Source organism: Pseudarthrobacter sp. H2, from assembly GCF_050157045.1.
Lineage (GTDB): Bacteria > Actinomycetota > Actinomycetes > Actinomycetales > Micrococcaceae > Arthrobacter.
In genome coordinates this window covers 1,984,454-2,440,195 of the sequence record NZ_CP189594.1, presented here as the reverse complement: position 1 = coordinate 2,440,195, position 455,742 = coordinate 1,984,454, and the positions used below count along the sequence as shown (strand labels likewise).

Here is a 455,742-nt window from a genome sequence, read left to right as displayed (position 1 = left end):
CACCTACAGCGAAGAGGACCTCGTCCGGATCATCCGGAAGTGGGGGGAAGAGAAGTTCGCGGGCCGCATCGCCAACAGGATCGTCACGGCGCGCGCCGGGAAGCCGTTCACCACCACCGGGGAGCTCGTGGACCAGATCCGCGACGTCGTTCCGGCCGGCGCCGCGAAGTCCGGCGGGCACCCTGCCAAACGCACCTTCCAGGCCCTGAGGATCGAGGTCAACGAGGAACTCGATGTCCTCGAGCGGGCCATCCCCGCCGCCATCGCCGCCACCGCGGTCGGCGGCCGCGTCGTCGTCATGTCCTACCACTCGCTGGAGGACAAGATCGTCAAGGGATTCTTCCAGGCCGGATCGAAGTCTTCGGCGCCCCTGGGCTTCCCCGTGGAGCTGGAAGAACACAAAGCCGAACTGAAGACCCTGACCAAGGGCACCGAAGTCCCGACGCCCGCCGAAATCGCCGAGAACCCGCGCGCAGCCTCCGCCAGGCTCCGCGCCGTGGAACGCATCAAAGCCAGGAGAGCCGCATGAGCACTGCCGCTGTCAACAGATATCCCGTGAACCCCGGCGCCACCGCCCGTGCCCTGCCGGGGCAGGCCCCCGGTACCGGGCCGGCCCGGAAATCGCGCACGCCGCTCTCGCTCGTCCGCTCGGCCCCCCGCAAGCGCCGCGCCCCGTTCGTGGTGCTCTGCTTCGGGCTCCTGGCGTTTGCCCTCATGGTGGTCCTGGTGCTCAACATCTCCGTGTCCTCAGCGCAGTACCAGCTCGTGCAGCTGCGGGGCGAGCAGTCGACCCTGACGAAGCAGAACCAGGATCTGACGCAGCAGGTGCAGAATTTTGACGCACCGCAGAACCTTGCGGCCAGGGCGACGGAACTGGGCATGGTGGCCTCCACGGTCAAGGGACAGATCGACCTCTCCACGCTGACGGTCACGGGCAAGGCCAAACCGGCCGTCAAGGGCGGTGCTCCCGGCGCCGTCATCGCCGCCCCGGCCGTCGCCGGAGCGCTCACCGTGGTCCCGCCGGCCTCGGCCAATGAGCCGCTCGCCAACCGCAAGCCCGCGGGCGGCGCCGAGCCGGCACCGGCAGTACCGGCACCGGCCGTAGCAGAAGTACCGGCTGCGCCGGACTCCGCCGCAGCACCAACCCCAGCCCCAGCTCCGGCCGCACCAGCACCTCCGGCCGTGGAACTTCACGGCGGATCCGTTCCGGCCCCGGCGCAGAAGGTTCCGGAACACTAGGACAGGACCGATCACCAGCCAGGCAAACAGCAAGGAACATTCGTGGTGCAGAACACCGGCAAGGCCCGCAAGGCGACAGTGCCGAGCGCGACCCGTCGGCTCCGCCTGGGCCTTGCCATCATGCTGGCGCTCCTGCTCGTCGTCGGCGGCAAGCTGTTCCTCGTCCAGGGCCTGGACATCGGCGGGATGGCCGAGGCGGCACTCAAAAACCGGCTCACGCCCGTCGAGCTGCCCGCGGAACGCGGCAGCATCCTGGACTCCGCCGGGACCGTCCTCGCCAGCAGCGTCATCCGCTACAACGTCGTCGTGGACCAGACCGTCAACACCAAGACCGAGTCCTTCCGGCGGCTGGAGACGGTGGACGGCAAGGACAAGCCCGTCACGGTGTCCCGGGAGCAGGGGATCTCGGAGCTGGCGGCCGTGCTCGGGATGGACAAGAGTGCCCTGACCGACGCCCTCACCGGGAACCGGCGGTACTACATCGTCGCCAAGGACATCAGGCCCGACGTCGAGGACCGCATCTCCAATCTGCAGATCCCCGGCATCGTTACCGTAGGCACCAGCAAGCGGGTCTATCCCAACGGGTCCGTCGCCGGCGGGATCGTGGGTTTCCTGAAGGACGGCACCACGGGCCAGGCCGGGCTTGAACAGACCCAGGACGATATCCTCAAGGGCGCCCCGGGCAAGCGGCTCTTCGAAATCGGCGCCGACGGGCTGCGCATCCCGGTAGGCGTGGACCAGCTGACTCCCGCCGTGAACGGCAAGGACATCAGGCTCACGCTCAACGCGGACCTCCAGTACTTCGCCCAGCAGGCGATCCAAAGCCAGACGGACAAGTTCGGCGCCGAGTGGGGCGTCATCGTCGTCTCGGACGCCAAGACCGGCAACATCGTCGCGATGGCGGACACCAACGCCCCGGACCCCAACGACCCGGGCAAGGTCGCCGCCAAGGACCGCGGCGTGCGCGCCGTGACCGCTGCCTACGAGCCCGGTTCGGTGGAAAAGATGATCACGGCCGCGGCGCTCATCGAGGAAGGCAAGTCCAGCCCGCTGGACAGGTTCACCATTCCGCCGTCGTACACCGTCGACAACCAGACGTTTACCGACGCGTTTGACCACGGCACGGAGGAGCGGACCCTGGCCGGCATCCTGGGCTGGTCGATGAATACCGGCACCGTCATGGCCGGGCAGCGGCTCAGCAAGGAACAGCGCCACGACTGGCTGCAGAAGTTCGGCATCGGCGAGGCACCGGAGATCGGGCTTCCCGCCGAGGCCTCGGGCATCCTGACCCCGTCCGATCAGTGGGACGGGCGCCAGGAGTACACCGTCCTCTTCGGCCAGGGCGTCTCGCAGTCCACCCTCCAGACCGTGCGGGCCTACCAGAGCATCGCCAACGACGGCGTCATGCTCCAGCCCCGCCTGATCGACAGCTACATCAGCCCCGACGGCACCGAGGAGAAGGTCCCGGCCCAGCCCCCGCGGCAGGTGGTCTCCAAGGACACGGCCAAGCAGGTGCGCGACATCCTCGAAAGCGCCGTCACGGAAGGCCAGATCAAGGAAGCCGGCATCGACGGCTACCGGGTCGGCGCCAAGACGGGAACGTCCCAGTCGCCGTGCGACGACGGCAAACCCGGGTTCTGCGGCTTGACCGCCTCCATGGTCGGGATGGCACCGATGGACGATCCGCGGTTTATTGTTGAAGTGGTCCTGCAACGGCCCAAGGGCGATATTCACGGCATCTCGAACGGACCGGTGTTCCGCTCGGTGATGAGCCAGGCGCTGCGGACGTTCAACGTCCAGCCGTCCACCGGCGAACCCGCCCGGCTGCCGCAGTACGCCAAGTAGCACCACCGCGCACCAACCAGTACAGCAGCAAGGCTGCGGGCCGGAGCATGCCTCCGTGCGCAGCGCAAGATCCACTAGCACCGCAACGGAGATCCACTTGTCAGAGCTCAACGCCCCCGGCGCGCCCGCGCCGTCCGGCCAGGAATCCAGGTCGGGCTTCCGGCCCGCTGCGGTCGCCGCTGTGCCCCTGGCCGCCATCGGTGAATGCATCGGCGTCGTCGTTCCCGGCGCGTCAGGCTCCGTCCCGGTCACCGGGATCTCGCTGGACTCCCGTGCGGTGCGGCCGGGGGACCTCTATGTCGCCCTGCCGGGCGCCACGCGCCACGGGGCTGACTTTGTGTCCCAGGCGGTCGAGGCCGGGGCCGCCGCGGTGCTGACGGACGACGCCGGCGCGCGCCTGCTGGCGCTCTCCAATGACGTCCGCGTTCCGGTGCTGCTCGCCGCGGAACCGCGCGGGGTCGTCGGCCGGCTGTCAGCCCTGATCTACCGGAGCCGGCCCGAAGGTGCGCCTGCGCCGGTGCTGTTCGGCGTCACGGGCACCAACGGCAAGACCACGACGACCTACTTCATCAATTCCCTGCTGCAGGCGCTCGGGAAGACGACCGGCCTGATCGGCACCATCGAGATCCTGGCCGGCGGGGAACCCATCCCCAGCCTGCTGACGACCCCCGAATCCACCGACGTCCACGCCCTGCTCGCGCTCATGCGCGAACGCGGGCTCGATGCGGCATCCATGGAGGTCTCCTCCCATGCGGTGTCCTTCCACCGCGTCGACGGGGTGGTCTTCGACGTCGCCGGCTTCACCAACCTGACGCAGGACCATCTGGACCTGCACGGGACGATGGACGAGTACTTCCAGACCAAGGCCCGGCTCTTCACGGCGCAGCGCGCCCGGGCCGCCGTCGTGACCGTGGACGACGATTGGGGCCGGAAGCTGGCTGCTGCCGCGGAGATCCCGGTGACGACCCTCGCCACCGCCGGCCCCGGCTCTGGCGCTGCGGGTGGCCCTGCCGGGGGATCCGGCGCGGACTGGACCGTCGTCAACCCGGCACCCCGGGCGCTGGGCACGGAATTCGTGCTGCGGCACCGGGACGGCACCGAGCTGCGCGTCCACACCGGCCTGCCCGGCAGCTTCAACGTCGCCAACGCGGCGCTGGCCACCGTCATGGTCCTCGCAGGCGGGCACGAGCCGGCCGCGGTGCAGTCCGCCCTCGACAGCGCGGACCCCTTCACCGTGGCCGTTCCCGGCCGCATGCAGCTGATCTGTACGGCCCCCGCCGCGGTGGTCGACTTCGCGCACAACCCGGATGCGCTGGCCAGGGCCCTGGAGGCCGTCCGGTCGCCGGCGCCCGGCTCCAAGGTGATCGTCGTCTTCGGCGCCACCGGGCAGCGGGACCAGGGCAAACGGCCCGCCATGGGGGCCATCGCCGCCCGGCTCGCGGACACCGTGATCGTCAGCGATGATGACCCGCACGACGAGGACGCGGCGGCGATCCGCGCGGACGTGCTGGCCGGTGCCCGCGCGGCCCAGGACGGCGAAGGCCTGGACTGCACCATCCTGGAGGTCTTTCCGCGCGACGCCGCCATCCGGAAGGCCGTTGAGCTGGCGGCGCCGGAGGACACCATCCTCGTGGCCGGCCGCGGCCACGAGGTATGGCAGGAGGTCAAGGGAGTCAACCTCTCCCTCGACGACCGGGTGGAGCTTCGGCTCGCCTTGACAGCACGGGGATTCACCGTTCTCGAAGACCAGCGGATAGAGTCCTAAACCGAGATGATTGCACTTACAGCGGCGGAAATCGCCGAGATAACCAACGGCCGGCTGGCCGCGGAACCGGGCACCACGCCCGGTTCGGTGGTGACCGACTCCCGTGAAGCCACAGCGGGTTCCCTCTACGTGGCGAAGCCGGGGGAGACCGCCGACGGCCATGACTTCGTCGGAGCCGCCTTCGAACGCGGCGCCGTGCTGGCACTCGTGGAACATGATGTCGCCGACGACGCCGGGCGGAACTACCCCGCCGTCGTGGTCGAGGACGCGGTCCTCGCCCTGGGCGCCCTCGCCGCCGAGGCCGTGCGCCGGATCCGTGCCCGCCGTGAAGCCGGCGGCGCCCGGCTGACGGTCATCGGCATCACCGGCTCCGCCGGCAAGACCACCACCAAGGACCTGCTGGCCGGGATCCTCGGCGCTGGCGGCGGCACAGATGGCAGCGCCGAAGGCCGCTCCGAAGGTAAGACGGTCGCCCCGCAGGGGTCCTACAACGGCGAGGTCGGCGTCCCGCTGACGGTCTTCAAGGCCGGCTATGACACCCGCTACCTCGTCATCGAGATGGGCGCCACCGGCGTCGGCCACATCCGCTACCTCGCCGACATGGTCCGCCCGGACATCGGCGTCGTGCTCGGCGTCGGCTCGGCCCACGCCGGCGAGTTCGGCGGAGTGGAGAACATCGCGATCGCCAAGGGCGAGCTCGTCGAGGCCCTTGGGGCCGGCGGCACGGCCGTGCTGAACCTGGATGACCCCCGCGTCGCGGCCATGGCGGACCGGACGGCGGCCACGGTGCTCGGCTACACCTCCCTGCCGGCACGCGACGGCCGGCCCGACAGAGTCGGTGGAGAGTGTGTCCGCGCCGACGGCGTCGAACTCAACACCGGCGGGCACCCCGAATTTGAACTCCTGCTCCCGGGCGGGACGGATCCCTACCACGTAGAGAGCCGCCTGATCGGCGCCCACCACGTCGGCAACCTGCTGGCAGCGGCCGCAGCGGCGCACGCCGCCGGCATCCCCGGCGCGCAGATCGCCGCCGCACTCAGCGCCCAGGCCGCGGCCAGCCGCTGGCGGATGGAGCGGACGGAACGCGCCGACGGCGTCACCATCATCAACGATGCCTACAACGCGAACCCGGAATCGATGCGGGCCGCGCTGCGCACCCTCGCGGACCTGGGCCGCGGACGCCGGACCTGGGCGGTGCTGGGCGCCATGCTCGAGCTGGGCCCGGATTCAATCCGCGAGCACATGGCGGTCGGCACCCAGGTGGTGAGGCTGAACATCTCCCGCCTGGTCGTGGTCGGCCGCGAAGCGCGTTCGCTCTTCGTCTCGGCCGTCAACGAAGGATCCTGGGGCGACGAATGCGTGTTCGCGGAGACGGCGGACGAGGCGTACGAACTGCTGCAGGCGCAACTCGCGCCCGGCGACCTGGTCCTGTTCAAGTCCTCCAACAGCATCGGGCTGCGCCATCTGGGGGATCGGATAGCATGGCCTCCACAAGCCACCGGAACCGCCGCTGAAGGGAGTGCGCTGTGATTGCACTGCTGATAGGCGCCGGCCTGGCCCTGCTCTTTGCCCTCGTCGGGACCCCGCTGTTCATCCGGCTCCTGGTCCGGAAGAGCTACGGGCAGTTCATCCGGGATGACGGCCCCACCTCGCACCACACCAAGCGCGGCACGCCCACTATGGGCGGCACGGTGGTCATCCTCGCGGTCCTCGCGAGCTATGGCATCACCCACCTGATCATGTGGCTGATGGACCCGCGGTCCCCGGGCCCGACAGCCTCGGCCCTGCTGCTGCTGTTCCTCATGGTGGGGATGGGACTGGTCGGCTTCCTGGACGATTTCACCAAGATCTCGCAGCAGCGCAGCCTCGGGCTGAACGCGAAGGCCAAGCTGATCCTCCAGGGCGCCGTGGGCATCGTCTTCGCCGTGCTGGCCCTGAACTTCCCGGACGAGGCGGGCGTGACGCCGGCATCCACGCACATCTCCCTGGTCCGCGACATCCCGTGGCTCAACCTTGCCTTCGGCGGCACCGTGCTCGGCGCCATCCTCTTTGTCCTGTGGTCCAACCTGATCGTCACCGCCGCCACCAACGGCGTGAACCTCACCGACGGCCTCGACGGCCTGGCGGCCGGCGCCTCCGTGATGGTGTTCGGCGCCTACACCCTGATGGGCATCTGGCAGAGCAACCAGGCGTGCGGCTCCCCGCGGCAGGCGGGCAGCGGCTGCTATTCCGTCCGGGACCCCCTGGACCTGGCCCTGCTGGCCGCGATCCTCAGCGCCGCGCTGGTCGGTTTCCTGTGGTGGAACACCTCACCGGCGAAGATCTTCATGGGGGACACCGGATCACTGGCGATCGGCGGCGCCGTCGCCGGCTTCGCGATCCTGTCCCGGACCGAGCTCCTGTTGGCCTTCATCGGCGGCCTCTTCGTCCTCATCACCCTCTCGGTCATCATCCAGGTGGGCTACTTCAAGATCACCAAGGGAAAGCGGTTCTTCAAAATGGCTCCGCTGCAGCATCACTTTGAACTCAAGGGCTGGGCGGAAGTCACCGTCGTCGTCCGTTTCTGGATCCTCGCCGGGCTGTTCGTCGCCGCGGGTCTGGGCATCTTCTACGCAGAATGGGTGGTGCTCCTGTGAGCGGTCCGATTCCCTCCCCCGTCACGACGTCGCCGCGGCTCAAGGACCTTCTCAGCTGGGATTCCGACTGGGCCGGGCTGCGCGTGGTGGTGACCGGCATCGGCGTCTCAGGCTTTGCCGCCGCCGACACGCTGATCGAGCTCGGCGCCCGCGTGGTCGTGGTGGACGCCGCGACGAGCGGGAAGGCGAACGCGCAGGCGGACACCCTCCGGATCGTCGGCGCCGCCGAGGTCCTCCTCGGGGAAGACGCCGTGGCCACGGTGCCCAAGGTGGACGGCCAGAAACCGGACCTCATCGTCACGTCGCCGGGCTGGCGCCCGGACCAGTCCCTGCTGGCAGCCGCGGCCAGGGCACACATCCCGGTCTGGGGCGACGTCGAACTGGCCTGGCGCGTCCGCGAACGCCAGGGACGCAAGACCGCCGACTGGCTCACCATCACCGGGACCAACGGCAAGACGACCACCGTCGGCCTGACCGCGGCCATGCTGCAGGCGGCCGGCCTGAAGGCCATCGCCGTCGGCAACGTCGGGACGCCCATCCTGGACGCCCTGCGGGACCCGGTGGACTACGATGTCCTGGCCGTGGAGCTCTCCAGCTTCCAGCTGCACTGGAGCGACTCCGTGTCGGCCGTGGCCAGCGTGTGCCTGAATGTCGCCGAAGACCATGTGGACTGGCACGGCTCCTACGCCTCGTACCTGGCCGACAAGGCGAAGGTCTACGAACACACCCGGACGGCGTGCATCTACAACGCCGAGCAGACCGAAACCGAACGCATGGTCGAAGACGCCGACGTGGTGGAAGGCTGCCGCGCGGTGGGCTTCACCACGCTCACGCCCGCGGTCAGCATGCTCGGCGTCGTCGAGGGCCTGCTGGTGGACCGTGCCTTCATTGCAGGGCGCAAGGACAGCGCGGCCGAGCTGGCCCCCATCGCCGACCTCGGCGCGGGGGTACCCCGCCACATGGTCGCCAATGCCCTCGCGGCGGCGGCCCTTGTCCGGGCCTACGGCGTCGAACCGTCAGCGGTCCGCCAGGGGCTGCAGGACTACCTGCCGGGGGACCACCGGATCCAGCCCGTCGCCCGCCACAACGGCGTGCTCTGGGTCAACGACTCCAAGGCCACCAACCCCCACGCCGCCGCCGCCGCGCTGTCCGCGTACGAGAACGTGGTGTGGATCGCGGGAGGGCTGTCCAAGGGCGTCAATTACGACGCCCTCATCCGGGAGCATGCCCGCAGGCTCAAGGCCGTCGTGCTGATCGGCACGGACTCGAGCGGACTGCACGCAGCGCTGCAGCGACACGCACCGGATGTCCCCGTGATGACCGCGGCGACGGGCGACACTGAAAACGTGCAGACTGCCGGGCCGGCCCAGGCCGGCGCAGGCCCCTTGCCGGATTCCGGCAGGACTGTGATGGCCCGGGCCGTTGCCTCGGCGGCGCAGCTGGCCGCCTCCGGGGACACTGTGCTCCTGGCCCCGGCGGCTGCTTCCATGGATCAGTTCTCTTCCTACGCTCACCGCGGCGACGCCTTTATCGAAGCTGTCCGCGAGCTGGTGGAAGGGCAGGCCCGGACCGGCGAGGAGTAACAATGGTCAGCACGCCCACACGTACGACGGCGGCAAGGCCCGCCGCCGCAACGGCACCAGCCGCGAAGGCCGGTAAGCCGGTGACACCCGTGGCCAGGGTCCGCGGCTGGTCCCGGGGATTCTGGTCCGCGCTGGAGGGCTCGGGCAAGTCCCGCAACGGCTCGACGTACTACCTGATCCTCGGATCCACCCTGGCCCTGACCGCGATCGGCATCATGATGGTGCTGTCCGCCTCCAGCGTGGAAGCCATCGCCGCGGGGGAGTCGCCGTACTCGGCGGCGCTCAAGCAGGGGCTGTTCGCCGCGATCGGCGTGTTCTGCATGTTCCTGCTCTCCCGCGTCAATGTGGTGTGGCTCAAACGCGGCGCCTGGTTCGCCATCCTTGCCGCGTTCGTCCTGCTCGTGCTGGTGCTGCTCGTGGGCCGCAGCGCGCTCGGCAACCAGAACTGGATCGACGTCGGACCCTTCACCTTCCAGCCCTCCGAGGCCGCGAAGCTGGCGCTGGCCCTGTGGATGGCCACGGTGCTGCACCGCAAGGCCAGGCTGCTCTCCCAGGCGAAGCATGCCCTGATCCCGGTGGTGCTCCCCGGCGCTGGCGGAATCATCGGTCTCATCCTCCTGGGCAACGACCTCGGCACGGCCATGATCGTCATCATGATCACCGCCGCGGCCCTGTTCTTCGCCGGGGTGCGGCTCTACCTGTTCGGCCTCGGCGCAATCCTGGGCGGTGCCGTCGTAGCAGTCCTGGCCATCACGAACCCCAACCGGGTCTGCCGCATCCTGTCCTGGACCGGCCAGACCTGCGCCGACGGCTCGGACCTGAACTACCAGTCCACCAACGGCCTCTACGGTCTCGCCTCCGGCGGCTGGTTCGGGGTGGGGCTGGGCCAGAGCCGGCAGAAGTACAGCTGGATCCCGGAGGCCCACAACGACTTCATCTTCGCCATCATCGGCGAGGAACTGGGCCTGGTCGGCACCGTCGTCGTGCTGGTCCTCTTCGGTATCCTCGGCACCGCGATCTACCGCGTGGTCGTGGCCCAGAAGGACATGTTCCACCGCGTCCTGGCCGGCACCATCATGGTCTGGCTGCTCGGCCAGGCGGCCGTGAACATGGCCGTGGTCACCGGGCTGGCTCCCGTGATCGGGATCCCGCTGCCGTTCATTTCCTACGGCGGCTCGGCCCTGCTCATGTCGCTGTGCGCGATCGGCGTAGTCTTGTCCCTGGCCCGGGCGCAGATGGCGCCCGGCATGCAGCCCAAGCGGATGTTCCGGTACGGTCCGGCCGCACTGGCCAAGTCGCTCCGGGATGCACGCGCGGCGCGCAACAGGGGCAGGTCTGCCGCCGGCAAGTCACCGGCCGGGAAGCCGGCCGGAACGCCCGCCAAACCGGCCGCCGCCACGGCCGCCGCCACGGCCGCCGCCACGCCCGCCACTGCCGCCAAAGTCCCCGCACGAAAGCGTAAATAGCCCTTCATGAATACCGAGTCGCCTCTATCCGGTCTGTCCGTCGTCCTGGCCGGCGGCGGCACAGCCGGGCACATCAGCCCGCTCCTGGCCATCGCGAACGCGCTCCGTGAAGCCCGCCCCGGCGTGCGGCTCCTGGCCGTGGGCACACCGGCCGGCATGGAAACCCGGCTGGTTCCGGCCGCCGGGCTGGAGCTTGCCACCATCGGCCGCGTCCCCTTCCCGCGCAGGCCCTCGCTGGACCTGCTGCGGTTCCCCGGCCGGCTGGCCGGCGCCGTGAAGCAAGCCGGCCGCATCCTGGACGAGGCCGGCGCCGACGTCCTGGTCGGCGTCGGCGGGTACGTCTGCACGCCGCTGTACCTGGCGGCCCGGCGCCGGAAGATTCCCATCGTCGTCCACGAAGCCAACACCCGGCCCGGACTCGCCAACCGCGTGGGCGCGATGCTGGGGGCACGGGTGGCCGTGGCCTTCGCCGGAACCCGGCTCGGCGCGGCGGAGCATGTCGGCATGCCGATGCGCACCGAAATTTCCGGCCTCGACCGCGCGGCGGCGAGGGCTTCGGCCCGGGCAGCCCTGGGGTTGGATCCGCAGCAGCCCGTCCTGGTCGTCACCGGCGGCTCCTCGGGCGCCCAGAGCATCAACCGGACCCTCGCGGCGTCCGTCGGCGCCCTCGCCGAGGCCGGCATCGCGACCCTGCACATCACCGGCCGCGGGAAGGCCGTGCCCGACGCCGGTGGCAGCCCGTTGGCCGCGCCCGGCTACCGGCAGGTGGAATACGTGGACGGGATGGAAACGGTGTACGCCGCGGCGGACCTGCTGCTGGCCCGTGCCGGCTCCGCCACTGTCTGCGAAGTGGCCGCCGTCGGAGTGCCCGCGGTCTTCGTCCCCCTGCCGATCGGCAACGGTGAGCAGGCCCTGAACGCCGCCGGCCTCGTCGCCGCCGGCGGGGCCCTGATCGTGGCGGACAGCGCTTTCACGCCCGGCTGGGTCCGCGAACACATCATCCCGCTGCTGCGCGACCACGAGCGGCTGGCCCGGATGGCAGCCAGCTCGGAACACCTCGGCATCCGCGACGCCGACCGGCGCATGGCCGATCTCGTCCTGGAAGCGGCAGCGTCACCGAAACAGCAGCGTCATTGAAACAGCAGCGTCATTGAAACAGCACAGCAGGAAGCGGTAAGGAAATGACGGAGTCGAAAATGCAGCCCGAGAACCACCCCGGCACCCGCCAGGCGTCTGTGCCCACCCAGGCGTCTGTGCCCACCCAGGCGGACCTGGGGCGTGTGCACTTCATCGGCATCGGCGGCGTCGGCATGTCCGCCGTCGCCCGCGTCATGGTGGCGCGCGGCGTCACGGTGAGCGGTTCGGACGCCAAGGACCTGCCCGTCATGGCAGATCTGGCCGCCGCGGGAGCGAGGATCGCCGTCGGCTATTCCGCCGCGAACCTGGGGGACGCCCAGACCGTGGTCGCCGGCTCGGCAATCCGCCCGGACAACCCCGAGCTGGCGGCCGCCCTCTCCGCGGGGCTGCCCGTGATCCACCGCTCCGAAGCGCTGGCCGCGACCATGGCCGATGACACCGTCGTGACGGTCGCCGGCACGCACGGCAAGTCCACCACGACGTCGATGATCACCGTGCTGCTGCAGGGCGCCGGACTGGACCCGTCCTTCGCCATCGGCGCGAACGTCCCCGCCCTGGGCGTCAACGCGGCGCACGGCAGCTCCCGGATCTTTGTCGCCGAGGCCGACGAGTCGGACGGCTCCTTCCTGAACTACCGGCCGCAGATCGCGGTGGTGACGAACGTCGAACCGGACCACCTGGACTACTACGGCACCGCGGAAGCGGTCTATGCCTCTTTCGACCGGTTCACCGCGCTGCTGCCGGCCGACGGCGTCCTGGTCGCCTGCGCGGACGACGCCGGCGCGCGGGCCCTGGCCCGGCGCACCCTCGAGCGCGGCAACACCCGCGTCATCCTCTACGGGACGGCGGAGGACGCCGTCATCAGGCTGCACGACGGCGGTCCGGGCCAGGTGTCGCTCGCCACCGCGGCCGGACGGTTCGCCGTCGAACTGCAGGTCCCCGGGCGGCACAACGCGCTCAACGCGGCCGCCGCGTTCGCCGTCGCCCTCGAACTCGGCGTCGCCCCTTCCGCCGCGGCCGGCGCCCTGGCCCACTTCTCCGGTGCTTCACGCCGCTTCGAGGCCAAGGGCGGGGGCCGGGGCGTCCGCGTCTACGACGACTACGCCCACCACCCGACCGAAGTCCGCGCCGCACTTTCGGCCGCCCGGGCCGTGGCCGGGGAACACAAAGTGCATGTGCTGTTCCAGCCCCACCTGTATTCCCGGACCCGCGAGTTCGCGCAGGAGTTCGCCGAGGCCCTCAACGACGCCGACACGGCCCTCGTCCTGGACATCTATGCCGCCCGCGAGGATCCCGTTCCCGGGGTCAGCAGCCAGCTGATCGCCGACCACCTCGGCCCCGGCGGCCGGCTCGTGGGCCCGGGCCAGGAGGCCGTCCAGGCGCTCCTCGCCGCCGCGGCGCCCGGGGACATCGTGCTGACCGCCGGAGCCGGGGACGTCACCGCGTACGGCCCGCTGATCGTCGAGGCTCTGAACACCGGGGCCCCGGACAGCCAGGCCCCGAACGACGGGGCGCACCGTGCCTAGCCCCCGCCGCCCCCGCTACAACGCCGGCACCAGGGCGCCCGGCGCGGGGCCCGGCGCGTCGTCCCGGCAGCCGGAGGGAGGCCGCTCGGACGTCATTTCGGCCTCCAAATCCGCGGACGCGGGAAAAACGGCGGCCCCGGGCAATACCCCTGACAATAGTGCCCCGGGCAATTCACTCGCCAACGTGCTGTCCTTTCCGGAGCCCAGGGCCAGGCGGCGGAAACGGATTCTGCTGGGCACCGCCGGCATCCTCGCGGTGCTGATGACGGGGATCATCGCGGCGGCCGTCTACTCGCCGGTGCTGGCCCTGCACACCGTCACGGTGGACGGCACGAAGATGTTGAGCACGGAGCAGATCCAGGCGGCCCTCGCACCGCTGCAGGGCAAGCCGCTGCCGCAGATCAGCGATGCGGACGTCACGGCGCTCCTGCAGCCGCTGGTCCAGGTCAAGGCAGCCACGACGCAGGCCCGCCCGCCTTCCGGCCTGCACGTCCACGTCACGGAGCGCGTTCCCGTGGCCCTCGTCAGGCAGGGAACCGCCTTCCAGCTGGTGGACGTCGACGGCATCCAGCTCAGCACCACCACCGACCCCGCCTCGATCCCCTTGCCGGTCATCGACGGGGGAGGGGGCACCCTGCCCAAGGACATGTTCCAGGCCATCACGGCAGTCCTCGGAGCGCTCCCTGCCGACATCCTGGCCAGGCTGTCCGATGCCTCGGCGAAGTCCGTGGACGCCGTCGAACTCCAACTCGTCGACGGGCAGACCATCGTCTGGGGGAATGCCGGCGAGAAGGAGCTCAAGGCGCGCGTGCTCGCCGCGCTCCTCAAGGTCCCGGCGGACCCGAAAAACCCCGTCCGGACCTACGATGTCAGCGTGCCGCGGCACCCGGTCACCCGATAGCGGAACAATCAGAGCCCGGGACCGGGTATTTCCCCGGTATTCCCGCGACACGCGGGGCCGGTTATTGAATGTCCTCCGCATAGGAAATACCGTCACAGACATGAGTTACTTGACATAACTATAACCTTCAAGTCGAAGGTTAAGGTTCCAAGCTTCAAGCCCGACTCCACAGTTTTCGCAATAGAACACGAACAAGGGACACGTAACGTGGCAGCTCCGCAGAACTACTTGGCCGTCATCAAGGTCGTCGGCATCGGCGGCGGTGGCGTGAACGCAGTCAACCGCATGATCGAGGTCGGTCTTCGCGGCGTCGAATTCATCGCGGTCAACACCGATGCGCAGGCATTGCTGATGAGCGATGCAGACGTCAAGCTCGACATCGGGCGTGAGCTGACGCGCGGCCTGGGAGCCGGTGCGAATCCTGAGGTCGGCAGGCAGGCTGCCGAGGACCACGCTGAGGAAATCGAAGAGGTCATCCGCGGCGCTGACATGGTCTTCGTCACCGCCGGCGAAGGCGGCGGCACCGGCACCGGCGGCGCGCCCGTCGTGGCGCGGATTGCCCGCTCGCTCGGCGCCCTGACCATCGGGGTCGTGACCCGCCCCTTCACCTTCGAGGGCCGCCGCCGCGCCGGCTCCGCCGAAGCCGGCATCGACGCCCTGCGCGACGAGGTCGACACCCTGATCGTGATCCCCAACGACCGCCTGCTGTCCATCAGCGACCGCAACGTCTCGGTCCTGGACGCATTCCGCTCCGCCGACCAGGTCCTGCTGTCCGGTGTCCAGGGCATCACCGACCTCATCACCACGCCGGGCCTGATCAACCTGGACTTCGCCGACGTCAAGTCCGTCATGCAGGGTGCGGGTTCGGCGCTCATGGGCATCGGCTCGGCCCGCGGTGAAGACCGCGCGGTCAAGGCCGCGGAGCTGGCGATCGCCTCCCCGCTGCTGGAGGCCTCCATCGATGGCGCCCACGGCGTCCTGCTGTCCATTCAGGGCGGCTCGGACCTGGGCCTGTTCGAGATCAACGAGGCAGCCCGCCTCGTCCAGGAAGTGGCCCACCCGGAAGCCAACATCATCTTCGGCGCGGTCATCGATGACGCCCTCGGCGACGAGGCACGCGTCACCGTCATTGCCGCGGGCTTCGACGACGTCAAGGCCACGTCGCCGTCGATGGACCAGTCGCTGCCGGCCGCACCCCAGCGCGCGGCCGCCCCGGCACCGGCCCAGGCTCCTGCCTCCGCCCACGTCCAGCCGCTGCACGCCACCGTGGGTGCCTCAAGCTACGGCGGCTGGGGCCAGCAGCGCCCGTCCGCCGTGCCGGCCGACTCGGGCTTCGACGTGGACCTGCCCGCCGTCGTGGAACCGGACCTCTCCGGCCGCCACTCGGATGACCTGGATGTCCCCGACTTCCTCAAGTAGGTCCTGAGGCACCATGGCACTGCCGGATGGCAGTGTCATGGTGCTTTCTCGTAGGATCGAAGTTCAGCAAACAAGTTTGACAACGATTTGGGGTTTCGAGTGTTTTCGTGGCGGGCTGAAGTCCGGCCAGGCGTCTGGGTGGCCTTCACCGATGCCGCCGCCGGCAACCTTGCACTCCATGTCGGCGACGATCCGGCCCAGGTCCGGCTCCGCCGCGGGGAACTCGAACAGGCCGCAGGCCTCGGTCCCCGGCGCTTCGCGTACATGAACCAGGTCCACGGCAGCGACGTCGCCGTGATCACCGGCGGCGCCGGGGCCGCTCCCCCGGGGGAGGCCGCGACGGCCGACGCCATGGTGTCACGCGGCGTGCCGCTGGCCGTCATGGTGGCCGACTGCGTCCCGGTGGTCCTCGTGGGGGAGCAGGCCTCCGGTGCGCCGCTCCTCGGCGTGGCCCATGCCGGGCGCCCCGGGGTCGCCTCCGGCGTTGTCCCGGCGGCCGTGGCACGGCTGCGCGCGCTCGGCGCCGGCCGGGTCAGCGCCTGGATCGGCCCGTCGATCTGCGGCTCCTGCTACGAGGTACCGGAAGGCATGCGCGACGACGTCGCAGCCCTCGTCCCCGCGGCCTGGTGCACGACTTCCCACGGCACGCCGGGACTTGACCTGCCGGCAGGCGTCCGCAGCCAGCTCAAGGCCGAGGGCGTCACCGTCGAATACTCCGGCGGCTGCACCCTCGAAGACGAAACACTGTTTTCCTACCGCCGCGATAACCGCACCGGACGGTTTGCCGGCCTGGTCTGGACCGATGACCGCGCGTGGACCGAGGACCGGGACCGGACCCATGACTGAGCGCGGGCCGGCGGATGACGCCCGCACGGTGCAGCTGCGGGACCGGCTGGCCGCCGTCCGCCAGCGGATCGATGGCGCGGCTGCTGCCGCGGGCCGGCCGGGCGACCCGCCACAGCTGATTGTTGTCACCAAGTTCCACCCCGCGGAGGATGTCCGCCGGCTGTCGGCCCTGGGCATCACCGACGTCGGCGAGAACAGGGACCAGGAAGCCGCGGACAAGGCCGCGCAGCTGACGGACCTGGACGTCCGCTGGCACTTCATCGGCCAGCTCCAAAGCAACAAGGCCAAGTCTGTGGTCAGGTACGCCCACGCGGTCCACTCGGTGGACCGGCTGCAGCTGGCGGCAGCCCTGGCCAAGGCCATGGCCACCGAGCGCGGACGCACCGGACGCGCCCCGCTGGAGTGTTTCATCCAGGTCAGCCTGGACGAAGCACTCCAGCGGGACGCGGTCGGCCACCGCGGCGGTGCGCTCCCGGCCGACGTCCCCGGGCTCGCCGAAATGCTCGCCGGCTCGGCGGATCTCCGGCTCGCCGGCGTCATGGCCGTGGCGCCCCTCCGGGCCGAGCCGGCGGCGGCCTTTGAGAGGCTGGCGGCGGTTTCCGCACGCCTCACCGCGCTCCATCCGGAGGCCACCGGCATTTCCGCCGGCATGAGCCAGGACCTCGAAGCGGCCATCCGGTCCGGGGCGACACACCTGCGCATTGGCTCGGATATTCTCGGTCCGCGTCCGGCGTTGCGGTAGGTTCAACGTATTGGAAGGTAATGGCGGGAATTCCAAGACTGTCAGGTCATTTGAGCGGCCCGCTGACGGACACGATTAGGAGTCGACCATGGCTGGCGCTCTGCGCAAGACAATGATTTATCTTGGGCTCGCCGACGGCGACGAACAGTACGAGTCCGAGCACCACACATCGCACAAGGATGAGGACGAATCCATGGCGGAAGACCGCGAGGAACGCCGTGCACCGGCGCCCGTCCGCGAAGCCCCCAAGGAAGAGCCCTACGCCGCTGAAGAGGAATATCGCGCACCAGTGACACCCATCAAGCGAGCGGCATCGAGCCGCGAAGAAACCACCGGGCTCCGGCAGATCACCACGATCCACCCGCGGTCCTACAATGACGCCAAACTCATCGGTGAAAGTTTCCGTGACGGCATCCCCGTCATCATGAACGTCACCGACATGGGCGAGGCCGACGCCAAACGGCTTGTGGATTTTTCCGCGGGACTCGTCTTCGGCCTCCGGGGCAGCATCGAACGGGTGACGAACAAGGTCTTCCTGCTGTCGCCGTCGTACATTGAAGTCATCGGCGATGACAAGAAGGTCAGCGAAACGCAGGCCTCCTTCTTCAACCAGAGCTAGGCCGGATTTTCTTTGCGGATGCCAGGCAGGGACACCTGTCTGGCATCCGTGCTGAATTATCCGTGCTGAAATAGAAGCGACACTTTTCTTCAGGACACTTCGGTATCCGGAATGAACATGGAGATATGAGTTAACTCATGGGAATTGTTTTCGGACTTGTCTATCTCGCGCTGTTGCTCTTTTTCATTGCGCTGATCATCCGCCTGGTCTTTGACTGGGTCCAGATGTTCGCCCGGAACTGGCGGCCGCGCGGCGCGGCACTTGTCACCGCGCATGCCGTGTATTCCGTTACCGACCGGCCGCTCAAGCTGCTCCGGCGCCTGATTCCGCCGCTCCGGCTGGGCGGAATCTCGCTGGATTTGGGCTTCCTGCTGCTTTTCGTGGCGGTCACCATCGCCATGGGAGTTGCCAGGTCCCTCGTGTAGGCGCAGCCGATCGGGGCGTGACCGGACCGACGGGCCCGGTCACTGGCCCGGAACGCTAGAAGCTCCGGTTTGACACCGCGGTGTTGAATTAGAGGAACCAGACCATATTTAGGTACCGTAGTTTTGACGGCCGGAAGGCCAACTGACTAACTAGACCAACGAGGTGACCAGATGGCTTTGACGCCAGAAGACGTTGTCAACAAGCGCTTTCAGCCGACCAAGTTCCGCGAAGGCTACGACCAGGACGAAGTTGATGACTTCCTGGATGAAATCGTCGTCGAACTGCGGCGCCTGAACCAGGAGAACGACGAGCTGCGCAAGAAGCTCGCCGAACCCGGCACCGGCACGCCTGCCAGCTCCGCCGCGGCGGCCCCCGTCGTGGAGAAGGTCCCGGCACCCGTCAAGGCCGAAAAGGAAGACCGCGCCAAGGCAGAAGCCGACGCCAAGGCTGCGGAACTTGCCAAGAAGAAGGAAGCCGAGCAGGCGCCCGTCCAGGCCGCTGCCCCGGCACGCGCCGCCGCCGCGATCCCCGTCTCGGAATCCGCGGCAGGCCTGCTCGCGATGGCGCAGCAGATGCACGACAAGCACGTCGCCGACGGCGCGCAGCAGCGGGACAAAATCATCGCGGAAGCACAGATCGAGGCCAGCAGCCTCGTCAACGATGCCCAGGAAAAGTCCCGCAAGATCCTTGGCGCCCTCGAGCAGCAGCGCTCCGTGCTGGAACGCAAGGTCGAGCAGCTGCGGGGCTTCGAGCGCGACTACCGTTCACGCCTGAAGGCGTACATCGAAGGCCAGCTCCGCGACCTTGATGCCCGCGGCTCCGTGGCGGCCCCCGAGGTCAGCGAAGCCAGCTAGGGTATTCGGCACGTATTCTGAAAGCCGGTGGCTGAGGATTCCTCGGCCGCCGGCTTTTCACTTTTTGCTCCGCAAACTGCCGCCTTCCGGGGACGGTGTGCCCGAGCAGCAAACCCCCAGCCCCCGCACTGGCTCCAGAACGAAAGCCCTATGACTGACGCACCATCACCTGACGCCACGCAGCCCGCCGACGCTCCACAGCCCGCGGCCGAGCCCGCTCCACAGCCCGCGGCCCAGCCTGCGGCACAGCCCGCGGGGGCCGCGGCGCCCGCCACCGGGCCCGTAGCCCCGAGCCCGAGCCCGCGCCTGCTGTGGCTGTTCGCCGCCTTCGCGGTGTTCGCCTATGTCTTCGACCAGCTGACCAAGCTGTGGGTCACCGGCACCATGACCGAGGGGGAGCGGATCCCGGTCCTGCCGCCGCTGCTGCACTGGTACTACATCCGCAACTCCGGCGCGGCGTTTTCGATCGGCGAAAACATCACGTGGGTGTTCACCATCATCATGGCGGCCGTCTCGGTCGCGATCCTGCTGCAGCTGCGCAAGCTCGGTTCGGCGTGGTGGGCACTCGCGCTCGGGCTGCTGCTCGGCGGCGCGCTGGGCAACCTGACGGACCGGCTGTTCCGGGAGCCCTCCTTCGCCATGGGCCATGTGGTGGACTTCATCCAGCTGCCCAACTTCGCGATCTTCAACATCGCCGACTCCGCCGTCGTGTCCTCTGTGGTGCTGATCTGCCTGCTGACCCTGCGGGGCATCCCGCTGGACGGTACGCGCCACACGAAGGACAACAAAGATGCGGTGGAACACGATGTCTGAGCACCCCACGCCGGCGGCCACGGCGGCCCGGCGCCTGGTGGTTCCCGCCGACCTGGCCGGGACCCGCGTGGATGCCGGCCTGGCGCAACTGATGGAGATCTCCCGCTCGCAGGCCGCCACGCTGATCGCCGAGGGCAACGTCAGCAGCAACGGCAAGGCCGTGGGGAAATCCCTCAGGCTCGTCCCCGGCGCCGTGCTGTACGTCGTCGTGCCCGATCGGCGGGACCCCCTGGAAATCGTGGAGGAAGTAGTGGAAGGCCTGAATATCCTGCTGGACGATGACGAGTTCGTTGTCATCGACAAACCCGTCGGCGTGGCGGCGCACCCGTCGCCCGGCTGGGTGGGTCCGACGGTGGTGGGCGGGCTCGCCGGACTCGGCTACCGGATCTCGACGTCGGGCGCCCCCGAGCGCGCCGGCATCGTCCACCGGCTCGACGTCGGGACCTCCGGCGTCATGGTGGTCGCCAAGACCGAAGACGCCTACACGGCCCTCAAGCGGGCCTTCAAGGAGCGCACGGTCGACAAGGTCTACCACGCCGTCGTGCAGGGCCTTCCGGACCCGCTGGCGGGCACCATCGACGCGCCGATTGGACGCCACCCCGGGCATGACTGGCGCTTCGCCGTGATCGAGGGCGGCCGCGACTCCATCACGCACTATGAAGTGCTGGAAGCCTTCGGCAAGGCCTCGCTCGTGGAGGTGCACCTGGAAACCGGGCGCACCCACCAGATCCGGGTGCACTTCGCGGCGCTGCGCCACCCCTGCGCCGGTGACCTGACCTACGGCGCGGATCCGCGGCTCGCCGCCACCCTGGGGCTGACCCGGCAGTGGCTGCATGCCCGGGAACTGTCCTTCGACCACCCCCGGAAGGGGGAGCGGGTCACCGTCACGAGCGAGTACCCGCAGGACCTTGCCTACGCGCTGGAGGTCCTGGCATCCGGACAGGCCTGACCCAGGGTGTCGCCGGTCGGCACTAGAATGATTCGGTGACTTCCAGCAACGACTCGTTCGTCCATCTCCACACCCACACCGAATACTCCATGCTGGACGGTGCGGCCCGCTTGGGGGAGTTGTTCGACGAGACCGAACGTTTGGGGATGCCGGCCCTGGCCACGACGGACCACGGATATCTGTTCGGCGCCTTCGATTTCTGGAAGCGGGCAACGGACCAGGGCATCAAGCCGATCATCGGTATCGAAGCCTATGTGACTCCCGGGACTGCCCGCGGTGACAAGACCCGCGTGCGCTGGGGCGAGGAAAGCCAGCGCAAGGACGACGTCTCCGGTGGTGGTTCCTACACCCACATGACGCTGCTGAGCTATAACAACGTGGGCATGCGGAACCTGTTCCGTGCCTCCTCGATCGCGTCACTGGACTCGGTCTTCGGCAAATGGCCCCGGCTGGACCGTGAGCTGCTGAACACATATTCGGAAGGGCTCATCGCCACCACCGGCTGCCCGTCCGGTGAGGTCCAGACCCGCCTGCGGCTCGGCCAGTACCGCGAAGCGGTGGAGGCTGCCGCAGAGTTCCGCGACATCTTCGGCGCGGAGAACTACTTCTGTGAGCTCATGGACCACGGCCTGGATATCGAGCGGCGTGTCACGGGCGATCTGCTGCGCCTGGCCAAGGAGCTGAACCTGCCGTTGGTGGCCACCAACGACCTGCACTACACGCATGAGCACGACGCGAAGGCGCATGAGGCCCTGCTGGCCATACAGTCGGGTTCCAGCCTCCTGGAGCCGACATACGACAACGGAGGTTCGCGCTTTGCCTTCTCCGGCAGCGGCTACTACCTGAAGTCACCGCAGGAAATGCGGGAACTTTTCCGCGACCACCCGGAGGCGTGCGACAACACGCTCCTGATCGCCGAACGCTGTGAAGTTTCGTTCAACACCGGCGCCAACTACATGCCCCGGTTCCCCTGCCCGGAGGGGGAGGACGAAACGTCCTGGCTGGTCAAGGAAGTCGACAAAGGCCTCCAATACCGCTATCCCCAGGGCATCCCGGACAAGGTCCGCAAGCAGGCGGACTACGAACTCGGCGTCATCACCTCGATGGGATTCCCGGGCTACTTCCTCGTGGTGGCCGACTTCATCAACTGGGCCAAGAACAACGGCATCCGGGTGGGGCCGGGGCGTGGCTCGGGTGCAGGCTCCATGGTGGCGTATGCCATGCGCATCACCGACCTTGATCCGCTGCACCACGGCCTGATCTTCGAGCGCTTCCTCAACCCGGACCGCGTCTCCATGCCCGACTTCGACGTCGATTTCGATGACCGGCGCCGCTCCGAAGTGATCGACTACGTCACGCGCAAATACGGCGACGAACGCGTGGCGATGATCGTCACCTACGGCACCATCAAGACCAAGCAGGCCCTTAAAGACTCGTCGCGCGTGCTGGGCTACCCGTTCAGCATGGGCGAGCAGCTGACCAAGGCGCTGCCGCCGGCCGTGATGGCCAAGGACATCCCGCTGGCCGACATTCAGAACAAGGATGCCAAGCGCTACAGCGAAGCCGGTGACTTCCGCCAACTGATCGCCACCGACCCCGAGGCTGCCAAGGTTTTCGAGACGGCACTGGGCATCGAGGGCCTGAAGCGGCAATGGGGCGTGCACGCCGCCGGCGTCATCATGTCTTCGGACCCCATCATCGACGTGATTCCGATCATGCGCCGCTTCCAGGACGGCCAGGTCATCACCCAGTTCGACTATCCGACGTCCGAAGGCCTCGGCCTGATCAAGATGGACTTCCTCGGCCTGCGAAACCTGACGATCATTTCGGATGCCCTGGAAAACATCAAAATGAACCGCGGCATCGACCTCGACCTCGAAACCCTGGAACTTGACGACACCGCGTCCTACGAGCTGCTGGCCAGGGGTGACACCCTGGGTGTGTTCCAGCTCGACGGCGGCCCCATGCGCTCCCTCCTCAAGCTCATGAAGCCTGACAACTTCGAAGACATCTCCGCGGTGCTGGCCCTCTACCGGCCCGGTCCCATGGGCGCCAACGCCCACACCGACTACGCGCTGCGCAAGAACAAGATCCAGGACGTCATTCCGATCCACCCGGAACTTGAGGAACCGCTCTCCGAAATCCTCGGAGGAACCTACGGGCTGATCGTGTACCAGGAGCAGGTCATGGCCGTGGCGCAGAAGCTCGCCGGCTACACCCTCGGCCAGGCCGACATCCTGCGCCGCGCCATGGGCAAGAAGAAGAAATCCGAGCTGGACAAGCAGTTCGCCGGCTTCTCGCAGGGCATGCAGGACAACGGCTATTCCATGGCCGCGGTCAAGACCCTCTGGGACATCCTGCTGCCCTTCTCCGACTACGCCTTCAACAAGGCGCACTCAGCCGCCTACGGCGTGATTTCCTACTGGACCGCGTACCTGAAGGCGCACTATGCGCCGGAGTACATGGCCGCCCTGCTGACCTCGGTGGGTGACGACAAGGACAAGTCGGCGATCTACCTGAACGAATGCCGGCGCATGGGCATCACCGTGCTGCCGCCCGACGTCAATGAGTCAGCCCTCAACTTCACCCCTGTCGGCAACGACATCCGTTTCGGCATGGGCGCCATCCGCAACGTCGGCGTGAACGCCGTCGAAGCCATGGTGGCGGCGCGCGAAAAGGAAGGCTCCTATACGTCCTTCAAGGACTACCTCATGAAGGTCCCCGCGGTGGTCTGCAACAAGCGCACGATTGAATCCCTGATCAAAGCAGGCGCGTTCGACTCCCTGAACCACCACAGGCGAGCCCTGGCCATGGTCCATGAGGAGGCCATCGACTCCGTCATCACGCTCAAGCGCAACGAGGCGATCGGGCAGTTCGACCTCTTCGCCGGTTTTGACGAAGCCGAATCCGAGGCGTCCCTGAGCATCGAGATCCCGGACCTTCCCGAGTGGGAGAAGAAGGACAAGCTCTCCTTCGAACGGGACATGCTGGGCCTTTACGTCTCGGACCACCCGCTCCAGGGCCTCGAAGGGCTGCTGAGCCAGCACGCCGACCAGTCCATCACCTCGATCATCGCGGAGGACGGCCCGCACGACGGCGCCATCATCACCATTGCCGGCATGATCACCTCGCTGAGCCGGCGGATTGCCAAGGCGAGCGGCAACGCGTACGCCCGCGCGGAGATCGAGGACCTGGGCGGTTCAATGGAGGTCATGTTCTTTGGCCAGGTCTACGGCCCCATCGCGTCCGTGCTGGCCGAGGACCTGATTGTGGTGGTCAAGGGCCGGCTGCAGCGCCGCGACGACGGTGCCGTCGCCCTGAACTGCATGGAACTATCCGTTCCTGACCTCAGCGAGGGCTTGAACGGGCCCCTGGTCATCAGCATGCAGACGCACAAGGCGACCGAAGCGGTAGTGACCGAGCTGGGGGACGTGTTGCGGACGCACCGCGGAAACTCGGAGGTCCGGCTGCACCTGCAGGGGGACGCCCGGGTGGAGGTCATGGGGCTGCCGGTCCACCTGAGGGTCAACCCGAACCCGTCCCTGTTCGGGGACCTGAAGGTGCTGCTGGGACCGACCTGCCTGGACAGCTAGTGTCGCGTGCCGCCGATTCCTTTAGGACCGGTTTTCGGCCAGACCGGGCAGGCGGCAGCTCAGGCCCGTAGACCGGCGTCCTCCGGGGCCTGGGTCTGACGATCTTAGTGAACGCGCGGCCTAGCCGGTGGTGGGCAACCGGAGTACGGTGTGAGCCGGGTGCTTGGACCCATACCGCATCTGGAGGGTAATCATGCCCCGCAAAATCACCGCAGGCCTGGCAGCACTCCTGCTGTCCTTAGCTGGTCTCTTGTTCGGCGCCGCGCCGTCACTGGCGTCCCCATATCCTCACGATTCGTCCGTCCTGGCTGCGCAGCAGCCCGGCGGCGGCACGTTTGTTCCGCTTGCCGGAGCGCCAGGTACCTACAAGCCGGATGCTTCGAACACCGGCTACGTCGGTACGCTTACCGGGAGCATCGGCACTCCGGGATCCCCGCTTGTCATCACAGCGGACAACACGGTCATTGACTCAAAGAACATCTACGGCGACGTAAAAGTCCAAGCCAGGAATGTCACGATCAAGAATTCGTACCTGCACTGCGGATCCTATGTGCCCTCAGGCAATTCCGGCTGTGTGGATGCCAACAGTCCAGCGGTCTTCGGGTTGAAGCTGTTTAATAACGTGATCCACCCGGACACGCCGAGCTATTACCGGGACGGGGTTGTCGGCCATGAATACTACGCAGCCAGGAACCACGTCTGGGGCACCAATGACGGATTCGGTGTGTTCAACAAGCCGGGCGGCGCTCGCGCAGCAAACACCACGATCGAAGCCAACTATGTGCATGACACGGTTTACTTCCGCAATGATCCGGCGCACTCCGACGGAACCCACAATGACGGTGTGCAGGTTCGGGGCGGGGAGAATATCCGCATCTGGGCGAACAACATCGTGAATACCGGTATTGTCGGCCCCGCCGGAACGGATCCGAGTAAGCCGGGCGCACCTGGCAGGCACGGACACGGTTGCACGATAATGCTGCAGAACGACACCGGGGTAGCGCTGAAGAACGTCGTTGTCGAGCAGAACTGGCTTGATGACGGGCTGGCATCCATATGCATCAAGCCCGGAACTGTAACAGTTCAGAACAACAACTTCCTGCGCAATCAATGGCCATACCAGAATGTCCCAGGAAACCAGATCTACATCATCCGCATAGACAGCAGGTCCGGCACTGTTGTGAACGGCCTGTCAACCAATAAGTGGGAAGATACCGGCGCAGCGCTGAATGAAGGGCGCGATGCTGCCGGATTGCCCGTGCACGGCATCTGGTATGACGGCTGAGAGTGTCCCTCCCCAGCTTCGGATGCACTCAACTTCTCTGAAGGAATCAGCGGCCCGCTACACTAACCGCCAGGGAAACTAGATTTCGTAGTCCAGCGGGGCCGGCCGGCTGTACGTTCCCGAGTGGTACAGCAGCGGCATGCCGTCATCGCCGACCTGGCCTTCGACGACCTCGACGACGACCACGGCGTTGTTTTCGAAGGAAAGCCGCATCTGGACCTTGCCGATCAGCCAGCCGGCGACATCCTTCAGGACGGGCACGTCATAGGGGCCGAGCTCCCAGTGGTCGCCCTCGAAGCGGTTGCTGGTCCGGGCAAAGCGGTCGGCGAGCTCCTGGTTTTCCAGCCCCAGCATGTGCACCCCGATGTACGTCGTGTTGGCGATGGCCGGCCAGGAGCTTGAGCTGCGGGCCATGTTGAACGTGAACCGCGGCGGCTTGGCGGACAGCGAGGCGACAGACGTCGCGGTGAACCCGAAGGGCACGCCGTTGTAGTTGGCGGTGATGATGGCCACCCCTGCCGCATGCCGGCGGAACATTTCCTTGAATGTTCCCTCGAAGACTCCGTCATCTGAGGCCACTGCGATCGATCTCCCTGCTGCACCTGCGCGTGAATGTTCCTACCCTGCCAGCGTATTGCCCGTCCGTCCGCCGGTGGTACTTTGATGACCGTCCGCGTCATCTGCCGGCCCTGCTGGGCTGCGCAGTCGCCGCGCCGCTGCCGGGCCGCGCACCCAGCCGACGGGATCCTTTGTTACCGTTTGTTGGATGACACAGCCAGCAGCCGACGGCCCGTTTCCGCAGCAAGCCCGGGGCACGCGTGACCCGGCGGAACCGCACGGGGGCTCCCTTGCCCCCGGCCCGTCGAGGGCCCCCTGGCGGTGGTGGGCCGTGATCGCAGGCACCGGAATGCCCCTGGGACTGCTCTGGTGGCTTCTGGCCCCGTCCGGACTGAACCTGCTCTCCGGCGACCCGGCCCTGGCCAGCGGGAGCAACGTTTCGGCGTGGCTGCCCCGGGACCTGGTGCTGGCCGGCCTGTTCCTGCTCGCCGGCTGCATCACCGGCGCTCTGGTGTCCGGAACGAGGCCGGACGAGCCCACGGCCCGGACCGTCGTACTGGCCGTCGCCTCCGCGGCCGCCGGTGCCCTCATCGCCTGGGGCGTGGGGGTTCTCGCCGGAGTGTTGTGGGGACCCGCGCAGGACCCCACCGTCAATGACAGCGTCGCCTTTTCGCTGCGTTCCTACCAGCTCCTCGCGGTCTGGCCCGCCGCCGTCGCCCTTGCAGTCTTCCTGGGCACCGTCGTCCGGAAGCCGGCCCCCGCTGCGGAGACCACGGCCTGATACCTGCTCTGTGCCGCCCCGGACGGCATATGCCGCGTAACAGCGCCCGGGTTCCGCGGCAGGGCACGTAAAATGATCGCGTGACCCTTACTTCTGACAGCCCCGTGTCCCCGGTTCCCGCCGCCATCAACTTCCGCACCGTGGACGTGCGCGGCCAGCGGCTGTCCCTCGCCGGGCTCCGCGCCGCCGTTCCGCGGGCGCAGTCCGGCACCAGGGCCGATGCCGAGGAAAAGGTCCTGGACATCATCTCCGCCATCCGCACCCGGGGCTTTGACGCGCTCCGTGAGCTGGCGCTGACGTTCGACGGCGTGGAGCAAACCCACCCGCGCGTCCCGGCCGAGGCGCTGCGCGCCGCCCTGGCGGACCTGGACCCGGCGGTACGTGCCGCCCTCGAGGAATCCATCCGGCGGGCCCGCAGCTTCGCCGACGCGCAGCGCCCGGCGGACATCGACGTCGAACTCGGCGAGGGCGCCGTCGTGAGCCAGAACTGGGTCCCGGTCGCACGGGTGGGGCTCTACGTCCCCGGCGGCCTGGCCGTCTACCCGTCCTCGGTGATCATGAACGTCGTCCCGGCGCTGGCCGCCGGCGTCGGGTCCATCGCCCTGGCATCGCCGCCGCAGAAGGACTTCGGCGGCCTGCCGCACCCCACCATCCTCGCGGCGGCCTGCCTGCTCGGCATCGAGGAGGTCTACGCGATCGGCGGGGCGCAGGCCATCGCGGCCTTCGCCTACGGCATCCCTGCCGACGCGTCCGACGGCGGCAACCTGCCCGGGATCGATCCCGTGGACGTCGTCACCGGCCCGGGCAACATCTTTGTCGCCACCGCCAAGCGGCTCGTCAAGGGCGTGGTGGGGATCGACTCCGAGGCGGGCACCACCGAGATCGCGATCCTCGCCGACGCCACGGCGCACCCTGGCCTTGTCGCAGCGGACCTGATCAGCCAGGCCGAGCATGACCCCAAGGCCGCCTCCGTCCTCATCACGGATTCCGAATCCCTCGCGGCGGCGGTCCGGGTGGAACTGGACCGCCAGGCTGCCGCCACGAAGCACAGCAGGCGGGTGCGCGAGGCCCTGTCCGGGCCGCAGTCCGGCGTGGTCCTCGTGGACGGCCTCGAACAGGGCATTGCCGCGTGCGACGCCTATGCCGCCGAGCACCTGGAAATCATGACGGCCGACGCCCCGGCGGTGGCCGCCCGGATCCGCAACGCCGGCGCGATCTTCGTGGGGGACTACAGCCCCGTGAGCCTGGGGGATTACTGCGCCGGCTCCAACCACGTGCTGCCGACCAGCGGCACCGCTGCCTTCTCCTCGGGCCTGAACGTGGCCACCTTCATGCGTGCCATCCAGGTGGTCAACTACACCCGGTCCGCGCTCGAGCAGGTCCGCGGGCACATCGTAAGCCTCTCCGGCGCCGAAGACCTCCCGGCCCACGGCCAGGCCGTCACGGCGAGGTTCCCCGCCGGGAGCTGACGCGGCCGCTGACCACTACATGTAGTAATTACAGGCTTGTTATTCAGCTACATCTAGTCGTAAACTGAGGGCGGAGGCTCCAGCGGGCCCCCGCACTGGAGGTACCCGCATTTGGGAGTACCCGCATTTTCAGGTTTACGACAGGGAGGAAACGACGTGTATTGCCCGTTCTGCCGTAACCCTGATTCCCGCGTGGTGGACAGCCGCATCGCCGACGACGGCTCCGCCATCCGGCGGCGCCGGCAGTGCCCCGAATGCGGCCGCCGCTTCACGACCGTGGAAACCACCAGCCTGACCGTCATCAAGCGCTCCGGCGTCGGCGAGCCCTTCAGCCGCAGCAAGGTGATCAACGGCGTCCGCAAAGCCTGCCAGGGCCGTCCCGTCACCGAAGACGACCTCGCCCTGCTGGCCCAGGAAGTCGAAGAGTCGATCCGGGCCTCCGGCGCTGCCGAGATCGAGGCCCACGAAGTCGGCCTGGCGATCCTGAACCCGCTGCAGAAGCTCGACGAAGTCGCCTACCTGCGCTTCGCCAGCGTGTACCAGGCCTTCGAATCCCTTGAGGACTTCGAGTCCGCCATCTCACTGCTCCGCCACGAGGCGGAGTCAAAGGGATTGGACGGCAAGAAGAGCCCGCTCCAGGCCCCGTAGGGGAAGCCGGAGCCAGACTCCGGTGGTGGCAACGGAGGGGAAGCCGGGGCCACCACCGGCACCAAACCCAAGTAGCTCGCAGTAGTTGTCGTTCTGACCCCTCAGAACGACAACTACTCGCAGTAGTTGTCGTTCTGACCCCTCAGAACGACAACTACTGCGAGTCAGTTGGGCTGGGCCAACCCTTGGACACTTGGCGACTTGGCCAGCTTGTGCTTGAGCGCGATCTCAAGCGCGGCGCCGACGATCCCGGCGTCGTTCTTCAGTTCGGCCGGAACAATCGGTGTGCGCAGCGACAGTTTGGGCAGGTATTCGTCCGAACGCTTGGAGATGCCGCCGCCGACGATGAACAGTTCGGGGGAGAACAGGAACTCCACGTGGGAGAAGTACCGCTGCAGCAGCACGCTGTACTGCTCCCAGCTGAGGCCGTCGCGTTCACGGGCGACGGCGGAGGCCTTGCTTTCGGCGTCGAAACCGTCAATCTCGAGGTGCCCCAGTTCGGCGTTGGGGACCAGCTTGCCGTCGAAGATGAATGCGGATCCTATCCCGGTGCCGAGCGTGACCACCAGGACGGTACCGGAGACGCCCTCACCGGCACCGTAGCGCGCTTCGGCGAGGCCGGCGGCGTCGGCGTCGTTGATGACCTCCACGGGCCTGCCGAGGCGGGCCGTGAGCAGGGCGTCGATGTCCAGGTCCAGCCAGGAGTTGTCCACGTTGGCGGTCGAGTGGACCACGCCGTGCTGGATGATGCCGGGGAACGTGACGCCTACGGGGGAGTCTGCGGCCGGGGCGTCGGGACGCGCGGAGAGCTCCGCGACGACCTGGGCCACGGCGTCGGCGACGGCCTCCGGCGTGGACGGCTGCGGGGTGGATACCCGAAGCCGGTCACCCACCAGCTTGCCCTTCTTCAGATCGACAATCCCACCCTTGATTCCTGTGCCGCCGATGTCGATGCCGATCAGCGGGGCGTTCTTCTTAGACTTCTCGTCCTTCTTGGCCAATGTCATTCCGTTCGTGGCAGGGGGCGGGCTGGGAATGGTGCGGCCCAGGGCCGGCGGGTCAGGGCAGTGTGAGGATTTCGGCGCCGGCTTCGGTCACGAGCAGGGTGTGCTCGAACTGCGCGGTGCGCTTGTGGTCACGCGTCACCACAGTCCAGTCATCGGCCCACATGTCCCAGTCGATGGTGCCGAGTGTCAGCATGGGTTCGATCGTGAACACCATTCCCGTCTCCATGACGGTGTTGTAGGCGGGGGCCGCGTCGTAGTGCGGGATGATCAGTCCCGTGTGGAAGGCCTCGCCGACGCCGTGTCCGGTGAAGTCGCGGACGACGCCGTAGCCGAAGCGCTTGGCGTAGGACTCGATGGCCCGGCCGATCACGTTGATCTCGCGTCCCGGGGCCACGGCCCGGATGGCGCGGTTCAGCGACTCCCGGGTGCGCTCGACGAGCAGCCGGGATTCCTCGTCGACGTCCCCCACGAGGAAGGTGTAGTTGGTGTCACCGTGCACGCCGCCGATGAATGCCGTGATGTCGATGTTGATGATGTCGCCGTCCCGGACCACGGTGCTGTCCGGGATGCCGTGGCAGATCACTTCATTGAGCGAGGAGCACAGGGACTTGGGGAAGCCGCGGTAGCCGAGGGTGGAGGGGTACGCCTTGTGGTCCAGGAGGAACTCGTGGCCCACCCGGTCCAGCTGGTCGGTGGTGACACCCGGTTCGATGTGCTTGCCGACCTCCACAATCGCCTGGGCCGCGATCCGTGAGGCGATCCGGATCTGCTCGATGGTCTCCGCCGGCTTGACCTCCGAGCCGGTGAACTTGCCCGGCCCGGGCTTGCCCACGTATTCGGGGCGGGGGATGGACGCCGGTACGGGAAGCTGCGGGCTGATGGTTCCCGGGACGAGGGAACCGATGGGTGCGGTCGAGGCTAGGGAAGGCATACATTGATCATATAAGGCAGTGCCGAACGCGGGGCAACAACCAAGCAGGGCAAAGCGGAATCATTCGACGGGGCCGGCCCCGCCGGGACACCACGCCCGCGGCGACACCACGCCCGCCGCGGCACCACGAGAGACCGAGGAGTATCGATGCCGGAGTACTGGTACAACGTCAACACCCATGAGGTCGAAGAAGACGCCATGTCTGACTGGAGCCAGCTGATCGGCCCCTACAAGACGCGTGCGGAAGCCGAACACGCCCTCGAGAAGGTCAAGGCCCGCAACGAGGCCTGGGACAAGGGCGAGGACGACTGAGGCCCGGAACCGCCTAGACTGAGGCCCGGAACCGCCTAGAAGGAGTGCTCCGGGCCGGGGAACTGCCCCGAGCGTACGTCCTCCGCGTAGGCCTTCGCGGCGTCGCTGAGCGTGGTCCGCAGATCCGCGTACTGCTTGACGAACTTGGCCATCTTCCCGCCGCGCAGCCCGGCCATATCCTGCCACACGAGCACCTGCCCGGTGGTGGCGCTGCCGGCCCCGATCCCGACGGTGGGGACCTCGACGGCGGCATCCACGGCCGCCGCCGTCGCGGCCGGAACCATCTCCATCAGCACGCAGAACGCGCCGGCGTCGGCCAGGGCGACGGCGTCGTCGATCAATCGCTCGGCGTCATCTCCCCGGCCCTGCACCCGGTAGCCGCCCAGGGAATGTTCGCTCTGCGGCGTGAAGCCGATGTGTGCCATCACCGGGATGCCGGCCTGGACCATGGCCCGGACGGTTTCGGTGTAGAACTTGCCGCCCTCGATCTTGACGGCGTGCGCGAGCCCCTCCTTGAGGAACCGCACGCCCGTGGCCACGGCCTGCTGGGCGGAGACCTCGTAGCTGCCGAACGGCAGGTCCGCCACCACGAGGGCGCGCCTGGCCGAGCGAGCGACGGCGCGGCACAGCGGGAGCAGTTCGTCCACCGTCACCGGGAGGCTGGTCTCGTTGCCGAAGACGTTGTTGGAGGCCGAGTCCCCGACCAGGAGCACCTCGATCCCGGCCTGGTCGAAAATCTCCGCGGCGTACTGGTCGTAGGCGGTGAGCATGGCGAAGCGCTCCCCGTTGAGCTTCGCGTCGCGCAGGTGATGCGTGCGGATTTTCGCCACAGGCTTCCGGGCGGCGGCAGCCGGCGCGCCTTCGGCAGTTGACGCGCCTTCGTCCGACGACGTGCCGGCAGCAGCTGCCGGGCCGTTGCCGTAAGGGGCTGCAACTTCTGCGGGCGTGCTCGGATCAGGGCTGATGCTTGTGGACATGAGACGAGCGTAATGCGCTGCGGCGCGTCCAAGCTACCGGACGCCCGGCGGAGCCCGGACACCGCGTCACAGTTGAGCGGCCGGTACTTCCCCACCGGGCGCTCGAGCGGGATTTCCCGGTGGCCTGTGTTAACGCTGTGTTACACGGACCGGCTGCGCCAGCAATGGCCGGCAATGCTTAGTAGTGTGGACGTGAGCAGCTGTGGGCACCCCGTGTGAAGGTGCCCGAGGCACGAACGAAAGAACCGGAAAGAGGCCAGAATGGACCGCCAGCAAGAGTTTGTCCTGCGGACGATCGAAGAGCGCGATGTGCGGTTCGTGCGGCTCTGGTTCACCGACGTCGTGGGTTCGCTTAAATCCGTGGCGCTGGCCCCGGCCGAGGTCGAAGGCGCCTTCGAGGAAGGCCTGGGCTTCGACGGATCCTCCATCGAGGGCCTGGCCCGCGTGTTCGAATCGGACATGCTGGCCCAGCCGGACCCCGCCACCTTCCAGATCCTGCCGTGGCGCGGCGAGACCGAAGCGACGGCGCGGATGTTCTGTGACATCCTGACACCCGACGGCGAACCCTCCGCCGCGGATCCCCGAAACGTCCTCAAGCGCACCCTCGCCAAGGCCGCGGACATGGGCTTCACCTGCTACACCCACCCGGAGATCGAGTTCTACCTGCTCAAGTCCCAGCAGCCGGGACCCGACGGGTCGCCGGTGCCGGTGGACGAGGCCGGCTACTTCGACCACGTTCCGGGCGGCGTGGCCCAGGACTTCCGCCGGACGGCCGTGACCATGCTGGAATCGGTGGGCATCTCGGTGGAATTCAGCCACCACGAGGCCGGCCCCGGCCAGAACGAGATCGACCTGCGCTACGCGGATGCCCTGCAGACCGCGGACAACATCATGACGTTCCGCACGGTGATCAAGGAGGTTGCGCTCCAGCAGGGCACCTACGCCACGTTCATGCCCAAGCCCTTCACGGCCCACCCGGGTTCCGGCATGCACACCCACTTCTCGCTCTTCGAGGGCGACACGAACGCCTTCTTCGAGGCCGGGGCCGAATTCCAGCTCTCCACGACGGCCCGTCAGTTCATGGCCGGCATCCTCAAGCACGCCCCGGAATTCACCGCGGTGACCAACCAGTTCGTGAACTCCTACAAGCGCCTTTGGGGCGGGGGAGAGGCGCCGAGCTACCTCAGCTGGGGGCACAACAACCGCTCCGCCCTGGTCCGCGTCCCGCTGTACAAGCCGGGCAAGGGCCAGTCCGCCCGGATTGAATACCGCGGCATCGACTCCGCGGCCAACCCGTACCTCGCCTATGCCGTGCTGCTGGGCGCAGGACTCAAGGGCATCGAGGAGGGCTACTCACTGCCCGCCGCTGCCGAGGATGACATCTGGTCACTGAGCTCGGCCGAGCGCCGCGCCATGGGCCACGACCCGCTCCCGGCCAGCCTGCACGAGGCCATCCGGAGCATGGAGGAGTCCGAGCTGATGCCGCAGATCCTCGGCGAGCAGGTGTTCGAGCACTTCCTGCGCAACAAGCGCGCCGAGTGGCAGGACTACCGGCTCCAGGTGACGCCCTACGAGCTGCAGCGCAACCTCGGCATCCTTTAGGCGGCCCCGGTGAGCCTGGCCCGTCGCCTCATTGCCGCCGGTTTCAGCGACCTGGAAAAGGGCGAACGGTTCCTGGCTGCCCCGGAGCTGGAAGGCCTGGACCAGGAAGCCCTGTTCGCCGGGCTGCAGCTGGCCGCGAGCCCGGATACCGCCCTGCAGTCGCTGGTCCGGCTGATCGAGAAGCACCCGGACCTGCGGAAACTGGCCGTGGCGGAGCCGGAGACCAGCGAGCCGCTGTACCGGGTGCTGGGGGCTTCGGAGGCGCTGGGCGAATTCCTGATCCGGCATCCGGAACACCTGGACGTCTTTGACGTGACGGCCAGCCCGGAGCCGCAGGCGGCCGACGCCGGGGTGCTGCGGGCCCGCCTGCTCCAGTCCGTGCGGGCCGATCCCAAGACCGCCCGGCCGGTCGCGGCACTGTCCGGGCAGGAAGCCTACGCGGCGCTCCGCACCGCCTACCGCCGGGGCCTCGTGGAGCTTGCCGTCAAGGACCTCTGCGCCGCCGATCCGCTGGACTTCATGCCCGCCGCGGGGGCTGAACTGGCAGACCTGGCCGGTGCCGCCATCGAGGCCGCCCTGGCGGTATCCCGGGCCGAAGCGGCCGGGCAGTTCAGCGCCGCCGAGGTGGCCGACGTCGGGCTCGCCGTGATCGGCATGGGCAAGTGCGGTGCCCGGGAGCTCAACTACATTTCCGACGTCGACGTCATCTACGTGATCGAATCCGGCGGGCTCGAGGATCCCCGGGCGAACGCCGTCGGCTCGGCCCTGGCCGCCGGCATCTCGCGGGCCATCATGTCCACCAGCCGCGAACCCGGACTGTGGGAAGTGGACGCCAACCTGCGGCCCGAAGGGAAATCCGGGCCGCTGGTCCGGACCCTGGCCTCGCACGAGAGCTACTACGCCCGCTGGGCCGAAAGCTGGGAATTCCAGGCCCTCCTGAAGGCCCGGACCATCGCCGGTGACACGGCGCTGGGCGCCCGCTATGAGGCCGCCGTCGCCCCGCTGATCTGGTCCTCGGCGGGCCGCGACGGTTTTGTCGAATCCGTCCGTTCCATGCGCCGCCGGGTGACCGAGCATATCCCCGCCGACGAAGAGCAACGGCAGATCAAGCTGGGCCGCGGCGGGCTGCGCGACGTTGAATTCACCGTCCAGCTGCTGCAGCTGGTGCATGGAAAATCGGATGAATCGCTGCGCTGCAAGGACACCACCTCGGCCATTGCCGCGCTGTCCGCCGGGGGCTACATCGGACGCTCGGACGCCGCCGAATTCGACCGTGACTACCGCTACCTGAGGCTGCTCGAACACCGCATCCAGCTGTTCCAGCTGCGCCGCACCCACCTGATGCCGGTCAAGGAGGAGCTGCTGCGCGCCCTGGCCAAGGCGGTGCTGGGGCCCTTGTCCACGCAGCGGCCCAAGCCCGACGCGCTGGTCGCCGCCTGGCGCCAGACCAAGCGTTCCGTCCGCGAACTGCACGAACGCATCTTCTACCGGCCGCTGCTCAACACCGCCGCAGCGCTCAGCAGCGAAGAGGCCCGGCTGAGCCCGGAAGCCGCGCAGGGCCGCCTCGCCGCCCTGGGCTACCTCGATCCCCCGGGCGCCATGCGGCACATCGAGGCCCTCACCGCCGGCGTCAGCCGCCGCGCCGCGCTCCAGCGGCAGCTCCTGCCGATCCTGCTGGGGTGGCTCGCGGACGGCGTCGACCCCGACGGCGGGCTGCTCGCCTTCCGCCGGGTCAGCGAGGCGCTCGGCACCACCCACTGGTATCTGGGCATGCTCCGGGATTCGACGGCGGCGGCCGAGCGCCTGTGCCATGTGCTCGCCAACTCGCGGCTGATCGCGGACCTCCTGGAGGTGTCACCCGAATCGGTGGCCTGGCTGGGCACGGACAAGGAACTGGCGCCGCTGAGCTTCGAGGCGCAGTGGCAGGAGATCGCCTCGAAGATGTCCCGGCATGCGGATCCCGAGAGCGCCATGCGGCTGATCCGCCTCATCCGGCGCCGGGAGATCCTCCGGATTGCCATTGCGGACAGCGCAGGCCTGCTGGACCAGGACCAGGTGGGCGCGGCCCTGGCCGACACGGACCGTGCCGCGGTCCTCGGCGCGCTCCGCGTCGCGGAGACCGTGGTGGCCGCGGGGGAGCCCCTGAAGACCCGCGTGCTCGTGGTGGCCATGGGACGGCAGGGCGGCCGGGAGATCGGCTACGGCTCCGACGCCGACGTCGTGTACGTGCACCGCGGGGTGCCGGGAGTGCCCGAGGCCGAGGCGCAGCACCAGGCGGCCCAGATCGTCGGGCGGCTCTCCAGCCTGCTGACCCAGCCGCTCCGGCCGGCCATCCTGGCCGAACGCGTGCTGACGATGGATGCGGACCTGCGTCCGGAAGGAAAGAACGGGCCCATAGTGCGGTCCCTGGAGTCCTACGCCGAGTACTACCGCCGGTGGTCCCTCGTCTGGGAGGCCCAGGCGCTGCTGCGGGCCCGGCCGATGGCCGGCGACGACGGCCTGGCCGCCGACTTTGTGGCGCTGATCGACCCGATCCGCTACCCTGCGTCCCTCCCGGAGCAGGACGCGCGGGAAGTCAGGCGGATCAAGGCCAGGGTCGAGGCGGAGCGGCTGCCGCGCGGGGCCGATCCCGCCCGGCACCTCAAACTGGGCCGTGGCGGCCTGAGCGACGTCGAGTGGCTTGCCCAGCTGCTCCAGCTCCAGCACGCCGGGAGGCATCCGGAGCTGCGGACCACCTCCACCGTCGAGGCGCTGGAGGCCGCGGCCGGACTCGGACTCCTGGCCGCGGGGGACATGGCCATCCTGCTCGAGGCCTGGCGGCTGGCGAGCAGGATCCGCTCGGCCAACGTGGTCTGGACGGGCCGGGCTTCGGACCTGCTGCCGTCCTCCCGGCGGGACCTCGAGGCGGTGGCCCGCTGGTGCGGCTACGGGCAGGGCAATGCGGCCGCGCTCGAGGAGGAGTACCTGCGGCTGGGCCGCCGGGCCCGGGCCGTTTTCGAGCGGCTGTTCTATGGGCGGTAAGGCCGCCCCCTTGGACTTTCCCCGTCCGCCGGAGAATGCGGGTAGCCTCTAGGTGCGTGGGTCGGTAGTGGTTTGACGGTTCCGCTGGTTTGAGTCGTGATGGTCCAGAGGCCGGCCGCCTTTTCGTGGAAGGGGGCCGGTCTCCGGGCGTTTTCGCGGAAGGAAGCCTGGGAGGCTCCCGCGGGGCGCGGTCCGGTGCTGCAGGTTTGATCCCGGGGCATCGTCCCGGCCGTGTTCAGGCCGTGGCGGTGCGGTAGGTGAAGAGTTTGAGCAGGTTGTGGCAGCCGGCCATCAGCTTCCATTCCCCGGATGCCTTCTCCAGCCCGCGCAACAGGACATGCTTGCCCTGGCGGGTGTTGATCTGTCCGAAGACCGGTTCGACGATGGCTTTGCGCCGGGCATAGACCGCTTTGCCCTTCTTCGTTTTCAGTTTCCGGGCCATCCGCTCGGCCAGGGTCGCGTCCGCCGGGATCCTGCCCCTGGGCGAGTCCGGGACCGGGCGTCCGTGTTTCATCCGCCGGGTGGAGATGAAGAACTCGGTGCCGGCGCCGGCTTCGAGGTCTTTGACGTGTTCCAGGTTCGCTGCCGAGCAGTACCCGGCGTCGGCGCTCCACTTCCCGGGCATGGCTTCCAGGGTGTCCTGCGCGTTCTTGACCATCGGGACCAGTTGCTGGACGTCCACCGCGGTGTTGGTCAGTTCGGTGGCAACGATGACCTGGTGATCTTTATCAACGACGCCCTGGGCGTTGTAGCAGTAGTGGTAGGAACCGTCCGCGGTCTTCATGATCCTCGCGTCGGGGTCGGTGAAGTTGCGCTGGGCGGTGGGCTTGGGCACCGCCGCGGCAGCGGCGGCATCGCCCTTGCCCGAGACATCGTCGTCATCGTCCCCGCGGGACCGGGCCTTCTCCTGGGCCTCACGGCGGGCCCTGTCCGCGGCCTCGGCCTCGATGGATGCCCGGGCGGTCTTCATCGCCTCGGCGCGCCGGGCCCGGTTGGCCAGTTCGGCCGGGAGTTCATCGCCGCGTTTGCCCGGCCCGAAGCGGGCGTCCTCGGCCGCGTCCACGGTCTTGGCCTCCGCCATCAGGTCGCTGATCTCATCGGCCAGGACCTTCTGTTTCTCCGTCAGCCGGGCATAGCTCATGGCCTTGTGCCGGGAGGCGTTGGCACGCACCTTCGTCCCGTCCAGTGCGACATGGCCCAACGAGACCATGCCCGCGGCCCGGCAGAGCTCCAGGGCCTGGAGGAACACGTTGGCCAGCGCCGCGAGGTGGCGTTCGCGGAACCGGGCGATGGACCGGAAATCCGGGGCCTGCTGGGCGGCCAGCCAGCGGAACGCGACCACGTCCGTGCAGGATTTTTCCAGTTCCCGCGAGGACCTTACCCCGACGCAGTACCCGTAGAGCAGGATCCGCAGCATCAGCCGCGGATCATACGGCGGCTGGCCCTTGGCCTTGGCGTAGGAGGCGTGGAACCGGGTCAGGTCCAGTTCCCCGTCGACGAGTTCGGCGATGAACCGGGCCAGATGGCCCTGGGGCAACCATTCATCCAGCGACGGCGGGACCAGCATCACCGCATCGGGCTCGAAGGCCTTGAAGCGTTTGTTGACCCCGCCGTTGGCATCCATCGGCACATCGGTGGGCTGCCCGACCCGCTCCACGAGCGACTCGTCGAACAAACCATCCTGCGCGGAAGAACCGGTATCCATACCCCGATTCTCCCAGCCACCCCCAACCGGCCCCGGTTAATCTGCCGGCGTTTTAAAAACCGGCACCCTCACTACTGACCCACGCACCTAGAGGTACTTTGCCGGTTTTCTGAGCCCGGCTTCCGCACCTTATCCGCCCAATAACAAGGGGTTTTTACTCTTGCCTAGAATCCAGCAGACCGGGGCCGCCAGGCCGCGGACCGCCACGGTCATCGGAGCATTGCTGGCACTTGCCGCAATGTTCTTCGGTGCCGCCGGCGCCGCGGGCGCCGCAGCACCACCAGCCGCCGCACCACCAGTCACAGCAGCGCAGGCCGGCGCAGCGCCGTCGAGCCTTTCCGGAAAGACGTTCGTCATCGGCACGGACACCACCTTTGCGCCGTTTGAATTCCGAGACGCCGGGGGTGAGCTGACCGGCATCGACATGGACATCATCCGCCAGATCGCCAAGAGCCAGGGATTCGCCGTCGAAATCAAGTCCCTCGGCTTTAACGCCGCCCTGCAGGCGCTCTCATCCAACCAAGTGGACGGCGTCATTGCCGGCATGTCCATCACGGAACCCCGCAAGCAGATCTACGACTTCTCCGATCCCTACTTCGAGTCCGGCGTCCAGATGGCCGTCGCCAAGTCCAACTCGGACATCAAGGGCTACCAGGATCTAAGGGGCAAGACCGTCACGGCCAAGACCGGCAGCGAGGGCGAAACGTTCGCCAAATCGATCGCCGACCAGTACGGCTTCACGGTCAAGCCCCTGGACCAGTCGGCCACGATGTATGAGCTCGTGAAGTCCGGCAACGCCGTCGCCGTCTTCGACGACTACCCGGTGCTGGCTTACGGCATCAGCCAGAACAACGGGCTGAAGTCCGTCACGGAGAAGGAAAAAGGCGGCTCGTATGGCTTCGCCGTGAACAAGGGCAAGAACCCGGAGCTGCTGAAGGCGTTCAACACGGGCCTGGCGGAAATGAAGTCCAACGGCCAGTACCAGGCCATCCTGGACAAGTACCTCAAAGACCGTGCGACGGCAGCCCAGTCCAGCTTCTGGGAGCTGCTGGCCAACAGCTTCCCGGCCCTCCTGAAGGGCCTGGGCAACACCGTGCTGGTGACCGCGATCTCCTTCGCTGTCGCCATGCTGATCGGCCTCTCCATGGGTTTCCTGAAGATCTCCACCAACGTGCTGCTGCGCGGCATCGCCACTAGCTACGTAAGCGTCTTCCGCGGAACGCCGCTGCTCGTGTGGGCGTTCTTTTTCTACTTCGGCATCCCGCAGCTGACCGGACAGCCGATCGACATCTGGGTGGCGGGTGTGCTGACGTTGAGCCTTAACTCCGGCGCCTACATCACCGAGATTGTCCGCGGTTCGATCCAGTCCGTGGACCCGGGCCAGCTCGAGGCCAGCCGCAGCCTCGGCCTCGGCTACGCCAAGTCGATGCAGAAGGTGGTGGTCCCGCAGGCCTTCAAGATCATGACGCCCTCATTGATCAACCAGCTGATCATCATGCTCAAGGACAGTTCGCTGTTGCTCGTCATCGGCTTCGCCGAACTGCTCTACCAGGGCCAGCAGATCTACGCAGGCAATTTCCGGATCACCGAAACCCTGCTGATCGTTGCCGTCCTGTACTTCGTGGTCATCATGCTGCTGACCAAGCTGGCCAACGTCGCGGATAAGAGGTTCAACAAATGAGTACGGCAGTCACTGCACCCAGCAAGATCTCCGTCAAGGCCCTGAAAAAGTCCTTCGGGTCCAACGAAGTGCTCAAGGGCATCAACGCCGAGGTCGCCGAAGGCGAGGTTGTCTGCGTGATCGGTCCCTCGGGCTCCGGCAAGTCGACCTTCCTGCGCTGCCTGAACAAGCTTGAGGACATCACCGCCGGGCACGTCACGGTGGATGGCTTCGACGTGACCGATCCCAAGGTGGACATCAACGAGGTCCGCCGGCACATCGGCATGGTATTCCAGCACTTCAACCTTTTTCCGCACATGAGTGTGATCGAGAACATCATGCTCGCACCGGTCGAGTCCAAGAAGCAGGGCAAAGCGGAGGCCCGGGCCACCGCCCTGACGCTGCTGGAGCGCGTGGGGCTGGCCGAGAAGGCAGACGCCCGCCCTGCATCGCTCTCCGGCGGCCAGAAGCAGCGGGTTGCGATCGCCCGGGCCCTGGCGATGAACCCGGACATCATGCTCTTCGACGAGGCCACCTCGGCCTTGGACCCGGAAATGGTGGGCGAAGTGCTGCAAGTCATCAAGGACCTGGCCGGCGAAGGAATGACGATGGTGCTGGTCACTCATGAGATGGGCTTCGCCCGGGAAGTCGCGGACCGTGTGCTGTTCATGGCGGACGGCGTCATCTGCGAGGAGGGCCGTCCGGAGGAAATCTTCGGCAACCCCAGGCAGCAGCGGACCCAGGACTTCCTGTCCAAGGTCCTCTAAGGTCCTCTGACATCCCGACGGGGGCGTTCGGGGCTGACACCCGGAGCCCATGATGCTACTTTGGGCGCATGGCCAAGCAACTTTACCTGAACCTGCCCGTCAAGGACCTCGACAAGTCTGTTGCGTTCTTTACCGCCCTGGGTTTTTCCTTCAACCCCGACTTCACCGACGAAAATGCCACCTGCATGATCGTCAACGACGACGCCTTCGTGATGCTGCTCAAGGAAGGCTTCTTTACGACCTTCACCTCCAAGCCCATCGCGGACACCGCCGGCAGCACCGAGGCCATCATGGCCTTCTCCGTGGAGAGCCGCGAGGCCGTCGACGAGACGGTCCGCAAGGCCCTCACCGCCGGCGGCACGCCGTCCCAGGAGGCCCAGGACTACGGCTTCATGTACAACCACAGCTTCCAGGACCCGGACGGGCACCTGTGGGAAGTCATGTGGATGGACCCCGCCGGCCCGCCGGCCGACGCCGCGCCCTGACCCGCACCGTTTAAGTCACGGGGCCGTGCCGGATGCCGGGGCGTTTTCCAGGGCAGCCCGGCCGCTGCGCCTTCCGGGGCGTCCCCGCCTGGGTAGGCTCGATCCATGGCAGAAAATGTGTGGCTGATCCCGCTGGAGAAGCTCGATGACGACGCCCGGGCCGTCAAACTGGGGGAGATCGCGGAGCTTGAGGTTACCCCAGAGCAGCGGACGTTCGTCGGCGATCCGCTGCGCATGATGCTGGTGGCACTCGAAGAGGAATCCCGCTACCCGTTCGTCGTGGACTCCAACGGCAGTGCGGTCGGGGTCCTCACGCTGCAGTCCGGCGCGGCGACCCTGTCCGGCTGGGCGGATGACGATTCGGTCTGGCTGCTCCGCGGCTTCCTGATCGACCACCGGCAGCAGGGCAAGGGCCTCGGCACCCTCGCCGCGGTGGCGGCCGTCCGGGCGGCCGCCCGGCTGACGGCGGCCCTCGGCGGGGGACAGGCCGGCGTCGTACTGTCCGTCAACGAGCTCAACCCGGCAGGGCAGGCAGCGTACCGCAAGGCCGGTTTTGAGGACCGCGGGCAATACCTTGGCGGCGGCGCCGGCCCTCAACGGACGATGTACCGGGCGTTCTGAACCGGCGCCAGGCCGGCAGTGGCGCAGCACGGTGAGGCCGGCGGGGTTGACAGCGCGATCCTGCCCTCGCGGGACGGCCAGCCGCGGGCCGTCCCCATCATCCGTGTTGCAGACCTCGACGCGACGCTCGCCGAAGTCGAGGCCAAGGGAGGCCGGATCGTCGTCCCCGCCTTCGAGCTCGGCCAGCTGGGCAAAGCCTGTTACATCACCGACCCGGCCGGGCTGCTGCTGGGATTGCATTATTACCACCCGGCGGAGTAGCGCAGGTCCGGCCGGGCACAGCAGGAAGACAACCAACGCGAAGACAGCAAAAAAGTCCGCAGGGGCTGCCGTTCCCGGCAGTCCCTGCGGACTTCTTGCGGACTAGGAAGTTCCCGGCCCGGCGATCTTGCTAGACGCCGTAGTAGAGCTCGAACTCGTACGGGTTCGGGCGCAGCGAGAGCGGGCGGATCTCGTACTCGTACTTGTACTCGATCCAGGTGTCGATCAGGTCCTGGGTGAAGACGCCGCCGGCCTGGAGGAACTCGTTGTCCTCGGCCAGGGCGTCCAGGGCCTCTTCAAGCGTTCCGGGAGCCTTGGGGATGTCCTTGGCTTCCTCGGCGGGCAGCTCGTAGAGGTCCTTGTCGATCGGAGCCGGCGGTTCGATCCGGTTCCGGATGCCGTCGATGCCGGCCATCAGCTGGGCAGCGAACGCCAGGTACGGGTTCGAGGACGGGTCCGGAGCGCGGAACTCGATGCGCTTGGCCTTCGGGTTGGAGCCCGTGATCGGGATCCGGATACCGGCGGAGCGGTTGCCCTGCGAGTAAACCATGTTGACCGGAGCCTCGAAGCCCTTGACCAGGCGGCGGTATGAGTTGACCGTCGGGTTGGTGAACGCCAGCACGGCCGAGGAGTGCTTCAGCAGGCCGCCGATGTACCAGCGGGCCATGTCGGACAGGCCGGCGTAGCCCTTCTCGTCGTAGAACAGCGGATCGCCGTTGGTCCACAGCGACTGGTGGCAGTGCATGCCCGAGCCATTGTCGCCGAAGACCGGCTTCGGCATGAAGGTGACCGACTTGCCCCAGGCATCAGCGGTGTTCTTGATGATGTACTTGAACTTCTGCAGGTCGTCCGCAGCGGCGGTCAGCGTGGTGAACTTGTAGTTGATCTCAGCCTGGCCGGCGGAACCGACCTCGTGGTGGCTGCGCTCGACCTCAAGGCCGGCTTCGTCCAGGGCGAGGCACATGGCGTCGCGGAGGTCAGCCTGCTTGTCGGTCGGGGAGACCGGGAAGTAGCCGCCCTTGATCGGGGTCTTGTAGCCGAGGTTTCCGCCTTCTTCGGCGCGGCCGGTGTTCCAGTGGGCTTCCTCGGAGTCGATCTTGTAGAAGCTGCCCTGGGGGGAGGACTCGTACTGGACGTTGTCGAAGACGAAGAATTCCGCCTCCGGCGCAAAGAACGCGGTGTCCGCGATGCCGGTGGAGGCCAGGTAGGCTTCCGCCTTCTCGGCCACGCCGCGGGGATCGCGGTGGTACGGGTCGCCGGTGCGGGGGTTCACGATCGAGAAGTTCAGCGCAAGGGTCTTTTCCATGCGGAACGTGTCGAGGAACGCCGTCGTCACGTCCGGGATGAGCTGCATGTCCGACTCGGCGATGCCCTGGAACCCGCGGATCGAAGATCCGTCGAACAGCTGGCCGTTGACGAAGAAGTCGGCGTCGACGCTCTTGGCGGGCACGTTGAAGTGCTGCTGAACGCCAGGAAGGTCGGTGAAGCGGATATCGACGAATTTAACGTCTTCGTCTTTGATGAACTTGAGGACTTCGTCCGCATTCTTGAACATCTATGCTCCTAACGCATATGAAATATCTGGCTCTCAGGCCATGTGGTCCAGCGCAGACCAACAGCGGGGAAACACGAATGTTTGCCCCGTTTCCTGGCCGCTAGCAACTGTTACCACCTTAGGGAAATGGGATTTCCCTACCGTGTCCGCTTTGTTTCCGGCATGTTACAGAATGCCCGGACACCTACGACGGTAGCCGGTGTCCACCCAGTGGCCTATCCGGTTCCACAGTGTGGCCGGGGGAAGTCCACAATGTGACCGGCCAACGGCCATGGCCTTTGCCGATAGTCTTGGAACGTGGTTGATCGCAAAGACATAGGCTCCTGGCTCAGCGGACCGGACACTTCCGGCATTTCGAAGTATCCGGGGGAGCGCCTGGGGCTGCCCGAATCCGGGCCGGGCTCCATCGCCCGTGCCGGGCGGCGGATCCTGGCCCTCTGCATCGACTGGGGGATTGCGCTGCTGATCAGCAACTTCGCCTTCGCCGGCGACCCCTGGGCAACGCTGGCCGTGTTCGCCGTCGAGCAGGCCCTGCTGATCGGCACCCTGGGCTACAGCATCGGCCACCGTGTCCTGGGCATCCACGTGACCAGGCTGGGCGGCGGCCCGGCGGGCCCGCTGGCGGCGCTGGTGCGCACCCTGCTGCTGTGCCTCGTGATCCCGGCCGTCATCTTCGACCCGGACCACCGCGGCCTGCACGACAAGGCGTTGAACACGGTGCTTGTCCGGAGGTAGTCCCCGACGGCGGCAGGTCGCAGCCAGTCCCGCCCGGAAACCCGCAATTTGCCACGAATGGCCGCTATGCACCCCTGCGCAGCGGCCATTTGCGTCAAATGGGCGGGGACGCGGGGCCGTTGTGCGGTGTGCGGTCCTGCGGCGGCTGCTAAACCCCGGCGGTTTCCGCTGCGGTGGCCTCGGCGGGGTGGGCGGCCGGCTGGCCGGACGTGATGCCCAGGTGCCCGTGCCGGCCGGCCCAGCGTTCGAACCACACCGTGGCAAACGGGAAGACGGCGGAGAGTCCGGCGAACAGCGCCACCCGGAACGGCCAGCGCTGCAGGCGCCACAGGCTCAGGGCCGCGATGCCGTAGCAAAGGAAGAACGCCCCGTGGATGGGCCCGGCGATCTCCACGCCAAGCTCGGTGGTCCGCGTGACCCATTTGAGGAACATGCCGGCCAGCAACGCGGCCCAGCTGAAGCCCTCGGCGATGGCCAGCACCCGGAAGATGCGGATCATGGCAGGCGTGGAGGGCAGTTTCATGGGTGTCTCCGGGTTCTGTCCTCGCGGACGTCGTCGGGCGGTCTGAGGGTGGCCCCAGGGCGGTGTCCGTACGGGCGGTCTACGTCGGGCGGTCTACGCCGGGCGGCTCGGCCGGGGCTGGCCGGCCAGCGAAAACGCGCAAAGAAAACGCCCCGGCTGCCGGCCTGAGGAGCCGATACCGGGGCGTTCTGCGCTCATGGCTGAAGCGAGGTCGGGCCTAGCGTCCGCGGCCCGCCTTGCGGTCCGGACGGGCCTTGTACGGATCGATGCCCTTGGGGATGGGCAGCCGCGATCCGAGCGAGGAAATACGCTTCGAGACCGCGCTGACCTCGATCTTGGTCAGTTCGTTGTTCAGCTTGTTCATCGTCTTGGCCACCTGGCTGATGGGCACCTGGCCTTCGCCGCGGCCGCTTTCAATCACGTGGATGGTGACGTTGGGCAGGATGCGCGCGAGCCGCTTGCGTTCGGCATCGACCAGCGGCTTCACCCGGGAGCTGGGGCCTTCGCTGACAAGCACGACGCCGGGGCGTCCGATGGCGCGGAAGACGGCGTCCTGGGTGCGCGGGTTCACGGCGACAGGCTGGTCTTCGGTGATCCAGCCGCGCTTGAGCGTGCCAAGGGCTGCCCCCGAGGCGCCGGGCTGGTTTTCGATCTGTGCGAAGGCGGCGCGCTCCGCGCGGCGGGAAAGGATCAGGGTTGCCCCAAGGAGGCCCAGCGGGATGCCGATGATCAGGCCGGTGATCCAGTTGTCCAGCAGGAACCCCACCAGGAGGCTGACGGCCACGACGCCGAGGAAAGCCAGCAGCATGAGCCACTGGACCATGGGATCGTGGCGGCGGGTCATCTGGAAGACCTCGCCGATCTGCTTCAGCCGGCTCGGCTTCTTGACCTTTGCTTCCTTGGGCTTGCGGGAAAAGAGGCCGCGCTTCGGAGCATCGGAAGCCGGAGTGGAACTGCTGGAATCAGGGGAATTCGCCATAGTGCCTTAATTCTACGCGATTGGTGACTCAGGGCCGGACGCCGGAATCCTCCGGTGCCGGCCCTGAGCCACCATGGGTGACGACTGGATTCAGGAGTGTGCCGCGAGCAGGGTGCTGGCTTCCTGGCGGGTGGTGCCGGAGCTTTCGATGTGGGCGAGGGCGGCCGGGATGTCCCGGCCCTTCTTGCGCATCGCGGTGGCCCAGAGCCGGCCGGCGCGGTAGGAGGAGCGCACCAGGGGCCCGGACATGACGCCGAGGAAGCCGATCTCGTCCGCTTCCTGCTGGAGGTCCACGAACTCCTGCGGCTTGACCCAGCGGTCCACCGGCAGGTGCCGCTCGGACGGGCGCAGGTACTGGGTGATGGTGATCAGGTCGCAGCCGGCGTCGTGCAGGTCCTGCAGGGCCGCGGAGATTTCCTCGCGGGTTTCGCCCATGCCCAGGATCAGGTTCGACTTGGTCACCATGCCCAGCGCCCGGCCCTGCGTGATCACGTCCAGGGACCGGTCGTAGCGGAACGCCGGGCGGATGCGCTTGAAGATCCGCGGCACGGTCTCCACGTTGTGCGCGAACACCTCGGGCTTGGAGTCGCAGATCGCCTCGATGTGTTCGGGCCTCCCGGAGAAGTCCGGGATCAGCAGTTCGACGCCGGTGCCCGGGTTCAGTTCGTGGATCTTGCGGACCGTCTCGGCGTAGAGCCAGACACCCTCGTCGGCGAGGTCGTCCCGGGCCACGCCCGTGACCGTGGCGTAGCGCAGCTGCATCGCCTGGACCGAGCGGGCCACCTTGGTGGGCTCGAAGACATCCACGGGGAGGGCTTGCCGGTGTCGATCTGGCAGAAATCGCAGCGCCGGGTGCACTCGGAGCCGCCGATCAGGAACGTCGCTTCCTTGTCTTCCCAGCATTCGAAGATGTTGGGGCAGCCGGCCTCCTCACACACGGTGTGGAGGCCTTCCTTCTTCACGAGGTTCTTGAGCTGCACAAACTCCGGGCCCATCTGGACCTTGGCCTTGATCCACTCGGGCTTACGTTCCACCGGTGTGGCCGCATTCCGCTGCTCAATACGCAGCATCTTCCGGCCTTCTGGTGCCAGTGTCACAGTAAAACTCCTTCGTGGGTCGCAACTAGGGCTTCTTCATTGTTGCGCAGTTCTTGGGTGATCCGTTCCACGAGGTCGGCGGGGGTGACGTCCCTGCCGAGCTCCCGGGCGATGGTGGTGACCCCGGCGTCGGTGATGCCGCAGGCAATGATCTGGGCGTACGGGCCCAGATCGTTGTTGCAGTTGATGGCGAAGCCGTGCATCGTGGTGCCTTCGTGGACGCGGATGCCGATGGCGGCGATCTTGCGCGCCGGGCCCTTGTCGTCCTCGTCGATCCAGACTCCGGCGCGTCCCTTGATGCGGACGCCGGTGATCCCGTAGTCAGCCAGTACGGCGATGATGACGGCCTCGAGGCGCTCCACGTAGTCGCGGATCCCGGCCGGGTTCCGCAGCTTGATGATGGGGTAGCCCACCAGCTGCCCTGGGCCGTGCCAGGTGAGTTTGCCGCCGCGGTCCACGGCGACCACGGGGGTTCCGTCAAACGGACGTTCGTGGTCTTCGGTGCGTTTACCGGCCGTGTAGACGGCCGCGTGTTCGAGCAGCAGGACCGTGCTGGGCGCCGTTCCGGCGAGGACTTTCTCGTGAAGTTCGCGCTGGATCTCCCAGCCGCGCGTGTAGTCAACAAATTCCGGGGCAAGACCCAGCTGGGTGAACTCAAGAGTCATGGCATCAAGCTTAGTCCCCGCCTGCGGCCGTTCCCGGTTGTGTGCCGAAGCTCTCACTAGGCAGTGACGGACGTCCTGTGGATAACTTCTGCAGGATTCCGCAGGATCGACTATTCCTTGGACATGGAAAATTCCGAGCCGACAGCCGCTGTGGCGCCCGAGATTCCGGGCTACGACGTCGGGCGCCGCCTGGGGCAGGGCGGCAGCGCCACGGTCTGGCTGGCGACCGCGCAATCAAGCGGCCGGGACTTCGCCGTGAAGTGCTTCGCGCCCGGCGCGGACCCTGCGCCGGGCGAGCTGGACAGGGAGGAGGGAATGCGGCGTGAAATCCGGATCCTGTCCGCCCTGGACCACGACCACCTGGTCAAGGCCCACGCGGTGGTCCGCCTGCACGGCGGCGGTGAGGGGGGACTCGGCCTGGTGCTGGATTATGCGCCCGGGGGATCGCTGGCGGACCTGATGGCAGGCAGGGGCAGCCTGGGCGCAGGGGAGACGGTGACAGTGCTGACGCCCGTCGCCCAGGCACTGGCCTACCTTCATGGCCACGGGTTCACCCACGGCGACGTGTCGCCGGGGAACGTGCTGTTCACCGCGCACGGCAAACCCCTGCTGGCCGACCTTGGCGTGGCGAGAATGGTGGCCGACCCGGGCGGGACGGCCGACGCCGGAACCGAAGGCTTCCGGGACCCTGCTCCCGTGGACGCTGTCCGCGCCGGGTTGGCGCCGGAGCGCGATGTCTACTCGCTGGCGGCCCTGGGCTGGTACTGCCTCACCGGCCGGCCTCCCGGGCCCGGTGCGTACCGGCCGCCGCTGACCCTTCTCGTGCCGGGAGTGCCCGGCGCGCTGGTCGCCGCCCTGGAAGCCGGATTGAATGAGGACCGCCGGCAGCGGCCTGGGGCTGCGGAACTGGCCGCCGCGATCTACCGCAGCGCCCCGGCGGCTCCCGTGGACCTCTCGGTTTCCGTCCACCCCACGGTCATCCCGCAACTGCTGACCAGCCTCGCCCTGCCCCGCAGCCCCCGGCAGCGCAGGGCCGAGGCGCTCCGCGGCTGGCTGCACCCGTTCACAGCCCGGCGCGCGGTCCCCGGCCGGACGCCGGCACCCGGTGACTCCGCAGCGCGCCGCGCCGGTGCGCGTCCGGCTGCGCGCCACTCCGGCGGGAGCGCCGGCGGCTCAGCCCGGCGGGTTCCTGCCCGGCGGGTTGCCGCCCGTGGTCGGGGTCTCCGGACGGTCTGGGTGGGCCTGTGCCTGCTGCTGGCTGCCGGCGGGGTCCTGGCGGCGGCCTGGCTGTTCGCCGGAGACCGCCTCCCGTCGTTGCTTCCGGCCTTCGGCCCGGCCGCGCCGGCTGGGGGCAGTACCGCGGCGGGGCCGACGGCGGACGGTGCTGTGGCGGGGCCACCGGCCGGGCCGCCGTCGGACGTGGCGCCGGCACCGGAGGCGGCCGCGGTGGGTCCTGAGCTGCGCGCCCTGCTTGATTCCCCGGACCCCGAAGAAGCGGTCCGCGGTCTTGCCCGGCTCCGCGCCCTGGCGTTAAGCTCCGGGGACTTCGGGCTCCTCGAGCAGGTCAATGTCCCGGCGTCGTCCGCGGCGATGGTGGATGGAGGGATCAGCACCAGGCTTTCGGAGTCCGGCCACGTCCTGGCTGGCTTCTCCACAGCGCTGACGCGGGTGGAGGCCTACCCGGAGAGCAACCCGGCGCGGGCCGTCGTGGCCATCAGCGCGGCGTCCTCTGCCTACCAGGAACGGGACGCCGCCGGGGCGGTGGTGGCTGAAGCTGCCGCCGGCGGTGAACAGCGGATGCTGCTGGTCCTGGTGCCCGTCGACGGCGCCTGGCGGATCCAGGAAATTCTTCCCGACGACTCCCCGACGAATTAACGAAAATGCCCGCTGACCGGAGTGCGGTTCAGGAGTCCCGGCCGGCCACCCACGCTGCCGCCTGCGCAAGGGACGGGTGCTGCCATTCAAAGCCGGCTTCGCCCAGTGCCGACGGTTCCATCCGCTGGCTCGCGAGCAGCAGTTCCCCGGCGAGCTTGCCCATCACCAGGCGCAGGACCGGGGCGGGGACGCGCAGCAGCGCCGGCCGGTGCAGGGCCCCTGCCAGCTGGGCGATCAGGGAGTTCACGTCCGCGCTTTCCGGTGCGCAGAGGTTGACCGGTCCGGACAGCGGGGCCGAGAGCAGGAAACTGAAGGCCGACGACACATCCGGGAGGGTGATCCAGGGCCAGTACTGCCGGCCGTTGCCGAGCGGCCCTCCGATGCCAAGCCGGAGCAACGGCAGGAGCTTCCCCAGGGCGCCACCGGTGCGGCTCAGCACCACCGCCGTCCGCGGTGTCACCACGCGGACGCCGGCGGGCGCCTCATGGGCAGCGGCTTCCCACTCCAGGCAGAGCCGCGCCATGATGCCGGCGCCGTTCGGCGCATTCTCGCGAAGGACGGCAGCACCGCGGTCCCCGTAGTAATTGGCGCCCGACTGGCTGATGAAGGTCCGGGGTGGCGCTTCCAGCCGCTTCATCGCCGCCGCCAGGGTGCGCGTGGGTCCCAGCCTCGAGCGGAACAGCTCATCGATCCGGCCGCGCGTCCACGGCCTGTCGCCGATCCCCGCCCCCGAGAGGTTGATGACGGCACCGGCCCCCTCCAGGCAGCCGGGATCGAGCTGCCCCCCGGTAGGGTCCCACCGGAACTCCGAGGGATCTGCCGGCGGCCGCCTGACCAGCCTGATGACGTCATGGCCCTCCGAACGCAAACGGGCCGCCATATCGGTTCCAATGAGGCCTGAGGCGCCGGCCATGATGATTCGCATGATCCATCTCACCATGCCCGGCACGGCCGGGAAACCTCCCGGGCGGCCAGGGCGGCGTTGACTATGATCGACTGATGACCTCTTCGAGTTACTTCCGTTTCCCGCACCTGCACGGCGATCTGGTCACCTTCGTGGCCGAGGACGACGTCTGGATTGCGCCCCTGGCCGGAGGCCGGGCCTGGCGCGTCTCCTCGCTGCAACTGCCCGCCCGCAACCCCCGCTTCAGCCCGGACGGACAGCGCCTCGTATGGACAGTGGTGCAGGGGACGGCGCCCGAAGTCGTCACCGCGGACGTCGACGGCGGCGGGTACCGCCAGCTGAGCTACTTCGGCCACAGCTCCACCCGGGTCAAAGGCTTCACCCCCGGCGGTGATGTCCTGGTGACGAGCGCGTTCCGCCAGCCGGACAGCCGCCACACCCGCGCCTACAGCCTGCCTGTCACCGGCGGCTGGGCGGAGGAACTCCCGTTCGGCCCGGTGGAGTCCGTGGCCTACGGCCCCGTTGTCGGCGACGAACGCCCCGTGGTGCTCGGCAGCGTGCTCTCGCGCGAGCCCGCCTGGTGGAAGCGCTACCGCGGCGGCGCCGCCGGCAAGCTGTGGATCGACGCCGACGGCAACGGCGAATTCGAGCGGCTCGCCCCCGAACTTGACGGCAACCTCACAGATCCCATGTGGGTCAACGGCCGGATCGCCTTCCTCTCCGATCACGAGGGCTACGGCAACCTCTACTCCGTGCTGCCCAACGGCACCGACCTCCGGCGCCACACGGACCACGAGGACTTCTATGTCCGGCACGCGTCCACCGACGGAGCGCGCGTCGTGTTCGAATCGGCCGGGGAACTCTGGGTCCTGCCGGACCTCGGCTCTGAGGCCGTCAAACTCGAGATCACGCTCGGCTCCGCATCCCAGGCCCGCCGCGCCGCGCCGCTCAAACCATCCCGGCACCTGGGCGACGTCATCCCGGACCGGGCCGGCGGCGCCAGCGCCGTCGAAGCCCACGGCACGCTGCACTGGCTGCGGCACAAGGACGGCCCGTCCCGCGTCCTTGAAGCCACGCCCGGGGTCCGCGCCCGGCTGCCACGCCCCTTCGGCGAAGGCCGGATCGCCTACGTCGCCGACCATGAGGGCGTCGAAGCCCTCTACCTCAAGGCCATTGCCGCTCCGCCCGCGGGCGGCCAGCAGCCCGGCGGGCACAGTGCAGCGCCGGCATCACCGGCAGCATCCGGGCAGCGGCGGCAGGAATCCGACGCCGAAGCGTCCCTGCCCCGGCCGGTGTCGGCCGCTGCCCTGACCGGCGCCGCCGCGCCCTTAACGGTCTCCGCCGAAGTTGCGGGCCCGGACCACGACGACGCCGCCAGCCAGGGCAGCGATATCAACACCCCGGCAGCCGCCGCAGCCTCCGCGCAGGAGATCCAGGAGTCCCTGCAGCCCACCCGGATCGACTTCCCGAAGCCGACGCGGGCCAGTTCCATCGAGGCGAGCCCGGACGGCCACTGGCTCGCCGTCGGGACCTCCTTCGGCGACATCTACCTCGCCGACACCCGCGCCGGCACCCTGTCGTTGCTGAGCAGCATCGGCGAGGGCACCATCGAGGGCTTCAGCTGGTCCCCCGATTCGGCCTGGCTGGGCTGGTCCGAGCCGGTCACCTCCTTCGGCTCCCGCAGCCGGCTGCGGATCACGAAGGTCGACGACGGCGAAGCGGCCCCTACCGGCAAGGACAGCGCCGACGCAGGCGGTGCCAGGAACGACGGCCGGAAGCGCATCATCATCGATGTCACAGACGGCCGGTTCCGGGACGAATCGCCCGCGTTCACTCCGGACGGCAAATACCTCGCGTTCCTGTCCAACCGCAGCTTCGATCCGGTTTACGACGGCCACTCCTTCGACCTGTCCTTCCCGAGCCCGATCAAGCCCTACCTCGTCGCCCTCGCTGCCGAGACGCCGTCACCGTTCGGCCCGACGGTCGCGCTGCCGGAAGACGCCTGCGACGCCAGCTCAGGCACTGGCACAGGCGCCGACGCCGGCACCAGCTCTGCCGCGGACCCTGTTCCCGCCGTCCGGGTCGATGCGGAGGGCCTGGCCCACCGCGTCATCAGCATCCCCGTCCGGCAGGGTAATTACTCCTCGCTCGCCGCCACGTCCGGCGCGTTGTTCTGGCTCGACAGCGAACTCGCCGGCGTGACCGGTGAAGGCCGCGCCAGCCTGGACGAGCAGAACGCCGCGCCCAGCCTGGTCCGTTTCGACATCGCCAAGCGCCGCACGAGCACGATCGTGGAGGCGCTGGAGCGCTACCGTCTCTCCGGCGACGGCGGGACGGTAGCGTTCGTCCAGGACAAGCAGATCCGCGTCGCGCCAGCCGGCGCCAAAGCGGACGAGGAGTCAGGCCAGCTCGTCACGGTGGACCTGAACCGCATCCGGGTCCAGCTGGACCCCCTGAGCGTGTGGGGCCAGGCATTCGACGAGGCCTGGCGGTTGCAGCGCGACTTTTTCTGGACCGAGGACATGGCCGGCCAGGACTGGGACTCGGTCCACGCCCGCTACCGGCCGATCGTGGACCGGCTCGGTTCGCACGACGACCTCGTGGACCTGCTCTGGGAACTGCACGGAGAGCTCGGCACCTCCCACGCCTACGTCCGCCCCGCAGCCGTCACCGAAAACGGCAGCCACGGCCAGGGCCGCCTCGGCGCGGACCTTGCCTTCACCGGCGGGGGCTGGGAAATCACCCGGATCCTGGCGGGGGAGTCCTCGGACCCGCTCGCCACCTCCCCGCTGACCCGCCCGGGCGCGGATGCAAAGCCCGGAGACGTGCTGCTGGCGATCGACGGCGTGGATCTGACGGAATCCCGCACCCCGGCCGTGCAGCTGGTCGGCGCGGCCGGACGCGCCGTCGAACTCACGCTGCGCAACGGCCCGGCGCACGGTGCACAGGCCGGGAAGCAGCGCCGCGTCGCCGTCGTCCCGGTCCGGGACGAGGAGCGGCTGCGGTACCAGGAATGGGTGGCGGGCAACCGCCGGACCGTGCGGGAAGCCTCGCAGGGCACCTTCGGCTACCTCCATATCCCCGACATGATGGCCAACGGCTGGGCACAGCTGCACCGCGACCTCGACACCGAAACGGCCCTGGACGGGCTGATCGTCGACGTCCGCCGCAACCGGGGAGGCCACACCTCCCAGCTCGTCGCGGAACTCATCGGTCGCAAGGTCGCCGGCTGGAGCATGCCGCGCGGGGAGAAACCCCGGACCTACCCGCACTCCGCGCCCCGCGGCCCGGTCATCATCCTCACCGACGAGTTTGCCGGGTCCGACGGCGACATCATCACGCAGGTCTCCAAGCTCCGCGGGATCGGCCCTGTCATCGGCACGCGGACCTGGGGCGGCGTCGTCGGCATCGACAACCGCTTTGCCCTCGCCGACGGCACCGGCGTCACGCAGCCCCGCTACGCGACCTGGTTCGCCGGCGGCGTGGGCTGGGGCGTCGAGAACTTCGGCGTCGTTCCCGACATCGAGGTGGCATTCCCGCCGCACGCCTATGCCGCCGGCACGGACCCGCAGCTCGAATACGGGATCGGCGCGCTGAAGGAAATGATCCAGGAACTGCCCACGGACCGGCCGCCGCTGCGGGAGGGCTACCGCCGGCTCCGGCCGGCCCCGCTGCCGGCCCGCCAGCAAGGCAACTAGGCCCGGAGGGCCCCGCGCAGGCGGCTTAAACAGGGACGGCCCCCGTTCCCCCGAAAAGGGGGGAACAGGGGCCGTCGACGTTCGCGGTGCCCTGCCGATCCTGGGCTCAGGCCGCGCGGGACGTACTAGGAGGCCGCGAGCGTGGCATCCAGCGTGATGTCGATGCTGGCCAGCGCTCCCGAGACGGGGCACCCGACCTTGGCTTCGCCTGCAATCCGCTGGAAATCCTCCTCCGAGATGCCGGGGACCTTTGCGCTCACGGTGAGGTGGCTGCCGGTGATGCCGGTGCCGGGCACGAAGGTGACGTCAGCCTTGGTGTTGACCTCGTCAGGAGCGTGCCCCGCCTCCGCGAGAGCGAGGCTGAAGGCCATCGAGAAGCAGGCCGAGTGTGCCGCGGCGATGAGTTCCTCGGGGCTGGTCTTGCCCCCGGAGGCCTCGGTCCGTGCCTTCCAGGTGACATCGAAGTTGCCCAGCCCGGAGCTGTCCAGCGTGGTGTTGCCGGCGCCGGTCATCAGGTCGCCGTTCCATACAGTGTGTGCGGTGCGTGTTGCTGCCATGTCCACTCCTCAGATTAGTTTCAGACCAGGATCCGGCTTCCGCCCGATCCCTCCGGAACCATCCTATGGACAAGGCCGACTCCGTCCACAACTATCCGCTGTCAGTGAATTGAGGGCGGCGGCGGTCGAGCAACAGTGCCGCACGAAGCACGACGGCGACCCACCCGCGCGGGGTGCGTCGCCGTCGTCGGAAATCGGCCGGCTTAATTCCAGAGGGTGGCGACGGCGATGTTGATCAGGGCCATCCCGCCGACGGCGTGCGCCAAGCCCGTGGAGACGTCGGCTCCGGAAGCAGCCTTCCGGTACCCGATGACAGCGGGCACCAGGACAACGATGGCGATCAGCAGTTTGACGCCGATCTTGTAGTAGTTCAGCGGATCATGGGCGGCGCCGGCGATCCCGACTAGCGCCAGACCGGTGACAACCTGCGCAATCGCGCCGTACAACTGCACCGGCAGGACAGTGGGCTTCTTGAAGGTCGCGAACCAGCCACCGACGATCGCGGCTGCGCCCAGGATGTGCAGGAAGATCAGAATGTATTTGAGAATGTCCATGGTTTCAGCTTACCGACAAACTGTCAGTAAACGACGAAGGGCACCCTCCCTTTCGGGAAGGTGCCCGCACCGCCGTCGCCGCCGGTGATCTTAAGCCTGGAGCTCCTAAGGCCTAGAGACCCAGGTCGGCTTCGAACGCGCCCTCTTCGAGGCGTGCCCGCAGCGTCAGCAGGAAGCGTCCCGCGTCGGCGCCGTCAACCAGCCGGTGATCGTACGTCAGGGAGAGGTACATCATCGAGCGGATGGCCAGCGAGTCATCGCCGTTCTCGTCGGTGACCACGACAGGCCGCTTGACGATCGCGCCGGTGCCCAGGATGGCCACGTTCGGCTGGTTGATGACCGGGGTGTCGAAGAGCGCTCCCACACTGCCGATGTTGGTGATGGAGAACGTGCCGCCCGACAGCTCGTCCGGGCCGATCTTGCCCTGGCGGGTGCGCGAGGCGACATCGGCGATCTTGGCAGCCAGGCCGGCCAGGTTCAGGTCGCCGGCGTTGGAGATGACGGGAACCAGGAGACCCTTTTCCGTGTCCACCGCAATCGCCAGGTGCTCGGCGTTGTGGTAGGTGATCTCCTGGGCTTCCTCGTTGTACTCGGCGTTCAGCTTCGGGTGCTGCTTCAGGGCCTCGGCCACGGCCTTGGCGATGAACGGCAGGAAGGTCAGCTTGACGCCGTTGGTGGCGAGGAAGCCATCCTTGGCGGCGGTGCGCAGCTTGGCGATGCGCGTCATGTCGACCTCATGCACCTGGGTCAGCTGGGCGGAAAGGTCCAGCGACTCACGCATGCGCCGGGCGATGACCTGGCGGATGCGCGGGGCCTTCTGCACGGTGCCGCGCAGCGAGGACACTGCAGTTGAAGCTGACGCGGCTGCCGGGGCTGCGGCCCGCGTGGCCGGTGCTGCGGCGGCGGGAGCCGGCGCGGCCTTGGCCTCGGCGGCGGCCAGCACGTCCTGCTTGCGGATACGGCCGCCGACGCCGGTGCCGGTCAGGGAGGCGATGTCGACGCCCTGCTGGTTGGCCAGTTTGCGGACCAGCGGGGTGACGTAGCCGGACTCTGCCGGGGAAACGGCAGCCTGCGGGGCCGCGGGTGCGGCTGCGGGGGCGGCCGGAGCCGCCTGCCGCACCGGAGCTGCGGGGGCTGCCTGCTTCGGAGCCTCAACAGGTGCCGGTGCCTGAGCGGGTGCTGCCGGGGCTGCCTGCTTCGGAGCCTCGGCGGGTGCTGCCGGGGCTGCTGCGGGGGCGGCAGCACCGGAACCGATGACCGCGAGGACGGCGCCGACCTCGGCGGTTTCATCCTCGTTGACGCGGATTTCCTGCAGGGTACCGGCGAACGGGGAAGGGATCTCGGTGTCGACCTTGTCGGTGGAAACCTCGAGCAGCGGCTCGTCGACCTCGACGGTGTCACCGACGCTCTTAAGCCAGCGCGTGACGGTGCCTTCGGTGACGCTTTCGCCCAGGGCGGGAAGCGTGACCTCGTGTCCTTCGCCGGCCGGGGCGGCCTGTGCCGCAGCCGGGGCAGCGGGTGCCTCAGCGGCCGGCGCCTGTTCGGCGGAGGCCTCGGCAGCGGGTGCCCCGGCGGCCGGCGCCTGCGGGGCCTCGGCTGCGGGTGCCTCGGCGGCCGGGGCGGCGGAGCCTGCACCGGAGCCGATGCGGACCAGCGGGGCGCCGACTTCAGCGGTCTCGTCTTCGGCGACGAGGATTTCCTCGATCACGCCGGCGATCGGAGAGGGGATCTCGGTGTCTACTTTGTCGGTGGAAACCTCGAGCAGCGGCTCGTCCACCTCTACCCGGTCACCTACCTGCTTGAGCCAGCGGGTGACGGTTCCTTCGGTGACACTCTCACCGAGGGCGGGCAAGTTAACGGATTCAGACATATCGTCCCCGTTCTCCTTATTGATCTGTAGTGCGGATGATTGCTGCCTTGGTCGAGCTTAGTGCACCCGGCATTTCGGGCCGGGTGCACTAAGCCCTGTTGTCTTGCGGAACTGCTTAGCCGTGGAGGGGCTTGCCGGCCAGCGCCAGGTGGGCCTCGCCCAGGGATTCGTTCTGGGTCGGGTGGGCGTGGACCAGCGCGGCCACGTCTTCCGGGTAGGCTTCCCAGTTCACGATCAGCTGGGCTTCACCGATCTGCTCACCCATGCGGGCGCCGATCATGTGCACGCCGACCACGGGGCCGTCCTTCTGGCGGACCAGCTTGACGAGGCCGCTGGTGCCCAGGATGGAGCTCTTGCCGTTGCCGGCCAGGTTGTATTCCTGGGTTTCGACCTGGTCGTCGCCGAACTTGGCCTTGGCGGCCTTTTCGGTGTAGCCGACCGTGGCGATTTCAGGCTCGGAGTAGGTGACCTTGGGGATGTTGACGTCTTCGACGATGACGGGCTTGAGGCCCGCGATCTCTTCGGCGACGAAGATGCCCTGCTGGTAGCCGCGGTGCGCCAGCTGGACGCCGGGGACGATGTCGCCGAGGGCGTAGATGTTGCCGACGCCGGTGTGCAGGCGCTCGTTGGTGATGACGAAGCCGCGGTCGATCGTGACCCCGGCCTCTTCGTAGCCGAGGTTTGCCGTCACGGGGCCGCGGCCGACGGCGACGAGCAGGAGGTCCGCCTCGAAGGTCTTGCCGTCCACGAGGGTGACCTTGACGCCGTCGTCGTTCTGCTCGACGCCCTGGAAGAAGACGCCGGTGGAGAACTTGATGCCGCGCTTCTTGAAGGCGCGCTCAAAGGCCTTGACGATCGTCGCGTCCTCGTTCGGGACCAGCGAGGGGAGGCCTTCGACGATGGTGACGTCGACGCCGAAGGACTTCCAGACCGAAGCGAACTCGACGCCGATCACGCCGCCGCCCAGGATGATCGCGCTCTTGGGGATGTAATCCATGGTCAGCGCTTCGTCGGAAGTGATGACCTTGCCGCCGATTTCGAGGCCCGGCAGCGTGCGGGAGTAGGAGCCGGTCGCGAGGACGATGTTCTTGCCCTTGTACGCGGTGCCGTTCACCACGATGGTGTCGGTGCCCTGGAGCTTGCCCTCACCTTCGATGACGGTGATGCCCTTGCTCTTGATGAGGCCCTGGAGGCCCTTGAACTTGCCGGCGACGATGCCGTCCTTGTAGGCGTTGACAGCGGTGATGTCGATGCTGTCGAGGGTCACATTGACGCCGTACTTCGCCGAGTCGCGGGCGTGGTCCGCCAGCTCCGCCGAGTGCAGCAGCGCCTTGGTGGGGATACAGCCGTTGTGCAGGCAGGTGCCCCCGAGCTTCGCCTTTTCGATGAGGCCGACGGTAAGGCCAAGCTGGACAGCACGCAGCGCGGTGGCGTAGCCGCCGCTGCCGCCGCCGAGTACCAGGATGTCGAATTCTTGCGCAGTTGCCTGATCGGCCACTAAAACGCTCCCTCGCGTGAACGATGACGCGAGAGTACGCATCATCTGGTCTTGGAGCTTACCTGCCGGACTCTGCCGGCGGCCTTGCTCCCTTTCATTTATGACAAATTTTGGGACTTCGCGGTCCACGTTAGCGAACCACTAATACATGCTCCACCTTGCCATGGCGTTTGGGGAGCGCTTGTGTCCAGTGTCACGCAGCTTTGTGGCCAGGGCATCAGCGCCCCGGCCACAAGGCGTACGGGACGCTTAGCTGGCCCTGGCCACGACGTCCTCGACATACGCGACCAGCGTGCGCACGGTGCAGCCCGTTCCCTGCTTGTGGGTGTACCCGTAGGGGCTGCCGCTGTTGAACGACGGGCCGGCAATGTCGATGTGGGCCCACGGGATCGGCTCGCCGTCCTTGCCCTTGCCCACGAATTCGCGCAGGAACACGGCGGCGGTCATCATGCCGCCGTGGCGTTCGCCGATGTTGGCGATGTCTGCCACCTGGGAGTCCAGGCTGGCCCGCAGCTCGTCCGGCAGCGGCATCGGCCAGACCAGTTCGCCGGCACGGTCCGCGGCGGCCTTGATCGGGCCGGTGACGGCGTCGGAGCCCATGACGCCGGCGGTGCGGTCGCCGAGGGCGATCAGCTGCGCGCCGGTCAGGGTCGCGACGTCGATGATCGCGTCCGGGTATTCCTGGCTCGCGGCGGCGATGCCGTCCGCCATGACCAGGCGGCCCTCGGCGTCGGTGTTCAGGACTTCCACCGTCTTGCCGCCGAACATGGTCAGGACGTCGGCGGGACGCTGCGCGGCGCCGGAGGGCATGTTCTCGGCGATGCACAGCCACGCGGTCGCCTTGACCGGCAGGCCGAGGCCTGCGACGGCCAGCACCGTGTTGAGGACGACGGCGGCGCCCGCCATGTCGCTCTTCATGTCACCCATGCCCAGGGCCGGCTTGATGGAGATGCCGCCGGTGTCGAAGGTGATGCCCTTGCCCACGAGCGCGATCTTGGCCGTGGCCTTGGCCGGCGCGTATTCGACTTTCACGAGGCGCGGCTGGCGGGTGGAGCCCTTGCCGACGCCGAGGATACCGCCGAAGCCCTCCTTCTCGAGGCGCTTCTCGTCCCAGACCGTCACCTTGACGGGCAGGCCCTTGGACAGCTCCCTGGCCGCCTCGGCAAAGGACTCGGGGTAGAGGTGGCTCGGCGGCTGGTTGACCAGCGTGCGGGTCGCGTTCACGGCCGTGCCGATCAGGGACGCCCGGTGCAGGACCGGCGTCAGTGCCTTGTCCGCCGCGAGGTCGGTCAGGATGGCGACGTTCTTCACCGGATCCTTGAGCCCGTCCTTGGAGGAGCGGTACTCGGTGAAGGAGTAGGCGCCCATCGCGGCGCCCTCGGCGACGGCCGCGACCTCGGGCAGGGTCGCCGTCGGAAGTGCCAGGGTGACGGTGGTGACGCCGGCCAGCTGGCGGACTGCGGAGCCGGCGGCCCGGCGCAGCGCCTCCCCGGACAGCGGCTGTCCCGCGGCGATCCTGCCGACGCCGGCGAGGACCAGGACCGTGGCCCCGGTTTCGGGCAGGCCCGGCAGCCGGTGGGCCTGGTCGGCTGCGCCGGTGATGCCAAGAACGCCCAGCGATTCCGACAATGCCTCGGCGGCCTTGGCCGTCAGCGGGTTCGCCAGCAACACGGGACCGTCCACGCCCTGTCCCACCCCGATCACGAGGGCGTCACCGGGGGACTTCTTCAGATCCCCGGCGATGGCACTCAGTTTCACTTCAGTATTCTTGACCACGAGGACAGTCCTCAATTCTCTCTGATGGGTCGGCAGGAGCTGCATGTTCGGCGCCCTGCCATGGAACGCGGGCCGCTGTCGGTTTGAGACGCAACCCGGTGTCGTCAAGCCGTCATAAGGCCAGCTCCGATCGTAGTCTCTCCGCCGCGCCCGAATTCAATCCAATGAGAGCTGGAGCACATCCCGGGTCAGGAATTACCCCGCACTTCGGGGTGTTGTAGAAAGTATCGGGAACCGCGATGGCCGGCAACACCTTGCCCGGCCCGACGTGCCCCCCGCCGGGTCCGCCCGCCCCACCCCACCGCCGCTACTGCGAAAGGAACATGCCGTGATTGAACGGATTTCCGGCTCATTGCTGGACCCCGAATCGCTTTATCTGCGTGATGATGAGCTGTTCCACAGCCCGGAGCTGCACGGACTGAACCTCATCATGGGATTCACCGGGTTCGCCGACGCCGGCCATGTCGTCCGGCAGATCACCGCAGAAATGCTGGACACCCTCGATTCCGAGATGATTGCCGAATTCGACGCCGACCAGCTCATCGACTACCGGACGCGGCGTCCGCAGGTGAGCTTCGTCGAGGACCACCTGCAGGACTACCAGGCGCCGGGCCTCGCGCTCTACCGGCTCATCGACGGGCTCGGCAGCCCGTTCCTGCTGCTCGCCGGATTCGAGCCTGACCTGCAGTGGGAGCGGTTCGCCCGCGCCGTCGTCGGGATTGTCGAGGAACTCGACGTCAATCTCGTCACCTGGATCCATTCCATCCCCATGCCGGTTCCGCACACCCGGCCGGTGGGGGTGACCGTCCACGGCAACCGGCCGGAGCTGATCGAGGGGATCTCGGCCTGGAAGCCCACCGTTGAGGTGCCCGCCGCCGTCGGCCACCTCCTGGAGCTGCGGCTGACGGGAGCCGGGCGCAATGTTGCCGGCTATGTGATCCATGTCCCGCACTACCTCGCCGAGGCCGAGTACCCCACGGCCGCCGTGGCCGGGCTGGAATATCTCGGTGCGGCCACCTCGCTCATGCTCCCCACCGACCGTCTCCGGGAGGCCGGCCGGGAAGTGGGCCGCCAGATCGCCGAGCAGATCGAGGCCTCCGAGGAAGTCCAGCAGGTCGTGTCGCGGCTGGAGGCCAGGTATGACGAGAAGGCCGAAGGCACCGTCCGGCGTTCCCTGCTGGCCGACGAGAACGATGAGCTGCCCAACGCGGATGCCCTCGGTGCGGCCGTGGAGGCATATCTTGCGAGCAAGGAGCCCCGCGAATAAGTATTATTTATAGTCGGCGGGGCATAATGGGGGAGTGACTTCACCCCGCGCCTGGCTGATCTGGATCATCGGTATCTTCGCGTACCTCGTCGCGGTCAGCCAGCGCACCTCCTTCGGTGTCGTGGGCCTGGAAGCCACCGAACGCTTCCATGCCAGCGCGGCCGAAATCTCCTTCTTCACGGTGCTGCAGCTGCTGGTCTATGCGGGGCTGCAGGTACCGGTGGGGGTGCTGGTGGACCGCTTCGGCTCCCGCGCCATGATTGCCGGCGGCGCCGTGCTGATGGGGCTCGGCCAGCTCCAGCTGGCCTTCGCCGAAAACATCCCGGGAGGCGTCCTGGGCCGGGTGCTGGTGGGAGCCGGCGACGCCATGACCTTCATCGCCGTGATCCGGCTCATTCCGCTCTGGTTCGCCCCGGCCCGCGTGCCGCTGCTGACCCAGCTGACGGGCATGTCGGGCCAGCTGGGACAGCTCTTCAGCGTGGTGCCGTTCGCGATGATCCTGCACTCGGCCGGCTGGACCCCCGCCTTCCTGACACTGGCAGCGATGTCCGGCGTCGCCGTCGTGCTGGTGCTGGTCCTGCTGCAGGACCTGCCGCCGGGACATCCGGCCCCCGAGCCGTCGCCCGGGCTGCGCGCCACCGGCGCCCTGCTGTCCCATGCCTGGCGGCAGCCCGGAACGCAACTGGGGCTGTGGAGCCATTTCACCGTCCAGTTCAGCGGCACGGTCTTCGCGATGACGTGGGGCTATCCCTTCCTGATTTCCGCGCAGGGGCTCGATACCGGCACCGTCTCGGCCCTGATGACGCTCTACGTCGCCGCGGCCATTGCTGCCGGGCCGCTGATGGGCACCTTTGTCGCCCGGCACCCCCTGCGCCGGTCCACCATGGTGCTGCTGATCTCCGCCGCCACCGCAGCGGCCTGGGCCGCGGTGCTGCTCATGCCCGGCAGGTCCCCGCTGTGGTTGCTGGCCGGGCTTGTGGTGGTGCTGGCCATTGGCGGCCCCGGCTCCATGATCGGCTTTGACTTCGCAAGGACCTTCAACCCCGCCCACCGGATCGGGACGGCCACGGGGATCGTGAACGTGGGCGGCTTCATCGCCGCGCTCGTGGCGATCTTCATGATCGGCTTCGTGCTCGACATCCTGCACTCCACGGGCTTCTCGGAAGGCGGGCTCTATGCCCTGGAGCCGTTCCGGATCGCGCTGAGCGTGCATTTCGTGCTGCTGGGGATCGGCGCCGGTGCCATCGTCGGCAGCCGCCGGAAAGTGCGCCGGCAGATGGCGGCGCGGGGCGTGGTGGTGCCGCCATTGCTGGCGACGCTCGCACGGAAACGCCGGCTCAGCGCGGAGCGGCGCAGCGCCGAGCGGCGGCGCCCGGAGCGGCGGCGCACGCCGTGACGCGGTTGTCCACATAGCGGTTGTCCACATAGCGCAAGGCGCGTCTGCCGCGCGGGCACGGCGGCGGCGAAGCTGGTCCCATGACAGCTCCCGAACAACTGAAAATCACCGGACCCGAGGACATCCTCGGCTACATCCCGCACTCCCTGGGCTACTGGCCCCGGAACAGCCTCGTGGCCATGACGATGCAGGGCAAGCAGCTCGGCGCCACCCTGCGGGTTGATCTGCCCGGCTCCGGCGGCCTAACCGGCGTGCCCGGCCCCCCGGGCGGAATCGCCCGCCTCGCCGGTTTCGCCCGCACGGTGGCGACCTACCTGGAAGCCGACGACAAGGCGGACGGCACCCTGCTGGCCTTTTTCACGGACACGGACACGGACGCCGGCACGGGCACGGACGCCGGCACGGGCACGGACGCCGGCACGGGCGCGGACGCCGGCACTGACGCGGACACGGACACGGACGCCGGCACGGGCACGGACGCCGGCACGGGCACGGACGCCGGCGGCGGAGGTCGGGGCGCCGGGGCCTGTGCGGATCTGCTCGCGGAGCTTGAGCTTGCCCTCTCGGACGCCGGAATGCCGGTGCGGGATGCGTGGTTGATCGGGGCACAGTTCTGGCGGAACGCCTACTGTACCGATCCCTCGTGCTGCGCGCCGCCCGGGCGCCCGGTCGAGGAGATCCGGAACAGCCGGCTCAACGCCGAGATGGTCTTCCGGGGCAGCAGCGTCGGCGCGGCTCCCGGCACGCTCCGGGCCGGATGCTCCCCGCAACGCGCGGACCGGGCGGCGCTCGAGGCCGAGCAGGGCTGGGCACAGGAATTCTCCGGCCGCAGGAAGGACCGGACGCAGTTCCGACAGGTGCTGGAGGTCTGGGCGCGGGTCCTGGGCGGCCTTCCGGGCCGGGAGCGCTCCGTGGAGCTGGACCCGGCGCTCGCCTCGTACCTGCGCGCCACCCTGGCCGTCCAGGCCTGGCGGGACGCCGTCCTGGTGATGGCGGCGGCCGGACCGGCGGCCGCCGAACGCGGCGCTGAGGAATTCGGCCTGTTCGACGGCGTCGCCGGACCGCCCGCCGCTGCGCCGCGGCCGGCCGCGCCGTTGCCGCCGCTGGCGGGATTCCCTTCCGCGGCGCCTTCCCCGGCGCCTTCCGGGGGTGCGGCCGGTGCCGGTTGTGAACTGCGCGGGGTTCCGGGCTACGGCGAGGTGTTGCTCGGCCTTGCGCCGTCGGTTCCGGATTGGGCGCTGATGGGAAGGCTGGAACGGATCCTCGTGCTCCTGGACGGGGACGGCGGCGATGAATCCAGGGCCGCCGGCCTCGCGGCGCGGGGCTGGATCGAATGGTGCCGGGGCAAAGGCTCCTTCGCCGCCGCCTTGTTCCAGCAGGCGGCAGACGTGCGCCCGGGGTACCGGCTGGCCGAACTGCTCGCGGAACTTGCCCGGCGGGGGACCATCTGCGGCTGGGCGGCCAGGCGGGATGCCGCGTGGCAGAAGTTCGGGCCGGACGCGGCCTGACCCTGTGCCGGAAAAACGCGGAGCATTGGTCCGGGGACGGCACCGCTGAGGAAAACCGTGAGACAATGAATGCCGAGACCCGGTTGGGTCCGTGTATCAAGTGCACGTAGCGGACCCTGGAAACAGGGAACAATACGGTCGCCCCGGCAGTTCTACTATGTGGCTCTGCTGTTCGTGACTGCACCTGATGTGAAACACGGACTTGACAGGGTCATAGTGGTGTTGCCCGTATGGTGATTCCACAGACCGCCGCTAGAAAGGTTTTCTGTGACCCCGTCTTCCGCGAAGAAGGAACCCGCCGACCAGGCCGTATTGTCCCCCGAGGATAAGAAGGCGGCGACGAACGCCAAGCGCGCCGCCACCCGTGCAGCCAACAAGGCTGTCAAAGACGCTGGTCCCGAGGGCGGCGATACCGCATCGGCTGCCGGCAAGCCTGAGCCCAAGAAGCGCGGGCCCAAGCCCGGCGCCAAAGCAGCGGCAGAAGCCGCCACCAGGTCCGCCCGGGGCGGTACCGACGACGATGCCGACGAGGTCGAAGAGGATCTCGATGAGCTGACTCCCGGCGCCGCCGAACTCGGAGAAGACGGCGAAGAGACCGCAGGCAAGGCCGCAGCCACCACCGGCTCCGGCTTTGTCTACTCCGATGCCGACGACGACGACGCCCCTGTGCAGCAGGTCATGTCCGCCGGTGCCACGGCGGACCCGGTCAAGGACTACCTGAAGCAGATCGGCAAGGTCGCCCTGTTGAACGCTGAACAGGAAGTGGATCTGGCCCTGCGCATCGAGGCCGGCCTCTTTGCCGAGGAAAAGATCAACGCCGACGACGGAACCATGGATCCGAAGCTGAAGCGCGAACTCGAGTTCGTCATCCACGACGGCAAGCGTGCCAAGAACCACCTGCTCGAGGCCAACCTCCGTCTGGTCGTTTCCCTGGCCAAGCGCTACACCGGGCGAGGCATGCTGTTCCTGGACCTGATTCAGGAAGGAAACCTGGGCCTGATCCGTGCAGTCGAAAAGTTCGACTACACCAAGGGCTTCAAGTTCTCCACGTACGCCACCTGGTGGATCCGCCAGGCCATCACCCGCGCCATGGCCGACCAGGCCCGCACCATCCGCATCCCGGTGCACATGGTGGAAGTCATCAACAAGCTGGCGCGCGTGCAGCGCCAGATGCTGCAGGACCTCGGCCGTGAACCCACCCCCGAGGAGCTGGCCCTCGAGCTGGACATGACGCCGGAGAAGGTCGTGGAGGTCCAGAAGTACGGCCGCGAGCCGATCTCCCTGCACACACCGCTGGGCGAAGACGGTGACTCCGAATTCGGCGACCTCATTGAGGACTCCGAGGCCGTGGTCCCGGCGGATGCCGTGAGCTTCACCCTGTTGCAGGAACAGCTGCACTCGGTGCTGGATACGCTTTCGGAACGTGAAGCCGGTGTCGTGGCGATGCGCTTCGGCCTGACCGACGGACAGCCGAAGACCTTAGACGAAATCGGCAAGGTCTATGGCGTCACACGCGAGCGGATCCGCCAGATCGAATCCAAGACGATGTCCAAGCTGCGGCACCCGTCACGGTCACAGGTACTGCGCGACTACCTGGACTAAGAGCCCGACCGCCAGCAGCAAAGGCCTCCACCGGATGACTTCCGGCGGAGGCCTTTGCCGTTCACGGCCGGCCCGGTCCTGCGCGACGCGCGGTTCGTTCCGTGACGCGCAAATGGCCGGACGACGCGCGGATTCAGGAGTCGCCCGGTAGTTTGCCGGTCGCCCGGTAATTTGCGGGTCGCCCGGTAATTTGCGTCGCTGGCACATAGCGGCGTCGCGGGGTGCCGCATACAAAACAGGGCCCCTCCGGAACGGAGGGGCCCTGGCCTGCTAAGCGTAGAAGGACTAGTCGACGGGTACCGGCGCCTTCTCCTGAAGACGGGCCGTCTCGTCGTGCCAGTCTGAGCTGAGGGGCCTGAGCGTCGGCTCTACGGCGCGTGCGTGGTGGCCGCAGAAAAGAAGCTCACCTCCGGAGGCACCGAGAACAACCCGGACATATGCCTGTGCTCCGCAACGATCGCACCGGTCAACGGTGGTGAGTGTGCGGTCCGCAACTGCTGTGGTCATTTTCGGCCTCCTTGTAGATCGTTACCTCCATATAACCAGTATTCGCAGCGAAACCATCGCCCGGATGGGACACTTTCGCTGTCCGCGTATCACGTCTCGGTAACGGCATCCCGCACGGCATCCCGCACGTCCAGGTATCGGCATCCCGTACGGCCGGCCGGGGGCGGTGGTGCGGCGGAGGGCGGCGGCCGGACTACCCTAGGAAGAGCGCCAATTCCCGGACCGTCCGATGGTGACTGTCCCGTTCCTGAAGGAGTTCACGACCCGTGGCACCCAGTTCTGATTACACCGCCCGGCATCTCTCTGTGCTGGAGGGCCTTGAGGCCGTCCGCAAGCGCCCCGGCATGTACATCGGCTCCACGGACTCCCGCGGGCTCATGCACTGCCTCTGGGAGATCATCGACAACTCCGTCGACGAGGCCCTGGCAGGCTTCGGCCACGACATCAAGATCATCCTGCATGCGGACAACTCGGTGGAGATCCACGACGACGGCCGCGGCGTCCCGGTGGACATCGAACCCAAGACCGGGCTGAGCGGCGTCGAGGTGGTCTTCACCAAACTCCATGCCGGCGGCAAGTTCGGCGGCGGCTCCTACACCGCCTCAGGCGGCCTGCACGGCGTCGGCGCCTCCGTGGTGAACGCCCTCTCCGCCCGGCTGGACGTCGAGGTGGACCGCGGCGGCAAGACCTACAAGATGTCCTTCCGGCGGGGCGAACCCGGCCGCTTCAAGGACACCGGCAGCAAGCCGGACCCGGCCTCCGTGTTCGAGCCCTTCGTCGACGGCTCGGTCCTGGATGTCGTGGGCAAAGCCAAGCGCGGCGTCACCGGCACCCGGATCCGCTACTGGGCGGACCGGCAGATCTTCACCCCGGACGCGAAATTTTCCTATGACGAGCTCGCCGCCCGGGCCCGCCAGACCTCCTTCCTCGTCCCCGGACTGAAGCTTACGGTCCGGGACGACCGCAAGCTCGCCGGAACCCCGGGCGAGTCCGGACCGCACACGGAGGTCTTCCACCACGACGGCGGCATCTCCGAATTCGTGGACTTCCTCGCCGCCGATCCGGCCGTCACGGACATCTGGCGCCTGCACGGCGCCGGCAAGTTCAAGGAGACCGTTCCGGTCATCGACGAAAAGGGCCACAGCCAGCTGGCCGAGGTCGAACGGGACTGCGAGGTCGACGTCGCGCTGCGCTGGGGCATCGGCTATGACAGCACGGTGCGCAGCTTCGTCAACATCATCTCCACACCCAAGGGCGGAACCCACCAGTCCGGCTTCGAACAGGCGCTCCTCAAGACGTTCCGCAAAGCCGTGGAAACCAACGCCCGCAAGCTCAAGGCCGGCAACGACAAGATCGAAAAGGACGACATCTTCGCCGGACTCACCGCGGTGCTGACCGTCCGGCTGGCCGAGCCGCAGTTCGAGGGCCAGACCAAGGAGATCCTGGGCACCTCCGCCGTCCGCGCCATCGTGGCCAAGGTAGTAGAGCACGAGATCAACGCCAAGCTGACCTCGGCCAACCGCAATGACAAGGCCCAGTCGGCGCTGCTGCTGGAAAAGATCGTCAGCGAGATGAAGTCCCGCATCTCGGCCCGCGTCCACAAGGAAACCCAGCGCCGCAAGAACGCGCTGGAGACCTCCTCCATGCCCACCAAGCTGGCGGACTGCCGCACGGACGACGTCGCCCGCTCCGAGCTGTTCATCGTGGAGGGCGACTCCGCGCTCGGCACGGCGAAGCTGGCACGCTCCTCGGACTTCCAGGCGCTGCTGCCCATCCGCGGAAAGATCCTGAACGTCCAGAAGGCCTCGGTGGGGGACATGCTCTCCAACGCCGAATGCGCCGCCCTCATCCAGGTGGTGGGGGCCGGCTCCGGCCGGAGCTTCGACATCGGCGCGGCCCGCTACGGCAAGGTGATCCTCATGACGGACGCCGACGTCGACGGCGCCCACATCCGGACCCTGCTCCTGACGCTGTTCTTCCGGTACATGCGTCCGATGATCGATCAGGGGCGGGTCTTTGCCGCCGTCCCGCCGCTGCACCGGGTGGAGGTCATCAACGCCGGCCAGAAGGCCAACGACATGGTCTACACCTACTCCGAGGCGGAACTGCACGTGCTGCTGGCCCGGCTGGCCAAGGAAGGCAAGCGGTACAAGGAACCCATCCAGCGCTACAAGGGCCTGGGTGAGATGGACGCGGGGCAGCTGGCCGAGACGACGATGGACCCGCGGCACCGCACCCTGCGCAAGGTCGGGATCGAGAACGCGAAACAGGCCGAGGACACGTTCGACCTGCTGATGGGCTCCGACGTCGCACCGCGCAAGGACTTCATCATCGCCGGCGCCGCCGGCCTGGACCGGGAGCGCATCGACGCCTGACCCCTCGGCGGGCTGCCCGCCGTCTCCGCACCGCCGCCGTCTCCGCACCGCGCCCCCCGTCTCCGTCCGCCCCGTGCGGCGGTGCGGATGGGGTTCGGTGGAGGTTCAGCCGAGCAGGCCCGGAACAATGAGCAGCGCCGTCGGCAGCGCGAGCAGCAGCAGGCAAACGGCAAGGACCGCGGCGCGCAGCCCTTGCGGCAGCGGAGGCTGCGGGGAGAGCAAACGGCTGACGCGGGAGGCCGTGGTGCGGGCCGAGCCGGCCCCGCCGGTGGCGCCGGGCTGGCCGGAATCGATGTCCGAGAGATCGGGCTGGCTGAACGCCATCGGGCCCGCGGGGGTGCCGGGAGAGCCGCTGGCCACGATGGCGATGGCCTTGATCAGGGTGGCCCTGCTTTCTGTCCGCAGCGCGACATCGTCGGCGAGCATCTCGATCAGCGAGCTGACAGCCTCCTGTGCCAGCCGGGTGGTGGGAAGCCATGGCAGGGCCTGGCGCCAGGCGGCGAAGGCCCACAGCAGCAGATGGTGGCGCTGGCTCAGGTGGGCGTTTTCGTGGATCAGCACGGCCCGCAGTTCCGCGGGTTCGAGGGCCGCCATCAGCCCGTCGGAGAGCACCGTCACGGAGCGTGCGCCGCCGGGAAGGCAGTAGGCGACCGGGGAGTCCAGATTGATCACCATGGTCCCGGGGCCGTCGGCCGAGGGGGAGGCGAGCAGGTCCAGCAGCTCCCGGTGCCGCCGCCGTTGCCGCTGGATCTTGTAATACGTCAGCAGCAGGGTGAAGACGAGATGGGCGGTCAGGAGCGCCGCGGCGGACAGGGCGAAGATGTGCCAGAAGCCGAGGTCCGTGGTGGGTGCATTGATCAACACCATTCCGGCCAGGGCCTTCAGCCCCGCCAGCAGGTTGTCCCCGACGGGCTCCAGCCCGTAGACCAGCATGGCGCCGATCATGGACAGGCCGCCGGCAAGGGCGATCGCCTGCCAGAGCAGCATCGCCGTGAACGGGGACCGCGCCGTCCAGTGGGCGCGCGAAAGAAGGATAGGTACCGGCCAGGCCAGTACTATCGCCAGGACCGCCAGAAAATATGAGGTCCAGAACATCGGGCGCTAGCTGCGGCCCAGCAGTTTGCGCAATGTCTCCGCTTCAGTGTCCGTGACCGAACCAATGAACCGTGCCAGCACCGCCTCGCGGTCCGGAGCGGATCCCAGCACCTCGTGCATGAGCTCCGCGGTGTGGTCTGCCCGGCTCGACACGGCCTGGTAGCGGTGCGGGCGGGTGCCGCGTTCGCGTTCGACCAGGCCCTTCCGCTCCAGGCGGGAGAGCACGGTGAGCACGGTGGTGACGGCCAGGTCCTTGCCTTCATGTCCGGCGCTGCCGTCCTCGGACCGGGTGCTTTGCGCGAGCCGGTCCCGCAGCGTATTGGCCGTGGCAGCCTCTTGGCCTGCCCAGAGCAGATCCATCACTGCCCGTTCCAGTTCACCGAGACTTGCCATTCCGTACGTCCTTCGTTTCCGGCCGCCCCGTCCGGCACTTCTGCCGTGCCGGGGGCGGCATGTGGTTGCTTCGGTTTCAAATTTACCGTGTTTTGCGCATTCTTTCTACATGAGGTAGAACATGACCGCTCCGGCGTGTCGGGGCATCCGGGGCGGCGCGGCACGCCGATTGCGGGGCGTGGCACCCCGTGGGAGTCTGGATACGGGAATGCGCCGATTTGTTCTACACTGTGTAGAAGTATCATTTCTACGTCACGTAGAAATTGCTCACGCCTAGCCAAAAGTAGGGACTGCCTTGGACGCCTTGGAAATCGCACGCTGGCAATTCGGAGTCACCACCGTCTACCACTTCATGATGGTGCCGCTCACGATCGGCCTCGGCCTGGTCGTGGCCGTGATCCAGACGCTCTGGTACCGGACCGGCAAGCCGGAATACCTCCGGATGACCAAGTTCTGGGGCAAGCTCTTCCTGATCAACTTCATCATGGGCGTCGCCACCGGGATCGTGCAGGAATTCCAGTTCGGGATGGCGTGGAGCGAATACAGCCGCTTCGTCGGCGACGTCTTCGGCGCGCCGCTGGCCCTGGAGGCACTGCTGGCGTTCTTCGTGGAATCCACGTTCCTGGGCCTCTGGATCTTCGGCTGGAAACAGCTCAAGCGCGGCGTCCACCTCGCCTGCCTCTGGATCGCCGTGATCGGCTCCGTGTTCTCCGCCTACTTCATCATCGTGGCCAACAGCTGGATGCAGCACCCCGTCGGCGTCGAAATGATCAACGGACGGCCCGTCATGACAGACGCGTGGGCCGTCTTCACCAACAACACCGCCCTCGTCGCGGTTCCGCACACCCTTTTCGGCGCCCTCGCCGTCGCCGGCGCCTTCCTCCTGGGCATCGCCTGGTACCACCTGTGGCGCCGCCGCCATGACGGCATCGACACCGTCGACGCCGACGGCAGGGTCGTCCCCGGCGAATCCACCGTCCCGGGACGTGACCGCGCCGACCACGCCGTCTGGATCCGCTCCCTGCGGATCGGCGCCGTCGTCGCCATGATTTCCTTCGCCGGCACCGCCATCACCGGCGACCTCCAGGGCAAGCTCATGTTCGAACAGCAGCCGATGAAGATGGCCGCCGCAGAGGCCGCCTGCCACGACGGCACCGGCTTCTCCGTGCTCAGCGTCGGCAACGTCGGCTCCAAAAACTGCGACGACGTCGTGGCCGTGATCGAGGTCCCGGGCATCCTGTCCTTCCTGGCCAAGGGCGACTTCAGCACCGAGGTCAAGGGCGTGAACAGCCTGCTGGACCAGTACAAGGCCGACTACGGCACCCACCTGCCGGACAACCCCATCTACGGGGACCGGGCCGGGCAGGAGATCCAGTACGTGCCGGTCATGGAAGTCACCTACTGGGGCTTCCGGATGATGATCGGTTTCGGCGGAATCGCGGCCCTCGCCGCGCTCGTGGCGCTCTGGGCCACCCGCAAGGGAACGGTCCCGGCCTCCCGCGGGCTCATGCGCGTGGCCGTGTTCGGCATCCTGGCGCCGTTCGGGGCCAACGCCGCCGGCTGGATCTTCACGGAGATGGGCCGCCAGCCCTTCGTCGTCGCCCCCAACCCGGATCCCAGCGGCATCGACCAGGTCTTCATGTTCACCGCCGCGGCCGTTTCCCCGGGCGTTTCCGCGGGCGAGCTCGTGACCTCCCTCGTGGTGCTGACCGCCGTCTACGCTGTGCTGCTGGTGGTCGAGGTCAGGCTCCTGGTCAAGTACATCCGCGGCGGCGTGGTGTCGGCGATGCCGGAACTCGTCCATGTCCCCGTCGTCGAAAACGAGGACGCCACCGGCGGCGGACCCGGCAAGCCCGGGGCCGGCGACGACGTCCTGGCCTTCGCCTACTAGGCATCCGCCCACTTAGCATTCGCCACCAGGCATTCGACAACCAAGAAGCGCAGAGGATTCTCAGCATGGAACTGCTACCCACCATCTGGTTCATTGTCATCGCGGTGCTGTGGACGGGCTATCTCTTTCTCGAGGGCTTTGACCTCGGCGTCGGCATGCTGATGAAGGGCTTCGCCCGGAACAACACCGAACGCCGCGTCCTGCTCAACACGATCGGCCCCGTCTGGGACGGCAACGAGGTCTGGCTCATCACCGCCGGGGCCGCCACCTTCGCGGCCTTCCCGCTCTGGTACGCGTCCCTGTTCTCCGCCCTCTACCTCCCGCTGCTGCTGGTCCTCGTGGCCCTCATCTTCCGCGCCGTGGCCTTCGAATACCGCGGCAAGGTGGACAACCCGCAGTGGCGCGCCCGCTGGGACTGGGCTATCGCCCTCGGCTCCCTCGTGGCGGGCTTCGGCATCGGCGCCGCGCTGGCGCTGACCACTACGGGACTGCCGCTGAACGCCAACGGTGACCGCGAGGGCGGCCCGTTCGCCTGGTTCAACGCCTACGCCGTGCTCGGCGGCCTCGCCGTCGTCGGATTCTCCCTCCTGCACGGGCTCGCCTTCCTGGCCCTGAAGACCGACGGCGACGTCCGCCACCGGGCACGCCGCTGGTTCGTCCGGCTGCTGCCGGTGCTGCTCCTGCCGATTGCGGGCTGGGCCGTAAGCCTGCAGCTGCTCAGCGGCGAGGCCTGGACGGTGGCCGCCGTCGTCGCCGCGGTCGTGGCGGCCGCCCTCGCCTGGGCCTTCGCCCGCAAGGGTGCGGAGGGCCGCGCATTCCTGTCTTTGGGCGCCTTCCTCCTGCTCGGCAGCGCCTCGATCTTCGGAGCGGCGTTCCCGGTGGTGCTGCCGTCGACGCTGAACCCGGCCTTCAACCTGACAATCTCCAACGCCTCCTCCTCCGACTACACGCTGGGGCTGATGAGCATCGTGGCGTGCGTGGGGCTGCCGCTGGTGCTGGCCTACCAGGCCTGGACCTACTGGGTGTTCCGGCGCCGCGTGAGCGCCGCGCACATCCCCGAGGCCCACAGCTTCCTTCCCGCGATCGCCGCCAAAGCGCTGGCACCCAAGGACTGACACCTGATGAGACCGCAGTTCCCGGCCGGCCCCGCAGCCCGTTCCGCCCTCTACCTGCTCGGCCTGCTCGCCGCCCTGAAGGCGTTCTCCCTCGTCCTGATGGGCCAGGCGGTCGCGGCGATGCTCGGCGGGCTGATGGCCCCCGGCCCCGCATGGAGCGGACAGCCGGTCTGGGACGGCCCCCTGGGCTGGGGCCTGGCCGGCGTGATCCTGCGGTCCCTGACCGTCTGGGCGCAGGCCGTCGCGTCCCGCCGTGCCGCGCTGGGCGTGAAGGAGGAGCTGCGCTCCCGGCTGCTGGAGCGGGCCCTGCGCAACGGGACCCGCGCCGCAGGCCCGTCCGACGGCGGCCTCGCCGTCCTGGCCACGCGCGGACTGGACGCCCTGGACTCCTATTACACCCAGTTCCTGCCCGCGCTGGTGAACTGCGCCGCCATCCCGCTGCTGCTCGGGGCGCGGATACTCTTCGCCGACTGGATCAGCGCCGTGGTGATCGTGCTGACCGTGCCGCTCGTGCCGCTGTTCATGGTGCTGATCGGGCGCTACACCGAAGAGCGGGTCAAGGAGGCGCAGTCCGCGCTGGCCCGGCTGTCCGGCCACATGCTGGAACTCGCCAAGGGCCTGCCCGTCCTGGTGGGCCTGGGCCGCGCCACGGCCCAGCGGAAGGCCCTCGAGGACATCTCCGAGGAGTACCGCGTCCGGACCATGGGGACCCTGCGCACGGCGTTCCTGTCCGCCCTGGCGCTGGAACTCATCGCCACCATCTCGGTGGCCGTGGTGGCCGTCTTCATCGGTGTCCGGCTGGTCAACGGCGACATGGCCCTCGAGGCCGGGCTGCTGGCGCTGATCCTGGCCCCCGACTGCTACCTTCCGCTCCGGGAGCTCGGCACCGCCCACCACGCGAGCGACGACGGCCGGGCCGCGCTCGCCGAAACCACCGCGGTCCTCGACGCACCCGAACCCGCACCCCTGGAACCCGCGCAACTGGGACCCGGGTCCCCGGGACCCGTCGGCCCCCGGAACGCCGTGCGTGGCCTGCCCGCCCGGCCTCCCGCCGTCGTCGTGAGCGGACTGACGGTCCGCTACGGCGGCAGGACGGACGCCGCCGTCGGGCCGCTCAGCTTCACCGCCGCGCCGGGCCGGATCACGGCCCTGGACGGCGCCAGCGGGGCCGGCAAGAGCACCGTGCTGGGCGTGCTGGCCGGCACCATCGGGGCCGGGGGCGGCACGGCGGTCAGCGGCCGGCTCGAAGGCTTCACGAGGGCGGACATCGCCTGGGTCCCGCAGCATCCGGTGATGGTGGCCCCGACGGTGCTGGACGAGATCCGGCTGTACCTGGGCGACGAGGGCTCCGCTGCAGCCGCGGCGGCCTCCGGCGCAGCAGCGGACGCCGCGGCGCACCGCTGCCTGGCCGCCTGCGCCGCGGACCATCTGGCGGCCAAGCACGCAGCCGAGCTCAGTCCGGGGGAGTTGCGCCGGGTGGCGCTGGCCCGCGGGCTGGCCCGGATCGAGGCCAGCGCCACCGTGCTGCTGCTCGATGAACCCACCGCCCACCTGGACCGGGAGTCCGCCGCCGCGGTCAGCCGCGCCATCGCGGCCCTGCGCGGCCGGGTCACCGTGCTGCTCGTGGCGCACGACCGCACGACCCGGGAGCTGGCGGACGAAATCGTGCCGGTCGCGGCCGGCCGGGTGCCGGAGGCCGGCGACCAGCCGCGCGAAAACCGGCCCGAACACCTGCCCGGGCCGCGGCCGCGGCCGCAGCGGCCGGTCGCACTGGCGGCAGTCGAGGCCGTCACGGTCCACGCCTCAAGGAACCCCTGGGCAGCCGCACCGCGTCGCCGCAGCACCCCAGAAGAAACTTCCGGCAGCACAACAACACAGCTGCGCCGCCTGCTGGCCCCCGTGGGTGCAAAGTTCGCCGCCGCCGGCGCCGTGGGCACCCTGGCCGCCCTCTTCGCCGTCGCCCTGGCCGGACTCTCCGGCTGGCTGATCATCCGAGCCAGCGAACAGCCGCCCATCCTGTACCTGCTCACCGCGATCGTGGGCGTGCGGTTCTTCGGCATCGGGCGCGCGGCCCTGCGCTACGCCGAACGGCTGCTGCTGCACGACGCCGTCTTCTCGGCCCTGACCAGGCTCCGCGGCCGGCTCTGGGGATCTCTGAGCCGCCGTGCTTTGTCGCTGCGCAGGCTCCTGCAGGGCGGCAACGTCCTCGGGACGGTCGTGGACGACGTCGACACGGTCCGGGAACTGCTGCCCCGCGTGGTCCTTCCGCCGCTGACAGCCGTGGCCGTTGCGGCTGCCGCGGTGGTCGGGATCGGGGTGCTGCTGCCGGCGGCGCTCCCGGCCCTGGCCGCCGCCGCGCTGGTCAGCCTCGTCGCGGCGCCGGCGCTGGCGCTGGCGGCGGACCGGATGTCCGCACGCACCGAACAACGCCTCCGCTCCGGGGTCCTGCGGGACGTGGCGGCCGCGCTGGACGCCCGGGCCGAACTGCACGCCAACGGAGTCGCCGCCCCGGTCCTGGCCGCCATCGGCCGGGCCGACCGCTCCGCGACCGCGGCCTCGCAGCGTTCCGCGTGGGCCGAGGGGCTTGGCCAGGGACTCACGGTGCTGGCCTGCGGGGCGGCGGCCCTCGCCAGCGCCGTGCTCGCCGCGCCGCTGGTCGTCGCCGGCGCCGTGGAACCGGGGACCGTCGCCGTCGTTGTCCTGCTGCAGCTTGCCCTCGTGGAGCCTTACGCGGCGATCACGACGGCGGTGCGCCAGTACCCGGCGCTGCGCGCCGTGCTGCGCCGGATCAGCGCCGCCGGAGTCCTGGAGCGCGGCACGGACGCCGGCCCCGAGCCGGTGTCCGGCGGCCTGGTGCCGGTGGCCGTGCGGCCCGGCGGGACGCCGGGGATCGAACTGGTGGACCTCGCGGCCGCCTGGCCCGGCGGCGACGCCGTCTTTGAGGGGCTCACCGCGTCCGCCGGCCCCGGGCGCTGGCTGGCCGTGACCGGGGCGTCCGGGTCCGGGAAATCCACCCTGTTGGCCGTGGTCCTGGGATTCCTGCCGGCACGCAGCGGCCGGATCCTCCTCAGCGGACGGGCCGCGTGGTGCCCGCAGGAGGCGCACCTGTTCGACTCCACCATCCGTGGAAACCTCATGCTGGGCCTGCCGGGTACGCCGGGTGGGACGACAAGGGCAGCGGGGGATGACCGGATGCGGGAGGCCCTGGCCGCCGTCGGATTGGGAGCTCTGCTGGAGCGGCTCGAGGACGGGCTGGACACGAGGATCGGCCCGGGGGGCGCGTTTCTCAGCGGCGGGGAGCGTCAGCGCCTGGCCGTCGCCCGCACCCTCATGACCGGGGCGGATGTGATCCTGCTCGATGAACCCACGGCGCACCTGGACGCGGAGTCCGGCCGGGCCATGCTCGCCGAACTGCGGCATGGGCTCCGGGACCGGACCGTGGTCCTTGTGACGCACAACCCGGAGGACATCGGCCCCGAAGACGACCGCCTGGACCTCGACGACGCCGCCAGGATTGCGCCGGTTCTGGCGCGGGCATAAGCCTGCGCCAGGTCTGTTTCCGGGGAACTCTCCAGAGCACCGGCACCCGGCACCCGGCACCGGGGCCGAGGGCGATGCGCGCACGGCCGGCGCCTGGGCTAATACTGTCGCAGGTCGGCAGTAGATTTTGTTCATGGACGGCAGCAGGGAGTTCGTCTCCTTCAAGGAGGCGGGGCAGGACGCAGGGCCTGTCCTGGGCTTGCTCCGGACGCTGGCCGCAACAGCCGTGGATGATGCGGCGGGCTTCGGATTCGCCGAGGCGGCGGACTTCGCCGGCGAGGTGGAGGAACTCTCGCGGACCGTGGAATATCTGCAGCTCGTCGCGGCCGGGGCGGTGGACCGGGCCAGGAAACTGCCGGCGGCAACGGCCCCCGCGGGCACCACATCGTGGGCCACCGGGTGGCGGGAGAGCCCCGGCGAAAGCCCCGGCGGCAGCCCGGGCAGCGCCGCCGCGGCTGGCGCTGCCGTGGCGTCCAACCCGGGCGGCGCCGCCGCCGGGGCTGACGCTTCCGTGGCGGCCGCCGGGACCGGGGCCGTGGATGACGGCTGCCGGAACACCATGGAGTTCCTGCGGGCGCGGCTGCGGATCAGCGCCGCGGAGGCCCGCCGCCGGCTCTCCCTGGCCGGCAGTGTCCTGCCGCGCCCGGTACTCGCCGGCCGGCAGCCGCTGCCTGCCCTCCGTGCGGAACTCGCAGAGGCCCTCGCCGCCGGGGAGGTCGCGTCCCGGTCCGCGACCATCATCGCCCTGGCCCTGGACGGCGTCCGGCACAGCTGCGACGCCGCGGCCGCGGCGGCGATGGAGCACGCCCTGACGCGCACCGCCGCCGAGAACGACCCCGACTTCCTGGCACGGATCGCCCGGCGCTGGGCCGATGCCCTGGACCAGGACGGCGCCGAACCCTCAAGAGCTCCTGCGCCAGCTCCAGGGCGCCTTCATCCGCCGCACCCGCCGCGGCCTGCACCACCTGGAAATCTTCGCGACCGCCGACCAGTTCGAACAGCTCCTCACCGTCATGAACACCGCCACCAACCCCCGCACCAGCGGCACGGGGCCATCCAGCGCTTCCAGCGACGGCCAGGATCCCGGGCCCGGCCCCGCCCCCGCCGCCTCCGCCGCCGCTTCCGCCGGGGCTGCCCGGGCGGCCGCCGCCGTGATCCCGCGTGCCGGCGGGGAAGAGGACACTGATCCCGGCGCGGCGGGGCTGGACCTCCGCTCCCGGCCGCAGAAACTCCTCGACGGCCTCGTCGGGGCCTGCAAGGCCGCGCTGGCGTCCGGCGGGCTGCCCGCCGCGGGAGGACTGCGCCCCCAGGTCATGGTCACCATCGACTACCGGGACCTGCTCGGAAGGCTCGGGGACACCGGCACCGCGGCCGGCAGCCACACCGGCGGCAGCCAACCCGGCCGGGGCCCGGCACCGGGACACACCGGAACCCTGAACACCGGAACGCTGCTGTTCACCGGGCCCGTGACGGCCGCCACCGTGCGGAAGATCGCCTGCGACGCGGACATCATCCCGGTGCTGCTCGGGACCGAGGGCAGGATCCTGGACATCGGCCGGACCTCACGGATCTTCCCGCCCCACATCCGCAAGGCCCTCACCGCCCGGGACCAGGGCTGCGCCTTCCCCGGCTGCACCATCCCCGCGCCCTGGTGCGAAGCCCACCACATCAGCTACTGGTCCCGCGGCGGCACCACCAGCACCGACAACGGCACGCTCCTCTGCGGTCACCACCACCACCTGGTCCACAAGGAACAATGGACCATCCAGCTCCGCACCGGCATCCCCTGGTTCATCCCCCCGCCCCACATCGACCCGCGCCAGGTGCCACGAAGAAACCACTACTTCCGCCTCGACTGACTGAGCCCGACCAACACTCGACGACGTGGGGCGTTGATCGACGAGGGAGGCGATTAACCCCTGTGTCTAAAACGACGTTCACAAGCTCCGGAGCGCATTGTGAGGAGCCGCCGCCGGTCGATGCCGTCCCCGAGCCGCCCGGCGGTCAGCAGCAAGGCCGCGAACACCACGGAGTGGGTGCTGTTCACCCGTTCGGCATCGGCGAGGTCCAGTTTCAGGTCCCGGATAATGGCTGGCGGTGAGACCCCGCCGACGGTGCCGTCGATGACGATGGACAGCCCGGCTGCCCGTACTGCGAGTCCGGTCCATCGTTTCTGGGCGCCGGTGCCGGCGCTTCTAGGTTCAGGGTCATCTCTGCCGCTTTTGGGGCAGGCATGTTCAGTTGGCGCGGCTGAGTTCGGCTTCGGCGGTCGCTTTGCCGGAGACGCGCTTGCCCAGGGTGATGAATAGGAGGATCAGGCCGGCAGTGAGGCCCATGTGGCCCAATCCGGAAATGCCTGGGATCGCAGCTGACGGTGTGATGCCTTGGACGGTCAGGATGCCGCCGAGGACCATCATGGCCGCCGTGAGGGCCAGACCGGCGTTGTAGGTCCAGAAGAATACGTTGAACATGCGCAGGCCGGAGAGGTTCAAGAGTTTATCCAGTGCCAGGACGCCGAGGAAGAACAACATTCCTGAGGCCAGGAGGTGCGTGTGTACCAGGGAGAGTTGGCTGTCGCCGCTGAAGTCGTTGGCTTTGGTGAATTCGCGGTAGAACAGGCCGGTCGCGAGGCCCGCGGTCAGGTAGGAGAGGGCGGCGTAGTAAGTCTTTTTCATGAGGGTGATCCTTGGATTGATGGGGGCCGCGGTTGAATTCAGGGAATGCGCGGTGGAGGCTATCAGACCGTTGTGAGGACGGGGGCGGTGAGTTTTCCGTCGCGCATGGTGGCCACCGAGTTGGTCAGCGGGACGAATTCGGTGTCGTGGGTGACCATGACGGTGGCGACCATGAAGTCGTCCGTGACCTGGCGAAGGAGCCGGACGATGGAGTCGCTGCGTTCGTGGTCCAGGGCCGCGGTCGGTTCGTCCACGAGCAGGACCTTGGGATCGCCCATCAGGGCGCGGGCGATGTTGACCCGCTGGCGCTGCCCGCCGGAGAGCTGGTGCGGGCGCTTGTTCGCGCAGGAGCTGAGTCCGACAATGTCGAGGAGTTCGGCGGCTTTGACCCGGGCAGCCTTGAGGGGTTTTCCCCGCAGATGGTCGCCGATGATGAGCTGCTCGGCCGCGGTGAGGGACGCGAGCAGGTTCGGCTGCTGGAAGATGATGCCGATGTTCTCCCGCCGCAGGGCAGTCAGGTCCTTGTCCCTGAGCCCGGTGGCGTCGGTGCCGTCGATAATCACCAGTCCATGGGTGGGGCGGACGAGGGTGGCGGCGGCGGCCAGCAGACTGGACTTACCGGACCCGGAGGGTCCCACGAGCGAGACCATCCGGCCGGCCTCGACAGTGAGGTTCACGGCGTCCAGGGCTTTGATGGTACCGTCCCCGTCCGGGTATTCAAGGGTGACGTTGACCAGGTTCAGGGCCCCCCGGGCGGTGGACCGGGTGTCGAGAGGGGTGGGGGTGGAAGGCATAGGGTTAGTTCCTTTCAGAAGGTGCCTGGGCGGAATCTGTGGCAGGGCCCGCGGACGGGACCCGCTGGCTGGGGAGAGTCTTTAGTTCCCGCCGAGGGCGATCAGGGCGTCGACCTTGGTGACGCGGCGGACGGCCAGTGCCGCGCCGGCCAGGCCGAGGGCGATGATTCCGAGGATGGGCAGGAGTGTCGTTGCGGGGGTGACCAGGAAGGGGGCTGCCTGGGCTGCGAAGAAGCCGCCGAGGATGCCGACCCCGCCGCCGATTCCGGCCCCGGCCAGCAGAACGATCGCGGCCTGGGTGATGGCGTCGCGCAGGACGTAACCGCCGGATGCTCCCATGGCCTTCAGGACAGCGATATCGCGGGTCCGCTGGACGGTCCATACGGTCAGGAAGGCCACGATGACCAGTGCCGAGATGCCGTAGAGGAAGGCCTGCATCAGCGTCAGGGAACCGTTTTCGCTCTTGAAGGAGCCCAGGGCCTGGAAGGATCCGGTGCGTGAAGCGCTCACGGTGTTCGCTGCCGCGTTGGCGGCGGCCTCGTCAACGGTGGCGCCGTCGTTGTAGGTGATGGCGGCGACGGTTCCGAGCTGGCCAGGGTCCGTCAGATGGGCCAGTTTGGACCAGACGGGCAGGGCGGTCCAGACCACACTCGTGTGGGAGTACCACTGGTCGTCAACCACGCCGCTGACGGTCAGTTCGGTTCCTCCGACGCTGGCCTTGTCCCCGATGTTCAGGGACAGGGCCGTGGCCACGGTCTTGCCGATCACGACAGTGTCGGCGGCAACGGATGACGGTGCCAGCTGGCCGTCCGGTGCAACGCCGAAGACTGCGACGTTGGTGGTCCCGGTGCCCGTGCCGCTGTCTGTGGCCACGGACTGGAACCGGGTCTGGCTGATGCCCAGGGCTTCGGCGTTTTGGACTCCGGCCCGGTTCTTCCAGCTGTCCACCTGCGCGGCGGTGACTTCACTTTCGGTGAAGGATGCCTTGGGCTCGTTGGTGCCGGGGGCGCCGAACACGATGCTGTCCACCGCCTTGGACGCGACTCCGCTGCCGTGGATGGCGCCGAGTTTGTCGATCGCTGAGGTCGACTGGTCGCCCAGGCCCGCGGTCAAACCGGAGAGCATGACGAGCAGCAGGGTGATCAGGGCGATTACGCCGCCCATCAGGGCGAATCGTCCTTTGGCAAAGCGGATATCGCGTAAGGCAAGAAACACGTTTTTCTTCTTTCAATGGCTGATGAGGTGGCCGAAAGGCTCATGTATCCACTCTCCCGCGGGTCGGAACCGGCACCATCGGGGAGTCGGTTGATACGCGGCGGACAAATGGTTGACCCCCGGGTCAACCATTTGGTTGATCCAGCCCGGGCCTGCCGCGCATAAGCTGATCTAATGCCTGCCACGGAACACCTACGGCCCCCGGACGAAACCGGTATGCTTGGGCCCGCCGACCCCCTTAGTGGCCTGGACGCTGCGCCCTCCGTTGCGATCGTGCGCGTGCTGAGACTGACGCTCCATGTGGGTTTCGCCGCCCTGCTGGGTGTGGCCGTGCTGAGGCTGCTGTTATCCGGTGGCGGTGACCCGATCCGGTATGCCTGGGCCGGGACCGCGTTTGTTCTGGCCGGGGTCTATCTGGCCGGCACCATCATGGAGAAGCGCTTCGCCGTCGGCAGCACGGGTTTCGATCCACATCGCTACGGAGTCCTGTGGCTGGGAATCGTCACTGCACTGTGGGCCGTCCTGCTTGCCGGGAGTTCCGACTTTGCCTGGCTGGCATTCCCGCTCTTCTTCCTGCACCTGCACCTGTTGCCACGACGGATCGCGCTGCCGACCATCGCGGTGATGACGGCGGCGGTCATTGCCGCCCAGTGGGCCGCCAGCGGACTCCCGGCCCCCCATCTTGCGATCGTGCTGGGGCCGATTTTTGGTGCGGCGTTTGCCGTCGTCACCGGACTGGCCTACCGCGCCTTGTACCGCGAGGCAGCGAACCAGCGACGTGCCGCAGATGAACTCCGCCGGACCAGGGCGGAGCTGGCCGCATCCCAGCACGACGCCGGCGTGCTGGCCGAGCGCGGGCGCCTTGCCCGGGAAATCCACGACACCCTGGCCCAGGGGCTCTCCAGTATCGTGCTGATGGCCCGTGCGGCGGAAAAATCGCTTGCGGATGGAGACACCGCCACAGCAGCAGCACGCTTTGCAACGGTGCAGCAGACCGCCTCGGACAATCTGGCTGAGGCGCGCAACTTTGTCCGCGGGCTCTCCTCCCCGCAACTGCAGGAAACGTCCTTGGTGGAAGCCCTGCGCAGGCTCTGCGAAGGAACGGAAACCAGCACCGCTGCCCGTGGCATCGCGCTGCGGTGCCGGTTCGAGTTCGACGGCGACGCCGCCGAACTGCCGCAGCCGTACCGGGTGACCCTGCTGCGCGCCGCCCAGGCCAGCCTCGCCAACGTCAGGGACCACGCCAAAGCCAGCAACGCCGTCGTGACCGTCGCCTTCCTGGGCACTGAAGTGACCATGGACATCTATGATGACGGCGTCGGTTTTGATCCGGCCGGCTCGCGGGCCGGCACGAGGGCCCGCACCGACGGCAGCGGTTTCGGGTTGCGGTCCCTACAGGAACGGGTGAGGGCACTCAAAGGCTCTCTCGAACTGGAATCGTCGCCGGGTGAGGGGACGGTGGTGGCCATCCGCCTACCTCTGGATGAGGTATCGGAGAGTGAAGAACGATGAATGAAATCCGCATTCTGCTGGTTGATGACCACCCTGTGGTCAGAGCCGGGCTGCGGGCCATGCTCACCGAATTCGAGGGCATCTCAGTAGCTGCTGAAGCCGCCGACGGCAACGCCGCGCTCAAGGAACTGAAACGGCTGCAGACCTTGGGCGAACCGGTGGACGTTGTGCTCATGGACCTGCAAATGGGTGCCGGCATGGACGGAGTCACCGCGACCGCAAAGATCAGGCGGCTGGACGCACCTCCGCCGGTGCTGATTCTGACCACCTACGACACGGACGCGGACATCCTGGCGGCCGTGGAGGCAGGCGCCAGCGGCTACATGCTCAAGGACGCGCCTTCCGAACAGATCCGGCAGGCCGTTGTCGCGGCCGCCGCCGGTCAGACCGCCTTGGCCCCCAGAGTTTCCGCCCTGCTCATGGACCGGATCAGCAACCCCGGCCCGTCACTGACACCTCGGGAAGTCCAGTTGCTCGAGCTTCTCGCGACAGGGCTATCCAACCGGGCCATCGCAAAACAGATCTTCATCTCAGAGGCAACGGTGAAGACCCATCTGGTGCACATCTTCGGAAAACTCGGCGTGGACAACCGCACTGCAGCCATCGCCGCAGCAACCCGGCGACGCATCATCCGGGCTGCCGGGCACTAGCCAGCCGCGCTTGTGTGACCCGCCGCGCCCTGCCTTTCCACGCCCTACCCGTCCACATCGTGGAGGTGATGGACGGCGTCGTGCAGGAAGTACTGGGCGAAGGTCAGGATGGTGAACACCGACCCGTTGCTGCGGGTGCCCTTGCGGCCCCACTGCTCCTCGGGGACAGCCGCAAAGGACGCAGCGATCCGCTCGCCCGCGGCGGTCAGCGTGGCGCCGACCCCGGCCGGATCGGCGTGGGCGTAGTCCTTCTCGACGGCTGCCCGGTCCTGGTCCCAGTCCTCGAACCGGGCGCCGTCCTCGCTGAGCATCAGGCCCAGCCGGTAGTCGAACAACGTGAAGACGTCCCGGACGTGGCAGGCGTACTCGAGCACGGACCAGGTGGCGTCGTCGGGCCGCTGTGACACGCCGGGCCGGCGCAGCGCCGCACGCCAGCGCGGGAGCATGCCGGCGATGCTCGCCGGCACCGTGGCCGGGGTGGCCGCCGAGGCATCGAAACCGCACTCGGGACAGGGCCGCTGCAGCACCCAGGTCCAGTCCTTGTTGTCCGGGATGATAGGCATGCGAGCAGTCTAAGCGCATTTCTCCCGGAGCAGCCGAGCGGCGGATGCGGTCCACGGCGCGCCCTGCCGGCGGCGCGAGGGCTGCGACTGGTAGAGGTGTGCACCCCGAGCGGGCGTGACATAGAGCGCGCCGAGTTCGCCGCCGGGACGCAAGTTGCCTAAGGGGGCCTGCCTTTGTAGCCCATGCCGGCCGTGGCACCTCACCTCGAAATCGGACTCACAGGTTCCCGCGTGGGTCCGACGTCGTTGTTTCGTGTAGTTCCGGGCTTGGAGGTGAGCCAGCGCCGGCCATTTGCCACAGATGGCCGGAACGCCGGACCCAATTGCGGCCCTTTGTGTCGAATGGGTGACCCGCGACCCGCGACCCTGGCGCCTTCGTCGGTGGAAGCCCGGCGCCCGCCCGCCATGTTGACAGCGGGAGGCTAGGCTTCGGTCCCAAGTTCCTCGGGCCAGGCCATGCTCGGGCCGATCGCGTCGACGGCCTGGGAGAGCGGGATCCCGGAACCGTCGCGGCGGCCGTGCTCCCCGGGCAGGGACCGCGCCGCGCCGGCCAGCGAGGACGCCTTCGCCGGGCCGTGCCCGGCCCAGGTGAGCAGCAGGGTGTCCTCGCCCTTGAGGAAGCGGTGCGCCCGGACGCCGGCCGTGCCGCGGCCCTTCGCCGGGCACTCGGAGAGCGCGGTGACCTTGGCGGTTCCCGGATCGGTGCCCGGGAGGGCGCCCTCGGTGCCGGCAATCGTCACGACGACGGCGGCGCTGTCGGCCGCGCCGGCGGTGCCGAAGAACAGGACCCGGTCCCCGCCGGCCAGCTTGATGCCGGCCATTCCGCCGGCGGTCCGGCCCTGCGGCCGCACGGCGGCGGCGCTGAAGCGCAGCAGCTGCGCCTGCTGCGTCACGAAGACGAGGTCGACGTCGTCGGACCCGGCGGGTGCGACGCCCACCACGGTGTCCTTGTCCTTGAGCGCGATGACTTCCCAGTCCTCGCGGTTCAGCGGATAGTCGGCCTGCACGCGCTTGACCACGCCCTGGGCCGTCCCGACCGCCAGGACCTCGTCCAGCGGCGCGAACGCCACGAGCGTTTCGCCCTTCAGCAGGGTGATGAAGTCCTTGGCCGGCACGCCGCCGGCCATGTTGGGGGTTCCCGACGTCGGCGGCAGCACCGGCATGTCCATCACCTGCAGGCGCAGCATCCGGCCCTGGGACGTGACAGCCGCAATCTCGCCGCGCGCGGAGGTCTTGACCACGGACCGGAAGACGTCGTGCCGTGTGCGCGGCCCGGACTCGGCGAGGCTGTCCTGGTTCCCGGTCCGGGCGATCAGGCCTGACGCCGTCAGGATGGCCCAGCAGGGGTCGTCGGCGATTTCCAGCGCCAGCGGCGCGGCCTTGCCCTTGGCCCCGGGCGCGGCGGCCAGGGCGGCGGCCGTGGTGGGGGAGAGGGCCTCGGATTCGAGCAGCACGGTGCGGCGCGCGGTGCCGTACTTCTCCGCGATCCCGGCCAGCTCGGAGGACACCAGCCCGCGCAGCAGCACCTCCGAGCCGAGGATGGCCTCAAGCTCGGCGATTTCCCGGCGCAGCTCCTCCTGCTCCTTTTCCAGCTCGATCCGGGAGTACTTGGTCAGCTGCCGCAGCCGGAGTTCCAGGATGTAGTTGGCCTGGATCTCGGACAGGTCGTACACGGACATCAGACGGGTCCTGGCCGCGGCCACCTCGTCGGAGGACCGGATGATCTGGATGACCTCGTCGATGTCCACGATGGCGATGAGGAGGCCCTCCACCAGGTGCAGGCGGTCCTTCTTCTTGCCGAGCCGGAAGGCCGTGCGCCGCCGCACCACGGTGATGCGGTGCTCCACGTAGACGGTCAGCAGCTGCACCAGGCCCAGGGTCTGCGGCTGGCCGTCCACCAGGGTCACGTTGTTGATGCCGAAGGAATCCTCCATCGGGGTGTACCGGTAGAGCTGCTGGAGCACGGCGTTGGGGTTGAAGCCGTTCTTGAGCTCGATCACCAGGCGCAGGCCGTGCTTGCGGTCCGTGAGGTCCACGACGTCGCTGATGCCGGTCAGCTTCTTGGAGTTGACGGCGTCCTTGATCTTCTCGATCACCTTCTCCGGGCCCACCATGTATGGCAGTTCCGTGACCACCAGGCCGGTGCGGCGGGCCGAAAGCTGCTCGACCTCCACCTTGGCCCGGGTCTTGAACGAGCCGCGGCCCGTGGCGTACGCCTCGCGGATGCCGTCGAGCCCCACGATCCGGCCGCCGCTGGGCAGGTCGGGGCCGGGGACGAACTTCATCACATCCTCGAGCGTGGCGTCCGGGTACTCGATCAGGTGCCGGGCGGCGTCGATCACCTCCGCCAGGTTGTGCGGGGCCATGTTGGTCGCCATGCCGACGGCGATGCCGGTGGCGCCGTTGACCAGCAGGTTCGGGAACGCGGCCGGCAGCACCTCGGGCTGGGTCAGCTGGTTGTCATAGTTGGGCACGAAGTCCACGACGTCCTCGTCGAGGTGGTCCGTCAGGGTCAGCGCCGCCGCCGCGAGGCGGGCCTCGGTGTACCGCGGGGCCGCGGGGCCGTCGTCGAGCGAGCCGAAGTTGCCGTGCCCGTCGATCAGCGGCAGCCGGAGCGAAAAGTCCTGTGCCATGCGCACCATGGCGTCGTAGATCGCCGTGTCGCCGTGCGGGTGCAGCTTGCCCATGACCTCGCCCACCACGCGGGCGCTCTTGACATGGCCCCGGTCCGGGCGGAGGCCCATCTCGGACATCATGTACAGGATGCGCCGCTGCACCGGCTTGAGGCCGTCGCGGGCGTCCGGCAGGGCCCTGGAGTAGATGACTGAATAGGCGTACTCCAGGAACGAGCCTTCCATTTCGGAAGTGACGTCGATGTCAACGATGTTCTCGGTGAAATCCTGGCTGGCTTCCCCTGAGGGGGGCGTGGTTTGGCGGCGGGCCATGAGGTTGGAAGGTCCTTCTGAGCGGTGCTGAACGGGTACTGCGTAAGTTTATGACTAGGCTAAGCCTATGGTGGATCAGCCCGCGGACGGCGAATATCCGGAACATTGGGAAGCCGACGTTGTCCTGCGCGACGGCGGGACGGCGCATCTGCGTCCCATCCACCCCTCCGACGCGGACGCCGTGCAGGCCTTCCACACCGGCCAGTCGCAGCAGTCCATCTACATGCGCTTCTTCGCGTTCAAGTCCAGGCTGTCCCCCAAGGAACTCAAGCGCTTCACCGAAGTGGACTACAAGGACCGGGTGGCCCTCGTGATCACCATCGGCGGGGAGATCATGGGGATCGGCCGCTACGACCGGCTGGATGATCCCGAAGAAGCGGAAGTCGCCTTCAACATCGCCGACGCCCACCAGAGCCGCGGCATCGGGTCCATCCTGCTCGAACACCTCGCCGCCGCCGCCCGCGAACACGGCATCAGTAAATTCAGCGCCGAGGTGCTCCCGGAAAACCGCAAGATGCTCATGGTGTTCTCCGACGCCGGCTACGACGTCAAACGGCATTTCGACGACGGCGTGGTCAGCCTCGAGTTCAACATCGACCCCACCGACCGTTCCCGCGCCGTGATGGAGTCCCGCGAACACCGCGCGGAGGCGCGCAGCATCCAGGAACTGCTCGCCCCGTCCTCGGTCGCCGTGATCGGGGCCAGCCGCACACGGGGCACCGTGGGCCACCAGCTCCTCGAACACATCATCGAGGCCGGGTTCACCGGCCCGGTCTACGCGATCAATCCCGAAGCCTTCGAGCTCGCCGGCATGCTCTCCTTCGCCCGGCTCGCCGACGTCCCCGGCCCCGTCAAGCTCGCCCTCATCGCCGTACCCTACGACGAGGTCCCCCGGGTGGTCGAAGAATGCGGCGCCGCCGGAGTCAAGGGGATCGTGGTGGCGACGGCAGGGTTCGCGGACGACGGCGAACGCGGCCTGGCCAGGCAGCGCGAACTGGTGCGGCAGGCCCGGGCCAACGGCATGCGGGTGATCGGCCCGGCCTCGCTGGGGATCATGAACACCAACCCGGCCGTGGCGCTCAACGCCTCCATGGCACCCGCGCTCGCCCGCCGCGGCGGGCTGGGGCTGTTCACCCAGTCGGCCGCGATCGGCGTGTCCCTGTACGCTGCCGCCAGCCGCCGCCGCGTCGGCCTCTCCACCTTCCTCTCCGCCGGCAACCGTGCCGACGTCTCCGGCAACGACATGATGCAGTTCTGGGAGGACGACGCCGACACGACCGCCGTCGGGCTCTACCTCGAATCGATCGGCAATCCCCGCAAGTTCTCCCGGCTGGCGCGGCGCCTGGCGCGCACGAAGCCCGTGATCGTCGCCAAGTCCGACGCCATGGGGCTGGGGCTTCCGCCCGGCCACGCCGTGCGCACCACGCAGGCGCCGCCGGAGGCCCTCGACGCGATGATGCGCCAGGCCGGCGTGATCCGGGTGGAGACCATTGAACAGCTCATGGACGTCGCCCAGATCGTGTCGAGCCAGCCGCTGCCGACGGGCCCCGGCATCGCCGTCTTCAGCAACTCCCGCGCGCTCGGCAAGGTCGTCTCGGACAGTGCGGCCACGCAGGGCCTGGGGGTGGAACGCATCATCGCCGACGTCGACCTGGACGCCGGGATGTCCGCGGCGCTGCCGGCGCTGCGGCGCAGCCTGCAGGAAACCCTGACCCTCGACACCGTCCACGCCGTGGTGGTGGCGCTGCTCCCGGCGCGCGGGCTCACCGTGGAAAAGATCGCCGGGGTGCTCGCGGAGTGTTCCGCGGCCGCCGGAAAGCCCGTGGTCGCGGCGTTCAGCGGCATCCTGGACCCCTCCGTCTACGTCGAGGGAATGGTCGGATCGGAAACGGCGCAGCCACCCCACGCGGCCACCGTGCCCTGCTACTCCAATCCGGGCGCCGCCGTGGCGGCGCTCGCCGCCGTCGTGCGCTACGCCGCGTGGCTGCATCGTGACCAGGGCCTGTTCGCGGAGCCCGAGGGCTGCGACCCGGACGGCACCCGCGCGGACCTTGAGCAGTTGCTCCGCAACGTCCCGGGTGAGCAGCTGGTCCGCCTTGACCCGGGGCCGGCGGGAAAGCTGCTGGGCCATTACGGCATCCGGGTGGTGCCGTCCGAAGGCTTCGAGACCACGGAGCAGGCCGTGTCCGCGGCCGACAGGCTCGGCTGGCCGGTGGCGCTGAAAACCACGGACCCGGCGCTGCGGCACCGGCTGGACCTGGGCGGGGTGCGCCTGGACATCCAGGACGCCGAGTCGCTGCGGCGGAACGTGCAGGAGATGCGGAAATCGCTGGAACGCTACGGCTCCCCGTCCCTGGAGGTGCAATCCATGGTGCCGGTGGGGCAGGCCTGCACCTTCCGCGCCATCGAGGACCCGCTGCTGGGCCCGGTGGTTTCCTTCGGCCTCGCCGGGGACGCGGTCAACCTGCTGGACGACTGGGCCCACCGGGTGCCGCCGCTGTCCGGTTCCGACCTGCACGACTTCATCCGCGGGCCCCGGGCGTCCCGGAAGCTCTTCGGCTACCAGGGCCTGCCGGCGGTGGACGTCGCGGCCCTTGAAGACCTTGCGGCGCGGCTGTCGCGGCTCAAGGACAACCACCCGGAGATTGCCCTGGTGGATTTCAACCCGGTGCTGGCAGGGCCCGACGGTGCCGCGATCCTGTCCGCCGACGTGCGGATCGCCAACGCCGCCCAGCGCACCGACAGCGCCCGGCGGGCCATGCGCGGCTAACCGTACCGGGCGCCGTGCCTGGAGCCGTACCGGGAGCCGTGCCGCGCGCTGTTCCGTGCCTGCGGCATAAGGCGCAGTTAGCATGTCCCCAGCCGATCTGTGAAAATGGAGACCATGAGTTTCCAGCAGCCGACACCCAAGCCCCTGGCGCCAGTCCCCGGACGCCCGGCCGCGCACCACCCCGGACTCCATGACCACAGCGCGCAGGGTCACAGCCTGGAAGGGGCCCTCCAGCAGGCCGGTTTCTACCCCCGGCTCGTCGCCGACGTCGTCGCCGACGCCCTGGACGGCCGTGACTGCGTGGCGCACCTGGTCCACCTTGAGACGCACTTCGACCGGGCCGAGGTCCGGCGCCACATCACCGTGCTGGTGCTGACCGAGGACATGCTGGTGATCACCCACGTGGACGACCAGCAGCTCGATGAAGCCGGCGAACAGACCGTGGCGCAGGTCTCCACCGAATCCGTTCCCGTGACGCAGATCCGCTCCGTGGTGCTCAGCTACGTCTACGCCCAGCCGCAGGACTACAAGGCATCGGACCCGGTCCGCGAGCTCACCCTGTCCATCGCCTGGTCCGGCGGGCAGCGCCTCGACATGGGTCCGGCCAGCTGCGGGGATCCGCAGTGCGAGGCCGACCACGGCTACAGCGGCACCATCGCCCAGGAGGACATTGTCCTGCGGATCAGCGCCGAGGCCGACGGGTTGCAGGCTGTCCAGGACGCCAAGCTCTTCGCCCGGGCCCTCCGCGCGGTGAACACCGGTTCCGCCGCCCCGGCTCCGCATACCGGGCCCGGCCTGCCCCCGCGCCCGCGGATCAGCATGTTCGGGAACCGCCTCAGCCGCGGCCACCAGCGCTAAATGGCCCTGGTCCGCGTGCCCGAGCCGGTTTCTGTCCCCACCGCTGCGGCCCCCGCGCTGCCGCCGGCTCCGGCCTTCGGGCAGCGCTCCATCGCCGAGGTGCTCACCAGCGCCGCCGCCAGCCTGGGGGTCCCCGGCTTCGAGAACCGGCTGAACCTGCCCGCGGCCAAGCGGGTCTGCGTCGTCCTGGCCGACGGACTGGGCCGGAACCTGCTGAAGCAGAAGTCGGCGCACACCCCGTTCCTGCGCTCCGTCCTGCAGGCCGGCCAGGGGAAGGTGCCGGTCTGGCTGGACTCGGCCTTCCCGTCCACCACGGCAGCGTCCCTGGCCAGCTTCGGCACCGGAATCCCGGCCGGGCAGCACGGCATGGTCGGCTACGACGTGCTGGACCCGGACCAGGACCGGGTGGTGAACATGCTCGGCAACTGGGACCCCGGCGTCGACCCGCGGCAATGGCAGCCGTTCCCGACCGTCTTCGAGCGCGCCGCAGGGCACGTGGATGTCACCACTGTCAGCCTGCCCCAGTTCAGCGACTCGGCCATGACCCAGGCCGCGCTCCGGGGCGGCCGCTTTGTCACCGGCACCACCTCGCACGCCCGGACCGCCGCCGCCGCCGAGGCCATGGCCGGCCCGGGCCCTGCCCTGATGTACTTCTACGTCAATGACCTGGACAAGGCCGGCCACCGCCACGGCTGCCAGTCACCACAGTGGGAGTACCAGCTCGAGGAACTTGATGCCACCGTGCAGCGGCTCAACGCCACCCTGCCGCCCGGCACCACCGTGCTGCTCACGGCTGACCACGGCATGCTGGACGTGCCGGAATCACAGCGGATCGACTATTCGGCCGACCCTGCCCTCATCGCCGGTGTCCGGCACACCGCGGGGGAACCCCGGATGGTCCACCTCTACCTTGAGGCGGGCCTGGGCGGGGCCGGCCGGGCGCGGCTGATCGATGCCTGGCGTGCCCGGTTCGGTGACCGGATCTGGGCCTTCACCCGGGACGAGGCCATCGACGGCGGCCTGTTCGGGGACGTCCGCGCCGAGGTTGCCCCGCGGATCGGCGACGTCATGATCGCCGCCCGGGATGCCCTGGCCCTTTACGACACCCGGCGGGCGCGCCCGACCGCCCTCGAGGTGGTGGGCCAGCACGGATCGCTGACGAAGGCGGAGCGGGAAGTCCCGCTGCTGTGCTTCAAGGCCGAGGGTAAGAAGGCGCCGCCGCGTGGCTGAGCTTGTCTTCTTTTCCGGCACCATGGACTGCGGAAAATCCACCCTGGCGCTGCAGATGGACTACAACCACCGGGCCCGCGGGCGCGGCGGCGTGCGGTTCAGCCGCAATGACCGGGCCGGCGGCACCCGTATCTCCAGCCGGCTCGGGCTTGAGACGGATTGCGTCGAGGTGCTGGACGGCACGGACTTCTGGGATGAAGTGGTACGACGGCGCACCACCGGCCTGCGCGTGGACTACCTGATCTGCGACGAGGCACAGTTCTACTCGCCGGAGCAGGTCGAACAGCTCGCGCGCGTGGTGGATGAGATCGGCGTCGACGTCTTTGCCTTCGGCATCACTGCCGACTTCCGGACCCGGCTTTTTCCCGGTTCGCAGCGGCTGATTGAGCTCGCGGACCGCGTCCGGGTGCTGCAGGTCGAGGCCCTGTGCTGGTGCGGCCGCCGCGCCACGCACAACGCACGCACCGTCGACGGCGTGATGGTGCTGGAGGGCGAACAGGTGGTGGTCGGCGACGTCGGCGTGGCCGCCGGGACCTTCGGCACCGACGCCGGCCACACGCCCGTCGTCGGCTATGAGACGCTGTGCCGGCGCCACTTCATGCGCAGTGTCACCGCCCACGCGGCCAGCCTGATGGCTGCCGAGGAGCAGTTGCTGCCCTTCGAGGTGGATGCCGCGCTGTCGGGCGGGGCCGGGGACCTGCGCCGGTCCTGACCTCCGCGGATCCCTGAAGAACGCGGATCCCTGAAGAACCCGGCCGGGAAGGCCGCGGCGTTCAGTCGTTGCGGGTTCCGAAGACTATTTCATCCCAGCTGGGCACGCTCGAGCGCTTCGGCTTGCCCGGCTGGCGTTCCGGCTGCTCTGCCTCCCGGTCGGTGCGGGACGCTGCCGGCGATTCGCGCTGCTGGCGCCGGGACGTTCCGCCGCCGATCAGCTCGTCCAGGCCTTTGCTGGCGGTGCCCGCCTGGCCGAGCGGGCGCAGCTGCGAAGCCGCGATGGTGATCTCCCGGGTTTCGGTGCTGACGCCGTCGTGCAGCTTGAGCGCGTCATCGCCTTCCTCCGGGCGAGGGGGGGCCAGGGTGAGGCGTGACAGCATGGAGGGCCGCCCGTCGCGCCGCCGGGCCAAGGCATCCTGGACCGGCGCCGCCAAGGCATCGGACGGGGGCGCCACGCTCTCCTGGTCCGGCGCCGGGTCCGGGGCCGCGGCCGGATTGGGTTCCGGCTCCTGGCCGGCTTCGGAGGGCCGCGGGTGGGCCGCCGGAACGCCGTTGGTCAGGAGCAGGGCGAGGGCGTCGTCTGCGTCCTCGTTGACGCCGAGGCGCTGTCCGCGGCGGGAGCGCAGCATGTCGAGCAGCCCGTTCGCGTCCTTGTCCTGCTGGGCGTGCTCCTGGTAGCTCCTGTCCTGCAGCAGCTGCTGGATGACGGTGAGCTGGGCGGTCGCGGTCCTGGCCGCGGCGTCGGCGTCGGACTCAAAATCAAAGGGCCGGTCCGCGACGGCCGAGAGCCGGCGCGCCGGAACGGGGCCGTCCAGCGGCTCGAGTTCGCTGAGCTGCTGGGCCCAGCGGTTTGCATTCTGCAGCGACTTCCGGGCGGGATTGAACGTCCACATGGCCGGGGGCTCCTCGCCGATGACGGGCTGCACGCCGGGCTTCGCCTCGAAGCGGGCCACGACATTCCAGCTGCCGTCCGGGCGCCGCCAGGAATCCCACTCCACGGTCGACGGCTCGACGCCGTGGGCGGTCAGCCGGTGCGCCACCATCTCGCCGAGGGACGCCGGGTTGTCGCCGAATACCGAACGGTAGACGTCCTGGCCGGGGGCAGGCGCGGCAACCTCGACCTTGCGGGCCTGCATGGCCACGTGCTCACGCTCGGCAAGCACGGGGCCCTCGTAGCGCTGGACCTTCGCCAGCGCGATGCCGGCGAGCTCAGCCACTTCGGCAGCCGTCGCGCCGCTGCGGATCCGCGCCTGGATATCGCGCGGAGACATGGCAATAGGCGCGGTGCCCCCGCCCGATGCGGCTTTCGCCGACGACCGGCTGACTGCCACCCGAAGCGCCTCATCGATTGACAGCTGGAACTTCTCGCCGCCGGCGCCGCGCAACAGGAGATGCTCCCCGTCGTCGTGGACGCCTACAAGCCGTAGATCCTGCATACAAATCCTCCACCCTGGCATTACTAACAAGCGAAACTCTGCCACTGATGGGCGGTATTTCCCGTTAGGACAGAGGGCGCGCCGTCATTTTCCGCGACTTTCCGCCTGTTTTCCGGCCCTCCGGGGACGGGGCGCCGGTCATGGATTGCAGGGCTCTGGCTTTCGGCGGCAGCTTAAGCAAAAATGACCCGACATCGGGCACAAAATCCGCGTGTCCGGTGTTGACAACGGAGAACCGGTCCCGGGAGGGGTGCGGGGTTACCAGCCCGGCAGGACTGCCCGGAGACGGCGGACCAATCGAACAACTCGTACAAGTGCAGGGTGTGAGCAACAAATAATGGCGACAGATTACGATGCGCCGCGCAAGACCGAGGAGGACCTCAGCGAGGACTCCATCGAGGCGTTGAAGGCGCGGCGTACGGAGAAGCCTCCCGCGGTGGTGGATGAAGACGAATCCGACCTCGCCGAAGGTTACGAACTCCCCGGCGCTGACCTGTCCGGGGAGGAACTGCTGGTCCGGGTGCTGCCGGCCCAGGCAGACGAATTCACCTGTGCCTCCTGCTTCCTGGTCCGCCACCGTTCGCAGATCGCCCGCGAAAAGGATGGATTCCTGTACTGCAAGGAATGCGAGGGCTAGGCCCACGGGCCACGCCGGGCGTCAGCCCTGAAGGGCGTCGACCAGCTGCTCCGGGTGCCGGCTGGACGTCAGCCAGTACGGGGTCCGGTCGGTCGGGTCGGTGATTTCGATCCGGACCACGGGATCCACCCAGCCGCGGATGCACAGAAACGCCAGGCCGTTGAGCCGGGTGCCGCGTTCCGCCGTTGCTTCGGCGCGGCGGAACGCGGTCGCGGTTCCGATGAAGCTGCGTTCAATGGTGGCCCGGCCGACCCGGACGGTTGACGCTGTCACCGTGATGGTCGGCGTGGAGAGGACCAGCAGCACGGCGATTATGGCAAACAGCACGACGGCGGCGGTGATCCCCACCGTGAGGCTGATGGGTGCCAGCATCAGGATTCCGGCGCTTGAGAGTCCCGCCGAGACCAGCCAGATCCAGAAGTTCGGCCAGAGCTTCTCGGTATAAAGAACGGTGGCGGCACCGGGTGCGCTCTTGGGGGCAGGCGCAGCTGCGCTGGATTCTGGCATAGGCCCAGCTTTCCACTTTTTCCGGGCTATTTCATCTTGGGTGCCGCGGCGCACCCGCCTGTGGGCAGGGCAGGGGCACGGGACGCGTGCACGGGGCAGGTACGCGGGGCAGGCGCACGGGCGGGGCTGCCCCGGCTAGGCCTATCCTGGTGCTGGCGTTAGAGTGAGGGACTGTGACTGAAGAGAACACCGCCGCCCCCACCCTTACCGTGCAGCTGAAGATGCTCGACGACGGACTGGAACCGCCGTCGTACGCGCACCCGGGCGACGCAGGAGCGGACCTGCGCGCGCGCGAGGACGTCGTGCTGGAGCCGGGGGAGCGCCGCCTCGTTCCGACGGGCGTGTCCATCGCCCTGCCGCACGGCTTCGTCGCCCTGATCCACCCGCGGTCGGGCCTGGCCACCAAACATGGACTGACGGTGGTGAACGCTCCCGGCACCGTGGACGCGGGCTACCGGGGAGAAATCGCCGTGACACTGCTCAATACCGACCGGCACGAGGCGATCGAACTCAAGCGCGGCGATAGAATTGCACAAATGGTCATCCAGCGCGTGGAACACGCCCGGTTCCTGCCCGTCGAGGAACTGGACGGCTCGGTCCGCGGCGCGGGGGGCTTCGGATCCACCGGCGGCTTCGGCGCGCAGGCCTGACCCGGAGCCGTTGTCCGGCCCACGGTCCGGCCCACGGTCCGGCCCACGGTCCGGCCCACGGTTGGGCCCACAGTTTTATGCAGGGATTTCAAGCAGGCGCCTGCCCCCGGGAAGGGGCGCCGCCGCGCGGACGCCGAGCGGCGGCACAGGATCACAACTAAGGAGACAACCCATGGTTTTTGGGCGTGGCAGGAAAGCCAAGCAGGAACAGCTGACGGAGCCGGAAACCCCGGAGGCCGCGGCTGTTGGCTCCGCCGCGGCTTCCGCCGGCGATTTCCGTGTTTCCAAGGGTCCCTTCGACGTCTCTGAAATCCAGAGCCAGGACGGCTATGTGGATCTCGGGGCGCTCCTGATCGCGCCCCGTGAAGGCCTGCAGCTCCGGCTTGAGGTCGAGGAGGCCACGCAGCGCGTGGTGGCTGTGACCATGGACCTGGATGGCTCAAGCCTGCAGCTGCAGGCGTTTGCCGCTCCCCGCTCCGAAGGCCTCTGGGAAGAAATCCGCGAGCAGATCGGCCAGTCCGTCGGCAGCCAGGGCGGCCAGGTCGAGGAGATCCAGGGCAGCTTTGGCACCGAACTCGTCGCCAAGCTTCCGGCCGGCGGCACGGACGGCACGCACGGTTACCGGGCGGCGCGCTTCATCGGCGTCGACGGTCCCCGCTGGTTCCTCCGGGGCGTCCTGGGCGGCGAGGCCGCACTGGACCGGGCCGCGGCGGCCGCGCTCGAAGACATGTTCCGGCAGATCGTGGTGGTCCGCGGCGAGAACCCGATGCCGCCGCGCGACCTGCTGCAGCTCCGCCTGCCCACGGACAACGCGGCACCCGCCCCCATGGCCGCCCCGGAGCTGGGCCAGCCCGAACGCGGACCGGAGATTACCCAGATTGGTTGATGCCGCCCGCAAGGAACCTGTTGCGCCGGTCTCCGTCAGGGAACTGCCGGACCGGGGGCGGGTGCTGTGCCACGGCTTCATCGAATCGGTCACGTACGCGCCGGCGAGCAAGGTGGCGTCCTTCATCGCCATCCTCGTCGACCATGACGACGCCCCGCCGAGGCCGCGTGCCGCGGCGGCGGTGCAACGCCAGGGCGCGGGCCGCCCCCAGGACCGGCTGCGCGTCATCTGGCTGGGACGGCGGCGCATCCCCGGGATCGACGCCGGCACCGAACTCCGGCTCGAGGGCATGGTCACGATCCGTGACGGACTGCCCACCATGTTCAATCCCCGCTACGAGATACTCTCCCGCCAGGAGGAGCAATGACCTTGCCCGAACATCCAGAGCCTGGCTCCGCGGAGAAGACCCCGGCGCAGCCCTCGGTGGCCCCCTCGGTGGCCCAGCTCGCCGAGGGCTATGCGGCGAAGGCCGGACTGCACCGTTCCAGCGACGGCAACATCGACGTATTGAAGAGCGCCGGCGGCTTCCAGGGCATCGCCGAGAGCATCCTGCCCGGTCTTCTCTTCCTCATCGTGTTCACCATCATGCGTGATCTGACCATGGCCCTGATCGCAGCGCTGGCGGCGGCCGCGGTGTTCACCGTCGCCCGGCTGATCCAGCGCCGCCCGCTGACCCAGGCGCTGGCCGGGATCGTCGGCGTCGGCCTGTCGGCGTGGCTTGCCAACACCACCGGAAAAGCCGAGGACTTCTATGTCATCGGCTTCCTCACCAATGCCGGGTCCATCCTGGCGATGTCCCTCTCGATTGCCGTCCGCTGGCCCTTCGCCGGCCTGCTGTTCGGTTTCATCCGGAACGAGGGGGTGGAGTGGCGCAAGCACCCGGCCAGGGTGAAGGCGTACCGGATCGGCACCTGGGTGATCGTCTCGGTCCTGGTGCTGCGCCTGGTGGTGCAGGTGCCCCTGTACCTGATGGGCGAGCCCGGCCTCGCCGGCCTGGCCACGACCCGGCTCCTGATGGGGTTGCCGCTGTACATCCTGGGCGTGTGGATCGCGTGGCTGCTGACCAAGCCCGCCCCGGCCCCGGCTCCCGAACCCAACTGACTCGCAGTAGTTGCCGTTTTGGGCCCTCAAAACGTCAACTAATGCGAGCCAGTTGGGGGAGCGGGGCGGCGGGCTGTTCAGCCGTCGAAGCCGTCATCCGTGGGCACATGGTTCTCGTGGCCGTGCTGGTCCGAGGTCACCGGGTGCCGCTCGTCGACCGGTGATTCGGGGGAGAGCAGGGCCCGGAGATCGTCCTCGGCCGCGATCGTGGTCACGAAGAACAGTTCATCCCCGCCGTCGATCACGTCATCACGGCTTGGCGTGATCGGGGCCTGGTCCCGCAGGATCGCGACCAGGGTGGCGTCCTCGGGCCACTCGATATCGCCCACGGTCAGTCCGATCACGTGGGAATCGTGGGGGACCGTGAACTCGACCAGCGAGGACACCCCGGTCTGGAGGGTCAGCAACCGGACGAGGTCGCCGATCTCCACCGCTTCCTCCACGAGGGCCGTCATCAGCTGCGGGGTGTTGACCGCGACGTCGACGCCCCACGAATCATCGAACATCCAGTCGTTCTTCGGGTTGTTGACCCGGCCCACCGTCCGGCCGACGCCGAACTCGGTCTTGGCCAGCAGCGAGACCACCAGGTTGACCTTGTCGTCGCCGGTGGCGGAGACCACGACGTCGGCGTCCTCGAGCTTGGCGTCCTGGAGCGTGCTCAGTTCGCAGGCATCGCCGACCAGCCAGTGGGCGCCGCGCAGGCCGCTGCGGCCGATGACCTCCGGCTTCAGGTCGATCAGCAGGATTTCGTGCCTATGGGCCAGCAGTTCGCGGGCGATCGAGGAACCGACGCTTCCCGCGCCGACGATGACGACTTTCACTCAGGACTCCTTGGCGGGGGACTTGGCAAGAATATGGGCGACCTCGGAGCTGCGGTCCACGCTCAGCATGGCGTGCACGGTATCGCCGTCCTGGAAGGAGGTGCCGGCCACGGGCAGCATGCCCTCACCGAACCGGGTCAGATAGGCGATCCGGATACCCGCCGCCTTCTCGATCGAGGCCACCGGGTGCCCGATCCAGCCGGCGTTCAGGTCCACTTCGGCGAGCACCAGCCGGCCCGAAGGATCCCGGAAGTCACCGGCAAGGTGCTGCTCGGGAAGGATCCGGCGGAGGACCTGGTCGGCGCTCCAGCGCACCGCCGCGACCGTGGGGATGCCGAGGCGCTGGTAGATCTCCGCGCGGCCCGGATCATAGATCCTGGCGACCACATGGGGGACGTGGAAGGTTTCGCGGGCCACGCGGGTGGCCAGGATATTGGAATTGTCGCCGCTGGACACGGCAGCGAAGGCGTAGGCCTCCTCGACGCCGGCCTGCTTGAGCGTGTCCCGGTCAAAGCCGACGCCGGTGACCTTGCGGCCCAAGAAACCCGTGCGGAGCCGCCGGAAAGCACGGTCGTCCTGGTCGATGATGGCCACCGAATGGCCGGCATCCTCCAGCGTGTGCGCCAGGGTTGCCCCCACCCGGCCACAACCCATGATCACGAAGTGCGCCACACATGCCTCCTCTGTCCTCTGCCTGCTGCCGCGTCTGCTGCCGGGTAAACTCTACCGGCCACGGGCCGCCGTGCAGCCCCCGCTGCCCGGGGACTGGGGCCGTCATGACATCGCGTCCGAATCAGACTAGCTTTGTGTGGTGCTGACAATATTCAATGCCGTGAAGCGGGTGCTGGTAGGCAGGCCCTTCCGGAACGACCGTCTGGCCCACACCCTGCTGCCGAAGCGGATCGCGCTTCCCATCTTCGCCTCGGATGCGCTGTCGTCCGTGGCCTACGCGCCGGACGAAATCCTGCTGACACTCGCGCTTGCCGGCGTCAGCGCGGTGGCGTTCTCGCCCTGGGTGGGGCTGGCCGTGATGGTGGTGCTGCTGACCGTCGTCGCCTCCTACCGCCAGAACGTCCATGCCTACCCCTCCGGCGGCGGCGACTACGAGATCGCGAACGAAAACCTGGGCAAGTACGCGGGCCTCACCGTCGCCGCCGCGCTGCTCGTGGACTACGTCCTGACGGTCGCCGTGTCGATGTCCTCGGCCGCCGCCTACCTGACCACCGCCGTCCCGTCGCTGCACGGCCAGCAGGCCGCCATCGCGACCGTGGGCGTGGTGATCCTCGCCCTCGTGAACCTGCGCGGCATCAGGGAAGCCGGCAGCGTCTTCGCCGTGCCGACCTACATCTTCATGGCCTCCATCCTGGGCATGACGGCCATCGGCATTTTCCAGGCCGTCACCGGGCAGCTCGGCGAGGCGCCGTCCGCGGCCTTCACGATTATTCCCGAGGAAGGATTCGATGAGGGGCTGGTCGGCCTCGCCGGCGCGTTCCTGCTGCTCCGGGCCTTCTCCTCCGGGGCCGCGGCGCTGACCGGCGTCGAGGCCATCAGCAACGGCGTGCCGAACTTCCGGAAGCCCAAGAGCCAGAACGCGGCCACCACGCTGCTGCTGCTCGGCGTCATAGCCGCCGCCATGCTGGCCGGCATCATCTACCTGGCCAACGCCACCAAGGTCCACATCGTGCTGGACCCGGCGAAGGAATTCCTGCTGGACGGCAAGCCCCTGCCCGAGGGCTACATCCAGAACCCGGCCATCAGCCAGATCGCCCAGACCATCTTCGGCGCCGGATCCATTCCCTTCTACATCGTGGTCGCCGCCACCGGCGTGATCCTCGTGTTCGCCTCCAACACCGCTTTCAACGGCTTCCCCGTGCTCGGCTCGATCCTGGCCCAGGACGGTTACCTGCCCCGCCAGCTGCGCACCCGCGGGGACCGGCTGGCCTTCAGCAACGGCGTCCTCGCGCTGGCCGCCGGCGCCCTCGTGCTGATCATCGCCTTCAACGCTGACGTCACCAAGCTCATCCAGCTCTACATCGTGGGTGTCTTCATCTCCTTCACCATGAGCCAGCTCGGCATGATCCGGCACTGGGGCCGGGAACTCAAACTCGCCAAGGACCCGGCGGCGAAACTGCGGATGATCAAGTCCCGCACCATCAACACGATCGGCTTCGGCATGACAGCCCTGGTCCTGGTGATCGTGCTGGTCACGAAGTTCCAGCAGGGCGCCTGGATCGCGCTGCTGGCCATGTTCGTCCTGTTCCTGATCATGTGGAGCATCCGGGCGCACTATGACAACATCGCCAAAGAACTCGCCGTGGACGAGGACTCCTCGCCCCGGGCCCTGCCCACCCGGGTGCACGCCGTGCTGCTGGTCTCGCACATCCGCAAGCCGGTCCTGCGGGCCCTGGCCTATGCCCGCGCGTCGCGGCCCTCCCGGCTGGACGCCATCACGGTGGACATCAGCGCCGACGAGACGGCGCAGACCGTGGCCGACTGGGAGAAGCTGGACATCCCGGTACCGCTGACGGTGCTCGCCAGCCCGTTCCGCGAAACGGTCACGCCCATCATGGAATACATCACCAACATGCGGCGGGATTCGCCGCGGGACCTGATCGTCGTGTACATCCCCGAGTACGTGGTCGGCAAATGGTGGGAGCAGCTGGTCCACAACCAGACCGCGCTGCGGATCAAGACCCGGCTGCACTTCGAGCCGGGAGTCATGGTCGCGAGCGTGCCGTGGCAGCTGAAATCGTCCGAAGAAGCCAAGAGACTGCAGGATATCCAATGAACCCCGACACCCGGACACACGCCCCTGCCGACCTCGTCGTCGACGTCGGGCCGGTGGCCCACGGCGGGCACTGCGTGGCCCGCCATGAGGGACGGGTGGTGTTTGTCCGCCACGGCATCCCGGGCGAAAAGGTGCGGGTCCGGCTCACCGAAGACGGCCCCGCCGCCAAATTCTGGCGCGCCGACGTGGTGGAAGTCCTCGAGCCGTCCCCTGACCGGGTGGACCACTTCTGGGACCTCGCCGACTCCGGGCGCTCCTGGTCCCACCGCCACCCGCCCGTCGGCGGCGCCGAGCTGGGCCACATCTCGCTGGAACGCCAGCGCAGCCTCAAGGCGGAGGTGCTGGCCGAACAGCTCCGGCGCCTCGCCGGCGTCGAACTTCCCGCTTCACTGGAAAACACGGTGGAAGCCGTGGGGGAGCCCGCACCGTCCGGAGCGCGGGCGGGGCTGGGCTGGCGTACCCGCGCGGCCTTTGCCGTGACGCCCGCCGGCAAGCTCGGCATGCACGCGCACCGCTCCGAGACCGTCCTTCCGGTCCGCGGAATGCCGCTGGCGGCAGCGGGGATCAACGGCCTGGCGCTGTGGGAGATCGACCTGCAGGGCATCGAACGCGTGGAGGTCGCCGCCCCCGCCAACGGCTCGCGCCCGCTCGTGCTCCTGGTCCCTGCCCCCGGAACCAGGGCCAAACGCCTCAGCGCCATCCTGGCGCAGCTGCCGGAGGATGTCTCGGTGGCCAGCTTCGATCCCGCCAAGGGTGAGGCGCTGCAGCTGCGCGGCCGCACCTGGGTGCAGGAATCCGCGGCCGGCCACGACTACCGCGTCACGGGGGACGGCTTCTGGCAGATCCACCGGGACGGTCCGGACACGCTCGTGGGGGCGGTCACCGGCTACCTGCACGACGGCGGCTTCCTCACGCCGGGGGCTGCCGTGGCGGACCTGTATGCCGGGGCGGGGCTCTTCACGGCGCCGCTGGCCGACGCCGTGGGCGTGACCGGCTCCGTGTTGTCGGTGGAGGGATCGCCCGGCACCAGCCGGGACGCGCGCAAGAACCTGCACGGCGCCTCCCAGGTCGAGATCGTCCAGGGCCGGGTGGAACGGGTGCTGCGCCAGAAGCCCCGCAGCCTGGACGCCGTCATCCTGGACCCGCCGCGGGCCGGTGCCGGCAAGGACGTCATCAACCAGCTGATCGCCGCCGGACCCCGGGCCGTCGCCTACGTCTCCTGCGACCCGGCATCCTTCGCCCGCGACCTGGGTTACTTCCGGCAGGGCGGCTGGGGACTCGCCGGGCTGCGCGCCTTCGACCTGTATCCGCACACCCACCACATGGAGACAGTGGCGCTGCTGACTCCCCAGCGCTGATGCCACTACTATGGGCGTAGTAGTCCGACGCCGCGCTCCGTCTTCGCGGCTGACCCCCTGCAATCCGTGCGGGTTTCCTTGAGCCCGTCCTTGCGGCTTGCGCGAGTTAGGCCGACCTAACTAGCAAGGGGTCTGCGGCGCGGCAAAGATGAAACCTGTTGCGAGAGGAGTCCTGCGATGAGCATTGTGGACAGCTTCGGTTCAAAAGGCAAACTTAATGTAGCCGGTACCGAATACGAGATTTTCCGGTTGAACTCCGTCGAAGGTGCAGAAAACCTTCCGTTCAGCCTCAAGGTATTGCTTGAAAACCTGTTGAGGACCGAGGATGGCGCCAATATTACGGCCGACCACGTCCGCGCACTGGCCGGTTGGAACCCCAACGCAGAGCCCGACACTGAAATCCAGTTCACGCCGGCGCGCGTGATCATGCAGGACTTCACTGGCGTGCCCTGCGTTGTGGACCTGGCCACCATGCGTGAAGCAGTCAAGGAGCTCGGCGGCGACCCGAAGCGGGTCAACCCGCTCGCCCCGGCCGAAATGGTAATCGACCACTCCGTGCAGACCGACGTCTTCGGCAACTCCGGCGCACTGGAGCGCAACATGGAGATCGAATACCAGCGCAACGGGGAGCGTTACCAGTTCCTGCGCTGGGGCCAGACCGCGTTCGACGACTTCAAGGTCGTCCCGCCGGGAACCGGCATCGTGCACCAGGTCAACATCGAATACCTGGCCCGCACCGTCATGACCCGCGAAATCGACGGCGTCCTCCGGGCCTACCCGGACACCTGCGTCGGCACCGATTCGCACACCACAATGGTCAACGGCCTCGGCGTGCTGGGCTGGGGCGTGGGCGGCATCGAAGCCGAGGCGGCCATGCTCGGCCAGCCCGTCTCCATGCTGATCCCGCGCGTCGTGGGCTTCAAGCTGACCGGGTCCATTCCGTCAGGCGCCACCGCCACCGACGTCGTCCTGACCATCACCGAACAGCTGCGCAAGCACGGTGTGGTCGGCAAGTTCGTGGAGTTCTACGGCGAAGGCGTCGCGGCCGTGCCGCTGGCCAACCGCGCCACGATCGGCAACATGAGCCCGGAGTTCGGCTCCACGGCCGCCATGTTCCCGATCGACGACGTCACCCTCGACTACCTGCGCCTCACCGGCCGGTCCGAGCAGAACGTCGCCCTCGTGGAGGCCTACGCGAAGGAACAGGGCCTCTGGCACGATCCCTCGCACGAGATCAAGTTCTCCGAGTACCTCGAACTGGACCTCTCCACGGTCGTTCCCTCCATCTCCGGCCCGAAGCGTCCCCAGGACCGCATCGAGCTCACCAATGCGAAGGAACAGTTCCGCAAGGACATCCACAACTACGTGGCGCTTACCGACGGCAGCGTGGACGAGTCGCTGGACGAGTCCTTCCCGGCCTCGGACCCGCCCTCCTTCACCCACGCCGATTCCCACACCACGGAAACCGAGCGCGTGGAGTCCGCGGCGAACGGTGCCGAGGGACGTCCGTCCACTCCGGTGCACATCAAGACCGCAGACGGCCGCGAATTCGAACTGGACCACGGCGCAGTCTCCATCGCCTCGATCACGTCCTGCACCAACACGTCCAACCCGTCCGTGATGCTGGCCGCCGCACTGCTGGCCCGCAACGCCGTGGACAAGGGCCTGATGTCCAAGCCGTGGGTCAAGACCTCCGTGGCGCCCGGTTCCAAGGTCGTCACCGACTACTACAACAAGTCGGGCCTGACCCCGTACCTGGAGAAGCTCGGCTTCTACATCGTGGGCTACGGCTGCGCGACCTGCATCGGCAACTCCGGCCCGCTGGACGCTGAAATCTCCGAGGCCATCGCGGCCAACGACCTTTCCGTGACCGCCGTGCTGTCCGGCAACCGCAACTTCGAAGGCCGGATCAACCCGGACGTGAAGATGAACTACCTGGCCTCCCCGCCGCTGGTCATCGCCTACGCCTTGGCCGGGACCATGGACTTCGACTTCGACACCGACTCGCTCGGCAAGGACGAGGCCGGCAACGACGTCTTCCTGAAGGACATCTGGCCGAACCCGGTCGAGGTCCAGCAGGTCATCGATTCCTCGATCGACAAGGACATGTTCGCCCGCGGCTACGAGGGCGTCTTCGACGGCGACGACCGCTGGAAGGCACTCTCCACCCCGGCCGGCGACACGTTCGCCTGGGATCCCAAGTCCACCTACGTCCGGAAGCCCCCGTACTTCGACGGCATGAAGGCCCAGCCGGAGCCGGTCAAGGACATCGCCGGCGCCCGCGTGCTGCTCAAGCTCGGCGATTCGGTCACCACGGACCACATCTCGCCGGCCGGCTCCTTCAAGTCGGACACCCCGGCCGGCCAGTACCTGCTGGCCAACGGTGTGGAGCGCAAGGACTTCAACTCCTACGGCTCACGCCGTGGCAACCACGAGGTCATGATCCGCGGCACCTTCGCGAACATCCGCATCAAGAACCAGCTCCTGGACGGTGTCGAGGGCGGCTTCACCCGCGACTTCACCCAGGCCGACGGCCCGCAGGCCTACGTCTACGACGCCGCGCAGAACTACCAGGGCGCCGGCACCCCGCTGGTGGTCCTGGCCGGCAAGGAGTACGGCTCCGGCTCATCCCGTGACTGGGCTGCCAAGGGTACCGCGCTGCTGGGCGTCAAGGCTGTCGTGGCCGAGAGCTACGAGCGGATCCACCGCTCCAACCTGATCGGCATGGGCGTCCTGCCCCTGCAGTACCCGGCCGGCCAGAACGCTGCCAGCCTCGGGCTGACCGGCACGGAAACCTTCGCGGTTGAGGGCGTCACCGCCCTGAACGAGGGCACCACGCCCAAGACGCTCAAGGTCACCGCGACGGCTGAAGACGGTTCGGTCACGTCCTTCGATGCGGTCCTGCGCATCGATACCCCGGGCGAGGCGGACTACTACCGCAACGGCGGCATCCTGCAGTACGTGCTGCGCCAGATCTCCGCCAACTAGCCAGTGTGTCCCTTGCGGGATTGCTCCCGTGAGGGCGCACTGGTAACGCTGTGAAGGCCCCGGCCGGTCATTGACCGGCCGGGGCCTTCGCGTTCCTCTGATCAGTCCGGCAGCCGGCCGGCACCCGGTGCCGGCCGGGAGGCGTTAGAGTTAAACGGCATGTCTACCACCCGAAGGAGGGGCCGTTGGGAATCTTGGAGACCATCCGGAATCCGCAGGACCTGAGCAAGTTGTCCGTGGCGCAGCTGGATCAGCTGGCCGGGGAGGTCAGGGATTTCCTGATCGGCAACGTTTCCCAGACGGGCGGCCACCTCGGTCCCAACCTCGGCGTCGTGGAGCTGACCATCGCGGTGCACCGGATCTTCGATTCCCCCCGCGACAGCATCGTCTTCGACACCGGACACCAGTCCTACGTCCACAAACTCCTCACCGGCCGCCAGGATTTCAGCACCCTCCGGCAGCAGGGCGGCCTCTCCGGCTACCCTGACCGCGGCGAATCCGAGCATGACGTCGTCGAAAGCTCGCACGCCTCGTCCTCGCTGTCCTGGGCCGACGGCATCTCCCGCGCCCGGCAGCTGACCGGCGACGGCGACCGGTACGTCATCGCCGTCGTGGGGGACGGCGCCCTGACCGGTGGCATGGCCTGGGAGGCCATCAACAACATTGCCGCGGACAAGAAGCGGCGGGTCGTGATCGTGGTCAACGACAACGGCCGCTCCTACGCCCCGACGGTGGGCGGCTTCGCCGACTACCTCGCGTCCCTGCGGCCCACGATCGATTCCTTCCGCGCCGCGCCGGCCTATGAAGGCATGCTGGACTGGTGGAAACGGCGGCTGCAGAACGGCGGACCCGCCGGCCAGTTCACCTACCGCAGCCTGCATGCCATGAAGAAGGGCGTCAAGGACTGGTGGGCGCCGCAGGGAATGTTCGAGGACCTCGGGATGAAGTACATCGGACCCGTGGACGGCCACAACCTCCAGGCGCTGGAGAACGCCCTTTCCACGGCCAGGAACTACGCCGGACCCGTCATCGTCCACGCCATGACGGAGAAGGGCCACGGCTACGCGCCGGCCCGAGCCCACGAGGCGGACCAGTTCCATGCCGTCGGAATCATCGACCCCGAGACGGGCGAACCGACGGAGGCCGGCGGCGCGAAGTCCTGGACCTCGGTCTTCGCCGACGAGATCGCCGACATCGGGGACGAGCGCAAGGACGTCGTCGGCATCACCGGGGCCATGCTGATCCCCGTGGGGCTGCACAAGTTCGCCGCCCGGCACCCGGAGCGGGTGTTCGACGTCGGCATCGCCGAACAGCATGCCCTCACCTCCGCCGCCGGCATGGCGTTCGGGGGACTGCACCCGGTCGTCGCCGTCTACGCGACCTTCCTCAACCGAGCCTTCGACCAGCTGCTGATGGACGTGGCCCTGCACAAGGCCGGCGTGACCATCGTCCTGGACCGGGCCGGGGTCACCGGGCCCGACGGTCCGAGCCATCACGGCATGTGGGACATGGCCATGGTCCAGATTGTCCCCGGGCTGCACCTGGCGGCGCCCCGCGACGCGACCAGGCTCCGCGAGGAACTGCGCGAAGCCGTGGCCATCGAGGACGCCCCCAGCGTGATCCGGTATTCCAAGGGCAGCGTCGGGGCCGAGGTGGAAGCCATCGAGCGGCTCCGCGACGGCGTCGACGTGCTCGCCCGCCGCCCCGCCGGCTCGACCGAAAACGATGTGCTGATCATCAGCGTGGGCGCGATGTCCGAGCTCGCCCTGGATGTCGCCAACCGGCTCGGCGCGCAGGGCATCAGCTCCACCGTGGTGGACCCCCGCTGGCTCCTGCCGGTCCGGAAATCCATCATTGCCCTGGCCTCGCACCACCGCCTCGTCATCTGCATCGAGGACGGCGTGCGCGCCGGCGGCGTCGGCTCCCGGATCCGGCAGGAGATGCGGGCCGCCGGCGTCGATACCGCGCTGAACGAGGTCGGGCTCCCGGTGGAATTCCTGGATCACGGCACCCGCAGCCAGGTGCTGGAGCGCGTAGGGCTGACAGCCCAGCGGATCACCCACGACGTCGTGGCCCAGGTACTGGGGACCAAGGTTCCGTTCGCGCGGCCGCTGCCCGGGCAGGAACACCCGAGTACCGGCAGCCTCCCGCTGCTTTGAACCGGCCCGCTGAACCAGCACCAGCAGCGTCAGCGGCACCAGCAGCAGCACCGTCAGTCAACACCACAGCACAATCACCGTCCGCCGGCGCCACCCCTGGTGCCGTGACCCGGACGGCCCAGGAAGGAACTGGCACATGAGCGGAATTATCCGGGTCTACAAACGCAACGACGACGGGGTCCTCGAATTCAGGGAGGCCTGGTATGACGAGGACTACCGGCAGTTCGTGATGAACCACGGCGTCGTCGGGCACCAGAGCAAAACGGAAGAGACCGACGTCGCCGACCCGGCCGCCGCCGAGGGCCTCATGGACGCGTTCGCGGTGCAGTGCGCCGAAGACGGCTACGCCGAAATCCCCGAAGAAGAACAGTTCTGGGTGGTGGCCCAGTACGCGCTGAAGACCAAGGACGGCACGGACCGCGACCGCTACCTGGAAGAAAAGGCCAAGGACGCCCTCATCAGCCACCTGGCGTGGCGGGGTCTGGGCATCGTGGACCGCTCCGAGTTTTCCGACGCCAAGCTCAACATCTTCTGCCTGACCCCGGAGGTCAACAAGACCGTGAACGCGATCAAGGTCTGCATCCGCGGCGAAGACCTGGATTTCACCAAGTTGAGCATCGGCGCTGCACCGTTCGGCGGAACAACGTTCAAGATCAAGCACTCACCGAAGGCCGCCAACAGCTTCACCCTCTGATTCACCCTCTGACCCGGCACCACCAACCCGGCACCACCAACCCCAACAGTATCGATCGATCGGAAGGCATTCCTCATGGCGAAGAAGACTGCTGAACCAGGCCGCACCCCGCTTCCCACCGGGATCGCGGCTCCTGCCCGCCGGGCCCTCGCCCAGGCCGGCGTCGAGACCCTGGAGCAGGTGGTGGAGCTTGGGCAGCGGCGTCTTTCCACGATGCACGGCATGTGCGCCCGGACCCTGGCCCAGCTCCAGGACGCCATGGACGAGCAGGGGCTCGTGCTGCCCGCAGGCTAGAGGGCCTCTTCGCGCCGGGAGGACATGCCCATTCTTCGCGCCGGGGACCGGGCATAGCCGGAATATGTCCATCCGGCGGCCCGGGCGCGGGGCATGTCCGGATACGGTGGCGTTCCGGCGGCCTGACCGGGAGCGGCAAGCGGGCGTTATAGGCTGAATCCATGACTGAATACCGCCGCGTGGGAAATTCCGGACTGTCCGTCTCCGTCGTGGGACTGGGCTGCAACAATCTGGGCCGGACCGGAACTGCCACCGAGTCGCAGGAGGGGGCCGACGCCGTCGTGCATGCGGCCCTGGACGCCGGCATCACGTTCTTCGACGTTGCGGACAACTACGGCCGGGAGCCGGGCCTGAGCGAGAGAATGCTCGGCAAGGCCCTCGCCGGGCGCCGCGGGGATGCCGTGATCGGCACCAAGTTCGGCATGGACGTCCGCGGGGCCAACGGCAACGACTTCGGCGCCCGCGGCTCCCGCCGCTACATCATCAAGGCCGCGGAAGCCTCGCTGCGGCGCCTCGGCACCGACTGGATCGACCTCTACCAGTTCCACACCCCGGACCCGCGCACGCCCATCGACGAGACCCTCGCCGCGCTGGACGAGCTCGTGGCCAGCGGAAAGGTCCGCTACATCGGCCACTCCAACCGCGCCGGCTGGCAGATCGCCGAGGCCGAATTCGTGGCCCGGGCCCGCGGCGGCTCGCGCTTCATCTCCTCGCAGAACCACTACAACCTGCTGGACCGCCGCGCCGAACTGGAGGTCACGCCCGCAGCCGCTGCCTACGGGCTCGGCGTGCTGCCGTACTTCCCGCTCGCCAACGGCCTGCTGACCGGCAAGTACGCGCCCGGCAAGGCGCCCGAGGGCTCCCGCCTGAGCCACACCCGCACGAACCTCGTGGACGACGCCGACTGGGAACAGCTCGGTGCCTTCAGTGCGTTCGCCGCGGAACGGGACCTGACCGAGATCGAGGTGGCCTTCTCCTGGCTCGCTGCCCAGCCGACCGTCAGCAGCGTCATCGCCGGCGCCACCAGGCCAGAGCAGGTCCGGCAGAACGCCGCCGCCGCGGACTGGCGGCCGGACGCCGCGGACCTGGCCGAGCTGGACGGGATCTTCCCCGGGACGCCGAAGGTCGCATTGTTCTAATCGCATGGTTCTAAGGGGGCCGGCCTGATGCCTTCCATCCTGATGGACGTCGACACCGGGATCGATGACGCCCTGGCGCTGGTCTATTTGCTGTCCCGTCCCGAGGTCCAGGTGCGGGCCATCACCTGCACCGCCGGCAATGTGGGTGCCCGCCAGGTGGCGCTGAACAACCTGGCGCTGCTGGAGCTGTGCGGCAGGCAGGGGATCGAGGTGGCCATCGGCGCCGAGGTGCCGCTGGAAATCCCGCTCGTCACCACGGAAGAGACCCACGGGCCACAGGGGATGGGCTATGCCGAGCTGCCCCCGCCCGCCCAGCAGGTTTCGCCGCGGCACGCCGTCGACGTCTGGGTGGAGGAGGCCCGGGCGCGCCCGGGGGAGCTCACCGGCCTGATCACCGGGCCGTTGACCAACTTCGCCCTGGCACTGCGCCGCGAACCCGGGCTGCCGCGGCTGCTCAAGGGCCTGGTCATCATGGGCGGCAGCTTCAACTACCAGGGCAACACCACGCCGACGGCGGAATGGAACGTCTCGGTGGATCCGCACGCGGCCAAGGAGGTCTTCGCGGCCTACCGCGGCCTGCCCGAGGACAAGCTCCCGCTGGTCTGCGCGCTGGAAACCACGGAGCGGATCGAGCTGCGTCCCGAACACCTGCGGCGCCTCGGGGAGGCCGCCGGGGCCGGCCCGGAGCTCGTCCTCCCTGGCCAGCCCGACGGGCAGCTCAGCGCCTCCGGCAACCCGCTGGTCGCCGCCCTGTCCGACGCCGTCCGGTTCTATCTGGAATTCCACCGGCACCACGGCCAGGGCTATGTGGCCCACATGCACGACGCCTTTGCCGCCTGCGCAGCCGTGGAACGCACACCGTTCGCCACCCGGCTGGCCACCGTCGACGTCGAGACGGACTCCCCGCTGCTGGTCGGCACCACGGTGGCCGACTTCCGCGGCCTCTGGGGACTGCCGCCCAACGCGCGGATCGTCTCCGGCAACGATCCCGGGCACTGCTTTGACGAGCTGATCTCCTCTGTGGGCGCCCTGGCGCGAGGTCTCGGCGGCCAATAGGCTTTTTCGTTAGTTCGACGGGGGTTCAGGTCCAGGCGGCGGGGTGGCCGGGCTCAGGGACATGCCCCGCGCAGGGGCCGGCGGATGGGCATATTCCGGTTATGTCCGGTCGCAGGCGCGACGAATGGGCATGTCCCCCGGGGGGAGCAGCCTGGTCCCCGCTGCGGAGCCGCCCGCACAGGCCCCCGGACGGGACATGCACCGCACCGGGGCCGGCGGATGGGCATATTCCGGTTATGTCCGGTCCCGGGCGCGACGGATGGGCATGTCCTCCCGGCGCGAAGAGGTCTCGGGCCCCCTAGACCCCCCACGACCTAACGAAAATGACCGCTAGCCCGCAGCCACCCCGGCTGCCTGGAATGTCCGGCCGTTGACCCGCTCGGACGCGCCGACCCGGTCAAGGTACGGGGTGATGCCGCCGAGGAACATCGGCCAGCCGGCACCGAGGATCAGGCACAGGTCGATGTCTTCCGCGCCGGCCACGACGCCCTCCGCGAGCATCAGGCCGATCTCCTCCGCGAGGGCATCCTGGGTGCGGCGCAGCACCTCCCCGCCGGTGGACGGCGTGTTGCCGAAGGACAGCATCGCCAGGGTTTCGACCGGGATGTACGGCTTGCCGTCCGGTCCCATCCCGGGCGCCCAGATGGACTTCACGCCGTTGTCGATGAGTTTCTGCAGGTTCTGCGAGACGGCGAAGCGCTCCCCGTAGGCGGCGTGCAGCGATTCCTGGACGTGCTGCGCCACCGGGAGGCCAACCATCGCGCCGAGGGTGAACGGGGTCATCGGCAGGCCCATCGGGCGCAGCGCATTGTCCGCGATCCCGGCCGGAGTGCCCTCGTCGAAGGCCGCCGTCACTTCGCCCATGAGGCGCAGCAGGATGCGGTTGACCACGAACGCCGGGGCGTCCTTGACCAGCACCGCGGACTTCCTGAGTCCCTTGGCGAGTTCGAACGCGGTGGCGAGCACGGCGTCGTCGGTCTTCGGGGCGCGGACGATCTCGAGCAGCGGCATCACGGCCACGGGGTTGAAGAAGTGGAAGCCCACGACCCGTTCGGGGTGCTGCAGGTCCTCGGCCATCGCGGTGACGGACAGCGAGGAGGTGTTCGTGGCGAGGATGCAGTCGGGGGAGACAACGGCCTCGACCTCCTTGAAGACCTGCTTCTTGACGTTGAGCTCCTCGAACACGGCCTCGATCACGAAGTCCGCGTCGGCGAAGGACTCCTTGGAGACGGAACCGGTGACGAGCGCCCGGGTGCGGTTGGCGGCGTCGGGGCTGATCCGTCCCTTCGCCAGCAGCTTGTCCACCTCGGCGCGGACGTACCCCACGCCCTTGTCCACCCGGGCCTGGTCGATGTCCGTCATCACCACGGGCACCTTGAGCTGGCGGGCGAATAGCAGGGCCAGCTGGCCGGCCATCAGCCCGGCCCCGACGACGCCGATCTTCGTCACCGGCCGTGCGAGCTTGCGGTCCGGGGCTCCGGCCGGCCGCTTGGAGCGCCGCTGCACGAGGTCCAGGAAGGCGTAGACGGTGGAGCGGAATTCGGGGGTCTGCATGAGGTCCGCGAGTGTCCCGCATTCGAGCTCCGCGGACTGGGCCTGGGTCAGCGTGCGGTTGGCTTCCATCACGTCCAGGACCCTGGCCGGGGCAGGGGGGGCGTTGGAGGTCTTGGCTTCCACGAAGACGCGGCCGGCGGCGACGGCGCCGGCCCAGCGGGCGGCTACCGCCGGATCGGAGGGGTCGACGGCGTGGGGCCGCCCGGGCGTGACGGCGCCGGCGATGACCTGCGCGGCCCAGGCGACGGACTGTTCCACGAAGTCGGCCGGCTCGAAGATGGCGTCGGCCACGCCGAGCTCGAAGGCCTGCGGCCCGGTGAGGGTGCGGTTGCTGCTCAGCGGGTTCTCGATCATCACCTTGACGGCGTTTTCCGGGCCGATCAGCCGCGGCAGGATGTACACGCCGCCCCAGCCGGGGATCAGGCCGAGGAAGGCCTCCGGCAGGCCCAGGGCCCCGGCGCCGGTGGACACGGTGCGGTAGGTGGACTGCAGGGCAATCTCAAGGCCGCCGCCCAGGGCCAGGCCGTTGATGAACGCGAAGCTGGGGACGCCGAGGTCCGCCAGGGTGGAGTAGACCTCATGGCCCAGCTGGGCCATCCAGAGTCCGTGCTCGCGGTTGTGGAGGGACTTCACAGCGGACAGGTCCGCGCCGGCGACGAGGAAGTACGGCTTGCCGGTCACCCCGACGCCGGCGATCTCGCCGCGGGCGGCGCGCTCCTTCAGCCCTTCCAGGACGGTGCCGAGCTCGATCAGGGTGTTGGGGCCAAGGGTGGTGGGTTTGGAGTGGTCCAGGCCGTTGTCCAGCGTGATGAGCGCGAAGGTGCCGGGGCTGTCCTTGGCGTCAGTCGTCTTCCCACCTGCGGCGGGGAGCGCGATGTCCTGCACGTAGGAGTGGGTGACCGTCTCGTCCGGGAAAAGATCGGCAAGTTTGCGGAAATCGGCGGCGCTCATGCCTGGGCTCCAGTCTGGGCTGTGGTGGACTCGGGGTAAGCGGTGCCGTACTCGGCGTGGTGCGGGTTTTCCCAGATGACGGAGGCTCCCATGCCCAGGCCGATGCACATGGTGGTCAGCCCGAAGCGCACGGAGGGGTCCTCCTCGAACTGGCGGGCCAGCTGGTTCATCAGGCGGACGCCGGAGGAGGCGAGCGGGTGTCCGACGGCGATCGCGCCGCCGTAGCGGTTGACGCGGGGGTCGTCGTCGGCGATGCCGAAGTGGTCCAGGAAGCTGAGGACCTGGACGGCGAAGGCCTCGTTGATTTCGACGAGGCCGATATCGCCGATGCCGAGCCCGGCGTTCTTCAGGGCCTTCTCCGTGGCCGGGACCGGGCCGATGCCCATGACCTCGGGCTCGACGCCGGCGAAGGCGTAGCTGACCAGGCGCATCCTGACCGGCAGGCCGAGTTCCGCGGCAGCGTCGGCGGAGGCCAGCAGGGCGGCCGTGGCGCCGTCGTTCAATCCTGCCGCGTTTCCGGCGGTGACCCGGCCGTGGGCGCGGAACGGGGTCTTGAGCGCGGCGAGGTCCTGCAGCGAGGTGCCGGGACGCGGCGGCTCGTCCACGGTGTTGACGGTCCAGCCCTGTCCGGGCTTCATCGTTGCGACGGGCACCAGGTCCGGCTGGATCTGGCCGTTTGAGTAGGCGGCGGCCAGCTTGGCCTGCGAGGCGACGGCGTAGGCGTCGGCGCGGTCCTTCGTGATGGCGGGGAAGCGGTCGTGCAGGTTCTCGGCGGTGTTGCCCATGTTCAGGGCGGCCGGGTCCACGATCCGTTCGGACATGAACCGCGGGTTGGGGTCGGCGCCGGCGCCCATCGGGTGGTTGCCCATGTGCTCCACGCCGCCGGCAATCACGACGTCGTAGGCGCCGAAGCCGATGCCGCTCGCCGTCGTGGTCACGGCGGTCATGGCGCCGGCGCACATGCGGTCGATCGCGAAGCCGGGCACCGTGCGGGGCAGCCCGGCCAGCAGGGCGGCGGTGCGGCCGATGGTCAGGCCCTGGTCGCCGGTCTGCGTGGTGGCCGCGATGGCAACCTCATCGATCCGCCCGGGGGGCAGGGACGGATTGCGGCGCAGCAGTTCGCGGATGCACTTGACCACGAGGTCATCGGCACGGGTACCCGCGTAGATGCCCTTCTCGCCGGCGCGGCCGAACGGGGTGCGGACGCCGTCGACGAAGACGACGTCGCGGACGGTGCGGGGACTGGCTTGGCTCACGTGTTGCTCCTCATCGAGACATGGTGCCGGAGCTGCGGCCAAGGGCGGCAATCGCGGATGGCAGCAGTGATCCGGGCGGCATCAAGCAACATGTTACTCGCCAGTAATATAGCTGGCAAGGAGGGCGGGCCCGGGTCGTTAGGCGGTGGCGCCGGGAACCGCTTCGGCTGCCGCTCCGGGCTCCTTCACCGGCACCGGCCGGGGACGCAGGAAGGCCCCGGTGATCAGGGGTGCGGTGATCTCGATCTGCCACTGCCGCGCCCCGAGGTTCGCCAGCTCCTCGGCCAGGCCTTCCTCGCTGAGCTCGGCCGGCGGGCGCCACGCCACGCGGCGGAGGTATTCCGGGGTCAGCAGGTTCTCGACCGGCAGGTTCAGTTCCTCGGCCTTGGCCTGCAGCAGGGGACGCGCGGTGGCAAGCCGTGCGGCCGCCTCCGGATCCCGGTCGGCCCAGACGCGCGGGGGCGGGGGAGCGTTGGTGGCCAGGTGCAGGGGAGGAAGCTCTTCCAGGGTCCTGGCGGTGCTGATGCAGCGCAGCCAGCGCGGGGCTTCGCGCTGCGCCGCCCGGCCGTGGAAGCCCTTGGTGCCCAGCAGCTGCGGCACGGTGGCGGGCATCGCCCTGGCCGCGGCCACGAGGGCCGAATCCGGGATGAGCCGGCCGGGGGCCACGTCGCGCTTCTGGGCCAGCGAGTCGCGTTCCAGCCAGAGTTCGCGGACGGCGGCCAGCTGGCGGCGGTCCCGGATCTGGTGCAGTCCCGAGGTCTTGCGCCACGGGTCGACGCGGGGCGGGGCCTGGCCGGCCTCGAGGATGGCCGCGAATTCCTGTTCGGCAAAGTCGAGCTTGCCGTCGGCCAGGAGGAGTTCAATGAGTTCTTCGCGCAGCTCGGTGAGGACCTCGACGTCGAGGGCCGCGTAGCGCAGCCAGGGTTCCGGGAGCGGCCGGGTGGACCAGTCGGCCGCGGAGTGTTCCTTCGCCAGGCCGAAGCCCAGGAGCTGCTCGATCACGGCGGCGAGCCCCACCCGCGGGAGGCCGGCGATCCGGGCGGCGAGTTCGGTGTCGAAGAGCCGGTCGGGCCACATGCCGAGTTCGGACAGGCACGGGAGGTCCTGGCTCGCGGCGTGCAGGATCCATTCCACGCCGCTCAGGGCGTCGTTGATGATCCGCAGGTCTTCGAAGGGCTCGGGGTCGATCAGCCAGGTGCCGGAGCCTTCACGGCGGATCTGGACGAGGAAAGCGCGCTGGCCGTAACGGAAGCCGGAGGCGCGTTCGGCGTCCACTCCCGCCGGGCCGTGGCCTGCGGCCAGGGCAGCCGCGCAGCGCTCCAGGCCTGCCTGGGTTTCGATGACGAGCGGCACGCCGTCCCGGGGGGCATCGAGGTCGATGACCTCGGGGACGAGGCTGTCAAAGCCTTCCACCGTGATGTGGGCTGTGGCGTCACCGGCCTCTGTCTTATTTGGTACGGCGCCGGCCGTGGTGATTTCCGGATTTTGAGGGGTCATGATGACTACAGTTTACCGACACCGCGGGGCCAAGGACGGCGCAGGCGGCAGAACGCGCCGCCTCATGCCCGTGCCGGGGCCTGTCCCGGCCGCCGCCGGGGCAGGGGGGTGACGCCTTCGGGGAGCGGTGGGAGCCCGGCGAACGTGCACACCATCTCCGACCACGCCTCCAGATGCGTGGTGATGTCCGGTCCGGCTGGAGTCCACGAGGCCCGGAGTTCGACGTCGATCGAATCGGGCCGGTCCGAAAGCGTGCCGAAGCTTTCGGAGAGCACGCGCGTGGCGGTGCCGCCGGCCGAACGGTAGGGCGCCTGATGGTTCTCCAGCGCCTCGACCAGCCAGGTCCAGGCGACCGAGCCGAGCATCTGGTCGTTGCCCATTTCGGGCTCGAGCTGGGCCCGGATGTAGGTGACGACCCTGAATTGGCCGTCCCAGACCGCGGAGCCCTCGGGATCATGGAGCAGGATGAAGCGGCCGGTGGCCAGCTCGATGTCCTCGCTGCCGGCGGCCGGTTCGAAGCCCGCGGCGGCCGGCCCGTGGACCGGGCCCGGACCGCCGGCATCCCCGGGCACGATGACTTCCGCACCCAGCGCGACGGCAAAGGGTGCGAGCCGTGACGGCGCCGGAATCTCGGCCAGGCGCAGTTCGCTGCGGCATCGTGCGTGTCGAAGGGTTCCGAGGGCAAAGAGGAAATCTGCCGGAACCTGGTCGAGTGAGTTCACAATGGAAGGTTATGCAACGGCTGCCCCCATGCCCGGCAGGCTCGCCGCCGGGCCGGGCGGGTGCCTGCCCGGCTACGCGGCCGTGAGTTCGCGCCGGATGGCGGCGATGAAGGAATCAACGTCGTCCTCGGTGGTGTCGAAGGAGCACATCCAGCGGACTTCCCGTGCGGCTTCATTCCAGTCATAGAAGCGGAAGGAGCGGCGCAGCCGGTCCGCTGCGCCGGCCGGCAGGATGGCGAAGACCCCGTTGGACTCGGTCTTCTGGGTCAGCTCGACGCCGGGAACCGACTCGACGCCGGCGCGCAGCCGGGTGGCCATCGCGTTGGCGTGCGCGGCCGACCGCAGCCACAGGTCGCCCTCGAGGAGGGCGATGAACTGGGCGGACATGAAGCGCATCTTGGAGGCCAGTTGCATGTTCATCTTGCGCAGGTAGACGAGTCCCTGTGCGGCCTCGGGGTTCAGGGCCACGACGACTTCGCCGAAAAGCAGGCCGTTCTTGGTGCCGCCGAACGAAAGGATATCCACGCCGGCGTCGCGGGTGAAGGCCTGCAGCGGCACGTCCAGGTGTGCGGCCGCGTTGGCCAGGCGGGCGCCGTCCATGTGAAGCTTCATGCCCTTGGAATGGGCATGCTCCGCGATCGCCCGGACCTCCCCGGGCGTGTAGCAGGTGCCGAGCTCGGTGGTCTGGGTGATGGATACGGCCAGAGGCTGCGCGCGGTGCTCGTCGCCCCACCCCCAGGCTTCCTGGTCGATCAGCTCCGGGGTGAGTTTGCCGTCGGCCGTGCGGACCTGGAGGAGTTTGATCCCGCCGATCCGCTCCGGCGCGCCGTTCTCGTCCATGTTGATGTGGGCCGTGGAGGCGCAGATGACCGCTCCCCAGCGGGGCAGCAGGGACTGCAGCGACAGGACATTGGCCCCGGTGCCGTTGAAGACGGGGAAGCACTCGATCCCGGCGCCGAAATGCTGCTCCATGAGCTGGACCAGCCGGGCGGTGTAGTCGTCCTCGCCGTAGGAAACCTGGTGGCCCCCGTTGGCGGCGGCGAGGGCCGCCAGCACTTCGGGATGGACGCCCGAGTAGTTGTCCGAGGCGAAGCCGCGGACGGCGGGATCGTGGAGCCGCGCCGCGGTCTTGGCAGGGCTGGTTTCAACGCTGCCGGTTTCTGCCGTGCCGGTTTCAACTGTGCCGGTTTCAACTGTGCCGGTTTCAACGCTGCTGGTCATCGATTTGCTCACGCTTTCAGTCTAGAGAGGTCCGGGCCCACCGCTGCGTTGTCTGGCCCGGTTCAACGGGCCAGCAGCAGCCGCCGGCCGTTCAGTTCGGCCGCGGGAGTGGTGAAGAGCCCGACGGCGGCGGCCGCCAGTTCCTCCACGTCGGTGAACCCGGGGAAGGTGCGTTCGGGGGACTTTGCGCGCATCCGGGCGTCCACGAGGGCCTTGACCACGAAGACGACGGCGGCGCTGTGCTGGGTTTCCGGCCCGGCTTCCGGCTGGGCATCCGGCCCGGCGCCGGGGCCGCCGGTTGCACTGACAGGGCCCTGGCCGGCAGCACCCTGTCCGGCGTTGCCGGTCTGGGCGCGCCGGAACCCGTCCGCCACGGCCAGGGTCCAGGCCTCGGCCGCAGCCTTGGCGGCCGCGTAGCTGGCGGTCCCCGCCGCCGGCGTGCCGACGGCGGTGGAGGAGACCATGGCGAAGCGCCCGGCCTCCGAGGCGGCGAGGTCGTAGTAGAAGACCCGCGTGACGTTCCGCAGCGTCGTGATGGCGCCGCGTTCCAGGAACTCCCAGTCCTCGTCGCTCTGGTCCGTGATGCCCTTCGCGCCGCGCCAGCCCCCGACCAGGTGGATGACGCCGTCGATCCCCCCGGCCGTTGGCGCCAGCGCGGCGTGCACAGCGGCATGCAGGGCGCGGACGTCCGCCAGGTGCGCGAGGTCGCAGACCAGCGGCATGACGCCGTCGCCCGCCTCGGCGGCGGCGGCCTCGATGCGGTGCCGGTCCGAGCCGACGGTGAACACCGTGTGGCCGGCCCGGTGCAGGGCCCGCGCGGTGGCGATGCCGGACGGGCCGCTGCCGCCCGTCACCAGCACGTTCAGGCTGCGGCCGGCAGTCATCGGGCGTTCATCGCCGGCGTGGCGGTGGCTGTGTCGGTGGCCGTGCCGGTGTCTGTGTTGGTGTCTGACGACCCCGTGATCCCGGCCGTGGAGTCGATGACGGGGCGCATCTTCTTCTCGAGGGCCTCGTAGAACATCGAGAGCGGGAACTCGTCGTCGAGCACCTGGTCGGTGAGGCCGCGCGGCGGGCCGGCCAGCGGCAGGGCGCCGGCGCCCTTGGCCCAGACGGAGGCCGGGTTGGGGGTGAGCGTGCCGGAGACCAGCTCGTAGGCGGCCAGCCAGTGGGCGGTCTTGGGGCGGTCGATGGAGCGCCAGTAGAGCTCCTCGATCCGGGCGCCGAGTCCGATGACGACGTCCGCGGCCTGGTCCCAGTCGATGCTGAGCTTACTGTCGGTCCAGTGCAGGACATGGTGCTGGTGCATCCAGGCGAAGAGCAGCTGGCCGCCGAGGCCGTCGTAGTTGCGGACGCGGTTTCCGGTGATCGCGAAGCGGAAGATCCGGTCGAAGATCACGGCGTACTGGACCAGTTTGGCGTGCCGGCGTGCTTCGGGGTCCGCGTTGCCGTCTTTTTCGATCCGCACGGATTCGCGGAAGGCGGTCAGGTCACAGCGGAGTTCCTCGAGGGAGTAGAGGAAGAACGGCATGCGCTGCTTGATCATGAACGGATCGAAGGGCAGGTCCCCGCGCATGTGGGTGCGGTCATGGATGAGGTCCCACATGACGAAGGTTTCCTCGGCCAGCTGCTGGTCCTCGAGCAGGGCGGCGGCGTCCCCGGGAAGCTGCAGGGAGGTGATCCCGGTGGCGGCGCGGACGACACGCCGGAAGCGGGCGGCTTCGCGGTCGGCGAAGATGGCGCCCCAGGTGAAGGTGGGCGTTGCCCGGACTGCCACAGTCTCCGGGAACAGCACGGCGGAGTTGGTGTCGTAGCCGGGGGTGAAGTCCAGGAAGCGGATGGGAACGAAGAGCTTGTTCGAGTACTCGCCCTCCTCGAGGCCGGCGGCGAACCCGGGCCAGATCACCTCGATCAGCACGGCCTCGACGAGGCGGCTGCTGCTGCCGTTCTGGGTGTACATCGGGAAGACGACGAGGTGCTGCAGTCCGTTGACCCGGTGCTGCTGCGGCTCGAAGGCCAGCAGCGAATCCAGGAAGTCGGGCACGCCGAAGCCGCCGGCGGACCACCGCCCGAAATCGGTGACGAGGAGTTCCAGGTAGCGGGCGTCGTGCGGAAAGGCCGGGGAGAGCGCGGTGACCGCGTCCGTGATGGTCCCGACATGGCCGGCGGCCGCCTCGTGGGCGGCAGGATCCGGCACGGATCCGTCCTGGACCTGGAGTGCCTGCAGGGCGGTGGCGGCAGCCTTGAGCGCCAGCCACTCCGGGGATTCCGAGGTGACGTGGGCCGGTGCGGTGGTAGCGGTCGTGGTCATCGACATGGGCCTTCCTGGTTGCTTGGTGCGTCTACGGCGAGCGTAGCAAGCAAACAGAATCTCTAACGCAAAATATGGTTGAGCATAAGAAAGTCTGGGCCAACTGGTGGTCGAAGAGTGTTCCAGCGGCAGCCGGCTGCCCCCTGGCTGCCGGGCACCGCCGGTACGGGACCCGGCAGCAGGCCTCAGTTCCCGGCGTCGTCCGCCGTGACGAGCCTGAGCGAGACCGAGTTGATGCAATACCGCTGGTCCGTGGGCGTGCCATAGCCCTCGCCCTCGAACACATGGCCCAGGTGGGAATCACACGCGGCACAGCGCACCTCGATGCGCTCCATCCCCAGGGCGCGGTCATGGATATATCGGACGGTTTCCGCTGCCAGCGGCGCCCAGAACGACGGCCAGCCGCAGTGGGAGTCGAACTTTTCCTTGCTCGTGAAGAGTTCGGCGCCGCAGGCCCGGCACTGGTAGACGCCGGCCGTGTGGGTGTCCACGTACTCACCCGTGTAGGGCCGCTCGGTGCCGGCCTGGCGCAGCACACGGTATTCCTCCGGGGTCAGCTCCTGGCGCCACTGCTCGTCGGTCTTGCCAGGCTTTTCGGTGGCAGTTTCAGCGGCAGGCGCTGCCACGGGCGCGACCTTTGGCCTGTTGTTAAAGATGCTCATGGCTGAATAACGCTCAGGAGTCCCCGATAAATCCCGAACCTGCGTACAGATGCAGCACGGGCAGGCCCAGCCGGTCCTGGGCCTTGTTGGCCCAGTCGGTGTGGAAGGTGTCGGCGAGGGCGTGCGGGCGGGTGATGACGACCGCCTGCCCGGCGCCGAGTTCCTTGACCTTGGCCACCAGGCCCTCCACGGGCCGGCCCTCGACAATCTGGCCGCTGACTCCTCCGCCCAGCCCGGCCAGCGCCGTGAGCGAGGCGGCCAGGGTCTCGGCGGCTTCGGCCCGTTCGGCGGCGGGGTCGGGGGACTCCGTCAGTTCGCGGAAGGCCTTCGCGATCTCCAGCAGGGAGAGGTTCTCCAGGAAATCCACCAGCAGGTGGCGTTCGGTGTTGGCCGGGACCAGGACCACGAGGGGCGCATCACCGCCGGCGACGAGGGTTTCAATGTTGACGCGGTCATCCGCACCGAGGGGCTCTTCTGTCAAAATGACGATTGGATCACTCATGCCCCCAGCCTAGCCGGGCGCCGCGCGTCCCGGCATGAATGTGGCATCGACTGCTCCAAACCCGCCCTTTTCCACGGTCTAAACGGCCGTTGTGGAGCAACCGATGGGGGTGTGGGGCTATTCCAAACCGGCGCCGTGCTCCCACTCCGGCCATATGACGGAAATGGCCGCAATCGGGCCCGCATTCCGGCCATCTGCGTCAATTGGGCGCCGTCCCCGGACGCAGCGTTACGATCCCGTCCGGATCCGCTACGGTTTTAGGGACTTCAACGACCCGTGCTGCCTCAATCACCGGCGATATGACGGAAATGGCCGCAATGAAGCCGTCGTTCCGGCCATATCCGGCAATCGGCTGCCCGCCTGGCTTCCTCCCGATGTGCCGGTCCAGACCCGGCAGCGGTTTGGGCGGGATTGCCGTGCTGACACGGGTGACGCCCCCGGATGCCATCATCTGCCGTGAGTTCGGCAAGAATGGTGCCATGGCATCCTCCCTGCGCCTTCTGCCGGACCCGCACCGGACCCCGACCGCCCACGGTACGGCCGCTCCGGCCGCAGTGCGCTCCGGAAGGGCCGCGGTGCGCTCCGGGATGGAGGCGGCGGGGCCGGTTAACGGGGCGGGGCTTTCCGGCGGCGCCAAATGGGCCGTGGGCGGCATCATCGGCGGAAGCGCCGCGGCCGGCCTGCTCGCCGCAGGGTCGTCGGCGCTGGCCCTGTATTTCGCCCGCCGCGTCATCACCCCCGAACGCGTCCGCGAGGCGGACCAGGAAGTCCTGGCGGTGATCCGCGAAGGGCGCGGGCTGCATATTATCCTCGCCGCAACCCCCGAGAACACGGTCGAGGGCGTCTATGGCTTCTTTTTCGACGGCGGCCGGGGCCATGCCCGGATCGGCAGGATCCTGTCCTACTCGCCGGCCGAACGCACCGTCCTGCGGGACGTCGAGGCCGTCTACAGTGGCGACCTTGCGGCGGCGCGGCGCGGCTGGTGGAGCGGGGCGGCGTACCCCGATCCCGCCAGCCTCGGCCTTCCGGCGGAGGAGGTCCTGATAGAGGTCGACGGCGGGACCGCCCCCGCCTGGCTGGTGCGGGCCGCGCCGGCGCCGGACACCACGGTGCCGGACACGCCAGCGTCGGACACGCCGGCGCCCGACACGACGGCGCCGGACAGCATGGCGCCGGACACATGGGCGATCATGGTGCACGGCCGCGGGGGCAGCCGGCAGGAAGGCCTCCGGGCCCTGCGCACGGCGCGGGAACTGGGCCTGTCCAGCCTGCTGATCTCGTACCGGAACGATGGCCTGGCTCCGTCGGCGCCGGACGGACGCTACGGCCTGGGCTCCACCGAATGGCGCGACGTCGAGGCCGCCATCGGCTTCGCCCGCGGCCAGGGGGCGCGCGACGTGGTGCTGTTCGGCTGGTCGATGGGCGGCGCGATCTGCCTCCAGACCGCCGACCTCTCCCGCTACCGCCACCTGATCCGGGCAATGGTGCTGGATGCCCCGGTGATCAACTGGGTCAATGTGCTGGCGCACCACGCGGAGCTGAACCGGATCCCGTCCTCCGTGAGCCGGTACGGGCAGCTGATGCTAAGCCACCGCCTGGGCCGCCGGCTGACAGGCCTGGCCGCGCCGGTGGACCTGAAGGCAATGGACTGGGTGTCGCGGGCCGTGGAACTGAGGACGCCGACGCTGATCCTGCACAGCGTGGATGACGAATACGTTCCCTACGGGCCGTCCGCGGCCCTCGCCGAGAAGAACCCCGAGATGGTCACGTTCGAACCCTTCAGCCGGGCGCGGCACACCAAGGAATGGAACGTCGATCCGGATGGCTGGGAACGCCTGGTCACCGCCTGGCTGGGCCAGCAGCTGGCGCCCCGCGCGAATCCGGGCCAGGCCGGTCCCGGGCCCGAAGGAGCGCCGGATCCGGAACCCCCGCATCCGGTCTAGCGGAGGTCTAGAGGCATTCCCGGCCCGGCATGCGGGGGAGAAAAGAGCCCGGCTGGAGCCCCCAATGTGGGCGCAATGGCGCTAGGATTGTGCCGGAATGGCAACCCTTGCAGCGGTGCTAAGTGGTTGTCGGGTCAGGTAGCCAAGCATCTGTTTACCCAGCGGCAGTGCGTGGCACCCTCTACACAGGAGGCTGTCTGCATGCCGGAATTATCACCGGACCTTTCCGGAGAATGGCGAATCGATCCCGGCCATACGCGGATCGGGTTCTCCACCCGGCACGCAATGGTCACGAAGGTCCGCGGCGCATTTAACGACGTTGCGGGGATAATCAATGCCGACGTCGAGAATCCCGCCAATTCATCCGTGCGGGTGACCATTAAGGTCGCCAGCATCGATACCCGGAGTGCCCAGCGCGACGAACACCTTCGCACCAACGACTTCTTTGATGCACCGAGCTATCCCGATATCACGTTCGTCAGTTCGCGGATCGACCAGATCGAAGAATCGAATTTCATCGTCATCGGCAATCTGACCATCCGCGGAGTCACCCAGGAAATCAGCCTGCCGATCGAGTTCCTCGGGGTCGAGCGGGACCCGGCCGGAGCGCTGCGTGCGGGGTTCGAGGGATCCCGCCGCATTGACCGCCAGCAGTTCGGCGTCAAGTGGAACACCGCCCTTGATTCCGGGGGCGTGCTTGTCTCGGACAAAATCACGCTGGAGTTCGAGGTTTCGGCCGTCAAGGTCGAGGCGAGCCGGGGCGGCTCCTGATTCGTTGATCCGGCTGGTACGAAGGCCTAGTGCCGTCCCGTACCGATCCGTGCGGTGCGGGCGCCCGTGAGCCGGATGAGTTCTTCCGGGTCCAGTTCGATGTCCAGCCCGCGGCGGCCGCCCGAGACGAGGATGGTATCCAGCGCCAGCGCGCTCTCATCCACGACGGTGGGGGAGGACTGCCGCTGCCCGAGCGGGGAGATGCCGCCGAGCACGTAGCCGGTCCTGCGCTGTGCTGCGGCCGGTTCGGCCATGGCGGCCTTCCTGCCGCCCAGCGCCGCGGCCATCGCCTTCAAGTCCAGGTTTCCGCTCACCGGCACGACGCCGACGGCAAGCCGCCCGTCGACGTCGACCATCAGGGTCTTGAACACCCTGGCGGGGTCGATGCCGAGCATTTCCGCGGCTTCGAGGCCGTAGCTGGCCGCCGCCGGATCGTGGCTGTAGGGGTGGGCCACGAAAGGAACCCCGGCCGCCGCGAGAGCCGCGGTGGCTGGGGTTCCCTGCGACGGAAGTTTACGGGCCACAGCAGCTGATGGTCGCGACGGCGGCGGTCAGGACTGCCGAGTGGCCAAGGCGACCTTGCGCTTGATCCGGCCCAGCATGGCCGTCATACCGCGCATGCGCAGCGGAGTGATGGCGCGGGTGAGGCCCAGGAGATCGGGCATGTCGTCCGGCACGGCCAGGATCTCCTGCGCGCTGAGGCCGTCGAGTCCTTCGCGCAGCACGCCGGCGAAGCCGCGGGTGGTCGGGGCTTCCGGCGGCGCCTTGAAGAAGAGGTGCACGCTGTCCGGTGCACCGCCGTCGCCCGGTTCCGTCTCGATGGTGAGGAACAGCGGTGTCTGGCATTCGACCACCTGCTCCATCAGCTCGGGGTGGTCCTTGAGCCGGTCCGGGAGGTCCGGAAGCTCGCGCGAAAACTCCAGCAGCAGCTGCAGCCGTTCGGGTTCCGTCAGGGCCTGGAAGTCATCGACAATGTCCGCCAGCGCGGCGGGGAGGGCAGGAGTATTCATCACTCCCAGCATACGCCCGGGGCCTACCTGGCTGCCGGGACCGCGCCGCGTTCGGCGCCCTTGACGATGGGGACGCGGACGGCGTTGCCCCATTCGGTCCAGGAGCCGTCGTAGTTGCGGACCGTGTCGAAGCCCAGGAGGTACTTGAGCGCAAACCAGGTGTGGCTGGAACGCTCGCCGATGCGGCAGTACGCCACGACGTCGTCGCCTTCCTTGAGCCCCGCCTCACCCAGGTACAGTGCCTCTAGTTCCCCGCGGTTCCGGTAGGTGCCGTCGCCGGCAGCGGCGCGGGCCCAGGGGATCGAGGCGGCCGTGGGGATGTGGCCGCCGCGCATGGCGCCTTCCTCCGGGTAGGCCGGCATGTGGGTGCGCTGCCCGGTGTACTCCTCGGGGGAGCGCACATCGATCAGCGGCTTGCCGAAGTGGGCGAGGACATCGTCCTTGAACGCGCGGACCGGGGCGTCATTGCGCTCCACGACCGGGTAGGTGCCGGGGGCCGGCGCCGCGGTTTCCGTGGTGAGGGCGCGGCCTTCGGCGATCCACTTGTCCCGGCCGCCGTCCAGCAGCCGGACGTCCTCGTGGCCGAAGAGCGTGAAGACCCACAGGGCGTACGCGGCCCACCAGTTGGACTTGTCGCCGTAGATGACCACGGTGCTGTCCCGGGAGATGCCCTTGGCCGCGGCCAGGGCGGCGAAGGCCCCGCCTTCCACGAAGTCGCGGGTGACCTCGTCGTTCAGCTCAGTGTGCCAGTCCACCTTCACCGCGCCGGGGATGTGGCCGGTCTCGTACAGCAGCACATCCTCGTCGGATTCCACCACCACGAGACTGCCGCCGTCGAGCGCGCCGGCTTCGATCTCCGCGGCGAGCCATTCGGTGGACACGAGCCGCTCCGGGTGGGCGTAGGCGGCAAATTTTTCGTTCTGCTCAACGGGGTAGGGCATGGGATGGCCTTTCACTGAAGCGGTCAGGGGGCCGGGCCAGGGGAGGATCGAATGCGGCGCCGGGCCTGCTACAACACTAGCCACGCCCCCTCGGGAATGCCCCCGCCCGGTTAACACTGGGAAATGTGGCCTTGGTCACAGCGTTTCGCCGGGCCCACCGGCGGCACCCGTATTCCCGGTATCCTTTCTGGGGACAAAAGACCAGCAGAACGGACCACCTTGGTACAGATCGAACAGCTCGCCGCCAGAACGCCGGCAGTTTCAGTGGATGAACTCCTCAACGGATTCTTTCCCTCGGCAAGGTTCGGCGGGGTCTCGTTTTCCAGCTACCGCCCCGATCCGTCACAGCCCAGCCAGGCCGGCGCGGTCCGGGCGCTGGAAGGATTCGCGGCCGGCGTGGGGGCGCGGGACGGCGACGGCTTCCTGAAGCGGCTCTTCGCGAAGAAGGACACCTCGCGCGCCGGAATCTACCTCGACGGCGGCTTCGGCGTCGGCAAGACCCACCTGCTCGCCTCGCTGTGGCACGCCACCCCTGGTCCCAAGGCCTTCGGCACCTTCGTCGAATACACGAACCTGGTCGGGGCGCTGTCCTTCCGCAAGACGGTGGACGCCCTCAGCGGCTACAAGCTCGTCTGCATCGATGAATTCGAACTCGACGATCCGGGTGACACGGTGCTGATGTCCCGGCTCATGCGCGAACTCGCCGACGCCGGCGTCAAGCTCGCCGCAACCTCCAACACCCTGCCGGGTTCCCTCGGCGACGGCCGCTTTGCCGCCGTCGACTTCGCCCGCGAGATCCAGGTCCTGGCGGACCAGTTCGACGTCGTCCGGATCGACGGCGAGGACTTCCGCCACCGCGGCCTCCCGGCGGCCCCGCTGCCGCTGCGCAACGATGAGCTGACGCACCACATGCATGCGGAGTTTGACGGCAAGACGGTGGCGCGCGATGACTTCGGCACCCTCATCAACCACCTGGCCGGCGTCCACCCGAGCCGCTACCGCCAGCTCCTGGACGGCATCGAGGGTGTGGTCTGGAAGAACGTGGAAACCATCACCGAGCAGGCTGTCGCCCTGCGCTTCGTGGTGCTGGCGGACCGGCTCTACGACAAGGATGTCCCGATTCTTGCCAGCGGCGTGCCGTTCGACCGGCTCTTCACCGAGGAAATGATGACCGGCGGGTACATGAAGAAGTACTTCCGGGCTGTCTCCCGCCTGACCGCGCTGGCCCGCGAGGGCCAGAACCACGAACCGTCGTAGGCCCTTAAAGCAACGCGGGGTCACTTACGGCCCATCCTGATGCACCGGATGGGCCGTAAGTGACCCCGCGTTGTTTGTTTAAGCGCCGATTAAACGCCAGAGGTGCCGGCGCCGCCTCCCGGCGGGACCGGCACCTCGCTGACGTACCTGGGTCAGAGGCCCTGCTGCCGGGGTTCCCCGGCCACAGGGGGCTCACCGTCGACGGGAGTCTCCTCGGCGACGGGTGCCGTGTCCGGCCCGCCGTTCGCCTTGTCCACGAAGTCGGAAGCACCCTGCTGAACGGAATCGATCTTGTCGGCGTACTTTCCGCCGGTCTTTGAGTCGATGAAATCACCGGCCTTGCCGATGCCGTCCTTGATGGCTTGTTCGTTGCCACCAATTACTTGCTGAGCCTTGCCCTTTAGATCGTCAAGTAAACCCACGGGCACCTCCCTTCAGTCGCGGAGCCAGATCGCTCCTTGCCTTTCGATCGTAACCGGCGCAGGTGGGGGCGCCAAGGATGTCCGCCCACAGGGTAAAGGGAAAGAGAAAAGCAGCTCCGGGGAGCTGCTTACTGTGGTGGGCGATACTGGGATCGAACCAGTGACCTCTTCCGTGTCAGGGAAGCGCGCTACCGCTGCGCCAATCGCCCGCATCCGGAAGGACCGGAGTGGAACTGGTGAAACTCGCTAAAAACAAGAGAGCGGACGACGAGATTCGAACTCGCGACATCCACCTTGGCAAGGTGGTGCTCTACCAGCTGAGCTACGTCCGCATTTTTAGTCCATGCCGGCTGGGCCGGTGGTGCTGCATCAAGCAAGTTGCCTTGCTTTGGTGGGCGATACTGGGATCGAACCAGTGACCTCTTCCGTGTCAGGGAAGCGCGCTACCGCTGCGCCAATCGCCCCTTGCATCCGGCCGGAACCGGAAACCAGGGTTTTCACCGAGGTGGGTACGGGATTCGAACCCGTGTATACGGCTTTGCAGGCCGCTGCCTCGCCTCTCGGCCAACCCACCGTGTAGACAGGATTCCGAAGAACCGTTGCCGTGACAGTCTCCTGCGAGCGGACGACGAGATTCGAACTCGCGACATCCACCTTGGCAAGGTGGTGCTCTACCAGCTGAGCTACGTCCGCAGATGAAGTGCGATTCCCTGCCGCGTGCGGCATTTCCTCGCGTTCCAACGAGTAAGAACTCTATAGGAGGTTCGGGCAATCCACAAATCGGCCCGCCCCGGCCCCCGGTGAAGGGCCCCCTTTCCCCGGTTTCTAGGGGAATTTCCTAATTACAGCAGTGTAATTCGAGGGCCTGTTGCGGCTAGTTGCAGTCCGGGTGCGGTGCGGCGCATCAGCGCAGCCCGGCGGGCATGTCCAGTGCCCACGAGCTGCCCACGAGCAGGCCCGGGGGACATGTCCAGTCCTGGGCCCCGGCACTGGACACTTTGGGAATATGTCCGGTGGCCGCGGGCAAGGTGGGGCAGGTGCTCTGCTGGGCCGGTGCCGAAGGATGCAGGGCGGACCCAGCCGGCGCCCGGCAGGCGCCGCGCCGGTGCCGTCGCCTGCGGTATCGCCGCGCCATCGTCGCCAGCATCGCCGGTGCGTGACGGCCCGATTTCTAAAATCCGCCAGGGTGGGCTAGCATTCAATGGCATTGGGGCGATTGGCGCAGTGGTAGCGCGCTTCGTTCACACCGAAGAGGTCACTGGTTCGAACCCAGTATCGCCCACCCAGGAAATGGTCCGTTCCGCTCAACGAGCGGGGCGGACTTTTTTTGATTTGCCGGTACTGCGCCCCTCACTGTCTGACCCCTGTGAAAGAGTCTTTCCATGACCGCCCCACTTCTTGCCCACGCCACCGACCACGGCCGGATGTACGCACGCTCCACGTCCGAGCAGTACACCGTCCCCTCCATCACCACGGTGATCGGGCAGCAGCCCCACGGCCTGGACGGCTGGTTCGGGTACATGGGGGCGAACAGCCTTGCCCAGGACCCCACGCTGCCTGGCATCCTGGGCAGCCCGGCCAAGGTGCGCCAGGCCGTCAGCCGGGCCGCCAAGGCCGCGGAAACATACCGGGACAGCGCCGCCCAGCGGGGGGACCGCGTCCACAACTACTGCGAGCAGGTGGCCCTGCGTGCCCTCGGCCGGCCGCACCTGATGAAGGAAACCCGCGAGGCCCTGGCAGCCAACGGCGAGGAAGCCTTCGCCGCCCGCTTCGACGAGTGGTGGGAGCTGTTCCAGGTGGAACCCATCGCCCCCGAGATCACGGTCTGGAACAAGACGGTCGGCTACGCGGGCACCCTGGACCTCGTCGCGAAGATCAACGGCCGGACCTGCCTGATCGACTACAAGACCAAGGGCACCAGCCGCGACGGCACCGTCAAGCCCCTCGATGACAAGGTGGTCATGCAGCTCGTGGCCGGCATGAAGGCCGAGGAAAGCCTCGTGGACCCGGTGGCGGGGGAATGGGAGGCCTGGCAGCACGGCGAATCCCCGATCCTGCTGGCCGTCGCGGTGGGCGAGACGGAGGTCCGTCCGCTGCGGGCCAACCCCGACGTCCTCAGGCACCACTGGTGGAAGTTCTGCGCGCTCCGCCGCGTGTGGGAAATGTCCGCGAACACCGCCGCCGCCGGGACCGCGCTGCTCCCGCTGGCGCCGCCCGCCGGCCGGTGATCCCCGCCAGCCGGTGATCCCGGGCGGCCGCTGATCCCGGACCGCTGAACCCGAACCGGGCAGCTGCAACTAAACTGGACTGGATCCCGTAGCCGCCCACCGTGAGGACAGATTGCACATGGCCATTTTGAATATCCGCATCATCGGGGATCCTGTGCTCCGCACGGTGGCCGATCCCGTGACGGAGTTCGGGCCTGAACTGGCAAAGCTCGTAGCGGACATGACCGAAACGATGGAGGACGTCGAGGGCGCCGGCCTGGCCGCACCCCAGATCGGCGTCAGCAAACGCGTCTTCACGTACCGGATCGGCGGCGTGGAGGGTCACATCATCAACCCGGTGCTGGAAAACAGCCCGGACTTCCAGCCGGACCAGGCCGAAGGCTGCCTGTCCATCCCCGGCCTCGGCTTCCCCGTCCGGCGGCACCGCCACACCCGTGTCACCGGCGTGGACCTGCACGGCAACCCCGTCACGGTCGAGGGCGAGGGCATGCTGGCCCGCTGCTTCCAGCACGAAACCGACCATCTGGACGGCATCCTGTTCACCGACCGGCTCGAGGGCGAGGACCGCAAGGCCGCCCTGCGCTCCATCCGGAACACAAACTATGACGCCATCACGGAGCAGACGACGGCGAAGCGCGCCAGGACGGTCGGCTCCAGTTTCGGCGGCGGCAGCTTCGGAGCGGGTCCTTTCGGATCCGGCGCATGAGGGTCCTCTTCGCGGGGACCCCGGCCGTTGCGGTTCCGTCCCTGGACGCGCTCGTCGCCGCGGGGTTCGACGTCGTCGCCGTCCTCACCCGCCCGGACGCGCCGCTGGGGCGGAAGCGGGTCCTGACGCCGTCGCCCGTTGCCGCCCGCGCCGCCGAGCTGGGCATTGACGTCATCCGTGCGGCCAAGGTCGACGCCGGCACCACCGCCAGGATCGCCGCGGCCGCCCCTGACGTCGCCGCGATCGTCGCCTACGGCGGCCTCGTGCCGCGGGCAGCCCTGGAGATTCCCCGCCACGGCTGGATTAATCTGCACTTCTCGCTGCTGCCGGCCTGGCGCGGCGCCGCACCTGTGCAGCGGGCCGTCATCGCCGGCGACGACGTCACCGGGGCCGTCACCTTCCGCCTGGAGGAGGGTCTGGACACCGGCCCGGTCTTCGGAACGCTGACCGAGGCAGTGCACCCGGATGACACCGCAGGCGCGCTCCTGGAACGGCTGTCCCGCAGCGGTTCCGTGCTGCTGACCCAGACCCTGTCCGCCGTCGACGCCGGCAAGGCCGCAGCAGTATCGCAGCAGGGCCAGGTCAGCCTCGCCCCCAAGCTCGGCCTCGAGGACGGCCGGCTCGACTGGCGGCAGCCCGCCCTCGCGATCGGACGGCGGGCACGCGGCGTCACCCCCGAGCCCGGCGCGTGGACCACCCTGGCCGGGCAACGGATCAAACTCGAACCGGTCCTGCTCCGTCCAGGTGCCCCGGCGCTCCCGCCGGGGCACCTGGCTCCGGACGGAAAGGCCGTCCTGGTGGGAACGGGCTCGCACCCGGTTGAACTCACCCGGATCCAGCCTTCGGGCAAGAAAATGATGACCGCCGCTGATTGGGCGCGCGGACAGGCAACACTGGAAAGCGTGGTATTCGAATGAGCGAATCCGGGACTGGCGGCAGCGGCCGGGGCAACGGCCCCCAGCGCGGCGGGGCGGGCGCCGGCTCCGGCGCCCAGTCCGGCGGCGGCCAGTCCGGCGGCGCCCAGTCCGGCGGTGGCCGGGACAGCAGCCGGCGGAACGCGCAGGGCCGCGAACGCAACCGCGGCCCGCAGCGCGGCTTCACCGAGAACGCGCCCTCGCAGCGCACCCGGCGGGCCGACCCGGCCCGGCTCGTGGCCTTCGAGGTGCTGCGCGCCGTCGCTTCAGAGGACGCCTACGCCAACCTGGTCCTGCCGGCCCGGATCCGGCACCACGGGCTGGACAAGCGCGACGCCGGATTCGCCACGGAGCTCAGTTACGGCGCCCTCCGCGGCCAGGGCACCTACGACGCGATCCTTGGCCGCTGCGTGGACCGGCCCCTGGACCAGCTGGATCCGGCCGTCCTGGACGCGCTCCGGATCGGCGTCCACCAGCTCGTGGCCATGCGGGTCCCCGCGCATGCCGCGCTGGACCAGACCGTGGGCCTCGCCCGCGCCGTGATCGGCGCCGGACCCTCGGCCCTCATCAACGCCGTGCTCCGCAAGGTCTCCGCCCATACCCTCGAGGAGTGGCTGGAGCTGCTGGTGCGCGAGGAGACGGACGAAACCAGGATCGCCTCAATCCGCTACGCCCACCCGGAGTGGATCGTCCGTGCGCTCCGGCAGTCCCTCGTGGCCCATGGCCGCCCGGTCACCGAAATCAACGATCTCCTCGAGGCCGACAACGCCGCCCCGGTGGTCAACCTCGTGGCCCTGCCCGGGCTCGGAAGCCTGGACGAGGCCCTCGACGGCGGCGCCACCCCCGGCGAACTGGTGGAAGGATCCGCGCTCTCCAGCGGCGGGGACCTGGGACGGCTCGCCTCCGTGCGGGACGGCAGCACCCGGGTCCAGGACGTCGGCTCGCAACTCGTGGCCCGGGCCCTGGCCGCCGTCGACCTCGGAAACAGCGGCAACGACGCCGGAAGCCAAGCCGACAACCACGACGCCGGCAGCCCAGCGGGCGAACGCTGGCTGGACCTGTGTGCCGGACCGGGCGGCAAAGCCGCGCTGCTCGGTGCCCTCGCCCGGCAGCAGGGCGCGACACTCCTGGCCAACGAACCCGCGCCGCACCGCGCGAAGCTCGTCCGGCAGGCACTCGCCGCGGTGCCCCACGAGGTCTGGCACGTGCGGACCGGTGACGGCCGCGACGTCGGAACAGAGATGGCGGAAAGCTTTGACCGCATCCTCGTCGATGCCCCCTGCACCGGACTGGGTGCCCTGCGCCGCCGGCCGGAATCCCGCTGGCGCCGCACCCCCAAGGACCTGGCAGACTTGGGGCCGCTGCAGCGCGAACTGCTCAAGTCCGCCCTGGCAGCGGTGAAGCCGGGCGGTGTGGTCGCCTACGTGACGTGTTCGCCGCACCCGGCCGAGACCACCGCCGTCGTGAGCGATGTGCTGCGCAAGCGCGAGGACCTTGAGCTGCTCGACGCCGGGGAAGTCCTGGACCGGGTGAGCCTCACCGGCCACCTCGAGGCCGGGCACGAGCTCACCGCGCAGCTCTGGCCGCATGTGCACCGCACGGACGCCATGTTCCTGGCGCTCATCCGCAAAAAAGCCTGAGTTTCGGGGCCTGCCGGGTCACCGGACCCCAGGCCCCAGCCGCCGGAAACCAGACACCAGCCGACCACCCCAGCAGAATGTAAAGGAATTTCATGGCCCAGTGCTGCATCAATCCGAGTATTCTTTCGGCCGACTTCGCCAACCTCGAAGCCGAACTGCACAGAATCAGCACCGCCGATGCCGTGCATGTCGACGTCATGGACAACCACTTCGTGCCCAACCTCACGCTCGGGCTTCCCATCGTCCGGCGCCTGCAGGAGATCAGCCCGGTGCCGCTGGACGCGCACCTCATGATCGAGGACGCGGACCGCTGGGCCCCCGCCTACGCCGACGCCGGCGTGGCCTCCGTGACCTTCCACGCCGAGGCGTCGATCGCGCCGGTCAAGCTGGCACGCGAACTGCGGGCCCGCGGAGCCAAGGCGGGCCTGGCGCTCCGGCCGGGAACCGCCGTGGAGCCGTTCCTGGACATGCTCGGCGAACTGGACATGCTGCTGATCATGACGGTGGAGCCTGGCTTCGGCGGGCAGCAGTTCCTGGACCTCACGCTGCCCAAAATCCGCCGGGCCCGCGCGGCGATCGACGGCTCCGGCCTCGCCGTGGCGCTGCAGGTCGACGGCGGCATCACCGAGGAGACCATCCTGCGGGCCGCCGAGGCCGGGGCGGACGTCTTCGTGGCCGGGTCCGCTGTCTACGGTGCGCAGGATCCCGCGGACGCCATCGGGCGGCTCCGGGCCGCGGGCAGCCGCCGGGCGGCACACCAGCTGAGTAGCACACCAGCTGAGTAGCACACCAGCCGGGCAGCACACCAGCTGAAACTGCGCTCCGACTGTGACGTCCGGCGTAATGTCCGCGGGCGGGAATAGCCGGAGCCGGCCCACAGTTGTGTCAGAATAGCAACACACATACGTGCTCCGGGGTCGGTGAAAGTCCGAACCGGCGGTCATAGTCCGCGACCCGCGAGCCGGTGCTTTCCCTCGGGAAGGATGCCGGCAGACGGTTGAACCGGTGGAATTCCGGTACCGACAGTTAAAGTCTGGATGAGAGAAGCACGTACAGCTGTTACTGCGGCGCCCTACCGGCGCCGCATGATTTTGCTGTCGTAGACCCCCGGAGCCATCGCGGCTTTTGAGGGAAGGAACGACACATCGTGGCATCAGGCCAAGCCTCCGCCCCGGTCTCCGGGTTCACCGCCGCCGAAATTTCGGCGATGGACGTGGCACTGGCGGCCGCCGCCCAGGGCCCGCGGGGCGCGAACCCGCTGGTGGGCGCCGTCGTCCTCGCGCCCGACGGGACGCACCTCGTGACCGGCCACCACCGGGGGGCGGGCACCGCCCATGCGGAAGCCGACGCCATCGAACAGGCGGCCGCCGCCGGGCTTGATCTCCGCGGCACTACCATGGTGGTCAGCCTGGAGCCCTGCAACCATTGCGGACGCACCGGCCCCTGCGCCCAGGCGATCATCGACGCCGGGATCGCCGAGGTCGTCTACGCCGTCGATGACCCGCATGATCCGGCGGCCGGCGGCGCGGCAACGCTGCGCAGCGCGGGCGTCCGCGTCCGTTCCGGACTCCGCGGGGCGGGGGCGCTGGAGCTGAACCGGCGCTGGTTCGACGCCGTCGCCGCCAGGCGGCCCTTCGTCACCCTGCACATTGCGCAGACCCTGGACAGCCGCATCGCGGCCAGCGACGGTACGAGCCAGTGGATCTCCAGCCCGGAATCCCTCGCCGACAACCACGCCCTGCGCGGCCGCATCGACGCCATCCTGGTCGGAACCCAGACCCTCCTCGTGGACAACCCGCGGCTCACCGCGCGGAACGCCGACGGCGAACCGGCCGGCAAGCAGCCGCTGCGCGCCGTGATGGGATACCGCGGCATCCCTGCGGGCGCGGCCATCAACGGCGACGACGGCAACGTCCTCCACCTGCCCACCCGGGACCCCCGCGAGGCGCTGGACCAACTGTTCGACGCCGGTGTCCGGCACCTCATGGTGGAAGGCGGCTCCCGGATCCTGAGCGCCTTCCTCGCCGCAGGCTTCGTGGACGAACTGATCGTCTACCTGGCGCCGACGCTCCTGGGCGCCGGCACCCCGGCCCTCGAGGACCTCGGCATCACCACGCTGGCGGACGCCCAGCTCTGGGACTGGGATCCGTCGTCCGGCGGAGCGGTCCAGGTCCTCGGCCGCGACCTGCGGCTGCACCTGAGCCCCGCCACCACAATTTCATCCGATTCCACCCCGCACCGCACCGGTGTGGCGACTGCCGCAGGAGGCAACTGATGTTCACCGGAATTATTGCCGAGCAGGGAAAGGTGCTGTCCGTTGAACGCAACGGCGACATCAGCGCCACCGTCCGGCTCCACGCCCCCGGAACCACCGAAGGGCTCGCCCTCGGCGGGTCGATCGCCGTCAACGGCGTCTGCCTCACGGCCACGCAGATCGACGGCAAGGACTTCAGCGTCGACGTCATGGGCGAGACGCTGGACCGCAGCACCGTCGGTGAGCTCGCCGCGGGGGACGCCGTCAACCTGGAGCGCTGCGTTCCGGCCGGCGGCCGGCTGGACGGCCACGTCGTCCAGGGCCACGTCGACGGCGTCGGCCAACTGCTCGAGCGCGAACCGCTCGGCAACTGGGACCGGCTCCGTTTCGGCGTCCCGGCCGGGCTGGCCCGGTACATCGCCGAAAAGGGATCCATCGCCGTCGACGGCGTCTCCCTGACGGTGACCGCCGTGAGCCCGGCTGCGGAGCCGGAACCGTGGTTCGAAGTCGGACTCATCCCGACCACCCTCGCCGACACCGGCCTGGGCGCGAAACCGCTGGGCGGCCGGGTCAACCTCGAAGTCGACGTGCTCGCCAAGTACACTGAGCGCCTCCTCGCCTTTTCACAGCGGACGGCCGGGGCGGCAGCACACCGGGAGGGGGCGGCACTGTGAACCACGTCAAAGACATCCAGCGGCACGCCCACGGCAGCGCCCCCGGCAGCGCCGCCGACGACGCTGTCGACGGCGCTGCCGTGGCCGCCGCGCCGGACAACGCCCGGGGGGGCCTTGACCCGATTGAGGACGCGGTCCGCGCGATGGCGGCCGGCCGGCCGGTCCTGGTGGTCGACAACGAGGACCGTGAAAACGAAGGCGACATCATTTTCGCGGCCCAGCACGCCACCCCGGCCCTGATGGGCTGGACGGTGCGGTACAGCTCCGGCGTCATCTGCGTGCCGCTCGACGCCGGACGGGCGGATGCGCTGGCGCTGCCCCCGATGGTCGAAATCAACGAGGATGCCAAGGGCACCGCCTACACCGTGTCCTGCGACGCGGCCCTGGGCGTCAGCACCGGAATCTCCGCCACGGACCGGGCCCTCACGGCCCGCGTCCTGGCCGATCCCGGCAGCCAGCCGGCAGCCCTGACCCGTCCCGGGCATATTTTTCCCCTCCGCGCCGTTAAGGGGGGAGTGCGGGAACGCCCCGGCCACACCGAGGCCGCCGTGGACCTGTGCCGGCTCGCCGGCCTGGAGCCCGTGGGAGTGATCGCAGAACTGGTGCATGACAACGGAGAAATGATGCGGCTGGACGGACTTCGCGGCTTCGCCAAGGAGCATGGCTGCCCCCTGATCTCGATTGCGGATCTGGTGGCCTACCTTGATGCGGCCCCGCAGGGCGGCCGCGCTGCCGGTCCCGCCTGAACCACGGTTGATGGAGGAGAAACGATGACGACCACTGAAACACGGGACGGGATGGCCCTCGGACGGAAGCCGCATCCGGTCAGCGGGGGCCCGATCGTCCAGCTGCCCACGGCCTTCGGCCACTTCGTGGCGCAGGCCTGGACCGACCTGGCCACGGGGGCCGAACACCTCGCGGTCAGCTCGCCGCTGCCGCCGGTCGATGGCCAGGCGCCCCTGGTCCGGCTGCATTCCGAGTGCCTCACCGGCGACGTGTTCGGCTCCTACCGCTGCGACTGCGGGGAGCAGCTGGCCTACGCCCTGGAAATGATCAACGAGTTCGGCGGCACCCTGCTCTACCTGCGCGGCCAGGAAGGCCGGGGCATCGGCCTGGCGAACAAGATGAAGGCCTACGCCCTCCAGGAGGCAGGGTTCGACACCGTGGAGGCCAACGAGCAGCTCGGTTTGCCGGTCGACGCGCGCTGCTACAAGGCCGCGGCCCAGATCCTCGCGGAACTGGGGCTTCACGAGATCCGGCTCCTGAGCAACAACCCGGACAAGCAGGACCGGCTCGCCCAGGCAGGCGTCAAGGTGGTGGAGATGGTTCCCACCGAGGTCCCCTCGCGGGAACAGAACCTCCGCTACCTGCAGACCAAGAAGGAGCGGATGGACCACCTGCTCGTCCTCGACGGCGAGCCGGCGGCGTCCGCGGGCCAGGGCGGCTTCGAGCACGAACAAGGCTGATCCCGCCCGCAGCACATTCCACCCGGCAGCACAGACCAAGACTTTTACCCACGACTTAGCAGAACAAGGATTTTCAGATGAGCGGACACGGCGCACCCCAGATTGACCTCAGCACCTTCCAGCCGGAGGACACGTCCCGGCTGAAACTGGCCATCGTGGCCGCGAGCTGGCACACCGGGATCATGGACGGGCTGCTGGACGGCGCGCTGCGCGCGGCAAAGGATGCCGGCATTCCCGAACCGACGGTGCTGCGCGTTCCCGGCACCTTCGAGCTTCCCGTCGCTGCAGCCCGGCTGGCACCGCACTTCGACGCCGTCGTGGCGCTCGGCGTCGTGATCCGGGGCGGGACCCCCCACTTCGAGTACGTCTGCGAGGCGGCCACCCTGGGCCTGACCGAGGTCAGCGTCCGCACGGGCGTCCCGGTCGGCTTCGGTGTGCTCACCTGTGACACCGAACAGCAGGGCATCGACCGCGCCGGCCTGCCCGGCTCCAGCGAGGACAAGGGCCACGAGGCCGTCACCGCCGCCCTGGCCACCGCGGTGACGCTCCAGCAGTACCGCTGAGCGGCGACAGCTGAGCCAGTAAACCGGAGCCAGCAAAACAGCGCAGTGTGTCTTCGCTCACATCCCGCCCGTCATGCAGGGGCCCGGCAGGCGCGCTCCTGCCCCGAACAAGTAGGCTGGAGGGCGTGAAGAATTTCGAGTCGCTGTTCGCAGAACTGAGTGAAAAGGCAGCCGCACGCCCTGACGGCTCCCGCACCGTCGCCGAACTGGATTCCGGGGTCCACGGCATCGGCAAGAAGGTCGTGGAGGAAGCAGCCGAAGTCTGGATGGCTGCCGAGTATGAATCCGATGAGGCCGCCGCGGAGGAAATTTCGCAGCTGCTCTATCACCTGCAGGTTCTGATGCTCGCCAAAGGACTCAGCCTGGAAGACGTCTACAAGCATCTCTAGCCGCGTCCGCACCGGAACCCGCGTGGATTTTTCCGCCGGGACCGGTGCAGTTGCGTGGCCCGCTTGACTGTACTTAAGACTTCCTAATCCGAGAGAGACCTTTGCCATGCTGAGAGTTGCCGTCCCGAACAAGGGATCCCTGTCCGAAGCCGCTTCCTCCATCCTCGCCGAAGCCGGGTACCGCCAGCGCCGCGACACCCGCGAACTGGTCATGGTGGACCCGGAGAACGACATCGAGTTCTTCTTCCTCCGCCCGCGGGACATCGCCGTCTACGTCGGCCGGGGAACTCTCGACGTCGGCATCACCGGCCGGGACCTGCTCCTGGACGCGGAAGTCGAGGCCGAGGAACTGCTGCCCCTGGGCTTCGCGGCCTCCACCTTCCGTTTCGCCGGACCCGTGGGCGACTTCACCTCGATCGATCAGCTCGAAGGCAAGCGGCTCGCCACCAGCTACGACGGGCTGCTCCGCGGCTACCTGGCCGGGCGCGGCATCCGCGCCAAGGTCGTCCGGCTCGACGGCGCCGTCGAATCCTCCGTGCGCCTCGGCGTGGCGGACGCGATCGCCGACGTCGTCGAAACCGGCACCACGCTCAAGGCCGCCGGCATGGAGATCTTCGGGGAGCCGATCCTGAAGTCCGAGGCCGTGCTGATCCGCCGCACCGGCCAGGGCGGCGCCGCGAACGGCACCATGAAGGAGATCGAGGTGCTGATCCGCCGCCTCCAGGGTGTCCTCGTGGCGCGGCAGTACGTGCTCATGGACTACGACATCCGCAAGGAACTCGTCGAAGAGGCCGCAGCCCTGACGCCGGGCCTGGAATCGCCCACCATCTCGCCGCTGCGCGATTCGGACTGGGTCGCCGTCCGCTCCATGGTCCCCAAGAAGGACACCAACCGGATCATGGACGCGCTGTACGACATGGGCGCCCGCGCCATCCTGGTCAGCAGCATCCACGCCTGCCGGATCTGAACCCGGCGCCGGCGAGCGAATATCCCATGAACGAATATCAGGAGAAGTCATGACAGTGGCCGTGCGCGTCATCCCGTGCCTGGACGTCGACGCCGGCCGCGTGGTCAAGGGCATCAACTTCGAAGGACTGCGCGACGCCGGAGACCCGGTGGAGCTGGCACACCGCTACGACAACGGCGGCGCGGATGAGCTGACCTTCCTCGACGTCACGGCGTCCTCGGGCAACCGCGAGACCACCTTCGACGTCGTCCGGCGCACCGCCGAGGAAGTCTTCATCCCGCTGACCGTCGGCGGCGGCGTGCGCGGCGTGGCCGAGGTGGACAAGCTGCTGCGCTACGGCGCGGACAAGGCCGCCATCAACACCGCCGCCGTCGCCCGTCCCGGCGTGATTGACGAAATCACCCGGCATTTCGGCTCCCAGGTCCTCGTGCTGTCCCTGGATGCCCGGCGCACCCGCCCCGGCTCGGAGCCCACGGCCTCCGGCTTCGAGGTGACCACCCACGGCGGACGCCGGGGCACCGGCATCGACGCGATCGCCTGGGCGCGTGAGGCGGCCGACCGCGGCGTCGGGGAAATCCTGCTCAACTCGATCGATGCGGACGGCACCAAGGACGGCTTCGACCTGGAACTGATCCGGCTGGCGCGGGCAGCGGTCAAGGTGCCGCTCATCGCTTCCGGCGGTGCCGGCAGGCCCGAGCATTTCCCGCCCGCCGTGGCCGCCGGCGCGGACGCGGTCCTGGCCGCGTCCGTCTTCCACTTCGGTCCGCTGGACATGATCGCCCAGGTCAAGGCCGCGATCCGCGACGCAGGCTTCGAGGTCCGCTAACAGCAACGCGGGGTCACTTACAGCCCAGCCGGCAGCGGATCATGGGCGGTAAGTGACCCCGCGTTGCTTTGTTAAGGGAGCGGGGGTCACAGTCCGACTTCGGCGGACTGCAGGAGCGCGACGGCGTCCGGCTGGCCCTCGAACGTCACCAGGGCATGGCGGGTCCGGCCGTGGGCGTGCATGAGCAGCTCGCCGGGCTCCCCGACGATGGCCACCGAGACGGGGGCGCGGCGGGCGACGTGCCGCGGCCCGGAAGGACGGACCAGCACGATCCCCAGGTCCACACCGCGGTAGAGGATGGCCGCACGCTTGATCAGCTCGTCCCACAGGGCGTCGGAGTACTCCTCGTCCAGGGCCCGGGGCGCCCACCGGTCCACGGCGCGGCGGACATCCTCGGTGTGGACGAAGTACTCGATCAGGTTGGAGCTTTCGTCCAGGGCCTTGATCTTCAGCGGGGACAGCGCCGGGGGACCTGCCCGGAAGGCGCCGACCAGCCGGGCGTAGTCCTCCGGGGTCTTCAGCGTGGCGGCGAGCTTGGCCGTGGCCTTGTCCGATGCCTTGGACAGCCGCTTGATCAGCAGCCCCAGTCCGACGGCGGCTTTCCGCTCGCGGAGGTACAGGTGGGCGGCAAGATCCCGGGTGCGCCAGCCGCTGCAGAGCGTGGGGGAATCAGGGCCGGCTGCAAGCAGGGTCTCGGCCAGGACTTCACGGGACGGATCGACGAAATGCATCACTTGTGAAACTAGCACGAGACGGCGTTGCATGCGCACAGGAACCGCCACCGTTTCTGCCGCCCGGCGGCAATCCGGCCGCAGGTTACGCGCACAGGTTAAGCGCGGGGCCGCCGGGGCTGATCCCCGCGGTGCCGGGAGGCACTAGACTTAAGCTGATGTCTGAGCAGCCTGCCCCCGCCACCGTGTCCACCCCGCCGACGCCGGCCAGCCCCCTGCCGTCCGGGCTGGCGGACGCCCTGAAGCGTGACGGCGCCGGCCTGGTGGCCGCGATCGTGCAGCAGTTCGACACCGGGGACGTGCTGATGCTGGGCTGGATGGACGACGAGGCCCTGCACCGCACCATGACCACCGGCCGCGTGACCTTCTACTCGCGTTCCCGGCAGGAATACTGGCGCAAGGGGGACACCTCCGGGCATGTGCAGTGGGTCAAGTCCCTCGCGATGGACTGCGACGGCGATGCGCTGCTGGTCCGCGTCGACCAGGTCGGCGCCGCCTGCCACACCGGAACCCGGACCTGCTTCGACGGCCGCGGGCTCGACGTCGTCGTCGGCGGGGCCGGCTAGGCGCAGCGGCCGGGCGCACCAGCCGGCTCGACGCAGCGGCCGGCGCAGTCCCACAGCATTCTTCGAACCTTTACGAACGGACCCGCCAGCACACTGGCGGGCGCAGACAAGAACAGGCGGAAACCACAGCCATGCAGGACCTAGGAATCATCAGCCCGGGCCTGGAAGAGTTCCGTGAACTCGCCGGCCACAGCCGCGTCATCCCCGTCCGGCTGAAGGTGCTCGCTGACGCCGAAACCCCGATCGGGCTGTACCGCAAGCTGGCGCAGGGCCAGCCGGGCACCTTCCTGATGGAATCCGCGGCCGTCGGCGGATCCTGGTCCCGCTACTCCTTCATCGGCGCACGGTCCCGCGCCACACTGACCACCAAGGACGGCGAGGCGTTCTGGCTCGGCGAACCGCCGGTGGGCGTGCCGCTGGGCGGCAGCCCGGTGGACGCCGTCCGCGACACCGTCGAGGCCCTCCGCACCGACCGTTTCGACGGCCTGCCGCCCTTCACCTCCGGCCTGGTCGGCTTCCTCGGCTGGGAAAGCGTCCGGCACTGGGAGAAGCTCACCGCCCCGCCGGAAGACGATCTGGACCTGCCGGAGCTGGCGCTGAACCTCGTCACGGACATGGCCGTGCATGACAACATGGACGGCACCGTGCTGCTGATCGCCAACGCCATCAACTTCGACAACAGCTCCGAACGCGTCGACGAAGCCTGGCACGACGCCGTCGCCCGGGTGAAGGCGCTGCTGGCCAAGGTCAGCAGCCCCGTGGAGCAGCCCGTCTCGGTGCTGGACCCCACCGTCCTGGATTTCGCCTCGAGCGTGCAGGAACGCTGGGGCGAGGCGGACTACCTGGCCGCCCTGGACCGCGGCAAGGAAGCGATCGTTGAGGGCGAGGTCTTCCAGGTGGTGATTTCGCGCCGCTTCGAGATGGAATGCGGCGCGGACCCGCTGGACGTCTACCGGGTGCTCCGGAACATGAACCCCAGCCCCTACATGTACATCTTCAGCCTCGAGGACGCCGCGGGCCGGCAGTACTCGATTGTCGGCTCCTCCCCGGAAGCGCTCGTGACCGTGACGGGCGAGGAGGTCATCACCCATCCGATCGCCGGGTCGCGGCCCCGCGGCAAGACGGTCGAGGCGGACAAGGCCCTGGCCGAGGAACTGCTGGCTGACGAGAAGGAACGCGCCGAGCACCTGATGCTGGTGGATCTTTCCCGCAACGACCTGTCCAAGGTCTGCGTGGCCGGCACCGTGGACGTCACGCAGTTCATGGAGGTGGAGCGTTTCAGCCACATCATGCACCTGGTCTCCACCGTGGTCGGCAGGCTCGCCCCGCAGGCCAAGGCCTACGACGTCCTGAAGGCCACCTTCCCGGCCGGCACCCTTTCGGGAGCCCCGAAGCCGCGGGCGCTGCGCCTCCTGGACGAACTCGAACCCCACCGCCGCGGCATCTACGGCGGCGTGGTGGGCTACCTCGACTTCGCCGGCGACATGGACATGGCGATCGCCATCCGTTCGGCGCTGCTGCGCGAAGGCCGCGCCTACGTGCAGGCCGGCGGCGGGATCGTGGCCGACTCGGTCAACCCCACCGAAGCCCAGGAAACCGTGAACAAGGCCGCCGCCCCGCTCCGCGCCGTCCACACCGCCGGCTCCCTGCGCAACGTCAGCGCGGAGTCCATCCCCGGGGGCGGCAAGCCGGCCGGCAAGCCGGCCGGGACGCAGAACTGATGGCCGCCCCGGACACCAGCCCGGGCGCTGTCCCCGGAAACACCGGAAACACCGGAAACACGGTGAAGACCACCCCGCACGCCTCCGCTCCCCGCTGGGCCCGGAGGTCCACCCTGGTCCTGGTCATCGCGGCCCTGGCGATGGCCGTGTTCGGCACGACCACGCAGACCTGGCTCACCGTGCACCTCGATCCGGCCCAGCTGGGACAGGCCGTCAGCAGCCAGGACGGCCTGCCGGTCCAGGGCAGCAAGGCCGCCACCACCGTGACCGCCCTCGCCCTCGTCGCCCTGGCCGGCGGCCTGGCAGCGTCGATCGCCGGCCGGGTGGCGCGCTGGATCATCACGGCGATCATCCTCCTCGCGGCTGCCGGCATCGTCAGCGCGGCAGCGATCGTGCTGGCAGACCCGCTGGCCGCGGCGCAGGGATCCATCGCCTCGGCCACCGGGATCAGCGGAAGCAGCGTCCAGGTGGACGTCACCGCGTTCCCCGCCGCCGCCGTCGTGACCGGTTGCCTGCTGGGCCTGGGCGCCCTGCTGATCGTCCCCGCGGGACGGTTCTGGAAGAACCGCACCAGATATGACGCCCCGGCAGCAGGAGCGGCCACCGGCAGCGGGACGCGCGGCGCCCGGGCATTGCCGGCTGACGGGCCGCCCGATGAGATTGACAGCTGGGACCGGTTGTCGCGCGGGGACGACCCCACCTGAGCCGATGCGGCGGGCGCGATCAGCAACGCGGCCAACAACACGGTCAAAAAATGGCAGAATGTAAGCAGTATTCATCCTGAGGAGATTTTCCATGAGTAAAGCCACTGTTTCCGCATCGCAGTCCGCCCGGGCAGACATCCAGGACGGCATCGATCACAGCGAACCGACCGGTCACGGCAACAGCCCGGCAGCGTGGACCTGCGTGATCATCATGCTGATTGGCGCCCTCATCGCGTCCATCGCCTTCGTCATCGCCAACACCCCCATCTTCATCGCCGGTGCAGTGGTCATGCTGGCCGGCCTGCTCGCCGGCTGGATCATGCGCAAGGCCGGCTACGGCGTCGGCGGCAGCAAGCTGAAGAACGCCGGCCACTAAGGGTGAGCGTTCTCGATGACATCAATGCCGGTGTCAGGGAGGATATGGAGGCGCGCCAGCGCCTCGTCACCCTGGCGGAGCTGAAGGAACGCGCCGCTGCCGCCGCACCCGCGCGCGACGCCTGGGCGGCCCTCGGCGGCTCCTCGGCCCCGCGGGAGCAGCTGAAGGTGATCGCCGAGATCAAGCGCAGCAGCCCCTCCAAGGGCCCGCTCGCGAGCATCGTGGATCCCGCGTCCCTCGCCGTGCAGTACGCCGACGGCGGAGCGTCCGTGATCAGCGTCCTGACCGAACAGCGCCGCTTCAACGGGTCGCTGGCCGACCTCGACGCCGTCCGGGCAGCCGTGGACATCCCTCTGCTGCGCAAGGACTTCATGGTGGACGAGTACCAGATCTGGGAGGCCCGGGCCCACGGGGCCGACCTGATCCTGCTGATCGTCGCCTCCCTCTCCGACGCGCAGCTGCGCGATTTCACCGCCCTGAGCCGCGAACTGGGCATGAATGTGCTGGTCGAGACGCACACGGCGGAGGAAATCGAACGCGCTGTCGCCGCGGACGCGCGGATCATCGGCGTGAACGTGCGCAACCTCAAGACGCTCGACGTCGACCGCTCCCTCTTCGCGGAGCTCGCTGGCGGTATCCCGGCCGGTGCGCTCGTCGTTGCCGAATCCGGCGTGCGCGACGTCGAGGACGTCCGCCACTATGCCGCCCACGGCGCCAACGCGGTCCTGGTGGGCGAGGCGCTGGTCAGCGATTCGACGCCGCGCGAACGGATCGCGGAATTCACGGCGGCCGGAGCAGCGGCGATCGCCGCACGCGCCTGAGCCGAACCTCCGGCGCCGGCCCGGTCCGGGCGGACGCCCGGGCCCCCGTGCGCCACGGCCCGTGGCACCCCAGATACTTTTGCGGAGCTGATTCGCAGATCCTTATAGCTAGCAGTGGAACAGGATGGTGAGACTGATGGTCGATGCGCCAGCAGCCGGCTCAGACGAAAACGCCGTGGACGCGTTTCTCGAAGGTGGACAGCAGTCCTTGCGGCATGCCCCCGGCCCGTACTTCGGCGGCTACGGCGGACGCTGGATGCCGGAATCGCTCATCGCCGCCCTCGACGAAGTCCAGGACACTTTCGAGAAGGCCAAGGCCGACCCGGAGTTCCTCGCGCAGCTGGCGGACCTGAACAAGAACTACTCGGGCCGTCCGTCCCTGCTCACCGAAGCCAAGAACTTCTCCAAGCACGCCGGCGGGGCCAGGATCTTCCTCAAACGCGAAGACCTCAACCACACCGGTTCGCACAAGATCAACAACGTCCTGGGGCAGGCCCTGCTGGCCAAGCGCATGGGCAAGACCCGCGTCATCGCCGAAACGGGGGCAGGGCAGCACGGCGTGGCCAGCGCCACCGCCGCCGCCCTGATGGGCCTGGAATGCGTCGTCTACATGGGCGCCGAGGACTGCCGCCGGCAGGCCCTCAACGTTGCCCGCATGCAGCTCCTGGGCGCCACCGTGGTACCCGTGACCAACGGTTCCCAGACCCTCAAGGACGCCATCAACGACGCCCTGCGTGACTGGGTCTCCAACGTCGAGAACACCCACTACCTGCTGGGCACCGCGGCCGGGGCCCACCCGTTCCCGGCCATGGTCCGCTTCTTCCACGAAGTGATCGGCGAGGAAGCCCGCGCCCAGATCCTTGAGCAGACCGGCAAACTGCCCGACGCCGTCTGCGCCTGCATTGGCGGCGGCTCCAACGCCATCGGCATCTTCCACGGCTTCCTGGACGACGCTGCCGTGAAGATCTATGGTTTCGAGGCAGGCGGCGACGGCGTCGACACCGGCCGCCATGCCGCAGCCATCACGCTGGGCCGCCCGGGTGTGCTGCACGGTGCCCGCTCCTACCTCATGCAGGACGAAGACGGCCAGACCGTCGAATCGCACTCGATTTCCGCCGGGCTGGACTACCCCAGCGTCGGTCCGGAGCACTCCTACCTTGCCGACATCGGACGTGTCACCTACGAGCCCATCACAGACACCGAGGCCATGGACGCCTTCAAGCTGCTGTGCCGGACGGAGGGGATCATTCCCGCCATTGAGTCCGCGCACGCCCTGGCCGGCGCCATCAAGGTGGGTCAGCGCCTCACCGAGGGCAAGGCCACGCCGTCGGACACCATCGTGATCGTGAACCTCTCCGGCCGCGGCGACAAGGACGTCGAGACGGCGGCAGCCTGGTTCGACATGCTGGACGAGGACGGCAACGTCAAGGGCACTACCCTCTCTACCCGCAAGCCCAAGGGTCCGGCAGAGCGCGCGGCCGAAGCAGGCGCAGATGACGTCAAAGAGGACAAGAACTGATGACTGAACAGACCACGAGCAAGTCCGCCGCAGCCATCGACCGCGCCAAGGCCCAGGGCCGCGCCGCGCTGATCGGCTACCTGCCGGCCGGATATCCCAGCGTCCAGGAAAGCATCGACGCCGGCATCGCCATGGCGCGCAATGGCGCCGACCTCATCGAAATAGGCATCCCCTACTCGGACCCCGTCATGGACGGCCCCGTTATCCAGGCGGCCACCACAGAGGCCATCGCCAACGGTTTCCGCGTGGCCAGTGTCTTCGACGTGGTCGCGGGGATCACGGCCGCCACCGACGTCGCCGTGCTGGTCATGACCTACTGGAACCCCGTGGACCGGATGGGCGTGGACGAGTTTTCCCGCAGGCTGGCCGAGGCCGGGGGAGCCGGGCTCATCACCCCTGACCTGATCCCGGACGAAGCATCGGAGTGGTTCGCTGCCTCGGACAAGTACGGACTGGACCGGGTCTTCCTCGTGGCACCGTCCTCCACCCCGGAGCGCCTGGCCATGACGGTCAAGGCGAGCCGCGGCTTTGTGTACGCCGTGTCCATCATGGGTGTCACGGGTACCCGCCAGGATGTCAGCAGCAGCGCCGAGAGGCTCGTTGCTGACACCCATGCCGCCGGCGCCGAACGTGTCTGCGTCGGACTCGGGGTGTCGAACTCCGGGCACGTCCGCGAGATCGCCGCCTACGCCGACGGTGTGATCGTTGGCACGGCGCTGGTTGCCGCCATCCGCGACGGCGGGGTCCCCGCCGTCGCAGAGCTGACCATGGACCTGAGCTCCGGCCTGGGCAAGGAAGTAGCGTAAGCAATGCACTCAGTCCTCCACGCGGCGGCGATGATTCCCGCGAGCATTCCGAGCCCGGGCTGGTCCGGATTCGACATCCCGCTGCCGTGGGGGTCGCTGCGCATCCACGCCTACGCGCTGTGCATCCTGGCCGGCATCATCGCCGGTCTCTGGCTCACGTCCGTCCGCTGGGCGCGGCGCGGGGCACCGGAGGGCAGCGTCTGGGACATCGCCATCTGGGCGATCCCGTTCGGGATCATCGGCGGCCGGCTCTACCACGTGGTGTCCTCGCCGGACGCGTATTTCGGTCCCGGCTTCGACGGCACGGGCGACCTGTCACTGATCCCGCAGATCCAGCGCGGCGGCCTGGGCATCTGGGGCGCTGTGGTCCTCGGCGTCGTCGGCGCCTGGATCGGCTGCCGGCGCGCCGGCGTCAAGCTGAGCGCCTTCGTGGACGCCGCGGCCCCGGGCCTGCTGCTGGCGCAGGCGCTCGGCCGCTGGGGGAACTACTTCAACCAGGAGCTCTTCGGCGGGCCCACCACGCTTCCGTGGGGTCTGCAGATCGACGCCACCAACCCGAACTTCCCGGCCGGCATGCCCGCGGACACGCTCTTCCACCCGACGTTCCTCTACGAGTCCCTCTGGAACCTGGCCGGTGTGCTCATCCTCCTGGCGCTGGACCGCAAGTTCCGCTTCCGCGGCGGCCGGCTGTTCTGGCTCTACGCCGTCTACTACACGCTGGGGCGGGTCTGGATCGAGGCCATGCGGATCGACGACGCCGAACAGATCACCCTCTTCGGCATCACCACCAGGCTCAACGTCTGGACCAGCATCTTCGTCCTCGTCGTGGCCCTGGTGCTCTTCGTCGCCCTCGGGCGGCGCAAACCCACCGGACCGGACAGCCCCTACCTGCCCGGGCGCGAACCCGCAGCCGTTGCTGGCGGTGACGGCGACGGCGGCGACAGCGACGGCGGCACCGCGGCGGAGGCCGACGCCGGGAAGACCGCTGCCGACGGGAAGATCGACGCCGGCGGGACGGACACCGACAGGACGGACGCCGGCGGGACGGCCGACGCCGGGGACCAGGCCGCGGTCCCGACAGGGGCGGGTACCCTCCGCGATCCGGACCGGGCTGTCCCGGATGGTGAATCCCGTGATAGCCTCCCTGATAACCCAAGCGGTTCAGGCTACGCCTCTGCCCCGGCGGAAGCGCCCAAGGACTCGGCCGGCGGCGGTAAGCCCGCCACCGGAACCGCGCCGGAAGCTGACCGCATCAAGTAAAACAGCACCAAGTAAGGCAGCACCAAGTACACCGGCACCCGGGGCCGCGCAGCTACCGCTCGCAGAGCCCGGTTCCACAACGTCGTGGCACCAAGGTATGTTGCGTAACGCACACAGCTGCCGGCCGGGCAAGCCAGGCCGGCGGCCCGCGTAACGGTTCGTGCAGCGGACCGGGCGGGCTTACAATTCCAGTTAGAAAAAACTTTGTTGCGCTTGTCAAAGGGGCGCGCCGAGTCGGGCCAATGTTGTCCCTCCCATACGCACGATCAGGAGGAAGGACGTCTTCCATGACCCAAACCCTGCACAGCCCCAGTTGGTCCGAGCCGAACCAGGCGCCGGCCGCCATGTCGCCGTCGGCCATGTCACCCTTCAAACGCTTCGCGGCGATGCCGGAAGCGGCGGGGCTCTACAACCCCGAGCAGGAAAAGGACGCCTGCGGCCTGGCCATCATCGCCACGCTCCGCGGCGAACCCGGCTACGACATCGTTGACGCCGCGCTGACCGCCCTGCGCAACCTCGAACACCGCGGCGCCGTGGGTGCCGACGAAGGCACCGGCGACGGCGCCGGACTGCTGATGCAGGTCCCGGACGAGTTCTTCCGCGCGGTCACCGACTTCGAACTCCCCGCCCCCGGCCAGTTCGTCGTCGGGACGGCGTTCCTTCCCGCCGAACAGCGTGAATCCGACGCTGCCAAGGCCGGCATCGAAAGCCTCGCCGCGGACGAGGGCCTCACCGTCCTCGGCTGGCGTGAGGTGCCCATCGTCGCCGATCTCGTCGGCGCCATGGCCCGCGCCTGCATGCCCTACTTCTCGCAGCCGTTCTTTGCCTCCAGCACCGGGGAAGTCCTGGAGCGCAACGAACTCGACTCCCGGGCCTGGCGGATCCGCAAGCGCGCCCAGAACAAGTTCGGCGTCTACTTCCCGTCGCTGTCCTCGCGGACCATCGTCTACAAGGGCATGCTGACCACCGCCCAGCTGGAGCCGTTCTACCCGGACCTCTCGGACAAGCGCTTCAAGACCAAGCTCGCGATCGTCCACTCGCGCTTCTCCACGAACACCTTCCCGTCCTGGCCGCTGGCCCAGCCCTTCCGGACCATCGCGCACAACGGCGAAATCAACACCGTCAAGGGCAACCGCAACTGGATGCGGGCCCGCCAGTCGCAGCTCGCCAACCCGCTGCTGGGGGATTCGCCGGAAGAGCTGTACCCCATCTGCACCCCGGGCGCCTCCGACTCGGCGTCGTTCGACGAGGTGGCGGAGCTGCTGTGGCTCTCCGGCCGCCCCATCACGCACTCGATCATGATGATGATCCCCGAGGCGTGGGAAAACCACGCCACCATGGACCCGGCACGCCGGGCCTTCTACGAGTACCACTCCCTGCTGATGGAACCGTGGGACGGCCCCGCGGCCGTGTCCTTCACCGACGGCAACCTCGTCGGCGCCACCCTGGACCGCAACGGCCTGCGCCCGGGCCGGTACTGGATCACCGAGGACGGACTGGTCATCTTCGCCTCCGAGGTCGGCGTGATCGACGTCGAACCCTCCAAGGTGGTCAAGAAGGGCCGCGTCTCGCCGGGCAAGATGTTCCTGGTGGACACCGAGGCCGGCCGCATCATCGGCGACGACGAGGTCAAGGCCGAGATGGCCGCCGCCAACCCCTGGGCTGACTGGCTCAAGGACAACCTGATCGACCTGAAGGACCTGCCGGAACGCGAGCACGTCGTGCACACCGCGGCGTCGGTCAACATCCGCCAGCGGACCTTCGGCTACACCACCGAGGAACTGAAGATCCTGCTCGGCCCGATGGCCCGCACCGGCGCCGAGCCGCTCGGCGCCATGGGATCGGACACGCCCGTGGCCGTGCTGTCCAAGCGCCCCCGGCTGCTCTTCGACTACTTCGTGCAGTCCTTCGCGCAGGTGACCAACCCGCCGCTGGACGCCATCCGCGAGGAGCTGGTGACCTCGCTGATGTGCGCGATCGGCCCCAACGGCAACCTGCTGGACACCAAGCAGGTCCGCCAGCCGCAGGTCTCGCTGCCGTTCCCCGTGATCAACAACGACCAGCTCGCCAAGATCGCCAACATCGAGAGCGCCGACGGCGACAAGATCGCCATGAAGGTCCGCGGCCTGTACCGCGCCGAAGGCGGCGAGAACGCCCTGCGCGCCCGGCTGACGGAAATCTGCGAGCAGGTCTCCGGCGCCATCAACCGCGGGGTGCAGTACGTCGTGCTCTCGGACCGCGACTCGAACGCCCAGTGGGCGCCGATTCCGTCGCTGCTGCTCGTCAGCGCCGTGCACCACCACCTGCTCCGCAGCGCCAACCGGACCAAGACCGCCCTCGTGGTCGAGGCCGGCGACGTCCGTGAGACGCACCACGTGGCCGTGCTGATCGGCTACGGTGCCTCGGCCGTGAACCCGTACCTGGCCATGGAATCCGTGGAACAGCTCATCAGCACCGGCGACGTCGTCGGCGTGACCCCGCAGGACGGCGTCTACAACCTGATCAAGGGCCTCGGCAAGGGTGTCCTGAAGATCATGTCCAAGATGGGCATCTCCACCGTGGCCTCCTACACCGGGGCGCAGACCTTCGAAGCCCTCGGCCTCGGCCAGGACCTCGTGGACGAGTTCTTCTCCGGCACGCACTCCCAGCTCGGCGGCGTCGGCCTCGACGTCATCGCGGCCGAGGTCTCGGCCCGCCACCAGATGGCCTACCCCGAGAGCGGCATCGAACAGGCGCACCGCCCCCTGCTCGGCGGCGGCGAGTACCAGTGGCGCCGCGACGGCGAGCCCCACCTGTTCAACCCCGAGACGATCTTCCGGCTGCAGCACGCCACGCGTGAGCGCCGCTATGACATCTTCAAGTCCTACACCCGGGGCGTGGACGACCAGTCCGAGAACCTCATGACCCTGCGCGGGCTGCTGAAGTTCAAGACCGGGGTCCGGCCGGCGGTGCCGCTGGAGGACGTGGAGTCCGTCTCGTCCATCGTGAAGCGCTTCTCCACCGGAGCGATGAGCTACGGCTCGATCTCCAAGGAGGCCCACGAGACCCTCGCGATCGCCATGAACCGGCTGGGCGGCAAGTCCAACACCGGTGAAGGCGGCGAGGACGTGGACCGGCTGCTGGATCCGGAGCGCCGCTCCGCGGTCAAGCAGATCGCCTCGGGACGCTTCGGCGTCACGAGCCTGTACCTGAGCAACGCCGACGACATCCAGATCAAGATGGCGCAGGGCGCCAAGCCCGGCGAGGGCGGCCAGCTGATGGCGCAGAAGGTCTACCCCTGGGTGGCCCGGACGCGGCACTCCACGCCCGGCGTCGGGCTGATCTCGCCGCCCCCGCACCACGACATCTACTCGATCGAGGACCTCGCGCAGCTGATTTACGATGCCAAGCGGGCCAACCCCTCGGCACGGGTGCACGTCAAGCTCGTCTCCGAGGTGGGGATCGGCACGGTTGCCGCCGGCGTCACGAAGGCGAAGGCCGACGTCGTCCTGGTCTCCGGGCACGACGGCGGTACCGGCGCCTCGCCGCTGAACTCGCTCAAGCACGCCGGTGTCCCGTGGGAGCTGGGCCTCGCCGAGACGCAGCAGACCCTCATGCTCAACGGCCTGCGCGACCGCGTGGTGGTGCAGGTGGACGGCCAGCTCAAGACCGGCCGCGACGTCGTGATCGCCGCGCTGCTCGGCGGCGAGGAATTCGGTTTCGCCACCGCCCCGCTGGTGGTCTCCGGCTGCATCATGATGCGCGTCTGCCACCTGGACACCTGCCCGGTGGGCGTCGCGACGCAGAACCCGGAACTGCGGTCCCGTTTCAACGGCAAGGCCGAATACGTCGTCAACTTCTTCGAATTCCTCGCCGAGGAGGTCCGCGAGATCCTGGCCGGGCTGGGGTTCCGGAGCATCGAGGAAGCGATCGGCCACGCCGAAATGCTCGACTCCCGCGAAGCGATCAACCACTGGAAGGCCGAAGGGCTGGACCTGGACCCGATCCTGCACGGACTCGAGTTCGACGACGACGCCCCGCTGCGCAACCTCACCGGCCAGAACCACGAGCTGGACAAGCACTTCGACCAGCGCCTGATCGGGATGGCCGCCGAGGCCCTCAGCGACCGCACCCCGGTGAAGATCGCCGTCAACGTGATCAACACGGACCGCTCAGTCGGCACCATGCTCGGACACGTCGTCACCAAGACCTTCAGCACCGACCTGCTGGCGACGGACACCATCGACATCACGCTGACCGGCACCGCCGGCCAGTCACTCGGTGCCTTCCTGCCGGCCGGCATCACGCTGCGCATGTTCGGCGACTCCAACGACTACGTCGGCAAGGGCCTCTCCGGCGGACGCATCATCGTCCGGCCGGACCGCACCAACGTGTTCAAGGCGGAGAACAACGTGATCGCCGGAAACGTGATCGGCTACGGCGCCACGAGCGGCGAGATGTTCCTGCGCGGCCAGGTGGGCGAACGCTTCCTGGTCCGCAACTCCGGCGCCACCGCGGTGGTCGAGGGAATCGGCGACCACGGCTGCGAGTACATGACCGGCGGCCAGACGCTCATCATCGGACGGACCGGCCGCAACTTCGGCGCCGGCATGTCCGGCGGCACGGCCTACGTGCTGGACCTGCGGACCGAACGCGTCAACAAGCAGGCCCTGGAATCCGGCGAGCTGCAGCTGCGCGAACTGGACGCCGAGGACCGCGACATTGTCCATGGACTGCTGGTGAAGCACTCCGAGGAGACCGAGTCGCTGCTCGCGGCGCGGCTGCTCGAGAACTTCGACGACACCGCAGCCCGCATAACCAAGGTGCTGCCGCGCGACTACGCGGCCGTCCTGCAAACCCGCCTTGACGCCATCGAAGAGGGCCTTGACCCCGACGGCGAAGAAGTTTGGTCTCGAATCCTGGAGGTGACCGGTGGCTGACCCACGCGGATTTCTGAAAGTACGCCAGCGTGAAACACAGCCGCGCCGCCCCGTTCCCGTCCGCATCATGGACTGGAAGGAAGTCTACGAGGCCCAGGAAAACGGTGTCCTGAAGGCGCAGGCCGGCCGCTGCATGGACTGCGGCGTCCCCTTCTGCCACCAGGGCTGCCCGCTGGGCAACCTCATTCCGGAGTGGAATGACCTCATCTGGCGGGACAAGGGCGAGGAAGCGATCGAGCGGCTGCACGCCACCAACAACTTCCCCGAATGGACCGGGCGGCTCTGCCCGGCACCCTGCGAGGCGTCCTGCGTGCTGGGCATCAACCAGCCCGCCGTGACCATCAAGCAGGTCGAGGTCTCGATCGCGGACCAGGCGTTCGACAACGGCTGGGTCACCCCGCTGCCGCCTGCACGCCTCAGCGGCAAGACGGTCGCCGTCGTCGGCTCCGGCCCCGCCGGGCTCGCCGTCGCGCAGCAGCTGACCCGCGTCGGCCACACCGTCGCCGTCTACGAGCGCGACGACAAGATCGGCGGGCTCCTGCGCTACGGGATCCCCGACTTCAAGATGGAAAAAGAGCACGTGGACCGCCGGCTGGAGCAGATGAAGGCCGAAGGCACCCGCTTCCGGACCGGCGTCGCCGTCGGCACGGACGTGACCTGGGAGCAGCTGCGCCGCCGGTACGACGCCGTCGTGGTCGCCACCGGCGCCACCGTCCCGCGTGACCTGTCCATCCCGGGACGCGAACTCGACGGTGTCCACTTCGCGATGGACTACCTCGTGCCGGCCAACCGTGTCGTGGCGGGGGAGCCCGTGGAGAACCAGATCCATGCCGCCGGCAAGCACGTCGTGATCCTCGGCGGCGGCGACACCGGCGCCGACTGCCTCGGCACCGCACACCGCCACCAGGCGGCGTCCGTGACGACGCTGGCCATCGGCAAGCAGCCGCCGGCGGAGCGCGCCGGGCACCAGCCGTGGCCGACGTTCCCCACCCTGTTCGAGGTTGCCAGCGCCCACGAGGAAGGCGGCGAACGCACGTACCTCGCCTCCACCGTGGAGTTCGTCGGCGAGAACGGCAAGGTGACCGGCGTGAAGGTCGCGGAGACGGAATTCGTCGACGGCAAGCGCCTGCCGAAGGCCGGGACCGAGCGGATCATCCCCGCGGACCTGGTCCTGCTGTCCCTGGGCTTCACCGGCCCCGAGGCGGCCGGGATCACCGAGCAGGTCGGCGCCGACTTCGACGGCCGCGGCAACGTGGCACGCGACGGCTACTACATGACCAACACGGAGGGTGTCTTCGCCGCCGGCGACGCCGGCCGCGGCCAGTCGCTCATTGTCTGGGCCATCGCCGAGGGACGCGCCTGCGCCGCTGCAGTCGACAAGTTCCTGATGGGCAGCACCATCCTGCCGGCGCCTGTCGCCCCGACGGACCGGGCGATGGCAGTCCTGTAGCCCGCAGCTCCTGCACCCCCAGGGACTGCTCCCGCGGACCCCGAGCGTTCACTCCTGCAACACCTCCAACCAGGCAAGAGACTACTAGGGTAGGTATATGAGACGCGCTAAGATAGTGGCCACCTTCGGACCGGCAATCGCGAGTTTTGAGAACACACTCGCCGTGCTGGAAGCCGGAGTCGACATGGCCCGGATGAACATGAGCCACGGCGACTACGCCGTGCACGACACCACCTATGAGAACGTCCGCAAGGCGGCAGGACAGCTGGGCAAGCCCGTCGCCATCATGGCCGACCTGCAGGGTCCCAAGATCCGGCTCGGCCGCTTCGTGGACGGCCCCCACCTCCTGGCCGTCGGTGACACCTTCACCATCACCACCGAGGACGTCCCGGGCACCAAGGACATCTGCTCGACGACCCTCAAGAGCCTCACCGAGGACGTCAAGCCGGGCGATGCCCTGCTGATCGATGACGGCAAGATCGCGCTGCGCGCCCTGGAGGTCGACGACGTCAAGGTCGTCACCCAGGTGACGGTCGGCGGCTGGGTCTCGAACAACAAGGGCATCAACCTGCCCGGCGTCGCCGTCAACGTTCCGGCGTTGAGCGAAAAGGACGAGAACGATCTGCGCTGGGCCATCCGCCGCGGCGTGGACATGGTGGCGCTGTCCTTCGTCCGCGACGCGACGGACATCAAGCGGGTCCACGAGATCATGGACGAGGAAGGCCGCCGCGTGCCGGTGATCGCCAAGATCGAAAAGCCGCAGGCAGTGGACCAGCTGCACGAGATCATCGACGCCTTCGACGCCATCATGGTGGCCCGTGGCGACCTCGGCGTGGAACTTCCCCTCGAGGAAGTGCCGATCGTGCAGAAGCGCGCCATCGAACTGGCCCGCCGCTGGGCCAAGCCGGTCATCGTGGCCACCCAGGTGCTGGAGTCCATGATCGAGAACCCGCGCCCGACGCGCGCGGAGGCCTCCGACTGCGCCAACGCCGTGCTCGACGGCGCCGACGCGGTCATGCTCTCCGGCGAGACCAGCGTGGGCAAATTCCCGATCGAGACGGTCAAGACCATGGCCCGGATCATCGAGTCCACCGAGGTCCACGGCCTGGAGCGCGTCCCGCCGCTGGGGACCAGGCCCAAGACCCGCGGCGGCGCCATCACCCGTGCCGCCGTCGAAATCGCCGACCAGCTGGAGGCGAAGTACATCTGTACCTTCACCCAGTCCGGTGACTCGGCCCGGCGCCTGTCGCGGCTGCGTCCGGTCCGGCCGGTGTTCGCCTTCACCCCCGTGGAGCACGTCTGGAACCAGCTCGCCCTGACCTGGGGCATCCAGCCGGTCCTGGTCCCCATGGTGGGCCACACCGACGAGATGACCGCCCAGGTGGACCGCAGCCTGCTGGAACTGAAGGTGGTGGACGACGGCGACCTCGTGGTCATCGCCGCCGGTTCCCCTCCCGGAAAGGCCGGTTCCACGAACATGCTGAAGGTCCACAAGGTGGGCGACCTGGCCGACGCCGGCAGCCTCGGCGAGGCGGGGGTGGCCAGGGACAAGCTTGGCCCGTGGCCGGAAATCAAGAAGAACGGCGCCTGAGCTTCGGCTTGGCTCCGCGCTGAAAAGGGAGGGTCCCCGCCGCTGGAATTCCAGCGGCGGGGACCCTCCCTTTTTCGTTGGTGCGTGGTGCTTTGTACGTGGTGCTTGCTGCTTTGCGGCGGGTCCTAGTTGACCTGGTTGATGATGGTCTCGGCGACCTCGCGCATGCTGAGGCGGCGGTCCATGGAGGTCTTCTGGATCCAGCGGAAGGCTTCCGGCTCCGTGAGGCCCATCTTGGTGGTCAGGAGGCTCTTGGCGCGTTCCACGAGCTTGCGGGTGGCGAACTGCTCCTGCAGGTCGGTCACTTCGCTTTCGAGGGCCTTGATTTCCTCGTGGCGGGACAGCGCGATCTCGAGGGCGGGGATGAGGTCGGCCGGGGTGAACGGCTTGACGACGTAGGCCATGGCGCCGGCGTCGCGGGCGCGCTCCACGAGTTCCTTCTGGCTGAAGGCGGTGAGCAGGACCACCGGGGCGATGCGGGCCTTGACGATCTTCTCGGCCGCGGTGATGCCGTCCATGACGGGCATCTTGACGTCCATCAGGACCAGGTCCGGCTTCAGTTCCTCGGCGAGCTGCACGGCCTTCTCGCCGTTGTCCGCCTCGCCGACGACGTCGTAGCCTTCGCCGCGCAGGATTTCGATGATGTCCAGGCGGATGAGGGTCTCATCCTCGGCGACGACAACGCGGCGCGCCGGCTTGGAGGTGGGGTTTGACTCCGTCTGATCTGACACGGGAACTCCTTGTAAAGGTACGGCGGGAACTAGACCATCATAGGTTTTGTCCGCTGGTGTACTTGGACCGGTTGGGTTCGATGCGGCGTCACTGGCGCGATTCTCGAATTCAGCCTATCTGCATGTAGAGTAATTTCGCGCACTGGAAGCGATCGCGTGACCCACGGCACCGTGGGTCCGCGAATGTTACCCGGTGTACTCCGCGCCCGAGTGGCGGAATTGGCAGACGCGCCGCACTCAAAATGCGGTATCGAAAGGTGTGTGGGTTCGAGTCCCACCTCGGGCACGTGTTTTTCCCTGTTCAGGGGCTTGTGGGCCTCTGAGTGTGCACAAACTGTTCACTTATAGGCCCCTGCGGGGGCCTTTTTTGTTGGCGGCCCGTGCCGTGGTGGGCGGCTCCTTCCCCGGTGTGGCTGATGGTTCCGCGTTCTTGCCTCTTCATGGCGGGGTGGGGCCGCGGCTACATGACTTGTCTCAAGTTGGGGACCTGCGCAGTCGGCGATCCATTCGGCATTGCCACCTTAGCTGGATGACTTTCATCTGGTTCGGCGTGGTGGCCTCTGCCGACCACAATGGAACCGTGATTGAAGACACTCCTGAAGCTGGTGGCCAAACTGCATTGCCGGGCCTTTCCAATACGGCAGACAGGGCGCTGAGACGTGAGCTCGACGAATTGCGCCTCGATAATGCCAGGCTGCGGAAACTCTTGGAACTCACGGAAGTGGAATCAAAGGCAGCACACCTGGCCCAGGCAGCAATTCCTTCGGTGGTGCACCATGGTCCGGTAACCATGGAATCGTCTCCGGAAGCGAAAGTCCGTCTGTTCCAGGACTTGTTCAGGGCGCGCAGTGACGTCTACGCAGTCCGGTGGGAAAACTCGCGGGACGGCCGCTCCGGCTGGGTTCCTGCGGTCGTCGGTGGTTGGCGCAAGGGCGCGAACATCGCGGGTGCCAATTTCCTGCCACTTACTCCGTTCGTTGTGGCGGATCATTTGCGCGGAGTGCAGCACATTGGCCTCTATCCCTTGACTGAACAGGACACCTGTTGGTGGGTGGCGGCGGACTTTGACGGCGGCGCCGCAATGCTGGATGCGTTGGCGTACGTTAAGGCTGCTCGTTTTCGGGGAATTCCTGCAGCGTTGGAAGTGTCCCAGTCCGGACGTGGCGCCCATGTGTGGATCTTCTTCAGTACCGCCATACCGGCGTCCGCAGCACGCCAGCTTGGCACCGGTCTCATCCACGAGGCGATGGCATTGCGTGGCAGCATGAGTCTGGCCAGCTATGACAGGCTTTTCCCTGCCCAGGACGTTCATTCGGGCAAGGGCATGGGTAACCTGATTGCTGCGCCGCTGAACGGCAAGCGCCGCCAGCACGGCACTACGTTGTTCCTCGACACTACGACCCTCGAACCATATGAGGACCAATGGGCGTACCTGTCCAGCCTGGATCGGCTTTCCGAGCGGGAAGTTCGTGCCCATGTCCGAAGGCCGCCTGCCGTTAAGTTGGGACAAGAGGTTCGCCGGCTTGAGCTGTCGCTATCGTCCAAGATCGTTCCACGCCCCGCTCTGATCGTCCGAGTCGCATTCGCATCACGCCTTACTATCAAGGCAGAAGATCTTGGACCAGCCATGATCTCAGCAGTTAAGCATGCCGCTTCCATGCCGAACCCTGAGTTCTATGAACGCCAACGCCAGAGGCGATCCACCTGGAATATTCCCCGATACCTGCGCAACTACGACGAAACGCTTGATGGCGACCTCATCCTGCCGCGTGGGTTATTGCCCTTCTTGAAGCAACTGGTCGAATCGAGTGGCAGCTCGCTGCGCATTGATGATCAACGGTCGGAAGGCACTGCCCATAGCTTCGACTGCTCGGCCCGCCTGCGCGGGGAACAACAAGATGCCGTGGACGCCGCCACTGCCGCCGAGCACGGAGTCCTGGTTGCCCCGCCCGGTACCGGAAAGACCGTTATGGCGTGTGCTGCGATGGCACTTTCGTGGCGTCTCAACGCTCATTCTGGTTGATCGCAAAGCCTTGGCGGAGCAATGGCGCAGCCGCATCCGTGAGTTCTTGGACGAGAAGTGCGGCCAAATCGGAGGTGGCCGTGCCAAGACGACGGGACGGGTCGATGTCGCGCTTTTGCCCACGCTGGCACGGCGGGAAAATGTTGCCGAGCTGACCGCCGGCTATGGTTTCGTCATCGTGGACGAATGTCACCACGTCCCGGCGGCAGCGTTCACCCATGTCATGAACCAGATCCAGGCCCGGTACTGGCTGGGGCTGACGGCCACACCGTACCGGCGGGACAAGTTGGACTCGCTGATCTACCACCAGCTCGGCCAAATCTCACACACGATTTCCCCAGCTGTTCCGCAGCAGCTGCCAACGCACGCACACGAGATTGCCGAACCGACGCTGACTTTGGAACTGCACCGGACCTCGTACGCGTACGACGGCGCCGCAGACCCCAGCGAACCGGGCGGGATCTCCGCCATCTACAAGGACTTGATCGCCAATGAGGAACGCCTACAGCAAATTTACGACGACGTCATTGAAGCTTTCGAACGGAACTCCCGAATCCTAGTACTGACTACGTGGAAAGCCCATCTTGAGTCCCTGAGGTCCCGGTTCGAGGCGGCTGGTCTGAAGCCAGTGGCTTCACTGGGGCGATGAAAGCCAAGGAACGACAGGCCGCCGTCGACCTTCTTGCCACCACCGATGATGCGCAGCCTCTGCTGGTCTTGGGCACCGGCTCTTACATTGGAGAAGGCTTTGACTGCCCCAAACTGGATACCCTGTTCGTTGCAGCGCCTGTGTCGTTCAAAGGCAGATTGGTCCAGTACGTCGGCCGGGTAATCCGGCCGTACCCAGGGAAAACTGTGGCGACAGTTCACGACTACTACGACGAATCAACACCCGTACTGGCCGCATCCCTGAACAAGCGGGCTCCGGGCTATGTCTCGCTCGGGTTCCCTGATCCGCGCAAGCTCAAAAGCAGATGACATCGTCCCCAGGACCGTAGGCGGCGGTGTCTGCGTTGCCACAACGCTTCGGAACCGTATTCTCGAGAGGTTACCTTCGGGCAGCCGGATACGTCTCACGCCAATGAACTACCAGATACCGCTTAGTATCATCGAACATGGACATGAACCTGCGTGTTTCAGAAGACGGTGACCGCCGTCCGGGTGAGCTTACTGCCAAGGCGCACACCTCCAAGTCGGCGCGTCTTGGTCAAGTTGCCGGTTCGGACGTCCAGCGTCACCGGCACAAGCAAGAAATCAGCGCGGGCCTGGACTTCGTTATGCGCCACGACGCCGGGCTGCTGAAGCGCCTTGAGGATGCCTGAGTTCTCGCCGCGAATACGACATCATCGCCTTGCCTGGCCACAACCCTCATGGGTGTGACGGCTCGTCCCTCCTGCACGTCCAACAAGTGGCGGTCCGCAATATAGCACTTGAGTTGTAGAACACCTGAGTTGTATGATGGACTCGATGTGGAATGTTGACGTGGGCCTAGTTGAGCCGTGGCTGTTAGGTCTTGACCAAGACTCGTATGAGCAGATTGTTGCTGCATTAGAGCTTCTCGCCGAGCGCGGACCTCAACTTGGTCGTCCATTGGTCGACACAGTGGTTCGTTCACGGCATAAGAACATGAAGGAGTTGCGGCCGGGATCGAGCGGGCGGTCGGAATTGCGAATCTTGCTTGTCGCGGGGGACAAGACGGGCAACTGGAGCAAGTGGTACAAGACGAACATTCCGGTTGCTGATGACCTGTTCGATGATCATCTGAGGATTCTGAAAGGAGGGGCATAGTGGCGAAGTCCATGGAGGAACTACTGGCCAAGCGTCCGATTGACCGGGCAGCTGTGAATGCCCACAAGAAGCGCATGGTCGATGAGGTCCGGGCCTACCGGCTTCGGGAGCTCCGCGAGGCCTCTGAGCTGACGCAGGTCGAGCTGGCTGGGCGCCTGCATGTCAGCCAGAACAGGGTGTCCCGCATCGAGCACGGTGACATTGATCGTGCCCAGGTCGATACTTTGCGGAAATACGTCGAGGCGCTCGGCGGCCGGCTTCGTGTCGAGGTTGAGCTCGGCGACGAACGAATCCAGATCGCCTGACGAAGGGAGTCGGCAGGTCCGCCTCGGCAGTCGTCCTGCCCATACCGACGGCGAGGTTCAAAAATGCGGGAGGCAGGGTGTGCACAATATGTACACCCTGGGCTTTCGACTCGCCCGTGCTGCTGCCGGACGGGCACGGATTCCGTATGTTTCCTGCGGAGTCCAGTGTTTTCAGGTCCGAAATCCCGTTCGAGTTCAACCTCGGGCACATTGTCTCCGCGAGTCTGACCGAAGAGGAATCTTCGCGTCAGACTATTTCTTGCTGCTAACGCAGTAGGTTGGTCCCATGACAAACACGGAGGACTTGGCACACTGTCTACCCCCGGCGGTTAACAAGCAGGTGCGAGGAAACTAATGCGGCGAGGTTCGGCATCGTTGTCAAGTTTCCTGGTGTCTGCGGAATTTGCGGAGGGACGTTCGTCCAAGATGACAGGATCTTCAAGTTGCCTGAAGCGCGCCGTTCTAATGTGAACCCCTGGGTCTGCCGCGGCTGTCGCTACCCGGAGAACCGCTCTGAGCCAACGCTCGAAGAGGTATTCGTTAAACTGAACCACCGCAACCACACCGGGCGTACACCCGGCCTCAACCGACACGACGTTGGACATTTGCTCGCCCTGCACGGCACCCTCCCTGACGAAGCCGCGTCCGCCCTTGAGGATATGCCAGTATTGCCCAAACTCCGACGAGCGCATGCAGAACGAATTTCGGCGAACCTCAATCGCGCCGAACTCCTGGACCTCCTCGAAGGGTTCGTCCGTCACGGCGTCATTAAGCGCGTCGGACGGAGTCGCTACTACAGCATCCCTTCGAAGGTCGGGTCGTCGGGTTCCTAGAATGGCCTTGGCACTAGAATGGCCTTGGCACTAGTTCGGTGCCATTTGCGATGGCAATTGAATCCTCGTGTCCCCGAAGGCCTTGATCACAGGCTCGAGCAACTCACCGCGAGGAGCGCACTTCGAAGTCAGCGCTTCTGCTTCAGGAGCCGAGTTGATTCTGCCAGCGCCATGGCCCGCCGTTGCGATATCAGCGAGGGACTGGGTTTCGTTATGAGTCGTGACGCCGAGCTGCCCGCCCGGCCTTGAGGACGCGTGACCGTTTACCTGAACATTGAGGACGTTCTTCAGGTTTTTCATAGGTACGGACTTAACGTCCGCGACGTCGGACTGCTCGCATTGGCTTTGGCCCGGCCCGCGACAAGCGTCATGAGCGCGCCAAGCCTATGCCGACCCTGCGATGACAGCAGCTGCCTTGCTCGAAGCGGTGGCCCGCTTCCACCCCCTCATGGACGGCAACAAGCGCACCGCCAGGACGCTCATGATGTTGCTGCTGTGGATCAATGGGTAGCGCCATGACTCACGACCGATGAGGGTTTCGACCGTGTCGAAGGTGTACTGAAGGAAATATTGATCTAGCGGACTCTTCCTGTAGTGGTCTCCCGGCATCTAGTCCCGCACTGTGTCCAACGGGCTGCCAAGGAGCGTGTGGACAATGTCCACACTTTAGGCCTCGGACTGGCTCGCATATCGGTCGGATCGGGTCGGATTCCGCATGTTTCCAGGAGAGTCCAGTGTCTACAAGGTCCGGAACCCGGTTCGAGTCCCACCTCGGTCACAGCATTCCCCCTCGTCAGAGGGGTTTTTGCTTTAACGTGTGTACCTTGACCCTGCTCGGGTCCCTCTGACGCTGGTCCGGGTTGTGCCTGGCGCCGCGGTGGCCTCTTCAGTTGTGTGGGTGGCGGGGTCAGGGCCCTGGCTGGTGGGCCCTCCGCCTGCTGGGATGTGGGGCGATCCGGGTCTCCTTTCCGGCTTGTTCTGGTGGCCTTGGTTGGTCTTGTACCTATTCATGCCGCGGGGTCCTGTTGAGGACATGACCTGCGGGGGTTTCTTGAAGAACGCCTAAGAGAATGGTGCCCGCGTCCGTGGCGGTTGGTGCACGCGACTTCGAACAAAACGATGGCTGGTGCAGATGACTTCGAGCGCTCCCGTGTCGGGAGCCCCTGGCGTCGGCGGGCGCGGCGTTGCGGGGGTCGCCGCCGTCGATGACGACGGCGGAGCGCAGGGAACGCGCGAAGGCCACGGCTGCGGAGAGCACAGCAGCGCCGGCGGCGACCACGACCACTTCACAGAGGAGATCGGAGGTGTTGTGCCGGTTCAGCCTCGGGTCGTGCTGGCTCACGGCTGCTCCTGGTTCTAGTCGGGGTGGCGACCCAGACGGTCCGGGTGGTGCGGGGTTCCAGCTCGATGTCGTCGGAGAACCGCTCCAGCAGGTGGTCCACGGCGTCGCGGTCGTCCGCGGTCAGGGCCGCCAGGTGCGAGAAGCGCGCGAACCACTGCTGGGCGTACTCCCGTGCAGCCGGGGTCACGGGTGCGATGGTTGTCACCTCGGACTTGGTGACGCTGAACCCGGCGGCCTCGATGACGGGCGTCCAGTTCGGGTGGCGGTTCCACCCCTCGGCCGCCGCAGCGGCGTGGCAGCGTTGCTCCAAAAGCGCTCCGCGCGGATGGCTTAGGAAGCAAGGCAGAGCGGCGAGCTCGACGACGACCAGGACCCCACCCGGCGCCAGTGCCTGGCGGACTCCCGAGAGGAGCTGGGCGGGGTGGGCGACGTGGTGGAGTGAGGACGATGCCCACACCAGGTCAACCAGCGCCCCGGTCACTGCATCCGCCCTCATGGAGGAGCCGGCAAGCGCAGGGAAGCCGTCGTCGAGGTCGGCCTCGATCACGGCGAAGCCCTGCTTGCGAAGCAGCTCGAGCATCTGCGGGTCGCTGTCGATGCACGTCACCGTGGCGTCGGGGTACCGCTCGCGCAGCAGCCGGCTGCCTGCGCCGGTGCCGGCGCCGAGGTCAACGACGCTGCGCGCAGTTGGCACCCCGGTCAAGTCCAGGACGGCTGCGAGGTGGTCGCCGAACACTTCGGCGTCGAGGTCGAGGACGCGGTGCTGGTCATGACTGCCAGGTCGCTGGTGGTCGTGGTGCCGCGTCGGGTGAGGCTGGTGATCCATGCTGATTACCTTTCTCCTGTGGCTGCAGGGCCCATGTCAGTGACTTTCGGTCCATCAAGGCCACGGCGTCGGTGACCGAGCACGATACCAGAGACGTCTGCTTCCGATGCGGCGGAGAAGGGGCCGAAGTGCCCCTCAACGGCCCATCGGGTTTCCTCTTCGATGAGATCGGCGTTGATCCGTGCACCGGTCATGACACCCTCGGCCGCCGCGGTGATCACCTGAGCCATCAAGTTGGAGACATTGCCCGCCGCATACACGCCGCGGACGGCCGTCGCACCCAAAGCGTCGGTCTCGATGAACCGTCCGGCCCCCGAGGGGTGCACCTGGGAAGTTAGCCCGAGTGATTCCAGCAGCGCGGATCTGGCCTCCATCCGTGTTCCGACAGCCAGGGCCTGTAGGTCGAACGAGGAGCCCTGGTGGAGCGTGAGCCCCGTGAGGACGCCATCGACAGCGTCAGCAGAAGCCACGGCGCCGCCAACGACCGTTACGGACCGGGCGGCGAGCTTGTCCCACTCCTCGTCGGTGGGTTCCACGGTGTCGTTGAGGAAAAGGGTGATATCCCGGGACCACTGCCTGAACAACAGCGCCTGATGGACGGACAGTGGGCCTGTGCCCAGCACTCCAATCCGTTGCCCGCGGATTTCCCAGCCATGGCAGTAGGGACAGTGCACAACGCCCTTTCCCCATTGCTCCCGCAGCCCGCTGATGGGAGGCAGCTCGTCTGTCAAGCCGGTGGTGACGAGGAGGCGTCTGCCGGAGAACCGGCGGGCATCTCCGAGAATCACCTCGAACCCATCGGGGGTTCGCCGTGCCGAAACGGCTTCGCCGTCCATGACCGTTCCTCCGTAGGAGAGCACTTCACTGCGTCCGACGGACAGGAGTTCCCCGGGGTTCATACCGTCCCTCGAAAGATAACCGTGTACACCCGCCGCTGGTGCGTTGCGTGGGGTTCCGGAATCGATGACCAGCACCGAGCGCAGCGCCCGGCCCAGCGTCGTGGCCGCGCTGAGTCCCGCCGCGCCGCCGCCAACAATTACAACGTCATACCGTGTGGCGTCCATACTGATTTGCCCTTCGATGCGTACTAAAAGTTCGTCGCCAGCGTCCGCGTGCGGTTACACCAGCTTGTATCGCATGAACGAGGTTTGACAAAAAATATTGCCGATATGGCAAAGTTGGGGGATGGCAAATGACCTTGACAATGTTCTCGGGGCGGTCGGCCCCCGGCTTCGGGCACTCCGTACGGAACGGAACCTCACGCTCGGAGATGTCTCTACCGCTTCCGGGGTATCGGTTAGCACCCTGTCCCGCCTTGAATCCGGCCAACGTAGGCCAAACCTCGAAATCCTGCTGCCCCTCGCGAGGTTGTACGGTGTTCCCCTCGATGATCTGGTCGGCGCCCCGCCCACCGGGGATCCGAGAATTCACCTGCGGCCCATCATCCATAGCGGCATGACGGCTGTTCCGCTCACGCGCCGCCCAGGCGGATTACAGGCCTTCAAGATGGTGCTCGCCGGCGAGACCCGCGGGGCAGAGCCCGACCCGCGCGTTCACGAGGGCTACGAATGGCTTTACATCCTCAACGGACGACTGCGTCTGGTGCTGGGCGACAAGGACTTTGAACTTCGCCCTGGCGAAGCCGCGGAATTCGACACCCGCACGCCGCACTGGTTCGCCAGCGCTGACGGCGGATCCGTCGAGTTCATCAGTCTGTTTGGACAGCAGGGCGAGCGGATGCACGTACGCGCGCGGCCCAAGCCCTCATAGCCGAAGAGGTCCGATGAGTTCAGTCCTTGATACCTGCCCGGTAATCGTTGGCGGATCGATCGATGACCCTGCCGACCGGTGGGCCGGCTCCTCTTCAACGCCCTCGGTATGGTTGCAGAATTTGAAGCGGACCCTAGGCGATTGCGAACCCTCGAAGGCAGGGCACCTGCGAAATTGCATGGGAGGTTTGGTACTGGTTTGGTACCATGGTTGCATGGCTATGAATTTGCGTGTGCCCGAGGATCTGGATCGGCGTTTGGAGAAGCTCGCGGCCGAGGAACACACATCGAAGTCTGCGTTGCTGCTCCAAGGTGCAGAGCTTGTGCTCCAGCGTCACCGGCGCAGTCGTGAGATCGGCGAGGGCATGGATTTCGTGATGAGCCATGACGCTGAGCTCTTGACGCGCCTTGAGGATGCGTGACCGAGTACCTCGAGATTGAGGACGCGTTGCAGGTCCTCGACCGTTACGGGTTCCATATCCGAGACATCGGTCTCCTGGCCTCGGCACTGGCCCGGCCGGCAACAACGGTGATGGGTGTGGAAGCCTATCCGCAGCTATCCATGAAGGCGGCGGCTCTCATGGAGTCGGTGGCGCGGTTCCACCCGCTGATCGACGGCAACAAGCGCACGGCGTGGACGCTCATGGTTCTGATGCTCTGGATCAACGGCTACCGGCATGACTTCACCACACATGCGGCGTTTGATCTCGTCGTGGGGGTGGCGGCCGGCTACGTTTCGCTGGAGGACAGTGCGGGGATCATTGCCTCGCATCTCGTCAGGCGATAACTGCCGAGCAGCCGGATGGTCTCGCAGCCGCTTGTTGGCCGGTCATGTGCAGGTACGCCCATCCGCCCGTGAGATGCCTGCAGGAGGTGAACCAGCAATGAAGTTCCTCGCTATCCGATTGGCTTCCCGGCCGCTGAGTGGTCCGGTCTTTGCCGGCAACATGCCCAGAAACGGAATGGAGTGGACCGGTCCGGCAGTCCAAGCCTTGTCAGCACAAAGAAGTACCGCGCTCCGTCAGCTGGAGCGCGGTTTGTCGTGCTCGGAAGGGCGAATTCGGGGGTGTGTACATTGTCCACACTTAGGGCTTCGGACCGGCTCGTATGTAGGCCGGATCGGGCCGGATTCTGTATGTTTCCGCGGGAGTCCAGTGTTTGCGGGGGAGGGAATGCCGTTCGAGTCCCACCTCGGGCACAGCATGACCCCTCGTCAGAGGGGTCTTTTGCTTTAACGTGTGGACGTTGACCCTGCTCGGGTCCCTCTGACGCTGGCCGTGGGCGGTGACTGGCGCCGCGGTGGCCTGTTCAGTTGTGTGGGTGGCGGGGTCAGGGCCCTGACTGATGGGCCCACCGTCTGCTGGGATGTGGGGTCATTCGGGTCTCCGTTCTTGCCTGCTCCGGTGGCCGTGGTTGGTCTTGTACCTGTTCATGCCGTGGGGTTCTGTTGACGACATGACCTGCGGGGATTTCTTGAGGATCTTGCGTCCCGGTTCGCTGCTTCCTGTGGGCTTGGGTAGAGGCTGGTTCCCGTTTGTCCGGCCAAGAGGGGTGTGCGCATTGTCCACACCGGAGTGAGTGTTCTGCCGTTGATCCTTTGTGGCTCCCTCCTTGCATACTTCTGCTGACTCGCATTCATGGGGCCGCGAGTTCTGTGTGACCTGACCGCCAAACCCCGCCATCTGCTCACCGGGGCGGCATCGGATACCGGTTCATGCCTTAGCCTAGAGACACGCGGGCGCGGATGCCCGGATCAGCATCTCAAATCCTCTGGAATAGGCGCCGGGCATGGTGGGTTCCAGGGCCAGGAGGGACCGTTGCCCGCATCTGGTCCGGCGCCCGGCGGGAATTTTCGGTCCGGGCCGGCGTTAGGCCTGAGTATGAAAGCAATCGTGTACCGTGCCACCGGCGATCCGTCTGTTCTCGAGCTCGTCGACCGCGAGATCCGCGACCCGGGGCCCGGGGAGGCGCGCGTACGGATCATGGTCTCCGCGGTGAACCCCACCGACTGGAAGTCGCGCCGCGGCGCCAAACCGGGCGAGCCGTTGCCCTTCGCGGAGGTCGTGCCAAACCAAGACGGCGCCGGAGTGGTGGATGCCGTCGGACCCGGTGTCGAGCATCTCCACGTCGGTGACAGGGTCTGGCTGGCCTTGGCCGCCTACCAGCGGGCGGACGGCGGGACAGCGCAGGAGTTCGCCGTCCTGCCGGCCGAGCGGGTCTTTCCGCTGCCGGACAACGCCGGGTTCGACCTCGGCGCAAGCCTGGGCGTTCCCGCGATCACCGCTCACAGGGCCCTGACCATCGCCGAGGACGGCCCGCGGCGGCTGCACCCGGGAACCTTGGACGGCAAAGTAGTTCTCGTCGCTGGAGGGGCCGGCGCCGTGGGCCATGCGGCGATCCAGCTCGCCAAGTGGGCCGGCGCCGTTGTGATCACGACCGTGAGCGGACCGGCGAAGGCTGCGCTGGTCACGGCCGCCGGCGCCGATCACGTCATCAATTACCGGGAAACCCACGCGGCCGCGGAGATCCGCCGGATCGCTCCCGAGGGCGTCGACCAGATCGTGGAGGTGGCACCCGCGCAGAACGCGGAACTCGACCTGGCAGTGATCCGCAACCGTGGCTCCGTCGCGGTCTACGCCAACAACGGCGGCGATCAGGTGAGCCTGGACGTGCGCAGGCATTTCAGCCTCAACGTCCGCGACCAGTTCGTGCTGCTCTACACCGTTGGCATGGCGGCGGTGCAAGCCGCCGCCGAGGACATCAATGCGGCCATCGCCGACGGCGCCCTTCCGGTGGGAGAGGCCGCAGGCCTACCGCTGCATCGCTTTGACCTGGCTGACACGGCTGCGGCCCACGCGGCGGTGGAAGAGAGCATCGTCGGCAAGGTGCTGATCGATGTGTCAGCGGGCTAGCCGATAAGGCGTCGGGAGCCTCGCGGGGATCATCACGCCGTGCAGCCGCGGGACTGAGCGGGCCGAGCAGTCCGGACTGCGGACCGCGATGGATCAATATGGCGCTACTTTGGGCCGACTTAGCGGACGGTCAGATATCGCGGCTTCACCCCGTGGATCATCAACGACAGAGAGAGGCAACCGTGCCGGGACCAACAGGCCAGCACACCAAATCCTGCACCAGAACCAGGGTCCGGAAAACAGTAACGAGGGAGGGCCCGAATTGGGCTGGGCGTAGGGTGGAAGTTAGACGAAAGGAGCACTTCATGAAGAAAATTCTCATGGTACTGACCAGCGTTTCCGAGATCGGCGATACGGGCGAGAAGACCGGCTACAACGTGGCCGAGGCTGCACATCCCTGGAAGATCTTCAAGGATTCCGGGCATTTCGTCGACTTCGCGTCCATCCAGGGCGGCCAGCCCCCGCGCGACGAGGTGGACTCAGAAGATCCCATCCAGGTCGCCTTCACGGAGGACGAGGCCACGCGCGCCGGTCTCTACAACACTGCCCGCGTTGACGTCGTTGATCCCGACCAGTACGACGCCGTATTCCTCGTGGGCGGCCACGGCACCATGTGGGACTTCCCGGACAGCGAAGGCTTGCAGAATCTGGTGGCCAGCGTCTACAACGCCGGCGGCTTGGTGGGCGCGGTCTGCCACGGACCGGCCGGCCTGCTGAACGTGGAATTGGAGAACGGGTTCCGCCTCGTCGAGGGCCGGAAGGTGGCTGCCTTCACCAACGACGAGGAGGTTGCCGCAGGGAAGGACAAAGTCATCCCGTTCTTTTTGGCAGACCGACTTGAGGAACAGGGCGCCACTCACGTCTCCGCTGGTGTCTTTGAGGAGAAGGTCGTGGTTGACGACCGGCTGGTGACCGGCCAGAACCCGGCCTCAGCCGCCGGCGTGGCCAAGGAGATGGAGAAGCTCTTCGCAGAGGTCATCCACCAGGAAAAAGCCGAAGAACAGCACGAGACGGAGGCTCTGCGCGCCGAGAAGGACGCCAAGAAGACTGCTGCGGCAGGCACCGAGCACTAACGCCCGCAGTGCCACCGTCATGGCGGTGCTGGTGGAGGGTCGCCTTGCGACGGTCTTCTATTGGCTTGTCGTGGCTATGGACGTAGCCCTCCTTGTAGTGCGCGCGTGGTTGTACCGTCGAGCCGTGAAGAGCCCACCCACACGCGACTAGCACGCACAATACTGCCGGCTATCGCGCAGCGGGCAACGGAGGAGATCTGCCCCTTCTTCTCCTGCTCGCCGCTGAGCCTTCTGGATCGTCTTGGCGGGCTGGTCCTTTGGCCTACGTCGTGGCGCCTGGGCTGATGTTCACCTGGCACGTGCCCAAATCCTCGGGCGCGGACCCTGGATGTGCCGGAACGTTAGGTCTATGCATTCCGTTGAGGCCAAAGCGCCGATCAACGCCCGAAGTTCCACCGTCTGGGACATCATCACCGATGCCGGCAACTTCACGGTGGGGCCGGACGCCCGCCATGGGTTGCGCGGACTGCGTGAGAAGCGTCTGCTGCAGGGCGTTGTGCGGGACCGGAGCGTTAGATCGGGGCCTGAACGTGTGTGCAACGTCTGATATTCATTGCCGGGGTCCGCGCAACCGATCGACAAACGTATCGGAACCCTTTGGTTCATGCCATTCTTATCAGCGCTCGGATGCCTTCGCGGCTTTGATGGCGGCCTTGGCAGCCTGCTTGCTGGCGCGCACTTTTTTCAGCGACTCGGGATCCACGATGTCGGCGACAGAAAGAAACGCACTCTCCCGGCCATAGGGGTCAGCAGCCTCACGCCAGCCTTGTGCCTGGAGTCCGCACTGCTTGCCGAGTAGTGCGAGGAAGATCTTTGCCTTTTGCTCTCCGAAGCCGGGCAGTCCCTTCAGCCTGCGTAGCACTTCCTGGCCGTCCGGGTCGTCCTGGTTCCAGATGGCAGTTGCATCCCCTTTCCAATCGCGCTGTACGGTCGCGGCGAGGTCCTGGACGCGGCTGGCCATCGAGCTAGGGAAGCGGTGGATGGACGGACGCTCCTTGAAGATCTCAACGAAGCCTGCCGGGTCATGTTCGGCGATTGCGGCAGGGGCCATGGACCCGATGCGCGTCCGGATCTTTTCGGGTCCGGCAAACGCAGACTCCATGGTCACCTGCTGGTCAAGCAGCATGCCGATTAGGAGTGCGAACGCGTCATTGCTGAGCAGTTGGTCGGCGGCGGGGTCGCCAGTGATGTGCAGTTCCATGCGCCCATCCTCCCACCTGCTCCGAGTCGCGTCATGGCACCTACGACAGCAGGGCGTTGCCGTCCGCGCCGCCAAGTCCCACGAACTCGGCAAGCGGGATGCTGAAGCTCCGTCCCACCGAACGCATCGGACTTTGACGCCGTAGTGCTCCCCGGTGGAGTAGATAAACGCCGACCACCTCCGTGTGGATAAGGACTCGCAGACGTTCGCACGCTGGTTTGAGCAGTACAAAACCGGTGGCCGCGATCTGCCGCGGAGCGTGGCGGCTGATGGATGCCGGTGTTGGTCAGCGGTCGAAAAGTTGCCTCCGACCACACGCTCCAGACGGAACTATAGAACGCAGGCGCCAACTGGATCGATGAGGAGGGGCGGTCGACCAAGGCTTGGTGACCAGCCGTAACCCGGATGATCTTCGGACCTTTAAGCAAACTGTTGGAGGAAATCTCGGAGGGCATTCCGACGGCACCCGAGAGGAAGCGAATGGACCAAAGTCTGATGCCGCTGGCTCTTGAAGGCACTGGACTATTCGCCGGGTTCGGGATTGAGAGTTGTTGCTGCGTCGAGGGCGTCGTCGACCACGATGAGGTAGTTGTCCCGGCCCGCGGATAGCGGGATGGAGTGTTCGCCGTACTTGCTGTAGGCGAGAATCACGGCGTCGTCGGCGTTAGTGATGTTGAGGCGGCGCAGGAGGCGGGCGATATCGAGCATATCCTTGTCCCGCTCGGCGGCGATTTTCATGGCCAGGAGTGTTTCTGTGTCCGCTGCGCGGATGGTGAGCCCGCCCAGGTGCTCCAGTTCGACCCAGGTGGCGTTGTCCGGAACGAAGGCCGCTGCGTTGGAGTTCAGCCATTCGGGCGCAAGGTCCTAGTCCGCGGCCATCTCGGTGACAACGGCGTTGACCGTGGCCTGGTCAGCGTAGCTGGCGTCGATGTCGACAGTCGGGCGGTTGCCGATTCCTTACAGGATGAGCGCGGCACCGCCCACGAGTTTGACGTCGCCGTGTATGCCGCGGGCCTTTAGGCGTCGGCCGAGTTCTTGGAGGAGGGCGCGGATTTGAGCGGCGGTGAGTTCTCCGCCGGTCATATGGTGGCCAGGCTGCGTTCGCGGATGAAGACGTTCATGGCGGCGAGTTCCGGTGGTGTTTCGGACATGGCGAGTTTCTTCATGGGTTCCCGGACGCTCCGGTAGGACTCTGCCGGCATCCATGCCTCATTGAGGGGCCTGATGCGTCTGGTCCAGGGCGGGGCGGGCTGGCCGAGCCGGCGTGCGGTGTAGTTGGTGATGCCGGCCAGGGCTGCGGACCAGTGCGGGTCCTTGAGCCGGGGGCTGCGCTGGAGTAGTGGCCTTCCCGCTTTTAGGGATGCGGTGGCGTAGTCGGCGAGCATCTTGATGGCGAACTCGAAGTCTCGTGAGTCAATCAGTTGGGTGAAGGTTTCGGCGTAGTCGCGCCTTGCCGGGTCGTAGTCGCTGCCGCGGGGAATGGGCTCGGTGGCGGTCAGCGACAGCCCAAGGGTGTGGAGAACGGCCATAGTCTTTCCGAGCTCGGCTCGTTCGTGACCGGCCTCGAGGTCGACGATGAACTTACGTGAAACACCGGCGGCCTCTGCGAGGAACTGCTGCGAGAGCCCGCGCTCCTGGCGCCGGGCGCGGATGATGGCGCCGGCTGCCGCGGGCGTGTCGATGCTGGTCGTACGTGTCAATAGTCCTCCTTCGCCAGTTCCATTATGTCACCGAACGGTGACAGTCGCACTTTGCCTCTTGCGCGCCCGATACTGATGGTGGCGATCAGGTAGGTGCGCCTGTCCCAAGCGTGCGACAGCTGATGAAGGGGAATGTGGGGTGTGTACATTGTCCACACTTCGGGGTGTCACCTTGTGGCAGTTCTTCGACCCTTTTTGGTGGAAGGGCTACTGGGGAATTTACGAAAGCCAGCTACTTTTTCGATCGGGCTGGTCATCATCCGCCATGACTAACTATCGACCTGACCAAAGCCAAGGCCGCCGCCGCCCTCCAAGAGTTTCTCGACGAACGCGGCCCGGCACTGGAGAGACTCCGGGAGCGCCTGATGGCCGAAGGTCAAGACCCGTCTGCATTCCTCGACGGCACGATCTAGAGCCTCGTTCCCCTGCGGCGGTGTTCGGCGGCGCTGGAATTCAAGGAAGGTCAGGTGGCCGCAGGCTCCGCGGCCAGGCTCGGTGGAGAGCCGGTGCTTGCCCGGGATGTTTAGGGCAGACTGGTGACGTGAACGGAATCCGGTGGGTGCTGCACGTCGATCTCGACCAGTTCATCGCGGCCGTCGAAGTGCTCCGGCGGCCGGAGCTTGCGGGCAAGCCGATCATTGTCGGCGGTCGGGGCGACCCCACGGAACGAGCTGTGGTGTCGACCGCATCCTACGAAGCCAGGGCGTTCGGCGTGGGTTCCGGAATGCCCTTACGCATTGCGGCCCGGAAAGTGCCCGACGCTGTGATCCTGCCCGTCGATCAGGAGGCTTACCTCGCGGCGTCTGAAACGGTGATGGCTACCCTGCGCGCGCAGCCCGGCGCCACCGTGCAGGTGCTGGGTTGGGATGAAGCCTTTGTAGGCACTGAAACAGAGAATCCGGAAGCCTACGCCCGGCAGGTGCAGGCCGCTGTCCTGGAGCGAACGCAGCTGCATTGCAGCGTGGGCATCGGCGACACCCTGGTCCGAGCCAAGGTCGCCACCGGTTTCGGCAAGCCGGCCGGCGTCTTCCGTCTCACTGCCCGGAACTGGCTCGACGTCATGGGCAGTCGGCCCACCAAGGACCTGTGGGGCGTCGGAACCAAGGTGTCGGGCCGGCTGGCCAAACTCGGCATCAGCACCGTCGCCGAGCTCGCCGCGTCCGACCCCCAGGACCTGGTCCCGGAGTTCGGCCCCAGGATGGGTCCTTGGTACGCGGAGCTCGGACGCGGGGACGGCGCCAGCGTTGTGGACGACACCCCGTGGGTTGCCCGCGGGCATAGCCGGGAGACCACCTTCCAGCGGGACCTGACCGAGCCCGCCCAGGTGGACGACGCCGTAAGGGAGCTGACAGCGCGTGTCCTTGAGGATGTTGTGGCCGAAGGACGGCCCGTGGTTGGGCTGACCCTGAAGGTTCGGTACGCGCCGTTCTTCACCACGACCCACGCGAGAAAGATTCCCGAGACATTCGACCGGAACGAAATCCTCGCGCGGGCCTTGGACCTCACCGCGGGAATCGAAGCGGGCCGTCCCATCCGGCTCCTAGGCCTGCGGGCCGAAATGGCAATGCCCGACGATGCCCGCAAGGGACATACGCCTACGCGCGGCGGTTGGTGACGGCGTCGCTCCCTTCCTTACCGGCGCGGATGAATCGCTTCGCGGAAGTAACGGCCGTAGATGTCCAGGGCGCCGGGGCAAGCCCGGTGCCGACGCCGTACATCGCTCCCGCCGCGGCGTTTGCCCTGGCCTGCGCCGCGGAACGGCACCGGGGCTGACCGTGGTGACGCCGTCGGGCACCTGGCCGCTGAACTCCTGGGCAGCTTTGACGCCGGTGGCAAAGTCGACAGCCGAGAAGGTTTCACCGACGTCGAACGCGGCCCCGTCGCGGTTGTAGTTCCGGTGATCGTCCTCGGGGAACTCGGTGTCCCGGGTGTACTTTCCAGAGAGCAACCCGGAGGCCAGCGGCACGCGGAACCCTGGCGATGTGCCGATCTGTCCCGTGTCACCGAGCGGGACGCTCCTGGTGCCACGGATCCGGCCACGGTACCGCGGGAGGTGTGGCCGCCTACTTCAAGATCGCATCAATTTTTCGGTACGCCCAGAGGCTCGTCCGTCAGTGGATCTCGACGCGTGGCGCTTGCGGATTGATGGTCCCCAACTTCTCGACGTAGGCGATCAATGACGCGTTGTCGGCGATGCCTTCGTCCGGCGTGACCATGACGGCGGCGTTTTGGAGGGCCGTGACGCCGTCGCCACCGTTGACGGCGACGTAGTTGGTGATCGCCAGGGAGTAGGTCGCCTCAGAGCTTACCGGTGTGCCGTCGGTGAGCCGGACGTCGGTGATGCGCTGGCCCTGCGGGGCGCCCGGCGTGTAGGAGTAGGTGAAGCCGGACGGCTGCGGGAACCCGCCGCTGCCTGTGGGGTTGGAGTCGGCGCCCTGGTTGAGGGCATCGACGAGCTGGGTGCCGGTGACTTGGATGAGCATGCCCGTGTTGCTGTAGGGGTGGATGGCGTGCAGTTCGCGCAGGGTGATCGGACCGGCGTCGAGGTTGGCGCGGATGCCGCCGCCGTTGATCCAGCCGAGGTCGGCGTTGAAGTGGCTGCGGAGGCCATCCGCGGAGGTGTAGGCGATCTGAGGTCGCGTCAGCGCTGCAGTGGACTCGCCCACGACGGTGTCCAGCTTGTTCGACAGGTCCGCTTCGTAGGCCTGTTCAACCGCGAACCACTTCGGCTCCCGCTCTACTGCCTGGTCCACGGCGTGGACTGTTGCGTCTGTGGTGATCCTGCCGCACAGGTCGGCAGCGATGTCGATCTCCAGGACTGCCCCGTAGTCGCCCATGCCTGTGACGATAAGGCGCTCATTTTCGAGTTCGGTGACATCGGCCTGTGCGGCCGCGGAGTCTTCCTCGCGCATGATGATCTGGATTTCCGGGACCTCCGCCATGAGGGCTTCGGCGTCGGCGCGGTCGATCTGGGCGGACGCGACCACCACGTCTACGTCCCTGGACTCAAGCTCGGAGAGGGCGGTCCGTGAGGCATCGACGTAGCCGGTCTGCGTCAGCTCCGCGTTGGCGGAGGAGTTCTTCAGGCTGCCTGTGAGGCCGATAACGCCGATGCGGAGGTCTCCGGCCTTCACCACGCCCACCGTCTGGCCGGGCAGGAACGGCTCACCCCCGTGCTTCTCGATGTTCGAAGCGATCCACTCGAACTCCGAGGCTGCCACCAGGTCACGCGTGTGGTCGGTCCCGAAGTCGAAGTCGTGCTGGCCGAATGTCGCGACATCGACGCCCAGCTCGTTGAAGGCTTCGACGAACGGGACGCCCTTGTAGATACCGCCGAAGAGCGTGCCGCCGGCGAGGTCGCCGCCGAAGATCGTGGCCGGCGAGTGATTGCTCGCCGTAAGGTCAGCCAGGACCGTAGCCAAGCGGGAGATGGAACCTCGCTGCACGTCGTTGGCGTGCGGGCGCGGGGAGAACTCATGGGCGTCCTGGAAATACAAGACCGTGCCTTCGTTGGAAGGGACGGGAGGGCGGCCCGGCGCAGTGCAGCGTCCGAGGCCCTGGCCGCCACCCTTGCCGTTTGTGGCGCCTGGGGCGGGGGAGTTGCTCGGCGCTGCGGCGTGGGCGGCGGCCGGGGAGAGCGCGAGTATGAGGGCCGCCGCGGAGGCCGCGACGCCGAGGGTCTTCGTGAACGTGGAGGTCATGCCGGTAGGTTATGTAGCCCGTCTGAACGTCCGGTTAATGACCGACGACGGCGGGGAGTTCCCACCGTCGTCGGCTTACCTCACGGCGGAGGGCCGGTGTCGGCTGAGTTGAGCCAGTACCTTGGCGCACATCCTTTTTGGACGGTGAGTCCGTAGCGGTTGTGGAGGGTGTATGCGCGCGGGCGTCGAGATAGTCCCCCGGTCACCAGGCCGATCCGCTCGGTCTCCCGAGCGATGGACGTCAGGGTCAGGAGGGGGTCCATCGCGAAGTGAGGGGGCTCGTGGTCGAGGTCCACGTCCAAGGTCGGGGTGTCGGCGAAGGACAGCAGCTGGATCTTGCCACGCTCGGCAGCCTGCGCGTAGCGCACGAACACGTCCATGTCCGTGTAACTGGGCGCATTCACTCCCGGCAAACGCCACGCCCCGGGCTGGGCGCCGTAGCCGCTGGTGAGTTGCAGGCACAACAGCATCTGCGGGTCGGTCATCGTGCTCCTTCGCGTCGACAAAGAATGGAAACGGAGAGTGCGTCCGTTTCACTTTGACAATACGGAGGTAGTCTCCGTATTGTCAAAGGTATGCATTCTGCGAGAAGGAGGGGTTGATGAGTGGCAGACCGCCGCAGGAGCGGAAGCTCCGATCCGATGTTCTGCGTAACCGTGCGAGCATCCTGGACGCGGCCCGAAGCCACTTCCTGGCTTTCGGGATCGGCGCATCGCTGGATGCGATTGCGAAGGAAGCTGGCGTCGGGGCGGGTACCCTTTATCGCCACTTCCCGACAAGGGAGGCGCTGCTGGCCGGTGTGCTGCAGGCGCGATCTGAGGAACTTACCGCTCGTAGCGCGGAGATCGCCCAGGTTCCTGATCCCGGGGATGCCCTGCAGCAGTGGATGCGAGCGTTGGAGGACTACTTCAGTGCTTTCAGTGGCCTGCCCGAACCCCTCATGGCTGCGGCCAGGGAACGCGAGCCCGACAACCCTCTGACCGTCCCATGTGACCGCCTCATCGCGACCACTGATGAGTACTTGAAGAGTGCGCAGGCTGCTGGTCGGGCCCGGACCGGGCTCAGTGGCAACTACCTGTTCTACGCCGCGGTTTCCATCGCCTGGCTCAAGGGAACGGGGTCGCTGAACGGTGCCGCGTTGGCCGCGATGCGCACGATCATCGAGACGGGCTACAAGCCCAGCTGACACCACTACCGGCGGATCCTCATAACGTTCGACCCGCCATCGGGCCACGTGTGCACGGCTCACCGCTCATCTCGCGGCCCATCTGCCGACCTTCACGCACCACATCAAGAGAGAGGATGACCTATGCCCACCCTTGGAATCATCGGAAGCGGAAACATCGGGGCAGCCATCGCGCGTCTTGCCGTAGCAGCAGCCATCCCAGTCGTTATCTCCAACTCACGGGGCCCGGAAAGCCTGGCCGACCTGATCTCCGAGCTTGGACCGCTGGCCACCGCAGGCACCATCGAGCAGGCAGCAAACCAGGACCTCGTGGTACTTTCCGTGCCGCTCACCGCGCACCAAGCCATCCCCGCCGCACCCCTACGGGGCAAGACCGTCCTGGACACCAGCAACTACTACCCGTCCAGAGACGGCCGGATCGCCGAACTCGACAACAACACAGCCACCACCAGCGAACTGATCCAACAGAACTTCGAGGGCGTCAACATCGTCAAAGCGTTCAACAACATCCTGGCCCATCACATCCCGCAGCTGGCCCGCCCCTCCGACGCTCCGGACCGCACGAGCCTTCCCGTCGCCAGCAACAATGCACAGGCGACCATCGAAGCTATCGGCCTCATCGATCGTCTCGGCTTCGACGCCATCGACGCCGGGCCCTTGGTGGAGAGCTGGCGCTTCGAACCGGAAGCCGGCGCTTACACGCGTCTCTACCTCGCTGACCCATCCATCCCAGACCAGAGCCTCATGGAAGCTCCCGGCGGCCCCGTCACAGAAGAAAAGCTGCGATCAGCGCTCGGCCACGGAGCCAGGGTCGACATCGCACAACGCGTCTTCTGATAAGGGAGCGAATCACCTGCTGCCCTAGGAGCCATACGGGCACACCAAACCCCGAGCCCAGAATCTCACTCGTAATCCCTTCGGACCGGTGAGTGATAGCCAAACCGTCACCGCGACCAGGCGCGTAATAAGGCGTTCCGCAACCAACCGCCGTCCGTGGCTGGTTGCAGATCATCCACCTGCAGGCGGGTGGAGCCCGAAGAATAGAGCTCACAGCCCTCCACATGTGGGTGAGCCATCACTGCCACCGGGTTTAGCTGAGATGCCCCCTGACGTCAGCTGAGTGGGAAGACGAGCAGCGACCCGCTGGCGGTAGCGACCAGCTTGCCGGTGGCGTCGGTGACAGAGCCGTCGGCGAAGGCAACGCGGCTGCCTGCCTTGGACACGACGCCTACACAGGTCAACGGGCCGCTGTCGGCCCGCACCGATCGAAGATAGTTCACTTTGATTTCTATGGAGGTGTATCCCACGCCCTTAGGAAGGGTGGTCTGTACGGCGCAGCCCAGGGCCGAATCGAGCAGGGTGCACACCAGCCCGCCGTGAACTGCGCCGATCGGGTTGTAATGGGATTCGTCCGGGTGGCAGGTAAAGGTGGCCGTTCCCGGCGCCGCCTCAACGAGCGTCATGTTCAGTAGTTCGCCCATGGGTGGAGGCGGCAGCTTTTTTCCCATCATTGAGTGCAGGTAGTCAAGGCCGCTCATGCTCGGCATGGCCGCAGCGCCAACCGCGGGGTCATCCCAGACGATTACTCGTTCACGCTCTGTCACTGCTGCTCCTATCGTTAGGCAATTCCTGGGGCTGCGTAGACCCGGTCGGTTCCGCGTTCAAGTGCCTGGGCTACGAAGTGTTCGCCGGGGCCGCCGTTGGCTCCGGTGACGAGGACGACTGACTTGGTGATGTCACCGCCGGACACCGGAGCCAACCGGGCGGCGAAGCTCAGGCTTGGCGCTGAAAGAGGGCGTGTAGTGCGTCTATGTCGGTCACTGCTTATCCGCATCAACAGTGTATCGATTATGAGAAAAGGCGCAACATAAATGTTCCTTTTACTCTGGAATCTGATCCTGCCGAGTATCTATTAGGATGGGAATGAACCTAGGGATGGAGAAATCAATGGGCCGAGCACTGCGGGCCGACGCTGAGCGCAGTGTGCGCGCCATTTTGGAAGCAGCCGAGCAAGTATTGGCCGATGACCCTGGCGCTTCCATGGAGCAGATCGGCGAGAGGGCAGGGCTGACGAGGACCACGGTCCACCGCAGGTTCGCCAACCGTCAATCTCTCATGGATGCCCTCGCGATCTCCGCGAAACAGCAGCTTGCCGACGCCATCGAAGCCGGCAACCCCGATTCGGCCCCTCCGCTCGTTGCGCTGCATCGTGTGACAGCGAATGTATTGAGGACAAAAAACGCGTGGAGATTCACTCTTGGCAGCCCCCTGGCTGACACCAGCGCGGCCGCCGAAATCTGGGATCGGATCAACGCGCGCTGCCTTGATCTCCTCACCAGAGCCCAACGCGACGGGCTCCTCCATCCGGACGCAGATCTGGAATGGACGCGACAGGTGTACTACGCGCTCATGAGCGAGGCCTTGCTGAGGTACCCCGAAGATCAAGATCCGGACGCAAGCGCTACGGATACACTCGCCACACTGGTCATCGACACCTTGCTGCACGGAACCGGAAGACGCAGTTGACGGCCGATTCGGCCCATCATGAAGGAAATCTTAGCGCCGACAATTGTCCTCGTCAGTAACAACCGAAAACATCGAAATGGAAGTCCGGGGCGCCATGCAGAAAGTTCTCGACCAGGCGATGTGGACAACCCCACCACTGCGCAGTGGGACGGACGGCAACAACTTTGTCGTCGAAGCCGCCGGAAGTGACTTGTGGCAGGAGCGTCACTATGGATTCAGCCGTGACTCCGCCGACGTGTTGCTTTTTCCTGCGGCCAAAAAAGGCTCCCTCGGTCGCGTTCAAGGTTTCGTACGTCCCACTCTATGAGGCCGGTCTGATGATCCGAAACGATCAATCCGACTGGATCAAGGCCGGCGTCGAAATCCCCGACGGCAAACCCCCACGCCGCCGCCGTCGTAACACGCGGACAACGCGACTGGTCCATGAGCCCGGTCCCCGAGCGGGCTCACCCACGTGACCATACCCGCCAGCTGGTTTGAGGTGCGACGACCATGCGGGCCAGATGCGGCGAAGAACCTTGGCGGACCCTGCGCCCGGCCCGGTGGAAATCAATTCCGCCACTAGTTCGCCGGCGTCGAGGATCGCACGCACGCCCCGTTCCGCCTCGGCTCGCAGTGGGCCGCGCCATAGTCTTGCGCCGGTCCCTCAACCGACTACACGACAGTCTCAATTGCAGTTAAAACAGCGACAACACTGGCGCAATTGGTTGACTAACTGCTACAGTCCTGTAACGAGTAGTCGGCGCTTTGACCGGCCCGCACAAATTTATGGAGGCAGAAATGGCAACAACACAAAAAGTTGCCCTCGTGACGGGGGCGTCAACAGGCATTGGCAAAGCGGCCGCCGTCGCGCTTGTGGGGGCAGGTTTCAACGTAATCGGCACGAGCCGCAACGCGTCGAAGGCCGAGCCGGTCAGCGGAGTGCGGTTTGTTGATCTCGACGTGGCCAGCGACTCGTCGGTCGAAAACGTGATCGCGGAGGTGATCCGGGCGCACGGGCGCATCGACGTTCTGGTCAACAACGCAGGTATCGGATCTTCGGGAGCGGCGGAAGAGAGTTCGGCGGCGCAGGCCCAGCACGTCTTCGACATCAACGTGTTCGGGTCATCCGTTTGACCAACGCCGTCCTTCCGATCATGCGAACCCAGAAGAACGGCCGCATCGTGAACCTGTCGTCGATCGTCGGGATCATGCCGCAACCGTACATGGCCGTGTACGCGGCAACGAAGCACGCTGTGGAGGGGTACTCCGAGTCTCTCGATCACGAGTTCCGCGAGTTCGGCGTGCGGGTCACCCTGGTCGAGCCTGCATGGACAAACACCTCCTTCGAGGTCAACAGCGTCAGGCCGGATCGGCCGTTACCGGTGTACGCCGAGCGGCGCCGGGTGTTCGAGGAGTACATGATCGGCGCGGTCAAGGATGGCGATGACCCCGCGACCGTGGCAAAGGCGATCGTCGCCGCCGCCACGGACAAGAACCCCAAGGTGTGATACGCCGGCAGCTCACACACCGCAAGCGTGTCGACGATGCGCCGTCTTGTGCCCGTGCGGATGTTCGACCAGCAGCTCCGCAAGCTCAACAAGCTTCCCGCCTGATCCTGCTGACAATCCCACCAACCATAAGAGGAACCTAATAATGTCCACCTATGTGAAGACCCGGAACGGCATTCCCGGGACCCCATGAGTGGAACTCCTGGACTACATGGAGCGGATCGAAACCACCACGGGGCGCACGGGGGCCGCTACCTCGTCGCTGGTGCAGAAGGCGAAACGCCGCGCCCTGAACAGTTCAAGCGGGGAACATCAGCTCCCGACCTCAGAGCCACAAGAAATGGAGTGCCCCCGTGTCAGCTGTGATTTTTGAACAGGTCCTCTGGACGGATGAGCGCGCTGTTGCGCTCCAACGGATCCTTGAGGAGGACCTCCACAGCAGGTATGCGCGCCACCTGCAGCCTGGTCCCGGGCGGGGCGCTGCACTCAGGGCCTTGGCCGTTGATCCGGATGACGTGCTCGCAACCGTCCTTGCAGTGTCAGCCGAGACCGGGCCCGTGGCCCACGCCGCCCTCCGGTCACTGAACGGGGAGTGGGAAGTCAAGCGAGTCGTGGTGCTTGAGAGCGAACGAGGCCGGGGTGTCGCCAGCATGCTGATGGGCGAGATCGAAGCGATCGCGGCACGCGGGGGAGCCTTGCGGGTCATTCTTCAGACAGGGGATCAGCAGCCCGAAGCTGTCGCCCTGTACTCGAAGCTGGGCTACACGCGCATCCCGGTGTATGAGCCCTATGCAACTGCCATTCCCTTCTCCCTTTGCTTTGAAAAGCGTTTGAGGTAACACACTCGCGCGGGGGAAAAGCTGACCAAAGGAATGTGATGACTGAAATACATGCCAGGCCCGACGACGAAATTTATGCCCGCACAGCGGTACACCCAGGCATCAGGAGCTGGTCTTTCGGGATATTCCCGCAGCGTTCAGCCGGACGAGGTTTTCCGGGGATTTGGGGTGGTCCCATGCTGTAGTTGTGGCACTGAGTTCCGCCCCGCACGTTTCACACCACGCGCCGGAGGCGGAACGAGTCCCGCAAGTCGTGCAGATGATGCGCACCGATTTTCCACTCGCGACTGGGTGTGTCTCTGTGCCCATACGGTGAGCGCATGAAGAACAGGCAGTGCGTCTGCTCCTGCTACGATCTCGGTGCCTGGCTCTTGGCATGTCCCTACCGATCGGCTCGGCTTGTAGCTGTCAAAGGTGACCTGAGAACCGGAGGTTTGCTGTGTATGTAAGGGCGGTGCTTGCAGCCTCGGCCTGTTCTCGAGGTCGCCGAAGCATTCCTTTGGCGGCCGTTTTCATCAATGTGGATCCTCCGGGCACATGGACTTGCACGAACTTCATACTGAGCCCAAATGCGAGGCCGGCAGCCCCTGGAACGCCTGAGGCCAGGAGCATCCCACGGGCTCGCTTTGCTTTCAACATCTCGTCGACCTCGTCGAGCCGGCTCTCCGCAGCGATGCTGAGACGGCGTGCGTAGTCACTCGGCGGTTCGTCCGCCCTTGACATGCCAGCGTCTTCGAGGACGGCTGTGAGGCCGTCACGCAAGATCGCGAACACCTAGTGCGGTGACCGTAAACGTCCGGGGTGTTGGTCATGCCGCTTTCGGGGTGTCGTGCCGGCCCCAGCGGTGGCCCTTTTCGCTGCGGATGCGGGCGCGTTCGCGGCGCTGGGCCTCCAGCACGTCGGGGTGGCGGGCGTGGACGTTGCGCCAGCGCAGGTATTCGTGCAGCCGGCGGGTCTGCACCACGTGGTTGGGGTAATTGGAGTTGGCCAGGGTGAACTGGCGCAGCACCCGAAAGTGCGCCTCGATCGGGTTGGCCCAGGACGCGTAGGTCGGGGTGAAGCACAGCTCGACGGCGTGGCGTGCGGCCCAGCGGCGGATCCGTGCCCCGGTGTGGGCCGAGAGGTTGTCCAGGATCACGTACGCCGGTTCCCCGTCCGGGCAAGCGGCCCGGATGCTCTTGAGCGCGGCGAGGCTGTTCACAGTGCCCTTGTGCCGGTGGTTGATGCCCCACAGGGTATCCGCGCCGACCGAATAGCAGCCGTGGAAGTAGGTAACCCCTGCCGTGCGGTGGTAGTTCGCCGGCAACCGCTCCGGCCGGCCCTGGCGCGCCCAGCCGGTCCCGGCGGTCGGGCGGATGCCCAGCGGGCCGAACTCGTCGAACGCGAAGGCCCGGTCCGGGTGGTGGTCGAGCACGTCCTCGATCCTCTCCAGCTTCGCCTCGATGTCCGGGTCGGTGGACTCCTTCCACGTCGAGGTGCGCTGGAACGTGATTCGGTGCCGGTGCAGCAGGGCGCGCAGCGCCTCCCGGCCAATGTGGACCGGCCGGGACGCACGCTCGCCCAGGTACCCGGCCAGCTTTCGAATCGACCAGTGCGAGAGGGGCACCCCCAGTTTGCCCGGACGGGTGCTGGCCGTCGCGGCGACGAAGTCCTCGTCGCCGGAACAAAGCAGGCGGGGACGGCCTCCCGCCCACTCAGGGTCCAGGCAGTCCAGCCCGATCTCGTTGAACCGGTGGATCACCTGCCGCACGGTGTCCTCGTCTGCGGCGACCAGCCGGGCGATGACCGGCACCGAATTCCCGCCCGCCGAAGCCAAAAGCATCGTCGCCCGCCGCCACCGGATCACGCTCCTGGTCTGTTTCGGCTCGCCCCGGCGCACGATCCGCAGCAGTTGCTGCCCCTCCGCCGGACTCAGCCGGCGCACTTTCACACGTTCAGCCATGCCACCAGACTGGCACGATTCCAAACCCGGTCAACCTTTACGGTCAAAGCACTAGCATGTCCCATCGCCCCACGTAGAGGCGACCCGCCGGTCGACGTCCTATCCCGTTCGGTACCCCATTTCTCCAAGTACTCCAATGCCCCGGAAATGTGGCGGCGCATCCACGAATTCCAAGCCCGCGCCGAGCAGGAAAGCGAAACCGCCGCGGCCGGGCGCCTGGGTAGCCAGTAGAAGCTCGGGAGAGATCGATGTGGGCATGGAAACCATTTGGTTGAAGCTGCAAGTAATTGGTGTATCGTTGAAACCGGCTGACTGCCCGCTACCGTGCTTGTGGCCGGTGACGGCCGTTCGTTCCATACCTCCCACCGATCCGCGGGGTGCACACCCCGTGTCCCGGATTCCCTTAACCCAGGAGCTGATCCTTCGAATGAATACCTCACTGCGCGACGTTCGCTCGCCCGACTGGTCCACCATTGCCGCTCCGGATGCGGTCGCGCTTTTCCTGCATGGCTTCGGCTCCAACGAGCACGACTTGGGCTCGCTGGCGCCGGCGCTTGGGCTGGACCTGCCCTGGGCCTCCCTGCGGGCACCGATCGAGCTCGGCAACGGCGGGGCGGCATGGTTCTCGATCACCACGCCCGGAAACCCCGAGGCCGGGCCGGTGGAGGCAGCAACGGACGCCATCTGGGCCTGGATCGAGGCAAACGTGGACCCCGGCACCCGCATCGTGCCCATCGGGTTCTCACAGGGAGGGCTCATGGCCAGCCAGCTGCTGCGCACGCGGCCCGAACGGGTACTGGCCCCCGTCGTGCTGGGCGGATTCGTGCTCGGCGCACCGCAGCCGGGCGATGAGACACTGCGCGGTAGTCGCCCGACCCTATTCTGGGGCCGAGGCTCCGAAGACAGGGTCATCGCCCCCGTGGCGATCATCCGCACCAGCCAGTACCTTCCGCAGCACACCTCGCTGATTGAGCGGGTGTATCCGGGACTGGCACACGGCATCAACGCACCCGAGCTCGACGACGTACGCGACTTCCTCGCCGCGGAGGTCGGCGCCCAGGCGGTGGCCCGCGCCTGAGCGCCACCACCGTTCGAGATCGGCGTCTTCACCTTCGGCGAGCTCACCCGCAACGCCGACGGGAAGCCGACGGATGCCGGGGCGCGCACCCGCGACATCCTTGAATGGGTGCGGGTCGCCGACGAGGCCGGGGTGGATGTCTTCGGCGTCGGTCCTGCTGGCCGCAGCGGCCGCGCAGACCAAGCGAATCCGGACGCGGCGCCTACCTGGAGTCCTTCCCGCTGGAGCGCCAACTTCACTCCACATTCTTGGCGGCAAGGTCAGAGTCAAGGCACCATGAACGGGTTGGCCTTCAGGCCAATGGTGAGCAATTCAGGGCCTACCTATAGACGTGCCTACTCGACGTCCCTACGGTGGGTCACCCGGACGACGGTGACCACGAGTGAGTCGTCTACGACGTCGTATAGCACGCGGTAGTCACCGATGCGGATCCGCCAGGCATTGTCTTCGCCCACGAGCTTCTTGCAGCCGGCAGGGTGCGGATCCCGTTCGAGGTCGGCAATCCGGGCCAAGATGCGGCGACGGATCCCGGCATCCAGCTTCCGGATTTCCTTGGCAGCCGCGGTGGTGAATTCGACGCGGTAGGAACTCACGCGCCAAGCGCGGCGCGCACCTCTTCCAGGCTGACGCGGCCACCATCGTCCTCGGCCTTGGCGGCGCGGTATTCGGTGCCTGTGTGCGGAGGCGCTCGAATCGGTGTTTTCTCGGAGAGTCTGTGGCTACGCAGAGGCGATGGCTTCCTTGAGGGCCCCCAGCACCAGAGTCACTGACGCGGCATTGGCGTTGGGGCCCATCATTCCGATCCGCCAGACGCTGGATGCATAGCTGCCCGCCCCGGAGCCGATCTCGATGCTGAAATGCTCCAGAAGATAGCGCCGTACGGCCGCTGAGTCGACACCGTCCGGGACCTTGACGCTGGTAAGGCTGGGCAGCCGGTGGCCCTCGGCCGCGAACAGCTCAAGACCCATCTCCTGGAGCCCTGCCTGCAACGCAGCCCCTGCCGCGCGGTGGCGCGCCTGGACCGCATCCAGTCCCTCGGCCAGGATCCTGTGCAAACCCGCCTCGAGACCGGCGATCATGGTGACCGGCGCCGTGTGATGGTAGGTCCGGCCGCTGCCGCCGGCGGCCCCGATGTAACCGCCGAGCAGGCCGATGTCCAAGTACCAGGAGCGGGGATTCTCAATCCTTCGCTCGAAGGCCCTACCCGACACTGTGAAGGGCAATAACCCCGGCGGCACGCCGAGGCATTTCTGGGTGCCGGCGTAGCCGACGTCGATTCCCCAGTCGTCCGCAAGGAGTTCCAGCCCGCCGATGGACGTCACGGCGTCCACAATGAGCAGCGCATCCCCCTTGTTCTGCCCGAGCGATGCGACGTCGGACAGTACTCCAGTTGAGGTTTCGGCGTGGACCGCCGCGATCACCTTCGGCCGCGGGTGGGCCGTCAGAACGCGTTCGGCGTCGATGGGCGTGCCCCAGTCGTGGTCGACACGAACCACGGTCGCGCCGCAGCGGCGGGCCACCTCACACATGCGCTCGCTGAAGAGGCCGTTGACGGCGATCACTGCCACATCGCCGTCGGCCACTGTGTTCACGAAAGCCGCTTCCATGCCGCCGGAACCGGTGGCGCTCAAGGGCAGCGTGCGGGCATTTTTGGTCCCCCAGACCGTGCGGAGGCCCTCGCAGGTGTTGTCCAGCCGTTCGATGAAGACCGGATCCAGGTGCCCGATCACCGGATGCGCCAACGCCGCCGTCACTTCCGGATAGCAGTTGCTCGGTCCCGGACCGAACAGGATATCGTCCACTCATGGATTCAGCGGAACAGCATCGTGCGGAGCCCGACCAGAATGCTGCGGCGGTGCGGTTGTCTGATTGCATCCAGCTCATACAGGCCGATCTTGTGCACGCCAATCCCACGCCGGAAAACCTCGGGCATCCCGTCTCGGACGTCCTCATGTATGACCCCATGGACGAATGGACGAGCATCGATGGCCGGATCATCCTGGCTGTCGGAACTACCTGCGGTTCGCCGGATTTTGACCAGCTTCTTCACCGCGCCTCGAACAGCAACGCGGCCGCAGTGATCGTCAAGGCCCACGGGGCGTCCCTGGAGCAGCTGCGCTCCGCCGCGGTCCGCAACAGCCTCGCTGTCCTCGTTGCACCCGACAATGCGGATTGGACGCGGCTCGTGGCACTGGCCAGGGCATCGGTCATGGGTGCGGCCGTGGATTCCGTCTCGGGGGTCCGGCTCGGGGACCTCTACGCCTTCGCCAACGCTGCCGCGTCCATCACCAGCGGCGCAGCCAGCATCGTGGATCCGCTCGGTCGGGTGCTGGGATATTCGACCCTGCCGGGCCGGCCCATCGACGAATTGCGCCGGGTCACCACCCTCTCCCTGCAGGAGACCAAGCCGCCGGCGTTCGATACAGATTTCAAGATCGTCTATGCATCCGCGGAAGCGGTGCTGATCCCTGCCGTAGATGATGAGATGGCCAGACTGGCCCTTGCGGTGCGGTTCGGCGGCGAACTGCTTGGCTCGATCTGGATCATTGACCCCGGCGACGACAAGCGGGAGGCGGCCCTGGACGCGCTCGACAGGACGGCGCCACTGGCCGGGCTGCACATGCTCCATGCCCGTTCGGCGTCCGATTTCGGGGAACGCCGGAACGGGGACTTGATCCGCACGCTCATGGACGACACCATCCACGCTTCCTTTGCCGCTGCCCAGCTCGGGCTCGATCCAGCCCACGGGCTCGCGGTCGCGGCTTTTTCAATCGTCCGCCCCGAAACCGGGAGCCTGGAGTCGGTGCGTGAAATCCACCGGCTGCTGCACCTTGTCACGACCGTTTGCAACCTCCAGTTCAACACGAGCCACAGTGCACTGATTGGCTCGGTCGTCTATGCCCTCCTGCCCTGCGAGGGAACCACCCCAGGTCCGTGCATCGGCGCGTAGTCCAGGAAATCGGGGCGTACGCCCACACGATCAGCTCCTACCCGGTCATCGCCGCCGTGGGAGGCATCGCGTCCCGTGTGGAGGACCTGCCCGGATCCAGGTCTGAAGCGCTGCAAACGCTGCAGTTTCTACTCCACCGGCACTCGGCCATGCCGGGTACCAGTGGCGGGCGGGTCCCCGCCACCGGGCTTTTCGAGGACCACCGAATCCCGCTGAATCTCTTGAAAATCGGGGCATTCATCGATGACAACGGACTTGCCGATCTCGACGACATCGCAAGGATCCAGGCCCATGACGCCGAACAGCAAACCGACTATCTGGACACCCTGCGGGCCTACCTGGCTTCGAACGGAAACATCTCGACGATGGCGGCACGCCTCCACGTGCACAACAACACCGTCCGCTATCGGGTAGCACGCTTGGCCAAGGACTTTGATATCGATCTGGACGACCCGCAGAAGCGGCTCTGGCTCTGGCTGCGCCTGACAACCATGGATCTCGCACCCAAGGCAAGGCCGACGGTGCCGGGGTAGGCGCAGAACACCGGATTTGCCCCAGTGGACTACACGGGTTCCTGCATCGCTCTGATGGCGGCCTCGGCCTCTGCCTCGTCCACCAGGTCATTGTCGGCCAGCCATTCAATGGCCCGCCTCTTCATGACGGCGTCGTGGAATTCATACCATTCCGCTTCCAGCCCGGGAAACAGCTGCAAGGCGTCCTTGAAATGCCGGAATGGACGGTGGCCGTTGATGGCCCGCTCAAGGCGTTCCCGCTGGCCCTGGTCCCGGGCATTGGAGGCGAACACCTCCATGTCCCGATACGCCACATGTGATTCGACGGGGTCGATGCGGATGCCTCCACGCCCATCAAGGTCTTCCACGGTTTCGCCGGTTTCGTCGGCCACTTCCTCGCTCCACAGATCGATCTGCCCAGTTTCTGGATCCAGCCAAAAGAATGTGCCGTAGTCCATGAAATGGTATTCAAGTGCCATGGCGAGATCTCCCAGATCAATGGCATCCAGGCGCAGCATGACGAAGCCTCCCTTTGCATTGTGGCGGTAGTTAAACACCCGTCACCCCTCCATGGTTGCCTCTGGGGACACGTCCGGCAACGCCGGACATTCGAGAGATCGTCTGGGGCCTGGACAGTGCCCTGGGAGCGACGCTGGTCGCAGCCCCGGTCGAGGGGCGGTGACGGCTTAACTGGTCGCAGAGGACTCCTACGGTCCACTCGGGCCTCAGGAACCCGGGGCATTCGAGGACGGCAGGTAATCTCGTCAGAGGGGTTTTTGCTTTTAAGGCTGTGGACGCTGTCCACATGGATCCCCCTGGCGGGGTGCCGGGGCTCTTGGCGCAGTCCAACCTCGGGAGCGGCTACTCGTGCCGGATCCCAAGCCCGCAACTCGGGCCAGTCCGGCGCTGACCTAAAACTGCGGGATCGTTGTTGCCCAGAGGTGTTGAAACAGCGGGGCGGCCGTCGTTGCGATTAGTCGGCGATCCGAGTGACCGCCATGGCCGCCCCGCTGCAGTCTGCGGGGATTCAGCCGATGTAGCCGAAGATCCGGTTCCAGATCGCCTGGTCTTCCTTGCCGTGGCTGGCCAGGTCCTCGGGCGTCCCGCGATGGGGAAGCCCGGTGTTCATGGCCGGAAGCTGGACATCCATTACCTTGGGAGCCGGGGCCGTCGAATCGGCCGGGTACTCGCCGATTTGGGAAAAGACACTGGCTCCGCGCTTGCTGAGGTTCCAGTTCATGAACACCTGTGCGGCGGCGGGGTGCTGCGCCGTGGGGGTCATGCCCAGGAAGTAGTCGTAGAGCGCGAAACCCTCCTTGGGGACCACAAACTTGACCGGCGCGTTGTTGTTTGCCGCGATGTTCACGCTGCTGACCACGGCTGTGGCCACCTGGATTTCACCGCGGGACAGGCTTTCCTGCTGTGCGCCGGAGGAATCGAAGATCCGCGGCTGCTGCGCTGCGTACCCCTTGAGATAGTCCTCGCCGAGGGCGTCGAGCTGGAAGCGCACGAGGGATGCGGAGCTGCCGCCGGCGCCCACCTGGGTGGTGCCGATCTTGCCCTTCCACTTGGGGTCCAGCAGATCCTGCCAGGACTTCGGCGCGTCCGCTTCGCTGACCAGGGCCGTGTTGTAGGCGAAGGTGAAGGCCGGGTCGAAGACCCTGTAGAACTTCCCGCCGTCGTACTTCACGGTGTCATCCAACTGGCCGAAGTTGGGGACCTTGTGTGGCGTGAAGGCGCCGGCCTTGCTCATGGCGGACACCGAAGAGAACTCGGAGGTGCGGATGACGTCCGCCCCCAGCTTCTTGGCGCCCTGCTCACTGAGCACGCGCTCCAGCAAGCGGTTGGGTACCAGACGGACCAGGTTCACCTTGATGCCGGTGTCCTGGGTGAAGGCCTTGATGACTTCCTTCTCGCTGTTTTCCACGTAGCCGCTGTAGAGGCTGATGGATCCTTCGGCCTTGGCCCTGGCGAACAGGTCCTTGTCGGCCACGGTCTGGCCGTTGATCACGAGTTCGGATGCCGCGGCGAGGGATTCGGCCTTGCTGACCAGCGTCACGGTCCTGGGGGCGCTGCAGGCGCCCGCCGTGACGGCCAACGCGGCGGCGGCAAGCACCGATGCCGTTGTCTTGAAGATGTTTTTCATCGTGCTTCTCCGTTGGTTGCGCGGGCGCCAAAGGCCTTCGCGATGACGACCAGGGCCAGGATGACCAGGATGTAGAGCAGACTGGTCGAGGCTGCGGAGCGCAGCGCGCCGTTGTCGTAGTTGTCAAAGACCACAATCGCCAGCAGCCGGGTGTTCGAGGTGAAAAGGAACAGGGCGGCGGACAGTTCCCGCATCGCCAGCATGAGCAGCAGCAGGACGGTGGACATGACGCCCGTCTTCATCAGCGGCAGCGTCACATAGGACACCGCACGGGCCCGGGTAGAGCCCAGCAGCACGGCGCTGTCCTCCAGGTCCTTGTCCACCTGCAGGATGCTGGCGGACATGCCCCGGTAGCCCTGGGGCAGGTAGATCGCAATGAAGGCGATAATCAGCACCACGATGGTTCCATATACGGGAAGCGGCAATACCAGCCAGGTCCAGAGAAGGCCCAGGCCCATGACGATCGCGGGCACGGCGAGCGGGAGCATCGCCACGAATTCCAGGCTCTTCCGGCCAGGGGTTTTGGTCCTGTACACGATGTAGCTGAGGTAGAACGCCAGCGCGGCACCCAGGACGGCGACGCAGACGGCCACCATCACGCTGTTCCGTGCCGCGTCCAGGAAGGTGGCGGACTGCAGCGTCTGGAGGAGCGACCAGAAGGAGAGCGCATCTTCGCCAAAAAGCTGGCCGAGGTTGGAGACATAGGGCGAGGACTGCAGTGAGGCCAACAGCAAAGCCACCACCGGCAGCACGATTGCCAGGGCGAAATACACCAGGGCGAACGCCAGGCCCACGCCGCGGAGCTTGCCGATGTCCATCATGCGGGGCTTCATGCCCTTGCCGGACACGGTGGTGAAGTTCCTTTTCATCACCACGCGCTGCTGGATGGCGGTGACGGCTATCAGCACTACGGTCAGGACTACTGCGACCGCAGCGGCTTCGTTGCCCCTCGCGGGGGCGGAGTTCATCAGGCGGTAGATGAACGTGGGAAGCGTTTCAATCTGACCGGGGGTGCCGATCATCTGTGCGACGGGAAAGTTTTCCATGGTCAGGGCAAAGATCAGTACGCCGGAACCGAGAATTGCCGGGGTGACCAGAGGAAAGGTTACGGTGCTCAGGATCTTGCCGAGGGAGCCGCCGTGGACGCTGGCGGCTTCCTCCAGATCAGGGTTCATGAGGGTCATGGCGCCGTGGATCAGCAGGAACGCGTAGGGGGCATAGTACAGGGCAAGCACGAAGATCAGGCCGGGCATCGTGTAGACATTGAAGAGGTTGCCCAGGCCGATCCCGCGGGTGAGCAGGTTCAGGTAGCCAGTGGCGGGCCCGGCCAGAAGGGACCACGCGAGTGCGCCCACCAGCGATGGCAGGAACATCGGGGCGATGCCGATGAAGTAGATGACCGCCTTGCCCCAGATGTTGGTTCTGGCTGTCAGGAAAGCCAGGGTTGCGCCAATGAACATGGCCAACACCGAGGAGGAGGTTGCGACAACCAGGGAATTCGTCAGTGCCGTCACGGACTGGTGGGAGGCGAGGACCTTGAAGTTCTCCAGCGTCAGCCCGCTGACTCCGATCGAACCTGGCCGCGGCGTGGAGCTGCTGAACGCAGAGAACAGGATCAGGGCCATGGGCATGAGGATCAGAATGGCCAGCAGGGCCAGCATCAGCCAGGTGGGCATCGACTTCCGGAACTGCTGGCCGAGCGGACCGCCGAGCCGGCCGCCGATCCGCCGTCCGGGTTGCGGACCGGGCTGCAAACCGGGCGGCGTGCCGGGGCGCTCGTCTGACCGCTTGCGGAGTTCTGTAGTTGCGGCCGACATCAGGCCACCTCGGCAGGCAGGATCTGGATATCGGACGGGCTGGCCGTAACCCAGACATGGTTGCCTTTTCCGGCCGCCGGGCCGTCCCGGCGGGAAACGAGGGCCTCGATGGAGGGGCCGCCGTCGAGCTCGATCAGGTAGCGCACGTTCGAGCCCTGGTAGCTGGCCACCGAGACCTCCCCGGCCCAGTTGTTGGAGTCCGTGTCCGGCCGCTGCGGGGAGACGATGACGTCTTCCGGACGGATGCAGGCCTTGATGGCGTCACCGTCCAGGGTGTATTCGGCAGTGGACAGTTCGAGCCGGTGCTCCGCCATCTTGTAGGTGCCGGGGTGGCCGTTCTTCTGCACCGGGAAGATATTCGTGACACCCAGAAAGTCCGCGATTGAGGCGCTGGCCGGGTTTTCGTAGATTTCGCCGGGGCTTCCCACCTGGGCGAGTTTTCCGTTCTGCATCAATGCGATCCGGTCCGCGAGGGCCAGGGCTTCGCCCTGGTCGTGGGTGACGTAGACGCAGGTGAGATTGAGTTTCTGCTGCAGGGCACGGAGTTCGATCCGCAGGCGGTCGCGGAGTCTGGCATCAAGGTTGGAGAGGGGCTCGTCCAGCAGCAGGACACTGGGACGCATCACCAGGCTGCGGGCCAAGGCCACCCGCTGCATCTGGCCGCCGGAGAGGAGGCTGGCGCCGCGCTTCTGGAACCCGTCCAGGCCGACCAGTTGCAGTGCCTCGTCGACGCGCTCGGTGATCTCCTTCTTGCCCAGTTTTTTCATTTGGAGCGGAAAGGCGACGTTTTCGAAGATGGTCCGGTGCGGCCACACGGCGTAGGACTGGAACACCATGCCCACGTTGCGTTTGTGGGAGGGGACGTTGATGTTCCTTTCGCTGTCGAACACCACCTGGTCCCCGATGGTGATCCGGCCGCGGACGGGAGTTTCAAGTCCGGCGATGCAGCGCATGGTGCTGGTCTTGCCGCAGCCTGACTTGCCCAGCAGCACCAGGGAGTGCCCGTCCTCGATTTCGGCGTTGACGCCTTTGACGGCGTAGGCATCGCCGTATTTCAGGTCGATGTTCTCCAAAGTGACTTTCATTTTCCGACTCCTTTGTCTTGGTCTATTTTGCGCGGTCAGGCGCTGGCCCGCACATTGGCGGTCTCGCGGGTGAAGATGATGGATTCGCTGATAACGCGGGCGGCCCGCTCGAGTCCGATCCGGGCGGGCCGCCCGAACGGGTCCACGGTGGCGACGGTGGCGATGATGCCGGCGGCGGTGCCGATCCGGAGATGGGTGGCGGCGTCGGGCGCTGTGTGAATCGCCCGTTCCGCGAGGGCGGTGTTGACCACGGTGCCTGGGGTGAGGGCAGCGGCGGCGATGCCGACGGCGGACGTCAGCCCGATTGCCGGGTGCGGGGCGTGCATGGAGAGGGTCCGGATGGAGACGTCGTAGGCCGAGCCGCTGATGTGCTGGCCCCCGGCGGTGACGAAATCCGTAGCCGGGCCAACGATCCCCACCTTAGGCACCGCATGGTCAACCGGTGAGCCGGCGGCCCTCAGCCCCATGCGCACGGCGGCAGCGCTTCGGATGTCGGTGAGCAGGGGCACGAACTCCGAGAGCTCAGCCAGGCTCTCGGTTCCGGTGAGGCCGAGGCTTTCGGCCGCCACCAGAACCATCGGCGCTCCGGCATCGATCATGGAGACCAGGTAGCGCCGGCCGGCGACGGCCAGTTCTTCCCGTGCATGTCCGGTGGGCAGCGCGGAACCGGTGCTGCCGCCCGCGGCGTCGAGGAATGCCAGGGTGACAGGGACTCCCGTGGCCAGCGTGCCCGGCACCTGCGCGTCGCCAAAGGCCGGCAGTTTCCCGCCCGGGGTGGCGACGTCGGCTTCGAGCCGTGTGCCGGTGTTCAGGTTGCGCATCCGGACGAGGGTGGATCCCGGTGTGGCCCGCACAAAACCGTGGCTCACCGCGTAGAGGGCAATGGCCGTCGCACAGTTGCCGCAATTACTGCCCCACTCGACGCGGCCGTCGCCGATGCCGACCTGTGCGAAGAGGTAGTCAACATCAACGTCGTCATCGGAGGCTGCCGAGACGACGGCCGCCTTGGAGGTCGTGGACGTGGCCCCGCCGACGCCGTCGATCTGACGGGGGTCGGCGGCGTTGAAGGTGTCGATCAGGATGGCTTCGATCTGGTCCCTCGACTCCGGGACATCCTTGCCGTCGAACAGCCAGCATTTGCTTGTTCCACCCCTGACCAGGGTTGCTGGGATTCTCAATGGATTCTCGTTTCGAAAGTAGTTGTTGTCCGGGCCGCCACGGCGCCTGTGTGGCCTCGGTCATATCTACTTTCGGTTCCGGAAGCGTTGAGCACAATGTTCATTTTCTTTGCCTGGCTTAACTTCAACTACACTCTTTGTCATGGACCTTGATGTTCGCCGCCTCTTCCTGCTGGCTGAAATTGCCGAGTACGGATCACTGACTGCGGCCGCCGAAGCGATGATGTACACGACGTCCGCGGTCTCCCAACAAATGCGCCGGCTCGAGGCCGAGGCCGGCCAGACCTTGTTCGAGCGGCATGCCCGCGGCGTGGTCCTGACCGATGCGGGGGCGGCCCTCGTGGCCCGGGCGCAGGCCATTCGGCGCGAGCTGGCGGGCGCCCAGTCCGATCTTGAGGCACTGAGCGGGCTGCGGGCCGGGAGCCTCCGGATAGGGTCCTTCCCCACGGCATCCTCATCGATCCTGCCGTTGGTTCTGACCCAGTTCGCCAGGGAGCATCCGGCCGTTTCCGTGTCCGTCAGGAGCGCGCTGAGGGACCCCCTGCGCGAACTGCTGCTGATGCGCGAAGTGGAGCTGGCCCTCCTATGGGAGTACGACTGGAGTCCATTCATGGACGAGGAGATCGAGACTGAAAAGCTCGTGGACGATCCAACCGTCCTTGTAGTGGCGGCGAGCAGCGATGTGGGGCGCAGCGGCCCGGTGGATCTCAGTTCACTCGCTGCCGCCCGCTGGATCATCCGTGCGGACGGGCACCCCGTGGCGGACGTGCTGACCAGGAGCTGCCACGCGGCGGGGTTCGCGCCGGACATCTCCTATGACGCCCACGACTATCAGGAGGCGCAGGCAATGGTGGCGGCAGGACTTGGCGTGGCCCTCGCCCCCCGGTTGTCGCTCACAAACCTGCGCGACGACGTCCGGCTGGTGCCGCTGGACCCGCGGACTCCCGTGCCGGTCCGCCGGATTCTGCTCGGACAGCTCAAGGCGCGGAAGCCGACGCCGGCGATGGTCGGTTTTCAGCAGACGCTGAGGGACGCCGCCCGGGCCATGCCCCAGACTTTCGGACGCCCGGAGCAGCTCGGCTCGGTCAACATCTGAATTCAAGTGGCCGTCCGGGACCGGTGCAGACCAGGAAGCACGGCATCAAGGTACTTGACGTACGTGGTGTACGTGCGGATGATGGAAGACATGAGCACCCCCGCACACGAAACCGCCGGCGGACGCACCTACGGGTTCACGCAGGCGCGGGATTCGTTGAAGGCAATCCTGGATTCCAGCGAACGGGGCGGGCTGTCAACGATCCGCCGCCCCGACCGTGCCCCCGCCGCCGTCGTCAACGGCGAGAGCCTGCGCCGGTACCTGGAACTGACAGTCGTGGCGAACGTTCAGGTCGTGAACGAGGATGGCGCCTGGGCCGTCTTCATGCCGGGGCGGCCGTTTGCCGCTGAGGCCACGGAACTGGGGGAGGCCCTGGCGGACTTTGTGGACGCGTTGCGAGATTATGCCGAGGATTGGGAAGACCATTTGCAGGCCGCGCCCAACCACCGGGAGAACTGGGCACTGGTCCAGCTCATCGGCCTGTCCACCGATGGGCAGCTGACCGACTGGCTCACCGGTTCCGTGGCGTGAGCATCCGCCGCCTGGGTGGACGGGACGACCACGAGAGGTTCTGCCTGACCGGGCACTGGGAGTTGGTGGTGAATGCCCGCGGGAAGCCCGTGCGGCACCACGCAACGTACCGGCTGGTCCTGCCCGACGGGCGGATCCTGCGGACCCGGATTTCGCGGCCGGTCGACCGCACCACGTATTCGCCGTCGATCTGGAACCACATCCTCCAGGACCAGCTCGTGGTCGGCGACGATGAGTTCTGGGCTTGCGTCGATGACGGGTTGCTGCCGGCACGCGGCGCGGCGCCGGTGCCCGCATCGGCCCTTCCCCTGGCGCTGGTCTGGCAGCTCACCCACACTGCCGGACTGGACGAGGGAGACGTTGCCCGGATGACGAAGGAGCAGGCCGTGCAGGCCATCAACGACTACTGGATGTCCCAAGGGGGAGGACCGGGGGACCAGAGGTAAGGCCTGGCGAGTGCATCGATCAGACGAAAGCGGACAGCAGCAGTGTGAATCCGAATCCCACGACGGAGATTATGGTTTCCATGACCGACCAGGTCTTGATCGTTTGCCCGACGGTCAGCCCGAAGTATTCCTTGACCAGCCAAAAGCCGGCATCGTTGACATGGGAGAAGAACAGCGATCCGGCACCGATGGCGAGCACAACCAGCGCCAACTGAGCCGGCGTCAGACCGGTTGCCAAGGGTGCGATGATGCCGGCGGCCGTCACGGTAGCCACGGTCGCCGAGCCTGTGGCGAGACGGGGATCAGCACCGCGATAATCCACCCCAGCACCAGAGCCGACAGACTGGCAGCCACGGCGATCTTGGCGATCGCGGTTCCGGTACCGCCGTCGACCAGGACCTGCTTGAAGCCGCCGCCTGCGCCGACAATGAGCATGACCCCGACAATCGGCAACAGGCTCTGGCCAATCTTCTTCGTCAGAGTCGACGCGGAGAAGCCCACTCTTGTACCGAAAGTGACCATGGCCAGCAGCACCGCCACGAGCAGCGCGAAGACCGGATCGCCAATGAAGTCCAGCAAGGGCCGCAGCGCAGCCCCTTTGTCCATCCAGATGTCCGCCCCGGCTTTGACCAGCATGAGCACCAACGGGGACAGCAGGGTGACCAGGGTCCAGGTGAAGGACGGGCTGCGCGTGGCTTCCGAATCCTGTGCCTTGCCCAGGGGCGCGTCGCGGCGCGGCCTGTCGGCCTGCGTGCCCTGGTCCGTGCCTTGGTCCTGGGGATCGGCCGGCTGTGCGTTCCCGCCGGATCCGACGGTGACGGCCGGGCCGGCGCCAGCGGCGCCGATGGGCACCATCCGGGCGGCGAGACGGCCAAACAAGGGACCGGCGATGATGACGGTTGGAACCGCTATAAGGAGGCCAAAGGCAAGAGTCACACCGACATTGGCATGCAGGATGCCGATCGCCGCCAGCGGGCCCGGGTGTGGCGGGATGAATCCGTGGAGCACCGACAGGCCGGCCAGGGCTGGAATGCCAAGCAGCATCGCCGGGCCCTTGGAACGGTGCACGGCGAGCATCACGACGGGTATGAGCAGCACGAGCCCGATCTCGAAAAACATGGGGATACCGATGATGCCGGCGATGAGCGCCATCTTCCAGGGCAGCGTTGCAGGCCGGCCGTGGAGAAGTGTGTCCACGATCTTGTCCGCACCGCCGGAATCGGCCAACAGCTTGCCCAGCATGGCTCCCAGTGCCATGAGGACTCCGACGTAGCCCAGCACCCCGCCGACGCCAGTCTCGTAGGAGGTGGTCACCTTGTCCAGGGCGATACCGGAGGCAATGCCGACGAAGAGGGCCCCGATGCTCAGGGCCAGAAAGGCATGCATCTTCGCCCAGATGATCTGGAGGACGACGATCGCGATGCCGACGGCTGCCACGACAAGTACCTGGGTGTCATGGCCGTTCCATGGTTGATTCATCAGGTCTGTGGTGCTGTCGGTGGCGACCCCCGTGAAAGGCTTGTTGAGGGTGGAGATTCCGTTCACGGTTCCCGTCCCGTTCCGCCCGGCCGCAGGCCGAACTCGTCCATGATTCGTTGGGCAATCACCCCTGGAGCCGGGCCGACGTCGAACCGGATTCCGGGCTCATCCTGGGACGGTTCCTCGAGGTCTGCGAACTGGCTCGCCAACATACTCGGGGGCATAAAGTGACCGTGGCGTTCGGCCAGCCGTGCGCTGATGGTCTCGGGGGACCCCGACAGAAAAACGAAGACGACGCCGGAGCCCCGGCGGTTAATGATGTTGCGGTAAGACCGTTTGAGCGCCGAACAGGTGATGACGCCGTTCTCCCCATGATCCAGCCTCCGGTCCACCCACTCGGCAACCTTCTCCAGCCAGGGGTATCTGTCCCCATCAGTGAGCGGATGTCCCGGGGCCATTTTGTCGATATTTGTTTGGGGGTGCAGGGCATCGCCTTCCTCGAAGGCCCAACCGAGCCGCCCCGCAAGGAGGGCGGCAACGGTGGATTTACCGGAACCGGATACGCCCATGACAAGCAGTACGGCCGGGTTGGTCAGGGCAGGCGTCGCCAGGCCCGGGGTGCCCATAGTGCCCATCTTGGCAGCACCGGGGCATCAGTGCCACAGTGAATCGCAGCTGATTCCACGGGGCTACTCCGGCAGTGCGGCCTTCGCGGCGCGCGCCTGGGACGCCTGCCGGTGGAACCACTCGATATGTTCGCGCAGCAGGCGGGCGGCGAGCTCGCCGTCGTGTGCCTGGAAGGCAGCAAAGATGCCGTGGTGCTGGCTCCGCAACACGGACACGACCTCGGGCCACGAATCCATGGCGTCGACGGCGTCCTTGACGTAACCGACGATGGCTCCGCTGAGGGACTCCATCATGGTGGCGACCACTGCGTTGCCTGCCAGCGAACTCAGGGCAACATGGAAGCGGGCGTCCAGCTCGTAAAAGGCCTCCCGGTCCAGTTCAGTGTCGTCCATGGCCTGGAGAAGATGGGCCGCATGCTGTAGATCCTCCTCGGAATCGAGGCGGGCCGCCGCCGTCTGGGCGGTCCAGGTCTCCAGCAGGATACGGGTCTGGACGATGTCCGCGACCGGCAGCCGGTTGCTGGCAACATGCAGCCGCAGCGCGGACGAGAGGCCCGCGGAGGGGTCCGAAATGACGATCGCGCCGGACGTGGGTCCGGACCCGACGGAACTGCGGATCACGCCCATGGCGCCCAGGATCAGGATGGCCTCGCGCACCGACGCCCTCGAAATTCCGTAGGTTTCCGCCAGGGCGCGCTCGCCGGGAAGACGGTCCCCGAGCTTGATCTTGCCCGAGCGCAGGTCCGCCTCGATGTCCGCCAGGAGGGCATCGTAGCTACGGCGGCGGCCCGCTGATGATTCGTCGCTGGCCATGGGCGTTTCCTTCTGATCGTCGAAGGCGTGCGGGCCGGGGATCCGGCCCGCACGCCTCATTGCGGAGGTCGGCGGAATGCTACGGCAGCATCCAGCTGAGGACGGGGGTGGATTGCAGGAAGATGAGGGTACACAGCACCAGCAGCAGAGCCACGCTCCACCCGACCACCTTACGCAAAAGCACCGACTCCTGCCCGTCGAGGTCGACGGAGGTCGCCGCGATGGCCAGGTTCTGCGGGCTGATGAGCTTGCCGACGACTCCGCCTGTGGTGTTCCCGGCCACGAGCAGGTTCGGATCGATGCCGGCTTTCAGGCCGGCGGTCTGCTGCAGCTTGGCGAACAGCGCGTTGGCGGAGGTGTCGGAGCCGGTGACTGCGGTACCGATCCAACCGAGCACCGGGGAGAGGAACGCGAAGAAGGCGCCGGTGCCGGCAAGCCAGGTGCCGATTGATACTGTCTGTCCGGAGAAGTTCATAACGTAGGCAAGCGCGAGGACGGTGATGATCGTCAGTCCGGCCCAGCGCATCTTGAAGATGGTCCGCCAGATTTCGACGACGGCGTTGCCGACCGTGAGCTGGTAGCGGCCGCCGTCGTCGTACTTCGAATAGACGAACGCGACGATCATGCCGGTGATCAGCAGCAGGGTGCCGGGGGTGGAAAGCCACTGGAACGAGTAGATGGTGGAAGAAACGGGTTTGCCCCCGGCGTCAACCAGTGAATCGTGCAGGATCGGCCAGGGGATCTTGATGTCGGTCGAGGCAAGGAACGCGGGCACATCCACGCCGAATTTCCACAGCTTTGCGATACCGAAAATGACTATCACCAGGAAGTACGGGAACAGGGCGAGCCAGGTGCGCGTCGGGGTGAGGCCGCCGGAGGCGCGCTTCTCGGTGGTGACCACGGCCGCTGCCCTGCGCGAGCCTCCTGAGCGGGTGGAGTCCACGTTCTCCGTGGCGGCGGCGCCGGAGGCCACGGCGAGACGCTCGCGTGCAGCGATGCTGCCCTTGGGTGTCCAGACGCGGAAGAACAGCACCGCCACGCCGAGCCCTACGAGCGAGGCGACGATATCGGTCAGCTCGTAGGAGAAGTAATTGGAGCAGAGGAACTGCGCGATGGCGAAGGAGAAGCCGACGACGAGCCCGGCGGGCCAGCAGTCTTTCAGGCCCTTGCGGCCATCGAGGATGAAGAGCAGGATCAGCGGAACGAAGGTTGCCAACAGCGGTGCCTGGCGGCCCACGACGGAGGCGATATCCGTCGCGTGCAGTCCCGTGAGGCCGGCCGCGGTGGTGATCGGGATGGCCATGGCGCCGAACGCGACCGGGGCTGTGTTGGCGACCAGCACGGCGGCGGCGGCGCGCAGTGGCGGCAGTCCCAGTGCGAGCAGCATGGTGGCGGTAATCGCGACAGGTGCGCCGAACCCTGCGAGGGCCTCGAGCAGGCCGCCGAAGCAGAAAGCGATCAGCACCGCCTGCAGCCGGACGTCGCCCCCTCCGATCACATCGAACACGTTGCGCAGATCCTCGAACCGTCCGCTGAGCACCGTCACGTGGTAGAGCCAGACGGCCATGATGACGATCCACAGCACGGGGAAGGCGCCGAAGACGCCGCCCTGGGTGGCGGAGAGGATTGCCAGGGCCGGCGGCATGTTGAAGGCAGCGATGCCCACGACGAGGGCCACGAGAAGGGCGAAAGCGCCCGCAACATAGGCCTTCGTTTTTACAACGGCGAGCAGGATGAAGAAGGTAAGCAGCGGCAGCAGGGCGACGATGGCCGACCAGGCCACGCTGTTCAGCACGGGGTCGGTGCTGGGGGTGAAGTGGTCCACGGAGTTCCTCCACATTGAGGTTGGTGAGGTCAGACCACTGTGGTCGGACCACTAGAGTGTAGCGCATATTTTCCCTGGATGTGACCCCCCTCACGTAGTTCATTTGGGGCTGGACGTGGCGCGGGTCACGTGATGTACTATGGTCAGACCACACGTTACGAGGCTGCTCGAAAGGCTGTCATGAGAATCGCTTTGTTCGCCACCTGCATCGTGGATGCCATGTATCCGCGCACCGCCCGGGCCACCGTGAACGTCCTGGAGCGGCTGGGACACGAGGTGGTGTTCCCCTCCGGCCAGGCCTGTTGCGGGCAGATGCACGTCAACAGCGGCTACCTCAAGGAGGCGGTCCCCGTGGTCGCCAACCATGTGGCCGCCTTCGACAATGAGGACTACGACGTCGCCGTCGCGCCCTCCGGCTCCTGCGTGGCCTCCGTCAAGCACCAGCACCCGATGGTCGCCCGCTCCTGCGGGGACACAGCCCTGGAAGCCCGCGCCACCGCCGTCGGCGCCAAAACGTACGAACTCTCCGAACTGCTGGTCGATGTGCTCGGCGTCGCCGATGCGGGAGCCCAACTCGGCTCGTACTTCCCGCACCGCGTCACCTACCACCCCAGCTGCCACGGCATGCGCCTGCTCCGGCTGGGGGACCGGCAGTCCCAACTGTTACGCAGCGTCCAGGGAATCGACCTGGCCGAGCTGCCGGAGGCCGACCAGTGCTGCGGCTTCGGCGGCACGTTCTCGATGAAGAACGCGGATGTCTCCTCGGCCATGCTCGCGGACAAGGTTGCGAACATTGAGTCAACGGGCGCCGCCCTCTGCGCCGGCGGTGACGCCTCCTGCCTGATGCACATCGGTGGCGGACTCTCCCGCCAGGGCAGCGCCGTCACCACCCTGCACCTGGCCGAAATCCTTGCCAGCACCATGGAAGCCCCGGTCTCCGTCACCGGCGAGGTACGCATTTCAGCCGGAAAGGCGTCACGATGAGCACCTTCCTCGGCATGCCCTCGCTGCCCGTCTTCGGCACAGGCAACCTGCACGCCTCCGAGTCCTTTCCGAAGGCGGCCCGCCACGAGCTCAACAACGCCCAGCTGCGCGCCAACCTCGGCCACGCGACCCACACCATCCGCGACAAGCGGCTGAAGGTGGTTTCCGAACTGCCGGACTGGGAGCAGCTGCGCGGTGCCGGCAGCGCCATCAAGGAATCCGTGATGGCCCGGCTGCCCGAACTCCTCGAGCAGTTCGAAGCGAATTTCACAGCCTGCGGCGGCATCATCCACTGGGCCCGCGATGCCGACGAAGCCAACCGGATCGTCGCCGGACTGATCCGGGACACTGGCGAAACCGAAGTCGTTAAGGTCAAGTCCATGGCCACGCAGGAAATCGGCCTCAACGAATACCTCGAAGAGCAGGGGATCGCGGCCTACGAAACGGACCTGGCGGAGCTGATCGTCCAGCTTGACCACGACAAGCCCAGCCATATCCTGGTCCCCGCGATCCACAAGAACCGCACCGAAATCCGCGACATTTTCCTGCGTGAAATGCCCGGCGCGGATCCCGGGCTGACCGACGAGCCAGCGGTCCTGGCCATGGCCGCCCGGGCGCACCTGCGGCGCAAGTTCCTCACGGCAAAGGTGGCCGTCTCCGGCGCCAACTTCGCGCTGGCCGATTCCGGCACCCTCGCCGTCGTCGAATCCGAGGGCAACGGCCGCATGTGCCTGACCCTGCCGGAGACGCTGATCACCGTCATGGGCGTGGAGAAGCTGCTGCCCACCTGGCAGGACCTGGAAGTGTTCATGCAGCTGCTGCCGCGTTCCTCCACCGGGGAACGGATGAACCCGTACACCTCACTCTGGACAGGGGTCACCGAAGGTGACGGGCCGCAGAACGTCCACCTCGTGCTCCTGGACAACGGACGCAGCGCCGCCCTGGCCGACGAAATGGGGCGCTCCGCACTGCACTGCATCCGCTGCAGCGCCTGCATGAACGTGTGCCCGGTGTATGAGCGCACCGGCGGCCACGCGTACGGGTCCACCTATCCGGGACCCATCGGCGCCATCCTCTCGCCGCTGATGACCGGAATCCAGGCCGAAGAGAACAATTCACTGCCCTACGCGTCCTCCTTGTGCGGCGCCTGCTATGACGCCTGCCCGGTAAAGATCAACATCCCGGACATCCTCGTGCACCTGCGCAGCGTCGACGTCGACAGCCAGCGCGGGAAGACGAAGCTGCCCAGCCAGATGGACATCGGCATGAAGGCGGCGTCCTGGGCGCTGTCCTCCGGCAAGCGGCTCGGGCTGTTGGAAAAGGGGCTGCCCCTCGGACGCCTTGCCGCCGGCCCCGACCGGAAAATCACCAGGCTGCCGGGCATCGCCGGCGGCTGGACGCAGAGCCGGGACATACCGGCGCCCCCGGTGGAATCCTTCCGCAGCTGGTGGGCCAAGGAGCATCAGAAGCAGGAAACCGAACGTATGGACAAGCCGTCAGAAAACACAGGAGACCAGGCATGAGCGCCCGCGAAGACATCCTCGGCCGGATCCGCTCCGCGCTGCGGGACAGCCCCGAGGTGCCGCCGATTCCCCGCGGGTACCGGGCAACATCCGGGCTGGACGAGGCCGCGTGCATCGACCTGCTGGTGGACCGCCTGGAGGACTACAAGGCACACGTCAGCGTTGTAGGGGCGGCCGAGGTGCCCGCGCTGATCGCCGGATTGCTGGCCGACGCCGGCAGTTATGTGGTGCCGGACGGACTGGACGCCCGCTGGCTGGCCGCCGTTGACAGCCAGCCTAGCAACGCCCGACGCCGGACGGATTCTGCCGCGGCTCCGCTCACCGTCGCGGAACTGGACTCGGTGGATGCCGTGGTGACCGGCAGCGCCGTCGCCGTCGCCGAAACCGGAACCATCATCCTGGACGGGAGCCCCGATCAGGGCCGCCGCGCCATCAGCCTTGTCCCGGACCACCACATTTGCGTCGTTGACGCCAAGGACATTGCCGGTATCCTGCCTGAGGCGCTGCGCCGGATCGACGGAACCCGGCCGCTGACCATGATCAGCGGGCCGAGCGCCACCAGCGATATCGAACTCGAACGTGTCGAGGGCGTGCACGGTCCGCGCAGGCTCGACGTCATCATCGCGCGGTAGGGCCTCTTGTATCGACGGCGTGGAGTGCAGCTAGACGGGTTACTTGAAGCTTCAATGAAAATCGGGTATGCTGTTGCCATGACGCAGATCCTTGACCGCCCCCCTGTACTCTTTCTCAGCCACGGCGCGCCGCCCCTGGCCGACGACGCCACCTGGACCCGCGAACTCAATGAGTGGTCCGGCACCTTTGCCAAGCCCAAAGACATCCTCATGGTGTCTGCCCATTGGGAAAATGCCCCCGTCACCCTCAGTGCAACGAAGCGTAGTCCGGGCCTGGTCTATGACTTCGGAGGCTTCCCGCAGAAGTACTACGACGTCACCTACGACGCCCCGCAGGCACCCGAGCTCGCCACCGAAGTGGAGAAGCTCGTCGCGAGCCATGGTCACCACGTCGAGCGTGATGAAAGCCGCGGTCTGGACCACGGAGCTTACGTGCCGCTCAAGGAGATGTACCCGGACGCGGACGTGCCGGTGGTCCAAATGTCCATGCCGACCCTCGATCCGCAGGGATTGTTCGAACTCGGCGCGTCGCTTGGGCCGCTGCGGGACCGCGGCACGCTGATCGTCGGCTCTGGCTTCACCACGCACAATCTCCGCTGGTTCAACCCCGCGGGCGGTCCGGACAGCGCCCCGCCCGCAGCTTCCAGCGAATTCGATCATTGGGCGGAGGAGGCAATGGCACGCGGCGATGTCGATTCCATCCTCGACTTCCTGCACAAGGCACCCGCCGCCCGCGAGGCACACCCGAGAAGCGAGCACTGGGCCCCCCTGTACATTGCCCTCGGCGCAGCCTACGGTTCCGGCGACATCCAGGCGAAGACGGCAATCGAAGGATTCTGGTTCGGGTTGTCCAAGCGCTCCTGGACGCTGACGTAGCCACCCGCATCGCTGGGCCCGCGCCAACTTATTGGCGCGGGCGGATCCTTCCGGCATAGAGTGTGACCGCTGCCGGGTGTGTGGCTGACAGGTTGTAGCGCCGGTGCCCTCCGGACCGGGATCCTGCGGGCCAAGGGCCTCTCCGATCTACTCATCCCTGGGAACCACCCTCGCAACCTCGCGGCCGGCTATGGTCTCGGCGTTATCACCGGTGCCCGACTCATGCGGTTTTTGGTCCACCGCTGCACCCGCACCCACCCTATCGCTATCGGGGGATGGTCCTGGTCACCGCCTTCGGGCGGCGGCTGCCAGAGCGGGGCACGCAGCCTGGAAGCGCAGGCGAGCCTAGGCCGGGCGGGTCACGCGCCCTTCCCAAAAGACCTGCCCGGAGGTTCCTCCGGTCTGTCCCTTCCGACCGCTGTCAGAGTACATTTTGAGGCAGGGCCGGTGCGCCGGTCACAAGGGGTACTGGGAGTTGCAGCGGATCCACGAATTGGAAATGTCAGACGTTTAGGGCTATAGCTGTACTAGCTGCCCCGCGCGTCCTCGGCTGTTCCAAGCCTTGAGCGATCTGACGCACGGCTTCGCGGCGCCCACCTTTTGAAGGAGAACTGATGCATCTTTTGCCCCGTGAGCAGGAAAAGCTCATGATCGTCGTTGCCGCCGACCTTGCCCGCCGCCGCCAGGCGCGCGGCCTGAAGCTGAACTTCCCCGAGGCCGTCGCCCTCATCAGCTACGAGCTGATCGAGGGGGCGCGGGACGGCCGAACCGTGGCTGAACTGATGAGCTACGGCACCACGCTGCTGCGCCGCGAGGACGTCATGGAGGGCGTGCCCGAGATGATCCACGACGTCCAGATCGAAGCAACCTTCCCGGACGGCACCAAGCTCGTCACCGTCCACGATCCGATCCGCTAGGAGCCCGGCCATGATTCCAGGGGAGTACATTCTCATTTCCGACCCGGTGACGCTGAATGCGGGGCGCGAGGCGATCGACGTCGTCGTGACCAACACCGGTGACCGGCCCGTGCAGGTGGGTTCGCATTACCACTTTGCGGAGGCGAACTCAGCGCTGGACTTCGACCGACAGGCAGCGTATGGCCGGCGGCTGGACATCCCGGCCGGCACCGCCGCGCGGTTCGAGCCCGGTGACAGCAGGCCTGTCCGGTTGATCGAACTGGCTGGCGCCCGCGAGGTCTATGGGCTGAGCAACGCCGTGAACGGCGCGCTTGCCCCGATTGAAGGAGTAACCAAATGAGCTTCGACATTCCCCGCAGGCAGTACGCGGACCTGTACGGCCCGACGACGGGTGACGCCATCCGCCTGGCGGACACCGACCTCTTCCTCGAGATCGAAAAGGACCTCACCGTCTACGGCGAGGAAGTGGTGTTCGGCGGCGGCAAGGTGATCCGCGACGGCATGGGTCAAAATGGCCAGGTCACCCGGGATGAGGACGTCCCGGACACGGTGATCACCAACGCGGTCATCCTCGACTACACCGGCATCTACAAGGCCGACGTCGCGCTGAAGGACGGCCACATCTTCCGGATCGGCAAGGCCGGCAACCCGCAGATCAGCGACGGCGTGGACATCGTGATCGGTGCCAGCACCGAGATCATCGCCGGCGAGCGGAAGATCCTCACCGCCGGCGGCATCGACACCCACATCCATTTCATCTCCCCGGACCAGGTCCCCACCGCCCTGTGCAGCGGCGTGACGACCATGGTGGGCGGCGGAACCGGGCCGGCCGACGGCACCAAGGCCACCACCGTGACCCCCGGCAAGTGGCACATCCAGCGGATGCTGCAGGCCGCGGAGGGCCTGCCCATCAACATCGGCCTGCTCGGCAAGGGCCACGCCTCCGCCGTCGAGCCCCTGGCCGAGCAGATCCGTGCCGGTGCCATCGGCCTGAAAGTCCACGAGGACTGGGGCGCCACCACGTCCTCCATCGACACCTCGCTGAAGGTGGCGGATGAGTACGACGTCCAGGTCGCCATCCACACCGACACCCTCAACGAGTGCGGCTTCGTCGAAGACACCATCCGGGCCATCGACGGCCGGGTGATCCACACCTTCCACACCGAGGGCGCCGGTGGCGGCCACGCCCCGGACATCATCAAGATCGCCGGGCTGCCCAACGTCCTGCCGGCCTCCACCAACCCCACGCTGCCCTATACGCGCAACACCATCGAAGAGCACCTGGACATGCTCATGGTGTGCCACCACCTCAGCCCGGCCATTCCGGAGGACGTGGCGTTCGCGGACTCCCGGATCCGCGCCGAGACCATCGCCGCGGAGGACGTCCTGCAGGACCTGGGCATCTTCGCGATCACGTCCTCGGACTCGCAGGCGATGGGCCGCGTGGGCGAGGTCATCACCCGCACCTGGCAGGTGGCGGACAAGATGAAGAAACAGCGCGGCGTCCTGAAGGACCCCCGGGGGGACAGCGCAGCCGGCGTCCACGGTTCTGCTGCCGGCTTGGGCGCCGAGAGCGACAACTTCCGCCTGAAGCGGTACGTGGCGAAATACACCATCAACCCGGCCATCGCGCAGGGCATGGCGGACTCCATCGGCTCGGTCGAGGTGGGAAAGTTCGCCGACCTGGTTTTGTGGGACCCGGCGTTCTTCGGGGTGAAGCCGGAGCTCGTGCTCAAGGGCGGGCAGATCGCGTACGCGCTGATGGGGGATTCCAACGGCTCCATTCCCACCCCGCAGCCGCGGACGATGCGGCCGATGTTTGCGACATTCGGCAAGGCGCTGCAGCAGTCCTCCATCACCTTCCTGTCCAAGGCCGCCATCGAAGCAGGGGTTCCGGCGGAACTCGGACTTCAGAAGGTCATCCGGCCCGTGTCCGGCATCCGCAGCCTCACCAAGGCCGACCTGAAATACAACGACGCCACCCCGGCCATCGAGGTGGACCCCGAAACCTACAAGGTGACGGTGGACGGGGAGGACGTCACGTGCGAACCGTCCGACGTGCTGCCCATGGCCCAGCGCTACTTCCTCTTCTAGGAGCCTGACGTGATTATCGAAAAGATCCTGGGCAACGTGCACGAGCTGCCCCCCAATTCGGCGGAGTACGCCGGGCTGCACCGCGAAAAGGTGATCCTGCCCAGCGCCCAGCTGGTCAAGCGCATCCAGCGCGTCACCACCGACCACGGCAAGGAACTCGGCATCCGGCTGCCGTCCGGTTCCGTGGACCTGCGCGACGGGGACATCCTGCACGTCGCCGGAACCAGCATGATCGTGGTCTCGGTGCTGCCCACCGACGTGCTGGTGATCGCGCCCCGGTCCGTCCACGAGATGGGGGTGGTGGCGCACTCCCTGGGCAACCGGCACCTGCAGGCCCAGTTTTTCGACGCCACCTCCGAGTACGGCGCCGACGTCATGGTCTGCCAGTACGACCACACCGTCGAGGACTACCTCAAACACGTCGGCGTCCCGTATGACCGCCAGGAACGCGTGATGCCCGTACCCTTCCGCCATGCCGAACACAGCCACTAGCTACCAGCTCGCGCTCCAGCAGCTGACGGACTCCGCCCTGCCGACCGGGGCGTTCGCGCACTCGCTGGGATGTGAGACGTACATCGAGCGCGGGCTGGTGCGGGATGAGGCTTCGTTCGGGGTGTGGCTGGGGGCGTTCATTTCACAGCAGCTCACCTACTCGGACGGGCTGGCCATCCGCTTCCTCTACGAGGGTACGGAGGTGGCTGGACTGGACGAACACCTTACGGCGCAGCTGCTGCCACGGCAGGTGCGGGAGGCCAGTATCAAGATGGGCACCCGGCTGTTGGAGATCGCCTCGGAGGCTTTTCCCTCAGCCGGGCTTGAACAGTACCGGTCCATGGTGGCCAGCGGCCGGGCCGACGGCCATCAGCCGCTGGCGTTCGCCGTCGTCTGCCGTTCCCTGGGCGTTCCGCTGCCGGAAGCCCTCGCCGCGTACCTATTCGCGGCCGTCACGTCGCTGACGCAGAACGCCGTGCGGGCCATCCCGCTGGGGCAGAACGCCGGCCAGCGTCTCCTCCGGAAAGCGGCCGACGACGTCGCTGCCGCCGTCGAGCGCATCGGTCACCTGACGCCGGACGACTTCGGGTCCGTGAGCCCTGGATTGGAAATTTCGCAGATGCGGCACGAGCGTCAACGTGCCCGCATGTTCATGAGTTAGCAGGAGGACAGAATGACTGAACCCATCAAAATCGGCATCGGCGGCCCGGTGGGCGCCGGCAAGACCCAGCTGGTGGAACGGCTCACCCGCCACATGAGCCGGGAAATCTCCATGGCGGCCATCACCAACGACATCTACACCATCGAGGACGCCAAGATCCTGGCCGCTAACGGCATCCTGCCCGAGGACAGGATCATCGGCGTGGAAACCGGCGGCTGCCCGCACACCGCCATCCGCGAGGACACGTCCATGAACATGGCGGCCATCGAGGAGCTCAAGAAGCGGCATCCGGACCTGCAGGTGATCTTCGTCGAATCCGGCGGCGACAACCTCTCCGCGACGTTCAGCCCCGAGCTGGTGGACTTCTCCATCTACATCATCGACGTGGCGCAGGGCGAGAAGATCCCGCGCAAAGCCGGCCAGGGCATGATCAAGTCCGATCTGTTCATCATCAACAAGATCGATCTGGCGCCGTATGTGGGCGCGGACCTGGCCGTCATGGAACGGGACTCGCGCGAGTTCCGCGGCGACAAGCCGTTCTGTTTCACCAACCTCAAGACGGACGAAGGGCTGGACCGCGTCATCGACTGGATGCGGCGCGAGGTGCTGATGCTCGACCTCGCCAAGTGAGCACCGTCCCGGTGGTCGAGCTTGTCGAGACCCAGGCGGCTCAAGCACCGGTGGTCGAGCTTGCTGAGACCCAGGGATTTCGACAGGCTCAATCACCGGTGGCTCAGGGGGAGCTTGAGCTTGTCATCACCGAACGTAGCGGGCGGTCAGTTGCGTCCAGACAGTTCCATCAAGGTGCCTTGAGGGTGTTGCGGCCGCATTACCTCGATGACTCGGGCCAGGTTTGCTATGTCATGGTGAACCCGGGCGGAGCCTATCTTGGGGCGGACCTTTACACCGTGGACGTTGAGGTGGAGGCCGGGGCGCGGTTGCTCCTGACCACGCAGTCGGCCACCAAGATCTACAGGACTCCCGGCTCCTTTGCGGAGCAGCGGATGACGCTGAACCTGGGGGAGGGGGCGCGGCTGGAGCTGGCTCCGGACCAGCTGATCGCCTATCGGGAGGCAAGCTACCGGCAGAACACGCACATCACGGTGCATCCGGCGTCGAGCCTGCTCATGGCCGAGGTGGTGACTCCCGGCTGGTCGCCTGACGGTTCCTCGTTCAAGTACGAGGAACTGCGGCTCCGGAACGAGATCCACGTCTCCGGCGTGAACGGCCCGGAGCTGCTGGCGCTGGACAACCTGCTCATCCGGCCGCCACTGGGCGACGTCACCGGGATGGGCTTCATGGAGGGCTTCAGCCATCTGGGCTCGCTGATCGTGGTGGACCCGAGGGTGGACCAGGCCCTCGCCGATGAACTGCATGCGCTCACCGCCGGCTGCGACGCCTACACAGGGGTATCCCTGACCGCCAAAAAATCCGGGACCATGGGACTCGTCCTCCGGTCCCTGTCCAACAGCACCGGGGAACTCAACCACCTGCTTGGGTCCTGCACCGGACTCCTGCGGGAACGCTGGTACGGGCAATCACCGCTGAACCTCAGGAAGTATTGATGACGACACTCGGCGACTTCGCCATCATGTACCGCCAGCGCGAGCAGCTGCCGGCGAAGACCCGCCTGCTGTTCACCGGCGGTGCCGTCATCCTGCTCCACTGCACCGCCGTCGCGCTGCTGGTGATCGGCACCGCCGCTGCCGGGCAGCCGCTGGCACTGGGACTGGTCCTTACCGCCTACCTGGCCGGCATCAAACACAGCTACGACTGGGACCATATCGCCGCGATCGACAACTCCACCCGCAGGTTCGTGGCGCAGCACAAGGACCCAGTCAGCGTAGGGTTTGCGTTCAGCCTTGGTCACAGCTCCGTGGTGATTCTGGCTGGTGTGCTGGTGGTGACGGGTGCCACGCTGGTGGGCCAGTTGATGGAAGAGGGCACCACCGGCAACCTGGTGCTGGGGCTGATCGGCAGCGGGGTCTCCGGGCTCTTCCTGCTGGCCATGGGCATCGTCAACGGCTCTGCCTTCCTCCGGGCCGCCCGGGCCTACCGGAACGTGCTCGGCGGAGGCGACGTCCGCGACGAGGACCTCGAGGCGAGGGGCTTCATCGCGCGGCTCTTGGCCAAGCCTTTGGCCAAGGTGGAGCGGCCGCGAAACATCTACGTGATCGGCTTTCTGTTCGGCCTTGGATTCGATACCGCCACCACCATCGGCCTGCTGGTCATGACGACGGCCGCAACGCTGGCCGGCGTTTCTCCCTTTGCCCTGATGACGATTCCGCTGGCGTTCACGGCGGCGATGACCCTGTTCGACTCCGTTAACGGGGTTGCCATGATGCGCATGTACAAATCTGCCATCGACAACCCGCAGCGCAAGCTCGGCTTCAACGCCGTCATCACGGGCATTTCGGCGGTGTCTGCGCTGTTCATTTCGGTCATCACCCTGGGCGGATTTATCAACGGCGCGTTCGGCATGGACGACCCGGCCACCACCTGGCTGGCCGGAATCGACCTCGGGGACGCCGGGCTGACTCTGATTGCCTTGTTCGCCGTTATATGGATTTCTGCAGTTCTGCTGGGGCGGCGGCACGCCAGGTGATCGCCCACCACACTCGCCCGGAAGCCGTCCGGACCCTGAATTGGATTGCGGCGACGAGCCGCGGGTTGGGTCAGATCTACTTCCAATCAAACGCCTGGACGGGGATGGCGGTGCTGGCCGGCTTTTCCATCGCGAACTGGCGGATGGCCGCTCTGGCCATCGTGGGGCTGCTGTTTTCAACACTGAGCGGCGTGTTATGCCGGCGGACCCTGGGCGAGTTGGGCAACGGCCTGCACGGCTATTGCGGAGCCCTGGTGGGCGCAGCGCAGTTTTCGGCCCTGGGCTTCACCTGGCCAGCGGCCGTGTTTGCGGTCCTCGGCGGGCTCGCGTGCGGGCCGGTCACGGTAGCGGTGGCGTGGCTGTTCTACCATCCTTCAATCCGGAATTACTCGCTCCCCGTAACCACGGCGCCGTTCTGCATCGTGGCCGGGGTGCTATTCGCCGTTCACGCGCCCTTGCATGGTCCCCGCACCGACCTGCCGGAGGTGCCCAGGAGCATTCTTGCGAACATGGGCCAGGCCATCTTGAGCAACATTGCCGAGGTGGTTCTGGTCGACTCCGCCATCGCGGGTGCCGTCATCCTCCTTGGATTGTTCATCGCCCACTGGAAGGTGGGCGCCGCGGCGCTCCTGGGCAGCGTGCTGGAGGCCGTCATGGATCTTGTCACGGGTTCCGATGTGCAGGCCCTCGCCCACGGACTCCTCGGCTATTCGGGGGTTCTGACGGCCATTGCGCTGGCTGCGGTCTTTGTGCGCGGCACCTGGCAACCTTGGGTTGCGGCCTTGGTCGGCGTAGTCATTTCCTCGGTGCTGGCCTGGCTGATGGGCCTTACGGCGCTCCCGGTTTACACCTGGCCGTTTATCATCGCCACCTGGCTGGTGTTGGTTGTGCTGTACTACATTCCGGGGTTCAGGCACCACTGAGTGACCCCGCGTCGCCTGACCTGTAGCGGCCTGTTCTGACAGCAGCCGGCATAGGCCTTCCGGCGCCCGATAGATTCCGGATACAAATCTGAAATGTGGTGTCGAAGCCGCGAAACATTCAGAAGCTAGGCTATTTCCTACTTGGACACCGTGGTCCAGGCCACGCATGGAAGGTCACAATTATGGTGCTTTGGAAATGCCTTACCCTCTTTCTTGATTCCCGCCGCAGTGATGACGATCCTCGATTCGGTGGCGGCGAGGCCAGCACCGAATTCCCCAGTGGCCAATTGACGTCCACTGCCTGGGAAGGCTGGTGGCACGAAGCCTAGACCCTGACAGTCGACTGCCGCCTGATCAGCGAGGGCCGGATCAGCGCGCCCGGACCGTCCAGCAATCATGTGCCGGCTGTGTAACCCCGCTACGCCCACGTGTCAGCGCGCGCGGCGATGCGGTCCACGAAGTCCAGGACCGCCGGATGCGCGGGATTGATGAGATGTCCGCCTGCGACCAGTACGGTCCGGGTAAAAGGCAATGCGCCCGCCAGCCGGGCGTTCACAAGTCGGCAGGCCTCAGGCGAGTCCTCGGCGGTTACGAGGAGCGTCGGCCGACGGATCCCGGCCAGTTCGTCTTCGCTCAGCTCCAGGGCGTCCTCGCTGAGGTCCATGCGGTGGCCTGTGATCTCGGCGAGGACGGCCGGTCCGGTCCCTGCAAGCACCTGCTGGAGATCCTCCGGGAGCGACGCCCAGGTTGAATCGCCAAGCGCCTCCCGCATCACGGTCGCGGCAAGCAGCCCGGGCCGGCCGGCGGAGCGCTCCAGCACTCTGAGGCGAACGTTGCGGGCCCACACGTGAGCATCCGGATCGATGGTGAACAAGGCCGGCTCCAAGAGGACCAGGGCCTTCACCTTGTCGGGGAACCGGCGGGCAAGTTCGACGGCGATGAGGCCGCCTGTGCTGCGGCCGATCACGACGGCCGGCCCAGCGTGCAGCGCGGCCAGGACGGCCGCGGCGTCCTCGACGTGGTCCACCAGGTCCAGGGTCCCGAACGGCACCGGCGGGGCACTGCGGTGGAAGCCCCTCCGGTCATAGATGATGCACCGGCCATGCCGGGCGAGTTCCGTGGCGGCATCCGCCCACATCACGGCCGAACCGGGCGTCCCGTGCACCCCCAGGATGGGGATCCCTTCGCCTTGTTCCTCGTAGTAGAGATCCACGCCGTTGACGCTGAGTCTGGGCATATCATCAGCGTAGGTCGGGACCGTAGCCAGCGGAAGGGCGGCCCGCCGGCTATGGCCAAGGGCCGGCAGCCGGGAGCACAATGGTCTCCATCCTTCTCCTGGTGGTGATTCATGATGGCCATGGCAGTCGTGGTTGGGTGCACCGTTCTCTTGCTGGTCGGGGTCCTCGTGGTGGTCCTGTGGGGAAGCCGGCGCATCCGGGAGCCGATTGACGCGGGCCCCGCCGATGACCCAGGTGAGGCTTTCGTTGTCGATGCTGACCAGCCCGAGGCCCGCACGGAGGCTAAGCTGCGGGCGCTCCGCCGGTACTTCTGGTGGACTAACGTCGTCTCCTTTTCTGCGCTGGTTTCAGCGGTGCTGGCGGCATGGCCAGGAGGACGACTGGCCATGCGCGTTCTGGCGCACACGTCACCGGACTCGGCCCAGGGCCGGCTCACCGAAGCCCAGTTCAACGTCGGCTTCCCCACATTTGAGGGGTCGATGGCTTTACTGTTATTCGCAGGGCTACCGGCCGGCTACTGTGCCGCATTGCCGTACGTTGTCCTGCGCCGCTGGCTTCCAACTGGACGCCTCGCAGGCCCGCTGCTCGGCGCTCTCCTCCTCGTGTGGGTGGGCGCGCTGTTGGATCCCCTGCGTGCGGACAACATCGATTTCGACATCGTGCGACCAGGCTGGCTTGCGGTCGCACTGTTTGGCGCCCTTGCGGTCCTGCATGGCGCAGTTGTCGCTGCAGCGGCAGGCTGGTGGAGCGAACGGGTTCCACTTTGGAGCGATAAGTCGTTCAAGTACTACATCCCGCTGCTTCTGGGTTCCGTCGTCTTTCCCCCTGCCGGTCTTGCCGTCGGCACCGGTGCCCTCCTGGTGCTCATTTGGCTGAGCGTCATTCCTGCCTCCAGGCTCCGTTCAACCCGTCCCCGGCGCGTGCCGGCATGGGTTGGGACAGGAGCCGTTGTTCTGGCATCCGCCGCAGCGCTTCCTGTTTTCGTCGGGGCGGTGATTTCCATAACCTCGCGCACCAGCTGAACGGCGCTTCACCAGTGAGGACTGTGTCCGCGGTCCAGCGGCCCGGGCACGGGTCCACGGACGCATCCCTTATCCGGCGCCGACGGCCGGTAGCAGCCGCCGGTTCCTGATCCGGGACCCGCCGAATTCGACCGCCAGCGGTCCAATCTCCCGGAATCCGCCGCCCCTGGCCTTCGGGCGGCCCACGGCAATGTGCGGCAGCCAGCGGGGCGGCCTGAAGCCAAGGGCGCGTGAGCTGAGAATAAAGTCATCGACATTGTCGACGAGCAGCCCGTCAAGCAGTCCGTGCAGGGCCTGTACGAGGGAGACCTGAGTCCTCAAGGATGCCGATGTGCAGCAGGGTCAGATGCAGCCCCTGCCGCCTTCGCAGCGCATCGACGTAGCTGCCCAGTTCCTCGAATTCCGAGGGGCCGGAGCCAATGCTGAGTACCGGCACCTCCACTGTGATGCGCGGAAGCGTTTTGCATCCTGATCCTCCTATTGTCCGCGCCGGGCGTTGACTATTGATGCAATTATCCGCCCGTGCGAGGAATTCGGTTGGGGCGCTTGTCATGGTTTGCAGTTTCGCAGGAGTGCTGTGAGCCCGGAGGAAGGGAACCAAGCGGCCACCGCGTGGAAACCCATTCCGATGCCTCGTCCCGTGCGGCGCCGCGATTGTCCCGTGGCAACGAGGGACAGCGGCAATGGCGGTAGCGACCAAATAACGCACGGCCTACTAACATCCGGGGTATCTAATTCAGCGACAGGATTTATCCGGAGGACAGAATGAATATCACAGACCCGAGCGCCCTGCACCCAGCCTGGGGTGAGCGGTTTAATGCATAGGACTGGGACGGCATCATGAGTTTCGCCGAGCCCAACGGCACATTTGCCCCGCAGCCGGGTCTGGCGCTGACTGGCTCGGACAATCTTGCTGCCCAGCGGCAGTTCCTCGCCTTTGGACTGCCGATAATCCTTCCGTCACACGTTGTTGGAAGCTCGCCATGGACAACCCCTTCGGCACCGCCTGAGAAAACACCACCCGGAAGGGCACTCGTCAGTGACGGACGTGCAGGCACCGCGCAGCGCTGCCGGCGCGGATGTGCCGCTGCAGTCACGTGCGCAGTTTCGACGCCGTCACCGCGGACGGGCAGCTGCGAAGCGTGGATTCGCAGTATGAGTCCGACCTCTCTGATGCGCTACCAGTTCCAGGTGCATCTGCGCTTCTGCATGCGCGCGGCTGGCCCGCAAAGTCCGTCTGCGGTCCCGACGACCTCCTGCGATTCCTGCACCTTATCGGCAGGACAAAGTTCCGGCCTGACCGACGGTTCCTTCCCAAGACGCCGGCTTCCGGCCCGGGCCGCCGTATGCGTAAGGCGCGGGACTGATGCGACACCGGCAGGGACGCGATGGGCTGCGGAGGCTCGTCAATCACAATGATTGCCACGGTCCGCCGCCAGTTTTGTCCCGGCATGCCACCACCCTCAAACGATCACAGGATGAGGGGATATGTAGGAGAACTAACCTCAATGCCGTTCGGTTAGGCGTTCGGGTCCAGGGTCAAGTCCCGTCGAATCGGCGTGTCCGTGGGGATATGGGTGTGGCTCCTGCTTGAGTAGTTCGGTCCACCAAGACTGATCCACCCCCACGGGAGCCACTATGCCCGATTCTGCCATCAATCACGCTCCGGGGGTATTCGCACCCGGGCATCTGGGCGAGCTGACCCGTGTCGTTCCCTTCGACATGGTTGATGCCGCGCTCGAGGCCGCCGGAGGCCGGGAACGCCGGGTGCGCAGGCTGCCCTCACGGGTGGTGATCTACCTGCTGCTCGCCGGGGTCCTGTTCGCCGACCAGGGCTGGAAGCAGGTCTTTTCACGCCTGGTCACGGGGCCGCCGGCACCGGTGAAGACACCTTCGGCCTCATCCTTGAGCCAGGCCATGCGCCGGGTGGGAACGGCCCCGCTGCGTGAGCTGTTCACCCTTCTCAAGGGCCCTGCGGTGTGCGGGTCCCGGCAGGTGACCCGGTTCGCTGGCCGGCTGGTCGTGGCCATCGACGGCACGCAGATGGCCGTGGCCGATACCGAGGCCAACCGGGCCAGGTACCCCAAGCCGCGCGGCGGCGTCAACGGGGAGGCCGGGTACCCGATGATCCGGCTGGTTGCGATCCTCACGGCCGGGACCCGTTCGGTGATCGACGCGGCCTTCGGCACCGACGCCGTGGGCGAGCTGACCTACGCCCGGCAGCTCATCTCCTGCCTGCAACCGGGCATGGTGCTGCTCGGGGACCGGAACTTCGCCACCTACGGCTTCTTCCGTGAAGTGGCCGAAACGGGCGCGGACTTCCTTTTCCGCGCCAGGACCGGTCTCAGCGCCATGAAACTGCCGGTCCTTCAGCAGCTGGCCGACGGTTCCTACCTCTCCCATGCCGCCGGCCAACGCGTACGGGTCATCGACGCCGAACTCACGGTCACCACCGAGGCCAAAACGCTCACCGCCGAATACCGGCTGGTCACCACGTTGCTCGACCCGATCCAGGCTCCCGCCCTGGGACTGGTCAGGCTCTACCATGAGCGTTGGGAGATCGAAACGGCCTACTGCGAATTGAAATCACGCATCCTGAACGGCCGGGTGCTGCGCGGCCGGCACCCTGCCGCGGTCATCCAGGAGACCTGGGCGCTGCTGTCCTGCTACCAGGTGTTGCGCACCGCGATGACCGATGTGACGCTGCGGCATCCCGAGATCGATCCGGACCGCCTGTCCTTCACCATCGGACTGAGGTCCGCCCGCGACCAGGTGGTCCAGGCCCGCGGGATCCTCAGCGGAACCGTGGTGGACCTGGTCGGTCGCATCGGGGCGGCCATGCTGGCCGAACCGTTGCCCGCCCGCCGCATCCGCTCCCGGCCCCGGGTGGTCAAACGCGCGATCTCCAAGTACCGCGCCAAGGAACGGGATGTCGACCGTCGGACCTATCCCGCGACACTCGACACCAGGATCTTGACACCGGATCCCGGCCCCTAACCGAACGGCATTGGAACTAACCTCGGTCTTTCATGAGGGAGTGGCTGGAACGCGTGTTTAAAGCCTGAAAGGTGCCCTGACGTGGGAAAATGTAGTTACCACACAACATTTTTCATGACACATCAGGAGCACCCTGCAGGTGAGTTACTTTACCGGCTTTTACCCGTCTGTCCGTGTTGATTCTTCCGGGGACGGGGTGGTGTCGCAGGCTGGCGGGGTGATCCTGACGTCGATGGTGAAGGGGGCTGGTCTTGGCGCTGGTTTGTCGGAGGCTTTGGAGCCGTGGCGCAAGCCCTTTGCCACGCACGACCCGGGCAAAATCCTCACCGACCTCGCCCTGTCGTTGGCCACGGGCGGCGACAGTGTGTCTGACATTGACCGGCTTCGCAACCAGCCCGAGGTGTACGGGCTCGTGGCCTCGGATCCGACGATCAGCCGGCTGTTCAAGATCCTGGCAACAGTAAAGCCTGCCAGGGCGCTGGCGGCCATCAACGGCGCCCGCGCCAAGGCTCGGGCCCATGTGTGGGCGCAAGCCGGGAAGGATTCACCCCTGCACGCGGTGAGCGCCGGGAATCCGCTGGTCATCGACCTCGACGCGTCCCTCCTGAATTCCCATTCAGAGAAGGAAGACGCCCGTCCAACGTGGAAGAAGGGCTTCGGATTCCACCCGCTGTGTTCCTTCCTTGACCACGGGATTCTGGGCACCGGTGAGCCGCTGGTGACCCTGCTGCGGCCCGGCAATGCCGGCTCCAACACGGTCAGTGATCACATCCAGGTCGTGAAGGACTCTGTCAAACAACTCCCGAAAGGGTACCGGTCGGGGAGGAAGATTATGATCCGCACCGATTCCGCCGGCGGCACGCACGGGTTCCTGGACTGGCTGACTGCCAAGGGTCGCAACTTCTCCTACTCCGTGGGGTTCCCGATCCACGGTGCGGTGGCCGCTGTCCTGCCCCTGGTCGCCAAAGACGGGTGGACCAAGGCGTACGACAGCGACGGGGTTGAGCGTGACGGCGCCTGGGTCGCCGACATCACCGGCATGCTGGACCTGTCCTCATGGCCTGCCGGGATGCGGGTCATCGTCCGCAAGGAAATCCCGCACGTCGGCGCCCAGCTGCGGATCACCGACATCGACGGGCACCGGTACACGGCCATCGCGACGAACCAGGAAAAGGGCCAGCTGGCCACGTTGGAGGTCCGCCACCGGCTCCGGGCACGCTGCGAGGACAGGATCCGCAACGCCAAAGACACCGGCCTGGCCAACCTGCCCTTCCACGCCTTTACCGGCAATGAACTCTGGTGCCACGTGGTCATGCTCGCCGCTGAGATCATGGCCTGGACCCAAATGATTGCCTTCACCGGCACAAAGGCCAGACGCTGGGAGCCTAAGCCTTGATCCACCGATCCGCCTGGGTGGATGGTCTGTATCCGGTTTCGGCTCGTTGTGCGGCCTGAGGGTATGCCGGGGTGCCGGGCCTCGCTGCCCTGGGTGTTCCACGGGTTTCCTGGTTGCGCCGTGCGGCTGGGTGGACGGGTTCAGGCGGCTTGCGGCGGCGGGTAGAGCTGGTCGAACAGGTCCTGCCATGATGTTTGCCAGGGCCAGGCTTCGGGGAGGTGAAGACGGATGCGTCGGGCGCTGGTGGCGATGCGGGCCGGGACGTGGATGAGTTTGCGGCGGATCGTGCCGGTACGGGCCTTGCCGAAGGGCCCGGAGGCGAGGATCCCGGCGGCGCGGGTGAGGTTGTAGGCCATGACCGCGGCAACGAGCCATGCCGAGTTCGCGGCAAAAACGCTGGAGGGCAGGTGCGCCAGCGCACTGTCCTTCAGGTCTGCATTGACCTGCTCGATAATGGCGTGTTTCCGGTGGGTCTTGTCCGCCGCGACGGTGTCCAGGACCCCGGCGTCCACGGTGGTGAAGAACCCGTGGTGCCGGTGAGTTTGGAACAGGGTTTCCTGCCCCTCGTCGGCTTTGCGGTTCAGTTCCGGGATGCGGCGCACGACCAGGCGGCCGGTGATCTGCTCGTCCTTTTTGCGGGAGCTGAACGCGGTGAACACGGTCTCGGCGACCTCGGCCTTCGAGACCCAGGTGTTGGTGGTCTCGTCGAAGACCGCGTCGGTGTATTCGATTGTTTCCCACGCCGTCTCCGGGATCCCGGCGATGGCGCGTTTGACGGCCGGGTCCATGCGCGCGGTCACCGAGACCTCCGCCCCGCCGGCCAGCGCTGCGGACACCGCGGCATGGCCGTAGAAGGCCGAATCGAAACGGCAGAGCACCCGCCCGCCGGTGTGGACGCGCTTGAGCGTGGACAGGGCGTCGGTGATCAGGCGTTTGGCTCCGCGGGCCGAGTTCGCCGCGCCCTTGCGCAGCCGCTGGGCGGCGACCACGGGGGCGGTGTCCTTGGTGGAGACCGTGGCCAGCAGGGCGTTCAGCCCGCGGACTCCCGAGTATCCGTAGCCGGAGCCCTGCTTGGCGTAGCCGTGGACCTCGATGATCGTGTCATCGACATCGACGAACACGAAGTCCTCCACCCCGGGACGCCCGAGCAGCGGGGCCCGGGTCCCCAGGTTGGCCAGGAAACGGGACGCGACAGCGTCCAGTTGCCGCACGTGACCGAACGTGAAGGACCGAAGAAACGAACCCAGCGTCGAGGGCGCGTAGCAGCAGGCTTGAAAAGCCGCTTCATTCCGCCGTGGCGCAGCAGGGCCATGTCATCGATGCTGTCCGCGCCGGCGACCATCCCGGCGACCAGGGACGCGACCTTCAGCCCGGCGTTCGCACCCTTGTCCGTCGGGACCGACAGCCATTCATCGGCCAACTCATGCAGCCCGGCGTCCCGGGCCAACGTCATGACCGGCAACAGCCCTGCCGCCGACACGAGATTCGGCTCGTCAAAGGAAACTGACACCGCGGACGGTTTATGGGAAACTTCCACTTACGAGATGCCTCTCTTTTCGGTGGTCAAAGGGTTCTAGACAAGCTCCATTTTCCTTGAAAAGACGGGCATTCTCGGTTTAAACCGCCGTCGGCGCCCCGACCAACATCGGTGGATCAAGGCTAAGGATGCCGGCAAATGATGCTGGAATTTGGCTTTCTGGCAGGCGCCCCTGATCCCGGCCCGGCCGAGGAGCAGAATTCGCTAATCAAGTAGCCGGGTTGGTGTGACGGTGCAATGCAGGACCCATTCACTGGCCAGATAGATCAATTGCCAAGACCTTCATCTTGGGCGGCGCGGCACATCGACCTTCGCTGGTGAGTGGCCAGGAGGAACCTGATCATGGGATTTGCGGCCGAGGCCCCAATGTCAACCATTGACTTCCCACAGCAAAATGCGGATCCTCGAGCTAGAACTGTTCCAGCTCGCACTCACGCTGGATTTGGGGGTACCAATGGTAAGCGGCGGCTATTGCCTTTTTCAGCTGAGCCTGTTCCAGACGTGGAAACTTTGCCGGGACTCCTGCGTCGTGCATGTTGCAGCGCGGCAACAACGCCTCATTACTGCGCTGGCGATTAACGGTCCCCGCCCTCGAAGCTATCTGGTTGGGCTCTTGTGGCCGGAGAATTCCGAGAACCGGGCCATGGAAAGCCTGCGGGTCAGCGTGCATCTCATCTCACGGCAGGTTCCGGGACTGCTGGTCAACGGCGGCTCCGTGCTGTCCCTCAGCGACCGGGTGGCCGTCGACCTGCACCAGGTGCGGGCGCAGATCCGGGAGCTGGGCCAACTCGGACCCAATGGGAACTCGGCCGCACACCTGAACCTTTTACGCGATGCCGAACTGCTCCCGGGCTGGTATGACGACTGGATCCTTTCTGAACAAGCCAGGTTGCGGCAGGACCGTCTGCACGCCTTCCAGATCATCGCCCGCGAGTCGCTGGCGCGGTGCGACTATGAGGTCGCATTGGAGGCCTCGGAGGCGGCGCTGGCGCTTGAACCGCTATACGAAAGTGCGGTTGGGCTACTCATCCAGGCCGAAAGGCAACAAGGCAACAACGCTTCCGCGCTTCAGGCCTTCGAAAAGTACCAAGCGCAACTGAAGGAAGAGGTAGGCATAGCGCCTTCCGAAGCCATTCGGCGGCTCATCGCCGACGTTTCGTGACGGCACACCGTCACGGCAGATCCAGTCTTTGCGCGCGGGCGACAGACTCTACCTGAGGATCCCTGGTCGCGCCCGAGAGGTCTGACTCGCTCGCCTCCGCGGTGAAGAACTCATCGTCCACCCGGGTACGTACCCGGAAGCCCGCCGGAACGTACCCCGGTGTTTTCACCTTGACGATAACGCGAACGGGCTCGGACCCGCCCGCGCCTGAAGAGCGGGAGTCCGGGGATTTGTCGGAGTCGTCATCGAAGCGCAAGATTTCCGGCACTTCTAAAGTTTACGCCGGGTTCGCAGCACTTGATCTATAGGTGCGTGATCATGTTGGCGGCGGAGACGCGGCCACCTCCGTAGCGGTCGCTCCAGGCTCCGGCGGGCGGCGGGCCAGTCCGGGCAGCCTGCACGACGATCGATCTGATGTCCGCGGCGCTGAGCGAGCGGTGCTGTGCCTGGGCTTCGGCCAGGAGCAAGGCAACGCATCCGGTGACCGCCGGACTGGCCATGCTGGTGCCCGACATGCGTGTGACGCCGGTCGCTGACCGGGATGCAGCGGCCATCACGCCATGGCCCGGGGCCGAGACCTCCGGCTTCTGCCGGCCGTCACGGGTGGGCCCGGCGCTGGAAAACCACGAGAGTGGCAGCGCCGGTTTGTGGGCGTCGTAGGAGCCGACCACGATGGTGTTGTGCCCGCAGGAGATCGATCCGATGGTGTGGGTGTTATCCAGCGGGGCTTCGAATGTTGACTGGCCGTTGTCGTCGCGCTCGATCCAGGCGTGGAACGGGACGATTGCTCCGGTCGTGCTGCTCAGCCGGAGGACCCACCGCCCGGAGGGGACGGTCGGCGAGAGGAAGACCCCAATAGTGTTGTCGCCGTTGTTGGGATCGGCGAGCCGGTTCGCCGCAAAGAGGACCACCTGACCTGCCTGTGATGCGGTGGCGCTTTGTCCAGGGGCGAGGATGCCGATGCTTTGGCCTTGGGGCGAGATCAGTTCGAGCCGCAACGCGGCGGCGCCCGGGTACCACAGCTCCAGCTCATTCTGGGTCCGGTCTCCGGGTGCGACAACCCATCCAAGGTCGTGGAACCCGGTGGCCGGTACTGCCGCGGCTGCGTGGATGCCGTCTGCGTAGGAGTTGGAGGCGGCGATGCAGACGCAACGATTGGGCGCTTGGGCCAGCAGGCGGTCAATGCCTTGTTCGACCAGGGTTGATCCGTCGTGGGGGCCGCCATTGGTGCCCAGGCTCACGTTGACGGCGCACGGTGTAGCCCCGGCCTCCTGAAAAACGAATGCCAGCGCCTCGAGAAGTTGAACGGAATCGCCGAAGCTGGTGCCAACGACTTGGGAACCGCTCCAGGGAATGTCGCTGTTGGCGACGTCGACGAAGAGTATCCCGGCCTCAGGTGCCACCCCGGGAACGCCGCTTCCCCTGCCGTTGCCGGCCGCAATGTCCATCACGTGGGTGCCGTGGGCAGGTTCGGCAGGGTCGGGTCCGTAATTAAGCGCCTGGTACGGATCTGCTGTTTTGAGGGCGGCGTTGATGGCGTTTGCAGGATGAACGACGCCGTAGGCGAAGCCGGGTTCTCCCGGACCTGCAGCGTTCTGGTCCCACAGTTTCCTTATCCGGGTCTTACCGTTCGCCTTGAGGAAGTTCTTATGGGCGAAGTCGCAACCAATGTCGACAATTCCTACCATGATGCCCTGACCACCGTGTGAGTTTCCCGGTGGAAGGTTCCCGCCCCCTACGTCGGCCACGGTGGCACTCAGCTGGCGTGAGAGGCGCTGCGCGGCTTTAAGGCTCAGCACGAAATCCTGACTATGCACGTGATCGATCCTTGCGACAGGCACGCGGGCGGTCAGGATGGCAGTGCCGTCGTCGGCGATTTCCCCCACAACGGTACCGGGAGTCACTTCGGACAGCGCCTCAAACGCTGCGACGTCAGTGACCTTGGCGATGACGGCAACTTCGTCGGCCGCGGTGCCGGCCGTGGCCGGTTTGGACTGTCCATGCTGGCGCCAGGCCAGAAGTCGCTGCAGGTGAACATCCATGTTTTCTGGTGCTTCACCGCCCGGCCCACTTAAGGGCGTGAAGTCAAGGGGTGCTGAATCAGGCGGGACGGGTTCAGTGGGAGAACCAATAATCGACATACTTTGTCAACTCCTTCGGTGGAGAAATTAAACACCCTGGTGCACTCTTGCCCGACTGCCGGGCTACTTTGCGTCGCCATTCAACGGGTCGAGGGCACGCAGTGGATCCCCTTCTGAACCAAGGTTGGTCCTGCACCGTTACCACGGCGTTACGGGACCGTGTCAGCCGAGATCGGGAAGGACCGACGGCGGCACGACACCCGGCGGCGAAGGCTGCGGGCCCAGGCGCCAGCATCCGGATCGATGGCGAACAAGGCCGGCTCCAAGAGGACCAGGGCCTTCACCTTGTCGGGGAACCTGCAGGCAAGGTCAATGCCGATGAGACCGCCGGCCCGCCTCTTAACCAACGGAAGGGCCGCCCGAGGCGCCTGGACTGGCCCACTATGTGCGTGGCCCGGCGGTCCGCGCCCCGGCCGCAGTCCCTATCCGGCGTCGAGGACCGGGAGGAACCGGCGGTTCCTGATCCGTGATTCACCGAAATCGATCGCCAACGGTTTAATCTCCCAGGGTCCGCCGCCTCTGGTCTGTGGGCGGCCCACCGCGATGTGGGGTGTCCAATGGGGAAACCTGAACCCAAGGGCACGTGAGCTGAGAATAAAGTCATCGACATTGTCCACGAGCAGCTCGTCCAGCAATTCGTGCAGGGCCTGCACGAGGGAAACCTGATAGTCCCGCACCCTCTCGGGGACGACCACTTCAAGTCCGCACACACTGCCGCCGCCCAGTACGATCAGCCTTTCGGCGCTTCCGGAAAAGACTTCCAGTACCGGCAGCGCCAGCAACCAAGCAACCGTCCTCCGGGTGGCGGCCGCGGTACTCGTGACGCCTTTGGTCCAATCCGCCACGTCCTGGGCGAACTCCGGAAGGACGCCGATGTGCAGCAGGGTAAGGTGCAGCCCCTGCCGCCTGCGCAGCGCATCGACGTGGCCGCCCAGTTCCTCATAGTCGGAGGGCCCGGATCCAATGCTGAGGACCGGCGCCTCCACCGTGATGCGCGGAATGGTTTGCATCCGGGGCCTCCTCTTTTGTCCGTGCCGGCCGTTGCCAGCTGATGCAATTATGCTCCCGCAAGGGAATCCGACCGGGACAGTGCGGTCGGCCGGTCCCGGCGCCGGCTGGTCCCCTGGACGGCCGCCGTGGCGGTTGACGGTAGGCGTAACGGTGCTGTAACGCCTCCATTTGTAGCTTGATCACAGCGTCAGCGGGGGATCCGGCAGGGTTAAATTTGCTTGTGATTCCCTGCTCCGGAAAGGAGGTCACCAATGGCCGAAGAGGAAACACCTAAAGACGAGGAAGCTCCCAAAGATACGGAGCCGCCGAAGGTGAGGTACGAGGTAATCCTGCGCCCTGGGGTGTCGAAGAGGATGGACATGCGCAGTGTGGCGGAACTGGACATGGACCGGGTACCCGACCCCGAGGGAGGCGTGCGGCTGCTGGTGGACATGGACGAGGCGGCCCGTCTCGTCGAGAGCGGGTTTGAGGTAACACTCGTGGCGGCCGCGCCTGCTGGCCCCCTGGACCCCTCGCTGGTCATGGACGACGACGCAGCGCGCGCCTGGCTCGAGGAACGTCTCCGCGGCGTGGAGCGAGAGGGGCAGGACTGATGTACCGCACCGTTTCCCAGCTCGACGCCGCCGGCGGCACCCTGGCCGCGAACTTCCCCCAGCTCTGCTCGCAGTTCGTGCTGCCGGAGCCCTCGGTCCGGGGCCGGCCGGTCCGCGCACTGCGGCTCCGCGCCGGCGGCGGGGGGAACCGCAGGGGTGTCCTGCTGGCGGGCGGCACGCACGCGCGCGAGCTCATGAACCCGGACCTGCTCATCGAAATGGCCGTCGACCTCGTTGCCAGCTACCTGACCGGAAAGGATGTGATCCTCGGCGGCCGGACGTGGCCGGCCGCGGACATCAGACTGATCCTTGAGACCGTCGATCTGTACCTCCTGCCGTGCGTCAACCCGGACGGGCGCCACCGCGTGATGACCGTCGACGGCCTGTGGCGCAAGAACCGCCGGAACAACCCGGGCACGGCGTGCGACGGCGTCGACCTCAACCGCAATGCAGACCTGCTCTGGGGCGTGACGGAGGGGCAGACGTCCTGTTCCCCGTGCGCTGACATCTATTGCGGGCCGTCCGCCTTTTCGGAGCCCGAGAGCCGCAATGTCCGGCACCTGCTGGACGTGCACAGCATCGACTGCTTCGCCGACGTGCATTCCTACTCCGAACTCGTCCTGTACCCCTGGGGTCACGCACCGACCCAGACCGGGGATGCCACCAAGCGGTTCACCACGCTGCCGACAACCAAGTGCCAGCCGATCACGGACGCCAGCTACGCGGAGTACATGACCCCGAGCGACCTCGTACGGTTCGAAACGGTGGGGGACCGGATCGTCCAGGCCATTGCCGACGTCCGAGGCCGCCACTACACCCGCCAAACCGGAATTGGCCTGTATCCCACCACGGGGACCTTGAGCGACTACGCCTACGCGCGGCACATCGCGGACAGCGCGCGGCACAAGACGTACGGCTATACGCTCGAGACCGGCCCGTGGCAGGGCACCGCGGCGGACTCCTTCCATCCGGCCAATCCCGAACCCGTCAAGCGCGAGGCAGAGTCGGGGCTGCTGGCGCTGATCCAGCAGGCATCCGCGCCATAGAGCTGACCGGCTGGCGGCTGCCTGGCCGCGACACGGAGGTCCGTGCAGGTATTACGAAACACAGATAGTTCCTTCCGATAGGCCGGGGACGCTCGCAGGCGCGCCGGGGGCGATCTATGGTGGGAGCATGCCCCGGAACCACGTCCCTGTGCGGCCCCCCGGCGACGATCTGCGTGACCGGCGCGTCCTTGTCGTCGAGGACGACCCCACCGTCAGGGAAGTCGCCTGCGACTACCTCCGTTCCGCCGGCCTCATCGTTGACGAAGCCGTCGACGGGATCAGCGCCCTGAAGGCAGCGGAGCGCACCCGGCCGGACCTGATCGTGCTGGACCGGATGCTTCCCGGGATCAGCGGAGCCGAAGTCTGCCGACGGATCCGGCACGGCGCCTCGACGCCGATCATCATGCTCACCGCGCTCGGCTCCGCCGAGGAACGCATCGAGGGCCTTGAAGCAGGCGCCGACGACTACCTGACCAAGCCGTTTTCCCCTCGGGAACTCGTCCTTCGCGTGCAATCGATCCTTCGACGCAGCGTCACCGACATCACCCCTGAGGCGCCCTTCGTCCTGGGCGGATTCAGGGTGGATGCGTCCAACCGCAGGATCTACAAGGACGGCCGGTTGCTCGCCCTCTCCGTCCGCGAATTCGATCTGCTCGCCTTCCTCCTGAAACATCCCGATCAGGTCTTCAGCCGGACGCAGCTCTTGAAGGAGGTGTGGCGGTGGAATTTCGGGGACCTTTCCACAGTGACCGTCCACGTCCGCAGGGTCCGCGAGAAGATCGAAGACGACCCGACGGAACCGCGGTTCCTGACCACCGAGTGGGGCGTCGGCTACCGGCTGAGCGTGGAAGGAAACGATGAACCATGATTGCGCTGTCGGATTTCGTCACCATCCTCCTCACCGCGGTGGCCGCCGCCGCCGTCGTGGCCTTCATCGCGGGAGTCGCCCTGCGTCTTGCGAGGCACCAATCGATGCTTTGGCGGCTGCTCATCGTCGTCGCGGCCACCGTTGCCTCCATTGCGGCGGCAACAATCGCCATCGCTGCCCAGATGTATATCTCGGATCACGATCTTCTCGTGCTGTGCTGGGTGATCGGTGTCGGCGCAGCCGTCAGCCTGGCGGGCGCCGCCGTGATCGGCGTCGGTATCACCCGCACAGGCGCCCGGCTTCGTTCAACGGCCCGGGCGATCGGGGAGGGCCGGATCGTCCTCCCGGAGGACCACGACGGGCTGGAATTCGCCGCGCTGGCCCGGGAACTGGCCGAAACTTCACAGCGGCTCGCCCGGTCCCGGGAGGAGGTCGCCACGCTGGATGAATCACGCCGGCGCCTCGTCGCCTGGATCTCCCACGACCTGCGCACGCCGCTCGCGGCGTTGCGCGCGATGGCGGAATCCCTCGAGGACGGCGTTGCCGAAGAGCCCGCCCGCTACCACCGGCAGATCCGCGTCCAGGCCGAGACCCTCGCCAGCATGGTCGACGACCTGTTCGAACTGTCCAAAATCCAGTCCGGAACCCTTTCGCTGAACATGGGGCCTGTATCGCTGTTTGACCTGGTCAGCGACGCCGTCGCCGACCTGCACCCGGTCGCCGCATCACGGTCGGTCACGCTGAAGGAGTCCAGCACGGGGAATCTCACCCTCTTCGGCGACGCGCGCGAACTCTCCCGGGTCATCGACAACCTCCTCATGAACGCCATCCGGCATTCCCCCGCGGACAGCGAAATCCTCATCTCCGCCCGGGAGACCGAGGATGAACACGTCGCCCTCAGCATCGTGGACGCAGGCGGCGGGATCCCCGAAGAAGACCTGGGCAAGATCTTCGACGCCGGCTGGCGCGGAACACCATCCCGGACGCCGTCGACCGCAAGCGACATGGCCGCGGGAGCCGGCCTGGGCCTTGCCATCGTGGCCGGCATCGTTGAAGCCCACGCCGGCGGAGTCACTGTCCGCAACGTCCCCGGCGGATGCCGCTTCGATGTCACTCTCCCGCGGTTTGGAGCGCGCACGGCCTAAGGCCGGCGCGCCTTAGCCCGGTTGGCCGCGCAGGGGAGCGGTGGCAAATTCCCGCATGCCCTCGTCAAAGCCTACGGCCGGAGCCCAGCCCAGCTCCGACTTGATCAGCTCCGAGGACGCAGTGATGTGCCGCACGTCCCCGAGGCGGTATTCGCCGGTCACAACCGGCGCCGGCCCGGCGCTGAAGGTGCTCAGCGCCGCGGCCACGTCGCCGATGGTATGCACCTCGTCGGCGCCGACGTTGTAGGCGCGGAAGCCTGGCGCGTTGCCCCGCGACAGCGACTCGGCCGCGGCGATGTTCGCTTCGGCCACATCCCGGACATGGATGAAACTGCGCCGCTGGGCTCCGTCTTCGAAGACTCTTGGCGCCTCGCCGCGGGCCAGGGCCGAACGGAACAGCGACGCGACTCCGGCATAGGGTGTATCGCGCGGCATCCGGGGGCCGTAGACATTGTGGTAGCGCAGGGCCACCGCCGCTCCGCCGGTGCTGCGGGCCCACGCGGCGGCGAGGTGCTCCTGGCTCAGTTTCGATGCCGCGTAGACGTTGCGCGGATCAAGCCGGGCATCCTCGTTGAGCATCGCCGGCGTGAGGACCGCACCCGTGTCCGGGTTCCGGGGATCGTAAATGCCGGCGCGCAGGTCGGCCTCGGTGCGGGGTCCGGGCCTGACCGGCAGGCCGGTCCCGGGATCCGTGTAGGCGCCCTCCCCGTAGACCACCATAGAGGAGGCCAGGATCAGGCGGGGGATGCTGTGGCGTTCCATGGCGGCCAGCAGGACGGCGGTCGCGTAGTCATTGTTGCGGATGTAGTCCGGCGCGTCCGCGAAACTGACGCCCAGCCCCACCTTCGCGCTTTGGTGGGAGACGATGTCGATGTCCTCCAGCGCGGTGTCCACCGCGGCCGGGTCCGTGACGTCGCCGGTGATCAGCTCCACGTGCGGGTCAAAGGCGGGCGGCCCGGGGTGGAGCCCGGGGTCCAATGAGTCCAGAACCCGCACAGCCCATCCCCTGGCCAGGGCAGCGTCCACGATGTGCGAGCCGATGAAGCCGGCACCGCCGGTGATGAGGAGCCTCACCGGGCGGACGCCGCCTCATTCGCAACCGGGAGGGCCATGATCCGCTCCACGGCGTCGTGGTTCATGAGGGTCCGGGGGGAGTAGTCCTCGCCGATCGCGGCGATGGCGTCTTCGAGCACGGCCAGAATGTTGGCCTGGGCATCCTTGATGCGGGCAAAGACGGCGTCGGCGGTCACCGGGTCCGAGCCGTCATGTCCGGTGTCCGCATCGGTGATGAAGGCCAGATTGGCGAAGCCCATGTTGAGCTCGGCCGCCAGGACGGGTTCGGGGTACTGGGTCATGCTGATAAGGTCCGCGCCGCCGCTGACGTACCAGGCCGACTCCGCCTTCGTGGAAAAGCGCGGCCCGTTGATCACCACGACAGTACCCCGCGGGACGTAGGGCAGCCCCCGTGCCGACAGCGCGGCGTCCAGATGGGACCGCAAGGCCGGGCAGAACGGTTCTGCGGCGGGCAGGTGCTGGACACCGGCCGGGGTGACGCCGTCGGCCACGGTGCCGTCGAAGAACGTGTCGGCACGTCCCCAGGTGCGGTCGATCAGCTGGTCGGTGACGGCGAAGGTCCCGGGCCCGAAGCCTTCCCGCAGTCCGCCCACGGCCGAGGATGAAATCACCGCCTCGACCCCGAGGCTCTTGAGCGCCCAGAGGTTGGCCCGGTAGTTGATTTTCTGGGGCGGGAGCGAGTGTTCCCCGCCGTGGCGGGGGAGGAACGCCACGGTCCGTCCGGCGACTTCCGCCAGCGTCACGGGGCCCGACGGCGGCCCGTAGGGAGTGCCGACGTCGACCCTCGCCTGGACGGTTGCTCCGGGGAGCCGGTAGGTCCCGGAACCTCCGATGATTCCGACGCGTGGCCGGGCACTGTGCGGGGATGAATGATCCATAGGGCCATCCTGCCATCCGCGGGACTTGCGCATGGCAGGAACAGTCCCGTCACAGCGGCCCGGGGGCGCCGTTCAAGGCCTGGGTCGGGAGCGCCGGACCGGCGGCCACGCGGAGTTCGGCGCGGCGGCGCAGCCAGGCCCCCGCGGCGACGGCGACCGCCGCAGCCAGCAGCACGCCCTGGTTGATCGCCTCGCTGTACGGGGCCACGGACGGCACCATGTAGATGACGTCCAGGGCCAGGATCACGCCGAGGTATTCCCATCGCCGGCCCAGGACGATGAACGGCAGCAGCATCAGCGCATACCAGGGGTAGTTGGGGCTGACAATCAGCAGTGTCAGCCCGATCATGACGGTCTGCTGGTCCCAGACGTTCCCGGTGCGGGTCCGCCGAAGCACTCCCAGCGCGACGGCGGCGAGCGCGGCCGCGCTGAGCACCGGCGGCCACGGGCCGGCGGAGACGAGCTGCGCGAGCCCGAACCGGATGCCGCCGCTCTGGCTGTAGCCTTCTTCCTTGAGGTACCCGGGCAGGAAGCCCAGGACACCGGCCCCGGCGACCGCCAGGTACGGCACGTAGAGGAGTGCGAAGGTGCCCGCCGCCGCGGCGATGAACCTGACCGGGCGCCGGAAAAGCAGTGCGGGCGCGGCGATGACCGGGATGAGTTTGGTCGCCACCGCCGCCCCGAACGCCGCTCCCGAACGGAGCGGCCTCCCGCCGGCCAGGAGCATCCCGGCGGCGAGGATCAGTGCTCCGCCGAGGAGGTCGACGTGGGCGTTGTTCACGGCTTCGAGCTGCACGAACGGGCTCCACCCCCACACCGCGGCAAGATGGAGGGGCAGGCCGCGCCTGGCCAGGACGCGGAGCAGCATCAGCGTCAGGGCCACGCTGATGAGCAGTCCGGCCAGCTGGAAGGGAAGATATCCGGCCGTGTCCGGGACAGTGGCCCGCACCGCCAGGAAATAGATTTCCGCTGCGGGCGGATAGATGGTGGGCACGTGCGGCCGGTTGATCGCCGTGCACAGCGGATTCCCGGACGGATAACCGGAGGCCGCCACCGATTCCGTCCCGAAGAGGTCCCTGGCACAAACGGGCCTTCCGTCGCCCCCGGAAGAGCCGGACACAAACAGCCAGGCTGGCCGGAGGCTGCTGAGGGTTTCATCGACCGGCACGTACGCATAGGGGGAATGTCCCGCTTTTTGGACGATCCCGTCCCAGGCGTACCGGGCCGCATCATTGCTGGTCCGGGGCGGCGCGCTTACCGCAACCAGGCCAAGAAGCACGGTGCCCGCGAGGACCACGGCCCCCACCCGGCGCCGCGCTACGTGCCGCAGGAAGCGGACGGCGGCGATGAGAACCAGCCACGAAAGGCAGGTCCCGACAACCGGCGCGGACTCGAACGGGTTCCCGGGGAGCACCATCCACCACAACAACGCCGCCCCCACAAGGAACAGCGCCGGAAGGACAACAAACAGCCGGAGCCCGGCGCCGGCCGCCTGCGGTGATGCTGCTGTACTGGGAGTCACTCCTTGATCCTGCCCCATATCGGCCCGGCCCGGGCACGCGGTCCGGGGTTTTCAGGGAATCGTAAGGTCTGGCGCCCCCGCGGCAGCCGGAATAGTGGTGTGATCGAGGTATGGAAAAGCTCACCAATGCGCTGGCCGCCAGATTCGCCTCGCCGACGCGCAGCAGCAGGCTCACGGTGGTCCTGGGGCGCTGGCTCGGGCTGAGCTTCACGATCTGTTTCCTGACCGGGCTTTTCAGCCACGGGCTGCAGGAGCCGCCGTCGTGGATGTTCTTTCCCACCAGCCCCGCCTGGATCTACCAGCTGACGCAGGGGATCCATGTGACCTCCGGCATCGCCGCCATTCCGCTGCTGCTGGCGAAATTGTGGTCGGTCTATCCCGAGCTGTTGAAGTGGCCGCCGGTCAAGTCGGCGGTGCACGGCCTGGAGCGGGCATCCATAGCATTGTTCATAGCCGCGTCGCTCCTGCAGCTGACAACGGGGCTGATCAACACCTACAAGTGGTACCCATGGCCCTTTCCGTTCCGCGAAACGCACTTCTGGCTGGCCTGGGTCATCTGGGGGTCGTTGCTGCTCCATATCGCTGTGAAGCTTCCTGTGATCGTGGAGCACTGGCGTGCCCGACCCGCTGACATGCCCCGGACGGCCTCCGGCGCCGGCGCCGCTGCCCCCGTGACCGACGACGGCGCAGCAGCCCCGGCGCCCGGCCGCTGGTCGAGGCGGGCTTTTCTGGCCGCCGTCGGTACCACCACGGGCGTCGTCGTGCTCACCACGGCAGGGCAGTCGTTTTCGTGGCTGGGCCCGTTCAATCTTTTTGCCCCGCGGGCCATGGGAACCGGCCCGCAGTCCGTCCCGGTGAACCGGACCGCGGCCGATGCGAAGGTCGCGGCCCTGGCGCAGTCCGGGGATTGGCAGCTCATCCTCACCCACCGGGACGCCCGCCGCACCTTCACCCTGGATGAGCTCCGCGCACTGCCGCAGTACGAGCACGAACTTCCCATCGCCTGCGTCGAAGGCTGGAGCCAGACGGCCCGGTGGCGCGGCGTGCGGATCGTGGACCTGGTCGCGGCCATCGGGGCGCCGTCGTCGTCGTCCCTCCGCGTTACCAGCCTGGAGCCCGAGGGCGTGTACCGGACGATGGCCATGCCCGCCGTGTATGCGCAGGATGAACGCACCCTGGTGGCCCTGGAATTGAACGGCGAGACCCTGGACCTGGACCACGGGTATCCCGCCCGTATCATCGCTCCCGGACGCCCCGGCGTCCTGCAAACAAAGTGGCTGCAGACTGTGGAGGTCCTGTGAAACCCGCAATGCCGGCGAAAGCCTCAACACGCGCCCGCGCAGGAAAAGCTGCCGCGGGAAAATCTGTGCGGATCTGGCGGATCGTCCTCGGAGTGGCGGGCGTGGCGTTGCTCGGATACGGGCTCCTGGGCCTGCCGACCAAGCTCGGCCCCCCGCAGCTGCTCGGGCTTCTGGTGTGGCTGGCGGTGGCTGTCCTTCTGCACGACGGCGTGATCGTGCCGGTCTCCACCTTGGCCGGCGCGGGTCTCACCCGGCTGGGATCCGGGTTGCGCCCGGCGTCGGCGGCTGTACTCCGTGGCGCACTCATGACGGGAGCCGTGGTGACCCTGATCGCGGGGCTGCTGCTGAAAGCGCAGTCCGTGGCCCGCAATACAAGCGCCCTGGAGGGCGACTACGCCGCCAACCTGCTCTGGTTCTGGGCGGTCCTGGCAGTCCTGGCCGCCCTCCTGGTTTACGGGATGGAACGGCCGGGCTCGGGCCGTGGCGAGAGGCGGCAAAAAACGCGGCCCTGAAGCCGCTGGACGGCGGTGACGGTCCAGCCGCCGGCCCGCGCCCGGGATGCCAGGCCCGCCGTGCCTGTCCTGGCCCAGGAGAACGGCTCGCTCCGGTTCCCCCGCTCGTCTTCCAGCACCGCCGAATAGACAGTATCGATCTCCTCGTCGGCCTCCACCTCCACCAGCAGCGTCCCGGACGGCGCAATGAGCTGCCGGCATCGCCGCAGCAGGGCGGTGACGCTTCCTCCGATGCCGACGTTGCCGTCGAGCAGGATGACAGACTGCCAGTGGCCCGACTGCGGTACCGGGGCGAAGATGGACTGCTCACAGGCACGGGCCCCGCGGCCGCGGGCCCAGCGGACCGCTTCGGCGCTGGTATCGATGCCCAGCGCTGCCAGGCCCAGTGGTTGGGCAGCGGCAAGGAGCCTGCCCGGACCGCAACCCACATCAAGGACCGGCCCCTGGAGACTCTGCAGCAATGACCGCTCCATCGGGCTGGCCTCCTCGCACCAGTTGCGGACATCGAACGTTACCGGCCCGCCGCAATGGTGCCCGCTGTCCGGACGCAGTGTCAGCAGTCCGGACCCGGTCTGCAGTGCCCGGGCGTAGGGCTCACAGTGGCCCTGGCCGAAGTGGGCGGCCGGTGCCGCTCCGGCGGCCATCACCGCAGTGCTTTCGCACTTTGCAGTGAGCCCCGCACCCGGGCCGCGGTTTCAGCCACGGCGCAGGCGAACCCGCTGCCCGGAATCTCGGCCGCGATCTGCAGGGCGTCACTGAAGTGGTCCATGTCCCTGAGCTCCGGAAGGATTCCGACGGCCAGCCCCGCCGCGGCGAGCCGGGCGAGCTGCTCGGCCCCGGTCGTGTCAGTGGACATCGGCACTCCCCGGATCAGTGCTGCGTCGGGCCGGCGCAGCGCCAGGGCCCAAAACCCGCCATCCGTCGCCAGGCCCATCCACGCCTCATGAAAGGGCGCCGGTGAGGACCAGTCATCGAGCAGCGGCGCCACATGGTGTGGTGAGAATTGTGGCGTATCCATGCCGATGATGAGCAGGGGGCCGGTGACTGCGTCGCAGATGGCCGCCAGCCGTTCGTCCAGGTCCCCGGATGCCTGCGGCACCACCGTGAAGTATTCGGCGTCCGCCGGGGCCGGCGTTCCGAGCATGACCAGGAGCCGGTCCCGCGCCGGGAGGAGCCGCACCGTATCCAGGGTCCGGCTGAGACTCAGCTGTGCCAGGGCCGCGGCCTGTTCGGGGGTCAGCGGTGGGCTGAGCCGGGTCTTGACCCGCCCCGGCACGCACTCCTTGGCGATGACCGCCACTGTCAGATCCATGCTGTTCCTCATATACGCTATTCGCTGCGGGCGGCCTTCCGGACCGGTCCGGCAGGCAAGGCCGCCGCGGCAGCCTTGAGCTGCACCGACATGTCCCGGACCGCGGTCAGCGTTCCGCGGACCGTGCCGGTCACCTTCGACTTGCCGGTGCGCGGGGCGTATGGCACCGGGGTTTCCCTGATCCGCCAGCCTTGCCGGCTCGCCTTGAGGAACATTTCCAGCGGGTAGCCGCTACGGCGGTCTTCCAGCTCCAGGGACAGCAATCCGGCACGGCGCGCCGCCCGCATCGGTCCGAGATCCGTCACCCGTTCCCCGGTCAGGCGCCGGAGCCGCCATGCCAGGACAATATTGGCCAGGCGGGCGTGCAGCGGCCATGAGCCGCGCTGCGGCTGGCGGCTGCCCAGCATGAGGTCGGCGCTGCCGGCGATGACCGGTGCGAGAAGCTCCGGGAGCTGCGCCGGGTCCAGTGAGCCGTCGCAGTCGCAAAAGGCGACGAATTCCGCCGTGGCTGCGAGGAGGCCGGCATGGGCGGCGGCCCCAAAGCCCCGGCGTTCCTCCCTCACCACGATGGCGCCCAGACCGGCCGCCAGTTCGGCGGAACCGTCGGTGGAGCCGTTGTCGACGACGATGGCACGGTACCCCTCCGGCATGCGGGACAGCACCCAGGGCAGGGCGCTCGACTCGTTCAAACACGGTAGGACGACATCCACGATGGTCACTTCACTCACCTCTCAAGGCTACGGTTCCCGCGGTGTCGCTTCGCCCGGGATTCCTTACGGAATGCGCACGGAAAAGTGCCACAGACCCCCAAGGGGGAGCCGTGGCACTTCCCGCCGGTGCAGACCATGTATCCGGCAGGTTCTCCTGGTGCGGACTACTTGGCGTTGACGGTGATCTTGGCGACGCCGACGAGCATGCCGGCCTTCACGGCGTCGGTCTTGAAGGTCTTGTTCAGCAGGCCTGCGGCGGTGTCGGAGATCAGCACACGGGTGCCCTCCAGGATGGCGGTGTCGCCCGCGGCCTGGAGCGGCTTCAGGGTGGATCCGTCGAGGTTGAAGATGTAGGCCTGCTTCGCGGCGACCGTGCCGTTCACGGCAACGTCACCGTAGAGCTTGGAGGTGCCCGGGTCGATGGTGAAGTTGGTCAAATCCACCTTGGTGTCACCGGCGGTGAGGGAGAACCCGGAGCCGGCGTGGCTGATCAGGCCCTGGACGTAGGGACGGTAGGCCTTGGCGGGGTCGTAGTAGTCGACCTTGCCGCCGGTGACCGGGAAGACCAGCGACCCGTCGGTCAGCGCGGCGGTGCCGACGACGCCGGGGGTCAGTTTCAGGGTCTCCAGGGCCTTGGCGAAGGAGGCGTCCAGCTTCACGGCGGTGGACACCCCGGTCAGTGCCGGGATAGAGGCCAGCGGCTTCGGCATTTCAGCCGACGCGGCGGACGGGGAGGCCGGCGCGCTCGAGGCGTTGTTGGCCGGGCTGCAGGCGGCCAGGGAGAACATGAGAGAACCGGCGGCTGCGATTCCGGCGAAAGTCTTGATTGATGTACGCATTGGTGTAGTCCTTTTTGTCATTGATTTTTGTCATTGATTCGTGCTCTGCCTGTCCCCGCGGCCGTGGTTCATGCCATGAACCCTCAGCGGGGCCGGTGTTTGTCTGTCAGGAGTACTTCGATATCAGCCACACCGCGGATGGGTTGTACAAAGACTGTGGCCGTTCCGTTACTCGGTGAGGCGCGGGGGAGGACGTAGTCGGACGCCGCGATAGGCACAGAGGAGTGCCGGAAACCAGAACGTCCCGTCGGCGGAGGATTTCGCCCGCAAGCGTCTTCTGAGGTGGGCAACGCGTTTCTTCGGACGCGGAGTGAGGTTTGTTCATCGCAGCCATAGTCAGAGCACGTGCGTCTACTTCTGTCTATGCCAATCTCATCCAGGTCCGCTGTGCACTCCGGCAAGCAGTGCCAATCCAAACAGTAGATCAGGCGCCCGATGAAAAACTGGGGTCAGCTGTCTGTGGAGTCCCTGGGCATGATTCCTGACCGGCTGAGGAGAGCCCGGGTCTTCGGATGTTCGGGGTGGGTGAAAATGGCTTCCGGTGGCCCTTCCTCGACGATGACGCCTAGGTCCATAACGACGATCCGGTCTGCGATTTCCCGAGCGAACTGCATTTCATGGGTAACGATGACCATGGTCGTCCCCTGCTGGGCGATCCTCTTGATGACCGCCAGGACCTCCCCGACGAGCTCGGGATCGAGCGCGGACGTCGGCTCGTCGAAGAGCATGACGCTGGGCTCCATGGCCAGGGCGCGTGCGATGGCGACGCGTTGCTTTTGACCGCCGGAGAGCTTGCTGGGGTAGTTCTCCATTTTGTCCGCGAGTCCGACCAACTCCAAGGTCGGTACCGCGATTTCCCGCGCTGCCGCCGCCGACATTTTTTTGACGTCGCGGAGCGGCGCCATGACGTTGCCCAATGCTGTTTTGTTCAGGAACAGGTTGAATTGCTGGAATACCATTCCGATATCGGTACGCTTTTTTGCAGTGACGGAGGCTTTTTCGCTGATCAGTTCCCCGTCCTTCTCCTCGTAGCCGATGAGATGTCCGTTGACGTAGATTCTCCCTGCCTCGATGGTTTCAAGTTTGTTGATGCAGCGTAATAGCGTGCTCTTGCCTGATCCGCTGGAGCCAAGAATGACGACAGTTTCACCGCGGTGGACCGTTAGATCGACACCCTTGAGCACTTCGACTCTCTTCTGCACATGGGCGCGGCCGGTAAGTCGGCTCCACAGCGTGCGCTTCGCTTCAGAGACGAAGGTTTTGTGTACATCGCGAACGGTGATGATGGTGTCGTCAGCCACTGGCCCGTGCCTTTCGTTCCAGCACTACCACGACGCGCGAGAGTGGGAGGCTGATTATCAGATACAGAATGGCCGCGGCGGTGTAAATCGCCGTGGTCTGAAACGTCTGGCTGTTGAGGATATTGGCCGTCTTCAGGATTTCCGTAACCGCGATTACCGAGGTGAGGGCGGTGTCCTTGATCATGGCAATGAAGTAGTTTCCGATCGGTCCCATGGAGACGACGAACGACTGCGGAATCACGACCTTCCACAGGGTCTTGTTTGGTGTGTATCCGAGCGACAGCGCGGCCTCGGTCTGGCCGTGCTCCACCGAGAGAATGGCCGAGCGGAACACTTCGGACAGATAGGCCGCATAGTTCAGTCCGAGGCCCAGGATGCCGGCCGGGACAGGCTCGATTTCGATTCCGATGCTCGGCAGGACGAAGAAGATGTACACCAGCTGTACCAGCAGAGGGGTTCCGCGGATGACCTCGAGGTAAAAGGTGGCGATCCCGCGAAGGATTCTAAGGGTGGAGATGCGTGCCAGTGCGACCAGCAGGCCCAGGACAAGAGCCAGCGCCATGGCTCCGAGCGCTAGTTGAACGACGACGGGTACAGCGGCAAGCAGCGCCGGGAATACGTCGAGGGTGTTGCTGATGAAGTCCATGAAGGAATCCCTAGTTTAGGGTCGGGGCGAGGCCGGCGGCTGGCCGCGGCGTCGCTGTCGTCAGGCGGGCAGCCGCCGGCCGGGCAAGAATTTACTTGGCTATGTTGTCTTCGCCCAGGCCATATTTCTTGAGGATTTCGAGGTACTTCGGTGTTTTCTTGAGGTCTGCCAGTCCGGAATTGAGGTCGTTCAGCAGCTGCGTGTCGTCCTTGCGGACTCCTGCGCCGATGGTGCCTGGGTAATAGGGCTTGTAGGGTGTGACGAGCTTCAGCTTGGGGTTTGGTTTCTGGACCAGGCTGTACCCGATCACCGCGCTGTCCGTGAATACGGCGTCAACCTGCTTGTTTTCGATCGCGGCCAGCAGGGCTGCCTGGGAATCGAAGAGCTTCACCTGGCTTCCTCCGAGGCTGTCGACGAGGTCCTTGAACACGGTACCGGTCTGGGCGCCGAGCACCTTCCCCTTGACGTCATCCCGGGAGGCGAGAGTGGAATCCGCCGGGACCACCATTGCCTCGCCCTCGGTGTACCAGGGGTCGGTGAAGTTGATCTGTTTCTTTCGGTCGTCGGTGATGTACATGGCATCGACGATGGCGTCGGCTTTCTTCGCTGAAAGTGCGGCGATCAGCGTGGCGAACTCGGAGGTGAAGACCTTAATCTTCCATCCCTTGTTGGCGGCGATGGCGTTGATTATTTCCCCGTCTATGCCCTTGAGTTCGCCGCTTGCCTGATCGGTGAAGGAGAAGGGAGCGTCGTTGGAGGTGGCGATTGTGATCGTCTTCTGTTCCCCGCCGCCGCTGGCGCCGCCGGTGGATGAGCCGGAGCCGCAAGCCGACAGCGCCAAGGCAACCACCAGGCCCATGGGTATCAGAGCCTTGAGGCGCTTGCGCGGTTTGATCGAACATTTCATCGGGGTGCCTTTGTTAGTGGTGCGGGTGTTATCGGTTGAAACGAGTGAGGCGGAGTGTCGCTGTGGTTTTGTGGGCTTCCATGCCCTCGAATGCGGAAATCGCCGCAACGTAGTTGGCCAACAGGGGAGTCGCCTCCTTCTCGACCCGCTGGAAGGTCAGCGGTTTGAGGAAGCGGGCCACGGACAGGCCGGCTGAGGAACGTGCGCCGCCGCCGGTGGGCAGGACGTGGTTGGTGCCCGAGATGCCCTTGTCCGAGTATGCGACGGTGGACCATGGCCCCAAAAAGATGGAGCCGTAGTTCTTTAAGTTCTCGTGGTAGTAGTTGTCGTCGACGGTCTGGATTTCCAAGTGCTCCGGAGCCAGGAGATCCATGATTTCCACGGCTGTTTCCCGGTCTTCGGCCACGTAGACCGTTCCGTAATCGCGCCATGCAGGACCCGCAATGTCGCGGGTAGCCAGCGTTTCCAGCTGCTTTTCGATGTGTCGGATGACTTCCTCGCCCAGGGGCGGTGATGTGGTGACAAGTGATGCCGGTGACTGCGGACCATGTTCGGCCTGGCCCAACAGGTCTGCTGCAACGAGTTCCGGATCCGCGGACTCATCGGCGATCACGGCGACCTCGGACGGCCCTGCGAGAAGGTCGATGCCGACCCGGCCGAAGAGCTGGCGTTTGGCCTCGGTCACGTACGCGTTACCGGCTCCGACCAGGATGTCCGCGGGTTGCTCCCCGAGCAGTCCGAACGCCATGGCGGCCATTGCCTGCACGCCCCCGATGGCGAAAGCCCGATCAACCCCGGCCAGGTAAGCGGCGTGCAGAACGGCGGGGTGTCCGCCGGAGGGGCCGGTGGGCGGAGTGCACGCGATGACACTGGGAACGCCGGCCGCTTTGGCAACGCCGACGGTCATGAAGGCGCTGGCGAGGATGGGGAAGCGCCCGGCCGGCAAGTAGGCGCCAACGCGGGGAACAGGGACGTATTTCTGCCCAACCACGACGCCCGGGAGGATCTCCATCTCGAATTCGGTCAGGTGTTCTCGCTGCTCGAGGGCAAACAGGCGGGTGCGCTCCGCGCCGGCGGCCAGTGCTTCACGGAGCGCGGGGGTGAGCTGGTCGCCGGTTTTAGCGAGTTCAGCCTGGCTGATCTCGACGTTGTTGCCGGACCAGCCGTCCAGTTTCCGGGAGTATTTCAGAACGGCGTCCATTCCGTTCTTCTCGATGTCCGCGAGCATGTGGGAAACGGATTGGACGACTTCCGGAAGACGCTGGGCGGGGATGCCTCCAATGGCGGGTTCCTTGAGCGCAGTGAAATTGCCGCGGATAAATGCCCTGTCGGACTCGCTGATCCACATTGCGACTGACCTTCTCGATTTGTGCATTGGGCCATCTTGGTATCATGTTGCGCCTATGCGCCGCGACGCGCAACATCGGCACAGGCTACTGATCCTCAGGCTTCTGGCACGCCTCTGGCTGGCCAGCGAAACCGTCATTCCCAATGCGTTTCTGCTGGCCTGGCGACGGTCGCAGAGTTCGACAGTGACCTCGTCCAGGCACCCTGGAGGCATGAAGGTAGCCAGGGCCAGAGGCAGGCTCCGGGGAAGCAGCCCAAGCTACCGCCCGGACGGGGAACACATCTGGACAAGCTGCACGCCGCGTGCGAACACACTAATGTATGAGCTCGCCGAACTGTTCTCCGTTGGCCGTGCCACCGCCTATCGCGCGGTCGAACGGGCGGTCGAACGGGCGCACCAGAGCTGTAGTCTGTGCAAATGACGACTGACTTTGTGGGAGGCCTCGCCGTCGTTGTCTTGCTGTTGTTACTCGCGCGGCTTGTGGTTCCGGGACTGCCCCCGCAAAGCCTGGCAGCCCGGCTCACGCCCGTGGACGCCGGGCTGGCGGCGGCAGGTATCGCCGGCCTGGTTCTTCATTGCGCTTCGATGTTCTTTGAGCCGGTGGTCAGTTCTTTTCCGGGGAGCGCGGCCGTGATCAGCCAGATCAATTCGATGGGCCCGGCAAGCGTGATCTGGTATGCGGTTCCGTCGCTTCTGCTTCTTGCCGGCCTTCGGCGACACGACACTGTGGTCCTGGCAGTTTTAGCCGTTGCGCTGCTTACAGTAGGCGTGACCATGTATAATGGCGCGGCCCTCTGGATCCACCTGGACGCCGTCTTTGCCGCTGGTGTCGTGACCGCGGCGATCCTGTTCCTTCTCGTGGTGCCACCGTGGCGGACCGGGCCAGAGTCCCTTCGGCGCTGACAATCGGTGGTCAGGCATGCCGTACCGACTACTGTGAAGCTTGCGTGTTCGTTACCGCCGCGGAGCCCGTCCTGACGGGCACCGCCAACCGTTGACACTGCTCAGGGCCGCGAGGAGACTTCTGCTTTGGGAGGTGCCACTTCGAAAGGAGCCCCAAAATGACGTGGCATGTCGAGGGGACGTATTTTGAGAATTGCAATTGCAACATGGTCTGCCCGTGTACGGCTTCGGGGCAGACCGCACCTGCCGACAACGAACGCTGCAACGTGGCCTTGGCCTTCCACGTGGACACCGGTGACATAAACGGTGTCGACGTCGGTGGCCTGACAGTCTGCGTCGTCGCCGATACACCGGCCCTGATGGGCGACGGTGGGTGGAAGGTGGCTGTCCTGATGGATGCCGCGGCCTCGGCCGAGCAGGCTGAGGCGCTCGGAGCAGTCTTCGGCGGCCAGCTCGGTGGACCGATGGAGGGCCTGGCCCCTTTGATCGGTGAAATGGTGGGAATAGAGTCTCTGGAAATGGCCTACGCCGACGACGGGCGTAGGCACCAGGTCCGCATTGGCAGTGCCGTCGAGATGGCGGTTGAGGACTTCATGTCTCCCCTGGACCACACAGGACGTGGAGTGAAAATCAGCGGGGTCGGATTCCCGGCCGATACCCTGGCAGCCGGCACGGCAAGCACCGCCCGGGTGGACGTGTTCGGGATGACCTGGGACAACGCGGGGAAGAACTCCTTCTCGGCGCCCTTCGCCTGGTCGGCTTAGGGTGCCCGGGCGGAGCTACCTGGCCGTTAGCCACCATGCCGGAGAGCTGGCGTTGATCGGGTGCGCCGCACTGGCGTGGTACATCACTTTCTCAGGCTTTGGGGGCATGTCCACAGGTCCGGGGACGATGGGACTCGGGCTCTGGCAGTTCCTGGCGGTGTGGGCGCTGATGATGGCCGCCATGATGTTGCCGGCACTCGCCCCGTTCACATCGACGTATCTCCGGTCCCTCCGTGCCGTGCGCAGCAGCCGTGTCAGGGCCGCCCGGACGGCTGCCTTGGTTGGCGGTTACCTTTTGACATGGATCGGGTTCGGCATGCTTGCATTCGCGGCCGCAGCGCTGTCGGCGCTACTGGCTGAGAACGCGGCGGATCTCGCACCCTGGGTGGGCGCGGGAGCGCTGGCGGCGGCCGGGGTGTACCAGCTGACCCCGCTGAAGGATTTCTGCCTCAGACACTGCCGGTCGCCGATGGCTTTCCTGCTGCATGTATCCGGATACAAGGGCCGGCTACGGGATGTCCGCGTCGGCATCTACCACGGCATGTACTGCGTCGGCTGCTGTTGGGGGCTCATGGTCGTGCTGATCGCCGTCGGTGTGATGAACCTGGCCTGGATGGCCGTGCTCACGGTGGTCATCTTCCTGGAGAAGACGTGGACACACGGGCCTGCCTTCAGCAGGATCGCCGGAGCATTGCTGATCGTCTTCGCGCTCTTCGTCCCGGCACACCCGGACCTGCTGCCCGGACTCCACATGACCGCGGGCATGTGAGGAAGGTAATCGGCACGGTCGACTGGCCCCGGAACGCGATCGGCGACGGCGGCACCGGGTGGGGTGCCGCCGTCGCCGATTGGTCTTGGCGCGTCGCGGGAGAGGTACAGAGTAGCCGCGCCTCCGGAGCGGATTGGTGAATCCGGGCGCGGCTACCGTGCCGGCGTGATCCGTCCGGTGACTTCGCCGAAGCTGATGAGCGAGCCGTCGGGGCCCGGGGCGGTGCCGCGGATCCCGACGGTGTTCCCGTCCTCCAGGAAGCTCATTTCCCGGCCCGACGCCAGCTGCAGGGGTTCCTTGCCGCTCCAGCTCAGCTCCAGGAAGGAACCGCGCTGGTCTTTCTCGGTGCCGGAGACGGTGCCGGAGGCGAAGAAATCCCCGGACCGCAGGCCCGCACCGTTGACGGTCATGTGGGCGAGCATCTGCGCCGCGGTCCAGTACATCGTGGCAAAGGGAGGCCGGGACACGGTCTGCCCGTCCAGGACCACCTCCAGGGCGAGGTCGAAGCCCCACGGCTCGGTGCGGCTGTCATCCAGGTAATCGGCGAGGGCTTTCGCCCGGGCCGGGGGCGTGACGCGGGCGCCGTCGAGGGCCTGCAGGGGAACCACCCACAGCGAGACGGAGGTGGCGAAGGATTTGCCCAGGAACGGGCCCAGCGGGACGTACTCGAAGGCCTGGATGTCGCGGGCGGACCAGTCGTTGACCAGCACGAGGCCGAAGATGTGGTCGCGGGCGTCGGCCAGCGTGACCTCTCCTTCCGGGGCACCGGCGCCTATGACGAACCCGACCTCGGCTTCGATGTCCAGCCGGCGGGACGGTCCGAAGGTCGGCACGCCGTCCGCCTCCGGCCGCAGGCCCTTGGGCCGCGGAACGTCGGTGCCGGACGGGACGATGGTCCCGGCGCGGCTATGGTAGCCGATGGGCAGGTGCTTCCAGTTGGGCGTCAAAGGAGCCTGGTCCGGGCGGAAGATCCGGCCCACATTGGTCGCGTGGTTTTCCGAAGCGTAGAAGTCCACGTAGTCGGCGACGGTGAACGGCAGGTGCAGCCGCACGGCGTCGACGGGGTGCAGGTCCGCCGCCAGGGCGGCGGCCGCGGCGGCGGACCCAATAAGCGCCGTCAGACGGGTGCGGAGTTCCTCCCAGACCGGCCGGCCTGCGGCCAGCAGGGCGTCCAGGTTGGGGCCGGCGACGGCGGCGCGCACGGCGGCGGAAGCCCCGGCGTCGGTGGTCATTGCGGCCGCCACGTCCAGCAAGGAGTTGCCGATGCGGACGCCCAGGCGGGCAGCCTGGCCGGAGGGGGCGAAGGAGGCATAGGGAAGATTCTCGATCCCGAAGCCCTCGGTGGCGTACTTCCGGGCGATGCTGCCGTTCTCGGTGGTGGCGGTCATGCTGGTGTCGCTTCCTGTTCGGTCTGGACATGGGTGGTTTGCGCGGCGGCGGTCCCGGCGGGCAGCAGCCCGAGCTCTTCGAGGCTCTCGGCCGGTTCGGCGACGCTGCAGGTGCCGAAGGAGATGAACTCCCGGCGCCAGTCCGGGGAGATGGCGGCGGCGGAAGAGAGGGATTGGAACCGTACCGTGAGCGCATGGCTGTCCGTCTCCAGCAAGGCCTCTTCGAGCTGCCCGGCAGCTCCGCCCTGCCGGGCCAGGGCCGCGGCGACGGCGATGTTGAGGAAACCATGGTGGGTGAAGCCGGTGACCGGGTTGGTATAGCGGACCGCCTGGTGCAGCCCGGCCGTCAGTTTGAACGGGATCTCCTTGCCGACGGCGGAGGCCAGGGTGGCGGCCAGCTGCGCCGGCGTCGGGAAGAGATGGTCCTCGATTCCGCCGGTGCGGTACTTCAGCCGGACACCGGTGCCGGCGATCGTGTCCAGCGCACCCGCGGCGATCTGGCCGGCGGTGAGCTCCACATAGATCTGGATGCCAGTAGCTGCCGCCGCGGCGGCAGCTTCGGCCAGCTCGCGTTCCCAGTCGGCCTGCTCCGGACTGGTCTTCAATTCGACGGCGGTAATCCGCAGCTCCGGCCCCGCGGCGCGGGCCTCCAGCGCAGCGGAAAGGCCGCCGGCGGGAGTGACCACGCTGATCCGGACCGGCCCCGCGGACAGATCCCGGCCGGCGGCGAGCTCCCGCGCCCGGGGCAGGTCGGCGAGCGGCAACACCAGGGGCCCGACGGCGGCCGCCAGCGGCGTGCGCCGTCGCGCGACATGCTCAGCGATTGCCTGATCCAGCGGCGCAAGGCCGGGCGGGAACACGGCGGCGTCGTCGAAGAAGCCGAGGAACGCCGAGGGTACGTGGGCCGGCTCAACCATTGATCCACCGTCCCCCGGTCCAGGATGAGGCGTATTTCCCGTCGTCGGAGGCCAGGGCCGCTTCGCCCAGGTCCAGCGGGCGGAAGGTGTCCACCATGACGGCGAGCTCGTCGAAGTACTCGGCGCCGAGGCTGGCCTCGACGGCGCCGGGCTGCGGGCCGTGGGGGTGGCCGCCGGGGTGGATGGAGACTGAGCCCCTGGCGATGCCGGAGCCCTTGCGGGCCTCGTAGTCCCCGTCGACGTAGAACATGATCTCGTCCGAGTCGACGTTGGAGTGGTAGTAGGGCACGGGCACGGAGAGCGGGTGGTAGTCGACCTTGCGGGGGACGAAGTTGCAGATCACAAAGTTGTTGCCCTCGAAGACCTGGTGCACGGGCGGCGGCTGGTGGACCTTGCCGGTGACGGGCATGTAGTCATTGATGTTGAAGACGTACGGGTAGAGGCAGCCGTCCCAGCCGACGACGTCGAAGGGGTGCTCCGGGACGGTGTGGATGGTGCCGGCCAGGCCGTTGGGGCCGGACCCGCGGTGCTTGATGTAGATGTCCACGTCCTGCTCCTCCACCAGGAGCGGGCCCCCGGGGCCGCGCAGGTCCCGCTCGCAGAACGGGGCGTGCTCGAGCAGCTGCCCGTGTTTGGACAGGTATTGCCGGGCCGGGCCGATGTGGCTGGTGGCCTCGATGAAGTAGAGCCGTGCCGCGTCCCCGTCCTGGATGACCCAGCGGTGGTTGGTGGCGCGCGGGATGATCACGTAGTCGCCCTGGCTGACCGACAGGGACCCGAAGACGGTTTCGACGACGGCGGCACCGGACTCCACGTAGATGCACTCGTCGCCGGTGGCGTTGCGGTAGAGCGGGGAGGTCCTGCCGGCCCGGGCATAGCTGATGCGGACGTCGGCATTGCCCAGGATCAGCCGGCGGCCGGTCACCGCGTCCGTCTCCCTGGCCTGCTCATCGGTGAACAGGTCGTGGAGCAACAGGTGCCGGGGGAGCAGCGGGGCATTCGGGGTCAGGGTCTGGTCCGGGAGGTCCCAGACGCGGGCGCCGACGATCGCGGACGGAATGGTGCGGTGGTACAGGAGGGAGGAGTCCGAGGAGAACCCTTCTTCGCCCATCAGCTCCTCGTAGTAGATGTCGCCGGAATCGGCGCGGAACAGGGTATGCCGGGTCTTGGGGATGGCACCTTGCTGGCGGTAGTAGGCCATGTCGCACTCCTTCGTGATTTGCGGTCTCCCAAAATGATAAACGCATTTACTAAATATGGCGAGCCCCGTCACCGCTTTCCCCGCCGGGACCAGGGGGTGGAGTCGGGATGATGCGGCTGGGGTACATTGGGCGGCATGACTGAGCAGCAGGGCGCGGAGCCGGACGTAACGGAGCGGAGCGCCAAGGATCTGGACTACTGGTCCTTCGTGGAGCTGGCCAAAGAGCGGCTGGACCACGAGTTTGATGACAATGACGCGAGGGCCACGCGGGTGATCCTCACCCTGAACCGCGCCGCCAGCCTCGTGACCTACGACCTGGAGTCGAGCATCCACCGCCCGCGCGGCGGATCCTGGTCCGCCTTCCGGATGATGTTCGTCCTCTGGCTGGCAGGGCCTATGGAACCCAACGTGGTGGCCAATCTGGCAGGGATGAGCCGGGCCGCGGTGTCCAACCTGGGCAAGACCCTGGTTGCCAGGGGCCTGCTGCGGAAGGAGGCCGCGGCAGTCGATGGCCGTGCCGTCACGCTGACCCTCACCGACGCGGGGCTGGCGGAGATCCGGGACATCTTCCGGGAGCAGAACCGGCGGGAGACGAGCTGGGCTTCGGTCCTGACGGACATTGAGCAGGACCTGCTGGTGATGCTGCTGGAGAAGCTGATGTCCCAGCGCGAGCAGGTGGGCGCCAAGGCGAGGAACTGACAGGCCGGGAGGGCCTCCTCGCCTGCGAAAGTAATACACGTATTGACTAAACCTTTGTGATCCTCCTAACATGGCATACCGAACGACCATTCGATCGCCAGTTCATAGGAGCACGATGAGCGAGCAGCCAGCGCAGTACAGCTACGAAGAGAAGCCGAGGGACTTCTGGGCCCAGCCCCACCCGGCCGTCGTCGTCGGCGGCGGCCCGATCGGCCTGATCACCGCGCTCGGGCTGGTGCGCCGCGGCATCCGCACGGTGGTGGTGGAAGCGGGCAACTCGGCCTCTGTCGGCTCGCGGGCCATCTGCACCTCCCGCCACACCCTTGAGGTGCTGGACCGCCTCGGCGCAGGAGACCTGGTCCAGGATGATTCCCTCCTCTGGTCGCGGGGCCGCAGCTTCTACCGCGACGAAGAAGTCCTCAGTTTCGAGATGCCTTCCTCCCCGGCCAGCGTCCGGCCCGCCATGGTCAATATTTCCCAGGCGGTCATCGAACAGCATCTCATCGACATTCTCCGCGCCGAGCCCCTGGCCACCGTCTTGTTCGAGGCCAGGCTCACCAAGTGCACGGAGCACCCCGGTTCCGTGGAACTGCGGATCGAGACCCCGGCCGGGGAACGGACCCTGTCCGCCGCCTGGGTGGTCGCCGCGGACGGCGCCCGCAGCGAGGTGCGGAGCCAGCTGGGCCTGCGCCTGAGCGGCACCAGCTATGAGGGCCGCTACGTCATCGCGGACATCCGCTGGAAGAGCCGGTGGCCCACCGAGCGCAAGGTCTGGTTCGATCCCGCCAGCAACCCCGGCTCGACCATCATCATGCACCAGCAGCCGGACGATATCTGGCGCGTGGACTACCAGCTGGACGACGCCGACGACGCGGCCGCCGAAACCCAGCCTGACCGCATCCGGGAGCGGATCGCCCGCCACTTCGCGTGGCTGGGCATGCCGGACGAAGAGTATGAGCTGGTCTGGTCCAGCCTCTACCAGGCCCGCGCGCTGTCCCTCGACAGCTACCGGCACGGCCGTGTCCTCTTCGCGGGGGACGCCGCCCATCTGGTGCCGATCTTCGGTGTCCGCGGCCTCAACTCCGGCGCAGAGGATGCCAGCACCCTGAGCTGGACCCTGGCCTCCGTCATCAACGGCGACGCGGATCCGACGCTCCTGGACGTCTACGCCTGGGAGCGCCGCAACGCCTGGGAACAGAACATCGCCAACGCCAGGCTGAGCACCCTCTTCATGACCCCCGGCACTTTGGGTTACAAGACCACGCGCAGGGCTGTGCTGGCCATCGCGAATGACCGCCCGGTCTTCCGGAACCTGATCAACCCGCGCCAGTCCTCCGCCACCCACGCGCACGGCTCCGCCATCAACTGGTCCAATGACCAGGCTGCCGCAGCTGATTCCACCGGTGCGCAGCCCGGGGATCCCGTGCCGGACGTGTACCTCTCGGAAGACAAAACCCGCACTCTCCTCGGTGAGGGCGGCGTCGGCTTCATCATGGTCGGCAGCCAGCCGGTCGCCGGTGTCCTGGCCGGCCTGGCCGAGGCGTTTGCCGCGGCCTTCCCGCTGGAAGGTGCGCGCGCCGTCGTCCTTGACGACGCCGCCCGGCAGCGGCTGGCCGGGGAGTTCGGCACCAACCCCAACGAGGCGTTCGTCATCCGCCCCGAGGGACTGCTGCTGGCCCGGATCGACACGGAGCGTGCATTCGACACCGCGGAAATCCTCCGGGGCGTCCGGGCCGGCGCCGCGGAGGGCCACGTCCCGTCGGAACCGGAACTCCGCGAGGTCGAGCCCGACGCCGCGCGCGTCGAAGAGGTCTGGAAGGGTGTCAGCGATGCGCTGGACGCCACTCCCGCCGCCGAGCACACCGTGCTGCTGGCCAAGCTTGTCCTGCTCCTCGCGGACGACCACCCGGAACCGCAGCGGCTGGCAGAGCTGATCGCCCTGGCCCAGAAGCGTCCCTGACCGTCCCTCTGACCTATTCCCTGCATTCTTTAGCGCTCTAGGAGAGCCATGCCCGTTTCAACCATGAGCCGCGAAGACCGCCGCGTCGTCGCAGGAACGATGGTCGGTACCACCATTGAGTGGTACGACTTCTTCATCTACTCGAATGCGGCGGCGCTGGTCTTCGGCAAGCTGTTCTTCGAGCCGCTGGGGCCCGCCAATGCCACGCTCGCCGCCTTCGCGACCGTCGGCGTCAGCTTCATCTTCCGTCCGCTCGGTGCCATCGTCGCCGGGCACCTGGGTGACCGCCTCGGCCGCCGCGCGATGCTGGTGCTGACACTGTTCCTGATGGGCGGCGCCACCGTCGCCGTCGGATTCCTGCCGGGCTATGCCCAGATCGGTGTCGCGGCCCCGATCCTGCTGGTCGTCCTGCGCATTCTCCAGGGGTTCTCCGCCGGCGGCGAATGGGGCGGCGCCGCGCTGCTCGCCGTCGAACATGCGCCGGCCAACCGCCGCGGGCTCTTTGGCTCCTTCCCGCAGATGGGCGTGCCCGCCGGCATGCTGCTCGCCACGGTTGTCCTGGGCATCACCACCGCGACCATGAGCAACGAGGCCTTCCTCGCCTGGGGCTGGCGCATCCCGTTCGTGCTGAGCATCGTGCTGTTCGCCGTGGGCCTGATCATCCGTTCCAAGGTGGCGGAAAGCCCCGTCTTCGCCGAACTGCAGGCCAGCAAGGAGGCATCGAAGATGCCGCTGGCGCAGCTGTTCCGCTTCCACTGGAAGCCGCTGGTCCTCTGTTCCGTGACCTTCGTCGGCGTCGGGGTCGCCGGCTACATGATCACCGGCGGCTACGTCCTGTCCTACGCCACGACGGTGCTCAAGATGGACCGGACCGCCGTCCTGGTCGCGGTTTCCATCGCCGCGGCAGCCTGGATCGCCACGACCGCCTGGGGCGGCGCGCTGTCCGACCGGATTGGCCGCAAGCGCACCTTCCAGATCGGGTTCGCTGCCCAGATCCTCTGGGTCTTCCCCATGTTCCTGATGATCAACAGCGGAAACATCCTGCGTCTCGGAGCCTCCCTGGTCATCCTGACCATTGGCCTGGGCCTGTCCTACGGACCGCAGTCGGCCATGTTCGCCGAGGCCTTCCCGGCGCGGGTACGGTATTCCGGGGCCTCCATAGCCTACGCCCTGGGCTCCATCCTGGGGGGCGCCTTCGCCCCCATGATCGCCACCTGGCTGCAGACCGCGACCGGCACCACCATGTCCGTCTCGGCCTACCTGGCCCTGTTCACGGTGTTCGCCCTCGTGGCGGTCACGCTGTTGAAGAACCGTGACGGCCAGCCCCTGGCCCCGTCCCACGACGGACTGTACGGTTCCGGTGCCGCCGACGCCGGTGCGCTTCCCGAGCCCGCCGCGGCAGGCCGCCGCTGAGCCTTGATCCACCGGACCGCGGTTGGTCCCGATTGATGTCGGGGCCGGCCGCGGTTTCTGGTGCGGCATGTCGAGCCTCGGTGCCGCTCACGACGGCGGGGGTTGCTGCCGCTCAGGGCGGCGGCGGAACCGTTTCCCGGGCCGCCCCGGAGGCAATCTGGGCCCGCGAAACGAAGCCGCGATTGCTCAGGATGTGTTCGGCGTGCCCGTCGACGGTCCTCGCCAAGCACCCTCCGCCGTCGAACAGCTGACCCAGTACCCTCGCAACGATTGATACGCAGGAGCTTTCAATGACCCGAAAATAAGTACTTTACTTCACTCAATTCCAGGTCTAGCGTAGTTACATATGAAGATGTGAGACAGGGCACAGCGGCCCGGGTTCCCGCATCCACCGGCCGTCACACCGGCCACCGTAGATATCGTGCATCGACAAAGGAGTCGTCATGACGACGGAATCCCAGGCCACGGCCGCCGCTTCGGGCGCAGGGGCAACAGCCCGCTTCAGGGAGAACAAGCACGTCGAAGGCGCCACCAGCCAGGAGCGGGTCAACGCCCTCGCCAGCCGGCTCGTCAAGGCCGTCAATGACATCGTCACGGACGAGAAAGTCACGTACGACGAATACAACGCCTTCAAGTCCTGGCTCATCAGCGTCGGCGAAACCGGCGAATGGCCGCTGTTCCTGGACGTCTGGGTGGAGCACTCCGTCGAGGAGGTCGCCAACGCCAACCGGCACGGCTCCAAGGGCACCATCGAGGGCCCATACTACATCCCGGATGCCCCCGTCCAGCAGAGTCCCGCGACGCTGCCGATGCGCGAGGACGAGCCGGGCACTCCGCTGCTGTTCCAGGGCGAGGTCAGGAACGTCGCCGGCGAACCGCTCCCCGGTGCCCTGATCGAGATCTGGCACGCCGATGACCTGGGCTTCTACTCCCAGTTTGCCCCGGGCCTGCCGGAATGGAACCTCCGCGGCTCCATCACCGCGGACGAGCAGGGCAAGTTCCAGATCAACACCATCCAGCCCGCGCCGTACCAGATCCCCACGGACGGCGCCTGCGGAGCCCTGATCTCGGCCGCCGGCTGGCACGCCTGGCGCCCGGCCCATATCCACCTGAAGGTTTCGGCTGCCGAGCACCAGCTCATCACCACCCAGCTCTACTTCGAAGGCGACAAACACATCGCCGATGACATCGCCTCGGCCGTGAAGCCGGAACTCGTCCTCGCCCCCACCGGGCGCGCTGACGGCGCAGGCCGTGAAGTCACCTACGACTTCATCCTCGACCCGCGGGACTGACCCCCCGGTCCGGCGCACGGCAGCACTCCATTACCGGCGGGTGGGGGTATTTCCGCCAGCCGCCATCCAACCCACACGGCCTGCCCTGATGCCGCGTTGCCAAAATCAGGCCAAACAAAAGGAGTCGCCAGTGACTCAGGAAGCAGTCAAGGCCGCCATTGATACCCGGGAACTGCGCCACGCCTTCGGCACGTTTGCCACCGGAGTCACGGTTGTCACGTGCCGGTCGGAGGATAGTGTGCCGCATGGTGCCACTGTCAACGCGTTCACCGCCGTGTCGCTGGATCCGCCGCTCGCCCAGGTCACGCTGACCCGCACCTCACGGGCCGCCCGCTACCTCGAAGGCGCCCCGTTCGCCATCAACATCCTCTCCCTCGAGCAGATGGACGTTGCCCTGCACTTCGCCGGCAAGGTCATGACAGAGGAGCCGGAGTGGGCCCTGGACGGCAACGTCCCCGTCCTGACGAAGAACGCAGCCACCCTGGAATGCCGGCCCTGGAACATCTACGACGGCGGCGACCACATCATCGTGGTGGGCGAAGTCATCGCCATGGAGATCACCAGGCGCGAACCGCTCCTGTTCTTCGGCGGGAAGTTCCGCCAGATCGGACGCCTTGTTGAAGGGGCGCCCTGGGACCACTCCGGTGACGCCCCCGAATCGGGCTGGTTCGCCGGCGCCCGTTCCTTCAAGCCCTTTACCAGCCTTTAGCCCTGACACATACCTGAAAGGAACGATCATGACCGAGGCCACGGATCAGGTTCCCTCGTCCACTCCGTCGATGGATGAGCGGACCACCCCTGCCAACCCGAAGATGCCGATGACGGGGGATGAATACATCGCCTCCCTCCAGGACGACCGCGAGGTGTGGATCTATGGTGAGCGGGTCAAGGACGTCACCACGCACCCGGCGTTCCGGAACTCCATCCGGATGGTGGCACGGCTGTACGATGCGATGCACAAGCCGGAGCTGCAGGACAAGCTGATGGTGCCCACGGACACCGGGTCCGGGGGCAAGACGATGTCCTACTTCCGGACCCCGCACAGCGTGGAGGACCTCAAGCAGGACCGGACCGCGATCGAGACCTGGGCGCGGATGAGCTACGGCTGGCTGGGGCGTTCCCCGGACTACAAGGCCGCGTTCCTGGGCACCCTGGGCGGGATGCCGGACTTCTACGAGCCGTTCCAGGAGAACGCGAAGCGCTGGTACAAGGAGTCCCAGGAGAAGGTCCTGTACTGGAACCACGCGATCATCAACCCGCCGGTGGACCGGCACCTGCCGCCGGACGAGGTCGGCGATGTGTTCATGAAGGTCGAGAAGGAAACCGACTCGGGGCTGATCGTCTCCGGCGCGAAGGTCGTCGCGACCGGCTCGGCCATCACCAACTACAACTTCATCGCCCATTACGGGCTGCCGATCAAGCGCAAGGAATTCGCGCTGATCTGTACCGTCCCGATGGACGCGCCGGGCGTGAAGCTGATCAGCCGTGCCTCCTACAGCCACCAGGCCGCGGTGATGGGCACTCCGTTCGACTACCCGCTCTCGAGCCGGATGGACGAAAACGACTCCGTGTTCGTCTTCGACAAGGTCCTGATCCCGTGGGAGAACGTCTTCGCCTACGGGGACGTGGAGAAGATCAACAACTTCTTCCCGCAGACCGGCTTCCTCAACCGCTTCACCTTCCAGGGTGTGATCCGGCTGGCCACCAAGCTGGACTTCATCGCCGGTCTGCTGATGAAGGCCCTGGAGATCGCCGGGACCCAGGACTTCCGCGGCGTCCAGACCCGCGTGGGCGAGGTCCTGGGCTGGCGGAACATGTTCTACGCGCTGATCGACGGGATGACGTTCAACCCGGACCCGGGCCCGAACGGGACCGTGCTGCCCAAGCTGGACTACGGCCTGTCCTACCGGATGTTCATGTCCATCGGCTACCCGCGGATCAAGGAGATCATCGAACAGGACGTCGCGTCCGGGCTGATTTACCTCAACTCCTCCGCGCTGGACTTCAAGACCCCGGAGATCCGGCCGTACCTGGACAAGTACGTCCGCGGCTCCGACGGCGTCGAGGCCGTGGACCGGGTGAAGCTGATGAAGCTGCTCTGGGACTCCATCGGCACCGAGTTCGGCGGCCGGCACGAACTCTACGAACGGAACTACTCCGGCAACCACGAGAACGTCAAGGCCGAGATCCTCTTCGCCGCCCAGGCGCAGGGCACCACGGACTACATGAAGGGCTTCGCGGACCAGTGCCTGGCCGAATACGACCTGGACGGCTGGACCGTGCCGGACCTGATCAGCAACGACGACGTCAGCATCTTCCTCAAACGCAGCTGACCGGCCGCCGCGGCCCCGCGTAACAACCGGGCGCCGCCCCGCGGCCGGCCGGCCCGCAGGGAGAACACAGGAACCCCGCCATCGGGCACGCCCGACGGCGGGGTTTCCGGTGCTGCGGAAGCCGGCTCAGTTCGAGCGCCCGTGTCAGTTGCCGCTTGAGCGCTGGCGTGGTGTGGATCCTGGCGATAAGCCACGGCGTCAGGCCACCTCGGTATTTCTCCTCCACTTCCACGTTGCCGAGCTCGGCCAGGATCGCCTTGCCCCCGGCGGAGCAATAGGCCGGCACGAGGTCCCCCATCCTGGCCTTGACGCGCAGGTCCTCTTCGGACTCGATGCCGTCGATGAAACGGATGTTGGGGCCGGTGAGCACCATGAGCTGGACGGTGTCGTTGACGTCTTCCTGAAGATATTGTCGATAGGGTCGTGGCGTGGATCATGTACCGGATCCTCTTCACGGATGCGGATACGGCCTCGCTGGGACCGGAACGGCGCCTGCGGCAACTGCTGCGGCGAGCGACCTGCTGGACGCGGTGGTGTTGCCGGGTTTCGCCGGGACCGGGCTGTGCGCTGCCCCGCCCTCCGCTGGTCCGGTCTAGCGGTCGCGGCCGGCGTCGGCGTCCCGGAGGGGGCTGGTCCACCGTTCCTCAATATGGCCGAACCGCCACACCGCCAGCGCGAGGATCCACGTGGTGACGAACAAGGCAACAACCGTGTACCCGACCGAGCTCAAATCAAGTCCGCCGATGTCAGCCAACGGGCCCGTACTGATCCCGATCCGTTCCACCGCGATCGAAATCAGCTCGACCGAGCCGATGCCCAGGGCAACGGCGACGGAAAGCCCGGTGACGACGATGTTGTAATAGATCCTGCGGACCGGCTTGGACAGCGCCCAGCCGTAGGCGAAGTTCATGAGGCAGCCGTCGATGGAGTCCAGCAGGCTCATGCCGGCGGCAAACAGGACGGGCAGCGTGAGGATCGCGTACCACGGAAGCGTCGACGCCGCCGCCCCGCCTGCCAGGATCAGCAGGCTGACCTCCGTGGCCGTATCGAACCCGAGCCCGAACAGCAGTCCGACGCCATACACCTGCCAGGGACGCCGGACCGATCGCGTTACCCGGCCGAGAACGCGGTTCACCAGACCCCGGTTCGCGGACACCTGCCGGTCCGCCTCGGCCGCACCGTAGTCACCATTGCGCATCCGCCGGACGGACCTGATCGTGCCCAGCAGGACCCCCAAATTCACAATGCCGATGCAGTACAGAAACAGCCCGGAGACGGTGGTGCCGAAGAGCCCCAGAAAGGAATGAAGTTCCGCCGTGCCGGCCGCCGTCCGGTCTGCCAGGCTCCGGATTCCGGCCGCCAGCAGGGCGCACATGCCGAACACAACGCTCGAGTGGCCCAGGGAAAACCAGAATCCCACGGACATCCTTCGCTTGCCCTCGCCGCAGAGTTTCCGCGTGATGTTGTCAATCGCCGCAATATGGTCGGCGTCGAAAGCATGGCGCAGGCCGAGCGTGTAGGCCGCCACGCCGAGACCGATGCCAAAGGCGCCGGTGGCGCCGGCGGGGAAGTTTCCCGGTGCCGCCACTCCTGCCAGCACGCCCCAGCCGAGGAGGTGCAGGAGGGCGACAAACCCGGCCATCCCGCCAAGCGATGCCCACTCCCGGCCGGTCAGGACGCCTCGTGGGCGACCGGCCCGGGCCGGTCGCGCGGCCTCCGGTCGCTCCTCCGGTTGCTTCATGATTCCAGCCTCTGATTCCACAGAAGATGCAGATTGCCGGGATGACTTCGTCCACTTAGCGGCAGTATACCTTCGTGTCAAAGTGGATGGTTGCGCTTTGTCCGCTGCGAGCCTATCTTGGCAGGAAGGAGCGCGACCATGCACGAGCTTTCCATCATGCAGGGCCTGGTTGACGCCGTTCTGGACCGCACGGGCGAACGGCCGGTTGCTGCGGTCAACCTTCGGGTCGGGTCCCTGTCAGGCGTACTGCCTGATGCCATGCGTTTTTGTTTTGACGTAGTTGCTGCCGGCACTCCGCTGGCCGGCGCACGGTTGCAGATCGATGAGCCGGAGGGGGTGGCCCGGTGCCGGAGTTGTGCCGGGAAATTCGTGCTGCCGGACCTGATCCTCCTTTGCCCCTGCGGCAGCGCCGACGTCGAAGTGCTCAGCGGCCGCGAACTCATGCTGATGTCGGTGGAGGTGGCGTAGAAGATGTGTACAACATGCGGTTGCGGCGATGAGGCCAACACCCGGGTTTCGACCCTCCAGGAACTCCAAGGCATGTTGGAACACGAGCACCCGCACGTCCACGCCGACGGCCATGACCATCCGCACGTCCATGCCGAGGGCCATGACCACCCGCATCCGCACGGACACGGCCCGGGCCACGAACACACCGTCCACCACCCCGAGACCGTCACCCTGGAGCAGAACCTGCTCGCCAAGAACGACCTGTTGGCGGCCCGGAACCGCGGCTGGCTTGCCGGCCGGGGAATCCGGGCGCTGAACGTGATGAGCTCACCGGGGGCAGGCAAGACCACCCTGCTGGTCCGCACCCTGACCGAACTGGGAGCGCGCCTGAACGCCGGGGTCATCGAGGGGGACCAGGAGACGTCCCTGGACGCGGACCGGATCCGTGCTGTGGGCCGCCCGGTGATCCAGATCAACACCGGCGCCGGATGCCATCTCGACGCCGACATGCTCCGGCGCGGGCTCGACGCCCTCGACCCGCAGACGGGATCCACGGTCTTCATCGAAAACGTCGGCAACCTCGTCTGCCCGGCCCTGTTTGACCTCGGCGAAACAGCCAAAGTAGTAGTCGTTTCGGTTACGGAAGGTGATGACAAACCACAAAAATACCCCCACATGTTCAGGGCAGCCGACCTCGTGATCGTCAACAAGGCGGATCTGCTTCCCTATGTTGAATTCGACGTCGACGAGTGCCTGCGCCAGATCCGGCAGCTCAACTCCCACGCCCACTTCCTGGTCCTTTCGGCCACCACCGGCGAAGGCCTCGCCGGCTGGTATGACTGGCTCGACAACGCCAGCACCCGGTCAGACACCTTGACTGAATCCCTGACAGACGCACATTAAGCCCCTGGCGGGCCACTGAAAGAGGCAACAATGCCTACTGAAACTTCCCTCAAGGCCGAAGAAGCCCTGATCCACGTCCTGTGGATCAACGCCGGACTGAGCTGCGACGGCGATTCGGTCGCCCTGACGGCCGCCACCCAGCCCAGCGTCGAGGAGATCGCCCTCGGCGCACTGCCCGGCCTGCCCCGGATCGCCATGCACTGGCCCCTGATCGACTTCGAGTGCGGACCCCAGGAAGGGGCCGACGACTTCCTGGAATGGTTCCGCAAGGCGGACCGCGGGGAACTGGAGCCGTTCGTCCTGGTCGTCGAGGGGTCCATCCCCAACGAAAAACTGCACGACCCCGGGGGCTACTGGTGCGGCTTCGGCAACGACCTGGAGACCGGCCAGCCCATCACCACCAGCGAGTGGCTGGACCGTCTGGCGCCGAAAGCCACTGCCATCATTGCAGCCGGAACCTGCGCGACGTACGGCGGCATCCACGCCATGGCGGGAAACCCTACCGGTGCCATGGGAGTCCCGGACTACCTCGGCTATGACTGGAAGTCCAAGGCCGGCATCCCCATCGTCTGTGTCCCGGGCTGCCCGATCCAGCCGGACAACCTCTCCGAGACCATGACGTACCTGCTCTACCAGGCCACCGGCCAGGCCCCAATGATCCCGCTCGACGAGGCGCTGCGGCCTACCTGGCTGTTCGGCAAGACCGTGCACGAGGGCTGTGACCGGGCAGGGTACTACGAGCAGGGCGACTTCGCCACCGAGTACGGCTCCCCGAAGTGCATCGTCAAGCTCGGATGCTGGGGTCCCGTGGTCAAGTGCAACGTGCCCAAGCGCGGGTGGATGAACGGCATCGGCGGCTGCCCGAACGTCGGCGGCATCTGCATCGGCTGCACCATGCCGGGCTTCCCGGACAAGTTCATGCCCTTCATGGACGAGCCCCCGGGAGGCAAGCTGTCCACCAACAGCATCCGCCCCTACGGGGCCGCCATCAGGGCCCTCCGCGGCATCACCACCCACACCCTGGACCAGGAGCCGAAGTGGCGCCGGCCCGGACCCGAGCTCCTTACCGGCGCCCAGCGCACCTGGTAGAAACCCCTCCACACGTCCAGACAGGTGAAGCACAATGACCTCCACGATTCCAATGCAGTCCGGGAGCGAAGCGGGTAACAACAAGCTGGTGGAGATGGCGTGGGATCCCATTACCAGGATCGTCGGCAGCCTCGGCATCTACACCAAGATCGATTTCGAGAACAACCAGGTGGTGGAGTGCAAGAGCACCTCCTCGATCTTCCGCGGCTATTCCATCTTCATGAAGGGCAAGGACCCGCGGGACGCCCACTTCATCACGAGCCGCATCTGTGGCATCTGCGGCGACAACCACGCCACCTGCTCCTGTTACACGCAGAACATGGCCTATGGCGTGAAGCCCCCGAATCTGGGCGAATGGATTGTGAACCTCGGCGAAGCGGCCGAGTACATGTTCGACCACAACATTTTCCAGGAAAACCTCGTCGGCGTGGACTACTGCGAAAAGATGGTGTCCGAAACCAACCCCGGCGTCCTGGCCAAGGCCGAGAACACCCGCGCCCCGCACGAGGGAGACCACGGCTACCGCACCATCGCCGACATCATGCGCTCGCTCAACCCGTTCACCGGGGAGTTCTACCGGGAGGCGCTGCAGGTCAGCCGGCTGACCCGCGAGATGTTCTGCCTCATGGAAGGACGCCACGTGCACCCGTCCACGCTCTATCCGGGCGGCGTCGGAACCGTGGCCACCATCCAGCTGATGACCGACTACATCACCCGGCTGATGCGGTACGTCGAATTCATGAAAAAAGTCGTCCCGATGCATGACGACCTGTTCGACTTCTTCTACGAGGCCCTGCCGGGCTACGAACAGGTGGGGCTGCGGCGCACGCTGCTCGGCTGCTGGGGATCCCTCCAGGATCCGGACTACTGCAACTTCGAGTACAAGGACATGACCGAGTGGGGCCGGAAGATGTTCGTCACCCCCGGCGTGGTGGTGGACGGCAAACTGGTCACGACGGATCTGGTGCGGATCAACCTGGGCATCCGGATCATGCTCGGTTCCTCCTACTACGAGGACTGGGAAGACCAGGAAATGTTCGTCACCCATGATCCGCTGGGCAATCCGGTGGACCGCCGCCATCCCTGGAACCAGCACACGAACCCGAAACCGCAGAAACGGGACCTGGCGGAGAAATACAGCTGGGTCATGTCCCCGCGCTGGTTCGACGGCGAGAACAACCTGGCGCTGGATACCGGCGGGGGACCGCTGGCCCGGCTCTGGGCCACGGCGCTCGCCGGGCTGGTGGACATCGGCTACATCAAGTCCACCGGCAGGAGCGTCCAGATCAACCTCCCCAAGACCGCGCTGAAGGGGCCGGTGTCCTTCGAGTGGAACATTCCGCAGTGGAGCAACACGCTGGAACGCAACCGGGCCCGCACGTACTTCCAGGCGTATGCCGCCGCTGCAGCCCTGCACTTCGCGGAAAAGGCCCTCGAGGAAATCCGCGCCGGCAGGACCAAGACGTGGGAAACCTTCGAGGTCCCCGATGAAGCGATCGGCTGCGGCTTCACCGAGGCGGTGCGGGGCGTCCTGTCCCACCACATGGTGATCCGCGACGGCAAGATCGCCAACTACCACCCCTACCCGCCGACCCCGTGGAACGCCAGTCCCACGGATTCGGACGGCGTCTCCGGCCCCTACGAGGATGCCGTGCAGGGCCAGCCGATCTTTGAGGAGAATGACCGCGAGCATTTCAAGGGCATCGACATCATGCGCACTGTCCGCAGCTTTGACCCGTGCCTCCCGTGCGGCGTCCACATGTATCTGGGCAACGGCCAGACCCTGGACAAGCTGCATTCCCCGACCCAGTCCCTGACCGGAGAGTAACCGGCCATGCACGGCCAGGACCGGGCGCTGCAGGCGGGCGAACGGATCGGCACCCTCCTCGACGCCCTCGGCGCCGGCGGGGCGGTGGCCCGCGGGCGGGCCGAGGACCTGGTGCGGCAGGTCACGGACCTTTACGGCTCGGGCCTGGAGCGGATCCTGGAAATCCTCGATGAACACGGCAAACTCGACGGCGCCACGCTGGCGGCGCTGACCTCCGACGACCTGGTATCCAGCCTGCTCATCATCCACGGGCTCCACCCCCAGGACTTGGAAACCCGCGTGGCAGCCGCGCTGGACAGCGTCAGGCCCTACCTGGGATCCCACGGCGGCAACGTCGAGCTGATGGACATCAGCACCGAGGGCGTGGTGCGGCTGCGGCTGCTCGGGACCTGCCAGGGCTGCCCGTCGTCGGCCGTCACGCTCAAGTTCGCCGTCGAAGAGGCCATCGAATCCGCCGCGCCGGAGGTGACGGCCATCGAAGTCGTCGAGGAGGAAAAACATGCCGCCGCGCCGGCGCTGATCCCCGTCGACGCCCTGCTCGTCCGCGTCAACCAGCTGCCGGCCCAGGCCGGCGGGACAGCCGAAGAAAGCTGGCAGCTCCATGCCGGCGGGTCCTGGGAACCCGTCCCGGAGATCGCCCGGCTGGAACCCGGCGACGTGGCGGGGTTCCTCGTCGACGGGTACCCGGTGCTGGCCTGCCGGACCGGGCAGGACGTGTACGCCTACCGCGACTATTGCCCCCGCTGCGCCGGTTCCATGGCGGGAGCCACGCTGCAGCGCGCGCTCGCGGCACCGTCCGGCGGCGGCCTGCTGCGCTGCCCGGGCTGCCGGGCACACTTCGATGTGCGGCAGGCCGGCGCCTGCCTGGAGGACAAGGGCCTGCACCTGGACCCGTTGCCCCTGCTGGTCCGGGGCGGCGTGATGTCCGTTGCCGTGCCGGTCCCTTCCGGACAGGGCGGCTGAGATGAACCCGGGGGAGTCCGCCGCCTCCGGCCGTACGCCGGGCTCCGGCAGCCTGCCGGTGGCGCTGCTGCGCCGGATCGCCGTCGCCCCGCCCGCCCCCGCCGCCGGCGAACGCTGCGAGATGTGCGGGGAACCCCTCCCGGAGACGCATCAGCACGTCGTGGATCTGGAGAGCCACGCCATGATGTGCACGTGCCGGCCGTGCTACCTCCTCTTCACCGACAGCACCGCCCATCTCCGGTACCGTTCCGTGCCGGACCGGTACTTCTCCTTTCCTGATTTCGAGCTGGGTCCGGGCCAGTGGGACGAGCTGGAAATTCCGGTGGGCCTCGCCTTTTTCTTCCGCAGCTCCAAACTCGACCGCACCGTCGCCTTCTATCCCGGTCCTGCCGGCGCCACCGAATCCGAGCTTCCGCTGGACGCCTGGGCCGCCGTGCTGGCCAGGAACCCGGCCCTGGGCCGCGCGGCCCCGGACACCGAGGCGCTGCTGATCCGCGGTCCCGGCCCGGGCCGCCCCCAGGCCGACTGCCACCTCGTCCCCGTGGACGCCTGCTATGAACTGGTCGGGCAGCTCCGGCGCCGGTGGCGCGGGTTCGACGGCGGGCAGGAGGCCCGCGAGCAGCTCGCCGCGTTTTTCGCCCGGGTCAGCAGCCGCAGCAAGCCGGTGCACGAGGAAAACCGCGACACCGTCCCCGGAGGCACCCAATGACCGAACTGGCCTTCGCCGTCCTGGACATCCAACCCGAACCGTACGCCGCCGCCCCGCAACTGACCGCCCGCCTGAGGCTGACCGAGGCAACCGGAGCAGTGGTCCATGCCATCGCGCTGCGCTGCCAGGTCCGCATCCTGCCCCAGCGCCGCGGCTACACCGCCGGGGAGGAACCCGGGCTGCTGGACCTCTTCGGCGACCGCGGCCGCTGGCCCAATACCCTCAAGTCCTTCCTCTGGATGCAGTGCAGCACCGTGGTGCAAGGCTTCACCGGGGAGACGGAAATCGAGCTGCCGCTGCCGTGCACCTTTGACTTCGACGTTGCCGCCTCCAAGTACCTGCATGCCCTGCACGACGGCGAGATCCCGCTGGAGCTGCTGTTCTCCGGGACGGTCTTCACGAGAGGCCAGACGGGATTCGGGGTGGAACCGGTGCCCTGGGATCTCGAGGCCTCCTACCGGCTTCCCGTGGAGGCCTGGCGCCTGCTGATGGACCAGTATTTCCCCAACGCGGGGTGGATCCGCCTGGACCGGAACGTCCTGGCAGCCCTGGCACAGTACAAGTCCGCACGCGGACTCACGTCCTGGGAAGCTGCGGTGGAGGGTCTGCTGGCCGGCGCCGCCGCGGATGTGGCGGGAGACCCGCTCCGATGAACATGAGCCTCAGCCTCGCGCGCGCCGTCGCCGACGCCGTCCTCTACGAGGGCTACCTCCTGTACCCCTACCGGGCGTCCTCGCAGAAGAACCAGGCCCGCTGGCAGTTCGGCATTCTGGGGCCGCCGGGCGCCGCGGACGCCGGCACCGGGGAAGAGCCGGCCATGTTCGCCGACTGCCTGCTGAGCCCGGGCCCGGCGTCGGAGCTGGAGGTCCACCTCCGCTTTCTGCAGCTTCAGACGCGCACCGCCGAAAAAGCGGACGACGCCGGCCGGTTCGCCCCCGTGGGCGAGCTCACCGCCGGCGCCTCGCGCTGGTTGAGCTGGGATGAGGCCGTGGAGCACGAAATCACCCTGGGGCCCTTTCCGCTGGCGCGGCTGACCGGCGCGGAGGAGACGTTGCCGGTGGAGATACCCGCCGGCACGGACTTCGAGGATCTTACCGACGCCGGCGGGCGCACGGCCGGCCGGCTGGTGCGACGGCGCCACGCCCTCAGCGCGGAAGTCAGGCTGGAGGCCGCCGTCGTCACCGGCCGGCTGCTGCGGCTGCGCGTGACCGTGGCGAATACCGCACCGCCACCTCCGGACTCCCTGGCCCCGCACGCCTGGAGCAAGGAGGAAGCGATCGCCCGGTCCTTCATCGGCTCCCACCTGCTGTTGAGCGTGCAGGACGGGGATTTCCTCTCGCTTCTCGAACCGCCCGGATGGGCCGCGGACGCGGCCCGGCACTGCTCCCAGCACCGCTGCTGGCCGGTGCTGGCCGGCCCGGAGGGACAGACCGACGTGCTGCTGGTCTCGCCCATCATCCTCTACGATCACCCGGCGGTGGCCCCGGAAAGCTCGGTGGCGCTGTATGACTCCACCGAAATCGACGAGATCCTCACGCTGCGCGTGCTGACGCTGACCGACGAGGAAAAAGCCGAGGCCCGCGCCACCGATCCGCGGGCGGCCGCGGTCATCGACCGCTGCGAGGCCATGACGGCGGAGGAACTGCAGCAGTTGCACGGGGTCCTGCGGAATCCGCATGCCCTGGCCGACCCCACCCTGCCGGCCGGGCCCACCCTGCCGGCCGGCAGCGCCTCACCCGACGGCGGGGACGGTGACCTGAGCTGGTGGCAGCCGGAGGCCGAAGCCAGCGTCCGGCCGGAGCTGGACGCCGTCCTGATTGACGGGATTCCGGTGGCCCGCGGCAGCCGGGTCAGGGTCCATCCGCGCCGGCGCGCCGACGCCCAGGACCTCTTTTTTGCCGGCCAGACGGGCCGGGTCACCAGCGTCCATTTCGACGTCGACGGCAGCACCCACGTGGGACTGGTCCTGGAACAGGATCCGGCGGCGGACCTCCACGAAGGCTACGGCAGGTCCTTCTACTATGCGCCGGATGAACTGGAGCCGCTGGAACCTAGCCCCCCGGCCGCGGGACCAGGCATGACGGGACCAGGGGCCGCGGGGCCAGGCATGACGGCACCCAGGATTCAGGATGGAAAGGAAGACGCACAATGAGAGCTGTTGGAATGGCCACGGTCTGTGTTCTGGCGGCGGTGGCCCTAGGCGCCGTATACGTCGGGATTCGTTCCGTGCCGGACATCCGGCGCTACCTCAAAGCGCGCCGGATGTGATGCACATGCTCCCGCCCGGCCGGACCGGCGTCGAATCCCCGAAGCGCGGGGCCAGCGTCCTCGTTGCCGGCGTCGGCAACATGTTCCTGCGTGATGACGGATTCGGCCCGGAGGTAGCCCGCCGGCTGGCCTCGGCCGGGGACCCGAACGCGGCGGACCAGTCCGTGGACCCGGCGGGGCAGCGCGTCACGGTTGTTGACTACGGCATCCGCGGCATGCACCTGGCCTACGACCTGCTCGCAGGCGTGGACGTCCTGGTGCTGGTGGATGCGATGCCGCCGGACGGAGACGAGGACACGGCCCCGGGAAGCATCAGGGTGCTGCGTGTCCGGGGCGGGGATCTGGATTCCAGCGCGTCCCTCGACCCGCACGGCATGGATCCGGTGGCCGTGCTGGGCCGTCTGCGTTCCTTGGGGGGTGAGCTGCCACTCACGTACGTGGTGGGCTGTGTGCCCGCCGATCTGGCGGAAGGCATCGGCCTGTCCGCGCCGGTAGCAGCGGCTGTGCCGGAGGCCCTGGCCGCCGTCGCCGACATTCTCGCCCTCCACGCTTCGGTCAATCCGTAAGGAAGTGCGCACATGTGCCTTGGAATACCGGGCCAGATCATCGGGCTGGTGGAGGGCTACGGCGGCCAGCTCGCCCTCGTGGACGTGGCAGGGGTGCCGCGGAAAATCAATATCGGCCTCCTGGACGAAGGGCCGCTGCCGCCCGGCAGCTGGGTCCTGATCCATATGGGCTTCGCCCTGGAACGGGTGGACGCTGCAGGCGCCGAGCAGGCGATGAGCGGTCTGGAACTCATGGGCCGTCCCAGGGAACAGGGTGGGCCGGAGTAAGGGCAGCCCGTCACGGGCAATGCACACAAGCACAGCGAGGAGAGCATGATGTCACCCACGAATCCATCCAATCCGTCCAATTCGACGCAGCCGGACAACGAGACTGCCCCGGGCACGGCGCGCGCCTGGGGGAGCGAACCGCCGGTGAAGGAGCCCGCCCAGCCAGGGTCCGATGAGACCCCTGAGGACGCGGCGATGGCGCCCGAGGGAGTCGGCGAGAGCACCACGAGGCGGGGTGAGGATGTGATCAAAGGGGAAGGCAAGGAACCCGGCCGGGAGGACACCGGAACGCACCCGACGCCGGCAGACCGCCCCACCGGCGAATCATCCCCGCGCGATGCCACGGGCGTGAAGCCTCCGGAGGATCCCGACAGCGCCGCGCCCCAGTCGCCCTAGCGCCAGAATTGCGCCGGTTCCAACGTCCGGGGGGCTTGGCGCCACCTACTTCACCGATGGGCAACCGCTGTTCGTCATTAACCGGTTCGATTGGGGGCGGGAATTGAATCGGCATCCAACGTGTCATTGCGGGGAGACCACTCGCCGTGGCGCGCCAGATAGTTGTGCGAAAACCTGCCGCTTACCCCGGGACGTCAGATGAATCTGGCTCTCGAATACTCTGCCTCCGGCGAACGCACCTAAGCGGGCCCGAGACGACGTAGCATCAAAGTACGTCGTAGCCAGGAGTGTGGCGAAATGTTTGAGCGATTTACGGACCGTGCCCGTCGAGTAGTTGTGCTTGCCCAGGAAGAGGCACGCATGCTGAACCACGGTTACATCGGTACCGAACACATCCTCTTGGGTCTGATCCATGAGGGTGAGGGCGTTGCCGCCAAAGCCCTTGAGTCCTTGGGCATTTCGCTCGACGGCGTCCGTGAGCAGGTGCAGGAGATCATCGGCCCGGGCCAGCAGGCCCCGTCCGGCCACATCCCCTTTACCCCGCGCGCCAAGAAGGTGCTGGAGCTCGCACTCCGGGAGGCCCTGCAGCTGGGGCACAACTACATCGGAACCGAGCACATCCTGCTGGGCCTCATCCGCGAGGGTGAGGGTGTGGCCGCCCAGGTGCTGGTCAAGCTCGGCGCGGACCTGGGCCGCGTCCGCCAGCAGGTCATCCAGCTGCTCTCGGGCTACCAGGGAAAGGAAGCCTCCGGTGTCGGCGTCGCCCCGGGCCAGGCGGAGGTAACTCCTGCGGGTTCCGTGGTTCTGGACCAGTTCGGCCGCAACCTGACCCAGGCGGCGCGTGAGAACAAGCTGGACCCGGTGATCGGGCGCGAATCCGAAATGGAACGCGTCATGCAGGTCCTGTCCCGCCGCACCAAGAACAACCCTGTGCTGATCGGCGAGCCCGGCGTCGGCAAGACCGCCGTCGTCGAAGGCCTGGCCCAGGCGATTGTCCGCGGCGACGTGCCCGAGACTCTCAAGGACAAGCAGATCTACACGCTGGACCTGGGCTCAGTGGTTGCAGGGTCCCGGTACCGCGGTGACTTCGAAGAGCGCCTCAAGAAGGTCCTCAAGGAGATCCGCACCCGCGGCGACATTCTTTTATTCATTGATGAGATCCACACCCTCGTCGGGGCCGGTGCGGCCGAGGGCGCCATCGATGCGGCGTCGATCCTGAAGCCGTTGCTGGCCCGGGGCGAGCTCCAGACCATCGGTGCGACCACGCTGGATGACTACCGCAAGCACATTGAAAAGGATGCCGCGCTGGAGCGCCGCTTCCAGCCGATCCAGGTCAAGGAACCCTCGGTCGCCGACGCGATCGAGATCCTCAAGGGCCTGCGCGACCGGTACGAGGCGCACCACCGCGTCACCATCACCGACGGCGCGCTGGTCGCCGCCGCGAACCTCTCGGAGCGTTACATCTCGGACCGGTTCCTGCCGGACAAGGCGATCGACCTGATCGACGAGGCCGGTGCCCGGCTGCGCATCCGCCGGATGACGGCCCCGCCGGAGCTCAAGGTCATGGACGGGAGCATTGCCGAACTCAAGCTGGCGAAGGAATCCGCGATCGACGCCCAGGACTACGAAGGCGCCGCAGCGCTGCGCGACGAGGAGCAGAAACTCGTGATCGTGCGCAAAGAGAAGGATCGCCGATGGAAGGCGGGCGGGCTGGACGACATTTCCGAGGTCAACGAGGAACTGATCGCCGAGGTGCTGGCGAATGCCACCGGCATTCCGGTCTTCAAGCTCACGGAGGAGGAGTCCTCGCGCCTGCTGAAGATGGAAGACGAGCTGCACCAGCGCGTGGTGGGCCAGGATGAGGCGATTAGGTCGGTTTCGCGGGCTATCCGCCGTACCCGGGCCGGCCTGAAAGACCCGAAGCGTCCGGGCGGTTCGTTCATCTTCGCCGGCCCCACCGGTGTGGGCAAGACAGAGCTGGCCAAGGCCCTGGCCGAGTTCCTGTTCGGTGAAGAAGACGCCCTGATCACCCTGGACATGTCCGAGTACTCGGAGAAACACACCGTGTCCCGCCTCTTCGGTGCCCCTCCGGGCTACGTCGGTTACGACGAGGGCGGACAGCTGACCGAGAAGGTCCGGCGCCGTCCGTTCTCCGTGGTCCTCTTCGACGAAGTGGAAAAAGCCCACGCAGACCTGTTCAACTCGCTGCTGCAGATCCTGGAGGACGGCCGCCTGACCGATAGCCATGGCCGGGTGGTGGACTTCAAGAACACCGTGATCATCATGACCACCAACTTGGGCACCCGGGACATCTCCAAGAGCGTCGCCACCGGCTTCCAGTCGGGCACGGACACGCAGACCGGCTACAACCGGATGCGCGCCCGCGTCACGGAGGAGCTCAAGCAGCACTTCCGTCCCGAGTTCCTGAACCGTGTCGATGACGTTGTGGTGTTCCCGCAGCTGACCCAGGACGAGATCATCGAGATCGTGGACATGTTCGTGGGCCGGCTGGAGAAGCGGCTCAAGGACAAGGACATGGGCATCGAGCTCACCACGGCGGCCAAGGTGCTCCTGGCAACCCGCGGCTACGATCCCGCGATGGGTGCCCGGCCGCTGCGCCGCACCATCCAGCGCGAGATCGAGGACCAGCTCTCCGAGAAGATCCTCTTCGGCGAGCTGCACGGCGGCGACATCGTGGTGGTGGATGTGGACGGCGAAGGCGACGACGCCAAGTTCACCTTCGCCGGCAACGCCAAGCCGCGCATCCCGGACGCACTGCCCGCCGCGGGCTGAAATGCTGCCCGCTCACCCATGACAGTTGTCGCTTGCCCGGAGCGCCCGGCGGAAGCCGGACGGATACAAGGCACGCCGTGCCTACAGGGTGATTGGCCCGGATATAAGTTTCGGAGAGCCGAAAGTAGTGTCCGTGACGTTGACCTACCGGTAGGCAAATACTGTGGTGCAGACCACAGTTCGGGAGGAAAATGCAAGACATGAACACTGTGGAGCACGAGAACTTTGGCAGGCCAAGCGAGACCCGAAACTTTCCGCACGGCAAGGCCGAGATTTTGAACATGGGTGATGGAACTATCGGCCGGCTGACTCTGGAGCCGGGGTGGCGATGGTCGAACGACGTCAAGCCGATCGCCGGAACGGAGAGCTGCGAAGCGCCGCATTTCCAGTACCACGTCTCAGGGCGGCTGGCCATCCGCATGGATGATGGAACCGAGTTCGTCGCAGGGCCGGGTGACGTCACGAGCCTCCCTCAGGGGCACGACGCCTGGGTCGTCGGCGAGGAAACGGTCGTCACGGTCGATTGGTTCGGTGCCACGAACTACGCGAAAGCTTCTGAGTAGAATCGCTCCGGAATTCCGCGCCTGTCGTGTGGAGCTCATGGACGAGCTGTTCCATGACGATGCGGTCATGCACTGGCCGCAATCCGGAGAAACCGTGCGCGGCGCCGAGAATCGGAGGGGAATCTACAACGCCTTCCCATAACTGCCGGCCATCACGCCGCGTCGACTGCTCAGCGGCGGTGATCTGGTAGTCGCCGAGGCGTTGTTGGATGACGGCGGCCCAAAGTATGAAACGGTTGTCATCTTGAATTTCAGGACGGCAGGATCGCCAAGGAAACGGCCTACTGGAGTGAGGCATTCGAAGCACCACAGTGGCGCGCCCAATGGGTTGAAAAAACCTAGCGGGGTCTCCGCGGCGCCGCATTTCCCCAGCCAGCTCCGGAATGCCGGTAGTCGCCGAATAACGCGACACCCTCGATTCCAGCAGCCGCGCCTTAATCCGGCCGATTATTCAGCGCGCTCCTAATGTTCGAGCGCGATGGCGGCGCCGCGGTGTTCGACCCCGTTGTTGGCGATCCTCAGGTGCCGCGCGGTGAAATGCTTCAGGCGGTGCAGCTGCTGGGGGGACAGGCGGTCACAGATCCAGTCCCAGTGGAGCGAAACGACGTCTCCCGCCGCGAGGCCCGCCACGAACCCTGTGCCATTCACGGCGTACTTCGCCGACTCCACGACGGGGTCTCCCACGGCCAGCGCCGTCCCATCCCAAACCAGCGGCCGGGAACGTACCACGGCGTCATCGCCGGAGACTGCCAGCACCTCGCCCCAACGGATCCGGCACCGGTCGAGCACAGCCAGCGCCGTGGCGTGGCGGCGGTCGTCGTGGAGCAATCCCAGCCAGGGATAGATCTCGAACACGTGGAAACTGTGGTGCGGCACCCCGCCGGCCAGGACGCCTTCCACCAGATGCGGGAACTGCCGTCCGGTGCGGGCCCGGAAGCGGTCCTCCATCGAGTTGCCGATGTTGGTGATGCCCACGGCGTCCAGCAGGCTGTTTCCGACCCAGTAGGCCTCGACTACACGGGCGTTCAGGGGATCGGGGATGCCCGTGGCGGCGGCAATCAGCTCCAGGTAGGGCCACGCGCCGGCGAAGCCCTTGGCCAGGTCGCGGAGACCCTGGTCCGTGACGCCGGACTGGCCATAGTGCAACAGCGCATCGCTGTCCGGCGGCCCGCAGCTGCCCCTCGAATTCGGAGGGTAGGCATAGCGGACAAACAACTGGGCACCGTCGACAACCATCACCTGGCCACCTTCTGCAAACGTCTTCTGAACCTAGCACCGGGCCCGGTCCGCGACAAGTAGCCGACCGCAGGGAGGGAACAGGGCGGGAGCAGGAGGGAACAGGAGGCGGCAGGGACCGGGAGCCGGCAGGCTGAGGCGTTGACAGCCATGCCCTTCGAGCGGATGCTGTGAAGAACCTACGCACAGGGGGTCAAAATTATGCGGGACGCCGATCCGAACGCCGGGCTGGACCGCCGCACGGTGCTGCAGGTGTTCGTGGCGGGCGGCTCCGCGGCCGTCCTGGCCGGGTGCGGCGCCGCCGGCCCTGCGCCGGGGGCCTCCCCGTCCGGTGCCCCGTCCAGCTCCGCAGCCGCCGGCAGTATCAGCATCACCGACCAGCGCGGGAAGACGGTCACGTTCGACAAGCCGGTCACCAAGGTGGTGACCATACCCATGCCGGCGGCATCACTGCTGGTCGCCGTCGACCGCGGCGCGGACCATCTCGGCGCCATGCACAACGCATCGTGGGTGGCGATGCGCGACGGCATCATGGGGTCCATGTTCCCCGCCGCCCTGGACCTGCCGCATGACATTGCCAGCCAGGACTTCATCGCGAACGTCGAGAGCGTCCGCGCCCTCAACCCCGACGTCGTGATCCAGTGGTCCGATGCCCAACTGATCGAGCCCCTCGAAAAAGCCGGGCTGAAGGTCATCGGGCTGGCGAACACCGGCAAACAGGAGGATGTGGACGCCTGGGTGGCAATGTTCGCCGCCATGCTCGGCAAGCCTGAACGGGCCACCGAAATGAAGGCACATAGTGACCAGGAACTGGCCGAAATCAAGGCACTCGCAGCAGGACGGACCTCCGCCGGCCCCAGCATTCTCTACTTCAACCGCTTCACCGGCGGACTCAAGGCCGCCGCGGCCAACACCTACAACGACTTCTACATCAAGCTCGTCGGAGGCACCAACCCCGCAACCGGAGCGGACCCGTTGCCCGGCACCGGCATGGTGGGCCTGGACGTGGAGCAGGTCCTGAGGTGGGACCCGGAAGTCATCCTGCTGGGCAACTTCGACGCAGCGATGCCCCAGGACATCTACGCGGACCCGGTCTGGCAGGACGTCTCGGCGGTACGCTCCCGGCGTGTCTACAAGGTTCCCCTCGGCGGCTACCGCTGGGACCCGCCGGGCCAGGAATCACCGCTCATGTGGCACTGGCTCACCGATATCGCGTTTCCCCGGCCGGAATCCGGACTGCGCGCCAAGGTCACCGACTACTTCCGCTTCCTCTACAACCACCAGCCCACCGGTGAAGAGCTGGATAAGATCCTGTGGACGGCGGCCAACAGCAAGTCCGCCGGCTATCAGCAGTTCAATGCTGCATGACGCCCGGTCCCCGCGGCTGAGCAGCAACCGTACCCCGGCGGAGCGACGACAAACAGCCCGGCAATCCGGCCGGCAAAGAGGTCACGGACCGCGCGACCGGCGCAGGGAGCCGGCAGTCTTCGTGCCCATCGCCGTGACAGCCGCCCTCCTCACCGCCGTCGTGCTGCTGGCGCTGGCCGTCGGACGGTACAACGTGCCCCTCTGGCATGTCGTGCAGATCCTCGCCGCCCAGCTTGTCCCGTTCCCCGTCGAGGCAAGCGGAACGGAACAGAATGTGGTCCTGCTGGTGCGGATGCCGCGGATCCTGCTCGCGTTGCTCGTGGGCGGCGGCCTGGCCATCGGCGGGGCCGCACTGCAGGCCATCTTCCGCAATCCGCTGGTCAGCCCGGAAATTATCGGCGTATCCGCCGGGGCCTCGTTCGGCGGCGCCCTGGCCCTGCTGCTCGGCCTGGGCTCTGTCCTGCTGGTCACCGGCTCCTTCGTGTTCGGCCTGGTGGCCCTCGCCACCCTGGTCCTCATCACCTCGGGCCGCGGCGGAACGCCGATGCTGATGATCGTGCTCGGCGGTGTGGTGACGGGGTCCTTTTTCTCGGCCCTGGTCGCCCTGGTGACCTATATTGCGGATCCCAACACCACGCTGCCGGCGATCGTATTCTGGCTGCTTGGCAGCGTCTCCACGGCAACCTTCACCAAAGTGCTGGTGGCGCTGATCCCCGTCCTGGGCGGCGCCGTCGTGCTGCTGGCCCTGCGCTGGCGGATCAACGTCCTGTCCCTGGGCGACGAGGACGCCGCAGCCCTGGGCGTGCAGCCGCGCCCCCTGCGCTGGGTTGTCCTGGTTGCGGTGTCGCTCATCGTGGCCGGGGCGGTCGCCGTCAGCGGGGTAGTCAGCTGGGTGGGCCTGGTGATTCCCCATCTGGCACGGATGTGGGTGGGACCGGACCATCGCGTGCTGTTGCCGGTGTCCTTCCTGCTGGGCGGCGCCTACATTGTGCTCGTCGACACGGTCGCCCGCACGGCGACCGCCGGAGAGATCCCGCTGGGCGTGCTCACAGCCCTGATCGGCGCGCCCGTCTTCTTCCTGCTGCTGCGCCGGAACCGGGACAGGATCTGGGAAAGTGCTTGAGCTGGATACCGTGGGCTACACCTACTCCCGGTCGGACTGGGTTTTCCGGGGCGTCAGCTTCCGGGTGCGCCCCGGCACGGCCACCGCCGTGCTGGGCCCCAACGGCAGCGGCAAGACCACCCTGGTGCGCTGCGCGGCCGGGCTCCTGGCGCCGGCGGAGGGAACCGTCCGCCGGCAGACGGGTGCCGGGTACGTCCCGCAGGCCCATGGCAGCGCCTTCGCGTACCGGGCGCTGGACATGGTCCTGATGGGCCGCGCCAGGCAGGTGGGCGTTTTTCGGAGTCCCGGGTCCGCGGACCGGGCCGCCGCGTTGGACGCGATGGAACGGGTAGGCGTGGCCGGACTGCAGGACAGGCTTTTCCCCACCCTGAGCGGCGGGGAACAGCAGCTGGTCCTGATCGCGCGGGCCATCGCGGCCGGCTGCCCGGTGCTGGTGCTGGACGAGCCCGCCACCGGACTCGACCTGAAGAACCAGGTCCGGGTGCTGACGCTCCTGCGCGAACTGATGACCGACGGAATGGCCCTGCTGCTCAGCACGCACCATCCCGACCATGCCCTGTACCTTGCGGACCGGGTTGTCCTGCTGGGCCGCAGCGGTGCGCGCACCGGGCCGGCTGCCGAGCTGCTCACGGACACGGCGCTCTCCGCACTCTACGGAGTGCCGGTGAGCACGGTCGCCTATTCCCACGACGGCCAGCCCGGCCGGACCATCGTGGTGCACTACGGCAGACCCTGACCAGGCCGCGGACCGCTTCCCGGACCAGCGGCAGTCAAAGACAGCGGCCGCCAAAGACGGCGGCTGCCGATGACGCCGGCTGCCAAAGAGGCCGGCGAACCGGCATCAGGCGTCCCTGACGGGCCCCGTCGATCCACGCACGGTCAGGTGGGTCGGCATGACGGAACGGCTGCGGTTGGAGCCACCGGCCAGGGGATTGAGCCGGCCGAGCAGCATCGACACGGCCACCCGCCCGGCCTGTTCGATCGGGGACGTCATGGTGGTCAACGGGGGGTTGCAGAAGTCCGCACCGAAGATGTCGTCGCAGCCCACGATGCTCATGTCCTCCGGAACCCGGAGGCCGCGTTCACGGAGCCGCTGGAGCATTCCGATGGCTATCAGGTCGTTGAAGGCTATGCAGGCGGTCACGCCGCTGTGCACGGCGGAATCGGCAGCGGCCGCGCCCGACTGTGTTTTCGGTGCGAACGGCCCGAGCCGCAGGACCTCCACGCCGCGCTCCTCCGCCGCCAACGAAAGGGCAGCCCATCGCCGCGAGCTGGACTGGGACGTCAACGGACCTGCCATGAAGGCGACGCGCGTGTGACCCAGCGAGATCAGGTGATCCAGGGCCTGGCCTGTCGCCGTGGGGGTATCGATGATGACCGCAGGCACGCCGGGGACATCCCGGTTGATGGTGACCATCGGCATCTTCGCCGCGGCGGCAAGCAGGACGTCATCGCCCAGCCGCGGGGCGGTGACAATGATGCCGTCGGCACCTTTGCGCAGCTGCTCCATGGTGCTGGCTTCCACCTCGTCCGACTCCTCGGTGTCCACCAGCAACTGGGTGTAGCCGGCCGCCTTGAGCTGGAGCTGGGTTCCCCTGATGAGGTCGAAATAGAACGGGTTCGTGATGTCCGGAACCAGCACTCCCACCGCCCCGGTCCGGCCCGAGCTCAAGGCCTTGGCCTGGCTGTTGGGGGTGTAGTTAAGCTCCGCTGCCGCGGCTTCGATCCGCGCACGGGTGCGGAAGTTAACCCGGTCCGGCGTGGAGAGCGCGCGGGAAACCGTGGACGCGGCCACTCCGCACATGGCGGCGATGTCGTGGATAGTGGCGGGTCGGTCGACCCCGGCTGGTGCAGCCACAACGCTCCTCTCTGAACGTGATGGCGCGGCAGCGGAAATCGCCATTGTGACTCCTGCCACAGCGCCATGGGGTCTAGGTTGCCACATCCCAGCACCTTTTGGCAACCGGTTGTCGTGGCGTGTCTGCCGGGCTAGACTGGCGTCGATACCTGATTTGTGAATTGAGTCACCGCGGGCCGGAGCAGGATTCCCCGGCTGCCGCCCACGCGTTGGCGCAACCCAAGGAGCTTCCCGTGACTGAAACATCAACCGCCGTGTGGCCGCTGTCCGGATTCGGCGACGAGGTGGATCCGGACCCGGCCGTGCAGGCGGCCGTGCTGCTGGCCCTGGGCGCCAGCCATATCGAAGTCCGCAGCGCCTGGGGCACCAACGTCTCCGAGCTGGAGCCTGAGCAGGTCGCCGCGCTGAAGGCGATCCTGGACGACAAGGGGCTCAAGGTCTCTGCCGTTGCGAGCCCGATCGGAAAGGTGGACGTCAGCCTGCCGGTGGAACACGAGGTGGACCGGCTCCGCCAGATCATCGCCGTCGCCAAGGGCCTGGACACCAAATTCATCCGGATCTTCTCGTTCTACCGCGCCGAAGGCCAGAGCCAGGAAGACATCCGGGAGGATGTCCTCACGCGCATGGCCGCACTGGCGTCCGTAGCTGCGGACGCCGGCGTCGTGCTCCTGCATGAAAACGAGAAGGGCATCTACGGCGATACGCCCGAACGGGTCCTGGACATCATGGAATCCGTCGATTCGCCGGCCCTGCGGATCGCCTGGGACAACGCCAACTTCGTCCAGGTGGGGGTCAAGCCCTACACGGACGGGTACGCGATGCTGCGCCCGTACCTCGAGTACTTCCAGGTGAAGGATGCCATCCTGGCGACCGGCGAGGTGGTGCCGGCCGGCGAGGGCGACGGCGAACTGGACGCGACCATCGCCGCACTGAAGGCCGACGGATTCGCCGGGTTCGCCTCGCTCGAACCGCACCTGGCCAGCGCCCATGAACTGGGCGGCTTCTCCGGGCCGGTGGCCTTCGGCACCGCTGCCCGGGCCTTCGCCGGGCTCGCCGCCAAGCACGGGGTGACGCTGTCATGACCGTCAAGGCGGCAGTGATCGGATGCGGCGACGTCTCGACCGTCCACTTCGGAGCCATCGCAAAGCTCGACGACGTCGAACTGGTCGCGGTCTGCGATACGGATCCGGGACGGCTGGCTGCGGCGGTGGCCGCCTACGGTGTGCCCGGCTTTGCGGACCACCTCAGCCTCCTTGCGGAGCAGAAGCCGGACGTGGTCCACATCAGCACCCCGCATGACCAGCACGCCGCCCTCGCGGCGGACTGCCTGGAGCGCGGCGTCAACGTCATCGTGGAAAAGCCGCTGGCGCACACCCTCGAGGAGGGGCGCCGGCTCATTGAGGCCGCCGCACGCAGCAGCGCCAAGATCGCCGTGTGCTTCCAGAACAGGTACAACGCCACGGTTCAGGCCATGCACGCGCTCCTGTCCTCCGGTGAGCTCGGCGAGGTCCTCGGCGCCTCGGCCACCGTGATGTGGCAGCGGAGTGCCGGCTACTACCAGAGCCGGCCGTGGCGCGGCAGCTGGGCCGGTGGCGGCGGGGGGCTGATGATGAACCAGGCCATCCACACCGTGGACCTGCTGCAGTGGCTGGTGGGCGACGTCGTGTCGCTGAACGGCAATGCGTCCACCCGCTTCCTGGGCGGGACCATCGACGTTGAAGACACCGCCGAATTCGTGGCGGAGCATGCCACCGGGGCGCGCAGCGCCTTCTATGCCACGCTCGCCAACGCGGTGAATGCCCCCGTGACCCTGGACATCGTCACGGAGCAGGCCACCCTGAGCCTGCGCGGCGACCTCACGGTGACGTACGGGGACGGGCGCGTCGACGTCGTGCCCGAACGCGTGGTGGAGTCCGGTGGCAGGGCGTACTGGGGCGTCTCCCATGAGCTGCTGATCGCCGACTTCTATGCCCGGCTGGGCGAGGACGGCCCGTTCTGGATCAATCCGTCCGAGGCCGCCAAGTCGCTGCGGATCGTCAAGGAGATCTACCGGCAAAGCTACCCGGAGTCGCTCGCCGCCGTGTGCTGAGACCGTCTTCGTCCCCTTTGCCCGGCGAGGGCTGGCACGCGCCGGTATGCAAGCGGTTGCGTCCGCCACGGGGATGGAATCACCTCTTTTCCGGCGTGTTGTCGGGCTTTATTCCCGCGTCCGCGAAACTTTCGAAATGAATGTGACAATCGGTTGCCAAATCGGGCAACAATGCGTACTGTCAATCACACGGAGCGGATGTGGCCCAGGCCACACCCGCTCACTGCTGAAGTCACCAGTTCCACCAGACTCATAGGAGCCAACAATGAAGTTAGGTCCCAAGGCAGCGTCAGCTGCCCTCATCCTCAGCGCATCCCTCGCGCTGACAGCCTGCGGCGGCGGCGGCTCTGCCGCGCCCGCCGGCGCCGGCGCTCCGGCGACCACGACGCTGACCCTGGGCGCCGTCCAGGAAATCCGCTCCTGGGACCCGGCCCAGGCGCATGTGGGCCACTTCCTGCAGCCGTACCAGGCGGCCTACGATTCCCTGCTCATGCGGGAACCGGACGGCAAGCTCAGTCCCATGCTGGCCACCGCGTGGAAGTACAACGCGGCAAACACGGTGCTGACGGTTGACCTCCGCACGGACGTGACCTTCAGTGATGGCGCCAAGTTCGACGCCGCAGCGGCCAAGGCCAACCTGGACCACTTCAAGACGGCCAACGGCCCGCAGATGGCCCAGCTCACCGCGGTCTCGGACATCAAGGTCGTGGATGCCGACACCATTGAGCTGGACCTGACGACGCCGGATCCCTCGCTGGAGTTCTACCTCAGCCAGGCCGCCGGCCTGATGGGCAGCCCCAAGGCGCTGGGTTCCGAGGGCATCAAGACCGAGCCTGTGGGCAGCGGCCCGTATGTCATGGACAAGGCCGCCACGGTCAAGGATTCACAGTCGGTGTTCACAGCCCGCAAGGACTACTGGAACAAGGGCATCCAGAAGTTCGAGAAAGTCACCTTCAAGATCCTGCTTGACTTGACCGCCCGCACCAATGCACTGGTTTCGGGACAGGTTGACGCCACGCTGCTGGACCCCAAGACCGGAAAGCAGGCCGAGGGCGCCAAGATGACGCTGGCCGCGAACGAGGTTGACTGGCAGGGCCTGACCCTGTTCGACCGCGATGGCGCCAAGAACCCCGCATTGAAGGACGTCCGCGTCCGCCAGGCCATCAACTACGCGTTTGACCGCAAGACGATCCTCGACCAGGTCCTGGTGGGCCAGGGCACACCCACGTCCCAGCCCTTCGGCAAGGCCAGCGGAGCCTGGCTTGAAGAGCTCGAGAACAAGTACCCCTACGACCCAGCCAAGGCCAAAGCACTGCTGAAGGAAGCAGGCTTCGAAACCGGCGTCGTCCTCGAGCTCCCGTCCGTTCCCGGGTTTGAAACCCAGCTGGCAGTAGTCAAGCAGCAGCTCTCTGACGTCGGCATCACCGTGAACATTGGCGCCGCGATCACCAACACCTACACCACGGATGTCGCAGCACAGAAGTTCACGAGCATGTACTTCTCCCTCTTCCAGGGTGAGCCGTGGGTGGCCATCAACCAGATCATCTCCACCAAGGCGCTGTACAACCCCTTCAAGACCACCGCTCCGGAGCTGCAGGCCAAGATCGATGCCGTCCAGAACGGCGGCAAGGATGCTCCCAAGCTGGCGCAGGAAGTCAACAAATACGTGGTTGACCAGGCCTGGTTCGCCCCGATGTTCCGCGTGGACCAGATGTACTACCACAACTCCAAGATCAACGTCACGCCGCAGATCCAGCAGGCTGTCCCGTCGATCTACAACTACTCGCCGGCGAAATAGCAGCCAGCGCAGTAGCTTCCCGTTCCGGCAGCCCGTCCAGCACAGGACGGGCTGCCGGAACAAGGCAGCCCACCATGCCATTTCAATGGAGCCAGCAATGATCAGATTCATCCTCAAACGCCTCGGCAGCGGACTCGTGGTCCTGTTTGCCGTCTCGGTCCTCACCTTTTTCCTGCTCTACATATCCAGCGGCAGCATCGCCCGGAACATCCTGGGAGACCAGGCAACACCGGAGCAGCTCGCCGTGAAGGAAGCCGAGCTGGGACTCGACCAGCCCATGCCCGTCCGCTACTTCAGCTGGCTCACGGGCGCCCTGAGGGGGGATCTGGGCACATCCTGGTTCACCTCCGAACCGGTGGCCAACGCTCTCGCCACCCGCATCCCCGTCACCATGACCATGGTGTTCGCGGCCATGATCCTCATCGCCATCATCGCGACCCTCATCGGGGTTGCCGCGGCAGTGAAGCGCGGCTGGGTGGACCGCGTTGTCCAGATTGGCGCCATCATCGGCGACTCCGTTCCCGGGTTCGTCATCGGCATCATCCTGGTGACCGTGCTGGCCATCCAGATGGGCCTGTTCCCCGCCACCAGCACCATTTCCCCGGGCGCGCCTGCGTCCGCCTGGGTGCTGTCCCTGACTCTTCCGGTGATCGCCCTGCTGATCAACGGAGTCACCGGCGGCGCGCAGCAGATCCGCAGTGCCGTCATCAAGCAACTCGAACGCGACTACGTCCGGACCCTGCGCAGCCGCGGCATCGGTGAGGGCGAGATCCTGTTCAGGCATGTCCTGCGAAGTGCCGCGCCCGCGGGGCTCACCGTCCTCAGCCTGCAGCTCATCGGCATGCTCGGCGGCGTGGTCATCATCGAGCAGATCTTTGCCCTTCCCGGCATGGGCCCGCTTGCCGTGGCTGCCACCAGCCAGACTGACCTGCCCGTTGTCATGGGCGTTGTCATGTACACCGTCGCCGTTGTCATCACGGTCAACCTCATCGTTGACCTGCTCAACGGCTGGCTCAACCCGAAGGTGCGTGCCTCGTGACCGAGTCCGTCGAAACCTCAGCCCTGACGCCATTACCGGGGCAGGGGGCTCCCGCCGGCCAGACCGGAACCGTGGTCCGTTCAACGGTCCTCAAGCGTCTGTTCAGGAACCCGCTCGGCATCATCGCCGTCGGAATCCTGCTGGTCATCTCCCTCCTGGCCGTCTTCGCGGACGTTCTGGCCCCCTTTGAAGAGAACTTTGCCAACATCTCCAAGACGCTCGCCGCGCCGGACTCCGTGAACATCCTGGGAACGGACAGCTCGGGCCGGGATGTCTGGAGCCGCCTGCTCTTCGGCGCACGGATGACGCTGCTCTCGGCGCTGCTCTGCGCCGCCGTCGCCATCGCGATCGGCCTCCCGTCCGGTCTGCTGGCCGGCTACTACGCCGGGAAGTTCGAGGCTGTCTCCAACTGGATCGTCAGCATCCTGATGAGCCTCCCCGGCCTCATCGTGCTGCTGACCATCCGTGCGGCCTTCGGACCGTCGGTGTGGATCGCCATGATCGCGTTCGGCATCCTGATCAGCCCCTCCTACTTCCGCCTGACGCGTTCCGCAGTGCAGTCGGTCCGGAACGAGCTCTACGTGGATGCCGCCCGGGTATCGGGCCTGTCAGACCTCAGCATCATCACCCGGCACATCTTTTCCGTGGTCCGCGCGCCCATCATCATCCAGACCGCCGCGATCGCCGGGGTGGCCATCGCCATCCAGTCCGGCCTCGAGTTCCTGGGGCTGGGGGATCCGGCCAAGGCAACCTGGGGCGTGATGCTCAGCGAAGGCTTCAAGAACGTCTACCTCACGCCCACGCTCCTGTTCTGGCCTGCGCTGGCCATGGCCCTGACCATCGGCGCCCTGGTGCTCCTGGGCAACGCCATCCGCGATGCCCTGGAAGACGGCGAAAAGATCAAGCACCGCAAGAAGCCGGTGGTAACACGCGCGACGGCGGCCCCCGCCCCGGCGCGCCAGTCACGGAACGCCGCGGCCCCCGCCGTCGACGCCGGGACCGAACACCACCTGGTGAAGGTCACCCACCTCGGCGTCGGGTACCCGCAGGCCGACGGCTCGATCAAGAAGGTCGTGGATGATGTCTCCTTCCACGTGGACCGCGGCGAGATCCTGGGCATCGTGGGCGAATCCGGCTCCGGGAAATCCCAGACCGCCTTCTCCATCCTGGGCCTCCTGCCGGACACCGCACGGATTGTTGCCGGCTCGATCCAGTTCGAGGGCAACTACACGGTGGCTCCGGGCGAGGACGTCGTGAACCAGGGCAGGCTCTCCAAGCTGCGCGGCAAGCGGATCTCCTACATCCCGCAGGAACCCATGAGCAACCTGGATCCGGCCTTCACCATCGGATACCAGCTGGTCACGCCCATGGTGCGTGTGCTGGGCATCTCCAAGGCCGAGGCCACCTCCCGTGCCATGAAACTGCTGTCCGACGTCGGGATCGTCAACCCGAAGCGGACCTTCGATGCCTACCCGCACGAAGTCTCCGGCGGCATGGCCCAGCGCGTGCTGATCGCCGGCGCCATCAGCTGCGAACCGGACCTGGTGATCGCGGACGAACCCACCACGGCCCTGGACGTGACGGTGCAGGCCGACGTGCTGGACCTGATCCGCGAACTCCGGTCCCGCCTGAACATCGGCGTGATCCTGGTGACGCACAACTTCGGCGTGGTCGCCGACCTCTGCGACCGCGTGGTGGTGATGCAGAACGGACGCCTGGTGGAAGAGGGCACCGTCCGCGACATCCTCCGCAACCCGCAGGAAACCTACACCCAGACACTGCTCGGGTCCATGCTGGAAGGCAAGGAACCCATGTCCATGCTCGTTTCATCGACCGCCAAGGGGGCGGCATCATGAGTGCAACCGAAGCCACCGACGCTGCAACAGGTCCCGCCGGCGAACGTGAAAGCCTCCTCCGGGTGGACAACCTGGTGGTGGAATACCCGGGCAAGGGCTTCCGCGCCAGGCCGTTCCGCGCCCTGACGGACATCAACATCTCCATCGGCCAGGGCGAAACCCTGGGCCTGGTGGGGGAGTCCGGCTCCGGAAAGACCACGCTGGGCCGGGCCGTGCTGGGCCTCGCGCCCGTTACGGGCGGAAAAATCACCTTCGAAGGCCAGGACATCAGCCACGCGAGCCGCAGACAGCGCCGCGTCCTGAGCCGTGACCTGCAGGTGGTGTTCCAGGACCCCTACACCTCGCTGAACCCGGCCCTGGAAATCGGGGACATCCTCGCCGAGCCGCTGGGCGTGCAGGGGAAGCCGCCGGCGGAGGCAAAGAAACGCGTCCGGGAACTGCTGGACCAGGTGGGCCTGCCGGCCGACGCCATCCACCGGCTGCCGCGCGAATTCAGCGGCGGCCAGCGCCAGCGCGTGGCCATTGCCCGCGCCCTGGCGCTGTCCCCGAAGCTGATAGTCTGCGATGAGCCGGTGAGCGCCCTGGACCTTTCCACCCAGGCCCGGGTGCTGGACCTGTTCCTGCAGATCCAGAAAGACACCGGGGTTTCCTACCTCTTCGTCTCCCACGACCTCGATGTGGTCCGCCACATCAGCCACCGCGTCGCCGTGATGTACCACGGCGAGATCGTGGAACAGGGCCCGGCCGACGTCGTGACCCGGGACCCCGAACACCCCTACACCCAGCGGCTCCTGCTGGCCTCACCCGTGCCGGACCCGGACCGCCAGGAGCAGCGGCGCGCGGACCGCCACCTGCTGCTCGAGATGCAGCGGATGCATGACGAACAGGCCGTCGCCCTCGCCTGAGGACGCAGCCCTGTCAGATAACGAGAACTAGCGCAGCCGGGTTCCCCTGCGGACCCCGGCCCACAACGGAGGACGCCCATGGAAACAACAGCAACAACAGCCACAATAGGCGTACAGGCAATGATGCTGAAGGACAGCTTCAGCGAAATCGGGGCGTTCGAGACGCTCCGCAAGGTGAGCGCGATCGGCTACAACGCCGTCGAGATCTCACAGATCCCCATGACCCCGGAGAACGTCGCGGAACTGGACCGGTCCCGCACCGAGCTCGGGATGGACATCGCCGCGCTGTCCGTTGCCATGGAGACCCCCAAGGGCCGGCCCGGCGACTCCCTGGCGGAGCACTTCGACAAGATCGTCGACGACGCCAAGCGCCTCGACTCCAGGCTCCTGCGCATCGGCATGCTGCCGTTCCCTGCGATGAAGTCCCTTGGTGCCGTGATCGACTTCGCCAAGCAAGCCAACGAATACGCCGAACGCCTGGCCGAACACGGGATCGGACTGTACTACCACAACCACCACATTGAGTTCGCGAAGTTCGACGGCAAGTACATGCTCGACATCATCGCGGAGAACTCGCCGGCCATGGGCATGGAAATCGACGTCCACTGGGTGCAGCGCGGCGGCCTGGACCCGGTCCGGACCCTCCAGAAGTATGCCGGCCGCACGGCCATGGTCCACCTGAAGGACTACCGGATCGGCGAACTCCCGGAGTCCGCCTTCGGGCTGCTGGACAGCGGCGACATCATGGGCTTCATGACCGAATTCAAGAACGTGGTCCAGTTCGCCGAGGTCGGCGAGGGCAACCTCGACTTCCCCTCGATCATCGACGCCGCGCAGGCTGCCGGCGCCGAGTACCTGCTGGTGGAGCAGGACGAACTCTACGGACGCACCGTCTGGGAGGCGCTGCAGACCTCCTACGACAACCTGGTGGCCATGGGCCACGCCCAGCTGTTCTAACCGGACCGATTTCCACACTCTGGTTTCGACAAGCTCAACCAACGAAAAAGGATAAACAACTGTGAGCAAGAAAGTACGCCTCGGCATCATCGGCCTGGGCCAGCAGGGCGGCGCCTACGCCAAGTTCATCACGGACGGCATGGTTCCCAACATGGAGATCGGCGCCATCTGCGACACCGATCCCGCGAAGAAGGAAGTTGCCTCGGCCACTTACCCTGACGTTCCCTTCTACGACAACTACATCACCATGCTCGAAAGCGGCGACGTTGACGCCGTCGTGACCTGCGTGCCGCACTTCCTGCACCCCGAAATGGGCATCGAGACGCTCAAGCGCAACGTCCACGCGCTCGTGGAGAAGCCGGCCGGCGTCTACACCAAGCAGGTCAAGGAACTGAACGAGTTCGCCGCCGGCAAGCCGGAGTTGTCCTTCGCCATCATGTTCAACCAGCGCAACAACCCGCTGTACCAGAAGCTCAAGGAGATCGTCGACAACGGCGAGATCGGCAAGATCCGCCGGAGCAACTGGATCATCACCAACTGGTGGCGTCCGCAGGGCTACTACAACTCCAGCGAATGGCGCGCCACGTGGGGCGGCGAGGGCGGCGGTGTGCTGGTCAACCAGGCACCGCACCAGCTGGACCTGTGGCAGTGGATCTGCGGCGTGCCCAAGTCCGTCTACTCCAAGGTTGCCTTCGGCTTCCGCCGCGACATCGCCGTCGAAGATGAAGTGACTGCGGTGGTTGATTACGGAGACGGCGTCACCGGCGTTTTCGTCACCGCCACGCACGACCTCACCGGCACCGACCGCTTCGAGATCCTGGGCGACCAGGGCAAGATTGTCGTCGAAGGCAGCAAGACCGCCACCGTGACCCGCCTGCACAAGCCGGAGCGCGAACTCAGCGACGGCATGGGCATGGACGATGTCCGGAAGCTCTTCATGGGCGAACTGAACCCGGAGGAGTACTACACCACCGAGGTCATCGAGTTCGAGTCCGTCTGGGGTGCACAGCACGCCGGCGTCCTGGAGAACTTCGCCGCCAACATCCTGGACGGCACCCCGCTGCTCGCTCCGGGCTCGGACGGCATCAACGGAGTACGCCTGGCCAACGCCATCCACCTCTCCGCCTGGACCGGCAAGGAAGTCGGACTGGACTTCGACGAGAACGAGTTCCTGGCGGAGCTCAACAAGCGCATCAGCGAAGAAGGCAAATTCCCCGAGCGCGTCTGATCTCCGGCCGCCCCCGGCCCTGCCGGCCATCTGCCTCGCAGTTGTTGCCGTTTTGAGCGCTCAAAACGGCAACAACTGCGAGCCAGTTGGGTGGGTTTCGCCGATAGGATGGGGCGGTGACTGAAGCTAAGAATCCGGAATCCGCCGCATCAACGGGTCCGGTCAGCAGGAATGGCCGGGGCGGCAAGTCCAGCGCCACCATTTACGACGTCGCCAAGGTTGCCGGAGTCAATCCCTCCACGGTCTCCAGGGCGCTCAGCAAACCGGGCCGGGTCAGCGTCAAGACCCAGAAGCTGATCGAGGATGCCGCCGCCGAGCTCAACTATCACGTCAACCCCTTTGCCCGCGCCCTGCCCACCGGGCGGACCAGCACCCTGGGCCTGATCGTCGCGGACATCACCAACCCGACCTTCTTCGGCGTCATCCGGGGTGCAGAAGCAACGGTCACGGCGCGCGACTACACGCTGATGCTCGCTGAATCCTCGGAGTCGCCCGCGACCGAGCTGACCGCGGCCCGGCGCATGATGACGACCGTGGACGGGCTCATCCTGGCCAGCCCCCGCATGGATGACGACAACATCCGTGCCCTCGCCAAGGGCAAGCCCGTGGTGGTCATCAACCGCGAGGTGGACGGCGTGCCGTGCGTGGTGCCGGACGTCAACACCGGAATCGCCGAAGCCATCCGCAGCCTCGCCGCCAACGGCCACCGCAGGATCGCCTACGTGGCCGGGCCGCCGGAGTCCTGGATGTCACGGCGCCGCTGGGAAGGCGTGCAGACCGCGTGCGAGTGGTCCCGGCTGGAAGCGGTGCGGTTGGAATCCTCCCGGCCAACGGTCTCCGGCGGCCGGGAGGTGGCCCGCAGCGTCCTGGCCAGCGGAGCCACGGCTGTCCTGACCTACAACGACCTCCTGGCCATCGGCCTCATGCAGGAACTCCAGGCCGCAGCCGTCGTGGTGCCGGACCGGATCAGCATTGTCGGCTTCGACGATATCTTCGGGGCCGACTTCACCACCCCGCCGCTCACCACGGTGCGCTCTCCGATGGCGGAGTGCGGCACGGAAGCGGCAAGCCTGCTGCTGGACGCGCTGCAGGGCATCGAACATCCGGCGGCCTTCCTGCGGGTGGAAACGGAGCTCGTGCTGCGGGGCTCCAGCGGCCGGCTTCTTCCCTCCGCTAGCTGACGACGCGCAACTTCCCTGGCGCGGCGCAAATCCCCTGGCGCGGCCCGAATTCCGGCAGCGCCAGGGATTCTGCGCGTCGCCAGGCAGGAACCGCATCGTGACCCCTCCCGGCATCCCGGCGGCAAATTTTGGCAACCGGTTGACAAGCGAGCGGGCCAGGCCGGATTATTGATCCATGTCACAGTCGATTGCAGCCAACCCAGACCGGCTCCTTCCCGCGGATCCCGGCACGCGAAGCATTGCGCGCGGCCTCCTGGCCCGGGTCCAGGATCTTCCCATCATCTCCCCCCACGGCCACGTTGATGCCGCCGTCATCGAGCACAACACGCCCTTCCCTGACCCCGCAGCGCTGCTGGTCAGCCCGGACCACTACGTCACCAGGCTAATCCATGCCAGCGGTGTCTCCCTTGACAAGCTGCGCGGCTCGAGCAGCGGGACGCCGGATTCCCGCAGTGTCTGGCGCGAGTTCTGCACGGCCTGGCCGCTGCTGGAGGGGACCGCCTCCGGCTACTGGCTGCGCAACCAGTTCCACAGCGTCTTCGGCCTCCAGCAGGAGATCAGCGCCGAAAACGCCGACGCCAGCTACGACGCCATCTCCGCCAAGCTCCAGGAGCCCGCTTTCCGGCCCCGCCAGCTGTTCAAGGACTTCAACATCGAGGTCCTGGCCACCACGGATGACCCCCTCGACGACCTCGCCAGCCACCAGGCGATCGCCCAGGACCCCAGCTTCCACGGCCGGGTGCTGCCCACGTTCCGCCCGGACGCCTACCTCAACATCGCGCACCCCACCTGGTCCGCCAATGTCGACCGGCTCATCGCGGCTGCGGGCGACGGCGCCACCGGCTATGCCGGCTACGTCACGGCACTGGAGAACCGGCGTCGTTATTTCGTGGAGCACGGGGCGGTTTCCGCTGACCACGGCGTCAGGACGCCCGCGACGTTGAAGCTCGACGCCGCCGACGCGGCACGGCTGTTCGACCGCGCCCGCTCCGGCCAGGCCACCGCGCAGGACCGCGACGACTTCGAGGCCCACATGATGTACCAGATGGCCCGGATGTCCGTCGAGGACGGCCTGGTGATGACCATCCACCCCGGCTCGTTCCGCAACCACCACGAGCCCACGTTCAACACCTTCGGCGCGGACACGGGCCACGACATCCCCGTCGCCACCAACTACACCCAGGCCATCCGGCCGTTGCTGCAGGACTTCGGCACCGCCAAGGACTTCCACCTGGTGCTGTTCACGCTGGACGAGACCGTGTTTTCGCGCGAACTCGCACCGCTGGCGGGCTTCTACCCCTCCGTCTACCTCGGCGCGCCGTGGTGGTTCCTCGATGCCCCGGACGCCATGCTCCGCTTCCGCTCCGCCGTCACGGAGACCGCCGGATTCTCCCGGTCCTCGGGCTTCATCGACGACACCCGCGCGTTCTGCTCCATCCCGGCCCGGCACGATGCCTCCCGCCGGATCGAGGCCTCGTTCCTGGCCCGGCTCGTGGCGGAGCACCGGGTCAGCGAGGACCGTGCGCACGAAATCATCGTCGACCTGGTCGATTCCTCCCCGCGAAGGGTTTTCAAGCTGTGACCATCCCCGAGACTGACTCCAATGCCGCTCCGGCCGCTCCGGATGCAACAGCGCCGGCCGCCCGGCTGCCGCAGCTGGGCCGGGCCATCCGGCCCTCGGCAAAGGCCCCCGTGCGGATCGTCCACCTGGGGCTGGGCGCTTTCCACCGCTCGCACCAGGCCTGGTACACCCACCACGCCGGCGACGCCGCCGGGTGGGGCATCGCCTCGTTCACCGGCCGCCGGCCCGACGCGGCGCTGGCACTGGCCGAGCAGGACGGCCTGTACACCGTGGTCGAGCGGGCCGATGGCGGCGATTCCTTCGAGATCGTCAGCAGCATCGTCGAGGCAGTGGACGGCGCCGACGTCGGCCGGCTCGCCGCCCTTGTCGCCGCACCGGCCACGGCGGTGATCACCCTGACCATCACCGAGGCCGGCTACCGCCTGGGCGCCGACGGCAGCCTGGACCGGGCGGCCCCCGACGTCGTCGCCGACCTTGCGCTACTGGCTTCGGGCAGCGGAGCGCCGACGACGCCGCTGGGCCGGCTCGTCTTTGCCCTCGCCGCCCGCCGGGCTGCCGCCGCCGGACCGCTCGCCGTCGTCTGCTGCGACAACCTGTCGAGCAACGGAACGGTGGCCCGCCAGGCAGTGGTGGGCCTGGCGGAGGCCTGGGACGCCGGCCTCGCCGCCTGGATCGATGAGAACATCAGCTTTGTCAGCACCTCGGTGGACCGCATCACGCCGCGCACCACCGGCGCGGACCTCGCCGCGGTGGAGGCCGCGTGCGGCTACCGCGACAACTCACCGGTGGTGGCCGAACCGTTCCGCAACTGGGTGCTCAGCGGCGCCTTCCCGGCCGGACGCCCGCGCTGGGAAGACGCCGGCGCGGTGTTCGTGGACGAGATCGAGCCGTACGAAAACCGGAAGCTGTGGCTCCTCAACGGCGCGCACTCGCTCCTGGCCTATGCCGGGCAGCTGCGCGGCCACACCACGGTGGCCGAGGCCCTGGCGGACCCGCTGTGCCTGCAGGCCGTGGAACGGTTCTGGGGCGAGGCCCAGGCCAACCTGCACGGCGCGGACCTCCGGATCCCCGAATACCGCGCCGAGCTGCTGGCCCGGTTCCGGAACGCCCGGATCGCCCACCACCTGGCCCAGATCGCGATGGACGGCAGCACCAAGCTGCGGATGCGGGCCGTCCCGGTGCTGCTCGCCGAGCGGGCGCAGGGCCGTTCCGGGGAGGCCGCAGCCCTCATGATCTCCGCCTGGATGGATTTCAGCGCGGCGGCGGCAGAGTTCCACGACCCCCTGGCCACGGACGTGGCCGCGGCCAACAGGCTCGGCGGCACCGGGCGTGTCCGCGCCCTGCTGGCCCTGCTCAATCCGGACCTCGCCGCCGATGACGCCGTGGTCCGCCTCGTTGAAGACCTCAGCGGCACCTTCTCCGGGCCGGCTGTCCAGGAGTAGCCCGCCGCTGCAGGCGGCACTGCCCGGGCCGACAGCACCTGCCGGAGGCCCGGGCAGTGTCCGTTTAAGCCGCCCCTGTCCGAGCGTGGCGATGTGAATATCTGGCAACCGCTTGCCAAATGTTTGCCACGTGACTAGGATTACAGCCAGACAAAAACGCGGGCCGCCAGCACGGCCCGGCGGATCCCCCAACAGTCCCACCCCGCAACGACGCGAAGGATTCCCCCAGATGCTCAAGCCCCAGGCAAGTGAAACCCGTGAGATCGTCAACCTCGACGGGCTCTACCGGTTCAAAGTGGACTTTGACCGCGCCGGCCACCAGGAGGAATGGTTCAAGGCCCCCCTGGCATCGCCGCTGGAAATGGGTGTCCCGGCCAGCTACAACGACGTCTTCCCGGACAAGGCCATCCGGGACCACGTGGGCTACGTCTGGTACCAGCGCGACGTCCGGGTTCCCCGCGGCTGGGCCGGGGAGCGGATCCATCTCCGGCTCGACTCCGCCACGCACGAGGGAATGGTGTGGGTGGACGATGTCCTGGTGGCCCAGCACACCGGCGGCTACATGCCGTTCAGCGCGGACATCACGGGGCACGTGACACCGGGGCAGACGTTCCGCCTCACCGTCTCCGTCAACAACGAACTCACCCAGGCCACCATCCCGCCCGGCAGCATCACGGTCACCGAGGACGGCCGCCGCCAGCAGGGCTACCTCCACGACTTCTACAACTACGCGGGCCTGCACCGCAGCCTCTGGCTGTACAGCACCCCGGCAGTGACGGTGGACGACATCACCGTCGTGACCGGCTTCGACGGGCCCACGGGCAGCGTCGACTACACGATCGGAACCGCCGGCGGCAGCGGCGGCGAAGCGGTCACCGTTGTCCTGAAGGACGCCGACGGCGCGGAAGCCGCCCGGGCCGACGGCGCCCAGGGCACCCTGGTGATCAGCGACGTCGTGCTCTGGAAGCCGGGCGCCGCCTACCTCTACAGCCTGACCGCCGAGATCCGCGACGGCGACCGGCTGCTGGACAGCTACACGCTGCCGGTCGGCGTCCGCACCGTGGAGGTCCGCGGCAAGGAATTCCTCATCAACGGCGAGCCCTTCTACTTCACCGGCTTCGGCATGCACGAGGACCACATCGGCATCGGCAAGGGCCACAGCGATGCCCAGATGGTCAACGATTTCCAGCTGCTGGACTGGGTGGGCGCCAACTCGTTCCGCACCTCGCACTACCCCTACGCCGAGGAGGTCATGGAGTTCGCCGACCGGCACGGCATCGTGGTGATCGACGAAACCGCCGCCGTCGGGCTGCATCTGGGGTTCGGCGCCGTCTTCGGCGGCATCTCCAAGAAGACCTACGTCGACGGCGGCGTGGACGCCAACACCGCAGCCAACCACCGGCAGGCGATCTCAGAACTCGTGGCCCGGGACAAGAACCACCCCTCCGTCGTCATCTGGTCCATTGCCAACGAACCCAACGGCTCCGAGGAAGGCGCCCGCGAATACTTCCAGCCCCTCGCGGAGCTGACCCGGGAACTGGACCCCACCCGCCCCGTCGGCTACGTCAACGTCATGTTCGACACCCCGGACAAGGAACGCCTGGGCGACCTCTTCGACGTCATCATGCTCAACCGCTACTACGGCTGGTACCTCAACAACGGCGACCTGGAAACCGCCGAGCAGGTCCTCGAGAAGGAACTCCGGGAGTGGGAAGCCAAGTACGGCAAGCCCATGATCATGACCGAGTACGGTCCGGACACGATGCCGGGCTTCCACTCCATCTACGAGCAGCCCTGGAGCGAGGAATACCAGGCCGCCTTCCTGGCCATGTACCACCGGGTCTTTGACCGCGTGGACGCCATGGCCGGCGAACAGGTCTGGAATTTCGCGGACTTCCAGACCTCCAACGGCATCATGCGCGTGGACGGCAACAAGAAGGGTGTCTTCACCCGCGACCGCCGCCCCAAGCCCGCAGCCTATGCCTTGCGCCAGCGCTGGACCGCGCTGGGCGGCATCAAGAACTCCACCAAGGCATAGCCTTAATAACATGCATTTTCGCTGGTCCCAAGGGCCGGCACCGGGTAAAGGAGCCCACAACATGAAAAAGCTGAACAAGCTCAGCATCATCGGCTATGGCGCCGGCGATGCGGCAAACAACCTCGCTTTCACCACCGCCACGATGTTCCTGCTGGTGTACTACACGGACGTGGCCGGGATCTCGGCCGCCGCCGCCGGCACCCTGCTGCTGGCGGTCAGGATCTTCGACGCCTTCGCTGACGTCTTTGCCGGCCGGGTGGTGGACCGCGCCTTCAGCAAGCGGTTCGGCAAGTTCCGCCCGTTCATCATGTTCGGCTCCATCCCGCTGCTCCTGCTGAGCGTGGCCACGTTCTCCGTCCCGCAGATCGGCGAATCCGGCACCCTGCTCTACGCCTACGTCACGTACGCGGCCCTCGGCCTGGCCTACAGCCTGGTCAACATCCCCTACGGCTCCCTGGCCGGCGCCATGACGCAGGACCCGGGGGACCGGGCCAAACTGGGCTCCGCCAGGTTGGTCGGCGCAATGCTCGTTAGCTCCGCCTTGGGTATTTTCGTGGCTCCGCTGATCAAGCCCGGCGCCAACCTGCAGTCAACATTCACCACCATCACCCTGGTGTTCGTGGTCATTGGTGCCGCACTCTACTTCTTCACCGTGCTGACAGCCAAGGAGCGGGTGCACCGCGCCGTCCCCAACGTCACGTTCAAACAGAGCATGGATACGCTCAAAGGCAACAAGCCGCTGCTGATGCTGTGCCTGAGCTCCTTCTTTTTCCTCACCGGCTACCTGGCCCTCACCTCGGTGCAGCTGTACTACCTGCGCGACGTCCTGCACCGCCTCGACCTGTACCCCGTCCTCTCCATCATCCAGCTGGTGCTCACCTTCGTGCTGGCTGCAGTGATGCCCAAACTGGTCCGGAGCCTCGGCAAGAAGGGCGTCTACGTCTACGCGTCCCTGCTCACCGTCGTGGGCGGCGCGGTCATCTTCTTCACCCCGGCCAGCCAGGTGTGGATCGGCTTCACCGGCCTCGTTGTCAGCCTGGTGGGGGTCCTTGCCGTCAACATCGTGGTGTGGGCGCTGGAAGCCGACACCGTGGAATACGGCGAATGGCGCACCGGCGTGCGCACCGAAGGCATCACCTACGCCCTGTTCTCGTTCACCCGGAAGACCGGCCAGGCGGTGGGCGGCGCCCTCGCCGCCTACGCCCTGGCACTGGGCGGCTACAAGTCCGGTGCGGCCCAGACCGCGGACGCTGTCTTCGGCATCCAGTTCGCTGCCGGCGCGCTGCCGGCCATCATGACCATCCTGGCCGTCCTGGTGATGTCCAGGTACACCCTCACCGACGCCATGCACGCCAAGATCCTCGCCGAGATCCAGGAGCGCCGCAAGAACGCCGAGGGCTCCGCCCAGCTGGCAGCAACCGGCGGAACCCCCGCAGCGCCCGACGCCGCCGCCCTCGGCTCCGGCGGAACCACGCCGCCCGGCACGGCCAGCCACTAGCCACCACCGACCCAGCCCGACACAGTCCATTTTGAAAGGAACTGCCGTGAAAATCATTGCCGCGGAAGTCTTCGTGACCAGCCCCTCCCGTAACTTCGTCACCCTCCGGATCACGACGGAGGACGGCGTCACCGGGATCGGCGACGCGACCCTGAACGGGCGTGAACTGGCCGTCGCCGCGTACCTGAAGGAGCACGTCGCCCAGCTGCTGATCGGCAAGGACCCGCACCGGATCGAGGACACCTGGCAGTTCCTGTACCGGTCCTCGTACTGGCGCCGCGGGCCGGTGACGATGGCCGCGATCGCGGCCGTGGACATGGCGCTGTGGGACATCAAGGGCAAGGTCGCGAACATGCCGGTGTACCAGCTGCTCGGCGGGGCGTCCCGGAACGGGCTGCGCGCCTACGGGCACGCCTCCGGCTCGGACCTTCCGTCGCTGTTCGATTCGGTCCGGGAGCACCTGGACCTGGGCTACAAGTCGGTACGGATCCAGACGGCCGTCCCCGGCATCAAGGCCGTCTACGGCGTCGCCGCGCAGGCCCAGGCCTCCGGGGAACGCTACGACTACGAGCCCGCCGGCCGCGGCGCGTTCCCGCAGGAGGAGGACTGGGACACCCGGGCCTACCTGCGGCACCTGCCTTCGGTGTTCGAGGCCGTCCGGAATGAGTTCGGTCCCGAACTGCCGCTGCTGCACGACGGACACCACCGCATGACCCCGATCCAGGCCGCCAAGCTCGGCAAGGCCCTGGAACCGTATGACCTCTTCTGGCTGGAGGACTGCACCCCGGCCGAGAACCAGGAAGCCCTGCGCCTGGTCCGCCAGCACACCACCACCCCGCTGGCCATCGGCGAAATCTTCAACACCGTGTACGACTACCAGACCATCATCAAGGAACAGCTGATCGACTACGTCCGGGCCGCCTCCACGCACTTCGGCGGGATCTCCCCGCTGAAGAAGGTCATGGACTTCGCCGCGCAGTACCAGATCAAGTCCGGCTTCCACGGGCCCACCGACATCTCCCCGGTCGGTTTCGCCGCGCAGCTGCACGTCGGCCTCGCCATCCACAACTACGGCATCCAGGAGTACATGCAGCACTCGGACGCCACCAACACCGTGTTCGAGCAGTCCATGACCTTCGTCGACGGCTACCTGCACCCGGGCGACAAGCCCGGCATCGGCGTCGAGTTCAACGAGGAAGCCGCCAACAGCTACCCCTACCAGCAGGCCTACCTGCCCTACAACCGCCTCGTCGACGGAACGGTCCACGACTGGTGACGGGCAACGAAGTCGAACCCACAGGCCTTGCCGGGCACCGCGTTGTTGTCATGGGCGTTTCGGGCTGCGGCAAAACCACCATCGGCGACCTCGTCGCCCGTGAACTGGGCGTGCCCTTCCTCGACGGTGATTCCCTCCACCCGGTGGAGAACGTCGCCAAAATGGCGGCCGGCATCCCGCTGACGGATGAGGACCGCTGGCCGTGGCTGGCCACCGTGGGCGGCGCACTGGCCACGGCCGGGGCGGGCGGCCTGGTCCTGGCCTGCTCCGCGCTCAAGCGCAGCTACCGGGACGCCATCCGGGCCCAGGCGCCGGACACCGTGTTCCTGCACCTGCACGGCAGCAAGGACGTCCTCGGTGCCAGGCTGGAGGGCCGCAGCGGCCACTTCATGCCGGCCGCGCTGCTCGACTCCCAGCTGGCCACCCTGGAACCGCTCGAAGCGGACGAGTCCGGCGTCGTGGTGGACATCGCCGCGCCGGTGGACCAGGTGGTCAGCGAGGCGCTGGCCGGCCTCGCCGGCACGGCTGCCCCAGCGGCGGCGGCCATGGCACCGGCGGGTACGGAGCCTTCGGGGCCGTTCCTGGTGGACCTGAAAGCGGCACCCTTCAACCTCGACGACGACGCCATCGCCTGGGTGGACGCCACCCTGGATTCGATGACGCTCGAGGAAAAAATCGGGCAGCTGTTCATCAACCACAACAACGACTACTCCCCGGAGTACCTCGACGGCGTCCTGGACAACTACCATGTCGGCGGCATGCGCTACCGGCCGGGCCCCTCGGCCGCGGTGCAGGAACACATCCGCTACGCCCAGTCCAGGACCAAGGTGCCCCTTCTGGTGGCCTCCAACCCGGAGATGGGCGGCGCCGGAAGCTGCGACGACGGGACCTTCGTGTCCACGCACCTGCAGGCCGGCTCGCACCCGGACAAGTCGATCGCCCGGCAGATGGGGCAGGTCGCCGGCGTGGAGACCGCGGCACTGGGCTGCAACTGGGCGTTCGCACCCATCGTGGACATCCACTACAACTGGCGGAACACCGTCATTTCCACCCGGTCCTTCGGCAACACCCCGGAGATCGTGGTGGAGCGGGCCAAGGAGTACTTCGACGGCATCAGCGAGTCGCCCACCGTGTGCGCCATGAAGCACTTCCCGGGCGACGGCATCGACGAGCGCGACCAGCACGTGGTCACGTCCTACAACACGCTCGGCTACGAGGAGTGGAACACCAGCTACGGCCACGTCTACCGGGAAATGATCGGGCACGGCGTGCAGTCCATCATGATCGGCCACATCGGAGCCCCGGAGCTGTCGCGTCACTTCCGTCCGGGCCTGGCGGACCAGGACATCCTGCCTGCCACCCTCGCACCGGAACTGCTGCAGGACCTGCTGCGCGGCGAGCTCGGCTTCAACGGGCTCATCCTGACCGATGCCTCGCAGATGATCGGACTGACCCAGGCCATGAAGCGCCGGGACCTGGTCCCGGCCACCATCGCGGCGGGCTGCGACATGTTCCTGTTCTTCCGCAATCCGGCGGAGGACTTCCAGTACATGCTGGACGGCTACAAGGCCGGGATCATCACGGAAGAGCGGCTCCACGATGCCCTGCGCCGGATCCTGGCGCTGAAGGCATCCCTTGGCCTTCACACCAAGGCACGCGGAACCCTGGTTCCGGCCGTTGAAGCGCTGGATCTCATCGGCAGCGAGGCCCACCGGGCCATCGCGGCACAGATTGCCGACAAGACGGTCACCCTCGTCAAGGACACGGCGAACAACCTGCCCATCACGCCTGAGACGCACAAACGGATCCGGCTGTACGGCATCTCCGGCGGCTCGGACTTCACCCGCGCCGATCCGCTGGCCTACCTGGACACGGTCAAGGACGAGCTGGAGAAAGCCGGCTTCGAAGTGCACCTGTTCAAGACGGCGGACCAGCGCGAGGCCGCGGGGGAGACGGGCATCAACTTCATGTCCGTCATCTCCGAGGAAGCGACGGGGGACTACGCGGACAAGTACGACGCCGCGTTCGTCTTCGCCAACGTCAAAGGCTTCGCCCAGGAGGCGGCCATCCGGATCAAGTGGTCCACCCCGATGGCCGCGGAAATCCCCTGGTACGTCACCGAGGTCCCGACGGTGTTTGTGTCGCTGAACCAGCCCAACCACCTCATTGACGTGCCGATGGTCAAGACCGCCATCCACGCCCATGCGGATTCCGTGGAGGCCATCCGGGCCACCATCGAGAAGATCCAGGGCAAGTCGGAGTTCCAGGGAACGTTCAACGAGAACGTCTTCTGCGATTCCTTCGACACCCGGCTCTAACCGGAGCGGCCAGGACCGGGCCCACCAGCCAATACCAGGGCTGGTGGGCCCGGTCCGCGCCAGGGGGCGAAGTGCTGCAGGGCCCCCCACCCGGGACCTCGTACGGGGCCCCACACACAGGCCCGCGGAAGGTTCTCCCGGCCAAAAACGCCGGCCGCGGTAGTCACGGAGCCGCCGCTGGCGCTCCGCTCCGGCCGGGGACGGCGTTCCGCCACCGGGTACTGACTTCAGGTGTTCAAAGTCAGGCCCGCGCGTCAATCTCCCCACGTCTCGCCGCATCAGGTCCGGATACGACGCCGGGTCCCGGCAACACGCCGTCAGGACCCTCCAATGGTGGGGAAAATCCGCACCGGAGTTGTCCCCGGCCCGGGAGCCGCCGCTATTTACTTGACCTTGCAATTAAATGCGCCTACATTAGTTGTAGATACAAGTAATGCCGACCTTGACTTATCCAGCTGATCATTAAGGAAAATCATGACCACTTATGCCGTTACCGGAGCCACCGGCCAGCTTGGCGCACTTGTTATTGAGGCCCTGCTGGACCAGGACGTCAACCCCGCGGACATCGTCGCCATTGTCCGCAACCAGGCCAAGGCGGCGGCCCTGTCGGAGCGCGGCATCACCGTCCGGCAGGCCGACTACACCGCGCCGGAGGCCCTGGCCGCAGCCCTGGCCGGCGTCGACAACCTGCTGCTGATTTCCGGCAGCGAGGTCGGCCAGCGCGTTGCCCAGCACACCAACGTCGTCGAGGCCGCCCAGTCCGCCGGCGTCCGCCGGATCGCCTATACCAGCGTGCTGCGGGCCGACACCACGGCCCTTGCGCTGGCTCCGGAGCACAAGGCCACCGAGGCCGTCATCCGCGACTCGGGCATCGAGTTCACCTTCCTGCGCAACGGCTGGTACACGGAAAACTACACCGGCCAGCTGGGCCAGTACCTGCAGGCCGGCGCGATCTTCGGAGCCGCCGGGGACGCCAAGGTCGCCGCTGCCCCGCGGGCGGACTTCGCTGCCGCGGCCGCGATTGCCCTGACCGGGGAAGGTCACGGCAACAAGGTCTATGAGCTGGGCGGCCTGCCGTTCGGCTTCGCCGAACTGGCCGCAGCGGTCAGCGACATCACGGGCCGGGACATTCCCTACCGCAACGTCAGCCAGGCGGAATACCAGCAGGGCCTGATCGCGGCCGGGCTGGACGAAGGGACGGCGGGTTTCTTCGCGGCGCTTGAGGCCAACACCGCCGCGGGCGACCTGGACACCGACAGCGAAGACCTGGCCAAGCTGCTCGGCCGCCCGGCCACCTCCCTGCCGGAAGCGGTCCGCGCGGCACACGCAGGCTGAGGCACCGCCAGGCCGCCGGCTCCCCGGACGCACCGTCCGGGGAGCCGGCGGCAGTTGCGGACCGCCGGCCTGACGTTTCCGGGCACAATGGACAGGTGACTTCCCCGCCTGTCCTCCGGGACCCCGCCTCCGCCCCCGGGCCCTTCGACCTGGGTACCCTCGGGGCCGGCCTGGCCTTCGCCGGCTCGCTGGGGGAGCTCGCCGCCGCGCTGCGTGCGGGCGGTCCGGCAGCGGCCGCGGTTGTCCAGGCCCCGCCGGGCACGGGCAAGACCACCCTGGTTCCGCCGCTGCTGGCCAACCTGGCGTCCGGCGCCACCCCGCGAAACAGGCCGGAGGCCCGTGCCACGGGACCGCGCATCGTCGTGACCCAGCCGCGCCGGGTCGCCGCGCGCTCGGCCGCCCGCCGCCTTGCGGCCCTGGACGGCAGCCGGCTCGGGGACCGCGTCGGCTACACGGTCCGCGGCGAACGCCAGGCAGGACCCGGAACGCTGATTGAGTTCGTCACCCCGGGGATCCTGCTGCGCCGCCTGCTCACCGATCCGGGGCTGGGGGACACCGACGCCGTGATCCTCGACGAGGTCCACGAACGCGGGCTGGAGACCGACCTGCTGCTCGGCATGCTCGCCGAGGTCCGCCAACTCCGCGGCGACCTCACGCTCGTCGCAATGTCGGCCACCCTGGACGCGCCGCGTTTCGCCGCCCTGATCGGGGGTGCCCCCGCAGGGGAGACCCAGCTCGGGGAGCACGACGGCGGCGGTCCCGCCCCCGTCGTCGACTGTCCGTCCGCGCTGTACCCCCTGGACGTTGACTGGGCCCCCGCGGCGGTGCCGCGGCTGGATCCGCGGGGCGTGAGCCGGGCCTTCCTGGACCACGTCGCGGACACGGCCGCGGCGTCGCACGCCGCAGCCCTCGGAGACGGTGCGGACATCGACGCCCTGGTGTTCCTGCCGGGCGCGGCGGAGGTGTCCCATGTTGCGGCCCGCCTGCGCGGGAGGGGCGCCGCCGAGGTGCTGGAGCTTCACGGCCAGGTGGGCCCGGCGGAGCAGGACCGCGCCGTCTCCGGGCGGGAACCCGGCGGCCGGGCGCGGATCATCGTATCCACCGCACTCGCCGAATCCTCCCTGACCGTTCCCGGCGTCCGGCTGGTGATCGATTCAGGCCTGTCCCGCGAGCCGCGGCGTGATGCCAGCCGCGGCATGTCCGGCCTGGTCACCGTGTCCTGCTCCCGGGCCTCCGCGGAACAGCGCGCCGGCCGGGCCGCACGGCAAGGGCCCGGACGGGTGGTCCGCTGCTACGACCAGAAAACCTTCGGCGCCGCGCCGGCCCACCGGATGCCGGAGATCGCGGTGGCGGACCTGACCGGTGCCGCCCTGGTCCTGGCCTGCTGGGGATCCCCCGGGGGCCGCGGACTGGCCCTTCCCGATGCCCCGCCGCAGGCGGCGATGGAAGAAGCCGTCGAGGTGCTCCGGGAACTCGGCGCCGTGGAACCGGACGGCCACGCCACGGCACTGGGGAAGACCCTGGCCAGGATTCCGGCCGATCCCCGGCTGGGGCGTGCCTTGCTGGATGGCTCGGCCCTGCTGGACGGCGCGGCAGGCCGCCGCACCGCGGCGGAGGCCGTCGCCCTCGTTTCCGGCGACCAGCGTGCCCCCGGCGCCGATCTCACGCGTCTTTTGGGCACCCTGCGGGCAGGCAAGGATCCGGCCGCCCGGCGCTGGGCGGAGGACGTCCGCCGGATGGAGGCGATCGCACGCCAGGAGACGGCCGGCGCCGTGCCCTCTGCCGCTGTGCCCTCTGCCGCCGTGCCGTTGGCCGCGCCGGTGGCAGCGCCGGAGGCCGTCGGCTTCGTCGTCGCCCTCGCGTTCCCGGACCGGGTGGCGCGCCGCGTCCCGGGCGCGGGGCCGGAGCGCTACCTGCTGACCTCCGGCACCCGGGCCGGGCTGCCGGCCGGCAGCCCCTTGGCCGGGCAGGAGTGGCTGGCCGTGGCCGAGGTGGCCCGCGCGGAAGGGCGCGACGCGGCCGGGACCGGCGCCGTCATCCGCTCCGCGGCGCCGCTGGCGGCGGACACGGCGGAGGCCGCCGCCCGGCATCTGCTCAGTGACACGGTGGAGGCGCAGTTCAGCCAGGGCCGGGTCACGGCGCGGCGGGAACGCCGGCTGGGAGCGATCGCGCTGTCCTCCACGCCGGTACGGCCCTCGGCGGCGGAGGGACGCGCGGCGGTGGCCAGGGCACTGGAGAAGGAAGGGCTGGGGACGATCGGATTCTCGACGGCGGCAGACGCCCTGCGCCGCCGGATGGCCCTGCTGTACCGGGAACTGGGCCATCCGTGGCCGGACGTTTCCGAGCAGGCATTGCTGGCCCGGCTGGACGAGTGGCTGGCGCCCGAGCTTGACGCCCTGGCCGGCGGGGCCGCCGTGAACCAGATTGACCTGGCCGATCCGTTGCGGCGGCTGCTGCCGTGGCCCGATGCGGCCCGGCTGGCCGAACTGGCACCCGAGACGCTGGAGGTGCCGAGCGGTTCGCGGGTGCGGATCAGCTACCCGGACGTAGGGGACGACGGCCGGCCGGTGGTGGCGGTCAAGCTGCAGGAGTGCTTCGGCTGGGACCAGACGCCGCGGCTGGCGGGCGGGAGGGTGCCGGTGCTGTTCCACCTGCTCTCACCGGCCCGGCGGCCGCTGGCCGTGACGGACGACCTGGCCTCCTTCTGGTCAGGACCCTACGCGCAGGTCCGTGCCGAGATGCGGGGCCGCTACCCCAAGCATCCCTGGCCGGAGGACCCGTGGACGGCGCCGGCGACGGCCAGGACCAAGGCCAGGAGCTGACTTCAAGTGGATGGTGCCGGGTATTCAGGTGAGGGCTGAACGGTAATAAGGTGAGAGCTGAACGACGGAAGAGCCGCCCGACTGATCAGGAGGCCTGTGATGACGCACATCCCGGCGATCGAGCAGCCGCTGGATCCGTTTCCCCACTACGAATCGATGCGGCGAAGCCAGCCCGTTTTCCAAGACCCCGGGTCCGGCGTGTGGCATGTTTTCCTGTACGACGATGTGCAGCGCGTCCTTTCCGAGCACTCCACCTTTTCGTCCCGGATGGCAGGCGACACTCCGTCTGGGACGGGCCAACTCTTCGCCGCCAGCCTGGTCAATACCGATCCGCCCCGTCATCGCCAGCTCCGTTCCCTGGTGACGCAGGCATTCACGCCGCGGGCGGTGGAGGCCCTCGCCCCGCGCATCTTGGACATCACGGAGGCGTTGCTGGCCCCGGCCGTCCCTCTGGGGGCCATGGACCTCATTGAGCAACTGGCGTATCCCTTGCCGGTCATCGTCATCGCCGAGCTCATGGGGATCCCTGCAGCGGACCGGGATCGGTTCAAGCAGTGGTCCGACGTCATCGTCAGCCAGACCCGGCCGGCGCCCGTTGGATCCGACCCCAGCGCCCCTGACGGCCAGGGCGCTGCCCACAGGGAAATGGCGGACTATTTTATGGGCATGATCGAGGAGCGCCGGCGCCGTCCGGGCAACGATCTGATCAGCAAGCTGCTGGCGGCGCAGATCGACGGGCAGCACCTGAACGCCGTCGAACTTCTCGGGTTCTGCGCCCTGCTGCTCGTCGCCGGCAACGAAACGACCACGAACCTGATCGGAAACGCGGTGCTTAGCTTCACCGAACGTCCCGGCGCAATCGAGCGGCTCAGCGCAGAGCCGGCGCTGCTGCCCCACGCGATTGAAGAAGTGCTCCGTTACCGGTCCCCGGTCCAGTCGATGTACCGCGTCGCGGCCGTCGACACGACGCTGGGCGGACGCCAGATCCCCGCCGGCTCGCCGTTCGTGGCCTGGATCGGATCGGCCAACCGCGATGCGGCCCACTTCCCGGATCCGGATGCCTTCGACATCGGGCGATCCCCGAACCACCACCTCGCGTTCGGCCAGGGCATCCACTTCTGCCTGGGCGCGCCGCTTGCCCGGCTTGAGGCCAGGATTGCGCTGCAGGCCGTGATTTCGCGCCTGCCCGGGCTGGCACTGGCACCGGGGACGCGGCTGGAGCGGATGGACAGCACCATCATTTATGGTCTCAAACAGCTTCCCGTAATCTGGCCGGCCTAGACCCTCGACAAGGTCGTTGGCTTCACCGTTGCAGCGGCCGAGAGATCACCGAAGGCGCCACGGTAGCGGCTCGCCGGGTGCGTCGGCTCGAGCTTCGGGCCACGGCCAAAGACCTTCTCCCGCAGCGTGCCCGGCGCGTACTCGGTCTGGGCCAGGCCGCGGCGCTGCAACTCCGGCAGCACGCCTTGGATGAAGTCCGTGTAGGAACCGGGGATGATCTGGTTGATGATGTTCACACCATCGATCCCGGCATCCTGCCAGCGTTCCAGTTCGTCCACGATCTGCTCCGGCGTTCCGGCGATCTGCTGGGCCTTGGCGCGGTACCGCGCCAGGTCACCGATGGTGGGCTTGCCCCCGGGAACCGAGGCAATGGCCGCCTGCAGCACGCCCTGGGCGCCCTCGGTCTGGATGTCGCCCAGCGGGGTGTCGAGCGGGAGGCCGCCCAGGTCGACGCCGATCCCTCCGCCGATATGCGCGATGATCGTGTCCAGATCCAGGTACTCGTCATATTCGGCCTGCTTGCGGGCGACCTCATCCTCGGTGCTGCCGATCACGAAGGACAGGCCGCCGAAGATCTTCACGTCGCCGGCGGCCCGGCCTGCCGCGGCTTCGAGGGCCCGGATGGAGGCCGCCTGCTTCTTGACGTATTCCACGTTGGGTGCGAAGAGGAATGTTGCTTCCGCGTTCTCCGCGGCGAACTTCTTGCCGCGGGCGGAGCTTCCGGCCTGGAACAGGAAGGGGGTGCGCTGGGGGCTCGGTGAGACCAGGTGGGGGCCGTCAATGGAGTAACGGGTCCCGCGGTGGTTGATCTTGTTGACCTTGGCCGGATCGGCGTGGATGCCGCGGACCTTGTCGGCCAGCAGCGCGTCGTCGTCCCAGGAACCTTCCCAGAGCTTGTAGACGGCCTCGGTGTACTCCTCGGCCCAGTCGTACCGGTCGTCGTGCGGAGTGAGTCCGCTGTTTCCGAAGTTCCGGTGCGCGTTCTCCAGCACGCTGGTGACGATGTTCCAGGCAACGCGGCCATTGGAAAGATGGTCCAGGGTCGACAATTGACGGGCCAGCTGGAACGGATCGGACTGGATCACCGAGCTCGTCATGGCCAGGCCGATATCCTTGGTCACCGCCGCCAGCGCCGAGCAGAGCACCAGCGGATCGTTGGAGGGGACCTGAAGCCCCCGCTCAAGCAGCGACGCCCAGCCTCCCTCGTGGTCGCCGTACAGCCCCACGACGTCGGCGAAGAACATCGCATCGAATTTAGCCTCCTCGAGCTCGCGGGCCAGTTCGACCCAGAGCTGCAGTTCGTTGAAGCGGTGCTGTTGCGCGTCCGGATGTCGCCATTGACCGCCCAGGATGTGGTTGGTCGTGTTCATCACGAAGGCACTGAGCAGCAGGCGGGGACGTTCGTCAAAGGTTCCCATCAGGAATCACTCCCCGTGGTGCCCTGGGTGCCCTGGGTGCCCTGGGCTCTTTCGGCGTCCGGTACCGCGTCGCCGATGCTGTTCAGGCCGGTCGGGATGGTTCCGTTGATGTGGTAATCGCCGACGGACCGGGCCTTGAACACCACCGGGTTATGGGTGGCCACCGTCCGGGCGTTGCGCCAGTGGCGGTCCAGGCCCTTGCCGCGGCTGGTCGACGAAGCGCCGGTGACATCGAAGAGCTCATTGGCTGCGGCCAGCACCAGGCCGGGTACCGTCACATGGGCCTGCTGCACCCCCAGCTCCGCCCGCAGGAACGCTGCCTCCGCATCCAGCCCGAGAGAGGGGTCGACGGCGGCATCCAGATCGCGTGCGGCCGCCACCACGATGGACTCGGCGGCGTACACGCCGGCGGCGATCCGGCCGACACGCTCCTGGATCAGCGGATCGTCACGGAACAGGGAACCGGAGCCGGTATTGAAGGTACGGGTGCGTTCGGCGACCAGCTTGCCGGCGTCGCGAAGCGCCGCGCGGCCGATGCCGACGAGCACGGTCAGCAGGGCGAGCTGGAAGAAGGCCGGTTCCAGGGTGCTGGTGACCTTGCGCGCGATGATGTCCTCGGCGTCGACCACCACGTCATCGAAGATGGCCGTTCCGGTGCCGGTCAGCGGCTGGCCGAAGCCGTCCCAGTCGTCGAGGATCGTGACCCTGGGGTCGTCCACCCGGACCAGCGCATACTGCCGGCCGTCCAGTCCCTCCGTGCTCGCCATGACCACGACCCAGTCGGCGAAGATGCTGCCGGTGGTGTAGTACTTTTCGCCCTTGAGCAGCCAGCGGCCGTTTTCCTGCCGGAGCTTGGTCCGGGTGGTGCCCAGTGCGTTGCCGGAGCGTTCCGTGGCGGCGTTGCCGAAGATCTCCCCGGCGAGCACCCGGGGGAACCAGCGGTTGCGGAATTCGACGGGCTGGAGTGCGATCGTCTCCACGAACGAGAAGTGCGAGCGCAAAAGGTGCGAAACGTTGGAGTCCGCGGCAGCGAGTTCGATCAGCAGACGGCTCAGGTGCTCAACGCTGACCGGGTCACCGCCATGCCCGGCCGGGACACGGAGGGTGGTGAATCCGCTGTCCTTCAGCCAGGCGACGGGCTCGAAAGGCAGGACGTGGTTGGACTCGCGTTCCAGGGCGCCCTCGGCGATGCGCTCAAAGACATCCTGGAAGCGGGCGGAGAGCGCCGCGTAGCGGGCCTCTTCGCTGAGTTCTCGTACTTGTGTCGAGACGGTCATCATGTTCCTAACGTTGGAATGGTACAGAAGTTCTTAGTGGCCGGTTGCCGCAACGAGCCCGCGGAGGCGGTGGCCGGGGTTGGAGTCGAGCAGCAGGCGCGTGTAGTCGCTCCGCGGATTCCGGAAGACCTCCGTCGTCGGCCCGACCTCCATCAGCTGCCCCTTGCTCATCACACCCACGTCATGGGCGACGCGTTCCACAACGTGCAGATCGTGGGAGATGAACAGGTAGGAAAGTCCCAGGTTGCGCTGCAGGTCTTCCAGGAGGATCAGGATCTGGGCCTGGGTCAGCACATCCAGGGCCGAGAGGGCCTCGTCCAGCACGAGGGTCCGGGCGCCGAGCGCCAGGGCCCGGGCAATGGCCACGCGCTGGCGCTGCCCGCCCGAGAGCTCCTTCGTCCTGCTGCGGGCGACACGTGCGGGCAGATTGACCTGTTGCAGGAGTTCGGCAACGCGGGTACGGCGTTCGGAACGGGAACCGATGCGGAAGCTGGCCAGCGGTTCGGCCACGATGTCACCGATGGTCAGCCGCGGATCCAGCGCCGAATCCGGATTCTGGTAGACCAGCTGCAGGGTGCGCCACAGCTCCCGCTTTTCCTTCCCGGCCAGTGACGTGACGTCCCGACCCTGGATGTGGACGCTTCCCGAGGCCGGGTCCAGGAGCCTCATGATCATGCGTGCGGTGGTGGACTTGCCGGACCCCGATTCGCCGACCAGGGCGAAGGTGGTTCCCTGGCGCACCGCGAAGGAGACGTCATCGACGGCGCGGTGTTCCGCCTCGCCCTGGCCGAAGATCTTCGTAAGTCCGCGGACTTCGATCGCCGGAGCCGGCTCCTCATCAGGCCCCGTCGCAGCGGAGGCGTCCTTCGGAGCGGCGGGGGAGGCCTCGGCGAGCAGCCGCACGGTGTAATCGTCCTCCGGATGCCTCAGGATCTCATTGACCGGTCGGTCCTCGCGGATTTTTCCGCCCTTCATCACCACGATCCGGTCGGCCAGGTCGGTGGCCACGGCCAGGTCGTGGGTGACGAAGATGACCGCGGTTCCGTGGTCCCGCGCCAGCCTGTTGAAGACCTCCAGCACGCGGCGCTGGACCGTGACGTCAAGCGCGGAGGTCGGCTCGTCGGCGATGAGCAGCTTCGGGCCAAGGCTGAAGGCGATGGCGATCAGGACCCGCTGCTTGAGGCCGCCGGAGAGTTCGTGGGGGTACTGCTTCAGCCGTTCCCTGGGACGGTCGATGCCCACGAGCTCGAAGAGCCTGATGACCTCGGCCCGGATCTCGGCCTTAGACCGCTTGCGTCCCTCCGGGTGCAGCCGGAACACCTCGGCCACCTGGGATCCCACCGTCTTCACCGGGTCCAGGGATGCCCCCGGGTCCTGCGGCACCATGCCGATCTGCCGACCACGGATCTTCTCCAGGGCGCGTTCCGGAAGGCCGATAAGTTCGTGTCCGTCGAACACGATCGAGCCGGCAGGAATATGGGCCGACCGGGGCAGCAGCCCGATGATGGACTTGGCGAGCGTGCTCTTGCCGGACCCTGACTCGCCGACGAGGGCTACGATCTCCCCGGGCTTCAGGACCAGGTCCAGCGCTTCGCCCGCGACGACGGCGTCGGGGCCGCGGCCGTATTCAATGTGCAGTCCGCGCACCTCAAGCAAAGGCGCGGCATCGCTGCGTGCTTCCACTGGGTTGATGGTCATGGGGGCTCCTGACTAGAACCGGAAGAGCTTGAGAAGTTGGCGTCCGAGACCGGCCAAAAGCATGACAGTGATCACGATCACGACGCCTGGCAGGCTGGTCATCCACCAGGCACGGGCGAGGTACTGCCGTCCTTCAGAGATCAGCAGACCCCATTCCGGAGTGGGCGGCGGAGCCCCGAAACCAAGGAAACCGAGACCTGAAATCGCGAGAATGGCCGCACCGAGGTCAACCGCCAGGAGCGCGAGGACCGGCCCGCAGGAGTTCGGCAGGATATGCCTGAAGATGACGGACCAGTACGTTCCCCCGTTGAGGAACGCGGCCTCGACATAGTCCAGGTTCCGCACCCGCAGGACTTCCGAGCGCACCACCCGGGCGAAGGAGGCGATCGAGGCGATACCAACGCCCACACCGAGGGAAATGGGCCCCGGCGCAAAAGCGGTCACGATGATCAGCGAGATCAGGAAACCCGGCACCGCCAGCAGTACGTCAATCAGGCGCATGGTTGCCGCGTCGGCGGACCGTCCGGCGGTGGCGGCGAGCAGCCCGAGGGCTGTTCCGACCACGAACCCGATCAGGACCGCCAAGCCGGCGGTGAGCAGGGTCTGCGAGGTGCCGTACACGACCCGCGCATAGATGTCCCGGCCCAGATGGTCGGTACCAAACCAGTGGTCCGGACCCGGCGACTGGAATTTTTCCTTCGGAATGCCGCCGAGCGGGTCGACGCCGGTGAACAGTCCCGGCAGCAGGGCCCACCCCACCAAGACCAGCAACGGAATCACGGTCAGCCACAGGCTCACCGAGCGCAGGACGGTTCCCTGGCCCCGTCCCTGGCCGGCCCCGCCGTCGTCGACTCCGATCTGCAGCCCTGCGACCACACCGGCCGGCTTTGTGTCTTCCAGCTTGACGCTCACTAAAGTCTCCATTCGGCTTAGGCGGCCAGCGCGTGCGGCGAACCATGGGCGCTGCTCTTGAGGATTCGGGGATCCAGCAGCGGATAGAGCATGTCGACAACCAGGTTCACCGCAACAAACGCTGTTGCCGTCAACAGCACAAGGCCCTGCACCAGGGGCACATCCTGCGCCGTGACGGCCTGGAGCACCACCGATCCCAGGCCGGAGCGGGCGAAGACCGTCTCGGTGATGACTGACCCCGCCAGCAGCGTTCCGACGGTGATGCCGGCGATCGTCATGGCCGGACCCGCAGCGTTCTTCAGCGCATGGCGGTAGAAGACCCAGGCGGGGGAGGCACCCTTGGCACGCAGCACATCGATGAACGGCTGCTCATAGACGTGGGCAACGCTCTTGAGCAGTACCTGCGCGATGGGGGCGGAAACGTGGAGTGCCAGGACGACGACGGGCACTGCCAGTGAGGCAAAGGACCCGTCGGGGAACAGGGACATCACGCCGAGCTGGATCGACAGCAACTGCAGCAACACCAGGCCAAGCCAGAACACCGGCACGGCAGCGAATAACGGCGGCAGGTTGGTGATGATGCGCCGCAGTGCCGTGGACCGGGTCAACGTTGCCGAGGCCACGAGGGCCACGGCGAGGACGACGGCCAGCACAAACGCGCTGGACGCCAGTGCGAGCGTGGATCCGGCGACGTTGCCGATGCGCTCCGCCACGGGCTGGCCCGAGGCCAGCGAGTACCCCACGTCTCCGCCGAGCAAACCCCAGAGCTGGCTGAAGTACTGCACCGGCAGCGGCTGGTCATAGCCGTATTGGGCCTTCATGGCGTCGATCGTTGCCTGATTGGCTGCCGCGTCGGCCGAGAGGAAGATCGTCACCGGATCGCTGGGCAGAAGTTGCACTGCCAGGAAGACCAGCGTGTACGCCAGCCAGATGACGAGTAGTGCCTGCCCGAGGCGCCGCGCAAAGTAGAGGCCCATGGCGGGTTACTTACCGGTCTTCCAGGCACCCTGGAAGATGGGTGCCGTACCGGAGGTGAAGTCGACGTGCGCCTTGCCGTTTGCGCCGTAGACCTGGACTTCGTCCCAGAGGACCAGGCTCAGCGCTTCGTCAACCACGAGTTTGCGCTGTTCCTCGGCGACGAGCTCCTTGTGCTGCGCGTCGGTGGTGGCGGCACGTTCCTTGGCGAAGAGCTCATTGAGCTGCTGGTCGGAATTCAAGGTCTGCGTATTGGTGGCCGGGCCGAAGACCGGGCCCAGGCCGCCATAGGCGAACTGGCGGGTTCCGAAGAATTCCACGTTGGGTTCCTTCATCGCGGTGGCGAGGAAGGTGTTGTCGGCCGCACGGTTGATCAGCTTCACGCCGATCTTGCGCCACTGCTGCTCGATCAACTCGAATGCCGGCTTGATGACGACGGAGTTGTTTGATGAGGTGACAGTGACTTCAAGCTTTTGGCCGTTCTTGGCGCGGATGCCGTCGGCGCCCACGGCCCACCCGGCCTCCTCCAGCAGGCTCTTGGACTTCTCGGGGTTGTAGGCCAGTTCGGCGGAGAGGTCAACGAAGTCCGGTGCTTCGCGGTTCAGGATGGATCCGGCGAGTTCGTAGCTGTCGGAGAGCACCGTGTCCTTCAGGGTCTGCCGGTCGATTCCGAGCTGCAGTGCCTGGCGTACCTTCGCGTCGGCGAGCTTGCCGCTGCCGATGCGGACTGCCGCCATGTTGGACGTCAGGTCGATGCCCTTGGCCGGAAGGACCTGGTTGCCGCTGCCGGCAAGGGTGGTTTCGTCGGCCGGCTGCAGGCCGCGAACCAGGTCAACCTGTCCGGTCTGCACGGCCCCGGCGCGGTGTGCCACCTCCGGGAGGTACTTCACGACGACCTTATCCAGGTAGGCGGCTCCCTGGTTCGGGGCACCCGCCGGAGCCCAGGCGTAGTCCGCACGCTTGGCCAGGACGATTTCCTCATCGGCCTTCTCCGATTCGAAGGCGAAAGGACCCGAGCCCGAGATCTTCGCGATGGCTGACTGGCCGGCGTTGTCCAGTGCAAGCGTCGTCGGGGAGACGAGTCCGGCGGTGACGGAGGAGGTGGCCCGCAGGAAGTTGGCGTCGGGGGAGGACAGCGTCACCTCCACCTGGTCCCCGCCGATGACCTGGGAGGACTTGTAGGCGGAGAAATCAACGTTCGGCTGGATCTTGGCGCTCTCGACGCCCTTCCCGAGCGCGTCGAGGTTCGCCTGGACGGCCTTGGCGTCCAGGGGTGTTCCGTCGCTGAAGCTCACGCCGGGGCGGATGGTGAAGGTGAACTTGGTCTGGTCCTCACTCGCGGTGAACTTGCTGGCGATCCAAGGGACGAGTTCGCCCTTCCGGGCGTCGAAATAGGTCAGCCGGTCAAGCACGCTGTTCAGGACGTTGGCCTTCTCGTAGAAGCGCGCCGCCTGGGTCTGGAAGTTGTTGATCGGGGTGACTTCCGCGAAGACGAACGTTCCGCCCTGCACCGGATTCCCCTCCGGGCCGGCCTGCGATGCCGAGGTGCCGCCAGCGGTGCCGCCGCAGGCGCTCAGCGCCAGGGCCGCCACACCCATCAGGGTCAGCAGGCGCAGGGGACGGCGTTTGGTCTTCGCACTCGTCGGGGGCGTGGGTGCTGCGTTGGTATCCATCGCGGATCCTCTCGGTCATGACCGAGGAACTCCAGGACCATAAGGTGCGTCCGACACGGCACGGGCCGGGTCGGTTGACCTTGGGATCTTGGCAATCTCCATCGGTCCTGGCATTAGCACCGTGCCCCGAAGGGTGGTTGCTACGGCGTCATCGAGCCAGGTCTCTCAGCCGATCTGGATGGTGTTAATTCGTGGTTACGGGTGTTTCTGGTTTTGTCGGTCGGTAGCGTCCCGGACAAACCCCACTTTGTTGCATAATCTTCGATTTCCCAATAATTACGACGCTTTCTGAAACAAATGATCACAAAGAGTCACATCGGCTGGACAGGGCCAGCCCGGCGGCCGACGTTCCACATTGCCCTGTCCAGCCACGGCAGGCGACGATAAAATTAGAGAGCGCCCGAACAGACGCATCAGTTCGTCGTGGGAAAGGCAGGATGATGACCGACAGCAGCAGCGTTGAAGAACCGGAGAAGAGAAGGCCGGAAGAACCCCAAGAACCCGTACTTCGCGGCCGATATGTCGAAGGCGACTACGGCAAGACCGGCAGGGATGGTGGCCGCCATGCCGACGACGAGGAAGGCCAGTACAGCGAAGGCGACTATGGCGCGGTCGGCAGCGAGGGCGAGCTCCCTGAGCCCCTGGGCGGGAAGGCCAAGGAAGCCGGCCGGTATGTGAAGGCCGACTACGGCGACGCGGGGGCGGTTCCAGGCCGTACCGCCGAGTCGGAAATCGGCCGGTACTCCGAGGGTGACTACGGCGCCGACGGAAAGGTCGATCCCGCCCGCAAGGCCCGTACCGACAAGCAATAACCGCACGTCCATCGGGAGCAGCGCTTCCACCGGATCGCCGGTCAGCCCAAATGTCTTATTTCGACACCTTTGTGTCCAACGCAGCAGACCTGTGCGTAACATTGAGGCTAGTTAAGGCTTCGGCTTGCCAATGGTACCGAAAAGGAATATAAACGTTGCCACTCGAAACATTGCCTGTGCTCGACTTCTCCCGTTTGAATGCCGGCCCGGAAGAGGCGTCCTTATTCCGTGACGAGTTGCGTAACGCCATGCATGAGGTCGGTTTCTTCTACCTGGCCGGCCATGGGGTCCCGCCGGAACTGACGGACGCCATGCTGGACATCTCCCGCCGCTTCTTCGAGTTGCCCGAGGACCAGAAGCTCGCGGTCGAGAACGTCCACAGCCGGCAGTTCCGCGGCTACACCAGGGTCGGCGGCGAACTCACGGACGGCGCTGTGGACTGGCGTGAGCAGATCGACATCGGCGTCGAGCGTGACGCTGTGGAGCCGGGGCCCGGCGTCGCGGACTACTGGCGCCTCGAGGGGCCCAACCTGTGGCCGGAAGCGCTGCCGGAGATGCGGAAGATTGTCTCCGAGTGGACCGAACGGCTGAGCGCCATCTCGCTCGCCCTCCTGCGGGCCGTGGCGGTCTCGCTTGGCGCGCCCGAGGACACCTTCGACGCCGCTTTCGCCGACCGCGCGTTCCCTCTGCTGAAGGTGGTGCGGTATCCGGGGGAGTCCGACCCGGAGCCCAAGCAGGGTGTCGGCTCCCACCGCGACGGCGGGGTACTGACGTTGCTGCTGGTGGAGCCCGGGAAGGGCGGTCTCCAGGTCGACTACCAGGGGAAGTGGATCGACGCGCCGCAGGTCCCCGGAACGTTCGTGGTCAACATCGGCGAGATGCTCGAACTGGCGACGAACGGCTACCTGAAGGCGACCCTGCACCGCGTGATCTCGCCCCTTCGCGGCACCGACCGGGTCTCGCTGCCGTTCTTCTACAATCCGGCGCTGGACGCGACCATGCCGCAGCTCGCGGTGAGCCCGGAGTTTCAAGCCAAGGCCCGCGGCCTGTCCGTGGACCCGACGAACAGCCCGATCCTGGAGACCTACGGCGACAACGCCCTCCGCTACCGGCTGCGGGCCCATCCGAACGTCGTCGCGGTCCACCACGCTGACCTGGTGAAGGGCTGACTGCTTTCCGCTGCGGATTGCCGCCGGAGGACCCGCAGACCGGCTACCTGGCCGGGGATCTGCTCGCGGCGCGCACCCTCGGGGGTACGTCTCGGTCACGCCGGAACTGACGGTGGAAGGGTCCAGGAACGTCTACGCCGTGGGCGACATCGCAGCCATTGACGCGAACAAGGCCGGCATCGCAGGCAGCCAGGCAAAGATCGCCGCCGCCAATATCCCCAGCTCCCGGCACCTCAGCCGTTGATCACCTGCGGCACCCCCAGGGATTTCAGCCCGTCGACGCCGAATTCCACCCCGTATCAGGACTGCTTGGTTCCGCCGAACGGGATCATGGGGTGGACGGCCCCGTGGGCGTTGATCCAGACCGTCCCGGCCTCGATCCGGGCCGCGACCCTGCGGGCTTCCGCCGGGTCCGCTGACCAGTCGGGTTTCGTGGGTTGCATTGCGGCGTTTTGGGCCTGCGTGCCGCCAAATGTTTTTACGGGGCCGTTCCCGAAGCCGTGGTCCGGGTGGCCAGGCCATCCAGGGCACGGTGGAGGAGCACAGCTTTGATGACGACACCAATATCGTGTTCACCAGCGACCACGTCAACGGATGGAGCTGATGCTTGAAACAATTGCCCTGTGCGGCCCGGCAGAAGCCGGGCCGCCCAGGGCAATTGTGAAGGGGGTCCATCCCGTCAGGCGGACGTGTCCGGCGCGCCGCCAAACCCGATGCCCCGGTAGATGTCCGGGCGGTCCCTCTTCAGCCACAGGCCCCAGAACAGCCCGGCAATGCCGGGCACCACCACCAGCGCCGGCAGGATCCAGGAAAGCGGGGAGAAGCCGTCCGAGCCGATCAGGACATTGAAATTGACTACGATCAGCACGAACACCGTGCCGAGCGTCAGCGCGGCCAGGGCGGGCGCAATGACCCGGGTCCACAATGAATACCCGGCTGCGTGCTTGCGGAAGTAGCCGATGACGGCCACCGAGATCAGGACCAGGAGCAGCACCAGGCCGAAGGCCGCCGTGTTGGTCAGCCACGTGAAGAAAGTCAGGACCGGGTACATCTCGCCCAACTCGGAGCCGATGCCGGCAATGGCAAACACGGCCAGCATGGCCAGGGCCAGCACGGACTGGGTCAGCGAGCCGGCAACCGGGGCGTGCCGGGCGTTGACGCGGGCAAAGCCGCGCGGCAGCACGCTTTCACGGCCCAGCGAGAACACGTACCGGGCCACCGCATTGTGGAAGGCGATCAGGGCGGCCAGCAGGCTGGTGATGAACAGGAGCTGCGCAACGTCGGAGACGATCACGGCGCCGTGGCCGGCGAGGAAGACGAACGGCAGGTCCGGACCAAACTCCTGGGACTTCGCCACAATCTGGCTCGGGCCCGTGCCGACGGTCATGGCCCAGCCGGAGAAGGCGTAGAAAAGTGAGATGACGCCGACGGCGATGTACGTTGCCCGCGCGATGGACCTGGTGGGATCCTTGGCCTCCTCGCTGTAGATGGCGGCGGACTCAAAGCCCATGAACGCCGCCATGCTAAAGGCCAGGGCTGCGCCCACGCCGGCCGTGAACAAGTTCGACGGCGCCAGTCCGGCGCCGCTGACACCCTCCGGACTGACGGCAAAAGAGACAACGTCGAAAACGATGACCGCCAGGAATTCCAGCCCCACGAGGACGCCGATGATCTTCGCCGACAGGTCGACCTTGTTGATCCCCAGCCAGCCGACAATCACGAAGCCCACCAGCGCGGTCAGCCACCACGGGACGTCGAGCCCAAGCTTGCCGTTGACAAAGGACGCCGACGCAAAGCCGAAGAGACCGTAGATTCCGATCTGCATCGCGTTGTAGGAAATCAACGCCACCCACGCGGCGCCCACCCCCGTGGCACGGCCGAGCCCCTGGGCGATGTAGGCGTAAAACGCACCGGCATTGCGGATGTGCGCACTCATGGCCGCGTAGCCGACGGCGAACAGCGCCAGGCAGACCCCGAGCACGATGAACGACAGCGGGATGCCGACGTTTCCGGTCACGGCGAAGTTGCTGGGGATGCCGCCGGCCACCACCGTCAACGGGGCGGAGGCGGCGATGATCATGAAGACCAAGGCGGGCACGCCGAGCGTGCGCTTGCTCAGGCCGTTGTTGCTCCCGTTGCCGGCTGCGGTGCCGGTGGACGGAAGGGTTTGTTCGTGTGACATTAAAAACCTCCATTGGGAGAATAAAGATGTCTTGAGTGTGTCAGTGCTCACAGCATTTAGCTTGTTGTTCGCGGCACCGCCATTGACTACCAGTGCAGGACTTCCCTGGGGACCAGGTCCGGCAAGGTTGTCCCAAATGCAGGGGGAGCCGTTGCCACACGTGTGGCAACGGCCCCCGTCTTTGCTTGCCCCGCCTGGGCTTGCCCCGTGGGAGCCCTCAGCCGTTGATGACCTGGGGCACGCCGAGGGCCTTGAGGCCTTCGACTCCGAATTCGAGCCCGTAGCCGGACTGCTTGACCCCGCCGAACGGAATGCGGGGGTCCACGCCGCCGTGGGAGTTGATCCAGACGGTGCCGGCCTGGATGCGTGCCGCCACGCTGCGGGCCAGGTCCTTGTCGGAGGACCAGACGGAGGCGCCGAGCCCGACGTCGAGGCCGTTGGCCATGGCGACCGCCTCGTCGACGGTGCTGTACCGGATGATGGGCAGGGCCGGGCCGAACTGTTCCTCCGCCACGAGCGGGTTGTCATTGTCGATGTCCGCCACGAGCGTGGCGGGGTAGAAGTAGCCGGGCTGCCCCGCCTCCGGGTTCCCGCCCACCAGCACCCGCGCACCGGAGTCCTTGGCCGCGTCCACGAGCCGGGACACGATGTCGAACTGCTGCTTGTTCTGCAGCGGGCCCAGCACGTTGGCCTCGTCCAGGCCCACGCCCATGGGCATGGCGGCGGCGACGGCGGTGAGGGCCTTGCAGACGTCGCCGTAGATGTCCTCGTGGACATAGAGCCGCTTCAGGGCCGCGCAGGTCTGTCCGGTGTTGATGAACGCACCCCAGAACAGGTCCTCGGCGATGGCCGTGGGCTCGGCATCGGGGAGCACGATCCCGGCGTCGTTGCCGCCGAGCTCAAGGGTCAGGCGCTTGACGGTACCGGCCGAGGACTTGATGATGGCCTTCCCCGTTGCCGTGGATCCGGTGAACATGATCTTGCCGATCGCGGGATGTTCGGCCAGACGGGCGCCGACCTCCCGGCCGCCGCAGACCACCGAGAGCAGGCCCTCGGGAAGTTCCTGGTTCAGCACCTGGACCAGGGCAAGGACGCTGAGGGGGGTGTATTCGGACGGCTTGACGACCACGGCATTGCCCATGCGCAGGGCCGGGGCGATCTGCCAGATGGTGATCATCATGGGCCAGTTCCACGGGCCGATCGCGCCGACGACGCCGATGGGCCGGTAGTGGATTTCGGCATGCGTCGCGCCGTCGTCGACCACGGTCTCCGCGGCCAGCTCGGTGGCGGCGGTGGCGCGCAGCCAGGCGGCGCAGGCGCCGACCTCGAAGCGGGCGTTGGGGCCGTTGAGCGGCTTCCCCTGCTCGCGGGAGAGCAGCCGGGCGAGCTCCTCAGCAGAGCGGTCGACGGCGTCGGCCGCCTTGAGCAGGGCCGCACTCCGCCCCTCATGACCGAGGGCCGCCCATGCCGGCTGGGCGGCGGTGGCGGCAGCGATGGCACGCTCCAGATCCCCAAGATCGTGAACCGGCGCCTCGCCCACCGCTTCCCCCGTGGCGGGGTCGAATATGGTCCGGGTTTCGCCGGCGACCGGTGTGATCGCCGTGAGAAGGTCAGTGAACGTTTCCATGAAAACTCCGCTTCGAGTCGGTAGGTGCAAAGCCAGTGGGGCAATGTTGTGATTCTTTGATGCCTCAAGTTTCATTGACCGCCAGCGCCCCGTCTTGTCATTAAGCGAAGGCCTGTTGACCGAAGGCGAACAACCACTGCTGCGGTGCGCCGGGCTGTTCAGGCTCAGGCGGGGCGGCGATATGTGCTGGGGGGCTCGCCGAAGGCGGAGCGGAAAATGCGGCTGAAGTGCGCCGCGTCCACGAGGCCCCACCGGGCGGCGATGGCACTGACCGGGCGGTGCGCCAGCAGGGGGTCCCGCAGCTCGCGCCGGCAATTCTCCAGCCGCCGCGTGCGGATCCAGTGGGCCACCGTGGTTCCTGCCTCCTGGAAGACATTGTGCAGGTGCCGCGTGGAGATGAAGTGCGCGGCCGCGATGCTTGCCGGGGACAACTCGGGGTCGGCCAGGTTTGCCTCGATGAAACGGCGGATTCCGCCCAGGAGTTCCTCGTGCGGGCGCTCGGGGCCGTCCTGGGCCTGGTCCAGCTCCGCGGCCAACATGGTGCTCAGCAGGTCCACGGTGTTGTGGGCCAGCCGGTGCCCGCTGGGGCCGGAGAGCGCGTCGAGATTTTCCGCCAGCTGGGTCATGAAGGGGCTGACCATCCGCCCGAGCCCCTTGTCGGCGGCCATCCGCGTGGCCGTCAGCCGGCCCACTGAACCGGCCGGCAGGTCAAGGGCGTCGTGGGGGAACATCAGCACCAGCGTGCGGCAATCGGACTCGAAGGCCAGCGTGTAGGGGCGGCTGGTGTCATACACGGCAAGGTCGCCTGGCTGCAGCACGGCCTCGCGGTTGTCCTGCACCAGGAGCCCGGTGCCGGCCAGCTGCAGGTTGAGCTTGAAATACGGACGGTCCGACCGGGCGATGAGCGATGGCGTACGGTGCACGCTGTGGCCGGTGGCCGTGACCTCGACGATGGACAGCTCGTCCAGGAGCCGGGAGCGCAGCCGGCCGTGAAATTGTCCGGGGTTGCTGGAGCGCACATGCAACGGCACGAAGGATTCGGAAATGAGATCGTGCCACGCGGAGAAGGAATGGGCGACGGCGGTTTGGACGGCGTCGGCGGTTTCGCGTGCGGCGGTGACGGGTATTCGAGGTCCCTTAGTGGTGCAGGCCGGTGTCGGCGGGAGTCTGCTGGCCGCCGTCGGATGCCCTGCGCCGCGGTGGCGCGAAGGGCGGGGCTGTGGCGGACAACACTTTCCACAACTGTAGCGGCCCATGTGCCGGCTGTCACTTATTTTCAACCGCTGGCGAATAAAATGAAGGGTCAGGACCGGGCACCTTGCGCGGCTGGGTTCAGGAGCAGCAGGTAGGCGTCAAGCTGGTCGCTCAATTGGGCAGGCAAATGTTCCCCGGGAGACATGGCGGCGACGATCTGGGCCCCCAGGAGCATGCTCATCAGCTGGTTGACGATGTCATCATCCTGCGTTGGGACCGTGACTTCGCCCCGGTCCCGCGCCCGGCGCAGATGTCCCTCCAGGGCGGAGCGCCACTGCTTCATTGAGGTCTCATGCAGCTCGGCCTTGACGGGGTCGGTGAGGGCCTTCTGCCAAAAAGGGATGACGATGCGGGCCTCGTTGATGCGGTCCTCGTCCAGCGGCAGCACCTCCTGGCAAAAGGCGCGCAGCGCCTCCATTCCCACCTTGCCGGCCGAGGTGTCGGCGATGCGTTGGTTTGTCCGGTTGAAGACGTGCCCGAACGCAAAGGTGATGAGGTGGTCCTTCGTGGGGAAGTAGGGTTTCAGGGCACCATTGGCAAAGCCGGCCTCCGTGGCGATCTCGCGCATGGTGGCGCCCTCAATCCCATGCCGGGCAATGATGCGCCACGTGGCATCCACCAGCTCAAGGCGGCGCTGGTCGTGGTTGACAATCTTTGGCACTCAAACTCTCCAAACGGGCCGCACGGGCCAGGCGATAGGGCCGGCCCCTTGTGATGCATCTTACGTGCCGGTATTATCTACAAGCATAGAATAATAAACTGGGCTGCCGGGCCGCGGCCGCCCACCCACGGAAAGAGTTGCCATGACAGCCGCCATCGACGTCGACACCGCCGCCCATTCGCTGGCCTCCGCCACAGAAATTACCGAGGTTCGGGACATCCTGCGGGCCGCCGGGCTGCTGGGGGAGTCTGCCCGCATCGCCTACCTGGGCCTGCTGGACCCGCCCCGCGGACAGGAGGAAGCGCCGGTGAACCGCCGCTTCCGCGTGTTCCTGCACGACGTGGCCGGTGCGGCCCCCAAGGACGCGGTGGTTTCGGTGACCAACGGCACCGTGGAAACCGCCGTCGAGCTGGACACTGCCATCACCGGCGAACTGCCGGTCCTGGAGGAGGAGTTCGAGGTGGTGGAGTCGATACTCGCAACCCACCCCGAATGGCTCAAGGCGCTCGCGGCCCGCAACCTGGATGTCGCCAAGGTCCGCGTCGCGCCCCTGTCCGCAGGCGTCTTTGACTACCCGGAGGAAAAGGGCCGCCGGATCCTGCGGGGACTCGCGTTCGTGCAGGAGTTCCCGGAGGACAGTGCCTGGGCGCACCCCGTGGACGGGCTTGTGGCCTACGTGGATGTGGTCGCCAGGACGGTGACGCAGGTGCTGGACACCGGCGCCGTTCCGGTCCCCGCCGAACACGGCAATTACACGGATCCCGAGCTGACCGGGCCGCTGCGGACCACGCAGAAGCCCATCAGCATCACCCAGCCGGAGGGGCCCAGTTTCACCGTCTCCCACGGAAACCACGTCGAGTGGGAGAAGTGGAGCGTCGACGTCGGATTCGACGTCCGCGAAGGCGTCGTGCTGCACAACATTGCCTTCCAGGACGGCGACCGGCTGCGGCCGATCATCAACCGTGCGTCCATCGCAGAGATGGTGGTTCCCTATGGGGATCCGTCGCCGATCCGGTCCTGGCAGAACTACTTCGACACCGGCGAGTACCTCGTGGGGGCGTACGCCAACTCGCTGGAACTCGGCTGCGACTGCCTGGGCGACATCACGTACCTGAGCCCGGTCATCAGCGACGCCTTCGGCAATCCCCGCGAAATCCGCAACGGCATCTGCATGCACGAGGAGGACTGGGGCATCCTGGCCAAGCACACCGATCTCTGGTCCGGGATCAGCTACACCCGCCGGAACCGCCGGCTGGTGATCTCCTTCTTCACCACCATCGGCAACTACGACTACGGCTTCTACTGGTACCTCTACCTCGACGGCACCGTCGAGTTCGAGGCCAAGGCCACCGGCGTCGTGTTCACCAGCGCCTTCCCCGACGGCGGCTCGGCGAACATCTCCCAGCTGGCTCCCGGCCTCGGCGCGCCCTACCACCAGCACCTCTTCAGCGCCCGGCTGGACATGGCGATCGACGGGTTCACCAACCGCGTCGAGGAGGAGGACGTGGTCCGCCAGGCCATGGGCGAAGGCAACGAACGCGGCAACGCGTTCTCCCGGAAACGCACCGTCCTGGCCCGGGAGTCCGACGGTGTCCGCGAGGCTGACGCCCGCAGCGGGCGGACCTGGGTGATCTCCAACCCGGAGTCCAGGAACCGCCTCGGCGAGCCCGTGGCCTACAAGCTCCACGCCGAAGGGCAGCCCACGCTGCTGGCAGACCCGGAGTCCTCCATCGCCCGGAGGGCTGCCTTCGCCACGAAGGACCTGTGGGTCACCCGCTTTGCCGACGACGAGCGCTACCCCACGGGCGACTTCGTGAACCAGCATCCAGGGGGAGCCGGGCTGCCGGCGTACGTGGCGCAGGACCGCGACATCGACGGGCAGGACATCGTTCTCTGGCACACCTTCGGCCTGACCCACTTCCCGCGGCCCGAGGACTGGCCCATCATGCCCGTGGACACCGTGGGATTCAAGCTGCGCCCGGAAGGGTTCTTTGACCGCAGCCCCGTGCTGGACGTGCCGGCCTCGGCCAAGGCCGCCGGCGGCCACTGCCATGCATAGCTGAGCGCACGTGAAGACGATCCCGGCACGGGCAACGGCACGGGCAAGGGCCCGGGTCCGGGCGGCCGGCCCCGTCCTCCACTCCCGGATGTGCGCCGCCGTGACCGCCGCGTCGTGTGCGGCGCACCTGTGGCTGGCCGCGGGGAACCACCATGTGCCCGGGCTGGGTGTGTTGATGCTCGCCATGGTGGCAGTGTGCCTGCCCTGTTCCCTGCACATCTGGCGGCACCCCCGCGCCAGCGCGGTCCATAAGGTCATGGCCTCGGCCCTGGCAATGGCTGTCCTGCACGCCTTCCTGCTGCTGTCGGCAGGGCCGTCCGGTCACAGCCATGGAACATCCGCCCGGGCTGCCGCCGGAAGTGCAACGTCCGCTGCCGAAGCCTCGCTGGCGGTCATCGCCCTGGAAATCGCGACGGCGCTCCTCGCCGCGACGCTGCTGGCCCGGCTCCGCCGCCGGGGCGTTGTGGCCGGACGCTGACGGACGCTGACGGCGGCGGCGGCGATTCCGGGAAGCCGGCCGTCCGGGCTACCCCTTGCCTTCGCCGTCCCAGCTGACATGGACCCAGCGCTGCCCCTCGCCGTCCCAGGACTCCGAGTGTCCCAGCAGGGCAATGTCGTCAAAGGTGGCGTCGATCCCGTGCCGGTGCAGCGTGTCGCGCAGTTCCTCGGTGGCCTCCCGGACCGCCGCTGCGATGGCCTCCGGGGCATCGGAGGTAACGGGCCGGGACGCGTCATAGATTGCAGTCATGGATGCCATTCTTCACGCTTGGTCCGGTCCTGGGAACAGGCCGCGTGGCGGTCGCCTTAAGCGTGGCGGTCTCCTTAAGAAGGAACGGGGTCGCGGCATCCGGGTAGCAGGCGCATCATGAAGTGAAACGCCGCTGATCCGGTGTCAGCGGGGGGACGAGGAGTGACCGTCATGCATTTTTCCTTCGTGTCGATTCCCGCCGCAGGCCACGTTAATCCGACCCTGGCCGTAGTGTCCGAGCTGGTCCGCCGCGGCCACCGGGTCACCTATTTCACCGCCGCCGGCTTCGCGCCGCGGATCGAGGACGCCGGGGCGGCTTTCCGCGCCTCCGGGGAGGACTGGATGGCCTGGTTGCCGGTTCCGGGCACCGGCCAAACGGACAGAGGGCCGCAGCTGCTTCCGCTGATGCAGCGCGTGTTCGAGGACCTTCGGGGCAGCTTTCCGGCCCTGGTCGAACATCTCAGGGAGGACCCGCCCGACGCCGTCTGCTTCGATGCGATGACCCTCAGCGGCAGCATGGCGGCGGAGAAGATCGGTGTCCCTGCGATCGCACTGATGCCCACCTATGCCACCAATGAACACTTCTCGTTCAGGGCGCTGCTTCCCGCCGAGCCGCCCCCGGAGATGAAAGAGGCATGGACGACGGCGGCCCGCCTGGTCGCCGAGTTTGCAGCCGGACAAGGGGTAAATACGCCCCGGATCTTCGACGGACCGCCCGCACCGTTCAATATCGTCTTCATTCCCCGTGAGTTCCAGCCCATGGGCGGGACGTTCGATGAACGGTTCCAGTTTGTGGGTCCCTGCGTGGGCCGGCGGGAATCCGGCCCGGCGTGGACGCATGAGGGGCCCCGTCCCCTGCCACCCCCTTGAACCGCCGCCCGGACTTCTTCCGGCTGTGCCTGGAAGCCTTCGGCCACAGCCAATGGGACGTCGCCATGGCCATCGGAGAACAGACGGACCGCGGCTTGCTCGGGCCGATTCCCGCCAAGGTCCGGATCGAACCGTTTTTTCCGCAGCTCCAGGTGCTCCGCCAGGCGGATGTCTTCCTCACGCATGCCGGCATGAACTCGACCATGGAAGCTCTCTATTTCGGCGTCCCGCTGGTGGCCGTCCCGCAGCAGCCCGAGCAGGAGGCCACGGCCCGCCGGCTGGAGGAACTTGGCCTGGGCCGGCGGCTGGCGGCCGGGGATGTGACTGCGCCGGACCTTTTGCGCGCCGTTTCCGAGGTCAGCGCCAATCGCGGGATCCGGGAGAAAGTCGCGGCCATGCGCGGGACCATCCGTGGCGCAGGAGGGGCCACTGCCGCCGCCACGGCCATCGAGGCCCATGCGCACGACCCGTCGGTTTATTAAGACAATACAACTGTTGACTAGTGAGCAACTTCACAGTTAGAGTTGCGAAACCGAAAGCCGCCGGACAGCGGATTTGAGATCCCCCGGTGAGCGGGTGGACGGTGCGCGCGACCCGCCGCCGTCGATCCTTCCGACACCCAATTCTTCCGACGCTCTGCAGGACCCGCACCAGCCCGCAACCCCCGGCATGCCTTCCTTCGGCGTGCCGCGGCACGCCGGCGCCAATGAGAGGCAGTTTCCGCCGTGACAGATTTCCGTTCCACTCCCTTTGACCGCAGGCAGCTCCTCAAGGCGGCAGCGCTGACGCCGTTTGCGGGTCTGGCGCTTTCCGGCTGCGCGGCCAAGCCCGCCGAAAGTGCCGCGGCCAACAAGGCGGTGACAGTAACGTCCTATGGCGGGTCCTACAACGACCAGCTGACCCAGACGATCCTGGATCCGTTCTCCAAGCAGTCGGGCATCCAGACCACCCTGCTGGCCAACACCAGCCTCGCGGCGCTCAAGGCGCAGGTCCAGTCCGGGGACGTGCAGTGGGACCTCGTGGAGATCACGGCTCCGGAGTACGAGACAGCCGTTGCCGAGGGCCTGCTGGAAAAGTTCGACTACGACATCATCAGCGACAAGGGCCTGCCCGGCTATGCCAAGGCCGAGTACGGCATCAAGTACCTGAGCTTCCTGTTCGTGATGGCCTGGGACCAGAAGGTCATCCCCGATGCACAGGCGCCGAAGGACTGGGCCCAGTTCTTCGACCAGGACAAATACGATACCAAGCGGTCCGTGTACAACCAGCTCTCGGACAGCTCCGTCCTGGAGGCCGCGCTCCTGGCGGACGGTGTCCCGTTCGACAGGATCTACCCCCTCGACGTCGACCGCGCGCTGCAGGTCCTGGGCCGCCACCCCGGCAAGGACCGCCTGCTCTACCACGCAGCCAACCAGGAGCCGATCCAGCAGCTGACCTCGGGCGAGGTCTCGCTCTCCACCAGTTTCAACAACCGGATCAACGCGGCCCGCAACGACGGCGCGAAGCTGAACTTCTCCCCGGAGAACGCGGTCCTGGCGGGAGACTATTTCGTGGTGCCGAAGGGCGCGAAGAACAAGTAAGCCGCTTTCAAGCTGATGAACTTCATGTCCAACGACGCCGAAGCCGGCGCCGCCTTCGACAAGGTCACCAACCTGACCCTCGCCAACACGCCGGCCCTGTCCAAGCTGCCCAAGGAGATCGCCGACACCCTCCCCACGAGCCCCCGGCTCGCCGACAAGATCCTGGTCCGCGACGACAAGTGGTGGTCGGAGAACCTCAAGAAGACCGAACAGCAGTTCAAGCTGTGGCAGGCCAGCTGATATGAGTACCGCAACTCTGCAGCGGTCGCGGCCCGGCGGCCGCGGCACCCCCGAGCCGGTGGGAGGCACTCCGCGGCGCAGGCGAAGCGGATGGTGGCTGCTGCTGGCTCCGATCCTCGCCTTCGACCTGCTCCTGTTCCTGACGCCGCTGGGCAAACTGGTTGGCGCAAGCTTCGCCGACAACGCCTACCAGCGGGTCCTGGCGGACCCGCTGGTGCTGCGGGCCCTCGTCAACACGCTGACCATCAGCCTGGCCAGCACCATCGTGACCGTGGTGCTGGGGTACATCATCGCCCTCGTGCTCTGGCGTGCCGGGAACGTCACCCGGGTGATCCTGTTCGCCGTCGTACTCCTGCCATTCTGGACAGGCATCCTGGTCAAGAACTTCGCCTGGGCCGTGCTGCTGCAGGACAACGGAATCGTCAACGCGTTCCTGCAGGGCATCGGGCTGACCGGCGGGCCAATCCCGCTGCTGCACAACCGGTTCGCCGTCATTGTGGGCATGGTCCACTGCCTCCTGCCCTATGCGGTGTTCCCGGTCTTCTCGTCGCTCACGTCCATCGACGACCGGCTCGGGCTGGCGGCCCGCTCGCTCGGCGCGCCGGAAAGGTCCGTCTTCCGGCGCATCACCCTGCCGCTGAGCATGCCCGGTGTCTCCGCTGCGGGTCTTCTCGTGTTCATCATCAGCACTGGCTTCTTCATCACCCCGGTGGTCATGGGCGGCCCGGGCGACATGATGATCGCCAACCAGATCGACTACTACGCCCGCCAGCTGACGGACTTCTCCGGAGCCGCCGCACTGGCCGTGATCCTGACCGTCATGGTCAGCGTCCTGGTGGCTGTCTACCAGCGGGTACTCAAGGCAGGAGGGCAACATGAAGACAATTGATCCGCAGCGCCGCCTTCTGGCGCTCCTCTCCATTCCGGTCTTCCTTTTCCTGGTGATTCCGACGGCGATCGTGGTGCCGGTTGCGCTGAACGACAGCCGCTACATCACGTTCCCGCCGGAGGGTATTTCCTTTGCCGCAGTGGCGGGATTCTTCGCGGACCGGGCCTGGACGTCCGCCCTGACGGCCAGCCTCCAGTCTGCCGGGATAGCCGTTGTCATCGGCGTGCTGCTCGGCGCCACCGCGGCGATCGGACTGCACGGGCGCAAGTTCCCGGGGCAGCCCGCCGTCGTGGGCCTGATCCTGGCACCGATGATCGTGCCGACAGTGGTGCTGGCCCTGGCTTTCTACCAGTTCTTTATCTCGCTCGGCATGGTCGGCAGCATCGTCCCCATCGGCCTGGCGCACGCTGTGATTGCCACTCCGTACGTGTATCTGACGACGCGGGCCAGCCTCGCGGGGCTGAACCCCGCGCTGGTCCGGTCCGCGCAGAGCCTGGGGGCGGGTGCGCTCCCGGTATTCCGCCATGTGTATCTGCCCGTCATCCTGCCCGGCCTCATCTCCGGGGCACTCTTCGCGTTCTCTGTCTCCATCGACGAGACGGTGATGTCCCTGTTCATGCAGTCCCCGGGGGCAACGACATTGCCGGTCAAGATGTTCACGGATATCCAGTTCAACCTGACGCCGAAGATCGCGGTGTCGTCCGCTCTGTTGGTCAGCGTGGCAACCATAGGGCTTCTACTTCAGGTCGTGTTTGTCCTCAAGCGCCGATCCACAGCACGGATGCTGCCGCTGGCCGTGTCCGCACAAACGTAAAGGAAAGTCGATGACCGCATCAGTAATTTCCGCCGGACCAATTCCGCGGTCCGGCAGCGCCGCACAAGGCGCCATTGAGCTACGCCAGGTCAGCAAAAACTACGGCGACGTCATTGCCGTGGACCAGTTGGACCTGACGGTCCGGCCCGGCGAGTTCGTCACCCTGCTGGGACCCAGCGGCTCCGGCAAAACAACCACCATGATGATGGTTGCAGGGTTCGAGGAACACACCGCCGGTTCCGTCCTGATCGACGGCACGCCGGTGGATTCACTGCCGCCCCGCGAACGGAATCTCGGCGTGGTGTTCCAGAACTACGCACTGTTCCCGCATATGAGCGCTCTTGAAAACGTGGAATTCGCCCTCCGCATGCGGAAGGTTCCGCGCGCCGAACGCCGGCAGCGGGCCGCGGATGCCCTGGACCGGGTGGGGCTGGGCAAAATGGGCGGCCGCAAGCCCCGCCAGCTCTCCGGCGGCCAGCAACAGCGGGTGGCGCTGGCCCGGGCGCTGGTTTTCAACCCGGCGGCGTTGTTGCTGGATGAGCCCATGGCCGCCTTGGACAAGCGTCTCCGCGAGCAGATGCAGGAGGAGATCAAGGCCTTGCAGAAGAGCCTGGGCATTTCCGTGCTCTTCGTGACGCACGACCAGGACGAGGCCATGGCCATGTCGGACCGGATTGTGGTGATGAGGGACGGGAAGATCATCCAGTCCGGACCGCCGGAGGAGGTCTACAACCACCCGCTCACGGACTGGGTGGCCAGCTTCCTCGGTGACACCAACCTCATCCCCTGCACCATCGTTGAGCGGAACGGCGAAGAAGCCGTCGTGGACCTCGGTGGCCTCGGCCTGGCCAGGGTCCGGGACCGCGGAGCCGACGGCGTGAACTATGCCGTTTCCATCCGCCCGGAGCACCTCAAATTCAGCACACAGGCCGCCGCGGGCAACGGCTGCGCCGCGACGCTGTTGTCTTCCACGAATCTGGGGGCCACGGTGCGCCACCGGCTCACCGCCGGCGGCCATGAACTCCAGCTGCGTGAGCTGAGCTCCGCGAGGGGAGCCGGGTCCGGCCCGGATGAGGACTTGTGGGTGGGGTGGGACGAAGACAGGGCCCAGCTGCTGGTTCTGGAATCCTGAGCCGCGCTGCATCAGGTCCCGGCCGGGAATCCGGGCCGGTACACAGGACGGAAATGGTCCGCGGGCAGGGGATCACGGATGGGCGGGTCAGTGGTGATCGGGTCGTTCTTCCGCAGATCACCTATCGAGAACTGCACCATCATGTCGTGGTCCTCGTGCACCAGGTTGTGGCAGTGAATCATGTAGCGTCCCCCTCCTCCGGTGTCGGGCCCCGTGTTGAACTGCATCAGCGCGGTGATGGACTCGTTTTCGCCCGCATAGAAAACGTCCTTGGGGCCCTTCTCCCAGGCGAACGGCCTGCCGCCGTTGGTGCTGCGGGCGATGATCTTGGCGTCGACGAAATGGATGTGAACGGGATGGAACCAGCCGCCGGATTCGTTCGCGATGGTCCATTGCTCCACGGCAAAGGGCTGTGGGCTGCCAAACAGTCTGGTAAAACCGGACTTCTCGACGTCGGCCCAGGTAACGCCGTTGATGGTCCATTCGCCGTGATCCCGCCTGAACTTGAGAACCCGTTTGGCCACGACAAGGTCGGGGGTCAGATCCATCGTGGAGATGCCGCCCTGGGCCCGACTCGGCGTGCCGCCGTCGTCGAGCGTGGCGGGGATGCCGGCGATGGACCCGGCACCGGAGCCGGCGTCCGCCACGACCTCGAACCGCATGATTTTGCCGGTGTTGGCGAAGTCGAAGGTGTTCTTGTTGCTGAGGTTGCGCAGCTCGACCAGCTGGCCTGCCCGGTATTTCCGGAAGTCGACCAGGACCTCGTAGCGCTCCGCGGTGCACTGCCGCCAGGATTTCACGGCCTGGACTTTCGGCACCATGCCGGCGTCGGTTCCGACGACGTAGACGGGATCCCCGGTCGACAGGGTCGGGCGGTAGGAGCGTGAGATGGAGGCCACGAGCACCCGGAAGCGGTAGATCCGGGGCTTGACCTTCATGGTGGGCCACGGCACCCCGTTGACCATGATGACGTCGCCCCACAGCCCCTTCCCGTCGTTGTCGTTGAACCCGAGCGAGCCGTCGGCGTTGAACATGGCGTCCGAAATCATCAGCGGAACGTCAAACTCCCCTTGGGGCAGCTGGGCTTGCTCGGACTTGTCGGAGAGCGGATAGAACCCGGCCAGGCCCGAGTAGACGTTCTGGGCCGTGATGTGGTGCTTGTGGTCGTGGTACCAGAGCGTCCGCGCCGTCTGCCAGTTCGGGTAGCGGTAGTTCTTGACGTTGCCCGGAACGGTGATGTCGTTGGCGTAACCGTCGTACTGGGGCAGCGACGCCGAACCGTGCAGATGCGTGACGGTGTTGATCGCCTCGGGAAACAGCAGGCCGGTGGAGGGGAACGCGTTACGGATCCGGACCTCGACCCGGGTGCCCCGCGTGGCCCGGAGCGTGGGGCCGGGGAAAATACCGTTATACCCTGCCAGGGTGGTCATCAGCCCCGGCACGAACTGCGCCTGGCCGAGCTTCTGGGTAAGGGCGTACCGGGCGAACGGACGCGCACGGTCGCCGTCGTCGAATCCCGTGGCAAACGGCACGAGCTCGGGCGGGCGGCGGAAAACTCCCCGATAGGGAACCGGCGTGTTCCGGGCGGCCAGCCGACTTGAGGGGATGGGGGAGAGGACCGCGGGCACCAGGCCGGCGCCTGAAGTCTTCATTCCCGCCATGCTGAAGGCGCCCAGCGCGCCCACCTGAAGAACTTCCCTGCGAGACGTCATGACCTCTCCTCAATGGGGTGCCTGTGGTGCCGGGTGCGGGAACGGGCAGGAACTGCCGGCGGGCAGGCCCGCTCACCACGTCAGGTCTTGTGCCTTGATCTCGTAGTGGCCATCACGCTGCGTGAAGGTCGCCTGATACCCCCGCTTGGCGCCGTTGACGATCATCTGGCAGTCCGTGTGGGTGGACACCTTGATGTCCGGAAAGTTCTTGCACTCCACCGCGGATATTGTGGTTCCGGGTGTTTTGGGCTTGGCCCGGGCCATGATCCTGTCCGCCAGGACCTTACCGCTCGTCTGCGGGTCAAAGCTCACCGCGGACGGCGGGGCGGTTGCCGTGACGGTGACGGTGGCGGTCGGGGTGGGGCTGTCGGTGGTCGAGGCGCATCCTGTCAGCAACAGGAGCCCGCCGAGACAGACTGCAAGACTGGATCTCATGAAGCATCTCCCCGTTTCCATTACCGCTCCTGTCAGGAATGGTGCGCTTCCGAGCTTGGGGAAACCTTTGCGGGCGGCAGAACGGAGAAACACCTTGGCGCGCAGGTCCGGGCTATTGGGTTGCGGCCGCTCCGGGGGTAGCTTGTCCCCATGGTCAGGGAAGAAGCCACGGTCACCGTCAGCAGTCCGCAGGGCGCCCGGGAACTGCGGCTATCGAGTCCCGGCAGGGTGCTCTGGCCCAAGCTGGGCCTGAGCAAACTGGACCTTGCCCGCTACATCGTCGACGTCGGGGACGCCTTCCTGGCGGCGAACGGCGACCGGCCCGTGACGCTGCAGCGGTTCTCGGACACCGTCGACGGCGAACAGTTCTTCTCAAAGAATCCGCCCAAGGGCGCCCCGGACTTCGTCCGCTCGGTGACCGTCGTCTACCCGAGCGGACGCTCGCATCCCCAGCTGGTCATGGACGAGGTCGCGGCCGCGGTCTGGGCGGTGCAGATGAACACCGTGGTGTTCCACCCGTGGGCGTCCCGGGCCGGCAACCCGGACAACCCCGACCAGCTCCGGATCGACCTTGACCCGCAGCCCGGCACCGGGTTCGCGGAGGCCGTCCCCGCCGCCCTGGAGCTGCGGTCCGTCCTCGCCGAGGCCGGCCTGACCGCCTATATCAAGACCTCCGGAAGCCGCGGGCTGCACGTTTTTGCCCCCATTGAGGCCACCCGCGAGTTCCTTGAGGTGCGGCACGCCGTGATCGCGGCAGCACGCGAACTGGAACGGCGGATGCCCGAAAAGGTCACCACGGCCTGGTGGAAGGAGGAACGCGGAACCCGGGTCTTCGTGGACTTCAACCAGGCGAACCGCGACCGCACCATCGCGGGGGCCTACAGCCCCCGCGCCCTGCCGAACGCCACCGTCTCCTGCCCGATCGGCTGGGACGAGCTGGAGGGAGCCAACCCCGATGATTTCACCGTTCTCACCGTGCCGGCGCGACTCAAGGACACTGGTGATCCCTGGGCGGCGATGCATTCCAGCGCGGGCACCATCGATGCACTCCTCGGATGGTGGGAGCGGGACCTCGCGGCAGGGCTAGGAGAGCTTCCCTTCCCGCCGGACTTCCCGAAGATGCCGGGCGAACCGTCCCGGGTGCAGCCCAGCCGGGCACGCAGCAAGGATTAGGCCGTGCCGGCTACACCCCGAGCAGCCGCTTGCCGTTGAACCAGCAGACGGCGGCATTCACAGGGATTACCAAGGGACTATGGGGGCAATCCTGATCCGGGCGTGGAATGGTTCCAGTACTGGGGATGCCCGTCCCAGCGGATCGGGCGGATCGGGCGATCGGCGGATCGGGCGAGGGAAGGCCGGAAATGATGAGCCGGAATGTCGCAGTAGCTCTGAACAGGAAGCCCACGGCACGTGCCACGTGGCTGATTCTTGCCGCGGTCCTCACACTGGTGGCCACGGCGTGCGATTCGACACCGCCCGGCGGTGGCCCCTCGCCCGGCACAAGCTCCGCAACGCAGACGCCCGGCACCAACCCGGCGACGGAAGCGCCGAGTTCCCGGAATCCCGACGGCGGCGCGTCGGCCGGAGCGGAGTCTCCGGGGTCAACGCAGGGGTCCGGGAAGCCGGGGCATGTGTTCGTGATCAACCTCGAGAATAAGGGCTACGAGAGGGTCTGGGGTGCCGGATCCGCGGCCCCGTACCTGTCAGAGACGCTGCGCGCCAAGGGAGTGCTGCTCTCCGAGTATTACGGGATCGCGCATAACTCGAACCCCAATTATCTGGCCCAGATTTCGGGGCAGGCGTCGAATCCGATGACCCGCAGCGACTGCCCGAGGTATGCCCTGTTCGAGCAGACCGGGGCCGCTTCGCCGGGCCAGGTCCAGGGTACCGGCTGCGTGTATCCGTCCTCGGTTCCCACCGTCGCGGGTCAGCTCAGCGCGGCTGGTAAAACCTGGAAAGGCTACATGGAGGACATGCAGACCCCCTGCCAGCATCCGGAACCGGGTGCCAAGGATGACCACCAGGGCGCCCAGGTGGGGGACCAGTACGCCACCCGGCACAATCCCTTCGTCTATTTTGCGGCGATCACCTCGTCCCCGGAATGCCAGAGCAACGTTGTTGATCTCACCGCGCTGGCCGGTGATCTGCAGTCCACCGGGACCACGCCGAACCTGTCCTACATCACGCCCAATTTGTGCAACGACGGCCACGACAGTCCGTGCGTCGACGGAAGCCCGGGCGGACTGGAAAGCGCCGATGCCTGGCTCCGGCAGCAGGTTCCGGCCATCCTTGACTCCCCGGCCTTCAGGCAGGACGGCATGCTGGTGATCACGTTCGACGAGGCTGAAGGCAATACGACCGGACCCGCCGGGATGGTGCCCGGCGGCACAGCCGGGGGCAGGATCGGCGCCCTGGTGATCTCGCCCTTTACCCAGGGGGGATCGTCCTCGGACAAGCCATACAACCATTTCAGTCTGCTGGCCAGCATCGAGGACGCCTTCTCGCTGCCCCGGCTCGGCTACGCCGGGGCGCCGGGATTGAACAGCTTCGGCGCGGACGTCTTCAACGCCCGGTCCCGGTAGGGCCGCGCAGTATCCGTTAAGCCTTGACGGCGCGGACGACCCCGCGCACGGCGAACCCCAGAGCGCACGCCAGCGGGACCAGCCCGGCCAGGACCGCCACTGTATTGGGCCGGAACACCACATGGCCGCCCTTGCCTGGCCCATAGACGCCCAGCGGAAGCACGCAGCCGCCGCCTCCTCCGCCGGCAGCAGCCTCACCGCTGCCGTCGTCGGGACTGGAGCCGCCACCGAAGCCAAAGGTCACCAACGCCACCGGGATGATCTCTTCACCGGCGATCTGCACGGCGGCGCCGTAAGCCCTGGACACACCCACGTTTTTGAACGCCTCCACGAGGGACGCAAATTCCTCAGCCATAGCCATCACGATAGACATCCGGCGCAGGCAGCGCCAGAGCCGTCACAGCCTCGAACGGACCGCGCCTTCCACGGCGGCCGAAGAATCTGTTGGACTTAGACCCTGTCGGAAGCACGTGCTGGCCAATAGATTGGAGCCAGGGAAGCGCCGGGCGCTTCCCGACCTGTCTGCGGTGCCGGAAGAGAGGCAATGAATATGACGAAAACCACGGGGGCGGCATCACGGCTGGCCGAAGCGCTGGCGGTCGTCCTGGGAACTCGGGAGATCCCGCTGCGGCTGCGTGCCTGGGACGGTTCTGAAGCCGGCCCCGCCGACGCCCCGAAGATCGAGTTCCGCTCCCGGCGCGCGCTGCGCCGGATCCTTTGGTCGCCGGGGCAGCTCGGTCTGAGCCGCGCCTACGTGGCCGGGGAGATCGATGCTCCCGGGGACATCTTCGCGGCCTTCGCGGCCCTGAGTTCCGCCGGCAAGTTCGCCGAGCCCGGCCCCTTCCGGCCGCTCACGGCGCGTGAGCTTCGGACCCTGCTCACCACCGCCGTCCGGCTGGGCGCCCTCGGTCCCAACCCGGCACCTCCGCCGGAGGAAGCCCAAGTCGCCCGTCACGGCCGGCGCCATTCCAAAGGCCGGGACGCCGCGGCAATCTCACACCATTACGACGTCGGCAATGACTTCTACGCGCTCGTCCTCGGCCCCTCGATGGTCTATTCCTGTGCGGTCTGGGACGACGAAAACACCGGACTGGAGGCCGCCCAGGAGGCCAAGCTCGATCTGGTCTGCCGCAAGCTGGGCCTCAAGCCGGGCATGCGCGTCCTGGACGTCGGCTGCGGCTGGGGCAGCTTCGCCCTGCACGCCGCCCGGAACTACGGGGTCGACGTCGTGGGCGTCACGCTGTCCACCGAACAGGCGGCCCTGGCCCGCAAGCGGGCGGCCGGCGCCGGGCTGACGGACCGCGTGGAGATCCGGGTGCAGGACTACCGCGACGTCGACGACGGACCGTTCGATGCGGTCAGCTCCATCGGCATGTCCGAGCACGTGGGCTGCGAGCAGATCAACCGGTATGTCTCCCAACTGCACGGGCTGCTGCGTCCCGGCGGCCGGCTGCTGAACCACGCGATCTCCTGGAACGCCGGACCCACGGCCCCGGACCCTGACTCGTTCATTCCCCGCTATGTGTTTCCGGACGGCGAGATGCTCAGCCTCGCCGAGATGGTCGGCGCCCTCGAGTCCGGCGGCCTGGAAGTGCTCGACGTCGAAGCCTTGCGCCGGCACTATGCACTGACCCTCCGGGCCTGGGTGCGGAACCTGGAGGAACACTGGGATGAGGCGGCGGCGTCGTCCGGCGTCGGGCGGGCCCGGGTGTGGCGGCTCTACATGGCCGCCAGCGCGCTGGGCTTCGAGACCGGACTGACGGGTGTGAACCAGGTTCTCGTGCAACGCCCGGGCGGCAGCGAACCGCCGCTGCGCCGCACCGCCTGGTTCTGAGGCCGATGCGTGGAACGCCCAGGACTGGGACACCTTCGCGCGCCAGGCCGGGCGGATCGGCCACGACAAGCGGTCAGCGGCCGTCGGCGGTCGTCGGCGTCGTCAAATAGCGGGCCCTCCCGGGGCCGGGGGTGCATCCGGCCGTCCCGCTTCCCGGAACTTGCGGATCAGGACGTGTTCGGCCGCCGTGGCCTGCCGTTCGGCCGAGCGGGCCAGCTGGATCCGCCAGACCAGCGGCGTGCGGATGGTCCACAAGCCCGGCACCCCGTCGTCCTGTAGGGCGGACTCCGGCAGCGCGGACTCCGGCAGGAAAGCGACGCCGAGGTCCTGCCTGACCAGCTCCAGGGCCATGCCGAAGGAAACGACCTCGGCGTGGACCGTCCGGTTCAGCCCGGCCGCGGTGAAGGCGCCGTCCACGGTGGAACGGTTGCCCCAGCCTTCGGGAAAATCAATGAAGGGCTCATCAGCGATCTCTGAAAGGGAGACGCGTTTCCGTTTTGCCAGGCGGTGATGGCCTGAGCAGACGAAGGCGATTTCCTCCGCATGCAGCGCGTGCAGTTCAATCCCGGCCGCGGCCTCCCCGGATACGGACACCAGCGCCAGATCAAGCGCTCCGGAGCGCACATCCGCCAGGCTGCTGCGCGTTCCCTGCACGGTCTGCCGGAGCTTGACGACGATGTCCGGGTAGTCGCGGCGGACCGCCTGCAGGATCTTGAGCACGTCAATGGAGCCCGCGTGGGCGAGGGTGCCCAGGGCCACCGTCCCCCGCACCGTCCCGCGGACGGCGTCGACGGCGTCCCGCGCCGCCTGGATGTCCGCCAGGATCCGGTGCGCCCGCGGAAGCAGCGCCTCGCCGGCCGGCGCGAGCCGGATGGTCCGTCCGTGGCGGACGAAAAGCTCGGCCCCCAGCTCGCGTTCCAGCTGCCGGATTGCCGCCGAGACGGCGGACTGCACGATGTGGACGCGCTCGGCGCCCCTGGTGAAACTGAGAGCCTCGGCAACCGCCACGAAGTATTCAATCTGGGAAATCTGCATCAAAGTATTATCGCCGATGGCGATGAATTCGACCGTGAATGAACGTTGGACGCGATGTGGGGAGGGTCCGATACTGGAGGAATGATTAACACTTCAACGGCCGCCGCTCCTGCGGCCACAGCGGCAAAGCAAGCACACGAACGCCGGCACGGGCGCGGATTCTGGATCGTCACCTTCGTCTTCATGATCACCATGGCCTTCGCAGCCGCACCCGCCCCGCTGTATGTGCTGTACCAGCAGCGGGAAGGGTTCAGCGCGTTCACCATCACGGTCATCTTCGCCGCGTACGCCGTCGGCGTGGTCGCCAGCCTGTTCCTGGCAGGCCATATTTCGGACCGGTTCGGCCGCCGCCGGATCATCGCCCCGGCCGTCGTGCTGAACGTCCTTTCAGCGCTGATCTTCATGGTCTGGCCCGATCTGCCGGGCCTGCTGCTGGCGCGGTTCATCTGCGGGCTCGGCATCGGGATGCTCACGGCCACGGCCACGGCGCATATGACCGAACTCAACAGCGAAGCGCGCCCCGGCACGGGGTCCCGGCGCGCGGAGGTCATCTCCACCGCCGCCAACATCGGGGGCCTGGGCATCGGGCCGCTCCTGACCGGATTCCTGGCCGAATACGGGCCCCTGCCGCTGTACACCCCGTATGTCGCCTTCGCGCTCCTGCTGCTGATCGGGCTGCTGCTCGTGGTGACAGTCCCCGAAACCCTGAAAAGCGTTGACGAATCGTGGGTCTACCGGCCGCAGCGGGTCGTGGTTCCCCGGGCTGCGCGCGGACAGTATGCGGCGGCGGCCATGATGGCCTTCGCGGGGTTCGCCATGTTCGGGTTCTTCACCTCACTGGCCCCGTCCTTTGTCGCCGGGCAGCTGGGGAACAAATCCCACGTGGTGGCCGGTGTCGTGGCCTTCGTGGTCTTCGCCTCCTCGGCGGCCTTCCAGGTTCTCTCCTCACGCTGGGCGCGCACCGCGCAGTTCGCCGTCGGGCTGGCACTGCTGGCTGCCGGCCTCGTCCTCGTCACCGTGGCCATCATCCTGTCCTCCCTTCCGCTGCTGATCGCCGGCGGAATTGTTGCCGGGGCGGGCGTCGGCGTCACGCTTAAATCCGCGATCGGAACCGTCATCGCAATTGCGGCTGCGGACACCCGTGGAGAGGCGCTGGCCGGGCTCTTCCTCGTCGGGTATATCGGCATGGCGCTGCCCGTCGTACTGTTGGGGCTGATCATGCAGGCCATCCCGCTGGTCCCGGCCGTCGTGATGTTCGGCGGCGTCATGATGGTACTGATAGCCATCACGACGCTGACGCTGGTCCGGACCTACGGCCGGGGCGCTTCACGGCCGGAAGGCACACCGGTTTCCTGAACCAGGCGAATCAAAGGAGAACACACCATGGCTGAATGGCAGGACGCTCTTACCGGATGGGCCGCCGGATGGCTCGCCGTCCAGGGCCGGACGTCGGCGGTCGAGGGGAACGGCGTCGTGGCCGTACCGGACGTGGAATCCCAGGCGGAGTACATCCTCGCGTGGCCGGGAACCGGCGTCGACGACGTGGCCGCACTGGTCCTCAAGCAACCCGGTGCCGTCCTGACGCTGGCAACCACCGAGCCCGGGAAGGCGCGGGAGTATGCCGGGGCCCGGGGCCTGGCCGTCGTCGGAGAGGCAGCCCTGCTCGCTGCCCGGACGGACGATCTGGACTCCGTGCCGGCATTGCCCGAGGATGCCCAGCTCGCCGAGGCGCCCCTGGAGCTGTACGACGTTGTCGAGATTTCGGTCTTCGACCATCCGGTCGCCAGCGGCCGGATCAGTATCCAGGAGGGCCTGGCCGTGATCGGGGGAGTCCGCACGCAGAGCCCGGACGACGCCGATCACCTGGGGGCAGCGGTTGTGGCTGCGCTCGCCGACGAGGCGGGCGTGCACGGCGCCGGCACCCTTTACACAGTCATCGACCCGCAGGGCGTGGCTGGCTACACGGCCTCGGGGTGGGCGCCCACGGCCGTCCTCCTCAGCTTCGGTGCCCCGTCATGAAGGCCGCGACCGCGCCCGCCAGCGATGCCCCGACCTCTTCGGCGCTGCGCTTCAGGCCTGCTACCTCAAAGGTGTGGCCGCCGCCCTGGCGCCACTCCAGAGTCGCGGACGGGCCGATCGCGGCCACCACGCCCTCAAGCAGTTCGGGGGTCGCGAAGGGATCCCGCGTGCCCTGCAGGAAGAGCATCGGCAGCGTCAGGCCGTAGAGGTGCTCGTCGCGGAGCTTTTCCGGTTTGCCCGGCGGATGGAGCGGGTAGCCGAGGTAGACCAGCCCGGCCGCGGGCATGCCCTCGGCGACGGCCATCGAGGCCATGCGCCCGCCGAAGGACTTGCCGGCGGCCCACAGCGGCTCGCCGTTGGAGCGGGAGGCGGCGTCCTCCATGGCAGCCCGCCAGGCCGCGATCGCGGCCGGTGGCCGGTCCGGGAACTTCCTGCCGGCCTCGCGGTACGGAAAGTTGAAGCGGAGCGTCGCGACGGACTCCTCGTTCAGGGACCGGGTGAAACCGGCCAGGAACGGATGTTCCATCCCCGCCCCTGCCCCGTGGGCGACGACGAGGGTGGCGAAGGGGTTGTCGGGGCGGGCATAGACGCCGGAGATCCGGGTACCGCCGACGGCGATGGTGATGGGGGATTCGGGAACGGGCATGAGTCCATGATGCCGGGTGACCCGCCCGTCGTCGGGACATTGCCACGACGACGGCACGGTGGGAACCGGGACGGCCGTCCCCGGCGGCGCTAGGCTGTCCTCATGAGCAATACCGAAGTTGCCCCCCGGGAAATTCTCTGCGAGGCCGCCGGCAGTTCGGCCGGCGTGGAAATACTGGTCCCACGGCAGGTCCCGCTGGGCGGGCCCCGGGCGATGGATGTGCGGCGCACCCTTCCGCAGCGCCAGCGCAGCCTCATCGGCGCCTGGTGCTTCCTGGACCATTACGGCCCGGACCGCGTGGGCGATTCCGGCGGAATGCAGGTCCCCCGCCACCCGCACACCGGCCTGCAGACGGTCAGCTGGCTGTTCACCGGGGAGATCGAGCATCAGGATTCCGCCGGTTTCCATGCTGCGGTGCGGCCCGGCGAAGTCAACCTGATGACGGCTGGCCGCGGAATCAGCCATTCCGAATTCTCCACTCCGGACACCGATGTCCTCCATGGCGCCCAGCTGTGGGTTGCGCTGCCGGAGCGTGCCCGCCACATGGAACCCACCTTCGAGCACTACCGCCCGGAGGCGGTCACCGGAGAGGGCTGGACGATGCGGGTCTTCCTGGGGTCCCTCGCCGGTTCCACCTCCCCGGTCACCACCCACACCGCCCTGCTCGGCGCGGAGATCATCCTGGCGCCGGGGACGGAGCTGACCCTGGACACCGAGCCGTCCTTTGAACATGGCGTGCTGGTGGACACGGGGACCCTGGTCCTGGACGGACAGTCCGTCGCCAAGGACCACCTCGCCTTCCTGCCTGCCGGGCGGCCTTCCCTGACGCTGACGGCCGGCAGCGAACAGCTGCGCGTCCTCCTGATCGGCGGGGAGCCCCTGGGTGAACAAATCGTCATGTGGTGGAATTTCGTCGGCCGGACCCACGAAGAAATCGTCGGATACCGGGCCCAATGGCAGGCCGAGATCGGCGCTGAAGGCCCTCCCGACGCGAGCGGGGGATCCGAGGTCCCACGGTTCGGCAGCTTCCCCGCCGGCGGGCCGGCACCGCTGCCGGCCCCGGCACTCCCGAACGCCCGCCTGCGCCCCCGCCACTGAACGCCGCCACGGAAACCCCGCCACGGAAACCTGTCACGGAAACTCCGGCCCTGAGAGATTCGAGACAGCCTTGACCACGATCAGCATCCGCAACAACCCCGAGCGCAGCCGCTTCGAAGTGCTCGACGGCGACACCGTCATCGGCCGGGCGGCCTATGTCGACGACGAAAATTCCCGGCGGATTTTCTACCACACGGTCATCGACAAAGAGCACGGCGGGCAGGGACTTGCCGGCCGGCTGGCGGCCCGGGCGCTTGACGAGACGGTGGCCGCCGGCCTCGTGATCGTCCCGGTCTGCCCGTACATCAGGAGCTACCTGGGACGGCACAGCCAGTACGCGGCGAACATCAAAACGCCCACCCCGGCCATTCTGGAGTTTCTGGACAGCGCGCTGGCAGCGCGCGCCCGGCGTTGAAGGCCTCCGGCGGGGCAGGGACTTGATGCATGTTGCGCCACCTGGCCGGGAGGTCAGCCGTCGTGTTCGGCGGCCGTGAGGAACCGCTCGACGCGCCGGTCCGGAATGAGCCAGACGGCGGCAACCCCGCTGTAGACCACGAGGCCCAGGACCGGGTTCACGAGGCTGAGCCCCATGCCCAGGACATAGACGAAGGGGGATCCCTTTCCCTTCCAGTCCCGGCCCATGGCCACGTCCAGGGGGCCGTTCCTTCCCTGCCGGCCGATCAGGGCCGACTTCAGGACGTAGAAGGCGATGGCGGCGAGGAGCAGATTCAGCCCGTAGACCAGGACGGGGATCTCCTCCAGGCCGGCGTTCAACCAGCGCGTGGTGAAAGGGAACAGCGACAGCCAGAACAACAGATGCAGGTTTGCCCAGAGGACCCCGCCGTTGATCCTGCCGGCCAGATGCAGCATATGGTGATGGTTGTTCCAATAGATCCCGACATAGATGAAGCTCAGCAGGTAGCTGAATAACGTCGGGAGTTCCTCGAGCAGCGCACGCCAGCTCGGCTCCGCGGGCACATGGAGCTCCAGCACCATGATGGTGATGATGATGGCCAGCACGCCGTCGCTGAATGCCTCCAGCCGGTTCTTGTTCATGGGAAAGGCCTTCATCGTGGAAATTTGCTCGAGTCTACGCCGTGGGCAGAGGTGCGGCTACCCGCCGGCCCGGGGCTCTCCGCTGCCGGCCCGCCTCTAGGTGCGTGGGTCGGTAGTGGTTTGACGGTTCCGCTGGTTTGAGTCGTGATGGTCCAGAGGCCGGCCGCCTTTTCGTGGAAGGGGGCCGGTCTCCGGGCGTTTTCGCGGAAGGAAGCCTGGGAGGCTCCCGCGGGGCGCGGTCCGGTGCTGCAGGTTTGATCCCGGGGCATCGTCCCGGCCGTGTTCAGGCCGTGGCGGTGCGGTAGGTGAAGAGTTTGAGCAGGTTGTGGCAGCCGGCCATCAGCTTCCATTCCCCGGATGCCTTCTCCAGCCCGCGCAACAGGACATGCTTGCCCTGGCGGGTGTTGATCTGTCCGAAGACCGGTTCGACGATGGCTTTGCGCCGGGCATAGACCGCTTTGCCCTTCTTCGTTTTCAGTTTCCGGGCCATCCGCTCGGCCAGGGTCGCGTCCGCCGGGATCCTGCCCCTGGGCGAGTCCGGGACCGGGCGTCCGTGTTTCATCCGCCGGGTGGAGATGAAGAACTCGGTGCCGGCGCCGGCTTCGAGGTCTTTGACGTGTTCCAGGTTCGCTGCCGAGCAGTACCCGGCGTCGGCGCTCCACTTCCCGGGCATGGCTTCCAGGGTGTCCTGCGCGTTCTTGACCATCGGGACCAGTTGCTGGACGTCCACCGCGGTGTTGGTCAGTTCGGTGGCAACGATGACCTGGTGATCTTTATCAACGACGCCCTGGGCGTTGTAGCAGTAGTGGTAGGAACCGTCCGCGGTCTTCATGATCCTCGCGTCGGGGTCGGTGAAGTTGCGCTGGGCGGTGGGCTTGGGCACCGCCGCGGCAGCGGCGGCATCGCCCTTGCCCGAGACATCGTCGTCATCGTCCCCGCGGGACCGGGCCTTCTCCTGGGCCTCACGGCGGGCCCTGTCCGCGGCCTCGGCCTCGATGGATGCCCGGGCGGTCTTCATCGCCTCGGCGCGCCGGGCCCGGTTGGCCAGTTCGGCAGGCAGTTCATCGCCGCGTTTGCCCGGCCCGAAGCGGGCGTCCTCGGCCGCGTCCACGGTCTTCGCCTCCGCCATCAGGTCGCTGATCTCATCGGCCAGGACCTTCTGTTTCTCCGTCAGCCGGGCATAGCTCATGGCCTTGTGCCGGGAAGCGTTGGCACGCACCTTCGTCCCGTCCAGTGCGACATGGCCCAACGAGACCATGCCCGCGGCCCGGCAGAGCTCCAGGGCCTGCAGGAACACGTTGGCCAGCGCCGCGAGGTGGCGTTCGCGGAACCGGGCGATGGACCGGAAATCCGGGGCCTGCTGGGCGGCCAGCCAGCGGAACGCGACCACGTCCGTGCAGGATTTTTCCAGTTCCCGCGAGGACCTTACCCCGACGCAGTACCCGTAGAGCAGGATCCGCAGCATCAGCCGCGGATCATACGGCGGCTGGCCCTTGGCCTTGGCGTAGGAGGCGTGGAACCGGGTCAGGTCCAGTTCCCCGTCGACGAGTTCGGCGATGAACCGGGCCAGATGGCCCTGGGGCAACCATTCATCCAGCGACGGCGGGACCAGCATCACCGCATCGGGCTCGAAGGCCTTGAAGCGTTTGTTGACCCCGCCGTTGGCATCCATCGGCACATCGGTGGGCTGCCCGACCCGCTCCACGAGCGACTCGTCGAACAAACCATCCTGCGCGGAAGAACCGGTATCCATACCCCGATTCTCCCAGCCACCCCCAACCGGCCCCGGTTAATCTGCCGGCGTTTTAAAAACCGGCACCCTCACTACTGACCCACGCACCTAGGCAGGCATTCTGAACGGTGCTACATTCCGACCATCTTCACTGGATAGAGCACGCAGATCCGGGACCCGGATGCATGCTGGTCGAAAGGCATCGCCATGAGTGAGCGCTTCGAAGGACAACCGGTTTCCCTGTGGGTCGCCACCGCCGGGGCCACCGGTTATCCCCCGCTCGCCGGCGGGATTGAGGTCGACACGGCGGTGATTGGCGGCGGCATTGCGGGCCTGACCGCAGCGCTCGCCCTTAAACGGGCAGGCCACAGCGTCGCAGTGCTTGAGGCGGCGCGCGTCGGTACCGGAGTCACCGGGCACACCACCGGCAAGGTCACGTCCCTGCACCGTCTGGCGTACACCGCGCTGGCGGCCCGCCACGGCCAGGACACGGCCCGCGGCTACGGCCAGGCGAACCAGGCCGCCGTCGAGCACATCGCGCGCGTCGTGGCCGAGGAGGGAATCGACTGCGATTTCCGCCGTGTGGCCAACTACACCTACGCCGAAACCGACGAGGCCCTTGCCCTGGTCCGGGACGAAGCGGCCCTGGCCGCCAGGCTCGGCCTTCCGGCCGGAATCCCGGGCTGTGGCACTCCGCGACGGCCCGCCGGTCATCGTCGAGACCGAGCGGGGCTCGCTCCGGGCGCGTGATGTCATCGTGGCCACGAATGTGCCGTTCGGCGACGGCGGATTTTTCGACCGGCGGTCCGTCCTGCACCGCTCCTATCTCGTCGCCAGCCGCGCCGGCTCCGCGCCGCTGGAAGGAACGTACATCAGCGTCGACGAGCCGATGCGCTCGATCCTGGCGATCGAGGTCGACGGCGCCGCTTACGTGCTGGCGGGCGGCGAAGGGCACCCGGCGGAGGAGACCGTCGACTCCGCCGGGTGCTACCGCCGGCTCGCGGCGTTTTCCCGTGACCGGCTGGGCGCCGGCGAACCCGTCTTCCGCTGGTCCACGCAGGACGGCATCCCCGTTGACGGGCTGCCCTTCGTGGGGCGCATGCCGCCGTCGGCCGCCCACATCCATGTGATCACCGGCCTGCGGAAATGGGGCCTGAGCAACGGCACCGCCGGTGCCCTGATCCTCGCCGACGCCCTGTGCGGCCGGGAGAACCCATGGGCGCGGGTGTTCGACAGCCGCCGTGACACCCCGGTCCCCAGCGCCGCGCGGTCCGTGGAGGGGAGATTCCCGAGGGTGGTAACCGCCATGCCCGCTCCGGGCGAGGGGGCCGTCGTCGAACTGGACGGAGAAAAGATTGCCGTCTATGCCGAGCCGGCCGGGCAGCTCCGCGCCTACTCGGCTATCTGCACGCATCTGGGCTGCACGGTCGAGTTCAACCCTGCCGAAGTGACGTGGGACTGCCCCTGCCACGGCTCCCGGTTTTCCACCGACGGCTCCGTCATCCAGGGCCCGGCCACCAGACACCTGGCGCCCAGGCCCGCACCTGTCCGCGAGCGCTGAAGCGGGGCAACTGCCGGCCAGCAGGCTCACATCCGGGCGGCTTCGGCGGCGCCCGGCCCTGTGGCGGCACCCGACGGGGGCCTGCGGCGGAGGCGCTCCAGCTCGACGACGTCCCGGCCGAACGACGCGGCGAGCAACACGAGGGCCAGGGCTGCCGCCACCGCGCCAAGAGCGGGCGGGACCCCGGGGGCCAAGGCGAACAACAACGCTGAGGGCTGGACGGCTCCGATGACCTTGCGGGCGGTACTGGGTGGCAGGGGTTCCCTCAGGGACGGCCTGAACCAGCCGCCGGCGAGGAACGCGTAGTACATCAGCCCGGTGCAGAGGGTCCAGGGTCCGAACGCCGCGGCCGCTGCACACGAGAGCACCAATACGAGCGCGCCATCGGTATCCGTGTCGAGGCGTGAACCTGCGGCAGACGCGGTGCCGGTGGACCGGGCCACGCGGCCGTCCACGGCGTCGAGCAAAAGTGCAGTTGTGCCGAGAAGGATGAGGAGCATGCCGGGACGGGACCCTGCGAAGAGGTCGGCCACGACTACCGTGGCGCAACACGCTGTCAGTACAGCCCTGAGCAGCGTGACGCGGTCCGCGGGGGTGGACAGACGCGGGTTGCGTCGAAGAACGCAGGCGGCCGCGCGGCCGGCCACGGCGGCGCCGGCGGCAAGCGCCAGGGCACGCGGGCCGACGTCGGGAATGGTCAGGTCCGAGATCCAGATTCCGGGCACAAAAAACGCTGCCATTGCCGCTGCCACGTCGGCCACGGCACGACGCTCCGCTGTCCTTGGCATGAACCACCCCGCCCACATGCTAGCAGGAGCCGCAGGCGCCTTTCCGGAACGCCGGACCCGCGAAGACGCGCCGGACCCCCGGGAGCGGAAATCCGGGAGAACAGTCAGGTGATGCGCCGGGCCGGACGCCGGGCGCCGGCCCGGGCGAACCCAATGCCTGCGAGAATTGCCCCGGCGGCTTCCGCCACCGCGCTGAGGGACTTTTCGAAGAACCAGAGCGGGTCATACATGGCCGGGAAGGGGCCGAACGCGGGTATGTTCACATAGCGGTAGAGGACCACCGCCGCGAACGCGCTCAAGGCAACGATGAAGGCGGCCGCATAGGCCGCCCTGCTTCCCCGCAGGAGGACGTACAGCGCAACCAGGACGGCGGCCGCGGACTCGAGCAGGAAGAGGTTGCCCTGGCCGATCCCGGCGGAGTTCCCGGCCTGATAGCCGGGCGCGAGATGGACGTGGACGCCGGCATCGATGAACAGGGCTACAGCAGTGGACACCCGCAGGGCCACGTCATTTCCCCGCACGCCCACGGCACGGCCGGAGTGGCTTCGCACGCTCACTTTACCGTCAGCGTCCCGTGCATGTTCGGGTGGTAGGTGCAATGGAACGCATAGGTCCCAGGCTTCGACGGAGCCGTCAAGGTGGCCGTTCCGCCGCTGCCCTTGACCTCCACGTCAAACGCCGAGCCCTGGTCCGCCGTCACGGTGTGCTCCGCGGTGTCCATGTTGGTCACCATGACCGTCGCGCCCGGGGACACGGTGATCGGATCCCCGTAGGCGAAGTCCTTGACGGTGATGGCCGCGGCGGATGCCACGGCGGAGGAAGATTCCACCGGCATGCTGGCCGTCGAGGTCGGGGCCGGCGCCGACGTCGTGGCCGTTGATCCGCCGCCGGAGGCGCACCCTGCCGTCCCGGCCAATACCAGGGCCACCAGGAATGCAGCCCGTACCTTTCCAATCTTCATGGTTTACCATCCTCGGCGCTGGGAATTGGCGGCTATGGAGAATTTACTCCTTCATTGTCCGCCCGGCGCGGGGAAATGGCACCGGTAAATCCGGCAGCCGCACACTCACCAGCCGGACATGACGTCTACGGCGAGATCATCGACATCGCCTACCAGTGGTCCAACAGTGGCGGACGCGTGGACGGCAGGCTCTGGGCAGCGCTGACGCCCATAGTCGAACTGGCCATCCAGCGATGGAAGACCCCGGACAGCGGGCCCTGGGAGATCCGGGCGCAGGGACGTCCGTTCACCTACTCGGCGGCGCTGTGCTTCGTGCCTCCGGGCCATCCAGATTGCCCGGAGGCACGGCCTGCCGTACCCCCGGCGCAGGTGGGAGCTCGCTGCCCGGGAAATCCGGGAAGCCGCACTGACGCAGTCCTGGAACCCCGAACGGCAGACGTTCACGGAGCAGCTCGGCGGCGCCGGGGGACTGGATGCAGCGCTGCTGACGCTGCCGGTCCGCAACGTCATCGCGTTCGACGATCCGCGGATGGTTTCGACCACGAAGGCTATCGCGGAGGGCCTGGACGCAGGCAACGGACTGTTGTTCCGCTACCGGTCGGAAGTTTCCCCGGACGGGCTGCCCGGAGGTGAGGGCGCCTTCCTGCTCTGCAGCTTCTGGCTCGTGGATAACCTTGCCGGGCAGGGCAGGATCGAAGAAGCCTACGCGCTGTACGAGGAGTTGTGCGGCCGCGCCAATCCGCTCGGCCTGCTGCCGGAACAGATCCATCCGGACACCGGTGAGTTTCTCGGAAATTTCCCGCAGGCCTTCAGCCAGGTCGGGGTCCTGGCCAGCGGGCCGCGCCTGTTGAAGGCCGGGCGCCGGGCCGCCCTACATCCCTCGCGCGGAACTGCCGTGTCCGGACCTGGACTGCAGGCGGCGTCCCGCGGCCAGGAGCGCTTCGATCACCGGGAAAGGTCACGGGCGGGCTAGCGGACCTGAACAACCGCGAGGGCGGGGCAACCGCCGTCGCGCTGGACGACGAGTGGCGGCGGCGCCGCGTTCCGGCACGCTTCCCCGGCTTCGCCGACCCGGAGTTCATCGGCGCGGAGTTCATCGACCGCGGGCCGGCCGCTTAGCTGAGGCAGTCAGCGCAATACGCGTGGCCGTCCTTTTCGCGGGCGAGCTGGGAACGGTGCCGGACCAGGAAGCATGAGTAGCAGGTGAACTCATCTTCCTGCCGCGGGATGACCGTAACGGTCAGTTCTTCGCCGGAGAGGTCAGCGCCCGGCAGTTCCACGCCCTCCGAGGTGTCGGCCTCGTCGAGCTCACGGGCCACGCTGCGGGCGTCCGGCGCGTTCGCGGAGCGGAGGGCCTCCAACGAGGCGTTGCGGGATTCCGCGACGTCGGATCGGACTTCGTCATAATCGGTTGCCACCTGGTGATACTCTTTTCCGTTGTTCTGGCGTTCCGGGATTGAACGGTACAGCATCAATCCCTTAATTTGCCGGGTACCGGAGGCCGCAGCGGAGTGACCCTCACGACAGTCTGCGCATACCTCCGTAACCCGGGGCACCCGGGATCGTTCGTTGTTGGTCACCTCGATGACATTCCCCGTTAATTGCAGTGGCCTAGCCTGTTGCCTTAGGCACAACCGGCGGAAGGGATTCATGATGGCCGATATCACCGCGGTACTGGGACGGCTGACCCCCAGCGAACTGAATGAACTCCGCGCCCTCGGGCCTCAAGGACACCTGAGCAGGCAGCTCACCGACGCATTGGACCGGGCGGCCGGGGGCCCCGGCCTGGGCCGGGGCTACTACGTTCCAAGCGGAAGCGTCAGCGCCACGGGCGGGCCGCACGTTGTCCTGCGCAGCGATGTGTCCGGCTGGCTGTTCGGGCCGGTTCCGCAGGTACCGTAGGAGCCGGGGGCCCAGGGCCGTCACAGCAGGTCCCGGAGACTCCAAGGGATCCTTTGAGGACTTTCGTCCCGGTGTGGAAGCCACGGATAAAACCTAAGCTGGTTCCGGACGCGCCATACTGTCCCAAAGGGAGGAGTCCAGCAATGAGGATCCTGATGGTGGAGGATGAAAAAACCCTGGCGGCCACGGTCCGCCGTGGGCTGAACAATGAAGGGTTCGTCGTGGACGTCGCGCATGACGGCGTCGGCGGCCTTTGGGCCGCGACGGACAACTCCTATGACGTGATCCTGCTGGACCTGATGCTGCCACTCAAGAATGGCTATGACGTTCTGAAGGAACTGCGGCAGCGCAAGATCTGGACGCCGGTTCTGATGCTCACAGCCAAGGACGGCGAATACGACCAGACTGATGCCTTTGACCTGGGCGCCGATGATTACTTGACCAAACCCTTCAGCTTCCTGGTCCTCGTGGCCCGCATCCGGGCCCTGATCCGCAGGGGGGCTCCCGAGCGGCCCGTCGTGCTGACCCTCGGGACCTTGACTTTGGACCCCGTTAACCGCAGCGTCCGCCGCGGCGATACAGGCATCAGCCTCACAGCCCGGGAATACGGGCTCCTGCAATACCTGATGCGCCGGCACGACCAGATCGTCTCCAAGGCGGAGATCCTCAGCAACGTCTGGGACCCTGCCTTTGACGGCGGAGACAACGTCGTCGAGGTTTATGTCGGCTACCTGCGCCGCAAGATCGATCTCCCTTTCGACCTCCACACGCTGACGACGGTCCGCGGCATGGGGTATCTGCTCAGCGCCGACCGGATCCCTGCTGCCGCGGCCGGCGGGCATCCCGAGGGGTGAGCAGGGCAGCGGCGGCCTCGTCCGGAGCGGGAAACACCATTTCGAAGCGGCACTCGCCCGCCGGCCCTTCCGTGGCCCGGATGGAGCCTTGATGTGCAGCCATGATCCCGGCCGCAATGGCCAGGCCGAGTCCGCTGCCGCCGCCTTCCCGGGAGCGGCTCCCGTCGAGCCGGACGAACCGTTCAAAAATCCTTTCCCGATCCGCCTCAGGCACCGGCCCGCCGTCGTTGTCAACCGTGACGAGGGCCCCCTCAGGGGCGGCCCTAAGGTTGATCCTGATCCTTGAGAGGGCGTGCCGGTCGGCGTTGTCCAAAACGTTGCGCAGCACCTGCGTCAGACGGCGGGCGTCTCCCTTGATCCGGGCGGGGGTGAGCTCGGCCGTGATCCGGTGGGCGCTCGTTGAGCGCAGGCGGCGGATCTCCTGGTCCATGACGTCGTCGAGATCCACGTCCGCATCCTCGAGCCTGAGCCCGCCGTCGTTTGCCTTGGCGAGGGTCAGCAGATCCTCCACCAGGTAGCTCATTCGGGCGGTTTCGCCCGCCAGAACATCCTTCAGCTCGATCCACATCGCCCCGGAAGGATCCGCCGAAGCGATCTCCACCCCCGCCCTCAAGGTTGCGAGCGGGCTGCGCAGCTCGTGGCTGGCGTCCGAGACGAACCGACGCTGTTCCCGGTCCGAGACCTGAAGGCGGTCCAGCATCGTGTTCATGGTCAACGCGAGGGCATGGATTTCGTCATTCGTGGGCGGGACATCGACGCGTCCGTCCAGGCGCTCGGCGTTGATCCGGGCGACCTGCCCCCGGATCCTTTCGACCGGGCGGAGGGACCGCCCCACCAGCATCCACACGGAGACCGCAACCACCGCCAGCAGCAGCGGAGTGGCCCCCAGCAGGAACCAAGCCACCGTGGAGATGGTGTCCGACCGGACCTGAACGGAGGAGGCGACGATCACCGTGTAGGCGCCTTCCCCGACCTGCACGCCGGTGGTGACGATGTAGAAATCGTCGTTATCCCCGACGCTTGGAAGACTGGAAACCTCCTGGGTCAGGGTCCGGCCGCGTCCGGGACGCTGGGCGGACAGGGGGGTGCTACCGGCGTCGGGGTTTGAGCTGGCCACTACATATCCGGCGGGGTCCAGCAGCTGGACGAACTGGCCGGCATGCGCCGTGGCGGCGATGTAGTCGCTGGCGTCCGCGACGTCCCGATCATCCAGCTCGGCAATCACGTCCTGGACCTTCTGCCCGGCGGCTGATTCCGTCGAGGCAATCAACGATGTCTGCAGCAGCACCAGCAGAATCACCCCACCGACCAGCAACGCCAATGCCACGACGCCGACCGCGACCGCCGTCAGGCGCCTGCGCACGCCCCAGCCGGCCACGCCGCTGCGGGAGCGGCCGGCGGCGCCGGAGGGGGGCTGTTCCATGTACCAAGAATGGGGCAACTCCGGCCCGCCGACAACCGCCACGGACAGTTACTGTCCTCTCAGCGTGCTCTCAGCCGGATCAGCGAGAGTTGGGCACAGGACCCGGACACCCGCCAGTGGTAATCGGCAGAGGTTCCAGTCCCAAGGTTCCGGCCGCACGCTCTCCTCAACCAGCGTGCGGCCGGTATCATTTGGCCGCCCGCCGAGAGCCGCGGGACAGCCCCTCCGGCCGTTCGGCCCGTTCCCCCGACCTCGGAAAGCAATCATCATGCCTTTCGGGCATGGCATTCTTCGGATTTTGGTCTTGGACAGCATCTGTCTGCCATCCCGACAATGGGAGGATACTCATGGCTGAAAGGAACCCCATGTCTATCTCCGTGGAATCTTCCGCAGGCGCGGCGCCCGCCCCCACAGCTACCGGCGCCGCCGAGCCCTTCTCCGCACCGCAGCGCCTCGCCGGCCGCACGCTCGCGGCCCGCCCCTCCGAGGTCCGCAAGGTGTTCCGGGCCGCCCAGCGCCCCGGCATCATCTCCTTCGCCAACGGCGCCCCCTACCTCGGCGCCCTGCCTTTCGACCGGATCGCGGAGGCAGCCCAGCGCATCCTCATCGAGAGCGGGCAGCGGTCGTTCCAGTACGGGGCCAGCGACGGCATTCCGGAACTGCGCGAGCACATCACCAGGCTCATGGCCCTCGAAGGCATCACGGCCGATCCCGAGCAGGTCCTCGTCACGTCCGGCAGCCAGCAGGCACTCGACGTCGCCGCCCGGGTTCTGGTCAACCCCGGGGACGTCATTTTCGCCGAGGCACCGTCCTACGCCGGCGGCATGGCCGTCTTCACGAGCTACGAGGCCGAAATCGTCCACGTTCCCATGGACGCCGACGGCCTTATCCCGGCGGAACTCGAGCGGCTGATCGGCGAAGTCCGGGCCGCCGGCAAGACCGCCAAGGGCCTCTACACGATCCCCAACTTCCAGAACCCGGGCGGCGTCAACCTCTCCGCGGAGCGCCGCCTGCAGGTGGGCGAATTGTGCCGCAGCAACGATCTGCTGATCTTCGAGGACAACCCCTACGGGCTGCTCGGCTTTGACGGCAGGACCATGCGCGCCATCCAGCCGGAATACGAGGACATCACCCTCTACTTCGGCTCGTTCTCCAAGATGATCGCCCCGGGGTTGCGAGTTGGCTGGGTCCTGCCGCCCGCCTCGCTCTACGGCCACCTCGTGAACGCCAGTGAGACATCCCAGCTGAACCCGTCGGTCTTCTCGCAGCAGCTCATCAGCGCATACCTCGACGATCCGGCCTGGGAGTCCAAGCTGAGCGAATACCGCGGCATCTACAAGGAAAAGTTCGAGGCCCTCGTCGAGACCCTGGAAAAGGTCATGCCGGCCGGCACCACCTGGAACCGGCCCACGGGAGGATTCTACCTCTGGGTCAAACTCCCCGAGGGCGTCGACACGGAAGCGCTGGTCTACGAGTGCATCGAGCGCGGCGTCGTCTACGTTCCCGGCACCGCCTTCTATACGGACGGAAACGGACGCAGCGAACTGCGGATGTCCTTCTGCCTTCCACCCCTTGAGGACATCCGCAAGGGTGCCACCATTCTTGGCGAAGTCTTCACCGAAGCAGTCGCAGCGGCATCGTCCGCTGGCGCGCAAGCAACGCCGATCGCCGGCTAGGAAACCATCATGACAATTACCCAAGGTCGTGCCGAGGACGTCACGACCCCGAAGCAACCTTCGGCTGCCTATGTTGAGGCCGGCGACGACGGCTACCGCAAGACCATGTCCAACTTCCAGATCCAGATGATCTCCCTGGGCGGCGCCATCGGCACCGGACTGTTCCTGGGCCTCGGATCCCGTCTGCAGGCCGCCGGGCCGGCCCTGCTGATCGCGTACGCCGTCACCGGTGTCGTCGCCTATCTGCTGATGCGCGCCATCGGCGAGCTCGTGATGCACCGGCCCACCACCGGGTCCTTCGTGTCCTATGCCCGCGAGTTTTTCGGCCACAGGCTCGCCCACGCGACCGGCTGGATCATGGTGACCCTGGGCGGGCTGCTCGGCGTCGTCGAGGTCACGGCGGTGGCCATCTACGTCCAGTACTGGTGGCCGCAGCTGGACGGTTGGATCCCGGCCCTCGTGGCCTGGCTCGTGATCGTCGGATCCAACCTCTTCTCCGCACGGATGTTCGGCTTCATCGAGGTCGGTGCAAGCCTCATCAAGGTCATCGCGATCGTTCTCTTCCTGGCCGCGGGCCTCATCATCGTGTTCTTTGGCGGTCCGATGGGCCTCGACACCCAGGCCGGCGTCAGCAACCTGTTCTCCGGCGGCTTCTTCAGCCAGGGGCTGCTCCCGGTGGTGCTCGTGAGCCAGGGCGTCGTGTTCTCCTACTCCGGCGTCGAGATAGCCGCCGTGGCAGCTGGCGAGGCCAAGAACGCCCGCGCGGTCATGCCTAAGGCCATCCGCAGCATCGTGTTCCGGATCGTCGTGTTCTACCTCGGCTCCGTTCTGGTCCTCAGCATGCTGCTGCCCACCAGCGAGTACAGCGGGGCCGAATCGCCCTTCGTCACGGCGCTGGCCGGACTGCACATCGGCTGGCTCCCCTCGGTCATGAACTTCGTGGTCCTGACTGCCTCTATTTCCGGCATCAACGCGACCCTGTACGCCTCCGTCCGGGCCCTGCGCACACTGGCGTCGAACGGTGAGGCACCGCGCTTCACGGCCAAGATCACGAAGAGCGGGGTTCCGGTCGGAAGCCTGGCCGCCATCGGGGGGTTCTACCTGCTCGGCGTCCTCATGACCTATGTGTTCGGCGGGGCAGCCGTCTTCGAGACGGCCCTCGGTGCCTGCGCCGTGTGCATCCTGCTGCTGTGGGGCTCACTCTTCGCCTGCCAGCTCAGGTTCCGCCAGCGCGTCAAGGCGGGCCTGCTCCCCGCCGTCGAATTCCGGATGCCCGGTGCACCGTACACATCCTGGCTGGCCCTGGCTGTCCTCGCCGTCGTCTTCCTGTCCATGGTGCTACCGGGAACCAGCAGTACGTGGTGGATGAGCCTGACGGGGACCGTGCTGCTGCTCGGAGCCATCGCCGTGGGCTACGAGTTCAGCAAGAGGCGCCGGGCGAGGACGGAGTCCGCGCCGCAGCCGCCGCCCGCCGACGTCCTCGACTAAGCCGGACCCCGCCAACCGCCAACACCGCCCAACGCCACCCCGCCAAGCGGAGGACCCCTCTCACACCCGACAATAGCCGGCGCCGCTCTGCGGCCCCGGCTATTGTCGTGCTCCCGGGGGGACAGAGCGCGTGGCCGGCTTGATCCGCATCGACGCCTGGATCCGTGTGGACGCCAGCCCGGGGTCCCGGGATGCAGCATGGACTTCACCGGCCGGCGGCCGGGGGGTTGCGGCACACCGGGCACCGACACGCGACCGGCGTGCCGGCCCTCGGCCATGCGCGCCCTCGTTCCGCCGCGTCCTGGACCTTGGGCCCTATGGGGCCCGACCACACGGGCAGCCCCGTGCTTCTCACGGAGGCGCTCAGTGGGCAAACGGGCAACAGCCGGCAGCGCAAAGAAGCGGGGCCCCGACAGCTGTGCTGTCGAGGCCCCGCTTCCGTTGCGTTGTTGTTGCCAGTGGTGCGGTGTGGGCCTACTTGGCCGTGCGGATCAGCTTGCGGTTGACGAACTCGTCCATGCCGTACTTGCCGAGCTCACGTCCGACGCCCGAGCGCTTGATGCCGCCGAACGGCAGCTCGGGGGCGGTGCCGGGGGCCTCGTTGATGTAGACCATGCCGGTGTCCAGGCGGCCCGCGATCTCCTGGGCCTTGGCGGCGTCGGTCGACTGGATCACGGCGCCCAGGCCATAGGCGGAGTTGTTGGCCAGTTCCACGGCTTCATCCGCGTTGGCGACGCGGTACAGGACGGCGACGGGGCCGAACAGTTCCTCCGAGAACGCGCGCATCTCCGGTGTCACGCCGGTGAGGATGGTCGGCTGGAACCAGGCGCCGGGCTGCTCCGGCCGGGAACCGCCGGCGAGCACCGTGGCGCCCTTGGCGACGGCGTCGTCCACCTGGGCTGCGAGCCCGTCACGGGCGGCGGTGGAGGACAGCGGTCCCATGAAGGTGTCCGCCTCGGTGGGGTCGCCCACCTTCACGGAGGTGACCGCGCCGACGAACTTTTCGACGAACTCGTCGTAGACGGCGTCATCGACGATGATGCGCTTGGCGGCGTTGCAGGCCTGGCCGGTGTTGCCAAAGCGGCCGAACAGTGCGTGGGTGGCGGCCTGGCCAACGTCCGCGGAATCGAGCACCAGGAAAGGATCGGAGCCGCCGAGTTCCAGCACGACCTTCTTGAGGTTGCGGCCGGCGATCTCGGCCACGGCGGCGCCGGCGCGCTCCGAGCCGGTGAGTGAGACACCCTGGACGCGCGGGTCAGCGATGACGTCCGCCACCTGCCCGTTGGTGGCGAAGATGTTCACGTAGGCGCCCTCGGGGGCGCCGGCGTCGAGGAAGATCTGTTCCATGGCCAGGGCCGACTCGGGGCACTGCGGGGCGTGCTTGAGCAGGATGGTGTTGCCATTCATCAGGTTGGGCGCAGCGAAGCGGGCCACCTGGTAGTACGGGAAGTTCCACGGCATGATGCCCAGCAGGACGCCCAGGCCATCCTTGCGGACGATGGCCGTGCCGCCGGCAGCGACGTCCAGCTCCTCGTCCTTGAGGAACGCCGGGCCGTTCTCGGCGTAGTAGCGGTAGATCGAGGCCACGATGTCAACCTCGATCCGGGCCTGGAAGATGGGCTTGCCCATTTCCCGGGTGACGATTGCCGCGAGCTCTTCGCGGCGCTCGGTGTAGAGCTCGGCGACGCGGCTCAACAGCTTGACCCGGTTTTCGAGCGGCGTCCTGTTCCAGGCCGTGAAGGCGGCGTCGGACGCCGCCAGCGCGGCGCGGATCTCGGCGTCGGTGGCGGTGGGATATTCCTTGACGGTCTCTCCCGTGGCCGGGTTAGTGACGGCATAGAGTCTCATGCTGTTCTCCTTCGTTAGTTGCAGTTTCAGGCGATGCTGTGTCGGGGTTTCCGTGGGGCTTCCAGGGCGTTTACGGGAGGGCGATCCGCGGGTCGGTGATGACGTGGATGATGGCCGGGATCCGCTGGTCCTGGACCGCCTTGAGCGCGCGTTCGACGGCGATCGCGGCGTCGTCGTCGCTCGTCACGGTTTCGCCGTGGCCGCCGAAGGCCCGGGCAAACGCGGCGAAGTCCGGGTTGCTCAGCTGGGTGCCGCTGACCCGGCCGGGGAAGTGGTGCTCCTGGTGGTCGCGGATGGTGCCGTACTGGCCGTTGTCCATGACGATGATCAGCATGGCCGCGCCGTACTGCACGGCGGTCGCGAACTCCTGGCCGTTCATGAGGAATTCGCCGTCGCCCGCGACGGCCACGGCCAGCCGCTCGGGACTCTGCATCGACGCGGCGACGGCGGCCGGGACGCTGTAGCCCATGGATCCGTTGCGCATGCTCAGCTGGCTGGGGAACACGTTGGTGGGCAGGTACGTCTGGGCCCAGGCGCAGTGGTTGCCCGCACCGAAGCTGTAGACGGCGTCCTCCGGCAGGCGCCGGACGAGTTCGGCGATCACGGCGCTCATGTGTCCGGTGCCTTCGCGGGTGGCCGGCAGGGTGGCCAGGTCCGGCAGTGCGCTGAAAGCGGCCTGGGCGGTCCGGCCGGCGGCGCGCCAGGCATCCCACTGCGCGGACCTGCCCAGCTGGACGTCCTTGACGGCGTCGGCGAAGGCGACCGGGGAGGCCAGGATGTGGGCGGTCACGGCGCCGGAACGGCCCCGGAGGGTGGTGTCGATGTTGACCACGATGTTGGTGGCGTCCATCGACTGGCGGATCTTGTAGCCGTCCGTGGGGACGTCCGTGGGCAGCGCGCCGACGGCCAGCAGGACATCCGCCTCGGCGAACATCCGGACGGTCTCCTGCGTCCGGCCGTAGCCGAGGGCACCGGCGTAGACCTCCGAGCCGAAGGGGATGCGGTCCGAGGCGCGCCAGTCCTGGATGACGGGGATGCCGTTGGTCTCGGCGAAGCGGGTCACGCCCGCGGCGGCTTCGGGCGTCCAGCGCGGGCCGCCGGCGAAGATGACCGGCTTCTCCGCGCCGGCCAGGGCCGCGGTGATCAGTTCCAGCTCGGTGGCGGAAACGGCGCCCTCGGCGACCGTGAGCACCGGGTGCAGGGCGCCGGTGAACTCGTGCCTAATGACGTCCTCCGGAAGGCCCACGATCACCGGGCCCGGGCGGCCGGACTTGGCGGCGAAGAAGGCTTCGGCCACCACTTCGGAGGCCCGTGACGCTTCTTCGAGGACAAAGACGCGCTTGGCCTGGGTGCCGAACCAGGCGTTCGGATCGAACTCCTGGAAGGATTCGCGCTGGCGGTCCGCGACCGGGATCAGTCCGACGAACAGGACCATCGGCGTGGCGTCCTGCCACGCGGCGTGGATGGCAACGTAGGCATTGGCGGCTCCGGGTCCGCGGGTCACCATGGCGACGCCGGGCTCGCCGGTGAACTTGCCGTGGGCCTCGGCCATGTACGCGGCGCCCCCCTCCTGGCGGCACACGATGGTCTCGATGTCTGCCCCGTGCAGGCCGTCGAGGACGGCCAGGTAGCTTTCGCCCGGGACCGCGAATACACGGTCGACGCCGTGCAGGGCCAGCGAATCAACGATCGCCTGGCCGGCGTGGGTTTTGTTCTCCAACGTAGTGCTCCTAAAAATGGGGTCTTCGGCCAGGAACCTGGCGGACGATCTGGCGCCGGCAGGGTGGCCGGGCGGGTAGTGCGTTCCTTCAAGTATTCGCAGCTCAAATCATGCTGTCTAATACATATAAAGTTCAAAGTTCATAGCAGGAAGGCATTAGCGCTGGCGGAAGCGGCGTAGCCCCTGAGGCGGCCGGCGTCGGCCTACAGTGCCCCATGCGCCAGGCGGCCGCCCACGACGGTGGCGGTGACGCGGACGTTTCGTATGGCCTCCGCCGGAACCTCGTAGATGTCCTCGGACAGGGCCACGAAGTCGGCCAGCATGCCGTGCGAGAGCGAGCCCTTGTAATGCTCTTCCCGCGCCGCATAGGCGCTGCCCACGCTGTAGGCCCGTACCGCCTGGGCGACGCTGATGCGTTCCTCGGGTACGAATTCGGCGCCGGAGGAGGTCCGGCGGTTCACGAGGTCATGGATGTTCAGGATGGGGTCCGCGGAGACGACGGGCGCGTCGGTGCTGGCCGGAACTTCCAGGCCGGCATCGAGCAAAGCCTTCACGCGGTAGGACAGCCGTGTCCGTTCGGGTCCCAGGGCCCGGGCGGCACCGTCGCCGAGTTCGTTGATGAAGCGGCCCTGCGGCACGGGGATGAGGCCCAGGGAAGCCAGGCGCCGGATCTGCTCATCGCTCGCGACGTTCACATGTTCGATCCGGTGCCGCGCGTCGGGCCGGGGGTGGAGCCGCTGGGCCTCCTCGAAGATGTCCATCACCACGTCCAGCGCGGCGTCGCCGATGGCGTGGGTGGCCACCTGCCATCCCGCGGCATGGGCGCCGATAATCCGCCGCCGCAGCTCCTGGGCCGGGAACTGCAGGAGCCCGCGGTTGCTGTGCCCCTGCGCGGCATCGAGGTCGTAGTCGCAGCACATGAAGGCGCTGCGGCCGATCAGCGAGCCGTCGGACAGGATCTTGGCGGGCCCCAGGCGCAGCCATTCGTCGCCGAAGCAGCTGCGCATCCCGAGGTCGAGGCCCAGCCGCGGGACTGCGTTGCCGCTGCCGGAACCGGCCTCGCCGGAACCGCCGTCGCCGTCCGGCAGTTCGTCGCCGAGGCCGTGCAGCGCGGTCAGGTAGGGCATCACCGTGGCGCGCACGCCCAGGCGGCCGGCGTCGCGGGCCGCCTGGTAGCCGGCGAGGTCGGACAGCGTGTGCCCGATATGGGCAGGCGCGCCGAGCCCGGGTTCGGTGATGCTGGTGATGCCCAGTTCCAGCAGGGCGGCGCTGCCGGCGCCGACCATGGCGGCGACGTCGTCCACGGTCGGGGCGGGGATGGCGTGCGTGACGAGGGCGCGGGCCGTCTCCTGGAGCAGGCCGACGGCCCTGCCGTCGGCGTCGACGGGCGCGGCCCCGCCGTCGGGCGCGGTGACATTGCGGCGGTCGGGGTAGCCGGCGCGCTCGAACGCGGCCGTGTTGGCCACGCCCATGTGCCGAGAATTGTGCATGAGCCACACCGGATGGCCGTGGCTGACGGCGTCCACTTGTTCGGCGGTGGGGTGCTGGTTGTTCAGGTGGTTCTGGTCGTAGCCCGAGCCCTGGACCCAGGCCCCGGCCGGCGCCGCGGCGCAGGCGCGCTCCACCGCGGCCAGCACGTCGTCCATGGTGGCGCAGACGGCCGGGCGGAGATCGGCCTGGATCAGCGCCTGGCCCACGTAGCTGAGGTGGCAGTGGGCGTCGTTGAAGCCGGGCACGACGGCGGCGCCCGCCAGATCGTGCACCTCACGGAAGTACCGGGCCGGCAGTTCATCGTCGAGGCTGATGATGCGCCCGTTGTCGACCCCGAGGCTGTGGGCCCGTGGCCGCCGGACGTCTTGCGTGTGGAACGTTCCGTTGGTGTACAGCGCGTCGAAAAGCATGCACGTCTCCCGATTCTATGGATGCATCAGTTTCATCCAGTATCGGGAAGCGTGTTCATGCTGTCGAATGCAATTGTGGTCTATAGTCAATGCCGTTGCAGCATGATCGCCTGGAGGTGGTTGTCCTACTCGTGGACCAGGGCGCCCTGCCGGTCGAGGAATTCGCGCAGCCGCAGGGCCATGGCGCGGATGGTGTCCTCGGCAAAGTGTCCCGGAATCCACGCCGTGTGCAGCGGCAGCCGCAGGGCGTGGCCGGGCTGCCCGTGGGTGCCGGCCAGGATGCGGATGGCGTGGGTGCCGTAGACCGGCAGGTCGGTGGTCACGCCGATCCCGTGCCCGGCCGCCGCCAGCGCCATGATGGTCTGGCCGTCGTCGCATTCGGAGACGCGGCTGAAGCTCAGCTCGGCCTGGCTGAGGGCGTCGTCGAGGATGTAGCGGCTGACGCTCTGGTGCGAGGGCAGGATGGCGTGGTGCCCGGACAGCGCCGACAACGGAAGCTCCGTCACCCCGGCCTCGGCCCATGCGTGGTCCGCGGCCACGTAGGCGGTGAGCGGGATGCTGCCCAGCGGCATGGTCTTGAGGCCTGCTTCCGGGGCGGCGGGGGAGACGGCGAAGTCGCTGCCGTGCAGGAGCGCCTCCGTGATGGCAAAATGGCTGGTTTCCCGCGTGATAATCAGGGGGTCCGCCGGGCCGGTCGTGGAAATGAACGGGGCCAGGAAGCCGCGTACGGACGCCGCCGTCGCAGCCGCGACGAGCGTCGCCACGCGCCCCGTCCGGAGGGCGTCCGCCGCGTCCTCCAGGCTCTGCGTTTCCAGCATGAGCCGCCGCGCGGCGGGCACGAAGGCCCGGCCCGCCGGCGTCAGGGCCAGTTTGTTGCCCTGCGCCTCGAACAGCGCGAGCTTCAGTTCCCGCTCGAGGGTCTTGATCTGCCGGCTCAGGGCGGGCTGGGCGATGTGGATCCGCTCCGCCGCCGCAGTGACGGTGCCGGCGTCCACGACGGCCAGGAAGTATTGGAGTCGGCGAAGGTTCATGGTCAAATCATGCCTGTTTGGCATCTTTATTCGCAAGAAAAAGTATTGGCGGGTATGTAGTGGCTCACAGTACCGTCGTGGTCAGCCCTTCCTTACCATTAAACTATCCCCGCCACCGCTCCGGCCACAGGCCAGGGACCTTCTAGCCCCGGCAGGGTCGTCGCCGCGGGCCTTCATCGGCACGGCGCTCGAATGGTACGACTTCTTCCTGTTCGGCACCATGGCCGCCATCGTCTTCGCCCCGTTGTTCTTCCCGGGCAGTGACCCGGTGGCATCCACCGTCTCCGCCTTCCTGAGCTTCAGCGCGGCCTCCGTGGCCCCGCCCGGTGGGAACCCTGCTCTCCACGGCCGCCATTACGCTCGTGTCCTTGCTGCCCCAGGCGGACTTCATGTCCTGGGGCTGGCGCGTGACCTTCATCGCCTCCATCATCCTCGTCGGCGTCGCGCTCTGGCTGCGCTGGAACGTAGAGGAAACCCCCGAGTTCAAGGAACTGAAGGCGGGCGAGGGCACCAAGAAGGCTCCCGTCATCGAACTGTTCCGCACGGCCCCCGGCCGCCTCGGGATCGGTGTCTGCACCTACCTTGTGGGCAACGCCGGCTTCTTCATCCTCACCACCTTCATGATCAGCTACGTCACCCGCCTGCTAGGTCTGCCGTCCTCGGTGATCCTTACGGCCATGACGATCGGTGCCGTCGCGCAGATGGTCATGACAGTCGTGGCCGGCCGGCTGGCGGACCGTTTCGGCGCGGCGCGCGTCGGAATCATCGGCTACTCGATCTTCATCGCCCTCGCCTTCCCGATCTTCTGGCTGGTGGACACCAAGGATCCGGCCCTGATCATCGTGGCGATGGTGCTTGCCTTCGGCCCGTGCGCCATCACCTATGCCATCATCGGCGCCTTGATTGAACGGCTCTTCCCGGCCGAGGTCAAGTACACCGGCATGGGACTCTCGGCCGACCTGTCCGCCGTTGTCGCGGGCTTCATGCCGGCACTGGCACCGTGTTTCTGACGATCTCGGGCAACGCCTCCTGGGGACCGGCGCTCCTGCTCGTGGTGATCGGGCTCATCTCGCTGGGCGGCGCCATTGCAACGTCGAAAGTGCCGGCGACGTCGGCGGTTCCGGCGGCGGTTTCAGTCCTCGCGGCGGTACCGGATCTCTCCGCCCGTCACCGTCAGCCGGACCCGGGTTTCCCGGACTTCCTGCGGGGCCGCGTTGAAGATGTCCGTGTCCAGCACGGCAAAATCCGCGAGCATGCCCCTTCGAAGCCGGCCCTTGATGCCTTCCTCGCCCGAGGCATAGCCCGGCGCGACGCAGTAGGCGTGGAGCGCCTCCCGAAGGCTGATCCGCTCCCAGGGCTCCCATCCGCCGTCGGGCTGGCCGTCCTCGCCGGTCCTGGTGATGGCCGCGTGCAGGCCGTGGAACGGGTTGGGCACCTCAACAGGGGAGTCGGAGCCGAAGGCCACCGTGGCGCCGGCGTCCAGCAGGCTGCGCCACGCGTAGGATGCCAGGCCGCGGCCCTCCACCATGCCGAGGATCGGCAGATCGCTCGGGCAGTGCTGCGGCTGCATGGAGGCGACGACGCCTAGACCGGCGAGCCGCGCGACGTCGGCGGGCTGGAGAAACTGGACGTGCTCGATCCTGTGCCGCAACCGGGACTCCGCGGTGATGCCGCGGATATCCTCGAGGGCGTCGAGGACATAATGGTTTGCCTGGTCGCCGATCGCATGGACGGCGACGGCGATACCCGCCGATGCAGCCTTCCTCGCCAGCGCGACAAGGTCCGGGTAGGCGGTTACCTCCATGCCGTGGTTGTCCCCTCCGGGAAACGGCTCGCTCATGAGGCACGTGTGGGAGCCGGCCGCGCCGTCGGCGAAAATCTTGACGGCGCCGCGCCGGATCCACGGGTCGCCCTGGCCGGTCCTGATGCCGGACTGGATGGCAGCGTCTAAGTCGTCCTGGGCAAGCAGCTTGTGGACCCGCAACTGCAGCCGTCCCGCGCCGCGGAGCGTCGAGTAGGCCTGGAGGGCATCGGTCCCGTCGATGTCGTGGACCGTGGTCAGCCCCATCGACAGCAGGTACCGCTGCGCTTCCTCCAGCTGTGTCACGAGGTCACCCGATGCCCCCGACGCCGCGAGCCTGCGCACCGGATACACGGCACTCTCCCGCAATATCCCGGTCGCGTTGCCATACGCGTCCCGCACGATCTCTCCGCCCGCGGGATCCGGGGTGTCCGCCGTGATGCCCAATTCCTGGAGCGCCAGGGAATTGGCCCAGACCGTGTGGCCGTCGGCGCTGGTGAGGGCGACAGGGTTGCGGGGGCAGGCGGCATCGAGGCCATGGCGGTCCGGCTGGACCGGCATTTGCCATTTGTTGAAGTCCCACCAGCCGCCGAAGATCCAGTCCCCGTCCCCGTAGCGCGTCGTGGCGTCCGCGACCCGGGCCAGGGCGTCCTCCACACTGCGGGCCGGCCGCAGGTCCACCTCATGCCGGGACCGCGCCAGGCTCGCCGTATGGATGTGGGCATCAGTCAGGCCGGGAATAGCCACGGCGCCCTCCAAATCAACGGACTTTGTCCCGGCCGGGGCATGCGCCCGGAGTTCGTCATAGGAGCCCGTTGCGGTGATCAGCCCGTCGTCGACGAGCAGCGCATCGACGCGCGGCTGCCGCGGATCGAGGGTGTGGAAGGCGGCGTTGGCGTAGATGGTGGGAGACATGGAATCAGGGTAAGGGGAGGGCCGGGGGGGCCGGGCACCAAGGGGCGACACAAAGGGTTCATATGTTTCCGGCGGGTTAAAGAAAATCGGTCAGCTGCCGCGTCCCGCTGCGAAATCTCCCGCAAAGACGCCGAAAAGCCAGTATTGATGCCGAAATGGCATAGACAATCATTAAAAGGGGTCTTAGACGCGTTGGAACCTGGGTCACATACTCGACCAACAGGTATCGGTGTGAGGCATCCCACACCGCACCCGCATCAGACCCATCAATCGAAGGACCGACACGTGAAACAACACCCCCAGGCCCCGGCCAGGACCACCGGGCGGCGCCGGCTCGCCACCCTGGCGACGGCCGCCGTCGTAGTGTCCGTAGCCGCAACCGGCTGCACCACCGGTGGCGCCACCTCTGGAGCTACCGGCGCGGGCAAGGTCTCCACCGACACCATCCGGACTGTGGTCAACGCCGACCCCACGACGTTTGCACCGGTGGAAGTCCGGAACGCCGACGACTACGCCTTCAACCGGCTGCTCTTCTCCACCTTGGTCCGCCGCGACGAGAACAACAAGATTGTCTCGGACCTGGCCAGCAAGTGGGACATCACCCCCACCCAGGGAACGTTCACCGTCCGCAGCGGCGCCACCTGCTCCGACGGCACGCCCATCACGGCAAGCGTCGTGGCCGAATCCCTCAAGGTCTTCGCCGCCCCGGACAGCAAGTCCAGCTTCCGTACCCTTGTTCTGGGCGATGGCCCCGCCACCGTCACCGCCGACGACGCCGCCAGCACCGTGACTGTCAAGCTCGCGCAGCCCTGGACCGACCTCCTGCAGGGCATGAGCCTGCACGCCACCGGCATTGTCTGCCCGGCCGGCCTCAAAGACCCCAAGGCCTTGACGGCAGGCGATGTCCCCGGTGCCTTCTCGGGTCCGTACACGCTGACCAAGAAGCAGCACGGCGTTGGCTATACGTTTACCCTGCGGGATGACTACAAGACCTGGCCGGCCTACGAAACCAAGATCGAGGGCGCGCCTGCCAAAACCATTGAGGCCAGCGTCAACGCCAACGCCAGCGCCGTGTCCAATGAACTCCTGACCGGCACGAAGGACATTGCCAATATCCGCGGCAAGGACACTACCCGCTTCGACGGCAATAAGGACTTCAACACCCAGACCATCCCCCAGGGCAGCCTCTACATCATGTTCAATGAACGTCCCGGGCACCCCTTCACCGACGCTGCCCGCCGCAAGGGTGTTGCCCAGGCACTGGATGCGAAGGCGTTCAACCAGGCCGCTTCCGGCGGCCTCGGCGAAACCTACTCCTCGTTCGCCCACCCGGGTGTGCCGTGCTCTAACAAGGACAGCGGCATACTCATCAAGTCAGACCCCTCAGCAGCAGCCAAAACCCTCGCCGGGGTTAAAATCCGCATGGTCGGAGCACAGGTATTCGGGCCCAACGGTGCCGCCAACACCTACGTCGCCGAAGCCCTCCGCGCAGCCGGCGCGGACATTGAGCTGCGGAACGTGGACCTCGCCACCTGGAGCACCGACCTGACCCAGAACATCGACAGCTGGGATGTCACCGTCATGGGCGGCATCAACGCAGGCGGCACTATGTACGGGGCGCTCTCCCCGGTCATTGGCACGACCGTTGAGAAGGGCGGGCTCAACTGGGGCGGACTGGAGAACCAGCTTGTACTGGACCTGGTGTCCAAGGCCATGACCCAGACGGATGACGTCCAGCGCTGCGGCACCTACCAGGACGCCCAGAAGGTCATGATCCAGGAAGCCCACGTGGTGCCGCTGTCTTCCCTTCCCTCCCAGGTAACCATCCGGTCCGGATTCGCCATGCACACGTTCAATGGCCAGCCGGACGAGAGCACCATGCGGATCACGAAGTAAGCATCGGCCATGACCTCTTCGATTGCTGCTGAGGCTTCCCGCACCCCCGGCGTTGCTGCCGGGGGTGCGGGGGGCCGGTTCATCCACCACCCCTGGGTGGGGTTCTCGCTGCGCAGGCTCGGCGGTCTGCTGCTCTCTTTCGTGGTGCTGACGGTGGTGACGTTCCTGATCGTGCCGTTGATCCCGGGCGATCCTGCCGTGATCGCCGCGGGCGACGGGGCCAGCCCGGCCAAGATTGCGGGCGTCCGCGCGGAGCTCGGGCTTGACCTGCCGATGCTCACGCAGTTTTTCAACTACGTCTCCGGCATCCTGCGCCTGGACATGGGCTCCTCGTTCGTCAGTGGTGAGAGCGTCTCCACGCTGATCTTCACGCGTTTTCCGTTCACCGCGGAGATCGCGCTGCTGGCCATCGTGCTGGTGCTGCTGATCTCGGTGCCGCTGGGCATGACCGTGGCCATCCTGACCCGCGGCGGCCGCAACAGGTGGCTGGACCACGGTTTCAACTTCCTGACCAGCCTGATCTACTCGATCCCGCAGTATGTGGTGGGGACCCTGCTGGTGGTGGTGTTCGCCGTGACCCTGCGCTGGCTGCCCGCGGCCGGCGCGGCGACGCTGAGCTCGCTGGTGCTGCCCACGGCTGCCCTCATGCTTGGCCCCGTGTGTGTGATCTCCCGGATCGTCCGGCGCGAAACCGCCGTGGTCCTGGACAAGGACTACGTCCGCACGGCCCGCGGCTGGCGCCTGGGCGCCCTGCGCACCAATGCCCGCTACGTCCTGCCCAACCTGGTCACCACCACCCTGACGCTGTCGGGGCTGATCCTGGCCGCGCAGCTGGGCGGGGCCGTGGTCATCGAGACCGTCTTCGCCTGGCCCGGCCTGGGCCAGGGCATCGTGAACGCGATCCTGCAGCGCGACTATCCCGTGATCCGGGGAATCATCCTGGTGCTGGGTCTGCTGGCAACCCTCATCATCATCCTGGTGGACCTGATCCTGGCCATCATCGACCCCCGCAACCTGGGAGCTACCTCCAATGATGTCTAGGCTACGAAGCCGGGAGTTCTGGACTCCGGCCATGGCTACCGGCGCGGCCCTGTTGGCCGCCCTGATCCTGGTGGCAGCCATCGCCCCGCTGACCATGACGCAGGCCGCTGAGCAGCTGACCGCCAACGCGGCCCTCGGGCCCAGCGCGGAGCACTGGCTCGGCACCGACGACTTCGGCCGCGACCTGCTCTCCCGCGCCCTGGTGGCGACGCGGCTGACGCTGCTCATGACCGCCGGCGCCGCCGCCATTTCCGTGGTGTCGGGCATCGTGATCGGCCTGGCCATCTGGCTGTCCGGCCGCCGCGTCCGCGAGGTCGCGCTGCGCATCCTGGAAACGGCCGTCGCCTACCCATCCCTGATCTTCGCGCTCGTCATCGCAGCCGTCCTGGAACCCGGGGTGTCCTCCGCGGTCATCGCGATCGGCATCGCCGGCATTCCCGGCTTCGCCCGGATCACCGCCAACCTGGCGTCCGCCGTCTCCAGCAGCGAGTACGTGGTCACCGCGCGCCTGCTGGGCGTCAGCCCGGTCCGGATCGCGGCCCGGCACATGCTGCCGAACATGGCCGAGCCGCTGCTCATCCTGTCCGCCACCGTCTTCGCCCTCTCCCTCGTGGAGATTTCGGCGCTGTCCTTCATCGGCCTCGGCGTCCAGTCGCCGCAGTACGACTTCGGCCGGCTCCTGAACGACAGCCTCGGCGCGCTCTATACCCAGCCGGTGGAGGCCGTGGGCCCCTCGGTCATGATTGCCCTGACCGGCCTGTCCGTCATGCTGATCGGTGACGCCCTGGCAGCCCACGCCGACCCGCGCGCCAAGCGCAGCTTCTTCCGGCGGGCGCTGCAGCGCAACCGCACCATCACCATCCCGGCGGGGGACACCGCCCTGGTGCGGGCCGAGAATCTGCGGATCAGCATCCCGGGCGGCCCGCAGCTCGTGAAGGGCATCACCCTGGCCATCAACCCGGGCGAAGTCGTGGCCCTGGTGGGCGAATCCGGGTCCGGGAAATCCCTGACTGCCATGGCCATTGCCGGGCTGCCGTCCGAGGACCTCGCGGTGGAAGCGGACCTGCTCCGCGTGGGGGAGATGAACATGCTCGCCGCCCCGGACCAGTCACGGCTGGCCAAGGACATTAGCATCGTCTACCAGGACCCCGGTACCACGTTCAACCCGTCCCTGCGGATGGGCTCCCAGCTGACCGAGGTCCTCCGGACCCACCTGGGCATGGGCGGGGCCAAGGCGCGCAAGGTCATCATCGACGCCCTGGCCAGCGTGAACATCACCGAGCCGGCCCACCGGCTGCGGCAGCACCCGCATGAGCTCTCCGGTGGCATGCGGCAGCGGGCCATGATTGCCGCCTCGATTGTCACCTCGCCCAAGCTGATCGTCGCCGATGAGCCGACGACGGCGCTCGACGTGACCGTGCAGGCCGAAGTCCTGCGCCAGTTCCGGCGCATCCACCGGGAACAGGGAACGGCCATGCTGTTCATCTCCCACGACCTCGCCGTGGTGGAGGCGCTGTGCGACACCATCCTCGTCATGAAGTCCGGCGAGATCGTCGAGCGGCTGACCTCCGCCCAGCTCGCGGCCCGCGACGTCCACCATCCCTACACCAAGGCGCTGCTGGCCGCGATTCCCACCCTGGAACTCGGCCCGGCACCGGCTACCGCAGGAGTTGTCACACCATGAACGCCAACACACAGACACCCCCGGCAGCCCTGGACCCGCAGCCGGTCGGCCCGGGGCGCCGGGCAGCCCACACCGCGGGCACTGCCGCCGGTCCCGCGGATCCTGCCGCCGGTCCAGCGGCCCTGCAGGCTGTGTCGGTCACCGACCTCAACGTCCGCTTCGGCGCCGCCCACGTGCTCAAGGACGTCACCATGGCCGTGCCCGCCGGCACCGTGGTGGGGCTCGTGGGGGAGTCCGGGTCCGGGAAGTCGACCCTGGGCAAGACCCTCGTCGGCATCAACAGGCCCTCCAGCGGCGAGGTCCTCATCGGCGGGGAGGACTTCACCCGCATGCATGGCATGCGCCGGCAGCAGATGCGCCGCGAAGTCCAGTACATCCCGCAGGACCCCTACTCCTCGCTCAGCCCCCGCCGCACCACCGGGCAGACCCTGGCCGAGGCCCTGGACCCGCACGGCGCCAACCCGGTGGAACACCGGGAGGCCATCGCCGCGGCCCTGGAACGGGTCAAACTGGACCCGTCCGCGGCGGAGAAGTACCCGCACCAGTTCTCCGGCGGCCAGCGCCAGCGGATCGCCATCGCCCGGGCCCTTATGCTCGAGCCGAAGCTCGTGATCGCCGACGAGATCACCTCCGCCCTGGACGTCTCCGTCCAGGCCGACATCATCAAACTGCTCCAGGGCATGCGCGGGACCGTGGACAGCGCCATGCTGTTCATCTCGCATAACCTCGCCGTCGTCCAGCAGGTCTGCGACGACGTGGTGGTCATGTACCAGGGCCGCATCGTCGAACAGGGACCCATCGACTCCGTCTACCGGAACCCCCAGCACGACTACACAAAGAAGCTCCTCGCCTCCGTCCCGGGTTCGCCCGGCTTCACGCTGGATTAGGGATTTCCGGCGCGGCGGCGGCCTCTGCAGTGGGGCCGCCGCCGGACGCACGCCGGTTGCCGTCACAAAAAGGATCCGGGCGGCAATATGTTTCCGGGGTGTAAAATATTACTGCCCGGGGGCGGCGAACAGATCGGCGGTTTCCTGACGGGACACGGTATGCACGCCGTTCATGCCCGGGCGGCATGCTGATCCACCAGTCTGGGTCTTAGACTGCATACGACGCGGGTCACATACTCGAATGAAGCCGTCCACCGCTGAGTGGACCCCAGGTTCATCCGAAGGGAACACCCCAGTGTCCGTCACGACAATTCTTGAAGACGCCCGCGAGCTGCACGGCGACCTCGTCCAGCTTCGCCATGAGCTCCACCGGCACCCCGAGCTCGGCCTTGAGCTGCCCCGCACCCAGGCGAAGGTCCTCGAGGCGCTGGCCGACCTGCCGCTTGAGATCACCCTCGGCAAGGGCCTCACCTCCGTGGGCGCCGTCCTGCGCGGGACCGCCCCCGGAAATCCGGAGGGCAGCCCCCGGCCCGCCGTCCTGCTCCGCGCGGACATGGACGCCTTGCCGCTCCAAGAAGAAACCGGCGTCGAGTACAGCTCGACAGTAGCCAACCGCATGCACGCCTGCGGCCATGACCTTCACACCTCGATGCTCGCCGGCGCGGCCCGCCTGCTCTCGGAACGGCGCCACCAGTTGGCCGGCGACGTCGTCTTCATGTTCCAGCCCGCCGAGGAACAGCTCGCAGGCGCCCCGATGATGATCGAGGAAGGCATCCTCGATCTGTCCGGCCGACGGGCTGACGCGGCCTACGGACTCCACGTCTTCAGCGCCGGCGGCAACACCGGCCGCTTCGAAACGAAGCCCGGGGTCATGATGTCCGCGGCCGACGCCCTCTTCGTCAAGGTCATCGGCCGGGGCGGGCACGGCTCGGCACCGCACCAGGCCCAGGACCCCGTACCGGTCATGGCGGAAATGATCCTCGGCCTCCAGCACATGGTCACCCGGCAGTTCAACGCCCACGACCCGGTGGTCGTCTCGGTCGGGATGGTCAAAGCCGGCGAGGCCATCAACGTCATCCCCGATACGGCCGAATTCGGGGCCAGCCTCCGGATGTACTCGGCCGAGGCCCGGACCAAGATGCAGTCAGCCATTCCGCGCCTGCTGGAAGGAATCGCCTCCGCCCACGGCGTCGAAGTCGACATCAATTACCACGTCGGGGGGCGTGTCACCGTCACCGACGAGGCCCACACCGCCTTTGCCGCCGAACAGATCACTGCGCTCTTCGGCACCGAACGCCACCACCGCCTGGCCGCACCGCTGGGCGGGTCCGAAGACTTCGCCGACGTACTCGCCCAAGTGCCGGGCAGCTTCATCTGCCTGGACGCTACCCCAATTGGCGGCGGCCCCGAGGCAGCCTTCAACCACTCGCCCCGTGCCGTGTTCGATGACAGCGTCCTGGTCGACGGGACCGCCCTCTACACCCAGCTCGCCGTGGGCCGCCTGGCCCAGCTCGCCGGCGTCTGACCTTCCACCTCCACCCAAGGACTTCCGATGACTGACAAATCTACAACCGGCACCGCGGCCCCGGCCGGGCGGGACACGGCACCGGCCGCCCCGGCGTCGCTTAACGCCACCAGATCCCAGCGGCAGACGCTCTTCGCCACCGGCATGGGCAACGCCCTCGAATGGTACGACTGGGGCATTTACTCCGCGTTCGCCATCTACTTCGCCACCGAGGTATTCAACCCGAAGGACCCCCTGGCCGCGCTGCTGGGAGCCATGGCGGTCTTCGCCGTCGGCTTTATCGCCCGGCCCGTCGGCGGCTTCCTGTTCGGCTGGATGGCGGACCATGTGGGCCGCCGTGCCTCCATGATCTCCACCGTCGGCCTCGCCTCCTTCGGTTCGCTGATGATCGCCCTCGTACCGACGTACAATTCGGCCGGCGCCTGGGCCGCGGTGGTCCTCCTGATTGCCCGCCTGCTCCAGGGCCTGGCCCACGGCGGCGAAATGCCCTCCGCTCAGACCTACATTGCCGAGTCGGCGCCCGCGGCACGCCGCGGACTGTGGTCCTCCCTGATCTACGTTTCCGGCACGTCCGGGATCGTGATCGGCCTGCTCTTCGGCTACATCCTCAACTTGCTCCTGGGCAAGCAGGACATGCAGGCCTGGGGCTGGCGCATTCCGTTCATCGTCGGGGGCGTGCTTGGTCTCTACACCCTCATCGCCCGCTCCCGGATGAAGGAGACGGAAGCCTTTACGGCCGCCAAGGCCACCGTCCGCGAACCGATGTGGCCCGAGATCCGCAAGAACTGGCGTTCGGCGCTGCGCGTGATCGGCCTCGGCGTCGGCGGCACCGTGTGCTACTACGTCTGGTCCGTCAGCGCCGTCCAGCAGGCCGTCATCATCCACAAGATGGACCAGGGCACCGCCCTGCTGGCCAGCGTCCTGAGCAACGTCGTGCTGATCATCTCGCTTCCCTTCTGGGGCAGGTTCTCGGACCGCTTCGGCCGCCGCGCCAACCTGCTGATCGGCACCGGGGCGCCGATCGTGCTGTTCCCGCTGCTGGTGAACACCGTGGGCCAGAGCTTCTGGTCGCTCTTCCTGCCCGCAACGGCCATCCTGGTCCTGATGGGGGCAACACTGTCCATCAGCCCGGCTGTCTTCGCCGAAATGTTCCCCACCCGCATCCGCACCGTGGGCGTGGCAATCCCGTACGCCGTCGCCGTCGCCGTCTTCGGCGGGACCGCGCCGTACCTGCAGAGCTGGACGAATGCCGCCTTCGGCCCGTCCGTATTCACCATCTATGTCGTGCTTCTGCTGGCCATCTCCACTCTCGTGGCCTGGAAGCTGCCCGAAACCAAGGGCAAGGACCTCACGAAGTAGGCCGCTCCGGGGGCCTGCCGAACCCTTCCGGGTTCGGCAGGCCCTTCAGGCAGTCGCATCTCCGGCCAGGACGTCGAGGGCGCCGGCGCGACGCCTGGGAACATAACCTTCGGAAACCGCCCCGCACCACGCCCGCGCCTGGCGCTCGCTAGGCTGGCCTCATGACCGAGCTTGCCGACTTCGTGCCGACCCTGCTCGGCGTCGGGCTCCTGATGGTCCTCACAGTGGCGGCCCTCTCGGCGTTCCGCGCACCCCACAGTGCTGCGCCGGCACTCGCCATCCTTCGCGGAGCGGCACAGCTGGCCGTCATCAGCGTGATTCTCGGCGGGGTGATCACAAGCCCGGCCTGGGTCGCCGTCGCACTGCTGGTCATGTTCAGCGTCGCAGCCGTGACGGCATCCCGCCGCCTCGGCTGGAGCTGGAACCGTCTGTGGATCGTCGCCGGCTCAATGGCCCTGGGCATCACGGCGACCCTGGTCATCGTCTTCGGCACAGGCGCGATCGCGTTCACGCCCCGGTACGCCCTGGCGATCGGCGGGATCGTGATCGGGAACTCGATGACGATCGCCACCCTGGCCGGCCGGCACTTCGCTGAAACTGTGATCGAGCGCTGGGAGGAGGTCGAAGCATGGCTGGCCCTCGGGGCCACCCGGCGGCAGTCCACGCTGGAACTGGCGCGCCGCGCCGTGTATTCCGCCCTCATCCCGTCCACCGACCAGACGAAGACGACGGGCCTCGTCACCTTGCCGGGGGCGTTCGTCGGCGCGATCTTCGGGGGAGTCTCACCCCTGGAGGCGGGGCGTTTCCAGATCGTCGTACTCGCCTCGATCATGGCGGCCGGGTCCATCACCGCGGTCACGCTGATCGGAATCCTGGCACCTGTCCGCGTGCGGCCGGCACCACCCGGGTGAGAACGGAGCAGGGAATGGCAACGCATCTCCCTGACCGTGAGGCTCGACGACGAGCGGGCAGCTTCCGGCGGCGGCGGTGGTTCCCGCGCGAGCGTGCACGGCGGCGCCTTCGAAGCCAACGCTTCCGGCGACGGGGCCAGCGCCGGCGGGGCGGGCGGTGTCAGTCCAGGCGGAAGTAGTGGTTTCTTCGTGGGGCCTGGCGGGGGTCCAGGTGCGGGGGCGGGATGAACCAGGGGATGCCGGTGCGGCTTTGGATGGTCCATTGTTCCTTGTGGATCAGGTGGTGGTGGTGGGTGCAGAGCATCGTGCCGTTGTCCGTGCTTGTTGTCCCGCCGTGGGACCAGTAGCTGATGTGGTGGGCTTCGCACCAGGGGGCGGGGATGGTGCAGCCGGGGAAGGCGCAGCCCTGGTCCCGGGCGGTGAGGGCCTTGCGGAGATGGGGCGGGAAGATCCGTGAGGCCCGGCCGATGTCCAGGATCCTGCCCTCGGTCCCGAGCAGGACCGGGATGATGTCCGCGTCGCAGGCGATCTTCCGCACGGTGGCGGCGGTGACGGGTCCGGTGAACAGCAGCGTCCCGGTGTTCAGCGTTCCGGTGGTCAATGTTCCGGTGTTCAGCGTCCCGGTGTTCGACGCCGTCCGGGCCGTGCCGGTCTGGCTGCCGGCCGTTGGTGGGCCGCCGGCCGTTGGTGGGCCGCCGGCCGTTGGTGGGCCGCCGGCCGTTGGTGGGCCGCCGGCCGTTGGTGGGCCGCCGGCCGCGGTGCCGGTGGTGTCCCCGAGCCGGGCGAGCAGGTCCCGGTAGTCGATGGTGACCATGACCTGGGGGCGGAGTCCTCCCGCGGCGGGCAGTGTCCCGGACGCCAGCGCGGCCTTGCAGGCGCCGACGAGGCCGTCCAGGAGTTTCTGCGGGCGGGAGCGCAGGTCCAGCCCGGCCGCGCCGGGGTCATGGTCGTCGCCGCCGGCACGGGGGATCACGGCTCCGGCCGCACCGGCCGCACCGTTCCCGCCGCCGGCGGCTGCCGCGGCGGGGGCGGGGCCGGGCCCGGGATCCTGGCCGTCGCTGGAAGCGCTGGATGGTCCCGTGCCGCTGGTGCGGGGGTTGGTGGCGGTGTTCATGACGGTGAGGAGCTGTTCGAACTGGTCGGCGGTCGCGAAGATTTCCAGGTGGTGCAGGCCGTGGCGGGTGCGGCGGATGAAGGCGCCCTGGAGCTGGCGCAGGAGTTCTTCGGAGGGTTCGGTGCCGTCCTGGTCCAGGGCGTCGGTCCAGCGCCGGGCGATCCGTGCCAGGAAGTCGGGGTCGTTCTCGGCGGCGGTGCGCGTCAGGGCGTGCTCCATCGCCGCCGCGGCTCCATCGCCGCCGCGGCTCCGGCGTCGCAGCTGTGCCGGACGCCGTCCAGGGCCAGGGCGATGAGGGTCGCGGACCGGGACGCGACCTCCCCGGCGGCGAGGGCTTCTGCGAGTTCCGTGCGGAGGGCAGGCAGCGGCTGCCGGCCGGCGAGTACCGGGCGCGGCAGGACGCTGCCGGCAAGGGAGAGCCGGCGGCGGGCCTCCGCGGCGCTGATCCGCAGCCGCGCCCGCAGGAACTCCGTGGTGTTCCGGCAGCCGTCATCCAGCGGCACGGCCACGGAGGCCGCCACGGAAGCGCCAGCCCCGGCGGCGGCGCCGCCCGGGTTGGCCGCCACGGCAGCGCCAGCCGCGGCGGCTCCGCCCGGGCAGCCGGCGGGGCTGCCGCTGGTGCTGCCGGCAGGGCTGTCGCTGGGGCTCTCCCGCCACCCGGTAGCCCACGATGTGGTGCCCGTGAAAGCCGTTGCCGCCGGCAGTTTCCTGGCCCGGTCCACCGCCCCGGCCGCGACGAGCTGCAGATACTCCACGGTCCGCGAGAGTTCCTCCACCCGGCCGGCGAAATCGGAGGCGTCGGTCAGTCCGAAGGCCACAGCATCCTCGACCGCCGTCGCGCCCACCGTCCGGAGCAAGCCCAGGGCACGGCCCAGGACAGCGCGGCCCGGGACAGGATCTCCGGCCTGGGGTGTCCCCGGTGCCGTGTCCTGAAAACGAACGAACTCCCTCGTGGCGTCCATGAATCAACTCTAAAGAGCGGGTGCGACAATATTGTCGCCGCCGACATCCCCCGCGTCAGAGCTTCCGGCGTCAGGGATGCTCCAGTACTCGCGGCCGGCCGAAGTGCGTGCGGACTCCGGGTGAGAACAGCACGGACTCGGGCGGCCCCACGACGGTGATCCCCGCCGCGCCCACCAGTTCATCATCGTGCAGGATCAGGTCTGCGCGGTACAGCGGCCAGGGGCCATGCGTGTTGGGGACGTACAGCGTGCGGCCGCGGAAGTGGGTGTGCAGACCGAACCGGGCGGTGAGGTGGACGGACAACGGATCTGTGGCTTCGCCGTCGGGCTCCGGGGACACAGCGAAATCACTCCTTGCACCGCCCCGGAACCTGCGCGTCGAATACCCGGGCTCTTCCATGGTGGAAAGGTGTGGTGGACCCGCCTGGACTCCGAGAACGCCGCGCCATCCCCACGGCGCCGGCGATGGCCGCCGTCACGGAACCGATCCGTAGTTCTCGGCCGGCGGCAGGGGAGCCGCCTGGGCCGTGTTCCGTCCGATGATCGCCGGGACGACGTATGGCTACGCCTTCACCCTGATGAAGAGGGGGTCCATCGACTGTTGGGCCGCGTACTGCCCGTCGAACAGTTCCGCACCTTCGGGAGAGATCACTACCTCGACGTCCTCCCAGAGGAGGGACCCGTCGACTTCGCGGGGGGCCGCGGCGTGCAGGAACCCGACCGCGGTGCGGTCCTGGCCGCCGTTGCCGCCGGTGCTGATGGACAGGACCCCGCGGCCGCCGGTGAACGCGACCCACGGATCCAACAGCCTGACGAACAGCATTCCGTGGTGGCCCGCGAGGCGGACGTCCCCCCGAAAGCGGAGCACCCCCGTGCCGAGCGCGACGTCGTAGTCGGATTCTTCCGGAGCGAAGCAGAACAGGCTGGATTCGACTATCGTGGCGCCGTCCGTCGCGGCGACCGTGCCGTCCGGCAGGCCCGTGATGTAGGCGATGAAACTGCGCTTGATGCCCCAGATGAGGCCCAGCGGAGGCAGCGGATCAGGTGTTGCGGACGCTGCGTTCACGTAGGTTCTCCTGTAGCTGTTGGGCTGGTCTCCTCCCGAGCCTAGCGGCGGATCGGCGGCTGGCTGAACTATTGGTCCGGCGCGTGACACGCGGCGTGTTTCTCTGACGGCGTAGGGCACGCAGGACTACCGGCGCAGCGCCGGTGGTTGACTTAGATAAGTACCGGTTCGTAGGAGGTGCACCGTGGCCACTGCCATCAGCCGGGTTGGCGGATCAGAGGGGTCCGAGGATCCGCTCGATTCGTATTCTGCGACCGTTGTCCGGGTGGCCGAGACTGTCACCCCGCGCGTAGCCGCCATCGAAATGACGGGCAGCGGACGCAACGGAAGATTCCGCGTCGGGGCGGGTTCGGCGGTCCTTTTCACCTCGGACGGCTACCTCGTCACCAACGCCCACGTGGTGGCCGGCACGCCGGGCGGCCATGCAGTCTTTGCCGACGGGACCCGCTCCCAGGTCGAGGTGGTGGGGGCGGACCCGCTCTCGGATCTCGCCGTCGTCCACGGCAGGGCCCCCACCGCGACGCCGGCGGAATTCGGCGACGCCGAGTCGCTTAAGGTCGGCCAGCTGGTCATCGCAGTCGGCAACCCGCTGGGATTGTCGGGCTCCGTGACGGCCGGGGTGGTCAGCGGCCTGGGCCGGTCGATCCCCGTGTGGTCCGGGCGCAACCGCCGCATGATCGAGGACGTCATCCAGACCGACGCGGCGCTCAACGCGGGCAGTTCCGGCGGTGCGTTGGCGGACGCCCGCGGGCGGATCGTCGGTATCAACACGGCCGTGGCCGGGGCCGGCCTGGGCCTGGCCGTGCCCGTCAATGCCACCTCCCGGCGGATCATTGCCTCGCTGCTCCGGGACGGGCGCGTCCGGCGGGCGTACGTGGGCCTGGTCAACACGCCCATCCAGCTCCAGGCCAGCGCCGTGGTCCGGACCGGACACCGGGAGGGCCTGCTCGTCGTCGAGGTCCTGACGGGATCTCCTGCCGACCGCGCGGGCCTCCGCGCCGGGGATGTTCTCCTGAGCGTCGGCACGACGTCTGTGTCCAATGCCGAGAGCCTCCAGAAGCTGCTGTTCGCCGAGGCCATCGGGGCGCCGCTGGACCTGGCCGTGCTGCGGGACGGCGCCGAACTGCACGTCGTGGCGGTTCCCGAGGAGATGACCGAGAAGCAGTAGCGTGGTGGCAGCCAACCGCCCCGGCGGACCAGCTTCGCTGCCCCGGCGCCGGGCTCCTGCCGCCGACGCGCATAGGCCTGGCGGACGCCGGAATCGGCGGTTTCCTCCCTGCTGGGGACCGTCTCCGCGAGTACTCGCGTCCCCACGATTTTCCTGGGAAAAATACTTGCTTCGCCTGCCGTGTACCTGCTAATGGCTCCGCAGGCTTACTCGACCCTACTGACACCGGTACGCGTCTTTCTCAGGCGAAAAGATCGGGTAGTTTCAGCGCTTGTTGCGCCAAGTCTGGCGTGCCACGGTGTCATTGGAAAGTCGGAGGGAACAGGGTCTCAGAATCGCCTGGTTCGGCAGTGATTTCCTCCCACTTGCGATTAAATTCGTCTTGTCTGGGGAATCGGAGCACATCGTGGAAAACCCGACCGGAGCTACACCGACAATTACAGTTCGCCTCTTCGGAGCGTTCGAAGTACGCCGCAATGGCCTGGCACTCACTGCCGCGGACATGGGCGGAGTCAAGCCGCGGCATATTCTTGAAATCCTTCTGCTGAACCTGGGAACGCCGGTTTCCAAGACCCGGCTGATCGAAATCCTCTGGGGACCGGGTGCCAGCGACGGCGCCGTCGCAACACTGGAGAGCTATGTCAGCGGGATCCGGCGTGCCATCCAGCCCGGCCAGACCAAGACCGGCCCGCTCCGCACGGCGAACAGCGGCTACGTCCTGGATCCGCAGCTCGTGGACCTGGATCTCGCTAATTTCCGCCGGTTGGTCCATGCCGCCGGCGAGTCCGAGCCTGCTACGGCCCACCGGCTGCTGCTCGAGGCCCTCGAGATTTCCGCCGAGCCTCTGCTGGGATTCGAACTCGCCTCCGAATGGGCCGAGGAGGCACGGACACACCACGCAGCCGTGAAAGTGACGGCACAGATCTTCGCCGCAGAGACCGCGGCGCTCCTGGACAAGCCCGACGTCGCCGTGAATCTGGCCCAGGCAGCCATCCGGTCCGAGCCCCTCAACGAAAGGGCCTGGACCGTGCTGGTGACGGCCTACGAGCAGGCAGGCCTGCCGGTGGAGGGACTCGCGGCGTACGACCGTTGCCGCCGGCTCTTTGACCGCGACCTGGGCTGTGCGCCCGGGCCGGCTCTCCAGGAGGCGCACCTTCGGCTCCTGCGGCAGCGCGCCGAAGGCAACTCTGAACTCTCCGAGGTCCTGGCCGCGCTGCTCTATCTGGGCGAACGGCTGAACGGGCCCAAGGGCCGGCAACTTCCTGCGGGCGAATCCCGGCGTATGCATGAGAATGCCGGGCGTGTCCTTGATTCGTTCCTGCAGCGGGTGCGGGCCGCGGTCTGAGCGCACGACGGCCTCAGGCCCCCGCGAAGCAGCTCGAACGCCTCGCCGCGGCCATCTTCGCGGATCTGGAGCGCAAATTCCTGCAAGCCCCGGCCGCCGGCTGAGTTATCTTCATCACTAGGCCCGCGTTCGCCGTAAATCCGGCTGCCGCTGGCCCCATACTGGGAAAGACCCCGGCGCACTTCCCACCGCCCGGCATGAGGAGGGTCCATGGAAACCTTGAAATCCATCGTGAGGAACGAGTATTTCCCGGCGGCGGCGGTGCTGTTCGGAGTGGTCCTTTTCTGGACCCTCGGCCTGTTCGGCGGGCTGTCCCTGCTGAGCACCAGCCAGACGCCGCTGACGATCCTCGGGTGGCTCCTGTTCGTCTACGCTGCAGCCGTCCTTTCGCCCCTCGCGGGGCTGCTGGCCGTCATCGATCTCATCCGGCGCTGGCGGCGGAACCGCCAGCCACAGGGGCGGCTGCCGTCGGGCACGGCGTCGGCCTAGGCCCAGGAGGGCGCAGCCGAACCGGTAGCGGGCCCTATTCGAAACGGGAGGGGTCGCCCATTCCGCGCCGGACGACCTCGGCGACGCCGCTGGAGTAGTCGATGACCGTCGTCGGCTCCGCTCCGCAGTCGCCGGAATCAATCACGGCGTCCACCACGTGGTCAAGCCGTTCCTTGATTTCCCAGCCCTGAGTGAGCGGCTCTTCCTCGTCCGGCAACAGCAGCGTGCTGGACAGCAGCGGTTCGCCCAGTTCGGCCAGCAGCGCCTGCACCACGTGGTTGTCCGGAATGCGGACGCCGACCGTCTTCTTCTTCGGGTGCAGCAGCCGGCGTGGCACTTCCTTGGTGGCCGGCAGGATAAAGGTGTAGCTGCCAGGGGTCACCGCCTTGATGCTGCGGAACACATCATTGTCGATCTGCACGAACTGCCCCAGCTGCGCGAAGTCCTTGCAGACCAGCGTGAAGTGGTGCTTGTCGTCAAGGCGACGGATGGTGCGGATCCGGTCCAGGGCGTCCTTGTTGCCCGGCTGCGCACCGAGGGCGTAACAGGAATCGGTGGGATAGGCGATCAGGCCGCCTGAACGCACAATTTCCACCGCCTGCTGGATGGAGCGCGCTTGGGGATTGTCCGGGTGCACATCGAAGTATCTCGCCATGGCACGAGCTTACGCCGACGGCGGCCGGCGGTTCCGGATTCCGGGACGAAGTGCCGTTCGCCCGGCCTATTTCACGCCGTTTTCTGCGCCCGGAGACGGCTTGAACGATGCCCATCTGGGCATGCTTTGTGGTCACCCGCAATCCCTGGGAGGTAGAATGTCGTTGGCCCTCGCCGCTGCAGTGTGGCGACGGGCTCCTGTGATATCACGCCGGGACGTTGCCTCGACCGCATGGTTCTCCACGATATTTGTAGCGTTATTTGTAACGATGGCCGGCACCAGGCGGCCCGGAAATGGCGGATTGTCATTCGCCGCGTCAGGGGGCACCAAGAGGAATTGCGCCCACAAACAGCCGGCGCGCAGCGTATGTCCCTTGCCGGCCACCCGTAATTGATGTGCAACCGATGAAAGAGAGCTTATTTGTGGTGGAGTTCATTTCCGGCAGGCTCACCCAGATCCTGTTCGCCGGCTGGCAGCATTTCAGCCTCGTGGCCCAGTGTCTGATCCTGGCTACCGTCCTGGCAGTGGCGATCGCCGTTCTGGTCTACCGGAACAAGAAGTTGGTGTCTGTTGCGAACTCCGTGTCCGCGGTCGGATTGACGATTCCGTCCTTCGCCCTCATCGGGCTTCTGGTCGCGCCGTTCGGATTCGGTGTGGTTCCGGCCGTGATCGTGGTGGCTTTCTATGCCACCCTTCCCATCCTCCGCAACGCCGTCGTCGGTCTGTCCGGCATCAGCCCAGCCGTAGTCGAGGCCGCCCGGGGGATAGGCATGAGCCGCTTCCACACGCTGCTGCGGGTGGAACTCCCGATGGCATGGCCGATCATCCTCGCCGGGGTGCGCGTGTCGGCCCAGATGGTGATGGGGGTGGCAGCCATCACAGCTTATGCCCTGGGTCCGGGCCTGGGCGGCTTCATCTTCTCCGGCCTTTCCCGGCTGGGCGGGGCCAACTCGTTCGAGTCGGTTGTGACCGGCGTCGTCGGCGTCGTCATTCTTGCCGTCATCCTTGATCTTCTTCTCGTCGGCCTCGGCCGGCTGACAACTCCGCGAGGTATCCGTGTCTGAATCTGCCCCAACATCCACTCCCGCTTCCATGACAGACAAGTCGCTGCACGCCGAAGGAATTACCGGGGCCAGCATCCTGCTGGACAACGTCACGAAGCGCTACCCCGGCCAGGCAAGGCCTGCGGTGGACGGCCTGACCCTGGAAATTCCAGCGGGGAAAATGGTGATGTTCGTGGGCCCGTCAGGCTGCGGGAAGACCACCACGCTGAAGATGATCAACCGGCTGATCGAGCCCACCGAGGGGCGGATCGTCCTCAACGGTGAGGACGTCACCAGGAAAGACGGGGACCAGCTCAGGCGCAAAATAGGCTACGTCATCCAGGCCGGCGGCCTTTTCCCGCATATGAGCGTTGCGACAAACATCGCCATTGTGCCCAGGATGCTCGGCTGGGACAAGGAACGCACCGCGGCCCGCGTCGACGAGTTGCTGGAGCTGGTCTCGCTGGATCCCGGTATCTACCGGGACCGTTTTCCCAGGGAGCTCTCGGGCGGTCAGCAGCAGCGCGTCGGAGTGGCCCGCGCCCTCGCCGCGGACCCGCCCGTGCTCCTGATGGACGAACCGTTCGGCGCGGTGGATCCGATCACCCGCCAGCGCCTGCAGGACGAGCTGCTGCAGATCCAGTCCGAACTGCAGAAAACGATTGTCTGCGTGACGCATGACTTCGATGAAGCGGTGAAGCTCGGTGACTGGATCGCGATCTTTGACGAGGGCGCCCGGCTGGTCCAGTACGACACACCCGAACGCATCCTCGGGGATCCGGCCAATGAATTCGTGGAGAACTTCATCGGGTCCGGCGCGGGCCTCAAGCAGCTGACCCTGACACGGGTTGGCGACGTGCCTCTGGCCGAAGCCATCACCGGCAGCCCCGGCGAAGCCGCAGCGGAGGTTCTGGCCCGCATCACCGCGGCCGGCCACGGCCACGCCGTCATCGTGGACGCGCGCCAGCGCCCCCTTCAGTGGCTGTCCCGCCGCCAACTCAGCCGGATGGAGACCGTCAGCTCCGCCTCGGACCCGAAGCTGCCCGTGGTGGGCAGCAGGGCCACGCTTAACGACGCCCTGGACACCATGCTCGTTTCCAGTGCCGGGGCGGCCCTGGTGACCGGTCGGCGGGACAGCTTCGCAGGCGTCATTGACGTCCAGACCATCATGGCGGCCATCACCAAGGCCCACGAGGCAGCCGCGCTGGACTCACTGGACGCACCGGTCGGAACAAACACCGGTGCCATTCCCGCAGCGTCAGGACCCGCCGGGTCCTTGGCCGCGGGCGAAGGGCGGACCGGCCAATGAGGCTTCCCGGGCAGCGCTCCCAGACCGCGGGCGGACCCGGTGCCGCGCGGGACGGTGCCACCGCGGCGGGGGCGGGGCTGCCGGATATGGAACCGCTGGATACTGAGGCGCTCGACGCCGATTCTGCCGTAGTTGCCGGCACCGTCATCGACGCCGGCACAGGCTGGCGCTCCTGGCGGGCGCTGGGCTATCAGCTTCTGGGCATCATCGCCGTCGTCCTCGTCCTGGGCGGATGGTTGCTCACCGCGGACCTGTCGCCCGCCGAGCTGACGACCCTGGCCCCGGCTGCGCTGTGGGGCCACACTCTCGAGCACCTCCAATTGACCCTGCTGGCGGCTGTGATCGTGCTGGTGGTTGCCATTCCGCTCGGAATTGCCTTGACCCGCCAGCGGTTACGCTTCCTGAGCGGTCCGGTGCTGGTACTCGCGAACATCGGCCAGGCCGCGCCCTCGATCGGGCTTGTGGTGCTGCTGGCCTTCTGGCTTGGATTCGGTTTCTGGGCCGCCGTCATTTCACTCGTCCTGTACGGAGTCCTGCCGGTACTGAAGAACACCATGGTGGGGCTCCAGCACGTGGACCAGCGCCTCGTGGAAGCCGGCCGCGGAATGGGAATGACTGCCGCCGCGGTCCTGTTCAAGGTGGAATTGCCGATGGCTGTACCGATCATGCTCGCCGGGATCCGCACCGCGCTGGTGCTGCTGGTGGGGACCGCCGCCCTGGCAACCTTTATCAACGGAGGCGGGCTGGGAATTCTGATCACCACGGGCGTGCAACTCAATCTGCCTGCGGTCCTGGTGGTGGGATCGCTCCTGGTGGCCGTGCTGGCGCTGTTTATTGACTGGGCGGGACGGGTCGTTGAACACGTGGCCCGGCCGAAAGGACTTTAGATGCTGGACAAACTTCAGGGCGGTTCAGCTGGGGCCCGGCTCCGGCGCGCGATCAGGCGCAATATCAGGCGCACAATCCGGCGGCCGCGCGCCCGCACCGGCGCCGTGGCGGTTGCCATCGCGGGAGGGCTGCTGTTGACCGGCTGCGGGCTGGCACCGGCGGCGTCCTACGTCCCGGCGGCGGGGTCCGGCAGCATCAGGCCGGTCGACGGCGCGGCCGGGGCGAAGCTGACGGTCACCGGACGGAACAACACCGAGGGGCTCATCCTGGGCAAGATGGCGGTGCTCGCCGCCAAGGCCGCCGGCTTCGAGGTCTCGGACCTGACGAACGTCCCCGGCAGCCAGCCCACCAGGTCGCTGATGCTCGCCGGGAAAGCAGACATCATCTGGGAGTACACCGGCACGGCGTGGCTGTCCTTCATGGCCCACCCCTCCGGCATACCCGAGCAGGACGCGCAGTGGCAGGCCGTCCATGACGAGGACCTGGGCAATGGCCTGACCTGGGGCGCCAAAGCCCCGCTGAACAACACCTATGCCCTCGCCGTGACGAACGAGACGGCCGCCAAATACGGGCTGAGCACGTTGTCTGACATCGCCAAGCTGCCGGTTGACCAGCGGACGTTCTGCGTCGAGCCGGAGTTCAATTCCAGACCGGACGGCTTCGGCCCGATGCTCAAGCACTACGGCCTGGACCGGGGCTCCGATTCCGGCGTGCCGGAGCGCAACATCGGCCTATATGACGTCGGCGCCGTCTACAGTGCCACGGACAAGGGTGAGTGCACCCTCGGCGAGGTATTCGCCACGGACGGCAGGATCGACGCGTTGGGCCTGACCGTGCTCACCGATGACAAGAAGTTCTTTCCTGCCTATAACGTGGCGCCTGTGTTCTATTCCAAGACCCTGGCCGCCCACCCCGAGCTTGAAGGGATTTTCGCGCAGATTTCCCCGCTGCTGACGGATCAGACGATGCGCAACCTGAACTTGAAGGTCGACGTCGACGGCCAGGAGCCGGCGGATGTCGCCTTCGAATGGATGAAGGAGCAGGGCTTCCTCACCGGGGCACCATAAATCCGGTCCTCAGATCCCGGCGCGGAGCCGCTCAGCCGGCAGGCTCGAGCCCGGCGGCGGCATAGGCGGCCTTGGCCGGCTCCCCGGCCAGGTACGCCACCAGCGCCCCGGCGTCGTGCCTGCCGGTGCCTGGTGCGGTTCCTGCGGAGAACGCCGTGTAGTGCTGGATTTCGGCGGGGAGCGGGCCGGCGATTTCGGCTTCCGGAACGGACAGGAGTTCGCTCATCTGCTGGATGGCCAGGTCCGCCCTGCCATCGAGCAGCGCCAACGCGGTGAATCCTGTATCGACAACGGTGGCCTGTTCGGTAACCTGTCCCGCGATCCCGAGTTCCTGGAGCAGCTTCGCGAAGTAGATGCCGCTGGGCCCGTTCCGTGAGTAGGCCACGGAACGGGCCGCGGTCAGCGCCGCGGTGAGCGCCTCCACGGTGGAAATGTCCGGGACGGCGGCGCCGGGGGGAACGGCGACGCCGATGCCGGCCTGCGCAAGCGGTGTCAGGCTCCCGGCGTCGAGGATTCCGGCGGCGGCGAAGCGCTCGAGGGCGGCGGTGATGCCGAGGACGACGTCGGGACGGGCACCGGCGTCGATCTCCTGGACCAGCGCGCTGGTCGGGGCGAAGCGGGCCTCAACGGCGATTCCCGTGTCGCGGGTGAAGGCGGGCAGGAGGGCATGTTCCACCGCGCCCCGGAGGGCGACGGCGCAGAACAGGGTCAGGGCGGGGTGTTCGGTCATGGTTTCGGGTCTCAGTTCCGGGCGGGGGCGAGGACGATGTCGAAGCGGGTCCGGGCCCAGGCCTGGTCGCCCAGGTCCCGGCCGTCGGGGGTGGGGGTTCCCGCGGCCTGGGGTTCGAAGCGCTTGATGAGGGAGTCCTTGACGCCGAAGACGGAGTCCCCGGTCTCGATCTGCGGGTCGCCTGCCACGAAGATGTGCGTCACGAGGGTCCGCAGGCCGTCGGCGGTGACCATGAAGTGCAGGTGTGAGGCGCGGACGGGGGAGCGGCGGACGGCCTCGAGCATTTTGCCGACGGGCCCGTCATGCGGGATGGGGTACGGGGTGGGGGTGAGTCCCCAGAACGCGTACTTTCCGTGGTCGTCGGCGAACAGGTGGGCCCGTCCGGCCACGCGCGCATCGGTGTACTGGACGTCGTAGAAGCCGTCTTCATCGGCTTCCCAGACCTCGATCCGGGCGCCGGGGACGGGTTTGCCCTCGGTGTCGGTGACGGTTCCCTCGACCCAGCAGGGCTGCCCGGCGGCGCCGCCGGCGATGTCGCCGCCGATCGGGATTTCGGGGGCGTCGGCGACGAAGAACGGGCCGAAGACGGTGGCCTCGGTGGCGTTTTTATGGGCTTCGTTGTTGATGGCTATGGTCTGCATGGACAGGCCCAGGACGTCGGAGAGCAGGATGAATTCCTGGCGTTTGTCGTCGGTGATGTGCCCGGAGGCGGTGAGGAATTCAATCCCTGTGGTCCACTCGTCCTCGGTGAGCCGGACCTCGCGGACGAAGTTGTGCAGGTGCCGGGTCAGGGCCTGCATGAGCTGCTTGAGGCGCGGGTCTTGGGTCTTGTCGAAGGACGCGACGACGGTGTCCACGAGTTCCTGTTCGACGGCGGCCTGCTCCGGGCTGATGGTGTTCCCGGCATGGGTGGTTTCGGACATGCTGTACTCCTGCTGTTCGTGTGGGGGAGTGGTTCGGGGGTGGGAAAGGTGCGTTGTTCCGGCCCTGGTCAGGGATCCAACAGGGTCAGAGGTCCAGGAGGACCCGGGGGTCTTCCCCGGTCAGGGCCGCGGTGAGCAGGGCGGTGAGGTTCTCCGCGGTGACGGGCCGCGGGTTGGACGCCGGCACGGCGGGGAGGACGACGGCGACGGCCTCGGCGATCCCGTCCGCGGTGAAGCCGTAGTCCGACAGTGCCCTGGGTGCGTCCAGGCGTTTGCGGAGCTCCTGCAGCCCGGTCAGTGCGTCGGCGGTGCCGAACGCTGCGGCGATGCGGGCGGCGGCGTCGGGCGCTGCGGGGGCGTTGAAGGCCAGGACGTAGGGCAGCACGGTGGCGTGGGTCTGGGCGTGGGGGAGGTTGAAGGTGCCGCCCAGGACGTGGCAGATCTTGTGGTGCAGCCCGGACCCGGCGGAGGCGAACGCCACGGCGGACAGGTAGGCGCCGTAGAGGGCCTGCTCGCGGCCCTCGGTCCCGGACGGGTCGGCGGCGATGAGCGGCAGGCCGGAGCTGAGGGCGCGGATTCCTTCGGCGCCCAGGGCGGCGTTGATCGGGTCCGCGCGGGGGCCCCACATCGAGTCGATGCAGTGCGCCATGCCGTTCAGGCCGGAGGCGACGGACATGTCCACCGGCAGGGACAGGGTCAGGGCCGCGTCGTAGATCACCGTGGCGGGCAGGACGGCGTCGTCCACGCCGGTGGTTTTCCGTGCCGCCTCGGTCAGGCCCCACACATTGGTGGCTTCTGATCCGGCGTAGGTGGTGGGCACGGCGATGATCGGCAGCCGGGAGGTCATCGCGATCGCCTTGGCGAGGCCCGTCGTCGAACCTCCGCCCACACACACCAGCAGGTCGATGCCGTGCCCGGCGGCCGCGGCGCGGGCCTTCTCTGCCGTCTCGATCGGGACGTGCATCACGACGTCGTGGTGCCAGAGCGCCACCTCGATCTCCGCAGCGACCGTGCGGGCCATCGGCGTCTCGAACTCCGAGGCGATCACCATCACCCTGCCCGCGCCCAGGCGGGCGACCTCTGCGGCGAGGTTCGCAGCGGCCGCGCCGGTGCCGAACAGGACACGCTGGCCCAGGGTCACATGCTCAAAGGAAAGGCTCATAGTCAGTTCTCCCGGTTCAGGATTGCGGCGACGGCCCCGTAGAGGGCGCCTTCCGGATCGTGCGGCAAGCGGTCGGCGCGCCAGCCGACGTGCTTGTCCGGACGGACCAGCACGGCACCATCTTCCGCCACGCCACGCAGTTTCGCCCAGTCGAAGTACAGGTCGGTGACCTCCTGTCCCGGGCCGATCACCACGGAACCGACGGCGACGCCGAGCCGGTCGCTGACCTTCTGCGCGGCCGGGGCCCAGTCCGCGCCCGTGGGACCCGTAATGACGGTGAACTGCCCGTAGGGGGCGAGGTCGTGGGTGGAGAGTTTGCGGCTGCTGTCGCCCACCCAGGCATGCGGGAGCCGGCCGCCGGGATGTGTCGATGCTTCGTAATAGAGTTCCGGATCCCGGACAGGCCCGGGCTTGCTGGTCCCGTCGCCGACGACGGCGGAGGAGTCGTAGTGCTGGCCGAGTTCCACGCCGTGGGCGTTGAACTCGTAGTTCTTGATCTCCATGGCCGCCTGGATGGCCTGCCGCTTGGCGGCGCCTTCGGCGGTGTTGTCCTTGCGCGACTCGATCAGGGCGTGCATCTCCTCGGCGGTCCGGGCCTTGTCGATCCCGAGCGCCTCGAAGAGCTGGCCGAATTCCCGGCCGGACTTGTTCGCCCGGGTCACGATCTGCCTCGCCACTGGGGCCCGCTCTGCGGTGTAGGTTTCCAGCAGCTCCCCGCCGGCCTGGCCCTTGAGGACCGCGGCGATCTTCCAGGCCAGGTTGTAGGAATCCTGGATGGAGGTGTTGGAGCCGAGCCCGTTGCTCGGCGGGTGCTTGTGAACGGCGTCCCCGGCACAGAACACGCGCCCGGCCTGCAGCCGGGTGGCGTATTGCTCGTTGTTGCCCCACAGGGACGTGCCGGTGATCTCCACGTCCAGGTCCGGGACGCCGACCAGGTTCCGCACGATCTGCGCGGCGGACTCGTCGGTCACCGTGGGGGGCTCGTCGTTGATGTCGAAGCCCCAGACGATCAGCCACTCGTTCCACGGCCGCACCATGCGCACCAGGCCCGCGCCGATGCCGCCGATGTTCGACCCGGGCTGGACCACCCAGTACAGCACCGAAGGCCGGTGGCCCACGAGTTCGGCGATGTCCGCCTTGAAGGTGATGTTCATCGACCCGGCAATGTCCATCTGGCCCTCGTACGGCAGTCCGATGTCCGCGGCGACCTTGGACCGGGCGCCGTCGGCGCCGATCAGGTACCTGGCCCGGATGGTGTATTCATGGCCGGTGAGCCGGTTCAGCACGCGCACGCTCACGCCGTCGTCGTCCTGGCTGTGCGAGAGGTACTCGGTGGAGAACTGCGTCTGCGTGCCACGCACGGTGGCGTTCTTGACCAGGATCGGCTCGAGGTATGTCTGCGGAATGTCGCAGTTCAGGGACGGGGACGCCAGCTCGTAGTCCGCGTGGCGTGCGGGGTGGGTTCCCCAGCTAAGGATCCGCCCGATCTCCTCGCCGGCGATGGACGTGCAGAACACGGTATCGCCGATCATCCCGTGCGGGGTGGCGTCGGCCAGGACCTGGTCCTCGATCCCCAGGTCGCGGAAGATCTCCATGGTGCGTTGGTTGGTGATGTGGGCCCGGGGCGTGTTGGCCGTCCAGCGGTACTTGGTGATCATGATGTTCGGGATACCCAGGCTGGAAAGGAACAGTGCGGCCGAGGAACCGGCCGGGCCGGACCCGACGATCAGGACGTCCGTGTGGACGATGCTTGCGTCCGGGAGCGCCGTCTCGGCGACCCCGTCATTGAATACCACCATGGTGACTTCTCCATCTCCTGCTGCCCGGCGCCGGTGCCGGATGTCTGGAACCAGCATGCCTGTGTTGCAGGACACCATGCGGGGTAATGCCGATCACGGCGGAAATAGTCAAAAACCGGCTGCGGCGAGGAGCTCCTTGCGGTCGCGCAGCGGGGTGGTGCTGAAGTGCGCGCGGTAGCTGCGGGTGAAGTATTCCTGGGAGGCGAAGCCGTGCCGGGCCGCGACCTCCGACAGCGGGGTCGACGCATGATCCGGCGATGCCATGAACTCGCGGGCGGCCTGCAGCCGTGCTTCGAGGATCGCCTGCGGCACGCTGCGCCCGGAATCGGCAAAAAGCCGCGAGAGCTGGCGTTCCGAGATGCCGACGGCGGCGGCGAGCCGCCCGGCGGACAGGCCGGGGGTGGCGAAGTGCGAGGCGATGAAGACCTCGGCAGCAGACACATGGCCCGCTGGTGACCCGGCGTTGCCCAGCATGTGTCCCAGCAGGTCCACGACACGCTGTTCCAGGGCATCCCATTCGAGCAGATCTCCCGACATAGCTCCGCCAACAGTCTGCGCCAGGGCTCCTGCATGCGTGGCATCGGGCGCCGTCCCGCGGAAGGAGAACACCCGGGGTCCGGCCAGGTTCGAGGTCCCGGTCAATTCTTTGAGGGTGGTCCGCGGGAACTTGACGGCCAATTCGTCGACGCCCGCGGACAGGTCGCGGCTGAACGGCTGGTCCACGTCACACAGGATGCCTTGGCCGGCGGAGAGGGCTTCCCGGCCGCCGCGGTGGTTGAAGTGGCCGGTACCACGCAGAATGAAATAGGCCACCACGCCCTCGGCGGGGTGCTCGGCGATTTGCCGGTGGTCGCGCTCGACCACATGCGGGGTACCGCGGACCCTGGCAAGATGCAGCGTCGGCAGGTTCAGGTTCAGTTCAACGCCCTGAAATGGCGCGTCTCCCAGTGTCTGCGCGCGCAGGCCAACGAGGGAACGCGCATTGTGCTGCTCCCACAGCGGGATCCGTCGTTCGTCCGGGATGCCTGAGGTGGCGAAGCGCGTCAGGCCGTGCGGGCGGCGTACGGCCCTGTCGGTGATGGGCGCGGGCCTCAACTCGGGCATCAGGAGGCCTGGCTACTCTGCCGGGACCACATCGGGCACCTCGCGGAGGTATCCAAGCGCGACGCACCGGGCGGCGTCGGCCAGGGCCAAAGCTCCTACGAAAAGTATGGTCTGGATCACACGCACCCCTTGAGCTTATCCGATGCGCCGGACGCACGACCTTGCCGGGGCAGGAATCCAAGCGTTCGCCCGAGCACGCCGGCGGCGCGCCCAGACGAACACCTCCCGCTCACCGAGTTTGCGTGACCGAGTCCGTGCCGCTGCCGTCGTAGAGGCCCTCCCAGGGGGAGGCGGAGATCGCCTCAGGCCGGGACGGCCAGGAGACGGCCTCCGGCCGGGACGGCCAGGTCACGGGCCCTGTAGTGTCCGACGGCGTGCTGTCCGACGGCGTGCTGTCCGGCGGCGTGCGGTGCGGCGGCGTACTGTTGGACGCCGTGCGGTGCGGGGCTGCACTGATTGAAGCGGTGCAGCCCGGGATGGCGTTCCCGGCCGCTGAACGCGTCTTGATCCTGATGCTGGCGAACATGGTCAGCGCGCAGTGCTGGCGGCGGAGCCGGCGCGGGTCCGGATGGCGTCGGCGACGAGGTCCATGGCCTCGGCGCTGGCCGGCAGGACGTTGACCATGGAGAAGAACGCGTGCATCTGCCCCGGCCAGCGGTGGTGTTCGACGTCGACGCCGGACGCTTCGAGGCGCGCGGCATAGGCCTCGCCTTCGTCGCGGAGCACGTCGTGCTCGGCCGTGATCACCAGGGCGGGCGGAAGGTCCGCGAGCGACTCCGCCCGGAGCGGCGACGCCTCGGGATTGGTGCGTGCGGCAGGCTCCGGGACGTAGTGGTTCCAGAACCAGTGCATGAACTCTGTGGTGAGGAAGGATTGGTTTTCCGGTGCGAGATAGGAAGTGCGGGTGAAGTCCGAGTCCGTCGCCGGGTAGAGCAGCACCTGGCCGGCGAGCTCCGGACCGCCGTTGTCCCGGGCGCGGATGGCCGTGACGGCGGCGAGGTTTCCGCCCGCGCTGTCACCGGCGACAAAGAGCGGCACGCGGGCCCCGGCGATCCGTTCGGCATTGTCGGCAGCCCACTGCAGGGCCGTCCAGGAGTCCTCGACCGGCGTCGGGAACGGGTGCTCGGGGGCCTTGCGGTAGTTGACCAGGACGACGGCGGCACCGGACTTTATGGCCAGCTGGCGGCCGAGGGTGTCGTAGCCTTCGATGTCTTCCAGGACCCAGCCGCCGCCGTGCAGGTAGACGAGCACGGCGTTCGGCTTCGCATTGGGGGCGAGGACCCGGACGTGGAACTGCCCGCCGTCGTAGCCGGCCAGGGTGTGGTCTTCGATGTTGTGCACCTCGGGGCCGGCGCCGTAGAGGTCCTTCAGTCCGCTGCCGGCGATCCGGGCTTCCGCGGCGGACAGTTCCCACAGGGGTTTGGCATCCGGTCCGGCGGCCTGGGCCATGCCGGTCAGGAACGCGGTAGTGGCTTCGTCAAGTGCCATTGGTTTCTCCTCTTTGAGATGTCGGCGGTGTGCTGAGTAATGGTTTTGAACAGAACGTACGGCGGCGGCCGGTCAGCTGATCGCGGACAGCCCGCTGAGCCGGTGCCAGGCACGGTTGTGGTAGACCAGAGGGCTGGATTCGGCCTCGGATGCCGGCTCCGCCACCGATGCCTGCAAGACCTGGACGGCCACCACCGTGGAGTCGCCGGCCTGCATCCGGTCCACGATCCGGCCGCGCAGCCAGGTCGGGGCGTCGTGCAGGACCGGCTCGCCGGTCACCAGCCGGGACCAGCTGGACGTATCCGCGAAGCGGTCGATCCCGCTCGTGGAGAACGTCTTGGCCAGTCCCATCTGCTCTGCGCCCAGCAGGTGGACCACAAGGGTTTCGGCCCGTGCCAGTGCCGGGGCGGTGGAGGAGAAGGCGGAGAGGGAAAAGACCAGCAGCGCCGGGCTGGCCGAGACGGAGATGACGGACGTGGCGGTCAGCCCGACGGGGCCGTCCCCGGCATCCGCGGTGATCACGGCGACGCCGGCCGGGTGGTTGCGGAAGGCGGCCTTGAAGTCGTCGGCGGAGAGCATATCCCCGGAGCCGACGCTGGCGACTCTGGCGGGGGACGGGATGGAAACAGCTGCGTTTGCGGCGCTCATTTCCCGGCCTCCGTGGCCGATGCCTTTTCAGCCGGCGCTTCTTCGGCGAGGGAGAAGAAGACCCATTCGGCGTTCCTGGCGAGGCCCGAGAGCATCCGGCCGCAGGCCTGGAGTACGACCGGGCCGGACGTCATGTGCTGCGTGCCTGCGTGCATGTCGCGGAAGAAGCGCTGCAGGTCGCCGTGCCGGAGGGCCGCCGTCGCCGCCCATTTATAGACAGTCATGCAGACGTCGTGGGCGGACCAGGTGGCGTTGTTCAGCGCGAGGCGGGTCAGCGTTTCCTGTTCGGCGGAGAGCAGTCCGCCGCTGTCCAGCGTGGCCTCGTTGTCCCTCCAGACCTCGAACACGAAGGCCCGGGCCGAGCGGAGGGTGGCTTCTGCCTTGGCGTATTCGGCGGCGAACTGGTCGGTGTCGACGCTGGCGCCCGGGGCCCCGGATTTCTTCTGGGCGAGCGTCTTCAGCTCATCGAGCATCCGGCGCCCGACGCCGAGCGCCCAGCCGGCGTGGTTGATGCCGGACATGTTGGCCAGCCCCATCCGGTAGAGGGCGCCGCCATAGACGCTCTCCTTGGTGGTGACGTCGTAGGTGTAGGACTCGGGCACGAACAGGTCTTCGCAGCTGTAGTCGATACTGCCGGAGGCCTTGAGGCCCATGACGTCCCAGTTGTCCACGATGGTGGCCTGTTCCTTGGGCAGCGTGAAGACCAGGGGCTGGCCGGTCTCCATCACGATGGCGGCCGTGTGGATGTGACTGGCGTGCGGCAGGCCGGAGGCGAAGCTCCATGACCCGGTCAGGAGGTATCCGCCGTCGACCTTCTTTGCCTGGCCCATCCGGGTGCCCTGGCCGGCCATCAGGTGGTAGCCGCCGTTGGCGAACAGCTCATCCGTGGCGTCCTTGCCCTGGTAGGCGGCGGTGGTGCCGGTGATCATCTGCAGGGCCATCACGGCCCAGCCGGTGGAAGCGTCGGCGTAGGAGAGCTTCTCGATGACCTCGATGACCTGGCGGGGGGATGCCTCATAGCCGCCGAGCTCACGGGGGATGCCAAGGCGGAAGACGCCGGAGTCGTGGAGGGCCTGGACAGCCGTGTCCGTGAGGCGCCCGAGTTCCTCGTTCTCATCCGCCTGCGACATCAGCAGCGGGCTGATTTCGTCGATGCGGACCAGCAATGCCGGGACGTCGTCGCTGACGTGCAGGCGGCCTGTCGATTCCAAAGCGGTCGATTCCAAAAGTGTCTGGGACATTTATTGCTCCTGGCTTGTTACGGTGCTGTCATTGCAATGTATGCGTGATCCGGCTCACCTTGGATACGATGGAGTGCACACCAATGTTGTGACAGCGAACACATCCGCAGGTGTGATTCAGGCTGGTGGTCACACGCATGGCGGTGCGGACCGCAGAAGAGACGTTGAATGAGCAAAACCCTGAATGACCGGGCAATGGTGCCACGGGTTTTCGCCGAACAGGCGAAGGACCCTGGGTCTTGGGGTGCCATGGTTTCGTCGGCGCTCCTCGCACTGGACATGGAAACCGACCAGCCCGAGTCCTTCACAGCCCGGATACGGAACCGCAGCCAGGGCGGCATCCATCTGGCGGAGATCGAGGCGTCCGGGCATGCGGCACGCCGCGGCGCGGAGCGCGTGGCCGAGGACGCGGGATCGCTGGTCCTCTGCCATGTCCTCAGCGGCGAGGGATACATCATCCAGGACGGCCGGCAGGCGCAGCTGGGCCCGGGGGACTTCGGCTTCTACCAGACGGCGCGGCCCGTCGAGATCGTTGTTCCGACGGGGTTCAACATCCTGTTCCTGAAGTTTCCGCAGTCCCTGGTCACGCTGTCGAGCCTCCAGATCGCGGACCTGGTCGCCGAACGGCTCGACAGCCGTTCGGGGCTGGGGCCGGCGATGGCCGGGCTTCTGGGCGGCCTGAACTCGGTGGTGGACACGCTCTCACCCGAACTGCAGATGCTGACTCTCCATAACGCGGTGGACCTGACGTCCACGATGATGCGCCACGAGCTGGCCGCCACCGTCAGCGCCGAACCGGCGGGGCAGAAGCGCGTCCGCTTCGAAAGCATCGCCGCGTACATCGACGCGCAGCTTCACGACCCGGACCTCACGCCCGGCCGCATCGCCGCGGCGAACTTCGTCTCGGTCCGCTATCTGCACGCCATCTTTGCCGAATCCGGCGAGACGGTAGGATCCTGGATACGCACCCGCAGGCTGGACCGCTGCGCCCGGGACCTGCGCGACCCCCGCCTGGCCGACAGCCCTGTGAGCGTCGTGAGCCACCGCAACGGGTTCAAGAACCAGTCCTATTTCAGCCAGATCTTCAAAGAAGCGATGGGCCAGGCACCCGCGGAATACCGGGCCGCGGCGCTGAAAGAGGGTAGACCGGCAGTTCACGGACCCCACAAACAGGAGTAGCCATGACGTTGTCCCGGGATGAAGACAGCTCGCTGCGGCACTGGAGCGCCCGCCTGATCCAGGCATTGCAGATCCTTGATCTGGAAGTAGACCACGAGAGGATCGTCGACGTCGCGAACGCGTCGGCGGAGGCTGTGAGCCCTAACGCGGGAGCCATCAGCGCGTTCATCGTCGGGTACGCGGCGGGCACGGCGTCCACCAAGGGACGCAAAGGCTCGCGGGAGGCCGTGCACGCCGCTGCCGAGAAGGTCATTGGACTGTGCAGGCACGGCGAGTCGGGCGGCCCGGACGAAGAGGGCTGGACCAAAACGGCCCAGTAGCGTCCAGGCCCAGCAACGACCAACAGCGAGGCGCCGCCGGATCAGATCCTCGGCCCCGGGGGACATGCCCTCCCCTCAGGTCCGGGGATGGACATGGTGGCATTATGTCCAGTGGCCGCGGGCGGGACTGGGCATGTCCCGTGGCGCCGGATGCCTACCGCGCCTGGGCCGCCCCGGGCGTCACCCGCTCGGCAGCGTCCGGTGTCTGGTCCGGGCTCGGCTCGAGACGGACGATGACCGCCTTGGAGACCGGGGTGTTGCTGCCTTCGGCCGTATGGTTCAGCGGGACCAGGACGTTGGCTTCCGGGTAGTAGGCGGCCGCACAGCCGCGGGCGGTGGGGTAGGAGACCAGCCGGAACTTGCGGACCATGCGCTCCATGCCATCCTGGTAATCGCCGCGGATGTCCACGTACTGCCCGTCGGCGAGGCCAAGCTCGGCGATGTCCTCCGGGTTGACGAACACGACGTGGCGGCCCTTCTTGATGCCCCGGTAGCGGTCGTTGTGCCCGTAGATGGTGGTGTTGAACTGGTCGTGGGAGCGGATGCTCTGCAGGATCAGCGTCCCTGCCGGCCGCTCGATATGCTCGAGCTCGTTCACGGTGAGGACGGCCTTGCCCGTCGGTGTCGGAAACGTGCGGGAATCCCGCGGCCCGTTGGCCAGGATGAAGCCGCCTTCCTGCCGGATCCGTTCGTTGTAGTTCTCGCAGCCCGCCACCACATGGGAGATGTGATCCCGGATGAGGTCGTAGTTCTTTTCGAAGCCGTCCCAGTCGGCGTTGATCTTCGTGCCTAGGACTTCCGTCGCCAGCCGGCTCACGATGGCCGGCTCCGAGAGGAGGGTGTGCGAGACGGGCTCGACGCTGCCCCGGGAGGGATGGACCGCGCAGACGGTGTCCTCCACCGACACGAACTGGGGCCCGGACTCCTGGATATCGATCTCGGTGCGTCCCATGGTCGGAAGGATCAGCGCTTCCGCTCCGGTCACCGTGTGGGACCTGTTCAGCTTGGTGGAGATCTGCACCGTCATCTCGGTCTGTTCCATGGCGGCCTGGGCGGCGTGCGTGTCCGAGATGGCCGCCACGAGGTTGCCGCCGAGGGCCATGAAGACCTTGATGCCGCCGTCGCGCATCCTGTTGATCGTCTCGACGGCGTCCGTGCCGTGTTCGCGGGGCGGCTCGAAGCCGAACTCCTTGCCGAGGGCCTCCATGAAGGACTGCGGCATCTGCTCCCAGATGCCCATGGTGCGGTCACCCTGGACGTTGCTGTGCCCGCGGATCGGGGAGGCGCCGGCGCCGGGTTTGCCGATGTTGCCGCGCAGCAGGAGCAGGTTGATGATCTCCTTGATGGTGGCCACGGCCTTCTTCTGCTGGGTGAGCCCCATGGCCCAGGTGATGATGACCTTGTCCGCCTTCAGATAGCGGTCAGCGAGCTCGTCGATATCCTCGGTGCGCAGGCCCGTGGCCTCCAGCACGGCCCGTTCGTCGAGTTCGGCCAGGTGCTTGGTGAGTTCTTCGAGCCCTTCGCAGTGCTCCGCCAGGAAGGCGTGGTCCAGCACGGTCCCCGGGTTCCTGGACTCGGCGTCGAGCACGCGCTTGGAGACTGCCTGCAGCAGCGCCATGTCGCCGCCGATCCGGATCTGCAGGAACTGGTCCGCGATCTGCGTGCCGTGGCCGACGATCCCCTTGACCTTCTGCGGGTTCTTGTACCGTCGCAGCCCGGCCTCGGGCAACGGGTTGACGGCGACGATCCGGCCGCCGTTGTCCTTGCACGCCTCAAGCTCGGTGAGCATGCGGGGATGGTTGGTGCCCGGGTTCTGGCCCATGATGATGATCAGGTCCGCCTTGGCATAGTCGTCGAAACTGACGGTGGCCTTGCCGATGCCGATGGTCTGCCCCATGGCCCAGCCGGAGGATTCGTGGCACATGTTGGAGCAGTCCGGCAGGTTGTTGGTGCCGTAGCCGCGGACGAACAGCTGGTACAGGAAGGCGGCCTCATTCGAGGTCCGGCCGCTGGTGTAGAACGCCGCATGATCGGGGGAGTCCAGGCTCTTGAGCTTGGTGCCGATGATCCGGATCGCCTCGTCCCAGCTGACCGGCTTGTAGTGGTCCTCGCCGGGGGCCTTGTAGACGGGCTCCGTGAGCCGGCCCTGCATGCCCAGCCAGTACTCTGAGCGGCTCCGCAGTTCGCTGACGGAATGCCCGGCCCAGAAGTCGGAGGCGATCACCACCGGCGTCGCCTCCCAGGTGACGGCCTTGGCGCCGTTCTCACAGAACTCGAAGGCCTTGCGGTGGTGCGGGTCCGGCCACGCGCAGCTGGGGCAGTCGAACCCGTCCTTCTGGTTCATCTTCAGCACCGTCCTGCGCGTGCGGTCCAGCCCCATGTGCTCGACGGCGGGCATCATCGAATGCAGGACCCCGGGGATGCCTGCGGCCCAGCTCTTAGGTCCGTCTCCGGCCTCGATATCCTGTTCGTCAACTTCCTCGATCCGAGGATTCTTGCGGGTCACCGTGAACTTCCCTTCTGAAAACACCGCCGGGACCCGATGGCGCCGACCTGCCGCTATGCGCCCTGCTTTCAGGCCTGCTACAGGCCTACCAGCTTGCCCCGGCTGCCGCAAGCAATCCGCCACCGCTGAACCCCGGTGGGGACAGGCGGAAAGGGGCTCGTCCAAGATTTGTCCCAGAGATCCCCTGGACTCGTCCAAGTTTTTTCGAGGGTAAATCCAAGTTTTCCGGAGGTCGCCACCTGCACTCTTGCACCATCATTCACTCCAAGAGGCAAGGTGCACCATGAATGTGTTCGCATGCACGAAAGTGGAGGGCCAAAGACGCGTCTTTGGCAAACCAACCCGTTTAGTCGCGGCAGGGACCGCAATGGCCCTGCTCAGTTTCGTCGGACTCACCACATCCGTGGTCGGTGCCAACGCCGTCGTGGCCCCCGTCGGGCAGGGGTTCACCGTGACCCCATCCGACCTGGCGTTCATCCTGAAACAAATCAAGATCGCGGAGCGGCACGCTGCAACGTTTACGCCCGATCAGCCGTGCGCCACCCTGGTGGGCCCCGGTCCCGACCAGATCCCCGATGCCCTCACGTCCTACGGTCTGCGGACGGTGGACGGCTCGTGCAACAACCTGATTCCGGGCCGGGAGAAATTCGGCGCGACAGACCAGACCTTCCCGCGCTTCACCAAACCCGTCTTTAAGGATGCCGAGACCACCCCGGCCGCCTTCGGGCCGCCAACTCCGACGTCCTACAAGCAGAAGAGTGGATTGGTGTTCGACTCGCAGCCGCGCGAGATCAGCAACCTGATTGTGGACCAGACCTCCACCAACCCGGCTGCCGTGGCGGCAGCCGCGTTCCCCGTGAGAACTCAGGGCAACCCAGGCCTTTTCCCGTGCATCACGGACCCGGTTCCCGGGCCTCCTGCAGTTGACGGAGTTCCCACCGGCTGTGTGCCGTCGCACCAGACTCTCTTCATTCCGAACGTGACCACGGATGTTGGTCTCTCACCGCCCTACAACTCCCTGTTCACCTTCTTCGGCCAGTTCTTCGACCACGGTGTAGACCAGACCGTCAAGAGCGGCGGCACGGTCTTTGTGCCGCTCCACGATGACGACCCGCTGATCGCCGGACCGGACCATATCCTCGGCAACGCTGACGACCTGCCCGCGAACCAGCGGTTCATGGTGCTGACCCGGGCGCAGAACCAGCCCGGTCCTGACGGCATCCTGGGCACCGCCGACGACATCCAGGACGCCACCAACGAGGACTCGCCCTGGGTGGACCAGAGCCAGACGTACACCTCGCACGCATCGCACCAGGTGTTCCTGCGCGAGTACGTGAACAACCCCGCAGGCAAGCCGGTCTCGACCGGCAAGCTCCTTGGCGGCCCGAAGAACCCCGACGGAACCCCCGGCCCCAAGGCCACCGGCATGGCCACCTGGGCCTCGGTCAAGGCCCAGGCCGCTTCACTGCTCGGCCTCCAGCTTAGGGACGTCGATGTGACCAACATTCCGATGCTGGCCACCGATCCGTACGGCAAGTTCGTGCCCGGTCCGAACGGGCTGCCGCAGTACGTGACGGCGACCGGCCTGGTCGAGGGAAACCTCACCTCGCCTGTTCCCGTTCCGGCCAACGCGCTCCATTTTGATACGCCGTTCCTGACGGACATCGCGCACAATGCGGACCCGGGCACGGTGGGACCCTGCACGACCGCCATCGGTGTGACGCCTCGGGTACCAACCGGTTGCCTCAGTCCCGATGCCGACAACGTGGCATCCGCGGACTTCGCTAACCAGCCGGCCGGTACGTACGACGACGAAATGCTGAACGCGCACTTCTGCGCTGGCGACGGCCGGGTCAATGAGAACATCGCGTTGACCACGATCCACCAGGTCTTCCACTCCGAGCACGACCGGCTCGTGGATGACATGAAAGCTACCCTGCTCGCGGACGCAGCCCCAGGAAGCGCAGGCGCCGCAGCCCTGGCCGAGTGGCAACTGCCGGCCGTCGGTGCCAACGGGTGGAACGGGGAGCGCCTGTTCCAGGCTGCCCGTTTCGTCACCGAGATGGAGTACCAGCACCTGGTGTTCGAGGAGTTCGGCCGCAAGGTCCAGCCCGCGATCCAGCCCTTCCACGTCTACCACTCAGACATCAACCCCGCGATCCACGCAGAGTTCGCCCACGCCGTGTACCGCTTCGGCCACTCGATGCTGGACGACACGGTCGCCCGCACCAACATAAACGGGACGGACAACTCTGTTCCGCTGCTCAAGGCGTTCCTGAACCCGCCGGAGTATTTCAACGGCGGTTCTGCCGGCGATCTCACTCCTGAGCAGGCCGCCGGCAGCATCGTCATGGGCTCGGCGGACCAGACGGGCAACGAGCTCGACGAGTTCGTCACCGAAACGCTGCGCAACAACCTGCTGGGTCTGCCCCTGGACCTGCCCACGATCAACATGACGCGGGCCCGTGACGCGGGCGTCCCGCCGTTGAACAACGTCCGCAGGCAGATCTTCGCGGCAACCAACGACGGTCAGCTCAAGCCCTACACCAGTTGGTCGGACTTCGGCCAGCACCTCAAGCACCCGGAGTCGCTGATCAACTTCGTGGCGGCGTACGGCACGCACCCGTCCATCACCGGCCAGACGACCCTGGCCGGCAAGCGGGCAGCGGCCAAGGCCATCGTGGACCCGGCACCAACCGACACCACCCCGATCCCAACCGACGCGGCGGAGTTCATGTTCGGCACGGGACCAACGTATGCGAGCACGGCCGACGGTGTGACCACTACGGGCGTCGACGACGTCGACCTTTGGGTTGGCGGTCTCGCGGAGATCACGAACCTGTTCGGCGGCCTGCTCGGCACCACGTTCAACTACGTCTTCGAGAACCAGATGACCGACCTGCAGAACGGGGACCGGCTGTACTACCTGGCCCGTACCCCGGGAATGAACCTGCGGACGCAGCTCGAGGGCAACTCGTTCGCCGAGATGATCCAGCGCAACACGGACGGCACGCACTCTCTGAAGGCTGACGTGTTTGCCACGGCCGACTGCAAGTTCCAGCTCTCGAACCTCAATGGAACGCCCGCCGGCTTCACTGCCTTCGGATCGACGGTCGCCGACGACACGACGACCCCCGACTGTGACGAGTCCAAGCTGCTGCTGCGCAAGCCGGACGGTACCATCCAGTACCGCCAGGTCAACAGCGTCGATCCAGTGGGAATTAACGGGCAGTCCGTCTACAACGGCACGCCCGGCGTCGACCGCATCTATGGCGGCAACGACAACGACACCTTCTGGGGCGGCGCAGGCAATGACGTCATCGAAGGCAACGGCGGCGACGACGTCATGCTCGGCGGCGACGGCAACGACATCATCACCGACCTTGCCGGTGACGATGTGCTGAAGGGCGGCCCCGGCAACGATGCCCTCGACGGAGGAATCGGCAACGACATCTTCATGGGTGGCGATGGCCAGGACTTCATCAACGGCGGAGCCAATGACAACGAGACCTTCGCAGGTCCCGGCAATGACTTCGTCATCGCCGGTCAAGGCGCGGACGCCGTCTTCGGCGACGGAGGCGACGACTGGATCGAGGGCGGCTCCGGCCAGGACCTGTTGATCGGTGACCATGGTGCCCCGTTCTTCGATGATCCCGCCCAGGTCAAGCCGGGCAACGACATCATGATCGGCCAGGTAGGAGAAAACGACTACGACGCCGAGGGCGGCGACGACATCATGACGGCCAACGCGGCCATCGACCGGTTCGCCGGTGCCGCCGGGTTCGACTGGGCAATCCACCAGTACGACACCGTCGGAGCCGACGACGACATGATGATCAACAACAACCTGATCGGGCTGCCTCTCCCTGTGGTCGTGAACCGCGACCGCTGGCAGGAGACCGAGGCCAACTCGGGGTCTGCGTTCAACGACACCATCCGTGGCGACGACGCTGTGCCGAGTGCCGTCGGTGGTGCCGGCTTCACCGGCTGCGACGTCCTCGACCAGGCTGGCGTCGACCGGATCAACGGACTGGGAGCCCTGCTGCCGCCGCTGTCCGGCGACCTGGCTGCGGTGGTCGCGGCCTCGGCGAACAAGTCCTGCCCGCTCAGCGGCCCGATCTGGGGAGAAGGCAATATCCTCCTGGGCGGTGCCGGAAACGACACGATCGTAGGTCGAGGCGGTGACGATATCATCGACGGGGACAGGTCGCTGGCTGTCCGGATCAGTGTTCGCACCAATCCGGCCGATCCGTCGACCGAGATCGGCAGCGCCGATCTCATGGAGAGCCAGTACAAGCGTGACGCATCGGGCGCCCTCTTCGGCCCGACGTTGCAGGCCGACGTATTCGCTGGTGTCATCGACCCCGGCAACCTGGTGGCCGTCCGGGAGATCCTGAGCCCGGCTGCCGGGACGGACACGGCGTCTGTCGACACCGCGGTCTTCTCCGGCCCGCTGTCGAACTACACGATTGTCGCAGCACCGGCGACGGGCACGACCTTGGCCTCGGTTAAGGTCACCCAGACCGGCGCCAACGTAGCCGGCCAGAAGGTCAGTGACGGAATCGACACCCTGCGCAACATCGAGATGCTCCAGTTCTCCGACCAGACAGTGTCTGTCGCATCCACGGTTGCACCTCCGGTACCTCCGGTACCGGCGGTACCGGCGGCACCGGCGGCACCGGCGATCGGCGCAGCGACTGCCGGGACAGGTTCGGCGACCGTGAGCTTCACGGCCCCTGCACCCAACGGGAGCCCGGCGATCACAAGCTTCGAGATCGTCGCGACCCCGGCGACGGGCCCTGCCATCACGGTGACAGGAATCCCGGCGACCGCAACCAGCGGCACCGTTACCGGCCTGACAGGCGGGACGGCGTTCACCCTCCAGGTGCGCGCCGTGAACGCAAACGGTCCCGGCCCGCTGTCGGCGGCCTCCAACCCGGTCACCCCGACAGCACTGGACACGGTGGCTCCGACGGTAACGGCACGTACCCCGGCATCGGGTGCCTTCTCCGCCAGCCGGACCGCGAATCTGACGGCAGCGTTCAGCGAAGCGGTGGCGCCAGTGACGGGAACCAACTTCCAGCTGCGGGGGCCCACCAATGCGTTGATCCCCGCCGTCGTGTCCTACAACCCGCTGACCCGGGTTGCCACTCTGAATCCGAATGGCAGCTTGGCGAACGACACGAAGTACACGGTGACCCTCTCGGGTATCCGTGACCTTGCGGGCAACACCATGGCGACGACCACCTGGTCGTTCACCACCGGACCCGGCCCCACCATCACCGCCACGACTCCCGTTTCGGGAGCCACCGCGGTGCGGCGGAACGCCAATGTGACAGCCACCTTCAGCGAGGCCATCACCGGCTTCGCGGTTGCCGGCAAGGTCCGCATCGAGCGGGTCTCGAACGGAGTTCCGTTCAGCTCGGCGGTGTCGTTCAACGCCCTGACCAGGGTGCTGACGATCAACCCGACCGGCAGCCTTGTCGCGAACACCCAGTACAGGGTCACCATCACCGGTGGCACGACCGGGGTCCGGGACCTGGCCGGTAACCCGCTGACCACCCGTGTATGGACGTTCACCACGGGAGCAGCGCTGTAGCACCAGTCCGGGATGGCCGGCTGGCGGGTCCGCAGGGGCCCGCCATCCGGCTTCCCCACATGGTCGAAAATGCCTTTTTCGGCCCTCTATACACAGTTCGAAGGTTCATTCTGATTTCCCACCTTGGAGGGGCCATGACCACACGACGAGACTTGTTGAAACTGGGTGCCGTCGGCGCATTCGGTCTGGCAGGAATGAAGGGAGGAGGCGACGACGGCGCCCCCGTGCCGCCTCCGGCGGGGACTCCTTTGACCCCCAGCCTGCTGGCGCCCCGGAACACGCCCATTCCCTACGCCGGGGTGTTCCGCCGCCCGCCGGAGCTGCTGCCCTTCGAAAAGGGCTACGACGGCGGGGACCCGTCGCGCCCCTTTGAGCGCTACGCCCTGACCCAGCAGCTCGGCCAGGCTCAGTTTGTGCCCGGGCTGATGACAACCCTGGCGGGCTACAACGGCATCTTTCCCGGCCCCACCATCCGGGCCGCCCAGGGCACCAGGATCGAAGTCCGCATCCGGAACGCCTTCCCGGGGTCCGGCCTGCTTTTTCCCGGCCCCATCAACACCGTCACCCATCTGCACGGCTCGGCCTCGCTCCCGCAATACGACGGCTACGCCAACGACATCACCGTTCCGGGCAACGTCAAGAACTACCACTACCCCAACTGGCAGACGGCGCGGACGCTCTGGTACCACGACCACAAGCACCACATCACGGCCCAGAACGTGTACTCCGGACTCGCCGCCTTCTACCCCCTGTCCGACAAATACGAGCGCGCCCAGCTGCCCCAGGGCGAGTTCGACGTGCCGCTGATGATCTCGGATGCGATGTTCAACGCCGACGGCTCCCTCGGGTACAACGACAACGGCCAGAAGGGGCTCTGGGGCGACATCATCATGGTCAACGGCGTGCCGTGGCCGACCATGAAGGTCAAGCCCCGGATCTACCGTTTCCGAGTGCTCGTGGCCTCCATCTCGCGCTCCTACCGCCCGACGCTCTCGACCGGGGAACCCGTGTATATTGCTGCCACAGACGCCGGCATGGTGCCCAATGTCCAGGCCGTGAAATCCTGGCGGCAGGGCACCGCCGAGCGCTACGAGGTCCTGATCGACTTCCGGCACTACAAGGCCGGGCAGCTGATCGAACTGCGCAACCTCAGCAACAAGAACAACATCGACTTCGCCAACACCGGAAAGATCATGCGGTTCGAGGTGGTCGCCGACTCCGGCTCCGGTGCCGGCTCCATCCCCAGCATCCCCGCCACGCTCGACGACGGCGGCGCCCTCAATCCGACCAGGGGCGGCATTGCCACCATGAATCTGACTCCTGACATGGCCGTGGCAAAACGCGAGCTCAAGTTGTTCAGGGCGAATGGACAGTGGACCATCAACGGTGTGACGTGGGCCGATGTGGAGAAATCAGGGTTCAAGAAGCTGTTCGGCAATCCCCAGCCCTACGACGTCGAGCAATGGACCATCACCAATGCGTCCGGCGGCTGGTTCCATCCGCTCCACATCCACCTGATCGACGCCAAGATCATCGCCCGCAACACCAACGGCGGGAAACCCTTCGCCTGGGAAACCGGCCCCAAGGACGTCTTCTATGCGGGCGAGAACGAATCCATCACCGCGCTCATGCAATTCGCGACGGGTGCGGACGCAGGAGGGCGGTACATGGTCCATTGCCACAACCTGGTGCACGAGGACCACGACATGATGGTGCAGTTCTCCATCGGCGATCTGCGGAACAACGACCCCATCAGTTCCGATCCTCCGGTCTGGGACGCGACCCCCGAAGGCTCGTATCCGCCTGCCTACCGGCCAGGCTTTCCCTCCGGGACCTGACATGAGGAACATCGGACAACTGGCCGCTGGTGCACTGCTCGTCCTGGCACTGAGCGCCTGCACGGGCGGAACGCCGGATCCGCCCGGAACACCGGCGTCAGGCGCGGCCGTGAATCTCGAGACGGGAACCGACGTCGGCAACGGACGCCCCGCCGTCAGCCATGACGGGCTGATGGTGCGCCGCCGCGTGGTGATCGCCGTCCACCCGACGCCGGAGGCCGACCTGGCGTCCCTGCGCAGCCAACTCGACAGGGCAGCGGCTGAGCGTGGCATCACCTTGTCCGACGTCTCCCCTGATGTGCTCGACGAGGCGGTCCTCGAGCAGTTGGATCCGGGGCTGACCGTGTCCCTCCCGCCCGAACGCACGCGCGAAGATGCAGGTGCGCTGACCGACCGCGCATTCGGCCGTGTTGGGTCCTTCACCGGAGTGGACAGTGTCCATATCGGGTCGGTATTGGTGCACGACCTGCAGTTCGCTGTCCCTTCCAGTGACCCGGCTTCCCTGGCGGCGGCGATCGAAACGGAAGGCATTCTCGCGGATGCACTCGGAAACTACACGACCTCGATGGACAGCGGCACGCTCGGGGTTGCTTACACGGGGCCGTTGCTCAGCGACGCGCTCGTCGAATCAGTTCGCGCCGGAATGGCCCGGGACGCCGGCGTCGAACCCGGCGACGTGAAACTGAACCCCCGCTCGACCTCCGGGGAGGGCGTGGATCTGTCCCGCGAGCCGGCGCCGGAGTCCGGGGAAAGCAAGGCATCGCCTGGTCATCAGGGCGGCCACTGACCACGGACGTGACTTTCGGCCCTAGGTGCGCAGACATCGTGCGCGGAAGCTTGGAGACAAAGCGCGATTCACAAGTCCAACGCGTGCCCGACCATGCACCCCTCGTGGCTCCGGCAGCCCGTTGCCGGACGGATACGGGCAACGGAACGGGAGCACCATGAAACACCAGCAGCCGGGCGTGCGGTTCCCAGGAGCCACCGATACGGGCCGGAGTGCCAGGCGCCAGGCGAAGATCTCCGGCGAGGAGCCCCGATGAATCCCGCGGCGGTCACCAGGACCTCCGTGCTGCAGCAGATCCACGCCCTCGCCCGGCCGCTGAAGACCGACCGGGACCTCAACGGGCTCGTGCGGCGTGCCGGGGACTGCCGCTTCACTGCGATTGGCGAGGCTTCCCACGGCACCCACGAGTTCTATACCTGGCGGGACACCCTCAGCCGGAGGCTCATCGAGGAGCAGGGCTACGACTGGATCGGGGTCGAGGGCGACTGGCCCGACTGCTGGCGCATCAATCGCTGGGTGCGCGGCCAGAGCGGGCAGGACCAGGGTGTCCACGCCCTGCTCGCCGGCTTTGAACGCTGGCCGACCTGGCTCTGGGCCAACGAGGAAGTGGCGGCCTTCCTCGACTGGCTGCGCACCTGGAACACCAGGCGCCCGATGGCCCGGCGGGTCGGATTCTACGGGCTGGACGTCTATTCCCTGTGGGATTCCCTGCGCGAGACCATGGACTGGCTGCAGGAGCATGTCCCCGACTCCGTCCCCGCGGCCAGGCGTGCCTGGCAGTGCTTCCTGCCGCACCACCAGGATCCGCATGAATATGCCTGGAGCACGCGGCTGGTACCGGAGTCCTGCGAGGCCGACGTCGTGGCCCTGCTCACGGAAGTCAGGAACCGGGTGTCCAGCCCCGGTGACCATGGCGAGGACGCCTTCGACGCCGTCCAGAACGCCGAGGTGGCCGCCAACGCGGAGCACTACTACCGCGTCATGGTCCGTGGCGACCGGCAGTCCTGGAACATCAGGGACCACCACATGGCGGACACGATCGACAGGATCAGCCGGCACCTGGGCGCGGCGTCCAAGGGGCTGATCTGGGAGCACAACACGCACGTCGGGGATGCCCGGGCCACCGACATGGCCCGGGACGGCCTCGTGAATGTGGGGCAGCTCCTGCGGGAACGGCACGCCAGTGAGGGCGTGATGCTGGTGGGGTTCGCCTCCCACCGCGGCGAGGTGATCGCCGCCGACGCCTGGGGCAGCCCGGAGCGGATCCTCCGGGTTCCGCCCGCGCGGCAGGGAAGCCACGAGGACTTCCTCCATGAGGCCCTCGGCGTGCCTTCCGTCCTTGAATTCGGCGACGACAGGTCCGGGCCGTGGCTCTCGACCTGGCTCGGGCACCGTGCGATCGGAGTGGTCTACAACCCGGCGCGGGAGCTCGGGAACTACATCCCCACCCGGATGGGGGAGCGCTACGACGCCCTGATCTGGCTCGAACACACGGCAGCGCTGCGTCCGGTGCATCATGAGGAACCGCCCCGGGAGCCGGAGTTCGAGACCGAACCCACCGGTTTCTAGGCAATGGAAAGAGCAGGATCCGCAATGAATAGACCAATCGTCGTCGGCATCAACGGGTCCGCGGGAAGCGAGGCCGCACTGGCGTGGGCCCTCCAGCGTGCGTCCCGGCACAAGCTTCCGGTGATCGCCCTTTACGCAGTGGACGACCGCTGGATGTCCCCGGACTTCCAGTACCACGAAATCGTCCGGGAATCGGGGATGGAACTGCTGCAGAAAGTGCAGGCCAGCGCCCGGGAGCAGGCCCCCGACGTCGAGGTCGAGACCCAGCTCCGGCACGGCAGCGCGGGTGCGGCCCTGCGGGAAGCGTCCAAGGCAGCCTCCATGCTGGTGGTTGGCGCGCATGACCGGCACTGGCTGGACGGCGGGCCGATGACCGACCGCGCCCTGCAGGTTGTTTCCGCCTCGGACAGCCCGGTCGCTGTCATCCCGCCAACGCCGGGGACGGGCGGCCACGGCGTTGTGGTCGGCGTGGACGGATCCGAGGAGTCACTCCAGGCCGTGTCCTTCGCCGCCGCCGAGGCCGACCGTGGAGGCGATGGGCTGACGGTGGTCCTTGCCTTCCGCAGCCCGGCCAGGTGGGTCGAAAACGAGCTGCCGGCCAGCGGGCTGGCTGCGACCATCGTTGAAGAGGACCGTGTGGTCCTCGCCGAATCGGTGGCAGGACTGGGGGACAGGTACCCGGATCTCGTGATCAACCGGCGGCTCGAAACGGATACCGAACCTGCCAAGGCCCTGGTCGGGATCGCGCGGGAGGCCCGGTTGCTGGTGATCGGCAGCCGCGGACGGGGAGCATTCTCCCGGCTGGTGCTGGGCTCCACGGCCCACTCCGTGCTGCTGCACGTGCCCTGCCCCACCGTCGTCACGCGGCTGCACAAGGTCAAGCACGACGGCGGCTGACGCCGGCATAGTCTGCACCCAACAAGGAAAGCCCCCTCAACGTGAGGGGGCTTTCCTTGTCGTTCGTGCAAGTTGCCCGTGCAGGTCGACCGTGCAATCAGCGTGCCTGGCCGGAGCCTGCCTGAAACCGGCTGCCTAGATCCACTTCGGTGCGGCCGGAACCGCATCAACCGACCCGGAGGCCGCGTCCGCTGCCGGCCCGACGGCGGTCACGCCGCCGCTGCCCCGGCCGGCGGCCCACTGAACCACCGCGGGCAGCGGGCCGGAGACTACCGTCGGGGACTCCGCTGAGGTGTCGCCGAGGGTGAGCTCCGGTTCCTGGCCGGTCACGTTGACCACGAGCCCGGTATCGGTGCCACGGGTTTTCCAGGCGCCCGTGATGTCCTTGAGCAGGCGGGCAAGGACCGGTGCCGGGATGTCCGCGAAGGTGGCCCCGTTGGCCAGGTCCACCGCGTGCATCCAGACCTCGCGGGTGCGCATCCAGACGGTTTCCTCGGCCGGGACGATCCGGCCCTGGGCCGTTTTGACCTGGTGGCGCCACGCGTCCTCGGGCAGGTCCCGCCACTCCACGTTCAGGTGCACGGCGGAGTGGTCGAAGAGGTGCCGGAGCGCGATCGGGCTCAGCGTGGCGCCGAACTCGATCTCGTGGTTGCGGGCCTCGGGAGAGGGGTACATCGGGGTCTCCACCCCGGTGGCCGCCCACTCGACGAGCCGTGCGATGGCCCGGGCGTTGTAGCCGATGTGCGCCGTGATGTGGCGGCGGCTCCAGCCCGAGAGCAGCGAATCGCCGTCGAGCTCCGCGTCGGACAGCTCGTTGAGCTTGCGGGCGAAGAACGCCGTGCCCCGCCGGGCCTGGAGCAGGGCCCCGAGCAGTTCCGGGTCCGTCGTCCGGTCGTGGCGTTCAACCATCAGGCTTCCTTGATGACGCGGTTCTTCAGCTGGCCCAGTCCCTCGATGGTGGTCACGAGGACCTGGCCCTCCTGGAGGTAGCGCTTCGGGTCCTGGGCATGGCCGACGCCGCCGGGCGTGCCGGTGGCGATCACGTCGCCCGGGTTCAGGGTGATGATGGTGGAGATGTAGGAGACCAGGAACTCGGGCGTGAAGACGACGTCGTTGGTGGGCGTCTGCTGCTGGATGTCGCCGTCCACGGCGGAGGTCATCAGGCCGGCGGTGAACTCGTCTTTGGTGACCAGGGCGGGGCCGAACGGGGTGGACTTCTCCCAGGTCTTGCCCTGCAGCCACTGGATGGTGCGGAACTGGTAGTCGCGCATGCTCACGTCGTTCAGGACGGCGTAGCCGGCGATGTGGTCCGCGGCGTCGGCCTCGCTGATCCGGCGGCCCTTCTTGCCGATCACGACGGCGAGTTCGGCCTCCCAGTCGACCTTGTCCGATTCCTGCGGCAGGGCCAGATCATCGTTCGGGCCGATCAGGGATTCCTGGTACTTGGCGAACAGGGTGGGGTACTCCGGGACTTCCCGGCCCATTTCCTTGATGTGGTTGCGGTAGTTGTGCCCGACGCAGATGATCTTGCCCGGGAACGGCACGACGGCATCCAGGTCGGCGCCTTCGGCCGGGTGGGTGGCGCCGGCGGCGGCCTTGGCCGTAGCTTCCCAGCCGGCGGTGTTGAGCAGTTCCCCGACGTCGGCGAAGCCTTCGATCTCGGTCAGGGTGCCGCCGTCCTGGCGGACAGCCTTGGTGACTGCGCCGGAGGCGGACTTGAGGCGGAGGGTGAGGAGTCTCATTTGTTGCGTCCTTCGATGTAGGTGCGGTTGAAGTTCAGCCGTTCAAAAATGGGGGCGTCACTGAAGCGGAAGAGATCGAAATCGGTCTCCGCCTGCGGGTCGGCCTGAAGGTCGGCCTGCAAGGACCAGGAAGCCCAGGACGGGACCACGAAGAGGTCGCCCTTCGCCAGGTTCTTCGTTTCCCCGTTGAGGACCACGCTGCCGGAGCCTTCGAAGACCTGCCAGACGCTGGAACCGACCTCGCGGATGGCCTCCGTGGTGGCACCGGCGCGCAGGCGGTGGAATTCGGCCCGAATGGTGGGCATGACGTCCCCGCCGGTGGTGGGGTTGGTGTAGCGGACCGCGGCGTGGCCCTGGGACACGGTGGCCGGGTGGCCCTCGTCCTCGAGCAGCAGCTGCTCGCGCAGCGCACGGTCCGTGTGCTCCCAGCGGTAGGCGGCGATGGGAGAGCTGGTGGTGTCATCGAGCCCGGAGAGCGGACGCAGGCCCGGGTGGGCCCAGAGCCGCTCGGAGCGGGAGATGTCCGGAGTGGCCTCGTCCGTGACGCGTTCGGTGCCGAACTCGAAGAAGCCGGCATCGGCGTAGTGCACGAACGGGATGTCCAGGCCGTCGATCCAGGCCATCGGCTCATCCGTGTCATTGTGGTGGCCGTGGAAGTTCCAGCCCGGGGTCAGCAGGAAGTCGCCGCGGGACATGCGCACCGGGTCGCCGTTGACGACCGTCCAGACGCCCTCGCCCTCGACCACGAAGCGGAAGGCGTTCTGCGAGTGGCGGTGCTCCGGGGCGGTCTCGCGGGCGCCGAGGTACTGGATGGCCGCCCAGAGCGTGGGGGTGGCGTACGGGGTCTTGCCCAGGCCCGGGTTCGCGAGGGCAATCGCGCGGCGTTCCCCGCCGCGGCCCACGGGCACCAGGTCACCGGCGCGGGCCGCCAGGGGGTAGAGGTCGTTCCAGCGCCAGACGTGGGGGATGGCTTTGGGCGAGGGGACCATGGGCATGAGGTCCGCGATCTGGGTCCACAGCGGGATTAGGTTTTCGGTCTCAAAATCCTGGTACAGCTTTTCCAGCTGTGCAGCCTCCTCCGGCGTCGGCTCCGCAGCGTTGTGCTGGGCGGCGACTGATTCATGCGTGGTGTTATCGGCGCTGATGGACACGTGGACCTCCTCGGTTGGTGCAGAACAGTTCGTGGGCGTTTACCGACTCTACGGAGGCCCGCGTGTGACTTCCAACATATTCTGCACAACAGAATCCCCGCTTTGCGAGAAAACTGCGAGAAAACAGGGATCAGTCCCGTTCCGCCGGATTGGCTGCGATATCGATCTCCAGCTGGCGGCAGGTTTCGCGCAGGGCCGGCACCAGCCCGGCGTCGAAAACACTCCGGAACCGGGTCGCAGGGGTGGCGACACTCAGGGCGCCCACCACGTCCCCGCGGATGTTGTGCAGCGCCATCCCGAGCGCGCTGACGCCATCCTCGGTGCCTTCGAAATTCGCGGCGAACCCGTTGCCGCGGATGGTCTCCAGCTCGCGCAGGAATGCCGGGTATTCGCCGTCCGGAATGGTGTCGCCGGCGGTGCCGCCGTCGATGTCGCTGCTGCGGAACAGCTGTTCCAGCATCGGCAGTTCCAGTTCCGCCAGCATGGCCTTGCCGCCGGAGGTCCTGTTCGCCGGCATGACGGTGCCCTGCCTGTCGCCTACCCGCAGGACATTGTTTCCTTCCACGGTGGCCAGAAACCGGACTTTCGTGCCCACCCGGACCATGAGGTTGACCGTTTCGTTGACCTTCCCGGAAAGGAGCTCCATGTGCGGCTGCGCAATGGTGCGCAGCAGCCTGGTCCAGCTGAGCCCTGCCGGCCCCACGCCCATGGCGGGACCGGGGACGTAGCGGCGGGTTTCGTCCTGCACGGCGAAGCCCCGGTAGACGAGCATGGCGAGCAGCCGGTGGGCGGTGGACGGGGCCACGCCGAGCTCGGCGGCGGCGTCCTTGAGGCGCAGGGCGCCGCCGTCGCGCAGGAGCTGCAGGAGCAGCAGGGCGTTGTCCACGGCTTCGATGGAGTAGGTCGGGCGCTTTTGGGCGGGCCTGCTGGCGGTCCTGCGTGATGGGTTGTTCTGCACATCAGAATTGTATTGTGGTTCACGTGCCATGACGACGACAGTAGTGGGATGAATCACACACCTTCCGCTCCAGCGCCGGAGCGGCCAACACCCGGGTCCACCTTCCCCGGCGCCGGCGACGGGCCTGCATCCCGGTTTTCGCGACGGTCAGCCCTCGCCGTCCTTGTCTGCTGGCTTCTGGTGGTCTTCGATGGATACGACCTCATCGTCTACGGCACCGTCCAGTCATCGCTGATCGCCGATACCGGCTGGGGCCTGACGAAGGCCACCGCCGGCACCATCGGTTCCATGGCCTTCCTGGGCATGATGATCGGAGCGATCTTTGCCGGCCGCATGGCCGACTCCTGGGGCCGCCGCCGCACCATCCTCGGCTGCGCCATTGTCTTCTCGCTGTTCACCATCCTCTGTGCGTTTGCCCCCAATGCCCCGTTCTTCGGTGCCATGCGCCTGCTCGCCGGGATCGGACTCGGCGGGCTCGTGCCCTCGGCCAACGCCCTCGTCGCCGAGCTGGTGCCCGCCAAGTGGCGGTCCACCATCGCCACCCTGATGATGTCCGGCGTCCCGATCGGCGGCTCCATCGCGGCCCTCGTGGGCATCCCGCTGATCCCCGCCTTCGGCTGGCCGGCAATGTTCCTCGTTGCCGTGCTCGCCCTGCTGGTGGTCGTTCCGCTGGGCCTGCGCTTCCTCCCCGAGACACTGGCACCGAGCCGCGGCACGACGAAGATCAAGGAGCCGGCCGGCTTCGCCTCGCTGCTTCGTGCCCCGTACCTGGGCATCAGCCTGCTGTTCGCCCTGGCGACGCTGGCCACCCTGTTCGCCTGGTACGGACTCGGCACCTGGCTGCCGAACCTCATGCAGCTGGCAGGCTACAACCTGGGCTCCGCCCTGACGTTCGCCCTGGCCCTGAACCTCGGTGCCGTGGCCGGATCGGTCATCACGGCCTGGGCCGGCACCCGTTACGGTCCCGTGCCGACGGCGATCGCCGCCGCTGCCGTCGCCGCCGTCGCCCTCGTGGTCCTCGTCACTGGACCGTCCGTCGGCGTCGTTTACCTCATGCTCGTCCTGGCCGGCGTCGGCACCCACGGCACGCAGTGCCTGATCATCGCCGCCGTCGCGGGCCACTACCCCGGCCACCTCCGCGGAACCGCTCTCGGCTGGGCCCTGGGTGTAGGCCGGATCGGCGCCGTCGCCGCACCGCAGGTCGGTGGGCTCCTGCTGGCCGCCGGGCTGGGCGTCAATTCGAACTTCCTCGCCTTCGCCGCGGCAGCCGCCATCGCGGCGGTACTGCTGGCCGCGGTCGGCATCAAACTGAAGTCAAAATCATCAACCTCACAAGGAGTTAGCAATGTCTGAGCACGCCAAGGCCACCGATATCCTGGTCATCGGAGGGGGAATGGCCGGACTGGCCGGTGCCCTCGCACTGCGCGAAAACGGCGCGAACGTTACCCTCGTGGAACGGGCCCCCGAATTCGGCGAGGTCGGAGCGGGGCTGCAGATGGCGCCCAACGCCTCCCGCGTCCTGCGGCGCTGGGGCCTGCTGGAGAAGGCGCTGGAAATCGGCGTCCAGCCCAAGCACCTCGTCTTCCGCGACGCCGTGACCGGCGAAGAACTCACCCGCCAGGCCCTGGGCGGCGAATTCGAGGAACGCTACGGCGCACCGTACGTCGTGATCCACCGCAGCGACCTCCACCGCGTCCTGCTGGAGGGCTGCGAGGCGGCCGGCGTCAATCTCGTCAACGACGTCATGGTCGAGAGCGTGGAAACCGTAAACGGCCGCGGTGTCGCCCACACGGCGGCCGGCGTGGATTACGAGGCCGACGTCGTCATCGGCGCCGACGGACTGAAGTCCACACTGCGTCCCCTCGTGGCAAGCGACGAGCCCGTCCCCTCGGCCTACGTGGCCTACCGCGGCACCGTGCCGATCACCGACAGCACCCCCAAAGCCGACCTCGAAGACGTCATCGTCTACCTCGGACCGAACTGCCACCTCGTGCAGTACCCGCTCCGCAAGGGCGAACTGCTGAACACCGTCGCCGTGTTCAAGTCCCCGTCCTTCGAGCGCGGCGAGGAGCAGTACGGTGGCGTCGACGAGCTCGAGGATGCCTACAAGGACTGCGTCCCGGCGGTCCAGGCCGCACTGAAGAACCTGGCCACCGGCATCCGCTGGCCCATGTACGACCGCGACCCGATCGAAAACTGGGTCGCCGGCCGGATGGTCCTGATGGGCGACGCGGCCCACCCGATGCTGCAGTACCTCGCCCAGGGCGCCTGCCAGGCCCTCGAGGATGCCGCGGTGCTGCAGGATGTCAGCAACGGCACGGTCTTTACGGCGGAAGGGGTCAACCCGGAAGCCTGGGATGGTGCCATCCGCGAATTCAACAACGTCCGCGCCGCTCGCACCGCCCGGGTCCAGCGCACGGCCCGCATCTGGGGCGAATCCTGGCACGTCTCCGGGCTGGCCCGCACCCTGCGGAACCTGCTGTTCAAGAGCCGCAAGGACAACGATTTCCAGTACAACGACTGGCTGTACGGCCAGGCCGGCGAGGGCGTCCCCGCTGCGGAAAGCCCGGCACGCCGGGTACACCTCCCCGCCTGAGGCCCCGCGGCCGGCGGCCCCCCGAGCGGGCAGTCCACGCCCCGGATTCGGGAAAAGTCGGGCGCGAAGTGTCCGCTCGGCGGAGGCCGCTACCACCCGGCGGGCCGGCCGGGGCGCCGGCCGGGGCCATCCAGTGCCCCGGCCGCGCGTCGTGACTGCCCCAACGCAGAATGCAGGGCGCAGAATGCCGGACACCGAACAGGTGTCCGGCATTCTGCGTCTCCGGGTGATGTTTTGCCGGGCCGCCCTTCCCGCGTACGATCTATGGGGTTTCAAGCTGCATTGCCGTTGGCCGCAAGTCATTCCATCCGAACTCCGGATGAACACTGCGGGGCAGGACGGCAACGGGGAAGTGAAACTGCTGACCGTCGACTCTGCAGATTGGGCAACAGGTGGAAATCACCGTAATGGTGGCGCTGGTAATCTCGCTGGCGCTGTTCTTCGACTTCACCAATGGATTTCATGACACCGCCAACGCGATGGCCACTCCCATCGCTACCGGTGCCATCAAACCGAAGACGGCAGTCGCCCTGGCGGCTGCACTGAACCTGGTGGGTGCGTTCCTGTCCACGGAGGTAGCCAGGACCGTCTCCGGCGGCATCATCCGGGAAGGATCCGAGGGAATCCAGATCACCCCGGACATCATCTTCGCGGGCCTGATGGGCGCCATCCTGTGGAACATGGTCACCTGGCTCAAGGGCCTGCCCTCGAGTTCCTCCCACGCCCTCTTCGGCGGCCTGATCGGCGCCGCAATTGCGGGCATCGGCATCCACTCGGTGAACTTCGAGAGCCTCATGCAGAAGGTCATTCTCCCCGCGCTCTTCGCCCCCCTGATCGCAGGCGGCGTGGCCTACCTGTGCACCAGGCTGGCCTATGCGCTGACGTCCCGGCACGACCCGGAAACCGGGGACAAGCTCACGCAGAAGCGCGGCGGGTTCCGCACCGGCCAGATCTTCACTTCCAGCCTCGTGGCCCTCGCCCACGGCACCAACGACGCGCAGAAGACCATGGGCATCATGGGGTGGCTTGTGAATAAGTGAAATATCCGACGCTAGCTGTGGTGCCCTGCTAAAAGTAGGTTGGGCGTCCCGCCTCCTGGAATCGGCCGGGACTAGCCTCGATCTTTCATGAGGCGTGGTTTCCAGTGGGTCTGGGCTTACCGGCTGCCTGACGGTTCCTATGGTGGCATTTGGGTGTGACATTTGGACCGCTGGCCTGATGGCGGTTGTCGGTGACAGGTTCCACACCGGTCAGTGATGCTGGTGCTTTCTGGATGAGCGGCGGACGGTTGGCGGTCCAGGTTATGGCGGGCTCAGTACTGCGAGGCGTTTCATTCCTTTGAGCAGCAGCGTCACGTCCGGTGCTGTCGCGGCCAGGTGCAAGGTGGTTTGGCGGGCGTGGCTGGCGATTTTGCCGCCGATTTCGAACAGCCTGGCGCGGAGTTTCTTAGGCTCCCAGCGTCTGGCCTTTGTGCCGGTGAAGGCAATCATTTGGGTCCAGGCCATGATCTCAGCGGCGAGCATGACCACGTGGCACCAGAGTTCATTGCCGGTAAAGGCGTGGAAGGGCAGGTTGGCCAGGCCGGTGTCTTTGGCGTTGCGGATCCTGTCCTCGCAGCGTGCCCGGAGCCGGTGGCGGACCTCCAACGTGGCCAGATGGCCCTTTTCCTGGTTCGTCGCGATGGCCGTGTACCGGTGCCCGTCGATGTCGGTGATCCGCAGCTGGGCGCCGACGTGCGGGATTTCCTTGCGGACGATGACCCGCATCCCGGCAGGCCATGAGGACAGGTCCAGCATGCCGGTGATGTCGGCGACCCAGGCGCCGTCACGCTCAACCCCGTCGCTGTCGTACGCCTTGGTCCACCCGTCTTTGGCGACCAGGGGCAGGACAGCGGCCACCGCACCGTGGATCGGGAACCCCACGGAGTAGGAGAAGTTGCGACCCTTGGCAGTCAGCCAGTCCAGGAACCCGTGCGTGCCGCCGGCGGAATCGGTGCGGATCATAATCTTCCTCCCCGACCGGTACCCTTTCGGGAGTTGTTTGACAGAGTCCTTCACGACCTGGATGTGATCACTGACCGTGTTGGAGCCGGCATTGCCGGGCCGCAGCAGGGTCACCAGCGGCTCACCGGTGCCCAGAATCCCGTGGTCAAGGAAGGAACACAGCGGGTGGAATCCGAAGCCCTTCTTCCACGTTGGACGGGCGTCTTCCTTCTCTGAATGGGAATTCAGGAGGGACGCGTCGAGGTCGATGACCAGCGGATTCCCGGCGCTCACCGCGTGCAGGGGTGAATCCTTCCCGGCTTGCGCCCACACATGGGCCCGAGCCTTGGCGCGGGCGCCGTTGATGGCCGCCAGCGCCCTGGCAGGCTTTACTGTTGCCAGGATCTTGAACAGCCGGCTGATCGTCGGATCCGAGGCCACGAGCCCGTACACCTCGGGCTGGTTGCGAAGCCGGTCAATGTCAGACACACTGTCGCCGCCCGTGGCCAACGACAGGGCGAGGTCGGTGAGGATTTTGCCCGGGTCGTGCGTGGCAAAGGGCTTGCGCCACGGCTCCAAAGCCTCCGACAAACCAGCGCCAAGACCAGCCCCCTTCACCATCGACGTCAGGATCACCCCGCCAGCCTGCGACACCACCCCGTCCCCGGAAGAATCAACACGGACAGACGGGTAAAAGCCGGTAAAGTAACTCACCTGCAGGGTGCTCCTGATGTGTCATGAAAAATGTTGTGTGGTAACTACATTTTCCCACGTCAGGGCACCTTTCAGGCTTTAAACACGCGTTCCAGCCACTCCCTCATGAAAGACCGAGGCTAGAAATCCGAGACGTTCTGCCCTCCAGCCGAACTCGACGCCCAGAGGAGGCCGAGCTGGAGTATTCGCGCAAGGCGTCAACGATCGTTCCAGTCAGGGCCAGGACGTTCTCATCGGTGAGGTCCAGGGCAGACACCGATTGACGTTCACCCCGGGGTGGCGGTGGGTGCGAACTGTCGCTCGTTCTCCGGGTCACTTTTGTGGGTCGCTTCGACCAGCTTCGATATGACCTGGTGCGGTGTTCACGCCACACCAGCGGGTTTGCTCGCAACCTCGCCGTGAGGTCCTTGTGTAGCGTGGCAGCTACACGGAAACGCAGATCCTACAGCGGGTTTGAATAATTTCAGTTCTGCAATCACAAGGACAAGACCGGAATGGCTGAAATTCGCACGAGGCGCTACGCAGCAGCCCTGGCGGTCGTCACCGTGCTGACCGGACTGAACGCCTACGCGCTGACGACGTTCGACGTCGTGGGTGTCCCGTTTGTCTTTGGGACGGCCCTGCTCGTGCAGCTGCTGCTGATCATTTCATTCGCCTTTAGCCTCGTCATGGCGCTCCATACGCCGCTGAAGATCATCTTCTCCATCCTGGCCTCCGCCGGGCAGGGCATACAGGCAAATCCATACATCGTCAGTCTGCGAGGGCGTTACCCCCGCCTCACGCGGTGGGCTGGCCAAAGATTCTCCCGTCAGCACCCCTACGGGCTGGTCCTGACGGCCGGCGTCGCGGCCGCAGCCGCCAGCCTGCTGCTTTTCCTGAACATCACCCAGGCAGTCGTGCTCCGGACCTCCTTTGCGGGCCTGGACCAGCGAATCCTCAATCTTGTCCCGCACATCCGCACATTCACACAGAACGCTCTCTTCAGCGTCCTGACCTTCGCTGCCAGTTCGGCCTCGTTCGCCGTGTTCGTGATTGTTCTGACGTTGGCATCCTGGCGGGCGCGAAAACTTTGGCTCCCGGTTCTGTTTGCCGGTGCGTTCCTTCTCAGGACCATCGGTTCCACGGCGGCCAAACACCGGCGAGGACCGGCAGGCGCTGCTGGATGACCTTCTGGCCATCATCACCGACCCGGCCGTGCCTGATGAGCAGATCGGCGGGTTGATCCGTGGTGACCGGATCGGGTGGCCCCGCCTGCGATCCGCGGTGGCGCAGGCTGCCGCGCGATCACGGGCACTTCACGGCTTTGGGCGGCTCGTAGGGGTATCTGTCTGAATGCTCTCCATGCGACGGTGTCCGGCATTAACGATTGGGCATCCGTCGTGCGCTTCGCCGGGCAGGGCCTCGGAGTCGCGCGTGGCGACCAGGGCGGATCTCAGAACTGCCAGGTGGGCGATGGTGTCGTCTATGTCCTGGACGCGTTGTGTGAGAATGCCGCGGACGGTTGCGCAGGGCGGCGTTCCTGATTCTTCCTGCATGGTGAGGATGCCCGCTATGTCGTCCAGGGCGAGCCCGAGGGAACGGGCGCGCCGGATGAACGCCATGGTGTCGATATCATCCGCGGTGTACAGACGGTATCCGCCGGAACTTCGCGGCGGGGTCCGGATCAGCCCGCGTCGCTCGTAGAGCCGGATCGCTTTGGGCGTGAGGCCCGTGTCTTTGGCGGCCTGGCTGATCGTGAGCAGGGTTCCCATTATTTCCTCCTTGTATTGACGTTACCCCCGGGTCAAGGTTTTAGCGTGGGACGTACGAGGAGGAGGTGGAGGAAATGGCTTTACAACTAGGTGAGGTCTACCGTTGTCCGGATGCGTCGTGCGCCTGTGAGATCACGGTGACGAAGGGTGCAGCGGAAGGCCACGGAGGGGACAAGAACCCAACGTGCTGCTGCGGGCACAGCATGGAGAAGATCAGCTGAGCGGACGAACGCCAGGTAGGCCGCCGGGCATCCGGGCGGTTTTCGCGCGCCTGGCATACCGGCAGCTCTGGGCGGCGCGCACGGCCTCACCCGCCGGTGACGCTTTCGCAACCGTGGCGCTGAGCCTGCTGGTGCTGGATCTGACCGGCTCCGGTCTGGGCGTGGCCGGTGTTGTCGCTGCCGAAATCGTGCCGGTTCTTCTGCTCGGTCCGGTGGCCGGGATCGTCGTGGACCGATGGAGTCCGGTGCCGGTGATGGTCTGCGCGGATCTGGCGAGGATGGTGTGCCGCGGTTGCGCGTCTTATGTATTCCTTGGGCCTGCGGAAATTCAGCGGTGCAGGACGGGCGCCGGGATCTGGTCGGGTTTAGAGGTAGCTGCAGATGCGTTCGGGGTCGCAGGCGGCGGGGTCCCCTGCGGCCGCGGCGTCATGAAATTCGGCGACGGTTGCACGCAGCGCGGTGAGTTCTGCGATCCGGGCGTCGAGGTCGCGGAGCTGTTCGGCCAGCAGATCCCGCACGTGTACGCAGGGGGCCTGGCCGACGTCCCGGACGGAGAGGATGTCACCGATCTGGGCCAGGGTCAGCCCGGCGGTGCGGCCGCGGCGGATGAATTCCAGCCTGCTGACCGTCTGCTGGGCGTAGTCGCGGTATCCGTTCGGTGCCCTGTCGGCGGCCGGCAACAGGCCCCGGTCCTCGTAGAACCGCAGGGTCTTGGTCGTCATGCCGGCGGCTGCGGCGGTTTCGCCAATGCGCATCATGCACCTCTTGTCCCGGGGGATCTCCCTTTTGACCTTCCAGTTTAGTGGAAGGTCAAGAACGGGTCCAGGAACCCGTGTGTGCTGTCCCGGCCGGGAAAGCCAACCCTTTCCGGGCCCGTTGAGCCGGGTCAGGGCTCCGCGGTTCCGTGCCGGTGGCTGGTCGGCCTCTTGACCTTCCCCCGTGGTGGAAGGTGCAGACTGGGGTCAGACCCATACACGAGGCACCGTTGCGGGACGGCGCTGCTGTACGACTTGGAGGATTTCATGTCTGAACCAACACCTGGGTTTGATTTGGCCGTCATCGGCTCCGGCGGCGGAGCGTTCGCGGCCGCGATCCGGGCCACCAACCTGGGCAAACGGGTCCTGATGATAGAGCGTTCCACCGTGGGCGGGACGTGCGTGAACACCGGCTGCGTTCCCTCCAAGGCATTCCTCGCCGCGGCAGAGGCACGCCACGTCGCCCTGGACGGAGCAGGCCGGTTCCCAGGCATCAGCACCTCAGCCGGGCCGGTGGACATGGCCGCGCTGATCGGCGGGAAGCGTTCCCTGGTGGAGACGATGCGTTCGGATAAGTACGTGGACCTGATCGCGGACTACGGCTGGGAACTGCGGCAGGGTAACGCCGTGTTCGCCGGCACCCAGGACGATCCGGTCCTGGAAATCACCGGACAGGACGAGACCCGGGAATCCGTGAGGGCCGCGCACTATCTGGTCGCCACCGGGTCGGCCCCGTGGGCGCCCCCGATCGAGGGGCTGCAGGACACGGGCTACCTGACCTCGACCACGGCGATGGAACTCGAGGAGGTCCCTGACTCCCTGCTGGTGATCGGCGGCGGGTACGTGGCACTGGAACAGGCCCAGCTTTTCGCCCGGCTCGGTTCCAAGGTCACCATGTTGGTCCGCTCCCGCCTGGCCTCGGCGGAGGAACCGGATGCCTCGCGGGCCCTGATGGGCGTGTTCGCCGACGAAGGTATCCGCGTCGTCCGCCGGGCGGCCGTGTCCTCGGTGCGCACGGACCGGGCCACCGGCGGGATCGTTGCGACCGCGGCCGTCTCCGGCGGGCAGGAGGAATTCCGGGCCGCCAGGGTGCTGGTCGCCACGGGACGCCGGCCGGTCACGGAGGGCCTGAACCTGGCCGCGGTCGGCGTCAAGACCGGGGACGGCGGCGAGATCCTGGTCGACAGCCGGCTGGCCAGCTCCAACGCACGGATCTGGGCCGCCGGGGACGTGACCGGACACCGCGAATTCGTCTACGTCGCAGCATTCCACGGCTCCCTGGTGGTGGAGAACGCCTTCAACAATGCCGGCCGCGGGGTCGACTACCGGCACCTGCCCCGGGTCACCTTCACCAGCCCGGCCCTGGCCGCGGTCGGGATGACCGACCGGGAAGCCAACGCGGCCGGCATCCGGTGCGAATGCCGGGTCCTGCCCCTGGAATACGTCCCCCGGGCTCTCGTGAACAGGGACACCCGCGGCTTCATCAAGATCGTCGCCGACGCCGACACCGGGCGGATTGTGGGGATCACCGCCGTCGCGAAGGACGCCGGGGACCTGGCCGCGGCCGGGGTCTACATCCTGGAAGCCGGGATGACGGTCGAGCAGGTGGCGAACCTGTGGAGCCCCTACCTGACCATGGCCGAAGGAATCAAGATCGCCGCCCAGTCCTACACCACTGACGTCTCCAAACTCTCCTGCTGCGCCTCCTGACCCCCTGCCCCTCCACACCGGAAGAAGACCCGCCATGAACACTAACTTCATCCAACTCACCGACCGTCTCTGGGCACCAACACTTCAGCACAAGGAGAATCCATGAATACTGCACCGTCAGTCATCGTTTTTGATGTCAACGAAACCCTCTCCGATATGTCCCCCATGGGGGCACGCTTCAGCGAGGCCGGGGCCCCGGCTGAACTTGCCAGGCTCTGGTTTGCCACGCTGCTGCGCGACGGGTTCGCACTCACCGCCAGCGGGGACAACGGTTCATTCGCCGGGATCGGGAAAGAAGCACTCAGGGGGCTGCTCACCGGGGTGGAGCTTAACCGTGACCTGGACGCGGCGGTCGAACACATCATGGACGGCATGACCGGCCTCGGACTGCATCCGGACGTCCCCGAGGGGATCAGGGCACTCACCGCTGCCGGGTTCCGGCTGATCACACTCAGCAACGGCCCGGCCCGGATCGCCGGGAAGCTGTTCACGGCAGCAGGGATCCGGGACGCGTTCGAGATGCTGCTCTCGGTCGAAGACGCCCCCGCGTGGAAGCCTGCCCGGGCCTCCTACGCATACGCCGCCACCACCGCCGGGACTGATGCTGGGCGCATGCTGCTGGTCGCTGTCCATCCGTGGGACATCCACGGCGCGGCCCGCGCGGGACTGCGCACGGCGTGGCTGAACAGGACTGGGGCAGCCTATCCGGGCCACTTCGAAGCCCCGGAATTCACTATTACTTCCCTGCCCGACCTTCCGACGGCCCTGGCTACAGCGGGCTGATGCGGACCGGGCACGCCGGATCGCGGCCGTCATGCCCCGGCCCAGCGCCCGCCCAGTGGTCTATGGGGTGAATCCCTTGTCTTTGAGCCAGACTGCGGCCGCGTGCCGGGGTTTATTTTGCGGTCGCCGGAGACGTCCTGATTCAGTCTCAGCAGATCACCGGTGGTCAGGGTCCGTGAGACCTTGTTCAGCACCTCGGTGCTTTTAGCCCGAAGTTACGTGGGCCGTGTGGAAGGCGCCGGGGAGCGTGGAGCAGACGGGAGCAGACGCCTGCTCCTGCCGACTCGCGGTGTCTTAGGCGGTCAGTTCCGGGACGGCGGGAAGGTCCAGTTCTGTTCCGGCGTAGTGGTTGAAGTAGTTGGTGAACAGGTTTGCCGCGATGTGGGCGAACGCCTCGGACAGCTCCTCGGCGCTCCAGCCGGCGTCAAGGGCCGCCTGCCAGGTCGCGTCGGAGACGTTTCCGGTCCTGGCTGCGGCTTCGCGAGCGACGGAAGAGATGGCTTCGAGTTTGTCGTCGAAGTCCACTTCGCCGGCGCGGATCGCGAGGATCTGTTCGTCGTCGAGTCCTGCCCGGCGTGCGGAGAGGGTGTGGGCGGCCTGGCAGTAGTCACAGCCGTTCTGGTTTCCGACGGCCAGGGCGATGGCTTCGCGGGTGCGGGCGTCAAAGCTGCCGTGCGCCGCGATGGCGGCGGAGATCCCCTCGTAGGAGGCGATCACGGCCGGTGAGTGGGCCATTCCGGCGTGGATGTTGAGCAGCTTGCCCATTTTCTGCTCCAGTTTCCGGGCGATTCCTTGGGAGGCTTCGGGTGCTGTGGCAACGGTGTGGGCGGGAATGCGTGGCATGCGGGTACTCACTTATCTCTGGATTGATTGACAGGACAAAACTTTGGGCGGGGAAGAAGCCAACCGACGCGGGGGCACGGTCAGGGATGGTCATCACTGACGATGACGCCCCCGCCGGGAGCGAAGGCAACGTGGCCTTTGATCATCCGGGCCAGGGGTGTCGGCCGCGGGTAGGACCACGCGGCGTTCGGTGACCGGTGGCCTCCTGCGCGGACGTGGTGGTAGCGGGCGACACCTTTCCAGAAGCACAGGGTCCGGACCCGGCTGTCCTGAAGTGCGTCCGGCACTATGGATTCCGCGGGGAAGTAGTGGTTGCCTTCCAGATAGACCGTTTGCTCCGAGCGGGCGATCACCTGGCCATGGAACGTGGCGGTAATCATGAGGTACTCCGTGCCAGTTTTTGCAGGATGTCGCGGTCCTGGATGACGATGCGCCCGCGGCCCTGGCGGATGGCTTTCCTGGCCGTGAGGTCACCCATGATCTTGCTGGTGGCCTCCCGGGAGGCGCCCAGGAGGCCCGCGAGCTGTTCGTGGGTGAGGTGGATGGTCCGGGCCTGCCCGAAGCGCGTCGGCCCCGCGGCGTCACCGAGTTTGAGCAGGGTGGACGCCACCTGGGCGGCCAGCGGCCGCAGCGCCAGGTCGGTCAGGCGCTGTTCGAGGCGGGCGACCTGTTCGCCCAGGAGCCGCGAGATGCGGATGGCGATGCGGGGATCCGAGAGCAGGAACCGTTCGACTTCATCCACGCTGAGCTGGCAGATCGCGGAGTCTTCGATGGCCTCGGCGTAGTTGTCATACATCCGCTGCCCCACGAGCATCATCTCCCCGAATACCGCGCCCGGTTCCAGGATGGCCATCGTCAGGGCCTTGCCGTCCTCGGCGACCCGGAAAATACGCACCCGGCCGGATTTGAGGATGAACAGCGCCTTGACACGCTGGCTCTGGCTGAACAGCAGTTCCCCGCGGCGGAACAGCCGGGCCGGGGCCATGAGATCCATGGCCTCGATCTCCTGTGCGCTCAGGTCAGCGAACAGATCAACTTCATTCAAACAGCTGAACGGGTCAGCGGGTCCTGACATCAGCGGGTCTGCCTCTCGTTGCCGCGGGGCCCACGGGCGCAGGTCCCCGGAGACGGTGGCCGCCACATCGACCCGGCAGGTATCGGTCATGCCCGGCTCGTCAGGACGCGGACCGCCACCAGTCCCAGAATAACGCCATAGATCATGTGGCCCATGAGGCTCATCAGAGCGGCCAGGTTCAGGGCGAACAGGGGCATGCCCATCATGACCGGCATGATCATCAACGGCCCAAGGACCCACCAGATGGCCCCGTAACCGAGCCCGACCAGGGCGCCGCGGCCATACCCGGTCAGGAACCGGGTGCCGAACAACACCGTCAGGCCAAGGCCGATCAGCACCGAAATCATCAGATGGACGCCGAACCCGACCACCGCCGAATCGGAGCCGACCATGGACGCGATGACCGGCAGCATGCCCATCATCGCCATGAGAATCCCGAACACGACACCGCCGGCGATGCCCCCGGCGGCCCCGGCGAGAACGCGCCTGCCGATGCCGGTGCCGGACGTGGGACGTGAAAGAGCTGATGCAGAAGCCATGACGGCAACCTTCCATAAAAGAGTTTCTCGCTGACGTCTTCAACGTATGGCCGGCCCATGATGCCGTTCAGTAATCTGCGCTACACAGCAAATAAACATCGGGAGCTGCGCCCGGCGCCACGGTGAGGCCAAGGAGGTGAACCGGGCGGGGGCTCACCCGTCATGCATCATCTTTCCGGCCCGGATCTGGAGGTGCCCGCCCCGGGCCGAGGCACGCACGACGTCGACGCACCGTTCCTCGACGGCTCGCCAGTGGGCGGCGGTGATGTCGGATCCTCCCAGTGCGCAGGCCAGCCGTGCCAGCGGAGTCAGCCACCGCGCCCGTCCCTCCGGGTCCTGCATATCCACCACCCCGACCCGCGCATGCGTGGCGAGCAGTCCGGTCGTGTTCGTCCAGGCCTGCTGCCAGTCCCCCATGAGGGACAACGAGTAGGTCGCAAGGGCGGCATCGGAGACGGCCGAGCCCCCGCTCGCTTGGATGCGGGCGGCGGTTGACCGGGGGTCCAGCAGCACCATGTCCGCCTGGATCAGGATCACGTTCTGCCAGCCGCGGGCCTCGGCGCGGCGCAGCGCCTGGCGGAGCATTCCGGCGCTGCGGTCGATGCCGACGATGGTCCCGGCGGCACCGATGCGCTCCTGCAGCAGCGGAAAATTCAGTCCTGTTCCGCATCCGATGTCCAGCACCTGCTGGCCCGCTGTGGGGGCCAGGGCATCGATGCCGAGGGCCCGCCCGGCATGATAGACAGGGTATTCGCCCGACAACAGGTCGTAGAACGGGGCAAACAGCGTGTATTTGTCGCGGATGGAGGGGCTCCTTCAGGTTTTCCGGCGCAGCGACGCGGTTGGCGGACAAAAGCACAGCGGCAGGCGCACTGTCCGGCATTCAACAACACCACCAGGAGTCCATCATGGTAGTCGAGAACCCGATCGTAGACCTCCTGGTGGTCGGAGGCGGGACGGCCGGAATCATAGGTGCCACCACGGCGGCCGGGTTCGGCGCACGAACCCTTCTGGTCGAGCAGGCCCGCACCGGCGGGGACTGCCTGTGGACCGGCTGCGTCCCGTCCAAGACCCTCCTGTCGGCAGCCGAACACGCCAGGACCGGGCGCGCGCTGACCGGGCAACCTCCGAAATTCGCCGCGGTGCGCCAGCGCATCTTCGCCGCAATCAGCACGATCGAACCGGTCGACTCCCCTGCGGCACTCGAAGCCGCCGGCGTGCAGGTCATCACGGGCACCCTGACGTTCCGCACCCCCGGGGTGGCCGAGGTTGACGGCAGAACGATCCGCTTCCGGCAGGCGTTGATCGCGTCCGGCGCAGCGCCGGTCAGCACCGGCATCCCGGGACTGGCCCCCGCGGCGACTGTCACCTCGGACACGATCTGGGAACTCGATGCCCTTCCGGCGCGGCTGGCCATTGTGGGAGGCGGCCCGGTCGCCTGCGAACTCGGGCAGGCCTTCGCCCGCCTCGGATCCGAGGTCACCATGATCGTCCGCTCCGGGATCCTCCCCAAGGAGGTGCCCGACGCCGCCGGCCTCGTCCGGGACAGCCTGGTAGCCGACGGTGTCCGCATCCTCGAGAACTCCACGGTCGAGAACGCCGTCACCACGGATGCCGGATCCCGGCTCCGGCTTGCGCACGGCGCTGATGTGGACGCCGACGTCGTTCTCCTGGCCACCGGACGCTCCCCACGCACCGCGGGTCTTGGCCTGGAACGGGTCGGGGTACGGCTGGACGAGGACGGCCATGTCATCACGGATTCGCGGATGATGACCTCCAACCCGCTCATCTGGGCCGCGGGAGACGTGACCGCGAACCCCCAGTTCACCCATCTGGCCGGCGTGCATGCGTCGGTGGCGGCCTCCAACGCGGTGCTCGGGCTTAAACGCCGGGTCAGCGGCATCGTGCCGCGGGTGACGTTCACCTCCCCGGAGGTGGCCGCCGTCGGGCTTACCGCAGCCGATAACCGCCTGCAGCACCGTGCCAGGACAGTCCGTCACACCCACGTCGACCGGGCCATAACCGAAGACACGACGAGAGGCTTCACCCGGCTCATCGTGGACCGGCGGGGAAAAATCCTGGGCGGCACGATCGTCGGTCCGCGGGCCGGGGAATCTCTTTCCGAGCTGACCCTGGCGGTCCAGAAGGGGATGACAACGTCCGACATTGCCGGGACGACCCACCCTTACCCCACTTTTTCGGACGGTGTGTGGAATGCCGCCGTCGCCGATGTCCGGGAGCGTCTGGCCTCTCCGGTGGTCCGGCGGGCCATGACGGGGCTGGTCAGGTTCCGCCGCCGCTGGCTGGACAAGACCTCGCCTCACCGCAGGGACCGGTAGCCGGCGATAATCCGCTGGGCGCTGCTGGCCATGACCAGCAGCGCCCAGACGGATGCGATGTCCCACGCGGCGCCCGGAAAGATCAGCCAGAGGCTGTGCACGGCCACGGTCCCGGCACCTTCGCTCAGCCCGCCCAGGAACGACAACGACCGGCCGGCCCGGAGCTGGCGGCCGGTTTTTTCGGCGATGGAGGAGAACGCCAGGAACGCTGCGCCGTTGATGGAGTAGGAGCTTGTGAATTAGTGAACCTGCCGACGCTAACGGTCTATCGATCTCGCAGCCCATTCATGCCATATTTCATGAGCAGGTAGGGGCTGATGGCCTGGAAGAGTCCGGCGAGGTTGCCACCGAATCGGCCCCTGCTCTTCCGTTTCCTGCCCCGGCAGCCGATCACGTCGCTGGCGCCCAAAGCCACCCCATCCTGATGGTGACCCACGACCGGCGGTGCGGCGGCCGCGGTGGCTGACAACCGTAAGGTCTCGCCTCTGGTCTGCGGGCCGGGCGGCGTGCATACTCAAGGGGTGCTGGCCGTGACCCTGATCAGCAGATCCTGGTTGGCACGTGCCCTGCCCGCGTGGGCCCGACGGACGGAGAATGATGCGCCAAGTGTCAACCAGCCAGGCATTGGAGGAGGTAGTCAAGGTCGCGCGGGAGCACGCCGAGAGGGTGGACACCGACGGGGTGTACCCCGTTGAGGCGGTCGCGGAGTTACGCGGTTCCGGACTGCTGGGGCTGGTGCTGCCCGTCGAGGCCGGCGGTGCCGGTGCCGGGCCGGTGGTGTTCACGGAGGTGGTTAGCGAGCTTGCTGAGGCATGCGGTTCAACGGCCATGATCTATCTGATGCATGCCGCTGCCGCGGTCACGATCGCGGCCGCGCCGCCCCCGGATCTGCCGGACCTGCTGGCAGGTATGGCGCGCGGGACAACGCTGGGCACGCTGGCCTTCAGTGAGCGGGGATCCCGGTCGCATTTCTGGGCGCCCGTCTCGATCGCGGCCGCCAGCGGGACTACGGTCCGGTTGCGCGCCGACAAGAGTTGGGTGACGTCGGCCGCTCACGCCGATGTCTATGTGGTCTCGACCGGCACACCCTCGGGCGTGCCCGGTGAGGTGGACCTGTATGCCGTTCCCGCCGGTACGCCGGGATTGAACGTGGCCGGTCCCTGGCGGGGGCTCGGGCTGCGCGGCAACGACTCCGCACCGATGACTGTCGACGCTGACCTTCCGGTCGGGTACCGGCTGGGTGGGCCGGCGGCGGGCTTCGCGCTGATGATGGAGACGGTGCTGCCGTGGTTCAACCTCGGCAACGCGGCGGTCTCGCTGGGTCTGGCATCTGTCGCTGCCCGGGCCGCTGTCGAACACGTTGGAGCGGCCCGGCTCGAACACCTGGGCCAGTCACTGGCCGGGTTGCCTACGATCCGGGCCCAGATCGCCCGGATGGGCATCAGCCTGGCAGCGCAGCGTGCTTATCTGGCCCAAGCCGCGGGCAGCGTCGCGGCTCCCGGGGAAGAGACGATGCTGCATGTGCTCGGGGTGAAGGCCTCGGCCAATGATGCTGCACTCGAGATCACCGACGCGGCCATGCGGGTCTGCGGGGGTGCGGCGTTCTCCAAGCACCTGCCCATTGAACGGGCCTTCCGTGATGCGCGGGCGGGCTCTGTGATGGCGCCGACCGCGGACGCGCTCTACGACTTCTATGGCAGGGCCATGACCGGCCTGCCGCTGTTCTGAGGAGGCCGGATCATGTCCGAGCAGCTGATGGTGGGGGCCGTGGCCTACACCCCAAATGTGGTACCCATCTGGGAGGGCATCCGTGAGTACTTCGCGGAGTCGCCGGCTCCGATGGACTTCGTCCTGTTCTCCAACTATGGACGCCAGGTCCAGGCCCTTCGGGCCGGACAGGTCGACATCATCTGGAACACCAACCTGGCCTATGTGCGTACAGTCATGCAGACCGGGGGCCGGGCCCGGGCACTGGCGATGCGCGACACGGACACCAGGTTCGCGACAGTGTTCGTCGCCCGCGCCGGAAGCGGGCTCTCCGGCCCGGACGCCATCGCCGGTCAGCGGCTGGCCCTGGGGTCCGCGGACTCGGCCCAGGCCGCCATCCTGCCGCTGCACTACCTGGCCCGGGCCGGCCTGGACCTCACGTTGCTGGAGGTGACACGGTTCGATAGTGACATCGGCAAGCACGGTGACACCGGGCGCAGCGAGCTGGACGCCATCGACGCGGTACTCGCGGGCGAGGCCGACGTCGCGGCCCTCGGAATCACCACCTGGGAAGGCATCGGCGGCGGGGAGCTGATGCCGGAGGCACTGGAGGCAGTTTGGCAGACCGAACCGTACTGCCATTGCATGTTCACCGCACTGGACACCCTGCCCGCCGAACGCTACGAGCCGTGGGTCAGCACGTTGCTGGCCATGGACTGGGAACGGCCCGAGCACCGCCGGATCCTGGAGCTCGAGGGGTTGCGGCGCTGGGTCCGGCCCGAACTGGACGGCTACGCCGGGCTGTTCGCCGCCGTCGAGGAACAGGGGGTGACCAAGTGGTGGTGATCCTGGACCTGGTGCGCATGGTGGGAACCCTGGCCGAGGGTGCCACCGGTGCGGTGACTATTGGCTCCGTGACCGAGTTTGATCTGGTCCAACGCTGGTGTGAACGAACGGGCAACACCCTGATCACCAAGTCATGGACCGACGTCGGTCCGGGCGCCGTCGTCGTACGTCGCGGCCGCCTGCCGGACCCGGCGGTTACGCTGGGACCGGACCGACTGCCCGGGGCACGGCTCTGGCTGTACACGAACTTCCACTGCAACCTGGCCTGTGACTACTGCTGTGTCGCGTCCTCACCCAGGGCCGAGCGCCGGGAGCTCGGCGTCGAAAGGATCGCCCGCCTGGTCCGGGCGGGCGCCGACTGGGGCGTCCAGGAGGTCTACCTCACCGGCGGCGAACCGTTTCTGCTGCCCGATATCGCCCGGATCGTCACCGACTGTGTCCGGCTGCTGCCCACCACGCTGCTGACCAACGGCATGCTGTTCCGGGGGCCCGGGCTTCGCGCGTTGCAGGCGATGCCGCGGGACGGGTTCGCCCTGCAGATCAGCCTCGACTCCCCGACCCCCGAGATCCACGACGGGCACCGCGGTGCCGGCAGCTGGGCCCGGGCGGTGGCCGGCATCGGCGTCGCACTCGGGGAGGGGTTCCGGGTCCGGGTGGCTGCCACGATCGCCTCGCCCCACGCGACGGACCTGACCGCCCTGCACGATTTTCTCGACGGGCTGGGCATCCCGCGGACCGACCAGGTCATCCGCCCGGTCGCGCAACAGGGCGCCGCCGAGACCGGGGTCCAGTTCACCCGCGAAACACTGGTCCCCGAAGTCACCGTCACCGCCGACGGGGTGTACTGGCACCCGGTGGCCGCCACGGACGAGCGGGCCCTGGTCAGCACGCAGATCGAGCCCCTGGGGCCGGCGCTCAGTGAGGTCTACCGGCTCTTCGCCGAGCAATGGGCTGCAGCCGGCGCCGCCGCCAGACTCTTCCCCTGCGCGTAGCCAGGCTCCAAAATCCGGATTTGTCCTCGGACAGACCGGCTTCCGGTGCGCAGGCACCGGATGTCCGCCGCCCGTAAGATCCACCGGGTCCCCAAAGGACCCGACCGGGTCTACCATGAAGCCATGACCCCCCACGTCGAGGCACCGGTCGCCCGTACACACGGCGGACGAGCGGGATGGCCGGCCGAGCCCGCCCGCTGCACCAACACCCTTCCGGGAGAACAGGCGAAGGCATCCTGCCGTGTCTGATCTGGCTGAACCCACGACGACGGGCGGTACGGCAGCCGACGAGGGACTCGATGCCGGGAGGGCCGCCCGTGCCGTCATCGCCGGCCTGCGAATTGCCGTGGCCCTGCTGTGGATCCAGAACGTCAGCTGGAAGATTCCCCCCGACTTCGGCCGCAACGACCATACGGGTCTCTTCCAATTCACCAGCTATGCCGTCGAACACCCGGTCGTGCCGCCGTTCTCCTGGCTGGTCCAGTACGTCGTGCTACCGAACTTCACGCTGTTCGGCTATGCGACTCTGCTGGTCGAGTTCAGCCTCGGCGCGTTCCTGCTCGCCGGCCTGCTTACCCGGTTCTGGGCCGCGATCGGCATCCTTCAGGCGCTGGCGATCACCATGTCGGTCCTGAACGCACCCAATGAGTGGCACTGGTCCTACTACCTCATGCTCGCCGTGCACGCCGTGCTGCTTGCGACGGCCGCCGGCCGGACGGCGGGGCTCGACGGCCTGCTCCGTCCGCGCTGGCGGACCTCCTCGAACCGCCTGGCCAAGTGGGCGCTGAGGGCATCATGACCGGTCCCCGTAGCGCCCGTCGTGCCAGGCTGGATCAGCGGACCCGGCGCCGGGCGCTGATACTCAGTGCCGTCACCGCGGCAAGCGCCGTATTCGCACTCATCGACTATGACCCGCTCAAGCTGGTGCCGGTCAATCCGGTACAAGCGGTGGTTCTTCTCGTTCTTGCCCTCATCGCCTTCGCCGGCACCGTGCTCCGGTTGCGCGCCCTACTGTACGGCGTCGGCGCCGTCATGATCGTCCTGGGCCTGATCCGCCTCTTCACCTACGGACACGGGACAGGGCTGATCACCGGCAGCGTCGGAACGGCGGCGCTGCTGGCCGGACTCGGTCTGGCCTACATCGGAACCATGCTCGCCGGCAACAAACCCGACATCTGAGCAACACCGAACGTCCACCGGAGCGGACAGGTTGCCCCGGCAGACGTGCCCTCCTCCACCCTGAGCGGCCGGGCGCGGTGAGGGTTGCCGTGGTGTGGCGGCGCCGCGCAGCTTCACGTGGCGGCCCCGGCGCGGCATAGGCCTGCGGCCCCGCGGTAAATATCCTGTCTTCCTTTTCCTGGTCTCGAATTGTCATGGCCTCAACGTTTCGATGGCTCCGGACCGCGACAACCCAGGAAAGACCGGGGACAACCCGGGCGCGCCAACGCAATCGGAACGGAACCCACGCAGCAGGCCGCCCTGACCGGCTCAACGCCCGGCCGCAGGTCCAGGCTGGGAATGTCAACCAGATTTGAGCCCACTTAGCGCCGTAATCGCAGCTTGAACGGGGACCATATTCCTCCGTGGAGACAATCCTCCACCCCGTTTGTCGGAATCGGAGGCCGGGGGATCGCGCCGCTGCTGAAGGCGTTGGGGGATCCGGTGCGGTTGCGGCTGATGTCCCTGATGGCGTCCCATGAGGGCGGCGAGGCCTGCGTGTGTGACCTGAACGACGCATTTGAGCTGTCCCAGCCCACGATCAGCCACCATTTGAAGGTCCTGCACGAAGCGGGACTGCTGGAACGGGAAAAGCGCGGCGTGTGGGTCTACTACAGTGCGCGCACCGATGCCCTTAAGGACCTGGCCGCCCTGATCGGGGGACAGCGCCGGTGAGTGTGCTGGGGCGGCGGGCCTTGGCGGAGTTCGCCGGCACCGCTTTCCTGGTCATGGCTGTGGTCGGGTCCGGTGTCATGGCCTCGCGGCTGTCCCCGAACGATGTCAGGCTACAGCTGCTCCAGAACAGCATTGCCACGGGCGCCGTGCTGGTGGCGCTGATCCTGGCCCTGCAGCCGTTCTCGGCATCCTTCAATCCCGTAGTCACGTTGCTCGAACGGGTCCTGGGGATGATGGACATACGCACCACACTGGGTTTGATCGCGGCCCAGTTCGTCGGGGGCCTGACCGGAAGCGTGCTGGCCAATCTGATGTTCGGTCTCGACGCGGCTACGCTGTCCTCTCACGAACGCGCCGGGACGGGGCTGTGGCTCGGCGAGACCATCGCCACCATCGGGCTGCTCCTGGTCGTCTTCGGCACGGCCCGCTCCCACCGGGCCCAGAGGGTGGCCTTTGCCGTCGGCGGCTACATTGCGGCCGCCTACTGGTTCACCAGCTCCACCAGCTCCACCAGTTTCGCCAACCCCGCCGTAACCGTGGCCCGGACCATCACGGACACCTTTGCCGGCATCGCTCCGGCCTCTGCGCCAGCGTTCATCCTCGCCCAGCTGTTGGCGGCACCGCCGGATTCTTCCTGATCCGTGCCCTCTACCCCACCGTTCCCGCCTCAGCCGCGCCCGCGGCCGATCGAAAGGTCCTCTCATGAGCGACAGGCCCTCCGTCCTCTTCGTCTGTGTCCACAACGCCGGACGTTCCCAGATGGCCGCAGCCTTCCTCACCACCCTTGGCGAGGGCCGGATCGAGGTCCGCTCCGCCGGATCCCAGCCCGCGGGCAAGGTCAACACCGCCGCCGTCGAAGCCATGGCCGAACTCGGGATCGACATGTCCGCCGAGATCCCCAAGGTCCTCACCACCGAGGCCGTGAAGGAATCCGACGTCGTGATCACCATGGGCTGCGGCGACGAATGCCCCGTACTTCCCCGGCAAGCGCTACGAGGACTGGTTCCTGGAAGACCCGGCCGGCCAGGGCGTGGACGCCGTCCGCCCCATCCGGGACGAGATCAAGACCCGTATCGAGGGCCTCATCGAATCCCTCACCCCCGCAGCAAAGTAACGCCACGTCGCTGGTGGAGGGAACGACCCACGCCTGAGCAGTGAGAAGGAGATGAGGTGAATCTGCATGGATACCGGATGCTGCACCGACACAGGTTGTTGCGACGACGACCTGGACTGCTGCTAAGCAGAACGCGCCTCCGGCCTGCCGGACACACTATGGGGAAGGCTGCGCGGGCATTGTCAGCGGGTCTGCCCGGGGCGGGCAGACCCGCTGACCCCTGCTGCATCGTCACGACTAGCCCGGGGGACTCACGGCCCGGACGTTGATTCGTGCTGGCCGGTTGTCGCGGGTCCCGGCGGAGCCGACGGCAGGGCGGGCAGGTGGCGGCCTTGGCTTCTAAGCTGGAGAATGCGCGCTGCCCCGGCGATTGCGACCAGGATCCCGCCCACGACTGCTGCGATGAACAGTGCCATGCCCAGGGAAAGCTCGCCGGCCGCCCCAAGATAGTGCACGGTCACGCGATTCTGGTTCTGAAGGATGAAGATGATGAGCAAAACCAGAAGAACCAGCCTCGCGCTGACGGCAACCCAGATCATCCCGGCCCGCGTCACCTCCGCAGCCCCGTGCAGGTCCGAGGCCGGTTTCCGGGGAGGGCGTTTCGGTCTTGAAGGCACAGGTTTATTAACCGCACGCGAGGCGGGGTGGCCCCCCGTCGATGGACTCGGCGCTGGATCGGCGGCCACGTTTTTCATCCCCTAAAACCGGAGCAGTCCGTCCGTGCAGGACGGATATATCACAGGTTACTCCTCCCGGAAGCATGCGTCCTCTGCCCGGTACGGCCCGGCGGTACGCGGAGCCCGGGCATGCGGCCGTGATAAACCATTTAGTTCCGGTTCGGGGACGAACGGGGACGCTGCCTGTGGCCAAGGCGCCCAAGGAGGCGGTGGGTCTCCAGACTGGATGCTCCAACCACGCACTGCCGGCCAAGGGCGGCTACCCCGACCCGCTGCGCGGGCGGAAGCCGCCGACGAACCAGTGAGCGCCTGCGCCCATCAGCAGGAACCCGATGACGCCGATGATCGTGAGCTGCGTGACGATCCCCGCGATGACCAGTCCGAAGCCGGCTAGAGCGGCAGAATGCCGTAGACAGTGCGAGAAGCCATACCGCGGGGTAATCCGGACTGCAGTTCGAGGTCCAGGTCCGGATCGGTTGCGGCCAGATCCTGTTCGAGCTTTTCAAGGTGTCTGCGCTCTTAATCCGACAGCGCCATGGGAACCTTTCTCCCCGGAAGTGCGGCAGCGAACCAGGGGCCGGGAAATAGCGCCCGATTCCCTGACCGGGGCACCGGCCGGCACGGCATGTGCTTGCGTTCATTATCCGTCTATTCCCGGACACTATCTATAGGCCTTCCCGCCGGGAGCCGACGGGGTTGCCAAGATGGTTCCCGGAGATGAGGGAGACGTCGGAGAGTCTCTGCCGTTGAGGACGAACCGGACCGCTGGGTGGTCTGTACGCGCGCAGGGCAACCGGCACCCACGGGACCGGCCCGGCACCCCCTCCAAACGTCACCTAAGCCTTGATCCACCGATGAGGTGTGAGGCGTGCCCGGCGTACTAAACACGAAATGGCCGTCTTGTCAGGGAATAAATTTCCTGGAAATGAAGGACATCTCGATGTCTCATAAGACGGCCGCTGTGGTCGGTGTCCTTTGATGAACCGAACCTTGTGTCGTTGAAGAGCCGCTTCATCCCGCCATGGCGCAACACGGCCATGTCATCGATCGAGTCCGCACCGGACACCATCCCGGCCACCAGCGAGGCGACCTTCAGCCCGGCGTTCGCGCCCTTATCCGTGGGACCGACAGCCACTCATCGGCCAGCTCATGCAGCCCGGCATCCCGTGCCAGCGTCATCACCGGCGGCAGCCCAGCATCCGGCCGGACGGGTGCTCTGCCGGGCCGACTCGGCCTTCTACGGCCATGCCACGGTTGCCGCCGCGCTGGCTGGCGGCGCGGGCCGCCGAAGCTGAGCCTCTCGCGGGGTTGAGGGACTACGGTGACGCTATGGGAACTCTGCGGAGGGCAATCATTTGCGGGGCCGGGATCAGTGGGCTGTCCGCGGCCGCGTTCTTGGCCCGGACCGGATGGCAGGTCGTCGTCGTGGACCAGGCACAGGGTCCGCGGCCGCAGGGGTACATGATCGATTTCTTCGGCCCCGGCTGGCAGGCCGCCGATCAGTTGGGGATCATCCCCCGGATACGCGAACTGGGCTATCAGGTCCAGCGGCTGGAATACGTCGACCAGCTCGGCAACAGCCGGGCAAGCCTGCCCTTCGCAAGATTTGCCGGGGTTGTCAGGGGCGAACTGACCAGCATTCTGCGCCCTGATCTGGAACTGGCCGTGCGCGAGGCGCTGCCTTCCGGGGTAGACGTGCGGTACGGCCGCACCGTTTCAGCCGTCGGGCAGAGCCTGAACTCGGTGACGGCGACCGTCGACGACGGGCGGGTGCTGGAGGCGGATCTGCTCATCGGCGCTGACGGGATCCACTCGGCCGTCCGGGAGCTGGTCTTCGGCCCGGAGGAAGAGTTCTTCCATTTTCTTGGCTTCCAGGTGGGCGCCTATTCCTTCGTTGACCCTGACCTCGCTGCCCTGATCGGTGACCGGGTTGCCGTCACCGATACCCGCAATGAGGCGATGTTCTTCTACCTGCTGCGTGACGGCAGGACCACCGCCATGGCTGTGCACCGCACAGGAGACCCTGCCCTTCCGGCTGATCCCCGTGCCCTGCTGCGGTCAAGGTACCGGCGCCTGGGCTAGATCTGTCCGGCTGCCTTGGAGCACTGCCCCGAAGACATTTACTACGACCAGGTCGCCCAGATCAGGATGCCCCGCTGGCACACAGGACGGGTGGTCCTGCTCGGAGACGCCGCCGCTGCGGTGTCCCTTCTGGCTGGCCAGGGCGCCTCCCTCGGGATGGCCGCCGCCTACGTGCTGGCTGAAGAACTCGAAAAACATGCGGAAGTCAGCCGGGCCCTCACGGCGTTCGAAATGCGCTTACGTCCACCGGTCGAGGAGCACCAGCGGGCCGGCGTGTCCGCCGCCCAGTGGTTCGTCCCGGCGACCCACTATTCCTCTTTTTTGCGCCGGACCGTGATCCGGCTCGCGAAGATTCCGGGCATGACGCGCCTTATCAGCGCTTCCCTGATCGGCAGATCCGGCGCCGCACCCTAGCCAGGCCGGGGACCAAACCCGGATCCGGATCAGCGCCGGGAGAACCCGGCCGGGTTGCGACGGTCAACTTGCGCAGCGGCCGGACCTGAACCACGGATTCCGGGCACTGACTGACTGCTGCGGTACGGCCGGGCGGGGCCCGACGCGGTTGGCGATAATTTCGCAGTTGCGTACACCGGACCGCTCCGGCGATTGCGGCGAGAAACCCTCCGCCGACGGCGGCGACAAAAAGTGCGAGTCCCAGGATGAGCGGACGGCGCGCCAGGCCCAGGGCGGCGCTGAAGACGGCCTTGACCGCTCGCCCGCGACAAGGACAGACTGACACTGCCCGAGGCCTGTGAAAGGACAGAAGAATGAATGGTTGCGGGACATTCCTGATCATGGTCGGTGGCAACGGTTCTGAACCATCACCGACCGCCCTGCGGGGGGCGGTGGACGAATCGCGCATGCGGAACGGGAACGTCCGCGCCATCACAGCCTGGACCTATCCGCCTTCGCCATCGACCATGGAAGACAGCGGTATCAACGACTCTCGTCATGCCGCTGAACGCGTCCGCGTCCGCACTTGTGGACGCCGTCAAAAGACGCGGACCTCCTCATCGTGGGGTCCCGCGGCCTCGCCGGTCTTTGGCGGGCTGAAGATCGGATCACTTTCGACCCACGTGACCCACCAGGCCTCTGCCCGGTCCTCGTCGTCCGGCCCGGGAGGATGGTCACGTAGTCGCTGACTGACGTGGATTCATTGGGGGTATGACGATGGTTCCGATCCTGACGCTCGCTTTTGCGGTGCTGCTGCTGCTCGGTGTTCTGATATCTGAACGCGCCAGCCGAACGGTGCTTTCCACTGCCGTGCTGTTTCTCGCGGGCGGCTTCGTCGTGGGCCGGGGTGTGCTCGATATCGTCCCCATGGAATCCGATGATCCTGCCGTCGGGGTTCTGGCCCAGCTGGCCCTTTTCTCTGTCCTGTTCACCGACGGAATGAAAGTGGGACTGTCGGATCTTCGAAGCGCGTGGCGTTTGCCTGGCCGGGCACTGCTGTTCGGGCTGCCACTGACATTTGTCGTCACGACCGTGCTGGCCCATTACATCGCGGGGCTGCCATGGCTTCAGTGCTTCTTGCTGGGGGCGGTGCTGGCACCGACCGATCCGGTGTTCGCGGCCGCCATTGTGGGGCGTGAGGAAGTTCCCGGGCGATTGCGCCACCTTCTCAATGTTGAGTCAGGCCTCAATGACGGACTGGCCCTGCCCATCGTTTTGGTCCTGCTGGCCCTCGGCGGCGGAACGGACGTCGGAATCGGCGTGCTCGCCGAAGAAATCGGCCTGGGCCTGCTTGTCGGAGTCCTCGTCCCGTTGATAGTCATTTGGCTGGAACGGCTGCCGTTCTTGAAGGCCACCAAGGGCCTGCAACCGCTGGTGGCGGTATCCATCGGTCTGCTCGTACTCGCTATCTGCCTGGTGACCGGGGCCAACCTCTTCCTCGCAGCCTTTACGGCCGGCATCACGGTCGCCACCGCAGGCCCGGGCTTCCGGGAAGAGTTCGAACAGTTCGGGGAACTGGTGTCCGAACTGCTGAAACTCGCTGCCATCCTCGTGTTCGGTGCGTTGGTCACCCCAACGTTCCTGTTCGGGGAGATCGCGTGGACGGGGTGGGTTTTCGCAGTCCTGGCCATCGTCCTGGCCCGTCCGTTGGCGCTGCTTGTTTCCTTCCTCGGTACCCGGCTGCCCCTCAAGGAACAACTCGCAGCCATGTGGTTCGGTCCCAAAGGCTTCGCCTCCGTCGTCTACGGGCTTCTCGTTCTCGAGTCAGGCGTGGAGCGCTCCGATGAGGTCTTTCATCTCGTGGCGCTGGTCATTGTGCTGTCCATCCTCGCCCATTCCTCCACCGACGTCGTCGTCGCCAGGCAATTTCAGCTCCGCCTTCCCCCGACGCCGTAGTCAGCGGCCTCGCGCCAGCCATGAGGAAGCTAGCTGTATCGAACATCTGGACCTCGCTTCTTGTCACTTCCTCGTGTTCGGCCCGTGGCGGCGGACAACGGAGTGTCCAGCCGGTGAGAGGTCGGCAAGGACCCGGGCGGATGCCGGGTGGCAGTGGAATGTCGGGGCATGGCCGCGCTGAATGTTGCAGATGGTCAGAGTCCTGGGACCTCGTGTTGCGCCGGGTTCGCCTTGCGGATCAGGAAGACTCCCGGTTCCTCCGTCCTTGACGCAAGAACCGGGGCTCGGGGAACCAAGGGACGTCATGGCCGCGGGCAGCGGTCAAAAGTAGCGCAGCCAAAGGTAGGGCACGCTTATTCCTACCGTGACTGCCGTGACGATGAGTCCGTACTTGGTGAAGGTCCAGAACGAAATCGGCTGTCCGTGACGTTTGGCTATGCCGATCACGACGACGTTCGCGCTGGCGCCGACTGCGGTTGCGTTGCCGCCAAGATCCGCGCCGAGTGCGAGAGCCCACCAGAGGGGTTGGGCTGCTGTGCCGCCTGCCTGGACGAGATCGTTGGTGATCGGGGCGAGTGTCGCAACGTAGGGGATGTTGTCGATGATGCCGGAGGACACGGTTGAAACGATCATCAGCCAGATGGCGGCGGCCCGGTAATTATCGCCCACGAGGGCGGCCGCGGTCTGTCCGACCGTGTCGATGACGCCGAGGTTGACAAGCGATCCGACCATGATGAACAGGCCCGCGAAGAACACCAGGGTTTCCCACTCGACATCGCCGAAAACCTTCCGCGGTTCGAGGCGGGCAAGCAGGACAAGAAGGCCGGCCCCGAGCATTGCGACGATCGACGGCGCAAGTCCGGTCAGCGGATGGGCGATGAATCCGAACAGCACCAGGCCCAGTACGACGAGGCATTTGATCAGCAGTGCCTTTTCCCCGATTGCTTCCCTCTCCTTAAGGGCCATTATTCGTGCCGCGCGCTCCGGCTGGTAGCGGAACGCGGACCGGAACAGCACCCGGCACAGCACGATGAAGACGATGAGAAGGATCGCTATCAGCGGGGCTAGGTTGACAATGAAGTCGTTGAAGGTCAGCCCGCCGCGGCTGGCGATGATGATGTTCGGCGGGTCGCCGATGAGCGTTGCGGTGCCGCCGATGTTGCTGGCCATCACTTCGGCGATGAGGAGGGGGATCGCGGGGGCGGCGAGCCGTTCGCAGACCAGGAGAGTCACGGGTGCGACGAGCAGCACCGTCGTGACATTGTCGAGAAACGCGGAAAGTACGGCCGTGATGATCACGAGCATCACCATGATCGCGTACGGGCGTCCGCGCGCTTTCTTCGCCGCCCAGATGGCGAGAAACTCGAACAGGCCCGTTTGCCGCAGGATGCCGACGATAATCATCATGCCCAGCAGCAGGAAGATGACGTTCCAGTCAATTCCACTGTCCTGGGAGAAAAAGATGCCGCGGTCATCCGTCGCACCGATCAGGACCATGGCCGCTGCGCCGCCGAGCGAAGCCGTTACACGCGGAACCTTCTCGGTTGCGATCAGGACATAGGCTCCAAGAAAGATCGCCAGAGCGAGGACGATCTGCACACTCACTCCGAACCGCTCTCCGGGCCCGTCCCGGCCCAGTAACGGAGGATGGCGTTGATGACCGCGGGGAGCGTCACGAACGTGGGGGCGTCGTCGGGTGAACCGCTGACACGTGCGATCTGGGTGCGGGCGTCGACCATCCGGGCCGCCATCTCGATCAGCGTGTCTTCGGGTTCGATGGTCAGGATTCTGCTCACCGTGACGCCGTCGTCATCCAGCAGCTCACCGATGGTCCGTTCGTCCAGGTGCTCCCACAGTTCTCCGGCGCCTTTTTCATCGAATACCCCGGCAAGCGACGGGTCATCGAGAACATAGTCCGGGACCATGAGCTGCAGGACGTCCACGGCCGAAAGGATCGCGACCGGGATACCCGCGCTATCGGCAATGACGAGACCAACGAGACCGCCCTCAGCGATCAGCCGCCCGGCCTCCACCGCGGTGGTCTCCCTGCGGACAACGGGTAACACAACCTGTAGGTCGGCGGCACGCATGGCGACCCTCTCTGCTCGTAGGACACGATCATGCTATCCGACCACCTCTACAGGCACCTGCCCGGAGCGGCGGCAGATGCCCGGGAATCCGCCGCGCGGACGACGTCGAGAGCACCGCGATGATTAATCGTCAGCCGCTGCCCGCCGCCCTCATGCCATTGGTTGGCACCTTTGACCGCGATCCTTCGACGCCTGCGGTCGTAATCTGCGCAAACAGTCCAGGGGTCCAGGGGCAACGTCCCGGCCCTGGACAGCGTGGGAAAGACTCACGGCGCCGACCACTTGCCGGTTCCTTCCGGATCGGTCGTCCGGTTTGTTAGTGGCCGGCGCGGAGTATTCCCCCGAGGCGTTCGCGCATCAGGCTGCTGGCGTCGTTGAGTCCGATGATGTTCACGTCCTTGCCATGGCGGTGGTATTTCTCGGTGATGGCGTCCACTGCGGCGATGGTGGAGGCGTCCCAGAGGTGGGAGGCGTGCATGTCGATTACGACGCGGTCGGGGTCAAGCGCGTATGCGAACTGGGTGTAGAGGTCGTTGGAAGAGGCGAAGAACAGCTCGCCGTCCACCACATAGGTCGCGGTTTCGTGGCCGTCAACGGTTTGGACTGTCCTTTCGACGGTGACGAAGTGCGCGACGCGGCGGGCGAACATCACCATCGCGGCGAGCACGCCGACGCCGACGCCGATGGCCAGGTTGTGGGTGGCGACGGTGACGATGACGGTGGCGACCATGACCATGGTTTCGCTCTTCGGCATGGCCTTGAGAGTCCGGGGGTGGATGCTGTGCCAGTCGAAGGTGGCGACGGAGACGAAGATCATCACGGCCACCAGGGCAGCCATCGGGATCACGGAGACAACGTTGCCCAGGACAACGACCAGGACGAGCAGGAAGACGCCGGCCAGGAAAGTGGAGATCCGGGTACGGGCGCCGGAGGCCTTGACGTTGATCATGGTCTGCCCGATCATGGCGCAGCCGCCCATGCCGCCGAAGAACCCGGTGACAATGTTCGCGACGCCCTGGCCCCAGGCCTCGCGGCTCTTGGGTGAACGGGTGTCCGTGATGTCGTCCACGAGCTTGGCCGTCATGAGGGATTCGAGCAGCCCGACGAACGCCATGGCGAGGGCGAAGGGGAAGATGATCTGCAAGGTCTCGAAGCTGAACGGCACGTTCGGAATGAACAGCGAGGGCAGCGAATCGGGCAGCCTGCCCTTGTCCCCACGGTGGGGACGGCGACGGCGGCCAGCACCGTGATGAGGGTCAGGGCCACGATCGCCACGAGCGGTGCCGGGACGGCCCTGGTGAGTTTCGGCAGGCCGAAGACAATCACCAGGCCGAGCGCGGCCAGTGGGTAAACGAGCCACGGGACGCCGAGGAGTTCGGGGACCTGGGAGAGGAAGATCAGGATGGCCAGGGCGTTGACGAAGCCCACCATCACCGACCGCGGAATGAACCGCATCAGTTTCGCCACACCGGACAGGCCCAGGATGATCTGGAAGACGCCGGCGAGGATCACGGCGGCAACGAAATAGTCCACGCCGTGGGATTTCACCAGCGGGGCTATCACCAGGGCGATCGCGCCGGTGGCGGCCGAGATCATGGCGGGGCGGCCGCCGACGAAGGCGATCGTCACGGCCATGGTGAAGGAGGCAAACAGGCCGATCCGCGGGTCCACGCCGGCGATGATCGAGAACGCGATCGCTTCCGGGATGAGGGCCAGCGCGACGACCAGCCCGGCCAGGACCTCGGTCTTGAGCCGGTGCGGGGACATCAGGGTTCCCCGCACGGATTGAAGCTGCTCGGGCGTGAAGGCAAGGGCATCCCCTGCGGTTTTGACTGCCATTGCTGGCTCCGTTCATGGTCAGGAAGGCACGCGCCAGCGCCTCAGCTTTTTCGAAGAATGACGGGGCGCAGCGCCGCGCAGGAAGAGGGGAACTACCCTTGAAGCTCTCACCGCGTACCCGCAACTCTACCTTAACGTGATGGTAGGGTGTATCGGAACAGGACGGAGGCCCTGATGACAGCAAAGACCAGCAGAACTTCCATGCACATCGGTGAACTGGCAGACAGGACCGGACTGTCCCTGCGGACCATCCGGCACTATGACGACGTCGGGCTTCTCCCGGCCACGGGCCGCACCGGCGGCGGCTTCCGGGTGTATTCGGAGGATGACTTCGAGCGGCTCATGGTCATCAAACAGATGAAGCCCTTGGGGTTCTCCCTGGAGGACATGGCCGAGATCCTCAGCATCCTGGCCACACCGGACAGCCAAGTCTCAGGCAGCGAAACGGCCGGCAGGTCGGCGGAGTTCCTGGAGAGGGCCGTCCACGAGCGGGCAAAGATGGCACGCAACCTGGCCCAGGCGGACGAGTTCATCGAGCGCCTCAGCAGGCACAGCTGACAGACTGTACGTGCCGGGCTGCAGAATGGCTCCCCTTCCCGGCACGCACCCACTTGGGCGCTGGTCCTGGAACTCCGGCCGCCGTACGGGGCAGGACAGCAAGAAGTGTGCGCCGGCGCTCAGCGGGTGTTGCCGTCCCAAAGAATTGGGCGGCGAACGTGGTCACTTGTGTTGGTTGCGTACACGGCGTGCTGGCCTTTAGTGTGAGCGAGCCGGTAGGAGTCGGTGCCGGTTTCGAGGATGTTCCACGTCGATCGGTTCACGGGTCGCCTCGGCATCGCCGTCGGTTTTCCGCGCGGCGGCCCAGAGCGCGTCGTGGGCGGGGTGAATACTCCGGCCTCCGGGGCCTGCGCCGGGGCAGTGGATCCCGGCAGCGCGCCTGGCTTGATCTTCAGGACCTCAAGATAGTGGTCCAGCTGCACGCATTGCCCGCCCCGGGCCACGGTCCTGGGATGGGTGGCGATAAGGGTTCTGCCGTCGAAGATCCGCACTTGCGTGGTCTGCAGGGACGCCCGGACTTTTCGGTTGATGAACCCCACTGGCACCGAATACTCGGCGTTCGCACGGTTTGCCTGTAGTCGGGACCGGTTCGAGGGCCTACCGTCAAAGGGTGGACGAATCAGGCTCCGCAGCAAGTGTCGACGTTGTTCTGCCGTGCCTCAACGAACGGGGCGCCCTGCCCTGGGTGCTCTCCCGGCTTCCCCAGGGATACCGGGCCATCGTGGCCGACAACGGGTCAACGGATGGGTCCGCCGAGCTGGCTGCTGAACTCGGTGCAATGGTGGTCCGGGAGGGAACCCGCGGCTTCGGTTCGGCAGCGCATGCGGGCCTGAGGGCCGCGACCGCTGACTACGTGGCATTCTGTGATTGCGATGGATCGATGGACCCGGCGCAGCTGCCGACGCTGCTGGCACCAATCCTGTCCGGAACGGCCGATCTGGTCCTGGGCAGCCGGCAGCCGAGGCGCGGGTCCTGGCCGGTGCACGCCAGGATCGCCAACGTCTGGCTTGCCTGGCGGCTGCGGCGTCTCACCGGGGGAAAAATCACCGACCTCGGTCCCATGCGCGCGGCCCGCCGGGAGGGCCTAGTCTCCCTGCGGCTGCAGGACCGGCGCAGCGGCTATCCCCTGGAAATGTTCCTCGCAGCGCACAGGCACGGGTGGCGCATTGCCGAACTGCCCATCACCTACTTTCCGCGTACGGGAAAGTCCAAGATCACAGGAACCATCAGGGGCACCATCACGGCCCTCCGGGACATGTCAGCCCAGCTCAGGAGCGCCCGGCACCTCTGTCGGGGCGGAGCTGCCCCTAGCGTCAGAGACACCGAAGAAGAAGCATAAAGAGCGATATGCAACTGACAGTAGCCGTCATCGCCAGGGAGTGCCTGCCCGGCCGTGTGAAGACGCGCCTTTGCCCGCCCCTGACGGCGGACCAGGCTGCCGACCTGGCCCAAATCAGTCTGAGCCAGACACTGGAGACGGTCCGGCGGTTTCCCGTGGACCGGCGGCTTCTGGTGATGGACGGAACACCGTGTGAGCAGGACGCCGCAGGCTTCGTGGTCATCTCACAGGTGGACGGCGGCCTGGACGAGAGGCTGGCCGCCATCTGTGACCAATCGATGGGTCCATTGCTGATCCTGGGAATGGACACCCCGCAGCTGAACCGGAACCATCTTGGTCGGCTGCTGCACGATTGGGCCCGCCCCGCACCGGTGCACGATGCATGGCTTGGCATGGCCACGGACGGCGGTTTCTGGGCACTGGCCATGCGCGAACCTCGCGGCGATCTTATCCGTGGCGTACCCATGTCCACCGGGACCACGGGTTCCGTCCAGCTCAGCCGTTTGACAGAAGCCGGGCTCAATGTCGGGATATTGCCCCAAATGAGTGATGTGGATAGATTCACCGATGCCGTGTCCGTCGCCGCACAGGCTCCCGGGACCAGGTTCGCCGCCTCCGTCCACGCGCTGCTCTGCCAATTGCGGCCGGGCGGCCAATCGGGATCCGGGGGACCGGACTGGTGCGCGGGAGAGTAGGGGCGACTTGTTTAAAAGTGAAATTTCCGACGCTAAGGTTGTCCGTTGTGGGGGTTATTCCGTGCCGTTATCTTGGGCTTCGAGGTGTTTGGCCATGGCCTCCATGGCTTGGTTCCAGCGTGCTGTCAGGGCCTGCCGGCTCAGCGGTTCGAACATGCTGGTCAGTACCTTTTCAACTGCATCGTATGCGGCGTCTTTGGCCCGGTCCTGCGCCGCGGGGCTGTAGTAGTTCATGCCTGTTATTCGATGCCGCCGCCTGAAAAGATGCCCTGCCAAGGCCGTCCGGCGGCCGGCGCCGGGGGAACCGCTCTCCTGTTCCTGCGGCACCTGAACCTTTACCGGGGTTCTCCTGTCATGATGGCTGTTGAGACCGTGGCTGGGCTCGTTGACGCTCGAGGCCGCCGCAGGTGGGGATTTGCGGTGTTATGGCAGGCGGAAGGCATTCTTAGTCCTCCAGCTGGGGTTTTGAAAGACCGGTCCGGGTACGGCTCGGCCGCGAATAACCACCAGTAGGCGCCGTGACGTGTCAGTTGGGGTCGGCTGGAAGGTGTGTGATGAGACTTAGGATCCCTGTGTGCGGGATGGGTCGCCGGATGGCCGGGCGGGCCGTTGCGCTGGTGTTGGTGCTGGCCGTGGCCGGGTGTGCCGCGGGAGCAGGAACCGGCGGCGCGGCGGCGACCAGCCTTCCGGCTGTTTCTGGGGCGTCGCCGGCGGGAGCAGGGCCTGGTTCCCCGGTGCCGGGGTCTCCTTCTGCTGTTTCGGGCGCGGTGGCGGCGGGTTCGCCGTCGGCTGCGGCGTTGATGGTGTGTGGGGAGGAAATCCGGGCCAACATCGTCAAGATCCTGGCCCTCCCGTCTGTCCCGGGCACCGCGGCGTCCTGGGCGGACAAACTCTATACCTGCACCTACACACTGCCGGGCGGTGCGCTCGTGCTCTCGGTCAAGCAAGCCCCGGACCCGGATGCTGCACACACCTATTTTCAGGATCTTCAACGAAGCACCGTTGCGGCCACCCCGATCGAGGGGCTGGCGAACCTGGGGTTCCCGGCCTTCCAAACACCAGCGTCCGCCATCTTCGTCAAAGACAACTTCGTGTTGACCGTCGACGCGGCGGCCCTGCCCGAAACACTGGGACCAAACCACGTCACCCGCGACGCTTACGCGTACCAGGTCGCCACCACGGTTCTGGCCTGCTGGTCCGAATAACCACTTCCGCCCCTGCCGGAAGCCAGGCCGTCACGTGCCCGGACCGGGTGTTTGAACAGGTGAGAGGCTTCAAGGGCCGGGAAAGGAAAGTTCATGACATCCGACCAATCCGTGACCTGGAACACAACGAACCGTTAGTGTCACAGTCATGGGCGTGCCCATCAGGGGAGCGTTCATTGTCAATGGAGGAAAAAGAATCATGAAGAAATCCGCTTTCCTGATTGCCCCTGTTCTGGCCCTGGGCGCCCTCGCACTCTCCACCAGCCCCGCCCTCGCCGCGGACAACACGAACTACCAGGCGAACCTTGCCGCGATCAACGGCAGCAACGCCTCCGGAACAGTCATGATCACCGTCAGCGGTGACCAGGCAACGGTCACCGAGAAAGTCTCCGGTCTCGCCGCGATGTTCAACGGCAGCCCCTACCCGCACGTCCAGCACATCCACATCGGTGCCAAGGGCACCTGCCCGGACATGTCCGCCGACACCAACAAAGACGGCGTGATCAGCACCACCGAAGGCGCCCCGGCCTACGGCGGGATCGGCGCGACCCTGTCCACCAGCGGTGACACCAGCCCGGCAGCTGGCACCGATCTTAAGGTCGCCGGGATGGGCGCCTCCTACACCTACAACCGCACCTTCACCCTGGATGCGAAGACCGCTGATGCGCTCAAGGCCGGCACCGCCGTTGTCGTCGTCCACGGTTTGGACCCGGCCACCTTGTCCGACGCGGCCCAGAAAGCTCCCAGCGACCTCGTGCCGTCCCTGCCGCTGGCCGCGACCTCGCCGGCCCTGTGCGGGACTCTGAAAGCAATGCCCGCAGGAGCTCCCGGCACCGGCATCACCACCCCGGCCCCGGCCGGCCCTGACGTGGGCCTCCTCGCCGCCGGTGCCGGCCTCGTCCTGGCAGCCGGCGGAGCCTACGCACTCCGCCGCAAGATGGCAGCCTAAGGCCTGAGAAAGCACAGGGAAGTTCAGGGACCTGATGGGAACTGAGAACAGCAGCCGCCGCGGACGCACCATCGCGTCCGCGGCGGCCGCGCTGCTCCTGGCTGGCGGCATCACCACCATCGGCCTCGGCCTCCACGCCGAACCACCAGTCCCGGGCGGCACCAGCACTGTCTCGGCCAGCGCGCCGGCCAGGGCTCCATTCCCTGACGCCAGCAGCCCTGCGCCAGCGCCTTTAACGGACCCGGTCAATGCACCGGCACCGCCTATCCCGCCTTCCGCGGCTGTTCCTGCGGCCCCGGATGCGGCTTTGCCCGCCTCTGCGCCGGTCCGGGTCGAGGTCCCCGCCATCGGCGTTGACGCGGCCCTGACCCCTGTGGGCAAACAGGCGAACGGGGAAGTCCAGACCCCGTCTGGGGAACCCGGGTCATCTGGGGGCTGGTACCAGGACTCGCCCACGCCCGGCCAGAGCGGGTCCGCGGTCATCCTCGGCCACGTCAATACCACCAACAGTGATGTCGGGCTGTTCTACCGGCTCCACGAACTCACCCCGGGCCAGGCCATCACCGTCACCCGCGCGGACCACACCGCCGCGGTCTTCACCGTGGACAAAGTCGATGTCTATCACAAAGCCACCTTCCCGACCGTGGCGGTGTACCGGAACGCGGACCGCCCCGAGATCCGCCTGATCACCTGCGGCGGCTACGACCCGGTGACCCGGGAGTACCTGGACAACACCGTCGTCTACGCCCACCTGAGCTCCAGCCACCCCGCCTGAACCCGGAACCGCTGCCCCCTGCCTGCCCCGGAAGTGCCCGTCAGCTCCCTGAAAGGGAACACCATGAAGACGAAGAGTACCCGTCAACGCCTCGCCCTTGCCCTGATTGGTGCGGCCACCATCATCGGTGCCAGCGCCTGCGGGACCTCCGGGCAAGGGTCCAGCTCATCACCCGGGTCGCCGACGACGCCAACGGCTTCCTCGTCAGCGTCCATGGATGCCGGGATGGGAGCTTCCCCGATGGCATCATCAATGGGAGCCACGATGGGAGCCACCAGCGGGTCCACCGGGATGGCGGCCGAATTGACGATCCACATTAAATCCTTCGCCTACACCGGCCCCGACAGTGTCCCTGCCGGGGCGAGTGTGACCGTGATGAACATGGACTCTCAAGCCCACACCGTCACCGCTGACGACGGGTCCTTCGACGCCGTCGTCAAAGCCGGCACCAGCACCACGTTTACCGCCCCCGCCAAGGCAGGGGCCTACGCCTACCACTGCACCTACCACTCCAACATGCAGGGGACCCTGACCGTCAAATGAGCAAGGACCGCACCCCTGCCCGGGGTATCACTGGCGCCGGTAGCCCGGAACCAGCCCGCCCCGGCCGTGGCACCGTTGTGGGTCTCGTCCTGCGGGTCCTGGCCGCGGCCGCTCTGGCCGTGGACGCGATCGTGCACGCCCGGATGGCGCCAGGCTACCAGTCCGCTGCTCCCGAAGGCTTCGGCGAGGGCAACCTCTTCCTCGCCGAAGCCGTCGCCGCCGCAGCAGCCGGGCTCTACGTCCTGATCCGCGGCAGCAGCCCCGCCTGGCTCCTTGCCCTGCTCACCGCCGGCGGAGGGCTGGCGGTGCTGCTCCTGTACCGCTACATCGATGTTCCGGCGTTCGGGCCGTTCCCGGCCATGTACGAACCCGTCTGGTTCGTCGAAAAGACCCTCACCGCCTTCGCGCAGGGCGCCGCGGTCCTCCTCGTCGCCATCGCGCTGATCCTGGACCGGCGATCCCGGCCGAAAACTGCCTCCGGTACGTCCGCCCCCACCGGCAGGGACACGCCCTGACACCGAAAATTCCTGTTTAGTGGAATACGTGGAGAGAGAAAGTGCCACGCACGCTCTGGACCAATATCTTGGAGGTTAACGACTTCCTCCTTAGCTTTTTTGCCAAGTACCCCGACAGAAAACGGAGAAGAAAAATGACCGGAACGAACACGTCAGAGCGCGCGCAGCAGTTGAAAGGGCTGCACGAGGCCCCGGAGATCCTGCGGGTTGTCAATGTCTGGGATGCCATCAGCGCGGCCACGGTAGCGGCACTGCCGGAGACCAAGGCAATCGCGACCGCCGGCCACTCCATCGCCGCCGCGTACGGCTACGCGGACGGGACGATGCCCCTGGAGGTAGCGCTGGCAGGGGTCAAGACAATCGTGGACGCCGTTGACTTTCCCGTCACGGCCGATCTTGATGATGGTTACGCCAACCCGGGCGAGACGATCCGCAAGGCTATCGGTCTCGGCGTCGTCGGCGCCAACGTTGAAGACCGGCTCCGGCCCTTCGATGAAGCAGTCGCCCGCGTGCGCGCCATCATGGCAGCTGCCCACGCCGAGGGCATCGACTTTCAGCTGAACGCCCGCACCGACGCGATTGCAAGGGGCGGTCACCGTCCCATCAAAGACAGCATCGATGACGCCATCACCCGGGGCCGGGCATTCCTGGACGCCGGTGCCGCGCTGGTCTTCGTCCCGGGAGCACTCACCCGCGAGGTCATCGAGCCGCTGGTCGAGGGACTCGGACGCGGAAAGCTATCAGTGATCGGCGCACCCGGTGCCCTGCCCGCAGCCGAGCTGCAGGAACTCGGGGTAGCCCGCGTCTCCTATGGCCCCTTCACCCAGCGTGTCGCCCTGCGCGCACTCCGCGACCTCGCCACCGACCTGTACTCGAACGGTGTCATTCCCGCCGACACCCCGCCCCTGAACTAACTACAGGACCAGCCACCGGAGCGGCCCCATGAAGTTGATCCGTGTCATTGCGGCGTTTCCTACGGTGGATGCCGACCAGGACCCGGTCACCCTGCATCTCACGAACCCCCGACATAACCCGGTGTAGCCTTCAGAACTCGTCGTCACCAGCCGTCATTCCTGTTCGAAGTCGCAAGTGAAATACGTCAAGCCCCCGGGTTTTGTGGAGACGTGTTTTAGTCGGAAGTTACGTGGGTCTCTCGCCCGGATTCGTTGAGTTTCCGGGCGGGGGGCCCGTTTTATACGGTTTCGCGTAGTCAGAATAGTTGTCGTGTCTTTCCCGAATGTGAGGGAAAAGCACTCTAAAATGTTGTTATGATGAAGCGAGGCGGCGCGGTTCATGTAGTCAGAGTTGTGAAGTCCCATACGGACAAGCATGGCCAGGAGCGCGTATACCGGTCGGCGTACCTGCGCCGGACCTACCGCGAGGGCGGGAAGGTCCGCAACGAAACGGTCGCGAACCTTTCGGCCCTGCCCGGGCATGTGGTCGACTTCATCGACGCCGGGCTCAAGGGCCGGCACCTGGTGCCCGCGGACGCCGTGGCCACCATCACCCGGTCCCTGCCGCACGGCCACGTCGCCGCGGTCTTCGCCCAGGCCAAAGCCCTCGGCATTCCCGCTCTGCTCGGCCCGGCCTGCGGGCAGCGGGACCTGGCCCTGGCCCTGGTGATCGCCCGGGTCTGCAGACCCGGTTCGAAGCTGGCGACCACCCGCTGGTGGGCCGACACAACCCTCGCCGAAGACCTCGGAGTCGCCGGCGCCACGACCGATGAGGTCTACGCCGCGATGGACTGGCTCGCAGGCCGGCAGGAAACCATCGAGAAGGCGCTGGCGAAAAGGCATCTGTCCCCGGAGGCCAACCCGGACCGGCTCGCGTTGTTCGACCTGTCCTCGTCCTGGGTCACCGGGCACAAGTGCCCGCTCGCGGCCCGCGGCTACTCCCGCGACGGGAAGAAAGGTCTGGAGCAGATCGAGTACGGTCTGCTCACCGACCCCGAGGGCCGGCCGGTCTCGGTGCGTGTCGTGCCCGGGAACACCGCGGACCCGGCCGCGTTCGAGGCCCTCGCCAAGGACTTCAAAACCCGCTACGGCCTGGCGGACATGGTGATGGTCGGAGACCGCGGCATGATCACCTCCGCCCGGATCGAACAGCTCAAGGAACTCGGCGGACTGGGCTGGGTCACCGCGCTGCGCGCCCCCGCCATCCAGGCCCTGGCCGCCGACGACGGGCCCCTGCAGATGAGCCTGTTCGACGAGCAGGACCTGGCCGAGATCGCCCACCCGGACTACCCGGGCGAACGCCTCATCGCCTGCCGCAACCCGCTCCTGGCCGCCGAACGGGCCCGCAAACGCACCGCACTGCTCGCAGCCACCGACACGGAGCTGGCCAAAATCACCGCCGCCGCCGAAGCCGGGCGGCTCAAAGACGCCGGGAAGATCGGCGTGCGCGCCGGCAAGGTCGTCGGCAGATACAAGATGGAAAAGCACTACACCCTGACCATCGGCGACACCTCGTTCGCGTACGCCCGCAACGAGGAACAAATCGCCGCCGAGGCGGCCCTGGACGGAATCTACATCATCCGCACCACCATCCAGGACACCCACATGGACGCCGGACAAGTCGTCGCGACCTACAAGTCCCTGGCCAACGTCGAACGCGACTTCCGCTCCATCAAGGCCATCGACCTGGACCTGCGCCCGATCCACCACCACACCGAAACCCGGGTCCGCGCCCACGTATTCATCTGCATGCTCGCCGCCTACCTCACCTGGCACCTCCGCCGGGCCTGGGCACCCCTGACGTTCACCGACGAAAACCGCCCCGAACCGGAGAACCCCGTCGCCCCCGCAAAACGATCGGCCGCAGCGCAGACCAAAGCAAGCCGGCGCACCACCCCAGACGGACACCCCGCCCACAGCTTCCGGTCCCTGCTGGACCACCTGGGAACCCTGACCCGCAACGAGATCCGCTACGGCGCCGAGGAGACCGCGCCCCTGATCCCCACCCTGGCCGTGCCCACCCCCATCCAACACAAGGCCTTCGACCTGATCGGCCAAAGCTTCCCGCTGACCCTGAAGTAGACAGAAGGAGGAACCCCGGAAACAGCGGAATCCCCGCCAACGGCGAATTCTGGGGATCGTTGCAACACCTGTGGTGGTTAGGTGGTTACCAGTAGATCACGAAGGCGCTCGGCGGGGGTATCCCAGTCGAGCGTTTTGCGTGGGCGGGCGTTGAGTTCCTGGGCGACGTGTTCGAGGTCTTCGGGCCCGTAGGCGTTCAGGTCGGTTCCCTTGGGGAAGTACTGGCGCAGCAGCCCGTTGGTGTTCTCGTTGGACCCGCGCTGCCAGGGGCTTCCCGGATCGCAGAAGTAGACATCCATGTCCGTGGCGATGCCAAAGGCCTTGTGCAGGGCCATCTCCGCGCCCTGGTCCCAAGTGAGCGAGCCGCGCAGGTGTGCAGGCAGGTCGCTCATGGTCTCGATGAGCCCGTCACGCACGGATTCGGCGTTGTGGTCGGTGGGCAGGTGCACCAGCATCACGTACCGTGTGGTGCGTTCCACGAGAGTCGCGATCGCCGACTGGTTGTAGGCGCCGGTGATCAAATCCCCTCCCAGTGGCCCGGGACCGCACGGTCTTCGACCTCGGGCGGGCGTTCGGAAATATTGATCATCGGGTCCCGGAAGCGGCTGGTGCGTTCCTCCGGGTTCTTGTGGGCCTTGCGGCGGGTGCGCCCGGTGCGCAGGGCGTCCTTGACCTCGCGCTTGAGCCCGCCACGGGCCTGGAGATAGAGGGCCTGGTAGATCGTTTCGTGGCTCACGCGCATCTGCTCGTCATCGGGGAAATCCTTGATCAGCAAGTGGGAGATCTGTTCGGGCGAGCACCGGGTGAGCAGCTTGCCCTTCACGAAATCCCGCAGCCGCCGGTTGCCGCTCAGCTTACTGGTTTTGGGCCGCGACCGGCGCGCCACGGCGGCCCGCTGGGCGCCGTAGGGCTGGTAGCCGAGCACCGGGTGGCTGTTGCGGGAAACCTCGCGGCTGATCGAGGACGGGGAGCGCCCCAGGGCCGCTGCCACGGCCCTGATGGAGGAGCCCTGGGACTTCATGTCCCGGATCCTCTCGCGGTCCCGCAGCGACAGGTACCGGGGATCGATCACCTTCTCCAGTGCCGTTTGGGGAATCGAAACATTCGTTGTTCCGCCGGTGGCCTCGGGAGGCGCAATCGCAGTAGTCACCTCCCGTTTATAGTCGACGGCAGCGGGCTCAGGGTAAACAAGTTTCCCCTTGGCCTGGACTATGCCGTTATCCCACATGAAGGCCGTTTTACGGTCAACACCGACGGCCGCTGTTGCTTCACGCCGGCCCACCCCGGCTGCGCGCAGGCGGAAGAACTCCTCGCGTTTTCCCACCGTCACGCGGACACTGCGGATGCCGGCGGCCTTGGCCCAGTTATGACACGTATCTTTGCTCAGGCCGAGCTGCCTGGCCGCTTCGGTGACGCTGCCGACACTATCCAGGACAGTGAAGAATTCGGCTTTCTGGGCCTGCGAGTATTTCCGGTTGGGCCCCTTGATCTTCCTTGCCCGTTTAGGCAATGCTCCGGTCTCGTGGACCCAGGCGTAGCAGGCGGCGGTGCTCAGCCCCAGCTCTGAAGCCGCAGCCGAGACGTTCCCGAGGCGGTCCAGGAGCGTGAAGAACTCGTCCTTCTGAGCCTGCGTATACTCCCGGCGGGGTTCCGAACCCTTCACACCCGACTTGAGGTGGATCCCTGCTTGCCGGACCCACTTGCGGCACGTTGCCGCCTTGAATCCGAGCTCTCTGGCCGCCGCGGCGGCACACTCCAGCCGCTCCAGCACAGCGAAGAATTCATCCTTCTCGGCCTGCGAGTACCGCCTGTAGGTGTTCTTCTGTGACGGCGTGGGCGGAGGACCCGATTTTCCCTTTAAAGAAGATTCTTGATTTGAAGACGGCAAGGTCGTTGCAACTCCCGAAAATCTGGGGTGTTGCAACGACCGCTAGAACTGAAGAACGCGGGGATTCCGCACGTCATGCCAGACGTAACTTCGGTTTAGTTGGAAATTGATGGCAGTTCCGGGGCCGGATGGCTGGCGTGGAGCTGCTCCTATTCGAATGACGGGACATGGCCAATCTCGCCGTGCAAGCGACGGTGGTTGAACCAATCTAAGTACTCGACCACGGCGACTTCAAGGTGGTTGATGTCCCGCCAAGGGGCCCTTGTTGCGGATAAGTTCGGCCTTGAACAGCGAGTTGAACGCCGGCGAGGGCGGGGGTCGAGGACCACTGCGCGGAAAAGTAGCGCTAGGCATCAAAATGACCAAGTTGGAGTGGCTTTCCCTTACGGCGATGGGAAGTTCGCCTTGTTCAGCCTGAGCAGTCACCCGGACGTCCGTAGGCGTTGCGTTGGCCCGGACATGGCATGCTTTACAGCCGTACGCGAACCGACAATGGCTTGGGCGCAACTCTTCCGCGAGTTGGTCCCCAAGCCCCGGTACGCCGGTGGCGCGGGCGGCCTGGGCCTGGGTCTGGGCCTTGGCCTGGCTAGGTCCAGCGCCGAACTAGTCTGCCGAACACACACGGACTGCCTAATCATCCGGTTGCGGCACCGGGTGCCCTGGAGAGTACCGGTCACGGCGCAGCGTCCGGGTTGACGGCCACCCCGGAATTGGCCAAGGTTTACCAGTGCCCGCGAAATCTGAACAACCCATGCCTGAGCGGCCAATGCCGGGCACCGGCCGCCAGATCGCGGCGCTGCTGGCGTTCCTTGCCCTCTCCCACGCGGTGTCGTTCCTAGGTTCCCTGGCGATCATCGCGAACGCCCACGGCTGGTACGCGGCCGCGAACAAGGCGCCCTGGACACCGCCGGACTGGGTCTTCGGGACCGTCTGGACGGTGCTCTACACGGCGATGGCGGTAGCGGCCTGGCTCATATGGCGCCAGCGGTCGGCCCCACGCCGAGGCGCCTTGTCAGCCTACGGGCTCCAGCTGGCCCTGAACCTGGCCTGGGCACCGGCGTTCTTCGGCATGTACCCCATGCTCGGAACCGCCGCACTGTGGCTGGCTTTCTTCGTCATCACCGCCCTGTTCCTGGGAGTGGGCCTGACCGTTCTCCGCTTTGGCCCCATCAACACGACCGCAGGGCTGTTGTTACTCCCGTACATTTCCTGGATCATCTTCTCCGCCAGCCTGAACCTCTACGCGGCAACCACCAACTGACCCGCAGACACTCCACCGGGGATTCACCCACAGGCTTGTGAATTCGTGAAATATCTGACCCTAAGCTTGCACGGCGTTCGGTAACGATCGTTCGCAAGACACTCCAAGGCGTCTTTGCAGTGTGGCGGTACCACGGGGCGAATTTTGTAGTGCTTCCCGTGTACGCGGCTGTGTAACGTCCAACCCGGTTCGTGATACGTTTCGGGAATGCGAATCGGATACGGGCGTGTCTCAACACGCGATCAGCACCCCGAAGCCCAACACGATGCCCTGCGCGCTGCTGGCTGCGAGCAGATCTTCCTCGACACGGCGTCGGGGAAGCTGGCCCGCCGACCCGAACTCGACAAGGCGCTGCTCTCGGCCAACCGGCCCGGCGATCAGCTAGTCGTCACCAAACTCGACCGGCTCGGCCGCTCGTTGGAAAACCTCATCGAGCTCTCCAAAACGCTGCAGGAGGGCGGCGTGGACCTGGTGGTCCTGGACCAGGGCATCGACACGTCCACAGCCATCGGGCGGATGTTTTTCCAGATCCTCGGCTCGATCGCCGAGTTCGAACACGCCCTGATGTCCGAACGGACTCGGGACGGGCTGGCCGCCGCCCGCGCCCGGGGCCGGACCGGCGGACAGAAACCAAAACTCGGCCCCCGCCAAGTCAAGCTGGCCCGTGAAATGTACGACGAAAAGGGCCCAGACGGGAAACGGGCCCACACGGTTGAACACATCGCCCAGGAATTCGGCGTCACCCGGCCCACGATCTACCGGCACCTCGCCAAACCATGAACGGTGGGCCTTGGGCGCCACAGCCGAACGACGGCATGTCCGTGAGGCACGGCCGTTTAGTAGATAGGGACTTCTGAAGTGGCTCTACGTTCTTTGCTCACGGCTGCTGAGCGTGGCCAGATCCTGGCAATGCCCACTGGAACGGAGGACCTTGCAGCCCACTACACGCTCAGTGTTGTGGATATGTCGTTGATCCGGCAACGCCGCGGAGAAGCTAACAGGCTGGGCTTTGCCGTCCAGCTGTGTCTCCTGCGACACCCGGGAATCGCGCTGGCCGAAGACACTGAGGTGCCCCCTGAAGTCGTTTCGTGGCTGACATCTCATCTGGCCGTTTCGCCCGAGGCCTGGGGCGAGTATGGAACACGTGAGGAAACGCGGCAGGAGCACGGAAGGGAGATTCGCGCATATCTGGGCATGTCCGCATTCGGAATTGCAGACTTCCGCCAGCTCGTGGAGCACGTGGGCGATGTGGCTGCGCAAACAGACAAAGGCCTGCTCCTGGTTGAAAGCGCGAAGGACTTTCTGCAGGCAAAGAAGGTCGCTCTGCCTGCCATCAGCGTCATTGAACGGGCTTGCGCACAGGCCCTGACTAGGGCGAACCGGAACATTTACGCCACGCTATGCGGCCACCTCTCCATCGAGCACCAGAAACACCTGGACGGGTTGCTTCTCCGTCGCCCCGATAGTTCATCGACCGAAATCGGCTGGCTGCGGCAGGCACCGCTGCGTCCCAACGCACGGGCGATGCGTGAGCACATCGACCGACTCACTACCTGGCGTGCCCTTGATCTTCCCTGGGCAGCGAGCCGGCTGGTTCACCGGAACAGGTTGCTAAAGCTTGCCCGTGAGGGTGCCTCCATGACCGCGGCCGATCTGTCCAAGTTC

The 455,742-nt window shown here is 67.2% G+C and carries 409 protein-coding genes, 7 tRNA genes, 16 pseudogenes and 2 riboswitches (2 of these 434 only partly in view); of the genes and pseudogenes, 268 read left to right on the top strand and 164 right to left on the bottom strand.

Annotation, left to right across the window (positions count from 1 at the left end; translation table 11 throughout):
- The 21 genes from rsmH to ACQCSZ_RS11435 all read left to right on the top strand — a co-directional run.
- Positions 1-529, top strand: partial view of a 16S rRNA (cytosine(1402)-N(4))-methyltransferase RsmH gene (gene rsmH / locus ACQCSZ_RS11535; protein WP_427008319.1) — the 3' portion only. The gene continues 470 nt to the left of window position 1, outside the view; only the last 529 of its 999 coding nucleotides appear in the window; its start codon lies off the left edge, out of view; the stop codon is at positions 527-529.
- Positions 526-1,239: a hypothetical protein gene (locus ACQCSZ_RS11530; RefSeq protein WP_427008105.1), complete on the top strand. Its 714-nt coding sequence runs from the start codon at positions 526-528 to the stop codon at positions 1,237-1,239. The genes rsmH and ACQCSZ_RS11530 overlap by 4 nt, the downstream gene beginning before the upstream one ends.
- 42 nt (positions 1,240-1,281) lie before the next feature.
- Complete coding sequence (locus ACQCSZ_RS11525; RefSeq protein WP_427008104.1) at positions 1,282-3,084, top strand: peptidoglycan D,D-transpeptidase FtsI family protein; 1,803 nt, start codon at positions 1,282-1,284, stop codon at positions 3,082-3,084.
- A gap of 97 nt (positions 3,085-3,181) precedes the next feature.
- Positions 3,182-4,849, top strand: coding sequence for a UDP-N-acetylmuramoyl-L-alanyl-D-glutamate--2,6-diaminopimelate ligase (locus ACQCSZ_RS11520; protein ID WP_427008103.1), 1,668 nt, complete (start codon positions 3,182-3,184; stop codon positions 4,847-4,849).
- A 6-nt stretch (positions 4,850-4,855) separates the two neighbouring features.
- On the top strand, positions 4,856-6,379 hold the full coding sequence (locus tag ACQCSZ_RS11515) for a UDP-N-acetylmuramoyl-tripeptide--D-alanyl-D-alanine ligase (RefSeq protein ID WP_427008102.1): 1,524 nt from the start codon (positions 4,856-4,858) through the stop codon (positions 6,377-6,379).
- Positions 6,376-7,485 carry a phospho-N-acetylmuramoyl-pentapeptide-transferase gene (mraY, locus tag ACQCSZ_RS11510; RefSeq protein WP_427008101.1) on the top strand — a complete coding sequence of 370 codons (1,110 nt, stop codon included), beginning with the start codon at positions 6,376-6,378 and terminating at the stop codon, positions 7,483-7,485. The genes ACQCSZ_RS11515 and mraY overlap by 4 nt, the downstream gene beginning before the upstream one ends.
- Positions 7,467-9,068: a UDP-N-acetylmuramoyl-L-alanine--D-glutamate ligase gene (gene murD, locus ACQCSZ_RS11505; protein WP_427008100.1), complete on the top strand. Its 1,602-nt coding sequence runs from the start codon at positions 7,467-7,469 to the stop codon at positions 9,066-9,068. The genes mraY and murD overlap by 19 nt, the downstream gene beginning before the upstream one ends.
- 2 nt (positions 9,069-9,070) lie before the next feature.
- Positions 9,071-10,534 carry a putative lipid II flippase FtsW gene (gene ftsW / locus ACQCSZ_RS11500; RefSeq protein ID WP_427008099.1) on the top strand — a complete coding sequence of 488 codons (1,464 nt, stop codon included), beginning with the start codon at positions 9,071-9,073 and terminating at the stop codon, positions 10,532-10,534.
- A 6-nt stretch (positions 10,535-10,540) separates the two neighbouring features.
- Positions 10,541-11,671, top strand: a complete 1,131-nt coding sequence (locus ACQCSZ_RS11495) for a UDP-N-acetylglucosamine--N-acetylmuramyl-(pentapeptide) pyrophosphoryl-undecaprenol N-acetylglucosamine transferase (protein ID WP_427008098.1) — start codon at positions 10,541-10,543, stop codon at positions 11,669-11,671.
- 44 nt (positions 11,672-11,715) lie between these two features.
- The gene (gene murC / locus ACQCSZ_RS11490; protein ID WP_427008097.1) at positions 11,716-13,197 is read left to right on the top strand and encodes a UDP-N-acetylmuramate--L-alanine ligase; all 1,482 of its coding nucleotides are present in this window, start codon (positions 11,716-11,718) and stop codon (positions 13,195-13,197) included.
- Positions 13,190-14,098 (top strand): cell division protein FtsQ/DivIB, encoded by a 909-nt coding sequence (locus ACQCSZ_RS11485; protein ID WP_427008096.1) that lies wholly within the window; start codon positions 13,190-13,192, stop codon positions 14,096-14,098. The genes murC and ACQCSZ_RS11485 overlap by 8 nt, the downstream gene beginning before the upstream one ends.
- Positions 14,099-14,305: 207 nt before the next feature.
- Complete coding sequence (gene ftsZ / locus ACQCSZ_RS11480; protein WP_211880461.1) at positions 14,306-15,517, top strand: cell division protein FtsZ; 1,212 nt, start codon at positions 14,306-14,308, stop codon at positions 15,515-15,517.
- Between the two features lie 99 nt (positions 15,518-15,616).
- Entirely contained in the window at positions 15,617-16,363 is a 747-nt protein-coding gene (locus ACQCSZ_RS11475) for a polyphenol oxidase family protein (protein WP_427008095.1), read from the top strand.
- Positions 16,356-17,105 carry a YggS family pyridoxal phosphate-dependent enzyme gene (locus tag ACQCSZ_RS11470; RefSeq protein WP_427008094.1) on the top strand — a complete coding sequence of 250 codons (750 nt, stop codon included), beginning with the start codon at positions 16,356-16,358 and terminating at the stop codon, positions 17,103-17,105. The genes ACQCSZ_RS11475 and ACQCSZ_RS11470 overlap by 8 nt, the downstream gene beginning before the upstream one ends.
- An 88-nt stretch (positions 17,106-17,193) precedes the next feature.
- Positions 17,194-17,724, top strand: a complete 531-nt coding sequence (locus tag ACQCSZ_RS11465) for a cell division protein SepF (protein WP_211880467.1) — start codon at positions 17,194-17,196, stop codon at positions 17,722-17,724.
- Positions 17,725-17,861: 137 nt separating this feature from the next.
- Positions 17,862-18,149 (top strand): YggT family protein, encoded by a 288-nt coding sequence (locus ACQCSZ_RS11460; protein WP_427008093.1) that lies wholly within the window; start codon positions 17,862-17,864, stop codon positions 18,147-18,149.
- Between the two features lie 171 nt (positions 18,150-18,320).
- The gene (locus ACQCSZ_RS11455; protein WP_427008092.1) at positions 18,321-19,004 is read left to right on the top strand and encodes a DivIVA domain-containing protein; all 684 of its coding nucleotides are present in this window, start codon (positions 18,321-18,323) and stop codon (positions 19,002-19,004) included.
- Between the two features lie 150 nt (positions 19,005-19,154).
- A complete protein-coding gene (gene lspA / locus ACQCSZ_RS11450; RefSeq protein ID WP_427008091.1) occupies positions 19,155-19,817 on the top strand; it encodes a signal peptidase II in 663 nt (220 codons plus the stop codon).
- The gene (locus ACQCSZ_RS11445) at positions 19,810-20,766 is read left to right on the top strand and encodes an RluA family pseudouridine synthase (RefSeq protein WP_427008090.1); all 957 of its coding nucleotides are present in this window, start codon (positions 19,810-19,812) and stop codon (positions 20,764-20,766) included. The genes lspA and ACQCSZ_RS11445 overlap by 8 nt, the downstream gene beginning before the upstream one ends.
- 35 nt (positions 20,767-20,801) lie before the next feature.
- Positions 20,802-24,359, top strand: a complete 3,558-nt coding sequence (gene dnaE, locus ACQCSZ_RS11440) for a DNA polymerase III subunit alpha (RefSeq protein ID WP_427008089.1) — start codon at positions 20,802-20,804, stop codon at positions 24,357-24,359.
- Between the two features lie 193 nt (positions 24,360-24,552).
- A complete protein-coding gene (locus ACQCSZ_RS11435; protein ID WP_427008088.1) occupies positions 24,553-25,644 on the top strand; it encodes a hypothetical protein in 1,092 nt (363 codons plus the stop codon).
- A 78-nt stretch (positions 25,645-25,722) separates the two neighbouring features.
- Here the strand turns inward: ACQCSZ_RS11435 and ACQCSZ_RS11430 are convergent, their stop codons facing one another.
- Positions 25,723-26,181, bottom strand: coding sequence for a flavin reductase family protein (locus ACQCSZ_RS11430; protein WP_427008318.1), 459 nt, complete (start codon positions 26,179-26,181; stop codon positions 25,723-25,725).
- Between the two features lie 229 nt (positions 26,182-26,410).
- Between ACQCSZ_RS11430 and ACQCSZ_RS11425 the strand changes: the two genes are divergently transcribed.
- From ACQCSZ_RS11425 to nrdR, 3 genes are all read left to right on the top strand, one after another.
- Complete coding sequence (locus tag ACQCSZ_RS11425; protein WP_427008087.1) at positions 26,411-26,983, top strand: hypothetical protein; 573 nt, start codon at positions 26,411-26,413, stop codon at positions 26,981-26,983.
- An 80-nt stretch (positions 26,984-27,063) separates the two neighbouring features.
- Positions 27,064-28,452 (top strand): histidinol dehydrogenase, encoded by a 1,389-nt coding sequence (hisD, locus tag ACQCSZ_RS11420; RefSeq protein WP_427008086.1) that lies wholly within the window; start codon positions 27,064-27,066, stop codon positions 28,450-28,452.
- 156 nt (positions 28,453-28,608) lie between these two features.
- Entirely contained in the window at positions 28,609-29,100 is a 492-nt protein-coding gene (gene nrdR / locus ACQCSZ_RS11415) for a transcriptional regulator NrdR (RefSeq protein WP_211880476.1), read from the top strand.
- 164 nt (positions 29,101-29,264) lie between these two features.
- On the opposite strand, the gene ppgK is transcribed toward nrdR, so the two are convergent.
- Both ppgK and map read right to left on the bottom strand, forming a co-directional pair.
- Positions 29,265-30,101 (bottom strand): polyphosphate--glucose phosphotransferase, encoded by an 837-nt coding sequence (gene ppgK, locus ACQCSZ_RS11410; RefSeq protein ID WP_427008085.1) that lies wholly within the window; start codon positions 30,099-30,101, stop codon positions 29,265-29,267.
- 58 nt (positions 30,102-30,159) lie between these two features.
- Positions 30,160-31,038, bottom strand: a complete 879-nt coding sequence (gene map / locus ACQCSZ_RS11405; protein WP_427008084.1) for a type I methionyl aminopeptidase — start codon at positions 31,036-31,038, stop codon at positions 30,160-30,162.
- Between the two features lie 147 nt (positions 31,039-31,185).
- Here map and ACQCSZ_RS11400 point away from each other — a divergent pair, with 147 nt between their 5' ends.
- Positions 31,186-31,350 (top strand): SPOR domain-containing protein, encoded by a 165-nt coding sequence (locus ACQCSZ_RS11400; RefSeq protein ID WP_211880481.1) that lies wholly within the window; start codon positions 31,186-31,188, stop codon positions 31,348-31,350.
- A gap of 35 nt (positions 31,351-31,385) precedes the next feature.
- Here the strand turns inward: ACQCSZ_RS11400 and panB are convergent, their stop codons facing one another.
- The gene (gene panB, locus ACQCSZ_RS11395) at positions 31,386-32,327 is read right to left on the bottom strand and encodes a 3-methyl-2-oxobutanoate hydroxymethyltransferase (protein WP_427008083.1); all 942 of its coding nucleotides are present in this window, start codon (positions 32,325-32,327) and stop codon (positions 31,386-31,388) included.
- Positions 32,328-32,588: 261 nt separating this feature from the next.
- Between panB and glnA (ACQCSZ_RS11390) the strand changes: the two genes are divergently transcribed.
- On the top strand, positions 32,589-33,929 hold the full coding sequence (gene glnA / locus ACQCSZ_RS11390; RefSeq protein ID WP_427008082.1) for a type I glutamate--ammonia ligase: 1,341 nt from the start codon (positions 32,589-32,591) through the stop codon (positions 33,927-33,929).
- A gap of 9 nt (positions 33,930-33,938) precedes the next feature.
- Positions 33,939-36,950 carry a bifunctional [glutamine synthetase] adenylyltransferase/[glutamine synthetase]-adenylyl-L-tyrosine phosphorylase gene (locus ACQCSZ_RS11385; protein WP_427008081.1) on the top strand — a complete coding sequence of 1,004 codons (3,012 nt, stop codon included), beginning with the start codon at positions 33,939-33,941 and terminating at the stop codon, positions 36,948-36,950.
- A gap of 235 nt (positions 36,951-37,185) precedes the next feature.
- Here ACQCSZ_RS11385 and ACQCSZ_RS11380 read toward each other — a convergent pair whose 3' ends face one another.
- Positions 37,186-38,574: an IS1182 family transposase gene (locus ACQCSZ_RS11380; RefSeq protein WP_427008300.1), complete on the bottom strand. Its 1,389-nt coding sequence runs from the start codon at positions 38,572-38,574 to the stop codon at positions 37,186-37,188.
- A 241-nt stretch (positions 38,575-38,815) separates the two neighbouring features.
- Between ACQCSZ_RS11380 and ACQCSZ_RS11375 the strand changes: the two genes are divergently transcribed.
- The 5 genes from ACQCSZ_RS11375 to ACQCSZ_RS11355 all read left to right on the top strand — a co-directional run bounded on the left by ACQCSZ_RS11375 (position 38,816) and on the right by ACQCSZ_RS11355 (position 42,449).
- Positions 38,816-40,336, top strand: a complete 1,521-nt coding sequence (locus ACQCSZ_RS11375; RefSeq protein WP_427008080.1) for an amino acid ABC transporter substrate-binding protein/permease — start codon at positions 38,816-38,818, stop codon at positions 40,334-40,336.
- Complete coding sequence (locus ACQCSZ_RS11370; RefSeq protein ID WP_427008079.1) at positions 40,333-41,082, top strand: amino acid ABC transporter ATP-binding protein; 750 nt, start codon at positions 40,333-40,335, stop codon at positions 41,080-41,082. The genes ACQCSZ_RS11375 and ACQCSZ_RS11370 overlap by 4 nt, the downstream gene beginning before the upstream one ends.
- Positions 41,083-41,150: 68 nt before the next feature.
- Entirely contained in the window at positions 41,151-41,567 is a 417-nt protein-coding gene (locus tag ACQCSZ_RS11365; RefSeq protein WP_427008078.1) for a VOC family protein, read from the top strand.
- Positions 41,568-41,672: 105 nt separating this feature from the next.
- Positions 41,673-42,188, top strand: coding sequence for a GNAT family N-acetyltransferase (locus tag ACQCSZ_RS11360; protein ID WP_427008077.1), 516 nt, complete (start codon positions 41,673-41,675; stop codon positions 42,186-42,188).
- Positions 42,189-42,206: 18 nt separating this feature from the next.
- Positions 42,207-42,449, top strand: a complete 243-nt coding sequence (locus ACQCSZ_RS11355) for a VOC family protein (protein ID WP_427008076.1) — start codon at positions 42,207-42,209, stop codon at positions 42,447-42,449.
- 130 nt (positions 42,450-42,579) lie between these two features.
- On the opposite strand, the gene glnA (ACQCSZ_RS11350) is transcribed toward ACQCSZ_RS11355, so the two are convergent.
- Entirely contained in the window at positions 42,580-44,004 is a 1,425-nt protein-coding gene (gene glnA, locus ACQCSZ_RS11350; RefSeq protein WP_427008075.1) for a type I glutamate--ammonia ligase, read from the bottom strand.
- Between the two features lie 297 nt (positions 44,005-44,301).
- On the opposite strand from glnA (ACQCSZ_RS11350), the gene ACQCSZ_RS11345 reads away from it, so the two are divergent.
- Complete coding sequence (locus ACQCSZ_RS11345; protein WP_427008074.1) at positions 44,302-44,739, top strand: RDD family protein; 438 nt, start codon at positions 44,302-44,304, stop codon at positions 44,737-44,739.
- A gap of 148 nt (positions 44,740-44,887) precedes the next feature.
- Here ACQCSZ_RS11345 and ACQCSZ_RS11340 read toward each other — a convergent pair whose 3' ends face one another.
- The 4 genes and pseudogenes from ACQCSZ_RS11340 to lipB form a co-directional block, all read right to left on the bottom strand.
- Positions 44,888-45,262: a DUF3817 domain-containing protein gene (locus ACQCSZ_RS11340; protein WP_427008073.1), complete on the bottom strand. Its 375-nt coding sequence runs from the start codon at positions 45,260-45,262 to the stop codon at positions 44,888-44,890.
- A 217-nt stretch (positions 45,263-45,479) separates the two neighbouring features.
- On the bottom strand, positions 45,480-46,241 hold the full coding sequence (locus tag ACQCSZ_RS11335) for a DUF4191 domain-containing protein (protein WP_427008072.1): 762 nt from the start codon (positions 46,239-46,241) through the stop codon (positions 45,480-45,482).
- Between the two features lie 90 nt (positions 46,242-46,331).
- A pseudogene (gene lipA, locus ACQCSZ_RS11330) lies at positions 46,332-47,338 on the bottom strand (lipoyl synthase).
- Positions 47,335-48,060, bottom strand: a complete 726-nt coding sequence (lipB, locus tag ACQCSZ_RS11325) for a lipoyl(octanoyl) transferase LipB (RefSeq protein ID WP_427008071.1) — start codon at positions 48,058-48,060, stop codon at positions 47,335-47,337. The pseudogene lipA and the gene lipB overlap by 4 nt, the downstream one beginning before the upstream one ends.
- Before the next feature lie 66 nt (positions 48,061-48,126).
- Between lipB and ACQCSZ_RS11320 the strand changes: the two genes are divergently transcribed.
- The gene (locus ACQCSZ_RS11320; RefSeq protein ID WP_427008070.1) at positions 48,127-49,878 is read left to right on the top strand and encodes a protein kinase domain-containing protein; all 1,752 of its coding nucleotides are present in this window, start codon (positions 48,127-48,129) and stop codon (positions 49,876-49,878) included.
- Positions 49,879-49,906: 28 nt separating this feature from the next.
- Here the strand turns inward: ACQCSZ_RS11320 and ACQCSZ_RS11315 are convergent, their stop codons facing one another.
- Positions 49,907-50,803 (bottom strand): TIGR01777 family oxidoreductase, encoded by an 897-nt coding sequence (locus ACQCSZ_RS11315; RefSeq protein ID WP_427008069.1) that lies wholly within the window; start codon positions 50,801-50,803, stop codon positions 49,907-49,909.
- 74 nt (positions 50,804-50,877) lie between these two features.
- Here ACQCSZ_RS11315 and ACQCSZ_RS11310 point away from each other — a divergent pair, with 74 nt between their 5' ends.
- Entirely contained in the window at positions 50,878-54,480 is a 3,603-nt protein-coding gene (locus tag ACQCSZ_RS11310) for a S41 family peptidase (RefSeq protein ID WP_427008068.1), read from the top strand.
- A 125-nt stretch (positions 54,481-54,605) separates the two neighbouring features.
- On the opposite strand, the gene ACQCSZ_RS11305 is transcribed toward ACQCSZ_RS11310, so the two are convergent.
- From ACQCSZ_RS11305 to ACQCSZ_RS11285, 5 genes are all read right to left on the bottom strand, one after another.
- The gene (locus ACQCSZ_RS11305; RefSeq protein ID WP_427008067.1) at positions 54,606-55,037 is read right to left on the bottom strand and encodes an OsmC family protein; all 432 of its coding nucleotides are present in this window, start codon (positions 55,035-55,037) and stop codon (positions 54,606-54,608) included.
- 203 nt (positions 55,038-55,240) lie between these two features.
- A complete protein-coding gene (locus ACQCSZ_RS11300; RefSeq protein WP_427008066.1) occupies positions 55,241-55,591 on the bottom strand; it encodes a hypothetical protein in 351 nt (116 codons plus the stop codon).
- Between the two features lie 112 nt (positions 55,592-55,703).
- The gene (sucB, locus tag ACQCSZ_RS11295; RefSeq protein WP_427008065.1) at positions 55,704-57,461 is read right to left on the bottom strand and encodes a 2-oxoglutarate dehydrogenase, E2 component, dihydrolipoamide succinyltransferase; all 1,758 of its coding nucleotides are present in this window, start codon (positions 57,459-57,461) and stop codon (positions 55,704-55,706) included.
- Between the two features lie 115 nt (positions 57,462-57,576).
- Positions 57,577-58,959 (bottom strand): dihydrolipoyl dehydrogenase, encoded by a 1,383-nt coding sequence (lpdA, locus tag ACQCSZ_RS11290; protein ID WP_427008064.1) that lies wholly within the window; start codon positions 58,957-58,959, stop codon positions 57,577-57,579.
- A 249-nt stretch (positions 58,960-59,208) separates the two neighbouring features.
- Entirely contained in the window at positions 59,209-60,735 is a 1,527-nt protein-coding gene (locus tag ACQCSZ_RS11285; RefSeq protein WP_427008063.1) for a leucyl aminopeptidase, read from the bottom strand.
- A gap of 328 nt (positions 60,736-61,063) precedes the next feature.
- On the opposite strand from ACQCSZ_RS11285, the gene ACQCSZ_RS11280 reads away from it, so the two are divergent.
- From ACQCSZ_RS11280 to ACQCSZ_RS11265, 4 genes are all read left to right on the top strand, one after another.
- On the top strand, positions 61,064-62,002 hold the full coding sequence (locus ACQCSZ_RS11280) for a proteasome assembly chaperone family protein (protein ID WP_427008062.1): 939 nt from the start codon (positions 61,064-61,066) through the stop codon (positions 62,000-62,002).
- Positions 62,003-62,036: 34 nt separating this feature from the next.
- The gene (locus ACQCSZ_RS11275; RefSeq protein WP_427008061.1) at positions 62,037-63,398 is read left to right on the top strand and encodes an MFS transporter; all 1,362 of its coding nucleotides are present in this window, start codon (positions 62,037-62,039) and stop codon (positions 63,396-63,398) included.
- A gap of 80 nt (positions 63,399-63,478) precedes the next feature.
- Positions 63,479-64,906: a DUF4192 family protein gene (locus tag ACQCSZ_RS11270; RefSeq protein ID WP_427008060.1), complete on the top strand. Its 1,428-nt coding sequence runs from the start codon at positions 63,479-63,481 to the stop codon at positions 64,904-64,906.
- A 267-nt stretch (positions 64,907-65,173) separates the two neighbouring features.
- Complete coding sequence (locus ACQCSZ_RS11265) at positions 65,174-66,508, top strand: RNA polymerase sigma factor (RefSeq protein WP_427008059.1); 1,335 nt, start codon at positions 65,174-65,176, stop codon at positions 66,506-66,508.
- A 285-nt stretch (positions 66,509-66,793) separates the two neighbouring features.
- Here ACQCSZ_RS11265 and ACQCSZ_RS11260 read toward each other — a convergent pair whose 3' ends face one another.
- Entirely contained in the window at positions 66,794-67,015 is a 222-nt protein-coding gene (locus ACQCSZ_RS11260) for a DUF7455 domain-containing protein (protein WP_136323239.1), read from the bottom strand.
- A 266-nt stretch (positions 67,016-67,281) separates the two neighbouring features.
- Between ACQCSZ_RS11260 and ACQCSZ_RS11255 the strand changes: the two genes are divergently transcribed.
- Positions 67,282-69,390 (top strand): DNA gyrase/topoisomerase IV subunit B, encoded by a 2,109-nt coding sequence (locus tag ACQCSZ_RS11255; RefSeq protein WP_427008058.1) that lies wholly within the window; start codon positions 67,282-67,284, stop codon positions 69,388-69,390.
- A 105-nt stretch (positions 69,391-69,495) separates the two neighbouring features.
- Here the strand turns inward: ACQCSZ_RS11255 and ACQCSZ_RS11250 are convergent, their stop codons facing one another.
- The gene (locus tag ACQCSZ_RS11250; protein WP_427008057.1) at positions 69,496-70,485 is read right to left on the bottom strand and encodes a M56 family metallopeptidase; all 990 of its coding nucleotides are present in this window, start codon (positions 70,483-70,485) and stop codon (positions 69,496-69,498) included.
- A gap of 6 nt (positions 70,486-70,491) precedes the next feature.
- Positions 70,492-70,878 carry a BlaI/MecI/CopY family transcriptional regulator gene (locus ACQCSZ_RS11245; RefSeq protein ID WP_211882042.1) on the bottom strand — a complete coding sequence of 129 codons (387 nt, stop codon included), beginning with the start codon at positions 70,876-70,878 and terminating at the stop codon, positions 70,492-70,494.
- A 295-nt stretch (positions 70,879-71,173) separates the two neighbouring features.
- On the opposite strand from ACQCSZ_RS11245, the gene ACQCSZ_RS11240 reads away from it, so the two are divergent.
- From ACQCSZ_RS11240 to ACQCSZ_RS11220, 5 genes are all read left to right on the top strand, one after another.
- A complete protein-coding gene (locus ACQCSZ_RS11240; protein WP_427008056.1) occupies positions 71,174-72,769 on the top strand; it encodes a cytochrome ubiquinol oxidase subunit I in 1,596 nt (531 codons plus the stop codon).
- 65 nt (positions 72,770-72,834) lie between these two features.
- Complete coding sequence (cydB, locus tag ACQCSZ_RS11235) at positions 72,835-73,884, top strand: cytochrome d ubiquinol oxidase subunit II (protein ID WP_427008055.1); 1,050 nt, start codon at positions 72,835-72,837, stop codon at positions 73,882-73,884.
- Between the two features lie 6 nt (positions 73,885-73,890).
- Positions 73,891-77,424, top strand: coding sequence for a thiol reductant ABC exporter subunit CydD (cydD, locus tag ACQCSZ_RS11230; protein WP_427008054.1), 3,534 nt, complete (start codon positions 73,891-73,893; stop codon positions 77,422-77,424).
- A 133-nt stretch (positions 77,425-77,557) separates the two neighbouring features.
- Positions 77,558-78,610: a DUF222 domain-containing protein gene (locus ACQCSZ_RS11225; protein WP_427008053.1), complete on the top strand. Its 1,053-nt coding sequence runs from the start codon at positions 77,558-77,560 to the stop codon at positions 78,608-78,610.
- On the top strand, positions 78,576-79,283 hold the full coding sequence (locus ACQCSZ_RS11220; RefSeq protein ID WP_427008052.1) for a DUF222 domain-containing protein: 708 nt from the start codon (positions 78,576-78,578) through the stop codon (positions 79,281-79,283). The genes ACQCSZ_RS11225 and ACQCSZ_RS11220 overlap by 35 nt, the downstream gene beginning before the upstream one ends.
- Before the next feature lie 378 nt (positions 79,284-79,661).
- On the opposite strand, the gene ACQCSZ_RS11215 is transcribed toward ACQCSZ_RS11220, so the two are convergent.
- The 3 genes from ACQCSZ_RS11215 to ACQCSZ_RS11205 all read right to left on the bottom strand — a co-directional run bounded on the left by ACQCSZ_RS11215 (position 79,662) and on the right by ACQCSZ_RS11205 (position 82,108).
- Positions 79,662-80,099, bottom strand: a complete 438-nt coding sequence (locus ACQCSZ_RS11215) for a DUF2871 domain-containing protein (RefSeq protein WP_427008051.1) — start codon at positions 80,097-80,099, stop codon at positions 79,662-79,664.
- A gap of 62 nt (positions 80,100-80,161) precedes the next feature.
- The gene (locus ACQCSZ_RS11210) at positions 80,162-80,893 is read right to left on the bottom strand and encodes an ABC transporter ATP-binding protein (protein WP_427008050.1); all 732 of its coding nucleotides are present in this window, start codon (positions 80,891-80,893) and stop codon (positions 80,162-80,164) included.
- Between the two features lie 81 nt (positions 80,894-80,974).
- Positions 80,975-82,108, bottom strand: coding sequence for an ABC transporter permease (locus ACQCSZ_RS11205; protein WP_427008049.1), 1,134 nt, complete (start codon positions 82,106-82,108; stop codon positions 80,975-80,977).
- 216 nt (positions 82,109-82,324) lie between these two features.
- Between ACQCSZ_RS11205 and ACQCSZ_RS11200 the strand changes: the two genes are divergently transcribed.
- Both ACQCSZ_RS11200 and ACQCSZ_RS11195 read left to right on the top strand, forming a co-directional pair.
- Positions 82,325-83,620 carry a sensor histidine kinase gene (locus ACQCSZ_RS11200; RefSeq protein ID WP_427008317.1) on the top strand — a complete coding sequence of 432 codons (1,296 nt, stop codon included), beginning with the start codon at positions 82,325-82,327 and terminating at the stop codon, positions 83,618-83,620.
- The gene (locus ACQCSZ_RS11195) at positions 83,617-84,270 is read left to right on the top strand and encodes a response regulator (protein WP_427008048.1); all 654 of its coding nucleotides are present in this window, start codon (positions 83,617-83,619) and stop codon (positions 84,268-84,270) included. Before ACQCSZ_RS11200 ends, ACQCSZ_RS11195 begins: the two co-directional genes overlap by 4 nt.
- Positions 84,271-84,314: 44 nt before the next feature.
- On the opposite strand, the gene ACQCSZ_RS11190 is transcribed toward ACQCSZ_RS11195, so the two are convergent.
- Together ACQCSZ_RS11190 and ACQCSZ_RS11185 are read right to left on the bottom strand one after the other, a co-directional pair.
- Positions 84,315-84,833, bottom strand: a complete 519-nt coding sequence (locus tag ACQCSZ_RS11190) for a DinB family protein (RefSeq protein WP_427008047.1) — start codon at positions 84,831-84,833, stop codon at positions 84,315-84,317.
- Between the two features lie 422 nt (positions 84,834-85,255).
- A complete protein-coding gene (locus ACQCSZ_RS11185; protein ID WP_427008046.1) occupies positions 85,256-87,778 on the bottom strand; it encodes a DNA gyrase/topoisomerase IV subunit A in 2,523 nt (840 codons plus the stop codon).
- A gap of 67 nt (positions 87,779-87,845) precedes the next feature.
- On the opposite strand from ACQCSZ_RS11185, the gene ACQCSZ_RS11180 reads away from it, so the two are divergent.
- The 4 genes from ACQCSZ_RS11180 (at position 87,846) to ACQCSZ_RS11165 (ending at position 93,348) form a co-directional block, all read left to right on the top strand.
- Positions 87,846-90,548, top strand: coding sequence for a GNAT family N-acetyltransferase (locus ACQCSZ_RS11180; RefSeq protein ID WP_427008045.1), 2,703 nt, complete (start codon positions 87,846-87,848; stop codon positions 90,546-90,548).
- A 114-nt stretch (positions 90,549-90,662) separates the two neighbouring features.
- Positions 90,663-91,406, top strand: coding sequence for a DUF5998 family protein (locus ACQCSZ_RS11175; RefSeq protein ID WP_427008044.1), 744 nt, complete (start codon positions 90,663-90,665; stop codon positions 91,404-91,406).
- Positions 91,407-92,636 (top strand): alkaline phosphatase family protein, encoded by a 1,230-nt coding sequence (locus ACQCSZ_RS11170; RefSeq protein WP_427008043.1) that lies wholly within the window; start codon positions 91,407-91,409, stop codon positions 92,634-92,636.
- On the top strand, positions 92,629-93,348 hold the full coding sequence (locus ACQCSZ_RS11165; RefSeq protein WP_427008042.1) for a thymidine kinase: 720 nt from the start codon (positions 92,629-92,631) through the stop codon (positions 93,346-93,348). The genes ACQCSZ_RS11170 and ACQCSZ_RS11165 overlap by 8 nt, the downstream gene beginning before the upstream one ends.
- 61 nt (positions 93,349-93,409) lie before the next feature.
- On the opposite strand, the gene sepH is transcribed toward ACQCSZ_RS11165, so the two are convergent.
- Complete coding sequence (sepH, locus tag ACQCSZ_RS11160; protein WP_427008041.1) at positions 93,410-94,786, bottom strand: septation protein SepH; 1,377 nt, start codon at positions 94,784-94,786, stop codon at positions 93,410-93,412.
- 337 nt (positions 94,787-95,123) lie between these two features.
- On the opposite strand from sepH, the gene ACQCSZ_RS11155 reads away from it, so the two are divergent.
- Positions 95,124-95,423, top strand: a complete 300-nt coding sequence (locus tag ACQCSZ_RS11155) for a DUF4193 domain-containing protein (protein WP_427008040.1) — start codon at positions 95,124-95,126, stop codon at positions 95,421-95,423.
- Between the two features lie 21 nt (positions 95,424-95,444).
- Here the strand turns inward: ACQCSZ_RS11155 and ACQCSZ_RS11150 are convergent, their stop codons facing one another.
- Entirely contained in the window at positions 95,445-95,930 is a 486-nt protein-coding gene (locus tag ACQCSZ_RS11150; protein ID WP_427008039.1) for a DUF3093 domain-containing protein, read from the bottom strand.
- Between the two features lie 173 nt (positions 95,931-96,103).
- On the opposite strand from ACQCSZ_RS11150, the gene dut reads away from it, so the two are divergent.
- The 4 genes from dut (at position 96,104) to ACQCSZ_RS11130 (ending at position 98,567) form a co-directional block, all read left to right on the top strand.
- Complete coding sequence (gene dut / locus ACQCSZ_RS11145) at positions 96,104-96,580, top strand: dUTP diphosphatase (RefSeq protein ID WP_211878675.1); 477 nt, start codon at positions 96,104-96,106, stop codon at positions 96,578-96,580.
- Positions 96,581-96,752: 172 nt separating this feature from the next.
- The gene (locus ACQCSZ_RS11140; protein WP_427008038.1) at positions 96,753-97,466 is read left to right on the top strand and encodes a DUF3710 domain-containing protein; all 714 of its coding nucleotides are present in this window, start codon (positions 96,753-96,755) and stop codon (positions 97,464-97,466) included.
- The gene (locus ACQCSZ_RS11135; protein ID WP_427008037.1) at positions 97,459-97,833 is read left to right on the top strand and encodes a hypothetical protein; all 375 of its coding nucleotides are present in this window, start codon (positions 97,459-97,461) and stop codon (positions 97,831-97,833) included. The genes ACQCSZ_RS11140 and ACQCSZ_RS11135 overlap by 8 nt, the downstream gene beginning before the upstream one ends.
- On the top strand, positions 97,830-98,567 hold the full coding sequence (locus tag ACQCSZ_RS11130; protein ID WP_427008036.1) for a DUF3159 domain-containing protein: 738 nt from the start codon (positions 97,830-97,832) through the stop codon (positions 98,565-98,567). The genes ACQCSZ_RS11135 and ACQCSZ_RS11130 overlap by 4 nt, the downstream gene beginning before the upstream one ends.
- A 77-nt stretch (positions 98,568-98,644) precedes the next feature.
- Here the strand turns inward: ACQCSZ_RS11130 and ACQCSZ_RS11125 are convergent, their stop codons facing one another.
- Positions 98,645-99,388 carry a potassium channel family protein gene (locus tag ACQCSZ_RS11125; RefSeq protein ID WP_427008035.1) on the bottom strand — a complete coding sequence of 248 codons (744 nt, stop codon included), beginning with the start codon at positions 99,386-99,388 and terminating at the stop codon, positions 98,645-98,647.
- Positions 99,389-100,060: a potassium channel family protein gene (locus ACQCSZ_RS11120; protein WP_427008034.1), complete on the bottom strand. Its 672-nt coding sequence runs from the start codon at positions 100,058-100,060 to the stop codon at positions 99,389-99,391.
- Positions 100,061-100,199: 139 nt separating this feature from the next.
- On the opposite strand from ACQCSZ_RS11120, the gene ACQCSZ_RS11115 reads away from it, so the two are divergent.
- The 8 genes from ACQCSZ_RS11115 to ACQCSZ_RS11080 all read left to right on the top strand — a co-directional run bounded on the left by ACQCSZ_RS11115 (position 100,200) and on the right by ACQCSZ_RS11080 (position 111,864).
- The gene (locus ACQCSZ_RS11115; protein WP_427008033.1) at positions 100,200-102,176 is read left to right on the top strand and encodes an APC family permease; all 1,977 of its coding nucleotides are present in this window, start codon (positions 100,200-100,202) and stop codon (positions 102,174-102,176) included.
- Positions 102,173-103,534, top strand: a complete 1,362-nt coding sequence (locus tag ACQCSZ_RS11110; protein WP_427008032.1) for a class I SAM-dependent RNA methyltransferase — start codon at positions 102,173-102,175, stop codon at positions 103,532-103,534. Before ACQCSZ_RS11115 ends, ACQCSZ_RS11110 begins: the two co-directional genes overlap by 4 nt.
- 177 nt (positions 103,535-103,711) lie before the next feature.
- Entirely contained in the window at positions 103,712-106,522 is a 2,811-nt protein-coding gene (locus ACQCSZ_RS11105) for an aconitate hydratase (protein ID WP_427008031.1), read from the top strand.
- Between the two features lie 185 nt (positions 106,523-106,707).
- On the top strand, positions 106,708-108,681 hold the full coding sequence (dxs, locus tag ACQCSZ_RS11100; RefSeq protein ID WP_427008030.1) for a 1-deoxy-D-xylulose-5-phosphate synthase: 1,974 nt from the start codon (positions 106,708-106,710) through the stop codon (positions 108,679-108,681).
- 136 nt (positions 108,682-108,817) lie between these two features.
- Positions 108,818-109,375: a hypothetical protein gene (locus ACQCSZ_RS11095; RefSeq protein ID WP_427008029.1), complete on the top strand. Its 558-nt coding sequence runs from the start codon at positions 108,818-108,820 to the stop codon at positions 109,373-109,375.
- 75 nt (positions 109,376-109,450) lie between these two features.
- Positions 109,451-109,669, top strand: a complete 219-nt coding sequence (locus tag ACQCSZ_RS11090) for a hypothetical protein (RefSeq protein ID WP_211878656.1) — start codon at positions 109,451-109,453, stop codon at positions 109,667-109,669.
- Between the two features lie 161 nt (positions 109,670-109,830).
- Positions 109,831-110,808 carry an aldo/keto reductase gene (locus ACQCSZ_RS11085; RefSeq protein ID WP_427008028.1) on the top strand — a complete coding sequence of 326 codons (978 nt, stop codon included), beginning with the start codon at positions 109,831-109,833 and terminating at the stop codon, positions 110,806-110,808.
- Positions 110,809-110,835: 27 nt separating this feature from the next.
- Complete coding sequence (locus ACQCSZ_RS11080) at positions 110,836-111,864, top strand: nucleoside hydrolase (protein WP_427008027.1); 1,029 nt, start codon at positions 110,836-110,838, stop codon at positions 111,862-111,864.
- Between the two features lie 330 nt (positions 111,865-112,194).
- Here ACQCSZ_RS11080 and ACQCSZ_RS11075 read toward each other — a convergent pair whose 3' ends face one another.
- The 9 genes from ACQCSZ_RS11075 to ACQCSZ_RS11035 all read right to left on the bottom strand — a co-directional run bounded on the left by ACQCSZ_RS11075 (position 112,195) and on the right by ACQCSZ_RS11035 (position 122,537).
- Positions 112,195-114,369 (bottom strand): 3-hydroxyacyl-CoA dehydrogenase NAD-binding domain-containing protein, encoded by a 2,175-nt coding sequence (locus ACQCSZ_RS11075; RefSeq protein ID WP_427008026.1) that lies wholly within the window; start codon positions 114,367-114,369, stop codon positions 112,195-112,197.
- Positions 114,366-115,625, bottom strand: a complete 1,260-nt coding sequence (locus ACQCSZ_RS11070; RefSeq protein ID WP_427008025.1) for a thiolase family protein — start codon at positions 115,623-115,625, stop codon at positions 114,366-114,368. The genes ACQCSZ_RS11075 and ACQCSZ_RS11070 overlap by 4 nt, the downstream gene beginning before the upstream one ends.
- Positions 115,626-115,763: 138 nt before the next feature.
- A complete protein-coding gene (locus ACQCSZ_RS11065; protein ID WP_427008024.1) occupies positions 115,764-117,122 on the bottom strand; it encodes an HRDC domain-containing protein in 1,359 nt (452 codons plus the stop codon).
- 62 nt (positions 117,123-117,184) lie between these two features.
- Complete coding sequence (locus ACQCSZ_RS11060; protein ID WP_427008316.1) at positions 117,185-117,847, bottom strand: DUF3000 domain-containing protein; 663 nt, start codon at positions 117,845-117,847, stop codon at positions 117,185-117,187.
- A 69-nt stretch (positions 117,848-117,916) separates the two neighbouring features.
- Entirely contained in the window at positions 117,917-119,065 is a 1,149-nt protein-coding gene (locus ACQCSZ_RS11055; RefSeq protein WP_427008315.1) for a threonine aldolase family protein, read from the bottom strand.
- Positions 119,066-119,127: 62 nt separating this feature from the next.
- Positions 119,128-119,949 carry an SDR family NAD(P)-dependent oxidoreductase gene (locus ACQCSZ_RS11050; RefSeq protein WP_427008023.1) on the bottom strand — a complete coding sequence of 274 codons (822 nt, stop codon included), beginning with the start codon at positions 119,947-119,949 and terminating at the stop codon, positions 119,128-119,130.
- Positions 119,946-121,373: a DUF6421 family protein gene (locus ACQCSZ_RS11045; RefSeq protein ID WP_427008022.1), complete on the bottom strand. Its 1,428-nt coding sequence runs from the start codon at positions 121,371-121,373 to the stop codon at positions 119,946-119,948. The genes ACQCSZ_RS11050 and ACQCSZ_RS11045 overlap by 4 nt, the downstream gene beginning before the upstream one ends.
- A gap of 185 nt (positions 121,374-121,558) precedes the next feature.
- A complete protein-coding gene (msrB, locus tag ACQCSZ_RS11040) occupies positions 121,559-122,035 on the bottom strand; it encodes a peptide-methionine (R)-S-oxide reductase MsrB (protein WP_427008021.1) in 477 nt (158 codons plus the stop codon).
- Between the two features lie 13 nt (positions 122,036-122,048).
- Positions 122,049-122,537, bottom strand: a complete 489-nt coding sequence (locus tag ACQCSZ_RS11035) for a hypothetical protein (protein WP_427008020.1) — start codon at positions 122,535-122,537, stop codon at positions 122,049-122,051.
- 587 nt (positions 122,538-123,124) lie between these two features.
- Here ACQCSZ_RS11035 and ACQCSZ_RS11030 point away from each other — a divergent pair.
- Both ACQCSZ_RS11030 and ACQCSZ_RS11025 read left to right on the top strand, forming a co-directional pair.
- Entirely contained in the window at positions 123,125-124,480 is a 1,356-nt protein-coding gene (locus ACQCSZ_RS11030) for an alpha/beta hydrolase family protein (RefSeq protein ID WP_427008314.1), read from the top strand.
- Between the two features lie 201 nt (positions 124,481-124,681).
- Entirely contained in the window at positions 124,682-125,251 is a 570-nt protein-coding gene (locus ACQCSZ_RS11025; protein WP_427008019.1) for a YceI family protein, read from the top strand.
- A 26-nt stretch (positions 125,252-125,277) separates the two neighbouring features.
- Here the strand turns inward: ACQCSZ_RS11025 and ybaK are convergent, their stop codons facing one another.
- From ybaK to ACQCSZ_RS11010, 3 genes are read right to left on the bottom strand one after another with little or no spacing between them, the layout of a single operon-like run.
- The gene (ybaK, locus tag ACQCSZ_RS11020) at positions 125,278-125,775 is read right to left on the bottom strand and encodes a Cys-tRNA(Pro) deacylase (RefSeq protein ID WP_427008018.1); all 498 of its coding nucleotides are present in this window, start codon (positions 125,773-125,775) and stop codon (positions 125,278-125,280) included.
- Positions 125,776-125,802: 27 nt separating this feature from the next.
- Positions 125,803-126,261 (bottom strand): SufE family protein, encoded by a 459-nt coding sequence (locus ACQCSZ_RS11015; protein ID WP_427008017.1) that lies wholly within the window; start codon positions 126,259-126,261, stop codon positions 125,803-125,805.
- A 23-nt stretch (positions 126,262-126,284) separates the two neighbouring features.
- Positions 126,285-127,202: a sulfurtransferase gene (locus ACQCSZ_RS11010; protein ID WP_427008016.1), complete on the bottom strand. Its 918-nt coding sequence runs from the start codon at positions 127,200-127,202 to the stop codon at positions 126,285-126,287.
- Between the two features lie 219 nt (positions 127,203-127,421).
- Between ACQCSZ_RS11010 and zapE the strand changes: the two genes are divergently transcribed.
- Positions 127,422-128,459 carry a cell division protein ZapE gene (zapE, locus tag ACQCSZ_RS11005; protein ID WP_427008015.1) on the top strand — a complete coding sequence of 346 codons (1,038 nt, stop codon included), beginning with the start codon at positions 127,422-127,424 and terminating at the stop codon, positions 128,457-128,459.
- Positions 128,460-128,611: 152 nt separating this feature from the next.
- Here zapE and ACQCSZ_RS11000 read toward each other — a convergent pair whose 3' ends face one another.
- The 6 genes from ACQCSZ_RS11000 to ACQCSZ_RS10975 all read right to left on the bottom strand — a co-directional run bounded on the left by ACQCSZ_RS11000 (position 128,612) and on the right by ACQCSZ_RS10975 (position 129,574).
- Positions 128,612-128,881 carry an antitoxin gene (locus ACQCSZ_RS11000; RefSeq protein WP_427008014.1) on the bottom strand — a complete coding sequence of 90 codons (270 nt, stop codon included), beginning with the start codon at positions 128,879-128,881 and terminating at the stop codon, positions 128,612-128,614.
- A 134-nt stretch (positions 128,882-129,015) separates the two neighbouring features.
- Positions 129,016-129,090: transfer RNA gene (locus tag ACQCSZ_RS10995), tRNA-Val, on the bottom strand.
- A gap of 50 nt (positions 129,091-129,140) precedes the next feature.
- Positions 129,141-129,213, bottom strand: a tRNA-Gly gene (locus ACQCSZ_RS10990).
- A 57-nt stretch (positions 129,214-129,270) separates the two neighbouring features.
- Positions 129,271-129,345 (bottom strand) — tRNA-Val (locus ACQCSZ_RS10985).
- A gap of 39 nt (positions 129,346-129,384) precedes the next feature.
- A tRNA-Cys gene (locus tag ACQCSZ_RS10980) sits at positions 129,385-129,455 on the bottom strand.
- Positions 129,456-129,501: 46 nt separating this feature from the next.
- Positions 129,502-129,574: transfer RNA gene (locus ACQCSZ_RS10975), tRNA-Gly, on the bottom strand.
- Positions 129,575-130,091: 517 nt separating this feature from the next.
- On the opposite strand from ACQCSZ_RS10975, the gene ACQCSZ_RS10970 reads away from it, so the two are divergent.
- The 14 genes from ACQCSZ_RS10970 to hisF all read left to right on the top strand — a co-directional run bounded on the left by ACQCSZ_RS10970 (position 130,092) and on the right by hisF (position 141,508).
- Positions 130,092-130,163 (top strand) — tRNA-Val (locus ACQCSZ_RS10970).
- A gap of 100 nt (positions 130,164-130,263) precedes the next feature.
- Entirely contained in the window at positions 130,264-131,109 is an 846-nt protein-coding gene (locus tag ACQCSZ_RS10965; RefSeq protein ID WP_427008013.1) for a cytochrome, read from the top strand.
- 118 nt (positions 131,110-131,227) lie between these two features.
- Entirely contained in the window at positions 131,228-131,815 is a 588-nt protein-coding gene (gene def, locus ACQCSZ_RS10960) for a peptide deformylase (RefSeq protein ID WP_427008012.1), read from the top strand.
- Positions 131,812-132,732: a methionyl-tRNA formyltransferase gene (fmt, locus tag ACQCSZ_RS10955; protein ID WP_427008011.1), complete on the top strand. Its 921-nt coding sequence runs from the start codon at positions 131,812-131,814 to the stop codon at positions 132,730-132,732. Before def ends, fmt begins: the two co-directional genes overlap by 4 nt.
- Complete coding sequence (locus tag ACQCSZ_RS10950; protein WP_427008010.1) at positions 132,729-134,369, top strand: RsmB/NOP family class I SAM-dependent RNA methyltransferase; 1,641 nt, start codon at positions 132,729-132,731, stop codon at positions 134,367-134,369. The genes fmt and ACQCSZ_RS10950 overlap by 4 nt, the downstream gene beginning before the upstream one ends.
- 92 nt (positions 134,370-134,461) lie before the next feature.
- Positions 134,462-135,154: a ribulose-phosphate 3-epimerase gene (gene rpe / locus ACQCSZ_RS10945; protein ID WP_427008009.1), complete on the top strand. Its 693-nt coding sequence runs from the start codon at positions 134,462-134,464 to the stop codon at positions 135,152-135,154.
- Between the two features lie 117 nt (positions 135,155-135,271).
- A riboswitch (FMN riboswitch) is annotated at positions 135,272-135,423 on the top strand.
- Between the two features lie 153 nt (positions 135,424-135,576).
- A complete protein-coding gene (gene ribD / locus ACQCSZ_RS10940; RefSeq protein WP_427008313.1) occupies positions 135,577-136,644 on the top strand; it encodes a bifunctional diaminohydroxyphosphoribosylaminopyrimidine deaminase/5-amino-6-(5-phosphoribosylamino)uracil reductase RibD in 1,068 nt (355 codons plus the stop codon).
- A complete protein-coding gene (locus ACQCSZ_RS10935) occupies positions 136,644-137,297 on the top strand; it encodes a riboflavin synthase (protein ID WP_427008008.1) in 654 nt (217 codons plus the stop codon). Before ribD ends, ACQCSZ_RS10935 begins: the two co-directional genes overlap by 1 nt.
- Before the next feature lie 80 nt (positions 137,298-137,377).
- The gene (gene ribB / locus ACQCSZ_RS10930; RefSeq protein ID WP_427008312.1) at positions 137,378-138,043 is read left to right on the top strand and encodes a 3,4-dihydroxy-2-butanone-4-phosphate synthase; all 666 of its coding nucleotides are present in this window, start codon (positions 137,378-137,380) and stop codon (positions 138,041-138,043) included.
- A gap of 24 nt (positions 138,044-138,067) precedes the next feature.
- A complete protein-coding gene (ribA, locus tag ACQCSZ_RS10925) occupies positions 138,068-138,763 on the top strand; it encodes a GTP cyclohydrolase II (RefSeq protein WP_427008007.1) in 696 nt (231 codons plus the stop codon).
- A 77-nt stretch (positions 138,764-138,840) separates the two neighbouring features.
- A complete protein-coding gene (ribH, locus tag ACQCSZ_RS10920) occupies positions 138,841-139,326 on the top strand; it encodes a 6,7-dimethyl-8-ribityllumazine synthase (protein ID WP_427008006.1) in 486 nt (161 codons plus the stop codon).
- Between the two features lie 125 nt (positions 139,327-139,451).
- Positions 139,452-139,715 (top strand): phosphoribosyl-ATP diphosphatase, encoded by a 264-nt coding sequence (locus tag ACQCSZ_RS10915; RefSeq protein WP_211878609.1) that lies wholly within the window; start codon positions 139,452-139,454, stop codon positions 139,713-139,715.
- Positions 139,716-139,821: 106 nt separating this feature from the next.
- Positions 139,822-140,682, top strand: coding sequence for an ATP phosphoribosyltransferase (gene hisG / locus ACQCSZ_RS10910; RefSeq protein WP_427008005.1), 861 nt, complete (start codon positions 139,822-139,824; stop codon positions 140,680-140,682).
- 49 nt (positions 140,683-140,731) lie between these two features.
- Positions 140,732-141,508 carry an imidazole glycerol phosphate synthase subunit HisF gene (gene hisF / locus ACQCSZ_RS10905; RefSeq protein WP_427008004.1) on the top strand — a complete coding sequence of 259 codons (777 nt, stop codon included), beginning with the start codon at positions 140,732-140,734 and terminating at the stop codon, positions 141,506-141,508.
- Between the two features lie 86 nt (positions 141,509-141,594).
- Here the strand turns inward: hisF and ACQCSZ_RS10900 are convergent, their stop codons facing one another.
- The gene (locus tag ACQCSZ_RS10900) at positions 141,595-142,239 is read right to left on the bottom strand and encodes a TIGR03085 family metal-binding protein (protein ID WP_427008311.1); all 645 of its coding nucleotides are present in this window, start codon (positions 142,237-142,239) and stop codon (positions 141,595-141,597) included.
- A gap of 158 nt (positions 142,240-142,397) precedes the next feature.
- Between ACQCSZ_RS10900 and hisI the strand changes: the two genes are divergently transcribed.
- The 11 genes from hisI (at position 142,398) to pyk (ending at position 157,972) form a co-directional block, all read left to right on the top strand.
- The gene (hisI, locus tag ACQCSZ_RS10895; protein ID WP_427008003.1) at positions 142,398-142,805 is read left to right on the top strand and encodes a phosphoribosyl-AMP cyclohydrolase; all 408 of its coding nucleotides are present in this window, start codon (positions 142,398-142,400) and stop codon (positions 142,803-142,805) included.
- Positions 142,806-142,936: 131 nt separating this feature from the next.
- Complete coding sequence (locus ACQCSZ_RS10890; protein WP_427008002.1) at positions 142,937-144,526, top strand: anthranilate synthase component I; 1,590 nt, start codon at positions 142,937-142,939, stop codon at positions 144,524-144,526.
- Positions 144,526-145,230 (top strand): Trp biosynthesis-associated membrane protein, encoded by a 705-nt coding sequence (locus tag ACQCSZ_RS10885; RefSeq protein WP_427008001.1) that lies wholly within the window; start codon positions 144,526-144,528, stop codon positions 145,228-145,230. The genes ACQCSZ_RS10890 and ACQCSZ_RS10885 overlap by 1 nt, the downstream gene beginning before the upstream one ends.
- Positions 145,231-145,321: 91 nt before the next feature.
- Entirely contained in the window at positions 145,322-145,606 is a 285-nt protein-coding gene (locus ACQCSZ_RS10880; RefSeq protein ID WP_427008000.1) for an HGxxPAAW family protein, read from the top strand.
- A 2-nt stretch (positions 145,607-145,608) separates the two neighbouring features.
- The gene (gene trpC, locus ACQCSZ_RS10875; protein WP_427007999.1) at positions 145,609-146,427 is read left to right on the top strand and encodes an indole-3-glycerol phosphate synthase TrpC; all 819 of its coding nucleotides are present in this window, start codon (positions 145,609-145,611) and stop codon (positions 146,425-146,427) included.
- 136 nt (positions 146,428-146,563) lie between these two features.
- Positions 146,564-147,946, top strand: coding sequence for a tryptophan synthase subunit beta (gene trpB / locus ACQCSZ_RS10870; protein WP_427007998.1), 1,383 nt, complete (start codon positions 146,564-146,566; stop codon positions 147,944-147,946).
- Entirely contained in the window at positions 147,946-148,752 is an 807-nt protein-coding gene (trpA, locus tag ACQCSZ_RS10865; RefSeq protein ID WP_427007997.1) for a tryptophan synthase subunit alpha, read from the top strand. The genes trpB and trpA overlap by 1 nt, the downstream gene beginning before the upstream one ends.
- 3 nt (positions 148,753-148,755) lie before the next feature.
- A complete protein-coding gene (lgt, locus tag ACQCSZ_RS10860) occupies positions 148,756-150,012 on the top strand; it encodes a prolipoprotein diacylglyceryl transferase (RefSeq protein WP_427007996.1) in 1,257 nt (418 codons plus the stop codon).
- A gap of 287 nt (positions 150,013-150,299) precedes the next feature.
- On the top strand, positions 150,300-154,931 hold the full coding sequence (gene gltB, locus ACQCSZ_RS10855; protein WP_427007995.1) for a glutamate synthase large subunit: 4,632 nt from the start codon (positions 150,300-150,302) through the stop codon (positions 154,929-154,931).
- Entirely contained in the window at positions 154,924-156,381 is a 1,458-nt protein-coding gene (locus ACQCSZ_RS10850; RefSeq protein ID WP_427007994.1) for a glutamate synthase subunit beta, read from the top strand. The genes gltB and ACQCSZ_RS10850 overlap by 8 nt, the downstream gene beginning before the upstream one ends.
- A 97-nt stretch (positions 156,382-156,478) precedes the next feature.
- A complete protein-coding gene (gene pyk, locus ACQCSZ_RS10845; protein ID WP_427007993.1) occupies positions 156,479-157,972 on the top strand; it encodes a pyruvate kinase in 1,494 nt (497 codons plus the stop codon).
- 125 nt (positions 157,973-158,097) lie between these two features.
- On the opposite strand, the gene ACQCSZ_RS10840 is transcribed toward pyk, so the two are convergent.
- Positions 158,098-158,703, bottom strand: a complete 606-nt coding sequence (locus ACQCSZ_RS10840) for an ANTAR domain-containing response regulator (protein WP_310060534.1) — start codon at positions 158,701-158,703, stop codon at positions 158,098-158,100.
- A gap of 204 nt (positions 158,704-158,907) precedes the next feature.
- On the opposite strand from ACQCSZ_RS10840, the gene ACQCSZ_RS10835 reads away from it, so the two are divergent.
- The 7 genes from ACQCSZ_RS10835 to ACQCSZ_RS10805 all read left to right on the top strand — a co-directional run bounded on the left by ACQCSZ_RS10835 (position 158,908) and on the right by ACQCSZ_RS10805 (position 162,819).
- Positions 158,908-158,989, top strand: a tRNA-Leu gene (locus tag ACQCSZ_RS10835).
- 243 nt (positions 158,990-159,232) lie between these two features.
- Complete coding sequence (locus tag ACQCSZ_RS10830; protein ID WP_427007992.1) at positions 159,233-160,726, top strand: TOTE conflict system archaeo-eukaryotic primase domain-containing protein; 1,494 nt, start codon at positions 159,233-159,235, stop codon at positions 160,724-160,726.
- A complete protein-coding gene (locus tag ACQCSZ_RS10825; protein ID WP_427007991.1) occupies positions 160,680-161,375 on the top strand; it encodes a DEAD/DEAH box helicase in 696 nt (231 codons plus the stop codon). The genes ACQCSZ_RS10830 and ACQCSZ_RS10825 overlap by 47 nt, the downstream gene beginning before the upstream one ends.
- Positions 161,372-161,704: a DEAD/DEAH box helicase gene (locus ACQCSZ_RS10820; protein ID WP_427007990.1), complete on the top strand. Its 333-nt coding sequence runs from the start codon at positions 161,372-161,374 to the stop codon at positions 161,702-161,704. Before ACQCSZ_RS10825 ends, ACQCSZ_RS10820 begins: the two co-directional genes overlap by 4 nt.
- Before the next feature lie 137 nt (positions 161,705-161,841).
- Positions 161,842-162,048 (top strand): hypothetical protein, encoded by a 207-nt coding sequence (locus ACQCSZ_RS10815; protein WP_427007989.1) that lies wholly within the window; start codon positions 161,842-161,844, stop codon positions 162,046-162,048.
- 145 nt (positions 162,049-162,193) lie between these two features.
- The gene (locus tag ACQCSZ_RS10810) at positions 162,194-162,514 is read left to right on the top strand and encodes a type II toxin-antitoxin system RelE/ParE family toxin (RefSeq protein ID WP_427007988.1); all 321 of its coding nucleotides are present in this window, start codon (positions 162,194-162,196) and stop codon (positions 162,512-162,514) included.
- A complete protein-coding gene (locus ACQCSZ_RS10805) occupies positions 162,514-162,819 on the top strand; it encodes a helix-turn-helix domain-containing protein (protein WP_427007987.1) in 306 nt (101 codons plus the stop codon). The genes ACQCSZ_RS10810 and ACQCSZ_RS10805 overlap by 1 nt, the downstream gene beginning before the upstream one ends.
- 329 nt (positions 162,820-163,148) lie before the next feature.
- On the opposite strand, the gene ACQCSZ_RS10800 is transcribed toward ACQCSZ_RS10805, so the two are convergent.
- Positions 163,149-163,580, bottom strand: coding sequence for a hypothetical protein (locus ACQCSZ_RS10800; protein WP_427007986.1), 432 nt, complete (start codon positions 163,578-163,580; stop codon positions 163,149-163,151).
- A 102-nt stretch (positions 163,581-163,682) separates the two neighbouring features.
- Positions 163,683-163,952, bottom strand: coding sequence for a hypothetical protein (locus ACQCSZ_RS10795; RefSeq protein ID WP_427007985.1), 270 nt, complete (start codon positions 163,950-163,952; stop codon positions 163,683-163,685).
- A gap of 100 nt (positions 163,953-164,052) precedes the next feature.
- Here ACQCSZ_RS10795 and ACQCSZ_RS10790 point away from each other — a divergent pair, with 100 nt between their 5' ends.
- Positions 164,053-164,163, top strand: a complete 111-nt coding sequence (locus tag ACQCSZ_RS10790) for a Fic family protein (RefSeq protein WP_427007984.1) — start codon at positions 164,053-164,055, stop codon at positions 164,161-164,163.
- A gap of 492 nt (positions 164,164-164,655) precedes the next feature.
- On the opposite strand, the gene ACQCSZ_RS10785 is transcribed toward ACQCSZ_RS10790, so the two are convergent.
- The 3 genes from ACQCSZ_RS10785 to ACQCSZ_RS10775 are packed head-to-tail and all read right to left on the bottom strand — an operon-like array spanning position 164,656 to position 166,884.
- Positions 164,656-164,994, bottom strand: a complete 339-nt coding sequence (locus tag ACQCSZ_RS10785) for a hypothetical protein (protein WP_427007983.1) — start codon at positions 164,992-164,994, stop codon at positions 164,656-164,658.
- Complete coding sequence (locus ACQCSZ_RS10780; protein ID WP_427007982.1) at positions 164,939-165,820, bottom strand: class I SAM-dependent methyltransferase; 882 nt, start codon at positions 165,818-165,820, stop codon at positions 164,939-164,941. Before ACQCSZ_RS10780 ends, ACQCSZ_RS10785 begins: the two co-directional genes overlap by 56 nt.
- A gap of 5 nt (positions 165,821-165,825) precedes the next feature.
- Positions 165,826-166,884, bottom strand: coding sequence for an NAD(P)/FAD-dependent oxidoreductase (locus tag ACQCSZ_RS10775; protein WP_427007981.1), 1,059 nt, complete (start codon positions 166,882-166,884; stop codon positions 165,826-165,828).
- Between the two features lie 121 nt (positions 166,885-167,005).
- Here ACQCSZ_RS10775 and ACQCSZ_RS10770 point away from each other — a divergent pair, with 121 nt between their 5' ends.
- The 6 genes from ACQCSZ_RS10770 to ACQCSZ_RS10745 all read left to right on the top strand — a co-directional run bounded on the left by ACQCSZ_RS10770 (position 167,006) and on the right by ACQCSZ_RS10745 (position 172,121).
- A complete protein-coding gene (locus ACQCSZ_RS10770; protein WP_427007980.1) occupies positions 167,006-167,590 on the top strand; it encodes a helix-turn-helix domain-containing protein in 585 nt (194 codons plus the stop codon).
- A 214-nt stretch (positions 167,591-167,804) separates the two neighbouring features.
- On the top strand, positions 167,805-168,011 hold the full coding sequence (locus ACQCSZ_RS10765; RefSeq protein ID WP_427007979.1) for a ribbon-helix-helix protein, CopG family: 207 nt from the start codon (positions 167,805-167,807) through the stop codon (positions 168,009-168,011).
- The gene (locus tag ACQCSZ_RS10760) at positions 168,008-168,376 is read left to right on the top strand and encodes a type II toxin-antitoxin system death-on-curing family toxin (protein ID WP_427007978.1); all 369 of its coding nucleotides are present in this window, start codon (positions 168,008-168,010) and stop codon (positions 168,374-168,376) included. Before ACQCSZ_RS10765 ends, ACQCSZ_RS10760 begins: the two co-directional genes overlap by 4 nt.
- A gap of 1,093 nt (positions 168,377-169,469) precedes the next feature.
- On the top strand, positions 169,470-170,501 hold the full coding sequence (locus tag ACQCSZ_RS10755) for an NADPH:quinone reductase (RefSeq protein WP_427007977.1): 1,032 nt from the start codon (positions 169,470-169,472) through the stop codon (positions 170,499-170,501).
- Between the two features lie 305 nt (positions 170,502-170,806).
- A complete protein-coding gene (locus ACQCSZ_RS10750) occupies positions 170,807-171,574 on the top strand; it encodes a type 1 glutamine amidotransferase domain-containing protein (RefSeq protein ID WP_427007976.1) in 768 nt (255 codons plus the stop codon).
- Positions 171,575-171,923: 349 nt separating this feature from the next.
- Positions 171,924-172,121: a hypothetical protein gene (locus ACQCSZ_RS10745; protein ID WP_427007975.1), complete on the top strand. Its 198-nt coding sequence runs from the start codon at positions 171,924-171,926 to the stop codon at positions 172,119-172,121.
- A gap of 69 nt (positions 172,122-172,190) precedes the next feature.
- Here ACQCSZ_RS10745 and ACQCSZ_RS10740 read toward each other — a convergent pair whose 3' ends face one another.
- The 4 genes from ACQCSZ_RS10740 to ACQCSZ_RS10725 all read right to left on the bottom strand — a co-directional run bounded on the left by ACQCSZ_RS10740 (position 172,191) and on the right by ACQCSZ_RS10725 (position 174,475).
- Positions 172,191-172,775, bottom strand: a complete 585-nt coding sequence (locus tag ACQCSZ_RS10740) for an HhH-GPD-type base excision DNA repair protein (protein WP_427007974.1) — start codon at positions 172,773-172,775, stop codon at positions 172,191-172,193.
- A gap of 522 nt (positions 172,776-173,297) precedes the next feature.
- On the bottom strand, positions 173,298-173,513 hold the full coding sequence (locus ACQCSZ_RS10735) for a hypothetical protein (RefSeq protein ID WP_427007973.1): 216 nt from the start codon (positions 173,511-173,513) through the stop codon (positions 173,298-173,300).
- A 219-nt stretch (positions 173,514-173,732) separates the two neighbouring features.
- The gene (locus ACQCSZ_RS10730; protein WP_427007972.1) at positions 173,733-173,858 is read right to left on the bottom strand and encodes a hypothetical protein; all 126 of its coding nucleotides are present in this window, start codon (positions 173,856-173,858) and stop codon (positions 173,733-173,735) included.
- The gene (locus tag ACQCSZ_RS10725; RefSeq protein ID WP_427007971.1) at positions 173,855-174,475 is read right to left on the bottom strand and encodes a helix-turn-helix domain-containing protein; all 621 of its coding nucleotides are present in this window, start codon (positions 174,473-174,475) and stop codon (positions 173,855-173,857) included. The genes ACQCSZ_RS10730 and ACQCSZ_RS10725 overlap by 4 nt, the downstream gene beginning before the upstream one ends.
- Positions 174,476-175,034: 559 nt before the next feature.
- Here ACQCSZ_RS10725 and ACQCSZ_RS10720 point away from each other — a divergent pair.
- Positions 175,035-176,090: a DNA polymerase IV gene (locus ACQCSZ_RS10720; RefSeq protein ID WP_427008310.1), complete on the top strand. Its 1,056-nt coding sequence runs from the start codon at positions 175,035-175,037 to the stop codon at positions 176,088-176,090.
- A gap of 17 nt (positions 176,091-176,107) precedes the next feature.
- On the opposite strand, the pseudogene ACQCSZ_RS10715 reads toward ACQCSZ_RS10720, so the two are convergent.
- From ACQCSZ_RS10715 to ACQCSZ_RS10705, 3 genes and pseudogenes are all read right to left on the bottom strand, one after another.
- Positions 176,108-176,444: pseudogene (locus ACQCSZ_RS10715) on the bottom strand (aldo/keto reductase); the annotation flags it as partial.
- Positions 176,445-176,586: 142 nt separating this feature from the next.
- Positions 176,587-178,176, bottom strand: a complete 1,590-nt coding sequence (locus ACQCSZ_RS10710; protein WP_427007970.1) for a bifunctional metallophosphatase/5'-nucleotidase — start codon at positions 178,174-178,176, stop codon at positions 176,587-176,589.
- A gap of 80 nt (positions 178,177-178,256) precedes the next feature.
- On the bottom strand, positions 178,257-178,661 hold the full coding sequence (locus ACQCSZ_RS10705; RefSeq protein WP_427007969.1) for a hypothetical protein: 405 nt from the start codon (positions 178,659-178,661) through the stop codon (positions 178,257-178,259).
- Between the two features lie 116 nt (positions 178,662-178,777).
- On the opposite strand from ACQCSZ_RS10705, the gene ACQCSZ_RS10700 reads away from it, so the two are divergent.
- Entirely contained in the window at positions 178,778-179,362 is a 585-nt protein-coding gene (locus ACQCSZ_RS10700) for a TetR/AcrR family transcriptional regulator (RefSeq protein ID WP_427007968.1), read from the top strand.
- A gap of 123 nt (positions 179,363-179,485) precedes the next feature.
- Positions 179,486-180,199 carry an NADPH-dependent F420 reductase gene (locus tag ACQCSZ_RS10695; RefSeq protein WP_427007967.1) on the top strand — a complete coding sequence of 238 codons (714 nt, stop codon included), beginning with the start codon at positions 179,486-179,488 and terminating at the stop codon, positions 180,197-180,199.
- A gap of 275 nt (positions 180,200-180,474) precedes the next feature.
- Here ACQCSZ_RS10695 and ACQCSZ_RS10690 read toward each other — a convergent pair whose 3' ends face one another.
- A complete protein-coding gene (locus tag ACQCSZ_RS10690; protein WP_427007966.1) occupies positions 180,475-180,966 on the bottom strand; it encodes a PaaI family thioesterase in 492 nt (163 codons plus the stop codon).
- Positions 180,967-181,309: 343 nt separating this feature from the next.
- On the opposite strand from ACQCSZ_RS10690, the gene ACQCSZ_RS10685 reads away from it, so the two are divergent.
- From ACQCSZ_RS10685 to ACQCSZ_RS10670, 4 genes and pseudogenes are all read left to right on the top strand, one after another.
- Positions 181,310-181,888 (top strand): TetR/AcrR family transcriptional regulator, encoded by a 579-nt coding sequence (locus tag ACQCSZ_RS10685; RefSeq protein WP_427007965.1) that lies wholly within the window; start codon positions 181,310-181,312, stop codon positions 181,886-181,888.
- Between the two features lie 43 nt (positions 181,889-181,931).
- Complete coding sequence (locus ACQCSZ_RS10680; protein ID WP_427007964.1) at positions 181,932-182,195, top strand: hypothetical protein; 264 nt, start codon at positions 181,932-181,934, stop codon at positions 182,193-182,195.
- Positions 182,196-182,656: 461 nt separating this feature from the next.
- Positions 182,657-183,378, top strand: a pseudogene (locus ACQCSZ_RS10675) (oxidoreductase).
- Positions 183,379-183,731: 353 nt separating this feature from the next.
- Positions 183,732-184,217 carry a GNAT family N-acetyltransferase gene (locus tag ACQCSZ_RS10670; RefSeq protein ID WP_427007963.1) on the top strand — a complete coding sequence of 162 codons (486 nt, stop codon included), beginning with the start codon at positions 183,732-183,734 and terminating at the stop codon, positions 184,215-184,217.
- An 808-nt stretch (positions 184,218-185,025) separates the two neighbouring features.
- On the opposite strand, the gene ACQCSZ_RS10665 is transcribed toward ACQCSZ_RS10670, so the two are convergent.
- Positions 185,026-186,159, bottom strand: a complete 1,134-nt coding sequence (locus ACQCSZ_RS10665; protein WP_427007962.1) for an IS630 family transposase — start codon at positions 186,157-186,159, stop codon at positions 185,026-185,028.
- A 427-nt stretch (positions 186,160-186,586) separates the two neighbouring features.
- Here ACQCSZ_RS10665 and ACQCSZ_RS10660 point away from each other — a divergent pair, with 427 nt between their 5' ends.
- Positions 186,587-187,237 (top strand): alpha/beta hydrolase, encoded by a 651-nt coding sequence (locus tag ACQCSZ_RS10660; protein ID WP_427007961.1) that lies wholly within the window; start codon positions 186,587-186,589, stop codon positions 187,235-187,237.
- 335 nt (positions 187,238-187,572) lie between these two features.
- Here ACQCSZ_RS10660 and ACQCSZ_RS10655 read toward each other — a convergent pair whose 3' ends face one another.
- Both ACQCSZ_RS10655 and ACQCSZ_RS10650 read right to left on the bottom strand, forming a co-directional pair.
- Positions 187,573-187,830, bottom strand: coding sequence for a type II toxin-antitoxin system RelE family toxin (locus tag ACQCSZ_RS10655; RefSeq protein WP_427007960.1), 258 nt, complete (start codon positions 187,828-187,830; stop codon positions 187,573-187,575).
- Between the two features lie 126 nt (positions 187,831-187,956).
- Entirely contained in the window at positions 187,957-189,039 is a 1,083-nt protein-coding gene (locus ACQCSZ_RS10650) for a pyridoxal-phosphate-dependent aminotransferase family protein (protein WP_427007959.1), read from the bottom strand.
- A gap of 2 nt (positions 189,040-189,041) precedes the next feature.
- On the opposite strand from ACQCSZ_RS10650, the gene ACQCSZ_RS10645 reads away from it, so the two are divergent.
- Positions 189,042-190,187: a hypothetical protein gene (locus ACQCSZ_RS10645; protein WP_427007958.1), complete on the top strand. Its 1,146-nt coding sequence runs from the start codon at positions 189,042-189,044 to the stop codon at positions 190,185-190,187.
- The gene (locus ACQCSZ_RS10640) at positions 190,172-190,720 is read left to right on the top strand and encodes a PucR family transcriptional regulator (RefSeq protein ID WP_427007957.1); all 549 of its coding nucleotides are present in this window, start codon (positions 190,172-190,174) and stop codon (positions 190,718-190,720) included. The genes ACQCSZ_RS10645 and ACQCSZ_RS10640 overlap by 16 nt, the downstream gene beginning before the upstream one ends.
- Positions 190,721-190,749: 29 nt before the next feature.
- Here ACQCSZ_RS10640 and ACQCSZ_RS10635 read toward each other — a convergent pair whose 3' ends face one another.
- From ACQCSZ_RS10635 to ACQCSZ_RS10615, 5 genes are all read right to left on the bottom strand, one after another.
- The gene (locus ACQCSZ_RS10635; RefSeq protein WP_427007956.1) at positions 190,750-191,256 is read right to left on the bottom strand and encodes a UPF0158 family protein; all 507 of its coding nucleotides are present in this window, start codon (positions 191,254-191,256) and stop codon (positions 190,750-190,752) included.
- A gap of 470 nt (positions 191,257-191,726) precedes the next feature.
- Entirely contained in the window at positions 191,727-192,845 is a 1,119-nt protein-coding gene (locus ACQCSZ_RS10630) for an ABC transporter substrate-binding protein (protein ID WP_427007955.1), read from the bottom strand.
- The gene (locus ACQCSZ_RS10625) at positions 192,842-194,662 is read right to left on the bottom strand and encodes an ABC transporter permease (protein ID WP_427007954.1); all 1,821 of its coding nucleotides are present in this window, start codon (positions 194,660-194,662) and stop codon (positions 192,842-192,844) included. The genes ACQCSZ_RS10630 and ACQCSZ_RS10625 overlap by 4 nt, the downstream gene beginning before the upstream one ends.
- Positions 194,662-195,747, bottom strand: coding sequence for an ABC transporter ATP-binding protein (locus ACQCSZ_RS10620; RefSeq protein WP_427007953.1), 1,086 nt, complete (start codon positions 195,745-195,747; stop codon positions 194,662-194,664). The genes ACQCSZ_RS10625 and ACQCSZ_RS10620 overlap by 1 nt, the downstream gene beginning before the upstream one ends.
- Positions 195,748-195,782: 35 nt before the next feature.
- Positions 195,783-196,925, bottom strand: a complete 1,143-nt coding sequence (locus tag ACQCSZ_RS10615) for a PrpF domain-containing protein (protein ID WP_427007952.1) — start codon at positions 196,923-196,925, stop codon at positions 195,783-195,785.
- 142 nt (positions 196,926-197,067) lie between these two features.
- Between ACQCSZ_RS10615 and ACQCSZ_RS10610 the strand changes: the two genes are divergently transcribed.
- The 3 genes from ACQCSZ_RS10610 (at position 197,068) to ACQCSZ_RS10600 (ending at position 198,998) form a co-directional block, all read left to right on the top strand.
- Entirely contained in the window at positions 197,068-198,021 is a 954-nt protein-coding gene (locus ACQCSZ_RS10610; protein ID WP_427007951.1) for a LysR family transcriptional regulator, read from the top strand.
- 90 nt (positions 198,022-198,111) lie between these two features.
- Positions 198,112-198,552, top strand: a complete 441-nt coding sequence (locus ACQCSZ_RS10605) for a hypothetical protein (protein WP_427007950.1) — start codon at positions 198,112-198,114, stop codon at positions 198,550-198,552.
- Positions 198,549-198,998, top strand: a complete 450-nt coding sequence (locus ACQCSZ_RS10600; protein WP_427007949.1) for a cytotoxic translational repressor of toxin-antitoxin stability system — start codon at positions 198,549-198,551, stop codon at positions 198,996-198,998. The genes ACQCSZ_RS10605 and ACQCSZ_RS10600 overlap by 4 nt, the downstream gene beginning before the upstream one ends.
- A 19-nt stretch (positions 198,999-199,017) precedes the next feature.
- On the opposite strand, the gene ACQCSZ_RS10595 is transcribed toward ACQCSZ_RS10600, so the two are convergent.
- The 5 genes from ACQCSZ_RS10595 to ACQCSZ_RS10575 all read right to left on the bottom strand — a co-directional run bounded on the left by ACQCSZ_RS10595 (position 199,018) and on the right by ACQCSZ_RS10575 (position 203,741).
- The gene (locus ACQCSZ_RS10595) at positions 199,018-199,263 is read right to left on the bottom strand and encodes a hypothetical protein (protein WP_427007948.1); all 246 of its coding nucleotides are present in this window, start codon (positions 199,261-199,263) and stop codon (positions 199,018-199,020) included.
- Positions 199,260-200,543, bottom strand: a complete 1,284-nt coding sequence (locus tag ACQCSZ_RS10590) for a gluconate transporter (RefSeq protein WP_427007947.1) — start codon at positions 200,541-200,543, stop codon at positions 199,260-199,262. Before ACQCSZ_RS10590 ends, ACQCSZ_RS10595 begins: the two co-directional genes overlap by 4 nt.
- Positions 200,540-201,103 (bottom strand): gluconokinase, encoded by a 564-nt coding sequence (locus tag ACQCSZ_RS10585; protein WP_427007946.1) that lies wholly within the window; start codon positions 201,101-201,103, stop codon positions 200,540-200,542. The genes ACQCSZ_RS10590 and ACQCSZ_RS10585 overlap by 4 nt, the downstream gene beginning before the upstream one ends.
- 63 nt (positions 201,104-201,166) lie before the next feature.
- The gene (locus ACQCSZ_RS10580) at positions 201,167-201,916 is read right to left on the bottom strand and encodes a FadR/GntR family transcriptional regulator (RefSeq protein WP_427007945.1); all 750 of its coding nucleotides are present in this window, start codon (positions 201,914-201,916) and stop codon (positions 201,167-201,169) included.
- Positions 201,917-201,995: 79 nt separating this feature from the next.
- A complete protein-coding gene (locus tag ACQCSZ_RS10575) occupies positions 201,996-203,741 on the bottom strand; it encodes an L-lactate permease (protein WP_427007944.1) in 1,746 nt (581 codons plus the stop codon).
- 180 nt (positions 203,742-203,921) lie between these two features.
- Here ACQCSZ_RS10575 and ACQCSZ_RS10570 point away from each other — a divergent pair, with 180 nt between their 5' ends.
- The 13 genes from ACQCSZ_RS10570 to ACQCSZ_RS10510 all read left to right on the top strand — a co-directional run bounded on the left by ACQCSZ_RS10570 (position 203,922) and on the right by ACQCSZ_RS10510 (position 215,448).
- Positions 203,922-204,725 (top strand): (Fe-S)-binding protein, encoded by an 804-nt coding sequence (locus ACQCSZ_RS10570; RefSeq protein WP_427007943.1) that lies wholly within the window; start codon positions 203,922-203,924, stop codon positions 204,723-204,725.
- On the top strand, positions 204,722-206,248 hold the full coding sequence (locus ACQCSZ_RS10565; RefSeq protein ID WP_427007942.1) for a LutB/LldF family L-lactate oxidation iron-sulfur protein: 1,527 nt from the start codon (positions 204,722-204,724) through the stop codon (positions 206,246-206,248). Before ACQCSZ_RS10570 ends, ACQCSZ_RS10565 begins: the two co-directional genes overlap by 4 nt.
- Positions 206,245-206,880, top strand: coding sequence for a LutC/YkgG family protein (locus ACQCSZ_RS10560; protein WP_427007941.1), 636 nt, complete (start codon positions 206,245-206,247; stop codon positions 206,878-206,880). The genes ACQCSZ_RS10565 and ACQCSZ_RS10560 overlap by 4 nt, the downstream gene beginning before the upstream one ends.
- A 78-nt stretch (positions 206,881-206,958) precedes the next feature.
- Positions 206,959-207,756 carry a dioxygenase family protein gene (locus ACQCSZ_RS10555; RefSeq protein ID WP_427007940.1) on the top strand — a complete coding sequence of 266 codons (798 nt, stop codon included), beginning with the start codon at positions 206,959-206,961 and terminating at the stop codon, positions 207,754-207,756.
- A 614-nt stretch (positions 207,757-208,370) separates the two neighbouring features.
- On the top strand, positions 208,371-208,673 hold the full coding sequence (locus ACQCSZ_RS10550; RefSeq protein ID WP_427007939.1) for an urease subunit gamma: 303 nt from the start codon (positions 208,371-208,373) through the stop codon (positions 208,671-208,673).
- Positions 208,674-208,683: 10 nt separating this feature from the next.
- Positions 208,684-209,013: an urease subunit beta gene (locus ACQCSZ_RS10545; protein WP_427007938.1), complete on the top strand. Its 330-nt coding sequence runs from the start codon at positions 208,684-208,686 to the stop codon at positions 209,011-209,013.
- Positions 209,010-210,767 carry an urease subunit alpha gene (gene ureC, locus ACQCSZ_RS10540; RefSeq protein ID WP_427007937.1) on the top strand — a complete coding sequence of 586 codons (1,758 nt, stop codon included), beginning with the start codon at positions 209,010-209,012 and terminating at the stop codon, positions 210,765-210,767. The genes ACQCSZ_RS10545 and ureC overlap by 4 nt, the downstream gene beginning before the upstream one ends.
- A gap of 9 nt (positions 210,768-210,776) precedes the next feature.
- Positions 210,777-211,259 carry an urease accessory protein UreE gene (gene ureE, locus ACQCSZ_RS10535; protein WP_427007936.1) on the top strand — a complete coding sequence of 161 codons (483 nt, stop codon included), beginning with the start codon at positions 210,777-210,779 and terminating at the stop codon, positions 211,257-211,259.
- A complete protein-coding gene (locus ACQCSZ_RS10530; protein ID WP_427007935.1) occupies positions 211,240-211,920 on the top strand; it encodes an urease accessory protein UreF in 681 nt (226 codons plus the stop codon). The genes ureE and ACQCSZ_RS10530 overlap by 20 nt, the downstream gene beginning before the upstream one ends.
- 12 nt (positions 211,921-211,932) lie before the next feature.
- Positions 211,933-212,550, top strand: a complete 618-nt coding sequence (gene ureG / locus ACQCSZ_RS10525; protein ID WP_427007934.1) for an urease accessory protein UreG — start codon at positions 211,933-211,935, stop codon at positions 212,548-212,550.
- 185 nt (positions 212,551-212,735) lie between these two features.
- Positions 212,736-213,485 carry an urease accessory protein UreD gene (locus ACQCSZ_RS10520; RefSeq protein ID WP_427007933.1) on the top strand — a complete coding sequence of 250 codons (750 nt, stop codon included), beginning with the start codon at positions 212,736-212,738 and terminating at the stop codon, positions 213,483-213,485.
- On the top strand, positions 213,485-214,525 hold the full coding sequence (locus tag ACQCSZ_RS10515) for a HoxN/HupN/NixA family nickel/cobalt transporter (RefSeq protein ID WP_427007932.1): 1,041 nt from the start codon (positions 213,485-213,487) through the stop codon (positions 214,523-214,525). Before ACQCSZ_RS10520 ends, ACQCSZ_RS10515 begins: the two co-directional genes overlap by 1 nt.
- The gene (locus ACQCSZ_RS10510; protein WP_427007931.1) at positions 214,483-215,448 is read left to right on the top strand and encodes an urea transporter; all 966 of its coding nucleotides are present in this window, start codon (positions 214,483-214,485) and stop codon (positions 215,446-215,448) included. Before ACQCSZ_RS10515 ends, ACQCSZ_RS10510 begins: the two co-directional genes overlap by 43 nt.
- A gap of 418 nt (positions 215,449-215,866) precedes the next feature.
- Here the strand turns inward: ACQCSZ_RS10510 and ACQCSZ_RS10505 are convergent, their stop codons facing one another.
- On the bottom strand, positions 215,867-216,685 hold the full coding sequence (locus ACQCSZ_RS10505) for an alpha/beta fold hydrolase (protein WP_427007930.1): 819 nt from the start codon (positions 216,683-216,685) through the stop codon (positions 215,867-215,869).
- Between the two features lie 111 nt (positions 216,686-216,796).
- Here ACQCSZ_RS10505 and ACQCSZ_RS10500 point away from each other — a divergent pair, with 111 nt between their 5' ends.
- The gene (locus ACQCSZ_RS10500; RefSeq protein WP_427007929.1) at positions 216,797-217,708 is read left to right on the top strand and encodes a hypothetical protein; all 912 of its coding nucleotides are present in this window, start codon (positions 216,797-216,799) and stop codon (positions 217,706-217,708) included.
- A gap of 69 nt (positions 217,709-217,777) precedes the next feature.
- Here the strand turns inward: ACQCSZ_RS10500 and ACQCSZ_RS10495 are convergent, their stop codons facing one another.
- On the bottom strand, positions 217,778-218,029 hold the full coding sequence (locus ACQCSZ_RS10495; RefSeq protein WP_427007928.1) for a hypothetical protein: 252 nt from the start codon (positions 218,027-218,029) through the stop codon (positions 217,778-217,780).
- A 1,317-nt stretch (positions 218,030-219,346) separates the two neighbouring features.
- Here ACQCSZ_RS10495 and ACQCSZ_RS10490 point away from each other — a divergent pair.
- Together ACQCSZ_RS10490 and ACQCSZ_RS10485 are read left to right on the top strand one after the other, a co-directional pair.
- Positions 219,347-220,705 (top strand): IS4 family transposase, encoded by a 1,359-nt coding sequence (locus ACQCSZ_RS10490; RefSeq protein WP_427004280.1) that lies wholly within the window; start codon positions 219,347-219,349, stop codon positions 220,703-220,705.
- A gap of 139 nt (positions 220,706-220,844) precedes the next feature.
- Positions 220,845-222,101: an IS1380 family transposase gene (locus ACQCSZ_RS10485; protein ID WP_427007927.1), complete on the top strand. Its 1,257-nt coding sequence runs from the start codon at positions 220,845-220,847 to the stop codon at positions 222,099-222,101.
- Positions 222,102-222,241: 140 nt separating this feature from the next.
- Here the strand turns inward: ACQCSZ_RS10485 and ACQCSZ_RS10480 are convergent.
- A pseudogene (locus ACQCSZ_RS10480) lies at positions 222,242-223,638 on the bottom strand (IS1380 family transposase).
- Positions 223,639-224,014: 376 nt separating this feature from the next.
- On the opposite strand from ACQCSZ_RS10480, the gene ACQCSZ_RS10475 reads away from it, so the two are divergent.
- Positions 224,015-224,800 (top strand): AfsR/SARP family transcriptional regulator, encoded by a 786-nt coding sequence (locus ACQCSZ_RS10475; RefSeq protein WP_427007926.1) that lies wholly within the window; start codon positions 224,015-224,017, stop codon positions 224,798-224,800.
- Between the two features lie 10 nt (positions 224,801-224,810).
- On the opposite strand, the gene ACQCSZ_RS10470 is transcribed toward ACQCSZ_RS10475, so the two are convergent.
- The 3 genes from ACQCSZ_RS10470 to ACQCSZ_RS10460 form a co-directional block, all read right to left on the bottom strand.
- A complete protein-coding gene (locus tag ACQCSZ_RS10470; RefSeq protein WP_427007925.1) occupies positions 224,811-225,068 on the bottom strand; it encodes a hypothetical protein in 258 nt (85 codons plus the stop codon).
- A gap of 34 nt (positions 225,069-225,102) precedes the next feature.
- Positions 225,103-226,842 (bottom strand): S8 family serine peptidase, encoded by a 1,740-nt coding sequence (locus ACQCSZ_RS10465; RefSeq protein ID WP_427007924.1) that lies wholly within the window; start codon positions 226,840-226,842, stop codon positions 225,103-225,105.
- Between the two features lie 521 nt (positions 226,843-227,363).
- On the bottom strand, positions 227,364-227,951 hold the full coding sequence (locus ACQCSZ_RS10460; RefSeq protein WP_427007923.1) for a hypothetical protein: 588 nt from the start codon (positions 227,949-227,951) through the stop codon (positions 227,364-227,366).
- A gap of 360 nt (positions 227,952-228,311) precedes the next feature.
- Between ACQCSZ_RS10460 and ACQCSZ_RS10455 the strand changes: the two genes are divergently transcribed.
- From ACQCSZ_RS10455 to ACQCSZ_RS10440, 4 genes are all read left to right on the top strand, one after another.
- Complete coding sequence (locus ACQCSZ_RS10455; protein ID WP_427007922.1) at positions 228,312-228,545, top strand: hypothetical protein; 234 nt, start codon at positions 228,312-228,314, stop codon at positions 228,543-228,545.
- The gene (locus ACQCSZ_RS10450; protein ID WP_427007921.1) at positions 228,545-229,591 is read left to right on the top strand and encodes a M14 family zinc carboxypeptidase; all 1,047 of its coding nucleotides are present in this window, start codon (positions 228,545-228,547) and stop codon (positions 229,589-229,591) included. The genes ACQCSZ_RS10455 and ACQCSZ_RS10450 overlap by 1 nt, the downstream gene beginning before the upstream one ends.
- Before the next feature lie 127 nt (positions 229,592-229,718).
- Complete coding sequence (locus ACQCSZ_RS10445; protein WP_427007920.1) at positions 229,719-230,459, top strand: response regulator transcription factor; 741 nt, start codon at positions 229,719-229,721, stop codon at positions 230,457-230,459.
- Positions 230,456-231,604, top strand: a complete 1,149-nt coding sequence (locus ACQCSZ_RS10440; protein WP_427007919.1) for a sensor histidine kinase — start codon at positions 230,456-230,458, stop codon at positions 231,602-231,604. The genes ACQCSZ_RS10445 and ACQCSZ_RS10440 overlap by 4 nt, the downstream gene beginning before the upstream one ends.
- 12 nt (positions 231,605-231,616) lie before the next feature.
- Here the strand turns inward: ACQCSZ_RS10440 and ACQCSZ_RS10435 are convergent, their stop codons facing one another.
- From ACQCSZ_RS10435 to ACQCSZ_RS10425, 3 genes are read right to left on the bottom strand one after another with little or no spacing between them, the layout of a single operon-like run.
- Complete coding sequence (locus ACQCSZ_RS10435) at positions 231,617-232,678, bottom strand: NAD-dependent epimerase/dehydratase family protein (RefSeq protein WP_427007918.1); 1,062 nt, start codon at positions 232,676-232,678, stop codon at positions 231,617-231,619.
- On the bottom strand, positions 232,675-233,556 hold the full coding sequence (locus ACQCSZ_RS10430) for an MTAP family purine nucleoside phosphorylase (protein ID WP_427007917.1): 882 nt from the start codon (positions 233,554-233,556) through the stop codon (positions 232,675-232,677). Before ACQCSZ_RS10430 ends, ACQCSZ_RS10435 begins: the two co-directional genes overlap by 4 nt.
- Before the next feature lie 49 nt (positions 233,557-233,605).
- Positions 233,606-235,078: a glycosyltransferase family 87 protein gene (locus ACQCSZ_RS10425; protein ID WP_427007916.1), complete on the bottom strand. Its 1,473-nt coding sequence runs from the start codon at positions 235,076-235,078 to the stop codon at positions 233,606-233,608.
- Positions 235,079-235,188: 110 nt separating this feature from the next.
- On the opposite strand from ACQCSZ_RS10425, the gene ACQCSZ_RS10420 reads away from it, so the two are divergent.
- A complete protein-coding gene (locus tag ACQCSZ_RS10420) occupies positions 235,189-236,379 on the top strand; it encodes a molybdopterin-dependent oxidoreductase (protein ID WP_427007915.1) in 1,191 nt (396 codons plus the stop codon).
- Positions 236,376-236,891, top strand: a complete 516-nt coding sequence (locus ACQCSZ_RS10415; RefSeq protein ID WP_427007914.1) for a hypothetical protein — start codon at positions 236,376-236,378, stop codon at positions 236,889-236,891. Before ACQCSZ_RS10420 ends, ACQCSZ_RS10415 begins: the two co-directional genes overlap by 4 nt.
- Here the strand turns inward: ACQCSZ_RS10415 and ACQCSZ_RS10410 are convergent.
- From ACQCSZ_RS10410 to hisD (ACQCSZ_RS10375), 8 genes are all read right to left on the bottom strand, one after another.
- Positions 236,831-237,535, bottom strand: a complete 705-nt coding sequence (locus ACQCSZ_RS10410; RefSeq protein WP_427008309.1) for a class I SAM-dependent methyltransferase — start codon at positions 237,533-237,535, stop codon at positions 236,831-236,833. The genes ACQCSZ_RS10415 and ACQCSZ_RS10410 overlap by 61 nt on opposite strands.
- Complete coding sequence (locus ACQCSZ_RS10405; RefSeq protein ID WP_427007913.1) at positions 237,535-238,203, bottom strand: TIGR04282 family arsenosugar biosynthesis glycosyltransferase; 669 nt, start codon at positions 238,201-238,203, stop codon at positions 237,535-237,537. The genes ACQCSZ_RS10410 and ACQCSZ_RS10405 overlap by 1 nt, the downstream gene beginning before the upstream one ends.
- Positions 238,204-238,220: 17 nt before the next feature.
- Positions 238,221-238,931, bottom strand: coding sequence for a glycosyltransferase family 2 protein (locus ACQCSZ_RS10400; RefSeq protein ID WP_427007912.1), 711 nt, complete (start codon positions 238,929-238,931; stop codon positions 238,221-238,223).
- Positions 238,932-239,077: 146 nt separating this feature from the next.
- Positions 239,078-239,752: a hypothetical protein gene (locus tag ACQCSZ_RS10395; protein ID WP_427007911.1), complete on the bottom strand. Its 675-nt coding sequence runs from the start codon at positions 239,750-239,752 to the stop codon at positions 239,078-239,080.
- A gap of 449 nt (positions 239,753-240,201) precedes the next feature.
- Positions 240,202-241,053 (bottom strand): amino acid ABC transporter ATP-binding protein, encoded by an 852-nt coding sequence (locus ACQCSZ_RS10390; RefSeq protein WP_427007910.1) that lies wholly within the window; start codon positions 241,051-241,053, stop codon positions 240,202-240,204.
- Positions 241,046-241,699: an amino acid ABC transporter permease gene (locus ACQCSZ_RS10385; RefSeq protein ID WP_427007909.1), complete on the bottom strand. Its 654-nt coding sequence runs from the start codon at positions 241,697-241,699 to the stop codon at positions 241,046-241,048. Before ACQCSZ_RS10385 ends, ACQCSZ_RS10390 begins: the two co-directional genes overlap by 8 nt.
- A gap of 91 nt (positions 241,700-241,790) precedes the next feature.
- Entirely contained in the window at positions 241,791-242,606 is an 816-nt protein-coding gene (locus ACQCSZ_RS10380) for a transporter substrate-binding domain-containing protein (RefSeq protein WP_427007908.1), read from the bottom strand.
- A gap of 28 nt (positions 242,607-242,634) precedes the next feature.
- Entirely contained in the window at positions 242,635-243,954 is a 1,320-nt protein-coding gene (gene hisD / locus ACQCSZ_RS10375) for a histidinol dehydrogenase (RefSeq protein WP_427007907.1), read from the bottom strand.
- A 417-nt stretch (positions 243,955-244,371) separates the two neighbouring features.
- On the opposite strand from hisD (ACQCSZ_RS10375), the gene ACQCSZ_RS10370 reads away from it, so the two are divergent.
- The 3 genes from ACQCSZ_RS10370 (at position 244,372) to ACQCSZ_RS10360 (ending at position 246,390) form a co-directional block, all read left to right on the top strand.
- Complete coding sequence (locus ACQCSZ_RS10370) at positions 244,372-244,857, top strand: hypothetical protein (RefSeq protein WP_427007906.1); 486 nt, start codon at positions 244,372-244,374, stop codon at positions 244,855-244,857.
- 158 nt (positions 244,858-245,015) lie between these two features.
- Entirely contained in the window at positions 245,016-245,621 is a 606-nt protein-coding gene (locus ACQCSZ_RS10365) for a DUF1326 domain-containing protein (protein ID WP_427007905.1), read from the top strand.
- Positions 245,622-245,727: 106 nt separating this feature from the next.
- Positions 245,728-246,390, top strand: a complete 663-nt coding sequence (locus ACQCSZ_RS10360; protein ID WP_427007904.1) for a DUF2182 domain-containing protein — start codon at positions 245,728-245,730, stop codon at positions 246,388-246,390.
- 152 nt (positions 246,391-246,542) lie between these two features.
- Here ACQCSZ_RS10360 and fahA read toward each other — a convergent pair whose 3' ends face one another.
- The 3 genes from fahA to ACQCSZ_RS10345 are packed head-to-tail and all read right to left on the bottom strand — an operon-like array spanning position 246,543 to position 249,896.
- Positions 246,543-247,778 carry a fumarylacetoacetase gene (gene fahA / locus ACQCSZ_RS10355; RefSeq protein ID WP_427007903.1) on the bottom strand — a complete coding sequence of 412 codons (1,236 nt, stop codon included), beginning with the start codon at positions 247,776-247,778 and terminating at the stop codon, positions 246,543-246,545.
- Entirely contained in the window at positions 247,775-248,695 is a 921-nt protein-coding gene (locus ACQCSZ_RS10350) for a hypothetical protein (protein WP_427007902.1), read from the bottom strand. Before ACQCSZ_RS10350 ends, fahA begins: the two co-directional genes overlap by 4 nt.
- Positions 248,688-249,896, bottom strand: a complete 1,209-nt coding sequence (locus ACQCSZ_RS10345; RefSeq protein WP_427007901.1) for a homogentisate 1,2-dioxygenase — start codon at positions 249,894-249,896, stop codon at positions 248,688-248,690. Before ACQCSZ_RS10345 ends, ACQCSZ_RS10350 begins: the two co-directional genes overlap by 8 nt.
- A gap of 135 nt (positions 249,897-250,031) precedes the next feature.
- Between ACQCSZ_RS10345 and ACQCSZ_RS10340 the strand changes: the two genes are divergently transcribed.
- The 6 genes from ACQCSZ_RS10340 (at position 250,032) to ACQCSZ_RS10315 (ending at position 257,593) form a co-directional block, all read left to right on the top strand.
- Positions 250,032-250,595, top strand: coding sequence for a MarR family winged helix-turn-helix transcriptional regulator (locus tag ACQCSZ_RS10340; protein ID WP_427007900.1), 564 nt, complete (start codon positions 250,032-250,034; stop codon positions 250,593-250,595).
- A 115-nt stretch (positions 250,596-250,710) separates the two neighbouring features.
- Positions 250,711-252,555, top strand: a complete 1,845-nt coding sequence (locus tag ACQCSZ_RS10335; protein WP_427007899.1) for an FAD-dependent monooxygenase — start codon at positions 250,711-250,713, stop codon at positions 252,553-252,555.
- A 48-nt stretch (positions 252,556-252,603) separates the two neighbouring features.
- Positions 252,604-253,968, top strand: a complete 1,365-nt coding sequence (locus tag ACQCSZ_RS10330; RefSeq protein ID WP_427007898.1) for an MFS transporter — start codon at positions 252,604-252,606, stop codon at positions 253,966-253,968.
- Between the two features lie 443 nt (positions 253,969-254,411).
- A complete protein-coding gene (gene catA, locus ACQCSZ_RS10325) occupies positions 254,412-255,260 on the top strand; it encodes a catechol 1,2-dioxygenase (RefSeq protein WP_427007897.1) in 849 nt (282 codons plus the stop codon).
- 130 nt (positions 255,261-255,390) lie between these two features.
- Positions 255,391-255,969, top strand: coding sequence for a flavin reductase family protein (locus ACQCSZ_RS10320; protein WP_427007896.1), 579 nt, complete (start codon positions 255,391-255,393; stop codon positions 255,967-255,969).
- A gap of 28 nt (positions 255,970-255,997) precedes the next feature.
- Entirely contained in the window at positions 255,998-257,593 is a 1,596-nt protein-coding gene (locus tag ACQCSZ_RS10315) for a 4-hydroxyphenylacetate 3-hydroxylase family protein (protein WP_427007895.1), read from the top strand.
- On the opposite strand, the pseudogene ACQCSZ_RS10310 reads toward ACQCSZ_RS10315, so the two are convergent.
- A pseudogene (locus ACQCSZ_RS10310) lies at positions 257,580-258,005 on the bottom strand (IclR family transcriptional regulator domain-containing protein); the annotation flags it as partial. The gene ACQCSZ_RS10315 and the pseudogene ACQCSZ_RS10310 overlap by 14 nt on opposite strands.
- 180 nt (positions 258,006-258,185) lie before the next feature.
- Positions 258,186-259,334 carry a HoxN/HupN/NixA family nickel/cobalt transporter gene (locus ACQCSZ_RS10305; protein ID WP_427007894.1) on the bottom strand — a complete coding sequence of 383 codons (1,149 nt, stop codon included), beginning with the start codon at positions 259,332-259,334 and terminating at the stop codon, positions 258,186-258,188.
- Positions 259,335-259,472: 138 nt separating this feature from the next.
- Between ACQCSZ_RS10305 and ACQCSZ_RS10300 the strand changes: the two genes are divergently transcribed.
- The 14 genes from ACQCSZ_RS10300 (at position 259,473) to ACQCSZ_RS10235 (ending at position 272,129) form a co-directional block, all read left to right on the top strand.
- On the top strand, positions 259,473-259,802 hold the full coding sequence (locus ACQCSZ_RS10300; protein ID WP_427007893.1) for a hydrogenase maturation nickel metallochaperone HypA: 330 nt from the start codon (positions 259,473-259,475) through the stop codon (positions 259,800-259,802).
- A gap of 72 nt (positions 259,803-259,874) precedes the next feature.
- A complete protein-coding gene (hypB, locus tag ACQCSZ_RS10295) occupies positions 259,875-260,687 on the top strand; it encodes a hydrogenase nickel incorporation protein HypB (RefSeq protein WP_427007892.1) in 813 nt (270 codons plus the stop codon).
- A 30-nt stretch (positions 260,688-260,717) separates the two neighbouring features.
- Positions 260,718-261,776: a hydrogenase expression protein HypE gene (locus ACQCSZ_RS10290; RefSeq protein WP_211879227.1), complete on the top strand. Its 1,059-nt coding sequence runs from the start codon at positions 260,718-260,720 to the stop codon at positions 261,774-261,776.
- Between the two features lie 34 nt (positions 261,777-261,810).
- The gene (locus ACQCSZ_RS10285) at positions 261,811-263,604 is read left to right on the top strand and encodes a nickel-dependent hydrogenase large subunit (protein WP_427007891.1); all 1,794 of its coding nucleotides are present in this window, start codon (positions 261,811-261,813) and stop codon (positions 263,602-263,604) included.
- A 6-nt stretch (positions 263,605-263,610) separates the two neighbouring features.
- Positions 263,611-264,567: a NifU family protein gene (locus ACQCSZ_RS10280; protein WP_427007890.1), complete on the top strand. Its 957-nt coding sequence runs from the start codon at positions 263,611-263,613 to the stop codon at positions 264,565-264,567.
- Between the two features lies 1 nt (position 264,568).
- Positions 264,569-265,276, top strand: coding sequence for a DUF5947 family protein (locus ACQCSZ_RS10275; RefSeq protein WP_427007889.1), 708 nt, complete (start codon positions 264,569-264,571; stop codon positions 265,274-265,276).
- A complete protein-coding gene (locus tag ACQCSZ_RS10270) occupies positions 265,273-265,929 on the top strand; it encodes a DUF6084 family protein (RefSeq protein WP_427007888.1) in 657 nt (218 codons plus the stop codon). The genes ACQCSZ_RS10275 and ACQCSZ_RS10270 overlap by 4 nt, the downstream gene beginning before the upstream one ends.
- Entirely contained in the window at positions 265,926-267,428 is a 1,503-nt protein-coding gene (locus tag ACQCSZ_RS10265) for a hypothetical protein (protein WP_427007887.1), read from the top strand. The genes ACQCSZ_RS10270 and ACQCSZ_RS10265 overlap by 4 nt, the downstream gene beginning before the upstream one ends.
- Positions 267,425-267,544, top strand: coding sequence for a DUF6893 family small protein (locus tag ACQCSZ_RS10260; RefSeq protein WP_427007886.1), 120 nt, complete (start codon positions 267,425-267,427; stop codon positions 267,542-267,544). The genes ACQCSZ_RS10265 and ACQCSZ_RS10260 overlap by 4 nt, the downstream gene beginning before the upstream one ends.
- On the top strand, positions 267,544-268,110 hold the full coding sequence (locus tag ACQCSZ_RS10255) for a hydrogenase maturation protease (RefSeq protein WP_427008308.1): 567 nt from the start codon (positions 267,544-267,546) through the stop codon (positions 268,108-268,110). Before ACQCSZ_RS10260 ends, ACQCSZ_RS10255 begins: the two co-directional genes overlap by 1 nt.
- Positions 268,111-268,122: 12 nt before the next feature.
- Positions 268,123-268,377, top strand: a complete 255-nt coding sequence (locus tag ACQCSZ_RS10250) for a HypC/HybG/HupF family hydrogenase formation chaperone (protein WP_427007885.1) — start codon at positions 268,123-268,125, stop codon at positions 268,375-268,377.
- 45 nt (positions 268,378-268,422) lie between these two features.
- Positions 268,423-268,773 (top strand): hypothetical protein, encoded by a 351-nt coding sequence (locus ACQCSZ_RS10245; RefSeq protein ID WP_427007884.1) that lies wholly within the window; start codon positions 268,423-268,425, stop codon positions 268,771-268,773.
- A 297-nt stretch (positions 268,774-269,070) separates the two neighbouring features.
- The gene (locus ACQCSZ_RS10240) at positions 269,071-271,566 is read left to right on the top strand and encodes an ATP-dependent Clp protease ATP-binding subunit (RefSeq protein ID WP_427007883.1); all 2,496 of its coding nucleotides are present in this window, start codon (positions 269,071-269,073) and stop codon (positions 271,564-271,566) included.
- Positions 271,567-271,766: 200 nt separating this feature from the next.
- Complete coding sequence (locus ACQCSZ_RS10235; RefSeq protein WP_427007882.1) at positions 271,767-272,129, top strand: cupin domain-containing protein; 363 nt, start codon at positions 271,767-271,769, stop codon at positions 272,127-272,129.
- A 462-nt stretch (positions 272,130-272,591) separates the two neighbouring features.
- Here the strand turns inward: ACQCSZ_RS10235 and ACQCSZ_RS10230 are convergent, their stop codons facing one another.
- The gene (locus tag ACQCSZ_RS10230) at positions 272,592-273,365 is read right to left on the bottom strand and encodes a DUF6390 family protein (protein WP_427008307.1); all 774 of its coding nucleotides are present in this window, start codon (positions 273,363-273,365) and stop codon (positions 272,592-272,594) included.
- Between the two features lie 201 nt (positions 273,366-273,566).
- Between ACQCSZ_RS10230 and ACQCSZ_RS10225 the strand changes: the two genes are divergently transcribed.
- The 3 genes from ACQCSZ_RS10225 to ACQCSZ_RS10215 all read left to right on the top strand — a co-directional run bounded on the left by ACQCSZ_RS10225 (position 273,567) and on the right by ACQCSZ_RS10215 (position 276,592).
- On the top strand, positions 273,567-274,733 hold the full coding sequence (locus ACQCSZ_RS10225) for an ABC transporter substrate-binding protein (protein WP_427007881.1): 1,167 nt from the start codon (positions 273,567-273,569) through the stop codon (positions 274,731-274,733).
- Between the two features lie 121 nt (positions 274,734-274,854).
- Positions 274,855-275,856 carry a FecCD family ABC transporter permease gene (locus ACQCSZ_RS10220; RefSeq protein WP_427007880.1) on the top strand — a complete coding sequence of 334 codons (1,002 nt, stop codon included), beginning with the start codon at positions 274,855-274,857 and terminating at the stop codon, positions 275,854-275,856.
- On the top strand, positions 275,849-276,592 hold the full coding sequence (locus tag ACQCSZ_RS10215; protein WP_427007879.1) for an ABC transporter ATP-binding protein: 744 nt from the start codon (positions 275,849-275,851) through the stop codon (positions 276,590-276,592). Before ACQCSZ_RS10220 ends, ACQCSZ_RS10215 begins: the two co-directional genes overlap by 8 nt.
- Before the next feature lie 105 nt (positions 276,593-276,697).
- On the opposite strand, the gene ACQCSZ_RS10210 is transcribed toward ACQCSZ_RS10215, so the two are convergent.
- Complete coding sequence (locus ACQCSZ_RS10210; RefSeq protein ID WP_427008306.1) at positions 276,698-277,660, bottom strand: LacI family DNA-binding transcriptional regulator; 963 nt, start codon at positions 277,658-277,660, stop codon at positions 276,698-276,700.
- A 287-nt stretch (positions 277,661-277,947) separates the two neighbouring features.
- Between ACQCSZ_RS10210 and ACQCSZ_RS10205 the strand changes: the two genes are divergently transcribed.
- The 18 genes from ACQCSZ_RS10205 to ACQCSZ_RS10120 all read left to right on the top strand — a co-directional run bounded on the left by ACQCSZ_RS10205 (position 277,948) and on the right by ACQCSZ_RS10120 (position 304,359).
- Positions 277,948-278,796, top strand: coding sequence for a sugar phosphate isomerase/epimerase family protein (locus ACQCSZ_RS10205; RefSeq protein ID WP_427007878.1), 849 nt, complete (start codon positions 277,948-277,950; stop codon positions 278,794-278,796).
- On the top strand, positions 278,793-279,803 hold the full coding sequence (locus tag ACQCSZ_RS10200) for a Gfo/Idh/MocA family protein (protein WP_427007877.1): 1,011 nt from the start codon (positions 278,793-278,795) through the stop codon (positions 279,801-279,803). The genes ACQCSZ_RS10205 and ACQCSZ_RS10200 overlap by 4 nt, the downstream gene beginning before the upstream one ends.
- A 265-nt stretch (positions 279,804-280,068) precedes the next feature.
- On the top strand, positions 280,069-281,601 hold the full coding sequence (locus tag ACQCSZ_RS10195; RefSeq protein WP_427007876.1) for an ABC transporter substrate-binding protein: 1,533 nt from the start codon (positions 280,069-280,071) through the stop codon (positions 281,599-281,601).
- Positions 281,602-281,698: 97 nt separating this feature from the next.
- Positions 281,699-282,640, top strand: a complete 942-nt coding sequence (locus ACQCSZ_RS10190) for an ABC transporter permease (RefSeq protein WP_427007875.1) — start codon at positions 281,699-281,701, stop codon at positions 282,638-282,640.
- Positions 282,637-284,496 carry a dipeptide/oligopeptide/nickel ABC transporter permease/ATP-binding protein gene (locus ACQCSZ_RS10185; protein ID WP_427007874.1) on the top strand — a complete coding sequence of 620 codons (1,860 nt, stop codon included), beginning with the start codon at positions 282,637-282,639 and terminating at the stop codon, positions 284,494-284,496. The genes ACQCSZ_RS10190 and ACQCSZ_RS10185 overlap by 4 nt, the downstream gene beginning before the upstream one ends.
- Positions 284,493-285,401 (top strand): ATP-binding cassette domain-containing protein, encoded by a 909-nt coding sequence (locus tag ACQCSZ_RS10180; RefSeq protein WP_427007873.1) that lies wholly within the window; start codon positions 284,493-284,495, stop codon positions 285,399-285,401. Before ACQCSZ_RS10185 ends, ACQCSZ_RS10180 begins: the two co-directional genes overlap by 4 nt.
- A 78-nt stretch (positions 285,402-285,479) precedes the next feature.
- On the top strand, positions 285,480-286,358 hold the full coding sequence (locus tag ACQCSZ_RS10175; RefSeq protein WP_427007872.1) for a sugar phosphate isomerase/epimerase family protein: 879 nt from the start codon (positions 285,480-285,482) through the stop codon (positions 286,356-286,358).
- Positions 286,359-286,419: 61 nt separating this feature from the next.
- Positions 286,420-287,586: a Gfo/Idh/MocA family protein gene (locus tag ACQCSZ_RS10170; protein ID WP_427007871.1), complete on the top strand. Its 1,167-nt coding sequence runs from the start codon at positions 286,420-286,422 to the stop codon at positions 287,584-287,586.
- A 116-nt stretch (positions 287,587-287,702) separates the two neighbouring features.
- Complete coding sequence (locus ACQCSZ_RS10165) at positions 287,703-288,767, top strand: LacI family DNA-binding transcriptional regulator (protein WP_427007870.1); 1,065 nt, start codon at positions 287,703-287,705, stop codon at positions 288,765-288,767.
- Positions 288,768-288,942: 175 nt separating this feature from the next.
- Positions 288,943-290,349, top strand: a complete 1,407-nt coding sequence (uxaC, locus tag ACQCSZ_RS10160) for a glucuronate isomerase (RefSeq protein WP_427007869.1) — start codon at positions 288,943-288,945, stop codon at positions 290,347-290,349.
- Positions 290,350-290,414: 65 nt separating this feature from the next.
- Positions 290,415-291,791: a mannitol dehydrogenase family protein gene (locus ACQCSZ_RS10155; protein ID WP_427008305.1), complete on the top strand. Its 1,377-nt coding sequence runs from the start codon at positions 290,415-290,417 to the stop codon at positions 291,789-291,791.
- Between the two features lie 229 nt (positions 291,792-292,020).
- Positions 292,021-293,829, top strand: coding sequence for a beta-glucuronidase (uidA, locus tag ACQCSZ_RS10150; RefSeq protein ID WP_427007868.1), 1,809 nt, complete (start codon positions 292,021-292,023; stop codon positions 293,827-293,829).
- A 61-nt stretch (positions 293,830-293,890) separates the two neighbouring features.
- Entirely contained in the window at positions 293,891-295,327 is a 1,437-nt protein-coding gene (gene uidB, locus ACQCSZ_RS10145) for a glucuronide transporter (protein ID WP_427007867.1), read from the top strand.
- 46 nt (positions 295,328-295,373) lie between these two features.
- Positions 295,374-296,603: a D-mannonate dehydratase ManD gene (gene manD / locus ACQCSZ_RS10140; RefSeq protein ID WP_427007866.1), complete on the top strand. Its 1,230-nt coding sequence runs from the start codon at positions 295,374-295,376 to the stop codon at positions 296,601-296,603.
- Between the two features lie 50 nt (positions 296,604-296,653).
- Positions 296,654-298,921 (top strand): gluconokinase, GntK/IdnK-type, encoded by a 2,268-nt coding sequence (locus ACQCSZ_RS10135; protein ID WP_427008304.1) that lies wholly within the window; start codon positions 296,654-296,656, stop codon positions 298,919-298,921.
- A gap of 474 nt (positions 298,922-299,395) precedes the next feature.
- Positions 299,396-300,256, top strand: coding sequence for an SDR family oxidoreductase (locus tag ACQCSZ_RS10130; protein WP_427007865.1), 861 nt, complete (start codon positions 299,396-299,398; stop codon positions 300,254-300,256).
- Positions 300,257-300,351: 95 nt separating this feature from the next.
- Positions 300,352-303,078 (top strand): ATP-dependent helicase HrpB, encoded by a 2,727-nt coding sequence (gene hrpB, locus ACQCSZ_RS10125; RefSeq protein ID WP_427007864.1) that lies wholly within the window; start codon positions 300,352-300,354, stop codon positions 303,076-303,078.
- A gap of 99 nt (positions 303,079-303,177) precedes the next feature.
- A complete protein-coding gene (locus tag ACQCSZ_RS10120) occupies positions 303,178-304,359 on the top strand; it encodes a cytochrome P450 (RefSeq protein ID WP_427007863.1) in 1,182 nt (393 codons plus the stop codon).
- Here ACQCSZ_RS10120 and ACQCSZ_RS10115 read toward each other — a convergent pair.
- Genes ACQCSZ_RS10115 through ACQCSZ_RS10090 form a run of 6 tightly spaced genes read right to left on the bottom strand, consistent with a single transcriptional unit; the run spans position 304,356 to position 312,312 of the window.
- Positions 304,356-305,777 carry an NtaA/DmoA family FMN-dependent monooxygenase gene (locus tag ACQCSZ_RS10115; RefSeq protein ID WP_427007862.1) on the bottom strand — a complete coding sequence of 474 codons (1,422 nt, stop codon included), beginning with the start codon at positions 305,775-305,777 and terminating at the stop codon, positions 304,356-304,358. The two genes, ACQCSZ_RS10120 and ACQCSZ_RS10115, sit on opposite strands and share 4 nt — an antisense overlap.
- Positions 305,777-307,054 (bottom strand): acyl-CoA dehydrogenase family protein, encoded by a 1,278-nt coding sequence (locus tag ACQCSZ_RS10110; protein ID WP_427008303.1) that lies wholly within the window; start codon positions 307,052-307,054, stop codon positions 305,777-305,779. Before ACQCSZ_RS10110 ends, ACQCSZ_RS10115 begins: the two co-directional genes overlap by 1 nt.
- 33 nt (positions 307,055-307,087) lie before the next feature.
- Positions 307,088-308,752, bottom strand: coding sequence for a dipeptide ABC transporter ATP-binding protein (locus ACQCSZ_RS10105; RefSeq protein ID WP_427007861.1), 1,665 nt, complete (start codon positions 308,750-308,752; stop codon positions 307,088-307,090).
- 12 nt (positions 308,753-308,764) lie between these two features.
- A complete protein-coding gene (locus tag ACQCSZ_RS10100) occupies positions 308,765-309,664 on the bottom strand; it encodes an ABC transporter permease (protein WP_427007860.1) in 900 nt (299 codons plus the stop codon).
- Positions 309,665-309,681: 17 nt separating this feature from the next.
- Entirely contained in the window at positions 309,682-310,641 is a 960-nt protein-coding gene (locus ACQCSZ_RS10095) for an ABC transporter permease (RefSeq protein WP_427007859.1), read from the bottom strand.
- A gap of 6 nt (positions 310,642-310,647) precedes the next feature.
- A complete protein-coding gene (locus tag ACQCSZ_RS10090) occupies positions 310,648-312,312 on the bottom strand; it encodes an ABC transporter substrate-binding protein (protein ID WP_427007858.1) in 1,665 nt (554 codons plus the stop codon).
- A gap of 95 nt (positions 312,313-312,407) precedes the next feature.
- Positions 312,408-312,497, bottom strand: a riboswitch (SAM riboswitch).
- Between the two features lie 252 nt (positions 312,498-312,749).
- Between ACQCSZ_RS10090 and ACQCSZ_RS10085 the strand changes: the two genes are divergently transcribed.
- The 3 genes from ACQCSZ_RS10085 (at position 312,750) to ACQCSZ_RS10075 (ending at position 314,537) form a co-directional block, all read left to right on the top strand.
- Positions 312,750-313,124: a hypothetical protein gene (locus ACQCSZ_RS10085; RefSeq protein WP_427007857.1), complete on the top strand. Its 375-nt coding sequence runs from the start codon at positions 312,750-312,752 to the stop codon at positions 313,122-313,124.
- 155 nt (positions 313,125-313,279) lie between these two features.
- Positions 313,280-314,293, top strand: a complete 1,014-nt coding sequence (locus ACQCSZ_RS10080) for an isopenicillin N synthase family dioxygenase (protein ID WP_427007856.1) — start codon at positions 313,280-313,282, stop codon at positions 314,291-314,293.
- 112 nt (positions 314,294-314,405) lie between these two features.
- Positions 314,406-314,537, top strand: a complete 132-nt coding sequence (locus ACQCSZ_RS10075) for a hypothetical protein (RefSeq protein ID WP_427007855.1) — start codon at positions 314,406-314,408, stop codon at positions 314,535-314,537.
- Here ACQCSZ_RS10075 and ACQCSZ_RS10070 read toward each other — a convergent pair.
- From ACQCSZ_RS10070 to ACQCSZ_RS10050, 5 genes and pseudogenes are all read right to left on the bottom strand, one after another.
- Positions 314,527-314,715, bottom strand: a pseudogene (locus ACQCSZ_RS10070) (aldehyde dehydrogenase family protein); the annotation flags it as partial. The gene ACQCSZ_RS10075 and the pseudogene ACQCSZ_RS10070 sit on opposite strands and share 11 nt — an antisense overlap.
- A 257-nt stretch (positions 314,716-314,972) precedes the next feature.
- Positions 314,973-316,475, bottom strand: coding sequence for an APC family permease (locus tag ACQCSZ_RS10065; RefSeq protein WP_427007854.1), 1,503 nt, complete (start codon positions 316,473-316,475; stop codon positions 314,973-314,975).
- Between the two features lie 217 nt (positions 316,476-316,692).
- Positions 316,693-318,102, bottom strand: coding sequence for an aldehyde dehydrogenase family protein (locus tag ACQCSZ_RS10060; protein WP_427007853.1), 1,410 nt, complete (start codon positions 318,100-318,102; stop codon positions 316,693-316,695).
- 164 nt (positions 318,103-318,266) lie between these two features.
- Positions 318,267-319,229 carry a helix-turn-helix domain-containing protein gene (locus tag ACQCSZ_RS10055; RefSeq protein WP_427008302.1) on the bottom strand — a complete coding sequence of 321 codons (963 nt, stop codon included), beginning with the start codon at positions 319,227-319,229 and terminating at the stop codon, positions 318,267-318,269.
- 176 nt (positions 319,230-319,405) lie between these two features.
- On the bottom strand, positions 319,406-320,017 hold the full coding sequence (locus ACQCSZ_RS10050) for a TetR/AcrR family transcriptional regulator (protein ID WP_427007852.1): 612 nt from the start codon (positions 320,015-320,017) through the stop codon (positions 319,406-319,408).
- Between the two features lie 142 nt (positions 320,018-320,159).
- On the opposite strand from ACQCSZ_RS10050, the gene ACQCSZ_RS10045 reads away from it, so the two are divergent.
- Complete coding sequence (locus ACQCSZ_RS10045) at positions 320,160-322,076, top strand: primary-amine oxidase (RefSeq protein ID WP_427007851.1); 1,917 nt, start codon at positions 320,160-320,162, stop codon at positions 322,074-322,076.
- A gap of 88 nt (positions 322,077-322,164) precedes the next feature.
- A complete protein-coding gene (locus ACQCSZ_RS10040) occupies positions 322,165-322,554 on the top strand; it encodes a hypothetical protein (protein WP_427008301.1) in 390 nt (129 codons plus the stop codon).
- 48 nt (positions 322,555-322,602) lie between these two features.
- On the opposite strand, the gene ACQCSZ_RS10035 is transcribed toward ACQCSZ_RS10040, so the two are convergent.
- Complete coding sequence (locus tag ACQCSZ_RS10035) at positions 322,603-322,824, bottom strand: hypothetical protein (protein ID WP_427007850.1); 222 nt, start codon at positions 322,822-322,824, stop codon at positions 322,603-322,605.
- A gap of 171 nt (positions 322,825-322,995) precedes the next feature.
- Here ACQCSZ_RS10035 and ACQCSZ_RS10030 point away from each other — a divergent pair, with 171 nt between their 5' ends.
- From ACQCSZ_RS10030 to ACQCSZ_RS10000, 7 genes are all read left to right on the top strand, one after another.
- On the top strand, positions 322,996-323,694 hold the full coding sequence (locus ACQCSZ_RS10030) for a hypothetical protein (RefSeq protein ID WP_427007849.1): 699 nt from the start codon (positions 322,996-322,998) through the stop codon (positions 323,692-323,694).
- The gene (locus ACQCSZ_RS10025) at positions 323,691-324,176 is read left to right on the top strand and encodes a nucleotide disphospho-sugar-binding domain-containing protein (protein ID WP_427007848.1); all 486 of its coding nucleotides are present in this window, start codon (positions 323,691-323,693) and stop codon (positions 324,174-324,176) included. Before ACQCSZ_RS10030 ends, ACQCSZ_RS10025 begins: the two co-directional genes overlap by 4 nt.
- A gap of 243 nt (positions 324,177-324,419) precedes the next feature.
- Entirely contained in the window at positions 324,420-325,274 is an 855-nt protein-coding gene (locus ACQCSZ_RS10020; protein ID WP_427007847.1) for an extracellular solute-binding protein, read from the top strand.
- Positions 325,275-325,298: 24 nt separating this feature from the next.
- Positions 325,299-325,514 (top strand): hypothetical protein, encoded by a 216-nt coding sequence (locus ACQCSZ_RS10015; protein ID WP_427007846.1) that lies wholly within the window; start codon positions 325,299-325,301, stop codon positions 325,512-325,514.
- 1 nt (position 325,515) lies between these two features.
- Complete coding sequence (locus ACQCSZ_RS10010; protein ID WP_427007845.1) at positions 325,516-326,403, top strand: ABC transporter permease; 888 nt, start codon at positions 325,516-325,518, stop codon at positions 326,401-326,403.
- Entirely contained in the window at positions 326,390-327,217 is an 828-nt protein-coding gene (locus ACQCSZ_RS10005; RefSeq protein ID WP_427007844.1) for an ABC transporter permease, read from the top strand. The genes ACQCSZ_RS10010 and ACQCSZ_RS10005 overlap by 14 nt, the downstream gene beginning before the upstream one ends.
- Before the next feature lie 10 nt (positions 327,218-327,227).
- A complete protein-coding gene (locus ACQCSZ_RS10000; RefSeq protein WP_427007843.1) occupies positions 327,228-328,349 on the top strand; it encodes an ABC transporter ATP-binding protein in 1,122 nt (373 codons plus the stop codon).
- Positions 328,350-328,360: 11 nt separating this feature from the next.
- Here the strand turns inward: ACQCSZ_RS10000 and ACQCSZ_RS09995 are convergent, their stop codons facing one another.
- Positions 328,361-330,061: a multicopper oxidase family protein gene (locus ACQCSZ_RS09995; RefSeq protein WP_427007842.1), complete on the bottom strand. Its 1,701-nt coding sequence runs from the start codon at positions 330,059-330,061 to the stop codon at positions 328,361-328,363.
- Between the two features lie 72 nt (positions 330,062-330,133).
- Positions 330,134-330,496 (bottom strand): hypothetical protein, encoded by a 363-nt coding sequence (locus tag ACQCSZ_RS09990; protein ID WP_427007841.1) that lies wholly within the window; start codon positions 330,494-330,496, stop codon positions 330,134-330,136.
- Positions 330,497-330,646: 150 nt separating this feature from the next.
- On the opposite strand from ACQCSZ_RS09990, the gene ligD reads away from it, so the two are divergent.
- Positions 330,647-331,669: a non-homologous end-joining DNA ligase gene (gene ligD / locus ACQCSZ_RS09985; RefSeq protein ID WP_427007840.1), complete on the top strand. Its 1,023-nt coding sequence runs from the start codon at positions 330,647-330,649 to the stop codon at positions 331,667-331,669.
- A gap of 188 nt (positions 331,670-331,857) precedes the next feature.
- Positions 331,858-333,078: an alkaline phosphatase family protein gene (locus ACQCSZ_RS09980; RefSeq protein WP_427007839.1), complete on the top strand. Its 1,221-nt coding sequence runs from the start codon at positions 331,858-331,860 to the stop codon at positions 333,076-333,078.
- Positions 333,079-333,094: 16 nt separating this feature from the next.
- Here ACQCSZ_RS09980 and ACQCSZ_RS09975 read toward each other — a convergent pair whose 3' ends face one another.
- On the bottom strand, positions 333,095-333,433 hold the full coding sequence (locus ACQCSZ_RS09975) for a hypothetical protein (protein WP_427007838.1): 339 nt from the start codon (positions 333,431-333,433) through the stop codon (positions 333,095-333,097).
- Positions 333,434-333,628: 195 nt separating this feature from the next.
- Between ACQCSZ_RS09975 and ACQCSZ_RS09970 the strand changes: the two genes are divergently transcribed.
- On the top strand, positions 333,629-334,912 hold the full coding sequence (locus ACQCSZ_RS09970) for a class I SAM-dependent methyltransferase (protein WP_427007837.1): 1,284 nt from the start codon (positions 333,629-333,631) through the stop codon (positions 334,910-334,912).
- A gap of 102 nt (positions 334,913-335,014) precedes the next feature.
- Here the strand turns inward: ACQCSZ_RS09970 and ACQCSZ_RS09965 are convergent, their stop codons facing one another.
- Complete coding sequence (locus ACQCSZ_RS09965) at positions 335,015-335,947, bottom strand: LysR family transcriptional regulator (protein WP_427007836.1); 933 nt, start codon at positions 335,945-335,947, stop codon at positions 335,015-335,017.
- 81 nt (positions 335,948-336,028) lie between these two features.
- Here ACQCSZ_RS09965 and ACQCSZ_RS09960 point away from each other — a divergent pair, with 81 nt between their 5' ends.
- A complete protein-coding gene (locus tag ACQCSZ_RS09960; protein ID WP_427007835.1) occupies positions 336,029-337,303 on the top strand; it encodes an MFS transporter in 1,275 nt (424 codons plus the stop codon).
- A 27-nt stretch (positions 337,304-337,330) separates the two neighbouring features.
- Entirely contained in the window at positions 337,331-337,966 is a 636-nt protein-coding gene (locus tag ACQCSZ_RS09955; protein ID WP_427007834.1) for a hypothetical protein, read from the top strand.
- Here ACQCSZ_RS09955 and ACQCSZ_RS09950 read toward each other — a convergent pair.
- A complete protein-coding gene (locus tag ACQCSZ_RS09950) occupies positions 337,944-338,612 on the bottom strand; it encodes an alpha/beta family hydrolase (protein ID WP_427007833.1) in 669 nt (222 codons plus the stop codon). The genes ACQCSZ_RS09955 and ACQCSZ_RS09950 overlap by 23 nt on opposite strands.
- 102 nt (positions 338,613-338,714) lie before the next feature.
- Here ACQCSZ_RS09950 and ACQCSZ_RS09945 point away from each other — a divergent pair, with 102 nt between their 5' ends.
- Positions 338,715-339,710 carry a pirin family protein gene (locus ACQCSZ_RS09945; RefSeq protein WP_427007832.1) on the top strand — a complete coding sequence of 332 codons (996 nt, stop codon included), beginning with the start codon at positions 338,715-338,717 and terminating at the stop codon, positions 339,708-339,710.
- A 70-nt stretch (positions 339,711-339,780) separates the two neighbouring features.
- Entirely contained in the window at positions 339,781-340,125 is a 345-nt protein-coding gene (locus ACQCSZ_RS09940; RefSeq protein ID WP_427007831.1) for a GNAT family N-acetyltransferase, read from the top strand.
- Between the two features lie 53 nt (positions 340,126-340,178).
- On the opposite strand, the gene ACQCSZ_RS09935 is transcribed toward ACQCSZ_RS09940, so the two are convergent.
- Positions 340,179-340,781 carry a TMEM175 family protein gene (locus ACQCSZ_RS09935; protein WP_427007830.1) on the bottom strand — a complete coding sequence of 201 codons (603 nt, stop codon included), beginning with the start codon at positions 340,779-340,781 and terminating at the stop codon, positions 340,179-340,181.
- Positions 340,782-341,049: 268 nt separating this feature from the next.
- Positions 341,050-342,438: an IS1182 family transposase gene (locus tag ACQCSZ_RS09930; RefSeq protein ID WP_427008300.1), complete on the bottom strand. Its 1,389-nt coding sequence runs from the start codon at positions 342,436-342,438 to the stop codon at positions 341,050-341,052.
- Positions 342,439-342,705: 267 nt separating this feature from the next.
- Here ACQCSZ_RS09930 and ACQCSZ_RS09925 point away from each other — a divergent pair, with 267 nt between their 5' ends.
- Together ACQCSZ_RS09925 and ACQCSZ_RS09920 are read left to right on the top strand one after the other, a co-directional pair.
- Positions 342,706-343,248 carry an NAD(P)/FAD-dependent oxidoreductase gene (locus ACQCSZ_RS09925; RefSeq protein WP_427007829.1) on the top strand — a complete coding sequence of 181 codons (543 nt, stop codon included), beginning with the start codon at positions 342,706-342,708 and terminating at the stop codon, positions 343,246-343,248.
- The gene (locus ACQCSZ_RS09920; RefSeq protein ID WP_427007828.1) at positions 343,184-344,059 is read left to right on the top strand and encodes a Rieske 2Fe-2S domain-containing protein; all 876 of its coding nucleotides are present in this window, start codon (positions 343,184-343,186) and stop codon (positions 344,057-344,059) included. The genes ACQCSZ_RS09925 and ACQCSZ_RS09920 overlap by 65 nt, the downstream gene beginning before the upstream one ends.
- A gap of 26 nt (positions 344,060-344,085) precedes the next feature.
- On the opposite strand, the gene ACQCSZ_RS09915 is transcribed toward ACQCSZ_RS09920, so the two are convergent.
- The 3 genes from ACQCSZ_RS09915 to ACQCSZ_RS09905 form a co-directional block, all read right to left on the bottom strand.
- Positions 344,086-344,820: a CDP-alcohol phosphatidyltransferase family protein gene (locus ACQCSZ_RS09915; RefSeq protein WP_427007827.1), complete on the bottom strand. Its 735-nt coding sequence runs from the start codon at positions 344,818-344,820 to the stop codon at positions 344,086-344,088.
- Positions 344,821-344,951: 131 nt separating this feature from the next.
- Positions 344,952-345,404, bottom strand: a complete 453-nt coding sequence (locus ACQCSZ_RS09910) for a hypothetical protein (protein ID WP_427007826.1) — start codon at positions 345,402-345,404, stop codon at positions 344,952-344,954.
- On the bottom strand, positions 345,401-345,808 hold the full coding sequence (locus ACQCSZ_RS09905) for a cupredoxin domain-containing protein (protein WP_427007825.1): 408 nt from the start codon (positions 345,806-345,808) through the stop codon (positions 345,401-345,403). Before ACQCSZ_RS09905 ends, ACQCSZ_RS09910 begins: the two co-directional genes overlap by 4 nt.
- Before the next feature lie 75 nt (positions 345,809-345,883).
- Between ACQCSZ_RS09905 and ACQCSZ_RS09900 the strand changes: the two are divergent.
- Positions 345,884-346,087: pseudogene (locus ACQCSZ_RS09900) on the top strand (glycoside hydrolase family 15 protein); the annotation flags it as partial.
- Between the two features lie 43 nt (positions 346,088-346,130).
- Positions 346,131-346,781 (top strand): annotated as a pseudogene (locus ACQCSZ_RS09895) (glycoside hydrolase family 15 protein); the annotation flags it as partial.
- A gap of 142 nt (positions 346,782-346,923) precedes the next feature.
- On the opposite strand, the gene ACQCSZ_RS09890 reads toward ACQCSZ_RS09895, so the two are convergent.
- Complete coding sequence (locus tag ACQCSZ_RS09890) at positions 346,924-347,226, bottom strand: DUF4193 domain-containing protein (RefSeq protein WP_211881304.1); 303 nt, start codon at positions 347,224-347,226, stop codon at positions 346,924-346,926.
- A 232-nt stretch (positions 347,227-347,458) separates the two neighbouring features.
- Between ACQCSZ_RS09890 and ACQCSZ_RS09885 the strand changes: the two genes are divergently transcribed.
- Positions 347,459-347,710: a hypothetical protein gene (locus ACQCSZ_RS09885; protein WP_427007824.1), complete on the top strand. Its 252-nt coding sequence runs from the start codon at positions 347,459-347,461 to the stop codon at positions 347,708-347,710.
- Positions 347,711-347,853: 143 nt separating this feature from the next.
- Positions 347,854-348,564: a response regulator transcription factor gene (locus tag ACQCSZ_RS09880; protein ID WP_427007823.1), complete on the top strand. Its 711-nt coding sequence runs from the start codon at positions 347,854-347,856 to the stop codon at positions 348,562-348,564.
- Here the strand turns inward: ACQCSZ_RS09880 and ACQCSZ_RS09875 are convergent.
- Positions 348,512-349,987 carry a sensor histidine kinase gene (locus ACQCSZ_RS09875; RefSeq protein WP_427007822.1) on the bottom strand — a complete coding sequence of 492 codons (1,476 nt, stop codon included), beginning with the start codon at positions 349,985-349,987 and terminating at the stop codon, positions 348,512-348,514. The two genes, ACQCSZ_RS09880 and ACQCSZ_RS09875, sit on opposite strands and share 53 nt — an antisense overlap.
- 365 nt (positions 349,988-350,352) lie before the next feature.
- Here ACQCSZ_RS09875 and ACQCSZ_RS09870 point away from each other — a divergent pair, with 365 nt between their 5' ends.
- Positions 350,353-351,663 carry a PLP-dependent aminotransferase family protein gene (locus ACQCSZ_RS09870; protein WP_427007821.1) on the top strand — a complete coding sequence of 437 codons (1,311 nt, stop codon included), beginning with the start codon at positions 350,353-350,355 and terminating at the stop codon, positions 351,661-351,663.
- A gap of 9 nt (positions 351,664-351,672) precedes the next feature.
- Positions 351,673-353,151, top strand: a complete 1,479-nt coding sequence (locus tag ACQCSZ_RS09865) for an amino acid permease (RefSeq protein WP_427007820.1) — start codon at positions 351,673-351,675, stop codon at positions 353,149-353,151.
- 474 nt (positions 353,152-353,625) lie between these two features.
- Here ACQCSZ_RS09865 and ACQCSZ_RS09860 read toward each other — a convergent pair whose 3' ends face one another.
- The 4 genes from ACQCSZ_RS09860 to ACQCSZ_RS09845 form a co-directional block, all read right to left on the bottom strand.
- Positions 353,626-354,999, bottom strand: a complete 1,374-nt coding sequence (locus ACQCSZ_RS09860; protein WP_427007819.1) for an NAD-dependent succinate-semialdehyde dehydrogenase — start codon at positions 354,997-354,999, stop codon at positions 353,626-353,628.
- Positions 355,000-355,069: 70 nt separating this feature from the next.
- On the bottom strand, positions 355,070-356,719 hold the full coding sequence (locus ACQCSZ_RS09855) for a thiamine pyrophosphate-dependent enzyme (protein ID WP_427007818.1): 1,650 nt from the start codon (positions 356,717-356,719) through the stop codon (positions 355,070-355,072).
- Positions 356,720-356,922: 203 nt separating this feature from the next.
- Entirely contained in the window at positions 356,923-358,620 is a 1,698-nt protein-coding gene (locus tag ACQCSZ_RS09850) for an amidohydrolase (RefSeq protein ID WP_427007817.1), read from the bottom strand.
- A gap of 125 nt (positions 358,621-358,745) precedes the next feature.
- The gene (locus ACQCSZ_RS09845; protein ID WP_427007816.1) at positions 358,746-359,651 is read right to left on the bottom strand and encodes a LysR family transcriptional regulator; all 906 of its coding nucleotides are present in this window, start codon (positions 359,649-359,651) and stop codon (positions 358,746-358,748) included.
- 326 nt (positions 359,652-359,977) lie between these two features.
- Between ACQCSZ_RS09845 and ACQCSZ_RS09840 the strand changes: the two genes are divergently transcribed.
- A complete protein-coding gene (locus ACQCSZ_RS09840) occupies positions 359,978-360,661 on the top strand; it encodes an MFS transporter (RefSeq protein WP_427007815.1) in 684 nt (227 codons plus the stop codon).
- A 122-nt stretch (positions 360,662-360,783) separates the two neighbouring features.
- Here ACQCSZ_RS09840 and ACQCSZ_RS09835 read toward each other — a convergent pair whose 3' ends face one another.
- Positions 360,784-362,367: an amidohydrolase gene (locus ACQCSZ_RS09835; protein WP_427007814.1), complete on the bottom strand. Its 1,584-nt coding sequence runs from the start codon at positions 362,365-362,367 to the stop codon at positions 360,784-360,786.
- Positions 362,368-362,652: 285 nt separating this feature from the next.
- On the opposite strand from ACQCSZ_RS09835, the gene ACQCSZ_RS09830 reads away from it, so the two are divergent.
- The 7 genes from ACQCSZ_RS09830 to ACQCSZ_RS09800 all read left to right on the top strand — a co-directional run bounded on the left by ACQCSZ_RS09830 (position 362,653) and on the right by ACQCSZ_RS09800 (position 371,670).
- Positions 362,653-364,263 (top strand): ABC transporter substrate-binding protein, encoded by a 1,611-nt coding sequence (locus tag ACQCSZ_RS09830; RefSeq protein WP_427007813.1) that lies wholly within the window; start codon positions 362,653-362,655, stop codon positions 364,261-364,263.
- Positions 364,264-364,272: 9 nt separating this feature from the next.
- The gene (locus ACQCSZ_RS09825; protein ID WP_427007812.1) at positions 364,273-365,304 is read left to right on the top strand and encodes an ABC transporter permease; all 1,032 of its coding nucleotides are present in this window, start codon (positions 364,273-364,275) and stop codon (positions 365,302-365,304) included.
- A 31-nt stretch (positions 365,305-365,335) separates the two neighbouring features.
- On the top strand, positions 365,336-366,988 hold the full coding sequence (locus ACQCSZ_RS09820) for a dipeptide/oligopeptide/nickel ABC transporter permease/ATP-binding protein (protein WP_427007811.1): 1,653 nt from the start codon (positions 365,336-365,338) through the stop codon (positions 366,986-366,988).
- Positions 366,985-367,875 (top strand): ABC transporter ATP-binding protein, encoded by an 891-nt coding sequence (locus ACQCSZ_RS09815; protein ID WP_427007810.1) that lies wholly within the window; start codon positions 366,985-366,987, stop codon positions 367,873-367,875. The genes ACQCSZ_RS09820 and ACQCSZ_RS09815 overlap by 4 nt, the downstream gene beginning before the upstream one ends.
- A 295-nt stretch (positions 367,876-368,170) precedes the next feature.
- The gene (locus ACQCSZ_RS09810) at positions 368,171-369,400 is read left to right on the top strand and encodes a M20 metallopeptidase family protein (RefSeq protein ID WP_427007809.1); all 1,230 of its coding nucleotides are present in this window, start codon (positions 368,171-368,173) and stop codon (positions 369,398-369,400) included.
- Positions 369,401-369,427: 27 nt separating this feature from the next.
- Positions 369,428-370,759 (top strand): MFS transporter, encoded by a 1,332-nt coding sequence (locus ACQCSZ_RS09805; RefSeq protein WP_427007808.1) that lies wholly within the window; start codon positions 369,428-369,430, stop codon positions 370,757-370,759.
- A 161-nt stretch (positions 370,760-370,920) separates the two neighbouring features.
- Positions 370,921-371,670 carry an ABC transporter permease gene (locus ACQCSZ_RS09800; protein WP_427007807.1) on the top strand — a complete coding sequence of 250 codons (750 nt, stop codon included), beginning with the start codon at positions 370,921-370,923 and terminating at the stop codon, positions 371,668-371,670.
- A 160-nt stretch (positions 371,671-371,830) separates the two neighbouring features.
- On the opposite strand, the gene ACQCSZ_RS09795 is transcribed toward ACQCSZ_RS09800, so the two are convergent.
- The 4 genes from ACQCSZ_RS09795 to ACQCSZ_RS09780 form a co-directional block, all read right to left on the bottom strand.
- Positions 371,831-373,003: a DUF222 domain-containing protein gene (locus ACQCSZ_RS09795; protein ID WP_427007806.1), complete on the bottom strand. Its 1,173-nt coding sequence runs from the start codon at positions 373,001-373,003 to the stop codon at positions 371,831-371,833.
- Positions 372,988-373,746 (bottom strand): DUF222 domain-containing protein, encoded by a 759-nt coding sequence (locus ACQCSZ_RS09790; protein ID WP_427007805.1) that lies wholly within the window; start codon positions 373,744-373,746, stop codon positions 372,988-372,990. The genes ACQCSZ_RS09795 and ACQCSZ_RS09790 overlap by 16 nt, the downstream gene beginning before the upstream one ends.
- Before the next feature lie 70 nt (positions 373,747-373,816).
- On the bottom strand, positions 373,817-374,146 hold the full coding sequence (locus tag ACQCSZ_RS09785) for a DUF2071 domain-containing protein (RefSeq protein ID WP_427007804.1): 330 nt from the start codon (positions 374,144-374,146) through the stop codon (positions 373,817-373,819).
- Positions 374,147-374,308: 162 nt separating this feature from the next.
- The gene (locus ACQCSZ_RS09780) at positions 374,309-374,812 is read right to left on the bottom strand and encodes an HtaA domain-containing protein (protein WP_427007803.1); all 504 of its coding nucleotides are present in this window, start codon (positions 374,810-374,812) and stop codon (positions 374,309-374,311) included.
- Between the two features lie 184 nt (positions 374,813-374,996).
- On the opposite strand from ACQCSZ_RS09780, the gene ACQCSZ_RS09775 reads away from it, so the two are divergent.
- The 3 genes from ACQCSZ_RS09775 (at position 374,997) to ACQCSZ_RS09765 (ending at position 377,814) form a co-directional block, all read left to right on the top strand.
- The gene (locus tag ACQCSZ_RS09775; protein WP_427007802.1) at positions 374,997-375,980 is read left to right on the top strand and encodes a S1C family serine protease; all 984 of its coding nucleotides are present in this window, start codon (positions 374,997-374,999) and stop codon (positions 375,978-375,980) included.
- A 406-nt stretch (positions 375,981-376,386) separates the two neighbouring features.
- Positions 376,387-377,325: an AfsR/SARP family transcriptional regulator gene (locus ACQCSZ_RS09770; protein WP_427007801.1), complete on the top strand. Its 939-nt coding sequence runs from the start codon at positions 376,387-376,389 to the stop codon at positions 377,323-377,325.
- Positions 377,326-377,535: 210 nt separating this feature from the next.
- Positions 377,536-377,814, top strand: coding sequence for a hypothetical protein (locus ACQCSZ_RS09765; protein ID WP_427007800.1), 279 nt, complete (start codon positions 377,536-377,538; stop codon positions 377,812-377,814).
- Positions 377,815-377,848: 34 nt separating this feature from the next.
- On the opposite strand, the gene ACQCSZ_RS09760 is transcribed toward ACQCSZ_RS09765, so the two are convergent.
- Complete coding sequence (locus ACQCSZ_RS09760) at positions 377,849-378,469, bottom strand: L-threonylcarbamoyladenylate synthase (protein ID WP_427007799.1); 621 nt, start codon at positions 378,467-378,469, stop codon at positions 377,849-377,851.
- A gap of 404 nt (positions 378,470-378,873) precedes the next feature.
- Here ACQCSZ_RS09760 and ACQCSZ_RS09755 point away from each other — a divergent pair, with 404 nt between their 5' ends.
- Genes ACQCSZ_RS09755 through ACQCSZ_RS09740 form a run of 4 tightly spaced genes read left to right on the top strand, consistent with a single transcriptional unit; the run spans position 378,874 to position 382,776 of the window.
- A complete protein-coding gene (locus ACQCSZ_RS09755) occupies positions 378,874-379,533 on the top strand; it encodes an ABC transporter permease (protein ID WP_427007798.1) in 660 nt (219 codons plus the stop codon).
- Positions 379,534-379,561: 28 nt separating this feature from the next.
- Positions 379,562-380,821: an ATP-binding cassette domain-containing protein gene (locus ACQCSZ_RS09750; RefSeq protein ID WP_427007797.1), complete on the top strand. Its 1,260-nt coding sequence runs from the start codon at positions 379,562-379,564 to the stop codon at positions 380,819-380,821.
- Positions 380,818-381,708 carry an ABC transporter permease gene (locus tag ACQCSZ_RS09745; protein ID WP_427007796.1) on the top strand — a complete coding sequence of 297 codons (891 nt, stop codon included), beginning with the start codon at positions 380,818-380,820 and terminating at the stop codon, positions 381,706-381,708. Before ACQCSZ_RS09750 ends, ACQCSZ_RS09745 begins: the two co-directional genes overlap by 4 nt.
- Positions 381,709-382,776: a glycine betaine ABC transporter substrate-binding protein gene (locus tag ACQCSZ_RS09740; RefSeq protein ID WP_427007795.1), complete on the top strand. Its 1,068-nt coding sequence runs from the start codon at positions 381,709-381,711 to the stop codon at positions 382,774-382,776.
- Between the two features lie 31 nt (positions 382,777-382,807).
- Here ACQCSZ_RS09740 and ACQCSZ_RS09735 read toward each other — a convergent pair whose 3' ends face one another.
- The 8 genes from ACQCSZ_RS09735 to ACQCSZ_RS09700 form a co-directional block, all read right to left on the bottom strand.
- Complete coding sequence (locus ACQCSZ_RS09735) at positions 382,808-383,506, bottom strand: molybdate ABC transporter substrate-binding protein (protein ID WP_427007794.1); 699 nt, start codon at positions 383,504-383,506, stop codon at positions 382,808-382,810.
- 11 nt (positions 383,507-383,517) lie between these two features.
- Positions 383,518-384,429 carry a dioxygenase gene (locus ACQCSZ_RS09730; protein WP_427007793.1) on the bottom strand — a complete coding sequence of 304 codons (912 nt, stop codon included), beginning with the start codon at positions 384,427-384,429 and terminating at the stop codon, positions 383,518-383,520.
- 85 nt (positions 384,430-384,514) lie between these two features.
- Positions 384,515-385,591, bottom strand: coding sequence for a maleylacetate reductase (locus ACQCSZ_RS09725; RefSeq protein WP_427007792.1), 1,077 nt, complete (start codon positions 385,589-385,591; stop codon positions 384,515-384,517).
- A 2-nt stretch (positions 385,592-385,593) separates the two neighbouring features.
- Positions 385,594-387,390 (bottom strand): FAD-dependent oxidoreductase, encoded by a 1,797-nt coding sequence (locus tag ACQCSZ_RS09720; protein WP_427007791.1) that lies wholly within the window; start codon positions 387,388-387,390, stop codon positions 385,594-385,596.
- Between the two features lie 108 nt (positions 387,391-387,498).
- Positions 387,499-388,494, bottom strand: coding sequence for a helix-turn-helix domain-containing protein (locus ACQCSZ_RS09715; RefSeq protein ID WP_427007790.1), 996 nt, complete (start codon positions 388,492-388,494; stop codon positions 387,499-387,501).
- Between the two features lie 528 nt (positions 388,495-389,022).
- A complete protein-coding gene (locus ACQCSZ_RS09710) occupies positions 389,023-389,982 on the bottom strand; it encodes an alpha/beta hydrolase (protein ID WP_427007789.1) in 960 nt (319 codons plus the stop codon).
- A 72-nt stretch (positions 389,983-390,054) separates the two neighbouring features.
- On the bottom strand, positions 390,055-390,630 hold the full coding sequence (locus ACQCSZ_RS09705) for a flavin reductase family protein (RefSeq protein WP_427007788.1): 576 nt from the start codon (positions 390,628-390,630) through the stop codon (positions 390,055-390,057).
- On the bottom strand, positions 390,627-391,871 hold the full coding sequence (locus ACQCSZ_RS09700; protein WP_427007787.1) for an acyl-CoA dehydrogenase family protein: 1,245 nt from the start codon (positions 391,869-391,871) through the stop codon (positions 390,627-390,629). The genes ACQCSZ_RS09705 and ACQCSZ_RS09700 overlap by 4 nt, the downstream gene beginning before the upstream one ends.
- 168 nt (positions 391,872-392,039) lie before the next feature.
- Between ACQCSZ_RS09700 and ACQCSZ_RS09695 the strand changes: the two genes are divergently transcribed.
- Both ACQCSZ_RS09695 and ACQCSZ_RS09690 read left to right on the top strand, forming a co-directional pair.
- On the top strand, positions 392,040-393,050 hold the full coding sequence (locus ACQCSZ_RS09695) for a helix-turn-helix domain-containing protein (protein WP_427007786.1): 1,011 nt from the start codon (positions 392,040-392,042) through the stop codon (positions 393,048-393,050).
- A gap of 2 nt (positions 393,051-393,052) precedes the next feature.
- A complete protein-coding gene (locus ACQCSZ_RS09690) occupies positions 393,053-393,370 on the top strand; it encodes a DUF6457 domain-containing protein (protein WP_427007785.1) in 318 nt (105 codons plus the stop codon).
- Positions 393,371-393,524: 154 nt separating this feature from the next.
- Here the strand turns inward: ACQCSZ_RS09690 and ACQCSZ_RS09685 are convergent, their stop codons facing one another.
- Positions 393,525-395,876: an FdhF/YdeP family oxidoreductase gene (locus ACQCSZ_RS09685; protein ID WP_427007784.1), complete on the bottom strand. Its 2,352-nt coding sequence runs from the start codon at positions 395,874-395,876 to the stop codon at positions 393,525-393,527.
- Positions 395,877-396,243: 367 nt separating this feature from the next.
- On the opposite strand from ACQCSZ_RS09685, the gene ACQCSZ_RS09680 reads away from it, so the two are divergent.
- The 5 genes from ACQCSZ_RS09680 to ACQCSZ_RS09660 all read left to right on the top strand — a co-directional run bounded on the left by ACQCSZ_RS09680 (position 396,244) and on the right by ACQCSZ_RS09660 (position 406,566).
- A complete protein-coding gene (locus ACQCSZ_RS09680) occupies positions 396,244-401,475 on the top strand; it encodes a peroxidase family protein (protein ID WP_427007783.1) in 5,232 nt (1,743 codons plus the stop codon).
- 134 nt (positions 401,476-401,609) lie between these two features.
- Positions 401,610-403,313: a multicopper oxidase family protein gene (locus tag ACQCSZ_RS09675; protein ID WP_427007782.1), complete on the top strand. Its 1,704-nt coding sequence runs from the start codon at positions 401,610-401,612 to the stop codon at positions 403,311-403,313.
- A 1-nt stretch (position 403,314) separates the two neighbouring features.
- Positions 403,315-404,100 carry a hypothetical protein gene (locus ACQCSZ_RS09670; protein ID WP_427007781.1) on the top strand — a complete coding sequence of 262 codons (786 nt, stop codon included), beginning with the start codon at positions 403,315-403,317 and terminating at the stop codon, positions 404,098-404,100.
- Positions 404,101-404,352: 252 nt separating this feature from the next.
- A complete protein-coding gene (locus ACQCSZ_RS09665) occupies positions 404,353-405,669 on the top strand; it encodes an erythromycin esterase family protein (RefSeq protein ID WP_427007780.1) in 1,317 nt (438 codons plus the stop codon).
- 24 nt (positions 405,670-405,693) lie between these two features.
- A complete protein-coding gene (locus ACQCSZ_RS09660) occupies positions 405,694-406,566 on the top strand; it encodes a universal stress protein (protein WP_427007779.1) in 873 nt (290 codons plus the stop codon).
- Positions 406,567-406,701: 135 nt separating this feature from the next.
- Here the strand turns inward: ACQCSZ_RS09660 and ACQCSZ_RS09655 are convergent, their stop codons facing one another.
- From ACQCSZ_RS09655 to ACQCSZ_RS09640, 4 genes are all read right to left on the bottom strand, one after another.
- On the bottom strand, positions 406,702-407,475 hold the full coding sequence (locus ACQCSZ_RS09655; RefSeq protein ID WP_427007778.1) for a maleylpyruvate isomerase family mycothiol-dependent enzyme: 774 nt from the start codon (positions 407,473-407,475) through the stop codon (positions 406,702-406,704).
- The gene (locus ACQCSZ_RS09650) at positions 407,475-408,308 is read right to left on the bottom strand and encodes a fumarylacetoacetate hydrolase family protein (RefSeq protein ID WP_427007777.1); all 834 of its coding nucleotides are present in this window, start codon (positions 408,306-408,308) and stop codon (positions 407,475-407,477) included. The genes ACQCSZ_RS09655 and ACQCSZ_RS09650 overlap by 1 nt, the downstream gene beginning before the upstream one ends.
- Entirely contained in the window at positions 408,305-409,459 is a 1,155-nt protein-coding gene (locus tag ACQCSZ_RS09645) for a cupin domain-containing protein (RefSeq protein ID WP_427007776.1), read from the bottom strand. The genes ACQCSZ_RS09650 and ACQCSZ_RS09645 overlap by 4 nt, the downstream gene beginning before the upstream one ends.
- A 130-nt stretch (positions 409,460-409,589) precedes the next feature.
- On the bottom strand, positions 409,590-410,417 hold the full coding sequence (locus ACQCSZ_RS09640; protein WP_427007775.1) for an IclR family transcriptional regulator: 828 nt from the start codon (positions 410,415-410,417) through the stop codon (positions 409,590-409,592).
- A gap of 48 nt (positions 410,418-410,465) precedes the next feature.
- Between ACQCSZ_RS09640 and ACQCSZ_RS09635 the strand changes: the two genes are divergently transcribed.
- The 3 genes and pseudogenes from ACQCSZ_RS09635 to ACQCSZ_RS09625 all read left to right on the top strand — a co-directional run.
- A complete protein-coding gene (locus ACQCSZ_RS09635) occupies positions 410,466-411,770 on the top strand; it encodes an MFS transporter (protein WP_427007774.1) in 1,305 nt (434 codons plus the stop codon).
- Positions 411,763-413,013 (top strand): FAD-dependent oxidoreductase, encoded by a 1,251-nt coding sequence (locus tag ACQCSZ_RS09630; protein WP_427007773.1) that lies wholly within the window; start codon positions 411,763-411,765, stop codon positions 413,011-413,013. The genes ACQCSZ_RS09635 and ACQCSZ_RS09630 overlap by 8 nt, the downstream gene beginning before the upstream one ends.
- Before the next feature lie 392 nt (positions 413,014-413,405).
- Positions 413,406-414,032: pseudogene (locus ACQCSZ_RS09625) on the top strand (inorganic phosphate transporter); the annotation flags it as partial.
- Between the two features lie 282 nt (positions 414,033-414,314).
- Here ACQCSZ_RS09625 and ACQCSZ_RS09620 read toward each other — a convergent pair.
- Positions 414,315-415,709 carry an IS1380 family transposase gene (locus ACQCSZ_RS09620; RefSeq protein WP_427006197.1) on the bottom strand — a complete coding sequence of 465 codons (1,395 nt, stop codon included), beginning with the start codon at positions 415,707-415,709 and terminating at the stop codon, positions 414,315-414,317.
- A 494-nt stretch (positions 415,710-416,203) separates the two neighbouring features.
- Here ACQCSZ_RS09620 and ACQCSZ_RS09615 point away from each other — a divergent pair, with 494 nt between their 5' ends.
- Positions 416,204-416,875, top strand: coding sequence for a hypothetical protein (locus tag ACQCSZ_RS09615; protein WP_427007772.1), 672 nt, complete (start codon positions 416,204-416,206; stop codon positions 416,873-416,875).
- A 129-nt stretch (positions 416,876-417,004) separates the two neighbouring features.
- On the opposite strand, the gene ACQCSZ_RS09610 is transcribed toward ACQCSZ_RS09615, so the two are convergent.
- On the bottom strand, positions 417,005-417,460 hold the full coding sequence (locus ACQCSZ_RS09610; protein ID WP_427007771.1) for a MerR family transcriptional regulator: 456 nt from the start codon (positions 417,458-417,460) through the stop codon (positions 417,005-417,007).
- A gap of 184 nt (positions 417,461-417,644) precedes the next feature.
- Between ACQCSZ_RS09610 and ACQCSZ_RS09605 the strand changes: the two are divergent.
- Positions 417,645-417,950, top strand: a pseudogene (locus ACQCSZ_RS09605) (MFS transporter); the annotation flags it as partial.
- Positions 417,951-418,046: 96 nt separating this feature from the next.
- Here ACQCSZ_RS09605 and ACQCSZ_RS09600 read toward each other — a convergent pair.
- The gene (locus ACQCSZ_RS09600; RefSeq protein ID WP_427008299.1) at positions 418,047-418,436 is read right to left on the bottom strand and encodes a heavy metal-responsive transcriptional regulator; all 390 of its coding nucleotides are present in this window, start codon (positions 418,434-418,436) and stop codon (positions 418,047-418,049) included.
- Between the two features lie 267 nt (positions 418,437-418,703).
- Here ACQCSZ_RS09600 and merA point away from each other — a divergent pair, with 267 nt between their 5' ends.
- Complete coding sequence (gene merA, locus ACQCSZ_RS09595) at positions 418,704-420,146, top strand: mercury(II) reductase (RefSeq protein ID WP_427007770.1); 1,443 nt, start codon at positions 418,704-418,706, stop codon at positions 420,144-420,146.
- Between the two features lie 102 nt (positions 420,147-420,248).
- Positions 420,249-420,929 carry a haloacid dehalogenase type II gene (locus ACQCSZ_RS09590; protein ID WP_427007769.1) on the top strand — a complete coding sequence of 227 codons (681 nt, stop codon included), beginning with the start codon at positions 420,249-420,251 and terminating at the stop codon, positions 420,927-420,929.
- A 294-nt stretch (positions 420,930-421,223) separates the two neighbouring features.
- On the opposite strand, the gene ACQCSZ_RS09585 is transcribed toward ACQCSZ_RS09590, so the two are convergent.
- The 5 genes from ACQCSZ_RS09585 to ACQCSZ_RS09565 all read right to left on the bottom strand — a co-directional run bounded on the left by ACQCSZ_RS09585 (position 421,224) and on the right by ACQCSZ_RS09565 (position 424,148).
- A complete protein-coding gene (locus tag ACQCSZ_RS09585) occupies positions 421,224-421,772 on the bottom strand; it encodes a carboxymuconolactone decarboxylase family protein (protein ID WP_427007768.1) in 549 nt (182 codons plus the stop codon).
- Positions 421,773-421,852: 80 nt separating this feature from the next.
- The gene (locus ACQCSZ_RS09580; RefSeq protein WP_427007767.1) at positions 421,853-422,152 is read right to left on the bottom strand and encodes a DUF427 domain-containing protein; all 300 of its coding nucleotides are present in this window, start codon (positions 422,150-422,152) and stop codon (positions 421,853-421,855) included.
- Positions 422,149-422,937 carry a Crp/Fnr family transcriptional regulator gene (locus tag ACQCSZ_RS09575; RefSeq protein ID WP_427007766.1) on the bottom strand — a complete coding sequence of 263 codons (789 nt, stop codon included), beginning with the start codon at positions 422,935-422,937 and terminating at the stop codon, positions 422,149-422,151. Before ACQCSZ_RS09575 ends, ACQCSZ_RS09580 begins: the two co-directional genes overlap by 4 nt.
- Positions 422,934-423,386, bottom strand: coding sequence for a hypothetical protein (locus ACQCSZ_RS09570; protein WP_427007765.1), 453 nt, complete (start codon positions 423,384-423,386; stop codon positions 422,934-422,936). The genes ACQCSZ_RS09575 and ACQCSZ_RS09570 overlap by 4 nt, the downstream gene beginning before the upstream one ends.
- Positions 423,387-423,539: 153 nt before the next feature.
- A complete protein-coding gene (locus ACQCSZ_RS09565) occupies positions 423,540-424,148 on the bottom strand; it encodes a class I SAM-dependent methyltransferase (protein WP_427007764.1) in 609 nt (202 codons plus the stop codon).
- 146 nt (positions 424,149-424,294) lie between these two features.
- On the opposite strand from ACQCSZ_RS09565, the gene ACQCSZ_RS09560 reads away from it, so the two are divergent.
- Positions 424,295-425,725: a dihydrolipoyl dehydrogenase family protein gene (locus ACQCSZ_RS09560; RefSeq protein WP_427007763.1), complete on the top strand. Its 1,431-nt coding sequence runs from the start codon at positions 424,295-424,297 to the stop codon at positions 425,723-425,725.
- On the opposite strand, the gene ACQCSZ_RS09555 is transcribed toward ACQCSZ_RS09560, so the two are convergent.
- A complete protein-coding gene (locus ACQCSZ_RS09555) occupies positions 425,707-425,832 on the bottom strand; it encodes a hypothetical protein (RefSeq protein ID WP_427007762.1) in 126 nt (41 codons plus the stop codon). The genes ACQCSZ_RS09560 and ACQCSZ_RS09555 overlap by 19 nt on opposite strands.
- A 499-nt stretch (positions 425,833-426,331) precedes the next feature.
- Here ACQCSZ_RS09555 and fadE16 point away from each other — a divergent pair, with 499 nt between their 5' ends.
- The 8 genes and pseudogenes from fadE16 to ACQCSZ_RS09515 all read left to right on the top strand — a co-directional run bounded on the left by fadE16 (position 426,332) and on the right by ACQCSZ_RS09515 (position 432,277).
- The gene (gene fadE16, locus ACQCSZ_RS09550) at positions 426,332-427,453 is read left to right on the top strand and encodes an Rv1679 family acyl-CoA dehydrogenase (protein ID WP_427007761.1); all 1,122 of its coding nucleotides are present in this window, start codon (positions 426,332-426,334) and stop codon (positions 427,451-427,453) included.
- Positions 427,454-427,465: 12 nt separating this feature from the next.
- Positions 427,466-428,278, top strand: coding sequence for an Rv1680 family SBP-like protein (locus ACQCSZ_RS09545; protein WP_427007760.1), 813 nt, complete (start codon positions 427,466-427,468; stop codon positions 428,276-428,278).
- Complete coding sequence (locus tag ACQCSZ_RS09540; RefSeq protein ID WP_427007759.1) at positions 428,269-429,270, top strand: Rv1681 family radical SAM protein; 1,002 nt, start codon at positions 428,269-428,271, stop codon at positions 429,268-429,270. The genes ACQCSZ_RS09545 and ACQCSZ_RS09540 overlap by 10 nt, the downstream gene beginning before the upstream one ends.
- A 241-nt stretch (positions 429,271-429,511) precedes the next feature.
- Positions 429,512-430,069 carry a TQO small subunit DoxD gene (locus tag ACQCSZ_RS09535; protein WP_427007758.1) on the top strand — a complete coding sequence of 186 codons (558 nt, stop codon included), beginning with the start codon at positions 429,512-429,514 and terminating at the stop codon, positions 430,067-430,069.
- Positions 430,066-430,449, top strand: a complete 384-nt coding sequence (locus tag ACQCSZ_RS09530; protein ID WP_427007757.1) for an Rv1678 family membrane protein — start codon at positions 430,066-430,068, stop codon at positions 430,447-430,449. Before ACQCSZ_RS09535 ends, ACQCSZ_RS09530 begins: the two co-directional genes overlap by 4 nt.
- 396 nt (positions 430,450-430,845) lie before the next feature.
- Positions 430,846-431,163, top strand: a complete 318-nt coding sequence (locus ACQCSZ_RS09525) for an ArsR/SmtB family transcription factor (RefSeq protein WP_427008298.1) — start codon at positions 430,846-430,848, stop codon at positions 431,161-431,163.
- Positions 431,160-431,801 (top strand): aquaporin, encoded by a 642-nt coding sequence (locus ACQCSZ_RS09520; protein WP_427007756.1) that lies wholly within the window; start codon positions 431,160-431,162, stop codon positions 431,799-431,801. Before ACQCSZ_RS09525 ends, ACQCSZ_RS09520 begins: the two co-directional genes overlap by 4 nt.
- A 64-nt stretch (positions 431,802-431,865) precedes the next feature.
- Positions 431,866-432,277, top strand: a pseudogene (locus tag ACQCSZ_RS09515) (arsenate reductase ArsC).
- 251 nt (positions 432,278-432,528) lie between these two features.
- Here ACQCSZ_RS09515 and ACQCSZ_RS09510 read toward each other — a convergent pair.
- The 3 genes and pseudogenes from ACQCSZ_RS09510 to ACQCSZ_RS09500 form a co-directional block, all read right to left on the bottom strand.
- Positions 432,529-432,816 (bottom strand): LapA family protein, encoded by a 288-nt coding sequence (locus tag ACQCSZ_RS09510; RefSeq protein ID WP_427007755.1) that lies wholly within the window; start codon positions 432,814-432,816, stop codon positions 432,529-432,531.
- A 528-nt stretch (positions 432,817-433,344) separates the two neighbouring features.
- A complete protein-coding gene (locus tag ACQCSZ_RS09505; protein ID WP_427008297.1) occupies positions 433,345-433,440 on the bottom strand; it encodes a hypothetical protein in 96 nt (31 codons plus the stop codon).
- Positions 433,441-433,951: 511 nt separating this feature from the next.
- Positions 433,952-434,133: pseudogene (locus ACQCSZ_RS09500) on the bottom strand (IS1380 family transposase); the annotation flags it as partial.
- A 150-nt stretch (positions 434,134-434,283) separates the two neighbouring features.
- On the opposite strand from ACQCSZ_RS09500, the gene ACQCSZ_RS09495 reads away from it, so the two are divergent.
- The 4 genes from ACQCSZ_RS09495 to ACQCSZ_RS09480 all read left to right on the top strand — a co-directional run bounded on the left by ACQCSZ_RS09495 (position 434,284) and on the right by ACQCSZ_RS09480 (position 437,385).
- A complete protein-coding gene (locus ACQCSZ_RS09495; protein WP_427007754.1) occupies positions 434,284-435,036 on the top strand; it encodes an FAD-dependent oxidoreductase in 753 nt (250 codons plus the stop codon).
- A gap of 15 nt (positions 435,037-435,051) precedes the next feature.
- Positions 435,052-435,450 carry an FAD-dependent monooxygenase gene (locus ACQCSZ_RS09490; RefSeq protein WP_427007753.1) on the top strand — a complete coding sequence of 133 codons (399 nt, stop codon included), beginning with the start codon at positions 435,052-435,054 and terminating at the stop codon, positions 435,448-435,450.
- 166 nt (positions 435,451-435,616) lie between these two features.
- Positions 435,617-435,772, top strand: a complete 156-nt coding sequence (locus ACQCSZ_RS09485; protein WP_427007752.1) for a hypothetical protein — start codon at positions 435,617-435,619, stop codon at positions 435,770-435,772.
- Positions 435,773-436,200: 428 nt separating this feature from the next.
- The gene (locus ACQCSZ_RS09480) at positions 436,201-437,385 is read left to right on the top strand and encodes a cation:proton antiporter (RefSeq protein WP_427007751.1); all 1,185 of its coding nucleotides are present in this window, start codon (positions 436,201-436,203) and stop codon (positions 437,383-437,385) included.
- Positions 437,386-437,706: 321 nt separating this feature from the next.
- On the opposite strand, the gene ACQCSZ_RS09475 is transcribed toward ACQCSZ_RS09480, so the two are convergent.
- The 3 genes and pseudogenes from ACQCSZ_RS09475 to ACQCSZ_RS09465 form a co-directional block, all read right to left on the bottom strand.
- Complete coding sequence (locus tag ACQCSZ_RS09475) at positions 437,707-438,984, bottom strand: ArsB/NhaD family transporter (RefSeq protein WP_427007750.1); 1,278 nt, start codon at positions 438,982-438,984, stop codon at positions 437,707-437,709.
- A 2-nt stretch (positions 438,985-438,986) separates the two neighbouring features.
- Entirely contained in the window at positions 438,987-439,451 is a 465-nt protein-coding gene (locus ACQCSZ_RS09470) for a hypothetical protein (protein WP_427007749.1), read from the bottom strand.
- 340 nt (positions 439,452-439,791) lie between these two features.
- Positions 439,792-441,314 (bottom strand): annotated as a pseudogene (locus tag ACQCSZ_RS09465) (SulP family inorganic anion transporter).
- Between the two features lie 174 nt (positions 441,315-441,488).
- Between ACQCSZ_RS09465 and ACQCSZ_RS09460 the strand changes: the two are divergent.
- Positions 441,489-441,872: a MerR family transcriptional regulator gene (locus ACQCSZ_RS09460; protein ID WP_427007748.1), complete on the top strand. Its 384-nt coding sequence runs from the start codon at positions 441,489-441,491 to the stop codon at positions 441,870-441,872.
- Positions 441,873-442,118: 246 nt separating this feature from the next.
- Here the strand turns inward: ACQCSZ_RS09460 and ACQCSZ_RS09455 are convergent.
- Positions 442,119-442,429: pseudogene (locus ACQCSZ_RS09455) on the bottom strand (Mu transposase domain-containing protein); the annotation flags it as partial.
- Positions 442,430-442,482: 53 nt separating this feature from the next.
- On the opposite strand from ACQCSZ_RS09455, the gene ACQCSZ_RS09450 reads away from it, so the two are divergent.
- Both ACQCSZ_RS09450 and ACQCSZ_RS09445 read left to right on the top strand, forming a co-directional pair.
- A complete protein-coding gene (locus ACQCSZ_RS09450) occupies positions 442,483-443,211 on the top strand; it encodes a glycosyltransferase family 2 protein (protein ID WP_427007747.1) in 729 nt (242 codons plus the stop codon).
- A gap of 8 nt (positions 443,212-443,219) precedes the next feature.
- Positions 443,220-443,906, top strand: coding sequence for a TIGR04282 family arsenosugar biosynthesis glycosyltransferase (locus tag ACQCSZ_RS09445; protein WP_427007746.1), 687 nt, complete (start codon positions 443,220-443,222; stop codon positions 443,904-443,906).
- A gap of 54 nt (positions 443,907-443,960) precedes the next feature.
- On the opposite strand, the gene ACQCSZ_RS09440 is transcribed toward ACQCSZ_RS09445, so the two are convergent.
- Positions 443,961-444,140: a hypothetical protein gene (locus tag ACQCSZ_RS09440; protein WP_427007745.1), complete on the bottom strand. Its 180-nt coding sequence runs from the start codon at positions 444,138-444,140 to the stop codon at positions 443,961-443,963.
- 563 nt (positions 444,141-444,703) lie between these two features.
- On the opposite strand from ACQCSZ_RS09440, the gene ACQCSZ_RS09435 reads away from it, so the two are divergent.
- From ACQCSZ_RS09435 to ACQCSZ_RS09425, 3 genes are all read left to right on the top strand, one after another.
- On the top strand, positions 444,704-445,111 hold the full coding sequence (locus tag ACQCSZ_RS09435; RefSeq protein WP_427007744.1) for a hypothetical protein: 408 nt from the start codon (positions 444,704-444,706) through the stop codon (positions 445,109-445,111).
- Positions 445,112-445,310: 199 nt separating this feature from the next.
- Positions 445,311-446,060, top strand: a complete 750-nt coding sequence (locus ACQCSZ_RS09430; RefSeq protein ID WP_427007743.1) for a hypothetical protein — start codon at positions 445,311-445,313, stop codon at positions 446,058-446,060.
- 34 nt (positions 446,061-446,094) lie between these two features.
- Positions 446,095-446,835: a class F sortase gene (locus tag ACQCSZ_RS09425; protein ID WP_427007742.1), complete on the top strand. Its 741-nt coding sequence runs from the start codon at positions 446,095-446,097 to the stop codon at positions 446,833-446,835.
- An 83-nt stretch (positions 446,836-446,918) separates the two neighbouring features.
- Here ACQCSZ_RS09425 and ACQCSZ_RS09420 read toward each other — a convergent pair whose 3' ends face one another.
- Positions 446,919-447,152 carry a hypothetical protein gene (locus ACQCSZ_RS09420; RefSeq protein ID WP_427007741.1) on the bottom strand — a complete coding sequence of 78 codons (234 nt, stop codon included), beginning with the start codon at positions 447,150-447,152 and terminating at the stop codon, positions 446,919-446,921.
- Between ACQCSZ_RS09420 and ACQCSZ_RS09415 the strand changes: the two genes are divergently transcribed.
- From ACQCSZ_RS09415 to ACQCSZ_RS09400, 4 genes are all read left to right on the top strand, one after another.
- Entirely contained in the window at positions 447,139-447,378 is a 240-nt protein-coding gene (locus ACQCSZ_RS09415; RefSeq protein WP_427007740.1) for a cupredoxin domain-containing protein, read from the top strand. The two genes, ACQCSZ_RS09420 and ACQCSZ_RS09415, sit on opposite strands and share 14 nt — an antisense overlap.
- Entirely contained in the window at positions 447,375-447,893 is a 519-nt protein-coding gene (locus tag ACQCSZ_RS09410; RefSeq protein ID WP_427007739.1) for a hypothetical protein, read from the top strand. Before ACQCSZ_RS09415 ends, ACQCSZ_RS09410 begins: the two co-directional genes overlap by 4 nt.
- Positions 447,894-448,027: 134 nt before the next feature.
- Positions 448,028-448,807: an isocitrate lyase/PEP mutase family protein gene (locus ACQCSZ_RS09405; RefSeq protein ID WP_427007738.1), complete on the top strand. Its 780-nt coding sequence runs from the start codon at positions 448,028-448,030 to the stop codon at positions 448,805-448,807.
- 393 nt (positions 448,808-449,200) lie between these two features.
- Complete coding sequence (locus tag ACQCSZ_RS09400; protein ID WP_427005461.1) at positions 449,201-450,928, top strand: IS1634 family transposase; 1,728 nt, start codon at positions 449,201-449,203, stop codon at positions 450,926-450,928.
- A gap of 77 nt (positions 450,929-451,005) precedes the next feature.
- Here the strand turns inward: ACQCSZ_RS09400 and ACQCSZ_RS09395 are convergent.
- Positions 451,006-452,210, bottom strand: a pseudogene (locus ACQCSZ_RS09395) (IS30 family transposase).
- Between the two features lie 1,357 nt (positions 452,211-453,567).
- Here ACQCSZ_RS09395 and ACQCSZ_RS09390 point away from each other — a divergent pair.
- The 3 genes and pseudogenes from ACQCSZ_RS09390 to ACQCSZ_RS09380 form a co-directional block, all read left to right on the top strand.
- Positions 453,568-454,077, top strand: a complete 510-nt coding sequence (locus ACQCSZ_RS09390; RefSeq protein WP_427007737.1) for a TspO/MBR family protein — start codon at positions 453,568-453,570, stop codon at positions 454,075-454,077.
- A gap of 207 nt (positions 454,078-454,284) precedes the next feature.
- The gene (locus ACQCSZ_RS09385; RefSeq protein WP_427007736.1) at positions 454,285-454,857 is read left to right on the top strand and encodes a recombinase family protein; all 573 of its coding nucleotides are present in this window, start codon (positions 454,285-454,287) and stop codon (positions 454,855-454,857) included.
- 78 nt (positions 454,858-454,935) lie between these two features.
- Positions 454,936-455,742 (top strand): annotated as a pseudogene (locus ACQCSZ_RS09380) (Tn3 family transposase) (it continues 2,152 nt past the right edge of the window).

Bases quoted from the DNA above. Each gene is read 5' to 3' on its own strand.
- ACQCSZ_RS11530 (WP_427008105.1), top strand. From the start codon at position 526: ATGAGCACTGCCGCTGTCAACAGATATCCCGTGAACCCCGGCGCCACC.
- ACQCSZ_RS11515 (WP_427008102.1), top strand. From the start codon at position 4,856: ATGATTGCACTTACAGCGGCGGAAATCGCCGAGATAACCAACGGCCGG.
- murD (WP_427008100.1), top strand. From the start codon at position 7,467: ATGGGTGGTGCTCCTGTGAGCGGTCCGATTCCCTCCCCCGTCACGACG.
- ftsW (WP_427008099.1), top strand. From the start codon at position 9,071: ATGGTCAGCACGCCCACACGTACGACGGCGGCAAGGCCCGCCGCCGCA.
- ACQCSZ_RS11495 (WP_427008098.1), top strand. From the start codon at position 10,541: ATGAATACCGAGTCGCCTCTATCCGGTCTGTCCGTCGTCCTGGCCGGC.
- murC (WP_427008097.1), top strand. From the start codon at position 11,716: ATGACGGAGTCGAAAATGCAGCCCGAGAACCACCCCGGCACCCGCCAG.
- ACQCSZ_RS11470 (WP_427008094.1), top strand. From the start codon at position 16,356: ATGACTGAGCGCGGGCCGGCGGATGACGCCCGCACGGTGCAGCTGCGG.
- ACQCSZ_RS11465 (WP_211880467.1), top strand. From the start codon at position 17,194: ATGGCTGGCGCTCTGCGCAAGACAATGATTTATCTTGGGCTCGCCGAC.
- ACQCSZ_RS11460 (WP_427008093.1), top strand. From the start codon at position 17,862: ATGGGAATTGTTTTCGGACTTGTCTATCTCGCGCTGTTGCTCTTTTTC.
- ACQCSZ_RS11455 (WP_427008092.1), top strand. From the start codon at position 18,321: ATGGCTTTGACGCCAGAAGACGTTGTCAACAAGCGCTTTCAGCCGACC.
- lspA (WP_427008091.1), top strand. From the start codon at position 19,155: ATGACTGACGCACCATCACCTGACGCCACGCAGCCCGCCGACGCTCCA.
- ACQCSZ_RS11445 (WP_427008090.1), top strand. From the start codon at position 19,810: ATGTCTGAGCACCCCACGCCGGCGGCCACGGCGGCCCGGCGCCTGGTG.
- ACQCSZ_RS11435 (WP_427008088.1), top strand. From the start codon at position 24,553: ATGCCCCGCAAAATCACCGCAGGCCTGGCAGCACTCCTGCTGTCCTTA.
- ACQCSZ_RS11430 (WP_427008318.1), bottom strand. From the start codon at position 26,181: ATGTTCCGCCGGCATGCGGCAGGGGTGGCCATCATCACCGCCAACTAC.
- ACQCSZ_RS11425 (WP_427008087.1), top strand. From the start codon at position 26,411: ATGACACAGCCAGCAGCCGACGGCCCGTTTCCGCAGCAAGCCCGGGGC.
- map (WP_427008084.1), bottom strand. From the start codon at position 31,038: ATGCCTTCCCTAGCCTCGACCGCACCCATCGGTTCCCTCGTCCCGGGA.
- ACQCSZ_RS11400 (WP_211880481.1), top strand. From the start codon at position 31,186: ATGCCGGAGTACTGGTACAACGTCAACACCCATGAGGTCGAAGAAGAC.
- panB (WP_427008083.1), bottom strand. From the start codon at position 32,327: ATGTCCACAAGCATCAGCCCTGATCCGAGCACGCCCGCAGAAGTTGCA.
- glnA (WP_427008082.1), top strand. From the start codon at position 32,589: ATGGACCGCCAGCAAGAGTTTGTCCTGCGGACGATCGAAGAGCGCGAT.
- ACQCSZ_RS11380 (WP_427008300.1), bottom strand. From the start codon at position 38,574: ATGGATGCCAACGGCGGGGTCAACAAACGCTTCAAGGCCTTCGAGCCC.
- ACQCSZ_RS11370 (WP_427008079.1), top strand. From the start codon at position 40,333: ATGAGTACGGCAGTCACTGCACCCAGCAAGATCTCCGTCAAGGCCCTG.
- ACQCSZ_RS11365 (WP_427008078.1), top strand. From the start codon at position 41,151: ATGGCCAAGCAACTTTACCTGAACCTGCCCGTCAAGGACCTCGACAAG.
- ACQCSZ_RS11360 (WP_427008077.1), top strand. From the start codon at position 41,673: ATGGCAGAAAATGTGTGGCTGATCCCGCTGGAGAAGCTCGATGACGAC.
- glnA (WP_427008075.1), bottom strand. From the start codon at position 44,004: ATGTTCAAGAATGCGGACGAAGTCCTCAAGTTCATCAAAGACGAAGAC.
- ACQCSZ_RS11340 (WP_427008073.1), bottom strand. From the start codon at position 45,262: ATGAAACTGCCCTCCACGCCTGCCATGATCCGCATCTTCCGGGTGCTG.
- ACQCSZ_RS11335 (WP_427008072.1), bottom strand. From the start codon at position 46,241: ATGGCGAATTCCCCTGATTCCAGCAGTTCCACTCCGGCTTCCGATGCT.
- ACQCSZ_RS11320 (WP_427008070.1), top strand. From the start codon at position 48,127: ATGGAAAATTCCGAGCCGACAGCCGCTGTGGCGCCCGAGATTCCGGGC.
- ACQCSZ_RS11315 (WP_427008069.1), bottom strand. From the start codon at position 50,803: ATGCGAATCATCATGGCCGGCGCCTCAGGCCTCATTGGAACCGATATG.
- ACQCSZ_RS11310 (WP_427008068.1), top strand. From the start codon at position 50,878: ATGACCTCTTCGAGTTACTTCCGTTTCCCGCACCTGCACGGCGATCTG.
- ACQCSZ_RS11305 (WP_427008067.1), bottom strand. From the start codon at position 55,037: ATGGCAGCAACACGCACCGCACACACTGTATGGAACGGCGACCTGATG.
- ACQCSZ_RS11300 (WP_427008066.1), bottom strand. From the start codon at position 55,591: ATGGACATTCTCAAATACATTCTGATCTTCCTGCACATCCTGGGCGCA.
- sucB (WP_427008065.1), bottom strand. From the start codon at position 57,461: ATGTCTGAATCCGTTAACTTGCCCGCCCTCGGTGAGAGTGTCACCGAA.
- ACQCSZ_RS11270 (WP_427008060.1), top strand. From the start codon at position 63,479: ATGACAGCTCCCGAACAACTGAAAATCACCGGACCCGAGGACATCCTC.
- ACQCSZ_RS11260 (WP_136323239.1), bottom strand. From the start codon at position 67,015: ATGACCACAGCAGTTGCGGACCGCACACTCACCACCGTTGACCGGTGC.
- ACQCSZ_RS11250 (WP_427008057.1), bottom strand. From the start codon at position 70,485: ATGTTCTGGACCTCATATTTTCTGGCGGTCCTGGCGATAGTACTGGCC.
- ACQCSZ_RS11245 (WP_211882042.1), bottom strand. From the start codon at position 70,878: ATGGCAAGTCTCGGTGAACTGGAACGGGCAGTGATGGATCTGCTCTGG.
- cydB (WP_427008055.1), top strand. From the start codon at position 72,835: ATGGAACTGCTACCCACCATCTGGTTCATTGTCATCGCGGTGCTGTGG.
- cydD (WP_427008054.1), top strand. From the start codon at position 73,891: ATGAGACCGCAGTTCCCGGCCGGCCCCGCAGCCCGTTCCGCCCTCTAC.
- ACQCSZ_RS11225 (WP_427008053.1), top strand. From the start codon at position 77,558: ATGGACGGCAGCAGGGAGTTCGTCTCCTTCAAGGAGGCGGGGCAGGAC.
- ACQCSZ_RS11215 (WP_427008051.1), bottom strand. From the start codon at position 80,099: ATGAAAAAGACTTACTACGCCGCCCTCTCCTACCTGACCGCGGGCCTC.
- ACQCSZ_RS11210 (WP_427008050.1), bottom strand. From the start codon at position 80,893: ATGCCTTCCACCCCCACCCCTCTCGACACCCGGTCCACCGCCCGGGGG.
- ACQCSZ_RS11200 (WP_427008317.1), top strand. From the start codon at position 82,325: ATGCTTGGGCCCGCCGACCCCCTTAGTGGCCTGGACGCTGCGCCCTCC.
- ACQCSZ_RS11195 (WP_427008048.1), top strand. From the start codon at position 83,617: ATGAATGAAATCCGCATTCTGCTGGTTGATGACCACCCTGTGGTCAGA.
- ACQCSZ_RS11190 (WP_427008047.1), bottom strand. From the start codon at position 84,833: ATGCCTATCATCCCGGACAACAAGGACTGGACCTGGGTGCTGCAGCGG.
- ACQCSZ_RS11185 (WP_427008046.1), bottom strand. From the start codon at position 87,778: ATGGCCCGCCGCCAAACCACGCCCCCCTCAGGGGAAGCCAGCCAGGAT.
- ACQCSZ_RS11180 (WP_427008045.1), top strand. From the start codon at position 87,846: ATGGTGGATCAGCCCGCGGACGGCGAATATCCGGAACATTGGGAAGCC.
- ACQCSZ_RS11175 (WP_427008044.1), top strand. From the start codon at position 90,663: ATGAGTTTCCAGCAGCCGACACCCAAGCCCCTGGCGCCAGTCCCCGGA.
- ACQCSZ_RS11170 (WP_427008043.1), top strand. From the start codon at position 91,407: ATGGCCCTGGTCCGCGTGCCCGAGCCGGTTTCTGTCCCCACCGCTGCG.
- sepH (WP_427008041.1), bottom strand. From the start codon at position 94,786: ATGCAGGATCTACGGCTTGTAGGCGTCCACGACGACGGGGAGCATCTC.
- ACQCSZ_RS11155 (WP_427008040.1), top strand. From the start codon at position 95,124: ATGGCGACAGATTACGATGCGCCGCGCAAGACCGAGGAGGACCTCAGC.
- ACQCSZ_RS11150 (WP_427008039.1), bottom strand. From the start codon at position 95,930: ATGCCAGAATCCAGCGCAGCTGCGCCTGCCCCCAAGAGCGCACCCGGT.
- ACQCSZ_RS11140 (WP_427008038.1), top strand. From the start codon at position 96,753: ATGGTTTTTGGGCGTGGCAGGAAAGCCAAGCAGGAACAGCTGACGGAG.
- ACQCSZ_RS11130 (WP_427008036.1), top strand. From the start codon at position 97,830: ATGACCTTGCCCGAACATCCAGAGCCTGGCTCCGCGGAGAAGACCCCG.
- ACQCSZ_RS11110 (WP_427008032.1), top strand. From the start codon at position 102,173: ATGAACCCCGACACCCGGACACACGCCCCTGCCGACCTCGTCGTCGAC.
- ACQCSZ_RS11105 (WP_427008031.1), top strand. From the start codon at position 103,712: ATGAGCATTGTGGACAGCTTCGGTTCAAAAGGCAAACTTAATGTAGCC.
- ACQCSZ_RS11095 (WP_427008029.1), top strand. From the start codon at position 108,818: ATGAGCGGAATTATCCGGGTCTACAAACGCAACGACGACGGGGTCCTC.
- ACQCSZ_RS11090 (WP_211878656.1), top strand. From the start codon at position 109,451: ATGGCGAAGAAGACTGCTGAACCAGGCCGCACCCCGCTTCCCACCGGG.
- ACQCSZ_RS11085 (WP_427008028.1), top strand. From the start codon at position 109,831: ATGACTGAATACCGCCGCGTGGGAAATTCCGGACTGTCCGTCTCCGTC.
- ACQCSZ_RS11080 (WP_427008027.1), top strand. From the start codon at position 110,836: ATGCCTTCCATCCTGATGGACGTCGACACCGGGATCGATGACGCCCTG.
- ACQCSZ_RS11075 (WP_427008026.1), bottom strand. From the start codon at position 114,369: ATGAGCGCCGCCGATTTCCGCAAACTTGCCGATCTTTTCCCGGACGAG.
- ACQCSZ_RS11065 (WP_427008024.1), bottom strand. From the start codon at position 117,122: ATGACCCCTCAAAATCCGGAAATCACCACGGCCGGCGCCGTACCAAAT.
- ACQCSZ_RS11055 (WP_427008315.1), bottom strand. From the start codon at position 119,065: ATGACCAGCAGCGTTGAAACCGGCACAGTTGAAACCGGCACAGTTGAA.
- ACQCSZ_RS11050 (WP_427008023.1), bottom strand. From the start codon at position 119,949: ATGACTGCCGGCCGCAGCCTGAACGTGCTGGTGACGGGCGGCAGCGGC.
- ACQCSZ_RS11045 (WP_427008022.1), bottom strand. From the start codon at position 121,373: ATGACCACGACCGCTACCACCGCACCGGCCCACGTCACCTCGGAATCC.
- msrB (WP_427008021.1), bottom strand. From the start codon at position 122,035: ATGAGCATCTTTAACAACAGGCCAAAGGTCGCGCCCGTGGCAGCGCCT.
- ACQCSZ_RS11035 (WP_427008020.1), bottom strand. From the start codon at position 122,537: ATGAGTGATCCAATCGTCATTTTGACAGAAGAGCCCCTCGGTGCGGAT.
- ACQCSZ_RS11030 (WP_427008314.1), top strand. From the start codon at position 123,125: ATGGAGGCGGCGGGGCCGGTTAACGGGGCGGGGCTTTCCGGCGGCGCC.
- ACQCSZ_RS11025 (WP_427008019.1), top strand. From the start codon at position 124,682: ATGCCGGAATTATCACCGGACCTTTCCGGAGAATGGCGAATCGATCCC.
- ACQCSZ_RS11015 (WP_427008017.1), bottom strand. From the start codon at position 126,261: ATGAATACTCCTGCCCTCCCCGCCGCGCTGGCGGACATTGTCGATGAC.
- ACQCSZ_RS11010 (WP_427008016.1), bottom strand. From the start codon at position 127,202: ATGCCCTACCCCGTTGAGCAGAACGAAAAATTTGCCGCCTACGCCCAC.
- ACQCSZ_RS10965 (WP_427008013.1), top strand. From the start codon at position 130,264: ATGACCGCCCCACTTCTTGCCCACGCCACCGACCACGGCCGGATGTAC.
- def (WP_427008012.1), top strand. From the start codon at position 131,228: ATGGCCATTTTGAATATCCGCATCATCGGGGATCCTGTGCTCCGCACG.
- fmt (WP_427008011.1), top strand. From the start codon at position 131,812: ATGAGGGTCCTCTTCGCGGGGACCCCGGCCGTTGCGGTTCCGTCCCTG.
- ACQCSZ_RS10950 (WP_427008010.1), top strand. From the start codon at position 132,729: ATGAGCGAATCCGGGACTGGCGGCAGCGGCCGGGGCAACGGCCCCCAG.
- rpe (WP_427008009.1), top strand. From the start codon at position 134,462: ATGGCCCAGTGCTGCATCAATCCGAGTATTCTTTCGGCCGACTTCGCC.
- ribD (WP_427008313.1), top strand. From the start codon at position 135,577: ATGGACGTGGCACTGGCGGCCGCCGCCCAGGGCCCGCGGGGCGCGAAC.
- ACQCSZ_RS10935 (WP_427008008.1), top strand. From the start codon at position 136,644: ATGTTCACCGGAATTATTGCCGAGCAGGGAAAGGTGCTGTCCGTTGAA.
- ribA (WP_427008007.1), top strand. From the start codon at position 138,068: ATGACGACCACTGAAACACGGGACGGGATGGCCCTCGGACGGAAGCCG.
- ribH (WP_427008006.1), top strand. From the start codon at position 138,841: ATGAGCGGACACGGCGCACCCCAGATTGACCTCAGCACCTTCCAGCCG.
- hisG (WP_427008005.1), top strand. From the start codon at position 139,822: ATGCTGAGAGTTGCCGTCCCGAACAAGGGATCCCTGTCCGAAGCCGCT.
- hisF (WP_427008004.1), top strand. From the start codon at position 140,732: ATGACAGTGGCCGTGCGCGTCATCCCGTGCCTGGACGTCGACGCCGGC.
- ACQCSZ_RS10900 (WP_427008311.1), bottom strand. From the start codon at position 142,239: ATGCATTTCGTCGATCCGTCCCGTGAAGTCCTGGCCGAGACCCTGCTT.
- hisI (WP_427008003.1), top strand. From the start codon at position 142,398: ATGTCTGAGCAGCCTGCCCCCGCCACCGTGTCCACCCCGCCGACGCCG.
- ACQCSZ_RS10890 (WP_427008002.1), top strand. From the start codon at position 142,937: ATGCAGGACCTAGGAATCATCAGCCCGGGCCTGGAAGAGTTCCGTGAA.
- ACQCSZ_RS10885 (WP_427008001.1), top strand. From the start codon at position 144,526: ATGGCCGCCCCGGACACCAGCCCGGGCGCTGTCCCCGGAAACACCGGA.
- ACQCSZ_RS10880 (WP_427008000.1), top strand. From the start codon at position 145,322: ATGAGTAAAGCCACTGTTTCCGCATCGCAGTCCGCCCGGGCAGACATC.
- trpB (WP_427007998.1), top strand. From the start codon at position 146,564: ATGGTCGATGCGCCAGCAGCCGGCTCAGACGAAAACGCCGTGGACGCG.
- trpA (WP_427007997.1), top strand. From the start codon at position 147,946: ATGACTGAACAGACCACGAGCAAGTCCGCCGCAGCCATCGACCGCGCC.
- lgt (WP_427007996.1), top strand. From the start codon at position 148,756: ATGCACTCAGTCCTCCACGCGGCGGCGATGATTCCCGCGAGCATTCCG.
- gltB (WP_427007995.1), top strand. From the start codon at position 150,300: ATGACCCAAACCCTGCACAGCCCCAGTTGGTCCGAGCCGAACCAGGCG.
- pyk (WP_427007993.1), top strand. From the start codon at position 156,479: ATGAGACGCGCTAAGATAGTGGCCACCTTCGGACCGGCAATCGCGAGT.
- ACQCSZ_RS10830 (WP_427007992.1), top strand. From the start codon at position 159,233: ATGACTTTCATCTGGTTCGGCGTGGTGGCCTCTGCCGACCACAATGGA.
- ACQCSZ_RS10820 (WP_427007990.1), top strand. From the start codon at position 161,372: ATGAAAGCCAAGGAACGACAGGCCGCCGTCGACCTTCTTGCCACCACC.
- ACQCSZ_RS10815 (WP_427007989.1), top strand. From the start codon at position 161,842: ATGGACATGAACCTGCGTGTTTCAGAAGACGGTGACCGCCGTCCGGGT.
- ACQCSZ_RS10810 (WP_427007988.1), top strand. From the start codon at position 162,194: ATGTGGAATGTTGACGTGGGCCTAGTTGAGCCGTGGCTGTTAGGTCTT.
- ACQCSZ_RS10795 (WP_427007985.1), bottom strand. From the start codon at position 163,952: ATGAAAAACCTGAAGAACGTCCTCAATGTTCAGGTAAACGGTCACGCG.
- ACQCSZ_RS10790 (WP_427007984.1), top strand. From the start codon at position 164,053: ATGACAGCAGCTGCCTTGCTCGAAGCGGTGGCCCGCTTCCACCCCCTC.
- ACQCSZ_RS10780 (WP_427007982.1), bottom strand. From the start codon at position 165,820: ATGGATCACCAGCCTCACCCGACGCGGCACCACGACCACCAGCGACCT.
- ACQCSZ_RS10775 (WP_427007981.1), bottom strand. From the start codon at position 166,884: ATGGACGCCACACGGTATGACGTTGTAATTGTTGGCGGCGGCGCGGCG.
- ACQCSZ_RS10770 (WP_427007980.1), top strand. From the start codon at position 167,006: ATGGCAAATGACCTTGACAATGTTCTCGGGGCGGTCGGCCCCCGGCTT.
- ACQCSZ_RS10765 (WP_427007979.1), top strand. From the start codon at position 167,805: ATGGCTATGAATTTGCGTGTGCCCGAGGATCTGGATCGGCGTTTGGAG.
- ACQCSZ_RS10755 (WP_427007977.1), top strand. From the start codon at position 169,470: ATGAAAGCAATCGTGTACCGTGCCACCGGCGATCCGTCTGTTCTCGAG.
- ACQCSZ_RS10750 (WP_427007976.1), top strand. From the start codon at position 170,807: ATGAAGAAAATTCTCATGGTACTGACCAGCGTTTCCGAGATCGGCGAT.
- ACQCSZ_RS10745 (WP_427007975.1), top strand. From the start codon at position 171,924: ATGCATTCCGTTGAGGCCAAAGCGCCGATCAACGCCCGAAGTTCCACC.
- ACQCSZ_RS10740 (WP_427007974.1), bottom strand. From the start codon at position 172,775: ATGGAACTGCACATCACTGGCGACCCCGCCGCCGACCAACTGCTCAGC.
- ACQCSZ_RS10735 (WP_427007973.1), bottom strand. From the start codon at position 173,513: ATGAAAATCGCCGCCGAGCGGGACAAGGATATGCTCGATATCGCCCGC.
- ACQCSZ_RS10730 (WP_427007972.1), bottom strand. From the start codon at position 173,858: ATGACCGGCGGAGAACTCACCGCCGCTCAAATCCGCGCCCTCCTCCAA.
- ACQCSZ_RS10710 (WP_427007970.1), bottom strand. From the start codon at position 178,176: ATGACCTCCACGTTCACGAAGACCCTCGGCGTCGCGGCCTCCGCGGCG.
- ACQCSZ_RS10705 (WP_427007969.1), bottom strand. From the start codon at position 178,661: ATGACCGACCCGCAGATGCTGTTGTGCCTGCAACTCACCAGCGGCTAC.
- ACQCSZ_RS10700 (WP_427007968.1), top strand. From the start codon at position 178,778: ATGAGTGGCAGACCGCCGCAGGAGCGGAAGCTCCGATCCGATGTTCTG.
- ACQCSZ_RS10695 (WP_427007967.1), top strand. From the start codon at position 179,486: ATGCCCACCCTTGGAATCATCGGAAGCGGAAACATCGGGGCAGCCATC.
- ACQCSZ_RS10685 (WP_427007965.1), top strand. From the start codon at position 181,310: ATGGGCCGAGCACTGCGGGCCGACGCTGAGCGCAGTGTGCGCGCCATT.
- ACQCSZ_RS10665 (WP_427007962.1), bottom strand. From the start codon at position 186,159: ATGGCTGAACGTGTGAAAGTGCGCCGGCTGAGTCCGGCGGAGGGGCAG.
- ACQCSZ_RS10660 (WP_427007961.1), top strand. From the start codon at position 186,587: ATGAATACCTCACTGCGCGACGTTCGCTCGCCCGACTGGTCCACCATT.
- ACQCSZ_RS10645 (WP_427007958.1), top strand. From the start codon at position 189,042: ATGGATTCAGCGGAACAGCATCGTGCGGAGCCCGACCAGAATGCTGCG.
- ACQCSZ_RS10630 (WP_427007955.1), bottom strand. From the start codon at position 192,845: ATGAAAAACATCTTCAAGACAACGGCATCGGTGCTTGCCGCCGCCGCG.
- ACQCSZ_RS10625 (WP_427007954.1), bottom strand. From the start codon at position 194,662: ATGTCGGCCGCAACTACAGAACTCCGCAAGCGGTCAGACGAGCGCCCC.
- ACQCSZ_RS10620 (WP_427007953.1), bottom strand. From the start codon at position 195,747: ATGAAAGTCACTTTGGAGAACATCGACCTGAAATACGGCGATGCCTAC.
- ACQCSZ_RS10610 (WP_427007951.1), top strand. From the start codon at position 197,068: ATGGACCTTGATGTTCGCCGCCTCTTCCTGCTGGCTGAAATTGCCGAG.
- ACQCSZ_RS10605 (WP_427007950.1), top strand. From the start codon at position 198,112: ATGAGCACCCCCGCACACGAAACCGCCGGCGGACGCACCTACGGGTTC.
- ACQCSZ_RS10585 (WP_427007946.1), bottom strand. From the start codon at position 201,103: ATGGGCACCCCGGGCCTGGCGACGCCTGCCCTGACCAACCCGGCCGTA.
- ACQCSZ_RS10580 (WP_427007945.1), bottom strand. From the start codon at position 201,916: ATGGCCAGCGACGAATCATCAGCGGGCCGCCGCCGTAGCTACGATGCC.
- ACQCSZ_RS10570 (WP_427007943.1), top strand. From the start codon at position 203,922: ATGAGAATCGCTTTGTTCGCCACCTGCATCGTGGATGCCATGTATCCG.
- ACQCSZ_RS10565 (WP_427007942.1), top strand. From the start codon at position 204,722: ATGAGCACCTTCCTCGGCATGCCCTCGCTGCCCGTCTTCGGCACAGGC.
- ACQCSZ_RS10560 (WP_427007941.1), top strand. From the start codon at position 206,245: ATGAGCGCCCGCGAAGACATCCTCGGCCGGATCCGCTCCGCGCTGCGG.
- ACQCSZ_RS10555 (WP_427007940.1), top strand. From the start codon at position 206,959: ATGACGCAGATCCTTGACCGCCCCCCTGTACTCTTTCTCAGCCACGGC.
- ACQCSZ_RS10550 (WP_427007939.1), top strand. From the start codon at position 208,371: ATGCATCTTTTGCCCCGTGAGCAGGAAAAGCTCATGATCGTCGTTGCC.
- ACQCSZ_RS10545 (WP_427007938.1), top strand. From the start codon at position 208,684: ATGATTCCAGGGGAGTACATTCTCATTTCCGACCCGGTGACGCTGAAT.
- ureC (WP_427007937.1), top strand. From the start codon at position 209,010: ATGAGCTTCGACATTCCCCGCAGGCAGTACGCGGACCTGTACGGCCCG.
- ACQCSZ_RS10530 (WP_427007935.1), top strand. From the start codon at position 211,240: ATGCCGAACACAGCCACTAGCTACCAGCTCGCGCTCCAGCAGCTGACG.
- ureG (WP_427007934.1), top strand. From the start codon at position 211,933: ATGACTGAACCCATCAAAATCGGCATCGGCGGCCCGGTGGGCGCCGGC.
- ACQCSZ_RS10515 (WP_427007932.1), top strand. From the start codon at position 213,485: ATGACGACACTCGGCGACTTCGCCATCATGTACCGCCAGCGCGAGCAG.
- ACQCSZ_RS10510 (WP_427007931.1), top strand. From the start codon at position 214,483: ATGGATTTCTGCAGTTCTGCTGGGGCGGCGGCACGCCAGGTGATCGCC.
- ACQCSZ_RS10505 (WP_427007930.1), bottom strand. From the start codon at position 216,685: ATGCCCAGACTCAGCGTCAACGGCGTGGATCTCTACTACGAGGAACAA.
- ACQCSZ_RS10500 (WP_427007929.1), top strand. From the start codon at position 216,797: ATGATGGCCATGGCAGTCGTGGTTGGGTGCACCGTTCTCTTGCTGGTC.
- ACQCSZ_RS10490 (WP_427004280.1), top strand. From the start codon at position 219,347: ATGCCCGATTCTGCCATCAATCACGCTCCGGGGGTATTCGCACCCGGG.
- ACQCSZ_RS10465 (WP_427007924.1), bottom strand. From the start codon at position 226,842: ATGGATGTTCACCTGCAGCGACTTCTGGCCTGGCGCCAGCATGGACAG.
- ACQCSZ_RS10460 (WP_427007923.1), bottom strand. From the start codon at position 227,951: ATGCAAACCATTCCGCGCATCACGGTGGAGGCGCCGGTCCTCAGCATT.
- ACQCSZ_RS10455 (WP_427007922.1), top strand. From the start codon at position 228,312: ATGCGCAGTGTGGCGGAACTGGACATGGACCGGGTACCCGACCCCGAG.
- ACQCSZ_RS10450 (WP_427007921.1), top strand. From the start codon at position 228,545: ATGTACCGCACCGTTTCCCAGCTCGACGCCGCCGGCGGCACCCTGGCC.
- ACQCSZ_RS10445 (WP_427007920.1), top strand. From the start codon at position 229,719: ATGCCCCGGAACCACGTCCCTGTGCGGCCCCCCGGCGACGATCTGCGT.
- ACQCSZ_RS10440 (WP_427007919.1), top strand. From the start codon at position 230,456: ATGATTGCGCTGTCGGATTTCGTCACCATCCTCCTCACCGCGGTGGCC.
- ACQCSZ_RS10430 (WP_427007917.1), bottom strand. From the start codon at position 233,556: ATGGATCATTCATCCCCGCACAGTGCCCGGCCACGCGTCGGAATCATC.
- ACQCSZ_RS10420 (WP_427007915.1), top strand. From the start codon at position 235,189: ATGGAAAAGCTCACCAATGCGCTGGCCGCCAGATTCGCCTCGCCGACG.
- ACQCSZ_RS10410 (WP_427008309.1), bottom strand. From the start codon at position 237,535: ATGGCCGCCGGAGCGGCACCGGCCGCCCACTTCGGCCAGGGCCACTGT.
- ACQCSZ_RS10405 (WP_427007913.1), bottom strand. From the start codon at position 238,203: ATGGATCTGACAGTGGCGGTCATCGCCAAGGAGTGCGTGCCGGGGCGG.
- ACQCSZ_RS10395 (WP_427007911.1), bottom strand. From the start codon at position 239,752: ATGCGTACATCAATCAAGACTTTCGCCGGAATCGCAGCCGCCGGTTCT.
- ACQCSZ_RS10385 (WP_427007909.1), bottom strand. From the start codon at position 241,699: ATGGACTTCATCAGCAACACCCTCGACGTATTCCCGGCGCTGCTTGCC.
- ACQCSZ_RS10380 (WP_427007908.1), bottom strand. From the start codon at position 242,606: ATGAAATGTTCGATCAAACCGCGCAAGCGCCTCAAGGCTCTGATACCC.
- hisD (WP_427007907.1), bottom strand. From the start codon at position 243,954: ATGTGGATCAGCGAGTCCGACAGGGCATTTATCCGCGGCAATTTCACT.
- ACQCSZ_RS10370 (WP_427007906.1), top strand. From the start codon at position 244,372: ATGACGACTGACTTTGTGGGAGGCCTCGCCGTCGTTGTCTTGCTGTTG.
- ACQCSZ_RS10365 (WP_427007905.1), top strand. From the start codon at position 245,016: ATGACGTGGCATGTCGAGGGGACGTATTTTGAGAATTGCAATTGCAAC.
- ACQCSZ_RS10360 (WP_427007904.1), top strand. From the start codon at position 245,728: ATGTCCACAGGTCCGGGGACGATGGGACTCGGGCTCTGGCAGTTCCTG.
- fahA (WP_427007903.1), bottom strand. From the start codon at position 247,778: ATGACCGCCACCACCGAGAACGGCAGCATCGCCCGGAAGTACGCCACC.
- ACQCSZ_RS10350 (WP_427007902.1), bottom strand. From the start codon at position 248,695: ATGGTTGAGCCGGCCCACGTACCCTCGGCGTTCCTCGGCTTCTTCGAC.
- ACQCSZ_RS10345 (WP_427007901.1), bottom strand. From the start codon at position 249,896: ATGGCCTACTACCGCCAGCAAGGTGCCATCCCCAAGACCCGGCATACC.
- ACQCSZ_RS10340 (WP_427007900.1), top strand. From the start codon at position 250,032: ATGACTGAGCAGCAGGGCGCGGAGCCGGACGTAACGGAGCGGAGCGCC.
- ACQCSZ_RS10335 (WP_427007899.1), top strand. From the start codon at position 250,711: ATGAGCGAGCAGCCAGCGCAGTACAGCTACGAAGAGAAGCCGAGGGAC.
- ACQCSZ_RS10330 (WP_427007898.1), top strand. From the start codon at position 252,604: ATGCCCGTTTCAACCATGAGCCGCGAAGACCGCCGCGTCGTCGCAGGA.
- catA (WP_427007897.1), top strand. From the start codon at position 254,412: ATGACGACGGAATCCCAGGCCACGGCCGCCGCTTCGGGCGCAGGGGCA.
- ACQCSZ_RS10315 (WP_427007895.1), top strand. From the start codon at position 255,998: ATGACCGAGGCCACGGATCAGGTTCCCTCGTCCACTCCGTCGATGGAT.
- ACQCSZ_RS10305 (WP_427007894.1), bottom strand. From the start codon at position 259,334: ATGAAGCAACCGGAGGAGCGACCGGAGGCCGCGCGACCGGCCCGGGCC.
- ACQCSZ_RS10300 (WP_427007893.1), top strand. From the start codon at position 259,473: ATGCACGAGCTTTCCATCATGCAGGGCCTGGTTGACGCCGTTCTGGAC.
- hypB (WP_427007892.1), top strand. From the start codon at position 259,875: ATGTTGGAACACGAGCACCCGCACGTCCACGCCGACGGCCATGACCAT.
- ACQCSZ_RS10290 (WP_211879227.1), top strand. From the start codon at position 260,718: ATGCCTACTGAAACTTCCCTCAAGGCCGAAGAAGCCCTGATCCACGTC.
- ACQCSZ_RS10285 (WP_427007891.1), top strand. From the start codon at position 261,811: ATGACCTCCACGATTCCAATGCAGTCCGGGAGCGAAGCGGGTAACAAC.
- ACQCSZ_RS10280 (WP_427007890.1), top strand. From the start codon at position 263,611: ATGCACGGCCAGGACCGGGCGCTGCAGGCGGGCGAACGGATCGGCACC.
- ACQCSZ_RS10275 (WP_427007889.1), top strand. From the start codon at position 264,569: ATGAACCCGGGGGAGTCCGCCGCCTCCGGCCGTACGCCGGGCTCCGGC.
- ACQCSZ_RS10270 (WP_427007888.1), top strand. From the start codon at position 265,273: ATGACCGAACTGGCCTTCGCCGTCCTGGACATCCAACCCGAACCGTAC.
- ACQCSZ_RS10265 (WP_427007887.1), top strand. From the start codon at position 265,926: ATGAACATGAGCCTCAGCCTCGCGCGCGCCGTCGCCGACGCCGTCCTC.
- ACQCSZ_RS10260 (WP_427007886.1), top strand. From the start codon at position 267,425: ATGAGAGCTGTTGGAATGGCCACGGTCTGTGTTCTGGCGGCGGTGGCC.
- ACQCSZ_RS10255 (WP_427008308.1), top strand. From the start codon at position 267,544: ATGCACATGCTCCCGCCCGGCCGGACCGGCGTCGAATCCCCGAAGCGC.
- ACQCSZ_RS10250 (WP_427007885.1), top strand. From the start codon at position 268,123: ATGTGCCTTGGAATACCGGGCCAGATCATCGGGCTGGTGGAGGGCTAC.
- ACQCSZ_RS10245 (WP_427007884.1), top strand. From the start codon at position 268,423: ATGATGTCACCCACGAATCCATCCAATCCGTCCAATTCGACGCAGCCG.
- ACQCSZ_RS10240 (WP_427007883.1), top strand. From the start codon at position 269,071: ATGTTTGAGCGATTTACGGACCGTGCCCGTCGAGTAGTTGTGCTTGCC.
- ACQCSZ_RS10235 (WP_427007882.1), top strand. From the start codon at position 271,767: ATGAACACTGTGGAGCACGAGAACTTTGGCAGGCCAAGCGAGACCCGA.
- ACQCSZ_RS10230 (WP_427008307.1), bottom strand. From the start codon at position 273,365: ATGGTTGTCGACGGTGCCCAGTTGTTTGTCCGCTATGCCTACCCTCCG.
- ACQCSZ_RS10225 (WP_427007881.1), top strand. From the start codon at position 273,567: ATGCGGGACGCCGATCCGAACGCCGGGCTGGACCGCCGCACGGTGCTG.
- ACQCSZ_RS10210 (WP_427008306.1), bottom strand. From the start codon at position 277,660: ATGTGCGGAGTGGCCGCGTCCACGGTTTCCCGCGCGCTCTCCACGCCG.
- ACQCSZ_RS10200 (WP_427007877.1), top strand. From the start codon at position 278,793: ATGACCGTCAAGGCGGCAGTGATCGGATGCGGCGACGTCTCGACCGTC.
- ACQCSZ_RS10195 (WP_427007876.1), top strand. From the start codon at position 280,069: ATGAAGTTAGGTCCCAAGGCAGCGTCAGCTGCCCTCATCCTCAGCGCA.
- ACQCSZ_RS10190 (WP_427007875.1), top strand. From the start codon at position 281,699: ATGATCAGATTCATCCTCAAACGCCTCGGCAGCGGACTCGTGGTCCTG.
- ACQCSZ_RS10180 (WP_427007873.1), top strand. From the start codon at position 284,493: ATGAGTGCAACCGAAGCCACCGACGCTGCAACAGGTCCCGCCGGCGAA.
- ACQCSZ_RS10175 (WP_427007872.1), top strand. From the start codon at position 285,480: ATGGAAACAACAGCAACAACAGCCACAATAGGCGTACAGGCAATGATG.
- uxaC (WP_427007869.1), top strand. From the start codon at position 288,943: ATGTCACAGTCGATTGCAGCCAACCCAGACCGGCTCCTTCCCGCGGAT.
- uidA (WP_427007868.1), top strand. From the start codon at position 292,021: ATGCTCAAGCCCCAGGCAAGTGAAACCCGTGAGATCGTCAACCTCGAC.
- uidB (WP_427007867.1), top strand. From the start codon at position 293,891: ATGAAAAAGCTGAACAAGCTCAGCATCATCGGCTATGGCGCCGGCGAT.
- ACQCSZ_RS10135 (WP_427008304.1), top strand. From the start codon at position 296,654: ATGGGCGTTTCGGGCTGCGGCAAAACCACCATCGGCGACCTCGTCGCC.
- ACQCSZ_RS10130 (WP_427007865.1), top strand. From the start codon at position 299,396: ATGACCACTTATGCCGTTACCGGAGCCACCGGCCAGCTTGGCGCACTT.
- ACQCSZ_RS10120 (WP_427007863.1), top strand. From the start codon at position 303,178: ATGACGCACATCCCGGCGATCGAGCAGCCGCTGGATCCGTTTCCCCAC.
- ACQCSZ_RS10115 (WP_427007862.1), bottom strand. From the start codon at position 305,777: ATGGGAACCTTTGACGAACGTCCCCGCCTGCTGCTCAGTGCCTTCGTG.
- ACQCSZ_RS10110 (WP_427008303.1), bottom strand. From the start codon at position 307,054: ATGACCGTCTCGACACAAGTACGAGAACTCAGCGAAGAGGCCCGCTAC.
- ACQCSZ_RS10105 (WP_427007861.1), bottom strand. From the start codon at position 308,752: ATGACCATCAACCCAGTGGAAGCACGCAGCGATGCCGCGCCTTTGCTT.
- ACQCSZ_RS10095 (WP_427007859.1), bottom strand. From the start codon at position 310,641: ATGGGCCTCTACTTTGCGCGGCGCCTCGGGCAGGCACTACTCGTCATC.
- ACQCSZ_RS10090 (WP_427007858.1), bottom strand. From the start codon at position 312,312: ATGGATACCAACGCAGCACCCACGCCCCCGACGAGTGCGAAGACCAAA.
- ACQCSZ_RS10085 (WP_427007857.1), top strand. From the start codon at position 312,750: ATGATGACCGACAGCAGCAGCGTTGAAGAACCGGAGAAGAGAAGGCCG.
- ACQCSZ_RS10065 (WP_427007854.1), bottom strand. From the start codon at position 316,475: ATGTCACACGAACAAACCCTTCCGTCCACCGGCACCGCAGCCGGCAAC.
- ACQCSZ_RS10060 (WP_427007853.1), bottom strand. From the start codon at position 318,102: ATGGAAACGTTCACTGACCTTCTCACGGCGATCACACCGGTCGCCGGC.
- ACQCSZ_RS10045 (WP_427007851.1), top strand. From the start codon at position 320,160: ATGACAGCCGCCATCGACGTCGACACCGCCGCCCATTCGCTGGCCTCC.
- ACQCSZ_RS10040 (WP_427008301.1), top strand. From the start codon at position 322,165: ATGTGCGCCGCCGTGACCGCCGCGTCGTGTGCGGCGCACCTGTGGCTG.
- ACQCSZ_RS10035 (WP_427007850.1), bottom strand. From the start codon at position 322,824: ATGACTGCAATCTATGACGCGTCCCGGCCCGTTACCTCCGATGCCCCG.
- ACQCSZ_RS10030 (WP_427007849.1), top strand. From the start codon at position 322,996: ATGCATTTTTCCTTCGTGTCGATTCCCGCCGCAGGCCACGTTAATCCG.
- ACQCSZ_RS10015 (WP_427007846.1), top strand. From the start codon at position 325,299: ATGTCCAACGACGCCGAAGCCGGCGCCGCCTTCGACAAGGTCACCAAC.
- ACQCSZ_RS10010 (WP_427007845.1), top strand. From the start codon at position 325,516: ATGAGTACCGCAACTCTGCAGCGGTCGCGGCCCGGCGGCCGCGGCACC.
- ACQCSZ_RS10005 (WP_427007844.1), top strand. From the start codon at position 326,390: ATGAAGACAATTGATCCGCAGCGCCGCCTTCTGGCGCTCCTCTCCATT.
- ACQCSZ_RS10000 (WP_427007843.1), top strand. From the start codon at position 327,228: ATGACCGCATCAGTAATTTCCGCCGGACCAATTCCGCGGTCCGGCAGC.
- ACQCSZ_RS09995 (WP_427007842.1), bottom strand. From the start codon at position 330,061: ATGACGTCTCGCAGGGAAGTTCTTCAGGTGGGCGCGCTGGGCGCCTTC.
- ACQCSZ_RS09990 (WP_427007841.1), bottom strand. From the start codon at position 330,496: ATGAGATCCAGTCTTGCAGTCTGTCTCGGCGGGCTCCTGTTGCTGACA.
- ligD (WP_427007840.1), top strand. From the start codon at position 330,647: ATGGTCAGGGAAGAAGCCACGGTCACCGTCAGCAGTCCGCAGGGCGCC.
- ACQCSZ_RS09980 (WP_427007839.1), top strand. From the start codon at position 331,858: ATGATGAGCCGGAATGTCGCAGTAGCTCTGAACAGGAAGCCCACGGCA.
- ACQCSZ_RS09975 (WP_427007838.1), bottom strand. From the start codon at position 333,433: ATGGCTGAGGAATTTGCGTCCCTCGTGGAGGCGTTCAAAAACGTGGGT.
- ACQCSZ_RS09970 (WP_427007837.1), top strand. From the start codon at position 333,629: ATGACGAAAACCACGGGGGCGGCATCACGGCTGGCCGAAGCGCTGGCG.
- ACQCSZ_RS09965 (WP_427007836.1), bottom strand. From the start codon at position 335,947: ATGCAGATTTCCCAGATTGAATACTTCGTGGCGGTTGCCGAGGCTCTC.
- ACQCSZ_RS09960 (WP_427007835.1), top strand. From the start codon at position 336,029: ATGATTAACACTTCAACGGCCGCCGCTCCTGCGGCCACAGCGGCAAAG.
- ACQCSZ_RS09955 (WP_427007834.1), top strand. From the start codon at position 337,331: ATGGCTGAATGGCAGGACGCTCTTACCGGATGGGCCGCCGGATGGCTC.
- ACQCSZ_RS09950 (WP_427007833.1), bottom strand. From the start codon at position 338,612: ATGCCCGTTCCCGAATCCCCCATCACCATCGCCGTCGGCGGTACCCGG.
- ACQCSZ_RS09945 (WP_427007832.1), top strand. From the start codon at position 338,715: ATGAGCAATACCGAAGTTGCCCCCCGGGAAATTCTCTGCGAGGCCGCC.
- ACQCSZ_RS09935 (WP_427007830.1), bottom strand. From the start codon at position 340,781: ATGAAGGCCTTTCCCATGAACAAGAACCGGCTGGAGGCATTCAGCGAC.
- ACQCSZ_RS09930 (WP_427008300.1), bottom strand. From the start codon at position 342,438: ATGGATGCCAACGGCGGGGTCAACAAACGCTTCAAGGCCTTCGAGCCC.
- ACQCSZ_RS09925 (WP_427007829.1), top strand. From the start codon at position 342,706: ATGAGTGAGCGCTTCGAAGGACAACCGGTTTCCCTGTGGGTCGCCACC.
- ACQCSZ_RS09905 (WP_427007825.1), bottom strand. From the start codon at position 345,808: ATGAAGATTGGAAAGGTACGGGCTGCATTCCTGGTGGCCCTGGTATTG.
- ACQCSZ_RS09885 (WP_427007824.1), top strand. From the start codon at position 347,459: ATGATGGCCGATATCACCGCGGTACTGGGACGGCTGACCCCCAGCGAA.
- ACQCSZ_RS09880 (WP_427007823.1), top strand. From the start codon at position 347,854: ATGAGGATCCTGATGGTGGAGGATGAAAAAACCCTGGCGGCCACGGTC.
- ACQCSZ_RS09875 (WP_427007822.1), bottom strand. From the start codon at position 349,987: ATGGAACAGCCCCCCTCCGGCGCCGCCGGCCGCTCCCGCAGCGGCGTG.
- ACQCSZ_RS09870 (WP_427007821.1), top strand. From the start codon at position 350,353: ATGTCTATCTCCGTGGAATCTTCCGCAGGCGCGGCGCCCGCCCCCACA.
- ACQCSZ_RS09865 (WP_427007820.1), top strand. From the start codon at position 351,673: ATGACAATTACCCAAGGTCGTGCCGAGGACGTCACGACCCCGAAGCAA.
- ACQCSZ_RS09860 (WP_427007819.1), bottom strand. From the start codon at position 354,999: ATGAGACTCTATGCCGTCACTAACCCGGCCACGGGAGAGACCGTCAAG.
- ACQCSZ_RS09850 (WP_427007817.1), bottom strand. From the start codon at position 358,620: ATGCTTTTCGACGCGCTGTACACCAACGGAACGTTCCACACGCAAGAC.
- ACQCSZ_RS09845 (WP_427007816.1), bottom strand. From the start codon at position 359,651: ATGAACCTTCGCCGACTCCAATACTTCCTGGCCGTCGTGGACGCCGGC.
- ACQCSZ_RS09835 (WP_427007814.1), bottom strand. From the start codon at position 362,367: ATGTCTCCCACCATCTACGCCAACGCCGCCTTCCACACCCTCGATCCG.
- ACQCSZ_RS09825 (WP_427007812.1), top strand. From the start codon at position 364,273: ATGACCTCTTCGATTGCTGCTGAGGCTTCCCGCACCCCCGGCGTTGCT.
- ACQCSZ_RS09820 (WP_427007811.1), top strand. From the start codon at position 365,336: ATGGCTACCGGCGCGGCCCTGTTGGCCGCCCTGATCCTGGTGGCAGCC.
- ACQCSZ_RS09815 (WP_427007810.1), top strand. From the start codon at position 366,985: ATGAACGCCAACACACAGACACCCCCGGCAGCCCTGGACCCGCAGCCG.
- ACQCSZ_RS09805 (WP_427007808.1), top strand. From the start codon at position 369,428: ATGACTGACAAATCTACAACCGGCACCGCGGCCCCGGCCGGGCGGGAC.
- ACQCSZ_RS09800 (WP_427007807.1), top strand. From the start codon at position 370,921: ATGACCGAGCTTGCCGACTTCGTGCCGACCCTGCTCGGCGTCGGGCTC.
- ACQCSZ_RS09795 (WP_427007806.1), bottom strand. From the start codon at position 373,003: ATGGAGCACGCCCTGACGCGCACCGCCGCCGAGAACGACCCCGACTTC.
- ACQCSZ_RS09790 (WP_427007805.1), bottom strand. From the start codon at position 373,746: ATGGACGCCACGAGGGAGTTCGTTCGTTTTCAGGACACGGCACCGGGG.
- ACQCSZ_RS09785 (WP_427007804.1), bottom strand. From the start codon at position 374,146: ATGGAAGAGCCCGGGTATTCGACGCGCAGGTTCCGGGGCGGTGCAAGG.
- ACQCSZ_RS09765 (WP_427007800.1), top strand. From the start codon at position 377,536: ATGGAAACCTTGAAATCCATCGTGAGGAACGAGTATTTCCCGGCGGCG.
- ACQCSZ_RS09760 (WP_427007799.1), bottom strand. From the start codon at position 378,469: ATGGCGAGATACTTCGATGTGCACCCGGACAATCCCCAAGCGCGCTCC.
- ACQCSZ_RS09755 (WP_427007798.1), top strand. From the start codon at position 378,874: ATGAAAGAGAGCTTATTTGTGGTGGAGTTCATTTCCGGCAGGCTCACC.
- ACQCSZ_RS09750 (WP_427007797.1), top strand. From the start codon at position 379,562: ATGACAGACAAGTCGCTGCACGCCGAAGGAATTACCGGGGCCAGCATC.
- ACQCSZ_RS09745 (WP_427007796.1), top strand. From the start codon at position 380,818: ATGAGGCTTCCCGGGCAGCGCTCCCAGACCGCGGGCGGACCCGGTGCC.
- ACQCSZ_RS09740 (WP_427007795.1), top strand. From the start codon at position 381,709: ATGCTGGACAAACTTCAGGGCGGTTCAGCTGGGGCCCGGCTCCGGCGC.
- ACQCSZ_RS09735 (WP_427007794.1), bottom strand. From the start codon at position 383,506: ATGACCGAACACCCCGCCCTGACCCTGTTCTGCGCCGTCGCCCTCCGG.
- ACQCSZ_RS09730 (WP_427007793.1), bottom strand. From the start codon at position 384,429: ATGTCCGAAACCACCCATGCCGGGAACACCATCAGCCCGGAGCAGGCC.
- ACQCSZ_RS09725 (WP_427007792.1), bottom strand. From the start codon at position 385,591: ATGAGCCTTTCCTTTGAGCATGTGACCCTGGGCCAGCGTGTCCTGTTC.
- ACQCSZ_RS09720 (WP_427007791.1), bottom strand. From the start codon at position 387,390: ATGGTGGTATTCAATGACGGGGTCGCCGAGACGGCGCTCCCGGACGCA.
- ACQCSZ_RS09715 (WP_427007790.1), bottom strand. From the start codon at position 388,494: ATGCCCGAGTTGAGGCCCGCGCCCATCACCGACAGGGCCGTACGCCGC.
- ACQCSZ_RS09710 (WP_427007789.1), bottom strand. From the start codon at position 389,982: ATGGCACTTGACGAAGCCACTACCGCGTTCCTGACCGGCATGGCCCAG.
- ACQCSZ_RS09705 (WP_427007788.1), bottom strand. From the start codon at position 390,630: ATGAGCGCCGCAAACGCAGCTGTTTCCATCCCGTCCCCCGCCAGAGTC.
- ACQCSZ_RS09700 (WP_427007787.1), bottom strand. From the start codon at position 391,871: ATGTCCCAGACACTTTTGGAATCGACCGCTTTGGAATCGACAGGCCGC.
- ACQCSZ_RS09695 (WP_427007786.1), top strand. From the start codon at position 392,040: ATGAGCAAAACCCTGAATGACCGGGCAATGGTGCCACGGGTTTTCGCC.
- ACQCSZ_RS09690 (WP_427007785.1), top strand. From the start codon at position 393,053: ATGACGTTGTCCCGGGATGAAGACAGCTCGCTGCGGCACTGGAGCGCC.
- ACQCSZ_RS09680 (WP_427007783.1), top strand. From the start codon at position 396,244: ATGGCCCTGCTCAGTTTCGTCGGACTCACCACATCCGTGGTCGGTGCC.
- ACQCSZ_RS09675 (WP_427007782.1), top strand. From the start codon at position 401,610: ATGACCACACGACGAGACTTGTTGAAACTGGGTGCCGTCGGCGCATTC.
- ACQCSZ_RS09670 (WP_427007781.1), top strand. From the start codon at position 403,315: ATGAGGAACATCGGACAACTGGCCGCTGGTGCACTGCTCGTCCTGGCA.
- ACQCSZ_RS09665 (WP_427007780.1), top strand. From the start codon at position 404,353: ATGAATCCCGCGGCGGTCACCAGGACCTCCGTGCTGCAGCAGATCCAC.
- ACQCSZ_RS09660 (WP_427007779.1), top strand. From the start codon at position 405,694: ATGAATAGACCAATCGTCGTCGGCATCAACGGGTCCGCGGGAAGCGAG.
- ACQCSZ_RS09655 (WP_427007778.1), bottom strand. From the start codon at position 407,475: ATGGTTGAACGCCACGACCGGACGACGGACCCGGAACTGCTCGGGGCC.
- ACQCSZ_RS09650 (WP_427007777.1), bottom strand. From the start codon at position 408,308: ATGAGACTCCTCACCCTCCGCCTCAAGTCCGCCTCCGGCGCAGTCACC.
- ACQCSZ_RS09635 (WP_427007774.1), top strand. From the start codon at position 410,466: ATGAATCACACACCTTCCGCTCCAGCGCCGGAGCGGCCAACACCCGGG.
- ACQCSZ_RS09630 (WP_427007773.1), top strand. From the start codon at position 411,763: ATGTCTGAGCACGCCAAGGCCACCGATATCCTGGTCATCGGAGGGGGA.
- ACQCSZ_RS09615 (WP_427007772.1), top strand. From the start codon at position 416,204: ATGGCTGAAATTCGCACGAGGCGCTACGCAGCAGCCCTGGCGGTCGTC.
- ACQCSZ_RS09610 (WP_427007771.1), bottom strand. From the start codon at position 417,460: ATGGGAACCCTGCTCACGATCAGCCAGGCCGCCAAAGACACGGGCCTC.
- ACQCSZ_RS09600 (WP_427008299.1), bottom strand. From the start codon at position 418,436: ATGCGCATTGGCGAAACCGCCGCAGCCGCCGGCATGACGACCAAGACC.
- merA (WP_427007770.1), top strand. From the start codon at position 418,704: ATGTCTGAACCAACACCTGGGTTTGATTTGGCCGTCATCGGCTCCGGC.
- ACQCSZ_RS09590 (WP_427007769.1), top strand. From the start codon at position 420,249: ATGAATACTGCACCGTCAGTCATCGTTTTTGATGTCAACGAAACCCTC.
- ACQCSZ_RS09585 (WP_427007768.1), bottom strand. From the start codon at position 421,772: ATGCCACGCATTCCCGCCCACACCGTTGCCACAGCACCCGAAGCCTCC.
- ACQCSZ_RS09580 (WP_427007767.1), bottom strand. From the start codon at position 422,152: ATGATTACCGCCACGTTCCATGGCCAGGTGATCGCCCGCTCGGAGCAA.
- ACQCSZ_RS09575 (WP_427007766.1), bottom strand. From the start codon at position 422,937: ATGACCGATACCTGCCGGGTCGATGTGGCGGCCACCGTCTCCGGGGAC.
- ACQCSZ_RS09570 (WP_427007765.1), bottom strand. From the start codon at position 423,386: ATGGCTTCTGCATCAGCTCTTTCACGTCCCACGTCCGGCACCGGCATC.
- ACQCSZ_RS09560 (WP_427007763.1), top strand. From the start codon at position 424,295: ATGGTAGTCGAGAACCCGATCGTAGACCTCCTGGTGGTCGGAGGCGGG.
- ACQCSZ_RS09545 (WP_427007760.1), top strand. From the start codon at position 427,466: ATGTCCGAGCAGCTGATGGTGGGGGCCGTGGCCTACACCCCAAATGTG.
- ACQCSZ_RS09530 (WP_427007757.1), top strand. From the start codon at position 430,066: ATGACCGGTCCCCGTAGCGCCCGTCGTGCCAGGCTGGATCAGCGGACC.
- ACQCSZ_RS09510 (WP_427007755.1), bottom strand. From the start codon at position 432,816: ATGATCTGGGTTGCCGTCAGCGCGAGGCTGGTTCTTCTGGTTTTGCTC.
- ACQCSZ_RS09495 (WP_427007754.1), top strand. From the start codon at position 434,284: ATGGGAACTCTGCGGAGGGCAATCATTTGCGGGGCCGGGATCAGTGGG.
- ACQCSZ_RS09480 (WP_427007751.1), top strand. From the start codon at position 436,201: ATGACGATGGTTCCGATCCTGACGCTCGCTTTTGCGGTGCTGCTGCTG.
- ACQCSZ_RS09460 (WP_427007748.1), top strand. From the start codon at position 441,489: ATGACAGCAAAGACCAGCAGAACTTCCATGCACATCGGTGAACTGGCA.
- ACQCSZ_RS09445 (WP_427007746.1), top strand. From the start codon at position 443,220: ATGCAACTGACAGTAGCCGTCATCGCCAGGGAGTGCCTGCCCGGCCGT.
- ACQCSZ_RS09440 (WP_427007745.1), bottom strand. From the start codon at position 444,140: ATGAACTACTACAGCCCCGCGGCGCAGGACCGGGCCAAAGACGCCGCA.
- ACQCSZ_RS09430 (WP_427007743.1), top strand. From the start codon at position 445,311: ATGAAGAAATCCGCTTTCCTGATTGCCCCTGTTCTGGCCCTGGGCGCC.
- ACQCSZ_RS09425 (WP_427007742.1), top strand. From the start codon at position 446,095: ATGGGAACTGAGAACAGCAGCCGCCGCGGACGCACCATCGCGTCCGCG.
- ACQCSZ_RS09420 (WP_427007741.1), bottom strand. From the start codon at position 447,152: ATGTGGATCGTCAATTCGGCCGCCATCCCGGTGGACCCGCTGGTGGCT.
- ACQCSZ_RS09410 (WP_427007739.1), top strand. From the start codon at position 447,375: ATGAGCAAGGACCGCACCCCTGCCCGGGGTATCACTGGCGCCGGTAGC.
- ACQCSZ_RS09405 (WP_427007738.1), top strand. From the start codon at position 448,028: ATGACCGGAACGAACACGTCAGAGCGCGCGCAGCAGTTGAAAGGGCTG.
- ACQCSZ_RS09390 (WP_427007737.1), top strand. From the start codon at position 453,568: ATGCCTGAGCGGCCAATGCCGGGCACCGGCCGCCAGATCGCGGCGCTG.
- ACQCSZ_RS09385 (WP_427007736.1), top strand. From the start codon at position 454,285: ATGCGAATCGGATACGGGCGTGTCTCAACACGCGATCAGCACCCCGAA.